We start from the raw sequence: 461,373 nt of genomic DNA, 5'->3' as shown, positions 1-461,373 counted from the left end.
CGTATCATGGGGCGAGCGAGGTATTATGACAATAGGTTGAGTACGTGGTTGAGTGTGGATCCGTTGGCGGCAAATGGTCCGAATATCACACCATATGCATTCAGCCACAATAATCCAATTATGATGGTTGACCCTGATGGGAATTGGCCGTTTACTCCACTGCCATTTTGGGATGGCTGGCTATGGGGCGACCGATATCCTGGGGTAACTACAACTTTTACAGAGGCGAAAGTAAGCGCGGGTGCTTTTGTCGGAGCAAATTTGTTAAGACAAGCTGGGGTAGCACGAGATGAGGTGGGTGTTACACATTTTACAAGCAGAACGGAAGTCTTTATAGATCCTACTGATATGGCAGAAGGCGAAGAGCCAGAGTTATATATTGGAGCAATGGCTCATGAAATGGCAGGGATTAGCCAAGATCCTGCAAGCGAAACGTTTCTTGAACAATATCATAAACCCGGCTGGCAAGCATCTGCAGGTGGCGCTCTTGGACTTGCTGGTGGCATTGGCTTTGGCCCCCGTGGTATAACTCTCATGGTAGGAGTTGGTGTTGGCGTCGAATTATCTGTCATGTCAACGGACATAGTAGAATCAATTTCACTAACATATGATGAAGTTCAAAAGATAAATCCAGGGGATCTTCAGTGGGGTGTTACTGACGTTCGAATTAATAGCGAAACAGGACGACGAATGGCCAATGTGACAGTAGGCACTGGTTCTTCAAAACGTGTAACTGAACAGGTCGTATATTCTTACTTTGAAGAGAATGTTTGGATGTCTGCAGATTATCAGGCTCGAGCCGAGGAAATCCGCGAATTTTAGATGGAATTAATTTGTGTTATTAGACTTCTTATGATTAATAAATTTTTTAACGGACTTAGGCGATTAATTTCTCATCCAATCTTCATTCTAACCATGGTTGTAGGAGCCCTTTTTTCTATTGTCATGATTTATTTGAAAAATGAAGAAGTCCAGATTGGAAAAATTGGATATGTATGTTCAGATAATCATGGAAGAGTTCCAACTATGAGCCGGATTGGTGATGGTTCGGATGTGAAGAATTACGAAGCATTCTTGGACCAGGAAGTCGAAATCATGAACTATAGCTCAGCATCTTTAGCTAATGGAACATCAGTATTAATCATAGACACGATTTCAGAATTGAGTTTGATTAAAGTAATTGATCAGAATGATTTATCACCTCAAGGACGAAGAAGAGATAAGATTCATTTTGTACATAATAGTATGGTTTTTCTGAAGCCATGCGAGGCTCACCCTTTTAGTCCGCCAACAAATGAAAAAGAAGAATTTGATAGATAAACCCGCATAAACACTAGCTGTGGAAACGTATCCTTTTCTTATCACCTACTTCAAAATTTCGAAGTGGGTGTTTTGGAAAAATTGAATTGTCTGAGGGTATAGAATATGACTTTTAGTAGAGGCATAATACACCGAAGAAAGCCTCTTTGCAAGTAATCAGATTGAGGTACTCTATCCCGAATACACCAGCTCGTCTACTTTAAAATCAGGCAGCACAGGAGGTGATTCCACCTGTTGTTTTAACGGTGATCGCTATTGGTATCATCCTGACTATCTGAGTAGTGTTGCCATGGTGACGAACAAACAAGGGATAGTACACCAGTTCTTCCTTACCAACCTATGGGGTGAAAACATGCATACGTACAATCAACCAACACCAGGATTTGATGGTCCGTATCGGTTTAATGACGACGGAGTGAGAAGCACTGCTTCGATCGAACGTTGCGCGCGAAGCGCTGAGTTGGAACAAGAGACGGGCTATGCTTATTATGGGGCGAGGTATTATGACAACCAGTTGAGTATTTGGTTGAGTGTGGATCTGTTGGCGCATAAATATCCTAGAGTGTCGGGCTATGTATTTAGCAATAACAATCCTCTCGCCTTTGTTGATCCTGACGGAAATGAGAATATTGTCGTTGTTGGAAGTCAAAATGCTGCTGGAGCCGGCAACAAACTGATGTTTGTTAATCAGGGAATAAGAGCAATGAGAGAGTGGTCAGAAAGCAGTTCTCAATCTGCAGAGAGTAGAACTATGGTTTTATTTACTGGTGGATATACTGAAGATCAGATAGCAAGAATTAGGAGCTCGGTTGAGGGATATGGAGGATCTTTAGTAACAGTTAATTCTGTTGATGAGATGACGAGCTATATTAATTCGAAATCAACCTCATGTGCAGACCTTAGCGACGACAGACTATCCGATAAAGTCACTGATATGGAAATGTATTCCCACGGCGTACCAGGAGCGGTCGAATTTGGATATGGCACTGAGAATGCTGACAAGTATCGTCTAGATGGATCAAATGTGAGGGACCTAAATTCAGGGTCTTTTAATGGAACAGAATCAAACATTTCCTCTTTTGCATGTCGGACCGCCATGGGTACAAACTTTAGCGTTGTGGGTTCAACATTCTTCATCGATCGAGAGGGGAGTTTAGCTCAGGGTATTTCAAATGCCACAGGTGCTAGTGTAATGGCGTTCCCTGTTAGGACTGATTATCAGTTTACGCTAGGAACTTGGTCAGAACGAAGGTTCGGAATACCTAATGCTGCTCCTGAAATGCAGACAATAGATGGCGCCGTCTTTACGCCACATGGAGCGGCTCATCCCGTTCAGCCTGGGAGTACACCATTTGGAGTTTATCAAGGAGAATTATTTTTCTCACCACAATGAGAGTATTTCCGATTTTATTGAGCGTTATGGCGGTCGGATGTCATCAACCTGAACCGAACCAACTTTGGTCACGACAAGGGTATGAGGCATACTTAACTTATGAGGAGTCCAACTGGTGTGATAAATGTAGCTGTATAGACAGAAAGCACGCTACTTTAGCATTCAATTTCGATTTGAAGTTCGCATTAAATCATAATGACTATGAAGTCTTGATACTTAGACAAGGTGTCATTTACAGGGGTGATTACGATTCTCAAATTAACATCGATTCAATTTGCTACTGTATGGATAATAATCTAACTCAACTTAACACCCTATCTTTCGTGTTGCTGGATAAGAAGGATAATGTTGCCTTCAAGTGGTCAAAGCTCGAATCTTATTATTTAAGCGATATTCAGGAGATAGATGTGACATTGTATCAAAATGGTAATTATTCTGTACGTTGGTAGCGGAAGGAACTGATTATCTTTCTATTGGGCGTAAATTATATCACATGGGTATGCCTCTTCAAAAATGACTTTCTCACATTACAGCTACTGAAGCATTACAAATTTCGGTAGGTGGAAAATGATTAGCAAGCTTATGAATGGTTATGATCCAAGCTTTTCCGCATGGAGTACAAATACTTATCGTCCATAGTTTGCTAATAATATTATAATTTTCAAGATGAAGAAAATAGGTTTGATAATCATAGCTGCAGTATTGATTTACGTTTTAATACAGAACAGTAGTGAGCTTGAAAAAGATATTAGGAGACAATATTTAAGTAATTCATTTCATGGCGAAATAAAGGCCAAGTTTAGAAATGAAAAGCAGCATATGTATAGAAGTCTCTTGCTGCTGTCCAGTGATTCAACGCGTTTGGATACAATCACCGTAGAAATGCCCAACAGTATGAGATTTTATAAGAGTTTAGATACTGGTATGATTCTGACCAAATCAAGAGGTGATTCATGTATTGTTGCAACTGGTGCTGATACTATTCAATATTGTTGGTGAAATTACTCCTGAAGGTGGTGTCTCAAAATAGTTCGTAGTTGACAGTTCAATCTCTAACTAGTTGATAATCATAATTCAGACTTATTTGATAGCATAAGAAAAAGGGAAGGTTCGATGAATATTTCCCTTTTTTTTTCATTGGAGAAAGTCTCTTAAACGGGCTCGAATCGCTTACTTATCGATCTCGTGTGTCTAAGTAGTTGGTAAATGAGATGTAGAAAATGTAGAAACCTTGACATGGGGATTTCAGAAGAATGGAAAGCAAAGATTCGGTCACGTCCTATTTGTAAGGAGCAAGTAAGTTGAAGTAACTTTAAAAACGAAACACTATTACATGGGCATGCAGCGTGTAGCCTCTGATATTAGTCTCCAAGCGATTCAAGCCGAACCTGGATTGAGTAAAACATCGACCTCGGAAGCTTCATTGAACCCTACCCGAGAGGAATCGTTTGCAGAAGAACCAGCAGCTCAACAGAACGCTGTCCTTGAACAATTCAAGCACATATTGCTCGATCAAGGCATCAAAGAAGACGTTGATTACACCGAATTCCAGTTTCAGAAAGACGATTGAATGCATCAATAGATCATAACAGTATGTCACTCGAAATGGCCGACCCTGCTTAAAATTATTCACCCGATAATAGAGGCGTAAAAAAAGGAGATGATATGACCCTTTCAAATATTGATATTACCAATTTTGGAGAAACTTCTGGAGAGACTATTAATGAAGTTGTTATTTGGTAACTCTTACATGGAGCAAGTCACAATGCAGTACCGAAGAGTGATCTCACTGATTTGGGAGGCCATATTGATGGTACTCTTCTTCAATCAGGAGCTCGCACTGCCGCAGAAGTAATTGGAGGAATCTTCTTCGACTCGGATGAACATAAAACGTTTGGCGGGTCTGGAGAAGCTAAACTTTCTGATATTTTTCATGACTCACCTGATCACATTATTCAAAGCTATATGATCCAAACTTTTGGCAATGAGGAACCTAAAGCAAATTATCAGTCAAATGAATAGCACCGCATTAGTGTCAATTTTCCTGGTATCTATTATTTCTTTAGCATCTTGTAAGGAATATGATCACAATAATACTGACATAGAGAATATTGTTGAACTGAATAATGTGAGCATGAGAGTCAATCCAGATTTCAATAATTTCTACATAAAAACAAAAGAGCAACATGACTTCAAATCGATAGAGTTGGTTATTAGTAACATAGATTTAAAGTCAGAAAACTCTGGCTATACAAGCATCCTTGAAGCGAACAATGAAGCTATTATTCTTGGAATTGATTTCTTTGAATCAGGATTGAAAAATCGATTCATTAACACAAATCGAACTCATTATTATCAACAGAAATCAACCATGGATGAAATCTTCGATGTCGACTTGAACGCCTACTACCTGATTAATTCACAAATTGACACAATCAAGAATGGAGAATTAACAAGAAATTTGTACTTCCTCTATTTAGACACTACTAGTGCTCGTTCACCATTCACCATAACAATGTCGTGTGTATCAAGAGACACCTCAAGATCTTTTGAAAATGAATGGATAAGGTTCATCCATTCCGTCAAAGATTGATCAAACCACGAGAAGACCTCTTACACCCCCATTCAATTTGATAACCAACGAAAAAGAAGATTCAAATAGGCAATACTGACAAGATGTTTCAACAAAATTGAGTCGATGTCTGTCAGGCCATCGAATCCATCTACCAAAGGCGCCGTCCGACTTGATTAATCAAACGCAATGCAAAATGGTAATTTCTACTACGGTCGGCTCACATCCCATAACAACTTGACTCAGAAGGGATAGGCTCTAGCTTCTGACACTTATGCTAAACTATATAGACCCCAAAAGCCCCATGACCAAGACACTTGTCATTAGTGAAAAACAGTTCAGAGCCTTTTTCGATCAGAAAGAAGTAGTCGTCACCCCACTGACCAAGTTTAACATTTACAGGAACTCTTCAAGAGTTAGGTTTATAGTTCATCGTATTCAACCTAACCGGGCGGTATTGTATTCAAAAGTATGGTACTTAAATGACCCAATACACCGAATTAATATAACGTGGAATAAAATTGGTAATGATTTAGAACTTCGCATAAAGCCGAAGTTCACTTTGTTATTCATCGTCATGAACTCACTCATGATTCTCATCGTAACACCTATTACTCTTATCTTTCTTTACCAAGAAAACCCTTCGCTACTTACTAACCTACCATTGGCTTATTATATGATTATTCTAAGCACGCTCCAATTAATAGTCTTCATTGGTAGAAACAGCGCTTTAAGCCGACTCAAGAAGCTGCTTGAGATGGGCTCCCCGCCTCCCCCATTTAGTTCGCCATCCATTGAAAACAAGGATTGAGATGGATAAAACCACATAAACACTAGCTTCAGAAACCTGTACCTCATCCTACGTCGTGCGGTACACCACATACTCAACGTTCAAGAGAATCTGTGGAAGTTGAGTGAGTTGTGAGTACAGTTTCAAGGAGAATACCCACTCCCCGCCTGTTGTCTGAGGATTGTTATCAGACTTCCATTGCTCAAACATACCACTGATGGTTGCAGCGGTTCCAGGACCTAAGGTCTGATTTGGATACAGGCCAATGGGTAGATAGGTGACGAGCCCACCTTTTCCTGATGAATCTGGTGATACAAGTTCATATCCATAGAGCAATTCCATGGTGACTTTCTGACCGTCCATGTGATCGCCAAACAAGTTAGTAAACATGGCATTCAGCGCATCGGTAAGGGTGGAACCTAGGTCGTTGATATTGATGCGCTCACTGAAGGTGTTCAGCGGCGTCACGACACTTGGAGCCACTACAACATCGGTGGAAAAGATGAATTTTGAATTGACTGGTATGTCTTCGGCTTCTCCATTTCGTTCTAGCAAATCTTCATTCCGCTCAACCCAAACTTGTGACCTTGCATTTTGTACAATGCTCAAGTTCAAATCCTCCCAAACCAATTTGAAGACGGGCCAACTTCCCGAAGGGACGGTTTCTCCATCAGGCACGGTATATACGAGCTTATCATTAACGGGAGTTCCCTTGTCGAGTTGAATGAAATGCAAGAGGCCCGTTTTCATATTAACTACTTGAACATAAGCTTCTGGCCAATTTCCCATTGGACCTGGCGATACCTCTCCATGCTCTGGAGGCAAGGCGGTGAGTGTATAAGACACCATCTCTTGAGTGACAGGATCATCCGTAACTCGAGATTCGAACGAATATGATCGACCCGCAACGAGGTCATCTCCTGAGGTGGCCTGTTGTTCCTGAGTGGTGATTCTCTTTTCCCAATTGGATGCCACCCTATTTGCCAAGTCTGCAAATGTGATAACGGCATTCTTCACAGTGTCCGATGGCACCGTTGACTCAGGATCTACCAAGCCGTTTAGCGATTGCCACAACTCATCCGATACAGAGCTGTATTGCGCTAACTCTGTGAAAAGATCTACTTTATCAACCTCAATCATGGCGTCCATGTGCGGTTGAGAAAGGTTGAACTCTACAATCAACTTTACATAATCTTGCTCGGCATGCTCATGAGAATAGGAGAATCCGTAATTCCATAAACTGAGTTCAGACGTGGTTCGATTGTTTTGATCAGGATAGGATTGTACGGCTGACTGACCTTCTACGATAGGCAAGCCGGGGAATATCCTCAATGGAATAGGAATAAGAGCCTTTCCAGGATCCGTACCAGAAAGTGCCGAAGGCTTTTCTGTCGCCGTCTGCACAGGAACAAAGGTCAACCAATCTGAAGCCGTGTAGCCATCTGGAACATTGGTGGTAGACTTATTGAACTCAATATGGGTATAATCGTAATTAATGTCGCCTTCTATGTTCCTATGTCCTGAAACGTTTTCAAGCGTCATCAAGAAATTAACGAAGGATTGCGCATCCTCTAAATGTGTCTTTGCCGCTACAATGCTTACCCCTGAAACCTGATTGATCGGCATATCGGCTGATCCATAGAGGGCCGCAGGAGCAAGAGTGGAACCCGTTATCTGCCAAGCTGAATCTACGGTGGAGTTATACTGAACCATTACGGTAGATTCATAGGCACGAGCTAGACTAATTCCCAGTTGCTGTTTTAGAGCATTCTGTGCACTTTCTAAGGCCTCACCATCGTTCGATGCCGATACGTTGAGCACCTGCTCCATGCCGTTTGCAATTTTCGGACGAAGGGTAGCTTTAGAGCCCAACACTCCTGTGAGGCTAGGACGCATTTCGGCGGATGCATAAAATGCACTCACATACTCTCCAGACAAGAATCGGTCTACGTCTTCCAAGAAGTTTCTCGCCCACAGTTCAACATCCACACTTTGGAATGCTATTGATTTAGCATCCCCTAACGTCCCATCGCTTTTCAGCAACTGAATACTCACGTCTGGTCGGGTCACAAGATGACTGTAAAGTGGAGTTAAAGCAAATGTCCTAGGTTGTTGCTGACCGTTGTAATTCAATGCGCCCGCAAGATTCACTTGTGCAATTCCAGAATTGTCAAATCCCACAATCCACAAATCTTGAGCAACACCCTCTACCTGACCTGTTCCCAGACGAATATTCGGAAGTGCTTGCTTGAGTTCTTTGACAAAATCATTGTAGTTGAGCTCCTGGTTATTAGCGCCTTTGGTTGGTGCCGATATCGCAGACTCAATCATTTCTACTGCTCCCGTTCCAGTGGCTGTCTTGAAACTCGGATCGATTAACCCTTCTGGTCTTGTGAAGCGAATAGAAACAGTTAAAGGTGTGATTGGACCCGCATACGGACCACCTGATCCGATATTCACGGACAAGTCCATATAATTTGGAGGCAATAGCGCAATTCCACCTGACTTGAGGAAGGCAAGTGTTTGATTGTTTGGATCGTCCAAAATTTCACTTGCCGAGGTGCTTACGCCCTGAGCAGCAAACCTGGTAACAATGGCGTTTAAAGTATCGTTTTCAATCGTTTCAACGGAGGCGTTTGTTCCTTGCAGTTTCAGCGTTTGCGATTTTGCAATCAGTCCCGGCATGGCTGCATTCAACCCGCCAAACTCAGAAACTCGTACACCATAAGTGGTTGGCAAATCCTCAGGTTTGGTATCGATTTGAAGTTGAACGGGCGGACACATTAACAGTGTGCCTGCAGAAAGGATATCCGCGGTATCGCCAATGGAATTCACAACATCCGTCATAGTAGCAGATGCAACTTGAGTCTGAAGTGTCAACAATACTGCGCTGAACGACGCTTCTGTACCTGTATCTACGGGATAGCTAGTTCCTGAAACGGTGATGTTAAGAGTTGTGTTTTGCAAGAATACCTGTGCTACATTCTGATTGGCATCCGCTAACAATACGTTGGGGTTACCCGTGCCCTCAGCGGAGCTGAATTTCCCTGCAATATCATTCCACTTATCTGTGGATAGAATAGTGTACGGTGTTCTCAGTGTGTTGATCGTTTCTGGCCATTGCAAAGATCCTGGAAGGATGAATGAACCGACAGGTTGATTTGGGTTGGAACGGAGAAGCAACTCCATGGAGCAGGCATATCGATCGGCAAAATCCTGAAGTGTTGTGTCATTCGAACCTAGATCGACATTCTCAAAATTGCCAAAGAACACCAGCGCTCCAGGGTCAAAAATATTGATGGTACTGTAGTTATTATGAGCAAGAACATTCGCTGACACACCGCTTGAGTTGGTCTCAAGTGTATCCCCTTCTTTCACCACGTAATGGGTAACGGCTAGGTCTTTGTTGTCTTGGAACATGCCAGGAGTACCTTGATTCGATACCGCCAACATTTCAACCGTAACTTGTACACCCTCATCGGCGTATTTAGCCTTGACTAAGTCTAGGCTGTTCACGTCATCGGTCACGGTAACCACCATTTCGGTGGCATCGTCTAGCTCCATCGAGAATTCAAAACCATTTGCCAGCCACCTCTGCCCTGCATTGGTACCTGTAGCAATTAACTCTACACTGGTATTCGCCGCACTTGCTATGTCACTTAACTTTTGATCAACCCCTGTAGATTGCGTCTTATCAGGAATGCTTAAGGCCGTCCCTGTTCGGAGAAGAAGCGCCTGATTCTGACTAAACTTGAGTACATCTTCCGCAGAATTTGGCTTAGGCCAACCCGCAGGTATAAGGTTCGGTTTAGTAAAAATGTAATCGATAGATCTATTCTCTATGAAAGGGAAATACGCTGGGACATCTGGAATATTCGCTCCAAATAAATCACTGACCAAGAAGGATGCATTTGCCTCTGCGAGCTCAACATACCTGATTCCATATTTGGCAACAGCAGCAGAAAGTGTTGTCACCCCATCCGGTACAGCCGACGTAAGCTTACTCAGGGTTTCCGCTGTGGCGTATGCACCGCCCGCAAAAGACCAAAGTGGTCTAAGGTCATCCAGCTCTATCCCCTTATTGCCGTAGTTTGGATCATCGACGATCTTGAGAGAAGAAACTAAGAATGCCTTAATATTCTTCTGAATCAGTTGGTAGTAGATGGCTGCGTACTTGTCCATTTGCTGAAGGATCACCCCCTTGTGGGAATCCCCGTTTTCTGACGGACTTGGAATCAACTCAGCCGAACGATAGGTAATCTTTGCATGGAGATCGGCACTCGTTCCTGATTCGGCCGTCTTCACTTCAAAGTAACTTGCCAAAGATGGCCATTCAGCCAATCCAATTAAATGGTCGGTATAGCCAACTTGAATCGTCTTTTCGCCTTGACCTGCGCTATTAGCGCCGCTCGAATTCCCCAATACGTCTCTGAATCCAAAGACAAAATTCGCTGAAGGCATGACAGTAAGCGTACCATATCCGCGATACGGATCTTTCACAGGATCCGGTAACCCCGTCACCTCTGGAGCGGCTTCCACATAAGATGCCGTCACAAAATTGTTGACCGGTAAAACCTGCTCATAGTACCAATACGGCTCATCATCCCCTTCTAATTCAAATGAGGTTTCTGGTGGAACAGACAGCCTTTGAATTCGACGCGCTTTTTCCTTTTCCCACGTAGTGAGGGATGAATTATCGGTAGGCTTAGGAAGTACAGGCGTCCAAGACTCCTCCGCTACAAAGTATGATCCGGTAACTTGAGCAACGGAATAGCTCATCATGCCATACAGGTTCTTGAGTTGAATCTCCTGATCGGTATAGCCTGTGGCCGTTTCGGGATTATCTGTTGTGAAGGTAAATCCTACGCTTCCCGCTGGAACCAGTGCTTGTGTAAGTGTTTCAGAACCATCAGCACTTTCAATGAACACCGTTCTACCGGTAGTGTCTAGTCCCGCCCCAATTAAAGCGCAGTTGTTGAATGGCAACAAGGTACGTCCTTGCGGAGCTGTAGCCTGTTGTGTACTTGGAATCACCAGTAATTGAAGGGTGATGTTTCCCTGATTGTCTATCGCGCTTGGTGGTATCTGAATGCCTGCCCCAAAGAAGTATCCACTGCCCCCAACGGTGCTACCCTCCCAAAGAAGGGTCACAAAATCAGCCAAAGATGCCATCGTTGCGGTGTACAATTCTTGGTCTTCTTCTGTTCCGCGCACTCTGTAACTATCCGTGGTTGGAGGCAGAGCCTCTGTAGAGAGGTTTGACTTGATCAAATACGTCTCACTCACTTCATTGGTGAGGACCGTTAGACCAGATGTATTATTCGCATCCGGTGCTGGAGAAAGCATGAGGAAGGCCTGTGTGGTGTCGCCAGCCGGCTGACTTTGAAGCCATTTCCTCAAGTCCAACAGCAATTGACGGTATACGGTGTCAACACCAATCAATTCAAATTCACGTGTTCCCGCATTGATCTGTTTTAGATTAAATGGAACCGATAATCCAAAGGTGGAGTTCTGAATGATGGTCGCTGCATGACCTGCTCGTTGCCCCGTCTGGGTATAAAGCAGTTCATAAGGCGTGGTTACTCCTTTGATGGCCTGAAGCTGGAAGTCCAATGGGAACATCCACAAACTTGGGTTTCCGCTTACATTCTCTCCTCCATCAATGTCGGGAATAGGCAAGCTAACTGGTGATTGCAATACGATGCGATGCTCGAGGCCATACGTCTTGGGAACCGTCCCGCTTAATGGCATCGCCGCTGGTGCTTCTGGAGTAGCAGGAATAGGTAGAACAGATAAACCAGTGGCCGGACTCTTTTCCAACACCTGTTGATGGGTATAAGAATAGTTGAGACTCGATGTCACTGGCCCTGTCAACAAGACCATCCCTATCTTAAGAGTTGCTTCGGTAAGTCCCGGATTATACGTGAGCAGGTCTGGATAGGTAGCCTCAAGACTCGCTAAGGTATCTCCTGCAACAACGGTAATGGAGTCGAAGAGGACAATCCAACTCTGTTGTGAGGTCAAATCTACGGCCAAGGCCACATCTGTAGGCTGTTGATTGTCTACTGGAACGGTTACTTGTTGTCCCGTCATATCATACAACGGATACCTCTTGCTCTCATCCGGCACCGTATGTCCACCTTCTGTTTTTAGTCCGGGTAATTGCAATCCAGACATCAACATTTGAGAGGATTGATTGACGATTGAAGCAAAACTGTCTCCCGTCAATAGATCATGGATTAGCACCTCTATGTCTTGTGCCGGAAGGAGTTTTACAATGAGAACCGTGTTCTCCGCATACAGACCTTTGGTATCTTTAAGTGCCGTAGCCGCATCGTTCACAGAAAGGCCATACACTTGTTCAATTACGTCAAAGCTTAGCGGGTTGTGCTGCGCGGTTGAAGCCTTTGGCACCGTAACGGATGCGGTAGGATTCAAAATCGATGCTGCGCCAAGCCAGTTCGCAATCGCATTCCAATTGTAGGTCCAAGTATTAGGCGAAGCCCATGTAGCATTCATGATCATTCGGCGAACCAGCATCACAATCGTTTCTCCCGAGCGGACTGAAATATCGGATTGCTCTGGAATTGACCACGTATGGGTTCCAGATGAAGTCACATTGCTGAGGAAACCCTGCCACTGATCAACCCCATTCGGATTCTTATCGGTGTAATTCTGCTCTAACGAGAGCGTAAAACCAATGCGGCTCAACGTATCTCCTGGAATCGTGGTGTACGTTTCTCTATTCGCTTCATCGGTGTAGGCATTCTGAAAGGCTTTCGGAACGCTCAATTCCTGTCCTGGAGGAAGCTCCACAGACGACTGCATAGTTTGATTAGGGAACAATTGATTGAGCAAATCATCATTCACCTCAGCAATGACCTGCGCATACCAGTTGGCCATATCAGGAACCAAAGAAGAGGAGAAGGCCGTCACATCTGAATAGCGAACAAAGAAGGCCGCCGCCGTTCTCAGATTAGTAAAATCTGATGGGGATGAATACGTTTGCGCTGGCATGGTAAACTTCGCATGGGTTTGAAGAATTCCATTGGCCGTACTCAGAATCGGATAGGCTGAATTGCTATACTCCAACAATTTCTCCGTCTGAGTTTGAAACAGTGCCGCAATGCTGTCTAGCGTATCGGTTGTGGATGCTTGATGAACGACCGTACCAAGACTGCATTGCTGAATGGCAAAGGACTTTTTAGCGTTATCGCTGGCCAACACCTGAGGTGGTACGCCAAGTGTAATTTGAAGCACCGTTCCAACTGCATCGGTCTTCAATTCATTTACAAGATTATCGTTGAGGAAAATCAATTCGTCAACGGTTGCTCCTAGCGCTTCAGCCACGCTCTCCACAGTGTCGCCAGAACGAATGGTATAATTCACAGTCGCCTGAGGCAAGCTCATCGCCAAGGTAGAAAGACTCTGAGTTGAGTCACCTTCTGTAGCTACCGTAATGGAAGAAGCCTGCAAGTGTTTTTGCATCTCCTTAAATCCGTTTTCCATCAACATCAGACAGAAATCACGGAACATAAAACTGGCAAACGACTCGTAATTGGCGGGGTTGTCATCGGTTGGCTTTTCACTGTCGGATGAAACCGGAAGGTAGCCACTCAACAACTGAGAAATACCCCATTCGTAAAGCGAACCAATTTTGTTCTTGGTGTTAAAGTCAACATCTCCCACTTGTTCCGATGTCCACGACATAAACGGTGGAATAGGCATCACCATAGCACTCTTGAGATCGGGCTCTGAATCTGGATCTCCACTGATCCAAAGATTGATGTTGGTCTGGAAGAAAGTGGAAAGATGCTCCATGCTCAACCCGGTCTCCATGGTTTCCGGCATATCCAGTTCTTCCAGCATAAATTCCAATTGCCCTGAGGTAATGGTATTTCCTTGAGAGGCTGGAATGTTCAATGCATTAATGGCATATCTCAATAAGCCTTCCGTCAAAATATCAGCGGCCAAAGTGCTCGTATCCTCATTGCCTCCCATTGCGCTATGAGCAGAGCTCCGCAGGGCGCATTCACTGGCTGTCTGAGCTGTAGTGGACATCCCCGTATCTGCAAATAGAACAAAGGCTGTACGATAAGTAGGCGTGTCATTATCAGGAACGGTTGCGCTCCAATTCACCGGCACATCACCTATGGTAAATACGGGCAATAACGTCATGTGAGCATTGCGAGGTGAATCGCTAAACACTTTGGCAGATGGATTCCACTGCAGTGTATACGACGTATCTCCTACCTGCTCGGAAGTGAGAACCATTCCACGAGCAAAGGCTTTTCGTTGAAGTCCAAGCTGATGATAATGTGCCTGCTTTAAAGCTATCAGGCGACGGTGCTTTCGCGGAAGGAGCACGAATGCACTTCTCCTTGAACTTCCAGCAGCTGCTAGCCGAACCTGTGTATCCCCACCTTCAGATGAAGAGTGATCTATAATCCAAGGCGTTGGTTGCGCTGAACCAACCGTAAAGCTGAATTCCAATTCCATTGAGAAACTGAAATGCACCTTCACGAATAGAATCTTAACGGAAGCTTTTGCTTCTACTGCTGCAATGAGTTCAATCAACATGGGTTGATACGACTCATACGTCAAGCTAGCTTGTGCATATGCTTCTAAGGAAACCGAAGCCTTAACGACAACAAAGTCTATTGAGCCATAGATCTTTCCGTGTAAGGCAACCACTCCTTGACATTTAAAGTAGGTAGCCGAAGCCGCGCCGTTGCTGGTAGGATTGAACCACGCCATAACCCCTTGAAAAATGACTTCAAGTTGAATGTAGGCTCCGCCCGAAAGAATACCCTCGCGAATCTCACGTCCTACACCCGCGGCAATCCCAACACCCAATTCAATAACTGGAGAGAAATTACCATTGGAAATCTTTGGAACCTGCGTAGACGTGTCGCCATTCAGTATACCGAGATAGAATCCGCCTCTTCCAATAAAGACATAGGCCTGCAAACTAAATGATCGATCAAAGTTTCGATCGTATGGGAACCCGAGATCGACCTTGAAGTTTCCGTTGGTATAAATCTCCACCACAACAATACCCAGCGTGATAGAAACAACTCCCAATTGAATCGTCCTGAAAATATCGGGAACCTGAAATTCAATGCGGTACATCCCAATATCGTCGGTGATTTTCTTGTAGAGGATCTCAAATTTGAGTCCCGCTAGACTACCTGCCTTTTCACCCCCTAAGCCAATGGAAAGGCCGTAGAGAACAGGATCGTTGAAGATGAAGGCCAAATCTAGGGTGTCCATCACCTTCACGTCTAGACCAATTAGCCATTGACTTTCGCTGGAAAACTGCAATCCTCCCGCAGACATAGGGTCACCATTGGCAGGCGGTTCCTTCATATCTCTCCGCAGCTCAGCGACGCTCTCGGCTACGGTATTAGGCGTTGCTCCTCGGAAAGACACACGTTGACCCACGCCTATGAAGCGCAGATCAAGCAGACTCTTGCCCGCTCCTGGCACTTCCGGCGGTGGGTCATTAATCACATCCCAAGCCAAAGGATCGTCAGATGTGTACTGGTCACCAAGGAAACTTCCGGTGAGAATCATATTCACCTTGTTCTCGCCCGACTCTTTGCTGTAACGAACCCCAACGGAAGTGAGTTCTGCAATAACCAAATCTACTTTGGTATTGAACACAAACTCAACGATGTTATCGGTTGGATCTACGGTGAGCACGAACTGCGACAGATCAATCTGTTTTAGGACATCCCAAGGAGAGTCCAGACGGAAGCCTAGAGTTGGCGCAGCGAGATTAACGAGATATTCTAACATATCTCCCAGGGTAAGACCGCCCAGTTGGACAGAAACTACCTGATGACGATTATCTTCCTTCCCCCTCCATGAGGTCGTAGCCTGCAACCATATTTCATCAAACTGTATTTTGAATCGATAGGTAGGTTCAGGCACACCGAATGTCATTCCGGCTTCAAGGGCAAGTTTGTTCACACTGAACGTGCCTTGAATCTTGCCCGATGCTTTATCTGCTGAAGCTGGTTTCTCTACATCAATACTGGCTGATGCTGTTATCTTGAGTTGTTGATTGAAGATGGTTGGCGTCCAGCGGGTTGTAATGGTGCCGCCAAACTTATACGACGGATTGGTAGAGCCCGACACTCCCGTGGTGAACGAGGCATATAACCGATCGATAACAACTTGAGGAATCCAATCTACGGGTGGAGTGGAATCTACTGCTTGCCCATAAATGAACTTGTTTACAATCTTGTACAGATCGATAGAAGTTCCCGGATAAAGCGACCCCGCAATGGTCCAACCTTCTGGAGCACTTGGGTTTTGAACGGGATAATCTGCACTGAGATCAAAGCGCGGCAAGGTGTAATCGGCGGGATCATGTTGTTCCAGATAAAAGACCCCAGAAATTCCCCCACCTACACTGCCACTAATAACTTGGATATAGAACTGAAGTTGTTCCATGAGAATATGGGTAATCCCCAGGTCAATATCCCAACCTTGGTTTTTATCTGGACTCTTGATGTCACCAAAGAAGATCGTGGCATCTGCATAATAGTTCTGACCCAATGGATCTGCATTGAGCCGGAGTGAGGTTACGTTCATCTGGCGGTCACCCGTTGACGGACCATCCCCTCCAAAATAATAGGTAAAGAGATCACTCAAAGGGATATAATCCCCTTCTTTCATATAGGCTTTGATGAGGAAATTTGGAAGCGACATAGAAGTGCGTATCGCAACCGGATCACTCATGCGCACAACACCTCCACCACCCGTGTCATCCGGACCATCAACGTCTACGGGTAGAGGCGCAGCCCCTCCACTACCGAAATTGAAAGTTCCGAATACAGAGCCCGACATCGAATATGTCTTTTCCGAACCCCCAACGCTATTGGTTACAGTAGTCCAAGACCAAACCCATCTCGTTCCCACATCACTGATGGTAATAAACGGTACAGGCGGAACCCAAGGCTTTTTAGAACGTATGGTGATTCCAAATGAGCTAAGCGTAAATGAGGGGATAAGATTATTGGTACCCGTCACTTCTAGATCAATATCCAACTGAGCCAAGTAGAAATCGCTGAGAATAGGGAAGTCCATTGGAATGGGCAACACCACCCCAAACAAGCTGGTAAGTTGGGCTAAGCCCTGAACAAAAGTGGCGTTCTCATTAAATCGAACGGTGAAATTCCAAGTATTTCCTGTAGACAAGATGATCGTCGAAATTCTACCGTCAATTCCATTCAAAGAGAAATCTCCGAAGAGTTCGAGGGTAGAAAAGCTGGCAATTCCCATTTGCGGGGGATCCTGCTTAGCTGAAATAATCGTAATTCCGGGGTTGGTCAATGAGAAAGGAGAAGGTCCTTGTCCCTTCATGCCATCTTCTTGAGCCGCTTCAATGGAAGTGGGGTTTCCCATCGCGTCTAAATCAAGGATGGGATAATCTCTTTCACTTGTTGTCAATCCCACCGTTCCATTGAGGCGCAGTGGGTAGGGACCAATCATTGGAGTTTTGTCGAGTATATATTGGTCTGAAGGCGCGAGTAACGAACCCGTCATCCTCAAGTCCTGTTCAGCACCGCTCTTTCCAATGAATATCGCACTCCTAACCGTAAACGCTGGAAGAATGGAATCGTACCACCGTATCCCTTGCCCTTCAGAGGGACGTTGCATGAGCGTTTTGGGAAGTTCCGCGAAGAAAGTATCGAACTTCCAATCACCACTTATCGCCAAACTCAAGGTAAAGACTCCATCGTTTTGGGTATAGACTAAGGTGCCTCTTATGTTGTACTTCCCTGTGGGATTCGTATTCCCGGGATCATTAAAGGTTCCAGTCCCTACGAGGGTGGTGGTCTTTTCATCTGGACTTAGAGAAAGGTTAACCGACTGCAAAAGGTATTCAGAGTCGATGCCAAAAAGTCCGAGCATCGAAACCATATCACCCAACAAAGAAGAAGTGGCCGTATTGGTAGCTGCGTCCCAAAGGTCAATGGTACCGCCATTCTCTGGCTTCACATAGCCATTAAGAGCATTGTATACTTGCTGGGCGGTATTACTCATAGGTCAGGACTTATATGGTTTGTTGGTGGTAACGCATCGTCCGAAGCGATGATGCCGGTCTGAAAATTTCCCGCTCACGTGTTCTAACCTGTGTCACGGGAATGGTCTCTTCCATTTGCTCCCCCTTCTCTTCTGCAGACAAGATTGAGGCTTTGGAAGTGGTAGTTGGCCCTGTGAATAACGTACCACCCAGTCGGGTATATCCACCAATCTCCAAGCTATTGCTCGAACCGCTGGTATCTATCTCAAATGTCCAACAAGCAAACTTGTTTAACGGTGTAGTACTGTCGATTGGCCCATCGGCCTTTTGCGCGCTACTTCCTCCGAGGTTGTATTTAAACCGTGCCTTCTTACTGAAGAGGGAACTGAAATTAGAATACTGGGTAGAGTAAGTGTTCGATTGCGATTCAAAAATGTGATACGTTTTAATAGGGCGCAACCCAGTTGGGAATGTGAGATCCAAGTCCAAATACCCATTCAGATGGTGGAGGTTTTTCCCTTTCAACCGTTTGTCTTTCAAAACAGGCGTCCCTATTGTGGGTAAGAATGTATTCATCAACTCCATGGAAGGATGACTGTGCATAGAGTAAGCACTAATCGAGATTGTCATGGAATTGACGATATCAGCAAAAGCCTTTACAATCGCCTTGTTCTTCGGACTTGCACTCTTTGTAGAAGATACGGCAAACCCCGTGGTTCGGCTACCGTGATGTGGAAGAGTTGTCATGAAATTGCTGCCGAATACCGATGTACCCCCTTCAAACACTTTCGCAATGGCTGCCATGGTTTTGAAGGTAGCATCACCACAAATCACATACGAAGTACCAGCATAGTACAAACCGCAAACCAAGGAAACTCTATTCTTGGGCTCGGCATACCTCAACCTCTTTTTTGGAGGCGGACTTGTCCCCGGATCTGTGCTGAGTTTGCCATCTAGCACATTGCCCCCTAATAGATGAACTTTCACAGAGTGGTCTGAGCTCTCCCAAAGGTAGTACTCATAAGCCTTTCTCTTTTTTGAATAATCCGTGCAATCCGCATCAGGTGTTTGAATGTCGTTTATCGTACAATAATGGTTATCCACTAGGTAATCGAGAACGTTATCTTTCTTACCCTTTTTGTACAGGCTGTACTCACCACCGTACCAAACCTCTCCCACTGCTGGCTTGGTAGTGAACTTCTTGAGAAGATCCATCGTCAAACTCACGTGATCATTATCGCTATGCGAGAAAAAGATGCAATCGATGGTGGGTGTATCCATCAATTCTACTCGATCGGCGATGTATTGTAGGTTGTTTTGTGTCTCCGCACTTGGATGATCCGTCCCGCAATCGAATAGTAGCGTCTCAACGATCTTGGTATTCGCCGAATTGTAGATTTCGACAAACGTGCATTGCCCCTGTCCTACATCCACCACCGATACGATCATATTTCCTCGTGCCATAACCTAGTGTTGAAATTGCATTACACGTTGATTGCTATTCCTTGTCTCTATTGTCCGGTATGGCCTTACTTCCTTCCTTCTAATCCTAACCTTGGGTACTGGCTGTTTATCCTGCAATTGAGGTGCAGCGACGCCCGAAGTTGCAGCTGCTGTGAACGGTGCTGAACTCATGTTGGCCATTCCGCAGATCAATGCTTGGTCACTAGCTGAAGGCACCGAAAAAAGCCAACTGGCAAACCCATTAATGGCCATTACTGAACTATCCACACCAGAGGAGGCGTTCACTTGACTTGTTCCAATCTGATACGAGACCGTACCGTAGCCATCAAAATACCGGGTTGAAAAAGTGTTTATTCGAGTCTCAAAGGAATAGACCTGCCTTGGTACCAGCGTCATTCCTGAACTGTTGGTGAGATCCTGATCAAAATAGGCCGTTACCCTGTGTGAATTGGCTTCATTTAGACGCGGATCCCGAATGATTGGAGTTGTTACCGTAGGAATAAAGTGATTGATTAGTTCCAAAGACGGGTGATGATGCTTCTCATACGCGCTGATTGTAATCGTCTTAGATTTGACGCAAGCCGCAAAAGTGTCAACCACGGCGATTGCTCCTGAACTTGCGGCATCACTAGATTTCACAGCAAAGCCAGTAGCACGACTACCGTGATGCGGCAGTGTGGTCATAATATTATTCGAGAACTTAGAAGAACCTGTCATCAACCCGCCAATGGCAGCCATGGTCTTATTGGTGGCATCTCCACAAATGACAAAACAAGTATTTCCGTAATACAGAGCACAGACAATGGAAACACGGTTCTTCTCTTCTGCATTCGACTGTGTCCCTACGTCTTCATCCTCATCCCAATCGGGATCATCCGAAATCACATTTGAGGCAATGGCGAAAATGACGATCTGTTCGCTGCTCGTCTTCCAGAGACAACCATCATAAGCGTCAGTTGTTTTGATATAGTTCGTGAAATTACCACAGGTCTTATCGATATTGAGCATATCACAAAACCCCTCTTCACTCATGTAGTCGAGGATATTAAAACCATACTTCGTGTAGTTGTCCCAGCAGCCTCCGTACCAGACCTTTTTAACGAGAGGTTTCTTTGTTTCATTGATCTTATCCAACAAGTATTTCGTAAGACTGATGTGATCCTTGTCGCTGTGTGAAAAGACCATGCAATCAATAATCGGCTTATCCATAGAGAGCACCATTGCTGCAATAGTGTCTAGATTGATATACACTTCTGAACTCCCCTTATCCGATCCACAATCAAAAAGCAAAGTGTTCGTAATCTTGGTATTGGAAGAATCGTATATAGCGACAAAAGTGCTCTGACCTTGTCCCACATCTACCACATATACATCCATTTTGCCATGTGCCATGATCGCGCTATTTAATCGGAGGAGTTCTTCTCCCCGTCAGTTGTTTCCGCTCTGTTCTACTCAGTTTGACTTTTTGGCCCTCAACCTCATCACCTTCAATTGCGGTAGCGCCATCACCCCCACTCTCTCCATTGTCGTATGCAGCATACCAACCGAGTGCTCCTTTCGGATCATCAGGATTTCCAAATAATACCACGTCAAAGTTGCCAGGAGGAAAACTCCACAAAAGGATGGAAAGGGCGAACCGCTTCAAACGAAGGTTATATGCCAGTTTCTCTTCGCCTTCAGATGTCTTCGTATAGGTTTGGAAAACAAAATTTCTAAAACCGAGCTTGAGCACTCCTTGAAGCGGGAGACTTCCACCTACGGAAGGAATGTTCGGCAACTTGAGTCCAACATAAGAAGGCGAATCTCCTTGGGCACTACCCTCCGACCAAGCTACCAAAATGGTAACCTTAAGACTTTGTCCACCCGATAAAGCACCGAGTGTACCCATGTCTAATATGTACTGCATCCCAAACCATGTTGGGACCATTGGGGTTTGATCTATAGGAGCGGACACGGAAGAAAAACCTAGATCTTCAGGTGTTTGTCCTGATGGCGCTTCTCCCTCACCGCTTAGGTTTGGACTAGCGATCAAGTTTCCCATGGTAAGAGGGAAATTATTGAACAGTCCGCTGTTTCTAACCACACTGTTGGAGAGGTCAAAACTCAATGCCTCTTCGTGAGCCACAAAGGTTTGATCTTCAGGCGTGGTGATATTGAAAATCATATCAATCTCCAACCCATTGAAGCGCAAGAATCCATCTGTACCCTTCTCGGGGTCAGGACCAAAGGAAAACAGGTCGAAGTTGTAATCCACAAGGAATCGCAGGTTGCCCGTAAGCATGAACGAGGTGAGAATGGTCTCGGGATCGTCTGGCTTCCCCCCAGTAACTAGCCGTACGGACAACACTTCCATGCTGACAAGCGCAGATTGTGAACCTGTAAACACGTTTTCTCCAGTGAGGGCAAAGGCATAAGTAGGCGAACCTCCAACATTCTGATAGGTTCCGTTAATGATGAGGTTGTTACCTCTAGCTGCTTGTACTTTAGCAAGTGGAGTGGCTAGAAGCTTATTGAGCATCAGCTCTATTTGTGTACTGAAATCGGCAAGAGAGGCATTGGCAAACCTGGCCTTCAGTTGCATGGTTTTAAAGGCAAACTGAACACTCTCGTCCCTGTACAGATCCTTCGAATCGGTGTAATCTACGAGACCAAATGCGGCCGTTTGATCCAATTGTGGACGACCACTGGTTACCGTAAATGGCGTTTGAGAAAATCCAATATGATGGGCGTAGAACTTCGTCATGTCCACACCCGCAAGTAAGAATTTCAGGTCATCTGGAAACTCTGTCACATCAACTGGAGTATTCAAGAAAAGAAACCCATTCCAGTTGGGGTTAGACGCCACGGTATTGTAGAAAATTCGATAGTCTTCAGTAGCTTCTGGAGATTTTGAGTCCTCGATTATCCCCTGAAGTATGTCTTGGGTAAAGCCCAATGTACCGCCTTCTGGCGTGGCCACTTCTGGCCAGAGCCAACTGCTGGAATCCCCTGCCAGTTCTTCGAGAGATCGATTGCAGAATTTGGCAATCATCAAGGTTGGGCTGTCGGGATACTTGTCAACCGATCTCCACGAACGCGGAGACAATTGAAAAGTCCAATCATCCATTTCCACTTTGAGGATACCAGCTACATCGAGAACATTGGGCCAGTAGGTTGCTGTTGATGGGCCTTCCGCTACAGCGGCAAAGTCACTTTCGGTTTCATAGATCTTCCCTACTTCAACGGCATTGTAAACATCCGTGATAATATCTTCTGGAACTCCCTGTGCACGAAGTAGGTCTTTGTCAGGATCTTCCGTTAATCTGTATTCTACAGATGTACCCTTCATCAGTTCATCCACGTTGATCGCCGCGAAGAACAGTTGATTGCTTTGCAATGATTCCTTGAATTTTCCGGACACCATTGTAAGGGCTACTTTTTCATAAGTACTATTGGGCATATTGCCAATGTAGAGTCCGTCAAACTCGTCATACGTCCCGTTCAATTCCGCTATCAAACCTTGCGGTGTAACTCCTAGCGGATCCGTAGAAGCTCTAACGCGACGCTTGGGCATCACTCTTTCTTCAACGGGAATGGCATCTATCCCGTAAGCGGCTCCCAATGAAAAGTGACGATAGGGCGAGATGCTAGCGTGCTCTAGTTTGGTGGCTAGAAAAGTGAAATCCGCATCCAACCCCGCATAAATCCCGCTAGGAAAAACTTTAGGGAAAGTGCTCATGCCCGCGGATAACTGATAAGCCGGCATCGCATTGAAGGCTAGCAGATCACTACTGAGATTGTCCTTCCCAGAGAAAACGGGAGCCTGTTTAGGTTGCGCAAAGTAGGTACGCCCCGCATTCCCCGAATCTGGAATAACGGTTAGATATGAGGTAGTAGCGGCATCAGTCAGTGCATCAGATATAGGCTGAGCTTCACTGCTTCCCACTCTTTGCGGAACATACGCAGGTTGCCCCCCTTTGAACACGATAAGATCGTCGTTCGCCCCACCTAGAGCCACATACTCCAATCCCGATAATCCCAGTAACAACTGGTAGGATTCGATGGCAGTCGCCCCCTCCGCGGACTTTACAGCTGCAGGCGGTACGGTAACCGTAATCTTAAAGGTTCCTTCGGGACTTAAATGATAATCATTCACTCCGTCCATGAAGGCATTGGACGGACTCATGCCGAAAACAAGACGAGCCGCTGGCACACTTCCCGATGCAGGTTGAGGTTCTAATCCAATGGCATAGCCTCTGGTGGTTCTAAGGTAGGAATGGATGATTCCCGGACTACTCCCATCGCTTTCCAGTAATGAAACAAAGGATCGTGCAGAAATCAATGGATTCAACGGGTCAAACGCTGCAACCAATCCCATTGCATTGGACTGATTATAAAAAACGGGCATGTACAGTAGAGCTGTAGCACCTGTTTCCTTTGGCGCATCATCTCCATCGTTCTCCAAAAAGCCCGGAGCTCCGGCGTATTGCAAACCGACTTTGAGCGATGTCCATAATGTATCCTCTCCAGAAGCGGCGGGAATGGAAAGCACACCCGTAATACACCCAACAGCATCTCCCGAAAATGGAATTTTACAACTGCCATACGAGTATCCGCCCAATGGGCCATTGAACATGCCATTTCCCGAAATGGTGAATCCACCTCCATCGGTGTCATTGATATAATCCAGGCTGGACTTGCCGGGCACTACAATGTGATAGCTCCCTGTGATAAAAGAGAATGAGCGGGCGATACTCCACTCAATAGATGCGCCGCTGCCCATACACCGTGCATCCATTGCCGTACTAGGCCAGTAACGGTAAGAACCTCCAGAATTATCCAACCACAATGAGCGCAACTGGCCCTGTGGATTCAAACCCTGAAGGAGTAGTTTAAGTTGATTTTGAAAGGTGGCCCAATCGTCTGGAGTTTGCTTCAGAAACAGATAAAAACCGCTTGTGTTTTGCCAAATGTCAGCGGTACTCAACGTTCCATGAAGCTGCCCATCTATGTTAAAATAGCCCGCCCAATACCCATCTACTCCACTATCCAAGGCGGTAGAAAGCCCGAATAGGGAGGTATCTGTAATCTGGGTAAAAGTCGGAGCACTCATTCTGTTTTATTGTAAGGTTACCTGATCTCCTGGTAGCAGTGGCATGGAAAGCGAATCCGACCCAATGCCATCTGCATAGGTGACAAATCCGTTCCAGTCGAAGAGAACTTCTACTACAGAGGCCACAGATTGACTGCTGTCGGTATTTGTGATGACTGGTGCAAGTGAACGGTATACACGAAGGGTTTGTAATGCTTTGGAAGCAGTAACTGGTCGATGTCCATGTTGGTCAAGCAAGTTTCCAACCGTTGTACCGATGGGAACCAGTTTCTCTACTCCGTTTAAAACGACATAGATCATCGCCTGCAATACTGTTCTAGCTCTGAAATAGGCGACAGCATTCTGCGAAGGGTCAATGCCCACACTCTGTAAGCTGGTATAATCTGATGCAGCCGCCAACGCGAAGTTGGAACTGATGGTGGTTGATCCCGTTGATGTAGCAGGAGGAACCGTACCGGGAACAAACATGCGGTAGAAAGGCTGAAGGAATGCGCTGTAGTACAGATCAGAATCTCCTGCAACGCCCGAAGCCTGTGTGCCACTTGTATTCACATATGGCGCATCCACGTGCAGTGCTTGCTGCGCACTCAAGGCACTTAGGAATGCATTGAAACCCGTCCGCCAATTGCTACCTGCGGTATATCCACCAATTTCAAAATCCAAAGAAGCCGCACCTGCATAGCCAGGAACCCAAGTGTTCACATCGGTTCCCGTCACCTCTTGATAGTCACTAATCGACGCCCGTAACACCATTCCGGGTCTCAAGTCTATACTCGCAGAACCCACAGACGTATCCGTAGTTAACCCAAAATTGTAATAGAGAAGTTCCGCAAAGGTCTGCGGCATATATCTACCAATGGCAGATTGCAATAAGCTTATTCCGTAAGGTGTGGCTCCAGCTTCTCCAGTTGGACTTTCAACGGCCTTTAAGAAGGCGATGTAATCAGACTGCAGGGTGGTTCGGATACTGTCCAATTCAAACTTCCATACCTCATCGTCGGCTGCTATGGTCAATTTATACGGCAATGAGGTATTGCCCGATGGCTCAATCGTAAACGGCCCTTGGGTTATCGGATTTGTTCCCAACGCACCAGAGGCAGCGCCCAATTCTGGAAAATATAACGTGATCGCCGTCTTAGTCGGGTTTGCCGCATTGGTACCCAGCATAGCCGTATTGAGACCGGGGTAAACGTAAGGAACGGCAGTGGATGATGGCTCTGCGCTTGGAAAAATTCCCTCTGTAAACAAGGGTAGAGAAGCACCGGCGAGACCCGTTCCTTCAACGCTTACAGCCTGAACAAAGGCCGTGTATGTTTTTGCGTTATCTAATCCCGTTGGAGTAAACGACGCGTTTGTTTCTGTGCTTGTTCCACTGTACACGCTAGCGCTGGAATTCGAATCATCAAACAAACTAATGTTGTAGAGCTTGGCTTCCGATACAGCCTCCCACGACATCTGTACGGTGACACCGTTAAAACGAATACTGACGGCATTGGCCGCATTCGATGGAATCTGTACCCAATCCGAAACGGGTCCAGTGACATTCACGCCATTGGACGTTCCCAATGCCTGAACATTAAAGCTTTGCCTTTGACCAGGAGTTAAAGCTGTGGTCAAGGTGTGGGTGGTTCCAGTAACTCCCGTGGTGGGACTTCCAGAAGAATAATGAATTGTATAGGTAGCGGCTCCTGACACTGCATCCCAGTTCAAAACCGACTTATTATCGGTTGGATTCACGGTAATATTTCCAATACTTGGAGCAGCCATTAAGAGCGTTCCATAACTCTTATTCCCCATGGTATTATCGGTCACCAAAACCGTATTTCCAATGCGGGCATTAACCATGATCTGAGGATTGGCAACACCTTCTAAGCCTAACTCTGCCAAGGATACTGCACCCTGCAGACTTGAAGTAAACGGACCCGTGTAAACAGGCTTCCCACTTGAATCCGCAATTACCATTTGGTAAGACACCGGAAGCGTGTTACTTGCTGGAAGATTCGCTGGCGCGGCCCAAGAAGCTGTGATTTGATCGGTGGAACATCCAGCATTGCTCAATAGAGGTGGAACCAAAGTAATGGCGTAAGAAGCGGTAGGGGAAACCCCTCCTGAAGCTCCTGTAGCACCCAACACAATGCTATGAGATTTGGTGAGATCAATAGCCGTCTTATCTATGCTCAAGCTGTAGCTAGGTGAAGATGTAGTATGAGAAGCTACACTGGTCCCTCCATCTTCAACAACCTCAATTTGGTAACTAGCTACATTGGCCGCATCATCAGGTAGACGATTAATAATCAAGTCAATATCCCATTTCGTCCCATCTGATGAGGAAACGATATTTGCTGAGATGAGTTGTGGTGCCGTGGCGAGGAGATACGCATTGGAAGATAGTGGACCCGATAGAACGGAAGTCTTACCCCGCGCCACCACGCTTAGTCCAACGGCATTAAGCGCATTGTACGTAAATGAGACGGCTTTCGAACTTACCGCTTGCGGTCCCGCTACTTGCTTTTTCCTATCCATGAGGTAGGCCTCCCCATTCGTTACATCCACAGCTGCAACCACACTGAGCTGATCAGCGCTCAGAGCTACATTCGTTACAGGGGGAACACTCGCAATGATGCTTGAATTGAGAGGCTGTGCCACCATATTATCGGCCACTGTACGGATATTGACCGTCACTTGATCCGAATCGGGAAGGATGATAGGAATACTGGCTGAGTTCACCCCTCCACTCCCTGTTGCCACAATTTTATCATTTACGAGGATTTCAACTAGACTACTATCCGGGTCGGCACAATCCGCTTGAGTATCTAAATCCCATGTTAGCGACAGGTTTTTGCCATCGTAACTGGCATTGGTCACCGTCTTTGCCACTTGCGGAATACCGACAAGCTGACTCAGCGGACCATAGCTAAACGGGGCGGCAAAGTTGCCTTGTCCTCCACCATTAGTAACGGGCACTGCCGCCTGAACGGCTAAAGAGTAAACGGGAGGATATCCCGTCTGAGACATGGCAAACTCAACGATGTTTCCCTGAATTGTAGAAGACCCTATTTCCACATGAGTGCCTCCGGAAAGGGAATAGAGTGTCACCTTCGAACCGATACCAATGCCCGATGAACCAAGATCAATTCTAGCGGACACATTTGTTCCGTCAAATTGGGCAGATTGAATGACGGGTGAACCCGCAGAAATAGGAGCGCTACCCATGGCATCGTCCCAATTAATTCCAGCTGAGGGAGTACCTCTATTCACCCATATTCCATCCACCATATAGGAAGCGGCGGAAGACAGAGGGAAACTGGGCTGAAAGTTCGCATTCGATTTACTCGTCCCTGCACCATCTGAATCAGAAGTTCCAATAACCGTAGAATCATCCGCTGAACGAAGACGAATAACAAAAATAGGGTCAGTAATAGTACTCGGGATCTGTGAGGTATCGGCCTGAACGGCAACACCAGCGGTAGTGACCCCAGGGGGTAATGTTGCATACGGGCTGGTATACAACGCCTTGGTAATTACGTTTACTGTGCTCATGATTGTGGTGTTTTAGGGCGGACCAGAACAGGTCCGCCCATTGGGATCTAGTACCTATTCTGCTTCACTGCACTTGAGTAATCTACATGCAGCTTTTCATCCACTTGAGTCAACGCGGCAGACGTGTTAAGTCGACCGGTTTTATGATGGTGGATAAATGTATTCTGATCACCACTCAAGATCCCTCCTGAGTAATACCCCACCTTATTCGTTGGGAAATTCGGGTTGGATTGTTCTTCAGGACTTCCTAGCATAAGTCCTACAAAGTTTGCTTTCATCTCAACCGGCTCAATAGAGACAATTTCAGATGGGCCATCGGTGGTGAGAATGGTGCTTCCAACCGCCAGATGCTTCATCTTTTCAACTTGATTATCAGCCGTAAACACCGTGTGATGAGCAGTGGCAACCAACTGTTTTCCATTCTTCGTCACCACGCGTAAGATCTTATCCTGACGTGTTCCATCACCATCCGCATCGGAACTGTGAAGTCCTTTCACGGTTGCAGCCACAGCGTAAGACTGTCCATTTGCAGAGCGAACACGGTGGGTTTCATTCACCTTCTCAACAGGAAGTTCTGATCCATCTTCGAGAATCACCATGGTGCCTTCCGCTACACAGTGCCACCAGAAATAGAGGTTCAAAATCTTTGTGCAGTTAATAGAAGATTCATCTGGAGTATCCTTACTACACACATAAAACGGCTCTGCCGCAGACCCATCCGTAAAAGGGATATTATTAAAGGCAAAGTAGAAGAAGCACTCTATCTCATTGACTAAAGAACTCGGATTATATACGAGGGAGTTGGTTGTCTGGTAGCCATTATCTCCAGCTCCTTTACCATCAAACGGGAATGACCAGTTCAATACATTGGGGGCAGCCCCTTGTGACATTGCGGCGAGAACTTTCGCATCCGTGGTGTAGGCCGTAGCACGCTCTGATGTTAACGACTGATCTGTATCGTCTACAAAGATTTTTGTCTCAAAATTATTGATGGATAATGCGCCAAAATCAATCGTTCCGGATAGTCCTACATTCCCAACAAAAGGAACAATCAGATAGGGAGAAGGAATATTGGTCGCTTCACAATAAATATAATCTGTGGTGGATGGGGGCGTAACCCCTGTGGTACGTCCTACTGCAATTTGAACGTTGGTGTTGCTCGTTGTACATGGAGCCGTCACAACCGCGGTAATTCCTCCAGACCCTTCATAACAAGGCGGAGTATCCTCAGCAGCCAAATCTCGTGTAACCAGCGAGGAGGTAGTAGGTATAGAAGGTCTTGAATACGCGTAGAATCGGGATGATCCATCGGGCGATGTTGAAAAACCTACATACAATACGTCAATCAAACTCCCTGCGGCAGAAGCCAAATCCGCTTGTGTAGAACATCCCAAAAAGCCACTCTGTACAGAGGTGTTATGCCCTTGAGCAAGTAGCTCACCTGACACGTGATCGAACACATAGGTACTTCCTCCCATGAGCGTAGTAGCAACCTTACTTTGAGACCAGATGTTGGCCGTTGCTTTTCCTGCCGCGGTCTTTCCGGCATCTACCATGGTTGCTTCGTCTATTGCATCACCAACATATAGCTTGCCTTTTAAGGCCGCATATAAGTTGGGATATTTGTCTTCCGTTCGGTTAGCGGAATTCAATGCCGCCATGATAGCGTCATATTGATTGTTATTCAGATAGGTGGTCTGATTATCCGGTAGTGACTGTTGCAATGCACGCAGCACGCCTGCATCCGATTTATTTGCAAGATTAGAATTCATGGTAGAGGTAGTTGGTAATTAATTTTTGATATTTAATTCCAATAAATCTACCACTATTATTGCCGAAAAATATATACGTATTTATACGTATTTTTCTCGTATTTACCGAAAATAATGCGCTGCAAACCCTATGAAATATAGAAAGTTAGACTTTCTTCTGATGAGTAAAAAAATCATCAATATTGCAATAACACCCATTGGAAGAAGGCCACCCTACCCTGCAGCAACCAATTGAAAATCAAAGTATTTATTTAATTCAACGAACAAGCATTCCCTTTCTCTTTATCTCCGCGAATAGATCAAAGCAAAAAGCGACTCGTCTAAACCCGCATAAACACAGACTTTAGCTCGCATTGAGTACTAAACGCAGCATCACCCATACTCAATATAATCATTTATTTAACCTAAAAATTACACGAAAAATATTAGCTCTAATGTGTAGGAATATTCTCTCTTTTAAGTTCGATGTCCTAGCGAAAGAGAGAATGCTCCTTTAACAAAAACCCGAAGCCCATCAGCTGTTTCAATCACATCCTAAGTGAAGCCCTATTCATGGACAAGAGGGGCTCCAATCCAACTTTACACTACCCCTAAAAACAAAAACAGGAGCCAGCTAAAGCCAACCCCTGTCTACAACACCTACCTCTCTCTGAACGATTGTGTGAATTTAGATTGAGTAGCTGTAGTCGTGTTTATTACACCTATCGAGATCCATTACCGATTGATCTTGACTTCGCAGGTTAGTGCTTGATGATTCTTCTTGTAAAAACCCTGCCTCCTCTTGCTTGAATGGTTACCAAATAGGTACCCTGAGCCAAATTGCTAATATCAACAGGATGGTTGGTGTTCTTCTGAACAGTAAACGTACTCAACAGACGACCATCAAGAGCGCTAATGCTAGCCGTTACAGGCTCAGTGTTGCTATTGGCAATTGTGAGTACGTCTGAGGCTGGCATGGGATACATGGTGATATGATCTTCCACATTTTCCTCGTCTAAAGAAACGGTGGACACGGTTCCATATTTGTAGTCGAAATCGAAGTAAATATCGGAACCCATGTTGCCATTAGTCACGTTGTAGCATTTCATGGCAACAAACATCCCTGTGTTGCGAATTCTAGCGATGTAAACGGCTCCTTCCGTCATCGACTCAATGCTTGAATCGGGAACACCAGCGTTGTACTCGTCGCGTAATTCAGTTGCACTCGTTGCGTTCGTGTAGTCAAAACTTGAAGAAGCAACCACCCAGCTGGTCGTGCTATTTCCTCGGATGTCTCCAGCCCAAATGCTGCTCGTTCCAGAGGTAATCCCAAACGCTTTACCCGTTCCTGAAGCAGGGCCATTGTGCTCTACCATGTCGATGTTCTGCTCTTCGCCATTGGTGTATCGACCAAAATTTGCAGGATTGAAACTGCTCACAAAATCGTGGGCAACGAAATCATATCCCGACTTCTCACCGCTTGGCCCGCCATTCGCGTTACGCGCCCCTGGGCTATGGTGTTCGTACAAGCGCTTACCAACAATTTCAGTTAAAACTTGTGCCTCGGAAGATGCGCTTATCAATAAGCAGCAAATGAGCATCCATACGGTGTTCTGCTTGTGTAAAAATTTTACCATCATATACTGATTTTAGATACCGTCACCCAACCCCATTTTCTAGGGTTATTGTGACTATTGAGATGTTGTCTTGGAGTAAACGTATTCATAGAAACACGAATACTTTGTACCAATTTGCAATTGGGAGACCTCAGTTTATAATTGGTCGGTATTGATTTTTTTCTCCCAGAGCACTAACGAAACGGCATCCAGATTTTAACAACAGTACCAGATGGCTGCCCCTCCTCGTCATACAAGTCCGACACCTCAAAGCGCACCTCAGCTTGTGAATCGAATAATCGGAGGCGCTCTTCTACATTAGAGTAGGCCTTAGACTTGTAATACCGCTGCTTTCGCATTTTGATTTCCGCTGCACGCTCCCGCCCAATTCCGTTATCGGAAATCTCACATAGAATCTGTTGAGGCAGCTTGCGTAACACAATGCTCAATCGCCCCTCTCTAGCGCTTAAATTGATCAGTCCGTGGGTGATTGCATTCTCCACAAAAGGCTGAATAATCATGCTCGGTATTTCGAAGATCTCATCCTCCAAAATAGCGTCTACCGACAATTCATAGGAGAACTTATTGTTGAATCGGGTCGCCTCAATTTCTACATAGTCTTTGATAAGTCCTATCTCATCTTCTAAAGGCACAAAGTCAAAGTCTGAATTCTCGAGTACTCTGCGGAGTAGGCTGGCAAACTGAGCGAGGTATTGGTAGGTTTTTTCTTTTTGAGAATTGAGCACAAAACCCTGAGCTGTGTTGATGCTATTAAAAATGAAATGCGAATTGATCTGAGATTTCAGTGCCTTTAATTTTGTGGAAGCCAAAGCGGCCTCAAGTCCAGCTTGCGACACCTTTCTCTTCTGCGCCCTCAACCAATAGAGCACGAATACAGCGGCGATGAGAAATAGAGCAGCCGAGATCACCCATATATTCTGGAAACGCATGCTCATAATTTGACTTTCCTTCTCCAAGTTCTCGGCAATGGACTTCATGAGCCTTTTCTCGGTTTCGGCATTTTGATAGCGTGCCTCCATTTTGGCAATGGCCGCGGTATTAGTCACTTCGTTGATGCTATCGGCAATTGCAACGCGCTTTCGCAATGCCTCGTAGGCGCTTTCATTTCTTCCCGACTGATAAAGCGCTTCGGAAAGCAAATCGTACCCTTTAATCCAGCGATCTACATACCCTTTCTCCAGGGCTTCACTCAAGCCTTTTTCAATATGAGATATAGCTTCTTCGTGATTGCCTTTGGCCAAGTAATACTCTCCAATACTGATGTGAAATAATCCGGGCACACCTTCTTCACTGTTGGACCGATTAAAAATATCAGAGCTTCGGTTGAAATAGAACCCGGCCGAATCCAGTTGACCTAGCTTCAAGTAGGCCGTACCCAAATTGAAATCTGAATAGGCTAGTCTGGCGCTATCCCCCAACTCCACTCTTAAAGCTCTAGATTGAAGAAAATAGGAAATGGACAATTCCAGCTTCCCTTCTTTTCGGCTCAGCGCCCCCAGATTATTGTAGGCGTGATCCATCCTAGTGGAATCTCCTATTAATTGCAACCAATGCAAGGATTGCTCGAGAAAATCCATAGCCTCTTCCGTCTCATTCAACTCCATGTGGATGAGTCCCAACACATTGAGTGCTCGAGCCATTTCAAGAGAGTCTAACTGCTCATTTTCTAAGATCTCTTTGGCCTGATAAGCACTTCTTAGCGCTCCCTCGTAGTTTACCTGAACGAGGTAAATCCATGATTTCAATAATTCAGCCCGAACCACCCCAACGGTGTACTGCTCATTCCTACTGTCACGGATAAGCCGGTCTACCACATCCATAGCCAGCAACTTGGAACTGTCTAATACGATCTCCGCATATCGAAGACCAGCCTTCGACCGCTCTTCCACATCATTTGACTCCAACATGACAGAGTTCAAACTATCCAAAGAGGGCTGGGCCCAAACCGCAAAGGATTGCAGAAAGAAAATTCCACAAATAATGGAGGAGAAAAGAAGATTTCTATTCATTCAACAAATGAAAGACAACATGGGACATCGTGCGATAAGAATTTGTTTCTGTCCGCATTGATTTTACACTCTATGCTTTAGAGTTTGTTATGAGTTCAACGACAATGCCTCAAGCAAGCCACTTTTTCTGTTTTTTGAAACACTCAGCTCGCTACCATCTTCCATGATCACATACCCTCCTATGGACTTGCTGAACTTTCTCAAGTACATAAGATTAATAAGGGTCGCGCTATGAATTCTATAAAAACTATACTCCGAAAGTATCTCTGAATAATACTTCAGGTTCTTAGACGTGGTCAATTTTTCGCCATTCTTTAGATAAATATGAGAATAGCTACCATCGGCCTTACAGTATAGTATGTCCGATACTTTCACAAACTCAAACCCATCTAAAGTGGGAATAGACAGTTTGTGATGACCTCTGTTTTCGGTGAGCAAGTTGGTAAACATGTGTTTGACTTTCTTTACATCATCCACGGGTCCACCAAAGTGTTGAAGTCGTGCTACTGATCGTTTTAGTTCCTGAGGACTTACAGGCTTTACGAGGTAATCCAAGGCCGAGAACCTTATCGCCCGAAGGGCAAATTTTTCATGTGCAGTAACAAAAATTAAGTGAAAATTGGTGTTTTCGAGTAGCTCTAGAAGATCAAAGCCCGTGTCCGTTCCCATTTCAATATCCAAGAACACCAACTCTGGCTCATGTGATTTAATCAAGCCATAAGCCGTTCTGATATCAGTGGCTGTACCTACAATCTCCACATCTTCTAGGAAAGTGTTCACCAACGCCGTGAGGGTATCAATACTATCTTGTTCATCATCTACTATTATTGCGTTTATCATATGGACCGATTAAAGAAAAACACAGATCTTATCTCTAGCGTCTATCGATTCGCCATTCAGGCGAGATGCGGAAAATAAGCCTTCTTGACAGCATTGCACAACCCAAAGTTAACAAGGTCCCATTTGGGTTAGTGAACGATCGCAAAACGGTTATCCTTTAGCTTTAAGATCAATTCCGGTGTCCAAGTATTGCGTGGTTTGAACAAAAAGAAGAGGAACAACTCCGGCCACCTTACCCAAGACATCGAGGGGGTCGGATCCATTCGGCATTTATGCTTTCCTGTATGTCAATGACTCCAAGTTCTACCACAACACATTCAACCCCAATGCTCTGAGCTCTTCCTCCACCAGCAGTTTACACCTTAGGCTTACCAAATACTTATGTAGAGCTTCACCCTGGATTCATTGAGATTCTTGGGAATCTTCTCCAAGGTACGACGAACTTAAGACGGAACGCTCTCTAAGAGAGTCCCCTTGAATTTTCCCAAGCCTTAGAGGCTTTTTTCCTTTGATCGACTCAAACTCTTATTCAAGGTCTTTTTTGAGTTCTTTAGCGGAAATTCCACTCAAAAATCTCTCCTATCTGCTCTCCGAAGAATTCTATAAATGGGAACCCCCAACCACAGCGCGAAGCAAATCAATATGATACTAACACCTTGAAGAGAAGTGAAGAAGTCGGTGAAGACGGCCCCTGTAAACCCCATTAGCGCGCTGTAATCCAACTGGAACATCAGGAGTATTCGCGCCAGATCAATGGGATTGAGAACCGTGAGAATGAGTGTAGGTGTTTCCATGGGATACCCCTCAAAAAGAACTAAGAACACCAGTACTACTCCATCGTACACCACCGTAAGCAAAATCCAGTAAAGCAGTCCTACGCCAAAACCAACCAATCTATTGTCGTATTTCAAGACAACGTTGAGTGCTAAGGCCGTGAACAATACAGTAAGGAATAGGCTCACTCCAACAAGTGTAAACCAGGCAGAGAACGTCCATAATTCCGTAAATCCAAAGAAGGTAGGGATAGCTAAACCCAAAAGTACTGCCGCACACAAGGCGGAGGAAACTCCCATGAAGAAACCGGCAAAAACGGACTTCCGACTAATCGGCTGAGCCAATAAGACTTCCACGTACTCCCTAACTTGATAGAAGTACATCATAGCGTAGACCAGCGATATAAGCGGAATGAGAAAGAGAATTCCATTCATTATACCCAGAATCGCCTTCTCTCCACCTCCACCAACAAAGAGCAAGACGGAAAACAGAAGGACAAAGAAAGACGCGTAAGCCCATGTCCATCTACTTCGGATGACATCCATCCAGCTATATTGAAATATCTTAAACATGATGATGACTTTCTAGTACTTGAGCAATCGCATTCTCCATCTTTTCCTCGCCGGTCGATTCGCACAACGCACTTGGCGTACCTTGGAAATAAAGTCGCCCATCGAGTATAAACAACACGGTATCCGCCATTTCTTTAACGAGGTGAGAGATGTGAGTTGTTACCAAGATGTATTTCCCTCGCCTCTTTTCTTCCAACAAGAAATCTTTCAAATTGCGCAAGGCCACAGGATCTAAGCCAATGGTAGGCTCGTCCAATAAGAGAAGCTGCGTGTCATACATCAAAGCCCCGACAATATTTACTTTTTGTCGCATACCACCAGAAAGAGAGCGGAGCGCTTTATTGGAAAACGGCTCCAAACCAAAACGTTGTTTGAGAGCGTCTTTGCGATCAGAAATGCCTCGAACCTGCTCGATAAGCTGGAAGAATTCATTGGGACTCAAGTTCTCTGGAAACCTTGCAATTTGTGGGAGATAGGCAATTCGGTTTCGATATAAATCTCCCTTTAACACCTCACCATCCCATTCTACCGTTCCTCTATCGGGCTTTACAAGACCCAAGGTAGATTTCATCAAGGTGGTTTTTCCAGAACCATTGGGACCAATAAGCGCATGGAACCCCGGCTGATCTAAACTGAGATGGACGTCCTCCAATACCACTTGATGCCCAAAGGACTTGGAAAGACCTGTATAGCGTATCATTTTTCTACCAATTTCATTTGTCCATAAATGCCTGTAGACACAGGTTTCATCAGAGGAGAAGGATCCTCCAAATCTGAAGGAGTGAGAGTTGGGGACACGGATTCCACGAAGTTTAAGGCTTCAATGAAACTGCTTCGCATCAATAAAATACTCTCTTCCCAACGGGTCGTCATGTGGCTGAACAAGCTCATGGGTCGATGTGGAACATCTCCAATTCCATCTCTATCCAAATCGTAGCCGTGATAATCTCCCCAGTAATTTCGAAAGAACCTATTGGGATTCTGACGAGATTCTGAAGCCACATCGAAACTGTTCCGTTCAAATCGATTCTCAACAAAATCGTTGTCATCAGAGCTGCCTCGAATTTTCAGCGCCCAACCGTTAGCTTCAAAATCGTTCCTTGAAATGTAAACCCGACTACATCCTTCCATGAAAATGCCCATAGTGTTCTCTGAAAAGCGATTGTTTGCAATCTTGCTGTCGCGGATTTCTTTCAACAACAAACCATAGCTAGCTGGCCCCCAGTTATCTTGAAATAAGTTGCGATTCATATGGATGAAATTGCTGAACATCACCGCCACGCCAGCCCCATTACGGGCAAAGGTATTCTCGGTATACAAATCGTAATGACTGTACATAAAGTGCAAGCCATAGCGCAGTTGGTCTGTGCTGGAGTTCCCTCGTATGGTTGAATAGTCCGTGAATTCCAGATAAATCCCATCGCGATGAGAGCGCACATCGTTGTCTTCAATCGTGAGAGAATCACAATACCAAAGATGGATGGCATTGGCCGATTGTGCTTCAACTACCGCGTTGCCAACAATGTGATTCCCACGGATTATACCAGAGGATGCTTTCGTACAAAACACCCCAAAGAAGCAGGAGTCTATTCGGTTATTTTGAATGACAAAGTCGCGTACATCATCTACCCAAATGGCGGCTAAATCTTCGAGGTAACTACGATTTACTCCAATAATTCGCAAGCCCTCCACCCGAACATGGTCGGATCTAATCTCAATAGCACCGTGTTTGTCGGCTGCAACAAGAACCACATTTCCACAACCAATAATGGAAAGAGGACGAGTAATGACCAATTCGCCTTGAAGTGAATAAACACCTGCATTCACACACAAGGTGTCTCCAGTTGAAGCACCGCTTACTACATCTTCGAGAGAAGGTCCGTCGGGATAAACCACCGTTTGACGGCCACTCATGAGTAGGGAAGGCAAGAAGGCCAGTACGACAAGCCCTCTTCTCAGCGCTGTTCTACTGCGTGCCATTGCTCCAACAATTCAGGGTAGGTGAATAGGGCATCTCCTTCGGCTGACTCAATGAAAGTAGCTTCTTCTTCATCGAGCCAAGACGTAAGGTTCATTCCCATGGGACTTGGACCATTGGTAGACCTGAGAATGACCAGCGAATCAGTCGGGTACAATTCTCCAGGATGAAGAAATGGCGTAGCAAGTGAGTGTCGCCACGTTTCACTCGTATTGTTGAGTCGAAAATTCACTTGACACTCCAGAGCGTCAAAGAAATAAGCCTTTCCTTTAGAAGAGACCAACTCAGCCCCAAATCGGCGATCGGTGATACTCATTCTACAGAAGTCGCAATTCACGCGATCGTATGGAACTTCCACTGGCACATCAGAGCATGCACCAAGAGTGATGACGGTTAATACAGGTAGATAAGGAAATTTCATGGTGGTCCAGATTTACAATTTACTTCTTTACTCTCCTCGCTTGGAAAGTGGCCAGGGACGAGAGCGCCAACCCCAATCCCATGGCCCATCCACCCAATCCGGGGTATGACTTTGCCAAGAAGTTTAGCAAGTACTTTTCTCCCAATAGAGGCGGCTGATAACTCATACCCGGCACTTTGATAGGTGCTGTTGGACTAAGGTCATGTCCATAATCGTACTCCCACAAGTAGAAATCGTAGATCCCTAGGACAGCGAGAATACCGAATACCAAAAGGAAAGTCAGGTACACTTCAAACCTATTCACCCAAGCCGCAAGCAATCCAGACACCATTAAAAAAGCAACCACATATGGAAAGTAGGTAAGCTCCGGAATACTGTCTGGTTCAATGGCTTTCATCCCCACATAGTGATTCAGAATATTCACATTCTGCAGTGTTCCGGGTGTATCACCTGTAATTTGATGAATCCAGATATACATTGAAACACCATCTGGATACTGTGGGGCGATGAGCGTTACTTCCCAAAGGGGAAAGAAATAGAGCATGGATAAACACAGCACAGCAACAATGCTCAACATACGGGGCGTGAACAGCTTCATAGCTTGTAGATTTAAATGAGCGGGGATGAGCCGTTACCTCACCCCACTTCACTTTCAATTATTCTCCAGTGGTGGCAGAAATTGCCACATTACTTCCTTCGGGGGACACGCGGATATAGCCTTGCATTTCTTGGTGAAGTGCTGAGCAAAAATCCGTACAGTAGAATGGATAAACCCCAACTTCTTTAGGTTCCCACAAGAGAGTTTCCGTTTGTCCAGGCATGATTAGCAATTCGGCATTATTTGCACCGAGAACGGCAAAACCATGTGGTACATCCCAATCTTGTTCAAGGTTTGTCACGTGGAAATACACCTTATCCCCCACTTTCACTCCTTCGATATTATCGGGAGCAAAGTGACTGCGGATGGTGGTCATATACACATGCACTTCCGCGCCATCTCTTTCAACTCGAGCATCTGATTCTACCTTAGCCACATATGGGTGGGTATTCTCCTCGAGTGGATAAATCTTCAAACTGTTGGGCATGATGATATCTGCCGCAATAGCTTGGGCATAGTGCGGTTCACCAATCGTTGGGAAATCGAGCAAGAGCTCCATTTTCTCCCCAGAAATATCGTAGAGCTGTGCACTGTGCGCTAACTCAGGCCCAGTTGGTAAATAGCGGTCTTTCGTGATCTTGTTCAATGCCACCATGTATTTACCCCATGGGTGGCGTGAATCACCACCTGGAATCATCAAGTGGCCAACGGAATAATACGTTGGAATTCGATCCAAGACTTCCCAAGTTTCCAACTTCCACTTCACTACTTCAGATGAAATAAAGAAAGTCGTGTAAGCATTTCCCTCTCCGTCAAACTCGGTATGTAGTGGACCAAGACCGCCAGAAGATACCGTACCCGCCATTACATCGTCGAAACTAAGGACAGGAATACCATCGATTTCGCCGTCAAATTTTTGTTGTTCAATAGCAGAAATCATCTTGGTGAAGCTGTGAACCGTTAAATCTGCATTCAGCTTTCCGTTGCCAATGATGTATTCTCCAGATGGATCTACATCTACACCGTGCGGTGATTTTGGAGTTGGTAGATAATACACCAAACCTGGACAATCCTCTGGAATCAATACGCGTACGGTGTTTCTCACTTCACTTGTAGCCATGTGGGAATTCTCATCAAATCGATTCACATGGTAATTGGCGGGAAGCTCTTGGAAGTTGCCAGCGGCGATGTATTCCTGTGCTTTCTTCCAATTTACGGCTGCAATAAAATCCTTGTCATTCTGAGAGGCGTTTACCTCCTTGAGCGTGTGACTTTGCTCCGAGTTGTAGGTCGTAAAGAACATCCAGCCGTGAGAATTTCCCTTACCGGCATGTGCGAGGTCATAGTCGAATCCAGGCATGAGAATCTGGAAATCAACCTCCATATGCCCTTCTTCTTGGTCAAGAGAAATGAAGCTCAGTGAACCGTTGAAGTTCTCTTGGTAACTCGAAATGGCTACATCTTTCTGAGGAATAGGCAAGCTAAACCGCGTACCTGCAACGACGTACTCACTATTCTCCGTCACAAAAGGACTACTGTGATTCCCCCCTGAATTTGGGATTTCTATGATTTCAGCAGTTTCAAATGAACGTAGGTCGATACGGGCGATACGAGGCGTGTTATTCCCATTGATGAACAACCATCGTCCATCTGGTCTGCCGTCTGTTTGAGAAAGCTCAGGGTGGTGAGCGTCATCCCAAGGAACAAAACCGTGACTAGTTTCTAGAAGCGGTTTTGTCTCTTCATTAAAGCCATATCCCTTTTCTCCATCAACGGAGAAAACCGGAATCACCTTGAAAAGTCGGCCTGACGGCAAACCATATACACTCACTTGCCCGCTAAATCCACCGGACATAAAGGCGTAAAACTCGTCGTATTCACCAGGAGCGACGTAAACTTTCTCAGCCGCAGATTGCGCGCTAAGTGCCCCCGAAGCCGACTTACCATCTCCATTACAGGATGACATCAGTGCAATCGTCAACAGGGCTGAAAAGAGGAACAATACCTTTTTCATGATACTTCAATTAGGTTGTTAATGTGTACGTAGATATTCGAGGATGCTACGAGCTTCCTCCTCCGTAAGACTTTGATCGGCCATAACCGCTCCATTGGAATCTCCCACTAACTTCTTAGCGAGTGGATCTTTGGCTATCATTTCTGATGGATTCAAAATCATGTTCATCACCCACTCAGGAGTTCGGCGTTCGGTAACACCCATAAGCGCAGGACCGATGTACTTCTTATCGATTTTGTGACAAGCCGTACATTTTGCTTCGAACAAGGCCTTGCCACTTTCCACAAGTTGAATATCCAATTCTCCCATCTCTACAGAAGTGATAGGACCCACCCCATGGTTTTGTAAAGCCACAGATTCAGGATCAACTTTCTCGGCAACAGGATTGGGGTTATTGGGGCGTGCGGTTGGGCTTCCCTCACCGCTACAGCGAATGCATAGTGATAGTACTGTCAGACCTATGATGAAAAACCGTGCTTTCATAGTTGGTTGGAATTACTTGTTAATCAATGTTCAACGTGACAAAGCTATTTCGGACAATCTTATCCGAATATGACAAATATCATATTCAGACAATTTTATCCGATATTAATTTGCAGAGATAACCGCTCGATGAACTTTGAGCACTTCACGTATGTGTAGAAGAAAAAAGTAAATTGGCTCCATGTTTTCGAAAGCCTGTGAATACGGCATCAGAGCGATGCTTTGGATCAACTCCAATTCGAATGAAGAAAAACCTGTCAGAGCTAGTTTGAAAGAGATTTCATCTAGAACCGACATGCCCGAAGCTTTCACAGGAAAGATTTTGCAAACACTCAAGAAAAGTGGTCTTCTAACCAGCAGCAAGGGACCCCAAGGAGGTTATGTCCTGAGCAAAGAAGCGAATGAGATACGCTTGATTGATATTGTGTTAGCAATAGATGGAAATGACCTGTTTACGAAATGTGCGATGGGCCTACCCAATTGTGGGGAGGGAACACCTTGTCCCCTGCACGACTCATTCGTAAGTATTCGTTCAGACATTCACGAATTACTTCATTCTACTACTTTAGACCGCACAACGGAGGGGCTGCTTAAAGGCGAGACGGTTATTGTTCGATAAGAAACAGTAATCAACAGGGTTTTAGGCCCTACAAAATGTCTTAGAATGCAGTTTAATCCAAGTGAAACCGTTGGTGAATGGGTTGCACGCGATTTCCGTACAGCCGCCATTTTCAAAAAACACAACATTGATTTCTGCTGTAACGGCAAGCGCACACTTCAGCAAGCTTGCACCATTTCAAGTACGCCCATCTCTGTGTTGAAATCAGAGCTCCTTGAAATCACTACCAAGGATACAGCCCATGATATCGATAAAATAAGCAAGTACCCTTTAGACATGCTCATCGAGCACATCGTCAACACCCATCATGTTTATGTAACACATAGATCGGGTGAAATCCTCACTTATTTAGATAAGGTTGTTCGGGTGCATGGAAGTAAAATGCCCGAACTCGCACAAATCAAATTACTTTTTGAAGAAGGCGCTGGAGAACTCGCCAAGCACATGAAGAAAGAAGAGCTCATCCTCTTCCCTGCCATTGAGCGTTTAGCCACGGCTAATCAGAATGGAAGTTCTTATGAAATGGCTTCTTTCGGATCTATTCAAAATCCCATCAAAATGATGGAGCATGAACACGAAGTAGAAGGTGATCGATTTGACAGTATTTCTAATCTCACCAATGAATTCACCCCACCAGAATGGGCCTGCAATACAATGCGGGTAACCTTTGCACTTCTAGAAGAATTCCAGAACGACTTGCATGTCCACATCCATCTTGAAAACAACATCCTCTTCCCCAATGCTATAAAATTGGAACAGCAGCATTTATAAACCGCTCTTCGCTACAGGAAGAAGGTTGCTTAGAAGAAGTGGTTGAGATTAGTGAAACGCTCAGGAAAGGCCACTTCTTCTTCTCCTTACAATCACACAAGGCTTGGTTCGATATCGCGGAATGGGAAATGTAATAGAACCCTATATTTCTGGGCTTCATCCCCTTAAAAACAAAACAAGGAGCTACTCAATGCAAGTAACTCCTTGTGATGGCAAACCATTTAATGTGTTAGTGCTTTACGACAAATTTCTTCGTGGTTAGCCCTGCGTTGGTTTGTAGAGAAAGGAAATAAACCCCTTCTGTAAACATACTTACATCAATGCTGTTCGGAGCATTTACACCTTCAGCACGGTAAACCGTTCTACCCGTTACATCCTGAATTCGAATATCCTGAATGACGTCATTACCTAGATTATCTAGATGAACGAGGGTATTGGCCGGACTTGGGTACACCTTCCAATCATTGCTTCCACTGCCGTCCACATCTTCACTAGAGGTTGTTGTTTTCCAACTCGTCTCAAAAGAGTAGATGTACTTCCACACCAATTCGGTTGGAGCAAAAAGACCTGAGCCGTATGAGAATGCCGTGGTTTTGCACCAATCCGTATATCTACCTGACAAAGCAATGGTAGATAGGTTGTTAGTTTGTGCCGTGTTATAACTCATGTCTAGGTAGACCCCAGCAGTAACAGGCGTTCTTGAAACGGGGTCAATATCCAACCCAACAAATTGATTGGTTAAACCCACTGGAACTCCGGGAACATATTGGGCGTGCCAAGCAATGGTGAGCTTCTCTGAACCCAAGTACGAGTGATAAGTGATGGCTGGAAGAACATTATCATACATGTTAATGGACGTTGGGTAAGGAGCCCCTTCTGAACCATCATTAATGGTCTTCAATCCCAACGGAGTAATTCCATTGAATGTATTGTAGAGAATGTTAGACTGCCCCCCCACTCTGCGGCTCATAGTGACAGAATACTCTGTTGACATGGTGGTTGGAGATGCAATTCTTGGCATGTGTAGTTGAAACATGGGAGATGAAGTAAAAGACAAGCCCGGAACTGCGGGAATTTGTCTCGTTCTAATCACATATTGGTCTCGGTTCTCATTCAATGCTACAATCTTAACGCGATCTGGTGTACTGTGTACAGAAATAGAAACATCTGGCTCAATTAACCCAGGGTATCCAATGGAATTTCCCGGTAATGGAGGAGTTCCAGAAGTGTACGTTGCGGTTCTGGATTCAATTCCCCCATTGCGCTGAAACACCACCGCATAGTTTCCATTATTATCTGAATCGATATTGATGTGAGCAGGGTAACCACTTACAGGGATATAGGGCTGAATGAGCATTGGAGGGTTAAACGGATCGAACTCATAAGAACCTGGATCAAAAGATGCTACAGACATGTAATAGCCTGGATCCCCAAGAGCCGATGCAGAATAGTACACAACAATAGCATATACATCTAATGGATTGGTACCCTTTACAAGTACCACATCTGGATCGAGCGCATCATAGGCCGCCAATGGCAATGCACCTGTAGTTGACGCAGAACTTTCCCAATACATATTCCTTCCTCCTGTGGCACCCGCATTATAGTCGCTTACCGTCACGTTTAAATAATTGGCGTAAGATGGACTTCCTCCATAGTAGCTAGAACCACTCCTTGTATCCGTACCCACATTGTGAATATTAGCAGAGGGACTGATTAAATCATACGTCGTTTCCGGAAAAGCCGAATTGAGATATTGTCCATTGACTGTAAAACAGCCCAAAAGGACAAACAATAGAAATACATTCTTCATAATTGAATAGTTTAAGATTACCGAGTAAAGCTCTAGCTATGAAATACAGAAAATGTCAACGCATGTTTGTAATATGTCAACTCATGATTATTCGCGTTAATAATTACCTCGATGATCAACAAAAACTATAGCCATTAGATCTCATGAAAAAGATCACCTTCATCTTGCTCATTACCTTCACACTACCCTTCTCCACTTTTGCACAACAACAAAACAATAAAAGAGACCTCCGCCAGGATTCCCTCCTCCAGATAGACATTCACAAGCTAGCTGACTCCACACAGGCAGACCTCTATTTGGAGCGGGCAAAAATGCTAAACACCACCCATGCGGATTCCTCGATAGCCTTCTGCATCAAAGCTCTCAGCATTGCGAAAAAGGGGCTGCTGAACCCATCCTTAAGTAGAGCGGACAGCATCAACTACATCCGCCTTATGGCGCAAGCACATTTCAGCATGGGTATGATTGATCAAATTCATTCTCGATTAGACTCCGCCGAAAAGAAGTACCTCCGAGCCGTCTCCTTGTTCAAGGAAACAGATAGTCGCCAGGAGCTCAGCAATCTCTATAACTATCTGAGCAGAATCTATCAATGGAATGGTGATCAACAACTCTTCTACGATTACACCAAAAAAGCCAGCCAAATCCAACGGCAGGAAAAAGATTCCATCGGACTAGCGATGAGCTCAATTGCCTTTGGTGCGTATTTCGAAAGAACAGGGAACGTAGATTCATGTTTGAGCAACTACGAAAAGGCCCTCCGCATATTGAGACTTGTCTCATCCGATCAAGAGTTGTCTTATGGACTGAACGAGTACGGTTACGTACTCCAACGAATGGGGTTGTATGAAAAGGCCGTTGTTATTCTTTTAGAAGCGCTTGACATCAACAAAAAAAGAGGTGATGAACACTTCCAAACCACCAAAACTCTTTCGGCCATTGGGACTGTTTTTAGTGAACTTGGAGAATACGAAAAGGCGGAAACCTATCTGAATGAAGCGGTTCAGTTGAGTAGAGAAATGGGAAACCCTAGCGTGGAGGCCGGCATTTTGAGCAAGCTTGGAATAATCTATTCGAAAAGGGAAGAACACCAGAAAAGCCTTGCGTATCATTTGAAAGCACAGGAACTTATTCAGAACACGGACGTTCCTCCGTCTCTTTTGGCGATAGCCTTACACAACATTGGCAAGCAGTATCAACATCTAGGAGAAACACAGAAAGCAATACTGAATTTTGAACAGGCACTAGAACTCGGGCGGAAGTACTCCCTCCCAAAAGATCAAGCTGTTTTCTTGAACAGTCTAGCAGATGCACACCTCCAAATAAACCAACTTCAGAGTGCAAAGGAATATGCACTAGAAGCATTCTCTGTTGGAAGTATAAAAAACTACTCAGAAGTGAAGATGAAGGCCGCTTCCATCTTACACCAATTTTACTACCAGAATGGCGACTATAAAAATGCCCTCGAGTACATCACAATCCACTTTAGAATAAAGGATAGTCTACAAAACGTGAACAGCAAAGCTGCACTTCTAAAGATGGAATCCTCATATATATTAGACCAAAAACAACAGCAAATAAGTAGTCTAGAAAATGAAAACAAGGCTAGAAACCTGGAGATGATTCATCAAAAAGCATTGGCAGAACAGCGACGACAAGACCAAATGCTCATTGCTCTGGCTATCATACTCCTTATGTGCATCATTCTCTTCTTTATAAATCGAGATCGATTGCAACGGAAAAACAAATTGCTGCATTTGCACAACGAGCAAATCAAACTGGAAAAAGAACGTGAGAAAAGCATGTATCAACTGGAGTTGGCTCGAACCAAGCATGATTTATATGCCAACGTCACTCATGAATTCCGAACTCCCATCACCCTGATTCAAGCGCCGGTCAAAAAGTTAATGGCCCATGCGCCAGACAATGTCCAGGAAACGTATCAATCCATCCTTCGAAATACGAACCATCTCCTACAAATGGTAGATGAGATGCTTGACTTGGCAAGGTTAGAGACCACAGACACCAAACTGCACTATTCCATCACCAACCTCAATTTGCTGATTGCAGAAACGAAAGCAGACTTTGCCCCTCTTTTCCAACATAAGAGTATCCGCTTTAATGCGAACATTTCTCATTCGGACCTTAGCATCAGTACCGACAGGAATAGATTAAAAATGGTGCTCAACAATCTCCTTAAAAATGCTTGGCATCACTGTCCAGAAGGAGGAGATATAAACATCACGGTCACAAAGCAAGACTCCGAACTCCTCCTCAGCGTAATCAACCAACAGGAGTCGGAAATGGATTCAAGTGACGTTGAAAAACTCTTTGAACGTCATTATCGTGGCAACACAAAAAACTATGATGGAAATGGATTGGGACTGGCCATCAGTAAGGAAATTGTAAATCTCCTTGGTGGTAATATCACCATTAATCTCAACGAGCCCAACAAAACTGAGTTTTCCATCCGTTTACCCTTAAAGCCTGTCAGAGCCTTTCCAAACCTAGATTCAGCCACAATTATAACCGATAAGGCCACTCCAATGTGTCCAATGGAAGGCGACTTGAAACCACGGGTTCTGGTGGTTGAAGACAACCTAGAGATGCAGCGATTGTTGCGTGATCTTTTGGACACTAGGTTTGAAATCATTCTAGCAAGAGACGGCGAGGAAGCAGGACACTTGGCGGTAGAAAAACAACCTGCACTTATTCTATCCGATTTGATGATGCCAAAAGTAGATGGCATTGAACTGGTTGAATTCGTGAAGAAAAATGTGGATACGAGCCATATTCCCGTTATTCTACTGACGGCAAAATCAGATAAGGAAAGTAGAATGTTGGGGTTAAAACACGATGCCGACGACTATATTTCAAAGCCTTTTGACCCTGACGAATTGATTGCAAGGATGGACAATTTATTGCGGCAAAGAAGTCATTTGCATGAGGCCTTCAAAAACAATCCATTCGCATCCCTACAGAACACCTCGTATACTCAACTCGATAGATCATTCCTCAAAAAGGCGGGGCAAATTATAGAAAAGAACTATCAAGACGGAAACTACACCGTTCATCAGTTTTGCACAGACCTAGCATTGAACAGGAGTAGCGTGCACAAGAAGTTAATCGCCCTAACCAACCAGAGCGCTTCTCAATTTATTCAGAACATTCGTCTTACAAAAGCCGCCGACCAACTGTTGCACACCGACGCTTCCATAGATGGGATCATTTATGACAACGGATTCAATAGCCGACAGGCATTTTATAAGGCTTTCAAGGTAAAATTTGGCCAAACCCCAAAAGAGTTCAGAGAGCAGAAAGTGACGTCATAAGGGGGCGTCACTTGGAAAAATTCATACGGACCCTAACCTTAGCAATATCCTATTCACGTCATTAATTCGAGCTGGCTTCGAAAGCGATCCGTTATATCCCATCCTATACAACTCCCTCTTCGATCCCTTTCGAACGCATGTGGAATACGATATGATCCATCCGATATCGGGATTCTTTGCACGAGCCAGCGCACACAGTTCATCTCCATCTACCTTGGGCATATTCTTATCTAGGAAAGTCAACGTATTCGAAAGTTCCTCCACATCCCTCAACCATCCTTTAGGATCATTATAGACCACTATCTCAACCTTTGTTAGTTTTTTCAACAAAAACTTTAAATAGCTGGATTGAATGGGACAATCGTCTACAATACAAATTTGGAATAGACGAGACTTCTCGAAAATTGCCTTATTTATATTTCTACAGAATATCATGTGCATGACTTTTGACGCCATTCAACGAATAGGATAAGGGCAAAAGAAAATCCTACCAACCGACTCTTGAATGGCTTGGGAGATCCGTGACAGTCCCTTCAAGCGGATCCAATTCACAATTGTTGAAGTGAGAAGGAGTCAATTAGAAATCCTGCTGAACCGCAGCTCCTTGTCAAGGTGAGCATTAGGGCCTTCATGCATTCTCCATCAAGATCCTAAAGCTTTTCCATCTACACTAACCCCACTTACTTCAAAAGAGGAAAAGCAATCAAAAGACCTAGTAAATGGATAGCAGCACTAATCGTCATAGCCCAATTAACTTTAATTAAGCCACAAATCTGCGCCGATCGTTCCAAGGTATTGTAAGAATTAATATGTTGTTCAATCAGTATTGCTGCACGTTCATGTAAGTAGACACATCCCCGACCTAAATATTCACCCTCAGACATTCCCAACTAAAAATCCCCGCCAAACATTGGTTTGACAGGGATTCTAATGAATAACTATGTAGTTCTATAATGTGGTTCTACAATGCCGTTTTCATCGGGCTCTACTGAGCGTGCTCATGGTGTTGAGACCGATCAAAATTGCGTTACCACCTCACCACATTTGAGCATGCTCGACCCAAAATAGGGATTGAGGACTTCTGGATCCGCACTCATCCAATCTGCTCCATTATCAGAATGAGCCATCGGACAATGGAGTTTGTATAAGCTTCCGGTTTCATACTCGATTTTTTCAGTCAATTGAATCATAGCCATGGATGCCGAATAAAACTGAGTCCGCATCTCTTCCATAGCTATGGTCTCACTTTCGCCCGATACTTTCAATCCAGACGACACTTCCATAAACGCACGGTGAGCCGCTCCTTCAAAGTCGTTCATATTGAGCTCACCCGCGCGATCTTTGAACGTACGAAAGGCCATTCGAGCCATCGGCAGATCGTCGCGATGTAAGGCGGTTTGCCAATCGAGATAGGCCGATAGCAACTCGCGTAGCTTGTCTTGCGTAGAAGACTTTACTTCGAGCTTGGCGTCTTCCCCACTGGACATCATGCTGGGCTTCGAGGCCAATTGGGCGGCAGCGTCTACAGTGAATGTACCGTTTACAACGACTTTCTCGCCAGCTTTTAATCCGTCAATCACTTGATAACGACGTCCCAATTGTTGTCCTAATTCTACATTCCTCAATTGATAAACCCCCGTATTCGTAGGGTTTTCTACATACACAACCGATCTTTCACCCGTCCATAAAACCGCACTAGAAGGAACGGAAATCTCTGAGGAAACAGCATCGGATTCCACCACTGCGGATACAATCATTTCCGGTTTGAGTTCGCCGTTACGATTGTTGTGAACCACACGCGCTTCCAGGGTTCTGCGGGAGCCTTGAAGCACGGGATCCAAGTAGTCAATCACACCCGTGTATTCCATTCCCGGCTGGCTGCGTACGGTGTAGGTTACTTTATCGCCTTTTGACACTGAACCGAGTTGATTTTCATAAACATCCAATGATATCCACACTTTGTCTAAACCCGTGATTTCATACAATACAGCTCCGCGATTGACGTAATCTCCCTGGGCTACATTCAATGCCGTCACATACCCTGAATTGTTGGCTAAAACTGGAAAAGAATTCATGTCAATGGTACCTTTCTCCATCGCCTCAATTTGATGAGTGGGAATGGTCCAGTTCTGTAACTTCCGCTTCGCTCCTTCATACAGATGGGGTTGCGTTTCTTTCATACGAGCGGCCTCTTGAAGCTCTCGCTGCGCCACTAATAAATCGGGACTATAAATTCGCGCAATCACCTGACCCTTGTCTACATAAGCACCTGTAAAATCAACAGTCAGTGATTCTATTCGCCCCGGAAAATGTGCAGTTTGAGATTGCACCAAGCGCTCATCGGGCTTCACTTTTCCACTGAGTCGGATTTCATTCATCGCATCCGTGCGACCCACCACTTCGGTCTGAACATTGGCCAACTTTCGGGCATTTTCAGTAAGTGAGATTTCACTGGCGTCAATGGCACTGTTTTCCTCTTCGAGTGGAATGAGCTCCATTCCACAAATGGGACAATCACCCGGTTCATTACTCCTGATTTGAGGGTGCATGGAACACGTCCAGATTTCAGCTTCACTCGCTTCTTCTGTGTGATGGTGGTGCTCCTCGCTTTGTGGTTTGACCATCCAGCCAATTGCGCCTGCACAAAGGGCTACGATGATCAATCCAATAATTTGCTTCTTTTTCATCTTTCAATATTTCGGCCCAACAAGTAATCCAGTTGGGATTTGTTCTTCAGTAAATTCACCTTTGCCGACAATGCTTCAAGTCGGTAACGAAGTAAGATTTCCTCCACCTCTATCACCCCATTGAAATCTGCTCCGTCGGTTTCATAAGCGGCTTCCAATAAGCGAAGGGTTGACGTGGCCTTCTCCACATTGCTCTTCAATCGTCTCACTTCTTCGAGATTGTAAAGCCACTCAAATTTGACCTCTGCCCATTCGTTCCGGAGGTCATTGATCTCCTTCTGACTCTGACTTTCATAGGCCGATTGCCTCCATTCTGCCTCTCGAATACTGGAGTTGTATTTCGATCGGAAGATGGGAAGTGAAACAGTAACCATAGGCATAATGGCATCTCTCCCATTATTGGGAACGGACATGTCTGACCTCGGACTAATGGCCATGTAATCCAGCCCTATACCAATGCTTGGATACCCGGACTTCCGAGCGGCTTCTTCTCTATAGGCTTCGCTATTTCTGAGCGACAAAAATCGGCTTACCCTAGGGTGATTGGCCAAAACAGTATCAGACGGCCATTGAAAAGTGGCATCAAAGGACTCAATAGGTGAAGCGTCCATCACTAGAGGGATGGAATCGGCTCGATTTAATTGAGATCGAATATTGGCAAGTAGCACCGATTCCTTGTTCTTCAATTGCAGAAGTTTCGATTGCACATCGCCTACTCTAATTTGGAGTCGAAGTACATCAGACAAACTGGCTTGTCCTGCCTCGGCACGAATTTCGGCTGTACTCAAAATGCGATGAAGCAAAGACAGATCATCTTCCAAAATCTCTAGGGACTCTTTCCACTCCAACCAATCGAAATAAGAAGATTCCAAACTCCTAACCACTATCATTTTACGATTCAGAAACACTTCATAGGCAGCCTCTGCTTGCAAAGCGGCAGCATCTCCACGGGCACTTAGTGTTCCAAACCATGGGAACATCTGTGAAATGGAAACTTTGGCCACTTGAGAACCCACGCGGGTTTCTATGGGACGAATAAATACGCCAACCGAAAGCTGAGGATCAGGCAGTGCATTCACTTGTGCCACACGTTCCATTTCAGCTTCAAAGAGTTGATAAGAGGATAAAACAGAAGGGTTATTCTGAAGGGCCTCTATTTTCAAACTGTCTAGATCTTGTGCATTCAATCCAACAGCGAATAAGCCTAGAAGGGACAAGAATACTGTTCTCATGATTTTGCGTTTTTTCTGATTCTTCGTTCCTCTCTCATGGCGTACAATACGGGTACGATGAAAAACGTAATGGATGCCATCAACATACCTCCAACGGCCGGAATCGCCATTGGAATCATAACGTCGGCACCTCTCCCCGAAGATGAAAGAATGGGAAGCAGGGCAATCACCGTGGTTGCCGAAGTCATTACGGCTGGTCGGATTCTCTTGAGTCCTCCTTCAATAACGGTTTGTCGAACCTCGTCTCGGCTCTTCGGTTTATTGAGTTTGAAACTATCATCCAAATAGGTAGCCATCAAAACTCCATCATCCGTTGCAATGCCGAATAGCGCGATAAAGCCCACCCACACCGCAACACTCAGATTGATGGTTTGAATTCCAAAGATGGATCGAAAGGACTGACCCATGATATCAAAATTCATAAACCAAGACTGACCGAATAGCCACAGGACTACAAATGCCCCACTAAAGGCCAAGGCAATTCCAGAGAAAACCATGGCGGACGTAGAGGCACTCTTGAATTGGAAGTAAAGGATGAGGAACACCAATACAAGCACCATTGGAACGATAAAAGACAATCGTTTTTGGGCTCTCACCTGATTCTCATATGAACCCGAAAACTCGTAGCGAACTCCCTGTGGAACGCTCAATTCTCCAGATTCAATGCGGTCTTTCAAAAAGGTTTGGGCATTATTGACGACTTCAACTTCCGAGTAGCCATCACTCTTATCAAACAAGACATATCCCACTAGAAAGGTGTCCTCGCTCTTGATGGACTGTGGTCCTTTTACATATTCGAGATGGGCCAATTGGGCCAGTGGAATTTGAGCCCCCGATGGGGTAGGAACTAAAATATCTCCTATGGATTCTGGGGAATCTCGTCTTTCCCGAGGATAACGAACTCGAATATTGTAGCGTTCTCGACCTTCTACAGAAGAATTCAATGGAATTCCTCCAATGGCAATTTCGATCACATCTTGAACGGCTTTCACAGTCAGCCCGTATTGTGCAATAGCCACACGGTCAATATCGATTTCCAAATACGGCTTGCCCACAATTCGATCGGCAAATACAGCCTCTGCTTTAACGCCGGGCACTTTCTTCAATTGAACTTCTAATGCCTGACCAAAGGATTCCATCACTTCCAGATCATCTCCATAGATTTTGATGCCCATAGGTGCTCGCATTCCAGTTTGCAGCATCACCAATCGAGTTTCTATAGGCTGAAGTTTAGGAGAGGAAGTCACACCTGGTATTCTGGAGGCCTCCACAATCTCATTCCAGATATCATCTGGAGATTGAATCTCCGAGCGCCATTGACGATAGAACTGTCCATCTTCATCGGGGAGCAACACGGATGGATCCAATCCGCGGTAAGCGGCCGAATCGATTCGGATAGAGGTTGAGTCAACCAGAACAAATCGATTCCCTTCGGTTCGAAACCTTATCCGGTGACCATCGGAATCCGTTGCATACTCCGACTTGTAGGTGATGATGTTTTCAAACATGGAAATAGGCGCAGGGTCGATAGCAGATTCCACACGTCCGGCTTTGCCCACCACTTGATTGATTTCAGGAATAGCCGCAATTCGCATATCGAGTTGCCCCACAATTTCACGGTTGTATTCCACGCCGGAATGTGGCATTGAAGTAGGCATTAAAAGAAAGGCTCCCTCATCCAACGATGGCATAAACTCTTGCCCAATGCCTGGGAATGTGTGAGCTAAAGCCGACCAAACTTTTGTCTGCTTTACATTCACATCCATGGTCTCTAATACCCTTGGAATGAATCCAAATACAGACGAGAAACCCAACCAAATATTCAGAGCCAACAGGATAAAAAAGGCGGGAATGGATAGAAAAGTCCACTTGTGGTCCAAACACCAATTCAGGATAACTTCATATTTCCAACGAAGCAGAGAGAAGACGGTTAATACCAGTCCTACCAATACGCTTACGAAGATGAAGTTAACGACTTCTCCCACCATGGGTCCTAACGGCATCCAGTAATTGGATAAGATCCACGTCACGATAACAACGGCAATGAGGATGGTAGAGTGATCCCAGCCATACTGTAGATAGCGGTTGAAGGATGGCTCCTGTTTCATTCTGGATTTCAACACATCAATAACTCCCATGAGCACCAACCCCAATCCAACAAGGTTGTGTCCAACACTCAGCAGAATGATCCCGGCCAAAATGGTCAGAATAGTCAAGGTTAACGCCATGGCCTTGCTCTTCACTCTGGAGAGGAACAAGTGAGCAAGCATGGGGAGGAAGAACAGGGAAACCAGCAGTGCAGAAATCAAGGCAAACGTCTTGGTGTAAGCCAATGGCCCGAATAACTTCCCCTCTGCATTCTCCATTGCAAATACCGGAATAAAGCTCACAACCGTTGTGCTTACAGCAGTAACGATGGCCCCTGACACTTCGGAAACGCCTTTTGAAATCCGGTCGATTAGTGGCTTTTCCGAACCTTCGTTCACATGAACCAGAACGTTTTCCGTGAGGATAATTCCCAAGTCGACCATGGTGCCAATCGCGATAGCAATTCCCGACAAGGCTACAATGTTGGCGTCTACCCCAAAGCGGCTCATGGCGATGAACGTGAATAGCACCGCAATGGGCAACAGGAGTGAAATCAGCATGGAAGCTCTGAGATGATACACCATGAGCAAAACGACCAGAATAGTGATCAGAATTTCGAGCGACAGTGCCTCTTCAAGAGTGCCAAGTGTTTCATCAATCAATTCGGAGCGATCGTAGAAGGGAACAACGGACAACTGACTCATGTTTCCGTCGATCAACTCCTTGGAAGGCAAACCGCTAGAAATCGCTTCAACTTTCTCCTTAATCCCGTTGATCACGTGCATAGGATTCGCACCGTATCGGGCAATCACCACACCACCTACCACTTCAGCTCCGCCTTTGTCGAGGATTCCTCTACGCGTGGCAGGGCCATGTGTAACATGGGCCACATCCTTCAAGTAGATCGGTGTATTATCGGTTTCAGCCACCACAGCCAACTCCAAATCTTCTAGTGATTCGATGTAGCCGAGTCCACGCACCATATACTCCACCTTATTCACCTCTATGGTCTGTGCGCCAACATCAATATTCGAATTCCGTACGGCATTGACCACATCGGTGAGTGTGATGTCATAACTCTGAAGAGCATCGGGATCAACATCTACTTGATACTCTTTTACGAAACCACCAATGGAGGCTACCTCAGACACCCCATCTACGGCACTTAAGGCATATTTCACGTAAAAATCCTGCACACTGCGGAGTTCATCTAGTCCCCATCCGCCTGTAACCTGACCACTGGTATCTCGTCCTTCAAGGGTGTACCAATACACCTGCCCTAGAGCTGTGGCATCTGGGCCAAGAGATGGAGTGATACCCGAAGGGAGCAATCCATTCGGCATGGAATTGAGTTTTTCTAGGATTCGCGAACGCGACCAGTAAAATTCAACGTCTTCTTCAAAAATGATATAGATGCTCGAGAAGCCGAACATCGAATTACTGCGGATCGTCTTAACTCCAGGTATCCCCAACAAATACGTGGTGAGGGGATAAGAGATTTGGTCTTCTATATCCTGTGGAGATCTCCCTGGCCATTTCGTAAATACAATCTGTTGGTTTTCCCCGATGTCTGGAATAGCATCCACAGGAACAGGGTCTGATGGGATAACGGGAACATTCCAAGCAAATGGAGCGGTTGCGATCCCCCAAATAATCAAACCAACGAGAAACAAGGTTGTTACTAGCTTGTTCCTCAAAAAATAGTCTATGATTTTATTGAGCATGATTTATGTCTTTTCCAATTCATGAATACGCATCGCTAAAAAGCGACCTAAATCGTGAATAGGGAAAGGCCTAAATCAAATAAGAGCAATGAAGGATATAGAGTGATTCACGACTCGGGAGCGGTTCGTGTCGAAGTACTTCAATGTAATTCTCATCCTCTTCATTAAACGAGGAAAATGCGAGTACAAGTGCAACAAGGAACTTACCAGAAACACTGGAAAGATCAACCGTGCTCTGGCGCAGTTCGTCATCCACATTTAAAACGCTGCTTTCATGGTCGCAGCACGACTGAGAAGAATAGGAACTTTGATCGGAATCTGAGGGGGAATCTTGGGTAGCAGGACAGGTCTCCATTTCAGACATTCCACAAGAGAGTTCATCTGCTCCCCAAGAAATTGAAGCATCCATAAGTTCTCCAGCACACCAATGATAGTTTGCAGCAATTCCGCTATTGGATACCAACAAAAGCAGACTAAAGAATATGGATTTAAACCATTTCACCCTACAAATTTAAGACTTCAATGTAATGAACGGACAAGCAAGAGGACTCAGAATCCATCTTTAACATTTATTTCAAACATAGAAAGAGTAAATCCTAGTGATGGACAGCGCCCAAAACGGGCTACTGCCATCACACTTGTACTTAACTCTTTATCACAACTCGAAACAGTCTCATTCCATTCTTCAAAGAAGGCACACCCACTCCAGGAAGAGTAGGGGATTCGAATTTATAGGTTCTTCTTGCGGTACTTTACTCCACCATATACCATGGCCGCGCCAATGAGCATGGGGATAGCACTTAAAGGGGCTGGAGCACTTGGGTTGCCCGGCTGAGCGAGTAATTCATCACTAAAAGCAAGAGTGAAAAACACCAAAAGCACGGCGTAACGTAAATGCTGATTTGTCCTTATCTTAAACATCTGTTTATACTTTAATCTTGATTCATTCGAATCGTTCTTGGTTATGAAAGGGAAAGCAATCCCGAACGGATGAGTAAAACACATCGGGATCACTCCTCTCTTCTTGTTTCTGTGATGATTACCAAATCATCTTTTGTTGATATACACGTCCTTCGCTAGTCTGCATCATTAGAATGTATGCACCAGGTTGTAAGTCTTGTACATATCTCTTTCGGTCCACTCCGGGTTCGTTGCAAGCCCAAACTCGTTGTCCATTCAAATTGTACAACTGTAGGCTCACATTAGATCCCGCAAATGATCCAAAGTCGATAATCATGGTTTCGTCATTCGCTTTATAGGCGAATGGATCTGAGGACAACATGCGGTTGTGCTCTTCTGCCGAAACGCTACTCAGAGCTACAATCAACTCAAAGCGATCTGGACCGTAAGCTGTGTCCTGTTGGAAGTTGTAATCACCTCCGTTTAGATAGGTCACCGTTTGGGTCTTGAGGTCTTTTAGATACACGTTCCAATGAGATGGAGACTCTACCATATGAATCTTCATACTACCATCATGAGCGGTTGTAAGCCCCATTGGAATAGTGTCTTTATCTACCGGAGTACTCCACTTGGCAATAGACATAGCATTGTCATCATCGGCAATAAACAAGCCCGGTACATCCCCTTGAACGGCAAAGTACTTTTCAATGTCCTCCGACTTTTGATAGCCATCGGTAAACGTTGGATCGAATACCAAGGCTACTTCATCTTTGGAAGTGCTTCCTGAGAATTCAGAAATCAAGCGGATTACCGGATAGCTCGACTTCCAGAGGTAATTGGAGCCACATACCATTTGAGTTTGACTTAATGTAAGCGTTTGTGAGAAAGAATTATTTGACGATCCCTGACTAGCAGTGTTGTTATTGAAGTCAGATGGACGCATATAAAACGATTGTCCCATACTTACAGCTACGCCATTGGCGTTTGTTCCCAAGCTGCCATTAATCGCTAGTCCGGTTTGGGCATCCACTGCAATAAGGTTTGAACTGGCTTCATTCCAAATGTAAACCCCTGGGTTCATCGCGCTACTATTCTCAGTATAGAGCTGATTCAAATTCAAACTTCCAGGATATGGATTACCCACAAGGCTCCATCCACCATAGCTATTGTACAATGGAATATCTACATCTTCATCTATGGTGGTCCCTACCGCTTTTAGCACTTGAGGTGCGCCGTTGTAGTTGCCGTCTATATAGACGTTCAACCCTTTCCCTACAAGCGTATCGTCTTTGCCAAACATCTCCCAGGTCCCCCAAGAATGACTGCTGTAACTGCCGTTGGCGTATCCACCATTCGCACCGTTGCTTAACGTTGTGTTGTACTTCCAAACGTTCTGTCTATTGCTCTGTCCAGACGTATCAATACTTCCATCGGTATTCTGTTTAGCCCACTCTCTTAACGTAATAGATACAGGAACCGACAAATTGTGCCATCCTTCATCCGTAATAGACAACTCCACCTCTACATTCGCAAGCGATGGACCGATGTAATTACCATGTTTAGCGTTGGCATCACTTCCTATTGTGAGGGTTCCTTCATTCCCGGCCTCACCCTGAACCGTAAGACACTGGCCCGCTTGAATTGTTAAATCACTTCCCGCACTGATGATGAGATCTTGTACCGTGGCTTGCACTGAAATCAAGGCACCAGATCCATGGATGAGAAGACGCTTGCTGTTATCTGCGGTAGTAGGAGCGCCTGAAACACCACTTCCTTTGTGCCATGCTCCATCATACAAAACGGCATCACCACCTATAAGCCCCTCTAAAGAACCATTTCTCCATGGACCATAGATACGACCGTCAATGGATGTTTGCTTGTCAAATACCTGACGTACGCGATAGCGAGTTCGAACACCCGGCTCATAATTTACGGTGAGTTTTTGCTCTTTACCTGCTGTTCCCAAATCAGAGAAAGAGCCAGTGGTAACCGTTCCCGTTCCAAAGGCCTGGCCTTCCCCAACGGTCTCTACTTGAATGGCTCCGTTTACACGACCATTCGGTGATTTATTGAAAAGTCCAACGGTAAAACTGTTGTCGCCTATGCTAGAAATCGTCCATTTGCTCGTTTGGTTTTGGTCATACGTAACCACATTGCTGCGCAATCCTCCATTCTCATTGCCTAAATAGACATATCCCGCTCCTCCTTGAGAGGAGCTTTGTTGATTATTAGCCCCCACAATAACATCCGAGTACCCATCCCCATTGACATCCCCCGCAGAAGAAACAGAGGTTCCAAAATTGGCATACGTCTGATTCGATTCAAAAATATTCGCCGGTGTGCTGGACAAACCCGTAGCGCTGCCCAAATAAACATAAGCCGCACCTTCATCGCTCTGCCCGTTGTCGTAGTAATATGCCCCAACGATCACATCGGAATATCCATCCCCATTGATATCCCCCGCAGAAGAAACAGAGCTTCCGAAACGGGCACTTACCTGATTCGATTCAAAAATATTCGCTGGTGTGCTGGACAAGCCCGTAGCACTGCCCAAATAAACATAAGCCGCACCTTCTTCGCTCTGCCCGTTGTCGTATCTATATGCCCCCACGATCACATCCGAATAACCATCGCCATTGACATCCCCTGCAGAAGAAACAGACCATCCAAAATTGGCATTTGCTTGATTCGATTCTAAAATATTCGCCGGTGTGCTGGACAAGCCCGTAGAACTGCCCAAATAGACATAAGCCGCACCTTCTTCAGTTTGGCCATTGCTATAATAAGCAGCCCCCACGATCACATCCGAATATCCATCCCCATTGACATCTCCAGCACTCGATACTGAATAGCCTATATTAAAATTATTTGGGAGTGGCTGAAAGGATACAAACATATTCATTGGGGCACTCGCCACAGATTGCCCCAATTCTGAGCCTAGTTGGCTAGATTTCATATTCGCAGGGGTTCGTGACAAGCCCGAAGCACTCCCTAGAAAAACAAAGAAGGCTCCATCATTTGTGATTGCTGCGGAATTTGGGTAAGGAGCCCCCACAATAACATCGGAATAACCATCACCATTTACATCACCAGCACTCGATACAGAAAAGCCAAATTCAGAATATTCCAGATTCAGTTCCAACGTATCCGAAGGAACGGCAGAAAGTCCAGAGGCACTCCCTAGATAAACAAAGGCAGCACCCTCATCGGTCTGCCCGTTGGTGTATTGATATGCCCCCACGATCACATCGGAATACCCATCCCCATTGACATCCCCCGCAGAAGAAACAGAGTTTCCAAAAAAGGCACTTGCCTGATTCGATTCAAAAATATTCGCGGGTGTGCTGGACAAGCCCGTAGCACTGCCCAAATAAACAAAAGCCGCACCTTCTAAATTCTGCCCGTTGTCGTAGTAATTTGCCCCAACGATCACATCCTCATACCCATCCCCGTTTACATCTCCCGCAGAAGAAACAGAGTATCCAAAATTGGCATACGCCTGATTTAATGTCCATTGGCCAACTGGCGTGCTACTCAACTCTGATGCCCCCCCAAAATAAACAAAAGCCGCACCTTCATCGCTCTGCCCGTTGTCGTATCTATTTGCCCCCACGATCACATCGGAATACCCATCCCCATTGACATCCCCCGCAGAAGAAACAGAGTTTCCAAAATTGGCACTCACTTGATTCGATTCAAAAATATTCGCCGGTGTGCTGGACAAGCCCGTAGAACTGCCCAAATAAACATAAGCCCTACCTTCATTGCTCTGCCCGTTGTCATAGGCATATGCCCCCACAATCACATCGGAATACCCATCCCCATTGACATCCCCCGCAGAAGAAACAAAGTTTCCAAAAAAGGCACCTGCCTGATTCGATTCAAAAATATTCGCTGGTGTGCTGGACAAGCCCGTAGAACTGCCCAAATAAACATAAGCCGCACCTTCATTGCTCTGCCCGTTGGTGTATTGATTTGCCCCCACGATCACATCGGAATACCCATCCCCATTGACATCCCCCGCAGAAGAAACAGAGCTTCCGAAACGGGCACTTACCTGATTCGATTCAAAAATATTCGCGGGTGTGCTGGACAAGCCCGTAGCACTGCCCAAATAAACATAAGCCGCACCTTCTTCGCTCTGCCCGTTGTCGTATCTATATGCCCCCACGATCACATCGGAATACCCATCCCCATTAACATCCCCCGCAGAAGAAACAGCGTATCCAAAGTAGGCACCTGCCTGATTCGATTCCAAAATATTCGCCGGTGTGCTGGACAAGCCCGTAGAACTGCCCAAATAAACATGAGCCGCACCTTCATCGCTCTGCCCGTTGGTGTAGTAATATGCCCCCACGATCACATCGGAATACCCATCCCCATTGACATCTCCCGCAGTAGAAACAGAGTTTCCAAAATAGGCACCTGCCTGATTCGATTCAAAAATATTTGCCGGTGTGCTGGACAAGCCCGTAGCACTGCCCAAATAAACATAAACCGCACCTTCATCGCTCTGCCCGTTGTCGTAGTAATATGCCCCCACGATCACATCGGAATACCCATCCCCATTGACATCCCCCGCAGAAGAAACAGCGTATCCAAAATAGGCACCTGCCTGATTCGATTCAAAAATATTCGCGGGTGTGCTGGACAAGCCCGTAGCACTGCCCAAATAAACATAAGCCGCACCTTCATTGCTCTGCCCGTTGGTGTAGTAATATGCCCCCACAATCACATCGGAATACCCATCCCCATTGACATCTCCCGCAGAAGAAACAGAGTATCCAAAACTGGCATTCGCCTGATTCGATTCCAAAACACTCGCGGGTGTGCTGGACAAGGGGTCAATGACCAATGGATAAATTGCACTTTCCAATCCAGTGACCTCTAATTGAATGCGGCCATTCACCACCTTCATTTCACCGGGTAGCGCAGCTCCCGTTGCATCCCAAACTTTTAAGTCGGCATATTGCAGCACTTCTTCTCCATTGCGGAAGAGTCCAACCTTATTCGCATTGGCCAATTGAGGATTGGCTCCAGAGACACTGAGTTGAATATTTAAGGTGTTACCACCTGGATTTTCTGGAAGGATAAAATTCTGGCGCAATCCATCATTCGTGTTCACATATTGAACTTGAAAGCCTTTGTGCCAAAATGTAACCTCATTCTTGTTTATCTGATTGTACCCTTGCAAGTTGGAACTGTACTTGGGCTTACCATCTACTAAAATCTGGTGCAGATTGATGGAAATAGGCGTTTCACCTTCCAGCAACTCCATCGTAAAACCAGCGTCCTCAAGTGACGCGTGGTAACCATTGGAGCGATTGAAAAGTGAAAACTCAACGTGGCAAGCATCCTCAGATGCGTTTAGATGATATTCGCTTTCAGCGATAAACTTGGTCATTGAAGAATACCAGTTGACCGAGTCTGTATTAGACTCAAATGCATTCGCTTGTTCCGAGAAACATGCGAGAACGATCAACAGGCTGAGCAGAAATTTCGATGCAACGGTGGTCATAAGTCTCGTGATAAAATCATTATGGTTTAGGTCTGTAAGGCAAAAACACTTTTTTCCGAAAGCACAAATCTCTTGAGACACTTATACCAGCGTTGTAGGACTAAGAAGGATCTTTGGTGAGTATAAACTGATTTTCGTGTAGGGCAATGTTCAGATAATGCCCTGAGTTGTAGTTTCGACAAGCCGATACCGCAATAGAGGACGTGAAGAAATTGAAAGTGGTATTGCTTAACTTGTTGAAAGTATCGTTCAGCAGTTTACAGACATGTCTATGAAGAAAGTAATAATCGCAGATGATCATCCTGTGATCGCATATGCTTTAGAACCTGTATTAAAAAGTATTGGGTTCGAATCGTCACTCGTCATTACCGATCTCCATCAAATCATCAAAGCGATTAAAACAGACACCCCAGATTTACTGATACTCGATGTGGATTTCCACAATGTCAATTCGTTGGATGTAACGAAGCACATACACACTCTTTGGCCCGACCTTCCGATTGTTATCTATACCATGCACCGCTCCCCAGTGGTAGCGAAGCAATTTTTGGCGGTAGGAGTGAGTGGTTTCATCAATAAGACCACGGATTTTGAGACACTCAAGGAAGCTGTACTTCAGGTGATGGCAGGCAAGCGATACTTCGACAATGAGATTCTGATTTCCATGGTGAACTATGTGGAAGGATCGGAAAAATTGCGAAGCCTTTCGAACCGAGAGTTCCTCATCTACTATGCGGTTGTCAGGGGAAAATCCTACAAGGATATTGCAGATGAAATGAACATCAGCATCAATACAGTGGGGTCTTACAAGACTAAGATTTCCTCAAAGCTGAATTTGTTCACCAAGAAAGAATGGCGTGAACTGGCCTATTACAACGGAGTGATTCAACAATTTGACTGAAGTGGGCACTCCACGATCAGTTCAATGGCAATTTGATGATAGCAATGGCTCCTCGTCTATCCGTTCGATTTTCTAAGGTGATTTGACCGTCCACCATTTCAATCAAAGGCTGAATTATTTTGAGTGCGATACCCGATCCAAATTCCCCCGAACTACCGGGCTTTTTAATCCCGCTATCGATTTTCCATCCCGGCTGTAAACCCGGTCCATTGTCTTTCACTTTTGTGATCAGAAGATCATCTTCTACCGCAATCTCCACGCGAACCTTAGAACTGGAAGGTGAGAATTTTAGGGCGTTTCCAAGTGTGATGGAAATCGCTCGCTTCAACAAATCACTGCACGGAATCTCCTTGTTCTCCATCTCAGGGTCATAATCGAATTCCACTTTAACGGATTTCAACTTGGCATAAGCCGCAATCTCCCCCTTTAGTTCTCTCACAATTACCAAAAGACTCTCCTTGGCACTTTCTTCCCGCGAACAGAGTTTCATGATTCGAGAAGAGATGGAGTTTCTCGTCTCCTGCAAGAGGTTTTGCACAATGGTTAGTTCGTCTTTACTCACTTCAGGATTGCTCTTCATAGCTCCCAAAAGTGTGTGAATTACGGAAATACTCCCCCCTAAATCGTGATTGACCAAGCTGAGGGAAGAAGGAAGATCGATGTTTCCCTTCATCGGTTCGTAACCAAACTTTAAACTCATCTTTTGAACACGTCTTTGAAGGGATCGCACAAAGATCAACCGTATCAAATAAAGGATGAGTAAGAAAAAGAGGCCTGAGAATGAAAGGATGAGCCACACGGGAGGTGTTACCCACCATTTGTAGGTGTCGTAAAAGTAATACGTCCCTTTATTACCAATCAGGTAGTACAAGTTATCGCTCTGCTTCGTCATCGATTGCTCCATGGATATCTGTTCCCACGTACCCTGTGATCTCTCGGTAAATCGATAGGCCAATTCTGTAGTTAGGCGATTGTAAATGGTGTAGAGTTCTTCAAGGTTCTTCACTTGAACAGCAGATGTTGCAGGCACCTTCCACTCTATGAGGCCGACAGAGGTAGCAATGGCAAGACTGGAGTCGGATATCTGAATTGCAATCTCAAACAATCCGCCGTTTGTTTCTACCGTAAACTCTCGATACACGTTCGCTAGTGCAATGGGATGATGGCTCCGCAACTGCTGAACAACAAATGCGGAATCTTGATACATCAGCCCGCTATTTCCCAGCAAATAAAAAGTTCCATTTAAAAAGTCTGCTTTTGAGAGATGAGAATTAGCCTGGAGATTATTGATCACCACCTTTTCCACACGATCTTCGTCAATGATAAATAGACCACTTAAGTGCGAGCATACCACGAGCTCGTCACCGATGGAAAGAACATTTCGAACTTTGGGAATGTCGTGTTCTCTTATTTCTTCCCAATTCTGATCATAAAGAACGAAATGATCCCAATATGACACCCAATAGTGGGTTTCTCCCTTATGCTGGAAGGAGTCGAAGCCGTAAATATGACGACTCTTATCAATGAGAATTGTGTCACATCTCAGAAACCCTTCTCCAACGGTAAGTTTAAAAATGTGATTATCATTCTGAAGGAATAGGCTCTGTGCATCTATTTGTTGAATTCGTGCTGCACAGAATCTGAGGTAAACATCTCCGCTCCAATCCTTTAATTCCTCGGCTGTTGGGCAGATGAAATCTATTCCGGAATGAGGGTAAACATTTTGGTCGATCACTAACCTGCGTCCCTTGAAAGGAAAGCTCATAAGTCTGTATGAAGATGAAAATTCTGAGCGAATTTCTGCTGGAACGTCATCGTATTCCATCCCCATCCCAATCACCCCCACATTCCTTTTCACCATCCAGTAATCTCCGTTAAAAGTGAGAATTCCATCTACCATGCTATTGATATCGCTAATGGGATTGATCACCTTGACATAGGTTGGCGTGAGTAGGGCCACTCCACGAGTGGAACTGATGGCAATGTACTTGTCTTTATACGGATGTATGTGATTAACGTTGAGCGATTTGAACTTGTTATAATCCGCTTGATCTAGTCTCCCAGAGTAAAGGGTATACTCCATTCCGCTTTCAACCACTACTGCATCTCCATATTGATGCAAGTACAACACAGGATCAATTTTTGAAACGGAATGAACATAAGCGCGACCATTGGAGTCCATTCGAATATCTAAAACTTCATCGTTGATCTTAATCATCCACCCCTGAGAGAGGGTGATCACTTGTATGGGGCGTTCAACGGCCTGCTCGGCGAGCTCTTTGAGTTGATGAATCGTCAGCAATTTGCCGGACGCTTTGTAATAGACTTTTACCTCGAGCTCGTCTATGATTAAAATATTGTCTCCAATATCATATGCCAAGCGACTATTCTTGCCCCACAAAGTGTCATGCGGCGTATACAGAAATGACCCCAGCTGACCATCCAGAAATTGATTCTTGGTTATCATCCAATCGGAACCCGCCCTACGAAAAACGTACTTCTCCTCTCCTGCGCTATTGATTAAGACATCCCCATTTGTTCTGTAGTACCGTTCACCATTTAAAATAGTGAACCCCAAAATTCTCAGGAACCGGGTATTGATGTTCTCATGATACCCACACCATTCAACTCCATTGGTGGAGTACACCAAACCCTCTCCTGAATTCATGAAGATGGTATCATCATGAACCCACATTTGACTACTAACCTTAGAGGAGTAGAAGTAGTCGTCTTGTGTCCAATTCCAATTGTATTGAATAAACCACTGAGGAGTTCTATTGGTCCGAGAAAGCGAAAGTACCGGAGAACTCAGTGCAAGAGAAGTAAAGGCAATCTGAACTATTGCGGTGAGAATAAGCACCTTTCGCCAATCGCGATGGAAGAACTGTTTCATGGAGTTTGGCTACCATTCTTATGAATTAATCCAGCCACTTTGGTAAGCTCCTTTACCGAAGCGATACCCAGTTTCTCTGTAATTCTCGATTTATAGGTGCTTACGGATTTTGGACTGATATCCATTTCGTGGGCAATGGCTTTGTTCGATTTTCCCTCAACTACACCCTTAAAAACCTGACGCTCACGGTCGGAAAAACGAGCAAGAGCGGAACTGTCTATGGATGAAAGCTCTTTCGCTCGGTTTTGAATGATCTCCATTCGCTTGGTTCCATCTAGCGCATTCATCAACGTAGTTTGAATCTGTTGAATGTCGCTTGATTTACTCAGCACGTCGACTACTCCCGCATCCAAGAACCGACCATAAACACTTGGGGATTCCATATATGTATACATCACAATGGGAATCCCTCTGTTAGTCGCGATCAACTGTTCTACTACCGATAAGCTATTGGTACCGTCAAAGTCGATATCCATGATGATAAGGTCTGGCGAGTATTCCTTCACCTTTCGCATGACCATTTTCAAGTCATGCTCAACCAAAACATCTTTATATCCAACCTTTGCCAGTATCGCTACTAGCGCTCTTGAAATAACGGGATGATTATCGGCAATAAAAATCTTCTTCACGGCTAGGTGTTGTGCTAATCGTCTATCATTCAGATGCTAGACATTGGTAAACATCGATTGTGAGCATAGCAGAGATTCAAAGAACGATACATTTTCTCGCTGAAAACATTAACCTACAACACTCACAAGAATTACGTATACAACTTACAAATAAAGCTAACAACCGTAGACTCAGTATTCTATAAAATTGCTCCAGTTAATGAGAAAGTCCCATATTTCGTTGTGATTCGTAGACTAATTAATTCATTTACTGTAGGAGGTATTGTTGCTTAATTGTTCTTGAAACCGAGTACACAAATAGGAAAACAGGACAAGCATTATCAATGGAGGGGGATCGCTATAATGAGCGATCCCCCTCTTCTATTTGAAATCTCACTGTTTGCCGTGCTGCTGACAGAAAGAATCGCTTCAAGCGCATCTCCCTGCTCCCTCTCCAATGTAACCTAAGTCACCTCATCGGATTTCATTTTGCGTAATATCGCAGCGTGACTTTGCACCATCGGAAAAACATAGTATCCCTTCTGTTCTCTGCTTTCTTGGCGGTGATGCTCTTGGTGGTTCCTTGCAAGGTTCGAAATGCCATTGAAACCGCTCTAGACCTCCCCACCACTTCGGTTACCAACAAGTCACAAACAGCCCATCACTCGTGCTGTGTAGAACGAATGGATGCAATTGCATCTGTGGAGACTTCCCTTACTCAACCGATAGTTCTTGGCCTAGAACCAAGCGAGATCTTTGATTTATCACGTCAACCTTTAGCAGGTGAGCTATTCCTTGTTGAAGGGTTCCAAGTCGCCTCAATTGGGATTGACGTTCCACTCTACATTCTCTATCAGAACTACAAGGTTTATCTGTAATCCACGGGAATTCTCGACACGTTGAGAACCTTATCGCTGTGGAATTATATGGAAGGAACACCACGCCTTCTTCAGATAAAAGGCAAATCATGATTGATAAAAAAATTCTGGGCTTAGCCGCCCTTAGCGGGCTAGTTTCGGCCTGTTCAACAGGTGCAAGTAACCCCTCTAACCATACAGGTGAAACTCAGTATATCACCATTCTACAAACAGCCGATATTCACGGTCAGCTTTATGCGCACGACGAGCTCTTTTGGGAAAATGATCGCATCCATTTCAAAACGCTGGGCGGATTGGCCAGCGTGAAAACACTCTTCGAAAGAGAGCGAGAAGCAAACCCAAAAGGAACCATCATCTTGGATGGTGGCGACCTCATTCAAGGTAGTGCCGAAGCGGCTCTTTCGGAAGGAAATGCATTCGGCCCCATTGTAAAAGCCATGGGGTACGACTTCATCATACCGGGAAACTGGGAAGTCGTGTATGGCAAGCAGCAAATGACAGACGTACTTGAATCCTACGAGACTCCAGTAATCTCCGCCAACATGTATCATCATGAATCAAGCGATCCCCTTTTCCCACCTTACTTCATCAGAGAGGTCCATGGCGTAAAACTCGGATTCATTTCCTACAACGATCCCGAAATTCCCATTCGTCAAAACCCATCTTTTAGCGAGGGAATTCGGTTTGATCCCATACGCGCCAATCTAGATGCACTCATTGCCGAACTGAAAGATGAAAAGGGCGTAGATGTGCTCTTTCTCGTCACCCACATCGGCATTAGCAAGCAGTTTGATTTGGCGAACCACCCTGCGCTTGAGCGCGTGGATTACATTCTGGGAAACGACACCCATGAACGCATTCGAACGCCCCTTGACGGTAAATTCGCCAAAGTGACAGAACCTGGAGCCTTTGCCTCTTTTGTAGGCAAGCTCACATTGAAAGTGGAAAATGGAAGGGTAACGGAAGACACGTATGAATTGCTGGAGGTCGATCCAGATGTGTATCCGCCCCACACGGCTATGTCGGAATTAATTGCGCGAGAAACCGCCCAATATCGCCAAGAAACCGAAACAATCATTGGTTATTCCTCTACACCGCTTTACCGTTATTTTGTGGTAGAAAACCCCATGGATAACTTCATTACAGATGCGGCTAGATGGAAAACAGGGGTAGACATCTCCATATCAAACGGTTTCCGATTTAGTCCTCCGATAGCATTGAACGAAAATGGAGTTGCTCCTATCACTGAGGGACACCTTTGGAATATGCTTCCGGTGAACGAGAAGGTAAAAACCGGAAAGGCGACGGGCGAGCAAATAGCCAATTGGCTCGAATCAGAGTTGCACCATGTATTCGCCCAAAATCCAACCGAACGATTTGGAGGTTGGCTAGTGCGTTTTTCAGGAATGGAAATAGAGTTTTACGCCAATCGTCCGGAAGGAGAGCGCATTGCATCCATACTTGTAGGTGGTGAACCTCTTCAAACCGATAAACTCTACACTTTGTCGGCTTGCAGGAGAGAAGGCGAGGCGGATAACATGCTGTGCAGAATGCCCAATATCCTCGAACCTCAAATTATGGAGTATACCATCCATGATGCCGTGAAAGAGTATCTGCAATTCCACGATACCATTTCTCCTGCAGTGGAAAGTAGAGCCCAGGCCCTAGATCTTGGCGATGACGTACTTTCCCAACTTCCAGGAACGAGCTATCACTTTCACTAAGGCTGCTAACATCCGTTGAATTAAAAGGTAAGCATGAAAAGCTCAGTCGCAGGACTGGGCTTTTTCTTTTTCACATGCTTCTTCTCAACCTACTGCTGTCACCCCTCCCCCTGCTCCGCCGTAGTAGTGAATAGAGACCTCTAATAAAACAACGAATTATGAAAAAGTTACTACTCTTTTCTGCGGCCTTGCTCTCGAGCTCACTTGCTTGGGCACAGCCTGCACAGCTTCAACTCAACATGAAGCTCACCTCCTACTCTACAGCCATTCAAGGACCTGCGCTAGCGGGATATGAAATTTTCATTTGGGATTACAACTCCAATGGTTCTGGAAATGGGCGCTCTTATTACACCGATTCAAACGGTGAGCTCAACAAAACCATTACCAGTCAGTATAACTCAGGAGCCGGTCGGTTTGAATACCAAGTGCGAAACTGCCAAAATCAAATTGTATCCATTCAAACGGTACATTACACAACCAGTGGAGCTCAAGTATCCTTTAGTGATTCTGTAGATGTTTCTTGTGTTGACCCATGTAACGTTCAAGGTGGAGCAACCAAACATTCAACCAACAAGTACTCGTTCTATGCATATGCCGCCAACCAAAGTTGGGACATGAGCAATGCGGAATGGGTGTTCTCGGACGGAACAAGCTACACACAGCAGTACTTTTACAAAACATTCTCAGCGGTTGGCACTTACACGTGGACGCTCACTCACCACGGCTGTGCTATTGACAGTGGAAGTATTGATGTGACAGGCACATGTAATGCAAGTTTTACGGTTGACACCATGTTAAGTGGAGGCTCTGTGATAAACATGTACAACACATCCACAGGAACCAACCCTGCCAACACCCTCTATTACCATTGGGATTTTGGCGATGGCGCAACGTCTAACCAACCTTTCCCTCAACATCAATACAGCGGAAATGGTCCATATACCGTTATTCTTTCCATCCTTGAAGTTGATGCTATGGGAGATACTATCTGCCAATCTTGGGCAGGAGATTCATTGGGAATTGACTCACTAGGCAACGTTTTCAAAACAGGATTCAATCTTAACATCATGGACCCAAGTACGATTGGATTGCATGAAAATGAAGGAATCACTATCAACATGTTCCCACAACCGGCTTCTGATCTCCTTAGAATAGAAGCGAATGACAACCTTGAAAAGGCTGAACTCGTTGACCTCAACGGTAGAACAGTTCAAACATGGGAATTGGATGGCAATCATTCTTCTGAACTACAACTGAATACACACCCGGCTGGGATGTACATCCTTCGCATCCGCAGTACAAGTGACACGCGTGCGCTGAAGTGTATTCTTGAGTAAACGAATTTCACACAGTTCCTTCGTTTACACCCCGACTTGCGCAAGCAACGTCGGGGTTTCTTTTTCTCCTATCTTAAATCCACAATTACTAGGGCAAATGAAATCGAAGAACCTTCTCATTACCGGTGCTTCTGGATTTATTGGAGGAAGAATTGTTGAACGCCTAGCCGCTCTTCCCAATACGAAGATTACGGCTACAGGTAGAACAACTTGTCATCGATTTGATGCGTTGGATAACGTAGAGTACGTTCAAGTTGATTTGTTGAATAACGTCCCAAGAGGCACCTTTACCGCTTGCATTCACGTCGCAGGCCTGGCCGATGATAAAGCGTCGTACGAAGATCTTTTTGCCGCGAATGTTTCTGCAACAACAAACGTGTGCAATAACCTCTCAAGTGAATGCACCTTCGTTTTCATTTCCTCTCCATCCGTCTATTCCTTTCGAAAGGATATCCCTTACAATGAAGACATGGTGTCGGAGCACGAAACCACAAACCACTATGGCCTCACCAAACTAAAGGCAGAAACCCTCATCCGCAAACGCGCATTCACTTCGGCATATGCACTCCGTCCAAGAGCCGTTTACGGCCCAGGTGACCACACACTCCGTCCGCGCATTCTAAAACGTGTAAAGGGCAATAAAATGGTCTTTCCAGGCCCTCTCAGTGAGTGCACCAGCATGACACACGTGGACAACCTTTGCGACGCTGTGATCGCCTGTCTGAATCGCGCTGAACTGGGCTTCCATGTTTACAACATTGCAGATGCCAATCCCTACCGTTTGGAAGATGTATTTCTCGCCATCGCTAAAGCGGAATATCCAGACAGAGACATTCGCATTAAAACCATCCCCGCATCCATTGTGCGGGGAATCATTCGTTTCTTCAATATGTTCCGCATCCCACTGGAGCTCACGCTTCAGTCAGTTGACTATGTAACACGTCAGGCTCACTTAGACATCAGCAAAGCGGAAAGAGAATTAGGGTACAAGGCTGTACGCGACTTCTTCCGCTCATAAATTGACCGAAAAGTCTGCCTCTTTTGCTTGCATCTGGCACGCCTTTTTACGATTCAGAAGAATGGATGTCCCTAATTTCATCCTTACCACGTAAATAAGACAAAGCCATTGGGCGAAAGTTCACATAAAAAAATACATATAACAATCCGCAATAATATTAAACATCATCTCGTAGTACTTTTCCTACATTGATTTGAAGGATGTGTTAACTGTAGTATTTCTACGTACATATTTCGTATTTCTACGTATTGTTCTCCGCTTTGCGAATGGATACATTGGTAACCAATTCGAGATTTCATGGAAAATGAGACCTAAATATTCTACATGAAATCAACTTATCAATTTTATCTATTCAAACATGAAAAGAGTACTATTTACGATGTTGCTCTCTGGAGCGATGGCTGCTCAGACCTACCAGCCACCTGTTAGTAATCAGTATGCGCTACCCGGCGGTTCTTCTATGGGACCATCTACGCATTCCTCTAACTACATTCTTGGAGATCGCTCGTTGGCCGCCTACGATGACGGTACCGACGGCCGAGTAATCTGGCAACACCTTACTGTAGGTGGATCTCCAACCCCTATTTGTGCCGGAACCGTGAATTACAACGGTGGGTACAGCTTCCTCGAAGTGGGTTTACTATATGGCAGTGCAGGTGGCGGTAGTCCATACACCGCATTTGTGGCATATCACAAAGCAGGGTCAGGGCACATGGTTGATCTCTACGACTTCGACCCAGCAAGTTGTTCTATGAACTTTGTTACCACGCATGTCTTGTCAAGTGATCCGAATCCAACTCGTATCAGTATTGACAACCACAAAGAGTACGCTCTCGTGATCACATGGACCACTAGTACAAGTTTACAAACCGCAGTTTACGAAGGAGGGGTATTTACTCCATCATTCATCCATACGATTAACACCAGCTTCCGAGTACCTGTAAACGTTGACGTTGCCTTTACTCACGCTAACAACTATATGAACCCTAACGGATGGGACGTGGTGATGCACTATGTGTATACAGGAAGATATCAATCGAATCTGATTGAAGTGTCTGCTCTGGATTTCTGGACACTTAGAGGCGCGGGTGCACCAACCACGTATACTCCGTTCTACGAAGACATGAACAGCATCAACGGAAAGAATCCTTTCCCGAACATTGATGGCTGTGATCACAACGAATACAACTGGGCCTATGCGTACACGGAAGACACTCGAAACATCTCAGTGCGTTTGAGAGATTGGTCGGCTGGTGTAATGCCAACTACAGTGGTTGTGAACGATGGTTCAATGGGAAACAATCCGAACAACTTCACCACGAATGTGATCCCTACTTTGGCTTACAACCACAACTTCGGTCGTATCAATGTAGGTTGGAGAACGTATGATGCAGGTCAATCATATGTCGGTTTAAGAATCGCATCTGATGGATCAGGGATTGCTAGCAGCTTGGATTACTTCCAAATCCCGAACAACCCATCATCTGTAAGCCCTACAGCGACATTGGCTTATTCAAAAATGACGGAAAACACTCAGCCTTGGCTTTACGTGTTCTTCTCAGAAATGAACGGCGGTATGTACGATTTCATTCACAAGTACCACAACATGAACAACGGCTCTAACTTCAAGACTGTTGAGCCTGTAACCTGCTCACACGACAGCCACGTTCATGAAGCTGCACTAGAGAGCATCCAAATGTTCCCTAACCCAGTGGTGAATCAATTCAACATCGCTAGCGAAGAGATTTCTGCAGATCAAGAATTGAATGCGGTTATCACTGACATTACTGGTAAATCAGTTCTAAACACTACAGGAACGATCAGCGAGCTTAACGAGTTCTTCTCTGCGAATGCTGAAAGCCTTCAAAGTGGATCTTACTTGCTTCGCATTTCTTCCGAAGAGATTGGAACGGAACAAGTGATCAAATTCCAAAAACTGTAAAGCGATAAACCGCTACAGTTGGATAAAACAAAGCCCGGTCACATGACCGGGCTTTTCATTTTTTGGCAAAAAAGAAGAGCGCCAAATGGCGCTCTTCTACTTGAAAGACAGTGCGTATTATTCCGTCTTAATGACTTTCACAACGCGTACTTCCTCTCCGTTCTCTGCTTTGAGCATATACACTCCAGCATTATAAGAACTCAAGTCAATTACAGCGTCCGCAGAGGTCATCGTAACTCTCTCCAATACTTGTCCCGCGATATTGCTAACACTGAGAACATATGGTGTTTCTGGATCGAAATCCGTCATTTCAACCCTTACAATATCCGAAGTTGGGTTAGGGAAAACCGTGAGCTCATTTGAAGCCACGTTTTCTTCATTCAACGTCTTGTAAAGATCCCCATTGCTCTGTTCTGCACGTAAGATGAATGCATTATCACCCGAACCACTAGACACCAATACAGGTGAACCAGAAGTGTTGAAATAATCCATCTTACCGTAGTAATTACCAACGGTGTACACCTTACCAGAACCCCATGCCGCAATAGCTTTCGACTCATGCTTAAAGGTATTGGTCGTTGGATCTTCCGTTACATTACCCCAAACGCCAAATCCATTGTCTTCATAACAAGCCAAGAAGACGTGGTTGTAATTCAAAGGAACTCCAGACACAGTGTATGGGAAGTTACCAATGGATTGAATATTCACATTATTTCTGTTGAAGTTACCTGAGAAATAGATGTAATTGCCATCCGCGTGAACAGCCGTTCCATACGCATGACTACCCGATACATTCGCGTATTTCGACCAACCAGATCCAAGACCCAAATCAAAATAAACGAGGTAGCCATTATTGCCTGAGAAGCTCGGTAGGTTGTTCACCCCTCCAAGTTGGAATGGCGTATTTACACCATCCTGGTAGGTTCCAGCCATAGCAGGACTTCCTGTATAAGGATTCACAGCAATACCTTCACCCGACATATAAAGAGAAGCATTTCCTCTTCGGTTAATGATGGTACTCCAAGTTCCTCCATTGTCTTCATACGCAAGCAAGAAGGCATCTTGAGTAGTTGTGCCTGGAATTTGAACAGACATCACACCCATACCTGGGAAGAATTCCACTTCATCTTCAAAGTCACCAATTACCCAAAGCCAATTGTTCACCTCATCAAAATCTAGGTCTTTCACTTCATTTCTATAAGCACCCATATTGTTAGATGAGATATTGAGAACGAGTCCTCCCAAACCTCCGCTCGGAGAGTACTTGTGAACATAAGAAGTATGTGGTGCCGACGAACTTGGCGCAGCAAATCCACCTACATAGATATCACCATTCGTTTCATTGATCGCAATGGCTTCTAGAGAAGTAACAACATCTTCAACTACTTCTTCTAAGAAAATCGGACAACCGTTCGACATTTCGAATGCGGCCACATATCCTTTGCTATTTCCTGTAGAATAGATGGTAGAAGAAGTGCCACATGCTGACACAAAGGTCAAGTTTGACAGATAATCACCAGCGATGTATACAATCCCCGCATTCTCATCCAACTCAATGGCATTTCCGAAATTGTCCTTGCTATTGGTGGTATGCGCGGCCCAAATCAAACTTCCACATAAGTCGTACTTGGCCACAAAACTTGCAGACTGAGGTCCAACGCCAGTGCTAAGAGAAATATCAGGATTGTTACCTCCGCTTAGTGTGGTTTTATCGATAAAGGTACCCACTACATATACGTTTCCAGCTGCATCTGTAACTACATCATTGTTCACGTCATCTCCATAGGTAGTATGGGAAGTTTGATGCCATGATGTACCAGTAGCCGACACAGTGATTGAACCACAAGGACCCGGATTTACACATCCGCCTACACCGTTTACATAATACGTTGTTGTTGCGCCTGGAGTAACCGTGATAGACGTTCCTGTACCCACAACGGTTCCATTACACGAACCTGTATACCACTGCCAATTTGCAGCATCGTTCAAGGTTCCAGAACTGATAGAAAGAGTAACTGAATTACCCGGACAGAAAGTAAGAGATGAAGCACTTACCGTAGGTTGAGTAGCCGGTGATGGAGAAATATCGAACATATATGCCGATCCCGATTCTGCCATGGTATTGGTCGGTACGGCAGAATCATCTTCATCTTCCTCATTGGCAGAAACAATAATTCCGTTACCATAAATCGCATTGGCCACACCAAACCAGTCGTAGGTACTTCTGTCGCCGTGAACGATCTTCTGACTTTGAGCCCAGCTTGACCCGTTGAATTCGAAGATGTAAGAAGACCCTGCTCCAGAAACTGTATTCCCTCCAGTTGCATCCTGATCTTCAAGAGGAGCTCCAACAACGGCTGTATTACCAGAAATTCCCACAGAAAATCCGAATCTATCACCTGTCGCACGATCACTTGCATCGATCTTGTTGATCTGATTCCAAGTTCCAGAACCACCTGGCGCACGGTGATAAATAAAGGCAGAACCCGCGGCAGTCAAACTACCAACTCCGTTCTCATCTTGATTGTCATTTCTGGCACCAATAATCGCTCGATCTTTATCGAGATCTACACTCATTCCGTAGTATTCACTCGATCCGCGGTCGGAAGAAGTCACTTTTTGAACTTCTGTCCATACGCCACCAATGAATTCAAAAAAATATGCCGATCCAGAAGATGACATGGTGTTCAGGCCATTTACATCCTCACTTTCGCGAGGCGAACCTACCACAGCAAACTCTCCAGAAATGGCAACCGCAGTACCAAATTGATCTTGACTTGCTCTATCGCTTGCAACAATCTTTTGAATTTCATTCCAGGTCACGCCATCCCAACGATAAATATAAGCTGCACCTGCGTTTGTTGCAGAAGGAACGCCACTTCCGCCATCCTCACCCCATGCACCAATAATGATGCGTCTAGCGGTGATGTCAACATCATGTCCATACGCCGCACCTGTTTCTCTATCAGAGGCAACGATCTTCTGCACGAACACCCATGATCCACCCGTGTTCTGAAACACGTAAGCGGAACCGGCACCACTCATATAATTCAACCCGTTCTCATCTTCGTCATCATTCCTAGCGCTTACCACTAAGAAGTCGCCGTACATAGCGACAGCAAACCCGAAATAATCATTATCATTTGCATCCGGTGAGATGAGCTTTTGTGTCTCTACCCAGTTACAGTTAGCGTCCTTCTCGTAGATGTACGCCGAACCCGCATTTGTAAGTCCAGAGTGATCATCTCTTGGCGAACCCACAATAGCATAATCTCCAAAAATGCTGACACCATATGAGGTCTGTAAATCAGATGAAAAATAATCTCCGGGTTGCCTGTCACTCGCCACAATTTTATCGATCTGTGACCACGATTGGGCATACCCCGTTAACGAGAGGGCGACCAAGGAAAATCCCCCCACTAATTGTTTAATAATTCTCATAGAAAAATAGATTAATCCCTATTTGTAATAAGGCGGTTTACAACAAGATTATAAATTGAAAAAATAAGAAGCAAACCGTCTAGTAATCAATAATTAACAACCAAATAGAACGAGTAAGAGAATTCCTACAACATCTCAATCATGGCATCTATATTTTATATGCAATTCACATGTATTACAAACTTGCTAATTCAGTATACAAACCCTATTAATAATCATGGATTGATGAGTTTTCATTAATCGCCGTCATTATAACCAAATATTCCAATTGATTTTTTCGATAGAAACTTTAAACACATCGAGGGTGAAATGCCTGAAACAAACTTGAAAACACCATATTCTTAGGAATTCAAAAACCCCGCTAACCCTCTCTTAATCAATACTTACAAAGGAATTGACTACCTTTACCCATTAACCCCCTAATAAAAGAAGCCCCACTCAAACCTAACAAGGTGTATAGATTGTTGATCCGTACGACCTACCAGCGAAAACATGGTCTCACTTAACTCCCAAACAAACGCAGGTACAGTACAAAATGGACGTATTCTTCAATACGTCTCGGAATCAACTTGGGCCTACGCCATGGTACGCCAAAAAACACATCAGAGTGCATCTGGCCTCCTGTTGTTGTTCATTATTTTACTCGTCCCAATGCTCTCTTTTGGACAATTCAATAATGGCTATAACTTCCGCATGCCCATTGGGATCAGTGAGAGCATGATTCCCGACGGCGCCACTCTGACCGACTTCCCACTCTACATCGACGTCACCTCAAGCAACTTGTCTGCCGCAGCTGCGAAAGTGACGAGCTCAAACGGCTACGACATCCTCATTGCCGACTCACTGGGAAACACACTCGATTACGAGTTCATCGCTTATAACGGAACCACAGGAAGATTTCAAGCCTGGGTGCGGCTTCCATCCCTTTCTGATGTTGATACGACCGTACTCTATTTGTATTATGGAAACAGTTTGGTGACCACCGATCCCTCGGTATCTGGAACATGGTCGAGCGATTTCATCATTGTAGACCACATGGAATCAACGGGCTCTGCAAATGCGGTAAGTGGCGGCGTTAGTCCATCCAGCGATAACACCTCCTCTGCTACGGGTTTGATTAACAACGCCCGATCATTTAACGGTAGCACACAAATCGTTCAATACCCTCACGGAACAGCCACGGATAGGTCAGGCAACTTTACCATATCCATGTGGATCAATTCCACGAATTCAGGATCAAGTCCAGATTTGATGTCGAAATGGTCTAGCAACAGCGGATATATCTTCACCTTGGCAGGCAATGATATTCAGGCAAAAAGCGACAAGAGCTCCATCACTTCTAGTGCAAATGCCATTTCAGACAACAACTGGCATCACGTAGCCGTAGTATGGAACGCCAGTACCACAAATCGCTATCTATACATCGATGGGGTTGAAGTAAAGTCGGACGGGAAGCCGGGTCCGTCATCCACCACTACCCCACTAACCTACAGCTCCATCGCAAATCCATTTGCCGGATTGATGGATGAAGTCCGACTTGTTGGTGTTCCCCGGTCCTCCAATTGGATGACCACAGAATTCAACAACCAAAGCGCACCGGGAACCTTCATTACAATAGGAGAGGAAGAATGCAGCAGCATTACCTACTACACGTACTTATCCGGCGACTTCCACTCTGCAACCAACTGGACCACCGACCCATCGGGGGCATCCCTTACGAACCCCGCCATTCCAACCTCCTGCGATAATATTGTTATCCTAAACGGCAAGACCATCACGGTTTCTTCCAACAATCTTGAAATTGATGGTGTGGTCATCAATGGATCGGGAACATTGGATTTCGGAACCTCAACCGGCCACTCCATTGGGCCTGTATCGGGCACAGGTACACTTATCCTTCGCTCGGAAACCCTTCCAATAGGGGACTATACCGCGTTTGGATCTTCAAGCGGCGGCACACTGCAAATCACCGATCTAGGAACAGGCACTTTCCCATCCGCCGTCAATCAGTGGAACAACATCACCCTTCAAAGTACGAATGCCACTGCAGACGTAATCACTTTAGGATCTGATCTCACCTTGAAAGGGAACCTTACGCTCAGTGCAACTTCTGGAACCGTTGAATTTGTTTTTGGAAATGATGCCACTGTTCGAAATCTGACAATTGAAGGAAATGTGACCCTTGGACCGTCAACCACGCTCAGCGTAAACAACGCTAACGCCGTTCATCAATTTGAATTGATGGGTAGCCTCACTTCCAATGGCAACATAGATTTTTCCAATGCCGCTCAATACGCCACGAGTACAACAGGTGCGGTTGAGCTCACCATGACAGGCGAATCGGATGAAGTAATTACAGGCAGTGGATCTCAATTGGATTTATACCGATTGATTCTGCACAAGGGAACGAATGATATACACTCGGTTTCTGTGGATCATGCCGCCTTTGCCCTGTATGGCCCAACCAACCTCGCCAACGGTTCTACATCCTCTCCGTATTCAGCCGAAAACCCTGAAATCAACAAAGCAATTTGGATTAGAGCGGGAACACTCATCCTGTCGACTGGTGTTAGCCTTCCTCAATTGACAAGTGGTGGAGATCACTTCACCATTCCCCAGGCGGGCAAACTTTGGATTGCCGGCGCTGATGTACAGAGCGTCCTTTCCAGCGGCAGCACCACAAACACGGGTGTCATTGTACACGGAACCTTCCAAATTTCAGAAGGTTCCTTTAACAGCAATCAAAGCGCTGGTTTGATTTACGGAGGAAACGGAATTGTCAATATCTCGGGTGGGGTTGTAAATGTGAGTCAGTTGCGTCCATTATCTACATTGACCAACGCCACAAACGCATTTTCCTACCTTCAATCAGGGGGGCAAATGATCTGTAGGGGTGATGCGGAAGAAGCGGGTTCCGTGGATGCGAATTTCGCCATTTTCGACCTTGGTTTTTCGAGTTCAGCGTACACGCATTCTTCAGGACAAATTGTAATTCGCGACATTTCTGCCAACAACGATACCGGAGGTGTTTACATCGGTGTAAATACTCCAAATGCCAGCATTTCCGGCGGAAACTACCTGTTTGACTTACCCGGAGGAAGCAGTGCATACCTCAATTCAACCGTTGATATCCCATGTTTTCACGTATCTCGACGCAGCGGGACTGGACAAGCAAGCGTCATAGCAGGCAGCCCTCTCACCATCAACGACACCCTAGATGTTCAACTCAACAGTTTATTTGACGCGAACGGCTTCAACATCCAACTCGAAGCAAATTTGGACGTCAGCGGAACCTTGTCGCCTGGCCTAGGTAGATGGACCGCCACAGGAAGTGGAATTAGGACATGGAACATCAGTAACACTACAGGCTCTTTCCAAGACCTCAAAATAGATCTAGCCTCCAATGACTCTCTCATCCTTACCGGAATTAGCTCCTTAAGTATTGCCGATTCACTTGATATACGTTCGGGTACACTCTTCTTAGATGGCACCAATCTCGAAGTACAATCCACCTTCTCCAACAGCGGCATCACCCGTGGTTCTGCAGCCATTGTTTTCACAGGGGGAACGAGTTTTATGTGGGGAGGCTCTGGCTCAGGGAAAACCCACGCCATTCAACTATCAGGAACAGCGAGTAGCAGTGCATCGGTCACATTGACCTCGCATCAAAACCTAACCGATCAACTCACCTTTACCAGCGGAAACCCGAATACGAGTAGATTGCTCAACTTGTCGAGTTATAGCTTGCGAATAGACTCAACGGTATCGATTTCTGGAAATGGTTCCAACGGAACCGGAGCCAATGGAATTGTGGCAGGAGGACTGGCTTCAGATGGCGGGTTAACACTTGAAATGAACACTACGAGCATTAGCTTCCCCTTTGTAGCCTCCAACACCTATGCACCTGCCGTTCTCACGCTCTCGCAAGCTCCTTCTGCCTACGGAACTGTGACGGTGGTGAAAGTCGATTCTGAACATCCAAACGTGACTGAATCTGGATTTAGCTTGTCTACTTACTGGGCCGTTTCAAGCACCGTGTCGCTCGGTTCAGCCACGGCAGACTGGACCTTCGAATACCTAGATTCCGACATTCAAGGAACGGAAAGCGAATACACTGAGGCATACTTCAGCGGCCTATTCTGGACCTATGGCGGAACGGGAAATGTCAACACCCTCAGCAACTCACTCGATTTCTCAGGGTTTAACTACAACTCACAAATTAGCGGCCAGTACACGGCGGGAGACACCACCAATGCACAACCTTTTGGAGCCGTAGAGATCTACTATTCTCGACAAAGCGGCGCGTGGAGCAACACGGCCAACTGGTCACTAAAAGGTCACAATCTAGACAGCGTTCCTTCCGTCAAGCCTCAACCCAATTCCATTGTTATCATTGGAGATAACGATAGCATTTGGACTTCAGCCAACAACGAAGCAGCAGGTGCGCTTACCATTGAAAACGGAGCCGTCCTCGATATTCAAGACAATACCGGTCATGTGCTTGGGACCGTTTCTGGTACGGGGGTCTTGAGAATGGCACAGGGCAGTTTGCCGAATGGCGAATTTTCAAATTTCCTAGGATCCAGCGGTGGTACCATTGTCATCTACACCAATGGGAGTAACGTGTCCTATTCGGGCATTGACATTTCCTGTAGGCGAATGCGGTGGGTACTTCAATCGAACAACCGGATGGGCCTAGGTGGCAGTGTGGCGGTTGCCGAAGACTTAATTGTTCGAAGTCTCGCCAACTTTGGGCAGGAAATCCGACTAGAAGGAATAAACGCTACGATTGGTGGCGATTTTGACGTCTATGAAGGCCAGTTGACCTATAGAAATGGCTCCGGTCCATCTAATTTTAACGTTGCAGGCAATTATCAAATTCGTTCCAATGCTACGGTCATTCTAGACCAGAACTCCGATGTGGTACACTCAACGACCATTGGAGGTTCTTTGATGATTGATGGTGCGCTTGACCTTTACAAAACGGCAACGCAATACACAGAAATCACCTTTGACGGAACGGGAATTTCCGCCCTAACTGGAACCGCTACGGCATCCTTGTATCGCATTACAATCGACAAAGGAACAGACACCACCTCTCAGCTCTGGCTTTCGCATTCGGGCACGCTAACCTTTCAGAACACCGCTTGGTTGATTCTGAACAACGGGCTTTTCGTATACAACAGAAGCGACACCAGAACGGTGAGCTCAAGCGCATCCACTTTCAGCATCCCAGCCTCTGCTGGAATTAAAATGGCCGCTACAGGAGGTACATTGAATCTGTTAACAAGCGCGTCTAACTCCGCTGACGTCCTTCTTTCTGGAACCTTGAGCTGTTCCGCCGGAACCCTCAATGTCGGACTGCCTGCCAACAGCTCTGGCAACGATATCATCTATGCTTCTGTAGGCACCCCTGTCATTCATATCAACGGTGGTAACCTATTTGTAAATGGTCAAATCCGAAGGAACACCTCTTCAACACAGGGGTCACTTTTCATGATCTTACAAAGTGGCGGTAGCGTGACCATTGGTGGTAAATCTGCCACGGGCACAAGAGGGAAGTTGGAAATTGCCAACAGTGGAAGTCTAACCATGCTGGGCGGTTCTACACTCACCTTTAACCGTGGAGGAGCTTCCTCCATTTCCGATCTTTATTTAGCTAGTGGTAACTCTGATCTGTCGGGAGGAACCCTTTCGTTTACTACCACTTCGGATATAACCTCAGCGGAACAAACCTTCAAGATAAATGTGGATGCACCGCTGAACCACCTCATCGTTACGGGAGTTTCGGGCGCCCCTGCTATACTTCAACTCGTTTCGAACGGCATCACTGTAGCCGGTGATTTAACCGTTAGCAATGCATTTTCAACCTTCCATTCCAATACTCTAAATGTCCGTTTGGAAGGAGATTTATACTTGTATGGAAACGGAACATGGACTGGATCAACCACAACCTTTGGCAGCTCTTCCAATTTCACAGGAACCGCTACTGGAACGAACCAGCTCAACCATGTGACGCTAGCGTCGGGTCAATCGCTCACCTTCCTTTCTGGATCTAGCATGAGTATTGGAGGTACATTGACCATACCTGCTTCATCTAGCATTAACCTGGGAACCGGCTCTATTTTCGCTCTCAATTCGGTGAATTTAGAAGGAGTCATTTCCTCGGACGCCGCCTCATCCACCTATGGGCTCAAGATGTCAGGAACAACCGCTCAGACTATTTATGGAAGCGGGACGGTTGACAACTTGATCATCAACAACACCCATGATGTCAACCTCTCAGACCAATTCCAAATTGACAGACAACTTCACTTCACCGCAGGAAGACTCTTCATTTCAAATCATGCACTCACGTTAAACACCGACGTGATTCTATCTGGAACCTTTTCGAACACTAAGATGATTAGCACGAATGGATTGCTGACGGATGGCGGCGTGCATTATCGAGTTTCATCTGGCGCGAAAACCATTACCATCCCGGTTGGCTCCAATGGAAAATACGCTCCAGCCAAGTACATCTTCTCGAACTTAACAGATACGGGAACGGTTCGGGTTGTTCCCGTAGACGCGCCTCACCCAGGCACCACAGATACTGCCAATACACAATTGGATTACTATTGGTACATCACCTCTTCAGGACTGGGAACCTACACTGTGAGTCACCAATATCAATACAATGGAAGCGATATCAATGGAACAGAGAACAACTATGTAAGCGGCTATTACAACGTTGCAAACTGGGAACCCATAGACGGTATTGTGAACAGCGTTGATCCTATCAATGACACCCTCACCATTTTTGAAGTAAACTTCTTGGATGGAGAATACACCGCAGGTGAACCCGGTGAATTCGGAGAAGCGCCTACCTTCTACTCTCGTTCTGGTAGCGGATTTTATAATTGGGACGACCCCAATGCATGGTCGAACGACTCCCACCTAGGTGTAGCGGCAAGCATAGCTCCATCTGGAACCGGCAAGATCAAGATTGCTGAGGGAGATTCGATTTACACCAATGGCAACCTCCGTATTTGTCAAAGTGTTCAGAACAATGGAACGCTCAACTTGGGCACCACCTTTGGTCACAATTTTGGACGCTTCAATGGAACGGGGAAAGTCATCATGGACGTCACCGCCTCCAACGTTTACATCGCGCCCGCCGGAATCTATTCAGGATTTATTTCCGACACAGGTGGTACATGGGTTTACACAGGCAGCATCGATGCAGAGATTCTAAATGGGTTCTCAACCTACGACAACCTCACTTTTAACGGATCTTCTACCAAAGACTTAGGAAGTCAGAACCTCACCATATACGGCGACTTTACCATACGTGGCGGAGCTGTATCCAACTCCAACAACATTCAACTTGAAGTGCGAAAAAATTGGACCAACACTGTTGGTAGTTCGGCATTTGACGGAGGTACAGGTACGGTTACTTTTACAGGAAGTCGATCTGACATTTCTGGCAACACCCACTTCAACAACCTCACCGTCAACTTCAATTCTGGAAATGATTCCCTCACATTGATTTCTGGCAACACGGTAGTTGAAGGCACGTATACTGAAACGAATGGCGTGCTTTCCTTAAGCGGAGGGAATGTTGAATTCCGCGGAGACGTTTTCAATGGAACGTGGTATTCCAGCCCAAACTCCAGTGTCACCATCAGTGGAAGCGGTACTATTTCCAACGGTTTGCCCTTTGCCGATACCTCTCCAAATTTGGACAGTTTATCCATCCCTCGCAACACAGCCCTAAGCTTGAGCTCCGACCTCACCATCCATGGAGTACTCACCTTAGGAATCAACAACTTCGCCATTGAAGCCCATCGTTTAGCCCTTCAAAACCCGATAGAGGGAACGTCCACATCACTGGTGGGCGGCAGTACTTCATCGCTATCTGTTTTCGGTACGGGTAGTGGAATCGTCACACCGTCATCGCTCAACGAGCTGCAACTCTTAGAAGTTGATAATTCCAATGGATTGTTGCTAGGTGGCAACCTACTCGTAAACGACAGTATTCGCGCATATAGCGGTACTTTGAATTCAAATGGCAACACCCTAACTCTTTCGGATGGAGGTTGGATAGAAGTGAGCGAAGGCACTGTATTAGAAAGTATCACCTATGCCGGAAGTGGAAACATTTTATGGAATAACGCTTCCGACGTAAGTACTGGTGGTGAGATTCCATTCCGCAGAAGCGCTGTGCAAAGCGCCATTGTAAATGGGAGTGGAGTACTCACCTTGAGCAGTGATTTGTGCATCAACAATACCTTATCGGTAAACACAACACTTCACCTGGGCACCGATTCTCTCGTCTTGTTTGGAAATCATACGGGAGCAGGAGAATACCGATCCTCTGGAGGAGGAAAACTCGTATTGCGGGGAACTGGATCTTCCACGCTTCCCAACTTTGCAACTGCCGAGCACACGCTGGATGCTTTCGTTGTTGATCGAACCGGAACCCATACTTTATCCACCCCTTTGAATGTGGCGAACGACCTTCAGTTGGTAAACGGTCATGTAGAATTGGACACTTTTGACATGATGTTAGGTGGTACCATTGCGATTTCATCAGCCTCTAGCTCCTCCTTTCTTGCCACCTCTGGTTCAGGAAGCATCGTGCAGAATACGCCAACCACGGGAACCTACAATATCCCAACGGGCGATCTAGCAGGGGACGCCGAATATGCCCCTATCAGCATTGACATTACCGCTTCTACCACGGCTAGCAATCCTTCCTTGCGCATTCAATCCACCGATGACGCGGGAGTGAATTGCGGAGGTTCAACGGATTACATCACTCGGTACTGGGACATAGCCGCAAGCGATCTATCCGATGTAACGGGAACCGTCACCATGGTTTATGTAGATGCTGACATTGTGGGAACGGAAGCGAACGTGGTGGGAAAACGGTACAACGGAACCTACTGTGTAAACGGCGATTCCTCCATAATAGGATCCAACAGCATCTCCGTTTTCATCGATGGTTTTGGAGAATTTACGGGCCGAGAAATCGACATTGCCAGCGAACCGACCACCTCTTCAACTTCTATGGTATTCAGCAATGTTGAAGTAGCCAACTTTAACCTGGGATGGAGCCGTGGAGATGGACAACAGCGACTGGTTATTGCGAGAGAGGGTAGTGCGGTAAACTTTGCTCCAGAAGACTATCACTGGTATGAGTTCAACACAGAGTTTGGCACTTCTCCCGACCTAGGCTCAGGACAATTTGCCGTGTACAAAGGCAGTGATTCCAGCTTCTCTATTACGGGGCTGACATCCAACAAAACCTACTACTTCGAGGTGTTCGAATTCAACAAAGAAGACACCGTTTCAGAAAACTACCTCACATCTTCATCCTTAATCGACAACCAAAACACGGCCGTTCAGTTCGACCTCATCGTGTTCATGGAAGGTCCGCTAGACACCCTTACTGGAGAGATGTCCACCACGCTTTTATCGAGAGGTCTCATACCGCTCATACAACCTTTTGGATCGAGTTACGCCGGTACAGAGAGTGTTGCCTCCGTACCTTCCAATACCAGCGACTGGATATACATACAGATATATGACGCTCCTACAGAAGCACAAATGACTTCGGAAAACATCATCCACGAAGGGGCTTATTTCTTGCGAAAAGATGGTCAGGTTGTATCACTGGATGGGGTCACACTTCCCACCGTATTACCTCAGCGAAGCGGCACACTCCGAGCCCGAATTCAATCTAGAAATCACTTGACCTTTGCCAGCGCAGACATTTTTGCCAATGTTGAAAACGTGCATGTGTTAGACACGCGAATAAACGGTGGAATGAGCAATGTTGCCACTCATCTTTACAACGGATGGCAAGTGGTGCCCGCCGGACAGGTTGAAACGTCTACTCCCTTTGCCATCGACGCCTCAGATGCCATTCAAATTTGGAATCAGAGGAATACCACCAACGTTTACAAAGTCGAGGACCTCAATTGGGATGGTGACATAGATGCTGAAGATCGAGCATTGATCTTCTGGAACATCGGGCGAGTGGCTCTACTGCCGTAATTCACCCGACCGTACACAACGCTTTCTTCTGCCTACCCAAAACCTCGCTCCGTCTAATTGCAATCATCTCACTCCTTGCATTAGTAGTGATCCTCTTCGTGAATACGGAGTCCCAAATTGGCCACGTCTCTGAAGGAACAGGTCTAGAGAGCAATTCTACAAGTGAACACTTTGAAGAGAGAATATTGATCAATGAAACATATACCACCTTCGGGGGTTTTAGTCGCAGGAAGAATGCCGAATGCTAGTAATTTACACCGCTAACTTTCAAAATGCGAAAAAGATCGTTGAAGCTTTTCAAAGAGCGGGTCTTGACACGCAATATGCCCACTATTTCTAAGGATGTGTGAGCGGTGCTTCGGGACGAACTTGAGAGGCTCATGCCCTATTTGTAAGAAATACGCTCTCTTTCAATTATTGAAATAATCTCTATACTTGAACTTCATTTAACTAACCTCATTATCTCTCAAGTATGCAAAGTCAAGAGTTACCAACTGCTTTTTGGGTGTTCTATGCCATTATCCTCATCATTGGCATTGCTACACAATGGAAAATCTTCACGAAAGCGGGAAAGCCTGGATGGGCTAGCCTCATTCCGATTTACAACATCATTGTTTTGCTTGAAATTGTCGGAAAGCCATGGTACTGGTTCTTTCTGATGATGATTCCGTTGGTAAACATCATTTTTCTCGTTTGGGTGATCAACCTACTTTCTAAGAGTTTTGGAAAGGATGAAGGATTTACCGTTGGACTCATTCTCTTGGGAATTGTCTTCTATCCCATATTGGCCTTTGGCAATGCACAATACCAAGGTCCTGCAGGCGCTCCATTAAAAACGGAATTAGACGATGTCATTGATCACGAAGGTTGATTCATTCCTGTAAAACTAAAACGCCGCAAGAGTAACTTCTCCGCGGCGTTTTGCTTCTTATTTAGCCTTCTTCCTTTCACTTAAGAAGACGTCCCAGACTTCTTCTGATTCCTCTCCAAAGTTCTTGACGACTTTCTTCAAGATTAAATTGAACTCCAAGGGTACGGCGGCATCTATAGCCCTCACATATCCCAGGGTTCCAGCTTCCTCTACATGTTCAAAATGTACAGCTTCACCGGCTGGGGCCGCTCTACGAATTTTTGTAACCATTACAGCAACCGCTGAATCGTTGAGCTCAGGGTCTTTAAAACTCTTCTGAATGCGTTCTGAAATCCGCGACTGCATGCTGTAATTTGAATTGCGACGATTGTTCTGTTCGTACAAGTTAGTCAGTTCAAACAGCGATTCTGCCCTTTGTATTCCCAAATTGACATACGCCGAACTGTCCAACTCTGTCGGTTCTGCTCGATTAAAACGACCTTCTAGCTGCGAGTAACTCTGTGAAAACATCGGAATGGATAACAACATGACCCATACGGTCGAATACATCTTATTCATCATCTTCCTCATTTTGAAGAAATCTCAAGCGGTAAATCTTTTCATCCTTGTAGACCACATCTTGAATTTCCAAGTTCTTTAAACTGTTCACCGGAAGGGTTAGTCGATCGATAAACTCTTCGCGATTTAACATCTCTATTCCACTGTATTGTGGATGACTCTGAAAGATCTTTGCCGATGGATGTATCGCCTCCATCAATTGCGATCTTCGCTGATCCCAATCTTCCGTCACCGACCTTGAGAAGTAGTTCAGCATCAAAGCATAATCATCTGGAAACACCGTTACAATCGTTGTGTCTTCGGATCCTACGGTCACTTGCTTCACCTTGTAATAAGGGCCGTCCACTACGATGGTATCCCCTGGTTGTAATACCGATTGAATGACCGTTCCAGACACCAGCTCTCCATCAACCTTAAGAAAGCTAAACGCTGATACAGGAATCTCTTCTTTCGTATAAGCGTCTTCAAAAAGTAGCACCTTACCCTTCGATCTTGGCCATAACAGGAATGCGCTAAGTGCGAGTATCAACCCTCCCACCAACATCATCCAATAGGCTCTATTGCTCGTTTTCACTATCTGCGGCACGTAATTGAAATCATCCCAATTCGCATAGCCACAATACTCGCTCAGCAGGTTCAACACATCAATTCGAGGGAGCTTATCACTGCTGTTCTTCAAATGCGTGTAGAACCACTTTTCACTAATGCTACTCTTGCAGACTTCTTCCAAATCCACTCGGAAGTCGCGAATGTCATTCAAGCTCCAATCCACAAATTCCTTGCGAATATTCAATCGCTCTTCGGCCTTATCGCGAACAGCGACCTTCAGTTTCTCAAAGCTTGTACGATGGTTCTCTACCATTCGATTCTCAAATGTAATTCTAGGTTGGGTCTCTGCATTGTAAAACACTTGTAACTCACTTACAAGTGCATAACAGGCAAGATACGAGTCATTTGTCTTTAGCACCTACTTCTTTGTAGTCGAATTTAAAATCAACATCATGAATACCAAGAGTCTCCTATTATGTGCCCTCACCACAGTAAGCGCTGCGCTTAGCGCACAAGTGAGTGGAAACTACAACTACCGCGTAAATAGTGATCGCTATGCGAGTCAACTTCGCGCTTCTCAATCTTCGCTTGCCAATTTAGAGTCGTTTGACCATCACACGTTTAAAGTGAATGGCCTTTTCAATGTAGAAGCCGACAGCTATCTGGCGATCTTCACCATCACCCAGCTCGGCCAAACTCAGGCCGAAGCCGATCAATTGGTTCGAAGAAAAACCGACTCCATCAAAGCGGCCCTCGCTAGCATAGGCGCAGAAGTAGATATCTATGTTGATATGATTTCCTTCTTGCCCGTGTACGAGGTAGAAGTGACCAAAAAACTCTTCTCTGAGGATACCTATAATGAAATTCCAAAGGGATTTGAACTCAAAAAAAACCTTCACTTTAGATACAAAGACCCCTCTGTTCTGGATGAGTTAGTTACCCAGTGTGCGGCACGAGAAATTTACGACCTAGTTCGCGTAGACTACTTCATCGAGGATATAGAAGCCAAAAAAGCAGAGATGATTGCCAAAGCGGAAGCGATCTTAATGAAGAATATCGCAAGAAGAAAACGACTTCAAGGCGATGATTTCAGCGACCTGCGTGCTCAAATTGCAGAAGGTTTTAAAATGACCTATCCCTTTGAACAATATGAAACCTACACCGCTTACTGCAGCAATTCCTTCAACCTTCAAAAACAAGGAGCACAAGTGGTACAACAGACCCAAACGACCTCAGAATTCTATCGCCCTATTCTAGCCAATCACTACGACTTTGTCATCAATCCCACCATTCTAGAGCCCGTGGTTCAAATTGAATACGAAGTGATTATTCGATACTCACCCATTCCTGTTGAACAGCGTGAACCAGAAGTTCGAATTGAGCGCCAAGTGGAAAAACAACTCTTCTTCGTGAATCCTGAAGGAAGTGTACAACGACTCAACTTCTAAGAGAAACAAAACAAGTTGTCTAGATATGCTTCGCTCTCCTATTTTCGGGGAAAGCTATGCCCAAAATTTTGTAGAATGGCAGGAAGTAGAATGGCTCGATGTAGAAACTGACTACATTGAGCCCCTGTCATTTGGAGATGAAGAATCATCGGCTAAAACAGAGCCGATGGTAGAAAATACCGATCGCCCGGCTGCCTTTACTTACGATCTGCGCGTGTACCCGAATCCATCCTCTGGGGGAACCATTACATTCACTTGGGATCCACAGGAGTTTATTCAAGCGAGTGAATTTCATCTTTCCATAAATGACATGGCTGGACGAAGGTTAATGGATCAAAAAGTAAAAGTTCTAAACTTGGGTATGGAGAATCTAGATGTCTCCTTTTTAGTTCCGGGAACCTACATCCTTCAACTCTCAACCGACGATGGGTTTCATCAATCCGAAACCTTGATTATTCAGTAATCATTTACTCAATAAAATGTCTCCATTGGAAGGTTGAGTCCCTGAGAATGGCATATTTGATAAACTTCTAAGACACCTATCTAAATAAACAAGAGGTTGTCTCTAAAGTAGAGACAACCTCTTGTTATTATTCTAATACCAGACGGAAAACCTTACTCTCTGCATTCATCGTGACTCGCACCATGTAAACCCCACTTGGAGCGTCTAAATCGAAGCTTATATCTCCATCGGGATACATCTGATGAAACACACGCTGACCCGCTAGATTGATCACCTCAACATGAACGTTCTTCGCACTTGGCGATATGAGCAGTTTGACGGTTCCATTACTTGGGTTCGGATACAAAGTCAAAGCCTCCAATGGGCGTTCTTCAACCTGTCCGATCCCCTTGGTAAAAGCTATACAGTCGGAAGTATCTACACAGTTCCCTTTGGTGACAATCACCGCAAAGCTTCCTGAAACCGGAGGTATATACGTGCGATTTACAGCCCCGATAATATTCGTTCCGGAGTTGCAATTGTGCCACTGATAAATAGCTCCCATTTGAGCTGCCATCAACGTATCACCCATTCTCAATACTGAAACATCTACGGAATCTACAGTTAGTGAAATGGTAATGATGCTATCGCAACCGGAAGCATTGGGAATAGTGTCGTGATACGTACCTGAGGAAGTGTAGCGATGTCCGCTTGGCGAAGTGTACGCGTGACACGTGTTGATGTTCAAGCTAGAGGAAGAATTTCCAGAAGTACCGGGAATGAAATTCGAACTGGAACCACTCATCGCAAAACCACTCAAGTTTGCATTGATGTTTCCTTTGCTATCGGTCGCTGTGAAGATTGACGTGTTGTTTCCGTTGGCAGTACCTTGATTAAACTCGTAGCACAACACCAGATTAGGGTCACTCACATTCATTCCACAAGCGGAATACAGACTAGAAACCTCGGTAGCCGACAGCGCCTTGTCCCACAATCCAACATCATCCAAATCACCATAGGTGTAGAAGTTATTGGCGGCAAATGGCGTGTAACCCACATTAAAGGGAACACTAGAAGAAGATATAGATCCAGAGGCCGAAATACTTTGGATCAAGCTCCCATTGTGATAAAGCTTGAGGGTTGAACCATCGTAAACGAGCACCAAATGGTTCCAGTCATTCAAGATCATCCCACCGTTGTAAGTGATGGTGTAGTCCGTACCTGAACTATTTCTAAACCGAGCTTCTAGGTTATTACTTCCCAATTGAAGAAGGTAGAAATCTGCCGTTGCATCATTGCGAAAACCGCCATATCCGTCAAAGTCGGGATAACCTGAACTATTCGATTTCGGAAACACCCACATTGAAAGAGAAAGGGTGGTAGAACCCGAAATAAGCGCTGATGCGTTGGGTGCCGCTCCATAATCATCCATTCCGTCAAAGGAAAGGGCATTTTGGGCGTGGGTTAACGAGGCGAGGCCAATGGCCGCAGCAAGTGCAAGAAAATGAGTAATGGTTTTCATAGGCTAGTGAGAAGAGGTTTTCACCAATATCGGAAATTATCACGTAGCCTTGGAGCCGATTATCTGCTAGTTAGTAAAGTGTTCTTCCCCAGGTTGTCAAGTACATGGTTCAACTCTTCTTCGGTCACCACGCGAAACTCGAGATCAATGTCTCCTCTTCTGTATTCTTCAATGTGGTGATTCGCCACTTCAATGTGACCATCTTTCAACATCATTGCGAAAACCTCCACATTCTGATCTTTCAGGAACGGGAGTGACGTGAGAACATTATAACCTGTGTACGTACCTGAAATACACATCCTTTCTTCAGCCAAAATCAATCGAACCGACATCCAAATATTCTCCATTTCAGGATGAACAATATCGGCACTTGTTATGGATCTACTTGGATAACTGGTGTACCTATCACAATTGTACCAACCAGGATTAGGCGCCTGAAAGACAAAGTTTAGGTCTTCTTGTGTAGCCGTTCCATTTGCCATTCGGGCAGCAGCGGCGTTCAGCTTTTCCGTTTGAATGGCCTTGTAGTAATCTGAGACATTGTCCACCCCATATTTGAGGTATTCGTCTTGAAGAAGCGAATCCAAGGCCCACTCTGCCTCAAGCACCTTGTAGTAATTCATCAGTGCTAATAAAGAGTCTGACGTGCAATCTAACTGACGTCTAAAAGCACCTCTTTGGGCAATCAGCGGCGTTGGTCGCCAAGAATCACCGCGCAAAACACGACTCACTCGGCAAAAGAAGTTGCAATCTGGATAGATGAGTTGCGACCTCAACTCTTTATAACAGGCAAAACAAAAAGGCATCCATGAATTGTTATAATTCACTCCCTCCCAAATTACAGGTTCGCCATTGTGCGGATCATTCGCTCCTTGGAAAAGGCCCGCATCGGCCATGTCATCGTCTACCGACATTCCAACGGTGAGCGGCTTGGCAAACTCAAGTGTGTCGCCATCTCGCACGGCATAAATCTCAACCATGCCCCCCGTTTGAAGCGACTTATCTTTAGTTTGAGTCACCACATTGGCGCGGATCATATCCCCGTACGAATACACCTCACGGGTGAATAATTCCACCTCGCCGTCCTTCACAACACTGCCATCTGGTGCTATGAAGGAATGGGCCTTAACCTCTACAAAAGTTCCTTTGGGAAGATAAAATGCAGTGTCTTTATCTACGCGAATTTCCGCAACGGAAGGCTTTAACTCGATGATCTTTAACAAGTCTGACATGCTGCCAAACTCATGCTCATCTGAACAGAGCGTTACCACAATTTCAACCCGGCGATTCTTTGCTCGGCCTTCGTCTATTTCATTATTCGCTACAGGATTGAACTCTCCTTTGTGGTCCTCACGAATCCAATCTTCACGAATTCCGAGTCGCTTTAATTCTGCGATTGTTGAGGAGGTTCTGCGCTGAGATAAAGCCACGTTGTAATCGTCACTGGCATGGTTGTCCGTATGACCCACAACCGTAATTTGAAAAGAATCACAAGGCAATTGGTTCACGAAAGACTCCAATTGCTCCTCGTGTTCTGAAGTGAGCTGATGGAGGTCGTAACCGAAATAAAGATTAATAGAGGTAGATTGACTCCATGCAGAAACAGAGAGCAGGAGCATTCCTGAAAGGATAATTGATGAGAGCTTCATAGACAGATGATTAGAGAACCAATTTACAGAATCTATACGGATCCTCCCCCGCCTAAGCCGCGCGGAAATATCCACATTAAATCCTGTACCTTCGAAGTATCAAAATACCAAAGCCATGCAAAACGAATGGATTGATCAATACCTCGACGTTATTCAACAACTTGAAAACGAAGTTGATTCGTATTCCACCGAGGATGATATGTTTGAAGTTTTGGATGGAACCACCAATAGCGGGGGCACCATGGTGATGCACCTCATCGGAAATATGCGCCACTTCTACGGTGCCGTTTTACTGAATGATGGTTACGTGCGAGATCGAGAATTCGAATTCTCAGGTAGAATGGATCGAACAACCATGAAAAGTGAGATCATGCTTATTCGCGGCATGGTTCAAGTGTATTTTTCAAAGGTAGATGACAGCAGTTTTATGGAAGATTTTCCTGCGGAATTTGCAGGACATACCGTTTCCAAAGGCTTTATGTACCTGAAGCTCTTGCAACATTTCACCTATCATCTAGGGCAAATCAATTACCACAGAAGAAGTCGCGCTTAAAACGATTGGCAATCTTTACAAAGGTCCAGTTCACTCTTGCGACCAGAGTCGATGTAATCTAAATACTTTCTGCGTTCTTCTGAGTTATAGTTCTCCCAGAGGGTGCGGTTCCAAATATTGCCAATCACCCCAGCGCTGTTCAAGTCGTTACAGCAAACCGTGATATCTCCATTGGGCAGCAACACCATTTGTCGAAGGAGCAAATCACAACTCTTGTTCTTGAGAGCTACGCCTTTACTTTCCAACTCAATTTGTCCTCCCCAATCGTGCAAACGACGCAATTCGTGATGATGAAATAAATTGCTCAACTCCACAAACTCAGGATGCATCCATGAGGTATTCAACGGCTGATCATCAGGAACAATGGTTATTCCATAAATGCGAATGGGCTTGTGCTCCACTCGAATTCGCCGAGCAACGTAAAACACATTTTCATAAAATGGCTTCCATTTGGCATTTACACGCAGGTCTTCAAACGACTGAGGCGTTCCACCGTCTAAACTGAATCCAATTTCATCTACAAGACCTTCGTCTATCACTTGATCGGCCAACTTCCGGCGAAGAAGCATCCCGTTGGTGAGCATGCTAATCACAGGGAAGGGAATGTTCCGTTCTACTGCAATTTCTCGATATGACTTCAGAATCTGAAGCATTTCAATGCGCTTGGGATGAAGAAGAGTTTCTCCACCATTATAGAGGTTGAATTTCTCGATTTGATGAAAGCGCTTGTCTTCTAAATACTGATCTAAAAAGCGACGCAGCACCAAAGGCGACATGATTTGCTTTGGCTTGTCATGATCCAATGCACAGAACTTACAACGGAGATTGCAGGAAGACGACCATTCAAAGTTCACTTCTTTGATGGAAGCGCGATGATCGTGTCCAGGCCACTTGTAATAATAGCGATACTGCAGACGACTATTCCACTCCTGCCCCTTCTTCAGCATCGGCCAAAAAACGGGGTGTTCATTAAAAAGTCGCTTCACCTTATCTCGTGTGCTCGTACTCATGAACACAAAGCAACTACATGTGTATCAGGTGAAAAATGACGAAAGTCAGACTCTGAAAGAAATTGGCGGATCACTTATTCAATGATCCGCCAACGAACTACCAACGAACTCAATGTTCTCTCGGACTATTCACAATTTCGTCGTATTCACTTTGAGATAAATACTGTGGCGTGTACGTAAGTCCCAATATTTGTTGCTGTTCATAGAATCCTCGCAAATGGTTTCGAGATCCTCTCTCGAGGTTTTCAAAAATCATTCTGACGTCTATATTATCCACCTGCTCCATCAATTGTCGCAGGTCATATATGTCCAATTCTTCAATCAGAGACCCCGTTAATACCGCGCTATTCTTACTCTCTTGCATAGCCGGCAACAATTGATCATACAGTCCTTGAATCATAGTTGATTCAAACTGACCGGGTACATCTACCTGAATGGGATCTTCCAAGTCATACTTTTCTATGAGCGCCCATACTGCCGTCATGTGCTTGCTTTCTGCAGCAGAGATATTGGCGAAAATGCTACCCGCCCACAGACTAGAAGCAACACGATACAAGTCTCTTGCTGCCTTCTCTTCCTCTCTCATCTGAAGAATGGCGATCACTTCAGCGTTGGATAGCTCTTGATAAGGAGTGCTATTTATGATGGAATCCAAATGGACACTTCCCGTTTGGATTTCAGTGATCTGGTTGTCTTGAGGAAGATCAACTTCCTTGCGACAGCTCCAGAGAGAAACCGTCGCCAAGATCATCATAAAGGGAATGACTCGAGTTTTCATGGCTTCTAGGGATTACATTTTCACGTTTGTATAGGAAGATAGTTCACATCTACAGAACGCATGGTGACACGTGTTACAGGAAGCAGCCTCCACCACTTCATTACAAATGAAATTAACTACCTTCCTTCTTCGAACTTCCCTTTTTATGGAACATCACCTCGTACCCTTTGCTTCGTTGGAATGGATCAGCGGCTGGTTCACTCTAGCGAGTATTGGAATTTTTGCCCTTGTGTTTCTGCCCAAGCTTGAAGTCCGCACACAACGCAATGTGGAAAGAGTATGGGCCTTTGCCTTATTGGTCTCTACCGCTATTGAACACCTCTACATGTTCAGTGCCGGTACATGGAGCACCGAATGGTCACTCCCTCTTCAAATGTGCAGTTTGAGCGGATTACTTGCCGTTTACACTTTGCTCACTCACAACAAAACGACTTACATCTTTCTACTATTCTGGGGGGTGAGTGGCGGACTCCACTCTTTACTCACACCGGAAATGACCTTGGGATCTCATGCGATCTACAGTATCACCTATTACTTCTGGCATGCAAGCATTATCATGGTGCCCATTTACTTTTTTAAAGCGAGGAGATTTGGATTATCAAAGCGCTCTTTCTTCAAGGTTTGGGGATGGACGCATGCCGTTTGGATCGTTGTGGGACTTTTCGACTGGGGAGTGGGCGCTAACTACATGTACATCTTAGAGCCGCCGAAAGTTGACAACCCCTTCGTGATGGGAGGCTTTCCCTATCACCTCATCGGATTCGAATTCGCTGGAATCCTTCATTTCGGGTTGACCGCCCTCATCTTCGGATCTCTTTCCCGCAGATTCAACCACAATGCATCTTCAGAAAAGGTCCTAACCTAAGGCAACATCTAAGATCATCATTACCAAGAATCCACCGATAAAGCCCAATGTAGAAACATCGGTGTATTTATCCCGCTGACTTTCCGGCACGACCTCTTCAATCACCACGTAAATCATAGCACCTGCAGCAAAGGCCAAGGCGTACGGTAAAAAAGGCTGAGCATAAATCACCGTAAGCGCACCAACCACACCGGCAATGGGCTCTACAATGGCACTCAATTGACCGTACCAGAAACTCTTGAAATTGGAAACTCCTTGTCTTTTGAGAGGCATGGAGACCGCGAATCCTTCTGGAAAATTCTGGAGTCCAATACCGATGGCTAACGCTACGGCTGCACCAATCTCAAACCCGTCAATTCCAATAGCTGCCGCTCCAAAGGCCACACCCACCGCCAGTCCTTCTGGGATGTTGTGCAACGTGATAGCCAATACCAATAGCGTAGTTTTATGCCAATTGGTTTCAATACCCTCACTCTCTTCTTTCTTAAAGTTGATGTGAAGGTGGGGGACAAATCGGTCGAGGGCAAACAGGAAAAGGGCCCCTGCTCCAAAACCAATAGCAGGCGCTAGCCAAGGCACACCACCATGTGCTTCGCTTAATTCGATCGCTGGAGCTAACAAACTCCAATAACTGGCGGCAATCATCACACCTCCGGTGAAACCGAGCATGCCATCCAGCCATTTTCTACTGGCCGTTTTGAATAAAAACACCAGGGCAGCACCAGCCGCCGTAAGTAACCAAGTAAAGGTAGTAGCAAGTAAGGCTTGCACTACTCCACTTTGAGACATGAACCATTCTTGTAATGCCTGCATGTTTAGTCGATTTTTTGCTCGGTTGTAACTAGAAGCTGTTGAACCACCGCTGAAGGCAGCAACTGATCGCCGCTCTCTCGCTTCACCAAGAAACTCTGATCGTATTCTATCTTCTCAATCAAGGTCATCTTAGACCCAAGTTCGAGATTCAATCGATTTAAAAACTGAAGGAAACTGGCAGAAGAATCACTTACTCCTGTGAGGATAACCGACTCTCCTACTGCACATTGAGAAAGGGATTTTCGCTCTCTTTCTGGGAAATTACCATGCTTATTGGGGATCGGGTCTCCATGTGGATCAAAAGAGGGATGGCCTAAAAAATCGTCCAATCGATCCGTGAGTTCTCTTGAGCGAATATGCTCCAATTGCTCGGCAAGCTCGTGAACTTCATCCCAGTTGAAACCCAACTTATCGACCAAGAAACACTCCCACAATCGGTGCTTGCGAATCACGCGAATGGCTACCGCCTTTCCCTCCTCACTCAAACTCACACCTTGGTACTTTACGTAATTCACCAAGCCCTTTTCCGACAGTCGTCTTACCATATCGGTAACACTAGACGCCTTGGTTTCCAAACGCTCGGCCACCTTGTTGGTGCTCACGGCTTTTCCGGATCTCACACTCAAGCTCCAAATGGCCTTGAGGTAATTCTCTTCTGTGTACGTTGTTTCCATTTTCGAGCGTCAAAGATATAATAATATTATGTGTAGAAATATATTTTTAGACGAATCTAAAAATTCATCTACCTTTGTGGCCATGAAGGGGATAAAGACAATCATTCTACTCGTATGGGCAAGTGCAACTGCTTTTGGTCAGCAAGAACTATCGGTACACGTGAGTTCAAATGGCGAAGCCATCCCCTTTGCGGTGATTGAAGTAGGCGAAAAGCGTTTTGCGACGGATTTAGATGGAGAGGTAACACTCGTCGTTTCACTCCCCGCCGAAATAGAGGTGACTGCCACAGGGTATCTCCCCAAAAAACTAGCCGTGAATGAGGGAAAAGATCTTAACATCGAGCTTCAAGCTTCTCGTGAAGAACTTCATCAGGTGGTGGTAACCGCTTCTAGAACCCACTTAGACCGAAGAGAAAGTCCAGTAGCTATTCAAGTTTTAGGAGCAGAACTTCTCCGCGCAACGCAAAGTGTTACCGCTGCAGAGGGCCTCTCCTTTCGTCCGGGTTTACGCGTTGAATACAATTGCCAAAACTGTGGGTTTTCCCAAGTTCGACTGAACGGATTGAATGGGCCGTATTCACAAATATTGATAGACGGTCGACCAATCTTTAGCGCACTTTCTGGTGTTTACGGACTCGAGCAGATTCCATCCACCATGATAGAAAGGGTAGAGATTGTACGTGGTGGCGGATCGAGCTTATACGGTGCAAATGCGATAGCTGGTACCATCAATATCATAACTGTAGAGCCCGTTACGCACGAATGGTCCATCTCGAATCAAATGACCTTAAATGGACTTACTTCCCCCGACTACTCTCTTCAGGGAAGTGCCGCATGGGTAGAGGGCAAATCGGGACTACAGGTTTGGGGCTCTTCCCGAATTCGGTCTCCTTTTAACGCTAATCCCGATGCGTTATACGACAGAGATGGCGATGGTGTTGCTGAAACCCAAGACGACTTTTCGGAAATCACTAAACTCCGAGCATTTTCAGGTGGAGCGAAGTATTGGTATCGTCCAAGTTCACGTGAAAGGTGGCAGGTTGAAGCTAGAGGGTTATACGAGTTTAGACGAGGTGGAAATCGATTTGAGTATGAGCCACATCGCGCGGATATCGCCGAACAACTCATTCACCATACAGGAGCTGCAAACGCACAGTACGAATGGTTAAGTAAAGATGGAAACACGCAATTTTCCGCCTATGCCGCAGGCGCACTAACAAAAAGGGGCAGTTACTATGGCGCAGGTGGAAACAGTCCCGATTCAACCACCCGCGCCCAAGCCGCAAATTACTACGGCAACACCTTTGATCAAATCGCGAATGCAGGAGCCCTCATCGGCAAACAGTTGGGAATTCGTCACAGTGTTTTGATGGGAATTGACATGCAGTACAATCGGGTAAACGACGAAATGCCAGGTTACGGGAGAAGTATTCTTCAAACAGTTGTAACCCCCGCCATATATGCCCAATGGAAGTGGAAGTTGGATGAACATTGGACGACGGAAATAGGAGCGCGATACGACCGACCGACAGTGCTCAGCAATAACTCCTTTGCAGGTGAAACAGCTTCCGTTGAGGAGCGCACATTCCAAACCATCAACCCTCGATTGAGTTTGCTCTACAAGATGTCCCATCACTTCAGACTTCGAGCCAGTTACGCAACCGGATTCAGGGCACCTCAAGCCTTTGACGAAGATCTTCACCTTTCTACGCTGGGAGGCAGTGCACGTATTACTCAGTTATCGGAAGACCTACAGGTAGAGCGTTCCAACAGTTACAACTTAGGAATGGAATGGGACTATCACCTCCATCCGTGGGAAGGACGTCTATCCATTGACGGTTTCTACACGCATCTTCTCAATCCATTTGTAGATCAACCCTTCACTGGAGTCGTTACTTCTGGAAGCGACACCATCGCCCTGTTGGATACCAAAGTGAACGACGCAAATGGAGCGTACGTAAGCGGCGTAAACATCGAAACCGAATGGTCGCACCCAGAATGGACGGTACAACTCGGATACACGCTGCAAGTGGCCAAATACGGCGAAGAGCGCGAGTGGTACCCGGGCGAATACGGAGATGACATTCTCAGAGCACCTTCTCAATACGGATATCTCATTGTGGGATACATTCCGAACGAGCGTTGGCGATTTGATTTGAGCACCACCTTTACAGGGCAGATGACCACGCCGAACGAGCGACTTCAAACCTTGGTTCGAACACCCTCTTTTATAGACGCCAACGCATCTCTTCAGCGAACCTGGAAAAGCGAAAACGCCCACTTCACAGCGGAAGCAGGCGTTTACAATTTCCTCAATCAATACCAACCCGATGTTGAGGTAGGTTGGGAAAGAGATGCTTCCTATTTCTATGGCCCTATACGACCACTGAGCATCTATCTGGGTTTTACAGTGGGCATGTGATTAGTGAATCACCACCACGTGACCTTTCTTATCGTAATCGGCTGAAGTGAATCTCCAGACGTAGACGTCTTCTTTCACCTTGGTGCCATCGCCACGTGTTCCATCCCAGAATACGTTAAACGGATCATGAGAACTGAACACGAGGTTACCCCAACGATCGAAGATTTGGAATCTTGACGGGCCAATACACTGACTACCGTAAATCTTGTAATCTTCGTTCACCATATCTCCATTTGGTGTAAACGCATCTGGAATATGGAGGTAAAGCGCATCTTCATCTACCCCAATCTGAACGTAGAATGTGCTGTCACATCCAAGTGAATCCATGATGCTAACTTCGTGGATACCTGGTGAGGCATTGTTCATCTGTCCACTGAACGGTTGTCCATCGTACAGGTATGTATACGGTGGAGTACCTCCAGTACTTGAAATGGAAATGTAACCATCTGCCATGTCTGGACAAGTTGCGAACTGAACATCAATGGTGGATTCAATAGGCGGATTCTCCGTTACTTCAACCGTGTCTTCAATCACGCAGCCGTAGGCATCCGTAATCGTGTAGGCATAAGAACCAACCGGAAGACTCGTAATTGTAGAACCCGTTTGTCCATTGCTCCATTGAATAGCATACGGCGCAGTCCCTCCAAATGGAGTCACACTTACCTGTCCGCTATTCGAACCACCACAATTCACTTTAACGAGATTGTTATTGGCACTTAATGCTGAAGTAGGTCCTGTAATTTCAACACTATCCGTCTTCATACATCCTTGTGAATCCACAATAGTTACACGATATACCCCTACTGGCAAGCCAGAGATGGTATCACCGGTAGCACCATTATCCCAAGTCACAGTATAAGGTGCCGTTCCTCCAACCGGATTCACACTGGCTGCACCTTCTGCTGCGCCATAGCAATAAACAGGGCTTAGTGCATTCGGATTGGCCGCTAGTGCCAAGTTCGGCTCAATAATCGTTACGGAAGCGTTGACTGAACATCCATTCGCATCAGAAACGTTCAAGGTGTAATTACCTGCAAGTAGTTGAGCAATGGTGTCTGTAGAAGAACCATTACTCCAATTCAAAGTATATGGCGCTGTTCCTCCGGTGATATCTACATAGGCTCTACCCGAAGCTTCCCCTTTGCAGTACACTTGTTGGTCGATGGTAATCACCGCACTCAATGCAGATAGAGGTTGAGTGATCAAAACGTTGGCGCTGTCTATACAACCGTTGGCATCAGTGATAATGGCGGTATACTGACCTGCAGCCATGTTTGAAATGGTATCGTTAGTTGAACCATTGCTCCATACAATGCTGTAAGGTGCAGTTCCTCCAGTCGCTTGAATGTAGGCTTCCCCGTCGGTTCCGTTGTAACAGCCCACATTGTTGATGACCCCTACAGCGGAATTGAGCTGCATAGCCGGCTGGGTGATCGTGAAAGTGGCGGTATCCTGACAACCGTTGATGTCTACCGCGGTAACGGTGTACGTTCCAGCCGAAACTCCCGAAGGATTCATTCCGTTCAATCCACCTGTCCAGTTCACGTTATATGGACCATTTCCACCGGAAATCGAGATCTGTGCGAAACCATCTGCACCTCCAAAACAGTTCACATTGCCTTGAGCAACCTTGGTGATTACCACCTCTGTAGGCTGCGTGATGGTCACTCCTACCACAGCATTACAACCGTTTGCATCGGTTACGGTTACGGAATACGTACCCGCGGTTAAACCAGTACGATTGGCACCAGTAATTCCTCCACCCCAGTCGTAAGTATAAGGCGCCGTGCCTCCTGATGCGCTAATGGTAGCTGATCCATCTCCCCCACCAAAACAGGTGACGTTATTTGATGTTGCCACTGCTGCAACCAGTGCAGAGTTAGGTTGTGTGAGTACAACAGTAGATGAAGCTTGACAACCATTGGCGTCGGTCACAGTTACAGTATAGGACCCCGCAGGCACATTGTTTTGAGTTTGACTACTCGGACCGTTTGACCAACTGAAGGTGTATGGTGAAGTCCCTCCTGAAACGGTTGATGTAATTGCACCCGTGTTTGTTCCGAAACAATCTACTGCGCTAAGCACAGACGTTGAAACCGACAATCCCGTAGCGGGTTCTGTAATCACCACGTTTGCGCTGCTAGTACATCCATTGGCATCGGTTACACTCACCGTATATGTTCCCGCCGCTAGGTTGCTCACAGATGGAGTATTTGCTCCGTTCGACCAATTGTAAGTATAAGGCATGGTTCCTCCACTAACACTTGCGGTTGCCGAACCTGCAGTTCCACCAAAACAGCTAACATGTGAGTTTACGGTTGCCGATACAGTCAATGCAGAAGCCGGTTGGGTAATTACCACAGTCTGACTAGAAGTACAGCCGTTGGCATCAGTAATTAAAACACTGTACGAACCTGCTGGAATATTACTTAGCGTATCCGATGTAGAACCCGTATTCCACATCACCGTATATGGAGCAGTTCCTCCTGAATAACTCACATAAGCCTGACCATTCGCTCCACCGTAACAATCCACGTGACTTACAATGGTCGCTGCACTTGCAAGAGCGGTTGCGGGTTGTGAAATGATGACTGAAGTGTTCGCGGAACATCCATTGGCATCGGTTACCGTAATGGTATACGTTCCTGCGGCAAGTCCATTCGCCGAAGCTCCGCTTACGCCGTTAGACCATGAAATCGTGTACGGAAGAGTTCCGCCTGTAGCCTGAACCTGTGCTGAACCTGTTGTATCTCCAAAACAAGATACATCTTGAGAAGAAATAACACTGACGGCTAGAGCCGACGCAGGCTGTGTGATGCTCACAGTAGCCGTATCTGTACAACCGTTCGCGTCCGTTACAGTTACGGTGTAAGTTCCAGCAACAACATTGGTCAATGAAGCAGTAGTTGCCCCATTGCTCCAGTTATAGGTATAAGGTGCCGTTCCGCCCGTTACGGTAGAACTTGCTTCACCTGTAGCGTCACCAAAACAGCTGACGTTACTCACCACCGCTGCACTCACAGATAGACCACTAGCTGGTTGTGTGATGGTCACGCTTTGGTTCGAGATACAACCGTTCGCATCCGTAATGGTCACTGTGTAAGTTCCCGCTGTTAGGTTAGCGATGGTATCGGTTGTTGATCCATTACTCCATGATACAGTGTAAGGTGCTGTTCCACCCGTGTATTCCACATACGCTGAACCGTCGTTGCCACCAAAACAGTTGACATTCAACACTACCGCAGCTAGGCTACCTAATGCAGAAGCTGGCTGAGTTAAGGTCACTGATAAGGTATCGGTACAACCGTTCGCATCCGTTACGGTCACCGTGTAGGTTCCCGCAGTTAAGTTAGTGATCATTGCTGCTGTAGCGCCAGTATTCCAACTGTAGTTGTACGGCGGGGTTCCGCCTGCAACCGTCACGTCGATAGACCCTGTAGAGTCCCCAAAACAGTTGATGTTCTGCTGTGAAGCTAGACTTACTGCTAGTGCCGACGCAGGCTGTGTAATACTCACACTAGCCGTATCGGTACAACCGTTCGCGTCCGTTACAGTTACGGTGTAAGTGCCCGCAACAACATTAGTCAATGAAGCAGTAGTCGCTCCATTGCTCCAGTTATAGGTATAAGGTGCTGTTCCGCCCGTTACGGTAGAACTCGCTTCACCCGTTGCGTCACCAAAACAGTTGACGTTGCTCACCACCGCTGCACTCACAGATAGACCACTAGCTGGTTGTGTGATGGTCACACTTTGGTTCGAGGTACAACCGTTCGCATCCGTAATGGTCACTGTGTAGGTTCCCGCAATTAGGTTAGAGATGGTATCGGTTGTTGATCCATTACTCCATGATACGGTGTAAGGTGCTGTTCCGCCCGTGTATTCCACATACGCTGAACCGTCGTTGCCACCAAAACAGTTGACATTGGATACTACCGCAGCTAGGCTACCCAATGCAGAAGCTGGCTGAGTTAAGGTCACTGATAAGGTATCGGTACAACCGTTCGCATCCGTTACAGTCACCGTGTAGGTTCCCGCAGTTAGGTTAGTGATCGTTGCTGCTGTAGCGCCAGTATTCCAACTGTAGTTGTACGGCGGGGTTCCGCCTGCAACCGTCACGTCGATAGACCCTGTAGAGTCCCCAAAACAGTTGATGTTCTGCTGTGAAGCTAGACTTACCGCTAGAGCCGACGCAGGCTGTGTGATGCTCACGCTCGCCGTATCGGTACAACCGTTCGCGTCCGTTACAGTTACGGTGTAAGTGCCCGCAACAACATTGGTCAATGAAGCAGTAGTTGCCCCATTGCTCCAGTTATAGGTATAAGGTGCTGTTCCGCCCGTTACGGTAGAACTTGCTTCACCTGTAGCGTCACCAAAACAGTTGACGTTGCTCACCACCGCTGCACTCACAGATAGACCACTAGCTGGTTGTGTGATGGTCACACTTTGGTTCGAGGTACAACCGTTCGCATCCGTAATGGTCACTGTGTAGGTTCCCGCAATTAGGTTAGCGATGGTATCGGTTATTGATCCATTACTCCATGATACAGTGTAAGGTGCCGTTCCTCCCGTGTATTCCACATACGCTGAACCGTCGTTGCCACCAAAACAGTTGACATTTTGAATAGAGGCGGCTAGACTACTCAATGCAGAAGCTGGCTGAGTTAAGGTCACTGATAAGGTATCGGTACAACCGTTTGCGTCCGTTACGGTCACCGTGTAGGTTCCCGCAGTTAAGTTAGTGATCGTTGCTGCTGTAGCGCCAGTATTCCAACTGTAGTTGTACGGCGGGGTTCCGCCTGCAACCGTCACGTCGATAGACCCTGTAGAGTCCCCAAAACAGTTGATGTTCTGCTGTGAAGCTAGACTTACTGCTAGTGCCGACGCAGGCTGTGTAATACTCACACTAGCCGTATCGGTACAACCGTTCGCGTCCATTACAGTTACGGTGTAAGTGCCCGCAACAACATTGGTAAGCGAGGCAGTAGTTGCCCCATTGCTCCAGTTATAGGTGTAAGGTGCCGTTCCGCCCGTTACGGTAGAACTCGCTTCACCCGTTGCGTCACCAAAACAGCTGACGTTACTCACCACCGCTGCACTTACAGATAGACCACTAGCTGGTTGCGTGATGGTCACACTTTGGTTCGAGATACAACCGTTCGCATCCGTGATGGTCACTGTGTAGGTTCCCGCAGTTAGGTTAGAGATGGTATCGGTTGTTGATCCATTACTCCATGATACGGTGTAAGGTGCCGTTCCGCCCGTGTATTCCACATACGCTGAACCGTCGTTGCCACCAAAACAGTTGACATTTTGAATAGAGGCGGCCAAAGAACCTAGACCCGATGAAGGTTGCGTAATCACTGCAACAGCGGTATCCTGACAACCGTTTGCGTCCGTCACGGTAACCGTATAAATCCCCGCGGGTAGAGCATTAATCGAATCTACAGAAGCACCATTGGACCAACTATAGGTGTACGGTGCGGTTCCTCCGGTTGCGCCAGCACGAGCTGCTCCAGTAGCATCACCAAAACACAATACATTCTGAGTAGAAATAATGCTGACGTTTAGTACTGCAGCCGGTTGAATAATGGTAACCGTTGCTGTATCGGAACAACCATTCGCGTCAAGCACATTCACGGTATAGGTTCCCGCTGGAACCGAGCCTATAGACGTGCCAGACATACCATTACTCCAAGAGTAGGTATATGGTGCGGTTCCTCCCGTTGCGGTTGCGGTTGCCGAACCGGTAGAATTTCCAAAGCACAATACATGGGCGTTTACAATGGCAGAAAGTGAAAGTGCATTGGCTGGTTGGGTAATAACAACCGTTTGACTGGTTACACATCCGTTCGCGTCGGTGATTGTAACACTGTATGATCCCGCGACGAGATTGGTGAGTGTATCACTAGTTGAGCCGTTGGACCACAAGGTAGAATATGGTGCGGTTCCGCCTGTATATGTAACGTAAGCTTCGCCATCGGAACCACCAAAACAATTCACTTGACTTACAATCGTCGCAGCGCTTGTGATAGCCGATGAAGGCTCTGTAATGGTCACTGAAGTTGAATCGATACAACCATTTGCATCTGTTACCACAAGGGAATAGGTTCCCGCTGATAAATTCGATGAAGAAGCTGTAAGGTCACCACTACTCCACACATATGAATAAGGGGCCGTTCCACCACTCACGGTAGAGCTAGCTGCTCCATCGGAACCACCAAAGCAACTAACATTGTTCACAATACTTACGCCCACACTCAATGCGGAGGCAGGTTGAGTAATTGTGATACCCGTACTCACCACACAACCATTGCTATCAGTAACGGAAACCGTATAACTACCAGCAGTTAACCCCGTAGCGGTATCGCCTGCCTGACCATTGCTCCATGAGAAAGTGTAAGGGCCATCTCCTCCCGTAGCGCTTGCATAAGCCACTCCATCGGAACCGCCGAAACAGTTCACTGGGCTTATTACGGCTGCATTAATAGCAAGAGCTGTTGCTGGTTCAGTGATCCAGACAGACATGCTATCCTGACAACCGTTCACGTCGGTTACAGTAACCGTGTACTTTCCAGGAAGGAGTCCTGATGTCAACGCTCCCGTCACACCATGATCCCAATCGTATGAATAAGGAGGAGTACCCCCTGTTGCGAATGCCTGAGCCGAACCATCCGCCCCGCCCAAACATCTTACATTATTAATAACATCAATACCCACTTGAATAGCGCTATCTGGCTGCGTCATCATTACAGTGGCAGTGTCCCAACAACCGTTGGCATCCGTTACTGTAACAACGTACACACCTGTATCTAAACCAGAAACGGTATATCCTGATTGACCGTTATCCCAAGTGTAAGTATACGGTGGAGTACCTCCAGTTGCGGTTGCTGTAGCCCAACCATCGTTGCCACCGTAGCAATTCACAGGGAAAAGAACAGAAGCCGTAGCCACTACGGATGTTGCGGGTTCGCCCACGCTCACCGATGTGGAATCCATACAGCCTAGATCATCGGTAACCACAACTGTATGCGTGCCTGCTGAAAGTGCTACCGCAGTGGCTGTAGTTTCACCATTGGACCACAAGTACGTATATGGAGGCGTTCCACCTTGTGCAAATACGTTTGCCGAACCATCTCCTCCTCCAATACAACTCACCTGACTAACCAGTGTTGGCGTAAGAATGATATTCTGAGGCGGTGAAGCAATAGTAACATCAGCAGTAGCATCGCAACCCAAAGAATCGGTAACCGTAACGCTGATCAGACCAGCACTTAAACCAACGGCTGTATCTGAAGTCTGACCGTCGCTCCACAAGTAAGTGAATGGAGGAACACCGTTGGTAACAACCACATATGCAGTACCATCGGCTCCGTTGTAACAAGAAGTCGGTTGATCCGGGAAGGCAGTAGCCATGATATCTGAAGCTGGTTCTGTGATCACCACAGAAATCAGATCTTGACAGCCCAATGAATCGGTTACCAATACTGCGTAGTTGCCTGCAACAAGTCCGACAGCCGTGTCTGTTGTTTGACCATCACTCCATGCATACGTGTATGGGGCTGTACCTCCTGTTGCATTAGCCCAAGCGACACCATCTGCCCCGCCAAAGCATGTGACATTCTGAACCACCGTGCCTCCAACTGCTACTGGAGCAATCGGTTCAATTATTTCAACCATGGCAGTATCCTGACAACCGTTTGCATCGGTAACTGTCACATAGTGCCATCCGGCTGTTAGGTTATGCGTTGTAGTTCCAGACACCCCGTTACTCCACAAGTAAGTATATGGAGCCGTTCCACCTGTGGCTGAGGCCGAAGCTCTACCATCATTTCCACCATAACAGCTCACTTGTTGAGTCATTACCGCAGAAGCATCTACTGCCGTTGCCGGCTGTGATATGGTCACAGTTGTGCTATCCTGACAACCTCTTGCATCAGTAACGACAACGGTGTGTGTTCCAACCCAAAGGCCTGTAGCTGTTCGGGTAGATTGACCGTTGGACCAAGCATAGGCATAAGGAGGTGTCCCACCTGAAGCCGATGCACGACCAGAACCTGTTGAATCTCCATAACAAAGAACATTGGCCATTACCGAAGCGGAAGCTGTCATGGCCACGCTAGGCTGTGTGATGGTAACAGATACGGTTACTTGACACCCGTTGGAATCTGTAACCGTCACGTTGTGCGTTCCCGCTGTTAGCGCAATCGCTGTATCATTCGTTTCACCATTGGCCCACACGTATGTGTAAGGAGCTGTACCGCCAGCAGGTGTTACCACTGCCGATCCATCATTTCCGCCAAAACAAGAAACAGGAGAAAGAGAGGATGCTGTGGCTGATAATTGTGTCGGTTGAATGAGGGTTATATCTGTGGTAACCTGACAACCTAAACTATCAGTTACGGTAACCGTATAAGTACCAATAGTTAAACCTGTGATGGTATCGGTTGTTGCACCGGTACTCCACATATAGGAATAAGGAGCCCAACCGCCGTTTGCATTCACATAGGCCGATCCATCAGACCCGCCAAAACAAGAGATTGTCATGGCATCAATAGCCACAGCAGAGAGTGCCAACACCGGCTCACTTACAGTCACTGTGGTTGTATCGGTACATCCATTATTGTCGGTGATGGTTACCAGGTAACTTCCCGCAGCTAAACCGCTGGCAGAATCGCCCGTCTGACCATTGCTCCATGCGTAAGTATATGGAGCTGTTCCGCCAGAGCCAGACACGGTGGCCCAACCATCTGCTCCGCCCACACAGCTAACATCTCGAATTTGAACACTCGAAACATCAACCGCTGAAGCCGGTTCTGTGATGACAACTACCGCTGTATCCTGACAACCCAATGAATCTGTTATGGTAACGATATAACTACCTGCAGACAAGCCAACCGCTGTGGCAGTAATCTGACCATCATTCCAAGCGTACGAATAAGGAGGCGTTCCACCCGCTGCCGAAGCTGTCGCTTCACCATCGGCTCCACCAAAACAAGAAACCGCCACATCCATAACCGCACTCGCGTTTACGGCAGTGGCTGGTTCAGTAATGGTAACGTCAAGCGTGTTCACACAACCATTGGAGTCGGTTACAGTAACCGTATGAATTCCAGCCGAAAGCCCAACTGCAGTCGCACCCGATTGTCCACCACTCCAAGAGTAAGTAAACGGCGCTGTTCCACCCGTTGCAGAAGCTGTCGCTTCGCCATCGGCTCCGCCAAAACAGCTCACATTGGCATCCACTACAATGGAAATAGAAATGGTGTCGGGTTGAGTAATGCTAAACGTGCTGGAGGCGCTACAACCTGCAGAATCGACCACATAAACGGTATGTGTTCCAACAGCTAGTCCCGTAACAGTATCGGTTGTTGCACCTGAACTCCACGAAATGGAATACGGCGGAGTACCACCTGAAGCAATTCCATACGCTGTTGCATCGCTCAATCCATTACATGAAACGTTTGCAATGATAGAGGCATTCACTTCCAAGTCCGTACTTGGAGAAGGAACATTTAATGTGTCTACAGCCACACAACCGTTGGAGTCGGTTACGGTAAGAATCACTACTCCACCTCCTAAACCAAAGGCAGAATCTGTAGTTGAACCACTACTCCAAGAATAAGAGTACGGAGCCGTACCACCACTCGCTGTACCGCAAGCCACACCATCTAGGAAGCCCGCACAAGTAGGGGCTATTGCCACGGATGCAGTTGCAGTAAGCGCACTTAGTGGTTGATCTATAACAACATAAGCCGAATCTTGACAACCATTGGCATCGGTCATAAACACGTGATAGGCACCTGGAACTAATCCTGTCGCCACCTGACCCGTTTGACCATCGCTCCACAAGTACGTATACGGAGTTACACCACCAGAACCAATGGCCTCAGCCGTACCATCAGCACCGCCAAAACAGTTGACATCTGTTTTGGAAATGATAGCGGCTAAAGGCATACTTGGAGTTGTAATCACCACCGTGTCACTTTGGACACAGCCTCTATTATCGGTTACTGTAACATAATAATTTCCAGCACTTAAACCAGTAATAGTTTGCGTAGTTGCACCTGTGCTCCAGAGAATTGAATACGGAGCCTCTCCCCCAGAAGGAGTTGAATTAGCCGTACCATCAGACAGTCCGAAACAGGTCACATCACTAGATGTCACATTCAATTCAAGAAGAGTTGGTTGCGTAACCACCACTGTATTTGTATCCTGGCAACCCATAGAGTCAGTTACCGTAACTACATAAGTTCCAGCCGGAATTCCCGTAATAGTATCGCCAAACATTCCATTGCTCCAAGAGAACGTATACGGAGGCACACCTCCCGATGCACTCGCATATGCGGTACCATCGGAATCACCAAAACAAGTAATGGTGGTTCCATCTGCGGCTCCTACAAGCAACTCAAACTCTGGTTCAAAAATCAAAACGTGCGCGGTATCCTGACAACCATTGGCATCGGTAACAGTAAGAATGTACGTCCCACCTGCCAGGCCAGAAATACTTTGCCCTGTCATTCCATTACTCCATGAATAGGTATAAGGCGCAGTACCCCCCGTTGCCGTCGCGGTAGCCGATCCATCAACATCTCCCTTACAAGTCACACCTAAGTTGCTGGAAGTTCCGGCCACTAACGAATCTGCGGGTTGAGTAATAGTAACAGAAATAGAATCACTACATCCATTGGCATCCGTTACTACTACCGTATGTGTTCCCGCGATTAAATCGGTAACAATGTCTGTGGTTTGTCCACTTGACCATAAATAGGAGTACGGCGATGTTCCTCCTGAAGCAGTTACCGTTGCACCGCCAGTTGCATCACCAAAACACAGAACATTCGCATCAACAGAAGCATTTAGCAGCAATGCCGTCGGCTCCACCAATGTGAAAGAGGCTGAATCGACACATCCATTCGCATCGGTAACGACCGCTGTGTAAGTGCCTACACCCAAATTGGAAATCGTATCCGTCGTTGCACCGTTCGACCATAAAATAGAATAAGGCGATGTGCCACCCGTAACATCTATGTATCCTTGTCCATTCACATCCCCATTACAAAGAAGAGTTTGGAGAATGGTTTCGTTTACATCCAATGCTGCAGTTGGCGCAGAAATCGTAACTGTTGCCGAATCGATACACCCGTTGGCGTCTGTAACAACCACGGTGTAAGCTCCACCCGCCAATCCCGTAGCAGCACTGTCGGTAATTCCGTTGCTCCATTCATAATCATATGGCGCCGTACCTCCTGTTGCAGATGCGGTTGCCGTTCCATTATCATCACCAAAACAAAGGACATCAGTAGAATCGGTAATAGAAACTGTCAATGCTGAAGCTGGCTGTGTGATTGTTACGGTTGCACTGTCTACACACCCTCTAGAGTCGGTCACCACAACCGTATAGGTTCCGGCAGGAACGGTAATAGAACTCGTGGTTTCACCTGTATTCCACAAATATGAATATGGAAGTGTTCCACCCGATACCGAAGCGGTTGCTTCCCCGTTACTTTCACCGAAACAAGCTACAGCTGCAGTCATCAGCGCATTTACAGTAAGCGCGCTATCTGGCTGATCAATAACAAGCGCAAGCGTATCGGTACAACCTACGCTATCGGTAACTACAACCCATTGACTACCTGCTGATAAAGCGAACGCAGTGTCGGTTGTCTCTCCATTACTCCACTCATAGGTATAAGGAGATCGTCCACCGGTGACTACCACCACACCAACACCGTCCGCACCTCCAAAACAACTAACAGGAGATTCCGCAATGGTAAGACCACCAACAGGAAGTGCTGGTTGCGTAAGTTCAATCTCTAAAGAATCTGTACACCCGTGTGCATCCGTTACAACTACGGAATAAATTCCCGCAACAAGATTGGTGCGAGCGCTATCTGTGTTGCCGTCGTTCCACAATAATGTATATGGTTTTGTACCTCCAGTAATCAGCAGATCCAAGGAACCTATACTATCACCGTAGCACAAAATTTCATTTTGATTTTGAATTTGGACCACCAACGGCTGTAGCGGATTCATCATATCAACAACAATGGAATCCGAACATCCATTCGCATCTGTGACGTAGTAGGTATAATACCCCTGACCTAAATTGGCGATAGTGTCTGTAATGGCGCCATTGCTCCAAGACACCGTATAGGGTGGAGTACCACCCGTTGCATAACCCCCAAGCCGACCATTAAAATCTCCATAACAGAGAATACTATCCAATATGTCAACATGAGCCACTAAGGAGTCGGGCTGTGTAACTTCCACGGTGACCGTATCCATACATCCGCCTCCGCTCGTCACATAAATTTCATAGATACCCGCTCCCAAATTGTAAACGGTATCTGCCGTTGAACCTGTTGACCATAAATAGCTCACAGGAGGTGAACCTCCCCAAACATCTACCCAAGCCCAGCCATCAGTATCACCGTAACAGCTTACCTGCTGTCCCACTTGAGTAATTGCCCATCCACATCCTCCAAACGTAAAGCTCGGTGTAGAATCTGTAATGGCGACAAAGCTTGAGTCGGGATCACCGAACAAGTCATCATTAATACCTCCAATATCAGAAGCACTTCCTCCTAGAGCAGAATTTGCTGAAGAAGAAGTCGCAAAAATCATTCGAACGGTATCGGTTGGAAGAATTCCCAAGCTGTCCCACGGCACATAAAAATCGAGAAATACAGGATCCGAGAGTGGACAGTTTGTATAACCCGCATGACTTCGTTGCGAATGGCTGGTTCCAGAATACGAAGACATGGTAGTTCCGGAAGTTGTACCATCTACATCCATAATGGAAACCGTACCACTACCCGCGGTACCATATATAATTTCCAATTCAAAGCCAGGATTACCCGCCACCGCATTGGGGTCGGCGCTTGCTCCTGTAAAACCAATTTTGTTATCGGTATCAATAAGGAAACTAAATCCGTATGCTCCATTTACGTTTCGAGCAATACGTATCCTATATATAAGGGCTTCGTCCCCATCCCCAGGTGTTCCATTTGGATCAGCCAGGTACCAGTAACCCGCGTTCATCGGAAGCGTAGGGTTATCTACAATTTCCGACTTACCACAGTCGCTACCCGTCAACAAGTCTGCCGCAGGCTCCATTGACAAATGGAACATGGGAATAAATGGGTACTCAAAATCGTAGGACTCATCAGGCACCACAGAAGTGTCAATAGGTCCTCCCGAAGCAGAGATATAACTATCTCCATTCGGGTCTAGCACCGTTCCGGTGGAAGGGTCGTAGATATAACCAATCTGCCCATCAACACTTAAAGCGCTGAAAAACAGAGAAATTATAAGCCACACGCGCCAGTTGCAGGGAAGCGAGTAGAGGCTCTCCATAGTTGTTGGTTTTAGGTCTCCATGTTAGTGTGCATAGCCCACACTATCAATCTACAAATCAAACCTACGTATCTAATTGGAATTCAGTTGTCAATTTATTCCGACATAACACACTTACCAGATTGTGTTAAACTCTTAAGGATAATTATCTTGCACGCACACTACTGAACCTATGTCAGGCACCGCATCAACAAGTAAATGGAAGTTTCGCCTAAGAAAGGGCGTTTTATTCTTCCTCCTGCTCACTCCACTCTGGAGCTATTTAGCTTGGCTAGCAAAACCGTCTACCACCTTAAAAGTGGTGATGCTTGATAAAACTGCTCAAGACTTTAGCAATATTGAACACCGCGCCTTTACCTGGGTGTTGAATCATGCTAAATATGTCAAAGAAGACGGAGGACAGTACAATCAGCGCATAGATTACTTGGGATATTTTCCATCCCCCGAGAATTTACTCATTTCTAACGACTTAAAAGACTCTTCGCCCCAACTTATTGACAGCATTGCCGATTACATTGACGTTGGATACTTCATTGACACCTACGGCTCATACTATGAAGACTGGCGTGATCGCATGGTGGACATTCCCAAGAGAGGTAAGATTTATGGTGGCTTAGAGAGTGAAGATATTTCGCTGATGCAGAGCTTGATGGATAGAAAAAAACTCGTACTCGCCGAGTTCAGCATCTTTGGTAGCCCCACTCCCGAATTGATTCGCACAAGAGCGGAAGATCTATTAGGCATTCACTTCACAGGATGGGTGGGTAGATACTATGAAGAGCTAGACACCGCATTGAACACGGAATTGCCAGATTGGATTCCGGAGCTATACACGCGTCAGTTCAACGAACCTTATACATTATCGGGCCCTGGCGTTGGCTTCTTTAATGAGGACGGTCGCATTCTCATCCTACCCTCTTCTGAAATGGTTCATCCTGTTCCCATTATTGAAACCGAAGAAGTCTTAGCCGAATCCATCGGTGTTGATGCATTTATACGCTACCCTTTCTGGTTTGAAATCGGACAAATTGATACCTCAGCCAGGATCGTATCTCAATACAGAATTTACGCGAACCCCGTTGGCGCTAGTAAGATGAGAGCATTGGGAATTCCGCAGTCATTTCCCGCAGTGATTGCAAAACCGGATTGGCGCACCATTTATATGGCTGGCGATTTTACCGACAACCCGATTGCAGTTTACACCTCGCATTTTGAAGGTTCGGAGTGCTTAAGTCCGCTTTGGTACGACAACAAAAATTTAGGTGATAGAAGAAAATTCTTCTGGGATTACTACCAACCTTTCATGGAGGGAACACTCGCTCGATATCACGAAGAACTCCTCGGCAACAGAACAACACACCTATCTCTACCCGAACGCTCGAGCTACAGAACCACAGAGAAACTACTGGTCAATTTCAATGAACCAAAAGTGAACTGGAACTCCCTACCTGAACCCAAGAGCGTGGGATACATGGCCGCGTACATTCCCGAAAACGATTCCATAGAGGTACCTGAAACCCCCATCACAGCTTACCTGTTCTTAGGGTCGTTTCCGCGTGCAGAAGATGCTCATCGTTTCATTGAGAGCCGCGAGATTCCTTATGCTAAAGTGAAATTGGGAAACACCAGTGCGCAATACGACATTGTGATTCCTTTCTATGACCTCAGCCTTGCGAAACGATACCGACAAACCATTAAGAATAGATATCCTCAGTCGGGAATTATTCGCCCTTAACCTACCGGTGTTGTAGAATCTGTGCTGGAAGAAGTGGGTTTATTAAACCCAGCTCGCTTCATAGCCCCCCACTGTTTCTTGCCTTCAAAGAAGTAATCCCAATTTCCTCGTACAGCAGACCACACTACAAAAGGGTGGAAAAGGAACGGCTCCAAGAAGGCCATCAGGATCAGAATTCGAAAGTCTTTGTTTCGCTTATACTGGAAGAATGTAAGATCTTCCATAAAGAGTGTGTAGATGGAAATAGTGATGGAGAACAAGTACACCATTGCAAACAGCAGGATGAAAAAAGACCAATTGATGAGCCCCAACATGGCCATGAAAATCATGGAAACGATGCCAAAGAATTCAATGATGGGTGCCAACCACTCAAAGAAAACCCAATACGGAAAACTCAAAAGCCCAATTTTGCCATAGCGAGGATTCATAAAGAGTTTTTTGTGAAGTAAAATGGTTTCTATCGTGCCTCGTGTCCATCGGTTACGCTGGCGATAAAGCACTTTTGTATCCTCAGGAACTTCTGTCCAACAGAGTGGATCAGGAATAAATTCTACCTTATACTTGATACCATGTTCACGGGCATAGCGCCTCATCCGAACCACCAACTCCATGTCTTCTCCTACTGTTTCGGCAAAATATCCGCCGCACTTCAGGACTAGCTGTTTATCAAAAACACCGAGAGCCCCAGAAATCAGTAACAATCCATCCAAATACCCCCAAGCCATTCTCCCAAGAAGAAAAGCGCGCAAATACTCTAAAGTTTGGAACCTTCCGATCAACGAAGTAGGCAAGTTCACTTCTTTGATAGACCCCCCTTCTACAACGCAATTGTTTGCTATTCGAATCACTCCACCCGTCGCAATTACTCTTCGACCGCTCTCTTCTAGAAACGGCTTCATCAAACGCTGTAAACAATCTCTCTCAAGGATACAGTCCACATCGATATTCATCACATAATCAGAGCGAGCGACATTCAATCCTGCATTGAGGGCATCTGCCTTTCCACCATTCAACTTGTCTACAACCAATAACTTTTTGAAAACGGGGTTTTTAGACCTATACACTGCAACTATCTCTTGACATACCAAACTGCCGGTGGGTTGGAATGGAATCTTCTCTAAGTCGTAGGCATCGATGCACTGTTGAAGGGTTGAATCTTTACTTCCATCATTTACCACAACCACCTCATAACGAGGATAAGAGATACTCATTAAAGATCGAATATTCTCAACAATGGTCGCTTCTTCATTGTACGCGGGCGCAAGAACAGACACCGTTGGGGCTACGCTCGACTTCAAGAGCAAGTCGTACTTCGCGTACTTATTTCGCTGAATATAGATACGAGCCTGAATATTAGAAAACAGAGCCAAGAATACATACGACAACATCACCGTAATCGTATACAAGAAAATCACGCCATAGAAGATCAGAAATATCCAATCGGCAGAGCTGAATTCACTGTCAAACTCACGCATACTTGACATGTTCTAGGATCACTCGACGGCTTTCTGGCAAAAGCATAGAAATACGAGCTAATTCGTTTTCATCATTGTGTTCATACAAGGCTCTTGCAGAGCCCAGCGCTAATTCAAGCTGACCATAAGCCACTTGGGATACTAGGAAATTTTCCAATGTACCCTCGAGATCCAATTCTGTAATGGCATGAATGATCTCCATTTGAACCGACCGTGATTCCACTTCAAATCGCCGAACCAATTCGGTTAACATATCCGGTGTCCCCAGCTCAGCAACAGCAAGAACGCTCAGTTTTCGTATCTCTTCACGCCTATGCCCTATCAACTGAGAAACAGGCAACAAGACTTCATACCACCCCATTCCAATGGAAATCCGAAGGGACAATTCAACGAGTGTTTCATTCTTAGAACTCAGCCAACTAAAGACATCTTCCTTAATTGCATCACCAATCTTTACACACTCTTCCTGCAATCGCAATTGCTGCCATTTTGAAATGGAGTTGGACAGTTCAGCGATGGACTTTACCGCCTTCTTTCCTCCTAATACAATCGCGGTAAACTGCGCCTCATCACGAACCAAACGCTTGGGGTGATCCATGAACTGAATGACTTCAAAGAGGTATCTGCGGACTTTGAATTCACCGAGAGCGCTAATCGCTTTCACTTTTTGGTGCCAAGGCCCCTCCTTTAAGAGCTTAATGGTTCTATCGGGAAGGCCGATCTCTCGGTACAGCCTTTCGATCTTTTCAGCGGCTTCTCCATCCATCTGTTTGTGGAGTAGAACCAAGTAATCGGAAACACGACCATAGCTGTGAAACTCAAACATCTTCACATTTAGGATACTCCGAATTTCGCTGGTTCGGTTGGGCCACTCTTCTTCATCCTCACTGTACACCAAATCCAAAATGAGAGGTTCAATTTCCAGGAGCAATTCTTCCGAAAGTCGATGGGTAAGGTTGCGTCTATTGCGCAATTGTAGCACATAGACAAAGAGGCTCAAACTCGTGAGCACCAGAAAGACGGAAAGACCGAATACGATGTGGAATCGAGGGTCTTGCGCCAAAATCCAATCCCAAAGGGAAATCACACTACTCATGTGCGGTTTAGATATAAGGAAGTAGTGTGATGAAGGTAATCAAATACCCGTGATGCAAAAATCAGCGGAGCAATTTCTTAACCCGAAGAACGAGCTCTTTCGGGTTAAATGGTTTGGTCATGAAATCGTCGGCACCCAAGTCGAAAGCATTGACCACCGTGTCTTCAGTCTTCAAACCTGTAAGGAGTAAAACTTTCGTATCCGGCTGACTCTCTTTCACTTGGCGCAGCAATTCCATCCCTCCCAAGCCAGGCATCATCACATCAGAAATCACAATGTCATATCTACCTCCGCCGGTCAACAGTTCGATGGCCATCTCACCGTTGGTTGCCGTGGTCACATCCATGCCTTCTTTCTTCAGTTTAAACTCAACAGCTTTTAACAGAATTGGCTCGTCATCAACAAGCAAAATTCGAGTGGGGATCATTGCAATATAGTTCGTAGTCAGTATGTACGAAGGTAGCGTTTTACCTAGCAATCCAGAAGAATTTTACAACGGATGTTAAATGTAAAACGCAGAAATCCAATCCGCATGAAAAAAGCTCGGTCATACATAGCCATATACAACCGTTCATCGTGGATATGCTACCATTCATCGAAAACGCCCATAAACATTGGGATTGAGGGGAATTAAAGGGCGAATTTTGTAGCCGAGAGACCTAATACACATTTGACCATGAAATTGAAAGGATTAATTATTGCAATCATCGCCTTGAGTAGTTTTACTTCTTGGGGGCAAAACAACGACATCACGTTGACGACGAGAAATCAAAACCAGAGCGGTCAGGATTTCACGTTCGATGTATATGCAAATACGACTTCTGGCTCTACTTTCCTAGGAGATGCGGATATCGTTTTCTCAACTTCTGCCACCAAGTGGAGTTCTATCAACGCAACATCTGCTAACGTACACGCCGACATCACAACGTTGTCCGCGACTATAGTAGGTTCAAATGTGGTAGTGAACATTCAAGGTAACTTCGGTGCAACAAGTACAAGTGACTTCCCTGAAATCACAACTACTCCTGTTAAGCTCTTCACCGTTACCTTGAGCACTGTTAGCGATTTCACAACTACACCGGACATCGCATATGTTGCCTCAGGCTCTCCAAGAACAAAGATCTACGAAGTTTATACACAAGGGTCAAGATTGCGCCAAAGAGCAATCAGCGCTCCAACGCTTACTGACCCTACTGCAGGCACTGCTCCTATTGCAGCCGCCACCAACTTTACAAGCGACTTCTCTACTCCAGGTCAGGCTTCCCTAGCTTGGGATGCCGCTAGCGACAGTGTGTTGATCATTGCTCGCGCGGATTCAGCAGTAGCAAACGGCCCGATCAATACAGTAGGCTTTAACGCCAACAACAACTTTGGCGATGGTGATTCTTTGAACACTGGATCGAGCACAGAATACGTAGTTGGCAAGTTTGACGGAACTGCAACTAGCGCAACAATTACGGGTCTAGCTAACGGTACTACTTACCACTTCGCTATCTACAAGTTTAGCGGAGGTTCTGGTCAAACTGAAGCTTACGGTCCTTCTGCAACGGCAACGGGTACATCGCTACAAGATGAACCAACTACGGCCGCTACCAACATTGTGTTCTCTAACATTGATCCAACTGGATTTGACATTGCATGGACACAAGGTGACGGTGACAATGTACTCGTAGTGGTACGTTACGCCGATACAACTGGAGCTACTCCAAACGACGGTACAAGCTACACTGCGAACAGCTCATTTGGTTCTGGAGATACAACAGGAACTGAAAATTACGTAGTATTCTCTGCGGCCAACACAGGTTCACTTTCTATCGCCGGCCTTACTGCTGGAAAAAATTACACAGTAGAGATCTACGAATTCAACGGCTCAGGATCGGATAACAACTACTTGACCAGCTCATTCTTGACTGGAACACAATACAGCATGTTTGCTGAGCCTTCTACTTCATTCGCTGGAATTACAGCAACCACTCAATCTGCTAACTCAATTGAAGTGACCTGGACGAACCCAGCAGACACCAATGACTGGGTGATTGTAGCGCGCTTAAGCTCTGATGCTGCAACCGCTCCAACAGAAGGAACATCTTATTCAGCGAACACTACTTACGGCTCAGGTGACGCGATCGGCAACGGTTACGTTGTTTATAACGGCGACGGAACAGCAGGTTCTGTTACCATCACAGGATTGGATCAATATGAAGAGTACGCATTTGATATCTACGCCTACACCGGTTTGGTAGCTGCTGACGATAGCGTTCTAAACTATGCCAACAGTGCGAACAGCAATGACGTTGACGTGACGGAACTTGAAGCTGAAATCACAATCACTCTTGAAGGTGCATTTAACGGCACAGACATGGCAGGTACAAACATCACTGTACCAGCTGTACAACCTTACTCCGCTGCTCCATGGAGCTACGCTGGCGCAGACACCAACACCTCTGGCTTGAGCACTGTTGTAGACTGGGTTTTGGTTGAACTTCGTGCAGAAGCAACTTCAGGTGGAGCAAGTGATGCTTCAGTTGTGAAATACAAAAAAGCAGGTCTATTGCTTGAAGACGGAAGTATTGTAGGAGCCGACGGCAACCCACTCACCTTCGCTCCAAGCAGCGCAGACACTACTTACTACGTAGCAGTTCACCACAGAAACCACTTGGCGGCAAGTTCTTCTGCTTCGTTAACTGACAACGGAACAAGTGCATTCTCTTACAACTTCAACACAACAGGCGCTACAGGTACTGACGGAATGTTTGACTACAACGGAGATGCTTCACTTTATGTAATGTTTGGTGGATGGACAGACTCAGCCACAGATGACGTAATCAATGCAGGTGATTACAGCGCTGTGTACTCTGACCGCAACACGACAGATGCATACAGCAACAGTGATGCAAACCTCGACGGTGTAATTGATGCCGATGACCGTGCGATTGTCTTTAACAACCGCGATTACAGCACACAAGCACCATAATCCTCTAAGTTTTGCCGACGGGACACAAGTCCTGTCGGCTCTACGCTTCCAACAGAAAAACGAATAGAACCCTATCACACAAAAGTCCGAAGTACATCAAAATGAAAAAGCTTTTCACATACATCACTCTTCTTGCCTCAGCTTTGAGCTTTGGTCAGACGCGCATTGATGTAGGCGTGATTAACTTCATGGAAAGCCCTTCGGGCACTGTGCATTTTGACATTACTTTGGAGTGTACGCGTTCAGACACCGCTTTTATTGCCTTTAGTGATTTGGTTTTCACTTTTGATTGGTCGCAGTTTACCAACCCTATGGTGTCTGTAAGCTCCAACCGATACGTACACAGCAGAACGGGCAACACCAGTATTTCTCCAGGCTTCATTCGCTTTGGTTCACAGAACAATGCGAATAAGGTCATCTACACCATGAACCCTCAGTTCATCGATTCGCAATCGCAATTCAACGACAATGTTATTGCGCTAGACAACGGTGTAGTTTACAGCTCTGTTCACGTAGAAATCACAGGATACACTGGAATCGCTGACCCTGCTTTTTCATGGGTTACTTCTGGAGCTAGAAATGAAAGCATTTCTAATATGTACTGCTTCACTACTCGTCAGCCTAAGTTTGTTTCAAGCGCGGCCGAAATGAGATTCTCAGACTTCCCTTCATTGGGATCACCACGTTTGGACCTTACCGTTTTCTTGGAAGGTGCTTTCAACTCCGCAACTGGAGAGATGAACACCACACTTAACACCAATGGTCTAATTCCTTTGAGCAACCCATACAGTGGGGCGCCTTGGAACTATGCCGGCGGGGAGAGCGTAACAACCATTCCAAATGCAGATGTTGTAGATTGGGTCTTGGTAGAAATTAGAGAAACGTACTTGGTTTCCAATGCAGCCGCATCAAGCTCATTGGCTAAACGAGCTGGCTTTTTGCTTAAAGATGGAACAATCGTAGATTTAGACGGTAGCTCTTATCTTGAATTTGACAATACAGAATTCAACCCAAATAAGAAGCAGTTTGTAGTTGTCTATCACCGTAATCACTTGGCAGTGATGAGCGCTGACTCATTGACTTACAACGACTCACTACCGCCAATCGCTCGTTGGGAATACGACTTTTCCACAGGAGCTTCTGCTATGTATGGCGGAGTAACAGGAGCTAAGGTGAAGAGTGGAGTTTCGATGATGATGGCTGGAGACGCGGACGGAACGGGACAGATTAGTGCTTCCGATAAAAACTCATACTGGCAGCCAGCAAATGGTAACTTGAACATTTATTCTAACGCGGACTTCAACATGGACGGTCAGATAAGTGCAAGTGATGCCAATATGATGTGGAGAACGAATAACGGACGAATTACTGCAACACCATGAGACCTGGACTAATTGCAATATTTATGTTCCTTTCAAGCTCATTCGCCTTTGCGCAAGCGAGCTATGATTTGCGTATTGTTGAAACCTCAGACGACAATACAAACTCGGGAACACTATCGGTAACTCTACAAATTAGAGCGAATTCTTCTAGTTCCCCAGACTCATTTGCATTGGGAACTTCAACCATTTTGATTGACTACAATACAGCAGCAATTACTTATGCTTCGTTGACCGCATCTAACTTTGATGGGTTCCTACCACCTAGCACTTTCTACACAGCAATGACCGCCGTTGACAACAGTGGAAAGTTGAGTGTAAACATTGAACTTTCAACAGGTCCTGAAACAGGTCAACCTACCATTAAATCGGCGTGGGTTGATGTCTGCGTATTAAGCTTCACCATTGTAGACGCCTCTCTCCGTGAAGACTTCTTCATCTATGACAATACCAAACTTGGCTCTAAAACAGAAGTGTTTGATGATGATCAGGCAACGGAATTGTCTCCTGAGATGCTAATTGGTTTTACGAATACGGATAACAACGAGATATACTGGGATGGTGATGCATGGTACAACGGATCAGGAACTTCCAATGCTCCTGGGTCTACAGACGGCACCAAAGACGTGGTTATTCTTGGAATGGATGCGGTTATTTCAGACCAAGTAGCTGTAAATGATCTTGATCTTCACAATGGCACATTAACCGTTCGCCCTACTTCTGGCGAAAATCATCCAAGCATTACGGTAAACGGCACATTGGTTACCAACGACAATGCCTTCACTTTAGAATCCAATGAAAATGGATACAGCCAAGTTCTAGGAGCTGTTACAGGCGATGTTACCTTCCAAATGTATGTTTCTGCGGCAGGATGGCACAACATTGCTTCTCCTATTGCATCTATGACTTTAGCTGATTTGGAGGACGACATTCTGATCAATTATAGCGGAAACAGCAGCGGTGTATCCGCTTATAGCTGGAACGCCTCAGCAGGAATTTGGGTGGCCGCCAATGCGAATACAGATGCCTTTACGGGAGGATGGAATGTCTACATTGACAACAATTTCGTTCCCTCTGGACAAGGTGTGAATAGCGATGGAAATCTACCGGTTATCCTAGACTTAACGGGCACCATTAATACCGGGAACCAAAACGTGGCTAGCCTGGGTTATACTGGCAGTCCTCTTTGGTCTACCTTCACCGGCACAAACTCTACGGGCAATAGCGGCTGGAACCTCATTGCCAACCCTTATCCTTCCAACCTAGACTGGAGTGAGGTGAATAAGGATTTTGGCGGAGCATCTATTAATGCCTACTACTACATCTGGGACCCGAGCAGTGGTGCCTACGTATACCACAACGGAAGTGCCGGAAGTGCAACGAGAAGTGCGACAATTTCACCGATGCAGGCCATTTGGGTAAAGCTAGATGATGCGGGTGAAACAGGAACAAGCGTCTTTAATTTCACGGATGCAGATCGCACAGTAAGCAGTCCGGCTAACTTCTTAAAAACCACCGAAGCTCTGGTTCTTGAACTGAGCGATGGTAACAATACACTGGATCAGACTCAACTTATCCGTGAATTGGGTTATTCTGCCAACTATGATGCAAGTGGAGACGCCGTTAAACAGCATAACCCCGGCAAAGCGAACTTCTTCTTTATCACGGATGACAGCCTGGCGGTAGCCCTAAATAGCATTGGTAAGAGCTTTATGGGAGATACCGTGATGTTGGGGCTAACCGACGCTTCGCACGGTTCTAATTACTCCATCCGCGTAAGTCAAAACTCGCTTCCTTCTGACTTCACAGAAAAGTTGGTGGATTTGAAAACAGGAAACGTCCACGACCTCAGCACAGGAGCTTACACCTTTACCCACGACACCGCATTTGGTGAGCATCGCTTCAATTTAATGGCGGTTTCCAAAACCATTGGACTGAGTGAAGAATCCAGCGAAAATCATCGCTCATTTGATGTGAGAGCCGCTTCAAACGGTGATCTCATCATCACCTTCCCTAGTTCAATGACTGGACTATGTGACATGAATGTAATCGATATGGCTGGAAGAGTGATTCACGCTGAAGAAAACGTGTCGACCCGCTCTGAACACCACTTCTCATTCAATACCAACGTGAGTGAAGCGGCTGTTTATATCATCCGTTTACGCGATACAAAAACCGACGAAGTTTGGTCGGCCAAAGTTGTTTACTAAAGCAGGCGATCTAAATCACGACGTTCACGCTTGGTCGGCCGACCCGTGCCTTTATCGCGCTGTAAATTCTTGGCTAGCTTGAGGAATTCCTGTTTCTCGAGTTCTTGAGTAGGCGTGGTTTCCTCCAACAAATCAGGCACGAGTTTAGCACCTACGCGCGATTTTGGCCACCCCAATACTTTGAAACTTCGTGAATATCCGTGGTACTTGATCGTGATTTCATCTCCTTCCTTCACTTCACGAGAAGGTTTGGCCACTTCACCACCAAGAAGCACTCGATCATTCTTCACGTCATTCGTTGCCAACGAACGTGTCTTGAAAAGTCGCACACACCATAAATACTTGTCGATACGCATGAAATGAGGGTTGGGAGTTCGGGGTTAAGTATTAGAGCTTGATGCCCGGTGTCTACAATACCACATCTTGCCAAACTTTGGCTAAAACTTCGGGATCAACACTGTGTTCACCTTTGTATGGATGGGGGGTTGGATGAATACCTCGCTTACCTAATTCTGTGAGCATCAGATCAACTTTCCCCTCTGAAAGATAGGGATCATTATCTCCCCAGAAATAATGAAACGGTCGACCTACAAACGCTTCTTTTCTGAGGTTGTAATCTATATCAGGAGGGAAACTACCCGCCCAGCAAATCAGAGCGTCGATATCGGCGCCTAAACGATGATCCATCCACCTGCAAGCAGTGCTCACACCTTGCGAAAATCCGAAGAGGACTATCCTTTCAATATTGGGACAAAGCTCTCTTTGGATCTCAAGCAATCGATCTAGATGATGGGCCTGATCGGCAATATCGTCCAACCTCGCTTCTTTCGTCATCCAAGAAGCACCCACTCTTCCTTCAGTGCCTTGAAGGTAAAACCGATGTAGCCCTTCTGGAGCCACAATTCGTCTACGCTCGGTTTCTAAAAAGGAAAACTTCCGCAGGAAAAACTGCGGAAGCTGACCATATCCGTGCAACACAATCCAAAGTTCCTTCACGGAATCTCCAGACCCTCCAGAACTAAAGAAGCGCGTTGTTTTCTCTACTTTAAAACTGTGTTCTTCCATTTATATATACATCGGTAGAGTTCAGTCTACAGTTGACCTAAAGGCAGGGATTCAAAGCCCACTTTCTTGCCTATCATCTGTTATAGAACTTGGCACACAGTACTTACTTAAACTCCGGCTTTCTCTTCTCAATAAACGCCGTTGTTCCTTCAGAGAATTCATCGGTGCCGAAGGCTTCGCCGAAAGCATCGATCTCTGCTTCAAAGCCATTCACACCCGTTTGAAATCCCGCATTTACCGCCTTCATAGCTGTGGCAATAGCAACTCCGCTGTTTGCAACTGTTTTAGAAGCGATTTCAACACATTTCTCCATCAACTGGTCCTGCGACACTACGTAGTTCACCAAACCCCATTGAAGAGCGTCATCTGCCTTTATCATTCCTGCAGTCATGATCATCTCCATGGCCTTTCCTTTACCAACAAGTTGAGGAAGGCGTTGTGTTCCACCATAACCTGGAATCACACCTAGAGACACCTCTGGAAGCCCCATTCTAGCATTGTCAGATGCCACGCGAACATGACAACTCATGGCCAACTCTAGTCCGCCTCCAAGAGCAAAACCGTTCACGGCTGCAATCACAGGCTTCTTGAGGTTTTCAATAAGGTTGAAGAGCGTTTCATGACCTTTTCGTGCCAATTCCTTTCCTTCCTCAACAGAGTAATTTGCAAACTCCTTGATGTCGGCCCCAGCAACAAAAGACTTCTCGCCGCTACCCGTTAGAATGATTACTCGGACATCGTCATCCGATTCCAATTCGACCATGGTAGAGCTGAGTGCAGCAATCGTGGCGCCATTAAGGGCGTTGAGTTGATTGGGACGATTGATGGTAACGGTAGCAATTTTGCCTTCGCGTGCAACCAATACTAAATCTTCCATATGTGTGATCTTACGTTTTCTGAATTATTCCGCTAAGATCGCAAATCGAACATGGACTTCCATTTCAATTTTCGTTTTTGCCGGAGAGATCGCCGGTCCACCATCCGACATTCCATCCATACTTTTCATTTCGTACATCACGTTCTCCATCATTGGAGGGACGTAGGACCCCTCTGAATACGACTGCGCCGTACCCAATTGTACCCCCAATCCACTCGCAACAATCTCAGCCTTTTTCACAGCCACTTCAATGGCCTCCAAGCGAAGCTGTTCTCTTACTTCATTTTCTTTTGAATACACAAACTCAACGTTACTCACTCCATCTACGCCAAGTGCAATCAGTTTTTCCATAATAATCGGATACTGATCGAAATCTTTGATTCGAATAGATATTCTCTGTTCTGCGATAAATCCTATGCGACTCTGTCTTCCACTGTGATATTCGAACTTCTCTGATAATCGAATCTGTTGGGTTTGAACTTCACACACATCTTCCAACGATTGAAGATAGCTCAAAACCGCCCGGCTCTTCTTGGTACCTTCTGCGAAAGCTTCGGCAACCGTTTCCTCGGTGGCAGAAATAGAAGTGCTAAGCACCATTTCATCTGACTCTACATAGCGAACCACTTTACCGGTTACCTGAATTCCTTCTTGGGCAAAAGTCAATACACCCAATAACGACAGTCCAACTGTCAGCAATGCTCTTTTCATCTTGTTCGTTTTAGTTTTTTGAAGTGGGGAGTTCTACTACAAATGTGGTGCCTTCTCCTACAACGGATTCAAAAGTGATACTTCCATCAAATCCATTCACGATGTTCTTCACCATCGCCAATCCGAGTCCCATGCCTTGCGTTTTAGTGGTAAAGCTCGGTTCAAACACCTTCTCTCTTCTGCCTTCCGGAATACCCGAACCATTGTCTTTCACAAATACTCGAACGGTGGATTCAGCTATTTCATATCCCAAAGAAATACACGCCTTTCTACCTTCCGGAATTGCCTGCTGCGCATTGAGTATAAGGTTGTTCAATACACGGGTGAATTGATCCTTATCTACAGCCACCTGAACATCTTCTTCGGGAAGCTCGAGGTTCAAGCCTTCGTGCGCTGCTCTAAACTTTTCAAGAAACGACTTGAGCGCCACTTTCTCCAACTGCATCTCTGGCATGCTAGCAAACCTTGAAAAGGCGGTGGCAATATTGCTCAGCGCATCAATTTGCGAAATCATCCCCTCAGTGAACTCACGGAGTCGCTGTGGATCGTCTACTTTCAATTTGCGCTCTAACATCTGAACACTCAATCGCATGGGTGTGAGCGGATTCTTGATTTCGTGCGCCACTTGCTTGGCCATTTCCTTCCAAGCCGTTTCCCTTTCGCTTTGTGCAAGCTTGATGGCGTTTTGCTCTAGCTCGCTCATCATGCGGTTGTACTCGTAAACTAGCTCCCCAATTTCATCCTCCGATTTCCAGTAAATCGGTTCATTCTTTCCCAATTGCAACTTCCGCATTTTGTTGGCAATAACCGTGAGTGAATGTGTGATGTAATTGGATAAGAAGTATGCCAGAACGGCCGCCCCAATGAAAAGGAGCATGTACAAAGTGAAGAGCGTTTCTAAGAACTCGAGATCGTTCTCTGGCAAATCAGACGACTCAAAATAAGGCAAGTTTAAAATCGCCAATGGTTCCCCTGCATTGTTGTAGAGCGTACTGTAAATGAGCATTACATCCGAGGTGTCGGCAGAAGGCTGAATAAACCTTCTCTCCCCTTCTGAAATGCTCTGTAAGATCTCCGATGGAACTGTTTTAGACAAGAATCCATCGTCAAATAAATAAGCATTGTTGGTAATGATAAGCTCTCCACTTGGACTAAAGAGGTTGATATCCAGATTGTGAACATCACTCAATTCACAGATCTTATTGCTGAAGAGCGAAGGCAAACTATCCGTCACTTGTTGGGCGGGATGGCTTGCTAAGAAGTATTCGATATTACTTTCAATGGCGTACTCTTTCCGACGCAATCGCTCCTGGTGATACTCACTGCTTTCTTCTTGAAAGTGGTACAATGAAATGAGTCCGGTGAGGATAAAACTCACTAGAATCATGAAGAGCATGGAAATAAAAATCCGTGCACGAAGACTAAGATTGGGTCCGAGCATGCGTAAAGATGAGCAATTATTGTGCTAAAAATAGTCAGAGTGAACTAAGAAGCCAATTGAACTAGGCTGCCAGTTTTCCAAACACTCCACCAAAATGATGAATGAAACTTCTAGACTCAAGATGTACCGTCCGGCATTCTGATTAGCTACACCTTATTTACTTCCTCAATCAAATCGCGCTGGCCCTAGCGAGAGACGAAATGCGATGAATAATAAACGGTTCATTTTATATGCGATATTAGTCGTGAATAATTCTATTCATAATTGTCGATAGTTATCCTGCAGTTAATCCTCTTCTATTTACAATGAATTTAATTCAATAAAAACGGGCTGTACACCGAAGTATACAGCCCGTCTAATATGAGTGTCTTTAGATTACTCTTTGTTCAAGATAACTGTAGTGCTAGAAACTACAGAACCAGAGCCTTTCAAAACAACTTTCAATGCTCCTTCAGCAACGTTAGTAATGCTCACTTCTTTTTGAAGATTTCCATTCTCTACCGTCACTTCTTCTACTGAATGAATCAACCTACCATCCATGGTATAAATCTCAATAGAATAGGTACCAGGAAGAAGTTGATTTGCTTCAACCGTAAAGACCCCTGTGGTAGGGTTAGGGTAAGCTTTTAGTCCTTCTTCTACTGGACTTGCATCTCTCTTCACCTGTAGTGCCGCTTTGTGCGACTCTCCAGAAACATGGAAGCGATAAAGCTCATCATACTCCGTTCCTTCGAGTTCTTCGTAGCTTGTGTACACTACGTTTGGATTGGTCAACGAAGTAGTATTCAATTGAATTTTACCGCCAGCCTGTATTCCAAAAGACCAAGAGTTCTCCAGTTGACACGGACATGAAACCGTCCAAGTGATTCGGTATTCATTCTCGTAATTGAACACGTATCCGTTAAAGTCATGTGGACCAGGACCATTGAACGTGCTTACCGTTGTGTAAGGGCCTCCAGCAACGCTTTGTTGCAATGTCCAAACAGATGAACAGTCGCCAGCACCTGCAGAAGGATTAACTGGGATGACAGTGGTTGTGTAGGTCGAGCCATTAATGCTTGAAGTCTCTAGATCAAAAATTAGATCGTCTTCTGAAACCTGCTCGAGCCTCTTCAAACTCAAGTTATCAATGGCAAAGTCGTTTCCATCAATGCGAAAATCCGCGTTATGACGAATTCGAATTTCAACTGTCCCCGAAGTATTGACATTAAAATTCAAGAAAATATCCTTCCAAGCACAAGGATCATTGGTGTTTTCTGACAAAAAGAAAGTTCCTGTAGTGGCCAAGAGTTGTTGTGTTGATGCCTGTACAACATCAATTTGAATCTGAGGACTCATGAAATTGATACAGCTGTTGCGCAGGTTCTTCATGTCTACACAGAAGTTGTACGTACCTACATCCAACGTGTTACTCAAGGTCATCACGTTTTTCCACCCGTTGTCACAGGTCATTCCATTTACCAACAGGTAAGCACCTGCATCGTATGAACCACAATGATCTTGGTCTTGAATATTCCATTCCACACAAGCCATAAAAGATCTGGTACTAACACCGGTCGGCTTGCGACGTGAGTATTGGCCTGCCCAAATCACATTGGAGTTTACAGCCACTTGGGTGTAATCAGACGCAGTGATATTAGGCATTCCACTAGTGAAGTCCCCATTCACTATAATGTTATCACCTGGACAGCACTGGGTCGCTACTGGCGGATCCGATGGACCACCTGCACCTGGATCATCTGGATCACGCGGACCGTCTTCAATTTGGGCATAGGTAAAACAGCTCATCGCCGACATGGCGAGAAAGAGAGCAAACTTTTTCATAGTAAAAAAATTAAGAGATAGAGTTAAAATCAGTTGAATATACAAAAGTTATTGAAAACCAAAACTTTATAGACATCAAATTGTAATGGTCAATAATAGAATACCTGCAAATAACAGACGTCAATTCAACATATGGACTCCTTAAAACATACTTGACGAAAAAACAATTCACGTCTAGAAGCCTTCCACCATATGGGTAGTTTGCTATTACAAACACCCATTTTAATATCGGGAATTCTGCAAGAGATTGCTATTGAATAATGGGAAGAAATGAAGATGACTCCTTCTCAATGATTTGTGGTGGGGTTGGATGGGTGAGGACTGGTGAATGATGACCGATGGTCGGTGATGGAGGACTGGTGGCTAGTGATAGAGGAGTGAGGACTGGTGACCGATGGTCGGGGTCTAATTTCCTATATCAAACCCTTTCTCTCCAATGCGTACCTCACCAACCCAGCAATATTCTTCGAATTGGTTTTTTCCAAAAGTTGTTTTCGATAGGTCTCAACGGTTCGCGGACTGAGAAAGAGTTCTTCGGCAATTTCCGAGGTGGTTTTCTCCATACAGATCAACCTTAATACCTGTTGCTCTCGTGCGCTTAGTGCGATGGGTGCGTCCGGCGACTTGATTTCTTCATCGAGGAGCACTCGAGCAGCCTTGTTGGTGAGATATTGACCTGAATAGAACACCGCCCGTATAGCCGTACACATCTCCTCTACGCTCATATCTTTAAGCAGATAGGCAGAAGCCCCATTCTTGAGGTAATAGAGCATGTGTTCGTCGTGATTGTACATGGTAAGCATGAGAACCTTCGTATCAGGATACTTTGCTCTGATCTGCTGCAAGGCTTCAGTGCCGTTCATTTCGGGCATATCCACATCTAAGAGTAAGATATCCACCCGTTCATACCCCAGCTTTTCTAATAAGTCTACTCCAGAAGAAGCTTCAACTACAACCTTAAAATCACCGTGATTGCCGAGCATATTTCGAATGCCACTTCGAAACAACTCGTGATCATCTGCTATGGCAATTTGAATACTCATTGGATTTCCTTTTGTGGAAGTGGAATCTCTACTATCGCTTTAAAGCCCTCGTTGATGGCACTTTTAAACTGGAAAGAGCCATGAAGCATGGCAGCCCGACTATGCATGTTATCGAGCCCTATATTGCGAACCATATGGTCAACATTAAATCCAACCCCGTTTTCTTCATACGACAAACTCAGGTGAGTTTCATCTGTGGAAACAGTAAACAAAATGACACTTGCCTGAGCGTGCTTCAGGGAGTTATTGAGTAGTTCCTGTGCAATTCGAAATACGGGAAGCTGAATGGAATCATCCAAGTCTACTTCTTCTCCTAGCCATTCCAAATCGACGGACAACTCTGACGTTGTGGCTTGCGCACACAACTCCGAAATGGCCGACTTCAATCCAAATCTTTCTAAGGTAGGTGGCAGGAGGTCATTTACAATTCTGCGCAGCCCCCTTAAACTCTCGTCCAAAATCTCGTTGGCTTTTTCAAGTGAGGCCTCGTCTGATTTTGCATTTTGCAGTTGAAGCTTGGCCGCACTTATGTTGGCTCCAAGCTCATCGTGTAGATTCCCTGCAATGCGTTTTCTAGTGGCTTCAATAGCCTTGTGAGCAGAGGAAAGCAAATTCAACTGATGCTCAGCTTCTAAGGCTTGCATCGCTGATTTTTGTCGCCAAACTCTTCGCTGGTAACTCAGGACAAAAACAATCACCAAGGCCACCATCATCAGAATGAGCATGGAGGCGCTGACGAACAGGGTTACTATTTCTTGATCGGATTCAGACATATAAATGCAATGGTGTACACAAGATACAGCAGTATGTTGAGTCCGGCATGCAGATGCCAAAGCGCATCGAAAACTTCTGCTGACTGCGAAGCCATGTAGTTGCCATAAAAGAAGAGCATCAGGTTGGATGAAAAGTAAATTAACAATCCTACACTGGCCCAAAACTCTGGAAGGCCTAACAAGTTACGCTCTTCATCGCTGTGCATCATCACCCAAAAGAAGCGAATGGACAGCCCCATCAACAGGAGGCTTTCCACACTTCGCATTACACTTGGAAAATCATAAATGGACGCAGACTTTAGATGTGTGAATACAGCGATCAATGCCATCCCGGCCAAGAGAACGTAAAATGTTCTCTTGGTCAGAATGCGAGGAATAGAGGCTTCGAACATCCAAGCAGTAAGTGCAAACTCGATCAATACATAGAAGTGATACAGCGGCATGTTATTCTGAACCCCCATTTCGCGGAGCACAAGTGTGGTTCCCTCTATAGCAACCATCACCCACAATAATATCCGCAGTCGCTTTAAAAAAACAGGTTCCCGCTTACCTACAGAGAGATGAGATATAATGACAGGAACGAGCACGAATGCGCTACTGATCAATATGAAAACAGGTAAATCCGACATGCCTTATTCCGGAGTGTGGAAACTCTTCTTACCACAGTACTTTGGACATGGTGCCGCAAAGTCCATCGCCTCCGAACTGGCAGAATAGGTATTATTAGAGGACACAACCAAGTTGAACACCATCCAACCGTCTCCTTCGCCTTGTTTCAAAAGGTTATAACCGTAATCTAGCGTGTCTGCTGGCATTAATGAGTGCATGGCATAGTGGATGTCCATTTTGCCGTTTTCTTCGGAAAATGCTTCGTCAAACACGCTCCAAGAGAATGTATATGCTCGGGCACCAAACAAGGACGGCATTACATCTTGCTTTGCTTCGAGGTAAGTCCCCCAGTTCTGATAAAGCTCTGTAGCTTCATCTGAGGAAATCAGAGATGCCTCCGTCGGGGTAACGCGAAGAATCCCAGTATCGACAAAAGCGGTATCGTTACAGTAATCGTTGACGTTGACAAGCAAGAGATTTTGAGAGTATTGATCTTCGCCCACTTTCTCAGCAGCAAAGTACACTCGTACGCTAGGACAATCCTCACATTCCTCACGCAACTTCAGCAAAGACTCCCTTGTTACGGTAAGACTATCGATCACAGCATCGAGCTTTGGACCTCCATCAACGTCCTCCGCATTAAAAGATCGGAAGGTCTTCAACCAGAATTCGTAGACATCACGACTCACTGTATGATCTCCAGTTGTACAATACGTGGGGATCACACCCTTGCCGTCCTCTAAAACCGTTGTTTCCGGTTCTTTTGGCGTACAAGAAGTCAGGGAAAGCATTCCCATGATGGCAAATAATTGAGCTTTCATAAGTAGTGGTTTTTAGGAGAAATGAAGGTACTGCATAAGAAGCTTGCTTTGCCTCCGTAGAAATACGGAATTAGGCTACTATCGACTGGATGCTGGCTCATTCTCCGTATTTCTACTGATGTATTTCTCTTTTTAACTCATGAACTTAGCCGTACTTATTAATCGTAGTACACCGCTACATCACCTTAAATCTATTCATCATGAGCACAGTAAAAATTACCGCGTGTGACAATCAACTTATTCTAGTGGCTACCACTTGGGAAAAAAGTTACCTCGTTGCCAACATTCAAAGTGGCAACGGAAACTCTGTAGACGTAACCCTAGATCTTGATTATGCCAAACAGTTCAGTGGCACGGTTAATCTGGATGGAGTCAATCAACCTCTTTCTGGAACGTACTCTGTTACTATTCCAGAAGAAAAAGTCAATCTATCCATGATTGGTATTAACTGGGGAGGAGCAGCTGACCTTGCCGTAAACTTAGACGGAAAGGACTACAAGTACAGCAAAAACCCTACTCCTGCTATGATCATTCCATTGGGCGATCCTTATGTAGATGATAACACGGGAATGCAAAGCATGATGGTGAGTTTGAAGTAATCCGCAAGCCTTAGGCTTCGCAATTCAAACTCCTAACCTGAGGCTGGTGGCTGAGACCTGGCGTCTAAAATCCAGCTTCAGGTTTCAAACAAAAAACCCCGACCTGCTTTCGCAGTGTCGGGGTTAGTTCGAAACGAACGTATCGTTATCAACCGTTTAGCGCTTCGGCACCACCCACAATCTCAAGGATTTCATTGGTAATGGCTGCCTGACGTGCTTTATTGTAATCCAACGTGAGTTGGTTCTTCAAATCGTTTGCGTTATCTGTTGCCTTGTGCATGGCCGTCATACGTGCACCGTGCTCAGAAGCATTGCTATCCAACAACGCCTTAAAGATTTGAATCTTCAATGAAGTAGGAATAAGATCTTCTAGGATCTCTTCTTTGCTCGGTTCGTAGATGTAATCTCCACCTGTAGAACCGTTCTCTGATACCGTAGGAACAACTGGAAGGAAAAGCTCTCGTGTTGCCTCTTGTACAGCCGCATTCTTAAAGTGGTTGTACACCACTTCCACGCGGTCAAAAGTACCGTCAAGGAAGCCGTTCATGGCCTCTTCTGCAATAGCCGCAGCTCCTTCAAAGTGAAGATCGTTCCAGATGTCGTTGTTTTCTGAATGGATGTTGTCCGTCTTGCGGTACGCGTCCCAAGCTTTCTTACCGATAGCCTTAACATGTACCTTAACGTTCTGCCCTTCGTATTCAGCAACCATCTTCTTAGATAGCTTCACGATGCTTGAGTTAAAAGCACCACACAATCCACGGTTAGAGTTCACAACGATGAGTAGCACATTCTTTACGTCGCGATCTTCTGCAAAAGCATTTTCGGACGCATCGAGCGTAGCGCTCACGTTAGATAGGATTTCCTTCAATTTGTTCGCATAAGGACGCATTTGAGTAATGCTGTCCTGTGCCTTCTTCAACTTCGCTGCAGAAACCATCTTCATAGCTGAAGTGATCTGCATCGTAGAGCCGATGGAGACAATTCTATTGCGGAGTTCTTTCAGGTTCGCCATGGAACTGAGTATTGTGGTTCCCGACCATGCTTACGCCCGCCGGGAACTCATCTAATTATTAACCTTCGTAGTTTGGAAGTACCTCACGAGCAGCCGACTCAATCACTTTAGATTGATCGTCGCCCCACTTACCTGAAGCGATTGCATCGAGTACATCCTTGTGCTTGCTTTCCATGAATTCCAAGAAAGCAACTTCGAATTCACGAATGCGATCTACTGGAACCTTGTTCAACAAAGCCTTTGTACCCAAGTAAATGATCGCCACTTGCTTCTCTACGGAAAGCGGAGAATTTACCGCTTGCTTCAAGATTTCTACGTTACGGCGACCCTTGTTAATCACAGACATGGTAGCTGCGTCGAGGTCAGAACCGAACTTCGCGAACGCTTCCAATTCACGGAACTGCGCTTGGTCAAGCTTCAAGGTACCAGATACCTTCTTCATCGGCTTGATTTGCGCGTTACCACCTACACGTGATACAGAGATACCAACGTTAATCGCCGGACGAACACCAGAGTTAAACAAGTCAGACTCCAAGAAGATCTGACCGTCAGTAATGGAAATTACGTTGGTCGGGATGTAAGCAGAAACGTCACCTGCCTGTGTTTCGATGATTGGAAGTGCAGTCAATGAACCGCCACCTTTCACCAATGGGCGAAGAGATTCTGGCAAGTCGTTCATTTGAGATGCGATGGTATCATCCGCAATCACTTTCGCAGCGCGCTCAAGAAGGCGGCTGTGAAGATAGAATACGTCACCTGGGTAAGCCTCACGTCCTGGAGGACGACGAAGAAGTAGAGATACCTCACGGTAAGCTACTGCCTGCTTAGAAAGGTCATCATAGATGATCAATGCAGGGCGACCCGTATCGCGGAAGAACTCACCGATAGCAGCACCAGCAAATGGAGCGTAGAACTGCATTGGAGCTGGATCAGATGCATTTGATGCAACGATCGTAGTATAAGCCATTGCGCCTTTCTCTTCAAGAGTTTTAGCGATACCGGCTACAGTAGAACCCTTCTGACCTACAGCAACGTAGATACAGTAAACAGGCTCACCTTTGTCGTAGAATTCTTTTTGGTTGATGATGGTATCAATCGCCACGGTAGTCTTACCTGTCTGACGGTCACCAATGATCAACTCACGTTGTCCACGTCCCACTGGAATCATCGCGTCAATAGACTTGATACCCGTTTGAAGTGGTTCTGTTACTGGCTGACGGTAGATAACACCTGGAGCCTTACGCTCTAGAGGCATCTGATAAAGATCTCCTTCGATTGGACCTTTACCGTCAATGGGGTTACCCAAAGTATCAACAACGCGACCGAGCATACCTTCACCAACATTGATAGAGGCAATTTTACCAGTTCGCTTTACCGTTGAACCTTCTTTGATTCCTTCTGAGCCGCCAAGCAATACGATACCTACGTTATCTTCCTCCAAGTTGAGGACGATACCCTGAAGACCGTTTACGAACTCAACGAGTTCACCGGCTTGGGCGTTTTGTAGACCAAATGCACGGGCGATACCGTCACCTACCGTGAGGACTGTCCCCACTTCTTGCATTTCGGTTTCGGAACTAAATCCTGATAGTTGCTGGCGCAGGATTGCTGAAATTTCAGCGGGCTTTACTTCTGCCATGATTGACTTACTTAAAGGGTTCTGCGCGGATTAGAAGTCCGCCACGTACAGATTATCTTTGTATTGTTGTTTCAATTTGTGCAACTGTCCAGTTACACTAGTGTCGATCTGTTGATCATTTACACGCAGGATAAATCCTCCGATAAGGTTCTCATCAACTTTTTCTTCGAGCTCCACTCGCATACCGGTCATTTGCGTAACCATTGCTTCGAATCTCGCTCTCATTTCTGGTGAAAGCACTACAGAGGTAGTGATTTTCGCATGAGTAATTCCCTTTACCTTGAGGTACATCGCGTGGAAGCTTTCAATCACCTGCTTGGTGATACCTTCTCTACCGTGATCTACTAAAAGTTCCAAGAATAGATTTGTATTCGCAGAAAGAACAGACCCGAATACGGCCTTCAATACGGCCTTCTTTTGGTGCGGCTTGATAACCGGACTCGCCAAAAGACCTCTGAACTCTCTGCTCTCCTGAATAGACGCCAAAACCGTATTCAAGTCCGATTGAACCACCTCGAGCTCATTGCGCTCTACGGCTAGATCCAAAAGGGCTTTGGCATAACGACCGGCTGCTCTTGCGTTAGTCATCAGGCGTTTATTAGTTCAATTTTACATCGTCAACCAAACGCTCTACCATTTCAGTTTGAGCTTTTTGGTCTTTCAATTCAGCACGAAGAATCTTCTCAGCCATCTCAATAGATAGAGCTGCTACTTGATTCTTCAACTCGGTAACTGCAGCCATCTTCTCATGGTGGATCTGCTCTTTAGCCGCTGCAATCATGCGATCTGCTTCTTCAGATGCAAGACCTTTAGCGTCTGCTACCATTTTGTCGCGCATCTGGCGACCTTCTTTTAAGATTTGATCGCGCTCCTCACGAGCTTCTTTCAAAATCTTTTCGTTGTCTGCTTGAAGGTTCTTGAGGTCCTCGCGAGCACGTTGAGCACTTTTCAAAGCATCCTCAATGGCAGCTTCACGAGTTTTAACCGCACCAAGGATAGGCTTCCATGCAAACTTTGCAAGAAGGAAAACCAAGATGAGGAATACAATAGTTGTCCAAACAATGAGGCCGAGGCCTGGAGTTACTAAATCCATCGAAACAGATATTTAATACGTTCTATCGTTGTTTTGAGAAATCAAGGTCCGCAGCCAACCGCTACGTGACCTTGATTTTAAATCACTTTCTCTTAGAGACCCAAGAGACCTACTACGATACCGAAAAGACCAGCACCCTCGATAAGTGCGGCTGCGATAATCATAGCAGTTTGGATTTTACCAGAAGCTTCTGGTTGACGTGCCATAGCGTCCATTGCTGAACCGCCAATACGACCAATACCAAGACCTACACCGATTACGGCTAGACCTGCTCCAATTGCTGCTAATGTACCTGTCATACCCATGGTAATTAGAAATTATAAATGAATAAACAACGAAAATTCTTAATGATGGTCATGTTCTTCTACCGCTGCTCCAATGAACAAGGCAGTCAACATGGCAAAAATGTATGCTTGTAGCGCTGCCACCAACAATTCCAACGTACTAATAAATAGAGTCAATGGAATAGACAAGGCAGAAACGGCTGCAGATTGCAAGATGAAGATCAAGCCAATCAAACTCAATACGAGGATGTGACCCGCAGTGATGTTCGCAAACAAACGAAGCATCAATGCAAATGGCTTGGTGAAGATTCCCACGAATTCAACCACCGCGAGAATAGGGCGAACGAACACAGGTACACCCGGCATCCAGAAGATGTGAAGCCAGTAGTCTTTCTTACCGTTGAAATTCACAACAAAGAAAGTGAAGAGTGCCAATACCATAGTAACCGCAATGTTACCCGTAAGGTTAGCACCGCCTGGGAAGAATGGAACGAGTCCCAACAAGTTGTTCAACCATATAAAGAAGAACAAAGTCAACAAGAATGGAACAAAGCGCTCGTAGTGCTTACCACCAATATTATCCTTGGCGATATCGTCACGTACGAATACAATTAGAGGCTCCATAAAAGACGCTAAGCCCTTTGGAGCTGAAGCCCCATTTTTCTTGTAAAAGCGAGCTGTTGAGAAGAAAATCAACAACAACAATACAGCTGCCAACAAGAGGGAGAATACGTTCTTTGTAATAGAGAAGTCGAGTGGCATCTCATTGATAGGATGACCTTCCTCGTCGAGATCATACCAGCCTCCGTGAGTGTTTTGCACTTCAGATGCGTAGTAGATTTTGTCGTGAACATTCACGAATCGTTGACCGTTTACCTCAGCAACGTGATGACCCGTTTCATCGTGGTGAAATTTACTTGACATGAAAGTCACCAAGCCGTCGTTTGTCCACAAGATAATAGGAAGCGGTACGCTCACAGCGTGCATCTCTCCATTGTCACCTTCATAGTCAAGGATGTGCCAAGAGTGGTTGTCCTTGATGTGGTGCATAATCATTTCGTTCACGTTGAACTTTTCCTCCTCAGCGTGGGCAGAAGTGTGGTCATGAGAAGCCGCGTCTGCGTGCTCTTCATGCATTGCCTCTGCTTGATGAGTGGTGTCTTCGTGAATAGACGACTCGTGGCCGTTCGCGTAAACTGCGCTACTAAATCCAAGTAACGCGAGTGTAAGTGTCAGTAAAACAGACTTTTGTTGCATGTCTTGGGTGCTCTCTAAAGTGTGTTATGAGGCCGCTCAAAAATCGGTGCAAATGTAGAGATAAAAGTTAGAAACGAAGGTTATGAACAGTGATTTTTTCTCTGTTGATAACTACTTTTTTTCTTCACCGAAGATGCGCATGGCCCAGAAGGCCTCTATACCCAAGTAGATAAGGAAGGGAATCATGAAGTGGAGGGCTACCGATACCTCATTGCCTTCGGCAGAAAGTAAGGTCGGAAGCATGAAGATGATAAAGGAAAACATCTGGATGCTGGTTCCAGCGATAAACGCAAAACCCGCTTTTGAGATGTCACTTTTCAGAATGAAACCGAGGAAGAGATAGAGCCCTACAGAAAGAACCCACAATAATAAATGGGTGTAGATGAACTTCCATTCAACTCCTGTGGATTGAATAACCCAAGCGTGAAGTCCGGCGAGTACTGCCGTAAAAATAGTGGTGTAAAGGACAGCCTTCTTTACCATGATGAGGGGAGGTTAGTCGTCGTTTATGTCTTTCACCTCGCGGTAAACGAGGTACAAACTGGCAAAAACACCGGTAAGACTTAAGATGATGGTTAGGGTGGGTTCAATTCCCCATAGTTCATCCAGCTTAATGCCTCCATAAGCGCCAAGCCCTATGGTTACACCCATCTGAATGCCTACGCCCGTTAGCCGAGCATATGGGTTAAGCTGTTTCTTTGGTGGCTTCTGATCCGGCATCCTTCTTCATTTCACGAACCACCGAACCCATACTACAGGTTCCAGATAGTTCTGCTCCGGGCTCAACGGCCAATTTCGCGGTGATCACATCGCCTTTAACAACGGCGGTTTTTTCAAGGTGGAGAAGTTCCTTCACGTGAACCTTTCCCTTGAGAAGTCCAGAAATGTTCGCATTGGCGCAAACAACCTCTCCTTCTACTTTTCCCTTTTCGCCAATAACGAGTTTCCCGGCAATATTGATGTTGCCCTTCACAACCCCGTCGATGCGGAAATCGCCGTTTGACTTGAGATCACCTTCAATCTCGGTACCGAGAAGAATTCGGTTACTCGCTTGGGCTTGTTCTGGATTTTTCTTTGCTGAAGTGATCATCTTGTCGTGATTTGCTCGTAAAACGTCATGTACTCATCTACGTCCTTTAACCTATAGAACGTTTGATAGTTCGCGTCACCAATCGCAAATATCCGCATAATCTCTGAAGAGTACACGGTCTTTATCTGTGGATTCCCAACAATGTTCTGCGCGTATTGATGTGCTTCCGACAACTCTTTGAAGCCACTCACTACAAGGATCTGGCGCTCTCGATCGAGGAACATGGTTTGGGTTTGAAGGTTTTGTAGTCGGTTGAAATCGCGATTGAAATCACTCACTTTATTTCGAAGCGCATTGACATCAACCCCACTATTCGGGAACACGATAATGACTTTATGCGGAGTCTTCGGATCTACCTTGTAGGGGGAATCGGGCACATTGCCTACCGGTTGCGAAGATTCATCGACAAACATCAAAAGCTCCTGAGCCCGCTCTGCTTCTACAGTTCCACTAAACGATGCAACGACCTTTCTCAGTTCGTTGGCATAAGCCTCCTGTCCATCGGTTTGGGCTGTGGTGAGTGCCAAGAGCAAACCAAACTTAGGGCCTATGGTTGTTTGAGCATATTTTGCCAACCCGTCCGTCGCAAGTTGTTTCGCCTTTCTGTAATTGCGTTCCACATAGGTTTCGTAGGTGCCCTTATATGCTTCACTCGCCTCCACCGTAAGCGCGTCGCGCTCGGTGAGTTTGCCCTCCAATTGAGCTGTGAACTCGCTATTTGGGTATTTGTTTCTCAATTGAGAGGCATAACCATCCGCTTTATCCATCTCTCCTCTGCCCTTGTGAATCAAGTACAAAGCATACATCGCCATTGGAGCATGCTTGGTTTCTGGATAGCGCTCAAGAAGTTTTCGGAAAGTATTTACCGCCTCTTGTTCATCTTCAATTTCTTGCTGATAGATGCTTGCTAAACGGATGTAAGCATCTTGATTCTCTAAATGCAGCGCTTCAATGGACTCCTCCGATTTTGGAACCTGAGCCAGGTATGCATCAATATTGTATTTCTGCTCTCCCGTAGGTGTTCCCGATTTCACTTCATCATCTGGATTGCCTTCTGACTCCTCACCTTCGCCCTCGTTGGAAGCTACTTGTATGGCCGAACTGGCTTTCGCCGCTTGACGCCAATTATCGGTCAACTCTCTTCTTCCCCAGAAGCTGGTGAACTCCCCAACACCCGATGAACGCGTGGTTTCATTGTAAAAATACCACGTCCCAGTTCCCAAGCCCGCAGTTGGACCTGTTCCCATAGCCGCCGATTCCTGAGCCAATGCACGGTTCAATGCCAAATTCCGCTCGCGCTCAGCGGCCGCTTCTTCGCGTTCCTTCAAGTTTGCGATATACTCTTCAAAAATGGCGCGTTGCTGTGTGATGGACATACCGGCTAAGCGAATGAGACTATCATTCGTTTCAATGGTATTGATTTGATTCACCAAATCACTTAAACTAGAACGGAATCGCTCCACCTTTGGAAAAAGGCTGTGGGTTCTTGGCAAAGTTGAAAATGCAGTATCGTAATAAGCTTGTGCGGGAACATAGGCTCTAAAATCAAAATTAATTTCAGCCAACTTCGCATACGACAGTCCGCGTTGTTCGTTGTTCCCCTCACTCAATCGAACGGATTTCTTCAAACTTTCTTCCGCCTTCATGTAGTCTTGATCTTCCAAAGCCAAGAGTGCCATGATGTAGTAAATACGGTCGCGATACTCCGTGTTCTTGTCATCTTTGGCCATGTCTTCCAAGTCGTCATAAACCGCCATTACATTGCCTAAGTCCACGTCGTAATTCAGCGCGCGCATCAACTGAGCATTCAAATAAAACTCGTAGTCTGCGGGGTGGTCTCTCACCACTTTCTCAAACGCATCACTCGCCTCCTGGCGGAACTTCATGCGCTCGTACAATTGTCCGAGTGCATATCTCCAACGCACTCTATCTTCTCGATCGGGATCCGCATCAAGTGCTTCATTTAAAAGGTTGATGGCCTCCTCGTAATTGTTGTATTTGATTTCGAGCTCGGCAAAAGAAGCATATACGTGAGGCTTCAATCGATCGCTTACATCTCTATCTCTATAGAGTTCTTCAAATTCTTTGCGAGCACCGTATTCACTTTCAATACGCGTATTTGCGCGACCTGCCCAAAGTCGAGCTTCAATTGCCTGCTCCGACTCTGGAAATTTCTGCATGATATAATTGAAAGCCTCCAGCCCCTTGAAGTAATCCTGCTTCATGAAGTAGGCCTTTGCCATCAGCAAATAGGCATCAATCACGTAGGGGTTCTTCTGTTTGCCGCCAATGTTCATGCTGTGTTCACGAATCACTTTTACGGCCTTCTCAATAGCTCGGTCCATTTGAGGAACGACAGATTGCGCCTGCTCTGCACTGCCGAATGGGTACAGCTCAATGATGTCATCGTAGTTGTTAACGTGACCTGTTTTTAACGTCGTATATCCTTGAAGATACGCCTGCTCCCCATTGAACAATGGGTTGAACTTCGACGTCATTTGGTGGTACGTTCTACTAAAGAAGTTGTCCTTCGTCCTACTGCAAGAGCTGAAAACCAGCCCGGCAATGAGAACAACGAATGACACTTTATATATGCGCATATGGTGACCTTTCACGGTGTGATGAACATCAAAACGGCAAAAATATTTTATTTATCCTGAGTGAATTGTCCTTTCTTGCACATATTCACCCTTGGCCTTCCGTTGTGATTCCGATATTTGCTTTTCAATAATCCCACTGAAACATCCGAATGGATAAGAGCGAAAAGAAAAAAGCGAGGATCGAGAAGCTCCGGAACAAATATCGCTTAGTGATATTAAATGACGATACCTTTGAAGAAAAGATATCGCTAAAACTAAGTCGATTAAACGTTTTCTTGCTCACGGGATTGTCCATCGTGCTGTTGATTTCACTCACGGCTATTCTCATTGCTTACACTCCGCTTCGCGAATACATTCCCGGTTACGCCAGCACTTCGCTTAAACGTCAGGCAGATTATTTAGCCCTGACCACCGATAGCTTGGAGCAAAAGATTCACATTCAACAGCAATACCTAGATAATATTCGCAGAATTCTAAGTGGAGATACACTTGAAACCCCTTTGGCTGACACCAACGTGGTGGTGAGTGAGGCTAGCTTGAGTGAAGACATTACCCCCGCCGATTCCGCTTTGCGCGCTTTTGCTGATGAAGAAGATCGGTTCAACTTGAACACTGCACTGCAGGACATCAACACCTTTACCTTCTTTGCCCCAGTAAAAGGACTGGTGAGTGGAACTTTTAACCCAGAGATTAATCACTTAGCAGTAGATGTGGTGGCTCCAAGGAATACCCCCATCAAAGCCTGTTTAGACGGGGTGGTTCTCTTTGCTGATTGGACGGTAGAAACCGGGCACGTAATCATCGTTCAGCACACCGAAAACCTCATTTCTGTCTACAAGCACAACTCGGCATTGTTAAAAGTACAGGGCGATCTCATTCAATCGGGAGAAGCTTTGGCGATTATTGGAAACAGCGGAGAACAGTCTACGGGTCCACACCTTCACTTTGAGCTGTGGCACAATGGGATTCCCGTAGATCCTCAGAACTATATTTCCTTCTAACAATTAGAGAAGTCCGCTTCTCTCCATGGCCTCAAAGCCGTGATCAATGGCGGTTGGGTTGCTCGATGCGGCAGCATAAGCCAGTTTATCACAACGCTCGTTCATAGGGTGGTTGTTGTGGCCTTTTACCCATTGAAATCGCACTTGATGCTTGGCATAGACTTGCATGAAACGCTTCCAAAGATCTGGGTTCTTCACTTTGGCATATCCTCTTTTTTGCCAATTAACAATCCAGCCTTTCTCCACTGCATCCACTACATACTTAGAATCTGAAACCACGAGAACCTTCAAGTTGGGAAGTTTCAATGCCTCTAAGCCAACAATAACGGCGAGGAGTTCCATTCGGTTATTTGTGGTTCTTCTAAAACCTCCCGAAATCTCTTTCTGACGTTTTCCTCCAACCAAGATGGTTCCAAAGCCACCTGGGCCAGGGTTTCCACGAGAAGATCCATCTGTGTAAATCTGAATTTCCCCCATTTACGACAGCAACTTTTCAATTTCTGCGGGAAAGTGCTTGTGCTCTAGAACCTGCACCTTGCGCTGAACATCTTCAGGAGTGTCAAAGGACTCCACAGCCGTTGAGGCTTGGAAAATCACCTGACCTTCGTCGTATTTATCGTTCACAAAATGAATTGTGATGCCAGACTCCGTATCGCCATTCTCCACCACCGCACGGTGAACATTCATTCCATACATGCCTTTGCCTCCGTGCTTAGGAAGAAGAGCGGGGTGTATATTGACGATTTTGTTGGGGTAGGCACTTACCCACTCTGATGGGATCAGTTTGAGATATCCGGCCAAAACGATCAAATCGGTCTTCAAATCCACCATCATTTGGAGTACCGCACCCGACTTTTGGGCTTCTGGTCCGAACACAACGGTCGGAATTCCGAGTCGGCGACCCCTTTCAATCACCCCTGCTGAGGCATTATTTGTAAAGAATGCCACAATCTTTACACTTTCTTTTTCTCGAAAATAATTCACAATCTGTTCAGCGTTGGAGCCTGAACCAGAGGCGAAAATGACTATATTACGACTCATATCAACCGAAGTAAAATCTGCCCCAAAGATAGCTTTGCCCGTCGTCATATTGGCGTAATGGGGATTTTATCCTTTCTTTGCAGGCTGAATAAATCCTAAACTCTCACAACCATGTCAGACATTGCAGCAAGAGTTAAAGCAATCATCGTAGACAAGTTGGGCGTCGACGAGAACGAAGTAACAATTGAAGCTTCATTCACCAACGATCTCGGTGCGGATTCACTTGACACCGTAGAATTGATTATGGAATTCGAAAAAGAATTCGATATTCAAATCCCTGATGATCAGGCTGAAAACATCGCAACAGTAGGTCAAGCTGTCGCTTACATCGAAGAAGCTAAATCGTAATTCTCACTTCTCATGGAGTTGAAACGAGTAGTTGTAACAGGGATTGGTGCAATGACACCAATCGGAAATACGGCAAATGATTTTTGGAAAAACTTGGTTGCAGGAACGCCAGGAGCGGCTCCTATTACCTTGTTTGACACCGAAAAATTCAAAACTCGCTTCGCCTGTGAGGTGAAAAATTTCGATGTGAAAGATTACATCGACCGCAAAGAAGCGCGGAAGATGGATCGATTTTCTCATTTTGGGCTGGTAGTTGCCGATGAGGCGATTGCCGACGCCCGACTTGAGGAGAGCCCACTCGACAAAGACAGAATTGGCGTTATCTGGGGTTCTGGTATTGGAGGTTTAGACACCTTCCTTCAGGAATCTATCGGATATGCTAAAGGCGACGGTACCCCGCGATTCAATCCGTTCTTCATTCCAAAAATGATTGCCGACATTACAGGTGGTCACATTTCGATGAAGTACAATTACCGCGGCCCCAACTTCACCACTGTTTCTGCCTGTGCTTCAGCAACCAACGCATTGATTGATGCTGCCACTTACATCCGAATGGGATGGGCGGATGTTATCGTTGCCGGTGGTTCGGAAGCCGCAGTAACCGAAGCAGGTATTGGTGGATTCAATGCGATGCACGCACTATCAACCCGAAATGACGATCCAGCAACGGCTTCACGTCCATTTGACAAAGACAGAGATGGCTTTGTAATGGGAGAAGGTGGAGCTTCAATCGTTTTGGAAGAGTACGAGCACGCAGTTAAGCGCGGAGCTACAATCTACGCTGAATTTGCTGGTGCCGGTCTATCTGCAGACGCACACCACCTTACTGCTCCACACCCAGAAGGTTTGGGAGCGAAGAATGTAATGCGATACGCCCTGAGGGATGCTCAAATGACCCCGGACGAATTGGATTACATCAACGTTCACGGAACTTCTACTCCGTTAGGCGATCTTGCCGAAACCAAGGCTATTAAGGAGGTATTTGCAGAACACGCGTACAAGCTAAACATCAGCTCTACCAAATCTATGACGGGACACTTACTGGGTGCCGCAGGAGCAGTAGAAGCCATTGCCGCTATCCTTTCGGTTAGAGACAACGTAGTTCCTCCAACCATTAACCACTTTACGGACGATCCGGAATTGGACAACAATCTCAACTTCACTTTTGGAAAGGCTCAAGAGCGTGAAGTTAGAGCTGCGTTGAGCAATACGTTTGGTTTCGGAGGTCACAATGCATCCGTGATCTTTAAGAAGTTCGAAGGTTAAACGGCATGAGCGGTCTCTGGAATCGCTTCTTTCGTAAGAAACTTATACACTCCCATCAGAAGGGAGAGTTTCATCATCGCATTGCACTTATTACTGGCGTTCAACCCAAAGACTTGTCTTTGTACGAACTGGCATTTCGACACAGCTCGGCTTCCAAGAAAAACGAAGAAACGGGATGGTCGAATAATGAGCGTCTAGAATTTTTAGGCGATGCCATCCTTGGCGCTGTGGTTGCCGAAGACCTATACCACAGATACCCCGAAGAAAATGAAGGCTTTCTAACGAGTATGCGCGCCAAAATGGTGAGTCGGAAAAATCTCAACGCCATTGCTTTAAAGCTAGATTTAGCCCCATTGGTCATTAGCAAGCTCGACAATCAAAAGCCTGCTAGATCTTTGCTCGGTGATGTTCTCGAAGCCTTGATCGGCGCTATTTACCTCGATTACGGCCTCTCTTCAGCGCGGCAATTCATAACACAAAGAGTTATTGAAGACCACACTGAGTTCACACAACTGGAGAACCAAGTTGTTAGTTTTAAATCTGCTTTTATCGAGTACGTTCAAGGACAACGCCTGAAGCACGAATTCCGATTGGAAGACAAGTGGGGAAAAAACCACAATTTGACCTTCAAAATTGGACTCTACCTCAAAGGTGAACGGATTGCAGAAGGCACCGGAACAAGCAAGAAAAGAGCAGAAGAAATGGCCGCAGAACAGGCCTGCTCCGAACTAAACATTACAAAGTAATATGGCCAACTCCAAGGTCTTCTTATTGGATGATGAAGACTTCGCGATAGAAGGAGAGGGTCCTTATTTTGTACTTACAACTGCGCTTTCCGACCATAAGTTGGCCTATCGTATGAATACCGCACTCGGTATTAACTTACACCGAACTCAGGAAGACCATCCCATTGTAAAAAAGGGAAATACTTTCCTCCATTCCACCTTCCAGTGGTTCGACAAACGACTGGAAAGACATTGGGTACTGCTTTCCAATAAGGGACTATCGCCAGTTGATCCCAATGAAAATAGCTTATTCTCAGATCCGTTGAGATCTAATCTACTCCCTCCCAGTGAAAAGGTAGATTACATCTTAAACATCAACGAATACTTAGAACAAGAAGAAATAAACGACATTAGAGGGCTTTTGAGCCGCGTTCCTGGTGTGATTCGAGTTAGTGAATACCATCCAGCCACAAATGCGCTTAAAGAAGCCCTACACGTAGAAATAGAAAAACCATCTATAGATGAACAGAGCTAAAATTGTTGCAACCCTCGGGCCCGCATCAGCGAACAAAGAAACCATGCTTTCCATGATCAAAGCAGGTGTGAATGTTTTTCGCATCAACTTTTCACATGGCGATCATGAAACACATCGCAAAACCATTCGACTCATTCGTGAAATCAACGAAGAGTTCGATTACAACATTGCCACTCTTGCCGACCTCCAAGGTCCAAAATTACGCGTAGGAGATGTAGAAGAAGGAGCCATCATCAACGTAGGGGATACATTGACCTTCACTACCAAAGAAACCAAGGGAACAGCAAAGAAGGTATTCATGACCTATGAGCGCTTTCCTCAAGATGTTCAAGTTGGTGAGCGTATCTTACTGGATGACGGAAAGTTACTCCTAACCGTAAAGAAAACTAACGGAGAAGATGAAGTAGAAGCAGAAGTCGTTCAAGGGGGGCCGCTAAAGAGCAAAAAAGGCGTAAACCTGCCGAACACCAAGATCTCTCTTCCATGCCTAACGGAAAAAGACCTTGCAGATCTTGAAGTCGCATTGGAGGAAAACGTAGAGTGGATTGGACTTTCCTTCGTGCGCAATGCCGAAGATGTAATAGAGCTCAAACGACTCATCCGCAAAGCGAAGAAACAAGCATTTGTTATCTCAAAAATCGAGAAGCCAGAAGCCGTAATGGACATCGACCGAATTCTAGAAGAAACAGACGGTGTGATGGTAGCGCGAGGTGATCTCGGTGTTGAAGTTCCAATGCAATCCGTGCCACTCATCCAAAAGATGATTACAGAGAAAGCTCTAATGTACAGCAAGCCTGTGATCATTGCCACTCAGATGATGGAGACGATGATTGAAAACATGTCCCCTACCCGTGCGGAAGTAAACGATGTGGCCAACTCCGTTCTAGATGGTGCAGATGCCGTAATGCTCAGCGGTGAAACTTCAGTAGGGAAGCATCCTATTGCCGTAGTTGAGGCAATGAGCCGCATCATCTCTCACGTAGAAGAATCTGCAGAAATCACAGCACCGGAACATCCGCCTCTTGTGAGAGACGACCGCTATATCACTGACAGCATTTGTTATCACGCTTCAAAAGTGGCCGACAGCGTTAGCGCAAGTGCGATTATGACGATGACCTTTAGTGGTTACACTGCATTTAAAATTAGCTCACACCGACCAAAGTCGAATGTATTCGTATTCACTGCCAACCGCAGCATTCTAAACACCCTTAGCTTGCTTTGGGGAGTTCATGGTTTCTACTACGATAAAATGGAAAGTACCGACAACACCTTCCATGAGATTAAAGAACTCATCCGCGGCAAAAAGCTTATGAAGAAAGGTGAGCTGATGGTGAAAATTGCATCCATGCCCATTCAAGAGCGAGGATTCACCAACATGCTCAAAATTGCTGAAATGGATTAAGAGAATTCGAAGCACGGCTTCAACATACCAACTTACTTCAAGCATCGCTTTAGGACACTCCCTTTAGCGATGCTTCTTTTTTCGACCCGTTTTCAAATTCTGTCAGGCGTTGTTTGTGGATGTACTACATCGCCAAAATCACCGTGACAAAACCGCCAAAAAATAAAAGGTAAGTCCGTGATAAATAACCCATTTACAGGAAAGCTGCCCCAAAAACCTTCTTCACCTCAAAAAACCTCCATTTCTGCTGAGCGTGGTTTTCCGCTATATTTTCCTACTTCAATTTCAAGGAGTTATTTGCTGTGTTGATAGCACACAATTCTAAAATTGGAGGTTTGTAAAACAAAAAACCCCGACAATGGTCGGGGTTCATTTATTGCGGAGGGAGCTACTAGAACGTTCCTTTAAATTGCTTTAAGAATCGCATATCATTCTCGAACAGCATTCGAATATCTGGGATATTATAACGCTGCATAGTAATGCGTTCTACCCCCATACCGAAGGCGTAACCTGAGTACACGTTAGGATCAATTCCCGAAGCTTCTAGGACAGCAGGATCTACCATTCCGCACCCCATCACTTCGAGCCAACCCGTTCCCTTCGTCATGCGATAGTCCGTTTCTGTTTCCAATCCCCACCAAATATCCATTTCGGCACTAGGTTCCGTAAAAGGAAAATAACTTGGGCGAAGGCGAATCTTAGTATCTGCTCCAAAAAACTCTCGAGCGAAGTACAGCAACGTTTGCTTCAAGTCAGCAAACGAAACATTCTTATCGATGTACAAACCTTCGATCTGATGGAAGATACAATGTGATCTAGAAGAAATCGCTTCGTTTCTGAAAACACGCCCGGGTGCAATGATGCGAATAGGCGTTTCCAAGCGCTCCATTTCACGAACTTGAACAGACGAAGTGTGCGTGCGCAAAGCCCAATCTGGATCGGTGTGAACGAAGAAAGTATCTTGCATATCACGCGCTGGATGCTCTTCTGGGAAGTTCAAGGCAGAGAAATTATGCCAGTCATCTTCAATTTCTGGACCTTCACTCACCGAAAAACCAACACGCTTAAAAATATCAACAATCTCATTGCGTACGATAGAAACGGGATGTTCTGAACCCATCCAAATTGGATCTCCAGGACGGCTCAAGTCGTTCTCTGAATGCAGCGGCTTTTGTTCTTCCAACTCCGACTTAAAACGCAATACAGCGCTTTCCGCAGCGTTCTTTAAACGGTTCACTGCTTGTCCAAATGCCTTCTTTTCTTCGTTAGGTACCGCCTTGAATTGGGTAAAAAGGTCGTTCAAAATGCCTTTTTTGCCCAAATACTTTAAACGGAATGCCTCTAATTCTTCAGCGTTTGCAGGCTTAAAGGCCTCGACTGCTATAAGATGTTCATCGATGGCTTTGTGCATGATTGCGATGTGGTGAGTGCTTGTTATATTTGTCGTAGCGTCAAGTGCGCAATATTACTGAATTTCACTCTGATGAGAAAGCTTCTTACCGTTCTCTTCCTAGGCTCAATGGCCCTACTTTCAGGTTGTAATCGCTCTGAGGGCAACCCTGAAGGAACAGCCATTGTATATGTTGTTAATAGCGAGGGAGAACCCATTCAAAATGCTCTTGTGCAGTTTATCTCTCCTGATAACTCTCCCAATGGCATTGAAGTTTACAAGTACACCGACATTGATGGAAGTGCATTTGTAAAATGGAATTATGATATTTTCGTGGATGTTACGGCTACGAAAGGTGGTTTTAAAGGCTGCAACGCTATTCACATTGTTCCGGGTGAAACCACCACGGGTAATGTTATTATCAAACCTTTCGGTTCAAACTCAAACGGATGTCCATAAGCTCAATAAACATGCGCAAATTACACACATTACTCGCACTATTTGCCTTGATCCTAGCAATGGGGTCGTGCAAGAAAGACGATCCCGTTTATCCTTTCAAAGTTGTTGTTGAAAGTGAATCTGGTGTTCGCGTTCAAAATGCAGAAGTGCGCTGCTTTGTTCCACTACCAAATGTTGACATCGAGTATTATGGAACAACTGGTATCAATGGCGTAGCCAGTTTTGAACACGATGGTGGAGAAATTGTCGTTCAAATTCAGGTGACCAAGGGCAACTCTACTCCAACAGCAGTAGGATGTGGATACCTAAAGCTCACCCCTGATGAAACCGCTACAGCGACCATCGTTGTAACCGAATACGATCCGGAAGATCCGGGTTGCCAGTGATTTAAGCCTCCAGTCCACTCTCTTCAAAGTAGTGGATGATTGCTTCTTTCATTAAACGTTGTTGATGACCTGCCTTCAAAAAGGGCAGGTTTTCTACTTTTTTATAGTGCGGCCAGCCGTCTTCATCATATGCCTCAAACTCGTAATAGCCATATGGTTCGAGAAGTCGACAAATTGCGATGTGCATCACGTTTAGCTTGTCGTCTTTTTTGAACTTTTGATAGCCTCTTCCCAGTTCTTGGACACCTATCAAAAACAAAATACCATCTAAGTCTATATCTTCGCCGGGAGCAAAGCGATCGGAAACAACCTTCACAATGCGGTCCCATTTTTCTTGTAATCCTTCCATAAAGCGTTTTTTCGCGGACACAAAAGTACTATGAACACAACGGATATCGTGCTTCTTATTCCGGTTCTCTTCGGATTTGTCCGCGGGATATGGACGGGCCTCATTCAAGAGGTTGCGGGAATTGTTGGAATCATTGCTGGGATAATATTGGGATATACATTCAATGAACCCACCGTATACTTCCTCAATGATCAGCTCGAAATAAGTATTGAAACAGCCAATATTGCTGCCTTTGTTCTCTTATTTGTAGGAGGTTATGTAACGGTTCTCATCCTTGCAAAAATGCTCACAAAAGGTGTATCAATGATGGCTTTAGGACCGGTTAACCGTGTTCTTGGGGGGCTTTTCTCAGCTATTAAATACACCGTTTTAACACTTGTACTCCTATCGGCATTTGACCGAATCAACCACAGCGCCAATATCGTTGCAAAAGAAAAGCTCGAAGCAAGTGTTGTATATCGCACTTACTCCGAGCTTAGTCAATTATTATGGGAATATGTTCCCGAAGACAACGGCTTGAATTTCGATGCCATTCAAGGCCGTTTTGAATCAATCCAAGATAGCCTTAATACCCGGTAACACTTTACCCTCAAGGTATTCTAGCATAGCTCCCCCACCGGTGCTCACATAACTCACGCGATTGGCCAAGTTAAACTGCTTCACAGCCGCAACAGAATCTCCACCTCCTACGAGAGAGAAAGATCCCTTATCAGTAGCCTCAGCAATCGCCAAGCCCAGCGACTTCGTTCCTTGACTAAAGGCTTCAAATTCGAAAACGCCCAACGGTCCATTCCAAAGAATGGTAGCACTCTCCTTCACCACTTTCGCATAGTTTTCGATGGTCTTTGGTCCAATATCCAATCCCATCCAACCGTCGCGAATGGCATCAGCTTCCGTAATTTCTACGTTTGCATCCGCTGAAAAAGCATCAGCATTCAATGAATCTACGGGGAGATGGAAAGTCACTCCAGCCGCTTCTGCTTTGCTCAGTAACTCTTTAGCAAGATCCAGTTTATCGTCTTCAACCAAGCTATTTCCAACCGAACCACCTTGAGCTTTAAGGAAGGTATACGCCATACCACCACCAATAATGAGGTGATCTACTCTATTCATCAAATTCGTGATGATATCAATCTTTGAACTCACCTTGGCACCGCCTACAATAGCTGTAACCGGTTTTTCTTCGCTGTGAAGCACTTTATCAACGTTCAGCACCTCATTGCCCATTACGTAGCCGAAAGCCTTCTTATCGGCAAAATATTGAGCAATTACAGCCGTACTCGCATGTGCTCTATGAGCTGTTCCGAAGGCGTCATTCACATAAAACTGACCATGAAGGGCCAATTGCTTCGCAAATTCAGCATCTCCTGCTTCCTCTTCACTGTGGAAACGCAAATTTTCGAGGAGTAGAACTTCACCTGGAGCAAGAGATGCACTCATACCCTCAGCTTCTGCTCCTACACAATCCGATGCGAACTTTACATCAACACCCAAAACCTTGCTCAAGTGGCTCACGATATGAGACAACGAGAAATCACGATTAACCTCACCTTTAGGACGACCGAGGTGAGACATAAGAACCACAGATCCTCCATCATTCAAGATCTTCTGAATGGTTGGAACTGTCGCTTGAATTCGTGTGTCATCCGCAATTTCAAAGGCACTATTCAGAGGCACATTAAAATCAACTCGGATTAGAGCGCGAACATTGGCAAAAGAGTAATCATCAATAGTTTTCATACGCGGGGATTATTTGCTCCACAAAAGTAAGATTCCCAACTCAACCAACCTCACCGTGTTCTTGATTACCTTCGCGTTATGAGATTCTCTGATATACCTGGACAGAAACCGCTGATTGACAAACTCGTTAACAACATTCGAAGCGGGAAAATTCCCCACGCCCAGTTATTCTCTGGAAGTGAAGGATCTAGTGCATTAGCTTTGGCCTTAGCCTATGCTCAATATACGCTGTGTTCCAACAAATCAGACGACAGTTGTGGAACATGTCCATCTTGTAAACAGATGCTGCAACTTCAACATCCAGATGTGCACTTTGCTTTCCCTGTTGCCAAAACGAAAGACAGTTCAGATAAACCAACTAGTCAAGAGTTCTTAAACGATTGGCGTCTGCAGATGACCGAACAACCCTATCCACTCTATATCGATTGGTTAGGTCGAATAGGAATTGAAAACAAGCAGGCTCAACTATCTGTATATCAAGCATCTAAGATTGCACAAGCCCTTCAATTAAAGAGTTACTCAGGAGGAAAAAAGGTCCTAATCCTTTGGATGCCAGAGAAATTGAACATCGCTGCTTCCAACAAATTGCTCAAACTGATTGAAGAACCAGAAGGTGATACTCTCATCTTATTTGTCACTCACCACGAAGAAAACGTACTGGCCACCATCCGTTCTAGATGTCAAACAACTAAGGTTCCTCCTCTTCATCATTCTGATTTACAACAGTTTATCATTAATAAAGGGGGAAACAAGGATCTCGCACCTACGATTTCGGCAATGGCATTAGGGCTTCCTGGGCAAGCATTGAGAATCATGCAGCAGCCAGAAAGAGTAAAGGAAGATGTGGATAGGTTTACCAATTGGGTCCGCGTGAGCTTTCAACGCAAGGTTGAAGCTATGATACATTGGTCGGACGATACCGCAGGAATGGGTCGTGAGCGATTGAAGAGTTTTTTGCATTTCGCTCTCAACGGATTTGAAGAAGCTCTCACCTTCCATTATGGCGCACATCAAAACAATCCATTTGCCATTAGTGGCAATGATTTCAAATTTGACAAGTTTGCTCCATTTGTCAATTCCGCTAATGTGATTGAAATTCAAAGTCACATCAACACGGCTATCTACGAGATCGAAAGAAACTTGAACCCCAAAGTGGTCCTTCTAGACCTAAGTTTTCAAATTGCACGCGCTCTTAATGTAAAAAACTGATTTTCAAACAGTTAAAAACATTGCGTTTAAGCCACTAACTGCGTTTCAAAGGGGGTTAGACACTAGAAAAAGGGTTAAATCGCTTAAATCGGCTCTAAACAGCCTTTTTCAGCACATAAACGAGGCTGCTCATATTCTTTGTGCCCTTTCCACGTAAATTTGACTTCAATCCTGTTAAAAAGGCTTGAATGGGACGCATTTTCCCGTGCTTGTACTTTTCAGAAAGAAGGGAGACGTAAAAACTATCAAAAGGCATATTGATAATTTCCACTACACGAAAACCATTCTTCTGAGCCAATTCCGACATAGACTTTTTCGAAAAATGCCAAAGGTGAATTGGCACATCCCACGCGGCCCAATCTACACCGTAATGTTTGGCATCATAGCTTTCATGATTTGGAACAGCTACAAAAAGGGCCCCATCATCTGCTAACCAAGAATGGAATTTAGAAAGGTGTTCATTCAAATTTGGTAGATGCTCAAGTACATGCCACATAGAAATAGCATTCAATGAACCTGGATCTGATTGAAAAGATTCTAATGATGGATGCGGCTCAATTCCATGTTCAGTTTTTGCATTCGCTCGAGCAACTTCACTGACTTCTACTCCCGCTATCCTCCATCCTGCAGTACGACATTCATTCAAAAAATGACCCGTTCCACATCCCATATCTAACAGAGAACCTCTTTGTGTATGACGTTCTACCCAGTTGCGCTTTTGCTTTACTGCCCGGTTACGAACAACTTGATAAGCCCTACTGAAGAGTGACTTCTTTGTGTTGCTATGAGAAATGTAGTCCTCACTTTCGTAGTACTTTCCAATAACATCATCTGCTGGTCGCGGTGATGTAACGACAAAGCCACAAGCCCCGCATTTACGCAAATCAAAAGATTCATGGCTAACCATGTGATCCTTTACTACACTGTGAAATGAGAAGTCCTGACCTTCACAGATCGGACATGTATCTACTGAAACCATGTGTTCCACGTGAAACGAAATTGGAAATTAACGGCCCATATGGACCAACAAAACGCTGATATCGGCTGGAGAAACACCACTTATGCGCGATGCTTGAGAAACCGTTGCTGGGCGAATATCGGATAATTTCAAACGCGCCTCCATACTCAAGGACGTAATATCTGCGTAATTAAAGGATTCCGGAATCTTGATATTCTCCAAACGCAACATCTTATCCACGTTATCTTGTTCCTTTTGAATATATCCGCTGTACTTGTAATCAATCTCTACTTGTTCGATAACCTCATCGTCATACGCTGAAGGATCAATGGACTCCTTCACAGCATCCAAGTTCAACAAGTCGAACAACCGAATATTTGGACGTCCTATATACGTATCTAGTTTATTCTTCTGTTTCGCCGGAGCGGATTCGAAAGACTTTAAAAGAGGATTGATAGCCTCAGGCTCGATACTAAACTCGCTGACCGCAGCCTTTAATTGAGCAATACCCAATTCCTTCTCTTCTACTCTCTTTAAACGTTCATCAGAAGCTAAACCCCATGAATGAGAAAGTCGAGTTAGACGAAGATCAGCATTATCCTGACGTAACAATAAACGGAACTCAGCACGACTGGTAAACATTCTATATGGCTCCTCTGTGCCTTTGGTAATCAGATCGTCAATCAAGACGCCTATGTAAGCTTGGCTTCTATCCAGGATAACTTCACCGAGACCTGACACTTTTCTGTGCGCATTAATGCCAGCCATAAGCCCTTGAGATGCGGCCTCTTCATAACCTGTTGTTCCATTGATCTGCCCTGCGAAATACAAACCCTCTACTAGTTTGGTCTCTAGAGAATGCTTTAACTGCGTAGGTGGGAAATAATCGTATTCTATCGCATAACCTGGACGGAAGAATCGAACGTTTTCAAATCCTGGTACTTTCTGTAGGGCCTCCACTTGTACTTCTTCAGGAAGAGAAGTACTGAACCCATTGATATACATCTCAACGGAATTCCAAGATTCTGGCTCTACAAACAATTGATGACGATCCTTGTCCGCGAAACGATGAATCTTATCTTCAATACTCGGACAATACCTCGGGCCTTTACTCTGAATGGCGCCATTGAACATCGGCGAACGATCAAAACCGGACCGCAAAGTGTTGTGTACTTCTTCCGAAGTATATGCAATCCAACAGCTCTTTTGCTCACCAATTGAATACTCATTCAAGTAGCTAAAACGCCCCGGGTTCTCATCCCCTTTTTGCTCCTCAAACTTGGAATAATCCAACGACCTACCATCCACTCTCGGAGGGGTCCCTGTCTTCATCCTTCCCGTATCAAAACCAAGTTGAACGAGCTGTTCTGTAATACCTGTAGAAGCACGCTCACCAGCACGCCCACCGCCAAAATTCTTATCTCCAATATGAATCAAACCATTCAGGAAAGTTCCATTGGTTAAAACGACAGCTTTTGACATAATCTCAACACCCATACCCGTACGAACACCGACCACTTTACCATCTTCAATCAACAGTCCATTGACCATATCCTGAAAGAAATCCAAGGTCGGAATACGCTCCAAAGCGAGACGCCACTCTTCTGCAAAACGCCATCGATCAGACTGCACACGAGGACTCCACATAGCAGGTCCTTTAGAGCGATTCAACATGCGGAACTGAATGGCTGTTTTATCCGTAATAACACCACTCAATCCTCCCATCGCATCAATTTCACGAACAATCTGTCCTTTAGCCACACCCCCCATTGCCGGGTTGCACGACATCTGACCGATGGTCTGCAGGTTCATCGTCACTAGCAAGACCCTACTTCCCATATTAGCAGCAGCAGCGGCAGCCTCATTTCCAGCATGTCCTCCACCTACTACTATTACATCATATTCTTCTCTAGTCATCATAGCGTTCCACGTGAAACTATTTAGATCGCAAAGCTAGATACTTATCTTCTAACTTTCTCATTTTCAGTCGATCAACTTCAGATTGATCGTCATAACCACACAAATGCAAAAGCGCGTGTACAAAAACACGATCTCTTTCATCTAAAAGACTGTTATTTAACCGATTAGCATTATCAGTTATACGCTCATAGGAAACAATAACATCACCATAGATACGCGTTCCACGCACCTCTCCGTAGGTAATAACATCGGTGTAGTAGTCATGTTCGAGCAAGCGAACATTCTCTAAACGCATCTCATCATCTGACAAAAAACGATAGGAAATTTCTACCAAACGAAGACCTTCCATTAAAGCAACCGTCGACAACCAACGGTCTACTTCTGAGACGTCAATTTCCCAGCTTGAAGGGGTGTTATAAAATCTAACCTTACTCATTGGCCGCGAAGGTACGAACCTGAGCGCTGACGATAATAGGGTGTTAAAGGAGGAGCTTGATAACGCAATTGTTCATTCATCTGCTTCTGATCACGCAAGAATTCTTCCTCCCGCATTCGCAACAGTTCTTGGTAACGATCACCAGCATTACTCTTTCGCTCTTCATCTTGTTCTTGCAAACGTTCTGCCTCCTCTAACTCCAACATCTTCACATCTATCTCCTTTTGACGCTCAAAAAACTCAGCGTCAAAATTCTGACGAGCCAAGTCACGCTCGTTCTCTTCTAGTAATTCCTCCAGTGCTTTATTACCATTGTTCCCCGTGGAACCTGCTTCATTCAACATCTGCCTAATTTCGGCTTGACGCATCATCATTTCTACCAACTCCTCAGACATTCCTTCACCCATACCATTCTCTCCACCTTCACCAGATTGACCATTCTGACCATCTCTCTGTGGTTGGTTGCCTTGCTGCATACCCATCTGCTGCATCTGTTGATTCAACTGCTGCTGCATCTTGCGCATATTACTCATCGATGGTTTACCACCACCCGGCTTCTGACAGGATTGATCACCCTTCATCATACCACTCATTTGCTGTTGAATCTGATCCATGGTACCATCCAACATCAAACTCAGTTCATTCAAAGCAATCATACTTTCACGCATGTTACTAGAGCCGCTTGGTAAGTCACGCTCACTTAAATCATCATTGGATTGCGTCATGTTTGATTTAACCTCAACCATCCATTTTGTTACGGGAGCTTCTATCTGAGGAATTCTTCCAATTAATGCCGATAAACTATCATCTACGACTTGATAACCCTTCCTTAAATCCTGTTGACGTTTCATCCATGCAACTACCACAGCATCTGAAGAAGAATTGGAAAGTATCTCTGACCCTAATTGCTCTTGGTCATCGCTCAGATGAATCAAATTGGTCAAAATCCTCCGAAGAACAGCCAAATTCTCTACGTGTTGTTGCATCTGCATTTGCATAACCGTGCTACTCATTTGTTGCATCATGTCCTGCATTTGATCACTACTCTGTTGCTGTTTCTCATTTGCCTTGTCAGACTGATTCTGATTCAATTCATCAGAACTTTTTTGCATGCTTTCTTCTGTCTTCTCTGCCTCTTCTTTGGGACTATCAAAATCGTTGGGATGCTCCAATTCCGAGTTTTGCTTCTGCAATGAATCTAGATTGTTCTTCCAATCTTCAAACTGCTCGTTCAATTCATCTTGTTCCTCACGGGTATCATCGGTCCGGTTAGCTAAATCTTGTTGACGCTCTTGCATTTCATTTAGCTCCTCCATGGCCCTGTCCAGATCCTGCTCAAATGCTAGTCGCTTCATCAACTCTTCCAATCGTTTTGCATCAAGCTCCATTCTATCGTTCTCGTTCTGAACTCTGCGCATCCAATCGCGAAGATTATCCTGATTCATACGTTCAGAACGCTCTTCCATTTCTTTCATAAGTTCTTCCAACTTATCCTTGTCCATTTCATCCATCAATCGCTGCAGCTCTTCTCGCTTCTCTGTATTCTCAGGATTGGATGGATCATTCATCATCCGTTGCTCATTTTCACGACGGAACTGATTCATCATGCGATCCCAATTCTCCATCAACTGTTCTTGCTGACGAAGCATTCGTTGTTTCATTTGATTCTGTTGCCAGTTAGAATTACCATCAATCAATTGACGATTCATTTCTTCCTGTAACTCGCGCATTTCGCTTTGTTCGCGTCTGAATTCTTTCAGCTCTTCAACTCGTTCATGATCTTGTTTATCGAGTTCTTCCCTTCTGTCAAGTTGACTAGGAAGCACTAATTCGAATGGACCTACTTTAGTGCGCTTATTTCCATGTACACCGTCATTATCATAAACCTCAACGGAAAAAGAATGAAAACGAGATTCTGCTTGAAAAGAAGAAGTCCAAGTGTTCTGACTACCCACTGGAATGACATAAGATGAATCTCCTTCCAGAACAATGCGCGTACTTGTTACGCCATAATCATCCGAAGAATAACCGCGAACGTATACTCTCCTCGTGATACTATCCACACGGTACTCCACTTCAACAGATGGTGGTAAATCAGGAATAATAGACAAATCGTATAAGCCACTGATATACTGTGTACCATTCACGTTATCTGCAGCCACTCTGTACTTTAACGGGCTTAATAAACGAATAGAAGCAGAACTCGAACTGGTATGAACACTGACGTCTTCAAGTACCCCGCCTTTAGAATCCAATAAGGAAATGGAATCTGCATCCCTCCACTGCATCGTCCAAAGAACATCAGAACCGACAGGAACCACAGCGTCACCTGACGCTTCGATCTCAAAAGGAGCAATACCTGTGTAAGAAGGAGGAAGAACACGCAATTTGAAGTTCAAGAGAGATGGAACTTTAAGTACATTGATGATCCCTTTTTCACTTTTAAACTCAAGCGCTTCAAAAACCACTGAAGAATTCTCGACATTTCTATCAATCGTCCATTCAAATTCTCCCGGAGAAACCGTGGTCATAGCAATGCGTTCACCATTTAGGTAAACAAATGCACGGTCTGGAATTCGATTCCCGTTTAAATATAATTTTAGGGTCAAGGGTTCACCGTACTCCACTTCCCAACTCATCTCAGATTCAAATTGAAAAGGAGCCATAGGAACGTACGCCGTGTTATAATCTAGAAATCGAAAACTCCCCTGCGTGATGAGATCAGAATCAAATAGGCCTATTACAAAAACGATAAACGTAGGTATACCCGCTATCCATGCAGCTTTGATTAATCGTTTCGGGGTTAAGGTGGCAAGCAAGTTTTGCTGAGAAAGTGATTTCGTGCGTTGCTCAATTATGGCCGATAAATAAGATTGATCTATAGAACTATTCGATTCCAGCTCAAGAAAATTCACAATCTTATCCTCAACGGTAGGATTACCAGAACCCATACGAAGTGCCACATCCCTATCGCTGATTGCTTTCCATCCCGTCAACAATGACAGAGTAGGTCTGATAATCCAAATTCCAATAAAAATGGCGTTAATTAATAACCATACACTTACCAACACAGTTTTAATTGATGATGGTAAATAGAGGAAATACTCTAGAAGACCGAAGATGAAAAGGGAGAACAACCCCAGTGCAACCGAAGATATTACTCCACGATACAATTCCAATCGGTGAAACTTTCTACGGTACTGATCAATTTGAAATCTAATTGAGCTGCTACTGTTCATTCTTTCTAATCTTGTATCTTTCCATCGAACACCAAGGTACATTGAATTGTGGAGTCCATCCTGCACCGTTTAGCACATGCTTGTTTATATCTGTTTCTGCTGATTCTTCCTTATTCATCGGAAGGTCAAAATGAACAAAATGAATATGTTAAACACTTGCGTGTACTGGATAGTTTAATTGAACAACGCCAATTCGACAAGGCGATTCAATACACCAATACCCAACAACCCAGCAGTGAAATCATTCAAAATCTCTTCGTTCATCAAAGAAACAGAGCGCTTTTAAAAAACAGACAATCTCCAAAAAGCGTAGAAATTGAATGCTTAGAAGCGCATCATGTCCTCCATTCCAGAACGGATAGTATATCAGTTTATTTAGATGCTCGCATACTGGAACTCTTGGGCCACTATTACTACCAACAATCGGAACTCTTTACTGCACTTTCCTATCTCGATTCAGCCAGCATTCGATTCAAAGAAATCAATGACTATCTCTCTACGATCTACAATCTAAACATGATTGGAACGATCTACGACCTCAATGGAGAGAAGGCTAAATCTGTTCGCTATTACCACCGAGCACTTTCTGAATTTGAAGAACATCCCATCGATTCATCCTACTATTTCGAGATTATTATCGATTTGGGGAATCTGTACTATCACTTAAGCCAGTACGACAAAGCAGATGAGCTTTACCGAACGGTGTACGAGAATCCAGCCCTCTTCGAGTATCCCAAAATTGTAGCCGACGTTTATACGAATCTTGGAAATGTTTCACAGGAACGCGGACTATTTCCAGAATCAGAATACTTCTATCAACAAGCATTCAAGTATTTTACTCAGCTGAACGACAGTACTAAAATGGCCATGGTACTGCATAATATTGGTGCATTAAAAGAAGAAACCGATACCGCAGAGGCATTAGATTATTATAAGAGATCACTCCTTATTAAACAGAGGTTTGGAGACCATGCAGGAATGGCGAATACGAAGTACGCCATAGCGCGATTATATTTCCTCAATGATCAAAATAGCAGATCCAAAGAATTGGCTTTTGAAGCCATCGATAACACAGAATTAGGTTACGATAGTGAAACCGTTTCCCTCCTCTATGAACTTCTCGGATCCATTTACGCCAAAGAGAAAAATTGGCAGCAAGCCTTCTTGTATACGCAGAAATATCGATCACTTTCTGATAGTATTCGACTTCTAGACGAACAAGCCACCATTCATAAAATTGAACAGCTCTATCATATTGAAGAGCAGAAGAAAATCATCAACAACCTCGAAAAATCTGATTCTCAAAAACAGGCGCAATTGAAAAAGAGTAAAGTGATTAATTATGCGCTTGGAGGTGCCACTGTACTTCTGATTATTGTGTTAGTCCTCTTGATGTCGAACTTCCAACAGATGCAACGCACCAAGAATACGCTGTATACCAAGAATTTGGAAATAACAGCTGCTGAAGCTTTGATGAAAGGTCAAGAAGAAGAACGACAACGGTTGGCTCATGAACTTCACGACAAAGTGGGAAACCATATTACCGTCCTAAAAAATCATGTGGTTACCCATCGCAACGGAGATGAAACTCTTCTAAAAATTGTGCAAGACATGTCGGCAGAGGTTCGCAACATTTCACAAGATCTTATGCCTCCTGTACTGGAAAGATTTGGTCTGGCCGATGCCTTGGAGGAACTCTGCACCCGTTATAGAGATCAAACGGAAGCGACCATTGATTTAAACATTGATCAAAGCGAAGCAATTCCCATGGATAGGGATGAACAAATCAATCTCTATCGACTTATCCAAGAACTTATACAAGTGTCGTTATATCATTACAAAGCGAATTATCTATTGATTGAAATGCTTTGGAATGAAAGTGGTGTATGGGTAAATATTGAAGATAACGGTGTAAAGAAACAACGATATAATGATGGCGACAGAGTATTACATCCTTGGAAACCCATTGAACATAGAGTTCAATTTTTGAAAGGCGATTTCATACGATCTAGTCACAATCAAGGAAATGAATACCGCATCTATATCCCCAATCAAAAGCAATGAGACCTGGAATTATATTGTTAGATGATCATCCGCTAATATTGCGGAGTATGAAAGCTATTGTGGAGATGGACGGTAGCTTTGATATTTTGGCTGTATGCTCTTCTTCAGAAGAATTATTTACCACTTTAGAAGAGGTTACTCCTGATATCATCGTACTGGATATCAGTCTACCAGACGTAGATGGTTTTGACATTTTTGCTAGGCTGAGAACCTTCCATCCCCAGGTTAAAACGATCATCTACACCATGCACCGAGTGAGAAGATACATGGATCACTTCCATCAAAATGGAGCGAATGGTTATGTACTGAAATCGGGTGAGTTAGGCGAATTGGTTGATGCACTTAAGCAGGTATACAACGGAGAGCGATACTTCCCAGAATCGGTTACCGGAATCAAACACGTTGATGACGATTATGAGGACAATCAAATTCAATTGACCGAGACCGAGAAATTAACTCTTCGTGCTCTAAACATCAACCGCAGCAACAAGGAGATTGCTGAAACGTTAGATGTGTCTATTAACGAAGTAATTGATATTCGAAAGTCACTACTATTCAAATCAAATGCGGTGAACACACGTGAACTCCTCGAATACGCTAAACGCAAGAAATGGATTTGAAACCCTACCTATTCGTTCTGCTCAGCTTTTCATTGGTTTCATGCGGAGTTTCTTACAGCACGTCTACTTTCATCAATGATAATGATGAGATAGGGTATGAAACCACCCTCTATACTCCTGAAAGTGATTCGATTTATGGGGATTTTATCTATCTGTCCGATAGCACCGATAAGTTGGAAGAGCCTACTCCACTTATGCTTTCTTACCTCTCCAAAAACTTTAGAGTAATCGTTCCTCACCGCTGGGGAGCACCAGGACGATCTCGAATGACACTGGACAATTATGACAATCGCTTGAGGGGAGTATCGTACTCATTAAGTCAGATCAGAACGCAAAGAGACACCGTTCTTCCCCTTCACATTTTAGGTGAAGGCTTCTATTCTTCCATTGCCATTCGCCTTGCGAAAGACTATCGTACAGATGATCTTATGCTCGTGCAACCCATGTACTATCCGCTCCAACAGATTATGATACAACAGGTTATAGAAGAGCAAGATACAACGGGATATTCCCTCAACCAGCTGTGGGGCTTGAGCAATGACAGTCTCCGCAATCACTTCGTCAACATAATCGAAGTCCGTGGAACTACAGACGAAAGTATGTACAATGTTCACTATACAAAGTTCATCCGGTCGTACTGGAGCGATGCTCACATCCGTGAATCAATCTCACGATTGTCAGACACCATTATTCCAACCGTTTTCCACAATGAATACCCACTCTATTCCATTCAAAACCAAAAGAGTTGGGAAGCTAATTCAAATATCCACCTACTAAAATGGCCGGAGAAAAAACCCTGGCCATCGTATGGTATCCACTATTGGGAAACCTTATTTCTATCGGAAGATTAACAAGGAATCTTATTTACTCTTCTCTCGTGTCTACCTCCTTCAAACTCTTCTGTAATGAAGGTATTCACACATGCAAGAGCCAGATCTAGATCAATAAAGCGAGCGGGAAGCGCAAGAACATTTGCATTGTTGTGCTGGCGAGCTAGAGCTGCTAATTCAGTATTCCAACAAAGTGCAGAGCGAATTCCAGCGTGCTTATTAACGGTCATGTTAATACCATTTCCACTTCCACAGATTACGATACCCAAGTCTGCTTTACCGTTTTCAACATCGTTAGCAACGGGATGTCCAAAGTCTGGATAATCCACACTTTCTTCAGAATACGCACCGTGATCGGTAACGGTATGTCCCTTAGATTCAAGTTCTTTCGTGATGGCAGCCTTGTATTCGATGCCAGCGTGATCTGCTCCAATTGAAATGTTCATGCGTGCTTATTTTCCACAAAGGTCTGAAATTAGAGTGGCTTATTCACAAAACACATCCTTATCAACATTACATGTGAATAGCTGTTGATAAACGTGGATAACAGGAACAAAACTTTTCCTTGTGTAATCCATTTTAAAAATCAATACACGCTTGGCTTTCACATGTGCAAATCAATTCACCCCTGACTTTTAGACTTTTCATCAACCAACAACTCATGGTTATTCACCGTTAATCACATGGAAAGATTTCAAAGTTCACCGTACCTTCACGATATTCACAATTGTGGACAGCATTCCTTACTATCTTGAAAATCAACTCTACATTCAATATCAACACCGTTAATAAACTGTGAGCAAAGTGCCAGATCACATAAATCCTATTCATCCTTCAAAAAGATATTCAGGCTATCAACAGGCTAATACTATATCCTTATTTCTTTTAAAAAGATCATTAATACTATTACTATTAACTGTTCATTACTTAGGATTCGCTCAAACAGAAAATTCGACGGATAGCCTCACCTTTGTCAAATATGAATTCGACAACGGGCAAATATCAAGTGAGGGCTATTTACGAAACGGAAATCCAGATGGCTACTGGAAGAGTTACTACCGAACAGGTCACCTAAAATCCGAAGGAAACCGCGAAAATTTCATGTTGAGCGGACCATGGAAGTTCTATGATGAAGACGGTCAAATTCAGTCGGTTATTCGATATGTGGCCGGAATGAAAGAGGGAACAAGAGAGTACTGGGCACCTGATTCTGTGCTGAAACGAGAAGTTTCCTATGTGGCAGATGAGATCAATGGAACCTCCACATATTACTATCCCAACCGAGATATTAAGAAGCTCATTCCCTTTGTTAACAACCGAGAAGAAGGCACCGGATATGAATTTGATACTACCGGCACCGTTACCACCATTCTCACATATCGCTCAGGAGTATTAACCAAGGAGCAAGAAATTAACAGGTACGATCGCTTCGGTCTGAAAAAAGGGACTTGGGTTGAGTTTTTCAACGATATGAATGTGCGCATTGAAGGTACGTACAAAGACGATTTAAAACACGGTTTCTGGAAATATTACAAGCGAAATGGTGATTTGATTCGCATTGAAAAATGGGTGATGGGAGTCTTGCAAGAAGATGAAGACAACACCACTTCCAAGATTGATTTGGTTAGAACGGTAGATCTGAACACAGGAAAGATTACTGCGATTGGAGGCTATCAAAACGGTCAAAAAAATGGTGTTCACAGACAGTTTGACGAAGATGGAAATATCATCTCAGCTGAACTCTGGCAGAACGATATTCTCTTAGCCGAGGGTTTGTACGACAATCAGGGAAGAAAGCAGGGAATTTGGAAATATTATTGGCCAGACGGAACGCTAAAAGCCACTGGAAAATACATCAACGATAGCAAGGATGGTGAGTGGAAATACTTCTTTGAAGATGGCACATTAGAACAAGTTGGAAAGTATATGTTCGATCAACTTGATGGTGTGTGGAGATGGTATTTCAAAGATGGTGAGTTGCGATTGGAACAAAACTTCTTTGAAGGATTAGCAGATGGTGATGTTGTTGAATACAACGATTCCAATGAAGTCATTGTACAAGGTCAGTATCTCGATGGATTGAAGACGGGCATTTGGAAATACTCAAGTCATGGCGTGCTGGAAACCGGCGAATATGTGCAAGGAGAACGCGAAGGTAGATGGACCATCACTTGGTTAGATTCTGGACAATTACGAGAAGAAGGAGATTACAGCAACGGTAAGAAAGAAGGTCTTCATGTCACCTATTACAACAATGGACAAATTGCGCGAAGAGGTCAGTATTCCAATGGACTAAAAGAAGGCGTTTGGGAACAATTTGCCACGAATGGTGCGCGCATCGTTACCATCACCTATTCAGCTGGAGAAGAAATCAAATACAATCGCACGGAACTCGACAATGGCCGACGATAAGAATACATTGGACTGGAAGCGCAAATCTCGAGAAGTTCAATATGACAATCCATGGATTACCGTCTATCACGATGAAGTGATAAATCCCAATGGTGGAGACGGAATTTATGGTGTAGTTCATTTTAAGAATTACGCTATTGGAATCTTACCCATTGATGAGAATGGCTATACTTGGCTGGTAGGACAAAAGCGCTATCCACTGGATAAATACACGTGGGAAATTCCAGAAGGTGGTGGATTGCGACATATAGATCCGCTTGAATCTGCCAAGCGAGAATTGCGTGAAGAAGTGGGATTAGAAGCCCGTGAGTGGAAGGAAATTCTCCGTTCAGACATCAGCAATAGTGCTACAGATGAGCAGTGCATTTTATATACCGCAAGGGATTTGAAGAAGGTTGAAATAGACCCAGACGAAACGGAAGTGCTTACCCTACTCCACTTACCACTTGCCGAAGCCATTGCCAAAGTTGATTCCGGAGAAATTACCGATAGTTTGAGTGTTATGGCTCTACTTTGGATGGATCGTTATATGTTGCGAAATAATGAGTGATAAGAAGCTTACTATAGCGGTTACAGGAGCGTCGGGATACATTGCGTCTTGGGTGGTGAAGAAGTTACTTCAACACGGATATACGGTCCACGCCACAGTGAGAAATGTAGAAGATTCAGAGAAACACGTGTATCTGTATCGCTTACAAGTAGCACATCCCGGTCAGTTAATGTTATTTGAAGCTGATTTATTAGTCGGTGGATTTGTTGAAGCCTTTGAGCACTGTGATACCGTAATTCACATGGCTTCCCCCTTTCTTATTTCGGGAATAAAAGATCCACAAAAACAATTGATTGACCCTGCTCTAGAAGGTACGCGAAACGTCTTGTCGGCCGTTAACAATACGCCTACAGTGACTCAGGTGGTATTGACAAGTAGTGTGGTTGCATTGTACAACGATGCCGTTGATATTTCGGAAGCAACCAACAAAGAATTCGACGATACGTGCTGGAATACAACCGCTTCAAAAGAGTACAGTCCGTATAATTATTCAAAAACCATCGCTGAAAAAGAAGCTTGGAAAATGAATAAGGCTCAATCGCGATGGACTCTTACGACAATTCATCCTGGATTTGTAATGGGACCCAGTTTAAATGGACGAAGTGATGGTGCCAGTACACAATTTATGATTCAGATGTTGCGCGGTGATTTTAGAATAGGCGCACCTGAATTTTACTTTGGAATTGTAGATGTTCGAGATGTAGCAGAAGCGCACATTCACGCCGTAGAAAGAGAGCATACACCTGGAAGATACATAGCGGTGAATGAAGTACTTTCCATGTTGCAAATCAGTGAGATTACACAGCGAGTCACTGAAAGTATAGACTACCCTCTCCCCTCGAACAAGTTATCCGCTTGGATGCTTTATCTATTTGGGCCGCTTCGCGGCATATCGTGGAAATTCATTACTCGCAACTACGGAAAACCCTTTGCATTTGATACTTCTAAGGCCAAAAGTGAATTGGGAGTTTGGTTCCGATCTACAGATGAAACGTTTCGCGATATGGTGCTTCAATTGGAGCGTGATAATCTGATCCGATAATCAGCGGAGCTTTAGCAATTCATTCCAGCGCAATTTTTCTGGTGTCCAATCCGCTTCTGGCCATCGTTGCATCCAAGCCATAAATTTCTTGTCCAAAGATTGAAGATGTCCTTCAAAGGCAGCGCCGGAAGTCTGACGAGGTTTGTGCCATAAAGCTTTTCTAAAGCCTTCATACGCTTTCATCATCTCCATAGTGTGGGAAGTAAAGAAAGTGTTGGAAAAATGCTCCCAGATGTATTCGATGGCTTCAGAGGAAGGATGTGTGAGGGAAGCATCATAGAATCGATAATCTCGCAAATCGTCCATCACCATCTCGTAAGAGGGATAATAGAGTGAATTGGATACGTGTTCCGTTAGGAGATGTGCCAATTCAATCAAGCGAGCCTTGCTTCTATTATTGTCTACCATTCCGCTGCGAAGGTGACGAACCGGACTCACCGTTAGTATGAAAACATTCTCGGGATTCTGCTCGTTCCACTTCTCCATTGCGTTTTGAAGTGCTTCAAACATCTCATCGATTTCTAACATTCTGAAATCAAAATGAGATTCGGGAAGTTGATGGCAGTTATTCACCACCTTGTTTTCTACAAACCAAGCCCATGCGGTTCCTAGACTCAAAATCGTCCATGTATAATCTCCTGTACTTGAAGAAGCCTCGGAGAGATCAGCATCTATTTTTTGAAGCGTAAGTGCGGCGGTAGAATCCGAATACGATCCGTGATGATCAAAGCTAAACCACTGTGAGTTTGCCTTTTCTAAATCTACTACATCATACGTTCTAGCAGTTCGAATGGCATTGAGCTGATCGGCTAAACTGAGTGGGTTGTACGTGGTTCCAAATGGGTTGTGGATCACGTTGAATTTAAAGGCATTGAGCTTTTCAACCATATGCTCTGCAAAGCAAGAGCCTAGGGATAGGATCAAATCGTCGTGGTCAATGGGACGCTCCGATTTTAGCGGGGGTATTTCCGTGCGAAATTTCACGAGATCAAAGATACATTATGGAGGGTTGGTTCCGTACTTTTGGTTTATGTCAACTCGAAGCACCAAGTTATTGAGGTTTGCATTCTGGCTAAACATCAGTTTTGCTACGATGGAATTGGTGGGTGGACTCCTCATTGGATCTTTGGCCATTTTGAGTGATGCTTTTCACGATTTTGGAGATTCTATTTCCTTGGGACTCGCTTGGTTTTTCCAACGACTGTCACAGAAGAAAAGCGACGATAAATTCTCCTTTGGGTACGCTCGGTTTTCCACACTCGGCGCATTGATCAACAGTGTGGTATTAATTGGCGGTAGTGCTTTTCTAATTTACAATGCCATCACTCATTTTGAGGGCCATCAAATGCCGATGACTGGTTGGATGATGGGCATTGCCATTTTGGGTGTGGTGGTGAATGGTGTGGCCTTTAAAACCCTTCACGCTGGAACTTCTCTCAATGAAAAGACAGCGGCATTGCACTTATTGGAAGATGTGATGGGTTGGGTGGCTGTTTTATTCGGAGCCATCGTTATGTATTTTACTGAATGGGCATGGATTGATCCAGCTCTTTCATTGGGTATAGCCCTGTGGATTGGGGTGAATGCTACTCGTCAATTCATCAAGACTTCAAAGGTGTTTTTACAACAAGTACCTTCAGATATAGATATGGATGAAGTTGTTGTGAAGTTGCAATCCGATCAAAGAGTTGCAGAAGTTCACAATGTTAGAATATGGTCACTGGACGGTGCGGATCATGTGGTGAGCATGCATGTTGTATTGAACTATGATGCACATCTATCAGAAGTGGATATCATTCGACAAGATCTAAAAGATGTACTCAAAGATTTAGGGTTGAATGAAGTGACTCTTCAATTCGAATCTCCTTTGTTTAAAGACCGTTCATTGGGTCACTGACAATGTCGATTCGCACCACATGTAGCCGCCCATGAATGCGGTTTTCCAGCCGCTTCAAATCCCATAGATTTCACAAGTCCCATTCCAGCATCGTAGAGTTGATATGAGGGAAATTTGGGGTCGGAATTGAAATCCATGTGAACGGTAACATCACCCAAATCTCTAATGAGTTCAGCCACTTCTAGTGAGCGTTGTACTTCGTTCCACAGTCGAGAAAAACGGTCTTTAAAACGGGGAACTTTTACGGTAGAATAGGCTTCCCATACCCCGTGGCCTACATCCCACAAGCAAACCACAGTACTGTATTTTACAATGGTTCCTCGTACTTGGGAATCGCTACCGATGTAGATTCTTCCCTTGGGATGTTCAGCGAGCCAGGCTTTCACGTATCGATGCAAATCGTCTACAACCATTCCCGCAGAGGTGCGAAAAAGGATAGAATCATCTATGGATAGGATGGCGGCAGATGCGTTCATGAAACGTAAATTAGCAATCTTTGGAAGCGTTCACAAGGTAGAGCCCGAGTGTAACGTCCATGTTATGAACAAGAAACGCACAAATTATATGAATCGTTCACTTCTCATTTTTGGCGCATTGGTAGGAATGGCGGCTTGTACTTCGGAGGATAAGAACACTTCGCTGGTGGGGTGTTGGACTCGCGACGATGGTAAGTCGATTGAGTGTTGGGAACAAAAAGGCGACACTTTAGAAGGCCACGGACTTCAGGTTATGCATGGAGACACGAGTGCTTTTGAAGACTTGAAACTCTACGAGAGAGAAGGTGTTCGCGTATATGCTACCCGTGTGGGACAAAATGCAGAATACATTGAATTTACAGAAACCGAACCTTGGGTTTTTGTAAATCCAGAACACGATTTTCCAAAGCGAATTGAGTACACTTTTGGTGAAAAGAATGACCTCTTGGTTCGCGTTGGTGAAGGGGAAGCGGCCTTTACTTGGCGCTTTGTTAAACCGGAATAAGACTACGGTCTTACTTCGTATTGATCCAATAAATACAACATTGAAGCCATGGATGCGCTGCCCAATTCTAGGGCGCGTGCATTGATGGTTTCAAAGGTGTCGGTAGGCGCGTGATGGTAGTCAAAATAACGCTGACTATCCGCTCTGTATCCTAGTAGGATGTTGTAATCATTGTTGAGCTGACCAATATCGGCTCCGCTGTATCCAACAGAGTACTCATTGAGGCTGTAAGGTTCGAGGTACCATCGGAGACTCTTTACAGCTTCCACCCCACTTTGCAGTGCTTGAATGCTGAATCCTCTTGGCACATCTCCTCCTCCATCGCTTTCTATTCCAATCACGTGATCTTCGTTCAAACTATCGGCCATTACTGCATAGGTTCGAGCGCCGTCCAATCCAAATTCCTCGTTCATAAACAAAACTACTCGGTGCGTCCGCTTAAACTCGTAGCCCGATTGAATCAAGAGGTAAATCGCTTCCATACTCTGCACAGCTCCTGCCCCATCGTCTTGTGCTCCTTCTGCTAAATCCCAAGAATCAAGATGTCCACCAGCAATGGCTATTTCACGGGGATAAGTTTTTCCTCTTACTTCGGCAATCACGTTGTAAGAAGTGGTTCTATCATACATTGTATTCGCCAGTTTTAACGTGATTTCCAATTCTGGATTCTCTCGAAGCGCACGTTGTAACCGGTCGGCGCTGAGGTAGCCCAATGCTGCGGCAGGAATGTTTCTGTAAGCACCGGAATATGTCATGCTACCCGTATGAGGGGCATCGTCTTTTTTTGTTGTTACTGATCGGATCACCACACCTAAAGCGCCATATTGACTCGCTTCAACGGCCCCTATAAAACGCTTTTTAACAGCCTCACCATAGGCCGAACCTGTGTTGATATAGGTTTGTCGCATCGGTGCACTAAAGAACACTATTTTCCCTTCAATATCTTCTCTCGAGTAGTTCTCTAGATCATCAACATCAGGAATTTCGATAACCTTAGCAGTTAGGCCTTCTCTTGCCGTGGGAGCAGTTCCGCCCAATCCACACATGGACAAAGCTTCCTTGCTCTCTGTAAAATAGCAACTCTCTTCACCGCGCTCCCAGTGAGGAACACTTACTTCTTGAAGATAAACGGTGTCAAAGCCCAAGGTATCCAATGTGGCTTTTGCCCAGCGTACGGCATTCTCAGCCCCTTCACTTCCAGCCAATCTAGGACCCACATCTTTACACAGCTCTTCTAGCCAGTTGTAGGCGTATTGACCTTCCAAAGCCCTGTCGTATACTCCTCGAATAAAAGCTTCGTGATGAGCGGTATCGGTAATATTCTGAGCAGATAATCCCGAAGAAAGTGCAACCGTAAAAAGAAGAGCAGTGTATTTCATATTGAAGGGATTTATCCGCCTACGGCGAGTTGCATTAAGTTACCGCACAGAATAGCACCATAGGTTCCCAGGGCATATCCCAACACGGCGAGAAGCACTCCTACTGGAGCTAGGGAAGGATGGAAAGCTGCCGCTACAACCGGAGCCGAAGCTGCCCCACCAATATTGGCTTTAGAACCCACCGCCAAGAAGAAGAATGGCGCGCGAATAATTTTGGCCACGATAAAGAGCAAAGCCACGTGAACAATCATCCAGAAGAGACCAACAAAGAACAATCCTGGGTTATCGGCAATTTCAAGAATATTCATCTTCATACCGATGCTGGCCACGAGAATGTATATGAATACACTTCCAATTTTAGAAGCACCTGCACCTTCTAGGTTTTTCACTTTGGTAAAGCTCAATGCCAATCCAATCGTGGTCGCAATAACGATGAGCCAGAAGAAACCTGAAGTAAGGCTAAACTTCGAAGCCCATTCAAATTGGCTCATAAAAGGAGCGATATAATCTGCGAGGAAATGAGAAAGTCCTACGGCTCCAAAGGCAATGCCCAAAATGAGCATCAAGTCGTTGAAAGTTGGGATTTTAGCAACGCTCAACGAGAAGTCATGCATCTTATTCTTGAGTGTTTCAACACTGCTTGAATCCGCTTTTAACCAACGATCAATTCCCTTTGATTTTCCCACCCCTAGAAGGAGGAAGGCCATCCATATTTCAGCGACAATCACATCAACCGTAATCATGGCGCCATAGAGCTTAGAGCTGATCAATCCAGCTTGACCCGTAACGGGATCTGTGCCAAACACCTCGTACATCGCAGCCTGATTGGCACCACCACCAATCCATGAACCTGCAATTGTAGTCATTCCTCGCCACACATTTCCGGCAACCACATCTGGAGCAATGCTGTCCATTACCAAGAGCGCAATGGGACCACCAATGACAACGCCCAATGTAGCCGTTCCAAACATGATGAGTGCTTTTGGACCAAGCTGTACCACTTCCTTCAGACTGATGCTGATGGTGAGCAGCACTAAACTGGCGGGCAACAAATAGCGCGATGCCATGAAGTAAAGTCGAGAAGTATGAATGAAGGGCTTCATCACACCACCTTCAATTTCGTTTTCTGCTACAAACTCTTTTAACTGACCAACTTTAGTAATTCCAGACACATCGTATCCCAGACCTGACAGTGCTTCTAGAGCTTTATCGAACTCAATCCACCCCGGACTAATTAAGCCCAAAGTATTGAGAACAGAGGGTAGAAAATAACAGAGTAAAAGAGCGGGAACGTACTTGAAAAACGTCTTAAAACTCGGGATGGTTGTCGCTTTAAAAATCAAGGCAAGGACACCCAGAAGGAGTCCAAGAACAACGGCATCGTTTGTAATAAACGGGGTTTTAGAAACTACGTCTGTCATAGTAGGTGATGTTTGAGAGCGGCAAGATAAGGGATAGTCTTTAGTCGCTTATGCCCTACTTTGGGATAACTGGATGATTAAGGGATGGGAGATGAAGGATGAGTTGTTGATCTACCTGCACTTACCAATCTAAATGAAAATCACTTGGATATTCCTTTTCGGAAAGGAGGTTTCCATGAATGTCGTATTCGCGCCAGATTCCAACTCTTCGCATAGAATTTTCTAAATATTCAAAATATTGAACTTCCATTAGTTGTCCCGATTCATTAAATTGAGAGGACTTGTAAACGGAGTGTTGAGAATCAAATGGGGTGAATAGTTCGAGGGTATCTCCAGCTTGGCTGTAAGCAATGCCGAACGTGAAGAAACCTGCACTATCTGCGATCTCCAAAGACTCTAACTGACCATTTTCATAGTAGAGCTCACTTCTCAAAGGAACGAGTTCATATTTCCAATAAAGCTTCTTACTCTTTAGTGCTCCAGATTCATAATAAGTGAACCACTCTCCTATTCTTCGATTATTGTGAAAGCTACCTCTAGAGGCAAGTTGACCATTTGAATAATAATTAGAGCTTTCCCCAACAATTTGTCCTTCTTCGTAATAAGCACGGTGTTTTTCAATACCGTTTTCAAACGAGTCTACCACTTCTCCATTGCAGAGACTTCCGTTGCAATAACGATAAGCAGGTCCACAGGTTCCTCTAAAAATCCAACCGTGAAATACTGGGAAAACCAAATTGGTATCAACATGACTGGTGTCTACCGGTTGTGCACTGAGCAGCCAGCTAAATAAAAGTCCCAATGAAAAGAGGGTTGATTTCATACGAGAGCGTTTGGGAAATGAAGATACTCAAATCCTCCGTTTTCTCGCTGTGTCGTGGATGCTAAGAGCATGAACCCGCTTCTCCCTGAATTCCGTGAGAACATTTCGATGAATTCCGTGAACGTGTTGATTTCTAGGTTCTTCAACTTTGAAGAGTTAATTAAAAACACCGTTTACTATGGAATTCATATTAACTCCTCAAGGCGATTTTCCCGATTCGCTAATCGATAGCTTGGCAAGAGAGGCAGAGGTCCTTTCCAACCTAAGTGCGGATCAATTGGAGAAGTTGATTGAGGCAAAATCCAACAATCCAGAAGCTCAATCCATCGTATCCAATTCGGCCGTTTCGGAGGCTATCTCTCAATCAAGTTTCATCGCCGAAGCAGTTCCAACCTCTTGGAGTTGGATCAAATGGTTACGCGAACAAGTCAGAAAGGTTTTCTGCGAGATGTCAGAGGAAATTCGAAACAAGTCGTGGAAAGAACTCATCAAAGAGATTTTGAAGAAGCTGGCAGAGAAGATTGGCAGTTTGAGTCAGTTTGTGATTGCCCTTGTTGTAGCCATTCTCACCCTTCTTGTGAAGCTAGGCGCAAACGCAGTTTGTCCTCTCTAAGAACCCATACCAACCCAACTAACCTAGTTCGACTTGCCTCTCTTCGCGATGGTTGAGGTTTGAAAATGCCCGATCATCCGAAGGGACAAGTCACATAACCAGGAGCATGCACAACAGCAATGCTCTGCAATACTAACTACCATGTCCGATCACAACGAGAAGATTCAGTCGATGATCCAACAGATCAAATCAAAATTTGAAGAAAGGGTCAATACGATCAAGCAAAGCGGCGCTAATCAAATTGAACAGATTGAGGATGATAATCCCGATCCGTCTACAGTAGAAGCCATTTTGATGATGGTTTTTGACGTGAAGTGGAAGACCACCTCCATCAAGTTTGATGTTCCCCAATTCTCCATGAAGTTGCAGTCCATCAAATTTGACGTTCCTGAAGTTCACATGAAGCTAAAGTCCTTCAAGTTTGACATTCCAAGAACGCGGATGGTTATCAAGTGTGTAGTTGGAAACCCGTTTGGTGGAGGATGCCTAGTCAAAACTAAAGTTCCGGAAGTCTACATGCACCGAGTTGAAATCAAAACGGATATTCCAGAGTTCCACTCCAAGCGCGTTGAAATCAAGCTTCACATACCAGAAGTGAGCATGGAAACGGTGGAAATCAAATTTGATTTACCCCAGTTCTACCTGAGATCATTGGATGATGTACTCGACAATCAAGAGCGCAACATTCAAGAGGTATCTAATGAGATGACCGCAGATTTAGCCCGGGCAGAAGGGGATATGAAAATCGAGATGAAGGAAGGATTGACGCATGAAATCGAGGTAATGTTCTCTCAGATGACCGATGAAGTGTTGGTCAAGCGAGACGAGGTTTCTGATCAATACGAAGCAGCCATTGCCAAAACGAAGGCGGCTATTATAGACCTCAAAAAGAACAACGCTACAGCTGAAGTGCAAAAGTTGGAATCAGAGTTAGGAGAAATCGTGACGGACTTTAAGCGGATCATGGATGACTTTGACAATTCCATTGTACTCATTCACGAGCAAAAGAATCAGACGCTCGCCTCTCTAGTCCTCTAGAAAGTCTGTGCAACAGGAAGGGTGAAACCGAGATTTATCGGGTAAAATGAATCTGGAATTAGCCCTTCATTTTTCTAACAGGTACAAATACACCATCTAATCCTACACAAATAGAGGTTGTTTTGATGCCTATATTTGAGTCTAACCTAATCTCTCGATCTATGAAACTCCTACAAACTCAACTTGGTTTATGGTCAGGATTGATATGCGCCATTTCGCTTGTGACATCCTGTGAGCAGAGTAATTCTACCATTGTAGAAAAGGAAACAAGGTCTACCCTAATGGGACCCCATATGGCGCCTTTAACGAACGCCACCATCGTTACGTACACCGATTTATTTGAACAGGCTTACATCGGAACTCCCGATGAGACGGGTAGCGATATCCAAGACGTAAACTTGGTTGAAGATCCAGAAGAACCCATTGTTCTTGCGTACAATGAAGCCGACCAAATCTTTGACTTTGGTGCATTAACTGTGAATTCTAATCACTCTTATATCCTGCATTACTTGCTTTTAGATGATGGCAGTGGCAAGAGTTATTTTACATATGCCATTACAAAGGGATACATTGATTCAACAGATGGTGTCAACGTCAGTCAAAAATTGAATGATGATGTGTACGGTTATTACTTAAAGAAAGTGACGGACGGGGTTACGCTTGATTCCATTTCCAATCAAAACGAGTTGGAAGGCCTGACGGCGAGTTACAGAACCAAGGTGAAGACTCGAGACACATATCCAGACACTCAGTACTATAGCGGGGTTCACATTCCTCATAGTTGTTTGTATTCCGCTGTGGAGGTATACTATTTCTACAAGGAGAATCCAAACATGTCGCAATTGGAACTGGAGTTCGGCGCAACAGCTATTCCCCTTCATTTAGATCACAACAAGTACTATGTTCAAACGCCCATTCTGATTTGGAAAGATTCCACAGGAGGAAGGAGACTTAACAATAGTACAGATCACAGCAAGCCCTATATGGACAAGGCCTTAGATGTTGGCCATATGTGTCCGCCTAACTGTTAATCATTCACGAGACATTACATTGATTTATTCCATCATCACAGCCATTCGTCTCCCAACATTCATTTGCTTGGGAGTTGGCTTATTCTATCTCTTTCGTGCGGCAAAGTGGCGTGAAATTGAGCGATGGATTGCCGTGATTATCTGGATCAACATAGGTGTTGATCTTGCGGGGAACACCTTGAGTAAATTCGATATAGAGTCTCAACAAATCTACAATGTAACAACGGTTCTGGAACAGGTTCTAACTCTTTGGGTATATTGGATTTATAGTCGTTATAGTGCCATGAAAAAGGTGCTGATAGCACTTGTGTTTACGCTTCCAATTTTGGCTCTTGCACAGTCTGCATTCAGGTCGTTTCAGCCCGTATTCAATATGGAGACCTTCGTTTTATCGGGGATAATTGTTGCCGTCTGTTCCTACTTCGTTTTGAGAAATGAGGTGTTGAACCAGCAGCAGCACAACAAGTTGATCTTCTTTGCTATGGCCAATTTGTTATACTATACCCTTATGGTTTCCTCTATGAGCGCGCTCCCTTTAGCGTATTCCATCTCTAAAGATTTCGGAGTGAAAATTAAGTACCTTAATGACGGTGCATATGCATTGTGGTCAATTACACTGCTAATCGGACTTTTATGGCACCCGAAAAAAACTACATAACCTTTATTGTTGTCGTCTCTACCATTTTGGTTCTGTTGCTAGTGGCAATGGTCATTGATGTGATGCTACTTTACAGAAACAGGAAGAAGCTTTCGGAAAGGGAGCTACAACTCAAACAAAGTCAGATTGATGATTTGTTACAGAAACATGAAATTGACAGCGTTAACGCCTTATTGAAGGGACAGAACGATGAAAGAAAACGAATAGCGCAAGAACTGCACGACCGATTGGGAAGCTTGCTATTCACCGCAAAACTCCATTATTCAAAAGTTCAAAAGGCCGTGGTAGACCTTCAAGAGAAGCAAGAAAAGGCTTCCGTTGAGGTAAATAAACTTCTGGATGAAGCGGTGGATGAGGTCAGGAGAATTTCGCATGACCTCTACGAGAGCTCACTGGTCAAATTTGGATTTAATACTGCGCTCACACAACTGGTAGGGGTGATCGAAACGTCTAACCCACTGAGTATTCATCTTCAATTGGCCAAAATCGATTTCAGCGCTATTCAAACCGCAGAAATTGAATGGTATAGAATTGTACAGGAGTTACTGTCCAATACATTGAAACATGCCGATGCAACCAAAGTGACCATTTCCACCGTTGAGGATTCCGACTCTATCTCACTGCTGTACAAAGACGATGGAAGGGGTACCGACTTGACGAGCACGGCAAATGCTAGTGGCTTAGGGATGAAAACCATTCGATCTAGAGCCACAAGTATAGGAGCAGAGCTTCACATGAAATCCTCGAAAGGCAATGGATTTGAAGTACAAATTATTCTCTTGAAAGATGAAGCCATTTAAGCTGAGCATTGTAGACGATCACCCGCCAATCATTGACGGGTTGATTAGCGTTTTGGAAGATCACGAAGACATTCAGATTCTTCAAACCGCTAACAGTGGAGAGTCTATGCTGAGTGCATTGGTCGGTGAACAACCAGACGTTATCATCCTAGACTATTCGCTGGGTAAAGGTGGGTTGATGAACGGGTTAGAAACGGCCCGCGAGATTAAGCGTAGATATCCTGAAATTGTGATCTTGATGCTCACCATGCACGATAATGCAGAGCATATTGTCTCTTGTGTTGAAGCAGGTGTAGAGGGTTATATGTTGAAGAGTGAATCGTCTTTTGATATCTATGCTGCACTTGTAGAACTGCGCACAAGAGGCAGTTATTTTAGTCCGTCTATTGCTTCTCAATTGGTTCGAAATATTCGAAACCTGCAGGAGGACAAGATAGTCCTAACCGAGCGGGAAAGGGACGTTCTCGAATCGCTGTTTGTAGGAATGTCTACCAAAGAGATTGCTGAAAAACTGTGCATCAGTCACAATACGGTTGAAACCCACCGCAAGAATCTCCTCTCTAAATTTGAAGCGAAGAACAGTTTGCACTTGATTTATTTGGCACTCGAGAAAGGCATGCTTCGTTTGAAGTAATTCTAAAGTAGATCACTTCTCCATGATTTTTTGAAAAGCCGCTTTGCCGCTTTCGCTAAACCCTCCAAACTTCATATTGGGAGAAAACGGATAAGCGCGAGTCATTCCACAGCCTTCATCACAAACGAAGATTTTCCCAACAACTTCACCGCGAGCATCATAGAAGCGAAAGATGTAATCAGCCTCATCATTGTTCCAAGTGGTTTCTCCCCAGTCGAAATGGTCCGGATTGTTGAAGAATTCTACAATCTCAGTGACTTTGTCTTCTGGAAATGAATGAGCATTAAGTCGACTAATCACGAATTGATTGGGGAAGAGGATTACTTCCTTAGTAGGTACACGAGGAAAGCTCAGTTTTGGGTTGTTGAAGTTGTTTTGAAAGGCTTGAATTCGGTCTATAGAAAGCCCGTCGGGATACAGCATATCCCACTCTTCGATAGGTATGTTAACCGAGTAGATCACATGGCGATCAGCATAGTCCAAAACGACAATGAGGCCTATGAGAACAAATGCAAGAGTGGAGTAAACGATCTTTTTCCAGTGTTTTCGCATTCGGTTTATTGGGTTATCAAAACACCATTTTGGTACTCTTCTTCCAGAATTAGAGCACCCGTGTTATCATAGTACTGTACTTTCCCATGTTGCTTGTCATTCAACATGTTGGTTCTCACTCGCACTGTTTTTCTATCGCCATAGTAGGTTATGTCCTCGCCGTTCTTTGCGCCATTGGCCATCTGAAAGGTACGGTAGAATGTACCGCCATCATCATAAGCGGTCCACAGGCCAGTTTCAACGTCATTTCTATATTGACCTTCTACGAAGATCACAGCTTCTGGTGAAACGTGTTTTTCCTTGTATGACCCTTCGCGTCTACCGCTCACAAAAGTGTACTGCTGGTAATTGGAGCCGTTGTAAAAGGTCCATACGCCAACCATAGTATCAGCTTTGTACTCCCCCTTGGAAACCAATCTGCCCATGGCATCATAACTTCGTTCTTCACCGTATTTATCCCCATCGCGATAAATGGAAACCTCTTTCAATTTTCCGTTGTCGTGCCAATACCTGAGGGTGTCTTCCATGAGTCCCGCCACTTCCGTCCATTCCGCTGTTTTTACACCGTCTTGATTGTATTTACGACAAATGCCTTCCGACAAATCGTTTACAAAATGACCAGAGCTTTCTACTTGTCCATTTTCATAATAGGTGATCCGTTCAAAAGTGCCTTTCTCCCAACTGTCGGGATAGATGCGCACAGACTTCACCTGACCATTGTCGTAACGAGAAATTACTTCTTCTAGATTGAGGACACGTGGCTCTCTAGGTTCCGGTTCTGGAACCGAGGGTGATTTCACTTCTGGTTCATTTCCACAGCCTATAAGAATTAACAGAGAGACGACCGGGGTTAAGAGAGTGAGCTTCATGAAGGAGTTTAAAGTGGGGTGCTAAGATAGGTAATAGAGACCTTCAGGTATGTTGAATTAAACCCTCATAATGAGGCTGATTTGTGTTATAAGCCTCTACAATTAGATATTTCATCGGTGCAAAAAGACCACAACGAAGTTGAAGCAGGGAGATCAAAAGCTCAACCATAAACGGCCAAGGGATGATAACTCTGCAGAAGAACAGCAAGCTTAGAGCGATGCTGATTTCACTCACTACCAAAAAAAAAGCCGACCCAAAGGCCGGCTTTCCCCTTAATAACCCTCTGAATGATTACAGAGAATCACTTACAAACCGCAGGGCTACCACTCCCACACGGTTTCTTTTTGCTTTACGAGTTACCGTAAAGGTTTGATTCACCCCCATCAATGGCGAGTGTTTGACCATTTACATAGCCATTCTCTTCGCTTAAGAGGAAGGAAACGACACTTGCCACTTGTTTTGGCAATCCAAGTTTGCGAGTTGGGTTGCGCTGTGCGTATTCCGTTTCTGCTGCTTTTGGATCGTCGGGGTTAACCTGTTTAAACGCTTCGGCAACCATTGGAGTTAAAATGGCACCGGGTGCAATGGCATTGGTAAGGATGCCGTCTTTACCGTATTCAATAGCCGCGTTTTTGGTCATACCACTCACCGCGTGCTTGGTTGCTACGTAAGGGGTTTGGTTGATTACACCGCGAATACCTCCCACAGAGGCCACGTTTACAATTCTACCGAAACCCTGTTTTTGCATCACTGGAAGGACGTAACGCATGCCGTAGTAAACACCCATCAAATTGATGTCCACCACCTTCTTGAAGACCTCTAAATCGTACTCTACCAACGAGGCTTGTTTACCTTCAATGCCCGCATTGTTGTAGAAGCCGTCGATTCGACCAAAAACCTCTACGGTTTTGTCCACGTAACCCGCAACCGCTTCTTCCTTTGAAACATCTGCAGTTACAGTGAGCACTTCCGTTCCGTAAGTGTCTCTAATCGACTTTGCCGTGGCTTCAAGCTCTTCCTCGTTGTAGTCTACCAACGATAATTTAGCACCTTGATTCGCTAGATATTCTGCGGCAGCTTGGCCTAAGCCCATCGCTGCTCCTGTGATTATAATGACTTTATCTTTCATAAATATGATTTGAATTGATGTTTAAACAACAGTGTGGGTGGGGAATAGTTTTCGAGATATTTCACTTCTACACCGAGCTTTTCATTTAAGCCTCAATTCGAGTCTAAAATTGCGAGATGAATAGATAAACAAGTAGCACAATATTCCCAGGATTTTGGGTGTCAGACACCCGTCATCTGACACCCAACACCTGTCACCCGTCACCCAAACCTATCCTCATCCTCAATGCAGGTCAAAGCGGTCGGCTTCCATCACTTTCACCCATGCAGAGACGAAGTCTTTTACAAACTTTTCTTCTGCATCGCTACTTGCATATACTTCAGCGAGTGCGCGAAGCTCAGAGTTGGATCCGAAGATTAAATCTGCTCGTGAAGCGGTCCACTTAACCTCTCCGCTTGAACGGTCCACTCCTTCAAACAACTTGCGAGAATCATCTGCAGCTCTCCACTGAGTGGACATATCGAGGAGATTCACGAAGAAACGATTGTTCAATTGCCCTGGAGTAGGGGTTAGAATACCGAGATTAGAACCGTCGTAGTTGGCTCCAAGTGCGCGCATGCCTCCCACCAATATGGTCATTTCTGGAGGGGTAAGGCCCAACAGTTGTGCCTTGTCTACCAGCAATTGCTCAGTGGTTAACGTATAGTCCGCACCTTCGTAATTGCGGAATCCATCAGCCATAGGCTCTAGCATGCGGAAAGACTCAACGTCGGTTTGATCTTGAGTGGCATCCATTCTTCCGGGTGTGAAAGGAACAGTAACATCATGACCGGCCTTTTTCGCGGCATTTTCTATAGCGGCAGACCCTGCAAGTACAATGAGGTCGGCTATAGACACCTTCATTTCGCTATGGCTGTTGTTGAAGTCGTTTTGAATCGCTTCTAGTTTGGTCAGTACTTTGGCGAGTTGTTCTGGATTATTGCTTTCCCAACTCACTTGGGGTTCTAGTCGAATGCGGGCACCATTGGCACCTCCTCTTCGGTCAGATTCGCGGTATGTAGCGGCAGAAGCCCAGGCAGTAGATACCAGTTCCTGAGTGCTGAGACCTGAGTTTAAAATTTGCTGTTTTAGCGCGGCAATTTCACGAGCTCCTACAACCTTGTGGTTCAACGCTGGAATAGGATCTTGCCAAATAAATTCTTCTTTTGGAATTTCAGGTCCTAGGTAAGTGGTACTCGGACCCATATCGCGGTGTGTAAGTTTGAACCATGCGCGGGCAAAGGCTTTTTCAAATTCCGCTGGATTCTCCATGAATCGACGAGAGATTTTTGCAAACCCTGTGTCCTCTCTCAACGATAAATCGGTGGTAAACATGGTTGGGTTTCTAGGTGCGCCTCCAAAGGCATCTGGAACTTGGAAAACAGGGTTTTCTTTTGCCTCCCATTGGTGACCTCCACCCGGACTTTCAACCAATTCCCATTCATTGTTGAACAGGCTCACAAAGAACATGTGACTCCATTGAGCTGGGGTAGGTGTCCATGTTACTTCTAGTCCAGAAGTAATAGCGTCGGGTCCTTTACCAGATTTATAGTCGCTTTCCCAACCGAAGCCTTGTGCTTCAATAGGCGCTCCTTCGGGAGCTGCGCCGAGGTGAGCGCCAGGAGCTGCACCGTGAGATTTACCGAAACTATGTCCGCCCGCAATAAGCGCAACCGTTTCTTCATCATTCATGCCCATACGTCCAAAAGTTGCACGGATGTCTGCTGCTGCTGCCACTGGGTCTGGTTTGCCTCCCGGACCTTCTGGATTCACGTAAATGAGTCCCATCTGAACGGCGGCTAGTGGTCGCTCCAGTTCGCGTTGGTCATCGTATCGCATATTGTCTTCCAACCATTCACTTTCGGCACCCCAATAAACGTTGCTCGCGGGCTCCCAAACATCAACGCGACCTCCAGCAAATCCAATGGTTTTGAAACCCATGTCCTCCATGGCTACGTTTCCGGCCAAGATCATAAGGTCGGCCCAAGAGATTTTACGACCGTACTTTTGCTTCACGGGCCACAGAAGGCGTCGTGCTTTATCTAGGTTGGCATTGTCTGGCCAGGAGTTAAGCGGGGCAAATCGCTGCTGACCCTCGCGTGATCCTCCTCTTCCGTCAGCCGTTCTGTATGTGCCAGCGCTGTGCCACGCCATGCGGATGAAGAAAGGACCGTAATGACCAAAGTCTGCGGGCCACCAATCTTGAGAATCGGTCAACACTCCGCGAATGTCTTCTTTTAAGGCATTGTAGTCTAGGCTGTTGAAGGCTTCCGAATAGCTGAATGATTCTCCCATGGGGTCTGAGAGTTCAGAATTCTGGCGAAGTACACTTAAATCGAGTTGGTTGGGCCACCAGTCGCTGTTGGTTGGACCTTCATTTGCCAAAGTGGCTCCAGTAGAATGACCACCAAAACCCAATGGACAACCTCCTCCTGATTTGCTTTCAGTGTGCTGTTCTTCTGTCCCACTGCAGCCAGCTAAAAGTGCGCTAGATGCTACGATAGCTAGTAGTACGTTTCTCATGTCGTGAAGATTAAGTTACTCACCTTCTGGTGATTGTAGGATTCACCCATATTTTGGATGCTACAAATTTCTTATGTATTCAGTAGATGAGATTTAACATCACATAGACGTTGTCGATTTGAAACGATGTTGAAATGGTTATTTTATATTGGTTTGATTATCAGTAAAGAAGAAGGAAGAGCAACAGGCTTTTTGATGATTACCCCGCAAAGAGCATAATCAAGGCCAATACGGCTACAAGCACGGCAAAGGCGCGCTTCGTGGTTTTTTGAGGAAGCGAGGAGGCGACACGAGATCCCACAAAAAGACCTAGAATGCTTAAACTGGCAAAAGTGAGTAGCAACGTCCAGTTGATGTCTACGAATCCTCGAACAACATCCGCGGCAAATCCAAAACCAGAATTGACCGCAATAATTGCGAGTGAGGTTCCTACGGCGAACCTCATGGGCAGTTTGAGTCCCAACACTAGCGCTGGAACAATGATAAACCCTCCACCAGCACCTACTAGTCCAGTAAGAATACCTGTGCCAAATCCCTGAGCAATGACAAGCCATGCGGGGCGAACGCTGCCATCGGAATCACTTCTGCCTCTCCATAGGGCTCGGGCAGCACCTAGCATAATTAGTGCGAAGAGCAGCGTGAGCACTCGGTCTCTGCTGAAATCTCCAAAGGAAGCGGGGATATTGGGAAGGATCAGACTGCGGGAGAGTATAACCGCCAACATCATGGGAAGTCCGAATTTAAAAGCCACGGGAATATGGAGTTCTCCTTTCTTATGAGCGCGGAGCGTACCCGTTATGGCCGTCATTCCAACAATGAAAAGCGAATAGGAAGTGGCTTCGGTGGCCGGAATTCCGAACACGTACATCAGAACAGGCAATGCCATAATACTTCCTCCACTACCGACAGCCCCGAGCACAAAACCAGTGGCAATGGCTGCCACATAACCCAATAGTTCTATCCAATCCATGGGTGCAAAGGTCAGGCGATTCTTATGGAAGTTCGGTGAGGCGCGTCACACAGGATTAAAGTCTCCGATTTGCCAAGATAAACTTGTCTCTTTCCGTGGTCGTTGAAATGCCATTGTCGTATGCAATTACATACTTGTCTTTTTTGATTTCAACAATTTGTCCCGACTGTTTGCTATTGATGAGCTTTACTTTATCGCCCACCTTTACCGGTTCTGACGTAAGTTTCTTGAGGAGTGCCAGCTGTTTCTTCTTGGCTTTGCTCAGGTTCTTCTTTTCTACTTTTTTCACCTCTCCTCCTCGATCGGATAACATTTGCTTGAACCGATCTACAACGGCCTTTCGCTGTTGATTGTTGGTGCTTTTGTTCCAGCTTTTCACTAGGGATTCAAAGCGCTTACCCCACATGAGTTGCTCGTTTTGATCGGCATTGGTCTGACTCTGTTTTTGAACCTTGTCTTCCAACTTTTTGATCTGTGCGGTATGGCGTAATTTCATCGCTTCAAGTTCCTCTAAACGCTGCGCCGTTTCGGCTCTTTCAACTCCCAGTGCATGACGTTCTTTCTGAAGTTCAACAAGGAGCTCATCCAACGCTCGGGTCCCTTCTTTCAGGCGTTTTCTCGCTGAGGTGATCAACCCTTTTGGAATTCCTGCCCGCTCTGCCACCTCAAAGGTGTAGGAACTCCCTGGCTGACCAATTTGAAGGGTGTATTCAGGTTCTAAGGTGGCGCCATTGAAGAGCATCGACCCATTTACAACACCGGGCAAGGAAGCTGCGAGAGACTTAATGCTGTTGTAATGCGTGGTGGCAATTCCATAGGCTCGTTTTCGGTTCAACGACTTCAAGAAAACCTGCGCCAGAACTGCACCCAAATCAGGGTCAGATCCCGAACCGAATTCATCGATTAAGAAGAGTGTTTTTTCGTCAGAAGTATGAAGAAACTCCTTCATCTTTTCCAACTTGGAACTGTAGGTACTCAGTTCATTTTCAATACTCTGACTGTCGCCGATATCAGCCAAAATCTTATGAACTAGAGGGAAGCTCGACTTTGGATGTACGGGAAGGAGCAAGCCGCTTTGGAGCATCAACTGAAAGAGTCCAACTGTTTTGAGCGTAATAGATTTACCTCCCGCATTTGGACCAGAGATCACTAGAATGCGCGCATCGGGATCTAGGCTTAAATCCAGTGGTACAACCGGTCTATTCTTGGTCTTGTGATAATGGCGAAGAACGGGGTTAATACCTTTGATCACCTGCCATTCTCCATCATAGTTGATGTTGGGTAGGCAAGCATCTTCGGCCAAGGCATATCTCGCTTTTGCATGAATAAAATCCACTTCACTCATGATACGTGAGAAGGCATTTAGCTCTTCTCGATGGGCGGCTAACAATTGGGTTAGCTCTTTGAGAATACGACGAACTTCTCGCTTCTCATCATCGATCAACATGGCTATTTCATTGTTGATCTCCACACATTCAGCAGGCTCGATAAATACCAGACTGTGTTTGTTGGAAGCGCCGTGAAGCAATCCATTCACTCTGCCCTTGAAGCCGGCTTGAATACCGATAGTTCTGCGGTTGTCGTGCACACCTTCGTTGACATCTCCCAAGAAGCCCAAACTGTCATACTTGCGAACCGCCTTGTAGAATATTCGATCGGCTGAGGTTCTTTTCCTGGACAGTTGTGTTCGGATTTTGGTCAGCTCTGAAGACGCGCTGCTTTTCACTACTCCATTTCTTTCCAGCACTCGATCGATGGCTGCTGGAATTTCAAAGTTGGGTGGGAATGCTCTAAAGCGAAGTCCAACTGTAGGTAGGAGCTCTTTCTGACTCTCGCAAAAGCGATGCAGATTGTTGTAGGCTTCAACCAGTTGCTTTACATCCAAGAACTGCTCGGCTTCAAGAACTGCATTTTTAATGCGAAGCATGGATAATGCGTCTTTCAGATCAGCAGCTGAAAGAGCGGGCACACTGTTTTCTGCTTGGTATACTGAAAGCACTTCATTCACTTCCGTCAGGTTGTTTTCAATTTCCTGAGGATCGGAAGAGGGGTGGAGTTCGAGCAATCGCTCAATACCCTCCTTGGTAACGGCATAATGCGCTACGGCTTTTCGCACATCTGTGAATTCCAGATGCTCAATGATATCACTTGGATAGATTTGCACGCTGCAAAGGTAGTATTGGCGGTTATAGTTCCATGATGATTATTGGTGAAAAGCAACCGTAAACGCATGCTTCCCATTCTTTGTTCTTCCCTCGCAGGATATGGCCGATTCAATGGAGCCAACCGTAAGGGTTAAGTCTTCACCTTCTTTTACTTCTACAAGATAATTGACGGTCCATCCCTTCGTTCGTTTGCGCTGTTCTGGGGTAATGGCCGACCATGCCCAATCGAGGTATTTCGTGTTGTTCACATGACGTATTTCATCCAAGTCTGTGAACGCGGGGGTGATATTCACGCTGCTGATCTCCTGAGATATGGGTTTGATTTTTTCTGCAGGCGTTGCAATCGCATGCTGATCGGCTCGATCAGAAAACAAATCCGAAAGTTGTTCGATGGGAGTAGGACGACTTCTCTTTGCATCCAACAAAGCCCAAGAACTTGTGGCTCGTAAGATCACATTTCCTTCGAATTCCATCACAAAATCACGCCATGCGAAGAGGCCAGATCCGCCTTTAGGCCACGTTTTCACCTGCACAATAGATCCGTGTTTAGGGCGCTTCTCGATCTCCACATGTATTCGGGACAAAACCCAATAGAGTTGTTTTTCGTGCAAGGTTTCAACCCCCCATCCCAAGTGATGTGCGTGCTCTCGGGCCGCTTCTTGCAGCGCGTTTGCCAGGGCAGAAGGCTTTGCTCTTCCATCTGCACCAATGTCAACACTTGTTAATCGATATGTGAATAAATGAACAGTTTCGTCTTTGTATGCCATACTGTAAAGTTAATGCGCATAAGTTTGTGTAACTTGTAAATACATGAAACTGCTCGACATAGTTGTTGGTTCAGAACAACGCAATTCGATTAACCAGCGCATTCTGAATGCCGCTATTTTTGTATCCGCGCTTTTTACCGCCTACGTGTTTATTGGAGGGCAAGCAGTGGGGCAGTCGTGGTTTATTCAAGCTCCTATTCTCTTAATCATTGCCGGGTTTATTGTCCTCTATGTCCTTTCTCGGCGACGTATGTTCAGTATTATCATTCGGCCTGCTTTTATCACTTTCGGTCTAGTTAGTATCTCGCTGTACTATTTCTTTTTGAATGGAATACGAGGAGAAATACCCATGTATTTTATCATGGGAGCGGTGTTATCCATCACCGTTGTTCACCGCAAATATTACCTCTTGGTTCTCTTGACTTGGGTGATTGCTTTTCTCATCTGTGTGTTCCTCGAGTTTGAGAATCCAGATTGGATAACTACCGATATAGGAAATGCAGAGCGCGGAATTGAGCACATTATTGCCACCATTGGAATCATGTCGTTTGTCGCCGCAATGATTATCCTCTTTAAAAACCTCTTTGAAACGGAGCGAAAAGCTCTGCGCGAACTCAACTCCACTTTAGAGTCGCAAGCAGAAGAACTCTATCGATTAAAGATTGAGGCAGACAACGCAAATAGAGCAAAGTCGGAGTTTTTGGGAACCATGAGTCATGAGATTCGAACTCCACTCAACGCTGTGATTGGCATGAGTTATATCTTGTTGAAAGAGAACCCTCGTCCAGAGCAAAAGAACAACTTAAAAGTCCTCAAGTTTTCAGCGGAGAACCTGCTTTCTCTGATTAATGATGTCTTAGATTACAACAAGATTGAAGCGGGAAAACTCATCTTAGAAGACAGTCCATTTGATCTGAATAGTATGCTGGAGAGCGTCTTTTCAGCTTTTCAAATGAAGGCTGAAGAAAAGCGAATCAATCTTAAACTCGAATTGCCAGAAGGTGGATTTCATTCCAGTTATAGAGGAGACGTTACTCGTGTGACACAAGTGCTGAATAACTTGATTAGCAATGCCGTGAAGTTTACGGAGAGAGGTTCGGTTTCTCTGACTTGTGCTATTGATGAAGAGGAAGAGTTTAGTTCGATATCGTTTACGATAACCGATACGGGGATTGGAATTCCCGAAGAATTGCGAGAGAAGATATTTGACAGTTTTATCCAGGCACATCCGAGCATTACAAGAAAGTATGGGGGAACAGGCCTAGGACTTGCCATTTCAAAAGAGCTCGTTCGCTTAATGGGGGGTGAACTCAGCTTGAAGAGTCAGGTTGGGAAGGGCTCTACCTTTGAGTTTACATTGATGTTCCACAAGGTTGAGCCCAGTGAGATCAGAGGGTTGTTGGATGTTGATGGAATGGATGCCCATCCGTTGACCGATGTTCGAATACTGGTAGCGGAAGACAATGCCGTGAATGCGATAGTAAGTCGAAAGTTCCTAGAAGGTTGGGGAGCTCACGTTGAGATTGCTCGAGACGGAAAGGAAGCGATTGACCGATGGCGACAGGGAGATTTTGATTTAATTCTCATGGATTTGCGAATGCCAGAGCTAGACGGCGTAGAGGCGACGCGGTACATTCGAGAATCCAAATCGCAGCATTCCAGTATTCCCATTTTGGCATTAACAGCCTCGGCGATGTTAGAAGAACAGAATGAAATCTTTGAAGCTGGAATGAATGAGTATGTCAGCAAGCCCTTTAATCCAGAGGAGTTGTTGTCGAAGATTCAAAAGCAGTTAATGGTGAAGGGAAGTCAAGGAAAATGATCATACATCCTCACTAATAAAAAACGGTGTGAAAGCGAACCTTCACACCGTTGTGATCAATACCTAAGGGTAAATTCTATTCAAACCAAGCAGCCACTTCTTCTTGAGTTAGTGTGCTGATTTCTAATTTTTGTTTTTTGCGCAATCCACTGAGTTGCTGATGAACTGCTCCTGGTTTCTTTTCGCGCATTTCGGCCACCGAACCAAAGAGCCCAGCCACGTGCTCGGCCCATTCTTCAGGCACACCAATTTCGATGAATTCTGTCGTTTTTGGGCCTGTTTCGAACACCTCAGGACGCATTTGAGGGAAGAATAACACCTCTTGAATACTCGCTTGGTTAGTGAGCATCATTGTAAGGCGGTCGATACCAATACCCAAACCTGAAGTTGGAGGCATACCGTATTCCAAGGCTCTCAAAAAGTCTTGATCAATGAACATGGCTTCATCATCGCCTTTTTTACTGAGGTTTAGCTGGTCTTCAAAGCGTTCGCGTTGATCGATAGGATCGTTCAATTCCGAATATGCATTGGCCACTTCTTTGCCGTTCACCATCAATTCGAAACGCTCGGTTAGGCGAGGGTCTTCGCGGTGTTTTTTACAAAGCGGTGACATTTCAACCGGGTAGTCTGTAATGAACGTCGGTTGGATGTAGTGCTTCTCACAGAACTCTCCAAAAATCTCGTCAATGAGTTTTCCCTTACCCATTGTTTCGTCCACCTCTAAGCCTAAGCTTGCGGCAATAGTGCGAATTTCACTTTCGTTTTTATCGATCAATTGATGACCAGTGTGGTCTTCAATGGCCTTCAAGATAGGAACGCGAGCAAAAGGAGCTTTAAAGCTGATGGTGTTTTCACCTAGCGTAACTTCCGTTTTGCCGTCGGTAACGTTTTCAACCACTTCTTGGAGCATGTTCTCCACAAAGTTCATCATCCAGTTGTAGTCCTTGTAGGCTACATAAATTTCCATCACGGTAAACTCTGGATTGTGAGTGCGGTCCATTCCCTCATTTCTGAAGTCTTTAGCAAACTCATACACCCCTTCAAATCCACCAACGATGAGACGCTTCAAGTAGAGCTCATTGGCAATTCGCAAGTAGAGCGGCATGTCCAAAGCGTTGTGGTGTGTAATAAACGGGCGAGCCGCAGCACCACCAGGAATAGGCTGTAGAATTGGCGTTTCCACTTCAAAATACCCTGCGCGATCAAAGATTCGGCGCATGGTGTTAATGATCTTGGTACGCTTCACAAAGATGTCGCGAACCTCCGGATTTACCACTAAATCAACATAACGCTGACGATAGCGCAACTCGGGGTCAGAGAATGCATCGTGTATATTGCCATCTGCGTCGGTTTTTACAACCGGTAGCGGACGAAGTGCTTTACTCAATACAGTTAGCTCTTTTACCAACACGGAAACTTCACCAGTCTGAGTGCGGAAAAGTGTTCCTTTCACCCCGATGAAATCACCGATATCCAACAACTTTTTGAAGACGTCATTGTACATCGTCTTGTCATCACCTGGACAAAGCTCATCGCGGTTCACATATACCTGAATGCGATCATCCGTATCTTGAAGAACACCGAAAGAGGCTTTACCCATAACGCGTTTCGTCATCAAACGACCTGCTAGACAAACCTCCCCAACGGAGTTTTCATCTGCATTGAAGTCTGCGATGACCTGTTTCGATTTATGTGTAACTGGATATTCCGCTGCTGGATAAGGTTCAATGCCCATGCTGCGGAGTTTAGTCATCGCTTCGCGACGAAATCTTTCCTGCTCACTTAAAATACGCGCCATGTGAATAAAACTTAGTGTTTTAAAAGTCGCGCAAAGGTACAGATTTTAAACGGTTAATGGGGTGGGGGTTTGAGGGGTTTAAGGAGTTGGATGTTTGGTGACGGATGCTGGATGACGGGAGTTGGATGAGAATATATAGATCCCATCTACCGCGCGAATCCTTTCGCGTGGGTATGGGGAAGTATGTTTTGGGTTTTAGAGGTTTTAGAGGTTTACGGGGTTGGGTGACGGATGACGGGTGACAGATGAGACTTACAGTTCCTTTCTGCCGCGCGAATCCTTTCGCGTGGGTATGGGGAAGTATGTTTTGGGTTTTAGAGGTTTTAGAGGTTTACGGGGTTGGATGATGGGTGACAGATGAGACTTACAGTTCCTTTCTGCCGCGCGAATCCTTTCGCGTGGGTATGGGAAGTGTGTTTTGGGTTTGAGGAGTTTTAGAGGTTTACGGGGTTGGATGACGGATGACGGACGACAGCTGAGACCTACAGTTCCTTTCTACCGCGCGAATCCTTTCGCGTGGGCATTGGGGGAGTTGAATGTTTGGTGACGGGTGACCGATGTTGGATAACAGCAAGTAGCTAACCGTCAATAGCTCCTTAAAACCCCTAAATAATCCCTATTTTTGCGGCCTCAAATTGCATTAGTTATGAGCGATACACCAGTTCGCGTACGTTTTGCGCCAAGTCCAACCGGTCCTTTGCACATGGGAGGAGTTCGTACAGCTTTGTACAACTACCTGTTTGCCAAAAAGTTAGGAGGAACATTTGTTCTTCGTCTTGAGGACACCGACCAAACTCGATTTGTGCCAGGCGCAGAGCAATACATTGTTGATTCACTTAAGTGGTGTGGAATTTCTCCAGACGAAGGAATTTCCGTTGGAGGTCCACACGAGCCTTATCGTCAAAGTGAGCGCAAGCCGATGTACCGTCAGTATGCAGAAGATCTGATCGCAAAGGATTTGGCATACTATGCATTTGATACTTCAGAAGAATTGGAGGCTGTACGTGAACGTGCAAAGGAAGCGGGAAATGCGAATTTCCAATACAACCACATCACACGTAACAGCATGAAGAACTCTCTCACCTTACCGGCTGAGGAAGTTCAACGTCGCCTTGAAAATGGCGACCCATATACCATTCGCATCAAGCTTCCTCGCAACCACGAAGTGAAGTTTGAAGATATGATTCGCGGTTGGGTGAGTGTAGATACCGCCAACATGGACGACAAGATCTTGTTGAAGGCGGATGGCATGCCGACTTATCACTTGGCCAATATTGTAGACGATCACACCATGGAAATCACGCACGTGATTCGTGGAGAAGAGTGGTTGCCTTCTGCGCCTCTTCACATCTTGATGTATGAATTCTTTGGATGGGAAGCGCCTAAGTTTGCTCACCTTCCATTGCTTTTGCGTCCGGATGGAAATGGCAAACTGAGCAAGCGAGATGGCGACCGCTTGGGCTTTCCTGTATTCCCACTTCGTTGGGAGAATAAGGAGACCGGTGAGACCGCCATGGGCTATCGCGAGCAAGGCTTCTTCCCTGAAGCCTTCATCAACATGCTAGCCTTTTTGGGTTGGAATCCCGGTGATAACCGCGAGTTGTTTACGCTTGAAGAGCTAGTGGATACCTTCACCATTGCAAAAGTGAGTAAGAGTGGTGCAAAATTCGATTTCGAAAAAGCGAAGTGGTACAATCAACAATACTTGCGCAAGCACACAGACGCGGAATTGGCAGATATGCTAATCCCAGTACTTGAAGCGAAAGGTGTTGCCGTTCCAGAGAGAAGCATTTTAGAGCGCATCATCGAATTGGTAAAAGAGCGTGCTGTATTTGTTGAAGATATCTACGAAGAAGGTCATTTCCTCTTCCATGAACCAAGAGGCTACGACGAATCATCTGTTAAAAAGAAGTGGAAAGGCGAAGAGTCTGCGGCAATTGTCCGTGCATTGATCGAAGCATTTGATGTTGAAGAATTCTCTTCTGCAAATCTAGAGGCCATCTTTAAAGCCTACTTGAACGACAACGGAATTGGCTTTGGTCAGGCAGGACCTGTTCTTCGTATTTCCATTACGGGAACCATGACCGGACCTTCTGCATTTGACATGATGGAAGTATTGGGCAAGGAAGAAACCCTTCGCCGCATGAATAAGACCCTTTCTGACTTAGCGTAACGATGGATAGAATTGATGTCAACGGTATCAAGCTGTACGCTTATCATGGGTGTATGGATGAAGAGTCTCGTATTGGAACAGATTACGAGGTAAACTTGAGTGTTTGGGCAGATCTATCTATTCCAGCCCAAAGTGATAAACTCGTTGAGACCGTTGACTATGTTATGCTCAATCGCATAGTAAAGGAAGAGATGGGCATACGCGCAAAACTCCTTGAAGTGGTGACGGAGCGCATTTGTCAACGCATACTCACTGAAGAGCCCAAAGTGGACGAGGTAGAGGTGAGCGTAAGCAAGTTGGCTCCACCTATTAATGGTGATGTTGAGCGTGTTAGTGTAGTAATGCGACGAAAGCGCAAATCATAGGCAAAAAAGAAAAGAAATTATCTATTTTTGCCCTCCAGCAATGGTAATGGTCCCGTGGCCGAGTGGCTAGGCAGCGGTCTGCAAAACCGTCCACAGCGGTTCGAATCCGCTCGGGACCTCAAGAGAACCCCTCAAAATGCGATGCGTTTTGTAGGGGTTTTTTCATTTACCCCGTCGCCGTGCGCAGCATGAGCGTAAAGGGTAAATGAAAAAATCCCGTACACGAAGCGAAGCGAAGTGAGGGGTATAATTGAAGGACAAGTCCCCCGTTATCGGATCAGCTTGACGAGAGGAAAGCTGAATCCGAAAGAAGGTTGAAAGGGATGATTGTTTTGGTCGTAAGGGATAAATGAAAAAACCCCGTACACGAAGCGAAGCGAAGTGAGGGGTTTAATTGAAGGACAAGTCCCCCGTTATCGGATCAGCTTGACGAGAGGAAAGCTGAATCCGAAAGAAGGTTGAAAGGGATGATTGTTTTGGTCGTAAGGGATAAATGAAAAAATCCCGTACACGAAGCGAAGCGAAGTGAGGGGTTTAATTGAAGGACAAGTCCTCCGTTATCGGATCAGCTTGACGAGAGGAAAGCTGAATCCGAAAGAAGGTTGAAAGGGATGGTTGTTTTGGATCGTAAGGGGTAAATGAAAAAATCCCTTATACCGAAGTGTCGTTCGGTTAAGGGATTAATATTAGGACGGAACGGGGTACAAACACTAGTACTTAGAGTCTGTACCCCGAACTGCTATTGTACCGGCTGCGCAACGAAGTTTGCCGTGCGTCCATCTACTTCAATCGTTCCAACTAGTTCATCAAAATCTGAGCTAGTGATGGTAAACACAACATCACTAATATCTTCAACGTAATTTGAAACATTGGTTCTGATTTGAATTGTTCCTGGGTTTTCAAAATTTCCTGGGTTTTCAACAGAGATACTGTATCCGAAGTACAAATAGTTGTCAATTCTGAATTCAGGAATCTTTTCCCCATCGCAGAATAGAGATCCTGGGGAGTAGGCAATCTTCATTTCTTTAAGAAACCAATACTGGTTATCGGCTACACAAGCCCAATCTGGATGTGTAGTTAGGTCAGCTCCTTGATCATCTGTGATGGAAACGTATTTCCATTTCTTTCCTTTTGACGTATGATCTGCGCCATAGCGGTAAAAATTACCAATAGTGGCATCAAAGGTCTCATTGCAAGTCAAGTGCAAGAAAAGCGGAGGCATGTTGATTAGGGAGCTGTCAATTTTACGACGTACGACGTTCACTTCATAGTAATCAAGCTCATCCTCTGTATCATCCAATTCTGGACATTCAATTCTATACGTTGTGTCCTTTAAATAGATGAAGGGATCATTCAATGTACTTGACCAGCCATTGCTCAAGCGTACTTCATATTCATAAGCCATTTCGTAATCATAGATGGAAGGACTAAGATCAATGGAGTCCATGCTCAGGTCAAAACCATCTCGAATCACTTCACTAATGTTGTTTCCATAATACCGATGGAGAGTGTAAGTGGATTGGACACCATTGTAAGGCTCATAACGGAAAATGACAGCACCTTTTGTATTGTAAAATACGTCTTTACGTTGCCCAGGACACTTCTCATGGTCACACTTACATTCGGCAGCCAGTGAAACAATCGCAACGGTTAGGAAAGCAAATTTGATGAGTAGAGATTTCATATCGTGCAAGGTGATTTAGTTAGAAGTAGAAGTTGATTCCCATGGAACCATAGTGGTCTCCGTTATTGGTGTAGGCTAAGGTCCATCTTGCCCAACCCTTACCTATGGTGGTTGAAGCACCATAGAACAAACTTGTGTTGTTACCAGAATAGTTGGCAAAGTCCTTCAACTCAAGGTTTGTGTCTGGGTTACTTCCAGTTTTATCTCTTAAAGTGGCAGAAATAGAGCCAACTGAGTTCATTTTATAGGAATTGGATAAGTAACCCATGTAGGCGGATAATTCAATCCATGAGAAGGTTTTTCCTATGAAGAATCGGCCTCCGGTTGTGGCTATAGAATAGTCTATTCCTTCAACGCTGCTTGAGGCAAGAATCTCGTATTGGGGACTCGCCTCTACGGCGATTTCTGTGTCAAAATCCCCAACAAATTTGCCTCGGATATTGGCGGTGAACGCAGAATATGCAAAATCAGCAGATATGTGCCATCCTCTGGAGTGTAAGTAGGGAATCCAAGTGGTGATTTCATGTTTTACAGAAGCTCCGTAGGCAAAGTCGTTTGTGGCCGACAATTCATCGCTCACGGATCCAAGTGCAGCACCAAACTTCGGAGTAATGTAGGCTCTAACTTCAGTGCCATAACCTATTCCATAGCCCAAAGATATTGCGGCACTACCTGCATAAGCATAGCGAGAGTTGAAGGAAGGAGGAGTACTCAAGTAGAACTCTACATCAGCACCATTTTGTGGATTTACCATTGGGTTTCCGGTAGTTGGGTCTAGAAACACGAAACGAATTTCTCCGTTCTCAACTCCATTGAAAATGGTGGGAACCCGTCCCCCAGTAAAGGACAGGTTGTCGTTTGTATAGAGCGGTGATTTTCGACTGTAAACAGAGTTGGGTGGAAAGATGCGTCCAGCGCCAAACAACAATCCAACACTGAATTCTCCAGTGTCCATTACTTCTGCATTGGATTGCAAGTTGTAAAAGAAAGATTGATTGAGGTTCTGGTTTACGTCGTACATGTACTGTTCCATGAACTCATTGTAGAAACCAGGAAGTTCTTCTAGTTGATAGAAGACTTGTTGAAAGTTGGAATGCTGAGCCATTAATGGGGCAGAACAAATCAACCCTAGGGATAGAAATGCGGCTTTCATAGGATTCAGGTCGTTAGTAGTATCAAAATTACTGTGTACCCGCTATTTTTCAATCCATTGGAAAGACGAGATGAACTGAAATGTTGTGAACGGTTAGTTTTTTGTTGTGAATGGTAAGGTTGGCCGTGTGATGAACGAAGAAAGCTCTATGATAGGAAAGGGTAGGGCATTAAAAAACCCCCATCTAAGATTCCAGATGGGGGTGGGGTGTTCTACGGGTACAATACCTGTTTTAGTCGATCACTGTGACGATTTCATCCATCGGTTTGCGAACCTTAGACAATTTAAGAAGCCAGTCATTTTCTTCGTCTCTATAACCTAGAGGAAGCAATACACAGCTTTTTAAACCCTTTTCGCGCAAACCCAGAATACGGTCCACTTCAGCGGCGTCAAAACCCTCCATAGGAGTACTGTCAACTCCTTCAAAAGCAGCAGCTGCAATAGCGTGTGCAAAAGCAATGTACGCTTGTTTCGCGGCATGGTTGAAGCTCACCTCATCTTCTTGCTGAGGGTAGGCGTTCAACAGACGCTGGCGATAGTTTTCCAATCCTTCATTGGTTGCACCACGGAGCTCCACTGTATTGTCGAAAACGCGGTTAATGCGATCTTCAGTGTAGCGATCCCATGCTGCAAAAACCAAGAGGTGAGAACAGTCGGTTACCACCGTTTGTCCTGCAGCTACTCCTTTAATTTGCTCCTTGATTTCAGGATTCGTGATAACCATAACTTCGAAGGGCTGTAGGCCACTGGAAGTAGGTGCTAAGTTTATCGCTTTTAAGATGTTGTCGATCTTTTCCTGTGGCACGGTTTGACCATTCATGGCCTTGGTAGCGTACCTCCAATTCAGTTTTTCAATCAATTCCATTTCGATCGATTCGAATGTGTATTAGTGTTTGAACATTGTTTAACGCGACAAGGCAATAAAAGTTCAGCAAAGTTTCTTCTAATTGTTTGTAATCCGAAGTACCGCTCACGTGGGTTAAACACCTAATGCAAACTAATCATCTACCCTCCATTCTCCCGAAAACCATGCTTTTGAGAGAACTTTTCGGTAAATTGCTTCTACCAAAACAATAAACCATGAAGTTTCCAAACCACACAATGCTCGATATTCGGACGCTCTATGCGAGTGATCCGAACCGAACGGGCGCTCATTATTTGAGGCGACATAGGATTCGGTTATTGATGGATGACCCGACCAAACGCAACGACGTATTGGTGGGGACAGCCATCGTTGAAGTGGCTCACTTGGACGAGTACATTTCCAACAGCAAGGCTGAGCCAGAAGAACTGTTCGATCACGATTCAGAATGGCAAACCATTAGTCGACTTCTCTACAATTACCACGATAGGACTTATCATCCAGAGGTGATGCACAAGTACGATTGCCTCATCTGGAAACCGAATATTGCGTTTTTGCGTCATATTCGATTGCAACCAGAGTTCCGCGGTGAAGGTTGGGGAAAGGAATTTCTAACCCTGTTGAGAAAACACTTTGCTCAGAGTTGCGGCATCATGGCCACCTTTGATGAAGGATCTCCCAAGCCGGCAGGTTTAGCGCATCCGCTCTTGCCAGACCATTGGGAACGAGATGAGCCATTTCCTCAAAATCGTATGCTAAGAGGTCTGAAGGAAGCGGGATTTGCCAATGTGGGAAAAGCGCACCTCTTCATAACAGATCTTCAACACATGGATTGATAATTTTCCATGGTTGATGTAACTTGTCAACTTTTAGCTCACCTTTCCAAATGGATATGATCGATTTGGTAGGTGAGCTTTTTTGTGGATTGAGACGAGTAGTGTTCAAAGATCAACTTCAACGGTCCACTTTGTAAAAGAGCGAAGTTTGTTACCTTCCAGTGTGAGTTTACCGAAAACACGTGAGTTCTGGTTTTGGCTTGTTGCATTGGTCGCATTGGCCATCTTTCCATTTGGAGGAGAGGAGAGTCTATGTGTACTCAGTGCTGTAGGCATAGAAAGTTGTCCGGGATGTGGATTGGGCACGGCTATACATTACCTCTTCCACTTGGATGTCTCTTCGTCTTGGAAGGCTCATCCAATGGCTATTCCTGTGGTTTTCGGACTTCTCTTCAGAATCGTACAACTCTATCTATCAACAATTACCTATCACCATGAATCGAATCCTAAAACACATTCCAGAAGCTAGGGGTGAAGAGATGATTTTTCTTGAACGCCTCACGGAACAATGTGATGAACAGCAGATGCATGATTTTGCCATGTTGTATCGCTCTAGGAGAAAGGACCCTCAACTCGTGCTTATATTGAGTGTGGTGGGATTGGTTGCCATTCCGGGAATTCAACGCTTTGTTCTCGGACAAATACTGATGGGTGTCCTGTATCTATTTACAGCAGGATTTTGTTTGATTGGTTCTATCATCGACATTGTGAATGCATCCGATATGGCCTTTGAATACAACTGCGGAGTGGCCTATGAAATCATTGAGCACGTCTAGCTCGGTGGAAAGTTTGCCACAGGTCTATATCGGCAGAGGCCCAATCTAAATAATCCGAAGTGTTGATGGGAATCCACTGACCTTCGGTATGTTCAATGAGTTTAGGGTCTTCTTTGGAGGACACTCGGAAAGCGCGGAGGTGGATTATTTTGTTGGGGTATTCATGAGTGACCTCGGCTACAACCTCACGAATAGAGATCTCAATTCCCAGTTCTTCGATCAATTCGCGCTTAAGTGCGGTTTCTGCATCTTCGCCATCGTCTATCTTGCCTCCGGGGAATTCCCACTTGCCCCCCATGTGCTTGTGGTCTGGTCGTCTGCCCATCCAGATATGGTCATCTTTAAAAATAAATGCGCAAACAACTTCAATTGCCATGGTGGTAGTGAATGGGAATATTCGTTCCGCAAATCTAACACTCTGAAACGGCATGTGCTAACCCTCTTAAAGATTGGCAATGAATTTGTTAAAGGACTATACAACGGGGAAAGAAATAGCGCAAAAGCTCTTCTATACCCATCGATTGGATTAAATTGAACGTCTTCTATACAAACCGACTAAATATGAAATCGATTCTGCTCACTCTCGCAGCAACACTTGTCACTAGCTTGGCGAGTTTTGCCCAAACCTCCGCTTCTTCTAAAATTTCCAATGTTACGGTTTACCGCTCCGGTGCTTTAATTGAAAGAACGGCGGACATTGCCCTCACCCGCGGAAAACAGGTGGTATTATTTACCGATTTACCTCCTACACTCGATCAAAGCTCTCTTAAGCTGGAGGTGCCTCACGGTGTTCGAATGATGAAAATGGAGTTTCGTTATCCTACGCCAGACGAGCGTGGTTTTCCAGAGTTTAGTCAAGTAGGAGCGCGCATTGCTGCAATGCAAGATCAGTTGGATGAACAGCGCGATTTGAAACTTTCGCTTCAAGAGGACCTCAGTTTTATTTCTGTGAATTCAGACCGAGGACAAGCCGTGAGCATTGGAGATATTCAGCAGTCGGATGCGTATTATGCGAAGCGCCGAAGAGAAATCCGTGCATCTCTTCGTGCTTGTATCAATAAAATCGAAGAGCTTGAAGAAGCGACACAAGAGCTTCAGGCGCAACTCGCACTCATGGAATCGGAGTTGGAAAACCCCAAGCCTTTATTGGAAGTTGAGTTGAGTTGTTCAGCTGGGGCTGGAAAGCGATTTACCCTAAAATACTTCAGTACTCAAGCGCGATGGGATCCCTTTTACAATGTGCGCGCTTCGGGTGACAATCAACCGATGGAATTTGAATTCAACGGTTCTATACAACAAAACACAGGAGAGGATTGGGAAAATGTCAACTTGATGCTTTCAACCGGTAATCCTTCCTTGGGAGCCACCGAGCCAGATTTACCTAAATGGCATATCAGTTTTACACACTCCTATGTTCCAGCAGAGCCTTATAGGGTTTCACCAGCGAACATTTCGAAACGAGGTTCATTTGTGGGTTTGGTTCAGAACAATGAAACTGGTGAGCCGATGTCCAACGCGCGTGTCGAATTGAGGTTGAGCAATCGCGTTCACATTGGCATTAGCGATGAAGATGGTAAGGTGCTCATTGAAGACTTACCCGTGGGATCCTATGGAGTGTCCTGTCAATATACAGGGTACAATACACTCACTACCTCCATCAATATTACCGACCGTCCGGTTTTAAACCGACTTAAGCTCACCACGAATGGAGCGAGTAGAATGGTGTCATATCAGCCAGTATCTATCCCCACAGGGCGAATGCACGAACGAGATGTTGCCGAAGTAGCGTCTCTTGCCCCTGGAGTTTCAGGCTATGAAGATGTGTCGTATACTTCGATCAGTGCTCGTGGGGCAAGGTCGAGTGCAAATGAAGTATTTATTGATGGTGTAAAAGTTCGAGGTGCAGCAAACCTTCCAAACTTGGTTGGCCAAGAGAATGTGCGTGCCAATTTCACGCGAATTCAGCAAGCAGTATCAGCGGTTTATATTATTGATAAGCCTTTTAGTGTGCCAACTACAGGAGAGCCTCAAGACGTTTGGATTTCGAGTTCAGATATCAATGCGGAATACATTCACCGTCTTCGTCCAGCGCGAAGCAGTCGTTCTTTCTTGATTTCTAAAATTGCAGATTGGGAGTCGCTCAACCTCTTAAAAGGTCCTGCACATTTCTTTGTGGATGAGGTGTACAACGGAACGGCGGTTCTCAACCCAGAAGTTACAGCCGACACGATGGAGTTGGCTTTAGGTGGAGATGATGAAATTGTTGTGGATCGCGAACGAATGGATGCGAATAAGTCGAAGCATTTCTTCTCGAAAGAGATTGATGAGACCTTCCATTACCGCATTAAAGTGCGCAATACAAAAGATGTGGCCATTACCATGGTACTTCAAGAGCAGTTCCCGATTAGTCAGGAAGATGATGTAGAAGTATCAGAGCAAATTGCAGAAGGGGCTTCTGTAGATCCAATTACTGGAATCATTACATGGGAGCAAACCCTTGAACCAAACGAGGAGTTGACCCTCGAGTACAGCTTCATTGTAACTTATCCACGCGGTACAGGGGTAAACTTGCCACAATAGGAATTACTCGGGGTAGTAGGTGTCGGCAACATGTTCATCAAGGGAGTTAAACTCCAAGAAGATACAGTCGGATACCGCTTCGAATCGGTGTAAATAATTCGGGTAGACTTTCAGCTTTAAAGGAGCGCGAAGGTCTACCCTTTTTTCATTGGATCCATCGATTTCAGAAATCCATAGGGTCATTTCTCCAGCCACAAAAAGGAGGATTTCTGGGTTTTTTGTTTCAGATTCTCCATTGTGCCAGTGGTTTCCGAAGGTTGCGCCTGCTTTTCTGGTTGCAAAGAGAAACTCAGAAGTTGGGCGTTCGCTTACGGTGTAGGTGCTTCCTTTCTCCGTTGTAGACAGCAAATGCAGGTTTTCTATCTCGTACATCTATATCCTTTTGTTAAATCTTAGGCTATCCCGACTGCAATGTGTTAAATTTGTACATCCTCATGAAATCGAATAATTAGATCCATGCAAGACGTACTTACTAAGCTTGGTCTTCAAGCACAAAATAACGGAACATCCACAGGAAAAAACTTCTTTGGAAGCGGAGATGCCATTACCTCTTGGTCGCCAGTAGACGGCAAGACCATTGGTACGGTTACCACTACCACTTCTGAGGAATACGAAAAGGTGGTTGCTACAGCAGCTGAAGCCTTCAAAACTTGGAAAGAAGTTCCTGCACCTCAACGTGGCGAAATCGTTCGCCAGTACGGTGATATTCTACGCGAATACAAAGAGCCATTGGGTAAACTCGTTTCGTATGAAATGGGTAAGAGCTACCAAGAAGGTTTGGGTGAAGTTCAAGAGATGATTGACATCTGTGATTTCGCCGTTGGACTTTCGCGTCAACTATACGGACTTACGATTAAATCGGAGCGTCCAGCTCACCACATGCAAGAGCAATGGCACCCATTGGGTATTGTGGGCATCATTTCTGCCTTCAACTTTCCAGTTGCTGTTTGGTCTTGGAACACAGCTCTGGCTTGGGTTTGTGGCGATGTTACCATTTGGAAAGCCAGCGAAAAAACTCCACTTACAGCCATTGCTTGTCAGAACCTGTTCAACAAGGTTGCTGAAGCGAATGACCTTCCAGAAGGAATTTCAAACATCATTACAGGTAATGCCCAAGTGGGTGAATGGATGACTAAAGACGGTCGTGTTCCATTGATCTCTGCAACCGGTTCTATCCGTATGGGTAAGATTGTTGGAACAGAGGTAGCGAAGCGCCTTGGCAAGTCCATCCTTGAATTGGGTGGAAACAACGCCATCATTGTAACACCAGATGCCGACTTGAAGATGACAACCATCGGAACAGTATTCGGGGCGGTTGGAACCGCAGGTCAGCGTTGTACTTCAACACGCCGAGTAATCATTCACGATTCCATTTACGACAAAGTGAAAGATGCATTGGTGAAAGCATACGGTCAGTTGAGCATTGGTGATCCGTTGGATGAGAAGAATCACGTGGGCCCACTCATTGATAAAGATGCGGTTAAAGCCTACCAATACGCATTGGATAAAGTAGTAGAGGAAGGTGGAAACCTCATTGTTGAAGGTGGAGTTCTTGAAGGTCCAGGTTACGAAAGTGGCTGTTACGTGAAGCCTGCTATTGCTGAAGCTAAGAACTCTTTCGAGATTGTTCAGCACGAAACTTTTGCACCGATCTTGTACTTGATGAAGTACAGCACATTTGAAGAAGCTATCGCTCTTCAAAACGGTGTTCCACAAGGACTTTCTTCTGCAATTATGACCAATAACATGCGTGAGGCACATCAGTTCCTTTCTGCATCGGGTTCAGATTGTGGTATTGCCAACGTAAACATCGGTACTTCTGGTGCTGAGATTGGTGGTGCCTTTGGTGGTGAAAAAGAAACTGGAGGCGGACGCGAGTCAGGGTCTGACGCTTGGAAGGCTTATATGCGCCGCCAGACAAACACATTGAACTATTCTCCTGATTTGCCGTTGGCACAGGGTATCAAGTTCGATATCTAAGGCATGCTGTCTTAAGGGTTACGCAACCCCGAGTCTGAGCTCACCCCTCGACTCGGGGTTTCTTTTTTTGCTTTGGGACAACAATCTATGAGTGGGATTAGTAGATTTGAGCAAAGCCCAACACTGATGAATTATTTCACTCCCGACTTTCTCGAGTTTTTCAAAGAGCTAGCTGCTAATAATCACAAAGAGTGGTTTGATGAAAACCGTACGAGGTACAAGAAGGAGGTCAAGGATCCCTTCACTCATTTTGTGGGAGATTTGATTGGACACATACACGGTTCGTATGAACCTGAATTGGTGGTGGAACCCAAGGATGTCATCTTCCGAATAAACCGCGACATCCGGTTTGCAAAGGATAAAACACCTTACAAAACCAATGTATCAGCTCTTATTTCGCCCAAGGGCAGAAAGGCGGCGGATTATCCAGCGCTCTACATCGAGTTAAGCCCAGAGCATCTCGGCATTTATGGAGGATGTTATATGCTGAAGCCCGCCCAGGTTAAGGCAATGCGCCAGCATATGGCCAATCATTTAGAGCAGTTTCAGGCATTGAACTCCGACTCCGATTTTCGGAAGTACTATCCCGATGGAATTGTTGGAGAATCGCAAAAGCGAGTAGACAAAGACGTTGCTGAAGCGGCCCAGCAGGAGCCTATCCTCTTTCAGAAACAGTTCTATTACTCGCATGCGGCAGATGCTGAGTTGATTCCTACAGACGCGCTTCTCATCACTGTTTTAGACCACTATGAAGCGGCATTCAATATGATGCAGTTCTTGCGCGATGGCTGGGCGGCCAAATAAATCAGAGCGATTCTAATGCGTCGATTACATGGTATTTGTTCTCTGCTCCGTAATCGAGCAAACCTGGAAGCATTAAGACGCGAACTCGACGCTTTCCCCTATCATCGGTGAAGTGAATCTTCGCCTTTACACTCATCCATTTTAAACGTGGATAAGACATTTCGATGGTTTCAATATCCTTCTTGAACAGAACAGGCGTGTTGCTGTAGTTCCACTGTTCAAAAAGCATGGTGATAAAGCCAAGTGTGCAAATAATGAAGAAGATTAAGCTCGATTGGCTAGCCTCATCCACAATGGCAAGAGCAATCATAGAAAGGCCGAGCGCGATCATAAACAGGCGCAAGCCGTGCTTTCTGAAAAAACTATTTCTGGGTGCAATAGAAGTGTAATCTCCTTTGTAGTTGTGATTCACAAGCACAAGGCGGTCATCAAGAATGATGAGATCTTTCTCTGGAAGTCGAAACCTGTTCATGATTAGGAGGTAGGGGTATTTCAAAGATAAGACTCCTATTGTCAGTTACAAAGATCCGAGGAAGTTGTTAGTGTGTTAATTGTGAATCGGGATTTCATTTTTAGATAATATGATGAAATCAATAATCACTCAAACCTTACCTATAAGTAAGAGAGTTTGTTCCCTACATGTTTCCGATATTTGCAGCAAATCGAATCCATGAGTACCACACAGAAGGATATTCAATCCGATATAAATCGTGACACGCTACTCAAAGCGTATGAGTTGATGTCTACGGCCGTTGCAATGGCTGAGCTTTACGAGGAGAACAGAGAGGTAACTAGCAAGTATGTTCATGCCACTTCTCGTGGACACGAAGCCATCCAATTGGCGTTGGGTATGCAATTGAAGAAGCAAGATTGGGTGGCGCCGTATTACCGCGATGACTCTATTTTGCTCAGTATTGGAATGAAGCCTTACGACTTGATGCTTCAGTTGTTGGCGAAGAGAGAGGATCCTTTTTCTGGTGGTAGAACCTATTACAGTCACCCTAGCTTAAAGGATGATGACAAGCCAAAGATTCCTCATCAAAGCTCAGCAACGGGTATGCAAGCCATCCCGACTACCGGTGTGGCCATGGGGATTCAATACAAGGAAAACCGAGGTATTGGAGAAGATTGGGGCGATGAGAAGCCTGTAGTGGTTTGTTCCATTGGTGATGCGGCGATGACCGAAGGGGAGATCTCAGAAGCTCTCCAAATGGCGGCGCTTAAGCAATTCCCTATTCTCTACTTTGTACAAGATAATGGTTGGGATATCTCAGCCAATGCAGAGGAAACTCGCGCTCAAAATGCGGCCGAATACGCTGCCGGTTTCCACGGTATTGAAGTGCGCAGTATCGACGGCGCGAACTTCTTTGAGAGCTATGCAACGGTAGCTGAGGTGATTGAGCTCATCCGAAAAGAGCGCAGACCATTCCTCATCCACGCGTCTGTTCCCCTTTTGGGACACCACACGTCAGGTGTTCGCAAAGAGTGGTATCGCGACGATTTGGAAGAGCATGCAACACGAGATCCGTACCCTCGATTCCGCAAAGAATTGATAGAAGCGGGTATTGAAGAAGAAGTACTTGCAGAGATTGAAACATCGGCAAAAGAAACGGTAGCGGCAGATTATGCGAAAGCTCTTGAAGCTGAAGATCCTCGTCCAGAGGACTTATACACCCATGATTTTGCACCAACTCCAATCACGGAAGAGCGCGGAGAGCGCGAGCCAGCGGGTAAGGAGAAGACTGTAATGGTAGACGCTGCCCTGTTTGCAATACAGGAGATTATGAGTGAGCATCCAGAGGCCCTATTGTACGGTCAGGATGTGGGTGGCCGATTGGGCGGAGTTTTCCGTGAGGCGGCAACCTTGGCTCAGAAGTTTGGTGATGATCGCGTATTCAACACACCTATTCAGGAGGCCTTTATCATAGGATCTACAGTGGGTATGGCTGCTGCAGGTCTCAAGCCATTTGTAGAGGTGCAGTTTGCCGACTATATCTGGCCGGGTTTGAATCAGCTCTTTACTGAATTGAGTAGAAGTTATTATTTGTCGAATGGCAAATGGCCTGCAAGCGCTGTATTGCGCGTTCCAATTGGGGCGTACGGTTCAGGTGGACCTTACCACAGCTCTTCGGTTGAGTCTGTTCTCACCAATATTAGAGGTATCAAAATCGCCTATCCGAGTACCGGTGCAGATTTGAAAGGTTTGATGAAGTCGGCCTTTCACGATCCAAACCCTGTGGTAATGCTTGAGCACAAAGGCTTGTACTGGAGTAAGATAAAAGGTACAGAGGGAGCCAAAACGGTGGAACCTTCTGCAGACTACGTGATTCCTTTTGGCAAAGGAAGAATCGCATTGGAAGCTGATAGTGACAAGATTCAAGGAGGTGAATCTCTTTGTATCGTAACCTACGGCATGGGGGTTTATTGGGCCAATACAGCGGCTAAGCAATTCAAAGGTCAAGTTGAGATTGTTGACTTGCGTACTTTGGTTCCACTGGATGAGTCTTTAGTATACGAGAGAGTTAAGGCGCATGGCAAATGCCTTGTGGTCACTGAAGAACCAGAAGTAAATACATTTGCTCAGGCCTTGGCGGGCATGATTCAGAAGAATTGTTTCCGTTACTTGGATGCGCCTGTAGAGGTCATAGGTTCGGCAAACGTTCCTGCAATTCCACTGAATTCTACCTTAGAAAGCGAGATGATTCCAAACGCCGATAAGGTTGCGACACGCATCGCGCAAGTGTTGGAATATTGATAGAAGACTATTTTCGTTCAAAGAAAGGCAGCTCGAAAGGGCTGCCTTTTTTATGGCTGATTTGTCTACCTTACATTCTCTAACCTTTTGTCATTCAAGTCTTGTGTCATTGAGATATGACAGACTTGAGAACGAGATTTACTGCCATGAAAATCAACGCTCTCTCCGCATTAGTACTTCTAGGTTTGTGCTCCACTTCCTGTTCGCATCCGTATTTCGAGTTGACACAGCCCGTTGAACCCGTTCAGTTTGAGTCTGTGGATCAGGCGAATTTTGTGTTGGATGTTGACAGCTCAAATGTCACTTTCGTAGGGTCCTTTTACACCAACCGGAGAAGTCCGCTGGAAGATTTACAAGACACCATTCTATCCCATGCTCGAGAAATCGGCGCGAATGCCATATATCTTCGAGAGCTACGTGAACTCCGTCGCGGAGGGTACATTATCAAAGGAGACTTATACCGAAGTGAGTCCCCCATCTCACCGATATTTGATACACTTCAACAGCAAATCGTTTTCATTCGTGAAGAATCAGACGAATACAGTTGCATTCTTCGGATGGGCGATACGCTAGAAATCAACCTTCCAAACTGGAGCTATGTGGTTTTCAATTTTGATAATTCCGTGCGGGAAATAGAGTTCTCCATCAACCGAATAGACCAAAAGATAGGCTTAGATGGAAGAGATAAAATGATAGGCGTTCAGAGTGGGATGGGAGGATCTCAAAGCGGAAACATTTCTGTGGTTCCTGTTTATTCAGGCGGGGGAGTTGGTATGGGTGTTTTCTTTCCGCTCTCTTCAAGTAGCCGATTCATCAATCACGTGAGTATGTATGCGGAATTTAATCCCATGGTAATGGTTGCGCGAATGACGCAGTGCAAAAAGTTACAAATGTGAAGAACTAACTGAATTTCCGTATTTTGCAAGGCACACTTTATCGCTTTGTACTATGAAGAAATTTTTACTCACCACGTTGGCAGCGTTCTCTGCCTTGGCATTATCCGCTCAGCAAGATGTTTACTTGCGCATTATGCACCAATGGGATGGACAGCCTTTTAGCCTAAATCAAACCGCTACATCTGACCTAGGGGAAGACATTACCCTAACTCGATTGCAGTATTATATCTCAGGTATTGAACTCACGCATGATGGAGGTCAAACCATGTTGCTCGATTCCATTTACGTATTGACGAATGCAGTATCATTGATGGAAGAAGTGAATCTTGGAAACTTGAATATCACATCTTTAGAGTCTGTTTCATTCGCCATTGGCGTAGATCAGGCTACCAATCACTTAGATCCTGCTCAGTATAATTTCAATCATCCATTGGCTCCTAAAAGTCCAAGTATGCACTGGGGCTGGGTTGGTGGCTACCGTTTCATTGCCTTGGAAGGAACGGTTGGAACGGGAAGTGGAGATCCTTTAGAAATTCATGCCTTGGGCGATCAGAATTACCACGTTCAAACCATTGCAACATCAGGTACCGTTGTAGGGGGTGATTTGATTGTTCAATTGGATGCAGATTACCTTAAAGCCTTTTCAACCATTTCAGTAGACGGGGGCGCTATCATTCACGGAGAAACAGGTGCAGCCGCCGATTTGCTTAGCCGATTTTCGGATACAGTTTTTACCGTTTCAACCTCCAATGTAGGCGGGATTGGAATTGAAGAGGAGAGTGTTGAAGGCTTTACAATTCAACCAAATCCTGCCGTAAATAACAGAGCCGTATTGGTTTTCCCAACACCAGTAACGGGTACCGTTCGCGTATTTGATTTGTCCGGTAGAGTGGTTGCTTCTGCTCAACTCAATCGCACAACAAGACACACTTTGGGCATTGAGCCTTCTGGAGTTTACTTCGTAGAGGTTCGCACAGGTGAAAAGGTTACTTCTCAACGTTTGATCGTAGAATAAAGCATATGTTTAGAAGACAATATGGGGTTCTTTTTGCGATTGGACTTTTTGCTTTAACCGTTCAGTGTAAAAAGGATAACCCTTCATCTAGCAATACGGTCAAGTACGACAATACACCTTTTGTACTTGACACCAGAGACTTAACACCTCCAACAATTTCACCCGACAACCCATTGACGGTTCAAGGGGTAGAATTGGGTAGGATGTTGTTTCATGAAACTCGTTTGAGTAGAGACAATACGCAGAGCTGTGCAAGTTGTCACATGCAGGAGTTTGCTTTCTCAGACACCGCTCGACTTTCCATTGGTGTTAGTGGGTTTGAAGGGAAACGTCAAGCTATGGCCGTCATTAATATGGCGTACAACACCAATGAGTTCTTCTGGGATGGAAGAGCACATTTACTTCGACATCAGTCGTTACTCCCTATTCAAGATTCCCTTGAAATGGATGAGACGCTCGAGAATGTAGTGGCTAAGCTTTCAGCGGATGCTTCCTATACCGATCAGTTTATTCGCGCTTTTGGAAGTGATTCAATTACGCCATTGAAGATCAGTTTGGCATTGGAGCAATTCATGAATTCTATTGTTTCTGTCAACAGTAAGTACGATCAGTATTTGCGTGGAGATGTGAATTTGACGGCAGAAGAAGAGCGTGGAAGACGTTTGTTCTTTGCCGAGTTCAATCCTGGTTTCCCAGATTCTAGTGGCGCCGATTGTGCCCACTGTCACGGGGGAGGAAACTTCGAAAACGACCTCTTCATGAACAATGGTTTGGATGGAGATGGTGAGTTTGCTGATTTGGGAAGAGAGTTGGTTACTTCATCGGCCTCTGATCGCGGTAAGTTCAAAGTTCCTACACTTAGAAACATCGAACTTACTCCACCGTACATGCACGATGGTAGATTCAACACCTTAGAAGAGGTGGTAGAGCATTACAATACCGGACTCAAATCTTCTTCTACGGTTGATCCAACCTTACTTTATCCCATCAACTCAGGAGGCTTGCAGTTGAGTCAGCAAGATGTGTCTGATTTGGTTGCCTTTTTGAAGACATTGACAGATACGGAGTTGCAGACCAATCCGGCGTATGCTAGTCCGTTCTAAAATACTGGTAGCCATCGCAGTTTTCGCGGTGGCCCTTTCTTGTTCCAGAGAAAAGACAGAAAGTGGCGAGACCTATCTTGAGGTTCCTCGCCACTTTCCGTCTGTGCCTTTTCCTGAAGACAATGCGTATTCTGACATTCGTTTCGAATTGGGTAAGAAATTGTTTTTCGACCCCATGCTGAGCATTGACAGTACGATTAGTTGTGGAAGTTGTCACAAAGCGGAATTCGCCATGGCAGATGCGTTTGCCATTAGTCCGGGTGTAGAAGGTCGACTAGGGCATCGAAATGCGCCGAGTCTTTTGAATGTTGCCTATCAACCCTACTTCATGACCGAAGGCGGTCTTCCAACGTTGGAGATGCAAGTACTGGCCCCTGTGCAAGAACACACAGAGATGGACTTCAACATTGTTCTGATTGCAGAAAGGATGAAGACCAGTAATTCTTATGTTGAAATGAGCCAAGAGGCTTATGGCCGAGAGCCTGATCCCTTTGTAATTACAAGGGCATTGGCCAATTACGAGCGCACTTTCATATCGGGTTCATCGCGGTACGACACCTATCAATTTTATGGCAACTCTGGAGCACTAAGTCCTTCCGAAAAGCGAGGCTTATCTCTCTTTAGATCAGAGAAAACACAGTGTTCGGTGTGTCATTCAGGCCTCTTCTTTACCTCTTACGAATTTGAGAACAACGGGTTGGATTCCGTATACAGTGATATCGGCAGAATGCGATTGACGGGAGATAGTGCGGATGAGGCGCTATTCAAGATTCCATCGTTGAGAAACGTAGAATATTCGGCTCCTTACATGCACGATGGTCGTTTTGCAACCTTAGAAGAAGTGGTAGAACATTACAACAGCGGTGGTGCCAATCATCCTCATAAAAGTGAAAGAGTTCGGCCTCTTAACCTCACTCAACAAGAGCGAATAGACTTGGTTGCTTTCTTGAAATCACTTTCGGATCCTAGTGTTCAGATGGATGAACGTTACAGAGTCAAATAGTTCTATTCAAACACCCATTCTTCAACGTCAAAGAGGTCTCCTTGTAGAAAGGATTGTCCATTCCAATATACGTAGTTGTAAAGGTTTGGAATAAGCGGACTTTGGTACATGAGCTCTCCTAAGGGCGCTTTGAATGTAATTTTGGGGCCGGTAGCAGTCATCGTTTCAATGGAGAGAGAGTCGGCTTTCTTTAGCAGTAGATAATTGTCGTATACCTCATCATCCGCTACAATGTAGAAAGATTCTACACCATAGAAAGTTTTGAGATTTTCAATATCACGACCACTTGCGCTTATAGCAATGAGGGTGGGTTCTTCTACCACCACTTGTGTAGCCCCTTTGCTTCGGTCTTCGAAATTGAACTGAAGCGTGTCGAACGATGATCCCGTCCAATTGAGTTGTTCAACAGTGCAATAACTACATTCATCCATCAAGTTGGTAAGGGTGTCTAATGCGCCGATATTACGTCTGAGCAGGGAACTATTTGCCCTGAATTCCATTCCAAGTTCAGAGGTGATGAAATCTGAAATGGCCCCTGTTTCTCTATTTACGACTACCCCCATTTGACAAGCGCTTCCGCATCCCCATTTTGCGAGGGTATATTTCCCAGAAAAGTTTATTCCTTTTTCGCACTCTTCTAAGATTTGTGATTTGAATCTAAGCGCTCCTGGATAGCTCTTAAAATCAGGAGCGGCTAGTTGCCCATCATATCTTTCCGAAGGATAATTGATGAAGGGAATTTTGTGAAGACGTAACTGCCAAGTAGGAGCTCCATTTCGGTAATCTGCATAGAAATAATAGCCGTCTTGGGCTCGAAGAAAGTCGAGATTGGGATTCCTATTTTTAGATGTGGCGGAGTCCGTTAATTCATGGGAAGAGAGAAGTCGAATCGAATCCCCGACGTGACCAATAACTAAGTGAATGCCATCATCGAGAAGTGTGTCGGTGGGAAGCTTGGCCTCCCGGCGATTCACAAATGACTCTAACGTAACTGGACTTTTCGTTTGGTGCCGTGTCCACCGAATCTCATCAAGACAAGAGGTAAATGGAATGGTGAATAGGCCACTTCGTTGACCGAAAAGATCGTACCCTTTCCATGTCATGGATTCGTTGTCAATTTCGATTTTCAGGTCAGATTGAATGGAATCCGATAGGCGAAGACTGTCTACGGTGTTTGAAAGTTCGAATCGAAAGAAGTGTGAAGTATAGGACGGAGCTTGAATGGATAGGCTCGCTGAATCGCCTAGAACCTCGAGGGTGCCTTCTCGAATAGTAAGCGTATCGTGGGGCATCGAATACACTGTGATTTGTTCACCTGAAATAGTCATTTCACAATACGTTCCATCCCAGAAGCCGTACCAAGTCCCATCTACTGGGAATTGTTCGGGAGGGGAGCATCGCAAAGCGAAAATGAGTGCGATGACTATGTAGAGAGCGTTTTTCAAGTTCCTAAAGCGTCTTTACGGCTGTTGTAAGGCGTTCTCGAACGTCTGCTGCAAGCGCTTCTAAGTTTTCATTTCCTACACTAATCATGGAGGCAATGGGGTCTACCGCTGCGATTTCGACTTGACCGTTTGAATTTTCAGTCACCACTACATTGCAAGGCAAGAAAACACCGATTTTGTCCTCTGCAGAAATCGCTTTGATGGCAAAATTTGGGTTACACGCTCCTAGGATTCGGTATTTTTTGAAATCGACATCCAGCTTCGCCTTAAAAGTCGCTTGAATGTCGATGTCGGTCAACACTCCAAAACCTTGCTCCTTCAGGTTGGCCGTAAGTTTTTCAATCGCTTCTTCGAAGCTTACATTTTCTAGTGTGGTGGAGATGAAGTAGCTCATATTTGGTGTGTTAGGTACCTGGCCAATTTGCAACAAGTTAGGCAATTTGAGATGCAAGACATATAAGCTAAGCTTTCAGAATGGACGGTTAGGACAGAAGTTTGCTTTAAAACGTCACCCTCCTGTTTGCAAACGTATGTATCCGCTTAAAGACGTGAAGAAATCATCGATAATGTCGAATTTGAAACTGGGGACAGGGGTGCTGTCCCCGGGGGGCGAGTCAGATATGAACGTCTAAGCTAATGCTCATTTATTCCCATAAAAACAAAGCCCCACAACAGCTCATGTCATGGGGCTTAAGGTCTATATGAGGTGAAAGATAATGGGTAGAGAATGAGGCATTTGAAAGTGAGAAGTGAGAGGGTGAGGCGCGAAGCCTCAAACCCTGCAAGTTCCCTCTCATTCTCTATGCCATAACCTCTTCTATCTCTGTATTGAGTTCTTCTCTTGGAGTATCAACCAAGTCGAATTCTTCTTTTTTGTCCCATCCAAACTTGGCCATAATCCGGTCGAAGATGTAGTACACAACGGGTACTACTACTAACGTTAAAAACATGGAACTGGTTAGGCCGCCAATGAGAACCCATGCCAAACCGTTCTTCCATTCAGCGCCAGGGCCCGAGGCCAAGGCAATTGGCATCATCCCGATCACCATCGCGAGGGTGGTCATAAGAATCGGGCGAATACGCACTTGTGTTGCTTTGAGCAGTGCAGCTTTTACTTCCAATCCTGCTTCTTTCAATTGGTTTGTAAAATCGACCACCAAGATGGCGTTCTTAGCTACCAAACCGATGAGCATGATCATCCCCAAGATGGAGAAGATGCTCAATGCATTTTGTGATAATGCCAAGGCGAGTAGAGCCCCGATAACCGCAAGCGGTAGTGAGAACATCACCACCAAAGGATATACGTAACTATCATATAGGGCTACCATAATGAGGTATACCAAAATGAGAGAACTCAAAAGCGCAACAGCCAGTCCACCAAAGGCTTCCGATTGATTTTCGGAATCGCCACCCATGCTGTACGCCACTCCGCTAGGTAAGTCGAAATTGGCCATTTGAGCTTCAATGTCGGCACCAACTGTTCCAACGGGCCGGCCAATTACCTGAGCAGTCACTTTTACCATTGCGAGCTTGTCTCTTCGGTCTAATTGTGAAGGACCGTAACCCTCTGTGATGCTGGCAAATTGATCAAGTCGAATTTGCTCTCCTCTATTGTTCATTACCGTAAGCATGGCAATGTCTTCCACACGCTGGCGATCAAATTCGTCGAGGAGAATGTTGATTTCATATTCGTTGTCACCATCGCGATATTTGGAATCTTGAACTCCGTTGAACGCGGTACGCATGGTGCCACCCACCACTTCTAAGCTCAAACCCAATCGCGCCATCTTGTCGCGATCTACCTCTACTTTGATCTCTGGACTACCGCCTTCAGCACTGGTTTCAACTTCAGCTGTACCTGCAATTCCACTAACAATCCCCGCTACTTTATCGGCTGTTGAGATCAGTGTGTCTAGATTGGTGCCACTGAGAATGACTTGGATAGGCGCATCGGTTCCTCCGCCCACAAGTGAAACGGGAACCGCCTTGAATTTTGCGCCAGCAACGTTCTCTTGAAGCTCGATTTGAAGCTGACGAGAAAAGATTTGTGTGGTTGTAGCACGCTGTTCCGTTGGAACCAGTGACACGTTGATCTCGGCCATATATGGTGTAGAGGTGGTAGACATTCTACCAGAGCTTTGTCCTATGGTTGACGATACTCGTTCTACTTCGGGATATTCACCAATGATGCGCTCTACCTGTTGAGCTAGTAAGTTGGTCTGACGAAGGGTTGAGCTCTTGGGTAATTCTACCTGCATGGTAAACTCTCCACGGTCGCCAGCAGAGACAAATTCACTACCGATAAACCCTTGTCCAACGAGGGCGAATGAACCGATAAACACTACGAATGTGGCTCCAAGAACTAGAATTTTGTGTGAGAATGACCAATGAAGAGCATTGGACATGGCATTTTCAAACCCTGTAACCCATCCTTCAAAAGTCTTGATGAACACAGTGACTATGGATCCTTCTTTCAAGTGAGAAAGCTTGGAGAATCTCGAAGCCAAAAGCGGAATCATGGTAAAGGCCACCAATAAACTCAGAATGGTACTGATGGCAACCGTTAACGCAAATTGACGAAGCAAGTTCCCCACAATTCCGCCCGTCATGGAGAGCGGAACGAATACAGCGATAATCACCAAGGTGATGGAAATAACCGTTGCTCCAATCTCTCGAATGCCGTCGTATGCTGCTTGAAATTTAGATTTACCCATTTCCATGTGGCGATAAATATTCTCGATGACTACAATCGCGTCATCCACTAGAATACCCACCACTAGAGAAAGCGCAAGCAAACTCATCAAGTTGAGAGAGAATCCCAAGAGCATCATAGCCGTAAAGGTCGCAATGATGGAAGCCGGTACTGCAAGCATTACAATCACAGCGTTTCTCAAACTGTGAAGGAAGAGAAGCATTACAACTGCAACGAGAATTACCGCAAAGAACAAGTCGTGAATCACAGCATCTGCCGCTTCCAAGGTGAACTCTGATGTATCGTTGGCGATGGTGAATTTCAGGCCTTCTTCAGAATAAGATTCTTCCAAATCTGTCATGATTTTTCGAGCCAGTTCACTCACTTCTACGGCATTGGCGTCACTTTGTTTTTGAATGGATAGGCCAATGGCATTTTCACCATTTACTCGCGAGATGATCTCGGCATCTTCTTCCGTGTCTTGAACTTCAGCAACATCCTTGATTCGAATTACGGTTCCATCAGGGCGATAACTGATGGGCAATTGTCGAATTTGATCGAGTGAAGAATATTTACCTGCTAATCGAATTAGTGATTCTGACTCTTCACCCTTCACTTTACCCGTTGGGAAGTCAAGGTTGGCAACTTGAATCGCCTGACTCACCTGAAGTAGAGAAAGTCCGTAGGTCTCTAGTCTGTTTTTGTTGATATTGATCCGGATTTCACGTGCTTGGCCTCCTAGCATGTTGACTTGTGCAACGCCAGGAATTTTTGCCATTTGCGGCTGAATCTGGTTCTCGATCAAGTCGTATAACTCCGTACCGGCCATGTTGGCGGCGACACCAATTCTCATGATGGGCAAATCTGAAAAGTCAAACTTGCCAATGGAAGGTTGCTCCACGTCATCTGGAAGTTCGTTCATAATAGCATTGATCTTCCGTGTGGCTTCTTGAAGAGCCTGATCAACATCCATGTCCTGCATCAGCTCTACTGTAACGATAGAGACGTTCTCGAGTGAGGTTGAACTCACGCGGTCTACCCCTTCGAGAGTGGAAACCGCATCTTCAATTTCAACGGTTACCGAGTTTTCCACTTCTTTAGGTGCAGCACCGGGATAAACAGTAGAGATGGTAAGTACAGGCGTACTCATATCGGGCAATAATTCATAGTTCAGCATGGAGTAGCTGAACAAGCCCAAGCCTGTGAGTAGGGTAAAGAGAACCACCACAAGCGTTGGACGCTTGATGGAAATTTTGGTCATTTTCATAATGCGATATCTTCTAAATCCTGAGGATTATTGACGATTCAGTGCGTTTACAACTGTACCTTCTTCCAGATTGATTTGTCCGGTTGTGATGACTTCATTCGACGTCGAAAGTCCTTCGAGTACTTCCACACGGTCGCTTCTAACCTCACCAATGGTGATGCTTTTTAGGTGAGCTTTTCCGTCTTCAATGGTGAATACTTGAGGGTTTTGAACACTACCGATAATGGCGTTTCTGTCGAGGTAAAGCGTTTCGTTTTCACTGTTGAAAAGAAAGTGAGCCGTAGCGTACATACCTGGTTTTAGTGCTCTTGATGAGTTGTTGGTCAAAGTGATTTCCACATTGTATTTCAAGGCTCCGTCCGCTTTTGCCGCTATGGCAGTTACTTTGCCATTAAAGGTGTCTTCTGGGTATACACTGGAAGTGATGTTGATTTCATCGCCCTCCTTCACATTGAGGATTTCGTTGGCAGTAAGGCGAACATTTAGTTTGAGCTTGCTGATGTCTACAATGTTGTACAATTGCATGCCTGGTGAAACATAAGCCCCCTCCTGTACAAAGTCGTCATTGATGATTCCACTGGTTGTTGCACGGATATATGTGTTGTCCAGCTGTTTCTGAACTTGTCGGTATTGCGCTCGTGCATTCATCAAACCGATGCGCACATCTTCCAGTTGGCGTTGGGTCACCGCGTCACTTTCCGACAATTTGGTGAAGCGCGCAGAATCCGATTGAAGCTTTTCGAAATTGGCTCTGGCTGCGGCCACTTGGGTTCTCAATAGTTCATTATCAACCTGAGCTAGAAGGTCTCCTTTTCGAACGGTTACTCCTTTTTCTTTGTACACCGCAACCAGTTTGCCTTGTGTTTCAGACAAGATGGTCAGGTCCGTTTTAGCCTCAAAAGTGCCATCGGCTGAAACGCGTGTATTCAATGCGAGTTTTTCGGGGTGAGTGATCTGTACGGGGATAGATGCACTGGTGATTTCAGAGAGCTTGGCGTTCTCTTTCATCTCTTCTTTGTTGGCATAGAGCTTATATGCGGTGAGGCCTAGTATGCTGGCAGAAGCAAGAATGATGATGGTCTTTTTCATTGTGCTGTATTCTTTATTCTAGTCTGTAGATTGATCATTGGATGATTTGTTTAAGCTGACCTTGTGCTTTGAGTAGGTCGAGCTCAGAGCGACGGAACTTGAGAAGCTCGTTGTAAAAGCTGGTCTCGGCTTGTCGATACGCTTGTTCAGCGTCTAGCAAGTCTGTCAATCCCACCACTTGTTCTTTATAGAGCAATTGGGTTTGCTCGTATACGTCCTTTGCCAATTCCTTGTTGTCGCGTTGCGCTTCCACCGAAGCGAGTGAATTGGTCAACTGCTCCCGTGCATTTTGGAATTGCATGTCCAAAGAGCGTTGAGCATTGGTTTGTTGTAAACGAACTTTTTGAATGTCGATTTCCGACTGTTGGATTCTATGATGTTTAGAAAGCCCATCAAAAATGGGAACGCTCAATTGCACACCAACTACCGTTTGTTGAAACCAAGGTTGATTTGAGTCGAAGAAATTCCATTCGTTGCGTTGGGCTTGCCAGCTTTGCTGACCAAAGACAGCGAGTGTTGGCGCGTATTCCGCTTGAATGCTCTTCTTGTTCAATTCATTTAGTGTGAGTTGTTGATCTAAGATTTCCAATTCGATGGATTGTTCTTTTTCATACTGAAGGGTTTGAAGCGAAACGTCTTCAATGTCCTCGGGAGCTCGGATGATAAGCGTGTTGCTGATGTCCATTCCCAATAAGAGCTTGAGGTAGTTCTTCTGTTGTTCCAACCCTATTTTTACCGATTGCAATTGGGTTTGAAGATTCATGCGGTTAACACGAATTCTACCGAGGTCGGTTTGCGTTACTAGGTCGTTCTCGTACTGTAGCTTCATCAGTTCTTCAAGCTTGTTGAGCTGAGCCACATTGCTGTCCAATACATTCCTCTGTGCCTTGAGTTCGAGTACCATGTAGTAGGCGTTCGAAACTTCGTAAATCACATCTTCCTCTGTTTTGATCTTCAATAACTCGTAGAGTTGACGCGAGGATTTGGCGGCTCTCAACCCAGTAAAGAATTGTTGGTTGTAAATGAGCTGTGTGGCTTTGATGGTGCCCGACATGGTGTTTTCAGTACCGAACTGAACTGGAATTTGTGTTCCAGGCTGACCGACAATTTCGCCTGGTAAGAGCTGGGTAGGTAGGTTTGGGAAGTTTTGATATTGCCCTTCACCGGTAACCTGTGGGAGTCCTGTTGCGCGGACTTCGCCTACTACGTGTTCCGACTGACTTTGATCCAGTACGGCTTGGCGTATAGAGAGGGAGTTTTCCAAGCCAAATAGTAGAGCCTCCTTTAAATCAAAGTTGTACTCTACAGGTTGCGACCATACACTGAAACTCGCGGCGAATAGTGCTAGAGTTGAGCAGATGGTTCTTTTGATGTGATTCATTTTTTGATTTAGTTTGTTTTGTAACAACCTACTTAGTTCTGTGAATAACGAACTAACAGGGTAAAAAATTTTATGTTCGTTTATTCTCCCACTTTTGGTAAAGTCCAGGAAGCTCGTCGTTGATGAAGCGTAGGAAATCGATGATACTGCTGAGGTTTTCGTTGAATTCAGGAGTATTATTTGGGCGAACTTCAAGAATCTCTTCTAAGATGTCAGCAGCTTCGGTAATCTTGAAGATGCTATCGCGCAATTCACTTCGCCAATTGCTTACTTTGTTCTTGAAGTAGCGCTTTCTATCGCCCGACTTTGTGATGTAGTCAAGACGGTTGACATTGAGGAGCATGTTGATGGCGTTGCTGGTTGCGCTCTTACTCAGGTTCAATGTTTCGCGAATTTGATCAAAGGTCAACTCAGTAATGGGAGATACCAATAGAAGCGCCAAGATTCGTGCGGGTGCCGGAGGTAACCCAGATTTCTCATGGTAAACTCCGATCTTCTCAACGAGTTCTTTTTGCTTGGCAGTAAGTTGAACGATCTCTGACATGTTAGTTTGAATTGTGCTACAAATGTATAAAGTTTTTTTAGTTCACAAAAAGGAGAACTAAAAATGTTTGTCGCTTGGTTCTGTAGGTGCGAATCTGTACCCTCATTGAAGCTTCTTTCATAACTTGGGAGTGGAAGCATAATGCGCAACACGTATAACCTCGAACTCTCAACTTCGCCTCCATGGACGATATTCTAGATTTTAACCAAGAGCAACCAAAAGGTGTTTTTAACAAATTCATGACTGGCGTGCTCGTGGGCGCAACGGTAATAGGGTTTGTGTTTATGGAGCTTCATTTGCCTTTTGCAGATATTCTACTCATACTAGGCGCCCCCAGTTTGATGTCGTATATCGCGATGAGAGTCATTTTAACCAAAGCAAAAGGGGCGAAATATTGGTCTGCTCTATTACTTTCGATAGCCGTTTACATTGGATTTACGGTTGTGATGAAAAGCATTGACGTATTCCTATTTTCAGTGGGAGTGTTGATAACGATGGGGATTTTACAATGGGTGTGGTTCCAATTGCGCAAAAAGATATCTGTTTAGAAACCTCGAATTGAAAAGGTCAATCGCACCTTGTCGTTTCAAGGCTGAATTAAAGCTCTATTTTTGACCACAGACCAATATTATCGGAACTTCATGCGATTATATTTTTGGAGTACGTTCATAGTGTTTCGAACCGGAGTTCGAATGTTGAAGGCTCTTTATGTCCAGAAGCGTTTTATTAAGAAACATCTTCAGCCAATGCTGCAGCGTGCTTTGGCGGAGAGTGATGGAACTCTAACCTCTGCGGATATTGATAAAATCACGAAGAACTATGCATTGGCTGTCCCTTCCATTCTCGGCGAAGCCTTTGGTCTGCTTCGAGGTCATAGAATGAAGACTAGAGAGCGGTTTGCATTGACGTATTTAGGCGCAATTACGGGGCTTTACGATGACTTCTTTGATGAGCGAGGAACCCCAACGGAGCGCATCTTACAGATGACCAAGTGTCCAGAAAAAGCGGTGGCCAATTCCAGTCATGAACAGCTTTTTCTCACGCTTTGCCTAAAAGCTCTCGATTATACAGATCACAAGGACTTGCTGTTGCAAAGGGTTGAAGAAGTTTACTTGGCTCAATTGAACAGTAAAGCACAAGCTGCTTCTGGAAATAGTTGGGAAGCCCTTAAAAAGATTACGTTCGATAAAGGTGGAGCATCTTTCTTATACTACCGGAGCGCGATGGAGAATCGAGCATCGGAAGCGGAGAACTTGATGCTCTTTACTTTGGGCGGTACTATGCAACTAGAGAACGATTTATTTGACGTGTACAAGGATAGAGAATCTGGAGTGGAAACCTTGGCAACGAATGCAAATTCGATTTCCGAACTCCGTCAACTCTACCACGACAGGCAAAGGGAATCAGATCGTTGCCTAGAGGCAACGGAGTTTCCCAAAGCTCAAAAAGTGAGGTTTAGAAACTTCACCCGAGTTATTTTGGTTCGGGGAAATGTGTGTTTGGATGAGCTAGAAAAAACCGCAGCCACCACGGGAGGTGTGTTCGATGTTAATGCTTACGAACGAAAACAACTCGTTTGTGATATGGAATCTCGCAAGAATGTGATGGCTTCAATTCGGTACAATAAAGAAGGAGTTTAGTAGTAACAATACTACTATCTAGGTTACTCTTTATACTTCCCAAACGAATAGGCCAATCCCACTCCCAAAACCTCTTTTACCTGAAGTCCAGGTGATTGATTGTCGCCTGCTGCATTTGGATTCTGAACGAGGATGTCATCGTCATAGATCAAATGAAGTTGAAGACTGACAGAAAGAGGACCCCACACTTCCATCAATAAGATAGTCTCCCAACTCACGTCGATGTTTTGTGGTTTTTCCAAGTAGTTTGAGAAGAGGTTTAAGTTGGAGGTTAGATCAACACCTTCGCGCAAGTTCCGGGTGTACGTAGCATTCAAGTACGCACCTAATTCTGTTCTCAACTTCTCCCCAGCCTCCACACCAAAGCTTCCTGCAGCGCTGAGTGAATATAGGTACAGTTCCAGTCCGTTGCTCTTGTGGGTAAAACCAATACCCGCTGTGAGGTAACCGGGCGACATCCAAGTGGAAATGGGTTTTACATCTTCAGCTTCCTTAAAACCATCTGCGAATTGGGTTCTAAAATTGGCAAAGAGCGAAGTTGTCCAAGATCCGCTTGTATTGATATTTCGGTCCAAACGTGAAGTGATCTCCAATTTGTCACCCGTTTTAAGCGTAGAAGCTCCTTGAATGTTAATGGCGTAATTCGCGTCAAGGGTGTTTGACCATTGCCATTTCGGACCATCGTAATCCGCAGATTGACGAAGAAGGCCAGCAAGGTTAACGCTATTGGTACCCCCCGCATTCCAGTTGGTTAGGCTAGTTTGAGTGGTCGTGAAACTGTACAGGCCACCAAATTTCCACTTGCTTACTGTCGTATCCGCAGGAGTTGCATCTTGAGCAAATCCACTCAAGGGAAGCGCCAAGATGAGGATGAGTAATTTTTTGATCATTTCAGAATGGTTTGAAGTGTTCAGGTTGCGTAAGAAGATTATAATATCATCATTTTTTCTTGAACTTCTCAATGGCATTGCGAGTGAAGTCACTGAGCACCAACCGTCCGCTGATGGCAGCGCGCTCGGCTAATAGGTCGTCCCAATGCTCTGTGCCTTGCCAGAAAACGCGCTTCAATTCAGCCATTGCTTCCGGATTGGATCCAGATAGTTTCTCAATCAATTCAGAGATGGCCTTATCCATGTCATGCGCTGTGTCGAAGACCTCCGTGTACAGGCCTTTGTCGCGTGCCCATTCTGCGGTTCTCCACTCCGTCGCATTAATGGCTAGTTCGCTCATTCCGCTAGTACCAATCTTGCGCTCTACAGCAGGGCCTACTACAAATGGTCCAATGCCTACTGCCAGTTCGGAAAGCTTTACGGCGGCGAACTTCGTCGCGAAACAGTAATCTACTGAAGATGCAAGTCCAACACCTCCACCAACGGCCTTGCCCTGAACTCTACCGATAATGAACTTCGGACATTTACGCATGGCGTTGATGACGTTGGCAAATCCAGAAAAGAACACTTTACCTGTGTCCAAATTGTCAATGCTGATCAATTCATCAAAGCTTGCGCCTGCACAGAAAGCACGGTCACCTTCTGATTGCAACACAATCACGAGGACCTCTTTGTCTTCTCCCAACTCCGTAATCGTGTTGGCTAGTTTGGCTAGTACTTTTCCGGGGAGACTGTTGCTCAACGGGTGGTGGAACTCAACATAAGCCACACCGCCTTTGCGTTCTATGCGTACATCTCCTTGGTCAACTGCATTCTTACTCATGGTCTTGTTTTTAGGGGAACGATCTTCGAAACTCGTCGAAGTGTTCAATTTTGCATATTACAGTACGATAAGCGTCGTACCATTTTTTCTTTCCGTCCGCTTTCACGGATTTATGTAGAGGGTCATTTTTCCATCGTTCAATAGCGTCGAGATCGCTCCAATAGCTAATAAAGATGCCTTCTTTGCCGGTTCGGGCATTGTCGAACCCCAAAAACCCATCCAGCTTAGACACTTTTTCCATGGTGGCCACATCTGCCTCTGGGTAACCCTCTGGAGCAGGATCTACTTCCCTCTCCGAAATGAAGAGAACCGCATAGGCTGGCTTTTCAGTTAATCTGTTCATCTTTATTATGGGCTTCAGGCACCAGACATCCGTCATCCGTCATCCAACACCCTTCATCTGACATCCTCTCCACAAAAGTATCGGGAAAGGTTCGTACGTCAAAGGCACAGGGGAAGATAGTGTTCAACCAGCAGCCTTTAGCCTGAAGTCTGAAGCCGTGCGAAGCATACTATCCAATCTGCTGTATATATTGCCTACCTTATCCTCTCGTCAACTCTGTTCTTCTTAGAAGTACTCTTATGAAGCCAATAAAAAAAGTAAAACGAGTAATCCTTATTGCTTCGATTGTTTATGTGGGAATGGCCTTGCTTACTCCCCATTTCTCACCGCTTCGGAATCGATCAATCGAAAACCAAATTACGTACCTATCTGAGCTTCTGAATTCGGGTTACGATGATGAACTACAGCAACAGTATCCAGAGGGGAAGATGTTTAGCAATGCTCTTCTGAGTTTGTCGATTATTGAATATTGCGACAAACGTGGTATCACTGATAAAGCGATGGCAGAGCAAGTGGATTCTTGTATACTGCGCATCCTTTCAACTAGTGCTACTTCGCCTTTTCCCACCTATATCACTCCTAAATTTGGGATGTTTTACAATGGATGGACGAACCGCGTATTGACGAGCTACCAAAGGAGTTCTCTTTTCTCAAAGTCCGATATTCCAGAACGAGTGAATACTTCTCAAGAAGAAATAGAAGAGAGAATCACGAGTGCCTTAGATGAAGAGTTACAGCCTTTGATGTCCTACGCTGGCGCGTATTGGCCCGCTGATAATTACATCGGAATAATGTCGATTTCCGACACAGCGCTCCAAAGCAAATGGATGGCCATCTTGGATTCGGCAGCGAGTCACCCAACGGGATTGGTACATCATTTTGGTGGAGATTCATCCATTGTACGTGGGTCTTCTTCTGCCCTGATCTTGTACAGTTTGAGTTATATCAATCAAGAGAGGGCGCTGCGTCAGAATAACATTTTTGACAGCTTATTTCAACGGTCGTTTCTCGGAGCGAACTTGGTGAAAGAGCACGAAGATGGATCGGGAATTGAGGATGTAGATTCGGGTCCCCTGCTCTTTGGATATGGAGCTTCGGCAACCATAATGAATATCAAGACACAGGCGAGTCTAGGAATGCCTGGAGCCCGCGCAACCTGGGGATGGTTGAATTTAATGGGCATGCCGATCAACCTTTGGAGTCACAAATATTATCTTTTCAAAAAGGAACCCATGCTGGATATCTTTATGCTTTGGTCGTGTGTTTCTTTATAGTTCTGCTCAATCATAAGTCCCCTACCCGTTTTTTACCTACCTTATCCTTTCACTCAAAATTCTCTCTTTTGAAATGGATCACTTTCATCGGTATGCTGCTTTTTTGTGCTTCTTCATGGGCACAGGGAGAGTACCACGAACGAATCGTTCAAGATATAGATTACCCTTTTCAGTATTCGTTTAGACTTCTGCATGTTGAGGACACCACCACTTCCGATTTGACGATTGTGGAAGGAGAGGAAGGTTCCTCAATTTTCACTCGGGGTAATGCTGGAGACACCTTGGTTATGGTGTTGCTAGAATTCCAAAATTCGACTACTGGTGAAACCTTTAAGGCTATGACAAACTTTGATGGTGGCGCCCAAATAGTGCTCTCACCAGGGAAATATTCCCTTGTGATGTCGGCCTACGGACCTGATACATCTACTTTGGAATTTGAAATTAAGAAGAGCCAGCAGATCGACTTAGAGGTGCATTTAGGCCTAGGGCCAGATAGTGAAATGTATGATATCCAGTCCAAAGTAAAATTGCAAGAAGAGGAAGTGCACCAGATTATGGAATGTGTTCGATTGAACCCTAGAGGTTATCATGAAGCGTGTTCGGACCCTGAGAGGTATGTGATTTTTAGGCAGATTTAGAACGGATATGATGCTCGAGTTTGGAGATGTGTCGTCACTGTGCATTTTTTGCTTTCCGAAGACCAAAAAGAGGAGTCGCTTAACCCTTGGTGTGAACTGAATCCCCACTGATTATGAAATCTCTTTCAATCGCCCTTTCGCTTTGTTCTGTCTTTCTTGCAGCTTCTTGCTCTAGTCCTGAGAAACCAGTTACGCCATCTTTGGATTTGACCATTCCTGAAGTAGGCTTCAACGGTGGTTTGATCGATAAAACAGGGAATTTGTGGCTGAGTACGAATGGAGCAGGAGTATTCGTATTCAACGGAGAATCTCTTGTGAATTATTCCAAAAAGGACGGCTTGGCAAGCAATCAGGTGTTTGACTTAGTGGAGGCCTCTGATGGTTCAATTTGGATGGGCACGCAGGAGGGACTTACTCATTTCGATGGAGGAAGATTGAATTCCATTTTACTTCCGTTTCAGGATACTTCCAGCGTTTGGTTAGACAAGGTATACCCAATCATTAACCCCAATGCCGCACATGCTTTGGCAATTGATAAGAATCAAAATCTCTGGATTGGGACAGGTGGAGGTGGCGTTTGTCGTTTCGATGGATTCCAATTCAAGATGTACTTGCAGGAACATGGTCAGAAGCAGGAGGATAGCCTTTACCACAATTGGGTAACCTGTATTGAAATGGATCATTCAGGTAATATGTGGTTTGGCTCTATGACGCATGGTGGGGTTAGCGTATACAAGGGAGAAAGCTTTGAGCATTTTTCCATTGCAGATGGTTTAAGTGACGATATGGTAAGGACACTCTATTGCGACAAATCGGGAGATATGTGGATTGGGTTTAATGGCAATAGAAATAGTGCCCTCACACGGTACAAGGATTCTCAGTTTACAACCTATTCCGATGGAGAACTGAGCAAGAGAATTCACTCTATTTGTGAGTATGAAAATGGAGAACTATTTATAAGCTCTCCTCGAGGTAAACTTGCCGTTTTTGACGGGACAAATATTAGAGAGTTTACTTCCTCTAACGGACAATCGTATTCAGAAATACACTTTATTCTCACAGATGCGAATAACCAATTGTGGTTTGGTGGAAAGAGTGGGGTTTGGAAGTATGATGGAGAAGAGGTTGTTCAAGTATTGGGAGTTGATGGAGTGGCTAACCACGAAATAAACAAGGGTGTAAATCAGAAGGAATCGAAATTCCCTATTTTAGTTCTCGGCATGACTCTCCAACCTTCCTCTCATGAAAAACCGCAACATCTTCCTCGTTAGTATAGCGATCATAGGCTTGGTGGTGTTTCGGATGTGGGGGCACAAGATGGACGCTCCAGACAGTTTTGAAGATCGATTGAGAATGGCCAAAGTAATGGAGTTGGATTACAATCTGGATTCGGCTGACTATTGGTTAGATTCTCTGGTTGAAATGAGTCCTGACATGCAAGTAGAATTACTCTTCCATTTTGAACGTGATTTTGATTCAACCACATTTGACAGAGGCTCTTGGATGTATACTTATCGGTATCCTAAAGTTTTTCAAGGCGAGTATGCCTCTCTTCATTTTCAATCAAAAACACTACTGTTTAAGGATGATTCTCTTTTGTTTTGCACCGACTGTCTGGATACAACTGCATTAGAGAAGAGGGAGTTCTACCACTTCTCATCAAGTCCCACTTTTTACGGTGATTCACTGCGAGAGACGCATGAAAAGCATTCAAGGATTGATGCCCAAATTGGTCAGGTTGAAGTGGTAACACATGCTGCCCAATGTGATGATACAGGAAGGCATACCGTTAGTATTTCCACGTCTTCAGGTACATTTCGCACACGTAGAGAGTTCAACTTAATTCTCATTGAGTCGGGCAACTGCTTTTTTATTGTAGAGTACGCGGGATGTAGAGGGGTGATGGATATTTATAGGGTAAGTGATAATGCGGTGAAATCATGAAAACATACATTTCTAAACCGCGCAGTTATTAGCGATTTACAGTCGGCTTAGTCTTGTGCTCCTTGGCTGTTTATTATGCGGTCGATAAGGATTTCTCACCACTTTATTTATTGGCGGGTACTGCAGCTACACTTGTGCTACTTGATTTGGCCCTCTATCAAGAAACGGTAGTTGAAGTGGATGGAACGAAACTTAAGGCTAAGGTTTCAAATTTTTTCAATCTGATTGATGAAGAGGTTGAAATCCGATTAAGCGATATACAGACCAGAAGCTTTGAGATGAAGGGATATAGCGCCTTAGGTTTCGCAATGCATCCAAACATGGAATTCCTGATTCCAACGTACCGAAGTCAATTAACGATACACACCATTCATGGTAAATCGGAAGTAATTCCAATAGACATAAGCGAAGAGGAGTCCTACGACTTGTTGGCTTCTATACCTGAGAGAGTACCGAATGGTTAATGGAGCTTTTAATCTTTGTGGATATTAAGTGGTTCTTCTTGAGCCAGTTCGTGTAATGTTGGGTTTTCCCTGAATGAGTTGTTTGCTATATGCGTTAACATATAATAAAGCGCAGATCAGCATAATTATATTTAATTGCATATAATTTAGTACATTTGGGTTGTGTTATATTCAATTGCATATAATGAAGACATTGTCAGAGTTTGTGAAAGAACGAAGAAAGGAAGTCAACTTAACCCAAGAAGAGTTTGCGGAACGGGCAGGAGTAGCTTTAACCGTGATCCGAAAGATTGAGCAGGGTAAAACAAATCTCAATCTGGAGAAAGTGAATTTGGTACTGCAAATGTTTGGTCATGAGTTGGCACCAGTGAACAGCAATAGCTTGAAATCATGAGGCAGGGTAAGGTGTTTTACAAAGACCAACTAGCAGGATTGATCACAGAAACTGATGAAGGGGAGTGTGTCTTCGCGTATTCTCCAGAATACGTGGAGAAATTTCCAAATGACTTCATCACGTTCACAATGCCTGTGAGGTCTGAACCTTATTCAGATAATCGACTCTTTCCCTTTTTTGAAGGGTTAATTCCTGAAGGATGGCTTTTAGAGATAGCGTCCAATAATTGGAGAATCAACAAGAACGACAGCATGGGTTTGTTGTTAGCATGTTGTCAGAATTGCATTGGAGCGGTGAGTGTAGAACCAATTCCGCAAGAAGATGCCGCATAGATGTTTGTATTGCTATAACCCGATTGAAGAAGGACGGGATATTCATGAGAAGTGTTCCATGGAATTTTTTGGAACACCCACGCCGCCTGAGATACCGTACTCGTTAGATGATATGGAAGAACTGGCGAAGAATGTAGTAGAGCGAAGTGTTGCCGTTCCTGGGGTTCAAGCAAAGCTCTCTATGTCTCTTGTGAGTGAAGCTAAAGATCAATCTGACGCTCGATTGACCGTAGTAGGAGCATTGGGAGGGGGATACATTTTTAAGCCGCCTTCGGAATTGTTTCCTGAAATGCCAGCCAATGAGCATTTAACAATGCGAATCGCTGAAACCATGGGAATTCCAGTGGTATCATCTTCATTAATCCGGTTAGCCTCAGGTGAATTGTCATATATCACAAAAAGAATAGATAGACAGGGCAATGAGAAAGTTCACATGCTAGATATGTTTCAAATTACAGAAGCATATGATAAGTATAAGAGCTCTATGGAGAAGGTTGGAAAGGCTATCGGTCAGTATTCCAGCAACACATTATTAGACAAAACATATTTCTTTGATTTGGCTGTCTTCTCGTTCCTTACAGGCAATAACGATATGCATCTGAAGAATTTTTCGATGATTGAAGGTCGGAGAGGATGGACATTGGCGCCTGCTTATGATTTGCTGAATGTTGCCATTTTACTGCCTGAAGACAATGAGGAACTGGCTCTGACATTAGCTGGTAAAAAGCGAAAATTGAAGAGAGAGCATTTTGTAGAATTGGGTCTTGTTATGGGGTTGTCCGCTCGACAAATAGAGGGAACCTTCAATCGAATGATTAAGAATAGGAATGTAGCATTCGCACGGATTGAAAGCTCTTTTTTACAGGAAGGAAAGCGACAGGGTTACAAGCAGTTGTTGATTTCTAGATATGAACAGCTAGGGTTAGAATAATCTTCATTACAAGAGTACATATTGAAGGGAGTCATACAATTTCACATAAAAAAAGAGGGCCCTCGCCCTCCTTTTTCATATCCAATCATCTCAACCTTTACATCGACTGATCTATCTTCTTCACCATCGTTAAGATAGTCGCGATAGCTACCGTTTCGTCGGTGTCGTCGTAAACCTCAACGTTGAACTTTACGATGCCTTTGGCTACGTCGTCTTCGCTGCGTTTTTCTTGATCGATTTTCTCCTTAACGGTGAACTTAACTCCGATAGTTGTTCCAGGGTAAACAGGCTTGGTGAAGCGCGCCTCGTCGATGCCGTAGTTCAATAGAACGGGACCTTTCTTCGCCTCTACAAACAATCCCGCTGCTTTGCTGAGGATGAAGTAGCCGTGCGCTACGCGTCCTTCGAAGATGGTGCCTTCCAAAGAAGTCTCATCCATGTGGGCGTAGAAATTGTCGCCGCTCACATTGGCAAAGTTCACAATGTCGGTTACTGTTACTGTGTGCTTCGCTGTGTACACGGTTTCACCAACGGTCAATTCCTCAAAGTGCTTGCGGAATACGTGCTTGTCGGCTTCCGGACGAGTTGACCCCGGTTGGTACACCTGAGTGATTTCGGTAATGGTGTCTGGGTGACCTTGGATGGCCGTGCGTTGCAAGTAGTGAAGGATACCGCGCTTTCCACCCATCTCTTCGCCGCCACCTGCTCTACCCGGTCCACCGTGCGTAAGGAGTGGCATAGGAGAACCGTGACCCGTAGATTCCTTAGCACTCTTCTCGTTCAATACGAGAATACGTCCGTGCATTGGAGCTGCATTTACCACGTATTCACGTGCTTCTTTATCATCTGCTGTAACAATGGAAGAAACGAGTGAACCCTTACCTAGGTTCGCGATTTCAACCGCTTCCTCGAGGTTCTTATAAGGCATGATGGTAGACACTGGACCAAAGGCCTCAATGTTGTGTGCTTCCATCACTTCCAGTGGCTTGTTGTTACGGAAGAGGATAGGCGCCATGAACGCACCTTTCTCATAATCCGAACCAATGATTTCAGCCTGCTGATCGGTACCACCATAAACCATGTCCATGGAGGCCTTCATTTTATCAACCGCAGCCATAACGCGCTCCACTTGTAGCTTGGTGGCTAGTGAGCCCATGCGCACGCCCTCCTTACGAGGATCGCCCATGGTAGTAGAAGCCAATCGTTTTGAAACAGCAGCTTGTACGTCTTCGATATAGTTTTCAGGAACGAGAATTCGACGAACCGCCGTACATTTTTGTCCCGCTTTTACGGTGATTTCACGCGTTACTTCTTTCACAAAAAGATCGAACTCTGGAGTGCCTGGAGCGGCTGCTTCACCGAGAACCGACGCGTTAAGTGAATCAGCTTCAAGATTGAAGGTAACACCTCTTTCTAGAATCTGTGGACTCGCTTGAAGTTTCTTTCCTGTGGCAGCAGAGCCAGTGAAAGTGACGGTATCACCCAACTGGACATCATCTAAAATTCCTCTACCCAAACCTGTGATGAGCTGAAGTGATCCCTCTGGAAGAATCTTAGAAGCGATGATTTCGCGTACGACAACTTCGGTGAGGTAAGACGTGTACTCCGACGGCTTAACCACCGCGGGAACACCTGCCATCAAGTTAACAGCAATCTTTTCGAGCATTCCCCATACTGGGAAGTTGAAGGCGTTGATATGCACGGCCACACCGCGCTTTGGCACCATAATATGGTGACCAATAAAGGTTCCATTCCGACTGAGTCCTGCCGCTTCGCCGTCTACGTAATAGGGTAAATCAGGGAACTGTCGGCGTAGAGACGCGTTGGCGAATAAGTTGCCAATTCCTCCTTCAATATCAATCCATGAATCTACTTTGGTTGCACCAGTGCGAAAGCTCACCTCATAGAACTTGTCCTTGTGCTTCATCAGGTGAAGTGCAAGTGCTTTGAGCATTCTTCCGCGTTCTTGGAAGGTCATTTTACGAAGAGCGGGGCCGCCGGTTCTTCTACCGTACTCCAACACTTCTGCGTAATCAATTCCCGCGCTAGATACTGTGCCAATAGCTTCGCCGGTAATGGCATCGGTAGCGAGAAACTCCTCTCCAGTTCCGCTTACCCATTGACCAGCAACGTAGTTCTGTATGTTCATTTGTAGAGCCTTTATTTTTTGAGGGAATTCAAAGGTAAGGGTTTTGGTGGGTTTGAGCGGGAGTGGGTTTAAGGGGTTTTAGGTGGTTTAAGATGTTTGAGGGGTTGGATGTTAGGTGACGGGTGACGGATGTTGGGTGATGTCACAAGCCTTAATTCTTCAGGCTACAAGCTGTTTTCTTCATGTTGGATAACCATCCCGCAAGCACCGCCATCGGCGGTAGCTCCTATTGCCCTAGGGTGAGGAGCTTAGCTCCGCTACCCAGGGCAAGGAATGAGGGTGTTAGGGTGTAAAGCTTACCATCCACCTGAGACCGCCGTCGGATGTAACTCTGAATAGAAATGTTAAAGCCCATTGAGATTCGATGACATGTCAGATGGTATTTCCATTTTGGAGAACCAAATCAATCGAATTATGGCAAATTCGTTTTCCTGCATGTATGTTCACATTGTGTGGGCAACAAAAAGAAGGCAATGGCAAATTGCACCCCAATTGAAGGATGAAGTGGAAAAATTGCTAGTGAGTATAGTTCAAGAGTATGGGGTGGTACCCATTGCGAGCTTTGCTCCGTCACTCAGGGCAAGTATTATTCATTCAGGATGAGAGGATGGAATAAGAAAAGGCCAGACAATCGTCCAGCCTTCAATATTTCATGCATCGTGATATTAAAACTCTATCCCGCCTCCAAACTGGAAGAATCCAATTCGGCCGTCGTCGTTTAGTTTGTTTAAACCAATAGAATAGCGGGCATCAATGACAAATGGACCGAGTTTAACACCGGCTCCAATGTGAGCTGGCAAGGTGAATAATCCCGCTTCTGTGTCGTCATTTTTCACATCAATGCCCAAGAGGCGATAGTCTTCCCCAATATTGATGGAAGGCGTGATACCTGCTTGTACAAACAGGAATAAAACCTTTACTCTTACACCAATTGGGATGTGAACATAGTCGATTTTTCGATAGGTCTCATCACTATCGGTCCATCCTACTCTGGAGTATTCTAGTCCCGTGTTGAGCGTAAGTATTCGACCCCCTATCTCATGGTTTTTGTACAGCCCGACATAAAAGCTGTGCAGATTGGATCCAATGTTGTCTGCATTGTCGTCATCCCCATAAAAGATATTGCTGTTTTGCCATCCGGCGCGAGCCCCCCATTGCGCATGTGCGGACATCCCCATGAGGAGAATGCAAGTCACTAGAACCCCCTTGATATGCATATTCATAGCCGTAATTGTTTGATTAACTTACTCAAAATAAGCATTTTTGGATCACGTTCGATTCCTTGGGCGATTATTGAAAGAGACAAACTGTGACCTTTCATAATCCGAATATGACGGGAAACATGCTGAGGATTGAAAAGGCTCTATCGTTAGTAATCCGTACCTCCGCCAAAAGCAAGTCCAATTCCCCAAGTATCAATCCCGATATTTAGACTGTTGTTGTAGGGATAGTATGAATCCACTTGATGATAGAAAGCAAAGCACCACGGTCTTTTTACGATTTCAAGGCGATACCCCATCGATTGGGTTCGGATATCCGTGTTGTTCGTGAAATCTAAGAACCCAATAGGACTTTTGTCGGTATTGTCTACCCACCACCCCACGGCACGAATGAAGAGTTCTTTGTTTCTCACTAAGTACAAGGCACTCCTCAATCCACCATCGTAATGGACGGGACCACCAAATCCAACGGAATACGACTCGTTGAGGTTGGCGTCTTCTCCGTAACGCTCTCCTTCTATGGCCAAACCTCGTATGTAATAGTCGATTTCCAAATAGCCATACAGATTGAAACCAACGTAGCCTCCTAAGGTCCAGTAATTGTCCAGACTAAATGTCCACTCATTGTCCGTACCCGCATTGTCGATGTAGTTATCCCAGGGCGTAGATAAGAATCCATCTACCCCTAAGTGAATACCGGTATAGGCGTTTTTGTCCAACCAAAAATTGTGGTCATACGCCACATAACCTGACACTCCAGTCATTTCTACTCCCGGTAGTCCGTCTGTTCGGTACATGTCCATTCCCATATAAGAGATACTGCTTACATAGGTTCCATACCGAATTCTTCCTGTCGGTAAATCGCCAAAAGCTTCTTCCATACCCACGGCAAAAGTGACCGCTCCAGCGGCAATGGCTTGTGTATCTGCTTGGGGCTCTAGTTCTTTTATTCTCTGTCGTAGATAGTAATCATCCTTGTACTTCAATGCCTCTTTGTAGTAATTAATGGCTTGGTGATAATTCCCGTTCGCCTCGGCTTGCCTGCCCAATTGAACGTATTTGTTATACTGGCCATTTGCAGAATAGTCTTCTTCAGGGCGCCCCATTTCTTCCAACTGTTGTTGTAAGTTGGTTCGGCAGGTCTCCAATGCCTCTTTCATCCATGTCACGCTTATTTGTTCATTGAGCGCGCGGTTCACTTCGGAGATGGCTCGTCGCAATTCCGTTTCAGAACTGTAATTTCGATTACAGTACTGTTCCAAGACATTTTTTGCAATATCGTTCCCCCCTTGATCCGCTTCGTATTCGCGAATCATGGTATACATAATGGGGAGGTTGAGTGAAGTTTGAATGCGTGTGACTTGAATGTCAATGTCAATTCCACCGTATTCCACCCAGTCACCTGGATCCTTTTCGGAAAGGCATTCGCTGAAAGTAGAGCTGTTGATGTACAAGGTGTTCCATCCTTCTTGCGTCGCCACAATTTCATCGCTTCGATAATTGCTTCCCAGCCAAGTACAACCCACTGGATAGGCATCAATATCCGTTAAGTGGAAGAAGAGGTTTCCTTTTAGATCACGGGGGTAATCTTCATATTCCCCTCCATGAAAGTATAGGATGCGCATTAAGTCTTCCTCACTATAATACTTCCCGTTGTACTTCAGACTGCGCACTTTAATATCATCCGGGACGAGTCGAAACTGTACGGCGGGATTGGCATTTGTGCCAGCTGTACGGTGTTCCAAGTGAATCAGGTAGCTCACCCCATTGTGATCGTAATAGATGTTTTCTGTGCGAATTTCACCGTATTGACCCCATCCTACTACAGAGGCAAGTATAAAGGTCAGAGTTGAGATATACTTGTTCATTCGGCAGGGAATTGAATGAGGATACAATCATCTTCGGTTGCTCGAATGTAGAAGCGATCAAGCCTTCGCGGAAAGGTGCCAGAATCGTCGTCATAGATCTCATAGTCGTCTTCGTAGAGATAGAGAATGGCGCCATCAAGATCCACGCATTCGCCTTCTCTTACCTTGCTTACGGTAGGAACACTAAAGGTGTAGACGATTTGTTGAGAGCCGGGTCGTCGGAGTACCAAATCGTGATATTCTCCGAATTTCTGGATGAGGTAGTCGCAATACTGCGCAGAATCCATTCCCAAGGGAACCCAAACGGAAGGAGAGATTTGATGCTGAAAAACAACGGCATATCGTCCGTCAGGCACTCGGTTAAATGGTTTTTGCTCTATTTCAGGCCCTTCAATACAAGAAACAAAAAGGGTTGAGGCGAGCAGAATAGATAGGATAGATTTCCAGTTCATGCAGGCTGAGTAGGCTAGGGTTCAATTCGTAAGTTAAAGAATCTGGCCTAGAAGGGAAAATGATGCAGCGTGTGAGCCCTTTATCAAGTCCTGACTATTTTATACTTGTGTTCAATTCGGATTCCAGTTTGGCGAGGTCTTTTCTGTGGAACCAAACAGATTCTATTTTGTGAGATTTTCCACTGTGAAGCACAAACCGAAATTGATGGTCGGAGGTGTGTTCCAAGCTGATGACTTCAGATCTCGGGTACGTTTTGTAATAGAAGGATCGTCGGATCTTAAGCACTCTGCCGTTGAGAATAATAGCTGGCATTTGGGTGATGATGAAATACTCGAACAATAAGTACAGTCCGATCACGCCCGTGACACCAAAAGCAATCCAAAGGGCGCGTTTAGGGTTGAAATAGTTCAGAGGAAACATCAAGAGGAGGTAAAGCAAGTGAAGATACCACTGTCTTTTACGGTTAAAAATGATGATCTCACCTCTCATTGAAACAATTGACTCCAAATTTCGGCAGCTCCTACTTTATCTGTTAGAGTTGGAAGTTGAAGCATTCTACCCGAAGGGGATACGATGTAAGTAGAAGGGAATGAGTGTATTCCAAGTTCATGTTTTTGATCATAATTTATCTCAACGACCTTAAAATCATATCCGTTGGTTTGCAGGAAGTGATCGAGGTCCTTGCTTCCATAGCTAAAAGTGACAAGATGGAGTTGAGGAATCTCCCCATTTTCCAAGCGTTCTTGCAAGCGTTGGTATTGGGGCAGCTCATCTACACAAGGTGCACACCACGTTCCCCAAAAATCAATAAGTACCCAAGTACTGTTCAATGTGTGTTTTTGAGTTTGTTCCTCAACTATGGGAACATTCCAAACGGGTTCCCAATAGCGTTGGATATAGGCGCCTGTGGTGTCTAAGAAGTCCTGTTCTTGAGCAAAGGCTTCACGGTACAGATCAAGAGAAGATTGTGAGGGATTTACCGTAAGATTCATCCACCTCCAATACGTTGATTCATCCATGGAGACGCTTTCTGTTTTAGCCTTTTCAGTAAGCAATTCGCCCAATGTGGGTAGGGCTTGAACTTCTTCATCCATCAAAAGGTAAAAAAGAAGATTGCGTTGATCTTGTGGAGTAAATGCAACCTCCTGGAAGTCCTCAACAGTGTGAGGATCCGCCTTGTGAATGGCTACATTAATGTAGAGTTGTGCGTACTTCTCAACAGAAGGATCGACATCGGATTTCGGTACAATAGAAGAACACTTTTTGATAAAATGCAGACGTAGCTCTGGGGTCAATAACTGACGCTTCTCTAACAGGTCATAAATGGCGATAGAGTAAAGTCCATCGTAAGGATTGATATCCCCTTCCTTCAATTTTTGCTCCAGCCACTCATAATATTCGATGGCCAGAATATTGGCTTCTGTTTGTGCTGCTTGTCGAATATTGATGTACGCTTTAACAGGCTGTACCCATTCTGAAGTTTCGAATTCAGGGTGACTTGAGTAGTAATCGAAAAATCGAATTGCTTGAGTGTCATTGTTTTCGATGGCACGGTGAACGCGAACATTGAACGAGTTGTTATACCATTTCAAGTTGGAACTCAAGGAGTCCAAATAGACACAACTGGTGTGGAAGTCACCTTTGTTATAAGCTTCCATTGATCCTCGCATCCGATCGGAGGTAGATTGTCCGAACAGATGCAAGGAGCAAATGAGAGAGGCAGCAATGAGAGAGTATTTCATGGAAGATTAGTCTAGTTCCACTGTAAAGGAAGTTATATTGTTCTCTTCTGCGGCGCGGAATGGGTAGTGTTGAAGAACTACGCCTTTGCGATCTCCTTTTAGAAGTACATTCTCGTTATCGGTTTTATCTACCACTTCAGTGAACGTCATCTCTGTTGTAAGTGAAACGTCTTGAAGCATCATACGAGCCATCTCCACCATGGATGAATCTTCTTCAGCACCCATTTTTGCGCCCATTTGGTCAATGATAAACCCAAATCCGTGGAAGGTGAATTTGTCGTTGCCCCTGGCGGTAAACAGAGTTTGTTGAACTGGGCCAGTAGAATCGCCAAAAGCGATTTGAGCACCGCGGTTCAGCGCGTCGATGTCTTCAAACTTGAAAGACAAGTTGATGGTCATCTCCTCATTATCCCCCCAAATCTTAGCTCCCGATATTCCTTCTTCAGCATTCAGTAGGTCTACTTTGTCTTCAAGTTCCAATTTATCAGCTTTCATGATGTCCACTTCTTCGCCTTTCTTTTGGGCGGCTTCTTTGGCCATCAATCCCAATTCACCCAGTCCGAAAACAAAGGTGTATTCGCCAGATCCATTTCTGTTGACGTTGATTTTCTGTTTGATCTCGAAACAGGCGGTGAGCAAGAGAGCACTGGCAAACACAAGGCTCAGAGAAAGAAATTTTTTCATGTCAGTTAGAAGTTTTAAGGTAGTGTAGTTCCCCTGGCTGACCACCAAGGATGTATTTCAGCAACGAGTCTTCCGGATTGTATGGCGGGATCTTCATTTACGAGGTCTCGAACAGTATCAATGTTATTCACATTAAAAATGTAGATACCCCTCCACTCGGAATCATCACCAAAAGGTCCAGCAACGGCAAGATAACCCGCTTCGGTCATTTTTGCCATATGTTCCATGTGACCTTTCTGTATTTCAGCAGCTTCCTCAGGAGATTGGTCTCGATTGGGTCCCGCCTTGAGCATTACGAAAACGTATTCGCGCATCACATAGGTGGTGTCACCTTCTGTGATGGTGAACGACTTAAACCCCTCGTCGTCAACCTCCAATTCTTGGGCCCATCCCACAGTTGAGATGAGCCAAAAGAATAGGGAGTATAGTGTGAATTGACGACTCACTCGCCCAAGGATTTCACGCCCATGTTCCAAAAGCTAAACGCCCACATATCGGCTTGTTCTTGGATAATCATGTTAGTTGGTTTACCCGCGCCATGACCAGCATTTACGTTAATGCGGATGATGGTTGGATTGGAACATTGCTGAGCCTTTTGGAGTCCCGCGGCAAACTTGAAGGAATGTGCAGGAACCACTCGGTCGTCGTGGTCTCCAGTGGTCACCATAGTTGCTGGGTAACACTGCGGATCGAGGTTGTGAACCGGTGAATAACCGAGCAAGTATTCAAACATCTCTTCACTGTCTTCCGCCGTTCCGTAATCGTAGGCCCAGCCTGCCCCCGCTGTAAAGGTGTGGTAGCGAAGCATATCGAGTACTCCAACGGCTGGAATTGCAACCGACATCAAATCGGGACGTTGCGTCATGACGGCTCCAACAAGTAGTCCTCCATTAGATCCCCCATGAATGGCTAGTTTTTCTGAAGAGGTGTACTTTTCTGCGATGAGGTATTCTGCCGCTGCAATGAAGTCGTCAAATACATTTTGCTTCTTCATCTGTGTACCCTCGGTGTGCCACTCTTCACCGTATTCTCCACCTCCACGAAGGTTGGCAACAGCCCAAATTCCTCCGTTTTCCATCCATGCAATTCTACTGGTGCTAAAGGATGGAGTAAGGCTCACGTTAAATCCACCGTAACCGTAAAGCATGGTAGGATTGGAACCGTCCATCTTAAGACCCTTTTTGTAGGTGATGATCATAGGAACACGTGTGCCATCTTTCGAGGTATAGAACACTTGTTCAGACACGTATTCATCTGGATTGAATTTCACATCACTTCTCTTGTAGAGACTGCTTTCACCGGATTCAATTTCATATCTATATGTTGTACTAGGGTTGATATAATTGGTGAAGGAGTAATACAGGTGATCATCGTTCCATTTTGCACCAAATCCACCTACAGAGCCAATGCCGGGAAGCTCGATGACGCGTTTAACGGACCCGTCTAGATTGAATTGTTCCACGTGAGAAGTTGCATCTTTCAGGTAGCTGCCAAAGATGTAACCACCACCAGCGCTAAAGCCAGCTACTTCTTCGCGTTCAGGAATGATTGTTTCCCAGTTCTCTGGGGTAGGATTGTTTGCCTCAACGCGCATCAATTTGCGGTTGGGTGCATCCATATTAGTTTCGATGTACAGGTATCCATCCTTCACCAATACAATGGATACTTCGTAACCCATCGTGTCAATTACACGAACAATAGGAGCGTTTTCTGTGGTGAGATCACGGATGTACAGTTCATTTCCAGAGGTAGAAACTGCCGCAGAGATAATCAAGGTAGATTGATCTTCACTTACGCCACCACCAATGTAACGTCGAGCGGCTTCTTCGCCGCCAAAAATGAGTTCATCACTTGCTTGAGGTGTACCTAGTTTGTGGTAGAAAAACTTGTGGTATTGCGTCTTTCCGGAAAGCGCACTACCCTCAGCTGGTTTGTCGTAGCTACTGTAGTAGATTCCTTCATTTCCCTTCCAAGAAAGACCTGAGAATTTCACATCTCGAAGGGTGTCTTCTAAGATTTCCTTCGTAATGGCATTCATGATAATCACTTTGCGCCAATCAGATCCCGCTTCTGAAACTTGGTAAGCTACCAAGGAACCGTCCTTCGTAAAGCTGATACCTGCTAGTGAAGTCGTTCCATCTTCAGAAAACCCATTCGGATCTAAGAATACCTCTGTTTCGCCGTTTTCTCCTTTCTTGCGGTAGAGAACCGACTGGTTTTGTAGTCCGTCATTTTTGTACCAGTAGGTGTAATCGCCTTCTTCAAAAGGAGCGGAGAACTTTTCATAATTCCACAACTCTGTAATGCGATCTACCAGTTTTTGGCGGTACGGAATCTGCTCGAGATAGCCGAAGCTCACCTCGTTTTGAGCTTTCACCCAAGCCTCTGTTTCTGGACTCATATCGTCTTCAAGCCACCGGTATGGATCGGATACTTTGGTTCCAAAGAACTCATCAACTACCGGTTCTTCCCGGGTTTCAGGATAGGTGAGGGCCATTTCTTCTGTTTTGTTTTCTTGTGATTGACACGCTACGAGTAGGGGCAATGCACAAAGCACTTTTGGAATGTGTGCTTTCATAATAAGAGGTATTAAGTGGAGTAGCAGAAAGGTAAAGATAAGAGAATGTTGGGATGGGAGAGGTTCGTGTTTAGAATTCAGGTCACTGCAAGAATCGCCAATTCATGAAATTACTCCACGCGATTCCATTTGGAGGGATAGTTATGATGGGTTCCTTATTCCTGAAGCCTCCCGACATTGTACGAGATGTGAAACGATGGTAGACAGGCAACAAAAAAAGGCCAGCTCAACGAGCTGGCCTTTCTGGTGTTTCAGTTTTTGAATTCCTTATTGTCGTATAATTCTCTCTACGTGGAATCCAGACGCAGATTGAATGGTGATGAAGTAAACTCCGCTTGGTAGGCCAGACAAATCCATTTGTTCTGTCCATTCCGTTCCTTTGCTCAAGATCAATTCATCGAGTACTTGACCGTTCATGGTGTTCAATTGAACACTTACCTCACTAGATTCATTCAATTCGATATGCAAGTTCAGCACCCCTGATGTTGGGTTAGGGAATGCTTCAATTACACCGTTGAACGCAGACTCCTCAATGGTAATTCCCTGAATGTTCAAGGTAGTAGTTACGGTATCTGTATCACCACAGAGTCCAGTAACGACCAATTGAACGGTGTAGGTTCCGTTTTGAGTATAGCGATGTGTGAGGGTATCACCTGTTCCCGTATTGCCATCGCCAAAGTTCCAGTCGTATGAAACGGCATTGCTGGAAGTAGTCGCGTCGAAGAACACGCTGTAATCTACTGCAGTAGCTGAGCCAGAAGCGCTGTTGTCAGTAAATGCAGCTACGGCTTCTTCCACGAGCTCTACGGTTGTACTGTCTAACGGACTGGTACAAACGGCTGTTACATTCCAATCAAACAAGTAGTAAACACGTGTAGTTGGAATAGAAGTAGATCCCAATGCACTATCAATACTCATCACATTATCAAATACATATGGATACTCTGCTCCAGAAGTAGAGCGGAATAGTGATCCTGTACCTATAGTGTCGAATGAGAGGTTGACAAAATACTGACCAGGGTTCAATACGACATTCACCGGTACGTAGAACTCACCAGAAGACGGCAAGTCGTACTCCACTTCTTGCGTAAGAACTAACATACTGTCGAGCTGATTAGAGCTGTAGTTGTTATTCAATGTTGGCAATGGACGGTGGAAGCGGATGGTTCCGCTGCGTTGTCCATTGGTTTTAAGCAATACAGAGTCGATGCGAACCGGACTCATTACGGTGATCATCTCACCGTTATCATAGTTGGCATATCCCGAAGTTGAGATGTCGGTGGTAGGGCCAAAACGATATGAGTGAACCTCGTCGTAAGCACGTGCATAGAGGGTGGTGTCACCCGTTAGCGTATCTGTAGAAATACTTGAGCCTGTTTTGATGATATCACCATCTGTGTTTTCCCAAACCATGTTGGAATTTACCCCTGTGAGTGTAACAACAGTGTTGGCACAACCTACGGTATCATTTGGCATTACTGGATTAGCTACAACACCACAAGTAAAAGGAGTACAGAAAGTAACTGGACCAACCCAAGCAGAGCTGTCTCCTACGGAACATACTTCACGCACATATACATCGTAGCAGGTTCCTGCAGTTAATCCAGATAAAGTTCCTGGATTGTTAGATATGGTACCGATACTTCCATTGCCGTGAGTGAACCCTACAGGACCGTACTCTGCAATGTATGTAGCACCAGAATTGTAAGAGTTCCAACCTAAGTCAACGGTCGTTTCTGTGAGATTAGAGTACGTCAAATCGATTGGCGTTGGACACGTAGGAGCTTCTTCTACCGTAATGTCATCTAATGAGATGTCACTTGTGTAAGAGCTTCCATCCACCGCAATGAAGCGAATCATGATGGTGTCACTATATCCAACTAGATATGAGTTGCGCATTCTCCATGGATCGCCACCTGCGGTTTGTTGTTCTCCGATGATAGAGTCAACCGTATTCCAAGAGCCATTGGCGTCTTTAGCACCCACGTACAATTTACCTGTTTCCTCTCCGTACATGTGGTAGTAGAAAGAAATCATCGGATCGTTGGATAGACCTCCAGTGTAGATCAATGGAGATTCTACGATGGATGAATCTCCTTCAGAAGCATTGGTAGCTTCCATGAAGATGTACATACCTCCTACTTGACCAAAGTTGGTATTGTCGTAGAATGGACCCGTGTAGGATGAGTTTTCATTTCTACCCAATGCATCTTCGGTCTTCCAATCGCCAGCCGTAAATGACCAACAATTTTGAAGCATCGTAAGGGAGTTAATGGCGGGTTGCACAGTTTCAAAATTCGCTGTGTATGGCGCAGTGTAGAAAGGAGGACAAGGGGTGCAAATTTCAATTCCGCCGATCCAAGACGTGGAGTCGTTGCTACAGTTCGATTTGATAAAGAACTGAGAACACTGAGCATATGACATCGTTACCGAAATACTACCACTGGTTTGGTTGCTGTAGTACACCGTGTTGGCAGAGTCATTCGGATCACCCGTTGCGGAGATTGCAATATCTACGGTAGAGTTTGGAACTGGATTCCAAGTCATATCGGCTGTTAATACACCAGTTTGTGAAACGTTGAAACCAACAGGGAAGCTACAGCCTGTAAATTCGTCTACACGGATATCATCAATGGCCATATCGCCTCTATATCCTGTGCCTCGTTCACCCACAAATCGGATGGCAAGGGTGTCATAACCCAAGGTAGAAAGGTCAAGGTTGACCTCATTCCACGGATCTGCATCGTCGCCGTGCTGCTCGCCATAAATGGTGTAAAGCGGCATCCAGGTGATAGCGTCGTTACTCACCTGAACATGTAAACCTCCCATATCTTGACCATACATGTGGTACGCGAAGCTCAATCCTGGAGTCGTAAGCGTGCTTACATCAATGGATTGCGTCTCTAAGAATACAGAGTCGCCTTTACTGCCGTAACTGGCTTCAGTAAAGATATAGTTTCCACCTGCTGTGCCGAATTGCGTATGGTCGTAAGCAGGGCCTGTTGAGTAGTTAACGCCCGAGGACTCTTCAACGATCCATTCAAATCCAGAGAATGAATTTGAAGACATACAGTTTTCAAAACGTCCGTTATTCGAACCACCCTCTGGTAGTGCGTCAAAGTTTTCGAAGAATGGTGCACTAATTACAGTGATACAATTCGTCACGAATGGTACAGGGCCGGTGATCGAAGAGAGGTTGGTTCCACAAATGGTGGTTACGTAGAAGTCGTATTCTCTATTCGGGTTCAAACCAGAAATGAATGCACTATCTGTAGTGACGGTATCCGTAATGGTTGCAGATGACGCAATGGAACTGTCGTGCTCTGTGACGTAAACGATGTATTGAGTCGCTCCTTGAACCGGGTCCCATGTTGCGCTAACATCTGATGAAGTGATAGCCGGAATGTTGACGTTGGCAGGAGATTGACAAGCCGGAATGTTCGACAGTCTTACATCGTCAATGTAGAAGTTGTATGCCGCCGTATTCTGAACCGTTGACTTCAAGAAGAAACCTACGCGAATCAAACCTGAATAGCTAGAGAGGTTAACGCGGTATACAGTTCCGGCTGCGGTTGGTTCGTTGGATGAATTTACAGAGAACACCATGTCATTCTTGCTCCAAACAACGCTAGTGTCTGTGTTGATCACCACCATAAGTGAGTCATCACTCTGCATGAAAGAGGTGTTGCTTCCAGAAGTTTCTGTAAGTGCAGAACGGAAGGTAAGCTGGTAGTTACCACCTGAGCCTAAATCAAAGAGTGGAGTAAGTAGCCAGTCGTCTTGGGATGCCGATGAACTTGAAGAGTAAACCGGTAGTCTTGCTGAGTTGTTCGGTGACCCGATAACGTTTAGCCAGTCGTCATAACCCCATCCAGAGAATGAAGAAGAAAAGCTGATAGTGTCCTCCCATGTACCTGTAGGTTCTTCCCATCTGCTGTCAGGCAACCAAGATCCGTCAAAGTTTTCTAGGTAAGGAACGGATGGTAGCGTTTGACCAGTTGTTGGTGTGCCGATGAACGAAAGTCCATTACCACTACCAGTACAATCACCGTATACATATACATCATACTCGGTGTTTTTAAACAAGCCTGTGATGGTGTAGGTACTATCATTAGTAACAAGCGCGGTGTTTGGCGTACCCGTTCCCTGTGTAAAGCCTTTGATACCCCATTCAATGCGGTAGGTACCTACTTTGTTTGTCCAGTTTACTTCAAGGACGTTTGCACTTAATGCATCTTCCACGCTAACTAAACCTGGATGTGCACAGCTTGGCGCCTCGTCTATGGTGACTTCATCAATGGCCATGTCGCCATATCCAGAAGAAGTTCTTTCTCCTACAAAGCGAATCACTATGAACGGAGAATTTGGCAAAGTGACATTCGCCAATAGCCATCCATCGGTACTTGAGCCTTGGATTGCACCAGAGTGTGTCCAAGCTGTTGTCCAAGTTGCACCTGTATCTGTAGAGTACTCTGCTGTAAGTGTCCCGATTCCTGAACCGTACATGTGATAGAAGAATCCTAGAGAAGGATTCGTCAACGCACTCGCATCTACTGCAGGAAGCTGAAGATATGCCTTGCTGCCTGCAGAACCATAAGTTGATTCAACAAACATATACTGACCACCTGGGTTCGCTGCAAAGTCAGGGCCGGTGCTTGAAGTAGGAGTGTTGTTGCTATCCGCATTCCACGTAAAACGACCGTCAACCGGAAGGGTATAGAAACAAGAGTCGATGGACACATCGATGTCCCAAATAGCATTGTTATCAAATGACTCAGCAAAAGGCGCTGCGCCAGCTACGCAAAGGGTTTTGAACGTGTGTGGGCCTGACCAAGCTGAATAAGATCCACCACAATCGCTGCGCAAGTAGTAATGGTATTTCGTTCCAGGTGTTAAGCCACTTATGTTTACCTCATTAGTGGTTGAAGTAACGGTTGTCCCTGAACCTAAAGCGAAGCCTTGCGGGCCGTATTGTAATTCAATACCAGTGGGAGTTCCGAAAAGCGATGCCGTTACCTTTGAGTTGTAGTAAGAAGTACTATCAACCGGGAACAACGGTGCAATGCAAGTGGTGCTGGAATAGAGGAAGTTGTAGTTGTCGTAATTCGAAATCGTTGTAGATGAGAGGTCTGGAAACGATGGGTTTGATATTTCATACGCATTGCTTGCGTCTACCTTTACCCCAACAACACAAGGAACATTGCGAACGTCAACGTCGGAGTACATACCCACAACGTAGATGTTGTTGGTGCTCTCTTCTAAAACGATAGCCATGTAAAGGTAATCTGCTGACCCGTTGTTTGCCCCCCAAGCGTAGCTGTACCATTTGATCCAATGCTGACGATTCGGTGCGGTACCAAATGTTTTGGTAATTACACGGTCTGTTGATTGCGTATTGGAATTGAAGGCTGTCCAGTACGCCGCTACTGTGCTGTCCAACATGTTTGCGTCAGCAATAGTTGGTGTGGAGTCGTTCGCAGGATTAGGAGGAAGGGCGCCAGGGTTCTTCAAGAACGTTAGCAAACCATTACCGCTTACACGGAAGGTGTTGACTTGAGTTCCGTGAAATACAAAGTTGAATGGAATGGTATCCTCTGGTGACCATTGATTGGTCGTGATACCCGCAGGGAGAAGGTTGTCCCAGTTTGAAGATGATGTGTAATACTCACTGTGTAATGACCCAGGATAACCGCCTTGATCAAGATACTGAGCAACATAAGTTTGACCACTCACTAACGCTGGCAAAAAACCGAGCATAGCGACCAGCCAAACTCGAGAAACGAGTTTGAATTTGTGCATTTTGTGTTTTTGTTGTGTTTTGTTGTTTCCTGATCCTGCTCACCTCTCAATTCACAAAATCAGGGTTCAACCTCCGCTTATTTCTAAACTTCGGTCATTGTACTTACGCGACAAACAAGTGAAAGGTTGCGAATTTCTTTAATAAGATTTCACTTCTTTACACCTTGTAAAGCCCAGTAAATACGGAACAAAGGACGGAAGGAAAGTTATGCAGGTCAAGGAAAAGATGACCTAAATTAACGAGGTCTTCAAATTTTAACGAATAACCAATTTGCGGTGAATCACTTCGTTTTCGAATTGAAGACGAATGAGGTAAACTCCTTTGGAGAATGTGCTCAAATCGATTTTGCGAGAGGCTTCGTAAGAATCAATTTCAACCATAGATTTCCCATCTATGCTAGCAATGGTTATGGATTGGAGATTGACGTCGTGAGGAAGGTCGATTTCAATATGACTCACCGCCGGGTTAGGGTAGATGGCAATAGCGTCTTTTTGATTCTCAGTGAGCCCGATTTTGCAATCGTAAAATTGAATGTTGTATTCTGCTGTGTCCGAACAGTGCATTGTGCCTTGGGTGATGTATTGCAGGTGAAGATGATCACCCGGACTGAACACGGAAAGATCTAATGTGGTGATCGGGTTGGACATTCCCTTTCTCGTCCAATACCCCCCACTGGATAATGGAAGGTTGGGCAGCAGATCATTCAAAATGAATAAACTATCTCTTAGACAAAGAGAATCACGTACGTCAGGGCCGGAGTATGGTTGTTGACCTACAGTGATGTGTGCGGGAGCAATTTGGCCTGTACACAGCGATTTTACCGATAGATTAAAGGCGTAGTAATATCGATTGATGATTCCGATGCTGGTACTATCTACCGACAGAAGTCCGGGCAGGACGTATGGATAATGCTGCGGAGTGGAACTTCTGAACAATCGACCTCCCCCTGGATTGGGCAAGACTTGAAGGCGATACCTTCCTGGAAGTAGAGGGAATCGAATGGGAATTCGATGTTCGCCATCTGAATCTAAGAAGAATGAACGCTCTTGATAAACAATGTTTCCCGAGATGTTGAGCAGACGAATTGAACCAGAAACGGCGGCATCGGAAATAAGGGTGGTACTATCCAATAGGATGGTGTCCATTACGGTGATTACCTGACTGTTGTTGAAATTGACATACCCTCCCTGCTGACTTCCATAATCGGGGCCAATTCGTTGATCGTTGCCATTTTCTTTCGTTGCCATCATCCAGTACGTTGTACTGCTTTGGATGCTGTCGGTGAGAAGCGAATGGTCGTAGGCTCTCGGTAAACCTGCGTACCACCAAATCACATTTTCGTGATTGGGTTCTTCCAAAAGCACCTCGGCTGCACCACAAATGGTGTCATTGATACTATACGCAAGAGGGAGATTAGCGCACGATGAAAGGTCGGATAAGGAAATAGGTCCAACCCAATCACTGCTTGACATACCGCAAATGGACTTGACGTAAGCTTCCGTTTGAGATTGTGCGTTGGAAAGAGGCACGATGAAATGCGGTTCGAAAGTGTTCGAGCGCAGAGTCATATTATCTGGCGGAATGCCGGCAGGGCCCCAAGCTACAATCCACTCTTGGGCTGAGCCGTTATTTTTCCATGTGATGCCTGCAGCTTCAACCAAAAGGGAAGCTTGCTTGAATTGAGTGGGTGGGACACACGAATTTGTCTGACCTTTAACAGTAGAGGTCAGCCCGATCGCTAAAGCGATAAGTGTCCAAATAGAAGAAGTGCGAGTTAGGCGCATGTAGATTGTTCGATCTTCCGCGACCCAAGTTAGCAAAAGGCACTCAATCCTAACAGATTATCTAGATAAAACTGAAATAATTTCAATTGAAACTATTTTTTTCTAGGAGCGTAGTTGGTTTTGTGAAGGGGGCGATTGGATTCGATCTCAGTGAGTGGCTCTACTTCTTCCAAGGATTCGTGAAGCTCTTTTGGAAGGCCTTGGTAGATTTTTGTTCCTTCCGTTTTCCATTCAATCATTTCGTCGGTAACCTCTTTCACAATTTTGGCAGGATTACCCACCACCACACTTCTTTCTGGAATGTGCATCTTCTGAGGAACAAAGCAGAGAGCTCCGATGATACACTCTTTTTCTACTACCACTTCATCCATTAAGACTGCGTTCATTCCTACCAGGCAATTTTCTCCAACCGAAGCGCCATGAACAATGGCTCCATGCCCAATGTGTGCGCCTTTGTGCAGGGTAACGGTTACTCCAGGAAACATGTGCACCGTGCAATTTTCTTGGACATTACAGCCGTCTTCAATTACAATTCTACCCCAATCTCCGCGCAATACGCAGCCCGGCCCTATGTAAACATCCTGGCCAATGATGACATCTCCGGTCACATTCGCTTGTGGATGTACAAACGCACTTGGGTGGATGACAGGGGTGAACCCGTTGAATTTGTAGATAGCCATTACTTTCGGTACTTATGGTTGAGGTCCAGTCCCTCGCGAATATAGTTGAGGCACTTTTCCAATCGACGTTTTGCGGTTTCTTCCCTTTTAGCACTGCCGATGTGTTCCGCATATTCGTTTCGCTGGGTCATGGTGAGCGCATAGAATTTCTCTCGAAGCAACTCGTCAGCGGATAGCGCTGTTTCAAGCATTTTGGGAAGAGGGAGTTCTTCTTTCTTTTCAGGAGGCAGTGATTTTCCTTCAATTGAATTGGAAATGGCTTCACGAATGTAAGCGATCAGCAATTCGTCAGGGATAACATCACCTTCTTCAAATCGAATCTGGCGCATGGCTTTTGAAGTCCCATCACTGGTGGTGAGAATCCCTGCTTCATCTTGAAGGAATACACCTTGAAAGAACCACAAGGCAACGTGATTTTTGAAAGCGGCCAATCCTACCACATTCCCATGGTTCACATAAGTGGGCATGCCCCATTTCACCGCTTCTTCTACGTCACATGAATTGAGAATTTGACGAAGGTGGTTCAGACATTCTCCTTTCCATCCTTCGCCTTTTTTCTCAATGTATTCGTCTATTTTTTGACTCGCAGAAGACACGGTTTACAGCTGTTGATTTTCCAAAATGGTAGCATAGCCTTGGCCAACGCCGATGCACATGGAAACCAACGCATATCTTTTCTTCTGAGCGATGAGCTCAAGGGCTGCCGTTTGAAGAATTCTAGATCCTGTTACGCCCAATGGGTGTCCAATGGCAATGGCACCACCATTCGGATTAATTCTCGGATCGTCGTCGGCAAGACCCATTTCTCTTGTACAAGCCAAAACTTGTGCAGCGAATGCTTCATTCAACTCGATGATATCCATGTCATCCAGAGTTAAACCTGCCTTGTCTAGTGCTTTTTGACAAGCGTAAACAGGTCCTATACCCATGATTCTCGGTTCAACACCGGAAACACCACTCGACACAATTTTAGCCATTGGAGTCAAGTTGTGCTTTTTCAAACCTTCGGCACTGGCTATGAGCAAAGCTGCTGCACCGTCGTTAAGGCCAGAGCTGTTTCCTGCGGTAACACTTCCATTCGGTCTAAATGCCGGGCGAAGTTTAGCAAGAATGTCTAGAGTTGAATTGCTTTTCACAAATTCATCTGCCTCAAATACGATAGGATCAGCCTTTCGTTGAGGAATGCTCACAGGTGTGATTTCAAGGGCAAGTCGGCCATTTCTTTGAGCTTCCGAAGCCTTCATTTGAGAACGGAGGGCAAAGGCATCTTGATCTTCTCTAGAGATGTTGTACTTGTCCACCAAGTTCTCCGCCGTCTCGCCCATTGCATCTGTGCCGTACAGTTCTTTCATCTTGGGATTGACAAAGCGCCATCCAAAGCTAGAATCATACATCTTGCTATCTGTACCATAGGCTTTACTAGGTTTGCTCATCACATAAGGGCCGCGAGTCATGTTTTCAACTCCTCCCGTGATGAACAGATCACCATCTCCGTGAGCAATAGCCCGAGATGCGTGAATGGCAGCACTCATACCTGAGGCGCAAAGTCTATTCACGGTTTCTCCGGGAACTGTCCACGGCAAATCAGCTAAAAGCAAGGCCATTCTTGCAACATTTCGGTTGTCTTCACCGGCTTGATTGGCACAGCCAAGGATGACGTCGTCAATGGCAGATTTATCTAAGTTGGGATGTCTTTCAACCAAGGCGCGAATTACATGCGCGGCTAAATCGTCTGTTCGTACAGCTGCTAGTGTTCCTCCAAAACTGCCTACGGCTGTTCGGATTCCATCTACGATATAGGCTTCTTTCATGGGAAAATGTGGGTTTAAGCGAGCTTCAAAGTTATGCAGAATCGGGCACCCCCACCTAACACATTCTCGGCAGTTATGGTTCCACCATTCATTTGCACAAATTCTTTACATAGGAATAGACCAACTCCAAGTCCTGTAGCGTAGTGGTCGTTTTTGTCGATAGGCCCTAGAAACAGTTGGTTTAACTCACTTTGGGTAATGCCCTGACCACTGTCTTCTATGAGGATCATGATCTCTTTGTTTCCAGTTTCAGAACGAACGCTAACGGAGCTGTTATCTGGACTGTGTTTCACAGCGTTGTGCAGCAAGTTGCTCAAGGTGATTTGAATGGCCATTCGATCTCCCGAAATGAAGGTGTTCTGATCCCAATCAAAGGTTATATCGATGTTTCTTCCTGCTGCCATTTGGTTGGCGTTACTTTCAACAACGCTCCTGATTTCTCCAAGGCGGAACTCTTTATCTTCAACTATGCCTGTCATTTGGAGCTTGGCCCAATACACCAATCGATCTAGGGTTTCTCTGGTGAATTCGAGTTCTGGACGGACCTTGTCTAGCCACTTTTTAAATTCGGCAGGCGACATTCCTTCGGAATCCATCAGATCGACAAGTCCCGCTAAACTGGCAAGTGGTCCGCGAACATCATGACCAATAATGGCTAGTAATTTTTCGCGAAGCACATTTTGTTCACTCAATCTTTCATTGAGCTCCTCCACTTCGCGCATTAACTTGTTGGCGTAGCGAATTCGAGGATAACCCAATACAACGGGAATACAAGCCGAAATGGGAATCCCCACCCATCCGTTTGGATCGAGTTGAAGGGGGAAAATCCAAATCAAAATGTAGACACCTGTGGAAAGCAGGGATGTAAATAGGGTTGCCTTACCCGGGTTGAGCCAGGTTCGTTTCGAATTCGGTGTGCTTAGAGATTGGTTGGCCATTCTTCGGGTCGAATGAAAACGGTGCCTTTAAAAAGTCCTACTGTTTCATTCTTTTGGTTGGTGACGGTGATTTCGTAGATTCCTATTCGTTTAGAACGATTTAACTCTCGCGCTTGGGCGGTCAACACATCGCCTCCAAAAACTGGTCGCGTGTGCGAGATTGAGGTTTCAATACTCACAGCCTGATGGCCATATCCATTCGATGCAAAAGCGAGAGCGCTGTCAGCTAGACTGTAGCTAATCCCTCCATGCGCAATCTTGAAGCCATTGGTCATTTCATCCCTCACCGTCATTTTCAAAGTGACAGCGCCTTCTCGGACGGATATCACTTCAATTCCTAACCATCGACTAAAAGCGTCGTTGGTCATCATATAATCGACAATGGCTTCGGATCTACTAGGCATCAGTTGGTGTATTGGTTTTGCTGTTCGGGTCAACGGCAAATTCCTCCATGGAAGATATAATAACATCTACTAGGAGACCTATATTGTTTTGAGATTCTTCCAGAAGTGGCATGTATTCACCAAGCTCGGCAACAAACCACTGACGAACTCTCTCAAAAACGAGTGGACTATTCGCAACTTCACTCAACAATTCAGGGTTCAGATCTTCACCTTCAGCTAAGGATTCATAGGCTTCAACCTTTTCTTCTAATACCTTGTCGAGTCCTGCGGGCGTGATGAGTTCAATCTGAATGCCGGTCTTTTTAAATGCGATGGAAAGAAGCACCGTGGCACGCATGAGTTGTTCGTGCACTTCTTCCGAAAAATCGTCCGCCAAATTCATGATGAAAGACATGAGATGAGGTTGCTCATCCATCACTTCACCTAACATTTGAGTCCACTGGGCTTCGCTAGTGAGTTTGAGTTCGCGAATCGCGCTTTCGAGTGCGTCGTTATGCATAATTCAAAGATAGGGGGTTTGGGGGGAGGCGTCTGTTAACGAGGGGTTTATCGCTTTAAGTTTTCCAATCAGACCTTCCAACCCAGTTGAATTGAAAGGTCTGCTGATGGGTTAGAAGTTCTCGCCAGCGGCTACTGTTCTTTTGAGAAGTACACATGGTCGATAACGATCGTCTCCATACTCCTCGAAGAGTGTGTTCAGTCGACCTAACACAACGTCCAATCCTATTTCATTGGCCCAAGTGAGTGGGCCTTTTGGATAGTTCACACCTTTGGTCATAGCCAGATCAATTTCTTCTGCGGTTCCAATTCCCAAGAGCAGGGCATCAGCGGCTTCGTTTACAAGCATGGCTACAATTCGATCTACGATCATTTGACCGAGTTCAGTATCTTCTACTGGAGTTGGCTTTGCAGCGCCCTCTGTATAGTCGAACCAACCTCTGCCCGACTTGCGTCCGAACAATTGCCCCTCTACAAGGCGTTTTTGACTGATGGATGGACGGAAGCGTGGATCGTAATAAAACTGTTCCCAAACGGTTTCCGTCACCACGTAATTCACATCGTGACCAATGAGGTCCGTCAGTTCAAATGGCCCCATCCGGAACCCGCCAATTTCGCGCATTGCCCAATCGATGGTCGCCATGTCGGCTACTCCTTCTTCCATCATTTTGATGGCTTCAGAATAGAATGGACGGGCCACTCGGTTTACAATGAACCCCGGGGTGTCCTTGGCAAGTACGGTGACTTTTTTCCAAGAATTGATGAGTGCGCGAATTTCCTCTACGAGCTTCATGTCCGTGCTCATGGAAGGAACGATTTCTACCAACGGCATCAATGGCGCAGGGTTGAAGAAATGAATTCCCATAACGCGCTCGGGGTTCTCAATTCCAGCTCCAATGGAAGCGATGCTAAGTGAAGAGGTATTGGAAGCGAGAACAGTGGTTGGGGCAACGAGATCATCAAGCAACTTGAACACGCTCTGTTTTGCAGAGAGGTTCTCAATGATGGCTTCAATAACAAGTCCTACGTTTTTTAGTGGGCTCAGTGAGTCTACGTATCGAACTCTATTATATGTGGCCGTTGCTTCTTCGTTGGATATTTTTTCTTTCTCAACAAGGCGATCGAGAACCGCCTTGAGTTTAGAAGCTGCTCTTTCTAGGGCGTTGGTCTTGGTGTCGTATACATATACCACGTGACCGCTTTGTGCGGCAATTTGGGCAATGCCATTACCCATAGCGCCTGCTCCAATGACGCCAATTTCCATCTTGTCCATTTAGTGACCTTTGAATTCAGGTTTTCTCTTTTCAAGGAAAGCACGAGTTCCCTCTGCGTAATCGTCTGTTCGGCCTGCTTGTGATTGTAGCTCGTCTTCTAAATCTAGCTGTTGACTGAGGTTATTGCCAAAGCTTTGATTCAATGCACGCTTGGTAAGTCCAAGTCCCTTTGTAGGCATTTGTGCAAGTTGATTAGCCATCTCTAATACGGATGCTTCAAATTGATCGTCAGGAATAGCTTTGTAAATCATGCCAATCGAAACAGCGTCTGTAGCAGATACTTTTTCGCCTGTCATCATAAGCGCCGAGGCACGCTGCCAACCCACAAGACGAGGGAGGAAGAAGGTCCCGCCACTGTCTGGAATAAGACCGATTTTAGAGAACGCCTGTATGAAAGAGGCACTTTCTGTAGCCAATACGATATCACATGCAAGGGCAATGTTTGCGCCCGCTCCCGCTGCAACACCATTCACGGCGGCGATAACGGGTTTTTCAATACGTCTAATTCTTTGGATGATGGGGTTATAGTGTTCGCTCACAATGTTGGAGAGTTCAGGTCCATTTGGATCTGTCGCCTCAGCTAAATCCTGACCGGCACAAAAGGCTTTGCCTACTCCAGTGAGGACGATACATCTTACACTATCATCTGCGGCCGCTTCGTCCAATTTTACTTGAAGATCCATGGCCATATCGCGTACAAAGCTGTTGAACTTTTCTGGGCGATTCATGCGCAATGTGCACACTCCCTGAGAGAATTCTTGCTGTATGTATGACATATGTGGGTATTTGCGCCGAAGATAGTGAAGATGTTACGTTTCACTACTCCAATCAAGCGTTGAGTTCAAAAGCGATCGCTTTTCCAATCTTCGGCTAGGGTTGATCATTAGATTTTTGGAGATGGGTATCTGTGTGTAGTAAGACTATTGGGCACAGAAAAGTTCGGCATTTTCTCTAAAGGATGCTGTCGATCAGGTGGTTTTTAGTTGAATCATGGTACCTTTGATATATGTTTTCAGAAGAAGAAATTCGCGGTTTCCTCCAGGATGTGACCGATCCAGAAATTCCAGTTCTCACGATTCTCGATATGGGAGTGGTTCGTCGAATTCACTGGGAAGGGGAGGCTCTTCACATTGATATAACCCCAACGTACACGGGCTGTCCGGCCATGGATGTGATCGCTAACGACATTGTGAAAAGGCTCAAAGCTGAAGGTGTAGATGAGGTGTTTGTGAAAGAGGTTCTTAGTCCGGCATGGACAACGGATTGGCTTTCGGAAGATGGAAGGAGAAAATTGGAAGAGTACGGAATTGCACCTCCAGTGGATGAATCAGCAGATAAGCGCGCCTTGTTTGGTGCCCAGCCCACTGTTCGCTGCCCTCAGTGTAAGTCTGAAAATACAAGCCGAATAAGTCAGTTTGGGTCTACGGCTTGCAAGGCGTTGTATCAATGCAACGACTGTAAGGAGCCCTTCGATTATTTCAAATGCCTCTAAATGTAAATGAGCCCCGCAAAGCGGCGCTCATTCACTTAGGTTAATTGGAGGAAACATCTCTCTATGACTCCTCTTCTTCGAAAGTCTGCAAACTTTCGGGGATTCTATAACTTTTTCTGCAAAATTGAGTCTGGAAGCAGGTTTTCCGCTATTTTCACGTATCGTGAAGTTTCTATTGAATATCAGTTTATTCATTGGGTTTTCAGCACTTTGTGAAGCTCAAACGTGGCCATCTATTGAATGGCTGCATTCCAATCACGTGTATTCTATTTCGGGCGATTCCACCCTACAAGAATGGTCGTCTGGCGAATGGAAAGTGGTAGACACGCTGCAGTTTGAAGGAATTGAGCGTGCTGATTTCCGTTCTCGGATGAAGTTGAACTACATACCCGGTAGTGATCCTATCCATTTTACGGGTGAAGGAACCCAACAAGTTTACGTTCTCGATACTTTAGCGTCCACCTTTAGACGTGTAGACAAGACGTACTATCGCGGCTATAACTTCAATGCCATCCAATGGTATTCCAACGATACTCTTTTTTCTCTGGGAGGATATGGATTCTGGCACACGAACGCCATTCTCACTTACTTCCGTCCAGAATCCAAAGAGTGGGAGATTCTCCCCACAGTTGGAGGTCCAGAGAGCATAGCCAGCCACCTGTATCAATGGGATGAGTCGAGGTTGAACTTGTACGTGTCGTGGTCCAGTGAGGTGAACGGAGCAGAAAAGGAGCGCTCTACCAAGCTGTGGAAATTGAACCTGCGCAGCAAAAAGTGGCAGGAATTGGGGACGTTAAGTGATGAGGTTACTGAGGTTTTAAAACTGAATACGCCATCTGTACCATTGCCTATTGGATATTTTGTTGCGGGGGAGAAACGCGTTCTGATTGATTTAGTCAACAACAGAATGGATTACATTGATCCATCGATTTGCGACGCTAGGCTTACTCCAAATACCGATGAGTTTAATGGGAATGGTCACTTCACAACAAGTGAGGCCTTATACAACTACATGATTCCCACTTCCAGCAATCTGGATAAAAGTGTTGGGTTCATTTACCGTTACTCTGACTTTATCAATGCTAGAAGGCAGCCCACAGCGGTGTACCGTGAAGGATGGGCTTGGTGGGTTTGGTTGCTGATGACCCTCGGTTTTGGGTTATTCATCTATATGCTCATCCGAGCCTACAAGAAATTGAAGCAACCCTTTGTGAAAGGGGCAACCGTTCAGGCCGAAGAAGCCTTCTTCAATTCCCTAGATCAATTAGAAGTAACCTTACTCCGGGCACTGCTCAGGTCGGAAATGCGAGGAGAAGGGTTGAAATCTGGACCGATCACCCAAATTATGGGATGGGAAGATAAATCGTGGGACAATCAGCGAAAATGGAGAAACAACCTCATTAAGGAGCTCAATAGACGATCTATGGAGCACCTTAATATAGAAGAGTTGATTGTGAGAGAACGGGATCCGCACGACAAGCGCGAACGGGTATACCGACTCAATCCCGATGGATTCAGATTGTTGAGGGACTCACTTCACTTTACGCAGTGAATCACCACTTAGAATTTGGATAAGACTTGGGAATGTGTTGCATTTCGGCAAGCACGTATCCCAATTTTTCTGAGTGTACTCCTCGTTTTCCGCCTCTTTGATGTTGTGCAGATTCCGGTTTTTCAAGCGTCGCAAGCTTGAGAATTTCATCCACCTTATCATTCCAAAGTGCAGTCACTTCCGTAAGGTCTACTCCAATACCAGCTTCGTGCATGCGAAGATCTAATTCGTCTGCCTCTAGCATTTCACCCGTCCACATCCAAATATCGTTGATGGATTTCTGGATTTTATCGTGACTTTCTTCCGTGCCATCACCTAAGCGGATAATCCACTCCGCACTCCACTGTGCATGGTAGGTAATTTCTTTCATAGCCTTTTGAGCAATCGATGAAATGCGCTCGTCGGATGACTTCATCAACCTTTCAAAAAGGAAGTAGTTGTAGGTGTCAAAGAAGAACTGGCGAGCGAGTGTATCGCCCCAATGGCCGTTGTCCTGCTCCACCAAAAGAAGGTTTCTGAACTGATGAGCATCGCGGTGATATGCGAGCGAATCTTCAGTAGTGTCGCCTCCTTTTAACTCAGCTGCGTACTGTAAAAACTGACGAGCTTGACCAATTTGATCAAGCGCAATATTCGTCAATGCGATATCTTGTTCTAGAACGGGGCCGTGGCCACACCATTCAGAAAGTCTCTGACCAAGAATCAAAGCGGTATCACCGAGACGTAGGGTGTATTCGTATAGATCGGAATTGTTCATTGTTGAGCCTTTGCGGGGGTTTACATGTGACCTACTTCGTCGGGAATTTCGTAGAACGTAGGGTGACGGTAAACTTTGTCGTCGGATGGGGCGAACAATGGTTCTTTTTCATCTGGACTTGAAGCGGTGATCGCTTCACTTGGGACAACCCAAATGCTCACTCCTTCGCTTCTTCGGGTGTAAACGTCGCGGGCATTTTTAATCGCCATTTCTGCATCAGGTGCATGTAGGCTACCAGCGTGTTTGTGACTCAATCCGTTTTTGCTACGGATGAATACTTCCCAGATTTTCCAGTTGCTCTTGTCGCTCATGTGTAGGGCGGGTATTAGATCAAGCTACTTTTTCAGCTTTGCGTTTGCTCTCTTTTTCTGCGTAGGCATTCGCTGCTTCGCGAATCCACTTGCCATCATCGTAGGCTTTTTGGCGGGCAGCTAGGCGCTGTGCATTACACGGGCCATTGCCTTTAATCACTTGGTAGAATTCCTCCCAATTGATCTCGCCGTAGTCGTACTGACCTTTTTCTTCGTTCCACTTCAAGTCTGGGTCCGGGATAGTAAGGCCAATGAACTCCGCTTGAGGAACGGTTTTATCGATAAACTCCTGACGAAGTTCGTCGTTCGACTTTCGCTTGATTTTCCATTTCATGCTTTGAGCCGAGTTTGGAGAATCTTCGTCGCGCGGTCCAAACATCATAATAGATGGCCACCACCAACGGTTGAGAGCGTCTTGTGCCATTGCCTTCTGTTCTTCGGAACCTCTGGCCAATTGCATCATAATCTCGTAACCCTGGCGTTGGTGGAAACTCTCTTCTTTACAGATGCGCACCATGGCACGTGCATAAGGTCCATAGCTGGTACGGCACAACATGACTTGGTTGGCAATGGCAGCACCGTCAACCAACCATCCAATAGCTCCCATATCCGCCCAAGAAATAGTTGGATAGTTGAAGATAGAGGAATACTTGGCTTTGCCCGAAAGAAGGTCCTTGATCATGTCTTCTCTATCGGCGCCTAGCGTTTCTGCGGCGCTGTAGAGATACAATCCATGACCTGCTTCGTCTTGTACTTTAGCGAGTAGAATCAACTTAGAACGAAGAGATGGAGCACGTGTAATCCAGTTTGCTTCTGGTAACATGCCAACTACTTCAGAATGGGCATGCTGAGAAATCTGACGAATAAGCGTCTTGCGGTATTTCTCAGGCATCCAATCTTTTGGTTCTACCTTGTTTTCGGCGTCTACATACGCCTGAAATCTTTCTTCTAATGAATGCGTTTCACCCATGGGATAAGCGATTTTGCGTGCTCAAATGTACGAAAGTTCAATCGAAGAGTCAGCTTGGAATCACTCTATATAGACTTAGAAGTGATTGAGCCTAACATCTTATCGCTAAACAACAATTCATGGAGAAGTGTTTTGGAACATGGGTTTTCTTGGGTTTGATATGAATCCACTCCCAAGAGAAAGGTTCTTACATTCAAAGTGCTACTTTTGTAGCGAAATAACTATTCAGATAGTCTACGGACTTTCAATTGAAAAGGCTCATGTTGAAATTCTTTTCCCGCAAGAAGGAATCCACTTCTTCGCTTATCGATAAATCGAACGAACGTCACACTCCAAAGTTCCACAAGTTGGTGGTAAGTGATGTGAGAAGAGAAACTACAGATTGTGTTTCTGTAGCATTTGATCTTCCAGCTGATGTGGAGAACTTTTACCACTTCAAACCTGGTCAGTATGTTACCCTGCGCACCACCCTTAATGGTGAAGATGTTCGCAGATCCTACTCCATCTGTTCAAGCCCATTTGACGGTGAACTTCGTGTGGCTATCAAGCGTGTAGAAGGAGGGGTGTTCTCCACCTATGCCAATACGGAACTGAAAGAGGGAATGGAATTAGATGTGATGACGCCCATCGGGAATTTCACGACTGAGTTTGTTGCAGATCGACCAAAACAATATGTGGCCATTGCTGCGGGTTCTGGTATTACACCGGTCATGAGTTTGATTAAAACGGCTTTGAAAACGGAGCCAGAAAGCAAGTTCATTTTGATCTATGGCAACCGCAATAGTGCTTCGGTTATCTTTAAGGATGAAATCGAGGATTTGAAAGACGCCTACATGAACCGGCTTGAAGTTCATCACGTGTTGAGTCGTGAAGATCAAGGTAGCGATTTGATGAAAGGTCGTCTCGATGAAGCAAAAGTGAAGGCCTTTGCCGATAAGTTCTTTGATCTCGATCAAACAGAAGCGTATTTCTTGTGTGGTCCGGAAGAAATCATTCACGCTTCAGAAAAGGCCTTGGCAGACTTGGGAGTGCCAAAAAGCAAGGTTCACTTTGAACTCTTTACTTCTTCTGCAGAGACTACCAACAAACCACAAAGTGCAGATACCTCCGCAGCTACTGGAGATATCTTGAGTTCTGTTACCGTTATTCTTGACGGTGACGAAACGCATATGGAGGTTTCTACCAAAGGCAAGACCATCATTGATTCTGCGTTGGATGCAGGTGCAGATGTTCCATACGCTTGTAAAGGTGCCGTTTGTTGTACCTGTAGAGCTAAGGTTTTGGAAGGAACGGTTCAAATGGAAATGAACTATGCACTCACCGACGAAGAAGTGGAAGAGGGATATATTCTCACTTGCCAAAGTCACCCAACCTCAGAGAAGGTTGTTGTGTCGTACGACGAGTAATTGAATCGCAATATATATGTCACAGAAGGGAGGCCAATGGTCTCCCTTCTTGCGTTTGTAGCGGTTTGTATCCATGGATGATGTTGAAATGTTAGTTCTATTCAATAAACGGGATTCTCTCTAATCGAGACAACCTGTCCATTTATCGAACAATTAATTCCATTCGTCGAATGGCATCTAGTTGTTGCTATAACTCAATCTACTTTCGATGCAGAGTTGACCTGGGCTCTATAACCTTACACTACTAGCTGCATCGTCATGAAAAAGTTTTTCGTGCTCATTTTTTCACTTGCTTTTGGCGTTTCTGCCTTGGCCAAAGTGAACCCAGGTGAGATTATTATCCTTGGCTTTGAGAGTAGCCAATCCATTGATGAAGTTTGGTTCCTCGCTTTAGCCCCAATTGACGCGGGCGAAGTTGTCTATATGACCGATCACGGCATTTCTGCTACTGCTCCATTCACATTGGATACAGACGCGAAAGACTCATGGTTGTCTTTCACTGTAGGTGCGAATGGCTTGAATGTTGGCGATACTTGGGTCATCAACGGTTTAACGTCCAAGTCAGGCGTTCCTACTTTGGTGGCTGCTAGAAGTAGCGTTACAACAGCGGAGGTTACCAACATCCAATGGGGTGGAGCCTTTACCTTGTCATTTGGTCAGGGGGGTGACGATTTGATATTGTACCAAGGAACATCTACCCAAGCTTCACGTTTTGTTTACGGTATTGGTGCAGACGGCCTTGGCGGTAGCAGTGTTTCAGTTTTTGAACCTACAACAGCAGCCAACCTTACACGAATTTCCAATTGGGGTTTGACATCTGGTCTTACTGCCAACTTCTTTGATAACGGGAACAGTAACTACAAGTTCCTCGGCCCAGATCCTTCGTTGATTAACTTCAACGGTACGATCGATGATATTTTGGTAGATCTCGGCAATCCAGCGAACTACCTTTTCGATGTTAACTACACCTTGAACGACATTTCAGCATCTGGTGATTTGCGTTTGGGATCCATTGTTCCTCAACCTTCTAACCGATACTACAACCCAGCAGATGGGAATTGGTATACAGATCCTGCTTTCACTACACTGGCTATCGATCCTAACCGTACACACACAGTGGTGGTGGTGACAACTTCTTACGCTTTGGCAAGTGGAGATACTTTGGATATCGCGGGTATTGTTGTAGGTGATGGGTCTACTCCAACCACTGTTACAGCAGGCGCAGGAAGTGTTATCCAAACGGTTTACGGAATTCAAGTGACCAATGCGGGGGTATTCGAGATGAATGGAACCGCGTCGGTTTATCTAGGTGGTGATTTTGATGTTGATGCAGGTGGAATTGCCAATATTCAAGCAGGCGCTCACTTGGATTTTGAAGGCAACCTCATTGTAGACGGAACCATGACTTTGGCTGCGGATGCTACAGGTTTCTCCACTTTAGGTCTTCATGGAGACGGCGATCAATTGATACAAGGTACAGGTACGATCAATGCTCAAATGCATTTTGCCAATGCAGGTTGGCACCACCTCAGTGCTCCGGGGTCTATCACGTTTGATAAAGTGAGCTTTAATAATTCCATGGCTTTGGAATTCACAGGAGCAAACAGAAATATTTATCGTTGGGATGCATCTCGCTCTGGGTGGTTTTACACGAAAGCAACCTCTGATTTTGGAGATTCTGCTTTCACCGTGTACATGCCTGCAAGTGTGATCCCTACGACAATCAATCTTGCATACGTGGCAGACGATATGGATGCCGACGTTGTAAACGGTGATAACGATTATACAGTTCGCTATCACGTTCCAACTTCAGTTCCGGTGAATGCCGCTGTGGGTTGGGCTTCGGGTAATCCTGCAGACAACGCAGGCTGGAATATGGTGAAGAACCCATTCTGGGGTCACATTTCTTGGGAAACCATCGATGACAATTTGCCAGCAGGACTTGATAATGCGGTTTACTACTGGAATCCCGCTTCAGGAGCATATGATTCTTGGAGCAATGGTACAGCGACGAACAAGTACGATATCATTCCACTGCTCAGCTACTTTGCCAAAGCAGGTAACGCTGCAGCTAGCGCTAATTTTACAAGAGGCAAGTCTTCGGTTTTTGACGGAGCTTCCAACAACGTATTCAGCAAAGTTGCGAATGTGAAGCCTCAGATGATCTTGACTGCTACTACAGCATCTCAGTCTACAGACACGCATATTTTGTTCGACGACAATGCGTCTAGCAACTTTGACGGAGAGTTTGACGCGTACTTCAGAGGCGTTAATCCAGATCGAATTTCGTTCTGTTCGGTGAGTGCGGATAGCACAGCACTTTCCATCAACCAGCTCGCTTTCCCTAATCCAACTGAAGACATCTACTTGACCTTCGACTTTGCAACGGATGGAGAAAGTGCAACCATCTCTCTAGATAACTCTTACCTGCCTAATGGTATTGATGCTTACCTAGAAGATACAGAGACAGGGATGATTGTTGACTTGAATACAACCTCCTACACCTTCACGAACGACATTAATGCTCCAAAGCAACGCTTCATCTTGCACATGACAAACAACGCGGTATCTCTCATCGAGTACGCGAATGAAGAGCCATTGGATGCTTTTAGAAACAATGGACAATTGGTATTGAAAGGAAGCGAACTCAATGGAAGTCACCATGTAGAAATCATGGACATGACCGGCAGAGTGGTTGTTTCAGACCATGTTCAATTCAGCGCGGGTGAAGGCAGACTAACTGCTCCTGTTAATGGACCACTTGTAGTTCGTGTTTGGGCAGACAACCGCGCATTGGTAGTAAAGACATTCTAAGATAGAGACCTCAAAAGACAAAAGACATGACTAAGAGAATATTGATTTTCGCGTTTTTCCTAGCGGCAATTTCAGTTTCTGCTCAACCGGGTAACCCTAGTGCTCCAGCTCCCATTGATGGAGGCGTGAGCTTGCTTATTGCTGCGGGTGCTGCACTAGGTGGAAAGAAGTTCTACGACAAACGCAAGCAACAAGCGTAAAGACATATTTGACCACCTCCCAATAGGCGGTGGTTTTACGAAGCATCCGCTCAGGATGTTTTTAAGGATAGGTAGCCACCAGGTCTCGGCTGCCTGTCCTTTTTTTATTTAGTCTACAGTCACCATACACCAGACACCCGTCACTAGACCCCCAGCACCATCTCCCAATGTGGTAGTCCGTCTTCCAAGAACTCCTTACCCTCTCGCTCAAAGCCATAGGACTCATAAAATTCGAGGAGATAGCTCTGAGCCATAATTCGAATAGGACCTGGGTAATGCTCCCTACAATATGCAATGCTAAATTCCATGGCCTCTTTGCCAAGTCCAATACGCCTAGCTCGCATGGCGGTAATCACTCGACCAATACTGACCTCTTTGTAGATTTCTCCGGGAGGAGCGATGCGTGTATATGCGATAATTCCGGCATCATCCGTAGCCCAAATATGGGTAGAGGTTTGATCGTGATAATCGCAGTCGATGTACGGACAATCTTGCTCCACACAGAACACTTCCTGTCGCAGATGAAGGATGTCATACAGCTCATCTTTCGTGAGTTCCGACCAGCTTTTGGTTGTCCATTTCATGTATTCCTCGCTTATCCTGTGTATCAGACCGTCGCAAAGTCGTATTTTCGCCACAAATCCACAATAGCATAAATGAAAGACCTTATAAAGGAATTTCCTAAGCAATTAAAGAGCGCTCTTAAAATCGCTGAAGAAGCTAAGCTTCGCCACGTTGGAAAACGCCCTGCCAATGTCTTGATTACAGGACTTGGTGGTTCGGGAATTGGCGGTAGCATTGTAGCGGATTTATGTGCGCAAACTGCGCGTATTCCCATCGCGGTTAACAAGGGGTACAATGTACCTCATTGGGTGGGAGCAGATACCTTAGTGGTTGCTTCAAGTTATTCAGGTAATACAGAAGAGACGTTAGAAGCTAGTGCTCAGGCACTGGAATATGGTGCTATGTTGGCCGCAGTCACTAGCGGCGGTAAACTCAAAGAACTAGCCAAGGAAAGAGGACTAAATCACATCTTGATTCCAGGGGGAAATCCTCCTAGAAGTATGTTGGCTTACTCTTTTGTTCAGTTGTTCCGCATCCTCAGCGATTACAGTGTTCACACTCCAGACTATCAAACCGAAATTGCGGAGGCTGCAGCCTTCCTAGAATCGGAACAAGAAAACATCATTGCTGAAGCTAAGCAGTACGCAGAAGCTTTGGAGAATAAAGTGATTGCAACCTATGCCGTGAATGGCTTAGGCGGAGTGGCTACTCGTTGGCGTCAGCAGTTTAACGAGAACGCAAAAATGCTCGGATGGGACTCTGTGATTCCAGAGATGAACCACAACGAGTTGGTGGGCTGGGCTGGCGGTAGCGACGAAATTGCAGCCGTCATTCTCAGAAGTGAAGATGAGCACGAACGCGTGGCCATGAGAGCGGATCTCAATGCCAAGTTAATCGCGGAATACACATCAACGGTGATTGAAATTCGAGCGAAAGGAAATTCTCCAATTGCTAGAGTGTTGTATTTGATTCACTTGGGAGATTACATTTCACTACATTTATCAGAAATGAAGGGATGTGATATCATGGACATTCGAGTCATTGAAGAACTTAAAGCCAAATTAGAAGAGGCCCATTAATGAAGCATAGCCTCACCGTCATTTGCCTATTTCTTGTAACCTCTCTCTCTGCTCAAGAAGAGCGTCCGAGTTGGTTGATTTCTCTTGATGGCACTTTTATGGCGGAAACGGCTTACGATCAAACCCTCTATAATTTTGAAGTGGGCACTACGTCTGGGGTATTCCTCTACAAAGGGTTACTTCTTGGTGGTGAATTGAGAATGCAGTTTACAGTGGGTTCTCAGTATTATGAAACTGTCCCTGTTCTTCGTTACTACGTTTTCTTTAATGATAGGCATGCGGCTTATGTAGGCGGAAGAGCAGGCTATGGCTGGGGATGGGACACGGATGTATTCAATTCGTTACCGTTTCATCGATTCGCATGGGTTTGGGGTTTTCGAGGAGGTTATCTCAACCGGCTCACTGAGAATGTGAGTTTGGATTTGTTTCTTTTCCACAATTCTCGACTCAGCAAAGTTCAGCGAGGAGACGGCGCTTTTTCTGCTGGAACAAATACAACGCAATTCGGTTTAGGACTAGGACTACAAGTCTTTTTGTAATGAGAGAAGTTCGATTTGAGGATTTGGGAATCATGCGCTACAAGGAAGCTTGGGATTACCAAGAAGTTTTGTTCGATGAGATTGTTCAAACCAAATCCAGTAATAGAAAGGTTGAAGTAGCCGAACGTGTTCCTACGGTAGATAAACTCTTGTTTGTTCACCACCCTCACGTGTACACGCTGGGAAAGAGCGGCAAGGTAGAGCACTTGCTGATCAGTGAAGAGCGCATGCGCGAAGAGGGAATCGACTGGTTTAAAATCAACCGAGGGGGAGATATAACTTACCACGGTCCTGGACAATTGGTGGGCTATCCCATTTTCGACCTGGATGAGCATTTTACCGATATTCACAAGTACTTGAGATACCTAGAAGAGGCGATCATTCTAACCCTTGCTGATTACGGCTTAAAGGGGGAAAGAAGTCCGGGTGAAACGGGCGTTTGGTTAGATGTAGGAACGCCAATGGCTCGAAAAATCTGTGCAATGGGTGTGCGCGCAAGTAGGTGGGTAACTATGCACGGTTTTGCTTTTAATATCAATGTTGACCTCAAGTACTTCGATTATATCGTTCCTTGTGGAATTGCGGATAAAGCGGTGGCTTCTCTTGATGTTGAGTTGGGCTATGTTCCCGACATGGATGAAGTGAAAGCGCGCGTTAAAGGCCATTTGGCAGATCTCTTCAACGTGACTTTTGTAGAGAAATAGCCTACTCTTTAAGCTTTTCTAGATATTCTTTTACCATTCGACTCACAATCAGTGGAACGGTAGATTCTCCGTCAAACGGACCTCTATCATGTCCCAATCGAACGATGACGGCATCGATATCGGGTACCATTATGATAAATTGTCCATTCACTCCTCTGAAGTACGAGAAGGGATGGTGGTCTACCTCTCCTAGCCAAATCGATCTTCCGTAAAAGTCAGTAGAAATAGGGTTGAAGAAATCCTTGGTAGCCGATGAATCCATGTAAAGATGATTCTTCCAATAGCCTTTGTGCAGTAGGATGTGTCCCAATCGGGCAAAGTCCAATGCGTTAGAATGGAAACAGCAATAAGACAAAATTTGATGGGAATCGTCGGTGCTCCATTCGGCATCATCTTCAGCGCGAGCAGGTGTCCACAGCCAATCTGAAGCGAGCTCAGCTAAAGAGCGACCTGTAGCGGCTTCTACACATTCTCCCAAGAGTTGGGTCGCACCGCTTTGGTATTCATATACTTCTCCAGGTGGATTAATCACGGCAACCTCGTTCATGAGGAGTTCATGGACGTTTTCACCATAGTAGGCTTTCGCCGTAATGCCAAAGGCGTTGGTGTAATGTTCGTTCCAATCCAATCCCGCTCGCATTTTCGACAAATCGTCTAATGTGAGTTCTTCGGCATAGGGTCCTTGAAGATCGGGTAAGAGTTCAATTACACGTTGGTCCCATCCGTGCAAGCTTCCATTTTCTATGGCAATTTCCGCCAGCATAGCGGTAACCGTTTTGGCCATGGAGAACGAATTCGTTCGAGAGGTTCGGGAATACCCTTGAGCATATTCTTCATACACCAAGGTGTCATGCTGAAATACGGCAAAGGCAACGGTTCGTGTTTCGTGAAGAAGGGTGTCTAACGATGGAGAGGGTTGTAAGCCACTTCGCAGATTTTCAGGCCAAGGCAGTGTTGTACGCGCATCGGAACGAACGAGTTCCGTTTCGAAGAACTCCTTGTCGTTTATGGTAGCAGAGTTTTCACCGTGAAGGTATGTAGCATACACCCCCTTAATGAGATAATTTAAAGGAGTGAGGGAAACAATAAAAACGAGAACGGCCAATCCAATGACGGTATAGATGAGGCCTTTGAAGAACTTACGCATGAGAGCAAGTTCGTGAAAAAACCCTAATCTTGTGCGGATTGTAAGGGAACAATATTCCCGTCTTTCCAAGTACCAATGTTATATCTCTTCATCCCTTTGAATTCGGTTAGGGGTTCAGAATATGGAATGGCGTCAGAATAGAAGAGAAAGAGTGCTCTTTGGTCATTGGGAACATTGAAGATTACCCAATCGTCTCTACGATCGGTTTCGGTCCAATTCAAGAGGGTTTGTGTCATCTCTAGCCGACCTTTTCGGTACGGGTTTTCATCCACATTCAGTACCGATGATAGGTGTGGAGCGTTCAACTGTAGGAGTAAGGCGATAAGGGCCGCGCTGAAAACAACCCACTTCTTCCATTTGCCTTGTAACCACGCAATAACATAACCTCCTGAAAGCGCCATAGGTGCCGCCATCATAAAGGTAAAACCCGACATTTTTGTTGCGGCGAAAGCGAAAAAGACATAGACAAACAGTAGGCTAACGATGAGTTCCCATCTCTTTCTATAGAGTGGATATAGTCCCAGGATACAGAGTCCACCTGTAAGCACTCCAAAGTGCCAGAAAATCTCATTGAAATGATACCACCATGGTCCCTCGTGACCTTCTACAGCAACCCAAAAATGCTCAGAATTGTAGGCCATCTCATAGGCTGCTTCAAGAGGGAAAGCGTAGAAGGTCCAACTGTACCATGCAAGCACAGGCAGAGCAGCAATTGTGAGTGATAGCACGAGAAGTTTTAGATCTGCCACATCTCTAGTTCTCACCATTCGCAGTATCCAGGGAAGAAAAACCCAAAGTCCAGTAAGCCATTTGGTAAGAACCGCTGTACTTACGAGAAGCCCAATGAAAACGGCCCATTTCACATTTCGAACCTCCTCGTATTTCATCCAAGCCCAAAACGACAGAGTAATGCAGCCGGTAAAAATCAAATCGTTGTGATCTGTAGGATACCTGCCAGTTGCTAGTAAAACAGACATGGGATTAAATATCCAGATTGCAGCAGCCCACCATCCGGCAGAAGGCGAAGCCAGCCTTCTTGAGATGGAAAGCAAAGCCACTGGAATGATACCCGAAATGACGATGGATGGGATTCGGACGGCTAATGCTGAGGTTCCAAATAGCTTAATGCTGATAGCCATTAACCATAGAAAGAAAGGAGGTTTATGCAACCAGACTCCATTGCTACTCCAATCCGTATAATCGTATGAAAGCACATGTTGATCGTACAGAGTAGGGTGAAAAGGATGTTCTGACATGTGCTTAGCAACCACTGCGTGATACTGCTCATCCCACGTGTTTAGGAGTTCAACGGTGGTGGCGAATGCCAAACGAATCCCTGCACCTGCTAGGAAGATGAGTGCGTACTGCAGTTTCACGTTTCTAATGCGGAAACTCATCACGAACACGACTACTGATGCGAGGAGTATTCCCCATGTATGTGCAGGCAGATTCATTTTGGAAAAGTAGACAACTATTGTGGAATGGTAAATAGGGGGAGGAGGTTAAGAGGAATGAAGGGTTTGATGAGTTTTAGGGGTTTTAGGGGGTTTGGGGGTTTAATGTGTTTACGGTGTTGGATGTCGGGTGACGGATGTTTGATGATGGGTGATGGATGTCTGGTGACGGGTGATGGATGTCTGGTGATGGGTGATGGGTGTTTGATGTTGGGTGATGGGTGTTTGATGTTGGGTGACGGATGTCTGGTGATGGGTGACGGATGTATGATGATGGGTGATGGGTGTCTGGTGATGGGTGATGGGTGTTTGATGTTGGGTGACGGATGTCTGGTGATGGGTGACGGATGTATGATGATGGGTGATGGATATCTGGTGACGGGTGATGGGTGTTTGATGTTGGGTGACGGATGTCTGGTGACGGGTGACGGATGTTTGATGATGGGAGACTGATTTCTGTTGTTCAAAAAACAACTGAGATTCGGGTATGTAATCTTAAGCTTTTATAGATTGGGGGTATTGAACATGGAGAACGCTTGTAACGGTCAACCTCCAATACGACCAACCCCTAACGCCCAACACGCCTAACGCCTAAAACCCCTAAAACCCATTAAACCCCTAAAACAAATAACCACCAATACTGTCAACTTTAAACACAACCCCATGAATCCCATTCTCTTCCTCGATATCGAAACCGTTTCCAATCAGCCAGATTTTTCAGAACTCACACCGGAGTGGCAACACTTGTGGGAGGAGAAAACGAGGTGGCAGCGCGGAGAGGAAATCACTCCGGCGGAGTATTACAAAGATCGAGCGGGGATTTTAGCTGAATTTGGAAAGGTGGTTTGTGTATCGCTGGGTTACTTCAAAGGCCATGGTGCTGATTTAGAGTTTAGAGTCAAAAGTCTCTTCAACCACGATGAGAAATTGATTTTAGGGGAATTGTCAGAGTTGCTCGATCAACACTTTTCCAACTTTTACCTCTGTGCTCATAATGGGAAAGAGTTTGACTTTCCTTATTTGGCTCGGCGCATGGTGATAAACCGCATTTCATTGCCTCGTCATTTGCAGTTGGCCGGTAAAAAGCCTTGGGAAATTCCCCACCTAGATACGATGGAAATGTGGAAGTTTGGGGATAGGAAGAACTTTACCTCCCTGAAACTTCTAGCCGCACTTTTCGGAATACCTACACCCAAAGACGACATCGATGGCAGTATGGTAGGGCCTACCTATTGGTTGGAGAACGACTTGGATCGAATTGCCCGCTATTGTGAAAAGGATGTAATCACGCTTGCCCGTGTCTATCAATTCTTGGTTGGAGAAAAACCAGCGGATGAAAGCATTTTCCAAAACTCACTACTCTAATTTCTAAACGGATGCTGAGACAATGCCTATCATTCCACTCCGAACTCTAACCCCCGAATTCACAACCTTCCAACCCTCAACTTTCCCTATCTTTCCGCCATGCTTTCCATCCGCAATTTGAATATCTCATTCGGAGAAACCCGTGTGATCCACAACTTGAGTTTTGAGCTGAAACGAGGCACTACGATGGCTCTAGTTGGTGAATCAGGCAGTGGTAAGTCCGTTACGAGTTTGGCTGTGATGGGATTGTTGGGGCCTAAGGCTATTATTGATGCTGACGAGATGAAGTTGGACGACCTCGACTTACTTCATCTATCCCCTGAAGAACATCGATTGATTAGAGGAAAGCGCATGGCGATGATTTTTCAAGAGCCCATGACCGCCCTTAACCCCTCTATGCGCTGTGGAGAGCAGGTTTGTGAAATGATTTTACAGCACGAGTCGATCTCAAAAGAGGAAGCAAAGCAACGCGTTATTGATCTCTTTACCGAAGTGCGTATTCCAGAGCCAGAAGCAAAGTACAATGCATGGCCCCATGAAATGAGTGGAGGTCAGCGGCAACGTGTGATGATTGCCATGGCGCTTTCGTGCTCTCCTGAGCTACTCATTGCGGATGAACCCACTACCGCACTGGACGTAACGGTGCAGGGAGAAATCCTCCGACTTATCAAGGAGTTACAAGTAAACCGCAATATGGCCGTGCTCTTTATTACGCACGATTTAGGTGTGGTAGCGCAAGTGGCTGATGAGGTCTTGGTGCTCTTTCGCGGCGTGGTTCGCGAGTTTGGGCCGGTTCAACGGGTGTTGAAATCTCCGAAAGACGAATACACCAAAGGATTGCTAGAATGCAGACCACCACTTCACACCCGACCATTTCGTCTCACTACAGTTGAGGACGTCCTTACGAACGCAGAAGTGGATAAACACGAAGTGAAATCCAACTTTGAAGAAATAGAAAGCCGAAGTCCACTACTGGAAATTCAACATCTCGAGAAGTGGTTTCCGCTTGGAAAGACAACGCTTTTTGGAACGTCAGAGGTCTACAAGGCCGTTAATGATGTGAACGTCGTCCTCTATCCGGGAGAAACCCTTGGTTTGGTCGGTGAGTCGGGTTGTGGGAAGTCTACCTTAAGCAGATGCCTGGTACACCTTCATGAAGCCGACGCTGGACAAATCTTTTGGAAAGGAAGAGATATCACGAAGTTGAAGGGCAGCGCTCTAAGATCCTTGAGAAAGGAAATTCAAATGATTTTCCAAGATCCGTTTGCATCGCTCAATCCCAGAGCTAAAGTTCTTCAAATACTCACGGAGCCCATGGAAGTTCACGGACTTAATGGCAATTCAAATGGGCGAAAGGCAAAGGCTATAGCACTGTTGAAAAGAGTGGGACTTGGTGAAGAAGCCTTGAATAAATATCCCCACGAATTTTCAGGAGGACAACGTCAGCGTATTGGAATTGCTCGCGCCTTATCAGTAGAGCCAGAATTGGTGATCTGCGATGAGTCTGTTTCAGCTCTCGACGTAAGTGTTCAAGCTCAAGTGCTCAATTTGTTGAATGAACTGAAGGAAGAATTTGGATTTACGTATCTCTTCATATCGCACGATTTGAGCGTTGTGAAATACATGAGTGATCACCTTATGGTAATGCGGCGTGGCGTACTGGAAGAATACGGTCATGCAGATGATGTGTATTCGAATCCTTCTTCGGCATACACGCGAAAGCTGATTGATTCTATTCCACAAATTGATTAGCCCAAATGGTATTTAGTAGCATCTTTTTCATGTTTGGGTTTATGCCCATTTTCTTCTTGATCTACTTCGTACTGCCGTATAAGTACAAGAATGTTTGGGCTCTTTTGGGCTCTACGTTTTTCTATGCTTGGGGTGGCCCAGCCTTTGTTCTTGTGTTGTTCGCGAGTATTACAGCCGATTATTTCATCGGTCATCAAATTGCGCAGAACAAAGGACAGAGCAAGCGAAGATGGGTGGCGCTCGGCCTGATACTGAACGTGGGCTTACTAGGTTATTTCAAGTACGCCAACTTCTTTGTAGAGAACTTCAACAGTCTGTTGATGGCTTTGGGCATGACAGGTGTACATTGGACCGATGTAGCACTCCCCATTGGAATATCCTTCTTCACCTTTCAAAAGATTAGCTACCTCATTGATGTTTCTAGAGGAGAGAAGGAAGCCATGCGAAGTTGGGTGGACTATGCCCTTTTCGTTGTTCTTTTCCCTCAGTTAATTGCGGGACCTATTGTGCGTTTTAAGGACATAGCGGATGAAATTGTAGACCGAAGAGCCAACTTGATTCCATCAGAGCGATTGTTAGGCATTTATCGTTTCATCATTGGGTTAGCTAAAAAAGTCCTAATTGCCAACGTCTTGGGCGAGGTGGCAGACCACTATTACAACGATGTTTCTGATCCGAACTTTGGGGAGGCTTGGATCGCTTTGGCAGCGTATACTTTCCAGATCTATTTCGATTTCTCGGGATATTCCGACATGGCTATAGGATTGGGGCGGATGATGGGCTTCCACTTCCCCGAGAATTTCAACTATCCTTATATCTCCAAGAGCATCACGGAATTTTGGCGCCGTTGGCACATTACGCTAAGCAGTTGGATGCGGGATTATCTGTACATTCCTTTAGGAGGAAATCGAGGTTCTGTTAGCCGTACCTACATCAACCTTTGGTTGGTTTTTTTGATGAGCGGACTGTGGCACGGAGCCAGTTGGAATTTTGTGATTTGGGGAGCATTTCACGGATTTTGGTTGGTAACCGAACGCGCCTTCTTACTGAAATGGATGTCACGCGTCCCGGCCTTTGTTCGCATCGTATTTACCTTCTTCATAGCCATGCTCGGCTGGCTGGTGTTCCGATTGGAGGATGCTGATACGTTCACCATTTATTTAAATGCCATGTGCAGTTGGAATGGATGGCCTACAATTGATCCTCACCAATGGATTATTCTCGCATTGGCGATCTTCCTTTCGTTCCGTGTTGCGTTCATTCGATCCGATAGAACGGAGTCTACACCATTTGAAAGCCTGAATCCTAGAAAGGCCATTCGAATCACTCTGGTGTCATTGGTACTGTTAAGCTTGTCGGCTTCCTTTGTGATGAGTTCTGATTTCAATCCATTTATCTACTTCCGGTTTTGAGAACTCCTCGACTCTATAGCATTCTCTTTGCTCTGGTCTTCGGATCAATGGTGCTCGTCTTTCTTCAGAACATCGTAAAGTGGCCTCAAGTTGCTGATGTGAACGGTGCGGAATACGCGGTAGAGGAAGTGGAATGGACGCTCGATTCTTGGATGGATGAATCCTTACAAAATAGGGTGACAGCACAGTTCAAGCGCACCTTGGGCACGCGTCCACTTTTCATTCGAACCCATAATCAGCTGTTCTATTCCCTGTACAATGAATCTAAGACCTACGTATTGGTGGGGAAAGACAATCAGCTCTTCGCATACAACTACTTTCCATCCTTCCGTGCATTCGATTTGAAGGAGGTTGAGCATTGGGAGCAAATTGCTGGAGGGCTAAAACGATTACAAGACACCTTGTCTACCGCCGGAATCGAGATGTTGGTAGTCATTGCGCCCAACAAGGTTAGATACATGCCTGAGAAATTGCCGGATCATTTGAAACACGAACCTGGAGCAACCTCGAATTGGCAACGATTTGTGAAGGAGTGTGAAAAGAGCAATGTGAATTTCCTCGACCTGAACCAAGTGTTCTTGGAAATGAAAGGAAGGTCGAGAGTTGATCTATTTCCCAATACCGGAACCCATTGGTCAGCTTACGGAGCAACCATGGCCATGGATAGCATTATGCGCAGATTTAAGCATTCTGAATACACAGAGTTGCATTACGAAACAGGGCAGTGGACCGATAGCATTGTGGATGGCGACATAGAGTTGGCGGAACATTTGAATGTCTGGTGGCCTCCTTCCATGAATCGTCAGTTTATGTTTGATGTAGAAGTGGATACGATGGGACGAAAGCGACCTAATATTCTCTTTATTTCCGACAGTTACTTTTGGACCATTAACTCGCTCAAATTGAACCATCGCATGTTGTCGGACCAGCACAGCTTTTGGTACTACAACAACACCAATTACGACACCGAACATGGCATCGTTCCCGTGGATAGCCTAGACCGCTGGAGTGAGCTCTTTTCTCGTGATGCCGTGGTGATCATGGGAACGGAGAGTAACTTGAAGGAGGTGCCGTATGGAATTATTCAGGATTTAAATCTAGAGTTATCTCGATAGAGGGCTTAGGACTATTGGCTTTTGTGGGCAACATCAAGAAGAGGCATTCTTCCCTCATGATCATAGAGTCTGCCACCATAACATCGTGAGTTTCCTTGAACGTGTTCAGTACTTATTTTCTCACTATCTATAGATATCGTCTTGAGGAAATTCGGTTGTTGAGAATCCAAATGACTTAGGTAGGGACTGCGGTAAGTAAGACCGCAATTCTGTAGAGCATGACTGACATGAGTAAATAGGACTTCATGCATCATACTCCATTCCCGAATAGAAGATTAACTTTGAAGTCAAGGTAAACTGGATTCACCATGAAGGATGATACTATTCCAGTATTAAAAGTGATTATTCAGATGACTCTCATACGTTCAATCTTGCTCTCATGAATCGTTGGTCTTCTAAACAAGAGCCCTATCTAGCCGCCGCTCTTTCTGCGATTGTTTTACTTTTCCTTCTTCTTCAACAAAAAGGGATAGTAGATCAAGCCGACGGCATCTTGCACTATCAATTCGCTAAATTCATTTTTGCGCATCCGGAGAATGCCTTTAATCATTGGGCTAAGCCGCTTTATACAGTTATTATGGCTGGGCCAGCGATGATGGGTATGGTAGGCATTCGTTTGATGAACGTACTGTTTATCGCAATCACGAGCTATGCAATCACTCGATCTGCCCAGGAGTTGAATTTAAAAGGAGCTTGGTTGATTGGTGTATTCGCAGGAATTGGCAATTCCATCACTTATGTTGTTTTAGGAGGCTTAACCGAGCCCTTGTTCATGGTGATCTTCTCGGGTGTGATATATTATTCAATAAAAGGAAATTGGTCTTTGATGTATACCCTCCTGGGAGCAAGTCTTTTAGTGCGACCTGAGGCAATTGTCATACTTCCAGTGTTCACCATCTACGGTCTGTTGAATGCAAAAATCAAGTATGCGTTTTACGGATTAGTAGTTCCAGGCCTCTTTACTATTATGGGGATGATCGTTGCGGATTACGACTGGCATTGGATCATTACCAATCAACCTTATGGTGCTACTTCTCAGCCCTATGGTCACGGTGATTGGGTTCATTATATACATCAATGGCATCGGATTTCTCCGTGGATTATGTTGATTCTCGCAGTACTATCATTGGTAAGTATCCTAAGAGAAAAGAGGATTTTTCATCTCTTTTTATTCATCGCCTCATTTGGAATTGTAGCGCTACACGTTGTTTTGTGGAGGTACGGTTGGATGGGATCTGCTGGATTGGCTCGAACCATGACAACTGCGCTGCCAGGACTTGCACTTTGTGCAGGTTTCTTCATGTCTGATATCCTACCTAAACCTGTGTTTGCTATAGGATTGATCGCATTGATTTTTGGTATTCAGGCTTATGAGAATAACAGATTCCCTTTAGTGGTAGATGGCGGTCAAGAGGCGGCGGAGCAAATAACTCAGAAGCTGAAAGATCGCGGGATGGATTGGGAATCCAAAAAGGTAGCCTATCAGTTTTCCGCCACAGCGTATTACATGAATCTAGATCCATTTAATAGGGACAGAATTCAAAGATTTTGGTCGATCGATTTAGATGCTCAACCTAGCGGGAAACTAAAGAATGGAGATCTGTTGATTTGGGATAGCATGACAGGAACAAGAGAAGGTCGTATGACTTGGGAGCGGGTTCAGGCTGATCCTCATTTGGAACGACTAGATTCTGTTACGGTAAGAGAAAAAACACTTGTCTCTTTTCTAGTTCGGAAGTGAGTTATTGCTCCCTCGAAATCTGATAGATATCCACACTCTTATGGTTACCTACACGCTCAATGGGTAGATCCTCTGCGTAGTTTCTGCGATTGAAATCGGTGGTGTCATTTACGAGGATGTAGGCGGGCTGATGCAGGTTGATACTGTACCAAAGCTCAGCAGCGTTGGCACTCCTTCGAATGGGCCAACCCACTTGATCTGCCAAGTACAAAGAGATGCTATAGCTTGGATCAGGGTAAACGATAACAGGAACTTTTCTATCAATCTTCAGTTCGTTTCGAAGATAAGGAGTGATATCAAAAAAGTCTTCAAACTGATTGTGTCCATTGCCGTTTATCCAGCCGTTGTAGCGCATGTGCAGGCTCTTGCTTGCAGAAGACGCCGACCAACCCAAGGCGACTATAGTCAGAACCCATAACACTGGAGTGGATGCCTTTTTCGGTAACCACCGACTTAAATCCGTGTACTTGAATAGCACGAATAGTAAAAAGACAGGAAGCGCATAGAGGTTGATGAAATAGTAGTCGTGGTCATAGGCCGCATTAAACCACAAGAGGAAATAACTGAGGTTTCCAATGACGAGAAAACCGATCATGCCCTTTTCAAAAAAGCGGAGTCGCTTGAATTTTATAAGGACAAACACAATGGCAAGAACCAGTAAAATGTACTGAGCCCCTGTAAAAAATTCAAATTTCCAGTAGTCCGTAATCCTGTCAAATGTTGATTTGATATATTCCGGTGTACTTCTCCAAATGGGCCATAAATCGTTAAAAGTGAACCAACCCCCGTGTTCGGTACAGTAATCTCGAGCCATTTTATACCAAAGGGCAGAGGATCCAAGAACGAATGCGGCACTCGTTGAAAGTATGGTGATGGCGCGCTTCTTTGTTTTGAAGATCACGCGACTATCGAACTTCCAGAGAAGGTCGATGGCTAAGGTTCCCAGTAACGCCAGGAAGCTGATGAGTGCTGTAATTTTCAATAGACCCCCAAGTGCGAAAAAGAGGGTCGCCAGCAAGGCATAGCCTATTTTCGGATTTCGAATAAATGCAGAAACGAAAGACCATGCGATGAACACCATGCTCAATGCGGTGCTGTTTTGCAGAAAATTGGGGGCGTAATAGGTTATAACGGGTATGGACAAAGGGAGTGCTGCCAGTAGATAGGCTAGTGCTCGATGGCGAATGAAGGGATAAATTGCACGGAACAATGCGAGTAGTCCCAAGCAGAAAATGGACAAATTGATGATTCTGTACAAGGGCTCATTCTGTCCTGTAACCTTCCAAACTTGACCTACAAAGTAATAGAGTAGAGGAAACTCCCCTGCTGTTTTGCCTGTAGTTCCATTGTCTGAGAAAAGTTTGTGAATGGACGGTTCCAGAAGGGGTAGGTCGTCTTTTGCGTAATTCAGTGTGAACGATGCACAGTCTGTCTGCCTCCATTGGTGCGGACCTTGAGGTCGCAATTCCAAGTACTTGTAGCTTTCACTGGCGAAGAATATGCCTAGAAGAAGTGTAAAGAGTAAGAGAAGTTTCTTCGCGTAGTGCATGAATACAGTTTCAATTAAAAGAGTCAGATAACAAAGAAAAGACAATTTATTGAGGCAGTTTAGACCTGTATAAACTCCCTTCTGCATCAATTAATTCTTGTGTTCTGTTCCCATCGATGTATAGTTGTTCGATCACTTCAAATGTGCATTTATCCGAATGATAGGTCTTGATCATGTAATGATGGCTCATGAACAGAGAGTGATAACAAGCTCCTGCTAGAAGTGGAGTAAGTAGGATGAGAACTTTCGGTCTCTTTATTATCCAATCTAAAGTCAACCCTACAGGTAAGGCCAGTAACGGCATCCATTCGATCAGAGGCCTACAACCATATGCTCCACCATACCACCAGCACCACCAAGCAAAAATGACATAGATGGTCAGGGCAAAAGGCCAGAAGAGAACGTGAAATGCAGCCTTCTCTCTTTGGTAGAGGAGTATGAACCCCGGAATCACTAAAAGCATAATTGGACTATAGATGAACCACCCTTTAAAGGAAGAGAATAGGCCCCACCAGACTTTGGAATCTAGCCAATGAAAGCCTTCGTCGTAGTAACCATCATAGAAGTATTGACCTGTGATGGTTTTCCAATGATAGATTTGTGGCACAAACACAAGTGCAAATAGAAAAAGAGCAGGTAATATTCCTTTTATCCAGAAGCTCTGTTTGCGAAGCTCTTCCTTGTTGTACCAGAGAATGGCTAACCCAATTGTAACTATAATCAATGCATCGGTATAACGAGTTAGGACAATCACTCCAGAAAGGAGGCCAATCATCCACAGGAAATGTGCTTTACGACTCTGGGAATATCGAATGGCTAGCCACATCAATATGCATACATCCGTAAAGAGCCATACGTGCGGAAGTGCTGCTTTGAAAAGTACGTTGGTGAGTAGATTGGTCCCGATAAAATAGAGCACGAGTAGCGTTGCTGTTACTTTCTCTGAAAAGAAGAAGAGAAGTACTTTCCTTAAGAAGATCAAACCGATGAGAAAACTCAAATAACCTGAATAAAGCAATGCCCTATGGTAAGGTGGTGAGAGTGTATTGGGCGGATAATCCGTGAAGGTTTTAATGATCCAATGGCTAATCAAAAAGCCGGGTGCATATTGATAGGCTAGGCCCATGGTGTATTTGGTCGCATAGGGTTTGCCTGGCGAACCTTGTGGACCGTAATAGTGGATTAGCTTGTCGCCATCAAAATCGTGCTCAAGTCCGGGGTCGTCATAAATGAGATATCCCGGTAAGTACGAATAGTAGCCTGCAACATCAAAGGATATCACTTTCCAATTGTATTCAGAATCCAACGGATCATCTATTTTATAAAAGATGGCTCCTATGAGCACAATGAGGAGAATGGAATATTTTGAGAGTGAAGACATTGAATGGACTTAAAAAATCAGTTTGATATTCTCCTGTATTTTGAACGACAGATGCTCTGAGCAAAAAGTGCTAGATTTTCTTTTCGCTCAATCTAATTACGCATTATGTCTTGTCAACAGGCCATCCCAATATGCTTGCCCACTCTGATGGAGAATGGCTAGGGCCAGATAGGATGAATTGCCTTTCACCAATCTGTAAGACCTCTATTTCTTCCTCGAGGAGGTCTTCATCTAGCCCCCCATAAAACAAGATGTTTGAGTGTTTCGTTGAGCTGGTTTCCTCCCAAATCCATCTTCGCCTTTCCTTACCCAATCTAACGCTAATAAGGGAGGGGTCATTTAACACACTGCAGCCGTAGTTGAGGATGTCAGGTCCATCGGTCCCAAAGATGATCAATTCTGTTTGGTGTTGTTCGCAGGCTTGATACAAAGACTCACACTCTTCTTGTAGTTGCTCCACAGATCGGACTTGCACCATTCTGTAGCCAAAGAGATGAAAGTCCTCATAACCTGTGTTGATTTTACTCCAAGCGGATATACCAGATATGGGTATCAGAAGAATAGGCACAAGGATTGGAACCTTCTTGAACGAAAAGCCCAATACGAGGAGTAATGTAAAGGGAAGTGCCAAGTACATCCTACTCGTACTGAAGTAAACCGATTCAAACCCATCGTGCGCTTTATTGCTGGTTAAGCTGAACAAAAGAATGATCAGAACAGAAAGGCCAATAAGGGCAGTTTGAGTATTCTTTCGAATGAAGTTATACAGGATGACGATCAATAGGAGAACAAGGAACCCTAGTCCACGGGTGTGGATGAGTGGAATAAATCCTCGAAAGGTCTCGTGAAGCTTTTTAATGGACTCGCCAAAATCGTAGGTAGATAATCGGAATTTAAAGGAGTGCACAATAATCTCTGGGTGGAGGGTATAAAAGTGCTGAATTCCGAGATGTATGATTACTCCTATCATCGCGCCCACTGAAAAGTAGATGAGAAAGGTCTTCTTCACTACGGATTGAAAGAACTGATGCAGAAGAATGGGAGCAAGGAGGAAAATCGCGCTCACATTCAAACTCAACGAGAGAATGGAGAGAAGTCCGAGTGTTAGAAAGGCCAGGGCACTTTTTCTCTGATGAAAATAAATGCTAAAGCTCGAAAGGGCAATTCCCGGGATATATGCCCGGGGAAGACTCATCTGAATATCGGTGTAATAAGCGAGCGTAACTGATAAGGCAACAATGGAGATCGCCCACTCTCTTTTTCCTTCTTTCCAAAAGAAATAAAAGAGGTTAAAAATGATGGAGAGGACCATCAAATGGGTAATCAGCGGAACGACTTGATAAGGTTCACCTCCGAGAGCTACCAAAGGAGCTGCCAACAGTGCTTCGGCCATGTTTCCATAGTCTTGACCATAGAATCTAGGTTCGTGGAAATGTCCATTCGCCATGTCTTCACTAGCAGTCCACATAACGGTTTGGTCGCTATCGGTCCACTTGATATTATAGGACGTGAAGATGGTAAAATGGAAGACAATCGCCCCAACGAAAGCAATCGTTGCCAGAATAGAATGGAGGTTCCTGTGCGTAGGCATTGAGAGAATCAAATATCCATCTCAGGAATCTCTCCTTCTACGATCAACCTTCCTTCTGTGGCTGCGCGAATTTGATCCACACTTACGCCTGGCGCTCGTTCTACTAGAATGAATCCCTTGCCTTCTGGATCAATTTCCAAGACGGCTAAATCGGTCACTACTTTCTTCACACACTGAACTCCTGTAATGGGAAGTGTACATTCTTTGAGAAGCTTGCTCTGACCCGCTCGGTTGGTGTGCATCATGGCAACGATGATATTCTCGGCCGAAGCGACGAGATCCATGGCGCCACCCATACCCTTCACCATTTTTCCAGGAATTTTCCAGTTGGCGATGTCGCCGTTATCTGCCACTTCCATGGCACCTAGCACCGTCATTTGTACATGTTGACCACGGATCATCCCGAAGCTCGTTGCACTGTCAAAGAACGACGCACCTGGCAAAGCAGTAATGGTCTGTTTACCTGCGTTGATTAAGTCGGCATCTTCCTCCCCGTCGAATGGGAAAGGGCCCATGCCCAAGATGCCATTTTCACTTTGAAACTCTACCGAAATACCTTCGGGAATATAGTTGGCTACCAAAGTTGGAATACCAATACCAAGATTGACATACCAACCGTCTTTCATTTCTTTAGCGATTCTTTTTGCGATACCGGTTTTGTCGAGCATGACTTGGAATTTGTGGTGTTTAAGAGGTTTTAGGGGTTTTAGGTGTTTATGGTGTTTAGTGGGGAGCGGGGTTTTGATGAAAGAGTTAGACGAATTTACTTGGATATGGAGTGGAGGTACTTAGAAAGTCCTGCCAAATTACCCTTAATCGAAGAAATATGCTCAAGATAGTCTTCCAATTCGGAAGGGCTAATCAATCTGGTACTATCCATTGCATAAATCATACTCTCAACTTCAAAACAGCTTCCTCTAGCGATACTTAAAAACCTTAAAAACTCTTTATTTGATTTTCTACCAAAACCTTCTGCAATGTTGTTCATAATTGACAGTGAGGCTCTGATGATTTGATTTTTTAATTCATATTCTCTTCTCAGCTTAGGAGAAGTTCTGAAGCGCGAATGCAAGGCTTGGAACAGTAATAAGGCAGATTTCCAGCTGTTTAATTCTTTAAAGTGTTTTATGGTTGCCATTGTTTTTAGAGGCAATCAATGGTATTTAATTCACAAAGAGTCGAATCTCAACATCCTTTAACATATTCAAGTGTATCACAGCTGCTAACACCTGAAACTGCTATACCCCCTAAAACATCTATAACGCCTTACACCCAACAAACCTATTTCTCTCTCACCGTCCTCTGCTCAATCCGCTTCTCATACCCTTCTCCTTGGAAGATGCGTTGAACGAATATTCCTGGGGTGTGTATTTCATTGGGGTCGAGTTGACCTGCAGGGACGAGTTCTTCAACCTCGGCAACGGTGATTTTACCTGCCATTGCCATCATTGGGTTAAAGTTGCGAGCGGTTCCTTTAAAGATGAGGTTGCCGGCTTCATCACCTTTCCAAGCTTTTACGAAGGCGTACTCCGCATCAAAAGCATGTTCTAAGATGTGTGGCTTTCCGTTGAATTCTCGAACTTCTTTCCCTTCCGCTACTTCGGTACCATAGCCCGCTGGAGTAAAGAAGGCTGGAATACCAGCGCCTGCTGCTCTGCATCTTTCGGCCAAAGTTCCCTGAGGAATGAGCTCTACTTCGAGTTCGCCACTAAGCATCTGACGCTCAAATTCGTCATTCTCTCCTACGTATGAGGAAATCATCTTTTTCACTTGACGAGTTTGGAGAAGGAGACCCAATCCAAAATCATCTACACCTGCATTGTTAGAAATACAAGTGAGGTCTTTTGCACCGTGCTTCTGAATAGCATCGATGGCTTTTTCGGGGATGCCACAAAGGCCAAATCCACCAAACATCACGGTCATACCATCTTGAATTCCTTCAATGGCTTCATCCGCGTTGGCTACTACTTTTCGAATCATGGGTTATTCGAGTTTAAAATTCGTCTCCACCAGGTAACCCTGAATTTCCACTTCGAGTTGAATTGTATCGGTCACAGTTCAATTCAATGGTCATCGGGTAATCTGGTTTTGCAAAGTCTTCCTGACTCACGTTGAGGTCTGGGTCAGCGTAACATTTCTTCATAAACAGCGCCCATACTGGAAGCGCAGTTGTTGCACCCTGACCGAACGTGATAGATCTAAAGTGGGCAGATCGGTCTTCACACCCTGTCCATACTCCGGTGATTAGGTTGGGAACCATGCCCATAAACCATCCGTCACTTTGATTTTGGGTGGTGCCTGTTTTTCCTGCAATCTCGTTGGTGAAAGTCCAAGGGTAGCCGGTTACGGCACCGCGTTCGTATGCGGGTCTGCTTCCGCCTCCTCGTAATCGAACCCCTGTACCGGCTTCAGTTACTCCGGTCATGAGGTTGACAATGGCATAGGCATCTTCTTCACTCATCACACGCTCTTGCTGGGTGTGGAATTCTTGCAGTACTACGCCGTTCTTGTCTTCTATACGGGTAATGAAAATTGGAGCGGTGTAGTTTCCTTTATTGGCAAATGTGGTATACGAGCCCACCATTTCATAAACGCTGAGGTCTACGGTGCCTAAGGCGATAGATGGAGCTACGGGAATATCTGCTTTAATTCCCATTCTTCGCGCTAGGCGAATGACAGGTTCAGGCCCTGTTTGCTTCATCAAGTAGGTTGTGATGGTGTTCATGGAATGTGCAAGGCCGTGTTTCAAGGTTACCACACCTCCGTATTCATCCCCCGAGTTCTTCGGACACCAATCTTCCATCAATCCAAATTGACCCCTTTCTATACAGGTGAGCACGTTTGGAACCAACATACATGGAGAGTAGTGCTTTTGCTCAATAGCGGTGGCGTAGACGAATGGTTTAAAGGTTGAACCTACTTGACGTCTTCCTTGGTTGACATGATCGTATTTGAAATAGCGATAATCAACTCCTCCTACCCAGGTTTTGATGGCTCCGGTTTGAGGGTCGACAGACATCATACCCACTTGATAAATGCTCTTCATCCATCGGATGGAGTCGAGTGGAGACATCACCGTGTCAAGTGGACCATTCCAAGAAAACACTTCCAATGGAATAGGCGTATTAAAAACGGTTTTAATGCTGTCTTCGGAAACCCCTTGGCGCTTTAATGTGCGGTAACGCTGGGTTTGTTTCATGGCCGAGTTCAACACTCCGTTAATCTGACTCTGACTATTTCCTGAGAAGTAGAAAGGGAAGTCTCGACGATCGCCATCAACTTCCTGAAAAACGCGTTGCAAGTTCGACATGTGCTCTTGAACCGCTTCTTCCGCGTAGCGCTGCATACGTGAATCAAGCGTAGTATAGATACGAAGCCCTTCTGTGTAGATGTTGTACTCGGAACCGTCTGGTTTCTTGTGTTCTTTTACCCAATCTTTCATGTACGCGCGAACATATTCACGGAAGTATGGCGCTAAACCGCGATCATGTGAAGAGCGGTTGAATTCCAGATCGAAAGGAAGGGCTGAAAGGGAATCCACTTCTTCAGAAGTCAACAAACCATTGCGTTCCATTTGATGAAAAACCGTATTTCTGCGGTTCATCGCATTTTCTGGAAAACGAAGAGGATTGTAGAGCGAAGGGTTTTTCACCATTCCCACCAACATGGCGCTTTGATGAAGTTTTAAACTGTCAGGGACACAGTTGAAGTACGTTCGGGCTGCAGAATTGATTCCCACTGCGTTGTACGTGAAGTCAAATTGGTTGAGGTAAAGAGTGATAATCTCTTCCTTGGTGTATCGTTCTTCCAGTTGCGTCGCAATCACCCATTCTTTGAATTTTTGCATCACGCGCTCAATTTTCCCAACGTTGTCAAAATCGTCAGAGAAAAGTTGCTTGGCCAATTGCTGGGTGAGTGTAGATCCACCACCGTTGCTACCGCCTTTTAGCACAGCTCGCGCCAAGGAGCGAAAGTCGATTCCACTGTGTTCTCTGAAGCGCTCATCTTCTGTAGCGATAAGGGCATTTACGAGTTCGCTTGGCAGATTCTCAAACTCCGCGTGTGTTCGGTTTTCGCGAAAGAATGTACCCAACAGTTCATTGTCGGATGAAATGATTTGAGAAGCCAAGAAGCTCTGTGGGTTGGCAATTTCTTCTGTAGAAGGAAGAGGGCCAAATGCACCAAAGCGTGCAAGCAGGACACAGGCTGCGATTCCAATAGCGGGAGAAAGGAAAAGTAGCCAGAGCCACTTCACATACTTTCTAAAATCGTTGTCAACTTTCTTTTTCTTTGATTCTGCCATGGCTTACTCGTTGTTGAGAGGTACAATGCGCAATCCTATTTCTTCCACCCCTTGCAAGAGTGAGTCTCGCATACCCTGCGAAATTTTAAACTGATACGTTCCTCTCCGAGTGAACTTAAGTGAACTCTTTGAGAAAGGTGCATCCACAGTTTTTAGCGCTCCAAATCCATCACCTAGCCATTTTCCGTTTGGCTCGGCTACGCGGTAGTTGATTTTGTCACTGTAGATAGATTCCTCCCCGATGGTAACCGAGCGGAATAGATAGATATTCTGATAGGGATAATCCGTGTTATGGCGGAGGCGAATGTACACCGCATAGTTCTCCGTAGTGTCTTTTGCCACTACGTTGAACACAACTGAACTGTCTGAACTCCAGCCGTTTTCCGGTATTTTCACGAATTCGTCATACATGGCATTGTCGCTGCATGAAGCAACGAACAAGCTCAATGTAATCAGTCCTAAAAGTTTACGCATCACCACCTTTGGGTTTGGAGTTGTTATTCCCTTTTGGGCCTCTTGGTTTCCGTCGGTTGTTCGGGCGCTTTCCACCTGTACGTGGAGCTCCGTTTTCAGCCTTAGGCGCTTGTCCCGTGTTGGCAGATTGTGGTTTGTTGGCACTTGCTCCGCCACCATCTGTAGTGTTCGGTTTTCGCTTGTTTTGAGGTCTACGGCCCTTTGGCTTAGGCTTGTTGCCAGCGCCTCCAGGTTTGTTTTGCCCCCCTTGCTTGTTTCCGGTTGGCTTGTTAGAACCCTTGTTATCGCCAACAGGTTTTGCATCCGTCGCTTTGGCGGCAGGCTTAGCCGTATTGGTCTTCGCTTTTGGTTTCTTGCGTCTACTCTTAGTTTTGCGCTGACGATCAAAGCGGTTGATGTCATCTTGACCGACCACATTGTCATAGTCTGGTTCTTCCACTTCGATGTCTTGCATCAATTCTTCCAGAGAAGCAGGAATTTCACCCTTGGCATTCTTGGCTTGAATCTCACTAACAGTACTTGTGTCGAGTGCAATCCACGTCATGGCTTCCTCAACATACGCATACCACATCATGCCTTTGAAGATGTCCATTTTCATGTACATCGCTTCACCTTTGCCCGTCTTCAGACGTTTGCCAGTATCTGGGAAACTCTTCAATGCTTCAACGTAAGAGTCGAGCTCATAATTTAAGCAACACTTGAGTTTTCCACATTGCCCTGCCAGTTTTGTAGGGTTCAAGCTCAATTGTTGGTATCGAGCGGCAGATGTGTTTACACTTCGGAAATCCGTTAGCCATGTGCTGCAGCAGAGTTCTCTACCACAACTGCCAATGCCTCCAAGGCGACTAGCCTCTTGGCGTGCTCCAATTTGACGCATTTCAATGCGAACGCGGAACATGCTGGCCAATTCGCGAATCAGTTGACGGAAGTCAACGCGATCATCAGCGGTGTAATAAAACGTGGCTTTAGAGCCATCGCCTTGGAACTCAACGTCGCTAATTTTCATCACCAAGTTCAGGCGAGCAGAAATCTCACGAGCTTTTAGCATCGTTTCGTGCTCTTTGCCCTGAGCTTCAGTCCAAATATCTATATCCTTCTGGGTAGCCTTGCGGTATACCTTTGGGGCTTGGTCGTTTTGAAGACGGAACTTCTTCTTGCGCATTTGCAGTCGAACGAGTTCACCGGTAAGTGAAACCTGTCCAATATCATGACCCGGTTGGGTCTCTACTGCTACGATATCTCCCATGTGAAGAGAGAGTCCGTCCACATTTTTATAGAACTCCTTACGGCCGTTCTTGAAGCGGATTTCAACCCAATCAAAGGGCTGCTGACCAGCTGGAGCTTCCATGTCTGAAAGCCAGTCAAAAACAGTCAGCGAGTCACATCCGCTAGTTCCACACGATCCATTCCCCCGGCATCCTTTGGGTAGGCCACCACCATTACTACATGAGGTACATCCCATTTTTTATATCGATTTGCCGGCAAATACCCCTAAATGTAACAACTTTTAGGCGGCATTACCGTTCCGGGTTTAAGCGCAAAGATAACGAACGAAAAGGCGCGGATTGGAATTGTCTTGCAATCCCGTAATTTGCATCGATATGAGGAAAACCCTAACCCTTGCTCTCGCAGCACTTTGTCTCTTCTCAAACGCTCAAGAATTGGGTGTTTGGAACGATTTATATACCTATAATCGAGTAAATGACATTGTTCCATTGAACGATGGGTACTTGTGTGCGGCTGGAATGGCCACGTTCAAGTTTGATTATGTGAATCGAGAAATTGATAAGTTCACCAAAGCCAATGGCTTGAACGATACACGTGTTACGGCAATCGAACGCGATCCTGTTTCAGGAATTGTGATTATCGGTTATGAGAATGCAAACATTGATATTTTGGATGGCGATAGGGTGTTCAATATGTCGGACATCGTCAATTCAGAAAAATTTTCAGGTCGAAAACGAATCAACGACATAGAGATTCACGGAGATTTCGCCTACTTGCTCACCGGGTTTGGAGTGGTTCAACTCGACTATAAGCGAAGGTTGATCATCGACACTTGGATTGTGGGACCGAATGCGACAGAAATGGAAGTATTCGACCTTGCCATTGATGAGGCGAAGGACTCCATTTGGCTTTCTACTGAAGATGGTTACTATAAGGCCTATATGCAAGATGCCTTGTACTACTTTACAAGCTGGACGAAGGACAGTAAATTTCTAGCCACACCTGGAGAGTTCATTGAATATTTCGAAGGGAACTTGTTTGCGGTTGGAAGATTTACACAACAGGATTCGCTTTACACTAGAGCTTCAAACGGCCGTTGGAATGCCGTTCCAGATGTGACATTAGGTCCTATACGTCAGGTGGAAGTGGAAGGTGGCCGCTTGATGGTTACGACCGCATTTGCTTCCGAAGAGCGCAATTCGTCTGGCCTCCTTTTGGATAATGTGACTTCGGATTATGGCGGAAACCCTGGATTTAGTCCTCTTTACTCTATGCGTGATGAAAGCGGCAATTGGTTCATTGGTGATGCCAATCAGGGATTGATATTTGTGGATAACCCCAATTATGTTCAACGTGCCAAGCCTCTTTCACCAAGAACGAATCTTGTTTATTCACTCTACATCGGAACAAACGGACTTTATGTTGCCACGGGTAATGTGAACGGCGTGTGGGCTCCAACGTACAACTTTGAAGGGTTCTACAATCTTTTCAATCAAAGCTGGACGCATTTTAATGTGGGACGAACCGACACTTCTCACGATATTCTTCAAGTGCTTGAAGATCCTTTAGATCCCACACGCGTTTTTGTCGCGGCTATGGGTTCGGGGATTTTGGAATATAGAAATGGAGTTCTCTTTGAGAAGTGGGATGAAGCGTCAACCAATCAAGTGTTGCGAGGAACGGGCACAAATCCGTTGGACTTGCGAACGGGCGGAATGGACTTTGACGCGGATGGCGTTCTGTGGGTAACGTGTTCAAACAGTCAAACTTCACTGGCTTCATACGATAGAGAAGGAAACTGGACGGCCCATTCCATCGGGACGTTTAATGGCAGTGAGATCAAGAATATTCGAGTTCTAGAAAACGGAGATTTTTGGATTCAAGGAAGAAATGACGGAATCTATTCCGTGCGAATCAGAGAGGGTTCAACCTCTACTCGACACCTTTCTACAGGTGAAGGGAATGGAGATTTATCATCTTCTTTTGTCCATGATTATGAAGAGGACCTCGACGGGGAGATATGGATTGGAACAGGTGAAGGTGTGATGGTTCAGTACGCACCCGACAACATGTATATCTCTGGAAGAAACTACGATGCTCGATCTATCATTGTGTTAGAAGACGGCGTTTACCAGCGACTACTTGGGTCGGAGGGGATATTGGCTGTTGAAATTGACGGAGCGAATAGAAAGTGGTTTGGAACAGAAACCGGTGGCGTTTTCTTGATTTCGGAAGATGGTCAGGATGAAATTCACCATTTCACAAAGGAGAACTCACCTTTGCCAAGCAACCGAGTATCGGATGTAAAAGTAGATCCAGCAGATGGGACGGTGTACATCGCAACCGATTTGGGCGTTGTGACATTTAATGGGGATGCTACCGCAGGTTCTGAAACAATGGAGGAAGTAACGGTTTATCCAAATCCCGTGCGTCCAGGGTATACCGGCCCAATTGCCATACGCGGATTGGTTGAAGACGCTCAAGTGAAGATTACAGATGTAGCCGGAAACATTGTATTTGAAACCCGTGCGAATGGGGGCCAAGCCGTTTGGTACGGTGAAGATTTGAGTGGTCATCGCGTTGCCACTGGCGTTTACTTGGCCTACATCACAGATGATTTGGGTGAAAACACACATGTTGCCAAGATCTTATTGGTGAACGGGAACTGATGACGGAAGAAAAGACGGCGGCCTTGGTCTTGGGAGTGATCAAGTATGGCGATCACGGAAATGTAGTTCGTCTGTTCACTCCTCATTTCGGTATGCGAGCCTTCATGGTTAACAGTCTTCGTTCGAAGAAAGGAGGGCAGTTTAGACCGTCCATGACACTTCCGCTCACCGCAGTGGAAGTGGTGATGAATCCACGAGTAAAGGGTTCGTTATTCCGCTTTACAGAAGTTCGGCCACTCCATCATTGGAAGACGCTCCATTCAGATCCCATCAAAATGACATTGTGCACATTCGGTGCAGAAGTGGTTTCAAAGCTCATTGCAGAGGAGCATCCCGAGATTGCCCTATTTAACGGTGTATTGGAATGGCTTAAAGAACTTGATGAGGAGGATTCTGCCATGGCTACAGCTCCTCAGCGCTTGCTCTTGTTAGCGGCTCAGCACATGGGCTGTTCTCCGCATTTCGAGACGTATGAAGAGGGTCGCTTGTTCGATATGATTGATGGAAAATTTGTGGATAGCCATCCGAGTCACAACCATTGGATGGATGTAGATGAAAGCAAAGCTATGCACGATATTGCAACGGGAAGAGGCAAATCCACACGTGCAATTCGTCAGCAGTTGCTAGAAGATCTACTGGGCTATTTGAGAATCCATCATGAACCTTTCGGAACGATGAAGTCGTTGGAGTTGATCCGCGTGTTACTCAGTTGAGTTCCACACTTCGCAAGATGGCTTCGAGCTCTTGCATCACCTTGTACTTCTTGGCTTTCACGCCGTACATAAAGCTCTCTACCGTTACAATGCGATTGTGCTCTTCGTCGTAGATCGCATAGCTCAAGAATGAGCCTCCCATAAAGTCATTGTAGGTTCTCCACAATCCACGAAGTTCAAAGGCCATCTTACCATCGATAGAAGTAGTGGTCAAGATAGGAGGAATGCGCATTTCCGTACCAGGGTAGCTTCCTTCACTCGGGCCTTCAAAATTGTATTTCAAAATGGTGTCACGAACGCTAATCATATCCGATCCCGGAGCGAGTTCGCTAATAGGGCGCGTGTGGATGAAGATGGCTCGATTTGATTCTCGGTATTGAGAGTATAGGATTATTAAGCTGTCTTTTTCCTGAGTAACGGTGAATGCATCTGGGAGTACCATGTTCTTAATACCCACTTTGGCAAGAGCCGGAGGAAGAGTGGAATATGCAGACTGACGAATTCTGTTGAGGAGAATCTGACGGTCGTGTTTCTGCAGGGTGTTGATGAACTGGTCTTTCTTCTCTTTGAACAATTGTGCTAAGCCCAGCTTGCTTGGAGCGATAAAGCTCACCACAATTTGAGGAGAGGCCCATTGATTGTAGCCCACAGAATAGCCCGTGCTGTCTGGAATGATAGCAAATTGAACAATGCTTTTGTAGCGCTCGAAGAAATCTCCAAAAGCTTCCTGATCTACCTGGTGAATAATGAAAAGAGGCTCAGCATTGGGAAGTCCGTTTACCGGCTCTTCGAGATCTTTTCGAAGGAGGTTTCCGAGTTCACCTTCCCACATTCCCTCATCAATAACGAGCATCATCTCGTTGTGTGTTCCTGAACTAGAAGGGAGAACTTCCTTTACTTCCCTGTCACAAGATGCAAAAACGATGATGGAGGCTAAGAGGAGGAATGCGTTTTTCATTGCGGATGTATCACAAGAGTTTGACCTGGTCGAATGCTCGAAGCACTGCGAATATTGTTCCAATTCATGATATTATCAGCAGAAACGCCAGGATATTTTCGCGCGATGTCGTAAAGTGTGTCACCCGAGCGAACCGTATAACGAACCGAACCGTTGCTCGAAGTGGCTGTAGTAGTAGTGGTGGTGGTGCTTTGCGGCAGTCTACGTGGGTAAACCACCAATCGCTGACCTACGCGAATCGTCGTTCCGCGGAGTCCGTTCCAATTTTGAATTTGGCGAACACTCACGCCATACTTTTGTCCAATCAATCCCAGAGATTCACCCGAGCGAACACGGTGTACCATACGCTCGTCCATCTCTTGCATTTCTGGCTCTTTCACTTCTTCTCTTTCAAACTGTTGAGCCGCCAAGGCGTAGATGCTGTCTTCATTATTGATGAAGACACCCATTTGTTCGATAGGAAGCACCAGGTAGAAAGACTGCCCAGCTACCTCCGGAATGATCCCCAACTTATACGAAGGATTCAAAATTTCAATCGCCTCTCTATCCAATCCTGTAAAGGTGGAAATCTGATCGAAGTGAAGCTTGTGTTTTACGCGAATGGTGTCCGTTTGGTAGTAGGACAACATAGAAGGAGTAGCGTACAAGCCGTGTTCTGGAGCGAAGTTCATCACGTAGTTTACCGCAATGAAGGCAGGAACATATCCTGCAGTTTCACGGGGTAGCCATGGACGAATAGCCCAGTAATCTTTTTGTCCACCGCTTCTGCGAATCGCTTTATTTACATTACCAGGACCACTGTTGTAAGCCGCCAGGGCCAAGTTCCAATCGCCAAAGATGTCGTATAGTTTTGTCAGGTAATCGCAAGCTGCTTTCGTCGATTTGAGGGGATCACTGCGCTCGTCTACATAGCTGCTAACGTGCAGACCTTGCATTCTTCCTGTGGCGTACATGAACTGCCAAAGACCCTTCGCGCCTACGCGACTGCGCGCTTGTGGATTCAATGCAGATTCTACAATCGCGAGGTATTTCATCTCCAATGGCATGTCGTACTGATCCAGTGTTTCTTCAAACATAGGGAAGTAGTACTCCGCCAAGCCTAGCATGCGTGAAACCTGTTCACGTCTGCGGTTAGCATACAAGTCGATGTAACGTCTTACCTCTTCGTTGTACACCAAGTCGAAGGGAGTTTGACTATCTAGATAGGCCATTCTTTCTGCGATAATGCTATCGGCAACAAGAGGGATATCTTCGGTAGTAGTAAGGGTGTCGAGTCCACTGAAATCTTCAATCGAGAAGAGAACAGAGTTCGCAAGGCTGTCGAGTTTAAGCGCGAATGGATCATCTTCAAACGACCATTCTTCCAAGCTGTCCTCATGAGCCACCTCGGTAGAGTCGCCCGGATCTGCGTAAAGCTGACCTGCGGTAAACAAACCTAATAATATTGCAAAAGTGCGCTTCATGATTGAACAACGTTACTGTATTCCAGATGCGTATATGCTAAACGTACAAAGATAACCAGCCTCCAAAAGTTGATTTGTCGGATAGTTCTGAACAATAGAAAGTTGAAACCTCGCTTAACCTTTCATCATTGCGTTGGCAATGCGTAAGAGCTTGTCGTCTTCAAATCTACCGGTCATCAGCTGGATACCGAAAGGCATTCCATTGCTATGCTTTCCTGTTGGGATAGAGATAGCAGGGTTTCCAGCAATGTTGGCTTGTACGGTAAAGATGTCTTCCAAATACATCACTGTTGGGTCGTTCAACTCTTGGTTGAGCGGGAACGCCGTGTGTGGAGATGTTGGGATAAGGATTACATCCGCCTCTTTCAAGATGGCGTCGGTGTGCTCTTGAATCAGTTTACGCGCTCTTTGGGCTTTGCCGTAGTATGCGTCGTAGTAGCCACTGGAAAGAACGAAGGTGCCCAACATGATGCGGCGCTTCACTTCTTCCCCAAAGCCCTCTGTTCTAGAGCGCTTGTAGGTGCTTTCTAGATCCGTGGCATTTTCACTCCTGTATCCAAAGTGAACACCGTCATAGCGAGCTAGGTTAGAGCTCGCTTCGGCCGTAGTGAGGATATAGTAAATCGGAACAAGGGTGTCGAGGTGAGGGAAGTCTACTTCTACAATCTCGTGACCTTTGCTCTTCAATTGCTCCATTTGAGCATTCATGTGAGCAACGATCTCTGGGTTGATACCTTCTCTGTTGAGCAAGTCTTTATAGACTGCTACTTTAAGAGGTTGAGGATCGAGTGATAAATCGCCGTGTACATCGGCTTCACGTTGACTACAAGTAGAGTCCATTGGGTCTGCGCCTCCCATAACCTCCATCACCAAAGCGGCATCTTCCACGTTCTTGGCAAATGGACCAATTTGATCGAAGGAGGATGCGTAGGCAATAAGGCCATAACGAGAGACTCTTCCATATGTAGGTTTGTGACCTACCACTCCGCAGAAGCTTGCAGGCTGACGAATGGAGCCACCTGTATCGCTACCCAGAGCAACATGACAAAGTCCGGCGGCCACTGAAGCTGCAGCGCCACCGCTAGATCCACCCGGAGAGAGGGCAGTATTCAAAGGGTTCTTCACAGCGCCATAAGCACTGTTCTCGTTGGATGAACCCATTGCAAATTCATCGCAGTTCGTACGACCAATAATAATGGCGTCTTCGTCGATAAGACGTTGAACAGCCGTGGCGGTAAACAACGATTCAAAGTTTTCAAGAATCTTAGAAGCTGCCGACACCTTGTGGCCGGAATAGCACATATTATCCTTAATGGAAATCACCAATCCGGCAAGCTTGCCCTGTGATCCATGTGCAAATTTCTGGTCGATAACCGTCGCGCGTTCGCGAGCATCACCAGCAAAAACTTCTAGAAAGATATTGTGATCGGCATACGTTTCGATGCGTTCGAGGAGGTTATTCACCACATCGATCATCTTCGCGTTACCATTCTTTAAATCGGCTTGTAAGTCCGCCAATCGGGTATACTCCATGCGTCTATTGATCGTGGATTAAGCTTCCTTATCCTTTTCGTCAGAACGTGTAGAAGACTTCTCATCTTCCTTAACGGCATCCTTAAACTCCTTGATTCCGCCGCCTACGCCGCGCATCAACTCAGGGATTTTACGACCTCCAAACAAAATGAGAAGAGCCACGACGATAAGGACAACTTGCCATGGGCCAAACATTCCCAAAAAAATGCTGAGTGTGTTCATATTGATCTCAACTGATTATTGGGGGCAAAGGTAGTAAAAGTAGGGGGAGTGCCGACGAATTCTCGCACCTGGAATTGCAGTGAGGCGTGTAGCTTTTAGTCGGTGGTCTGGAGCGGTTTGGTGGCGGGTGGCTGGTGGCGGTGTATGGTGACGGGTGACGGGTGACGGATGACTAGTCTGGATCTTTCTTTTAATGCCTTATTAAACCCAACAGCCTTCACTTGCTGATATTCAACATCAATTTTTTACATCCCATCTGGACTATCGAATCAAAACGGGGTGTTTTTTAGGTAGTTCAATAAGGAATAATCGGTATCACACCTGTGTGAAAGTATGCTATTCACTCGGACTTGAAAAGGAGTTGTTACCCGACTCTTTTGCTTCTGTCATCCCGCATTCTACGGCCAGTTACTGGCGTAAGCAAGATGCTCATGTATATCTGGGAGAAGAGTTTTCCGAGCTTGTTTTGGCTCAACTGGATGAGCTTAAATTGCTCTATGATAAGCGGGTTCGATGTGTCGAAAAGGGGTTCATTTCGGTTTGTAGGGACTGTTTGACTCTCATTATAGTCACTCAATCTTCCTTTTCGTTTGTTGGTGGACTAAAAAAGGGAGTCTCTCAGCGGTTAGAGGATTATGAAGTCAACTTGAGCACATTTACATTGCGCAGCCACTGCGTCAGCCCTTACGGAGTCCTTGCGCAGCCCTCGTTTCCGAGGCTAGTGTTTATACGGTTACTTCTGTTTTAACCGTCTTTTTCGTTTAAAGGCGGACTAAAAGGGGGAGATGGGTTCCATATATCTTGGTCAAAAGAAATCAAGAAAATTCCAGATGAATCATGATTATCAGTACAGCAATTTCCTGTTAAATCTGCAAATTTGCGAATATTAGTAATCAACTGTCTTGATATTTCTTTTTTTTCTTTTGCTAGTAGTAATGTATCTCGACTTGCCATGTAAAACTCGCAATTATAAGAATTCATAAATGGATAGATCACGAATTCATCACTCATGCGAAATGTTTCCAGAGAATCTTTTGTTATTTCTCTCGAACTGATAGAGTATCTAAAAAAGCCAATAGTATAGTATTGATCTTGATCTAATTTATCACCAATAGAGTAGCAATAAATTTCTACAATATTTAAATCATTTGGACAATAAAGGTTCACTTCATTCTGTGCTGGATTCTTTGCCGTCAAAGTGCACGAGGCTACAACATAAATCAAGAGCATTTTAAAAATATATGATAATAAAGAATAATTTTTGGTATTCATCTAGATTGGGGTTATGTAGTTCATAATCTTGCCTCAAAGGCGCCCCTCCACGAGGGTAGGGGTTCTCTTGAGTATATTCCTCATTAGTCCTTGAATTCATATGTCTTACTCGAATAGTAGGCCTCGGAATATTTGGAACTAAAGGACTTTTGTGAGCTTTTTCATATTGTGCATTATACTCACCGTTATTTGCACGGGCTGCTACACCTGAATTACTTGAATTTAGGCCTGCTATGTAGGATTCTGTTATTTCGTGAAGTGCATGCTCGCCTTCAGGAAATCCTGCTGCTTCATCGAGCAATAATAACACATCCGGATTAAGCCATTGAGTTGTAGAGACTTCATATTTACCTTTAACTTCATATAGACTAATGGAACTCCATTGTATATGACTTCTTGCCTGGCTCCCCCTTTTAATACGTTATCGAACCCAATACAGCTTAACTTGCAGATATTCAGTATCAAGTTCTCACTCCCCTTTTGGACATTGCGAAGCCATTGCCACAGGTCCTTGCGTCAGCCCTCGTTTCCGACGTTAGTGTTTATGCGGTTTCATCTGTCTCAATCTTCTTTTTCGTTTGTAGGCGGACTAAAAGAGGGAGCCCAGGACGGGACAAACTAAAAAATTTACTGAACACTAATCAGTGTGGGATACTTTCCGCGATAGTGGATAAAATGGTATCTCCTCATGAATAATCCTCCAATTTCGCACAACATTATTTCAAGCGTTCCATTAGAGTTGAGCTCTATTCTTCCAATAACCATGGCGCCTTTGTAGTGGTTGTACGCTTCTTCATTCAAGGAATATGAACCACCATTAATAAACAGGTCTCGAACCCGGAATGTCATATCTGTTTTGCATGTGTAGAATGGTATCTCGTATTGACCAATAAAGACGGGTTGTACAGTTGAGCTGTCACAAAGTTCAAAAGCACTTGCGTTTAGGATTCGGGCGGTGTCATATTCTTCGATGTTTTCAATTATGCGTTGTTTGATGTAAGGGTGCCGGAATGAAATCTTCAGTGCTTTGTGGATATAGGTGAGAGCTTCAGCACGGGTGTAAATTCCTTGCCAACTTCCGGAATATTCAGACAGCCCTCTTCTTAAAAGATAAAGTGAGTCAATCTTCTCTTGGCAATCGAATAGGACAGGTTGACCAAAATTGTCTGAATGAAAGGTGCAAACCCAATTTCGGATTGAATCGAATATGGTGGAAAAGTGTAATTCAATATCTCCTTCTTGCGCATTGGTTTTTACATGATCGAGAAATATGGAATACTCTAAATGAAGTATATCGTCATTATTTTCACCGAAAACTTCAGCGAAATCTCGATTTAGCTTTTCAAAAATCAGGTATGTTCCGTCATCATAGAATAAAGTATCAGCCTTTTTGGATTCTGATAAATTAATTTTCGAAATATTCCATAAAACGGGTTGATGCCCACGAGATTCAATTTGCCTTTTAAGATCGTCTAAAGTATGTGAGTGTACAGCACGCTCGATGGCTGTATTTAGAATAGCCAAAGAATCAATGAGTTGGCCGTAGCTGCTAAAAGATAGCAGCATGAAGAGAGTATATATGATTTTTATTAAACGCATTGAACTAATGAATTACGGATAAGTCGGTAAAGTTTCGGCTCTTTCAGATTGATGCTCTTCGAGAATTGTAATTATTGCTCCAGCATTTTTATATGCTTGACTGTCGTGATCTATACCAGTACCACACCATTCAGATGTTGAAATAGGCAACGCTGTAGAATTTTGAATAAATGCTGCATACCAAGATTCACCTTCATACTCTGAAGATCGTTTCATTTCTCGTGTTTCTCCCCACATCATTTTCGTAAACTCATCACCAAGGTGACTTCCATAAACACTTTTCACCATTTCCCCTGTTAATGATATTTCAGCAGCGTGAAGAGGTTCATGAAGTAAAGTTTGTAATAAAATGAATAAATAATAACGTTTAGATGTTGCCGAACGATTTTCATCTGCGAGTGCATCTTCTACACCTTGTAATAAAACAGAATTCAAATTAATTTCTAATTCAGAAAGGGGCCGTATATAAGATCCCCCAGGGGAATCGGTATATCCCTTTGCCGCAGGATTGCCCCATGGTGCCCTAGTTGCAATTAAAGTTGGGCCTGAATTTTTCGAAAACATCTCTACGAATAGTTCCTTAGTGAGTTCAACGTCTGCAAATTCCGCGCTAAAATTTCCTAAGGCGAAAGCCTCGCGCATGGTGTTAAAGAACCTTTCATCACTATTCAATTGTTGATACAAATTTTCTTCAATGTATCTAGTCAAATTTGGATAAGCATTTCTAAATTCTGTTGGAATCCTGAAATTACCATCTGGATCAACGTACGACAGTGGATTGTTCCCGACGAAAGCATATGCATTAATGGAAGGTTCTCTCATCGACAAAGCATCAACGCTTAAGAACGTACTCAATCTATTATCATAATACCTCGCCCCATAGTAGGCGTACCCTGTCTCTTGATCCAACTCCTTACCGTTAAACCTGTAGACTGTTGCTCCATATGCATTTTGACAGAGTAAACACTACCCCATTACCCTATGCTACCCTAATTGGTCGTAACCACTTCTATTGTTGGAGATTTTATCAGGAAATAGCCTCCTTCTATTCTTTGGCTTTGTACAGAAGTTTCCTGGGACTCCTCATGTTTTATCTCCATGACATCCCCAGTAACCTTCACCCTGACTCCAACCATTTCGAAGCTCCAGTTATCCTTTCCCTCAATAAATTAAGGAGTTCCTTGGTCGGTAATGACCATAGCTCCACCTTTTGAATTGCCAGCCACACCCTCAATAGTCGTCATAACTTGATTGTTCATTGTATAGCAATTTGAAAGCATTAATAATGTTGCAAAAAAAAGTTTCATCTGATAAAGATTAAGGCCCTGGCTTGGGCATAGTAGAAATGGCCACTCCAAATATTTGCCGATTGAAGTCTAGAAGTGGTCGTGAATAATACCTCAGTGAACTCGTGTAAACTTTCATTCCAGGTTCCATGTGATTAGCATGCCACCAAGTCCCTGCACCCCTATCGTCATACCATCCATAGTCAAAGTTAAAGTATCCCGGCTTGCTTTCATAATTGTAACCTGTCATATCCACTCTGTCATTTGCATCAGGCAAATATTTATCGACCTCAGCACTGTAACCCCCCCCGCTACCGCGCGAATCCCTTCGCGTGGTTTTAGATCTCAAACCAATCTGTTAGCCGACCTACTCTATCCCCTGTCCCGCTACTGCGTGAAACGAGCTGAGCACATAAACGAAAAAAGCCCAGTCGTAATGACCAGGCTTTCTTTTTGCTCCTCCTTACTGACGCTGCGGTCAACATTTCGCAAGCTCAACTTGGGCTCGAACCAATCCCGCATGTGCGGGACTCTAATTAATCGGTCGGCTGCGGGACTCTAACCAGCTGAGCTAAGAGTATAAACGAAAAAAGCCCAGTCGTGATGACCAGGCTTTTTATGAGTTCCGTTTACTGCACCAAAAACTTAGTTGTAAAGCTTTCGCCGTTTTCCCCTGTAAGCACTAACACATAAGCACCTATGTTCAAACCCTCACGCTCTATTACAAGATTACCAGAAGCATTGTTAATCTGACGAACAATGCGGCCTGACACTTCAATGATTTGACCACTAAATGTCCCTTCTGGAAGATCAACCGTTGCATCACTCACCATAGGATTTGGATATGGACTAATCCCTTGTTGACGGCTTGTATTCTCTACGACAGATAGTCCAACTGCCATATTTCTATATAGCTGAGTGTAGCGTAAATAGAAATTACCCTGATATCCATATGCTGAAGCATAAAAAATATCATCATCTGTATCTCCATCAAAATCGGCAGCAATACCGAGCCCGCCAGAGCTGTTCTCTGTGCGAATACCAGTATTAGATTCAAGTGTAAAAGTAAAATTACCTGGCCCGTCGTTTACATAAACTTTCCCTCCGGTCAAGATGTCTGGAAAGCCATCATGATTAGCATCACAAATAATCATCTGAGTTAGCAAGCCAAATCGCGTACGATAGGCAAATGAACCATCACCTAAATTCTCAAATATTGTGGCATCTGGAGTTGAACCTCTACTAGCAAACATATCAGGCAAGCTATCTCCATTGAAATCAACCAACTCACAAAAAGGCATAATGAAATTAGTTGAAAAAGGCATCGGTGCAGTTGTGAAAACACCCTGTCCATCATTTAAATAAATGCTACTCCCTGGACTTCCTGTGAGAACCAAGTCAATATCACCATCAAGATCTATATCTCCCTGAGCAGAAGTTGAACCCCAAGTTGGAGGAATACCAGAGTTCTGCTTTACCACAAATTGACCAGATCCATTATTGATGTACAATGCCGTATTCTCATAACTACTGTTAGATGCACCTGTTACTAGAATATCCAAATCAGCATCATTATCTACATCAAACACTTCAATATTAGCTTGTTGGAACATTTCTGTAAAAAGTGTAGGTGCGGAAGAGAAATCTCCAGAACCATTGTTCCAGAATATCTTAGTCACATCAAAGGAACCAGAAAATACAATATCTTCATCGCCATCATTATCGAAGTCTCCAGTAGCAATATCTCCCCAATAATAAGAGAAATGATCTAGGCCTTTTGATGTAGGAAACGTTCCTGTTCCAGAATTAAAATATACACGGGTCGAATCATAATTAACCACCACAATATCCAAGGCGCCGTCAGAATTGAAATCTGCCACAGCTTGGTTCTGAGCAGTAATATTACCAAAACTCGACAGGGAAGCATGGTAGAATTTTCCATTACTATGACCATGGTACAAGTCCCAAACACCTGGGTCTCTACCCCCGAGAATATCCAACTCACCATCACCATTGAAATCTGCCAATTGTGAACTAAAATATCTTGGAGTAAAATTTGGCAACCGAGCATCTAAACCGTGTCCACTAACAGGACTAAAACTGCCATCTCCATAGTTATCATAGAATGTATGATATACAGTAACCCCGCTTCTGTTAACTCCTAACACTAAGATGTCCTCATCTCCATCACCATCACGATCATACGCGTAAATTGTTGGATTGAGCACTCCTTGTGGGTAAATATTTGATTTTAACGAAAAGACTCCTGTTGAGTCTTGAAGAAGTAAAAGTCCCGAAACCGCATCACCAACGTACAGTATATCCATCAAACTGTCGCCATTGTAATTAGCACATTTGATGCCTCCATTTGGTAAAAATGAAGCCTGATTTAGAAGGTAACTTGTAAATCCAGAATTGGAATCATTATAAACAGCATGAAGCTGACCTGCTGCCCCTCCAGGCACGCTACCTGCGTAAACAATATCTATGAATGAGTCATAATTAATATCAGCAAGCTCAATATCGTCGGCCTTTAATTGCGGTAAGCTTAATCCACTCCTAAGCGAAAATGAAGCATTGCTATCATTGTCAAAGATTACCACGTTGAAGCTAGAAGTTGATAAAACGAGATCAACATCTCCATCATTATCGAGATCACCGAATTCAGCAGACCATATATCAGAAGGTAATTGAGAAGAACTTATTTGAGTAAAACCCCCCGTGCCATCGTTAGTGTATATTCTTGTAACGCTTTGGTTGGAGGAGGTAATCCCAGCTATGAAAACATCCAAATCTGAATCACCATCCAAGTCAATCAAACGTAGAGCTCGTGGCAATACTCCAATGATACCTATTCCAGCCAGACTATCGTAACTATCGCTACCGTTATACAAGTAAATCTTGGTAATTCTGCTCGTGGAACCCGTTTCACCTGCAATGATGATGTCTAAGTCACCATCTCCATCTACATCACCAATATCTGACATAGGGTCGTACAACTGATCCAACTCAACTTTGACTTGTTCATGTGGGCCAAAGCTTCCCATGAGTTCGAAATTAACACCTTGAGCGATCGACTGAAAAGTCGATAAATTCAACAAGGATGCTAGTAGGAAAAATAAAAACTTCTTCATTATTGAGAGATTAGATACTTAAAGCGGATACTATCTTGTTAGGATTACCCTGTGCACTTCTGTGAGGCCCCTTTCAGCATCAGACAAGTATAGAACATAGATTCCACTGTGTTGCGACGAAATCCGAATAGAGTCAGAATCTCGTGAAACGAAACCTTTCTGTAATAAAACACCACGCGAATCATACAAACGGTAACTACAAGTGCTCTGCAGGTTCTGGATATAGACCAATCCTGAGGTAGGGTTTGGAGCAATACTAATCTGGTTTCTTCTAAACTCATCAACATTCAAAAAGTTGAATTGGATGCACTCCGATGTATCGGAACAAGATCCATTGCTTACTACCAATGCATATTGACCTGATTTTGATGGAATGAACGACTGAGCAGTGTCGCCAAGTAGTGGCATTAAAATGCTGTCACATGAAAACCATTGATATGATTCGTATTGTCCAATTGAGAACAGACCTGTATCAGGTTGAATACGAACATCGGCTGAAGCGCCTTCAAAATTTAAATCTAAAGATTGAGTAACATAACAACCTGAGCCATCAAAGTGTGAGTAGGAATAAACTCCTGAAGAAGAATATGTACAACCTGTTATAGGCCATTCATATGGATCGCAAACTGAAAGCTGAGTAGTTGAATTTTGCACGCTACAAGACTTATTCTCGATTACCGCTCCAATCTCTTCACTTATTTCTGGAGCATAACCTGCTTGAACGATGTCTTGGTCACCATCATTATCAGTATCCATGAACCAGCTATTCTGGACCATATGAATATCCACAAACTCGCCTGGACTGAATGTCCCTGTTCCATCATTAATATAAACGTCATGTCTATATGTTCGATCAGGATCATGATAACCTAGGTATAGGAGGTCTAAATCGCCATCCAAATCAACATCTGCAGTATCTAAAGTACCCCATTCTAAAACGGGTAGGCCAGATGATGTATGAGCAGAATAATACCCAATAGAATCCTGAAAGAGCAAGTGACTGACTCCCCCTCCTGTTCCTCCATTAAGATCACCTATGATTAGAGCGTCTAACAAACCATTTCCATCAAAATCACCAACAGCGGTTCTGGCATCAGAGGCTGGAACACTAGGAAAGGTAAAGGCTGTATCCTCTGCAAAACTGAAGGAATTCTGCAAATAAAGGTGAGCTTCTCCAGTATAGGGCAACCTGCTCGTTACAAAAACGTCTAGCTCTCCGTCCCCATCAAAATCTGCATACTTAACCGCTGCATTTAGTCGATCTATAATTGGAGCATCTACAGTAGTTGCAGAGGCAAAAACTCCCGAACCATTATTGATCAAAAACTTCAACTCAAATGGATTATTACTCCCTATTTTATCGAAAAAGCAAATATCCATGTGACCATCTTGATTTATATCTGCTAGATGCAAACCACCTTCATAGTCGTACAATGCGTAATCTACAGGACTGGAGTAAACTCCTAGGTTAGAGGTTCCAAAAAATACACTTAGCCGGTTATTCCCTGTTCTAGAAGGAGCCACCAAATCTTGAAATCCATCTCCGTTAAAATCTGCTACACATACATACGTAACGGGCTGTGAAATACTTGTTGGGGTTTCAGTAAACGTATTGTTCTGATTATTAAGATATATGGAAACCGAGTTTGAACTTGGAAGAACCTGTCTTGACAGAATAAAATCCTGATAGCCATCACTATTAAAGTCGGCAAAGGCTTTATAAGAAGCAAACTTGGAATTGAACTGTGTTCCTAGAGCTAAAGAAAAGGTCCCATCTTGCTCATTCATGTACTGCCGAGTAATTTGCTTTGTATTGGTGATTACATGAGGGGTACGGTAACCTCCAGCAGAGAAGAAGTCCATATCGCCATCATTATCAATATCATGCATAGCAGAAGTCCCACTCTCTAAAACATCAATGCCAACATTTGGAAGCAGAACCCAGCCCGAAGCCGTTTGTTTTATCACAGCGGCCTCCTTGTTCCAAAAATCAATTTGACCGCGAATGACAATATCATTGAGTGTATCTCCAGTCACTTCAGTCAAATAAATTTCTCCACTCTCCAAGTCTGCCAGTTGCGGGATTGATACTTCCGTAAAAGAACTGCCTAAGTTATTCGTGTATACTGAGGTTCTAGAGTCGCCATTATGATCTATCCCAATCACTGCCAAGTCGAGATAAGAATCTCCATTAATATTTCCGAATTTCACATCTGCCCTTTCCAGAGGGGTATAATTACTTGGCGATTTAGCTGGCCACATAAAATGCGTGATTTCAGTGAAGTTCAAGTTACCTTGGTTTGAGTAAAACTTGAGCAATGGCAAACCATTAGATTCTCCTACTACAACAAGATCGTTATCTCCATCTGCATCGAAATCCCCAACATCCATCGCCCCTCGGTAGACAGGAGCAAATGAGTTGTTCTGACTAACAAAAGAACCATTAGCACTTCCAGTATATAGGTGAAAAACTAAGTTTCCTCCGTTTGAGTTTTGGGCTCCACTTATTAAAATGTCCTTTTCGCCATCTGAATTAACATCTTCAACAAAAACAGTTGCTCCAAAAAGCACTGGAAATACAACTGCAGTATCTAAATCAAATAAGCCTGTACCATCGTTTAGGTATAACTCTGCTGAAACATCATTTTTCAAATTACAAACGAGCAAATCTACGTCTCCATCATTGTCAACATCCCAAGCAAAATGAGGACGACCCCAGGCATCGGGTAAGCATTGATAAGGTCCTTCAGACAAGCTTCCTCTTCCATCATTGAGATAGATAGATGTTTCGTATTCTGGACCATAACCTACACCTTGGCCGGAAATTACAGCATCGTCATAACCATCGCCATTAAAGTCGCCAAAACCAAAACCACCAATTTTTGGGGCATCAAATCTGGAAAGAGGTTGACCCGGAATTGGAACCTTAGCAAAGGTTCGCGATTGCGCCATCGCTGAATAGAATGTCAAAATGAAGAGTGAGAATCCAACAAGGAATTTTAGCATGAGAGGCGAAGTTTCTCCAAAAATAGGAATCTAATTCGTATTCCTCACAGCACCTGCTTCATAGTGGATGATACTCTGCTCAACCTCACAGACGCCATGGTCAGCATTTCGCAAGCTCAACTTCTCGCCCAAACCGTCGGGCATAAAAAAACCCAGCGTAGTGCTGGGTTTCTTTCTGCTCCTCCTCTTGGGCTCGAACCAAGGACCCTCTGATTAACAGTCAGATGCTCTAACCAACTGAGCTAAGGAGGAATATTTTAAGCTTATTGAGGTTGTTTCCCTGTCAAAGCGGCTGCAATATTACAACAGCGGATTGTTTTGTACAACACTATTGATTGAAAAATGGAAAAAATATTTCGCCTACTCCCCGTCCTTCTTAAGTTCCAGTGTGTTTCCGTCAAATACGCCATAGGTGAAATATTGTATCCAATCTCCCAAATTGACGTAGCGCGAATGCTCGCCTACTTTGAGGTCGAGGGGAAGGTGACGATGGCCAAATACAAAGTAGTCGAAATGGCGATCTTCAAGAACCTCTTGGCAGTATTGGTATAACCACTCGTTTTCTTCTCCCTTAAAAACGGCATCCTCGCCTCCCGTTTGAGCTCGGCTGCGCTTGGAGAAGTAGTCGGCCAAGCCGATGCCGAAATTGGGATGCAAGCGGGCAAAACACCACTGTAAAAAGCGATTGGCAAAAACCTTCTTGAGGAACTTGTAACCGTGGTCGCCCGGACCTAAGCCGTCGCCGTGGCCAATGTAGAATTTTACGCCATTGTATTCGCGTTCGATGGGTTCGCGGTGCAGAGTGGCTCCAATTTCTTTGGGGAGGTAATCGAAAATCCACATGTCGTGGTTGCCCGTAAACAAGTGGATTTCAATTCCCATATCGGATAGCTCTGCCAGTTTGCCAATGGCGCGCGTAAACCCTCTGGGAACGGCGTGCTTGTATTCGAACCAGAAGTCGAATAAATCGCCGACAACATAGAGGATTTTTGCATCTGCTTTTATCTCATCCAACCATCGGACGAAACGGAGTTCGCGCACTTTGCTGCTCTCGTAATCGGGAGCACCAAGGTGGAGGTCGGATATGAAGTAAATGCGGTCGCCCATGCGTGGTGCAGCGCTAGTATTTGATTAAAGGGCCATCTCAACTTGAACCAAGTCGATGAACGCATTCAAGCGCTCTTCTACTTCGTTTTCGTCTACACCCTGAAGTCTTTCTGTACCGAACTTTTCTACGCAGAAACTAGCCATGGCAGAACCGTGAATAATGGCGCGCTTTATGTTCTCAAAACTGATGTCGTCTGTCTTTGCCAAGTAGCCGATGAAGCCACCTGCAAAAGTGTCGCCCGCTCCGGTTGGATCAAACACTTCTTCCAACGGAAGGGCAGGAGCAAAGAATACTTCTTTATGGTTGAAGAGAAGCGCTCCGTGCTCACCTTTCTTAATGATCACGTTCTTAGGACCCATGCCCAAGATCTTCTTTGCGGCTTTTACAAGGCTGTATTCGCCGGAAAGCTGACGAGCTTCTTCGTCGTTAATGGTGAGGACATCTACGTTTTTAAGAGCGTCGATCAAGTCGTCCCAAAAGTTGTCCATCCAGAAGTTCATGGTGTCGAGTACAATTAACTTTGGACGGTTAGGGAGCTGGTCGAGAACGCGTTGCTGAATGCTTGGCATAAGGTTTCCAAGCATGAGGTATTTACAGTCCTTGTAGTTTTCTGGAACGATAGGATCAAAGGTTCCCAACACATTCAACTGTGTGTCAAGTGTGTCGCGAGTGTTCATATCGTTGCGGTATTTTCCGCTCCAAAAGAAGGTCTTTTCACCTTTCTTGATTTGAAGTCCGCCTAGATCTACACCTCTATTGGAAAGCAAATCCATGTGTTCCTGAGGGAAGTCTTCGCCCACCACAGAAACCAAATTCTGTTTGTCGAGATAGCGACTAGCGCTCAATCCGATGTAAGTAGCTGCGCCGCCTAGAATCTTATCTGTCTTTCCGAATGGAGTTTCAATGGCATCAAAGGCCACGGTGCCCACAATGAGTAAGCTCATTTTCAAATCGTTTAAAGGATGAAACCGGCGGCAAAGATAGGGAGCGTGGTTTACAAATCCCCACGGAGTGCTGAAAAGGGAGGGTTAGGGTTTTGAGATATACAGTTCACTTTGAGTATACGTGTCTACTTGATCCATCCAATCCATGTCGTATCTCTTGAACTCTACTTCGTGAATGGCACAGTATAATTTGCAGATTAGGGTTTGCTCTGCGATGAGTTTTTCACGTTCCCTATGCATGGCGTGAATGGTGAGATGATACCTGATGTCATCTTCAATCTTATTGAATTCTTCCTTCTTTTGGTCAAGCTTCCTTAAAATAGAAGACAGTTCTGAATCACTTGTTTTTTCAAGAGAAATGTGGATAAGTTGGTCTTCTTTATGAAGCTCAATAGGTTGGATATTCAACCACGGAGTATTGTCGGTGAAACCTATAGTTACCAGTTGATTTCCAGTTTGGGTTGAAGTGTTGAAATACGCATCTACAGTAATGGTTCTAGAGAATTCACCAGTGCCTAGGTTATTGAGTTTCAATATCGATTTAGGTGTGTTCAATACGATGTAGGAACGTATGAGATGCATGTTTTCCGCATGGTTTACTTTCACCTTGATATCTACGGGGTCCACTCTCGCGTATGCTCTTTTCTTGGTTAACAGTGTAATGGAAGAGGTCGTGGTAAATCCGTATTTCTTGAGACGGTATCTATTCCTTTTTACCACGGTGGTCACGTACTGTTTCACCATTTGATCCGCCAACTTGTTTTGTTGAGTGACATCGGTTTGAAGTTTTTGAATCAAGCGGGCCTGTTGCTGCTGTAAACTGTCTAGTTTGCGTTCGTAGTAAGCTGCAAGCAGTTTGGCCGATAGAGGAGCATCTGCTACATTGGTTAACTTCTCATTGGCGTAGTTGTGAAACTTTTTGGAATATTCTGATTCTTCTCCAAATAGCTCTAAGGCTTTTGAATGGGCCATTTCGTCTACCTTCCAGAGGTGCTTGTCTAAATTGTTGATGTAGATTTCGAGTAACTCTCGATTCTGAGTTTGATGAATGGTTTTAAGTCGTTGTTCAAACTCTCTGGTAGCGATAAAAGTCTGGTTGAACGGACTTTGGCGAATGGTAAAGATTGATCTTGGAAGAATATGTTTGCAAGGGTGGTACGCTAGGTACTCCACATCGTTATCTGGGTCATGATAGAAACACGGTGATCCATCTTCGAAACCTACAATGGAGAAGTAGAGGCTGTCCAGTTCTTCTTTGGTGAACTTCGCATCGCATGCTTCCGTTAGTAGCACGTCCATTTGTAAGTCTTTGTTGTAGGCTACGTAGGAAGAATCAGTAGAAGGACAAATGATGTCCTGAACCGTTCTTTCAAAATTAGGAGGGGTGAAGGTGAGCAGCTCAAAAGGAACGTTTATTAGATAGTTGGGTAGTGTCGTGGAATCCTTCCAAGCGATATCTCCGTTTGATTTCCGTTCTCCAGAATAGACCATAAGGTCACGTCCTACTTCTGTCGATGGAATTTCAGCGTAAACCGGATTCTTAGGATTGATGAATACTTCACTTCCATTAGAGGTAAAAGTCAATTGAATGGCGCCGATGTTCTCGAATCCTTCGTCACCTCTTGAAAGTGCCAATTCATGCAAGATCTGGCTTGATGGGGTTAGGGCTTCTACTAACACGGCAGAAACATGTCCAGTTACTATATCACCATACTTGTCTATTAATCCGCCTTTCGGAATGGCAATCACCACTCCTTCACGCCCTTCAATCACTGCATCTTCATTTGCATTGAAAGAGATGTTCTGGGGTTCTGTTTCAACGATGTCTGCAAGTGTTTGATAGGGTGTTGTGTCATCAGAATTGCAAGAAGAAAGAGTGAGTGCAAAGGCTGCGCACGCTAGGCTTTTAAAGAGAGTCATCGGTGAAAAAGTATCGGTAATGATCAAAGGTAGATTTTATTTCACGGGATAGATTTATCAACACCTGTGAATAACTTTTGCATCAAAAACACCTGTTTTACAGACGGTTAACACAACTGTGTATCGTGCTTTATACAGAGAGTTTAAACTTGTGTTGAATTAAAACTCGTGAGTTATGGTCACTACAGAAGAGCGCGGTTTAGATCAATTTGTAACGCGAAGAATGTTGCGCTACTGCAAGGAGAGTGGGTTGAATTACTACGAAGCGACGAAGGCATTGCACTTGTCTGAAGCGGAGAAGAGCGTGTACGAAGGGGAGTGGGTAGAGGCCTAATTCCGTCAGTTTAACATTTCCTGTGATAATAGCGCGGATTGTGAGGTCGTTAGGAGTCCAAACCTACACTCATGAAACGTCAACTCACCTACCTTGGCTTCTTAATCGCTTACCATATTCTCTTTTGGAATGAGGGTATTGGAATCAATGGGATCATCTTTTCGGCATCCAGTTTACTCTTCCTCCGAAAGGCTAAGCCGCTTGGCGTTGATGAGTGGCTCTATTTGCTGCCTTATCTCGCATCTATTGTAGGGCTTTTGTCTTTCCACAGCGTCTTTAGTGTGGTTGCCATGTTTCTCACATTCGTGACCTACGCAGGGTATATCGCCAATCAACAATCTTCAGTACTTGAGAATGGCTTTAACAGTGTACTCTCGTTTTTCTCATTGAATACGTGGCACCCTGCGTTGCCGGAAGTTCCCCGCGCTCAAAGGCGGAGATTCCCGGTCTTTAGGAAGGTGACCATTGCGGCCGTACCTGTTGCCATATTTGTCGTGTTCTATGCTCTGTTTGTGAATGGCAATCCCATTTTTAAAGAAATGCATCATGCCAGTTTTGCTCATTTCGCGAATTGGTTTGAGGGTATCAATACTACCTGGGTTGCGTTTATGGTGTTGGGATTGTTCCTCGTTCGATGGGCGATTTTGGGAAAGCGTCACGAGATTTTCGCCTTAAATTCTTCGAATACTTTATACAGAAAGAAGAGGCGGTATGAAGGGAAGATGCTCGATTTGAAAATGGAATACCAGATTGCCGTAGTCCTTTTCGCTATGCTGAATATCCTCTTCGCGGTGGCGAATTTTATTGATGTGAAGTGGGTTTGGTTTCAGTTCTATGTGGCCGATCAGTTCAGTTTGAAGGAATTCGTCCATCATGGAGTGAGCTATCTCATCTTCATTACTATGATTTCCGCTGCAATTCTGCTGTATTTCTTCCGTGGAAATTTGAATTACTACCCCGCGAATAAACGCCTTGTGCAGCTTGCATCTCTTTGGACCATTCAGAATATCATCCTCACGATTTCTGTAGCTATTCGAACGCTTCACTACATCGGGTTTCACGGTTTGGCACCGCTGCGATTGGGAGTGCTGATTTTTACAACCGTCTTGTTCGCCGCTTTACTGGCTGTAATTTTCAAGATTAATCGTCTGTATTCTTTGGCTTGGGTGACGAGAAGGACCTCGGCTTTCACACTGTTGCTTTTGGGAGTTTGCGCAATCGTACCTTGGAATCGATGGACGGCGATTCACAATTTGAATCATCCTGTAGCTAACGAGGTGGATGTGGATTACTACTTGGACTTGGAGCCCGATGCTTTTCCTATCCTCTATGAAAACCTAGACGTCATTCAACAACAATTAACGGCGCATTCATCCAACACGACCCGTTGGGTGAGCAATGACTATGAATCTTTTATGGCGAAGCTTGACGATCGAACGATGAGGTTTCTTCGGCAGTATGAAGATTCCGGTTGGCCCAGTTGGACACCTTCACGCCACTCAGCCTATCTGAAGCTCAAGCAGATTATGAGTGTGCGAGCCGAAGAGACGGCAGCATTGGATTAAACTCCATCTATTCGTGCATCACCCTGATTGATATCATGTTTGGTTCGATCTAGGATGGAGTACCTTTGAATAAAACACGTAGAATATGCGCTTTCATACCAGAAAATGGATCAAACCAGAAGACCTTAATCCCAATGGAACCCTCTTTGGCGGTAGCTTACTTAGGTGGATTGATGAAGAGGCAGCCATTTACGCCCATATTCAATTGGACAATGTGCGTGTCGTGACGAAATACATTTCAGAGATCAACTTTGTTTCATCAGCCGTTCAAGGAGATATCATTGAATTGGGAATGGTGGCCACGCATTTTGGAACCACCTCACTTACCATCCAAGTAGAGGTCCGCAACAAACTCACGCAAAAAACCATTCTTCAAATTGACAAGATGGTCTTTGTGAATGTGGGAGAAGATGGAAAGCCCACTCCGCACGGCAAGACAAAGATTGAATATGCAAAGGATAGGGTAAAGGATTAGGGAACTTTTGACAATAGTAGGAGCGAAAAGCATGGTGCCATAAATGAATAACCAAAAAAAAGCCCCGCATCGCGGGGCCTTTTTTTACTCTACCGTAATCTCAATAGTTTCACTGAGGGCTTCACCGTAACTCTGGTGCAAGCCATTGGCAAATTGTAGGGTCAATGTGTAGTTGCCCGGCTCTAGTTCGAGTTCGGTTTCAACCTGACCTTGACCGTAGTGAATGTGCTGTTCATCAGCAGGAACCGTTTCACCTTTAGAGATGTGTCCTTTGTTGATGATGATGTGGTGGTGACCGGTGTTGTAAGACAACTCTCCCGCAGGAACCACTTCGATGTTCTCAGCTCCCATGTCCACGTGAACCGGTGAGCTAACTACCTCGCCAGCCGTTGGAGTCATGAAGAATACACGAGCGCCTTCTTCGTACGCGAGTGGATCGTCAGACTGCATGTTCGTTGACGTAGCCTCCTCCATCGCTGGAGCCTCTTCTGTTGATACTTCGTTGTTAGAATCTGCATTGCTGCAAGATGCCATCATGGCTACAACAGCAGCCAATGTGAGTGTTTGAAACTTCATATAGTTGTGATTATTCAAATGAAAGTAGGATCTGATTTTTTTCTACGGCCTGACCCTTTTCTACCGATATGCTTTTGATAATACCCGCGGTTGGTGATTTGAGAACGTTCTCCATCTTCATTGCTTCTAGAACGAGAAGAGGATCGCCTTCTGCTACTTCTGCACCAATGGAAGTACGAATGTCCAATACAAGTCCAGGCATTGGAGCTTTTACGTCGCCTACTTTTTGAACGAGCGCATCGCTCATGCCCAATTTGTCGAGCAACAAGTCCATGTCGTCTTGCATCGTCATCTCATGCATGATACCGTTTACAGCGAGGATTGCCGTTTTGGTTTCAGCATCAAAATCATGGAGTTCAACCTCAAATGAACCGTCGCCGTAACGCACGTTAAATCGCCCGCCATCCTGACTTGCAATGTCCATTGTGTACTCCTTACCGTTGATCGTTCCTGCCGCTGCATTTTGGCGGTTTGGTACAACCTCGTATGTTTTATCGTTGGATTGAATCTTCAGCATGCATCAAAAATACTTAATTTTCGCCGCTCTACATGAGATGATATGAAGAAGAACACCCTCCTAGTCACTTTGTTTACCGCGAGTCTTTTCGCCAATGGACAGAGTGCAGAAATTGAAGAAGTAAGCATCACAGCTTCGAAAGAAGAGAACACAGCAGTTTATCACGCTTCAGCACCCCGTACAACCGACGTTGTTCACATGGATTTGAAGGTTTCCTTTGATTGGGAACATCAATACCTCAATGGTGAAGCGGTTCTCACCCTGAAGCCTTATTTCTATGAACTCGACACTTTTGTTCTCGATGCTCAAGGCATGGAGATCAAATCGATTGCGGAATCTGGAGGGGGAAGGAATAAAACCTTGGGTTACGAGTATGATGGTCGCACCTTGAAGATTGCAGCCGGTAAAACGCTAAATCGTTCGGAATCGATGAAGGTGAAGATCGTTTACGTTTCAAAGCCGAATGAATTGGAGGTGGAAGGTGGAGCTGCCATTACGGAAGCGAAGGGATTGTACTTTATCAACCCCACTCACGATGAAAATGGGTGGATGCCACAAGTGTGGACCCAAGGGGAGCCCGCTAGCAATTCGGTTTGGTTCCCAACGGTAGATCAGCCGAATGAGCGTATGACACACGAGATAGCCATCACTGTGCCGAAGAGCTACACTACGGTTTCCAATGGTCGTTTGGATTTTACCACTAACAACTCCAATGGTACTCGTACAGATTTTTGGTTGATGGATCAGCCGCACGCTCCTTACTTGGTCATGATGGCCGTAGGTGAGTTCGCCTCGCAATCGGATGAGTGGAATGGCATCCCTGTGAATTATTATGTGGAGCCAGAATATGCAAATGTTGCACGTAAGGTGTATCCACACACCACAGAAATGCTCACCTTTTTCTCCGAAATTCTCGGTACTCCCTACCCTTGGCAGAAGTACGATCAAATCACCGTTCGCGAATATGTGAGCGGAGCGATGGAGAACACAACAGGAGTCATTTTTGGCGATTTCATGTACGGTGATAGTCTTTCTTGGGCAGATGGAACGGGAGAAGACGTTGTGAGTCACGAGATGTTCCACCACTGGTTTGGTGATTTGGTGACGTGTGAATCTTGGGCCAACCTTCCCCTCAATGAGTCTTTTGCCACCTATGGTGAAGTGCTATGGAAAGAGCACATGTACGGTGAAGACGAAGGAGCTTGGCATTCGTACAACGACCTTCGAGGATATTTCCGCGAGTATAATCGAGGCAAGAGCGTTGACCTCATTCGTTACGATTACGAATCGGTTTTGGGAATGTTTGATGGACATTCCTATGCCAAAGGAGGTAGAGTACTTCTCATGCTTCGCACCATTTTGGGAGATGAGGCTTTCTTTGAAGGGCTTCGCGTTTACTTGGAAGACAATCGATATCAATCAGTGGAAATTCACAACCTGCGACTAGCTTTCGAGAAAGTTTCTGGATTGGATTTAAACTGGTTCTTCAACCAATGGTTCTTGGCTAAAGGTCACCCTATTCTTCAGATTGAACACAAATACGATAGAGAATCAGGCCAACAGATCATGACGGTTACACAGACCCAAGACTTGTCGGAAGTGCCGCTTTATCGTCTTCCTGTTCAAGTGGATGTTCATACCAGTTTGGGTGTGAAAACCTATGATATTATTGTAGATCGAGAAGTTCAAGAGTTCCGCTTTGACGTGATGTCGAAACCATTCTTGGTGCACTTCGATGCGCAGCAATACTTGTTGGCGGATATACAAGACAACAAACCTGCAGATTTCTTATTGCACCAATTGGCGAATGGTCCGCGCATGTTGGATCGCTATGAAGCTGTGGAAGCCTTGTTCAGCACCAATGTGGTTAGAATGGGTACCATTGTTCGCATTTGTTTGAAGGATGATTTCCATGCCATTCGAATGATGTCACTTCGCAAAGTTCCAGAATTGGATTCTGTTGAGGCCAACAAGGTGAAGAGTGAAGTTCGTGCATTGTTGACAGATGAAAACACCGCCATTCGATCCAAAGCCTATGAAATTTGGCATGAGGTATACGGAGAGGGTGATGCGGCATTCTATGCGAATGCGACAGAAACCGAAACATCTTATGAAGCTAAAAGCGGCGCTTTTGATGTTTGGATACAATTGGATGAAGCGGCAGCGCTTACTTATGCCAGAGCGCATGTAGGAAAGGTTCGCGGCGGATTGGAAACCAGTATCAACATAGCCTTGCTACAAGATCCCAGTCGTTCAACACCAGATCAAGTAATCGGCTATTTGAACACTGCCGGGGTAGAACGTCAACCGTCTATTCACTTGTGGTTGCCAAAATATATGATTCAATTGAACGAATCCGACTTCCAGCGCGTTTACTCCGTGACTCGTGAGATTCAAAGCGGCAACTCAAATGCAGAGGGCTATTTTAATTACGGAATTCGAATCGCTAGAGCCGGAGTTCAACGTGAACTTCAAAACCCAGATTTATCTGAAGAAGAGTTGAATGAGCGCAAAAGATGGGAAAGCCAGCTCAAAGTGCTACTAGACTCTGAATAAGGACGTAACTTTGACGCAATAGAAAGAAACACAATAGAATGTTTATACAAATCGCCCAGTTCCTCCTCGGGCTTTCCATCCTCATAGTTCTTCACGAATTCGGACACTTTATTCCGGCTAAGCTCTTCGGAACACGAGTGGAGAAATTCTATCTCTTTTTCGATTACAAGTTTTCTCTAATCAAAAAGAAAATTGGCGATACCGTTTACGGCATTGGCTGGATTCCACTTGGTGGCTATGTGAAGATATCAGGAATGGTAGATGAAAGCATGGATACCGATGGACTTTCCAAAGAACCTGAACCTTGGGAATTTCGCGCTAAACCAGCGTGGCAGCGCCTGATTATTCTCACCGGTGGTGTGATTGTCAACTTCGTTTTAGCCATTGTGATTTACGCTGGAATGATGGCGTATTACGGCGAGAGTTACATCGAGTCTAAGAACGTGAAATACGGTTACACTTTCTCGGAAAGCATGAAAGAACACGGCTACCGGGATGGCGACAAGATTGTCAGTATTGGTGGTGATACGCTCGATCGTGCGGATGATGTCCGTATGTCATTACTCGTAGGTCTAGACGAAGAGGTCGTTGTTGATCGCAATGGGGAAATGGTTTCCCTCACCACAGATGACGCATTGGTGAGCGCGATTATCAACGATATAAACGACACCATTTACCCTCTTAATTTCCGTGTGCCATATATTGCAGGTACTATTATTGAAGGATCTGCAGCAGAGGCATCTGGAATTCAGATCGGCGATAGTATTTATGCTTTAAACGGTGAACCATTACTCTTCCTTGATCAATATCTAGCTGAGGTTCCGAATTACAAGTTCGATACGATTACCTTGGATTACTACCGTGATGGTGTTGCGATGAGCACTCCTGTGTACGTAGATTCAACGGGCAAAATTGGTCTTGGAGCTGAAATGAATATTCCTATAACTCACACCATCTATTCGGGTATGAGTGCGATCACGGCTGGATGGGACAAGAGTATTTCTAAACTCGATTATTACCTCCGTCAGTTTAAGATCATTTTTAGTCCAGAGACGGGAGCGGCTGGACAAATTGGAGGTTTCAAAACCATGATGCAACAGTATGAGGAAGGTTCTTGGAACTGGGAGAGATTCTGGGGCACAACCGCTTTTATTAGCATCATGCTAGGGTTCTTGAACATCCTTCCTATCCCTGCTCTAGATGGTGGTCACGTGGTTTTCACATTGATTGAAATGGCAACGGGACGCAAGCCGAGCATCAAGGTGTTAGAATACGCTCAAATGATTGGTTTCTTCCTACTATTAGGACTTCTAGTTTATGCCAACCTCAACGACTTCGGAGTTTGGGATATTTTTAAGGGTTGATGAGGTAAACATATTCTCCTATTATAGAATCGATAAAGACGAATAGCCGACAAGGTTGTTCGTCTTTTTGTTTGAAATAATGGTAGTTTATATACCTTGTTGAGATGATTCTCAATTTCAAGCCATGGGTAAGCTCAATAGACAGGCACGCATTTTTTCAAGATACATAGGTCTTCTTTTTCTTGCGATAGGAGTAATCTTGCTTTTTACCGAAACGGTCGTTTCTGGCTCTAGTCTGTCTATTCAAGAAGGGTCTACAAGCAGCCATGCTGTTAACTCGGGAGGAGCAATAGAGTGGTGGGGTTTTATCGGTCTTGGATTGCTGTGCTTCTTTTTGAGTTTGTTCATTTTTGTTGATCGGCCTTATGTTTCTTCCGAGGAGGATTAAAGAAGGCTAGAGGGTCTTCAAACTCATCTCCCATTCCTCACCTCTTTTTTACTAGCTTTGCTTCATGCGCAAGTTGCTCTACACCATGTTTTTGTGGACGGCGGGATTAATCCTTTTCGCTCATTCTGTGGTGCCGCATGTTCACCATACGGCCGAAGAGCCTGTGGCGGAGTGTGAAGAGACCCAGCCAGATGGACTGATTGATGCACTTGCTGCTATTTTCCATTTTAATACGGGAGACATTGATCACTTTCAGGTTCAGAAGGTGTCATCTGCCAATGTATTAGCTATTCAATTGGGCGATATTCCTTCGCCTCTTTTTCTTTTTCCTCCGGTAGAAGAGGATTATCAGTTTGTCCCTTTTCCACCATGTGCGCTGCCCACCAGTAAAGTCTGGGTGGAGTCTCACACTCTTCGTGGACCCCCGCGTGTTTGATTTTACCGTCAGAGTTTCGGCTGTAGAACGAACACAACTATATCATGTTTGAAAAAATTATTCGAGGGTCCGTAAAGAACGGTCTCTTGGTCATCCTGCTTGTTGCAGGAATTATAGGCGGAGGCATTTGGTCGCTAAATGGATTGACCATTGATGCCGTGCCAGACATAACGAACAATCAAGTGCAAGTGGTTACGGTGTCTCCATCGCTTGCCCCTCAGGAAGTGGAACAATTCATTACCTATCCTGTGGAAATCGCCATGGCAAACTTGCCAAAAGTGGAGGAAATACGATCGGTTTCTCGTTACGGACTCTCCGTAGTGACGGTTGTATTTGACAAGGATTTACCCACCCTCGATGCTCGTCAATATGTGAAGGAACAGATTGATATGGCCATGGAGGAAATTCCACCGGGAATGGGCGCCCCCGGACTCATGCCCATTACAACAGGGTTGGGTGAAGTGTATCAATATACCCTTGAAGTAGATCCCGCATTTTCGGATAAATATGGTCCGCAAGAACTGCGAACTCTTCAAGACTGGATTGTAAAACGACAATTGGCGGGAATTCCCGGTGTGGTTGAGATCAGCAGTTTTGGTGGAAAGTTGAAGCAGTATGAAGTGAGTGTAGACCCTCGGGCATTAAACTCCATGGGCATTACACTGGAAGATGTTTGGGATGCACTGAGTGCGAACAACCTGAACGCAGGAGGGAGCTACATTGAGAAAGGCCCAGATGCTTGGTATATCCGGGTAGAAGGATTGATCAAGAACACCTCTGATATTGATGCTATTTCTGTAGCGGCAAGTGATGGAACGCCTATTCGATTGGGTTCTTTTGCCCGCGTTATCGAAGGGTCGGCGCCTCGCTTTGGGGCAATGACTAAAGATGGTAAAGGTGAAACTGTAGGTGGAATCACTTTGATGTTGAAGGGGGAGAATGCCTATGCCGTTACGGAGGAAGTGGAAAAGCGCGTGCACAATATCCAGCAAACGCTGCCTGAAGGCGTAACCATCGTTCCTTATCTAGATCGTGCGGATTTGGTGGGAAGAACCATTCAAACCGTTAGCAAGAACTTAATTGAAGGCGGATTAATTGTCATACTCGTTCTAATTGTCCTGCTTGGCAATTGGAGAGCTGGATTCATCGTGGCGTCTGTGATCCCACTTTCCATGTTGTTCGCAATCATCTGCATGAACTACTTTGGAGTGAGTGCGAACTTGATGTCGTTGGGTGCCATCGACTTTGGAATTGTGGTAGATGGAGCGGTGATTATTGTCGAAAGTATCCTCTTTCACTTACATGGCAAAGGGAAGTTGGGACGAGAAGAACATCAAGCTCTGGTCGTTCGCTCTTCGAGTTCCATTTATAAATCGGCGGCCTTTGGTGTGCTGATTATCTTGGTGGTGTTCCTTCCGGTACTCACCCTTGAAGGGGTAGAGGGACGAATGTTCCGCCCAATGGCGCAAACAGTGAGCTTCGCATTGGTAGGGGCATTGATCTTGTCGATTACCTATGTTCCATGGATGTCGGCAGTTTTCTTGAAAGAAGTGAATGAGAACCCGAAGTCTTTGAGCAATCGCATCATGGACCGTTTAAAGAAGATGTATCGATCTACATTGGAACGGGCGCTTTCTCAGCCAAAAACTGTCATTTCCATTTCGGCCATAGTGCTTGCAGGTGCGGTTTACAGTTTCACTCACCTAGGTTCTGTCTTCATTCCAACTTTGGAAGAAGGAGATTTAGCCATGCAAGTGAGTATGCGAACAGGTACCAACTTGACCGAAGTTATTCGAACCACAACAGCGGCAGAGCATGTGCTGATGGAGGAGTTTCCAGAAGTAAATCATGTGGTGAGTAAAATTGGTACAGCAGAAGTTCCAACCGACCCTATGCCGGTAGAGGCTGCGGACGTAATGATCTTACTCAAGCCAAAAGAGGAGTGGACGAGCGCTGAAACTCGAGAGGAGCTGATGGAGAAGATGGAACATGCACTGGAAGCGGTTCCTGGAGCAACTTTCGAGTTTACTCAGCCGATTCAACTTCGCTTCAACGAATTGTTAAGTGGTTCGAAGGCCGATGTTGCCGTAAAGATCTATGGGGAAGATCTCGATACTCTAGCGGATTTGGCCAACGATGTAGCTCCTTTTATTGCAGATGTTCCCGGTGCCGCCGACGTAAAAGTGGAAGCTACACAGGGGATGCGCTTTCAGCGAGTAGTTCCCAACAGGTCGTTATTGGCCTTTCACGGAGTTAGTGTAGATGAGGTAGCCCGTCTGATTGAGTTTGCCTATGCCGGCGGGGTGGCTGGTACGGTATACGAGGGCGAACGACGATTTGAATTGGTCGTGCGTTTAAATCCCGAATCCCGAATCGACAATAACCTCAGCCAGATTATGGTACACACCGCTCACGGTCACACCATCCCATTGTCGGCTTTGATTGTGGTAGAAAACATTGAAGGACCAAGCCAAATCTCTAGAGATAACACCATGCGACGTGTCGCTATTGGGGTCAACGTTCGCGAGCGCGATATCACGGGAGTGGTTGGAGATATTCAGAAGATTTTTGATCAGAAAATCGACCTTCCTCCAGGATACAGAGTGGAATATGGTGGGGATTTTGAAAATCTTCAGAATGCCACAGATCGATTACTCGTAGCCGTGCCAGTGGCTTTGGCTTTGATTCTCGTTTTGCTCTTCGCTGCTTTTGGATCGGCAAAGTATTCTCTGTTGATCTTTAGCGCCATTCCTCTGTCCGCCATTGGTGGAATTGCGGCTCTGTGGATTCGCGGCATGCCTTTCTCCATTTCTGCGGGAATCGGTTTCATTGCACTGTTTGGAGTGGCCGTTTTAAATGGAATTGTGATGGTGAGTCACCTTAATGATCTGCGTATGAAATCAACCAAATCCTTGCGAGAGGTTATTGTACAGGGGGGGAGCGACCGACTTCGTCCAGTGCTCATGACCGCATCAGTTGCTGCTCTTGGATTTTTGCCCATGGCTTTGAGTAGCTCGGCCGGTGCAGAAGTTCAAAAGCCTCTAGCCACTGTGGTGATTGGAGGGTTGATTTCGGCCACCTTGCTCACTTTGATTGTACTGCCAGTCTTGTACCAATGGCTGCATCATAAAACGAAGGTAAGTGTGCCTCATTCAGCGGTAGTTTTACTGTTGTTCCTATCCAGCGGGTCACTTTTTGGTCAGCAGCCACTTACCGCGGATAAAGCAGTGGAAATTGGATTGTTGAATCATCCAAAGTGGATACAGGCGGAGGCGGCCGTAGCCAGTGCGCGCGCTGAAAAGAGTGCCGCTGTTACGTTGGATCCCCTACAGGCTCAATTCCAATATGGCCAAATCAATGCCTCTGATATGGATTACAACATTTCCGTGAATCAAGACATTGGATCCATCTTGGAGCATCTTCGAAGAGGCCAATCTGGAGAAGCACTCATTCAATTGCGGGAGGCAGAATTCCAGCGAGAAGAACAGCGGTTAGTCTGGGTCATTCGACAGGCCCATCTCGATTGGGAACTTCAATATTGGAAATGGAGAACGCTCAAGAACCAATACGATAGCCTGAGCACTTTTGAAGATAAGATCAATCTTCGGGCAGAGTTGGGTGATGCGCGTCCTTCGGAAGCACTCCAATACCGAGCGGAGCTCAGGCGATTTTACAATAGCGTGACCAATCAGCGGATCTCCTTCTTAAATGCACAACGCGCTCTGTTCACATTGCTCCAAACCGATTCGGCTTTTGTTCCTGCGGGAAGTGATTTTATGGAGTTGTCTTTAGTGACGACAGAAGCGGCCTTAGACAGCGCATTGTTGATGCCGCTTCAGGCACAAATGATGTACAGCGAAGCAAAGGTGAATGAAAGCGGAGCCGTTTACTTCCCAAAGATTTCTGTGGGGTACTTCAATCAGATGTTAGAGGGGGTTTCGGGATTTCAAGGAATTTCAGTGGGAATGAGTTTTCCTTTGTGGTTTGCTCGTGAGCGCGCCAACCTTCGACAGGCGAAGCTAGACGCCGAAGTGACCAGAAGTCAGATGGCATACGAGCAACAGGTGTATGTGAATCAATTGGAAGTGATCCATTCGCAACTGCTGCTTCAAGCCGATCAGTTGGAGAGTTTCGCTCGCCCTTCACAGGCAGATGCCGAGAGGTTGTTGAAAACAGCCAACGCTGAGTGGGAGGGCGGTGAGATTGAATTCTACGCATATTTTCAACTCATCCGCACCGCCGTCAATTTGAAGATGGATCGATTGGAAACTATCCATCAATACAACAGCACAGTTCTTCACTATGAATTTCTTACACAATGAAAAGTAAGTTTCTATATATCGCATTAGTTCTATTTGCCGCGAGTTGCGGTGAGTCGGAATCGCCGGAAACCATGATGGAAGATCAGGGTCATTCACATTCGGCAGAGTTCAAAACTGGTATGCCCACAAAGGATACGGTTTACAGCATTATTCAATGTACAGGAGTTGTAGATGTTCCTCCTCAAAGTAGAGCGACGGTAAGTGCGCCGCTTGGAGGTTATCTGCGAGAAGTTCGCTTCTATCCAGGAGAGCGAGTGAACAAGGGAGATGTCCTCGCTCGAATTGCCCATCCCGATTACGTGGAGCTGCAACGCACATACCTCGACTCTAAAGCGAAGACCGCTTTTTATGAGGCCGATTTAGATCGAAAGCGCGAGCTATACGAATCTCAAGCCATCAACGAGCGTGCACTTCAAGAAGTGGTTTCGCAATACGAAGTTCAGAAGTCAACCATGATGGCCGCTGCGGCAAGTCTTCTTCAGATGGGAATTAACCCCAATGACCTCACCGCTGAAACCATTCAAAGTGAGTTGATTCTCCGATCACCAATCACGGGACATATCACACATATTGATGGCAACTTGGGTCAGCATGTTACGCCAGAAGACTTGATTTATGAAATCGTAGACGACACGCACATGCACATCGAATTATCCGTTTTCCCAAGAGATATTCAAGGGGTGCGTGAAGGGCAATCTATTCGCTTCATGCTGCCAGGTGATCCAACCATTTACAAAGGGGACATTCAACAGGTTGGTCGGCAAGTTCGACCTGAGTCGGGTGCCTTTATCATCCATGCGCATCCAGAGGAGGCTATTGAGGCACTGCGTCCGGGGCAGTATGTAGATGGTGAAATCATCATCGCGCCACACGTGGGCATGGTTTTACCGCAATCGGCTGTAGTCAGTAAAGGCGATGAAAACTTCGTATTTGAAGTGGTAGATGGAGAATATCGTCAACGTGCAGTCCGCACAGGAGTAGTGATCAATGGGAACGTCGAGATCTTAGATTCCCTCGAATTTCCGGTGGTTCTAGAGAAGGCTCACCTGTTGATGGATGCAGCAGGAGGACATACACATTAAGGCGGATTTAAGTTTTTGCAAAAAAAGTTTCAAACTGTACCAACCCTTTTCAAAACACGACCGTCTATACATTCAGAAAGAGTCTCCGTGACCCTTATGAACAGATTAAGATTAGGTTAGTTGTTCAGTAGGTGGATTGTTCGATAATCCGGAGATCTGTGTCGAATGCGTACATTGGATCTCTGGATTTTCTTTTGGCTTAAACATGCAGGTAAGTAAAGAACTCATAGCAAGGTGCAGAAAGCACGAACGGGCAGCCCAATTTGAGCTGTACAAAGACTGCTATGGAATTCTCTTAAGTGTTTGTATGCGCTACGAGAAGAACAAGGAGGATGCAGAAGAACTTCTGAACCTCGCCTTCTACAAGATACTAACACGATTAGATAAATACCACGACGATACTCCGTTTGAAGCGTGGATTCGCCGCATCACCATTAATACGGTAATCGATGAATTCCGCAAGAAGAACAGAGATCGTCACGCTTTCTTCGATCAATTAGAAGGTCATGTGCCTGTTTCGTCTATGGACTACAACGAGGCTGATCGTCAGTTTGATGCAGAAGAATTGGAGATAATGATTCGAGAGTTGCCACCCGTAAGTCAGAAGGTTTTCAACCTATACGTGATTGACGGGTACAACCATAAGGAAATTGGAGAAATGCTGGGCATCAGCGAAGGAACGTCTAAATGGCACCTGAGTACTGCTCGTAAGACATTGAAAAACAAGTTGAGGGGCTTCGTCACTAAAGTGGCAAGTATCATGTTATGACCGAGAAGGAATTAGAAAAATTATTCCGGAAGAAATTTGAAGGTAGAACCTTTGAATTTAATCCTGCTGCCTGGGAAGGAGCTGAAAAGCTGATTGTCCAAGGTGAGCGTAGGAAGCGTCGTCGTGTGATTGCGTCGTGGTCAGCAGCTGCATCGGTGGCCCTGATCGGCGGTCTCATGTCTTGGAACGCAATGACTACTCCGGAGTCGCCTGCTAACAACGCTGTCGCTTGGCCTTCAATGGAAGCCAACGCCGATGTTGAAACGATTGCATCCCAATCGGAATCTACCCCAAGCAGAAATGTAGGAGGTGAGCCTGCGGATGCCTCGTCACCTCAAGTAGAGAGTCGTTCGGGTGGAGATGAATCTTCTGCCTCAACAACAAGCCTTGCATCCCATGCGAGCAGTATTCGAGGTCGCTCAGATCAATCATCTTCTGAAACTTCTTTTGCGCGTGCAGAGATGAGCGATAACATGAGCTTTGAATCACAAGAATTACTTGTGGTTGACGCTAAATCGTACACCTACCGTGCCGATGAATTAGCCCTAGCTGGGTTAACGGAATCGGATGAATCTATGATGTACGAGATTGCGGATGTTAGCGCCGTGAACGAATTTGACGAACGTTCAGAAGAGGAAGTGATCAATAGACCACGTCACAGTGTGAAGCCTTGGACCGTTGCAGTTGAAGGTGGAGTGAATATGACATCCATGACTGGTGGAGCAAGGGGGATGACTCCCTCTTACTATGGTGGAGGTCTTGTGAACTACTCCTTGAATGACACTTGGGGTGTTCAATCTGGACTTACCTACGCTCGTCGCTCTAGTTTTGGTGATAGCCGAGCAAGTTCTACAGTGGACTACGGCTTTGGATCTACCCGCATTGATGTTACGGTTCAATCCAAATGGGTAGACTATCTCGAGCTTCCTGTTTCAGCTACATATGCCTTTGGAGATCACCAGCTAGAAGCGGGTATCTATGCAGCATATAAGTTGATGGGTATGAGCAAGGTAACGCGTACGACGGAAGCGACTAACGCACGTTCTACCACAGATACCTATCTCGCTCAAGATACCGACGATGATAACTCCGATTTCGATATGGGTCTTCAAATGGGTTATGCTTACCGCGTAAGCGACCGATGGAAGATTACAGCGAATGGCGTAGTAGGACTTACAGATGGCTTTGCCTTTGAGAATTCAGGGAATAACCAACATCTCCAGTTCCGATTGGGAGGTAGATACATGCTTTGGTAATGAAAAAGTCTACACTCTATATATCCGCACTTCTTGTGGTTGCCTTGGCCTCTTGTCGTAAAGATGCGCCATTGCCGGCTCCAACCTCTCCAGATTTCTACGTGCATGCATTGGTAGATGGAGTGGAAGAATCTGTGATTGCTGGTGACGGTGGATACTACATGTATACCGATTATCAGTTTCCTGAAGACAAGGCACCTATTATTGTTGGCGACCTGCGCTCTTCTGTTGAGGGCACCAGTTCTTGGAAATTTGAGTTTACCAATAATTCCACCGACGAAGAAATTGATTTGGAAAGTGTTCTTGCACTGGGTGATAAATCGCTTGCCTCTTCCGACATCGTTCAGAATAAGTCGATTCTCAACATTAAGCCGAAGGCTAGTTTTGGCGCAGAGACGAGTGATATGCCGAGCTACTATTGGAGATATCAGCATGGTGCAAGCATCCCTTTGATCAATCCTGTTTTCACTTTCGACTCTACTAATTATTCAGGTAAGCAACCTATTGTAACCATCGGCTCGCGTTTCTACAATCGATACGACATTGAAACCTCTCGTTGTGTGGACATCCTCCACCCAGAGGATTGGGCGGCTTTTGAAGTAGAAGTCGTTCAACCGGGAGTGTATATTTTTTACATATCTCCTTATTTCTCTTCACAGGTAAATCAGGTTTATTGGGATATCAACGGTGATGCAGCTGGGCAGGGTGATACGTTGTTCTATCGTCACCCGACAGGAGTTGTAGGTTCTAAGTTTTTTGTGACAGCGGGATTCCGTCACACCAATGGTGCGAGAACCTGTGAGAGCCGTGATGTGGTTATCCTCAATTCCGATTTGGTTCCGCCTAATATGGACTTCCAGTATAAAGTGGAATCCGGCATGACCATCGATTCTCTTCAACTCAATAAAGTGAACATCACATATACCACTCCGAGTGGTACCGTATATTCTACTTCTATGCACAGCAATCCTGGAACTGTGTCTATTCAAGAAGTTACAGATTACGTGAACGATGCAGAAGGCCGTCCAACGGTTAAGCTCATCGTGAGTGGATCTTTTCTCCTCCAGGACGCGACTGGCGACGAATTGCGCATTGACAATGCTGAGTTTGTTATTGCCGTCGCAACCAGCGACCCGTAACTGGGAAGCGACTTCAACTAAAACACAAAGGAAAGACCTCGATGTACGAAAGTATTATCGGGGTTTTTTTATGGTCTGCTGTCTGCTGTCTACACCCTATCGGTGGGGACATACAGCTTTGGTCTCAAGACTACAGTCCTATGTCCGTGCTCATCCTTGCTACGCTTAGCGCAGATCCACGCGTTAGCCTTACGCAGCGCAACCGCATTTGCCTTCATTATCTCTTAAAATTTGGCGTTTAAACGTTATTTTTGCACCTCATCGTTCAGCAATGAGGTCATTTCCGGCCACTTTTGCTGTTTTTACTGAATAATATCCTCAAGAAAAGTTTTGCCTCATGCCGACTTCCAAAATCATTTATACCAAAACTGACGAGGCACCAGCCCTGGCGACCTATTCACTACTTCCAATCATCGAAAGCTTCCTCGAAAAAGCTGGCGTTGAAATTGAAACGAGAGATATTTCTTTGGCTGGTCGTGTATTGGCTAATTTCCCAGAGTATTTGAACGAAAATCAGCGCATTGCTGATCACCTCGCTGAATTGGGAGAACTTGCAAAAACTCCTGAAGCGAATATCATCAAGCTTCCTAATATTAGTGCGTCTATTCCTCAACTGAAAGCCGTGATTGCTGAATTACAAGATCACGGCTTTGCTATTCCTAACTATGTAGATGAACCGTCTAACGACGAAGAAAAGGAAGCGAAGTCACGCTATGACAGAATCAAAGGGAGCGCGGTTAACCCTGTCCTTAGAGAAGGGAATAGCGACCGTAGAGCTCCTAAGGCTGTAAAAGAATTTGCTCGCAAGAATCCACATAGAATGGGGGCTTGGAGTGCAGATTCAAAGAGTCGTGTTGCGAGCATGACAGAAGGCGACTTCTACGGTTCTGAGCAATCTATCACCAATGGAAACAGTGCTTTTGCAAGCATCGTTTTTGAAGATGAAAGTGGAGCGAGCATGATTCTCAAAGAGAAAATAGCTCTTCTTCCAGGTGAGGTGCTAGACTCATCCGTAATGAGTGTACGTGCCCTTCGATCTTTCTTAAAAGAGCAAGTGGCCGCAGCTAAAGCCGACGGAGTACTTTTCTCTGTTCACTTGAAAGCAACCATGATGAAGGTGAGTGATCCTATCATCTTTGGTCATGTGGTGAAGGCTTTCTTTGCCGATGTATTTGAAAAGTATGGTTCGGACTTAAAAGAAGCAGGCGCGAATCCAAACGATGGATTGGGTAACACACTTTCAGCTCTTGCGAACCTTTCTGCAGATAAGGCTTCTGAAATTGAAGCGGCCTTTAACGCAGCATTGGAGAATGGTCCAGACATGGCTATGGTCGATTCTGACCGTGGAATCACGAACCTCCACGTTCCAAGCGACGTCATCATTGATGCGTCTATGCCAGCATTGATCCGTACTAGTGGTCAGATGTGGAACAAAGAAGGAAAGCAACAAGACATTATCGCTGTTATTCCAGACCGCTCTTATGCTGGCGTTTACCAGACGGTAATTGAAGACTGTAAGGCAAAAGGAGCTTACGATCCTGTGACCATGGGTAGCGTGAGCAACGTGGGTTTGATGGCGCAGAAAGCGGAAGAATACGGTAGTCACGACAAAACCTTCGAAATGGCCGCAAATGGTACAGTGAAGGTTCTCGACGATGCTGGAAACGTATGGATGGAGCACAAGGTAGAGGAAGGAGATATCTTCCGCGCTTGTCAAACCAAAGACGCGCCTATCCAAGATTGGGTGAAGCTCGCGGTGAATCGCGCTAAATCAACTGGACTACCAACGGTTTTCTGGTTGGATGAGAATCGTGCCCACGATGCAGAGCTCATCAAGAAGGTGAACACGTACTTGAAAGATCACGATTCAACAGGCTTGGATATTCGTATCCTCTCACCAGTTGAAGCTACTCAGTTCTCCGTAGATCGCATCCGCGAAGGACTAGATACTATCTCTGTTACAGGAAACGTTCTTCGCGACTACCTCACCGACCTCTTCCCGATTTTGGAAGTGGGAACAAGTGCAAAGATGTTGAGTATTGTTCCATTGATGAACGGTGGAGGTTTGTTTGAAACAGGTGCAGGAGGATCTGCTCCTAAGCACGTTCAGCAGTTTGAAAGTGAGAACCACCTTCGTTGGGATTCACTCGGTGAATTCTTGGCCATTGCGGTTTCTCTAGAGCACCTCGGAAACAACTTCAACAACCCGAAAGCACTGGTATTGGCTAAGACGCTAGACGATGCTACCAGCAAGTTGCTGCTCAATGGCAAATCGCCAAGCCGCAAGGTGAATGAATTGGACAACCGAGGAAGTCATTTTTACCTTGCTCTTTATTGGGCACAAGAATTGGCGGCTCAGTCAGAAGACGCAGAATTGAAAGCGGCGTTTGAGAAAATGGCTGCGGACCTCGAAGCGAATGAGAAGACAATTGTAGAAGAACTCAACGGAGCACAAGGTGTAGCTATGAATATCGGAGGATATTACCATCCTGATACAAAGTTGGCCTCTGCTGCCATGCGTCCAAGTGCCACACTTAACGCTATTATCGACTAAGGTTCGATACCGTCGCAAATAGAAAAACCCCTGGCAGATTTGTCAGGGGTTTTGTTTTATTCAACGCGTTCGTACGTCAGTATCCCAGCGACAGGACAGGCCCGCCACTGATTTTGCATTCGCACTGCCACACGATTTCGTCGGGATCATTGTCAAAGATGCCTTCATCAATACTCTGGTATTCAGATGAGCCGCTCACGATGTATATCGCTTTGCGATACGAGAATTTGGTGCCTTCATCATTTTCCGCTGAAGTCGTTAGCATTCGACAATTTCGGAGGTTCATTCCTTCTATTTGATCCCCTTCCACTCCTATAAAGTCGTCTTCATCTGTCTTTCCCTCAATAAACTCTTCGGTGATGAGGTAGTGTTCCCCGTTAGGGAGTTCAATATAATTCACAAAAAGAGCTTCTTTGGGCTCAAGCGCAGGAAGAATAGTTACTGTTATTTCATTTGTAGAAACGAGAGTTCCGTTCCAATCGAAGGTGAATGGACCAATGGTGTGTTGTCCCGGTTCATCAATGATGAGATCGAAATTGGATTGAAATCCGAAACCATGGCTGTCGTATTCTACTCCTTCAGGAAGCTGGTCTTCTATTTCCTTCTCGAATGATTTAAGATCGATGTTTATTTGAAAGGATTCACCAGCACGAATAAAGGGATTGTTGCATTCTAGTTCTTGTGCGGATAATGCGGTAGCTGCAAGTAATGCAAAAGCTGAGAGCGTTGATTTTTTCATGAGGCACGTGGTTTTTTAAAGTTGGAGTAGAGAGTAATGTCAGAACGAAGAATTCGCTGATAGAGTTGCTTGGGCAGTAGAGGTTCAATCATTTGTCCAACGTAAGATGTAGGTGTTTCCTCCACGATTCCAAAGGCTTCTGGTTCGTAATCGGGACAGACGTAGGTTCCGAATAAGAGGTCCATTAGCGGACTAATATTGGCATAATTGCCTGTGTCTCTTTCTAGGTTGTGATGCCAATGGTGTAATTCAGGCGCGCCGATTATCATTTTCAGTGGCCCAATTGGCATTCTTACATTGGAGTGAATGTAGATGGCCCAGACACCTCTAAAAGCAATCACAGCGGCTATGGCATTCAAATCAAAACCTAAGAGAAAAGCAGGTGTGTTGATCAGGCCTATGGTGTAAATAGAATCCAAAGGATGTTCGCGATAAGCCGCCAGCCAATCTAGGGTTTTTGAACTGTGGTGGACCTTGTGGAAACGCCACAGGAAATCAACATTGTGCTGTAAGCGGTGACCCCAGTAAATGAGGAAATCGCTGGCCACAATAACTACACAGGCTTGTACCCAGAGAGGCCAACTTCGCACTTCGCTGAACCATCCAAAGGGTAACCAGCTTCTCACTTCGCCCGCATAGAGCTGCATGGCCCAGAGAACCAATCCGCCCCAAAGAAGGTATTGGCCTACCATGAAGCAAAAATCTAGAATCCATTGAGGTCGAAATACCCGCTGCCCTGGATTTGCTGGAAAGGTCTTTTCAAGGGGAATAAAAGTGATAAACAAGAAGAGCAGGCTCACTCCAATCGATTCGAAATACACCCAAAATGTGCCAGCTAATTCATTCATTTCGCTCCTGGTGTTGCATGCGAAGTTCGGCTACCACTTTTTCAATAATGGCCCGATCACTTTTGGTGAGGTTGTCCATTTCAAGCATTGTTTTCAGATCGCTTGGAATGACAAATGTGCTTTCTCCTCCAAAAGAGATTGTGCCTGAAGAGGAAGGCTCAGCATCGTGAATGTAGATGGATTTACTCGTTGCCATCATGCGGAAGGAGTACAGATCGATGGAGTCAGCAATGGCTTGTAATTTGGGATGTTCTGGAAAGTATTCCTGATGTCCTAATCCCTCTCTACGTAGGAGTTTGTTCTCAAAGTTTGCTTTGAGCTCGCTTATTTTATCCAAGACGATCTCTCGCTCTTCTTCCGTCAGAGATTTGTCATGTGACAGTTGGTCCAAAGAAAAAGGCGGAACAAATACATGAGTGGGCTGTCCTGTGCTGTCCGACTTTACAACCGTAGTATGGTGGAATAGGGCTGACTTACTGGAAAAAGCCGTCATTCGAAGCTCTATTGGGGTCTTCTGAATCGTATCAATCATGGCTTGAAGCCGCGGGTGATTTGGAAAGTAAATTTCGGAATTTATAGGTCCAGTGTCCGACGCCGTTTGAGCGGCCGTGTTTGGTGAAGAGAGCAAAGGCCGATTATAGTAGTCGCTAGTGCTATAGTAAACAAATAGCGCAATCATTGAAACAAATAACCATACTACAAGTGCCTTTTTCATTTGAGAGAGGTTGAGTGAAGGTAAGGTAGTACTTCATAAGGGTTTAGGCAAGGGAGCTAAACTAGGAGAGCGTTAGAATATCACTGGTCAGTGACTGGTGCTTAAAGTCCAGAACCAAAAAAAGCCCGACCAAACTGGCCGGGCTCTATCATGTCTAACAGGAAATATTATTTCCCTGCTTCGTAACGCTTGTTCACTTCGTCCCAGTTGATCACGTTGAAGAACGCGTTGATGTAATCTGGACGACGGTTTTGGTAGTTCAAGTAGTAAGCGTGCTCCCAAACGTCCAAACCGAGGATTGGAGTTCCTGAACAACCTACACTTGGCATCAATGGATTGTCTTGGTTTGCAGTGCTACAAACTTCAACCTTACCACCAGGGTGAACACAAAGCCATGCCCAACCTGAACCAAAACGAGTAGCCGCTGCTTTTGCAAATGCGTCTTTGAACGATTCGTAGCTACCAAAAGCTTCGTCAATAGCCGCTGCAACTGCACCAGTTGGAGCACCACCGCCGTTTGGCGACATCACCTTCCAGAACAAGTCGTGGTTATAGTAACCGCCGCCGTTGTTGCGAACTGCAGTGTTGTCTGTATGGTTGGCAAGAAGCTCTTCAATGCTCTTACCTGCCATGTCCGTGCCTTCAATGGCAGCGTTTAGGTTGTTGGTGTAACCCGCGTGGTGCTTTCCGTGGTGGATTTCCATTGTGCGAGCGTCGATATGTGGTTCCAATGCATCATGTGCGTATGGAAGTGCTGGTAATTCAAATGCCATGGTTCGTTATATTATGATTTAACTTTCATGTTGTAGTACAAATGTAGGGTTTGATATGTTCACAGCGAAGCGACATTGATTACCTCTATATTTTCATTGTTTAAACACATGTATGCAATGTAGAGGATGAGTATCTTCATTCTGTGAAACAGCTCGCCATTCCTTTCATTCGAATCTTTAACCTCTACCGAGATGCTTTTGGTGGATTGAGCACGCCTACTTGGATGTTAAGTCTTGTGATGCTCATCAACCGAAGTGGGGCGATGGTGATTCCGTTTTTGTCGATTTATTTGACAGAGAAAATTGGACTCTCAAAGGTTGAAGCCGGCTATGTTTTGATGGGATATGGCGTAGGGGCTGTGATAGGAACCACCTTGGGAGGTCAACTTACAGAGCGGTTTGGACATTATAAAGTTCAAGCAGGATCGCTGATTGCCACTGGTGTGTACCTGTTTATCTTACCTCTTCTATCCTCGTTTGTAGGATTGATTGTGGGGGTGACTACCTTGAGCATCATTGCCGATACGATCCGTCCCGCGAATGGGGCCAGTATTGGATATTACGCAAAGAAAGAGAATGTGACCAAGGCGTTTTCGCTGAACCGACTGGCAATCAACCTAGGTATTTCTATTGGTCCTTCCATCGGTGGCTGGCTTGCTACGTTTAGTTACACGCTTCTTTTTATCACGGATGGTACCACTTGTATTTTGGCTGGAATTGCCTTCATCCTTTACTTTCGAAACTTGCGAAAAGGAGAAGATGCGGATCGAGAAGAGAGAAAGAAGTCCAGCGTTCCCGTTCGAAAGGCGTATACGGATATTCCCTTTGTTCTCTTCTGTATTCTGAATGCGTGTTTTGCCTTGGTCTTTTTCCAAATCCTCTACACCCTACCGCTTTTTTACGTGGAAGAATATGCGGTAGATACCACTTTTGTAGGATACATGCTGGCGCTTAACGGATTGGTGGTATTCGCTTTTGAAATGATTGTGGTTCATTTATGGGGCCATAAATTCAAAGTGATGACCTTCGTTATTTTTGGTGCAGCTCTGAATGGATTGGCCTATTTAATGCTGATTTTCACTCATTCCAATGCACTATTAATTACCTCTATGGTGCTCTTGAGTTTTGCTGAAATCTTCGCTATGCCATTTGCCATTGCATGGGTTTCCAACCGTGCGGGTGAAGCCAGCAGAGGGAGTTACATGGGATTGTACACTTCCAGTTATGCGGTTGCCCACATTATTGCACCGTTAGCGGGTACGCAACTCATTACATACGGAGGGTTTGACCTTCTCTATGGAGTTTTGGGAGGGTTTGGACTTCTTACGGCTCTCGGTTTCTACGGAATAGTTCGCGCTGTAAATAAGCCTACTTTGCTCCAAGAAGATACGTGAGTGGAACCTCAAGTCTTCTAGACCAAGAGCGTTCGTTGTGATCTGCTCCTTCAAACACTTTGCTCATTCCTCTACCTTCCACAAAGTCGTTGGCCACTAAGATGCTATCCATTTTAGATTGATAGGGTGCGTAGAGTGAATCGAGACCTACTGTTCCGTGATCGAAGTACAAGTGTGTGGAATATGGGTTGGGTAGATGTTCAGCCGTGTAGTCCAAAATAGCCGATGACAACTCGGCATTTCGAGTGCGTCGCGCGCCGAGCCAGTGGGTGGATAAACAGGCAGCACCGCCAAATTCTTCGGGATATTGTAAGGTGGCATAAAGGGAAATCAACCCTCCCATGCTTGAACCCATGATGTAGTGATCCATGGGATTATCGGATACTGCATATCGCTCTTTGATGAAAGGCTTGAGTTCGTGAATGAGGAAATCTACGTATCGATTACCTCTGGCTTTTCCTGCCAAATCGTTTTGAATAAGAGAATCTGCAATGGCTTCTGGAAGGCTTGGAATAACGTCTTCTGGAAAGTAGTCGCTCGTTCTATAAATTGAACCACCATTGGCAATGGCTACCACTATAGTTGGTTGAATCACACCCTTAGAAATGAGTCGTTCCATGGTTTCATCTACCTGCCACTCTTGGTGATTCCATGTGTTCGTCGAATCAAACAGCATTTGACCGTCGTGCATGTAGAGTACAGGATAGCTCTGGCTTGAATCGTAGCCTGGGGGCGTCCAAACCCACACATCTCGCCAACTCAAACCCTCAGGTGCCCAGTTGCCCAGCAAGGTAAGCTGACCTTTTTCATTCACGGGTTCTTTCGGGTTGTTGCAACCAACGACAAGGGCAGATAGGGTGATAAGAGTGAGGTAGAGGTGTTTCATTCGCTTAGTTTACGGACAGCATGAAGGCCATTTTAAGAGAGAAGTTATCCAGTGTATTCGGGAATGAATACGGCCCATATCGGTAAAATGCACCTACGCCAATGCCGAAGTAGCCCATGTTGCCTAAATTGATTCGTATCAAGTTGTCGAACGCCAGTCCTGATTCGTAATACCCATAGCGCATATCCTTGATATCTTCATTCAAATGTCTTTCGGGTTCGTCGAGCAATCCATAACCTACGCCCTGAAAGATTCGAATTTCTGGCTTGAACCATCCACTTCGAAGAAGGAGGGAACGGAAATCGTGCATGAAGTACATGGCGACATATCTGGAATTGAAGAACTCGTTGAATCGCATGGCCTGAAAGGAGTTAGGCACTACTACACTGAAGGAGGAACTGTAGGATGGACGAGCGCCAAAGTTCATCCCAATGGGAAGAGCTCTATCTACGATACCGGTCTCCAAACTGATGAGCGTTCTTCCTAAGTTCTTGGTAAAGCGATCAAATTGAATCCCCAATTCCAATTTGTTGTAATCGAAGTCGGAGCCAAATATGCCAGATATTCCTCGACTATAGTTCAATCGAACAGCAGGCCAAAGCTTGCTACCTGTGGTGATTTTCTGACCATAGTTAGCTAAGATTCGCTCATCTTGAACCCATCGCCAACCGAAGTTGATTTCAGAAAATTGGTAGAAAGTTGAGGCTTCCCCTTCGTCGTTTACAAAGGCATAGTCATAAGTTGGAGTAAGCGAGAAGTTCTTGGCTCCCACTTCAAAAATGTGATACGTCCACGCACGAGATCGCAACATCACTTCGTGAGATTCAATGCGGTCCATCCGCACGTTGTAGAATTGTTCGGCAAAGGACGTTCGTTCCCAATAATTGATGCCAATCACCCCGGGGCCACGAACATCATTCTTGTATTCATACTTAAACCAACCGTCATTTTCGGTGTCAAAGGTGAGTTTGATTTCGCCCCCGTATTTCAATCGTTCATCGTTAAAACCATAGCCAAAGTATCCCCCTCCGCTGATGAAAGGTGAGATCACTTCGTTGGTGTATACCCCCATTCCCAGTCGTAAACCTTCGTATTGACTACTGGCAATAAGTCGCTTCATGTCTAAGTTGATAGGGCCTAATGCAAGAAAGCCTCTATACGCATGTCGCGTGGAGCGCATTACCCCACCTAAATTATAGCGCTCGCCGATGCTATCCATGTGGCGAACGGTTTCACGCTCTAGGGGGTCGAGTTCCGTTGGCCGACGAAGTTCCCAGAAGCTATCGTCCACCAAGCCTGCATCTTCACGCATTTTCACTTGAACATGGCTGAATTTTTCTTCCGGGACGGGAACGTTCACGTAGATGGAATCGAGGTAGGTCTTTCCAATCATCACCGCTCCGTTTTTTCGGAAGGGGAAACGCTCTAGTTCTAAGGTGAAGTTGAGTTGAACGGGAAACCAATAGCCACCGTAAACTCGTTCGTAGCGCTGCTCCATGCTCAGGCTAATCTTCCCTTTATCCCATGGTTCTGCTGTAACATATTCAATCGCCCAGCCGTTGGAGTTGATGTGAATCACTCCTTCAAACCCTTCAAAATTTGACCCTCGCGTGGGGAAGTACTTCATGATGAAGGTGGTGTCCGTTCCCGAGTAAGTGGTATCTTGTAGGATGAAGGCATAGCGATCTTCAAACCCTTTGGCGATAGGGTTGAGGTATTCTTTGTTCAATAATCGCATGTAATCATCATAAAAACCAAAGTGCTGAATACCATCTGGAATGGTAGCGATGTTTGGATTTTCGAATCCAGAAATTTTAGTGCCTATTACCTCTTCCGCATGCTGATTCGGCGTGTGGTAGTACTTCTTCGTCACCGATTCAATCACCAACAAATGTCGGTTAACGGCATTCGCCTTGTCGGCCATAATCTCGGCACTATCGGCTGAACTCATGGTGGAATCAATGTCGAAGTTGTAGGTGATTACATTCTTGTTATAGCTGGTGTATCGATAGGAATCGTAGCGGTTTGGGTTGTTCACCGACTTGTGTCGAACTGCATTGCGAACGATTCGCCAAGCTGGGTTTTCACGGGCAAAGATGGTTACCTCGTTCAGCGCTTCGGCCTTTTCGTAAAGGACGATTTTTCCATCAGAGGGAAGATCTTCAGGGCGGTACGAGCTCGGTTCATACCCAATGAGTTCAAACTTCACAATGCGAAATCGACGATGAGGAAGGGTGAAGTTTCCATTGATATCCGAGATCAATTTTTGCGAACGATCCTCTCCCCACGAGATGGTTACGTTGGGAAGTGTTTCTCCGTGTTCATCCAATATCTGCCCCACATACTGCTGTGCTTCAGTGTGGAAAGAGAGAATGAGAAAAAGTCCGAAAAGAATATATGATGCAGGTGTATTCTTCATTGAGCTTCTAAGGTAGAGAAGGATTCTAATTATCGTACGTCTAGTACCGTATTTTCAGTATAAATTTCGACTTTTAACATGTTTCGCATTCCCTACCTTTACGAGAAGATTCGCCTCTCATGAGTACATCCCATCCCAAAACATTTCAAGTTTACAGTGCCAGTGCTGGTGCTGGAAAAACGTTTAGTTTGGTGCGGGAGTATTTAAAGATCTGCTTGCGATCTGAAACATCCTCCGAATTTACTCGAATTCTCGCTATCACGTTCACCCTTAAGGCGGCTGGGGAAATGAAGAGAAGGGTGTTGGAAGCCTTGAATGCCTTTCGTCAACCAACAGTGCCTTCAAAGTTTCGAGGATTGTACGATGCAGTAGCGGATGATTTGGAAATAGACGATGCCACGCTTTCTCGTAGATCCCACGAAGTGCTCAAGTCCATTTTGCATGATTATACGGGATTGAGTATTTCTACCATCGACAAATTCACGTACCGACTGGTCCGCACGTTTAGTCACGATTTGGGACTAGCTTCCAACTTCGACGTGGAGTTAGACGATGCAGAAATGTACCGTCAATCTATTGATCTGCTCTTGGATGACAGTGGAAGGCATGCAGAGCTGACTAAACTCCTTCATCGCTATGTAGATCGTAAGATGGATGAAGGTAAGTACTGGAAGCCGGAGGGAGAAATGCTCAAAATGGCTGCTCATTTGGGTGATGAGAACAGTGCGGAGATTCTAGATAAACTCGAGTCGTGGACGCTTCCGCAATTCATTGAAGTACGCGGCAAACTAGAGAGTCAGCTTGCGGCTTACAAGGCCAAAATGCACGGATTAGGTGAAGAAGGCATGAAGTTGATAGCCGGAATTCCTGCTGCTTACTTTAATTACGGAGCTGTTCCATCCTATTTCAAAAAAGCGCTTCAGAATGATTTGTCCGCTTTCATGGCTGGGAAACGCATTCGCGATTTTCACGAAAAAGGGGTGTACACCAAGGCGAAGCCAGCGCCAGAAGCAGCTGCCGCAATCGAACCTATCAACGATGCACTCACTGATTTGATCGGTCGATGTATCGCCTTTGAAGATGAGGAAGTTGTTCATGCACTGATTCTTGAGAAAGTTCTTGCCAACTATGATGGAATGGCGGTATTGCATGAAATTGCTGCCAAACTAAACGACTATAAAGAGGCGAATAACCTGGAGAGTTTGAAGACCTTCAACAAGCTTATTTATGAATCCCTGATTAATCTGCCCACTCCCTACATCTACGAGCGAATTGGTGAAAAATATCGCCATTATTTCATCGATGAATTTCAAGATACCAGTAGCCTTCAATGGCTCAACTTAACTCCTTTGGTGCACAACGCCGTTGCTTCTGGAGGTTCAACCATGATTGTGGGGGACGCCAAGCAAAGTATTTATCGATGGAGAGGCGGAGAAGCTGAGCAGTTTTTAGGGTTGATAGAAAGCGCTCGAAACCCAGATGAGCTGGGGGGCGATGTCGCTTATGCCTTGAAGCATGTTTCCTTAGAGCACAACTGGAGATCTGCCACTGAAATCATCAACTTCAACAACGATTTCTTCGGTCGGTTAGCTGAGGTTCTAGGGGAGGATCAGCATCAGCAATTGTACCGAGAGGTTGCCCAAAAGGCCATGGGACAAGAAGGGGGGATGGTTTCCATAGAGTTTCTAGAAACGGAGAGGAAGAACGATCTCTTTCATGCGGGCTGCCTGCAGAAAACGTTGGTTCGCGTGCGAGAATGCTTGGATGCTGGATATCATCCAGGTGATATTGCCATCCTAGTTCGGAACAATGTGTACGGAGAGAAAGTAGCCCGTGTTCTCACACAAGAAGGAATCAATGTAGTGAGTGTAGATTCACTTAAACTACAGAACAGTTCTGCCGTTCGGGCTATTATTGCTTTCATCCGACTTAAACTCAATCCGGCGGATTTGGAGGCTAGGATGGAGTTGGTGGACATGCTTCATCAATCGGGTGTGTATAGCATGACTGCTGAAGAATTACACGCGGGACTATTGGCAGCTTCCGATGTTCGTGGGGATGCTTGGCAAAAGTGGACCGCCGATCACGAAATCGCGGAAGCTTTAGCGGCTAAGGATGCAGCGGGACTTTTTGAGTGGGGGGAGAATGCCGCACGTGCACTTCGCCTCATTGACGGAAGAAAGCCCGATCCCTTCATCCAGTTTTTCTTGGATGAACTCTACGCTTTTGGACAGAGGAAATCCCATAATATTGTCGACTTCCTAACTTGGTGGTATGAGAAGGGGCATAATCAATCCATCACCGTTCCGAACTCCAGAGAAGCCGTACAGGTGATGTCCATCCACAAATCCAAAGGCTTGGAATTCCCTGTGGTCATTTTTCCGTTTGCCAATTTTGAGGCAAAGCGAAAGGGAGGCGACACTCGGTGGGTTCGCTTAGACGAAGATCAATTTGAAGGTTTGCCCGTGGCTTTGATGGGTATGAATTCCGAACTAGCCGCACGTGCAGAAACCACCCATCCATCGTATACGGCAACATATGAACGCTTTGATCGAGAGACTGTTTTCGACAACATCAACCTGCTCTATGTGGTGCTCACCCGTCCTGTAGATCGTCTCTATATTATCAGTGAGCAGAACAATAGCAAGACTGGGCCTTCCATGGATAAGGGAAAGATCAACGACTACCTCCTTTGCTATCTGGAAGAGAAGGGACTGCGTCCCGAAGGTGACGAGCGACTCATTCTCGGATCGGAAACGCCTGCGCCTTCACAAGAAGAGGATGAAGGTGCCTCTGCACGAAGCATAGACACCTTTGTGAGTAATGCTTGGAGGGGAAGAGTGCAGCTGAGTAGAGATACAGATGGTATAAAAGATCAACTCAGCGATCGCCCTAGAATGTGGGGAAACACCATTCACAATTTGTTGGCAGAAGTCGAAAGGGCTTCTGATTTGCCTCAAGTGCTGCGGCGTGCGGTAGTATCTGGAAAACTGCCCAAATCGTCCGTTAGCGAAATACGGGAAGTACTGGAGAAGGTGGTCAACCACCCAGAATTGTCAGATTCCTTTACAGCGGAAAAAGTCTATAACGAGCGAGATTGGGTAGGTGATGACCGCGTGCATCGACCAGATAGAATCACCTCTAAGAATGGCGTGTGGACAGTACTGGATTACAAAACCGGAGATGAGCTCAGTTCCCATAAAAAACAAATCCGCCGGTACGCGGATTTGTTAGGAGTAGGACAGACCGTTCGATCTGTCCTAGTATACATTAACGATGATGTTCGCATCGTAGAAGTGCGTTCAGCTCCAAGTGGAGGAGAACAGCTTACTCTTCTTTAGATCACGCCCAATTCTTTACCTACCTCAGTAAAGGCAGCAATCGCTTGGTCCAAGTGCTCTATTTCATGCGCAGCAGAAAGCTGAACGCGAATTCGAGCCTGACCTTTTGGAACCACTGGATAGAAGAATCCAATCACGTAAACACCTTTTTCGAGAAGTTTATCGGCAAACTGTTGTGAAAGAGCTGCATCGTAAAGCATGATAGGAACAATAGCGCTATCGCCGTCTTTGATATCAAAACCAGCTGCCTTGATGCCTTTCTTAAAGTGATTTACGTTGTTTTCCAACTTGTCGCGGAGGTCGGTGGTTTCGCTCAGAAGGTCGAATACCGCGATAGATGCACCCACAATAGAAGGGGCAAGCGAGTTAGAGAACAAGTAAGGGCGAGAACGTTGGCGAAGAAGTTCAACAATTTCCTTTCTACCTGTGGTAAATCCGCCCATCGCACCACCCAAGGCCTTACCCAAGGTTCCAGTAATGATGTCAATTCTACCCATCACATTGCGGAGTTCGTGCGTACCTCTACCCGTGGCACCGATGAACCCTGTAGCGTGACATTCGTCTACCATTACCAGAGCGTCGTATTGTTCGGCAAGGTCACAGATTTTGTCCAATTGCGCCACATAGCCGTCCATAGAGAACACTCCATCGGTAACGATGATTTTATTGCGAGCGCCTTTCTCGTTGGCTTCTTTCAATCTCTCTTCAAGATCTGCCATGTTGTTGTTCTCGTAGCGGAAGCGCATTGCCTTACACAAACGAACACCGTCTATGATGGAAGCGTGGTTCAAGCTATCCGAGATGATGGCATCTTCTGGACCTAGAAGCGGTTCAAACACTCCGCCGTTCGCATCAAATGCCGCAGCGTAAAGGATGGTGTCTTCCGTTCCTAGGAAGTCGGCAATCTTCTTTTCAAGCGTTTTGTGAATGTCTTGTGTACCGCAAATAAAGCGAACCGATGACATTCCAAAACCATGTGAATTGAGCGCCTGATGCGCCGCTTCGATCACCTTAGGGTGAGAAGAAAGTCCGAGGTAATTGTTCGAGCAAAAATTCAACACTTCCTTCCCTTCGGCCGTTTTGATCACAGCATCTTGGGGAGTAGTGATTATTCGCTCTTTCTTGTATAGGCCGTCTGCTTCAATCTGTTGAAGTTCGGCTTGAAGTTGTTGTTGAAGTTTTCCGTACATGATGCGAAGATATAGATTAGGGGTGGGAAAGTGATAGGGTGCGATGGACTAGTGCGAAGTACCATGTGCTAACGTACTCCGGCGTACTCCCTTATATTGGACCCGTCAAAACTGGAAAATTCGAGCTATTTAAGGTATTCATTCGGAGACATATCCCAGTTCCGTTTGAGTCTTCCACGAATTAGCAGAATTGTTTTAAAGAATTACACTAAAGTTGCCTTATCGTAATAGCAGAGCAACCGGTGCGCATGAAAATGCTATCTAAAAAGAGAGTAGTCGATTCCCTGAAACGTTAGGCCTTGTGGAACTCTTTATTTCTCAAGGCTTGGTTTTCTTATTGAAAAGAAGGTCTTAGAGAATCTCCCCTCATATGGTGAGTGCTTCTAGTGCGAACGGAATGACACACTATCTTATTCCGATACGTTAACGGTTTAATAGCGCGGTATGAAGGGTGTTCTTAGTATAACACCATAATGCATCCATCATTGAAAGCATCAGGTCCTTAGGTTTCGTGCTTTCACATTTTATCAGTGGAATCTCTTCCGAGGAACTCCCTTGAGTCCAACGGTATTGATATTCATAAACAAATGCCCAGCCTATATAGGCCGGGCATGTTATACAAGGTGTTTGTGAAGCTTTATCGTATGATACGGAAACTCTCGGTTTGTTCACCTCTTTTGCAGTTGACAACGTAAACTCCTGATGCTAGATCAGCGAGCGAAAGAGTGATCTCGTTGTTGGAAGCGTCTACTTCACGTTCGAATACAAGGGCTCCAGAGATCGAGAAAAGGGCGATTTGTGTGCTAGTCTCCAAGGAAGGGAATGTTAATTTCCATTGATGATCGCTCTCCATGATGAGGTTGAATTCACCTGTCAAATTCTCCTCCAAGGCAGTTTTATAAGTGGAAGGGAAAACGGTCATACCTACCAAGTCTTTTGACTTGATCATATAGTCTGCAGAGACTACAATAAAAATGTTAGGAGCCGATTGAGCATATTTCTGTAAAGCAAATACAGGTACAATCTCCGTACTGTTCATGCTTGAACTCATAGGGGCGTAAGATTCATCTATTCCTTGAGTAATAGCTGAAACTGCATTTGCCATTCCAGGAGGAGTTAAATAGGTGGAAGAGGTTGGGTCGAATTCTACCGAGAAGGTTTCTCCCATGCATGCAGCACTTGGTCCATGCCATGTCATGGACACCGCACTGTTTTGATTCCAATCAATGGCATAGCTACAATAGAAACTCGACTTGAAATCTACAGCCAGGGTACATGGACTACTTCCAGGTATGCTATTCACTCCAACAAATGGGGATAGTCCTCCAATGGAAGCATCTCCCGTAATAAGTCCAAGATCCTCATTGTACGGAGATGTCGCGCTTTTGTTCACTGCAATGGTGAATTCGGTATATGGCGAAGTGTGAGCCACCATCCCGTTTTCTTTTGGTGAGCAAATGCGCACTCGTGCACCACCTTCTACGTCGTAAAACGCGTCTACACTGTGAAATATCGGTGCTAGTCCCGGAGGTGAGTCGAGAGTAATGGCATGCAAGACACCTCCGTCTAACAAGGCAACAGTATAGCGGATGTCGGTGAGCGTGGGGAGACTGTATGGTTCATGTGCAGCGATATCGTAATAACTGAAAGTACTCGTTGGTGTTCCCAATGTATGTACCAGCGTAGGAGGGCTTACGTTTACAGTGCCGTTGGAAACATTGCTAGGGTCAGATTCTACGGAAGCCACAAAGATGTCGTCTCTATTGGAATATACCACTCCTCCGAAGCCTTCTGGGCCCATGTCGATTAGGGCACTTCGGCCGTCTCCGATGAAAATGGCTGTGGCCATTGGGATATATGAGCCGCTGAAAGAGTCGAAGTAATACTTATCTAAGAACACTTGTTCCGAACCGCCAGGAATTGGTGAGGCACAGTCGTACACCACATAGAGGTTTTCTCCACCATGGGTCATTTGGACATCGCCAGGGTTGCAGCTTCCGCCACTTGGAGATGAGATCACCAAGGTTTGCAAGAGATTGGCTCCACCGCCACCCGTTCGGTCAACAATGTCAACATGTACAACTGGCGGGATGATAGAGTTGTCATAGTCCATTACGGCTGTTAAGTCCATGCCATTCACTGTGGCACTGGATACTTCACTTGAAGTGAAGATTATTCGATTTTGGTAGAAGAAGTCAGGTTCCATGGATGGATTAACCTGACCGTTTAAGGAGGTCAGCGAGAGCATTAAACTCGTAAGAAGGCAGGCCTTCTGGTACATGTTTTTCATGGCATTGATATTGTTAAAAATTTGTACTTCCAATCTATCGATACACATGAAGTAAAAACTGAATTACTTTCTATATGGTAGGTTATTCTTTCTAGTTGGTCGTTATTGAAAGTTCAAACTTGTAGATGGGGTGGTTTTTGCACTTGTTCTTGAATGGAAATGGGTCGTTTATCATGTGATGATCGTTCTTCGCCATATTGCATTCCTCTGGATAAGGGGGTAATTTTCTTTTAATAATGGGTAGGTATTTTTCCTGATATCCATTTGCTTTTATTGAACTTCAGGGATCGTATAATTCATCAGGATCAGTTCAGATTTCAATTGTATAAATGTGAATAAATCAACTATACGTTTTTTCTTGGCCTTTCTATTCTTTCAACTCACCGTAGTTGCACAGTGCCAAGATTCGTGGAACGAGCTGCGAACGGGAGATGTTTACGTGATTAAGCACGATAACTGTGGACGTCTTGTAGTGGGGTCAGATCAGGGATTGTTTGTTTATGACGGTTATTCTTTGCGTAGCGTTTTGGAGTATAGAACGGATGTGCTGGATGTTAGTATCAATGAGGATAATCAACTCTTTCCGAGCTATTTTTCGAAGAACTTGGTCATTGGAAATTCCGGAGAGAGAGTCTCTGCACCTGACTCTGTCAATGATCGTTTGATCCATTTGATAGGACGAGGATTCACTTTTGGTAGATCACTGAACCACATTCCAATTTTTAATGGATTCTTGGAGGATTCAACCTACGTAGAGCTCAGTGGTGATGGATCTGTTGTATTCGAGTACAAGGGATATCCAATGCCACTAGAGCACTTTATTGCCAGTATCGATCTGTGGGGAGGCAAGCAATTGCTTATAAGTACTCCAGGTCAGTCGGTGTTCGTTTTGGATTTGCAGTCGGATCAGAAATATCCTTTGATCAAATTGGACGACGTAGTTTTTAGATCTGCAAGGCAATTGTCAGACACGACCTTAGCCCTTGTTAAACCTGGGGTTGTCGATTCACTGATCTACTTCAATTTCAACTCGAATCTTCACATAACGAATCGACGGAGCGTGGGCTTGGGTAGTGAAGTGATCAATTTGTGCCAGTCGGAAAATGGTGTTTTCGTTACGTATCGCTCCGGTGGTTTCAGAGAGTACGACCTAAAACTTAGTCCAGGATCGTTATTGGCTGAAGAGTACTTGATCAATTTCGTTCATGAATTTAGAGGACACTACTATTTAGGTACCCGTGGGCAAGGATTACAGGTGATTCGAAATGCACATCATCGGATGGAGACCCAAACGGTATTTGAACCCCATCATTTTCAATGTTTATTTCGTGTTGGAGATCGCATCGGATATGCTGGGTTGAGTGAGAATCGATTAACGTTGACAACTGCGCATCACGATGATTTCCAGAATGTTCAAACGAGCGAGTATAGATACTTAAAACCTAGTTTGTCGGAGGTATATACCTACCAATCGCATTTGATGGTGGACGGTGCTTTATTTGCCCCTGAAGCTTTTGTAGAGGATGTATTCCAAAGTGTAGTCGGTTTTGGAGTATTCAAATCAAAGACGATATACAATGGCGATCTCTGGGTTTGCCTTCATAACGGTCTTTACAGATTCGAGGAAGGTTTGGATAGTAATCGCGCCGAAGAAGTGCTGTCGGAGAGAATCTATCACATTGACTTCATAGATAGTACGAGAAGCTTAATGGCGCTGATAGACGGACTTTACGTCTTTAATCACCGAACCAAAACTCGAGTGAAGTTGAGTAGTCTTTCAGATAGGACAGGGGCTATACAGGACTTGTATATCGATCGTAAACAGGGCTATGCCTACATCGCTTCAATTACGGGTTTGTTTAGAATTCCAACGCATCAATTGACTACGACGCCTTTTAATAGGATGGAAGAAGTTGTGAAGTTGGAACGAATAGTGGACTTGCGTACGGAGAAGATCATTTTTCGGGAGGGCAGATTGTACGCCAACCACGGAAGGTCTATTACCTGTTTAAATCCGGTAAATATGAGGATGCAACACTACAGTGAGCTCAATGGATTACCGGACAAAGCGATTAAGGATATAGAGGTTTTGAAGGGCTGTATGTACGTTGCTATTGCCGGAGAAGTGTATCGCTTTACTTTGGGTGAAAGCCCCTCATTAACGTACCGTGTTGAGTTGGCGGCGGCCGAAGCTAACGATCGGTACTTAGATCGCGCAACATCCTACACCTTCCGTCCAGACGAGTCTATTATCCGTTTCTTCCTTTCGAATAACCATTGGGAGAATGTTGATTTTCTCAATTATGAATTCCGTTTGTTGCCAATACGTGAGAATTGGACAAAGACCGATCGTCCTGAATTGTCCTTCTACGATCTCGCACCAGGTAGCTATCAATTGGAGGTTCGTCTGAAGAACAATCTGGAGAATGCATTTTCAGACCAAAACCTCGTTGTTGCCTTTGTGGTTGAACCTCATTTTTGGGAGACTTCTGTGTTCCAGTGGCTGGTTGTGCTCTTTTGGGTAGGACTGGCTTTCTCGTTGATTTACTACGTGAATTATCGCGTGCAGACACGTAGAATTCAGGAGCTAAATCATAAGAAGGAAGTGTCTGATCTCAGCTTCCGAATGATTAGAGCACAGATCAATCCACACTTCATTTTTAATTGTTTGAACTCCATATTGTTGTTGAACTTCAAAAAGCAATATGAGCAAGTAGGGCACTACATCCTTTCTTTCTCGCGAATGATCAAGGTTAACTTGGATATTTCGGAGACGATCTATCACACAATTCAAGATGAAGTGGAGTACTTGAGAAACTACTTGGAGTTAGAAGGTCTGCGTTTTAAAGATCAGTTAATTACCTACATACACCTTGATGAAGAGCTAGATACCCAAACCTTGATACCTTGTTTCTTCGTTCAGATATTTGTGGAGAACTCCATCAAACACGGTCGTAAGACTAATGCCCCATTAACGGTTGATGTCCGTTTTAGCAGAGTGGATGAGCAAACCATAGAGGTGGTAATTGAAGATGATGGGAAGGGATTCTCGAATGTGTCGAGCAGTGGAATGGGAATGGGCTTACAATTGATTCAGGACCGAATCAGAATCTATAAAGATGTTTATCACTATCGCATTGAACTAACACAGTCTGAAAAGGCGATAGGCACCTATACTCACCTTACCTTCAAAAATGAATCTCGATAATCTACATGTACTGATCGTTGATGACGAGCCGGATGGGATCAATTACATCGTTGAATTGCTCCGGACGTACTTTCCAACAGTTCAACACCTCCATACTGCGGAGAATCTTATTCGTGCTCGTGAAATTCTGACCCATCGCAAAATGGATTTGTTGTTTCTCGATATTCGCATGCAGGACAGTACCGTCTTCAAGCTTCTCAACGAAGGAGATCTCTTCACAGATGAGGTGTTGATCTTTGTAACTGGTCATAAAGAGTATGCGTTTGAGGCTATCCGAACCCGCCCCTTCGACTATCTACTGAAACCCTTAAGCCCAAAGGAGTTTGTTCAATGCATGGACAAGTGTTTACAGTATTTAACGGAACAGAAAAGTCGGAAGTCGATTTCGGACAAGGTGCTCGTATTGAGTGGTTCTGGGCGTCAGTACACCATAAGAATGAGTCAGATTCTATACTGTCGCTCCATGGGTGCATACACATCATTTGTATTGCGCTCGGGGAAGAGTATCATGGTTTCAAAAGCGATGAACCACTTTCAGGAAGAGTTAGAGGAGAACGGATTTTACCGGATTCACAACAGCTATGTGGCCAATTTGAAGCACATTGATTCGGTAGCCAGTAAGGGCTCCACTCATGTGGTGCTTACCAATGGCGACACGCTTCCAGTTTCTAGACGCCGAAGACCGGGTTTTAATCGGGTGTTTAATGGAGAGGTTCGGAGGGACTGAAACAAAGGCCATGAAGGGAGGACGTTTCCGGGCTCTTGAGTTCTGTAGATATTAAACTTGTCTGCGGTATCTATAAGTTAGACTCCAAAGTCCAACAAAAAACCCCCTGATTTCTCAGAGGGTCTTTGCTTTATTCTTCCAATTGAAGATCGGCTAGATCTTCAGGTGATTTTACACGTGAGAATCTTCGTTTTCCACGCTCCATTAAGTAGAACATGACGGGAACTACAATAAGAGTAAGGAAGGTGGCGAAGGTGAGACCGAAGATTACGGTCCACGACATCGGCCCCCAGAAGATTACGTTGTCTCCACCAAAGTAAATTTGCGGATCAGATTGGGTAACCAAGGTGATGAAGTTGATGTTCATCCCCGTAGCCAATGGAAGCAAACCAAGAATGGTAGTGATGGCGGTGAGAAGTACTGGGCGCAAACGCGTTTTACCCGCTTCAACAATCATCAAATAAAGCTCTTCCCTTGGCAACAATTCGTTGTCGCGCAATTTGAGAATGGCTCTTCTGCGGTCCATCAACTGCTTGGTGTAATCAATCAATACAATGGCGTTGTTTACCACAATACCCGCCAGTGAAATGATACCAATCATGGTCATCATAATCACAAACTCCATGTTGAAGATGATCAACCCAAGAAGCACACCTACCAAGCTCAATACAACAGTGGTAAGGATAATGAATGGTGTTGATGCACTGTTGAATTGTGCCACCAAGATCAAGAAGATAAGGAACACCGCAGCCATGAGGGCTTTGCTCAAGAAGGCCATCTGCTCGGCCATCTCTTCTTGTTCACCCGTAAACTTGAAGTTCACTCCTCGTGGGGTTTCGTATCCAGAAAGAGCCGCTTGAATTTTAGCAACCACTTCGTTGCCATTCGCTCCTTCTTCTGTGTTGGAGTAAATGGTGATGACACGATCGAGATCTTTGCGCTTAACGGCAGAGAAAGTAGATGCCAACTGCGGCTGAGCAACAGCACTAATCGGCACTTGCTTGATTCTACCAGAAGCGGGATCTCTAAAGGTGATGCGTTGGTTTAACAAGTCGTCTATGTTATAGCGGAAGTTATCGCTGAAACGCAGATTAATTGGGTAGTCGTCTTCGCCATCTTTGAAACGAGAAACCTCTTTTCCGAAAAGTGCCGTGCGAAGTGCATCACCAATTTGCGCAGTGCTAATCCCTAAGGTGCGGGCTTTTACACGGTCAATTTCAATCGGCATTTCTGGCTTGCCCGATTGAACGTCAATTTGAAGTTCTTCAATTCCCTTAATGCCTCTTTCGTTGATGAAACGACGCATGTTTTCAGCAGTTTCAAGAAGCTGACCATAGTCTTCACCGTTGATTTCGATATTGATTGGCGGCTTGCTATCTGGACCATTTTTGTCTTTGTCTACCGCAATGTTCACCCCCGGGTAATCGGAAATGGCTTCACGAATGGTTTGAAGAACGTCTGAACTTCGAACTGGAATGTGGTTCTCATCTACACGATCAGCGAATGGTCGGAATGCTACGGTAATCTTGGCCTTGTTTGGCGTTTGAGCCATAGAAGGGCCTTGGTTCGGGTCGGAAGTTCCTTCTCCTACCTGAGCAATCACCGATTCAACCATGTAGTTGTATTCAATCGTATCCCCATTCTCGTAGATTGGGTAGGTGTAGTTGTCTACGATTTCGAATACTTGATCTTCAATTTGTCGACAGATTTTGTCGGTCTCTAGAATATCCGTTCCAATCGGCAACTCGATGTATACAAGCGCTTGACGCGGTTGGTTTTCTGGGAAGAAGAGCACTTTAGGCTGACTCACTCCCAATAGCATGAAAGAGAAAATCAACAATCCAACTGAACCGAAGAAGAACAAGTAGGCATTTCTACCACGCAAGGCATACTTCAGCATTCGCTCATAGCGCTTTTCCAGTCTAGGAAGGAACTTTGTTTGGAAACGAACGGTCATTGGAACCACAAAGTACATGTAGCTCAAAATGATCAGTGCGGTAATGATCATGAGGTTTCCAATGGCGCGTAGTCCCATGTTTGGCATGAAGGATTCGGCCAAGTACCCGATGAAGAGTCCTGCTAAAGTGAGAACAATACCGATGTTTCTCCACTTCTTCACTTTCATGGCTTCTTCTTCCAGTTTCATGAACTTGGAAGTAAGCGCAGGGTTGATGACCAATGCCACGAAGAGGGAAGAGCCCAATACGATGATAAGCGTAATAGGGAGGTACTTCATGAACTCACCCATGATGCCCGGCCAGAATGCCAATGGAACAAAGGCAGCCAAAGTAGTTGCGGTGGAAGCGATAATGGCTACAGCAACCTCACCGGCTCCTTTCTTTGCAGCGGTAACGGGATCCATGCCTTCATCCATCATTCGATAGATGTTCTCTACCACTACAATACCGTTGTCTACCAACATACCCAGCGCCAATACAAGGGCAAAGAGTACCATGGTGTTCAAGGTCACGCCCATGGAGTTCAAAATGAAGAAGCTCATGAACATGGAAAGTGGGATGGCAATACCCACAAATAGCGCGTTCCTCAATCCCAAGAAGAACATCAATACCACTACTACGAGGAGTACCCCGAGAATGATACTGTTTTCCAAATCGCTCAACTGGGTTTTGGTTTGATCAGATTGATCGCCCGTAATGGTAATGTGCAAGCCGTCTGGGAATACCTCCTCTTTGGCTTTCTCAATTAACGCGTCGATTTTATCGGATGCAATGATGAGGTTTTCACCTGATCGCTTCATGACATCGAGCATCACAACAGGCTCACCACGCTGACGGGCGAAGCTCTCTTTTTCTACCTCGCCAAAGGAAACTTCAGCGATGTTTTTGAGGTAGACTACATCGGCGTTTTCATGCTTTACAATGATGTTCCCGATTTCTTCAGCCGAGCTGAATTCACCAACCACACGGACGTTTCTGCGGTATCCATCAACCAAGAGATCACCGCCAGAAATGGTGATGTTTTCATTGGTAATAGCACCCGCAACATCGCCAAAGCTCAAGTTGAGAGCTTCCATTTTTTGCATGTTTAGGCGAACGGCAACCTCCTTGTCGTCTACACCGCGAATTTCAACCTTGGTAATTTCCGGAAGGTCTTCAATTTCATCTTCGAGGTATTCGGCGTATTCGTTGAGTTGCTCAATGGTGAAAGGACCCGATAAGTTGATATTGCGAATAGGCATCAATTCGCTAAAGTTCAATTCGAAAACATTCGGATCAGCTGGCAAATCTTTAGGGAAGTCGGCGTCACTCTTCGCAACGTCTACTTTGTCCTTCACCTTGCGAAGGGCTTCTTCGGTACTCACCGAGAAATCAAACTCCACCTGAATGGTAGAATAGCCCTGTACAGAAGTAGAGGTGATTACATCTACCCCCGTGATGCCATTGATTTCTTTTTCAATGGGACGGGTAATGAGTTTCTCCATATCTACTGGTGAGTTACCAGGATACGGAGTTCCCACATAAACCTGTGGGATCACTACTTCAGGAAAGGCCTCAGAAGGCATCCCGATGTAGGCCATCAATCCCGAAACGAAAATGATAAAAGTGAGTACGAAGGCAGTCATTCGGTTGTTTACCGAGAAGGTAGACACGCCAAACTCCTTGATGTCGTCCGGGTTAATTTTATGAAGATCTTCCATTATCTATGGATGTGTCGTTTGGAAATTAGGTTTCCGTCTTTCTTATTTGATCATGCGTACGTGCTCATCGGCCTGAACACTGCGTGCTCCGCGGTCAATGATGCGTTCCGTTCCAGTAAGTCCGCTTAGAATCTCTGTGATACCGTTGTACGAATGTCCGAGTTCGAGGTAGTGTTTTACCACCGTACCAATTTCATCTGTTCCTTCGTGATTCTCAAAAGAATACACATAAGAGCGTCCCTCAGGATCTTGTTGAATGATGTGGTTTGGAAGTACCATAGCGGTTTCTGTGCTGTAGTCTTTCAACTGAACAGAAGCCATCATGTTTGGCTTGTATGTACCGTTTGCATCGTTGATACCCACTTTGATTTTGAAGGTGCGGTTATCTGGATTGATGTACTGACCTACTTGAATCACCTTGGCTTCAACGGTGTCATTGATAGAGCGGAAATACATGGTGGCTTCGCTTCCCGTTGCTACGCGGTTGATGTAATCTTCAGGAACGTCTGCGGTAACGTAAACGCTGTTCATGTTTACCAAGCGAATGAGCGGTTGCCCTGGGCCGGTGTACTCTCCACCTTTAGGGAAAATTTCGTCTACTACACCGCTAAATGGAGCGGTAAGGTTGGCCATTCTCAACTGAGCGTTCAGAACGTTCAATCGGCTTTGAAGGCTTTCGAAGCGGTTCTTCGCCTCAAGGTATTGAACTTGAGATCCAATTCCTTGTGCCCATAACTTGCTCTGCTTTTGATAAAGCGTATCGGCCAATTCCAATGAAGTTTGCGCTTCTTCGATGTTTCTGCGGATAACTTCGTCGTCAATGCTGATCAATCTTTGACCTTCCTTTACGGTCTGTCCTTCACGAACGTGAATTTCCTCAATCATACCTTGAGTTTCGGCAAAGAGTGTCACGTTTCTATCCGCTTCAACAGAACCGTATACTTGGAAATAATGAGCAAACGGTTGTGCTTCTACTTGATAGAGCGTTACAGTGGTGAATTTAATGGTGCTGTCTAGTTCAGCAATTTCACCGTCCAATTCCAAGATTCGCTGTTGAATGGTATTGGTTAATGTGGATAGGCTGTCTCTTTCGTCTTGAAGCTTTTGGAGATCGCCTTTTTCCTCTTGGCACGAAACGATAGACATCGCAGCTAGGGGAAGAATGTAGTATAGTGCTTTCATCACTTATGTCGTATTGCTACTGTTTAGTTTAGGTTGAAGTTGCCAAGGACTTTTTCGAGGGCTACTCGTTTGTCAAGGGCAGTTTGGGCAGCGTTGATCATACTTCTCAACGCATCTTGATATTGATTTTCAGCTTGAGTGAATTCGAGGCTGGATGAAATCCCCTCACGGAACTTGATGGCCGTGCGGTCTCGAATGTCCTTCGCGATCTCCATGTTCTTTCGCTGGGCCACAAAATTGTTGACCGCAAAAGCGTATTCGGCTTTCGCTGTTTGGTACTGGAGTTTTAGCATGTCCGACAATTGCGCTTCTTGAACTTCAAGTTGCTCTAAGGCTACTTTGGCCTCCTGAACACGCGCAACTCTTCGTCCACCTTGGAAGAGCGACCAGCGCAAACTCAATCCCCAACTTTGGTAAGGGAAGTTAAAATTGTTTGGGCTGTCGAAATTGGTGAGTCCATCAAAAGAAGAACTTTGAACACCGTGGTTGTATGAGTAGTACCCATTTAATTTGGGTAGCCACTGAACCTGCTCGTTGCGCAAGGTTAACTCCTGACCGTGAATGCCGGTTTCCAATGTGCGGTAGTCGATGTGGGTGGTTGGATCGAATGTGGTACTCAATAATTCGGTCGCATCTTCCGCAGAAATCACGAGTGTTTCGATGTTATCCGTAAGCGTCACCGACTCTGTAACGGGAATACCCATTCTCAATTTGAGGATGGTTCTTGCTACCTCCGCCTGGCGCTCTAGGTAGTCTTCATTCGATTCCAAGTTGGTTACAAGAAGATCCAATTGATCTACGTCTTGCTTTTCTACCATACCTGTATTGAAGAGTTCGCGAGTTTCAAATAAACTCTGGCGAATGAAGGTGAGGTTATCGCGGATAATCTGCAGGGAACGCTCGGTGGTGAGCACGAGGTGGTAGGCTTGCGCCACTTGCTCGCGCACATCAATAGCCGATTTCTCATAACTATTCTGCGCAGTTTCCTTTACCACCTCTGTAGCGAGGAGGGCAACGATATATGAACCGTCAAAGATGAGCTGGTCTACCTGAAGCGTACCCATAGCACCGTATCGGACACCGAAGGCAAGGAGGGTAGGTTGACCGTTAAACTCGATGACTTGTTGCTGAATTTGGATGTTGTCCGTGAAACTGGCAGAAGCCGTTACTTGCGGCAAACCCGTAGCGACATTCTCAAAAATTACAGCTTTCGCACGATCGAGTTCTAGAGAATAGCGCTGCATATCGTAGCTGTTCTCCAGTGCATACATCTCAGCTTCTGCGCGGGAGAACGACCTCTTTTCTGAGGTGGCCTCCTGACCCGCAACCGCAACGCTAACCAGCGAGGCAAGAGCTAGACCGATGCTTTTATAGTTCATCATTATATAGTTTGTGTTGTTTCAATTTCTCTTTGGAGTTTCTGCTCCAAGTATTCCAAGCCATTTGCTGAAGCAATTCCTCTCACGTGGTAAATCAAACTTTGGTGAAGGAATTCAGGATTCTCGCAAATGCTCTCTGGGAAAACATTGTCCATGCGCATCCCCATAAATCTTCCGAAATACACATGAGCGATGTACTCAGCGTTCAGGTCTGAACGGTACAAGCCCTGTTCCATCCCCTTTAGCAAGTTTTCTTTGGTGTGTTCAAATACAATCCTGTGTTGATTGGATTCAAGCCACTTCCAAGTTTTTGGATAGTACTTCGCTAATTGGAATTCGATAGCTGGGTGCTTTTGACGGATCGTTTCGTTCACCGCTTCATCGATGTCAAAAATTTCGTCAATAGCATTGGTGGAATGCGCTCTCACATCATCAATCGCCTGATGTATCCCTCTAAAAGCCAACTTTACACTGCGATCCACCAAGTCGGCCTTGTTGCTCACATATTTGTAAAGAGTCTTTTTCGAGATGGTCAATTCGCGTGCAACATCGTCCATTGTAATACTGCGAATGCCGTATTTCAAGAACAATTCAACGCTTCCAGCGATTATTTCTCTCTCTTGGTTCTCCATTTCGGGCGCGAAATTAGAGTACAACATCGACAATGGAAACGTTTTAAGTGAAAAATGTTTCCAATACGTGTGGATTTAACCTTTGCGAGAACTGGGTGATTCACCAGCTTCGAATACAGTCAGTTACGTTTCCTAGGAAAGTAGGGCAATTGGAAACGCTATTAAAAATGTAGCAGGGTGAGTTACTTCTTTACCGTAGAAACGCGGAAGTAGTCCGTGTCGGCATCTGGAGCATTTTTCAATGCCTCAGCATGAGTGATTTCTTGAACAACCGTGTCTTCGCGAAGAATATTGGTCTCCTCGGTCATGTATACCAAGGGCTCAACACCATCTAGCTCCATCTTTTCAATCTGCGCTACAAAGCCGAGAATCTTATTCAAGTCTTCCTGCATCTTGTCTACGGCCTTATCGTCCAATTCAAGTCGGGATAAATGAGCAAGCTTGTTTATTTCTTCGCGTGAGATGTTCATGATGCGCGTAACTCTTTTAGAGCGTCAAAGATACGATGATAGGTGCGGTCTCGCAATGCCTTCAAATCGCTTTCGGTCAAGCCCGTTGTATCGTCGTTTCCGATAATTCGAGCACGGACTATCCCAGGGTATCCCCCTTTCGAGAAATCGGGGAAGTGACGCTTGTTGTCTGGGTAGGCAATGGACAAGATGGGAACTTGATAATCTACAGCTAGTTTAAAGGCTCCCATTTTAAATGGAGCCAATTCATCGGTTTGCGGAATGCCACCTTCTGGGAAAATGCACATGCCAATTCCCGCTTCTAATTTCTCGGCAGCTCGGTCCATCGCACGGCGTTTTGAACTCACGCTTTTGCGATCTACCAGCACGTTGGTTTTCTTGTAGAAGTAGCCAAAGAGGGGAAGTGATGCCAGCTCCTTCTTGCCGATGAACACGAAACAATTGGGCACCAGTGCAAGGGTCATCATGATGTCTAACTCAGAGGTGTGGTTGGCACAGATCACGTACAACTGGTCTTTTTTGATTTTCTCCCTTCCTTCCGATCGGACGCGTATCCCCATCAAAAAGAGTGTGGACTTCGCCCAAATTCGAGCCCACCGGAAAAACTTTGGATAGTCTTCTGGCTTGCGAGAAGTGGCATATATAAATGGAAAAATGGCTAAAATTACTGCAGCCATTACCACGTAATACCAAAGATGGTATATGATTCCGAATCCTTTTACAATGAGGTTTTTCACGGCTGTAAAGGTATGTAAATGGACTATTGGAGTGGCGACAATCGAAATTCGGATTCCAATCTTTTTTGTGGAGGGGTTTAAACCTCATGTGTCTTTCATCATCGTAGAAGTAAATCAACACCAAAATGAAAAAGATCATGAAGCGAGTAAATTTCTCTGTGTTGGCTTCCATGGGAGCCATTGTTTTCTCCACTCTAGTTGCCGTTCCAGTTGTGGCTCAAGAAGCCCAGCCAAAAGGGCGAGGAGGAGAAGCTCAATTGAATCGAATGGCCGAAGAATTGGAGTTGTCTGATGAACAACGTGAAAGCATCGGTGCTATCTTTGCCACTCAGCAAGAACGTACTCGCGCCAAAATGGAGGAGGTAAGAGCCATTCGCGAGGAGACTAAAAGTGAGATTCAAGCCGTTCTCACCAAAGAGCAGTTGGAGAAGTGGAATGAATCTCGACCTTCTCGTCCCATAAGAGGGGAGTACAACAGCGAAAGGGGGACAAGAGGCGGTCGACGAGATAATTCAGCACGTTCAAATCTCCATCTCGATCGAATAGCCGAGGATCTCGAATTGACGGAGGAGCAACGCACTAGAGTGGAGGCAATCATAGAGGCGAATAGAATCAAGATGAGGGAACGCCGCGAACAAATGCGTGAAGAAAGAAGCGCGATGATGCGCGAAATGCAAGAGGTTCTCACCGAAGAACAAATGGTGGAATGGAAAAAATCACACGGCCAAAGAGCTCATCGAGGTCGAGAAGAATAGTTGAGTAGTAGTTAGGTTAGTTTTGAGCCCCGGTGGAGATCGGGGCTCTTTTTTTGGTTAATAGAGTCTGTGAGGTCTTTGCGCCAGCCCTTACTCAGTCTATAGACTTGTCTCGACAATCAGAGGGACGAACATTCGTCGGGAGCCTGAAGTCTCTTGCCTAATCCGACCTATGAATTCCTCCCAGTGATTCTTTATCTTCAACCCAAAATATGATGTATGCGCTCTCTATATAATGTAGGATTGTTTTTGGCGGGGTTATTCTTTCTCTCTTCCTGTGAAGAGCCTGTTGTGGCCACGGTTGAGCCAGGTTATATTGATCCACAATCCTTTACCATGACTCCTAAACTTGCTTTTCAAAAAGGAAAGACCTTTTGCTTGTTGGCAGGAGACGAGACGGAGAATACATCAGAAGGGAGTGTATCTACAACAGATTTATATACCACAGATGATTTTGAGAATTGGAAGATTGAACGCGTTGGTCGATTTTCCATCATTGCTCATGCTCAGAGAGGAGACGTAATTGCATTGGCCACTGGCGTTTACAGCAATGAAGAAACCGAGAACTTCCACTTTGAAATGAAGCTGATGAACTTGAACGGAGAGGTCATTGCTCGTTGTCCAACAGGTTCTGTAGCATATCCGCAATTCATGACAGATTCTACGTTGTACGGGTATCATCCCTCTGAAGATGAAATCCGCTTTTACACGTATGTGGATGGTAAGCTCAGGCGTACATTTGATCGTGAAACCTTACATCTTCCAGATTCACTTTACCAAGTGGCGCGAACCACGAATTACGTCTACATGGTTGAGCGAATTATTGGCGGGAATCGTAAATCGTCTATTGTTGACGTACGAACTGGCAGCAGACGCCCTTTTGAAATGGAAGGATATTATAATGTAGTTGCTGTAGACGCAGATAAAAACTGGATGTATATCCGGAGAAATTCTACGCTCTATTTATACAGTATGGAAACGCTTGCTGAACTCAAGGCCTGGAACATGTCGGTAGATGAGCAATTCTTGCCGTTCTACACTATTCAATCGGTTCCCAATGGCTTACTGCTTTCTGGAAATCAACAAAATCCTAGTAGGTCCTATTTTATCCTCGATATAGAAAATGAGGAACTGGCAATAGGTAGCATTCCATCTAGTGAGACTGGGCTTTTCTTCCCATACGCCCCAACAGGTAAAATGGAAGAGGGTTGGAAAGTGGTGATGATGACAGATGCCTGCAATTTTTTCCGAGAGCGTGGGACTTGGGATCTACAGCCTTAATTGCAGCGATTTCAATAAAAAATCCCGCACCATTGGTGCGGGATTTCTATATATAGTCAAGTGAGGTTTAAACCACACCTTGATCCATCATAGCATCAGCTACTTTAACGAAACCGGCAAGGTTAGCGCCTTTTACGTAATCAACCGTTCCGTCGGCTTGTGTACCGTACTTCACACATGCAGCGTGGATACTTTTCATAATACCATGAAGCTTCGCGTCTACTTCTTCACGAGACCAGCTCATGCGAAGTGAGTTTTGCGACATCTCCAAACCTGAAGTGGCCACACCACCAGCGTTAGACGCTTTACCAGGAGAGAAAAGAATTTTAGCGCTGTGGAATGCGTGAACCGCTTCCGGAGTACAAGGCATGTTTGCTCCTTCTCCAACGGCCATTACACCATTGCTAAGAAGAACTTTTGCATCGTCTCCGTTCAACTCATTTTGAGTTGCACATGGAAGAGCGATATCACACTTGATACCCCAAGGAGTTTTTCCAGCGGTGAAAGAAGCGTTCGGGTACTTTTCAGTGTACTCGCTAATTCTGCCGCGCTTCACGTTCTTCAATTCCATGATGTACGCAAGCTTTTCAGTGTCGATACCGTCAGCGTCGTGGATAAATCCACCCGAATCTGACATGGTAACCACTTTGGCACCCAGCTGAATACACTTTTCAACTGCGAATTGAGCTACGTTACCAGAACCTGAAACCACAACGGTTTTGCCGTCAAACGACTCACCCTTGGTGTTCAACATTTCTTGTGCGAAATATACAGTTCCGTAACCAGTTGCTTCTGGACGAATGAGTGAGCCACCCCAGTTCAAACCTTTACCTGTCAATACACCGGTAAATTCGTTGCGGAGACGCTTGTACTGACCAAACATGTATCCAATTTCACGACCACCTACGCCGATATCACCAGCAGGTACGTCAGTGTCTGGACCAATGTGACGTTGAAGCTCAGTCATGAAGCTTTGACAAAAACGCATTACTTCATTATCTGATTTTCCTTTAGGGTCGAAGTCAGAACCCCCTTTACCACCACCCATAGGAAGAGTAGTCAAAGAGTTCTTAAATACTTGCTCGAACCCGAGGAACTTCAATACAGAAAGGTTCACGCTTGGGTGGAAACGAAGACCACCTTTGTATGGACCAATTGCCGAGTTAAATTCTACACGGTAACCGCGGTTTACCTGTACGTTACCGTTGTCGTCTGTCCAAGGCACACGGAACATGATAACACGCTCAGGTTCAACCATTCTTTCGAGAATCTTGGCTGCCTTGTACTTAGGGTTTTCCTCAATGAACGGGATAACCGATTCCGCAACTTCTTCTACTGCCTGAAGGAATTCAGGTTCGTGTCCGTTGCGAGCTTTAACGGATTCCATGAAGGTATCCACCAATGCTTGAGTGTCTTTAGCCATTTTGACTGTGTTGGTTAAGCGCATATTTGCGCGGATTCACTAGGCAAATGTAACGGAAATATTAAATGTGTAAGCAAATCTTGCATCCTGTTTCTTTTCTCAGAGAATGAGGAAATTAGGTGTGCATAGGTACCTTTTGTGGCCTAGTTTGATTTGGGTTAGAATAGATCTACTACGCGAATTCAAATCTCAGGATGTCTTCATGAAAAACGCAACAATAAATGTTAAAATTCAGACCTTCATTTAAGGGTGTGAATCACAGATTTTGTCAGTGTTTACTGACCTTTTGGTGATAATGCGTGTATAAAGGATGGCAGTTTTAATTGTAACTGTATGGTTAACTTACTGTTGACTTGTGAAACTAATTGGCCAACAGGAGTATATTTGCGTTGTATTCAACCAAACACAATATGCAAAAAGCTCTCTACACAGTGGTGATGGCGTTTTTCTCGACCATCGCTTTTGCACAGTACATCGTGCCTCATTCTGGAAGTGACTCATCTAATGCTTGTACCGGAACACTCTATGACCACGGAGGCGCCACGGGGGGTTATAGCAATGGAGCAAATGGCATTTTCTATATCACCGCACCGGGTTCTTCGCTCAGTATGACTTTCACCGCGTTTCAATTGGAATCGTGCTGCGACTATGTTCGTATCTATGATGGAATTGGTACCACTGGCGCATTGTTACTAACCGCGAACGGCACTGCCATTCCGAATGGAGGCAACCCAATTGTTGCACCAAGTGGTACGGCTACGGTGCGCTTTACTTCAGATGGCTCTGTAGTGAGAAGTGGATTTGCCATGGACTGGATTTCGTCTGGAGGTAGTACTACTCCATCGGTTTCTTTCACAACGTCTACTTCAAACCCACCTTTGAATTTCCCAATTTCATTTACGAATACGTCTTCTACTGGCGATTATTCGTGGGATTTTGGGGATGGTTCTACTAGTACCGATAAAGATCCGAGTCACGTGTATACAGCGTCAGGAACATATACTGTTCAGTTGACGGTCACTACTTGTGGTGGAGGAACAGCATCGTCAAGTCAGACGGTTACGGTACAAGGTGCGCCTGTTTATACCGTTGCTCCAGATTCGCTTTATGCATCAGTTTCTTGTGGAGGATTTGCCCAAGGCAGCTTTGTGATTTCCAATGATACATCGGGAACACTGGGTTATTCCCTGACCAATTACGAGCTGCCCGCTCCTGATCCCTATATCATCAATGAAGATTTTGAATCGGGATTGGGAAGTTTTTCAGTTTCACCCAACGCGGCAACTGGTTTCGGAGCTACCAATTTTACGGGAGTTTCTCCTTCGGGAAGTAAGTACCTCTACTTGACTGGATATACCAGTACCTACGAAGGTCTAGTGAATTCGTTCACCCCAGCACAACCTAATTATTTCTCATACTACGTTTCGGTTCCTTATACCTCGTCGTACTTGGGGAGAACCTACTTGATTCAAGATCCAGCCTATCCGTACAGTCCGCAGCTCTATAGCTCGTACATCCGTTACGGAAGTCTCTATGTTCAAACGGGTACGTCTACCTATGCCTACCCACTGAATACCTCCAATTGGAATCAGATTGAAGTTATCAATATCAACTATACCACCCACACCTACGATTTGCGAATTAATGGAGCAGTGGTGCAAACTGGTTTGACCTTTACACATAGCACTCTAACTGAAGTTTCTGCTTTGTTGATCTCCAATACGAGTAGCACTCCGGGTATCTCTTTTGACTTGATTCAATTGAGAGACGACAATCGTCCAACGCCGCTCACCCTTTCTCAAACTTCTGGTTTGTTGAACGCAGGGAATTCGGTTTCAGTAACCGCTTCCATCAATACGACAGGAATGATTGCGGGCACTTACAATTATGAAGTAGCCATTCATACCAATTCAAGTGGTTTAGATTCATTGAAAACGATTCCGTTCGTGTTGGATATTCAAGGCGCGAGTTCCATGGATTTGGATCAGTATTGCTTGAATTATGGGAGTCAGTATACCGCGATTACCACAACAGACTCTGTAGAAATCATCAATTCTGGCTGTGATAGCTTGGTGATATCTTCGATTACTTCAACCAACGCTGATTTCGTGACCAGTGCAAGTGCATTAACGGTTGAACCTTTTGACACGGCGTACTTATACGTCACCTTTAATCCGAGTGCCGCAGGAGTGTATACGGATAGTATCCACTTGGTTTCCAATGCGGGTGATACGGCGATTTGTCTCACTGCAACCGGATTGGCTTCGGCCATTGGGTCCCTGGATTCCAGCGCTTACAATATCACCTCCGTTGGTTGTAACGACTCTGTACACTTCAATTTGGAGGTGATCAATACAGGACAGGCGGCATTGAACTGGGACCTTCAAACGTCCAGTCAATTTATGGATGATTTTAATGCTTCTACTACGCCGAGCGCGCTTTGGCAGTCGATTGGAACGAACCTCATTGGCGCACATTGCTACGCTCGATCGGGAAATTCCCTTTCCATGTACGGTAGCAATCGTTCGGCGATTACCGTTCCTTTTGACACATATGGATCTGACTCGGTTTCCTTTTGGGCACGACCAGGATTTTCATCCAGTCCTTGTGAAAGACCAGATGGCGGTGAGAATCTCTTCGTGCAGTATTCTACAAACGGAATTACTTGGACGACTCTAGGAACCATCTACAATACCTATACAACACCTACTCGCTATTCCTATTTGATTCCGGTAACAGGCACTGTTCAAATTCGCCTTTATCAATCGAGCTTTACGGGTTCGGGTAATGACCATTATTTGGTTGATGATTTCCAAATCTCAGGTCAATCTGGACGATTTGTCTTCCATCCAAGCACGGCATCTACCCCTGCAAATGATACCACCCAGGTACAAGCAAGTGTATACGTAGGTGATTTGGTGAGTGGAACGTACACGTACAATGTGATTCTGAGCTCGAACGATCCATCTCAACCTATTCTGACTTTCCCAGTGACACTCACTATCCAAGGGGAGCCAAACATGGTAGTGGCTTCCTCATCTTGTGTTGATTTTGGAAATGTGATCAATGGAAATGTACTTACAGATTCTGTATTGGTTTATAACGATGGTTGTGATTCCTTACACTTTTCTGGAGTGAGTTCTACGAATGCGGAATTTGTTGGAACGATGAGCCCGAGCTCTATTGCAGCGGGAGATTCAGCATACTTGCACATCACCTTTACATCAACCTCTATTGGAACGCTTTCGGATACGCTGACTATACAAAGCAATGATAGTATCGCGGCGATCTGTTTGACCGCTCTTGGAATTGGAGCTCCTAACTTTGCGGTTACTCCAGATTCCATTTATGTTTCAACGAATTCATGTGACGATTCTCTCTTTGTCAACCTCGCGGTTACCAACGCAGGAGGACTTTCTCCGCTTACTTATCAAATGGATAGCATTAAAGGAGGCGCAACATCTGCCTTGAATGTTACCGTGCTTAAGACCTATTCAGATCTGAATCGTGAATATCCGCCTACCCTTGCTGCACTAACTACTAATCTGCCAAATGCAACGATTACAGAGTCTACGGCTTCAACCGCGGCAGCATTGACAGCAGACCTCGTCAATGCACATGTGTTGGTGATTGCAGAGCAAGAGAACATAAGCTCTACCATCGCAGCTACCTTGGCGCCGGCCATTCAAGCCTTTGTAAATAATGGAGGTAGCGTTGTGATTTGCGGAAACAGTCTTTCGGTTGTCAATGGCTTTGGTGTGATGACAGCATCGTATGCTAATAACACGTCCGGTGGACTCCTCACCATTAACAATCCGAGTAGTCCGGTATTTACGGGTATCAATACAAGTGCATTCTATGCGTACTCCGCAACCTTGTATATGAATATTACCAACCCAGGCTTGGAGCAATTGGCTTACTATTCTAGTTCAACCTACAGTGTGGTATCCGTTCATCCTTACGGTTCAGGTAAGGTGGGGTATTACGGATTTGACTTCTATTCTTATGATGTCCAAACCCAATTGGGATTGGCTAATTTGGTTCAATACGTTGCGCCAAATGTAGGTTCTGTAGATTGGGCTTACCTCACAAACGATACCGCCACAGTGGCTAGTGGAGCAACTTCCAATACTGGGGTTCATTTGTTCTCTGCAGGATTGCCTAATGGTCGTTACACCGGCGTCATACAAGTGAATACCAATGATCCTGCAAATGCAGTTGTTGAAATTCCAGTGGTATTCGACGTGAATGGTGAAGCATCTATGCGTTTGTCTGGTGGTTGCCTCGATTTCGATTCACTGATTGTTGGACTCCAAAAGATAGATACGACTACGGTTTACAACGATGGCTGCGACACACTTGTGATTACAGGAACCAACAGTTCAACGGGAGATTATGCCTTCCAAGGAACTCTTCCATTGCACATTGCTCCGGGTGATTCCCTTGATGTTGAAGTGGTTTTTACTCCAACCGCGATGGGTAATAGAGATGATACGCTTTGGGTTTATGCCTCTAGCGATACGCTTCCACTTTGTGTGAACGGATTAGGGTTAGGAGCTCCTCAACTAAGTGTACAAAGCGATAGTTTGGTAGTGGAGTTGAACAAATGCGACAACTTTGTCCTAGAAACATATGACCTGACGAATACAGGTGCTGGTTCGTTGACGTATGAAGTCATTTTTGGCGATTACTATGCGGATACCAGTTATCAGACCTTCGCTTCTTCTGGAGCGGTAACCAATCACTCCTTTACGGGAACGCCAGCAACGGCAGATTCCATTGTTGTCACCGTTATTACTGTAGGTGATTATGAACAGTCGTACGAATACTACAACCTCTATGTAGAGGGCAGCTATTTGGCAACTACCAACGGTAGAACAAGCACCTTTGGTCAGCCGGATACTGTATCCTTTGTGTTTGTAAATCCTACACAATCGTTGGGTACTTGGCTGGCCGATGGCACCTTAGACGTAGATGTTTACAACAACTCCAGTGTTGGGTATTATTCAACCTTGCCAAACTCTGTAGAAGTTCAAGTAGAAATCTACTCTTCTGCAATGCCGCCGTGGTTGACATTCCCGTCTACTTCAACTGGTACGTTGGCGGTTGGTGCAACCGATACTAAATCGCTGCTCTTTAACGCTACAGTTGTTCCTGCGGGAACATATACCATCGATATGATTGTTCTTTCGAATGACCCTGTAACCCCTAGGAAGGTGGTTCCCGTTATTTTCGATGTTCGCGAAGAACCATCTATTCGACTGTCCGATACGTGTTTGAGCTTCCCTATCACTCAAGTGGGCGATACCAGTTCAGCGACAATTTGGGTGGTAAACGATGGATGTGTGGCCTTGAATGTGACGAGCATTACTTCGGCTAGCAATGTGTTTAAAGTAAATCCGACGGTATTCTCCGTACCTGCCAAAGACAGTGTGCAAGTAACTGTTGATTTCGTTCCAACTTCGATTTCCAACTACAGTTCAAGCATTACAGTGAATAGCAATGCCGGCATTGAAACCTTCTGTGTGAATGGTTCGGCAAATGCCACTCCAATTGCCGATTTCCAATACAACATTATTGATCCGTGTTCAGGACAGGTTTACTTCTCCGATCACTCAACGAGAAACCCAACAGCGTTCTCTTGGGAGTTTGGCGATGGTACAATATCCAACATTCAGAACCCAGTACATGATTATGAGAAGCCTGGAACGTATGCGGTACGACTCACAGCTTCAAATTCATACGGATGGGATACCATCACTCAATATGTTACTGTGAATCCACTGTACGTTGGATTCGAGATTGAAATGAACGGATCTTTGGTTACCAATGACACGCTCTACAAGAATACGCTCATCCAGTTTCTCGATAGTAGTTTGACGGGATCAACCTGGAAGTGGTACTTGGGCGATGGAACGGTTTCAACCCTTCAAAACCCTACGCATACGTATTCAAGCGTGGGTAACTTCCAGATCTCGTTAGAGGTGGAAGATACGGCCGGGTGTAAAGACACGTATGTGAAGTCGTACTGGATCATCAGTGGAATTGGTGTAGATGAGAGCCTTGCCGGAAGTCTTCAACTTTATCCAAACCCTTCCAGTGGATTCTTTACTGTTGATTGGTCGGCAACATCGTTTAGCCGCGTTCAAATCGACCTTCTCGATTCTCGAGGTGCCGTTCTCTATCACACTGATGCAACTGGGGAAAACCGACTTGATTTAGACTTGAGCCATTTGCCAGATGCCATGTACATTCTCCGAGTGACGAATGAGGATGGAAGAGTGGTTCACGAACGACTTATCAAACAATAGAAATGAAAGAGCCGGGACATTGTTCCGGCTTTTTTTATGACTTTTTCAGCAGGGCAGCCATCTTGTTTTGTCCTACCGTTTTTCGATAAACAGATGGAGAGACCTCGGTTTGTTTCTTGAAGAAACGACTGAAGTAGAAGGGGTCGTCATACCCTAATTCCAAAGCAATTTCCTCCACCGATTTGTCCGTGAGATAGAGCTCTCGTTTTGCTTCAATGATAATTCGTTCCGAAATCAGGGCTGATGGGGTTTTGTGATGCGTGGCTCGGACAAGTTTCGTCAATGCATTGGGAGTGATGTTGAGTAGAGCTGCATAATCACTGGGAGTGTGCAAGGTTCTATAGTGCGTTTCAATGTATTCCCTCAAGCGTTGTACGATGAACTTTTCCGGTTGGTCTTCTTCCAATTCACGGTTAGAAACGTCCTCCTTTTTCTTGATGCGCGAGCAATGTATCAGAAAGAGCTTGAGGTAGGAAAGAATGGCCTCATTTGTCGCCAAGCTGTTTTGTTGGATATCGTGTTCCATCTCTTCAACAATCCATTTCAAAGATTGAGCGTCTCTCTCACAGAGTTGTATGAAGGGCGACTCATAGATGTTGTTGAAGAGGACTCCGTCACAGGCCACTTCCGTATGGTGCTTGTGGATACAAAAGAAATCAGGGTGAAAGTGAATAACCACACCGCTGCTAGGTTGCTGTGGTTGAAACATAAAAGGCTGATACGGGGAAAAACTAAAGAGCTGATTTGCTCGATACACATATTTCTCCGTTTCCACTTGAGCCTCACCTTCTCCGCTTTGTATCCAAACCAGTGAGTAGTAGTTGGGCCTTTGAATGTGATCAAAATGACGAATGCTTTCAAACCGATACAGTTTGAAAGCTAATTCGCCACTTTGTGGATTCACCAGGGTGTGCGTTTGTTTATCAATCACAATTTCCGTTGACTTTCTTCTATTCGAAGATCGTTAATACTCGCATAGCGTTTCGTCATGAATCCCTGTGAATCGAACTCCCAGAGTTCATTTCCATAGGCCCGATACCATTGACCAGTAGGGTCGCAATACTCGTACTCAAAGCGAACTGCCATTCTGTTTTCACGAAATCCCCAGAGCTCCTTCTTGAGTTTGTAGTTCCGCTCCTTTTGCCACTTTCGTTGTAAGAAGGCCTGAACAGCATCTCTGCCGTGTATAAACTCCGTTCGGTTGCGCCATTCCGTGTCTTCGCTATAGGCTTCAGACACGCGTTTGGGATCACGAGAATTCCATGCTTCCTCTGCTAGACGTACTTTCTCGCTAGCACTTTCAAAATTGAAGGGAGGAACGGGAAATCGCACGACCTGACTCATCTTAAAGTTCCTTTGCCAATGGAAAATCAATATCAATTTGCGTCAGGTTGTGCAAGTAGTTCATGGCGATCTTATCGCTCACCTGAAGAATGGTATCTACCAAATGACCGTGGTTGTAGCCTTGTGCATAAAAAGCATTCAAGTTAGCTTCGTCTACTCGGCCTTTGTTTTCAGTGATGTCTTTGGTGAGTTTCGCCAAGCTGTTCAACTTGGCATCTGTACTTTCCCCACGACGAAGTCGAACCACCTCTTCATCGTCAAAACCGTTCATCTTGCCGAGCACGGTGTGCGCACTTTGGCAATAGCGACAATTGTTCACCTGACTTACTACCAAATTAATGGCTTCTTTCTCTTTGTTGCTCAAAGATGTCTTTGCACCTTGAAAGTTCAGGTATCTTCCCAGTCCATGTTCAGAATGAGCCATGGCTGCATAGAGGTTTGGAACGAATCCCAAATTCTTATTCAGGTTGTCAAAGATTTCAGCATTGGATGCATTCACTTCTGAGCGTGTCGGTACGTTGAATTTTGTTGTCATCGTTTTCTCTTTTTAGAGTTATTAATTGGACAGGACAAAGTTGGAAAGCCTGTAAACCCTATGGAATGGATGATTTATGCCAATACCTGCACATTTCTTCCAAGACTTTAATGGAGGCACATGGTGGCTTTCTTCCCGACCCGTACTCGACTGTTATTCCGTCGCCAACAATGAGCCGCCAAAACTCCCAACGCACAGCCCTCGTCTCTCAGCTCTCATTCCTCATCCCTTTCATACCTTTGCATCATGTTAGAAGAGAAAAGCCCACAACGCACCCCCCTAAGTGAATTAGGAGAGTTTGGATTGATAAAGCACATTACCTCAGACATTCCGCTCTACAACGATACCGTAGAAGGTGTAGGTGATGATTGCGCCGTTATTGACGCTAGAGATGAACAGACTTTGGTGAGTACCGATATGCTGGTTGAAGGCGTTCATTTTGATTTGAGCTATGTGCCGTTGACGCACTTGGGATACAAGGCGGCTGTGGTTAATTTCTCCGATATCTACGCAATGAATGGTCAGGCCACCCAATTAGTGGTATCCCTCGCCGTTTCTAGTCGTTTTCCGGTAGAGGCCATAGAAGAACTCTACCGCGGACTTCGTCATGCGTGTGAGCGTTTCCACGTCGATTTGGTAGGAGGTGACACGACGTCGTCTACCAGCGGTCTCATCTTGAGTTTAACCGTTATTGGAAAGGCCAAGAAAGAGAAGATAGTTAAGCGAAGTGGTGCCAAGCCGAGTGACCTCATTGTGGTTTCTGGTGATTTAGGGGGGGCTTACATGGGTTTGCAAATTCTCGAAAGAGAGAAGTCGGTATTTATCGACAACCCTGATGTTCAACCCGACCTCCAAGGAAACGAGTACATTCTAGAACGCCAGTTGAAACCAGAAGCGCGTCAGGATGTGGTGAAAATTCTCGAAGAGTTGGACGTTGTTCCTACTTCCATGATTGACATCTCTGACGGACTTTCTTCTGAAATCCTTCACATCTGTGAGGCGTCCAAAAGAGGATGTAGAATTTTCGAAGAGAAGATTCCAATTGACCCTACCGTTTATACCGCTTGTGAAGAGTTCAATCTCAACACTACTACGGTAGCACTGAATGGCGGTGAAGATTATGAATTGCTCTTCACGATTGCACTGGAAGACTTTGACAAGATTAAAGGAAATCCAAATCTCACAGTGATTGGTCACATTACCGAAGATGAAAATCGTTACTTGGTGACGCGTGATAACAACGCCATTGAGTTAACGGCCCAAGGGTGGAACCCGATCAAGGGCGAAGAATAAATCGGTAGGATATGCACATCGCCATCATCTCAGGATCAAATCGTATTGGAAGAATGAGTCACAAAGTGGCTGAGTTCTTCGTGCGTGAATTGGAACGCCGAGAAGAGGTTCAAAAGGTGACCCTATTGGATGTTCATGCGTATGATTTTCCGGTGATGGAAGAGCGTCACGGCAGGCTAGACCCACCCGTTGAAGGAACTGCAGAGTTTAGTCAGGTGTTGACCCATTGTGATGCGCTGATCATTGTTACCCCAGAGTACAACGGCGGTATGGCGGGGAGTTTAAAGAACACCCTTGATTACTTCCGTCCGGAATTCAACAGAAAGCCAATGACCGCTGTCACGGTGAGCTCTGGGAATTTTGGAGGGGTAAACGCCCTGCATCAACTGTGGTTTTGGATGACGTATAACGGTGGGATCGTATCTCCACAGAAGCTGCTGGTTAGCAATGTGAACGAGATATTTGAAGATCCATCCAATGTAGTAGATGAACGCTTTCTCAAGAATGCTGGAAAGACCATCGACGAACTCATCTGGCTCGCTCAAAAAATAGGCGACTGAGTTTTCCGCACTTTTTCACGGGTTGATGTACCTTTTCTCCATGGCATCGTCCTCACCCATAAACGCAGCAAAAGATTGGTTCGCCCGAATGGGATGGACTCCCTTTTACTTTCAGGAGGAAGCGTGGGAGGCCTATGAGAAAGGAAGATGTGGATTGGTCAATGCGCCTACAGGAAGTGGTAAAACCTACAGCCTTCTCCTTCCTGCTATTCTTCAACCGAAGCTCCCCGCTGCCGGGGTGAAGTTAATTTGGATTACCCCCATTCGCGCACTCAGCAAGGAAATTGAACAAGCCTCTCGTCGTGCGATAGAAGGATTGAATCTACCGTGGGAGGTAGGTGTGCGCACCGGAGATACTTCTCAAGCGGAGAAACGCCGACAAAAATCTTCGCTTCCTGATATTCTTATCACTACACCAGAAAGCTTGCACTTACTCCTTTCACAAAAGCAGGCTTCTCACTTGTTTAGAAACTTGCAATGTGTGGTGGTGGATGAGTGGCATGAGTTGATCGGTTCAAAACGCGCAGTTCAAGTGGAGTTAGCTCTTTCGGCATTGAAGGGAATGCGACCAAAACTTCGGGTTTGGGGAATTAGTGCCACCATAGGAAATATGGAGGAAGCCATGCAAATCTTGATGGGAGCAGAGCCCGTCCGACCCAAGCCTGTGATTATTCGAGCCCAACACGAAAAGCGTATTGAAGTGACCTCCATCTTGCCAGATGAGCTAGAAGTTCTTCCGTGGGCAGGTCATCTTGGAATTCGACTATTGGAAAAGGTCATTCCCATTATTAAATCGAGTGGAAGCTGCTTGATTTTCACCAATACGAGGAGTCAGGCTGAAATTTGGTACCAGCGCATTTTAGATGTTGCCCCAGAATTGGCCGGATGGTTAGGGATGCACCACGGAAGCATTAGTAGAGAACTTCGCCATTGGGTGGAAGATGCGTTGCATTCGGGCGACTTGAAAGCGGTGGTTTGTACGAGTAGCCTTGATTTAGGGGTTGACTTTCGTCCGGTAGAAACTATTATTCAGATTGGAAGTCCGAAAGGAGTTGCTCGATTTATTCAGCGCGCAGGTCGTTCCGGCCACCAACCTGGAGCCACTTCACGAATCTACTTTGTCCCTACTCATTCTCTTGAGTTGGTGGAAGCTGCGGCTCTCCGTTCTGCGATCGACTCCCATATTATTGAAGAGCGCGTTCCTTACATCCGGTCTTTTGATGTGCTCATTCAATGGCTGGTGACCCTTGCCGTTGGTGAAGGTTTCTATCCCGAAGTGGTGCTGAAGCAGGTTAGGTCTACCGTGTCCTTTTCCAGCATGACCGATGAAGAGTGGTTGTGGATATTGAACTTCATTACCACAGGAGGAGAACCTTTGGGTGGCTATGACGAATTTCATCGAGTAGCGATAGATGCGGACGGTCGGTATTTTGTTGAGAAGCGAAAAGTGGCCATGCGTCATCGGCTGAGCATGGGTACCATTGTTTCAGAAGCCATGTTGCAGGTTCGTCTGCTGGGTGGAGGATTTCTCGGTTCTATTGAAGAATGGTTTATTGCTCGCTTGAAACCCGGTGATGTATTCTGGTTTGCAGGTAAGAATTTGGAGTTGGTAGAAGTGAAGGCCATGACGGTTCGTGTGCGGAAATCCAATAGCAAAGCCGGTATTGTGCCCAGTTGGCAAGGTGGAAGAATGCCGCTGAGTGCCCAATTGGGAGAACAGCTCAGAATCAAACTAGGAGAGGCCTATATCGGCCGGACAGATACACCTTCGGTTCATCCAGAGTTGGTCATGATTCAACCCTTGATCGAGTTGCAAGCAGAACGGTCAGTAGTTCCCAGTGAGCGAGAATTGCTCATCGAGTACTTTGAAAGCGAAGAAGGCCATCATCTTTACGTCTATCCTTTTGAAGGACGATTGGTTCATGAAGGGATGGCTGCGCTTATCGCTTATCGTATCAGTCTATTTGCTCCACTGACCTTTAGCATTGCCATGAACGACTACGGTTTTGAACTGCTTTGTGATCAGCCTATTCCCATTCAGGAGGCATTAGACTCCGACATTTTCACGGTACAAGATTTACGCGAGGATATTCAAGCTAGTGTGAATGAGACTGAAATGGCTCGAAGGAAGTTTCGAGATATTTCACATATCGCGGGATTGGTATTTGGTGGATATCCGGGGAAACCGATGAAGGAGAAGCATATGCAGTCCAATGCACAATTGTTCTTCAACGTGTTTTCTGAAGATGAGCCCAATAATATACTGTTACATCAAGCCTATGATGAGGTATATACTTTTCAATTGGAAGAAGCCAGAATGCACGCTGCGATGGATCGAATTGAGAAACGAGAAATACGCTTGATTCACATCGAAAAGCCTACCCCTTTAGCCTTTCCCATCATGGTAGATCGCCTTCGCGAGAAGCTTACAAGTGAGCGTTTGGAAGATCGAGTGAAGCGCATGATAGAATGGTAAAACCCTGAATTCCGAACTTTTCTAAAAAAGATTGCGGGTTTTCCCGAGTACCGTCGCTTATCTAGGTGAGGGTAGTTTTTATAGGTTAGGTTTTGAGGTCATTTCGACGCCAGTTGAGATGACCTCATCTTTTTTAGGGTAGTTCTTGACCTCTTGAGAAAATCGCAAGGAATTGAATAGCCCACACGGTCCTCACATCCGGGTTGTCAAAATCACACATCTCGTTCGGAAGTCCCCAAATAAGGCTTGGAGTAAAGTCTGAAGCTGAATGGATTATTGCTGCATATTCAGCATAGAAAGAATCTTCCTCCGCAAGTTTCATTAGAAAAGATATATACCTAGAGTCGGGCTTAGGTGCAAGGACTCCCCCTTGTGTGTTGATAAAAGTCGAGACATAATAGGTGTCCTGATAAAATGAACCTTTGGCTATGCTGTGGATGGTGCTTGTGGGGTCCACATAAAGTGAGTCAAAAAGTGGTTTTCCATCTTGAGCTTTTGAATACGCAGTCACAAAATTTCTGTAGGCCTCAGCGGGATCATTTATGCCTGCATATCGCATGAACATTTGATCCGAGTAGTTCAGAATGATATGGATATCCTCTATTTCGGCAGGGGTGTAAAAATCCTGAAGGATAGAGGATGGTCCCTTGTCTTGTGAACAGCTGATGAGAGATAAACAGCCAATGACGATAGTCGAACGTAAATAAAAGAGAGCGTTTGTAATCATCTATACAAGTTACAGATACATCCAAAGGCCAGCCATTGTAGGCCTTGAAAATTATTTTCAAAAAGATTGCGGGTTTTCCTACGCACTGTCGCTTATCTAAGTGAGGGTAGTTTTTTATAGGTTAGGTTATGAGGCCATTTCGACGCCAGTTGAGATGGCCTCATCTTTTTTAGTCACCTTTCTCACCTGTTAACTCTATTCATAAAAAACCCCGACAAACTGCCGGGGTTGAATGCGATTACATCTTTAGGATTAGTTACCGTTGCGGTAGTTGTCCATTTCCTCTTCAAAAGTTTCTTTGAATCGCTCGTAGTTGTAGTCAATGCGAACTACTTCATCAGAGCTCAAGGCGTTGTAGTATTTCTGAGTAAGTGCATCAGCACTCAATTCAATGGCAACATAGTAGCGGAACAACTCCTGATCGTCGGAATTTCGAGTACGAGTAGAAACCTCACAAATCTGACGAACTCCCATGAGAGTTTGGTTTACTACAGTTCTAGCGTTTTGTTCAAATCGTTCAAGAACTTCCTCACGGTTGTTTACCTCACGACTCACTACGTAGTTGTCGCCTACGAGTTTCATCACACTTTGAATATCGGTGGCCAATTGAGCGCGCGCATTGCTAAGTGCTTTGTTCTTTGCCGTATTGAGGTCGATGCTCTCTCCAAATGCGTTGGCGCGGAAAGTTTCTTCATCCGTGAAGTATTCCGAACCCGAACATGGGATGATCATGATTTCTTCTCCTTCTTGAACGGCTACTTCTTTGGATCCACAGCTGCTCAGAAGTGAGCCGGCTAATAGGACCGCTGCTAGTGGGTAGGTGAATTTGAGTTTCATAGTTTCCGTATTTACGTTGTACGTTTGATTTCGATTGTAGTACCTTCCTACTTACGAATGTAGGACAATCTATCGTTTACTAAGACCATGCCAAAGCCTTTTCTAGAGCTTGTAGCCAAAAACCTACAGACCCTTCACCCTCATGGATTTGAGGACGTTTGCATTGTTCTTCCGAGTCGAAGAGCTTCACTCTTTTTGAAGCGAACACTGGCCGCCCTTTCTCCAGATCCTGTTATTTCACCGCTTATTGTGGTGATTGATGAGCTGACTTCTGACTTGTCTGGATTGTTTTCTACTGATACACTTACGTTACAGTTCCAATTGTATTCGAGTTACGTGAAGGTGTATGGTTCGGAAGCGGAGAGTTTTGAGAATTTCATCAAATGGTCGAGCCGCCTACTTCAAGATTACAATGAGATAGATCGTTACATGGTAGACGCGAAAGCCATCTTTGAGAATGTAACGGATGCGAAAGCACTAGAACGATGGGGTGTGGAAGGAGATACTCCAGAAATGATTGAGGCGTACATCCGATTTTGGAAGAAGCTCCACCCCATCTATCTCGATTTTCAGCAAGAGCTCTTTAAAAGCAAACGCGCTTATCAAGGGTTGATGTACCGCGAGGCTGCAACAAAGGTACAGTCAGAGAATGCACTGGAACATTGGTGCAAGAAGAAAGGTTGTTCTTCCATCTACTTCGTTGGATTTAATGCGTTGAACACGGCAGAGCAAGTCATTTTAAAGAGTGGCTTGGAGTCGGGGTTGGCGCACGTTTGGTTCGATGCGGATCCCTATTATTTGGATGATCCTGCGCAAGAGGCAGGGATGTTTATGCGTCAGTATCGCCAGTGGAGAAGTTTTGATGGCGTGGAGTTCCCGTTTGTGGTAGACCGACTTCGAGCGGAACCTAGGAAGATTGAGATCATTGGTGTTCCCAAGCAGATTGGGATGGCAAAGACCCTCTCTGGGGTGTTGTCTGATATGAAGGCGGATATTGCCGATAGAGATGTTGCTGATCACATGGCATTGGTGTTGGCCGATGAAGGTCTGCTGATGCCAGTCCTCAACAGTATTCCATCGGAGTTTGAAGAAGTAAACGTTACCATGGGCTTGCCGTTGCGGGAGCTGAATTTGGCGAACAGTGTTGAGATTATCCTCGAAGCACATGAGCGCGCTCTTCGTCTCCAAAAAGAGGAGGGAAGGTCTTTCCAGATCTACCACAAGGATTTGGAGCGATTGCTGCTTCAGCCGTTTTATCAGTTTCACTTAGGTGAAGTGAATGCGCATGCGGTGCTCGATAAAATGAGGAAGTACAATGCGCCATTCTTGGGAGTGAAGAAATTGTCGGAATGGATGCCAAACACCTCGCTACTTGACCTGTTGAAAGAGCAGTCACCAGCCGAAATCATTCTCGCCCTTTCTGTGGCCTTGGCCGAATATCACGACAATGCCGACGTGCTCCCTGAAGATTTGGAAGCCGCCCAACATTTATATAGAGTTTCCCTACGGTTGCTAGAACTGTTTGAAGAACATGCTCTGGAAACGGATATGACTACCACCTTGCACTTGTATCGTCAGCTTCTAAAGGACGAATCTCTCGACTTCTTTGGTGAGCCTTTAAATGGATTGCAGGTGATGGGAGTTTTGGAAACCCGCTTGTTGAGTTTCGACAACTTGATTATGACCAGCGTGAATGAGGATGTACTTCCGGCAGGGCGATCGGAGAACAGCTTCATTCCTTACGATATCAAACGCTTCTTTGGACTGCCAACTCACAAGGAGAAAGATGCGATTTACGCCTATCACTTCTACCGACTCTTGTCGGGAACCAAGCGAGTGGTGCTGCTTTACAACACAGAAAGTGACGGATTTAATGCGGGAGAAGCGAGTCGCTTTATTGAGCAAATACGACATGAGTTCATCAATTTCTCGAATACTGAAATTGTAGAACGCGTGTACTCAACTCATGTTTCCAAAGATCAATTGGCTACTTCATTCCAACTGGAAAGAGGGTCCTATTTGGATGAAGCTTTTCAAAAGCGAGCAGAGAAGGGAATTGCGCCTTCACACCTAAAGCTTTGGGTGGAGAATCCTGTCGATTTTTACCATAAGGTGATTTTGGGTCAGGGCGATGTTGAGGAAGTGGAAGAGGTGTTGGGTGACCGTTCCATGGGGAATGTCATCCACAAAGTGCTGGAAGATTTTTACCGTCAGTTTATTGGCGGACGCCCGAGCGACCAAGATTACAAGAACATTTTGTCCAGGTTGCCCGAATTACTTTATGCAACTTACAAAGAAGAAGCCGGTAGGGACTTGGAAGTGGAGGGGCGAAATAACTTGGTGGGACATGCCATGGTGCAGATGACTCGAAACTTTCTAGTGGAAGAAAGGAAGAGAGCGGCAGCGTACGAAGCGACAGGTCGCGATTGGATGATTCGGGGAGTTGAGGTGGACATGAGGCATCAACTAGAGGTGCCGGGTTTGGCTTTTCCGGTTTTGGTGAAAGGTTTCGCCGACCGATTGGACACCTTGGACGGTGTTTGGGAGGTGATTGATTACAAGACAGGCTCCGCAAAGGCTACCGAGCTCAACGTGGTTGAGATTGACGAAGTGGCCAATAATCCAGAAAAGGCCAAGGCACTTCAGCTGATGACCTATGCTTGGCTAGTGGATAAGTCCCAAAGCGATGTGCAAGCCGTTTCTGCAGGGATCTTCGGAATGCGCAAGAATAAAGATGGATTGATGGTATTGAGCGTTGGCAGAGATAAACGTTCGGAAATTAATTCTGCTGACCTCCAAACCTTTGAGGAGGTATTGACGTCCTTATTGTATGACATCTTCCACAATGAAGGGGTCATTGCACCAAACGAAGAGGAGTTCGTTGAGGAATCTTAAATCTCTGTGCCATGAAAAAGACGTTTATCACCATCTTAATCTTGAGCTTGCCTTGCATGAGTTGGGGGCAAGAAGTTCCATCTACTCAGAAGAAAATTGAGGTCTCCGCTGCGGAGGTAGAAGTAGAATATTCCGAGAGTACAACTACCGAAGTAACACTTGAAGAGAATGACTGCACTACGGCGAATTCAGTGGTGGTTGAGGAGTTTGAAGAAACACTAACCTTCACGGCTTGTCCCATCAGAGTTATTCGCGACCACGACGTAGAGTGGAGATTGTCTTCCCCTGGTGCATTTAAAATGACCAGCGAAGATGTGGTTTATACGAGCTACGGTCGCTGGTAAAACTCACAAACCACGTCGAGCCATCATGGCCGTAACGTATTTCCCCAAAATGTCAAATTCCAAATTCACGCGATTTCCCACTTTCAATTGATGGAAATTGGTGTGTTCCCAAGTGTAGGGTATTAGACTTACACTGAAAGAATTGAGCGAACTATTCACTACGGTTAAACTCGTTCCATTGATACAGATGGAGCCTTTGGGAACCGTCATGAATTGTTCACCTTCGGGATGTTCAATGGTAACATTCCACGATCCATCCGCATTTTCAATCTCTCGAACAAGGCCCGTTGTATCTACATGTCCTTGCACAATGTGACCGTCCAATCGACCGTCAGCCTTCATGCATCTTTCCATGTTGATTTTATCTCCCACCTTCCAATCACCCAGATTGGTTTTCTTCATGGTTTCGTCAATCGCTGTAACGCGATAAACACCTTCTGATGGAAATCCAACAACCGTGAGACATGCACCGTTGTGCGCTACGCTCTGGTCAATTTTGAGTTCAGAAGTGATATCTGATTTAAGGTCCAGGTGAACATTGGTTCCTTCGTGGGTGATCGAAACCACCTCACTCATCGTTTCAACAATTCCTGTAAACATCAGCGGAATAGGTGTAAGCTGCCATTTAAAACTTCTTCAGGCGCATTGCCAAGACTGCGCGCTCTGTAAGTGCAAATATAGAAGTAAACCCCTTCAGGGCATGGAAGGTTCGTGGTTCGGTCGTTTCCATCCCACCCTACATTGACGAATTCATTGATGTCATCGGTTTTGTACACAACTCTGCCCCAGCGATTCATCACCTTGATTTGGAATTGGTCGATGTCTCTGAAAATAGGTTCGCCATTTCCATCGCGAACGGGATAGAAGAAGTCGTTTACACCATCGTTAGACGGACTGAAGACATCTGGCAATTCAATCTGAGCACAACCGTCAATGCAGAAGGCTTCTACAATCGGACTTTCATTGGGCTCGTCGGCGTCATCCACTGCCGTGATGGCATAGCAACCCACAATAGAACCTTCGTTGAAGATAAAGAATGGATCGGTGATGCCTTGAACAATGGGGGAAGAACTCCACGGTTCGTTCGAAGAAGCTCGGTAATAGATGTTGTAGTATACGATATCACTCGGGCAACCCGAAGGGACCGACCAGTCAATGCGCAAGTAGGCGTTTTCACAGTCGGCCGACCAAGAAACGGTTGGGACACATGGAGCCTCATTGTCGGACGGCTCCCCACAAATTTCTTGAGAACGATTGAACAGCGGAGCAGGCATGTTTGATCCCGTGAATCGGCCAATTCCTTTTCCGTAATAACAATAGGTGGTTCCATTGGCCAGGCCTGTGTCGAGGTAGGTATCGGATGTGGTGAATCCAATGGAATCCCATATTCCACTACCTTGACTGGTTTCCCTGTACACTACTGTGGTATCGTTAACCCAAGGAGTGAGGTATTCAAAATTGATTTGGATGCTTTCATCATGAGCTATGGTAGAAGCGAATAGGCTAGAGGCATCATCCGTAATTCCAACAAAATCTTCATTCACTCCACTTAACAAAGTGATGCGATAGTTCCAACCGGCATCTTGAGTATTAAGGCCATTGTCGATGTAATTGGTACTCGAAACGGTATCGAGAATGACAAAGTTGTTCCCATCAATTTGAGGAGCTCTTTCCACTACATAGGCGTAAGGAGGAGGAAATGCGAAAGAATCGATTTCCAGTGCAGGAATCCATCGAACCTCAATTTCACCATTTACGGCATCGGTAGCTCGGACATCTACATTCGTGATAATGGGAAGGGTTTTGGCCAATTCGGTGCAGAACTCTACCGAAGCGTAGCTTTCACTTCCATCATCAAATGTGGCAACTACCATATAGCAATATTGCACACCTCGTTCAATGTCGTTGGTGTCGGTGTACGCCGTAGAAGCCCATCCTATGGTAGACCCAATTTTCTCGTAACCCGTGTATTCGGGAACTCCAGTTTCACATTCCGAAGGGATGAATCCAAAGGAGCCCTTTCTTCGATAGATGTCGTACCCATTGGCGGATTGACAGAAGTTTGGGTCCCAAACTAAATCGATGACATCTTGGTTTGGTGTAGCTGAAGGGTTTTTAGGAGACGGTGCAACCACTCTAATCTCAACGGTCGCTAGTCCCACAAGAGACGGTGGATTGGATGGAATGTCTTCAGCCCTAAAGTAAACGAAGTACGGTTGAAAGCGAACTTGGTCACAGCTAGGCGTCCAAGAAAAGGGTTCGGAAACAGGAGAAGGTCCAGTTGAAGGGTTAGGGAAACTCGCAGATGGAGTTACTTCAAATGGCCCTCCTGTGGCAGACAGGGAAATCGTATTGTTGTCGGGGTCGGTAGCAATCACATTAAAATTCAACGTGCTTCCGGCTTCTACGCAGTGGGGCGTTGGTACTTGAATGGTTGGAGGACGGTTGTTGCACTGTCCGATGTTGACTTGCATGTCTCGGGTGACGCTGCCAATCAATTGGTAATTCCCATTGAGTCCCTTGCGGTATTCTTTAATGACGAAGGCGAAGTTAAACTCACCGATATTTCGTGGTTGATCCCAGATGAGATCCCCCGTGTATTCGTCGATATATATGGAGTCTTGGACGTAGTTCGGGTCGTAGGTTTCGGTCAATTCACGTCCATTCAAACCTCTACAATTCACCAATTCAAAACTCAAGCTATCCCCGTCGGGGTCAAAAGCTCCAGCGTTGTGGATAAACATTCGGTCGATACATCCTTCGTCGATAGGGTAGTTTAGCAGGATAGGGGAGTTGTTGGGGCCGATGGCTGGGTTCACCAAAAGCGTGGTTGAAACGTAAAATGGAACTTGAACCGAGTTGTTGATGTTCGCTACACCGGAGTTTCTGTTCAAGTCTTCTACCGAAATCGTGAAATAGCCTGGTGAAGGGAAAGTGTGTGTGCCTTGGTAAACGTTTCTGCGAATATCATTTCCCAGAACCTCCCCATCGTGTGCAGGAGCACAATTCGATACAGATCCATTGATTCGGGGAAGAACGCTCGACGTATTGTCTCCCCACTCCACCGAAAGTTCACATCGATCAATTTGGGAAGTGACTTTGGTGTAGGTGATGACCGTGACTTCGTACGTGTAGCCGCCAATGTATTTGTACGTGATTTCTCCCGCACGATTATGCGTAGCCTGAAGTCCAAATGACGTCAGGGCTAAAAGAAGTGCGAAGATGTATCTATAAAGGTTCACCGTGGGTGTCAATTCTAAGAGAACATGAATTTACAACAATTGTTGCGAGATGGTGGGAATATCCGAGTGTGTATACCCAATACTATATACGGGATAAAGGTATTTACAGTTGAGTAGATTTCCTTATCGAAGTCTTTCATTGAGTAGTAGATGGTAAACATCGAGTGAAGCCCTTGTGTTTTTCCTACTTTTGATGCACGTTAGACATCTACGATTATGACACTACACCATACCTCTGCTGCGGCAGATTCTCCTGTTGCCTTTGCAGCATCGACTTCTAAAGAGTTAATCAACCGATTTGGCTCGTCCGTTGAGTCCTTCATTCAAGCCCATACGAATAAGTCGCTAAAAGGGTGGGTTGCTCTTCCTGTTTCAGGTGTGATGCACTATGGCCTTATTCTCGATGCGAAGCTCACAGGCCCCGCTCAGCGCGAAGCCGTTCGCCGGGCAGGTGCAACCTTAGCTGGAATCTTGAATTCATCCAAAGAGAAGAGCGTTTCTATTGAAGGTGAATTTGTTTCAGATTTGGCTGAGGGCTGCGCATTGGCGAATTATAAATACACAGAACTTTTCAGTGCGCCAGAATCCGTAAAGAATGCTTTGGTTGATATTCATGTGCCTGGATTGAGCGAATCTGATTTTTCAGAACTCGATGTACGAGTGAGTGCAACCACCATTGCTCGAACTCTTGTTAATACTCCTGTTCTTCAACTCAATGCTGAAAAACTGGCATACACGGCTAAGCAATTAGGAGAAGAGTGCGGATTCCGAGTGGAGATTTTCAACAAAAAGAAAATTGAAGCGCTCAAAATGGGAGGACTTCTCGGTGTGAACAAGGGGAGTATTGATCCTCCAACTTTTAGCATTTTAGAATACAAGCCGGAGAAAGCACGCAACTCTAAACCTATCGTTTTGGTTGGGAAAGGAGTGACTTACGATACAGGTGGACTTAGCCTGAAGCCGTCAAGTGCCATGGATACGATGAAAAGTGACATGGGGGGCGCTGCCGCAGTCATAGGAACCTTGGTAGCAGTAGCCAAAGCGAAGCTCGATGTTCACGTGGTTGGACTCGTTCCATCTACCGACAACCGTCCGGGTGGAAATGCGATCACCCCTGGGGATGTGATCACCATGTATGACGGAACCACCGTTGAGGTCCTCAATACCGATGCAGAAGGTCGATTGATCCTTGCAGACGCCTTGCATTATGCCAAAAAATTTAACCCGAGCTTGGTGATTGATTTGGCCACTTTGACGGGCGCGGCTGCTCGTGCAATTGGTTCACAGGGAATTATTGCCATGGGTACAGCGGATAAAAAAGTATTCGACGGACTCACCGACAGTGGAAATGAAGTTCACGAGCGACTGGCTATCTTCCCTTTTTGGGATGAATACAACGATATGCTCAAGAGTGACATTGCAGATTTGAAGAACATTGGAGGTCCAGAAGGTGGAGCGATTACCGCAGGAAAATTCCTGGCGCACTTCACAGACTACCCGTACGTACACTTTGATATTGCAGGTCCAGCATTCTTGTCAAAACCCGACGCATACAGAACCAAAGGAGGTACCGGAGTTGGAGTTCGTATCTTGTTTGACTATCTAAAGAATAGAGCATGAGTCAATCCGACAATCACATTCGCGTAGGTATTTCTTGTGGCGATTTGAACGGCATTGGAATGGAAGTCGTCATCAAGGCTTTTGCGGATCCCGCGATGCTGGAACTTTGCACGCCTGTATTGTTTGGTTCTAGTAAGTCCCTCTCATACCACAGAAAGGCAATCAATGCCCACGATTTCAAGTTCAACACCGTAGAGCAAGCGATCGATGCGGTGGATGGAAAGTTCAACGTGGTAGAATCTTGGAGTGAATTGGTCAACTTAGAGTTGGGCAAGGAGGATCCACTAGTAGGGGACTACGCGTATAAGTCGCTAGAAATTGCATCGGAAGCCCTTAAGAAAGGCCATGTAGATGTGTTGGTAACAGCTCCGGTAAACAAGAACAACATTGCGAACGAAGAGCGCGTGTTTACGGGGCACACTGAGTTTTTAGGTGAGTACTTTAAGGGAGAGCCTTTGATGATATTGGCGGGAGATCAACTTCGCGTCGGATTGGTAACAGGACATATTCCATTGAAGAATGTGGCCAAGAGTATCAGTTCTGAGAAAGTAGTGGTGAAGCTTCGCCAGTTGAACGATGCCTTGGTTCAGGACTTTGGCATTTCTAAGCCGAAAATTGCCGTTTTGGGATTAAATCCACATGCTGGTGATGGAGGATTGTTAGGTGAAGAAGATCAGAAAATAATCGAGCCAGCGGTGCGAACTGCGTTTGACAAAGGCATTGTTGCGATGGGTCCATTCTCATCCGACGGGTTCTTTGGTTCGGGTGAGTGGAAAAAATACGACGCAGTTCTGGCCATGTATCACGATCAAGGTTTGATCCCATTTAAGACCATTCACTTTGGCGAGGGAGTGAACTTTACGGCCAACTTGTCTGTAATACGAACTTCGCCAGATCATGGCACAGCCTACGATCTAGCCGGAAAAGGCACCGCTGATGAACAGAGTTTTCGTCAGGCGGTCTACATGGCAATTGACGCATTTAGGCACCGATCACAGCATTTAGAAATCACTGCAAATCCACTTGCTTTCGGAAAAACTCAACGCGATCATCGCTGATTTTCAGGAAAGTGTTGACGGGTAACGAAAGATTTGTATTTTTGCGGGCTCAAAGGACGAGAGTGGACCATGAAGAAGAAGGACTACAACATTGTGTTTTCCGGATTGAAACTGGGATCTCATTCCTTTGAATACGAGATTGATGATTCGTTCTTAGACATCTTATTCGACTATCACGAATTGCCTGGATTGCAGGCGCACGTTGATGTAGAGCTTACGAAACAGAATACCATGTTAGAGCTCAATTTCTCATTAAAAGGGGAGTTGCCGGTAACATGTGATTTGTCCAATAAGCCTTTTGTTCAACCCATCGAGAACACGTTTACCCTAGTGGTGAAATTCGGTGAAGAGTACAATGACGACGACGATGTGATTTTAGTTTTGCCTCATGGCGATTATGAAATCAACATTGCGCACTACATCTATGAGCTCATCGTGTTGTCCATTCCGCTTAAGTTTATCCATCCGGATATTGAAGAGGGGGACTTGGATGACGAAACGCGTGAATTGTTAGAGAAATACATGCCACGTGCAGACGACGATGACAATGAAGAGGAGGATAGTGAAGAAGATGAAGAAGACGACGAAGATGAAGATATCGACCCTCGTTGGTCAAAGTTGAAAGATTTGTTGAATTAAGCTCAACAGGAGCATTATAAACCAGGAAGCATGGCACATCCTAAGCGCAGACAATCTACCACTCGCCGTGATAAGCGTCGTACTCACTACAAGGCTACTGCACCTCAAGTTGCTGTAGACCCAACAACAGGTGAGCCACATCTATATCACCGTGCACACTGGCACGAGGGTAAGTTGTACTACAAAGGGAAAGTAGTTCTCGAAAAAGCGGAGGCCTAATCCCCATTTGGTAAAGCATTGAAAAGTAGACTCAAAGATCAAATTGGGTCTGCTTTTTTATTTGCCCGCCCTTTGAAATAGTCACGCAAAATTTGCGAGACTAAAGCGAAGGACTAACTTTACCCCCTTCACCACGGGTTAAAACCATTGCAATGAGCAACGTCAAAGCCGCGATTACCGCTGTAGGCGGATACGTTCCGGAGTTTCGTCTGACCAATGCCGTATTGGAACAGATGGTTGATACTACTGATGAGTGGATCACGACACGGACGGGCATCAAAGAACGTCGTCTCCTCAAAGAGGAAGGCGCCGGAACTTCTACACTCGGTATTCGGGCGATAGAAGACATGGTGGCTAACTTCAAGGTAGATGTGAAAGACATCGACCTTGTGATTTGTAGCACGGCTACCCCAGATATGCCAGTAGCTTCTACTGCCGCATATATCGCCACGAAAATTGGGGCAACCAACGCATTTTCATACGACTTAATGGCCGCTTGTAGCGGATTTCTATACGGACTTTCAACCGGTGCCAAGTTCATTCAAAGTGGACAGTACAAGAAGGTATTGATTGTTGGTGCCGATAAGATGTCATCCATCATCAATTATGAAGACCGCGCCACGTGTGTGATCTTTGGTGATGGAGCCGGCTGTGTTCTCCTCGAACCGAATGAGGAAGGATATGGACTACAAGATGAAGTTCTTCGCAGCAATGGTGAAGGACGCCAATTCCTCAAAATTGATGCAGGTGGATCTATTCTTCCAGCATCTGAGGAAACCGTTAGATTGAATCAACATTACGTACATCAAGAAGGTCAGCAGGTGTTCAAGTTTGCCGTTACGAATATGGCCGACGTGAGCGCTCAAATTTTGGAGCGCAACCATTTGACTGGAGATGATGTAGATTGGCTCGTGCCACATCAGGCTAATCTTCGCATCATAAATGCCACTGCAAATCGCATGGGCTTGGATGAAGAGAAGGTAATGTTGAACATTCAACGCTATGGTAACACGACAAATGGTACCTTGCCATTGTTACTTTGGGACTATCTCGACCAACTCAAGAAAGGTGACAAACTCGTTTTCGCTGCCTTTGGTGGCGGATTTACGTGGGGTGCACTTTATTTGACCTGGGCTATCGACCCTAAAAAATAGTTTTAAGGATCCACTTAATCCCTCGACGAATGGACTTAAAAGAAATCCAGAACCTCATCAAATTTGTAGCTAAATCAGGCGCAAGTGAGGTAAATCTAGAAACAGAAGACTTCAAGATCACCATCAAAACAGGTGGTGAAGAAGCAGCTACTTATGTTCAACACGTACCGATGGCTCAAGCCGCCGCACCAGCTCCAGTAGCTGCCCCTGCGCCTGCTGCCCAAGCCCCTGCTGCTCCAGCTCCTGCCGCACCTGCTGCTGCAGAAGAAGACGACAGCAAGTATGTGACGATCAAGTCGCCAATGATTGGTACGTTCTACCGCCGCCCTTCTCCAGACAAAGATTTGTTTGTGGAAGTTGGGGATGAAATCAAACCAGGTTCAGTGGTTTGTATCATCGAAGCGATGAAACTATTCAACGAAATCGAATCTGAAGTTTCAGGTAAGATTGTGAAGATTTTGGTAGACGACCAGAAGCCGGTAGAATACGATCAGCCACTATTCTTGGTTGACCCGTCATAAGCCCAAGTGGCAGAACTAAAATTCTGATCCCATGTTCAAAAAGATACTCGTAGCCAACCGTGGCGAGATTGCCTTGCGTGTAATCCGCACTTGTCGCGAGATGGGCATTAAGACGGTGGCCGTATACTCAACAGCAGATGCTGATAGCCTCCACGTTCGCTTTGCAGACGAGGCAGTATGTATCGGTCCTCCTCCAAGTAGCGAGAGTTATCTCAACATCCCGAATATCATTTCGGCTGCTGAGATCACAAACGCTGATGCAATCCATCCGGGATATGGCTTCCTTTCAGAGAATGCCAAATTCTCTAAAATTTGTGCCGAAAACGATATCAAGTTTATCGGAGCTTCTCCTGAGCACATTGACAAAATGGGTGATAAGGCAACGGCTAAAGCTACCATGAAGGCAGCTGGCGTTCCTTGTGTACCTGGTTCAGACGGCTTGATTCCAGACTTCCAAGCGTGTATCAAACTCGCAAAAGAAGTGGGTTATCCCGTAATGCTTAAAGCAACTGCCGGTGGTGGTGGTAAGGGGATGCGTGCCGTTTGGAAAGAAGAAGACCTTCAAAAAGCGTGGGACTCTGCTCGCCAAGAAGCAGCAGCGTCTTTTGGCAATGACGGTATGTATATGGAGAAGCTCATCGAAGAGCCTCGCCATATCGAAATCCAAATTGTAGGCGACCAAACAGGAGCTGCATGTCACCTTAGTGAGCGCGACTGTTCTATTCAACGTCGTCACCAAAAATTGGTAGAGGAAACGCCTTCTCCGTTTATGACCCCAGAACTTCGTGAGAAGATGGGACAAGCAGCGGTTAAGGCAGCGGAATATATCAAGTATGAAGGAGCAGGTACTGTGGAGTTCCTAGTGGACAAGCACCGCAATTTCTACTTCATGGAAATGAACACTCGTATTCAGGTAGAGCACCCGATTACTGAGCAAGTAATTGACTATGACTTGATCCGCGAGCAAATTAAAGTTGCCGCTGGTATTCCAATTCTAGGGAAGAACTATGAACCACAGCTTCACTCTATCGAGTGTCGTATCAATGCGGAAGATCCATATAACGGATTCCGTCCATCTCCAGGAAAGATTACTTCTTTCCATGCTCCGGGTGGTCACGGTGTTCGATTGGATACCCATTGTTATGCTGGTTACACCATCCCTCCATACTACGATTCAATGATCGCAAAGTTGATCACAACGGCTCGTACACGTGAAGAGGCGATTGACAAGATGAAACGCGCTTTGGATGAATTCGTGATTGAAGGAATCAAAACCACCATTCCATTCCACCGCGCACTTATGGATAACGAAGATTTCTTGGCAGGTAATTATACGACCAAGTTCATGGAAGACTTCGTTCTCGAAAAATAATCGAAGCTTTTTCGATGTGAGAAACCCCGGCTGTATAGTCGGGGTTTTTTTGTTTCTATATGTACATATTGTAGGGATGCGCGTTTCTTAATACCGTTACAATTGCGATTAGGATTAGAATGGTCTATCTTCTAGGTGACTTAGCAACAGACTATTAACCAATCACTCTAATATGAAGCATTCTAAACGCTGGTCGATTCTTGCGGCCATTCTCTCTTTTTCGGCCCTCACTTATGGGCAAGACAAACCCAATATCCTAGTGATTTGGGGTGATGATATCGGCACTTGGAATATCAGTCACAACAATCGTGGAATGATGGGATATCAAACTCCCAACATTGACAAAATCGCTCAAACAGGTGTGGGCTTCACCGATTACTACGCTCAACAAAGTTGTACGGCAGGTAGAGCTGCCTTTATTGGTGGTTCAGTGCCCGTGCGCTCGGGAATGACTAAAGTAGGACTTCCAGGTGCTGCCCAAGGATGGCAAATGACGGATGTTACAATGGCCACCGTGTTAAAGTCAGAAGGTTATGTAACGGGCCAATTTGGTAAGAATCATCAAGGAGACCTCGACGAACATCTACCTACGATGCACGGCTTTGACGAGTTCTTTGGAAACCTGTATCACCTCAACGCGGAGGAAGAACCAGAGCATCGAGATTATCCTGGTGATATGATACTTAAGGATGGTCGCACTTTCCGTGAAACCTATGGACCGCGAGGGGTAATCCACTCATGGGCGAATGGAGACGGAACACAACGCATTGAAGATACTGGCCCTCTTACTAAGAAGAGAATGGAAACCGTAGACGACGAATCTTCAGATGAGGCTATTCGCTTTATTCGTGAAGCAGTAGAAGCTGGTGAGCCCTTCTTTGTTTGGTGGAATGGTACGCGCATGCACTTTAGAACACACGTGAAGGAAGAACATACGGGCATTTCTGGTCCAAGTGGAAATGAGTACCACGACGGTATGGTGGAGCACGATATGCACGTGGGTAAGTTTCTCGATTTGCTCGATGAACTAGGAATTGCAGACAATACCATTGTCATGTATTCCACCGACAATGGGCCACACTACAATACTTGGCCAGATGCAGGAACCACTCCTTTCCGCAGTGAGAAGAACTCAAATTGGGAGGGCGCTTATCGTGTTCCTGCTTTTGTGAGATGGCCAGGTCATTGGCAAGAGAATGTTACCCTGAATGGTATTGTTGCTCATGAAGATTGGTTAGTCACCTTCGCAGCAGCAGCAGGTAACACCGATATCAAAGAGGATCTTCTTGGGGGTATCAAGCTAAATGGTAGAAGATACCGGAACCATCTGGATGGTTATGATATGAATGCCTATCTCAGCGGTGAAGTAGACGAATCGCCACGCAAAGAATTCTGGTACGTAAATGACGACGGAGCCTTTGTAGCCGCTAGATATGAGGATTGGAAAGTGGTTTTCCTCGAAAATCGCGGTCAAGCCTTTGGAGTTTGGGTAGAGCCTTTTACGGAACTCCGAGTGCCGAGTGTCTTCAATCTGAGAAGAGATCCATTCGAAAAAGCGCAACACAATGCAAACGTGTATTACGATTGGTTGTTAGATCACGCTTTTGTTTTGGTTCCAATCCAGCAAATGGCAGCAAACTTTATCCTTACGATGAACGAATATCCACCTTCTCAAAAACCGGGCTCATTCAATTTGAGCGCCGTTATGGAGATGCTGGACAATGCGGGAAGCAACTAATCATCTTCTCCCATCCAACAAAGACTCTCGATTTCATCGAGGGTTTTTTTATGCCCGTTGTTTGATATAACAACTACAAATTCGAACTTCAAGCTGAACAACCTATCTCACCTTCCATCCGTATGGAGAGTGTAATCCTACAGACTATGAAGAAGACTATCCTCCTATTGGTTTTGCTGTGCTCTGCATCAGCATTTGCCCAGTATCCGCGTTGGTACATGCAGTTTCAACTCGGCTATGGCCACGATCTAAACACCCAACAACCGGGTTTGACGAACTGGATTAGCACTTCTATCGACGATAACGGCGACTATTCGGAAACTCAGGAATACTACAGCTATGCCAATGGACCTAAACTAACGTTTTCCATGGGTGCAGAAGTGGCTCGTGGGATTGCGATTGAAGGACAGCTCATGTATTCGTACGGTATTGCTGACCAGATCGATCAGACCAATTTCTTCTCCGATTTAAAGGCCACCACGGGAGGGCAGTATGTGGGATTCTCTCCTATGGTTCGTCTTCAGAATGAAATTCGGAATTGGGAGGAAACGTATGTATACCTTCGCGTCGGTCCTCTTTTTTCCATGAATAGCACGTACCTTTTATCAGAGTATGCCGGTTCAGAATCGCGGTACAAGCTAGAGACAGACTGGAGTTTTGACGTGGGCGCACAAGGCAGTTTAGGGTTGATGTTTCCCGTGAGTAGATACACCCACTTTACTGTTGAAGGTCAGTTTGTGTACTTGATGTCGAAGCCCTCACATGCAGAATACACAGAGTACGAAGAATGGGGAGAAGATCGCCTAGGAGATTTGACCACCCGTCAAAGGGAGCGTGTTTATCAACGCACGGTAGACTACAATAATACCAATGATGATGAGCCTATGGAGATGGTAGAAATACAATCACCGTTTAGTCATTTCGCTTTAAATCTAGGATTGCGATTTGAACTGTAGTTAAATGCCAGAAAGTAGGTTTTTGCAACGCTTAGCAACGCTTTTCACATCCATTCCCAATTGACGATGAAGTTCGTCAACAGAACCGTGTTCGATGAACTCATCGGGTAGATGTATCGCGTCGAGGTCTACGTTCACCGCGTCTCTGCCCGATAGCCATTCGGAAATCGCAGAGCCCAAGCCTCCAAGAGATGAGTCTTCTAGCACCACCCAATGGTTGTAAGAGGCCGCTTGCATGAGAGCTTCTTCATCAAGTGGTTTTACAAAGAGATGGTGTAGTACTCCAATTTCATAGCCTTTTTTACTCAAGATAGTAGCCACTTCAAGCGCGCGTCTAGACATGGTTCCAGTGGCCATCAAGCAAAGCATGGATCCTTCCTTTAACCACTGACTCCTGCCATACTCTAAAGTCTCAAACTTTCCTTCAGCATCAAATTTAGCCTCGGTGTCACGTGGATATCGTATCACAAATGGGCCATTGTGGTTCAATCCGGTATGAACGGCATTTCTGAGTTCGATTCCATTCCTTGGTGCCGTAATCGTGATGTTGGGAATGGGGCGCAAGAACGCGAGATCGAAGGCTCCATGATGGGTGGCGCCGTCGTTTCCAACGAGCCCAGCTCTGTCAATCGCTAAGGTAACAGGAAGGTTCTGTAGGGCAATATCGTGAATGATTTGATCATATGCCCGTTGAGCAAAGGTGCTGTAGAGGTGGAGTAGAACCTTCCCTCCCGCAGCCGCAATACCCGCAGCCATCGTTGCAGCGTGTTGCTCGGCAATCGCCACATCCAGAACTCGCTCTGGATAAAGTTGTCGTGCTTTTGCCAGTCCAGATCCTGAAAGCATGGCCGGAGAGAGTACTACTAAATCAGGATCAGATTCTAGTTTTTCTAGAATGGCTTCCCCAAAAACATCTTGGAAAGGGTGTTCCGAGGAGTAATTTGGTCCTTCGGATGGAAGTATTTCACTTTGGGTCTCTATGTGCAGTACTCGAGGTCCGGTGGCTTCTTTTCCTTCCCACAAGCGATGAACCAATTCGTCCATATTCGAGCCATTTACATGACCCATCCAACGAATACCCAGTGATTGAAAGAACATTTCATAACTGTCACTTTCGTGCAAGGCACCCACATTTGGATCAATCGCCTTGCGGTTATCGTTGAGGAGGACGAGCACATCGAGGTCCGTTTGCCCGAGGTAGTTCAGTCCCTCGTAGGCCATGCCACCCGTGAGGGCACCATCGCCAATCACCGCAACGTGTTTAATGTCTAGTCCTTTCCTGTGGGCTTCAAACGCCATTCCCGTAATCGCAGAAATGCTGGTTGAAGAGTGTCCGGTTCCAAAAGCATCAAAAGGGCTTTCGCTGCGGTTGGGAAAGCCGCTGATTCCACCTAATTGTCGGTTGGTGTGGAATTCCGTTGCTCTGTCCGTAATCACCTTGTGTACATAGGCCTGGTGACCCACGTCCCAAATGAGGATGTCTTCTGGAGTGCGAAATACGTGATGAAGTGCTACCGTAAGTTCTGTTACGGTAAGGGAGGATTCCAAATGGCCTTTCTTCTCTTTAGTGGTGGCTGGAATAAACGCACGGAGCTGTTCAGCTACCTTCTCAAGTTGAGAAACCGTCATTCGCCGTAGTTCATCTAAAGTGGGAAATGCCTCCATTTGTATAAAGATAACGAGGTTGAAAGGATATTTCTATCCCTTCAACCTCGTAGGGTGTAGAATCAAATCAATATCCCATTGCCTCGCGAACACGGGCAAGGGTAGCTCGGGCAACCACACGTGCTTTTTCAGCTCCTTTCTCTAAAGCAGCATAAATAGCTTGAGGGTCTTCCATTAGCTTGTCGAATTTTTCACGCTCTTCGGCAAACTCCTCCAAAATCAGATCAAGCAAAGCCTTCTTTGCGTGTCCGTATCCGTAGTTTCCGCCAAGGTAGTTTGCACGCATTTCTTCCACTTGCGCCTCGTTCGCCATCAGTTTGTAAAGGGCAAAAACGTGGCAAGTGTCTGGATTCTTTGGCTCTTCCAATGGAGTAGAATCGGTGAGAATGCTCATTACTTGCTTCTTCAACTGCTTGGCAGGAAGGAAGATGTCAATGACGTTTCCGTAGGACTTCGACATTTTTTGTCCGTCGGTTCCCGGTATGGTCATGATGCTCTCATCGATGGTAGCTTCTGGAATCACAAAGATCTCGCTGTCGTAAGCCATGTTCACTTTGGTGGCAATGTCGCGTGTCATCTCCAAGTGTTGCTTCTGGTCCTTTCCCACAGGCACGAAGTTCGCGTCATAAAGGATGATGTCAGATGCCATCAACACGGGATAATCAAAGAGTCCTGCGTTTACATCACTTAGTTTGTCGCTCTTGTCCTTAAAACTGTGGGCGTTGGCCAACATTGGAAAAGGAGTAAAGCAGTTCAAATACCAAGTGAGCTCGGTGCATTCTGGTACTGCAGATTGCAAATAGAAAACACTCTTTTCCGTGTTCAACCCGCAGGCCAGCCAAGCTGCTGCTGTAGCTAGAACATTGGCTTTGCGAACTTCAGGGTCTTTGATAGTGGTCAAAGAGTGAAGGTCTGCAATGAATAAAAATGAGTCAGATTTTGGATCGTTAGCCATTTGGATGGCAGGGCGAATTGCGCCCAGGATGTTACCCAAATGCTGGCGGCCGGAGCTTTGAATTCCGGTCAATATTCTCGTCATGTTATTGTTTTCTTATCGCCTTAGAATCACTTGCATGTCAACGTCTACAAAAGTACCCGAAATGGAATCGAGTATCGGAAGTACCGTTTGCCATCGTTGCTTGTCATCCCAATCTTCAATCACTTGATAACTGATTGTGTCAACGGATTCCGCAACAAAGATAGAATCATTGGTAGAATTGGTCCACCAAATTCCCGTTCCAGGACGATAAAAAGGAAGTCGGGCTGGCTCACTCGTTCCTATGTCGATAAGCGCAGTAAAGCCCATGCGGTACGTTGCGGAGTAGTCTGGCTTGAAGTTGAACTCTCCATACACGTCTTCACCTTTACCATTAAAAGCCACAGATTGCGAGGTATTGAAAGGGTTCGGCATGGTGCCGGCATATTCTACGTTGGTGAGTCGCCACGTGTGAGCGATGCGTTGTTCAAAGGTACCAGTTCGTGTTTTATCATCGTCACCTTGGTCTTTTTTACAAGAGACAGAAACCAGAGAGAGTGCAAGAATAGAAAGTGGTAATAATAGCTTCATAGTCAGTGTTGTGAAGAGTAAAGTTACGAATCATAATGACACCTATCTCTAATACGTAATTGAACGCTAAAACATGCCAATTATAGGTCGCGCACTGAGAATATATCTGAAGGGGCCTTTTCGGGATGATGGATAAAAGGTAGGATAATGGCAGCAACTTCCTTCGGCGATTTCAACTCGCCATTTTGGTGATAGTCCACAAACTTCTGATGAACGGGAAAAGCATCGGGATGAGTGGCGCGAATATCTGCTTGCATTTCCGTGTCAACCACCCCAGGGGCAATGGCTAAAAAGGAAATGGAAGGATGATCGAGATTCCAAACGCGGGTGGCCATGTCGATGGCCGCTTTGGAAGCACAATAGGCACTCCAAGAAGGAATGGCATTCTTTCCAGCACCTGATGAAATTGACAAGACCGATTTTTCCTTGGAAGTTGAATAGGCAATGAAGTAATTCGTCCATTCCATAACGGCTGCCGTATTGATCATCCACATTTGTGTAGCTGAACCACGTTCAAAAGATCCAATGGGGGCAACGGGACCAATCCATCCGGCGTTGTTGATGAGAACTTCTCGATCGGCCGAGTTGTTCAGCTCCAATGCGAGTTCGCTATTCGGCGAAGCCAAGTCTACCAACACATGAATGTAGCGCTCGTGTTCAAAGGTAGCAGCTCTTCGAGCATAGCCGTAAACATACACATCCGGCTCATGGCAAAGCGTTTTAGCAAGCGCTTCTCCAAGTCCGGATGTTGTTCCCGTAATGTGGACAATGGTCCGCATTCTATGTGTTGATCTCGATGAATCTCTCGATATCTCGAACGGTACCGAAGACCACAATGATATCTCCTTCTTCTACGAGTGTTTCCGCATCAGGCACACCGTAAATATGGTGCTCGCCATCTTCGTTGCGAAGGAGTGTAACCAAGTTGAGCTTGTATTTTTCGCGAAGACCAATGTCTCCCAAGGTTCTGCTGTAAAGCGCACGAGGAGCTTTGATTTCCACAATTTCGTATCCGTCAGGAAGTTCAAAGCACATCACCACACCCGGGTTCATGAGCTGTTCGGCAACGTTGTTCGCAACCTCATCTTCTGGACTCAAGATTTCTTGAATGCCCATTTTCTCTAGGATGCGTCGCTGAGTGGCGCCTTGAGCTCGAGCGATAATTCGTCCAATTTCCATCTCTTGAAGTTGGAAACAACAGAGGAGAAGGTCTTGGAAATTCTGGCCAATGGATACAATGACCGCATCCATTTTTGATAGGTTCTGGGACTCGAGAGCTTTGATGTCCGTCGCGTCTAGGGTAACCGAATAGGCTACATCTTCCTTAATCGCTTCTACTTTCTCTTCGTCGGTGTCAATTGCGATAACTTCCGCACCTTTCATGCTGAGTTTTCGAGCAATCGCGGAACCAAATTGGCCCAAACCTACAACGGCAAATTTTTCTGCCATGATATAAATTCTTCAGATCGAAATTCGATCAAATTTGATTGAGTGCATTCTCCAAATCCGCAATGAGATCATCGGCATCTTCAATGCCAACACTCAAGCGAACAAGGCCGTCTACCACTCCGGTCTTTAAGCGCTCTTCCAGAGGAATTGCTGCATGGGTCATGCTTGCTGGATGACCTGCGAGTGATTCAACACCGCCCAATGATTCTGCCAAGGTGAAGACTTTCAAATTGGAAACCATTGCGCTTACGTTTTCAAAGGTACCATCTTTTACCACGAAAGAAATCATTCCGCCAAAACCTGACATTTGCGATTTGGCCACAGCGTGTCCGGGATGGTCTTCAAAGCCCGGCCAATAGACCTTCTCCACCTTTGGGTGATCTCTTAAAAACTTCGCTACAATGGCTCCATTTTTACAGTGGCGTTCCATGCGAACATCTAGTGTTTTGATGCCGCGCAAAGTGAGGAATGCGTCCATTGGGCCACAAATAGCACCTGCTGAATTCTGAATGAAGTACAGTTTTTTGGCAATTTCACTATTAGTGGTAGTGAGCAATCCGAGTACGACATCAGAATGCCCACCTAAATACTTGGTGGCACTGTGTAGTACTATATCCGCTCCCTGTTCAAGTGGACGTTGAAGGATGGGAGTGGCAAAGGTGTTATCTACCACCAACATCGCACCGGCCTTTTGTGCAACATTGGCAATCGCTCGGATGTCGATGATGTTCATCATGGGATTGGTAGGCGTTTCTACCCAAATGAGCTTGGTTTTTTCGCTTACAATTGCTTCTACATTTGAAGGGTCATCCATAGAAACAAAGCGGAAAATCAAGCCGAAATCCTCATAGATCTTGGTAAACTGACGGTAGGTGCCACCGTATAAATCCGATGTTGAGATAATCTCGTCACCGGGTTTCAAGAGCTTGAGCACGGCATCCACAGCAGCCAATCCGCTACCAAATCCAAGCCCGAATTTGCCCCCCTCAAGCGCAGCAATGCTCTTCTCCAGAGCGTGACGAGTGGGATTGCCCGTTCTGGAATATTCGTACCCTTTGTGCACACCCGGAGCGGCTTGAGCGTAAGTGGACGTTTGGTAGATGGGAGTCATCACCGCCCCTGTACTCGGATCGGGTTCCTGACCGCCGTGTATGGTAAGGGTGCCAATTTTTAGGTTGCTGCTGTTAGACATACGCTGATTCTAGTTTGTGTGAAGTCAAAGGTATACATCTAACATCCCAATGCACAGTATGTTTATGATGGTAAATTCGCCGGTTGGGGTCTATGTGAGTGACGTGATCCAACTCAAACTCAAGAGTTCAATCGGGTATAACAACCCTCTTGGAGAACTTCCCAATCAATGGCGGGAACCTCTGGAATTTCCTTCAATATGTCTTCGTTGATTCGGGTTTCCATCTCAGCAATACTCACACCGAATATTTCGTCGAAGCTCATTGTATTCTGAGGGTTCCAATATTGTTGAAAGGTCTCGAGTCCATATCTTGAAATCATGTGTTCAACCCAAACCGCTGCTTGATGATATCCCACCATTTCTCCAACGTGGTAGAAGTCCGTTATCATACTGTCAACCGAGGCGAGCATCTCATTCTCCATAAAAAAGCGGTACATCTCTCGGGGAGTCCATCCGCTGCAGGTTCCTGCTGCGTAGGTCGCCAAGCCTTCGTTAATCCAATTTCCTTTCTGTCCGGGATGACCCCATGCCACTTGCGAGATCATGTGCATGGTTTCATGGACAATAGGCGGATCTGTGAGCACTTCATCCGTGGTGGTTTCTGTTGAATCGAAAACTGCCATGTGGATGGTTCTTGTCCAAGAATTCGTTGTGCCAGAAGCAGCGATGCCCGTAAAGCGAGCCATTTCCTCTCTAGATGTGACAAAGCGGTATTTGATGGGAACGGTGAACTCGGTTATAGCCAGAAGCTTGCAGTTGTACGCAATGGCATCCACGCATTCTTGAACGTATTCATCACGGTGTTCAAAAGCATATCCTTCTGTTGGAAAGGTGAACTCATGGGAATCGACGGTTTTCACCACTGTAGATTCATAGGCCCAATCGCCGTAATCGGTTTTAGGAGTTGGCGATTCAGTTTGACAACCTGCAAGAAAGAGGATAGCCAGAGAGGAGTAGGTTGATATTTTCATCATAATCGATTTTACTGGCAATGTACTTTTGTGCTGAATAGTAGTGTCTTATGGAAGCGTTAAAACTCTTTACAGTGTATTTGTCAATTTCTTCAATCGCGTTAGATAATGGTCTTTGTACAGCGCTTTGGTTTCCTCATTTAGGAAAGAGTTTTGAATGAGTTCATGCACCATGGGTTGGTCTTTCAAGAATGGTTCGAGAAGCATAGCGATTTGCTGTGGTTTCAGACCAATCCGGTCTCCAAATACTTCAAAGTCATCTCTACCACACCATCCATTAGCTTTCATTTCATCCGAGTAATACTCTTCGTCAAATAGTCCTTCTGTGAGCGCAAAATCGGCATCGTTCACATGGATGCGTGTATTCAGCAAATCATACGCTGGACTTAAAATATGGTCACCTTTTTCTGTTTCGAGAATTGAAAAGTTCTTGAGGTGAGCGTCCCCATTCGAGAACAAATAATTAAAAACGACCAGAGAGAAGAACTTCTCCATTTCTACTCGATAGGCAGGCACGTACGTTTTAATCAGTTTGCCGATTCCTTCGTAACTGAAGTTGTACTTGTAATTCTCGCCATCGGTTTCGGATGTCTTATTCGCTAATGTGGCAAAATCTTCCTTGGCCCATTTGGTCTTTTCATCTACAATGTCGAATCGTTTAGTGATATAGGCGGGACCTCCGTTCTGAAAGAAGACCAAAGCATTTTCGGCGGTTTTGATTTGGTAGACTTGTTTGGCGATTTGCATCGTTAAATGCTCGTTGGCCGGTACTTGGTCTACACGCATCAAATCTCTAGGAATAGGCTTTAGGATGAAGGTTCCACTTTCGCCTTCCTCGGTTAGTCGAATTTGATTCTTGATCTGAATAACGGAGAACTTTTCCTGTACGCCTGAAATAGAAAGACGCCTTTTATTGGCTTCAAAGGTTTCACCATCTTTCCCATCAAGTAGTGGAGAATTATAGGGCAGAATGGGGGATACTTTCTTTCCGTTAAAAACATATTTGAGGCAAGTAGAACTATACGTGTCATACCCTTTGGCCAGTGTCCCTGGACAAACCTGGAATGTCTTTTGAATCGTCATTCTACGAACTCTTTGATAGATACCGCACCTACCCTGTCGTTGCCTGACAGAGCTAGGAGCATTCCAAAATCATCGGCTTCGTCAATCTTCAATTGTCGAGCTTGAAATTTTCGGTTAACTCCTTCGGTGAGCATGTTAAAGAAGAAGGGAAAGAGATAGGGAGATGTATGCCTTTTTTGAGACTTGGGCAAAGTAAGGCTAATCGGAGGGAGGTTGCGATTACTGATCCATTCGTCGGTATACTCAAAAGTATAAAGCTTGCGGTTGTGCTCGGTTAACACTCCAGCGAATTGCCCATTTCTATATACCCGTGCCTTTCTCATTTTTTATTAGTGGTTGGGAAGCTTCGTTTCAACTCTGATTTCCATCCCCAGTGTATCTGCAATTTTGAAGAGCGTATCGAACGAGGGGTTTCCTTTGCCCCGCTCTAATTCTTTGATGGTCCGCGCACTTATTCCCGTAATAAGAGCTAATCTTTCCTGAGTTATGCCCAGAATTTTCCTCTTTTCAACGAGTGCTTTGGTTATCTCGGTTAAGTGCATTGTATTGCTCTTTTTGACAAATATACAGGAAATCTATCACATAATGTGTCGATAAGTGAATTATACTACACTATTGATGAGGTTATTTTGTCGAAATGTATGAGGATTCTAGTACTAGGTTCAGGGGACTTGGAGCTGTGGAGTCTGAAGCCTCATTCTCTCTATCTTTGCCAAAAAGTATGTCATGAAGAAAACCATCTTTCACCTTCCAACGTGTTCAACTTGTGTTCGATTGATTCGTGAATGGAATACCGAAGGCGTTGAGATGCGAGATATCAGAAATGATAAAATCACGGAAGAGGAGATTGATCACATGGCAAAATTGGCAGGGGGGTATGAGCCTTTGTTTTCAAGAAGAGCGATGAAGTATAAATCGCTTGGATTGAAGGACATGAATCTCACCGAAGCGGATTACCGCAAATATATCTTGGAAGAGGAAACCTTTTTAAAGCGTCCGGTTGTTATAGTGGACGATGAGATTTTCATCGGCAATGGAAAAGCTGATGTGGCCAAAGCCGCAGAAGCCTTAGAGAGATAGAATGACCAAAGACCTCAAGCTGGCCCATTTGGCCCTTTTGTCCGTAGCCATGATCTACGGTGCGAATTACATCCTCGCCAAAGATGTGATGGATGGATTTTTAGAACCACGAGGATTTATTTTACTCCGAGCAATGGGTGCAACTCTGTTGTTCTGGTTGTTTCATCGTTCGTCGAAATCTGTGAAAATTGAAAGGGGCGACTATTGGCGTTTTGCTCTGGCTGGACTATTTGGTGTTGCACTCAATCAAATCATGTTTTTTGAAGGACTGCAACGAACCACGCCGATTAATGCATCTATTATCATGACGGTGAATCCCATCGTTGTAATGCTGCTTTCTGCACTCTTGCTGAAGGAATCATTGGGATGGGCAAAGATGGTTGGAATTCTACTCGGTGCAGTTGGTGCTGGTTGGCTGATTTCTGGAAAGGGTGAAGTGGACTTGTTGAACGATAACACTTCCTTGGGAAATATCTTGGTGTTTATCAATGCAACTTCCTACGGCTTATACCTCATTGTGGTAAAACCACTGATGGCAAAGTATCCTGCTATTCAAGTTGTGAAGTGGGTGTTCCTTTTGGGTTTTGTTTACGTGCTGCCCTTTGGGGCGGTAGAGTTAGTTAGTGCGCCTTGGAGCTCATGGACCATCGACATTTACTGGAAAGCGGGATTTGTGGTGCTCTTTACCACATTCTTCGCGTACCTATTTAACCTCTATGCCATGAAGACGGTATCGAGTACAACTGTAAGTGCGTACATCTACCTTCAACCTTTCTTCGCAACAATTTTTGCATTGATGTTGGGTACCGATGAGTTGTCTTGGCGTCTCATTGGATCCGCCGGGCTCATCTTTGTGGGGGTGTATCTCGCCAATTTCTACAAAAAGGGTTACTTCTCGAAATAGTCGGGATAATGTGTTCGTAGGAATTTTTCTTCCCAAGTAGCGTAGGCGTCCGACTTTACGAAATCTGGATAATCTTCATAAATCTCAACAAGATCTTCTGGCCATAAGCAGTAATCTAGGAGAATCTTTCCAAATTCCGTACAGGCGTTTTTCGGCTCTCCTTTTTCAATGTATACCACGCTAAGCATGTAACGAATAGGGAAAGGATCTACATTGGTCTTTTCGATGCATTCTTGGAAAAGTGGGATGGCTTTGTTAAAATCACCAGCCGCTTCAGAGGCAACGCCTTCGTAAAGTAGTAAGTAAGGATCTTTTCCAACCCAAGTGCGAATGGTATCACCCAAAATTTTGGTATTCAAAGTGTCTCCAAGCTCTGCCCAATACGCGAGTCCAATTTGTGCTTGATGCAAGGATATTGGACCTCCGCTTTCAATGATGGCCAGTTGCTCTTCGTGAATTTCTTCAGGGTGAGCAATTCGTTGAATTTCCTTTGCAATGGTTGAATAAAAGGAGGTTGATCGAATTGGCCCTTCAATTTCATTGAGCATTTGAACGGCGGCCTTGGGGTCAAATACTGCCAGTGTTTGGGCTTCTTTTAGTTTCGCGACTTCAGCCCTCATTTGTGCAGAGCCTTGGCGTTGAATCATGTTTGCAGCCATCGCATCGGCCATGGTTTCAGAGATGTTCTCTCCAGTCATGGACGTATAGATATTGTAAATTTGAATATCCTCTTCATCGGATACATCGAGAGGAAGCAAGTGATAAGCAAAGGCCGATTCAATATTCGACAGGCGATAAACCAAGTAGTAGGTTCCGCCTTTTTGGAAATAGTGGATATAGCGATAATCTCCGCCCGCGTCAATAGTACCTACAATTTCATTGGCAATGGTAAAGTCGTTCGACAAGCTCGTGACTAACATGCCTTTCATCATGCTTAGCGGAAGTTCGATATCCTCAACTAATTTCTCTTCAAATTGATGCATAACGGTATCGACAAAACGAGAAAGATCCATGTGGTCTTTCATGAAATCGCTGTTGAGTGCGTACAATGAATCCTCCATTTCACGGCCGAATTCATGTATTTTATGTTCTAGTTCTGTGGTGTCTTGCGCTTTGGATACAAAGCTGAAAACGAAGGCTAGAGATAGGGCGAGTAGATTTTTCATCATGTCGAATTGAGAGGGTGCAAATTACAATGGCTGCACGATATACTCTACACCATCGATCAATTTCCCTTACCTTCGATGTAAAGATTCGCGTATGCTGATTCCAAGATTGCCGTCTTTTCTACGACTCCCTTATGGCACCATGGTTTGGAGAGTTCCATCCGCCAAGAAAGAGGTGTTTCTCACTTTTGATGATGGACCTACACCTGAAATTACCGAGGAAGTCCTTTCGATGTTGGAAGACTATAATTTCAGAGCTACTTTTTTTGGAATTGGGAAGAATGTGGAAGCGCATCCTGAGATTTGGGAAAGAGTGAAGCAAGCAGGTCATCATGTGGGGCATCATACCCAGAATCACGTGAATGGTTGGAAGGTAGATAAGACCGATTATTTGGAGGATGTCTACCAAGCTGCGGATGTAGTGAATAGTCCGCTTTTCCGACCTCCTTACGGCAGAATTTCTCCCCGGAAAGCAAAGGTCTTGAGCAAGAAATTCAAGATTATCATGTGGACCATCATTTCTGGTGATTACGATCAGGCTATCTCTGCGGAACAGTGTGCATTGAATGTGACCAAGACCTTGAGGCCTGGTGATATTGTCGTGTTTCACGACAGTGTGAAAGCGTGGCCCAATTTGAAAGATGCCTTGCCCATTGTGTTGAAGTACATTCGCGAAAAGGGGTGGGTCAGCGAAGCGCTACCGATGAGGTAGAACTCTCAAACCCCGAGGAGCCTATTCTCCCCGGGGGCCATCAACACGTGTTATCTTCTTCTGTTCTTTCTCTTGCACGGCGCGTTTTTTTGCCAGTTACCCGCCATGATGCAACCGTAAGGAAGGATTTCATCCACTACGGTTCCCAAACCAAATTCTGTCATTTGAGCTTTTACGGTAGCGGCGTTTTTGTAGGCCGTTGGCAATTCCGTAATGTCAATTTCATCGTGGTAGAAACGAACGTCAAGCCCTTTGGTTTCTGTAGCGAAGATCTCCTCCGGTGTTCGGTCGGAGTTTCTCCTTCGGTGCTCTGATCGCGAAATGTTTCGTCCTGCACCATGCGGAGCAAATCCCATGTTATTTGCCGTTGTATTTCCTTTTACAATCAAAACGGGCTCTCGCATGTTGAGCGGGATGAGTCGTAATTGCTCGTGTGAATCCGGAACAAACTTGTCGTCCAATGGCGTTGCTCCTTTTGCATGGTAGAACACATCATCTTCCTTGAAAATGAAGTTGTGTTCATTCCAGAAGCGCAAGCTCGGATCGTGGTTTAACGACCTTGCCGTTGCCTCGTGCAACACCGTATGGTTGAGCTTAGTCCACTCGCGAACCCATTGCAAAGCTTCCCAGTACTCCTTCCCTTCATCGGTATCGTAAGGAATCCAAGCGTTGTGCTTCGGCGTTTCAGGCGAGATTTCCCTGCGGAATTCTTCAGCCGTTTTCATCCCTTTAGTGAAAACCGCGGCTCCCAAACCTCTACTCCCGTGATGTGTCACCATGATGGTTTCACCAGTTTGCGCCGATCTACCGACAAAGGTGAAGTGGTTTCCATCTCCTTGCGTACCCAAGTGCGATTTGCTAAAGTTCAATGCGCGCTCGTTGTTGGTGAATCGGTTGCTGCGCAATTTATTTTCAAGCTCAACCTCCAAGGCAAACGGATCCTTTCGTCCACCTGGACCAAAATGCGTGAGGGCATGAACCGTGTCTAACACCGTTTTTGGATCGGTATGACCAAAATTGGTCATCATGACAGAGCAGCAAATATCTGCACTGTGCATGTTGGGATGGATTGCGTTTTTCGTAGACACAACGCCACCTACCGGAATTTGACCCAAGCCGCCTGTTGGACAAGCATCTGGCATTACCGCACCTTCAATGGTGGTAGGAATCCGCATGAGGGCATCCATGGTGGCACGCACCTTTTCAACATTGTCAATTTCACCTTCTTCTTCTGCGCGAAGGTTCATGTGGAACGGTCGCGCTTCGTCCAATAGTGAGATGTACTCAGGCTCCACACTCTTCAAGTACTTGACAAGTGCATCGCCGCTGAGTTGATGTGCATTGGCATGTGTAATGGCTTCTGAGAACCATTTTCCCGGATTGAACCCGAGTTGGATGAGTGTTTCACCTGTTACTTCCATCGTGTAATTGATTTATGATGCAAGTATCCGACGCTTCTGCGCAATCTATTTGCGCAGTAAAAAAAGAATCAATTTTTTTATTCCTCAGAAGAGTAAACGAGAGAATTGGTAGAGTAAAACCACGTTGATGGCCGTAGTAAACGTCCACTGGGGAGCTCTAAAAAATCCTCTGCTAGTGGCGTAAAGCCAAAAGGCGATAGGAATGATGGAGAGGTAGTAAACGATCATCATGCCCTGAAGGTGGCCCGATTGGAAAATGCCAACTAGCAAAATGTAAAAGCCGGTGAGCGTAATCGGCCATTTCCATTTGGGATCTACATCCTTTCCGTTCAGTCCGTAATAGCCAAAGAGTGCACTGGCGGTGGTTACAATGTAAAAGGCAAGAGTGCTCAATGTGCTATTGCCCAAAGAAAGAGCCATTCCAACAGTGAGTATTGATATGTATATAAGGCTGGTTCTGTGCTTTCGTTGAACGGCCAAAATCAAAAGGCCAAGGTGAACGATGAGAAGGGCGATTTTTACAGTTTGTGCATCCATACCATCAATATAGGTAGAAATATCAAGGGTTTGGCGTATCCGTGATTTTTAGAAAAGGGTGGCTGATGCTTGCCGCTGACGTCAGTCTCGTTTACTTGTAATACGTATTGGAGTCGAGGTAATCCCAAACGCGTTGAGGCAGCATAAAGGAAACGTTCTTGCCAGATTTGAGGGCATTTCGAATTTGGGTAGACGACAATTCCATGTTTGGAGCAGGAATGATGTGAACCTTGGGATGATCTCCAAAAAGTCCACCGTCGTACCCCGGACGAGGATAGACGTAGATGTCGTGTTGTTCAATAATGCGCTCGTGATTTTTCCACTTGTGAAAGCTCTGCAAATTGTCCATTCCCATGATGAGCGAGAATGTTTTATCGGGATATTTTTCCCGCAAATGCGCCAGCGTGGTGATGGTATAGCTTGGCTGAGGTAAGTGAAACTCTTCGTCGGATGCTTTCATAGAAACGTGATCGTCTATGGCTAGCTCTACCATGTGAAGGCGCTGTCTATCATCGAGCAAAGAGCTTTTCTTTTTGTGTGGATTGTGTGGGGTAACCATAAACCACAGCTCGTCCATGCTGCTGTGTTCTAGCATGAACTGGGCAATAATCATGTGCCCAATGTGCACGGGATTGAACGTTCCAAAATAAAGTCCAACGTGCTTTGCCATCACTATTGATTTAGAAATGCGCCCACCACTTCGGATACTTCAGTGCAAGCTCTATCGAGATCGTCGTTAAGAATAACCGTATCAAACTCTGGTTCGCGAAGTGACTCTTCTTCGGCCTTAGCCAGGCGTTGTGCAATCTTCTCTTCGCTGTCGGTTCCTCTACCGCGCAGGCGTTGTTCTAGAATTTCCATGGAAGCAACCTTTACATAAACCGCTAATGCGCGTTTGCCAAAGTGTTTCTTGAGGTTCAATCCGCCTACCACATCAATGTCAAATGCGACATGTCCACCTGCGTCCCAAATTCGACTGACTTCGGAGCGAAGTGTCCCGTAATACGTTCCTTCATATACTTCCTCCCATTCTAGGAATTCAGCAGCTTCAATTCGAGTGCGAAATTCTTCTGGGGATAAAAAGTAGTAGTGCTCTCCGTGTTTTTCTTCGCCTCTGGGCGCTCTACTGGTTGCAGAGATAGAAAACTGAAGTTTCGGGTACTCCTTTAGCAAATGATTGACTAAAGTGGATTTCCCCGATCCTGAAGGAGCAGAAAATATGACGAGTTTTCCCTTAGAGAACATTGAGTACTTGTTCTTTGATTTTCTCCAATTCTTCCTTCATGCCTACCACGAGCTTTTGCATTTCTACATGGTTCGCTTTAGAGCCAAGAGTGTTAATTTCTCTGCCAATCTCTTGACTAATAAAGCCGAGTTTTCTGCCGTGAACACCGCTTTCGCGAAGCGATTCTTCAAAGTGATCAAGGTGACCCGATAGGCGTACTTTTTCCTCGTTTACATCGTATTTCTCTAGGTAGAAAACGAGTTCTTGTTCGAATCGATTTTCATCCACCTTGGCCTCCAGGGCTTCCAAAGCTTTCATCATTCGTTCGCGAGTAGTGGTAATGCGTTCGCTCTCGTATTGAGGTACTTTAGAAAGGAGATCTCGTATCGTGTTGATGTTACCAGTTAAATCATTTTGCAAGTGCTCTCCTTCGCGAAGGCGGAAACCGTTAAACTGCTCAATGGCTTCGTTGAGTGTTTGCAGAATGCTTGCACGCTCGTCCTCAGAAATCTCTTTTGGCTCATTCTTCAGGGCGTCCGGCATACGCATAGCAAGGGAGAGGACATCGCTCTCCAGGCCCAATTCGCGAGCAATAGTGTTCAACTGACGAACGTAGCCCTTTACAATTTCAGCGTTGATGGCTGGTGCTTCTTCAGCACCTGTCAATTCCACAAAGAAAGAGATGTCGGCTTTTCCTCTAATCACGCCAGATGCCAATACATCGCGGATTTCAACTTCCATTTCACGGTGGGAAGAAGGGAGACGTAGATTGAGGTCGAGCCCCTTGCTGTTCAAGCTCTTAATCTCAATACTTACTTTTTTACCGGGAAGCTGCGCAACCGCCTTCCCAAAGCCTGTCATCGATCGAATCATCAAAGTGGAATTTGTGCAAAGATAGGCTTCTATGCGGTCATTGCTAATGTTGGGGGGAAAGGGTGTTTCGCGGCATTGCAAAATGGAGGAAACAACAATGGCTAGAGTATATAAGGTTTAATTTACATCAGTCTTCTTTTCTGTTGTTGGTGAACTAAAGGATGGAGCCGCTAGCATGAGATAGTCTAAAAAAATAGAGTTCTCTTGAGTAGAGTTTCTCTCTTTCGTCAAAATAGGTTCTTTTAAAGCATGTAATATCATTGTTCTTCAACTTCCTTATAAGTTCATTGTTCATCAATGACATCGGCTTCAACTCTTTCATATAGAAGTCGTTAAAATAATCAATCGAACAGTAGTGCAAAGAAGGGGGGGTGTAATCACTAATATTTTTTTCGATCCACAATCGTGTAATCTCTGTTTGATGAAAAACTTCATTCGAAGAATTCAATTCCATGTGTAGAAATAGTCTTAACCTAGGGACTGCTAATGAATCTAGCGACATCAAATCAAATAATTTTATGCTTTGATCGACCCAGGTTGTTCTTGCATCAGCATCCATGCCTTCTATTTCATCTAGATGAAGATTGTTCGCTTTCCATCGTTCTTCGTTGGAAATGACATCTTCTTTCCAAGAAAGTATGCTTTGAATGATTCTATTGTTGTTGTGGGATTGTCCAGCCATTTTGGCTTAATAAATTTGCTCGTTTATTAGTAATCCTATACCCGTTGTTATGTCTCCATGATCCATCTGTGAAATATACTTCATCTTGAAGTGAGTTAACGGTTCCCTGTGCTTTGTCGAATCTTTGGATCCCTCATGGAGCATGGTTTCTTTTGATTTGTCTTTTTAGTCGATTTATTGAAAACGCAGAGTTATCAGTTTTACTGGTTGTGGGTGTGCCGGATGTTGGTTCATTTGATGAAGGTTGACTAGTTTTCCTGTTGCTCGACCCTGAATAATAATCAACAATGGAATGCCACAAATTATGATTTGCTGTAGATGTCACTAGGACACCATGACTGATTAGGGCCATTCCTCCTGCTAGAACAGGGACGGAAACGGGGGGCTACCACCAACGGTCACCTCCTCTGCGACACCTCCATCACCGGTAATGCTGAGCCCGGCTCCCATGAGAATGAGTCCGGTGGCGTCATCAAACTCAGAAGAAGAGAACTGATAGGGGTTGGAATAGCCATCGTTGTTGGCGTGCTGATGAACGGCTACCTCGCCAAATGGAAGGTAGAAGAGTGCTCATACGGCATGCCTGCCAAGTCGGTGACATACTCCGTGTGGCCTGCTATATCTGCGTGATACCAGAATTGAGAAGGCTAGCTATGCGGTTATTGCTGATTTGAGGTGAAGAGAGGTTGCGGATTTGATTTTTAGGGGGAAGACTTCAATATCTGTAACCACTCATGCATTTACAGGCGAGCGAGTTATTGAACTGTCTCCTTTTTGGGGAAGTTTACCAAACGGAGAAGTTTATCTTCAGTTCTTATTCCCAATGAATGTACAGAGTTCATCCATTTCGTAGTCTCTACCGAAGACGGGTTTGGGTTTAGTGATGGTTCGGCTGATTTCAAGGATTCGGCGCATCACTGTTTTTGGTGTAACCCCCGTTAACCTTGAGATTCTACGTATTCCAACCCCTACTCTGAGAAGGGAAGAGATGTCGTTATTTATCTTCTTGCTAAAAGCTGGACTCTCGTACTTCCGTTGTTGACTTAAACGGCAGTTCTTGCAATAAATACGTTGCTTACCGCTGGCTTGGAAACCCCTTTTAACACAGGGCTTACGACCCTTTTTACACCTCAAACCATCTCCTATTTGACTACACTTGATCGTGAATCTAGCGTTTAGAGTCGATTTAAGGCATGTTCGGAAACAAAAACAGGGGATAACTCAGTTGAATTACCCACTGCCCCGGAATTTTCGCTGAAACTATAATTTGATTTTCAATGGGTTAAGATCCTGAATGGTCGCCACCTCCTAAATGACCACATTACCCAATTTTTTCTATATTCACTTTGAACAAAAACGGGTCTGTTTTAGACTTGCGGAATTGAGGGAATAGTATAAATCCGTAAACAAAAAAAAGACCGCCTAAATCCTTTTTAGACGGCCTCTTTGCTGTTAGATCAATTCTATGACTTTATTTTCTTCGCTGGTTTGAATTGACAGAAAATTATCCTTAATACTAAAATCTTCTATGAGATCAAACAATTCAGCCTTTACAATATCACCATTGCAATTAATCACTCTCATATAGGCTTCTTCCAACACAAGCAACTTTTCCTTATTGATTAAATATAGCCCTACTAATGGCGTAGTGATTTCAAGTGATGTTTTGACGTTTAGGTCTTCGTCTATTAAATAAATACTATTGCCTGTATCCAATACAAACAAACTATCCCAAAACAAAAAATTCAAACTATCATCACTCTCATCGCTACTAAAGGATAAAATAAATTGCTTCTCCTTTGTTAGGGAATGGTAACCAACATAACAGTAATAGTTATCTCCAAATGTATCATCTATGGATAGCTGTTTATTAGCATCTTGGTTATTTACAAAAGTTGTTGCTTCTTGGAAAGATGTAAACTTAAACGCCTTTATGTAACTGTTTTTAATAATCTGCTTCATGTTATGGTCTTCCTAATAATTTAACCGTTATCAATCTATTCCCTTCCCAAATACTTTCAACTTTAAGTCCACCGTTTGGTCCCATTAAAAGAGATTCACGTAAATAACGCCCATTTGATTGCAGTATTCCTTTGGTGCCGCTATAAACACTTTCTAAATGACTTTTCAATAAAGACCTTCCCGCTGCATTATCAAAAATACCTACACTCTCAAGTTGTCGTAGCATAGCCCTTGAACGATCTATGTTGTGGGCTGTTCCTGTTCCATTGCCAAACACATACTCCAACTTAGTACCAATATTAGCACTCGAATTAGCGGCTTCAAAAGCTTGATCCGTCATTCGAATCCCTTCGTCAATATACTCAGCTCCTTCATCAGCGGCATCAACAACTTCATCAACTGTCGAAAGTGCCGTTCTAGCTTGATTGATTTGAACTGCAGGTGCAATCATAAGTGCAGTGCCTGTTGCTTCAGATAGGATTTTATCTCCAGGATCCCCTGTGTCATCGAATTCGACCGTGCCATCTGGGTGATAATATACAAAGTTTCCTTCTCCATCACCGGCGTAGGTAGTAATGCCTTCCTGCATATTGCTCGCAAGAAAGCTGCGCGACGGAATAGGGCAATTCGGGCAATTTTTAGCTTCATCATCTTGAAGTGAACTCTCTGCTCTGGCTACAAATTTTGGATTAGTTGATGCTAATGCGAGTTGATTTTCTTTATATGCATCTGCCTGAGCCAACAATTCCTCAAGGTCTTCTCTTGTCCAATCTTTACCATCGTCATCTGTGACAATCACGTCGTCACTATCAGAGGATAAATAGTTTGCCAGTGCTAGATAAAAAGCAGCCCAGAATAAAGGGAAAGGGCTCATCTCTTGCAGACTTGTCTCTTCACACGGCGGAAAGTCTCCAGGATTCTCATCCCCAGTCTTGATACTACTCTCCAACAACCCACTCGGATCCACAAACATCACGGGGTTGTTCGCTACGTAGTTGTAAGGAGTTAGCCAACTTCTAAACGAAGACAATGGATCTGCACTCATCCATAAACTGAACATGGGGTCATAGTAGCGCGCTCCCATGAGGATGAGTCCAGTGGCATCGTCAAATTCGGAAGAAGAGAACTGATACGGGTTGGAATATCCGTCGTTGTTGGCGTGCTGATGAACGGCTACCTCGCCAAATGGAAGGTAGAAGAAGTGCTCATATGGCATGCCTGCCAAGTCGGTGACAAACTCCGTATGACCTGCTATATCTGCGTGATACCAGAATTGAGAAGGGTAGGCCTGCGGACAGTCGATGCCATTGGCAATGGCATCCTCCATGTTGTTCCTACACTGACAAAATTCGTCTTGGAAGGAGCCCATTGGGAACACGCCAGCATTTTGCGAACAATCTGCGTGCAGATAATTGTACGGTCCTTGATATTCAACAGGTTCCAGCGCTTGGAAATAGGTGGCGCTGATGAATTCGTTCTCTAACCACGAAGAAATATCGTTCCACTGATTTAGGACGCTGTTGTTCGGAGTTACTTCAGATGGTGTGCCTCCGTCAGGATCATAACTGTTAAAATACGGAATTCCTTCTCCTTGGGCATACCGTTCCTCAAGTTGCATACGGGTACTTATTCGTTTGTTATTCCCGTAATAGTGTTTACTAACGTCAACTTTACCATTGTACACTTGGAACACATAGTGAGGTGCAGCGTATACCACATACGGTGCAACTTCCCATTCCTCTCCTACAGGTTCATTGTCAACCCAAGCGCCTTGATAGGTGGCAACCCCTTTCATTACGCGTGTCCCGTTGTAGTCGTAAAGGTTGTGTTGTATTAATCCTCCATTCTGCTCTGCAGCAGCAACCATTCGATCAGCCTCATCCCATAAGAAACGTGACTTGGTGGTTTGACCATTCAGTGATTTTGTTCGATCCGTCATGTTACCACGCTCGTCGAAGGAGAAGGTATAGTTCGCTCCAGTTACATTATCGGCCACGGACATCACTTGATGACTAAATTCGTCATACGTGTAATCCAAGTCATACGTCTGATTCGGATTAGCAGCCGTCCCATTCACGAGTTGTAATTTATTCGTGATTCTGCCATCCTCACCGTAATTCATCGCGAGAGAGTACTCTATGTCACCGGAAGCAGTAGTGCTTCCTTCCCAAGTACCATCGGCTGTTTTTAGTCGGTTCCAAGCATCGTAGGTGTAAGAGTGTGAGTAAGCACCACCAATATTGTTGTAGCCAAGTAAAAGTCCAGGAGCAGTGTTTTCAACTGAGCTAATGTTGTTGGATGCGTTGTACGAGAAGGTTTTAAATAGCATTCCAACATTACCACCTCCAGAGTGATAGTCGGAGGTTTTAAGGATGCTTCCAGAGATTATTTTGGAAACATTGTCATAGGTGTATTCTCGTTCTACGCCGTTACCGTAAGTAATTTTACGTTGCCCTGCACTTCCGATGTATTGAATTTCCTCAATAAAAGTAGACGCGTATTTGGCATTGAAGATTGCGGAAGAGGTCATGCTTTTCAAGTCTCCTGCGCTGGTGTAATTGTAAGATACAACCTCGCCATCAGGATAGCGCATGTGATTAACACGGCCCCAAGAATCAAACACATAGTCTGTTTTGAACGTGTACTCGCCAACCATAGGAACCGCGATTTGTCTTTGCTCGCGTACTCTGCGGCCTAATTCATCGTAGGCAAATTCATCAACAATCCATTCGCTATTGGTTGTTCCTTGACGGATCTCCACGGGTCTTCCTGCGCCGTTAATACCATCGTCATAGGAACCATAGGTAATTCGTACGCCATTGATATTGTCGGTTTCGGCAAAGGTTTTTTGGACCAATCGGTTGTACGCGTAAGAGAAATCTTGCGAGATGACAGCATTAGGGTCATCCGCTTTGGTTACTTCAATAGAAGCAATATTACCAGCAGCGTCATAGAAAGACTCCATTAAGCCCTTATCGGGGTGTACCTCCGTTTTCAGTCTTCCGTACATGTCGTAGGTGTAGGAAGTGACTAAGTCCTTTGGATCTGATACACTTTGAAGTTCGTTGAGTAGGTCATAAGTGTAGTCCGTTGAAGTCCACTGAGAGCCATCACCTTCTTCCATTTTGTAGGTTTGTCCACGGGTGTTAATCCACGAGCGACTATGTGAAGTTGGATCTCCATGGAAGACAGAATGGATCATAATATCCTCGTTTCCATTGCTTGCATCCCAAGTGATCGTCTGAGTAGATTTTGTAAAAGTATTTACTCCAGAAGCATTCCTGGCGTACGATTCAACGACACGTCCATATTTGTCAAAGTACCCAAAAGCCATTTGGTCATTATATGATTCATGGAGTATTTTTAGTTGAACCACATTCGAGTAGTCGTCTGAAAAGGCTGGATCAGAGAGTGCTCCGTATTGGTAGGAAATCACAGGTTGATTCCATTCGTCGTATTCTAAACCTCCAGAAAAGAGAATCGTTTTGACATTCGCACCTGTTGTAGTGCTACCACCTTTACCTCCTTCTGGATCCAAAACTTCTCCAGCCGCGGCGTCATAATTGGAAACTTCACGCATGGATTGTACGATGCGTCCTATACCGTCTACCAGCACACTAGAGCGCACCACATTTGCATCCTGTGCCTCTGTGAAACTGTTACTTCGTCCCGTAGCATACATTACATTCACATTTGTAATGTCAGGATCAATCGCTGCGTAGTCAGATCGGGTCATCCAATCGCCTAGGTCAGATTCTGGAGCATCTGTTCCTACATATTGTGAAGTAATGGCCCAAGGGAGATGGTTATTTGATAGTGGGTCGGGTTCACCTGTGCTACCGTTGTTTTGATTAAATGTTGTAGGATTGAAATACTCAAAAGCAACGGTGAATGGTGCATTAACAATTTCACGTGTACCGTAAACGAACTCTGGTCGTAGGAATTCATCGTAATAGAATTCCATCGGTAGTCCGTTAACATCTAGTTTCTTCTGAAGAAGTCCTGTAACTAGGTCATAGTTAAAGTACGCACTTTCATCAAAGTTTATACTGTTGTTGTCCGTGATTTGTTTACGAACTCTAGTAGGGTATTGATGCTGGGTTGATTCATACGTGATATTGATTTGGTATTCATCACCTTCCGCAGTTACAGGTAAGTCAATTTGGGTGGTGTTTCCGTAACTGTCAAAGGTGAACGAAGTACTTTCTTCAATGGTGGTTTGCTGATCAAGGAATCGTTTCACTTGTCCAACCGTTTTACCATTGGCAAGCAAGTCATATTCAGTTACTCTCCGAAGATTACTAAGAGCTGTACTTGTGGTAAATACGCGTTGTCTTGAAGCGACTCCTTTGCGATTATATGTTGTAGGTCCAGGCGTGTAGTAGTCGGTAAGGACAATGATGTCTGCAAAGTAAGTGGGATTATAATCCCATCTATCAACAGGAACGGGTTGACTCTCTGGATCGGGGAGATAGTCATATCCAGCGCTCACTTGAACTCTGGAAAACGTCTCATTTGTTCCATTCTTTTCCGCGCGAACAACATTGCCATAGTCGTTATAGAAATATCGGTAGCCCGTCGCAGCAAAGTAATTTGAGGCATCGAGGTGGGAGTAAAAATCCGTCGCATATAATTCAGGGAAGATACAAGCTCCTTCTGAAACACTTGACCAATTGACCTCTTCGGAATGATCAATTTGACCTTGAGGTTTACCTGTTAGGTCTTGGTTGTTCCAAGAGTAGTACTTGTAGTCATATGTACTCACACTCATGGTCACCCAATTTTGAGTGTAACCATTAAACGTTGGAGTTTCTACATACTCTTCTTGAAGAATAAGCTGATAGCTCGCTCGCTTGAGGCCTTTAACGTATTCCAGTTTTTTGCGGTCAGTAAAATCCGTTGATTCAACAGTTTCAAAGTCGCTAATTGTCCAATACTGAATTCGTTCTAAATCGGTTAGAACATTAGGTGATGTGGCGTTATTATTTCGTGAGGATAGCGCTTGGTTATTGTCACCGTTTAAATAATCACCATGAACAGCGATGCGAGTGAAACCGATAAACTCTCGTTCTCTTCGGCTATACATACCACCGTCATAGAGGAAGTAGGAGTTGAAGACGTCGTAACCGTCATTGGCATCGTCTGGGCTAAACTTATCATCAACCGTTACTTGTGAGAGAACCCACTTGGCATTCGGCATATCCCAAAAAATATCCTGCTCTTCTTCTTCGGGGATAAACTGACGGTTGTAGATCGTCCTTTCATGGTACCCGTACTTGTGGCCAACAAGCTCATAATCGAGTGTGACCACCCCGCCGAGAGGATTAGAGATGCTTTGAAGTTTGCCTCCTTTGCCTCCACGGTTATGGTACACATTGATGGTTCCGTTTTTATTGTCCGTTATCAAATCGGGAAGCCCATCGCCGTTCATATCCATCAGCGCTGAACCTACCTGTGCATCCCCATCGACGTTCGTTTGATTAAGACTCAGAAGAAGAGCATTATTCCCTGCAGGAGGGAGAGGGATGTAACCTCCTGCGCGAAAACTTACAATGTCGCTTTGGGTTGAGTTTTCGAGTGCGTGACCTGAACTGCCGTAGGTTACGCTAGTACCCGTAAAAGTTGTACCTGTATTGAAATTACAGATCCATTCATTGTTATTGTCATCCCAAGTAACTCTGTCAGGAAGGCCATCGGCGTTCATGTCCTGAAGGATAAACTTCGTGGTTTGGTCGTGCTTTGTCCAATTTTGCCCCCCTGAAATAGAGAATGGATTTATCGGAAACTTTCCACTAAAACCGCCGCTTATTGAGCTGGCATCAGAATGAGAGATAGGGCCAGTAATTGACAGATTGACACGGGAAGTTAAACGACGGCCATTGCCCAAACGCAACGATCCATTTGATGAAGAAACAAATTCATCAGTCGCTGAGGAGATGTAAAAATCTCCTAATCCGTCACCGTTGAAGTCAATGATTCCATTGTGGAATTCGGATTCAGCAAGTAAACCAGAAACGCCTGGCCCTCCTTGGATAGCAAAAGAATTAAAACCACTGGAAAAAGTGAATCCAATATTTCCACCGCTAGAGGAGAACTGATTTCTACTGAGATACGAATTGTCATCAAACTCAGTCCAACTGGAGGATTTATAGCCACCTAAGGAGTTGGTTTCTTGCCAAGAGAGTTTGGTTTTTTGATATACTTGAATGTTCTCAGGATATCCATCACCATTCAAATCCATCATACTGGTCGCACCAAAACTACCATTTGTATGTATTTCATCGAATGGATAAGTAGTAGAGCCTCCACCTGATAATCCAGCCCAACTCCCGCTGGCATATACAGAAGATCCATTTGAGACGGTAGTTAGCACAAGTGCTGTGCGATCGAAATTTCCAATGGTAGTGGTCACAGGAACTCGAACCTCAAGGGAAGGGTCAGTACCTGTTACTCCTATGGATATATCGTCTTTATAGACAGAAGAGAATTCGGAGAAAACCATCTTCCATCTATCCAACTCGCCAGATTCGACTTGGCCTATCGGACTGTAATATAAATTGGAAACATCCTCACCGCGTTCTGGCATATGCGGACGGTACAAGTTCGTTTGGGAAAAAGGATCCAAACCATAGGTCGTGACAAATGCTTCAAGATCACCAACTCCACCATTTTCAATCGAATTTCGGTCTGCAATCAGGCTTGGGTCGGTCGGGTCGAGAAACTTCAAATTCTTGCGTAATATTGGAGCATTATTTCCGGCCCAGCCAAAACTCCCCCATCCCGTCACATTGATGTTCAGATGTGAGTACTCGTTTCGCAAGAATACATCACTATCGAATGTGATTTCGTCGCCAACCACTTTACAAATGCTAGCATCAACAAGTTGACAGCTCACTTGTCCGTAGTCATCAAGTAACTCTGCTAATTCCCTGTTGTCGGTCGTATATTCAAAGTATAGTTCGTCATTGATAACTTTGCTCGGAAGCGTTAGCAAATCAGGATCACAGTATCCTTTGTTATTGGAATATGATGAGGGGATGGAAATTCCGTCATTCGATGTATAAACGATCTTCCCTAAGTTGGGGTCAATGCTTAAGTGATAACTCAGCAAATACTGTCCCGACGTTTTAATGGTAAAATCTGTTTCATACGTTCCTTGACCTGTAGTCAGGTTTGAAAAGATAGCTGGGTCAAGAACTGGAAGGAATTTCACTTCGGTTGGTGATCCGTAAAGTCCTGTGAATGATACAGCTCCTGTAAAGCGCAATGGTTCATCAAAGAATCGGTAAGATACTGCTGGGTGCTGTTCAACAGTGCCTGAGGTAGATGTAACGGTTACGTCAGGACGCCAGTTTATAGATTTCCAGTCTACATTCGATCTTGCTTTCACTTCCATTTTAATGCTTAGCTGCGACCCAGTAGGAATGCTATAGGGGGTTGATGCATTAAGCAAGTTGTCAAAGTAAGTAGAGGTGCCTGAAAAATCAGAAGGGGTGATGGTTGCAGAAGTTGAGTGTGCAAGCGTATGAGAATAGGTGGCTACAGTAACAGATGAAGAGCTTTCTTCTGTCACATGAATCAGGAATTCTACATCATCGGTGAATGGGCCTACGTTCCAGGTACTCCAATTGATATTTACATCCTCATTATCCTGAAGGACGATATCACTACTTCCGAACAAGGTGAATTCAGAATTCGGAGTGAATACCCCGTAGTTCACGTAGTTTGCGTCTTTTAAACTGCCAGAAGTGTAGGCGATTTCTGGATTCCATTCCACGAAATCATTCTTTGGACTACCCGTATTGCGAACTCGGAAATAGAGGTAATCACCTTTTGATACCGTAATATTATTGACATTGCAAGACGTTCCGAACAATTTGTTTAATTGCGTCTCAGTCTTGATGACCGTTGTAGTTGTTCCTTTGTCATGGTCTATTTGAACCCAAACATTATCGTCCTCCGATAAATTATTCAGGTGAGCAATTGAACTAATGTTTACAACACCATCGAAGGGTGCTCTCCACATACGAACTACTTCAACTTCTTGAGTTTGGCCTTGATCGAATGAAGGGTTAGGAGCCCCATCATTTAAATTGACAATAGGGTTAGGTGTATTCAAGCTGTTCGTCTCAAATATCATTCGGTTTTGTCCGAGGTCGTAACGGGCAAAATATACGTCGCCATTGTCAACCCAGTCGGCAATGCCATCCGCATTCATGTCCATGAAATAACGATCCGTTTTGGTAAGGGAATAGTTTGATGCCAAACCAGCCACAACAGCTGTACTTTCAGTTAATCCGAAGGATACGACACGTGCAGATTGAGTTCCTACCGTTTTAGAAATGTAGCTTTCATCAATCGTTGAACCAGCGAAATCCACTGCGCCATTGCTCATGTCGATTTGATAATGGCCTGTTGCATCATCGATATAACCGGGGTAGTAACGCACTACATCAGATTCATTGATTACTAAATCAACAAGTCCATCTCCAGTAACATCCTTAAAGGATCGATAAGCCGTTTCTTTGGAAGATTGATATGACAAGTCAAGCCCTACATTATTCGTCCTAAAATTAGGGAGGTAGCCATAACCTAAGCCACCTCCAAAAATGTTAGCTTTGGACGTAGTTGACCCAATGGCCGACGTGTTTCCTGGGTATGAAACGGTGTAAGGCGAAGCTTCGAAACTGTACTCAGAAGGGAAGTAGCTAAAGGTGTTGGTGTAAAATTCACTTTCTGTTGCACCTACTTTTTCAGTGATTGAGGTAAGTTGATCTTTAAAGGCAGAGGCTGACGAGTTTTCATAGGTGAGTTCGTATTTACGAATCCTAGTGGAGCCTGAACCTCCTGGGGTGGAAAGCGAAACTCCCCCATGTTGCACGATGATAGATTCCAAGCGATGAGCATTGGATACTTTAAACCCATATCTCAAGTTGACGGTTGCGTCGGCTTTTGGAGAAGAGCTATTAAAGAAAACAACGTACGAACCTGCAAGGGAACTTGGTTCGTGACCGGCATATACAATTTTACGCAGTGTCCTCTGTTGAGAGTTTCTAATGATCTCCGCGTAACCTGTTCCAGTTAGCGGATTATCATCATAAAAATATTCAATGGTGTTCCCCCATTTATCAATTACTTTGGTGAGGTACCATTCAACGATGTTTTGATCTGCAGCGGATGGGTCAAAGAGAGTTGAATTGTTATCAGACGAAAGTGCATTTCGAGTTCCATAATAAGATTTTGTCTGATCTGCCGAGGTTACAATCCAATAGTAAGTATCTGGGCTAGTGCCATGTCTCTCAATCTTACTCCAAGAGGATCTACGTCTAGGGAAAAACTCAACAATGGCTTGGGCAGAACGCTCGGCAATTTCGGTTTCATTTCCACTTATGTCTACTCTATTTCCTTTAAGTCCACCTTCTTGAGAGAGAGGTTCCCCATTGAATAAATAGACCTCTTCTTGGTAGCTTTCTGGGAAAGTTGGCACTCCCCATCGGGTGTCAACGCTAATTTTCGGAACTGCGATATTCCAACCAACGCCTAACCAGCCGGTTCCTGCGTCACTGTTGTATGTAATTGCAAGGGAGGGTGACATTCCATTTCTACCCGCAGGTAGTTTGATCGGGAATGACGTTGAGGCTTCACCTGTTCTTGAGATAGAAGGTGTTGCAACGGTTGTAATTCCTGTTCCAGGATTGGCCGGTTGAATTCCACCGAGTGATGTTTGCAAATTAGCCGATGATTCAGGCATGTTTGGAGTCTGAATCACTCCATTGAAGTACTGAGAACCCGGTTGAAGTGGAACATAATTGATCACATATCCGTTCTCTTCGTCTACATGGACACTGTCTGAAGAAACAGGGACCCACGATCTACTTTGGTAGTTAAAATAGAATGTGGATACATCTTTCGGAGTTTTACCCGCAGGTAATTTGTCCATGTCAATGGCAATGCCAACTAGACCGCCACCCATTCCTACGCTGGAACGGAATCGATATGCATATGCACCGCGGGTTACGTTAGTAATGTCGGTCGGAATGCTAGGAACCTGAATGTCACGAAGCTGGTATCTTTTTACCAATTCGCTTCCTCCTGCTTCATAGCTAAATAAATTGTCGTCTTCTACTTCTGTTTCTTCTACAAAATTCAATGGATTTGTAGATTCTTCCGATGTGAATAACGCAACCTGAAAGTCTTTCACTTCCACTTGCATCATAGTAGCGATGGGAAGTCCGAAGCGCATGAGGTTTTTGCCAGGTGCCAACTCTTCCAATGAGATCACCATCTCAGTTTTCTTCCATTGGTCTCCAGCTTCTATATCTAAAGTTCCAAAAGTTGGATTGTCATTAATAGATTTTGGAAGGGAGTTTGGATCTGACACTCCTAATACACTGTAAGATATACGGGCATGGGAGTAGTGCGTATAGTCTTCAGGATCTATTTCGAAAGAGAAGAAGTCATCGCGAGGATTGCTCATTGGGTCTCGCATACTCTTTCCAACCAAAACAGTCGATTCGGTAATGCTCAAAGGTTTTACTTCCTCAAAGAACCGTTCAGAACGAATCGTACCAGAACGAACGGGCTGTGAAAGGTTGTGGGAAACAGATGATGAACTAGATTCGTCATCGGAATCCTTTTGAACAGGGGCAACATAGTCCCTTCTTGGAGGAATGCCACCATAGAGAATTTGTGTGGCGCTGATGACATCATTAGAGATCAGAGCAAAGCACAAAATAAAGGCTGACAGGCGGGAGAAGATATCCGTTCTCATGTGAGAGAAATTGAGAAGATTGACAAAGAATATTATTGACCAACTACTACTTTGAGAGTGTAGCTAGTATTGCCGTGAAGAAGAGTGACATGGTACAATCCCACGGTAGGGAAGTGAAGGGAAGTGTTGAGACCTTTCTGATATGTCATGGATTCAGAAGAGAGAACACGCCCATTATTGTCGGTAATCAACACTGTAATTTCAGTTATTGCGTCTGAAAGATTCGTTACGTCTAGCGTAGTAGGTAGGGTCGCACGAACTGGATTTGGGTAAACCTTGATCGACGGCTCGGTTCGGTTCGCAGGAGCGTTTTCATCCGTGACGAGAACCACCTTCGTTAGAATTTCTTCACCTTCACTGTTGCGAATCGTGACAATATGCTGTCCAGCATCTAGGCTCTTCGTGTAGGAAGCGCCTGAGACCTTCGAAGCTGTAACAACGCCGGTGTTCAAGGATTGAGTTTCTAAAGTCCAAGTCCCATCCAGGTATGAAGCATCGAGTGTATTGCCAGATATGATTACGCTATAAGGTGGATCACAGTCCATGGATTGAGGAGTCGTAAAGAAGTAGTGTCTTCCTTCTTGAAGCATGTCGAAGTAAATGGTGTACTGTAGTCGATCTCCTAAGTTCAGCACGGGGAGATGCCAATATTGGTAGCCGTCATATAAGTACAATGAATCTTCAATTTGACCTTTTGGTTTTTGTATTTGAACCAGTAAATAGGTGGCGGTTGAAGACCAATCATATAACCTGAACTTCCAGTTTTTAAGAGGATGATTTAATGTGGGCGCATTGGGACATTCGAAATAAGAAGCCGTAGTAGAAGCTCTTTCAGAGAATATCAAGAACGCATCTTCATCCACAGCTACTGCTGGCATCTCTCCCTGGCTTTTCGCCGTATCAAGAGAAACCTGAACCCAATCCCCGTAACTAGTCCTTGTTTGAGTTTGATTGAATCTTTCATCTTGAGATCTTCCTACACCTATAACCCTTTGGTCAAACATGCGATCAATCACAGAACTCCAATACAAACTTGAATCAGCTTGGGTGTAATCTCGGTACTTGCGTTCAGAATTTTGAGTTATCGTAATGCTGTACTTGAGTGCTAAGTGGCTGTTTACAAGGTGGATATTGGGTCGATTTAGTCTTTTGTCGTAAACAATCACTTCGGCAATGGAGAAAAGGGAGGAATCCATAATTTCTGCGTTCATCGGAATCCGGCGCGCATAGCTCACCGTCCGTGGTGCGATGATTGAGATGATCAATGCTTCACCATTGGAGAAATTCAAAGCTTCTGAGGAATGTCCATACTCTATTCTATCGTCATAAATCGCAACATTTCCGAATCGGATGAACTCAGCTCCGGTACTTTGACTAAAAGCAGGTTGTAGCACAAAGAAATAGGTAACCGCGTTCTCCAATAACTCGGGGTTGTTTTGGAGAAGTACATCAAGTTGATGTAAATCAAAAGATTTGCGGTTGGCAATCAAGGTGGTGTCGTTTTCCGGGGCATGCCAAATTTTGGGATGACCAACCCCTCCAGGGGCTTGTTGAGCCAAGCTGGAAGACGAAGAAAGTATAGTAAAGACAAATAATGGTAGGAACAGAGAGAGCTTACTTGAGAGCCACATTATTAGAGAGAATTTAAGATCGTTCACGAGTAACAATTTGCAGGCATGTCAGTACTGAAAGTCTTTCAATGTGAACATACGCAACAAAATGATGACGCAATTTTATTCATTTTAGTTGTGAACAGGGTCAGTTTTTTCTTAAAAATGGCCGTGAGTAATGTTAAATATTGTCTCGAGTGCCGTTCACATCCATAGTGTTTATGCTTCCAAATCGTCCCTACTTAACGTAAATTCGCCCTGTCTATTCGAAACTTGAAAAGCAATCATACATGAGAAAGGCTGCCTTTATTGCTCTTTTTGTCGCTTCTTTTTGGATTACCTCTTGCACTTCTTCGAACTCCATAGAAGGGGCTTGGCAAGTGATTGATTTTTCCGTTTCGATGAAGATGGAAGACGATTGGTTGGAAAACGCGAAGTCAATGGCCATCCAGTATAAGTACAAGTTTGATAGCGATGGTACGGTTTCGATTTCTTACCCGGAGTCGCTCGCTCAAAATGGAGATTTGGTGGATCGTTTGGAAGATGGTTCTCTTCAAATTCAAGGGACGTATTCCATGCCGAATGATTCAACTCTTTATTTGATGGGTAGAGGTGGCGATACGGCGACCTTTGGCATTGAATTCATTTCCAATTACCGAATGTCGATGTCGCAAGATATTCCAAGCTTGGGTGTACAGACCTTTACGCTCGATCGAATGTAACCTGAACGCTCACATCGCTTTTGCGGATATTCTCCCAGCGGAAGACGTCCAGTAATTCAGGGAGGGAGATGGATTGTAGGGAGGGGGTTAAACCCGAGTAGTAAGCCATCCATCCGATGAGTTGTTCCGCTGAAAATCCACTTTCTCGATAATCTCGCAAACTGATATCTCCATGTCGCTTGGAGAGTCTATGCCCATCGCTGCCCATCCAAAGCGGTGTGTGTGCATATTCGGGAGCCTTCCCTTGTAAGACGTCCATTAATGCAAGTTGTCGTGGAGTACTGTCGATTAGATCAGCACCGCGAATCACTTGGGTTATTCCCATTTCTAGATCGTCTACGGTACACGCCAATTGATAGGCCCACATTCCATCGGATCTTCGAATGATGAAATCGCCACCCCAACCGGGTACAAACTCCATTTCACCTCGAATCAAATCGGTGTAGGAATAGGAACGATGAGGGATGCGGAAGCGAATGGAAGGATCCTTTTCACGGGAGTTTGCAAGGACTTCTTCGGGGGAAAGATCTCTGCAAAAGCCGGGGTAATCTGGACCTTCAGATGAAATGCCATGTGGGGCCGAGGCGAGTGATTGAAGGTCGTTTCGGCTACAGAAACAAGGATAGGTGTGACCTCTCAGTTGCTCCATTGCAGCTTCGTACAGGTGGTAGCGTTCTGATTGAAACACGGGGCTTTCATCCCAAGTGAGTCCAAGCCATTCTAGATCGCGCAGAATACCATCGGCGAATTCGCGCTTGCTACGCTGCTCGTCCACATCTTCCATGCGAATGAGGAAAGCGCCTTGTGTGGATTTTGCGCGTAGATAAGTGAGGAGAGCCGTGGCAAAATTGCCCAGGTGAAGATGTCCCGTAGGAGATGGTGCATATCTTAACCTAGGCAGTGACACGGGTATTAGAGTAGATAACGATCAATCCATTCGCGAACTACGCCTTCACCTCCTTTGAGAGGAAGAATGATATCAACGGCTTCGCGAACTTTGGTGACTGCATCTGCAGGACAAGCGGTGAATCCAACGATTTCCATAACGGCTAGGTCGCTGATGTCATCACCAATGTAGGCTACATTTTCTGGAAGGATGTCCAATTCGTGAAGCCATTCATTGAGGACTTCAACCTTTGGGCGCTTGCCCACGTAGACCTTTTTCATTCCGAGCATTTCTGCTCTTTTTTCAATGGGGCGAGGTTCTACACCGGCCGAGAGAATTCCAGTAAAGATGCCGTTTTTGTGCAATTGTTGGATGCCCATTCCATCCTTCGCATTGAAGGTTTTCAGTTCATCACCATTTGCCGTGAAGGTCATGCTTCCATCGGTTAGTACACCGTCGCAATCCATAATGACCATCTTGATATTGGCCGCCTTTTCTTTCTTCTTCAAATCACAGTGAAGGAGATCTTCTGCCGGAATGTTCAATTGCGCAGCAAGGTCCAAAACGGCAGTGATGCTAATTTGGCTGAGGTCAATATCGCGACCGCTAAAATACTCGAGGTTGCTCTTGAGATTTTCTGCTGTGGTCATAGGTTGAGGGCTTTACGGATCGCCATTGTTTTTTCTAGAATGCCGCGAAGCTTGTCGAGTTGCAGCATGGTGTGCGGATCGCTCTTCGCCGTTTTAGGATCAGGGTGTGTTTCGATGAAGAATCCGTCGGCGCCTGTTGCTGCCGCAGAAAGGGCAATGGTTTCAATCATACTTGGATCACCCCCCGTTACACCTTCTGTTTTGTTCGGCTTTTGAACCGAGTGGGTGCAATCCATAATTACGGGTACTCCGTGGGACTTCAATCGGTGAATGGACGTGGCGTCAACAATCAGATCGCTGTAGCCGAAGCTTACACCTCTTTCGCAAACCCATACGTTCTTGTTTCCGGTAGATTGAACTTTCTCAACGGGAAATGACATGGCTTCAGGCGAAAGGAATTGTCCTTTCTTGATGTTTACCCCTTTGCCTGTGTTTCCTGCAGCGATCAACAATTCTGTTTGTCGGCAAAGGAAGGCTGGAATCTGGAGGTGGTCTACGTACTTGGCTGCCAATTCCGCTTCGTGAGATTCGTGAATATCCGTAATGGTGTCAATACCGAATTCTTCACCAATGCTCTTGAGAATACCAAGTGCCTTTTCGTCGCCAATTCCAGTGAAGGAGTCGAGGCGAGAGCGGTTGGCCTTGCGGTAGCTGCCCTTAAAAATGTAGCGTATTCCCAAGTCGTCGCAAATGGCCTTTACCTCTTTCGCGATGAGTCTTGGAGTTTCTTCGTTCTCGATGGCACAAGGGCCAGCAATGAGTGTAAACGACATGTGTTGTTATTTTTTGCGGGCTAAATCTCCCAGGTAACCACTGTGGTGGCGTTTTGCATACTGTTCTTTGGTGAAGCCGATTCGCTCTTCGAGCAGAACGACCAATACATCTCCAACCACCGTCATCACGGTTGTGGATGTTGTAGGTGCAAGTCCAAGTGGACAAACCTCTTTGGGGCCGCCCGTGTAAAGCAGTACATCGCTAAACTTGGCGAGATCGCCGTCTAAGGAACCCGTGAGTCCGATGATCTCAATTCCCGGGTGAAGCTGCTTCACCAAGTATTCCATTTCAATGATCTCGCGCGTTTTGCCTGAGTTGGAGATCAGGAACATCACGTCATTGGGTTGAACCATTCCCAAATCGCCATGCTGAGATTCAGCAGGGTGAAGGAAGATTGCAGGTGTACCTGTAGAACTCAAAGTGGTAGCGATGTTCACACCAATTTGACCGGCTTTTCCCATTCCACTTACAACCACCTTTCCGCCTTTCTCATGAACCTGACGGTAAATGATATCAATGGCATCCTCAATAACGCCATCAATGGGAATGTTGCGGATTGCTTCTACTTCGCGTTCAATAATCTCTTGGATGCGCGACTGGACCATAGATATAGAATTTGAGCAAAGGTAATGATTCTTTGAGGTGGTTGGCGGTACGTCTTCTCAGCTAAAAGTTAAATGGATGGGAAGAGAGAAAAGTGGAGAGTCTGAGGTAGTGATCTTTAACGTATATTTAGAATGTCTCACTCCTCGCGATATTCATTTAAGTGATTTGACATGACACGACTTGCAACACTCGTCATGGTATTGAGTCTCCTTTTGCTGAGCCTCCCTGCACTTGCTCAACCGGGTAATCCATCTACGCCTGCACCTATAGGAGGGCTGGCTATTCTACTCGCCGCTGCTGCTGGTTATGGAATCTACAGAAAGAAGAAGGATTGATAAAGCCTATACATCGAATGTTTTCATGCATACGCTTTACGAGTCTGGAGCCATGCGGCTTGCCACTCGTGTAATCAACCTGTGAACTACCCACTCCCTTCAAGGAGGTCTGCTTGAAGTGGACCTCTTTGCTTTTACAGAACTTTTGCAAGCGGGTTGTTCATAATGGATATCTTTGAGTATGAATTCTGAAGTCATCACCAACGTTATTCGCTTTGTAGCCCGCTCTATGTCGCTGCTCTATGCGGCATTTATCGCCTTCTTTTTACTCTCTGATGTGTTTGGAGATGGATTGGGATTGATGGAATCGGATTGGAAAGATATTTTGGAGTTTATGATCTTTCCAGTGGCAGTAACGGTGGGACTCCTCTTGGGTCTAAAGAATGAACTCTTGGGAGGAATTATCTCCACCTTAGCTATGATTGCCCTTTGGATTCTTCGTCCAGATTTGCTGGAAGCGACTCCCTTCAGAATCTTGATATTGCCCGGACTCCTCTATTTGTGGCTGGCCTTAGGCGAAAAGAGAAAGGCGGCTCGTGCATGAGTGCGTATCCCGATGTGAAATCCCGCCTCCAATTGTGCATGACTTGCCAATTGCGAGAATTTGATAAAGTGGAAGGCGTCCGCTGTTCCATTTCGCATGCCAAGCCAACATTTACGGACAGTTGCCCGGATTTTAGGCCCCAAGAGATTCAAGCTGATTTTACAGTACGACACTTGCGCAAGATTCAAGAAGAACGGAATGCAGACCGTCGCAGAGACCCCATTTTCTTTGGTCCGAGAAACTTCTTGATGAACTTTGTTCAGCGCAATTCAAAGAGAGCACTCCTGTACATGCTAGTGTTCTGTTTAGTTTGGATTGCCTTTTCCATCAGCTATGAAACGGCCATTCCTTGGGTAGCCGTAATTGGAGCGATCTGTTTCGGAATTGCTCTTCTGTTATCTGTACTATTTCCAGATTAGGGTGGATATCGCGCCCATCGAGAGTGGATTTGTATATTCGGGCAACCAAAAAATCCTCTCTCATGAAGAAGTACTTTTCCTTTTTATTGATAGCTACACTCGGAGTTGCTTGTTCTTCGAATGATTCAGAAACGCCATCTTCGGATAAAGCAGAATCCATGGCCGTAGCTTTTCTTGAGAATCCAAGTGTTGTTTTGAATACAGAGGGTAACCCGATTGACGAGCTCAAATTAGATGCCTCTGAGAATGCCGACAAGGTGATTAAACTCACAGGAGAGAATGCTGAGGAAGTGTTCTCGCAGGCCAAAGAGTATTCCTCTTGTTTAGTGGTAACCGAAAACCACACGGCTGTTCGAATTGTTGATTTTGACGATTGTGCACAAAGTGGTTCTTGGGGCGTTTGTATGCCGTTGGCAGAAGGGTATATTCGCAAAGAGGGAACCATGAAGCCTCAAGGCGACTATTTAAATAACATCATTGGTAGACCCGACGATCAAGAAAGAACGGTTTATCTATTTCACTAAAATTTCGGGTAGATCTTGACGTTGTGCGAAGACGCCACAATGGATTATTCGTACATTTCATTCTATGCAGTACCCAGGACGTATTTCTTCTAAATTACCTCAAGTAGGAACCACCATCTTTACCGAGATGTCGGCATTGGCACAACAACATGGTGCCGTGAATTTGTCACAGGGTTTCCCCGACTTCGAGCCAGATCCAGCACTGATAGAGGCAGTGGCTAAGGCCATGCGCGATGGGCACAATCAATATGCTCCCATGCCAGGGTGGATGCCCTTGCGAGAACGTATTGCCGATAAAATGAAGCTTCGCTACGGTGTGGCTTATAATCCAGATACGGAAATTACGATTACAGCTGGTGCTACCCAAGCGCTTTGCACAGCCATAGCGGCTACCGTTCGCGAAGGCGATGAGGTGATTGTCTTTACGCCGGCTTATGACGCTTACGCTCCACTCATTGAGCTCTTTGGAGGCACCCCTGTGTATGTGAAGTTGAATTATCCGGATTACCACATTGATTGGGATCAGTTACAGCACATGATTAGTCATAAGACGCGCATGATTGTGTTGAACAACCCACATAATCCTACAGGTGCCGTTCTAAAGGCTGAAGATCTAGATCGATTGGAGAAGATTGTCAATAATTCGAACATTCTGCTCCTAGCTGATGAAGTGTATGAACACATCACTTTTGATGGGATTTCTCATCAGAGTTTAACGTCACGACCGGCTTTGGCGGAACGTACCCTAGCGGTGTACAGTTTTGGCAAAACGTTTCACGTTACAGGGTGGAAACTTGGATATGTGTTGGCACCTGAGAACCTGATGACAGAGTTTAGAAAAGTGCACCAGTTCAACGTCTTTAGCGTCCATCGTCCGCAGCAAGTAGCCTTGGCTGAATACCTAGATTCCGACTCCAAATGGGATGTGGGCTCGATGTACCAAGCCAAGCGCGACGAGTTTTTAGAATTGATGAAAGGTAGCCGCTTTGAAGCTCTGCCTACTCACGGCTCCTACTTTGTTTTGATGGATTACTCCGCTATTTCAGATGAACACGATGTAGACTTTGCTCGCCGACTCACTATTGAACACGGGGTGGCGTCCATTCCCGTTTCGGTATTCTACAATGTGCCAACGCACAACAAGGTGTTGCGTTTCTGTTTCGCTAAAAATTCAGAAACGCTTCAAGCGGGTTCAAAGATTTTGAAGGCGCTTTAATCCTCGAGAATTTCGTATTTCAATCGCTTGTAGGCGCGACCAGGGTTGTGTTCTTCTGCTACTACCTGAATTTCACGATCCTCATAGCCTTCACACTTTACAATAAAGTTCCATTCTTTTTGTCGAGGTAAGGTCATCCAGAATTCTCCTCTGTTGTCTGATTCCGCAATAAATTCACCTGTTGAGGAATACAGCGTTAGTTTGCCTTCATTCCACCCACTCTCGGGTTTATAAGCCCAAATGTTCACGACAGTGGAGTCTTCGTGAACTGGAGGAACCATTAGACCCATCACAATCACTTCAATCAGGTCTTCTTCGGGGGCTTGCAGTGAAAGGTCTACCGTAGCAGTTCTGTTATCACTACTCGGGAGGTGTACTGTAAACAGGGTGTCACGGTTAAACATGCCCTCAACAACTTCCAATTGAAATTCATCGAAGGCCGACTCAAATGTGTAATTGAAGTTGCCATCAAAATCGGTTAGTCCATTTGCTACTATTCCGCTCTGATCATAGATTTTCACTTGGCATTGGAATACGGGTTCTCCGTTTTTAGAATTCCTTATCGTCCCCTTAATACGAGTAACTTGTTTGTCGGGTAGAACACTATTGGGGTCGAGGGAATCTGGTGCAGCACTAAAAGGAGGCAGGGCATTGGAGCCTTGAACATTCAAACTTGCAAGTATTCCAAGGGAAGCGGCTAGCACACCTTTAAGCGGTCTAGATACTCGATTTGCCTGAACTCGACCACAAAACTGGCCTTTTTCATGTAGCAACTCTCGAAATTCACGGTCGGATAAGTGGGTAAGATCAATAACTTCCTTGTCACATGAATTGCAATGCCATCCATTCTCAACAGTTTTCATCTTGTTGAGGTCTTCACTGCATTCAAAAGTTAAATGAGGTCGTGCAATCTTCTTCATGCTTCTAAGGATTGAGAGTTGATCTTACTAGTCAGCGAAACTCAGATAGATTGCCTTTGGGTTAGAGAGCATTCTAGGCCATTGTCACTGTTACTAATGTAACGACCTCAACACGCGTTAAGGTTGGTGCCTATCTTGAGCATTCATTAATGATCCTCTTCTCTGCGCTCTTCTGGAGAGGGAGAAAGATCTGGAGGGGTAGGGTGGTTCTCCGAATCTTTCATGTGTCTTTGGGTGGTGAAACCAAAAACCATGTAATCCGCTTCTTCAGTTATTTCATGATCTTTTCGCTTTCCCTTGTAAGTGAGTTGAACTCGAATCCTTCCAGAAGGAGGACAAGGGTTTGCGAGGGTTGCTGTAAAGGGAGGGTCGTCGCTTAAAGGTGAAATGTGGAAAATGAGGCTGTCCGAATTAGCTTTTACTTTTAGGTTGAAATTCCCTTGATTGTCGGTTGTGGCCGATGCATTGCCTATGCGGATTTCCGCTATGGGCATGGGAGTTCCCCCTGGATATTGAACGGTTCCAAAAATGCTCAATTCAGTGGTGTCGGATATTTCATGACACGTGTCATCGCCTTGTGTAAGGTAGGTCTTCCCCTGTGCATAAGCGGGAGTTGACGACAATGTGGCAAGTATACTGGCTGCCATGGCTGTTAATGCCGAAGGAAAGTGAACCCTGTTACTCTGAATGCGAGTACAGAGTCCGCCGTTTCCCAGCAGCGCTTCTACCTGTTGATCGGAGTGATTGGATAAATCGAAAACCTGCTTGTCACATCGATCACAATGCCACCCCTCAGCATTGGGATGCATCTTTTCGATGGGTTCGTTACAGGGCGACTCTATCTGAAGAGGGAGCTCAGACTTTTTCATGGAGAGGTTTTCTACTTAAAGAAAAGAAATTCTCCCCAAATTATTGTCTTACACTTCTTTATCCAGCATATCGGTTACCACATGGTAGCGCGGATCTTCAATAGAAGTCTCGATGTGCGATTCAAATTCTGGATTTCTTCGCAGTAGGAGATCCTTGCACTCTGGACTGAGGTGTGTCAAGACCACCTCTTTACCCAACTCCATGTACTTGTTGGTGATATTGCGGATAGCTTCTACTCCAGAATGGTCACTCACACGTGATTCGATGAAGTCAATTTCAATTTTCTGGGGGTCGTTTTTCGGATCAAACTTCCCGTTGAATCCTTGAACAGAACCAAAGAAGAGAGGACCCCATATTTCGTAGACTTTGGTGTTGTCATCCTTCATACGCTTGCGAGCGCGAATCATGGTGGCATTCTTCCATGCAAAGACCAAAGCGGACATAATTACACCCGCAATAACAGCGATAGCCAGGTCTTTCCAAACAGTAATGGCAGAAACAGCAATCAGTACTATGGCATCGGCCACTGGAATTTTGTTGATGATGCGGAAGCTGCTCCAGGCGAAGGTTCCAATAACGACCATGAACATCACTCCTACTAATGCGGCAATGGGGATTTGCTCAATGAGAGGAGCACCGAAGAGTATGAACATGAGAAGAGCTACGGCAGCAACCAAACCCGAAAGTCGACCTCTACCACCTGAATTCACGTTGATAATCGACTGACCAATCATGGCGCAACCTCCCATGCCTCCAAAGAGGCCATTTACAATGTTGGCACCTCCTTGAGCAAGACATTCGCGATTGCCGCTACCACGTGTTTCGGTTAGATCATCAACGAGATTAAGGGTCATGAGAGACTCAATCAAACCTACAGCTGCAAGTAACGCCGCCGTGGAAAGGATGGTTCCCCAATGTCCACTCATGGTATCTATCAACCCAAATATTTGAACCTGAAAGGTAGGAAGACCACCAGCAAGTCCATCACCGCCGCCATCTTTGATAAAGGAACCTACCGTGCTGACATCGATGCCACCAAGAATGGTCACCCCAGCTACAACGATAATTCCCGTTAGGGCAGCGGGCACCTTCTTGGTTACCTTGGGAAGGAGCCACATAATTAACATCGTAGCACCTACCAAGGCCAACATGATGTACAGTGTAGAACCCGAGATCCACTGCATTTCTCCTCCCACTTTCTCTTTGAATAATCCCAATTGAGAAAGGAAAATCACAATGGCCAAACCATTCACAAAGCCCATCATTACAGGATGTGGGATGAGTCGAACGAATTTTCCCAACTTCAAAATGCCGGCTGACATCTGAATGAACCCCGTGATGAGAAGGGTGATAAACAACCATTGGAGCCCGAGGTTTTCAATAGGTGTCTCCAAACTCTCACCCACTTCATTTCCCACCATCAGAAGGTGGACCATCACTACGGCCATGGCTCCAGTAGCCCCGGAAATCATGCCAGGCCTACCCCCAAACAGGGAAGTAATCAAACCCATCATAAACGCGCCGTACAAACCCACCATAGGTGGAACGCCTGCTACAAATGCAAAGGCTACTGCTTCTGGAACGAGGGCAAGGGCAACGGTTAATCCCGAGAGAATGTCATCCTTAGGATTGAACGTGAAGTTGTTGAAAATGCGTGACATAGCCGGCTGTTTGTGTTAACGGGCGGCAAAGATAACAACCTCAGTGAGAAAGGAGTCGTTGTATAGATTATCCTTTGGCGTTCTTCTTCTTTTCCGATTTCCGAACGTAGTCGAAATGCTTGAAGATGGTATTGATGAAGGCCAAGATGATTCCCAAGCCTACAACGATGTAAATCAAGGTGAAGATTTTACCCGCATCGGTTTGAGGAGAGAAGTCGCCGTAACCAATGGTGGTGAGGGTTATCACAGAGAAGTATAGCGAATCGAGCCAACGCCAACCTTCCACAAAATGGTAGACCACCGTCCCTATTCCCAGTATAAATACCGTAGTAAGAAGTAGATCACGATAGTCTTTATCGCGCAAAAAGGAGATGATGGTCTTGATGAATATCACTTGTGTGGGTATAATATGCCTCCAAATTATTGCATTTTGCGCAGTATTCAGTGCAATGAGTTACACTTCAAAGTGATTGTAGTAAATTGTGACACGAAAACAGAACCCTTGCTCTCATGAGAATGAAATATATTCTTCCGCTTTTTGTTGGGATCCTCGCTTTGGCGGCTTGTAAGAAAGAGACCGTTGATGAGCTCAATGTGACCAACAGTCAGTTTTATCTGGATTTCAAATTGAACGGTTCACCGCGAACAACTACCGGTACGTTTACATGTCCAGATCCTCATGCCAATGTTTTTCAGTCGGATTCTACTCCTTTCGTACTGTTTCAAGCGGTTCCGTGCGATGGCTCATACCTTCAGTTTGGTGGGACTATTCCTGATTTCGTTGGTCCTGGTTACTATACCATTGATGAAGACGATTTTGATTCTCCAACCTTGATTCTTCAAGAAGATGTTTTGAATCCTCTGTATTCTACCGAAGGCGAGCTCCGTGTGAAGTTCTTCCGTGAAACCAAAGGAGCATCGCCGGGCTATATCGACATCACTTTCTCGGGCATCATGAAATCTGCAGATGGTTCAATTTCTAAGACCATTACCAAAGGAGAAGGACGCTTAATTCTTCGCGACTTCTAGTCCTGAATTTTTAGCTGATAGCGAGTGAGTAAGCCTTCCAATCCATCCTTGGAAAAGTAGGCTCCAGTTAGTGTGTTCTCTTCTGGGTTGAGAACCAAATTCTCCGTGTTTCTGAAATCGGTTCCGCCAAGGTTACATCCTACAAAGACAGATCTGCGCAAATCGCATCCACTGAGGGAAGCTCCTTTCAAATCGGCTCCTGAAAAATCCACATCGTACAATTCACAGGAGTTCGCGCTGAGATTGCGAAGATTCATACCCGTAAAGGTGCAGAGTTCAAGGCGAGTGTTTTCCAAGTGAAGGGAGAACATCATCGACTTGCAGGTTTCAAAGCGGAGTCCCATCAATTTGCATCCGTCAAAGCGAGTGGTCTGGAAAGAGCATTCCAGAATTTTGGCATTGGATAAATCGCACTCTATAAAGGTGCAATCGACGAAAATTCTGCCCGATAAATCCCCGTTTCTGAAATCGCATTGTAGGAAGGTGCAGTATTCAAAAGTACCAGTAGGGAGGTCCTCAGCGGTTATCTTTTCAAACTCTTTTTCGTCGTGAAACTGAATCATGCCGCAAGGTAAAACTTACGGGATAATGATGGTTCTATCTGTAACTTCTCCTTCGCCGTTCATGAGGAAAACGGCAATGTATCCCCCAGCCCCATCGGAGCCTGTAAACGTGATGAGCGCTTTGTTTTCGTCTACTTTAAACGCTTTTACATTCGTTTTTCCCCTGCGGTTGATGAAGCCTACATTGTACAAATCGTCGTAATACTTAGGGTCTACAATTTGAACATCGCCTTCCTTTTTCTTGAAGGTGAATCGTCCAAACTGTGTTTTGGGAATGCCGCCGTCCGTTCCGTAAAAGTTGTTGTCGTTGATGTAAGCTAGATTCTCACCTTCATTGGTGAATGTCAATTCACTCATGGTGGTGTCGAAAGGAATTTCTCTCAACTTGAATTCGTATTCTGGATGTTCGATCACTACTAAATCTCCCTCTACATATACCTTGAGTTTGGGAAGGTGAATCCGATCCATATCGAAGTTTTCGATGTTCAAATCTCGAAAGGCGATCAATGTGTCACTTCCGTTTTGCAATTGGAAGGGGATCATGGAGTCGGGTTCATTAACCACACTTTCGGGAACCCTTTCTTCCTCTGCTTTTATTACTGCTGGAGTGTCGATAGCAATGACCGTGTCTGGCGCTAGTTTACTGCGGAGAATGCCTGCTTCATCGTGCGTGGAATTGGAACACGAAAGAAGGACAAGTGCCAGAATCGATGAAGCTATAATGCGATTCATGTGAGGGTAGGTTTGAAGACAAAGGTCGCAATTCTAGATTTCCTCTCTGAACGAACTTACCTACAGGCCGGTGTCTTATTATTTGTGCGCCTTCTTGCGCTCTTTACGCTCTCGACGGGAGCGGTTGAATTTTTCTACGCGAATGAGTTCTGTCTTATGAAAAAAGTAAGCAAAGCCCATTGGCAGAATAAGTAGGGCAACTGGACGAAGTATACCTGAGGTTTGAGTAAGTAGGAAGAATACATAGTTCAAACCAAGGGCTGTAAAGTAGAGAACAACCGAACTAATAATGAGAGTTCTATAGTCTATTTCTGGGATGAGTTCATCTATCGGGAATTGATATTCCTGTCGGCATTCATCACAGTTTAGGTTGGCAATCTCTCCCTTTTCCATAGCCACATCCTTGCGGTCGGACGCAAAAGTGCGAAAGCTATTTTCGTGCTTGCAATGGGGACAAGTGGAGAATAATTTCATGGCTCTAATTTCACTATTGACTCATTGATGAAATGAAGGACAGCGGTATCTAGCGACAAGAACAGGCTGTCTTCATGGGTTCCGGGGAAACGGTCAAAACTTCTACTTCTACGAGAAATGAGATTGTATTGTCCCCCTGACGCGGCTTCTATGGTTGTTGGCCCACCGTCCAAAGAGCTGAACAAGTATCCATGGTAGATGGGGCGTTGGTAAAAGTCATACGCTCTGAGGGTAGCGTCGAGTTGTGACCATAACTCTTCTGTCAGTGTTCCCTCCGAAATATCAGATTCAGGAAGGTTAGAATTGTATTGCCAGTGGTAGGTGGTATCCCGCTTTTCAATGGCGAAGTAAGAATGCGTTAAACCACTCGTAAAGTAGCGAAAGAGTGGAGATTCGCTGTACTGCCATCTCGAGGGAAGTTGGAAGTACGTCAGCATATAGGAATACGGGAAGTCGTAATGCAAGCTGATATCCGAACTGTCAGGTGTAGATTGAACGGGTTCTCTCCAAGGCCCCACAACGTAGGCCCGCGGTTGGGAGTCGTCCGGTAATGGTGTGTTTCTGCTCAGGGAATCCAAGCTAGCATGCGGGGTTGCCTTGACGTGAATGACATATACTCTTCGGCCCGCGGCGAGTTCATAGAATTGCTTTTCTGTGGCTTTCACACCCAAGTCTGGTCGAACGGAAAACGCTTCGATGTCGTGCATGAATGCGAAAACCCTTGGTTTAGCCGCTGCAAACAGTGCATCTGGATATCGTTCAGAAATATCGTCAATTCTCTGATGAAGTTCAGCGTATTCCAGTAGGTATGGGCCTTCGGATTGATGGGGTAAATCGGCAATCTTTGTCCAGCCATTCACATACTGTCCTCCTAAGAACATCAGAGAAAGGAAAGGGAGCCATCCGCGTATCAACCAATGCCAAGGAAGGAGTCCAAGTCCGTAAATGGAATAACTAAAGAAGAACACGTAGGCTGGTAGGAGGTAGCGAAAGCCGTTGGTGATTGGGAAGAGAACGAGTCCGCCCATTAGGCCTAGGAATACCCAATCCGTTACATGCATTCCCTTCTTTATCCAACTCACAACAGCACCAATAAGCGCAAACAGTAGGAGTATGGAAGAAGTGGTTGTGCCTATCCACCCCCAGCTTCCCAAGTCTTTAATAAAGAAGGCTTTGTAAATATCGAAGTAGAGTGGCACATTGGCTACAAGAGTATCCCACGTGGAAGGGCTATTGGCAGCGATGGAAGTAAAGTGTTCAAGATGGTCGGCCGGAGCAGGAAGCCAAAAGTGCTGAGTGATGTAAACGAGTCCGAAGGTTACACCTGATAAGATTCCCACGCCCAAGAGTGATTCAGCACATTTGCTGCGAATAAAGCGAACAACACCATCCAGAACAAAGGCGATTAACACCACCCATCCTAGTGTTTTGGTGAGAATGGTCAATGCAACAAGTATGGCACAGATCAACCATTTTCTAAACTGCTTTTCTTTAGCTGTTGCGGCTTTGAAGTAGGCTAATGTGCTCCATACAACAAGCAAGGCAAAAGGCATATCGGCAATCACTTCAATTTTGAAGCGGATCATCCAGGGGTTGTAAAACGTGAGCAGGAGGGCCACCATACTCACAACCGGTTTGAACTGCAAGCGCAGTACGCGATAGAATCCCAATCCAAAGACCACCATCAACAAGCTCATGAGAAGAACCAATCCTCCAATCTCACTTCCAAAAACGGCAATCCATCCCGCCAATAGAATGGAAAAGCCGGGTGGGTAAGAAGGAGGTGCTAGGCGATAATAATCGGGATTGTAGAGGTAGCCAATATCTCCAATTTCCTCACCTTGGAGTATGTTTTGTGCCTGATGAATATAGGCCGCAAAATCACCTCCCCAGTCTTGCGTTGCAGGGGTGTAAATCCAAAGGAGTGGAAGAAGGAGAAGGAGTACGAGTAGGTTTTCGAGGGATTTCTTCACGACCGAAAGATACACAATGGTCGCATTTGGAGGAGTATCAATACACGCCTACTTGTCCATCTTGTACCCAACCTACTTTACCGTCAGCAAGTTTGATTTCGTACCAATCTCCCACGCTCTTCACCACTTTCATTTCGGTTCCTTCATGAAGGATAAAGGCGTCTGCTCCGCTTGTCATAGGCGCCGACTTCACGTAAATGTTCGGTTGAACAACCACTGCGGTTAAGTTGTGATCTAAGTGGTATTGATGGCGCACTCCTGCGGCTGTAAGAAGGAGTCCGCCTACCATGAGCACAAAAGCTAATGGCATAAACAAGCCAGAAATCGATCGATTGCTAAACTTGAATATGGCGAAGGAAAGTGCCATTAATGCAAAGGATAAACAGGCTAGAATTCCCCAAGTGAGTGGTGAGTAGTACAGCCATAGGGTGCGACTAAATTCGGTGATGGGGGAAACTTTTGCCGGAACGATATTGTCTACGACGCGCATTTTGGCCTGTGCCAAGTTTACCTGCGCATCTTCCATTTCTGGATTCAGTTTTAAGGCCTTGTTCCAGTTCAAGATGGCCTGTCCAATTTTGTCGGATTTAAAGGCAGCATTGCCCAAGTTGTAGAACAAGTCGGGGTTGGCCTCTGAATTTGTTTCATTCCATTCCTGCCAATGATTGTAGGCTTCTTCGTAGTTGCCGTTTTCGTAGGCGGCACGTGCAGAATTCCAAAGGTTGGTGCTGTCGGATTGGCTCGAAAATCCAGGTATCGCCAACGCGAATGCAATTAGATAGGCTGTGATTTTCATGACTGAGGTGCTTTAATCCATTCGGTGATATCGGCTTGAACATCTTGCATGGATCTCAGAGGAGAGCCATATTGTCCCGCCTCACATTCCGTAAGAAGTTGGTGAACCTTTGTGCCTGTTTCTTCGCTGAATCCGTGTTCGCTCATTGCCTTTGGCAACCTCTCCCGAACTTGGTCGGCATAAGGAATGTGATAGGCTTTTTTCAAATATTCACTTAAGGCGGAGTGAAGCTCTTTCCAAGATTGTGTTTTGCTCAAACTCTTGAGGGCTTCTTTTCGAGCTGCGCTCAAGGCATCGGTACGGTTCTTTCTCCAATCGGAGATTCTTCCAGCAAAGAGTACCCATGCTGCGAGTAAGAAGGAAGAGGAGACTCCACCTATAAACCACACCGATTTCCAGAAGGCCCCGGTTCTAACGGCCGTGTGCTCGTCAGCTTCGTGAATCCAGCGAATATCCTTGTTTAGCACTTCAACATCTAGCTTTTCTGAGCTTTCTCCGCTGCTGAGGTCTTTACTTCCCGTTTCAGGATTTTGAACCGCTACCGCATTGTTCTCACCCTCTACTACAAATTCGAGTTCTTCACTTTTTAGTGTGATGTATTCTTCAGAATTGGGGTCGAAGTACGAAAACTCAATGGCAGGAATCTTGTACGTTCCGGCAAAGTGGGGAACGAGCACATATTCGTCATTCACCTCTCCACGAAGCCCATTGCTACTGGCTTGGGTGGTGTGGTGAGGGGTAGGGCCAAAGATTTTAATTTGAGAAGGCAACGTGATTTGAGGAAGGCGCACGGTATTGATATTTCCTCTGCCCGACACTTCAATGTTGAGGGTGACACTCTCATTGGTTTTGAGACTGTCTCTCGAAAGTGTCACATTGAGATCAAAAGATCCCACGGCACCATCAAACGATTCCGGCTTAGACGCTTCCGGCAGTGGAAGGACGGTGATGCTCGGAATGGGGGAGATGTCGAGATTATTTACGATTTGCCTTCCCCACATCATGCGGTTATTGGCTACTGGAGTAGGAATAATCATCTCCATGGGTTCAAAGGAGAATTCTCCAGCTCTCTGCGGAACGAGTACAAATGACTCGAGTGTCCATCGCGCATAGCGACGACCATTGCGCATAACGGTTTGTTGAGTTCTACCAGGTTGAATGTCGATGTTTTCGCGAATGAAACCATCCCATTCTGGCTTTTTCCTGATGTCGATTTCATTGGCTGGATTCACCAATCCAAAGAGGTTGTACTTGATGTTCAATGGTTCGCCAACGTAGACTTTTCTATCGGAGACCTCCACTTCACCGAAGGTTAAAACCTTGGCAATTTCCTCAGGTGAATTGGGGTCTTTTGGGCGTTCCGAATCGGGGATGACTTTAACGTCAATTGAATTCGAAATGAAATTGTCGTCTCCAATTGTTACCGCAGCAGGGTTCAACGTAAAGTTGCCCTTTCGCTTCGGTCGCAAGCGGATGGTCCACTCCATGGTGGTTGAAATACCGTTGTTGGTAATGTATTGTTGCCGACTGGTTCCAATTTGCGACAACACATGGAAATGCTCTTCCAGGTTGTCTGGAAGGAGGAGCTGTCCATTCATGCGATTGATGGAGACCGTAAGTGTTACCGTTTGGGTTTCTCCCATGGGGTTTTGATCGATCGCCATGGCCACTTCTTGACCTCGAGTAATAAGCGAGGCAATGGCAAGTAAGCTGATGTAATACCACTTTTTCATTACCAATCTTTTTCTGATTCCGTTTCCTGACTCGGTGCTGTTTTTTTCATCACCCGTCTGCGCGTGTCTGCTTCTTGTTTGGACGCTTGATCTAACAAGTTTTGAAGTTCTTCTGGGGTGAGTTGAACACGTACCATGCCCGTGCCTGCACCGTTGGTTTCTTCGTTTCCATTTTGGTCGGGATTGATTTCACCAACTTGTGGAGTAGAACCCGGTTCTTCTCGGTTCTCTGTATCGGCACTATTGTCGCGCTCTCCCATTTGATCTTCACCTCTTCGCTCTTGATTCTCGTTTTTCTTTGCATTGGAACCCTGCGTTTCTTGCATGGGTTGATCGCGTGGGGTGTCATCTGGATTGTCGCCCTGCGGTCGGTCGTTTTCTTCGCGTTGATCACGTTCCCCATTTCCGGAGCTCTCTCCTTGTTGATCTCCGTGTTCATTGGACTGACTCTCGCCGCGGTCTTGCGATTGGCTTTGTTCGTTTTGAGAATCGTCGTTTTGTCCGCCTTGCTGCTGTTGGTTTTGCTGCTCGCCGTTTTGATCTTGATTCTCCTGATTTTGCTGCTGATCCTGATCTTGTTGTCCTTGCTGATTTTCGTCATTTTGGTTTTGCTCTTCGCGATTAAGTTCGCGAACGAGTTTGGCCAAGTTGTGACGTGCAGCCAAGTGCTTCGGATTTCGAAGTAATGCTTGTTTGAAGGCCTCAAGCGCCTTGTTTTTGTCGCCTTTTTTCAGGTATGCATCACCCATGTTGAAAAAGGCGTTGGCTTGTTCCATCGGATTGGTGGTGCGAAAGGAAGCTTCCCGATAGGCATTGATGGCCGCATCGTATTGTTCTTGTCGGAAGAGGGCATTGCCCAGGTTGAATCTCGATTCATATCTCTCGGATTCCTCGTACATGGCCGTTCGATAAGCCGCTTCGGCAGAAGCGTATTCACCGTCCTTGTAAAGCTCGTTGCCCAAATCAATGTTCTCCTTGTACGTTTGCGCTGAGCCACCAAGAGCACAGAGGAAGAGTCCTATGTTCATCCACTTTTTCATGCGTTCTTCAGCCATTTTTTAAGGGTGTCGGAACTTCGTTCACCCAATAAGGTTCTCGCTAATAAGAGTAGAAGCCCAAGCCCCAATGGGAATTGAAATTGGTCTTCCATTTGCGACTGCTTTTTGACGCCCATCTGAGCTTTTTGCAGTTCATCCAAAGAAGAGAGGATTTCATCGGCTACACGCAATCGGTTGCCATCAAAATAACGACCGTTACCGGCATCTGCGATAGAGCGAAGTACACCGCTGTTTCGCTTTGAAATCACTACTTCTCCGCTGTTGTCACGGTGGTATTCTCCATAAGTCTTGGTTGGGATGGGACCACCTTCCTCGGTTCCCAATCCAATGGTGAATACAAACACACCAGAATCGACGGCGTTGGCCACTGCTGTTTCCCATTCTCCTTGGTGGTCTTCGCCATCACTTAGAATAATGAGGGCTTTGTCTTGAGGAAGTTCGGGATCGAATTTTTTCGTTCCCAATACGATGGCACTGCTTACATCACTACCGCTAGAGGGAAGGTAATCTGGGTCCATGTCGGTTAGTGTCATTTCTGCAGCGGCAACATCTGTGGTAATGGGAAGCTGAGGATAGGCAGAGCTGCTAAACGCAATGATGCCGAAGCGGTCGCCTGCCGATTTCTCAATAGTGTTTTTAACGATTTGCTTGGCTACGTCTAATCGAGAGGGCTTTACATCTTTCGCCAGCATACTTCTACTCATGTCCATCGCGAATATGATGTCAATCCCCGACGTTTCAACCTCAACTTCTCCCAGCGATTTTTGAGGATTCGCCAAAGCGATTATTCCACAGGTCAAGGCGAGAATAGCGGCTCCATTTCGTGCTAGTCGACGCCATATGGAGCGATTTTGCATCAAGTTGCTGCGGAGTTGAGGTTCGCCGAGTTTGTTCAAGGCGCGGATCACCCAGAGCTCATGCCATAGCCAAACCCCACCCAAGAGAGGGATAGCCCATAAGGCGTGTAGCCATTCCGGATGTGCCCAGATCATCATCATATCACAGATCGGAATAAGGTGTTCTTGAATAGGTGTTCAGCCGCTAAGAGCAGGAGTCCTGCTAAAGCCCATGGATAGAAGTGCTCGTTGTAATTCACGAACTTGATCTCTTCGATTTTTGACTTTTCCAGTTGATCGATCTTCTCGTAAATGGCTTGAAGTTCTTCCTCGTCTTTGGCTCGGAAATACTCGCCATTGGTTTTATTTGCAATATCCTTGAGTAGGTCTTCGTCAATGTTCACTTGAACATTTCTGTAGATGATTCGATTTCCAACGATGTTAACGGGAGTGGGGGCGAAACCTTTGGTGCCTAGACCGATGGTGTACACTCGAATTCCCGTCTCTCTCGCCATCTGTGTGGCAGCGGTGGGAGTGATGTTTCCAGCGTTGTTTTCACCGTCGGTCATTAGAATGATCACCTTGCTCTTGGCTTTAGAATCTTTGAGTCGATTTACGGCAGTTGCCAAGCCAGTTCCAATGGCTGTACCTCCTTTTAGCAAATCGTAATTCAAGTCGTTTAGAGAACTTTTCACCACTTCGTAATCGGTGGTTAGAGGGGTGGCGGTAAAGGCCTCTCCAGCATAGGCCACCAATCCAATTCTATCGGATTCACGATTGTCGATGAAATCTATAGCTACTTTTTTCAGGGCTTCTAGCCTGCTTGGCTTTAAGTCTTTGGCTAGCATACTCGCGCTGATATCTGTGGCCAGCACGATATCAATGCCATCCATGCCCTTGCGTTCAGCGTTGACATCCCGCGTATGCGGACGAGCAAAAGCCACAATCCAACAGCCCATGGCAGCCCAGCCCAGCCAGAACAAGTGAGGTCGCAACTGCGCCCACGAAAATCCTCCAGCGCCAGAAACGTTGGAATAGGTCATTACACCCGATTGCTTTTTCCAACGCACAATTTTGATCACGGCGGTAAGAGGCAGCAGCAGCAGTGCCCATAACCACAGAGGATCTGCAAATTCCATATTAGTCAGCCACGTCAACATTCTCTTCGGTGTTTACGGGTTGAACTACAGTGGCAGAGCGAATCCAATCGGACAATTGGAGAGCCCACTCTTTATTTTCTTCAGCGGTGGAAGGAAGCCCTCCAAAGCGAACCTCATTTGAACGTTCTATCAATTGGCGGAGCTTTTGGGTATCGCCGGAATAGTGTGGATTCTTCTCCATCACAGCACTCCACATAGTGAAATCCCCAGCGGCGGTATTTGCTCCCAATTCACGGGTGATATAGGCATAGAGAAGTCGGATGCCCTTGGAATATGCCGCATCGGTTTCGGCGTTGTTGTCCCATTGGGTTTCTTCAACTAGTCCATTAGCGGCATCTATCGCTTTTTCGCGGAATGTACGCTTGTCTACTGCACGGCTTTGTACCGATTTATTCTTGGTCCATTTGGACATCACAAGTGCGAATAGGGAAACGACAACTAGGGCGCCCAATCCCATCAAAGCGTAGTACCACCATGGGCGTTGAATGGAAAGTGGGTCTACGATATCTAGGTATTCCTCTTGTGTTCTTGGCATATCAACCTGAACCAAAACGGGGTCAGATTGTACAGGTTCACCATTTACACTTAGCGTGAGAGGTGGAATCACCACAAATCCACTGTCGAACGAAGTGATGACCCATTCTTCTTGCAGCAAGAGGATATCTCCGCGTTCGGTGGTGTCTATGCCGGAGCGATTGAGGAGGAGTCCAGATCCTATTTCCTCAGTTGCGGGCCAGGTGATTTCGTCCAAAGCGCTTACCTCGGCGCTCAGTGAAAGGGTAAACTGGTCTCCAATGAGAATCCTCTGAGTTGAGGGGGACGCCTTCAATTCCGTTTGACTGTGTGCTCCAAAGCCGATGAGCAACAATAAGTATGTGATCCACTGTACTCTCATCCGTGTGTGCTTCTGAAGTAAGTGATCAATGGCTTCACATAGTCTTGGTCGGTGCGAAGTACCACTTTACCAACACCGGCTTGGGTGCAGGCTTGTGTGAATCTTCTAAAGCTCAATTCTCTTCTGTCTCTGTGGTATTTCTTGGCCTTTCGAGAAGAGGTATTGGTCCATTCCACCTCTCCTGATTCAGGATTGCGAAGGGGAATCATACCCAATGAAGGCAAGTCCCATTCCGCTGGATCGGAAAGGTGAATAGCAGTTAAGTCATGTCGACGTGCTGCAATTTTAAAGCTGTGCTCATAGTTGTTGTCTTCAAAATCCGACAAGATCATGGCGATGGCTCTCTTTTTCTGAATACCGCTGAGGAATTCTAGGGCTGCGGCGATGTTGGTTCCTTTTCCTTCGGGCTTTAATTCAATCAATTCCCGAATGATGGTTAGAATGTGTTGTCGACCCTTTCTAGGTGGAATAAACTTCTCTACGCGATCGGTAAAAAAGATTACGCCAACCATGTCGTTGTTTTGAATGGCCGAAAACGCCAGCGAAGCGGCCACTTCTGTAGCCAAGTCGGATTTGCGTTGAACGGTGGTTCCGAAACTTTCCGAAGCCGAAACATCTACCAAAAGCATGAGTGTCCGTTCGCGTTCTTCCTCAAACACCTTGATAAAAGGTTCGCGTTTCCGAGCGGTCACATTCCAGTCAATACTGCGGATGTCGTCTCCAATTTGATATTGACGAACCTCACTAAACGCCATACCACGCCCTTTGAAGGAGGAATGATATTCTCCAGAAAGCACGTTGCTGCTCAGGCGACGAGTTTTTATTTCAATTCGTCGAACGCGTTGTATGAGTTCCGTTGTATCCACTATGGAATGGCTATTCCGTTGATCAATTCAACCACAACATCATCTGGACGATAGCCTTCCGCTTCTGCTTCGTAACTAAGACCAATTCTGTGACGCAGTACAGGCAAGGCCATGGCGCGAACATCTTCTGGAGTTACGTAAGCGCGTTTGCTGAGGAATGCGTGAGCCTTAGCGGCAGAAGCTAGATTGATGGATCCACGCGGAGAGGCGCCAAAGCGAATGAGAGGCTTTAGTTTGCGAAGCTTGAAGTTATCGGGTTCACGAGTGGCAAAAATCAGGTTGAGTACATACTCTTCCATCTTTTCACTCAACTGAACATTTTGAACTCGCTCTCTGGCATTTTGAATCTGATCCAGACTCACTACAGGGTTGATCTTCGCTCGTTCCTTGCTCAAGTTTTGGCGAATGATGAGGCGTTCATCTTCCAACTCTGGATAATCGATCAGTACCTTCAGCATAAAGCGATCCACTTGAGCTTCGGGAAGAGGATAAGTACCTTCTTGTTCCACTGGGTTCTGTGTGGCCATTACAAGGAACGGCTTTGGAAGGGCGAAGGTTTCGTCGGCAATGGTAACCTGCTTCTCTTGCATCGCTTCCAGAAGTGCAGATTGCACTTTTGCAGGTGCGCGGTTGATTTCATCTGCCAAAACGAAATTGGCAAATACAGGCCCTTTTCGCGTAGAGAAGCTGTGGTCTTGTACATTGTAAACTTGCGTCCCAATCAAATCAGAAGGCAGAAGGTCGGGGGTAAATTGGAGTCGGGAGTAGGTGCCGTCTAAAGCCTCCGCTAAACTCTTAATGGCTAGCGTTTTCGCCAAGCCAGGAACGCCTTCCAACAGGATGTGACCATTGGTGAGAAGTCCAGTGAGGAGCGAGTTCACCATGTGTTGTTGCCCAACAATGACCTTGCTTAACTCTTTATTGATATCATCTACAAATGCACTTTCCTCCGCAATGCTTTCGGATAGCGTTCGGGTGTCCGTGGTACTAGATTCCATAATGTTTCAATTGAATGTGCACAAAGTAAACAGCTACTGTACGGAATGACGGTTAAAGGGTCGTTAAAGTTAGGTTTGATGCGGGTTGACGAGCAAGGTATAGGTGGATTCTCTTATTTGAACGGAATCCAGATAAGCGCAGTCAATTGTGAATAGTAACCTTGGGGTAAAGCGGAAAGTCTTCATTTTCAAAGAATCTGCGAAATGGCATTTTACCGCAGTGTTAATGCGCTGTTTAAGGAGGAATTTATCCTTAACCTTTGCTCAACATGGGTAACATAAAATGTACGAAGGGTTAGCGCTCCACTAAGAAAGGGGTAACCTGATGAAGAGACTTTTGAAAACCATCTCACTATCTAATTTCAAAGAAGATGAAAAAAAGTTTACTCATCGCTGGTGTTGCACTTTCAGCAGCTGCACAAGCTCAAATTAAGTTTGACCCTTCTATTCAGGTGTCGGATTTTGCTCCTCCTACAGTAGTAATGCCTACTAGCCCTCTAAAGATGCAAGTTTTGTTCGTAGGTGGACACGACTATGTACAAGTGGGTCAAGGTGATTCTGTTCTTGCCAAGCAATGGCATGACTTCATCGGGTTTACTGAAGATCCAAACAGCAATGATTTGGGTTGGGTTACGGTTAACCACGAAATGATTGAAGCCAATGACAAGATTGGTGACGGTGGAGGTATGACCTCTTTCAAGATTGCTCGTGTTGGCGATTCTATCGTTATCGTTCCTCAAACGTTGACAGACGGTCGTTCAGGTCGCTTCTTCAACGTGGATTTTTCTGCCACTGGTGAAACGGGTATGAACTGTGGTGGAATTGTGGGTCCAACTGGACGTATCTGGACAGCTGAAGAGTGGTGGCAAGGCTCTAACTCTGCAATCTACGCTGGTGGTGCTGGTATCCGCGATACTTCAGATTACACCATTTCAGGTAGCGGTATCTCTTTCGCAGAAGGTCAAACGGTTCGCAAAGTGGATAACGTTAACTACATGACAGAGATTGATCCGATCAATGCGGTTGCTATTCGCAAGCAGTACAACTGGGGTCGTCAGCCGTTTGAAGGTGGTGCAATTGCAGCAGACAACAAAACGGTTTACTTGGGTCAGGATGACACTCCAGGCTTCTTCTCTAAGTTCGTAGCTACTACAGCAGGCGACTTTACCTCTGGTAATCTTTATGTTTACAAGCAAGACGCCACAGGTTCAAAGTGGATCCAAATTAACAACTCTTCTATGAGTGATGCATTGAGCGTTAAAGCTCAAGCCATCGCAGCAGAAGCTACTATGTTCAACCGTATCGAGTGGTTCGCGATCGATCCAGCTACGGGTATCGTTTACTTCACTGAAACTGGTCGTGACAACCCAGCGGGTCGTTGGGCGGATGAGCACGCTGCAGGTGCGGTTCACGCTAACCACCACATGGCACGTGCTACTGCGCAAAACACTCATCCAGATAGCTCTGCTTACTGGGATTACTACGGTCGTGTGATTCAGTATGATCCATCCACTGAAGTGTTGACTTCTTTCCTAGAAGGTGGTCCTTACCTTCCAGTAGCTGATCCACAATCGTACCCAACCAACCACCTCTCTAACCCTGACGGTCTTACTTTCATGACCATTAACGGTACGAGCTACATGGTGATCCAAGAAGACTTGAACGGTCGTTCTTATGGTCGTGTTCCAGATGGAGTGAATAACAGCTTCTGTGAATTGTACATGTACGACATGAGCGATCCGAACCCTGCACTTAATAAGTTGATGCGCATTACAGGTGTTCCTGCAGGTGCAGAAATCACAGGTGCACGTGCCATTGACGGAAATACTTTGTTGGTGGATTGTCAGCACCCAAGCAGCTCTAACCCATTCCCTTTCAACAACTCACTTACTTTCGCTATCAGCGGATTTGAGACTGGAGGAATTGGTCTATTCGAGCAGCCATCTTTTGAGGGTAACGGTTTCCAAATCTATCCAAACCCAGCAACTCGTGAGCTTTTCTTCAATGAAACTACGGATGTTGCTATCTACGACGTAAACGGTCGCCGTGTGAACGTATTCCGCAATGTTGAGCGCATCGATGTAACTCACCTTACTCCGGGCGTATACTTTGTGAAAAACGCTGAAGGTGACGTTCAACGCCTTGTAATCCAGTAAGGATTAACTACCTACTAAAAACCAACCACTCTACGGAGCAAGGGGCCTATTTGGGCCCCTTGTGCCGTTACTAAAAACAGGTACTATGAAAGGGAAATGGATTGCGTATTTGGGTGTGGCTAGTGTTCTTAGCATCACTCCAGCATTTCAGAATATGGAAAAGAATCCAGTGGAATGGGTTGCTTCTTCCTACGAATTGGGTATTGATGATTTTGCGAGTAAAGCCGCTTCGTTTACTGAAGTGGTTCGAATGAAAGATTCGGTTTCATTGCAATCGGATTTTGTTGAGCTTAGGAATGCGTTTAAACGTGTGGAATACCTTTTGGCTTATGCTGATCCAGAATGGCACGCCAACTTTATCAACGGTGCACCTTTGCCTCATTTGGAGCCTAAAACTTCTGGTATTGTAGTCCTTGAACCCGAAGGGTTACAACGCATGGAAGAGTTGGTGTATACCGATGAGATGGAATGGAGTGTTCTATTGGAAAAGTCCAAGGTTCTGCGCGATCAAACCGCTCAACTCAAAACTTTTGCTCGTCATCACAATTTTGATGATCGTAAGATTTTTGAGGCTGTTCGACTTGAGTTGATTCGGACCTTAGCACAAGGCGTGACCGGTTTTGATACTCCTGGGTCTGATTTGGCGATTGCGGAAAGCGCAATAGCTCTCGGCGCTGCTCGAGATGCCATCCTGCTGTATGATGATCAGTTGGAGAAGAAGGATGCAGCGTTTGCATCGGAATTTGTAGAGAAATGGAATGGGGCGGTTTCTTTTCTAGAGGATAATCCCGATTTCGATTCTTTTGATAGAGCCACTTTTACAGTGGATTATATTGAGCCGCTTTTTCAGATGACATTAACTGCACAGAGCATCCTCTACATTGAGTTTTCAGATGAAACGAGTGCAGGTGTTGAATCGGTTAATACCCGAAGCAAGCACATCTTTTCGGCGGATTTGATCAATCCATTTTTCTTTACCCAAATGCGAGAAGGTGAGTACTCTCCCGAGAAGATTGCATTGGGTAAGCAATTGTTTTTTGATCCTATCTTATCCCAAAATGTGCAGCGTAGTTGTGCGAGTTGTCACCGACCAGAATTGGCGTTTACCGATGGACTTCCAAAGAGTATTTCACTCCATTTTGATGGGACGGTTGAACGAAATGCTCCAACTTTAGTCAATGCCGCTCTCTCTCCTCGCTTCTTTTACGATTTGCGCACAGAGCGCTTGGAGACGCAATTTGATCATGTGATCTTCAATCCGAAGGAATTCAACATGACTTATTCTGCTATTGTTGAGCGGTTGAGCGACAGTAAAGAGTACCGCGAGTTGTTTGAGAATGCCTACGGAGAAGGAGCGCAAATTAACAAGCGCAATGTGGAAACCGCCATCGCGTCTTTTGTGGTTTCGCTCTCGGCTTTTGATTCGCCTGTAGATCGCTGGTTACGCGGTGAAGCGGAGGTTTCTGAAGGTGTGAAGCGCGGGTACAATCTGTTTATGGGGAAGGCGGCATGTGGCACCTGTCACTTTGCTCCAACCTTTGCCGGATTGGTTCCTCCATTGTTCCAAGATATAGAAACGGAAGTGCTGGGAGTACCTGTTGATACGATGTATTCAGCAATGGACCCTGATATGGGTCGCTCAGAAGGAATCATGAAAGAGCGCTCAGAGATTTACAATAATAGCTTTAAAACGCTAACGGTACGCAATATCAAACTAACGGCGCCATACATGCACAACGGAGTATTTACTTCCCTAGATCAAGTGATGGAGTTCTATAACAATGGAGGTGGTGCCGGCAAGGGCTTTGAAGTTCCGAACCAAACACTGCCATTTGATAGTTTGAGTTTGAACGACGCTGAGTTGGCGGACATTATTGAGTTTATGGAAGCGCTAACGGATTTGCCCGAAAACGGAACTGCACCAGAATCTCTTCCAAAGATGGATGGCCGTCCAGAGTGGAATGCGAGAAAGGTTGGCGGGGTGTATTGAGTATTCGTTTCGTACCATCCTTTAAGGTAGTCATTCGTTATCTTCATGAAGAATCTGATAATATCATGAAGTACTTTTCATTATCAGAGCATCTACAAAGGTTAGGGTCGTAGGCGGAATATTGTCCGCATCAATAGAGGAAGGAGAGTACATGGTTTTTCCCACCTCACCATTCGTATTTGATCCAACTTCATCGGTGAGGATCAACTCAGGTCAGGTTACTAGAGTTGATTTTGAGTTTTGGAAGTGCACCTCTAGTTGAGGCGTGTTTATACCTGTTGACTTGGTTTTGGGAGAATTTGCTGGTTGGTTCCCATTCAAGATAATTGACGGTATTGAACTTTTCTGTGTATTGAGAGGCTATTTGACCGGATAGACTTTAGTTAACCAATTCCCTGAACCGTCTAGGCAGACAAGCACGAAGAGTCCCGATTGCCTTGAACCCCTTTGCTAGCTTACTACACTACTAGATAACCCCTGAAACCCCTAAAACGTTTGCCCCTACATCCCCCTCAAGAACTCCGTGATTTCAGAAGGTTCTGCGCGGTTTCGGTAATCAATATCCAGGAAGGCGTATTCAATAACGCCATTGGTGTTGATGATGTAGGTTGCGGCCAATGGGAGTTCGTTTGAAGTGTCGCCATTGTGCTCATTTAGCCCAAATTTGTTGTTGTAGATCTCGGCAACTTCATCAGTCAATTTGAAGACAACGTGGTATTGCTTGGCTACACGATTTCCGATGTCGCTTAGTACTTCGAACTCCAATTCGTGTTTTTCTGCAGTAGAAATGGATTGATCTGGGAGTTCAGGAGAGATGGCGATTAAACTTGCGCCTTCCGCTTTGAAATTGGGAAGCTCTTCCTGTAAATAGTGTAGGTTGATGTTGCAATAAGGACACCATCCGCCTCTGTACCAAACTAGGACTACAGGGCCATTTTCTAGGTTTTCTGCCAAGCTGGTTTCTCCACCTAGTGCATTTTGTAAGGTGAAGTTTGGAGCGGTATCGCCTACGTTCAAGGCTTTTTCCAAAATACCACTTTCACTGACTTGTGTTAAACCTTCTCTGTAGATTTCTTGCGTTCGTTCATCAGCACTTTGGGCAAAATTAGCCTTTCGCTCATCCAATGCTTGAGCTTGAGTTTTTTCCGTTTCCGGAGCAACTTGTGCCGTTGTGGTTTCCGTTGAGCTGCAAGAAGGCAGGGTCGCAATTGCAACGCTTAGTCCTGCCAATAGTGTTGACTTCATGTTGATTGTTGAAGGGGCCAAAGAGGAAGTAACAAGAGGGAGAGTGGAAAGTTTAGAGCGGTACGAGGTACGGGTACTAAGTACGAGTCCTCGGAATTGGTAATCTGGAATTCTGGGAACGAGGTGAGGCTTTCAAATTTCTGCTAAGAAGCCAACCAAGCTGCTTTCGTGATCAATCGCTAGCTTTTTGCGAAGGCGATGGCGAGATACACGCACGCTATCAGGCGAAACACGAAGAATGGAAGCGATTTCTTTGGATGTAAGATTGAGTCGGATGAGCATGGCAATGCGGATGTCTGCCGGAGTGAGGGGTTGACTAGCCACTTTTCCTAAGTTTTGGATGAATTCAGGATGAATCTGCTCAAAATAGACTTTGAAATCATCCCATTCACTGTCGCTTTTAATGTTGTGGTCTATTTTCTTGATGAGCGTTTTTATGTGTGGCCGATTTTCAACACTCAGTTTGCGCATCAGTTCTGTGAGGGTGTGAGAAATGTCGGACAGCAGGTTGTTCTTTTGGGAAAGGTGCAGACTATAGCTCGATAGGGCCTTCGTTTTACTTCGGATGTTGAGTCGCAAGTTTGACTCTTCAATTTTCTGTTTTTCTATCTCTGAGCTCAGCAATTTTTCTCGGTATTCCCGCAATTCTATCTGAGTGCGTTGCTGCTTTTTGAGATATAGGAAATACAGGACAACGAGGAGAATGAGAGCTCCAATGGAGATCAAAAGCGTACGTTGACGAATGGAGTTGAGGTCGTCTTTCTTTTGGAGGAGTTTAATCTGGCTATCCCGCTCTTTGGTGTCGTGAACTGCGTTCAGGACGTTGATTTGTCGCCTGTTCTGTAGTTCATTGATTTGACCTTCTAGCAAATAGGCAAGTTCCAAGTGTTTATATGCGCCTTCATAATCTCCACTTTCGTAGAGTATCTCAGAAATGTCTTCGTGAGACGCATTGAGTTCGCGCAAATTGTGGGTTTGTTCGGCCACTTGGAGGGCCGCCTGATAATGGGCAATGGATTCTGCATACTGCTTGGTACGTCCATATCCATCCCCTAGGTTGTTGAGAACGTTGGGAACCAATTCGTTTTCAGTGTGGGCAATGAGTTCATACGATTTAAGGAAGTACTTCAAGGCTGATTCCTCCTCTCTGAGGTCTTCATAAACACTTCCCAAATGACTATAAACGGTGGCTATGCCGAGGGTGTCATTGAGCTCCAAATAGATCGCCAAACTTTTGTTTTGAAGTTGAAGCGACTTTTCCGCATCACCTGTCTTTTCAAAAGCTTCTCCCTTTAGTGCTAACCCTGCCGCATGAAGAGAGGGTTGTTTCGTGGCAATTGATAGTTCAATGGCTTTGTCGGCATTGGAGATAACGGCATCTAGATTCCGACTGATCAGTTCAATTTTACCAGCCAAGAGGTAGAAATCGATAAAAATGGGATGAGTTTTCAATTCTCCTTTTTGGAAATCTAGAGCGAGATTCACCATTTTTAGTGCTTCGCTGAAGAGTTCATTTTCAAAATAGAGCTCGCTTAACTTCTTGTACAAGCGGAGCTGCTGTAACGGTGCTACTTGGGGGTCTGTTATGGAGATGCTGTCCGTCAATTGTTCAATGGATTCCACGATTAGGCTGTCCATAGCTTCGGAAAATCCTTCCCTTTCCACCTCTCTATAATCGGATTGTGAATAGACCGAAAGACTCAGGACGAATAAAGTCAGTAGAGGTGTAATCTTTTGAAAATGTGTAGGTAGGGAAAGTGGCATTTCAGTGGGAGTTTTTCATCCGACCTCCTTTTTTCGAACAATTGTTATTGCGTTTGAAAGGTCGCTTTGCAATGAAACGACCCTCGTGTTATCCGAATATTACGTCAAGGTGCACCCCCCGTTAAAGTATCCTGATTGTAACGTTATCCTTTGTGTTTACTGCCTTTTTGTAACGGTTCATCCAGTAGTTTCGGATCGTGATGCCTCTAGTTTTGTCCCTGTTGAACGAAGCGAAAGTCTCTTCGTCCACGGAAAATCTAAACGTCTAAAATCGTTACAAAATGAGACAGAGATTACTCCTTACTACTGCATTGGTTACGGCCTCTCTCTTCGGGATGGCTCAGCAGAGTGTTTTGATTCGCCACATTGAAGGAACGGGCGGTCAAATTACCGACACACTAGATAACGGAACCGTTGTCACTTTGGATCTTTCTACGGATGACGTAGAACAAGAGAACGATGAAGTGGATGGTCGTTACGATGACGACTTGGACTTGGGATGGGAAGGAGATCCAGCGGATCAAAATGTACTTCACCTCGGATTCCGATTTGTGGATTTGTGGATTCCTCAGGGAGCTTCTATTGATTCTGCCTTTATAGTGGTTCACGCACATGAGGGAAAATCAGCCGCAGATGTGGCCAATATCACCATTGTGGGTGAAGCCACCGATGACGCGCTTACATTCGATGAAACCAACTTCAACGATACTTATCTTCTAACCGATCGTCCGCAGACAACAGCACAAGTTTCATGGGTAGTTGCTGAAGAATGGGTGATCTGGCAACCCTACAAGTCTCCGAATATCGGAAGCATTGTAGAGGAAATTGTAGGTCGTCCGGGTTGGGCTTCTGGCAACGCCATGGCATTTATTCTTTTGGGTGAAGATCAAGGAGCAAGCACAGTAGAGAATGCGCGTGAGTTTACATCTTACGAGAATATTGCTGATCCAGATGACCAAGATCCACAAGGAAATCCAGGGGATGGTGCGAATCACCCAGAGCGTCGCCCGATGTTGTTGGTGTACGTGAACGGCCCATTGGGAACCGAAGAAGTTGTTTTCAATGCATTGAACGTATACCCGAACCCAACGACCGAAGGTAAATTGAATGTAGAGCTCCCTTCAGATGCTGCGGCCTCTGTTGAACTGCTCAACATCAATGGTCAAGTTGTGAAGTCGCACAACCATATGGGTGGAGACGTGATTCACTTCAACGTAGCCGATGTGGCTAATGGTGTGTACGTCCTTCGCGTTGCTCAAGGCGAGCGCGTTTACACCGAGCGCGTAATTCTCAAGTAATTATCAATTACCGTCCATTTTTCAAAGACTTGCAATGGGTGATGTTCAGTTGCCCATTGCATTTCGGTATCTGCTGAAAATCCTCTGATGAACAGTTTGCATTCACTTCGCCTATTCCTACTTGCGGTTTTTCTTTTTATTGGTGTTACTGCTGTTCATGCAGCCATCATTCGAGGCAAGGTGATGGATGTTGAATACGGTGAACCGCTGCCCGGAGCTTTGATCTCCACACATACTTCTTTGGGGGATGTGGTAGCAGCAACCGACGGATCGTTTGAAGTCCGCCGTATTCAGCCCGGAACCTACGAGTTTGAAGTTTCGTTCTTTGGTTATGTCTCTCAGCGTTTTACCATTGTGGTTGAATCTGAAGATCAGGTAGTTGAAGTTCAGTTTTCATTGGAGCAAAGTCACGCTGAGCTGGGTACAGTAGAAGTTCGAGCACGTGCCCAGGGCACCGTTTTAGCCCTAAAGCGACAAGAAGAAGCTCCTAATATTGTGAACATAGTTGAGTTGGAGCAAATTCAATCTTTTCCCGATTTGAATGCGGCCGATGCGATTTCACGGGTATCTGGCATCACGGTTTCTCGTGATCAAGGTGAAGGGAAGTACGTGCAATTGCGCGGTACGCCTCCGAGTTTTACCAACTTTAATGTCAATGGTATTCAGCTTCCATCTCCAGAAACGGGAATGCGAACAGTGGGTATGGATATCATCAATTCGAGCCAAATTCAAACCCTTGAAGTGTCCAAAGTGCTCACGCCAGACATGAACGGCGATGCCATTGGGGGAAGTGTGAACATCGTGACCAAAAGAGCTGAAACGACCACGCCTCAAATTAATGCTGTTGCAGCAGGAGGATTCAACAATCTGCGCAAGACTGGCAATGGTGAATTGCAGTTTAGCTACGGAGCCAGAAAAGAGCGTTTCGGTTTCCTCATCAATGCGAATTACATGTATACGCATCAAGGTGCAGATAACATTGAATTCAATTATGAGAAGGGCGTTTTCTTCGGAGATACGGGGCGAAATAACTACCACATTCAGTACAATGATGTTCAGTTGCGCCATTATGATGTCGTTCGTCAAAGAGCGGGATTGAGCACAACTTTAGATTATCAGGTTGATGAGCACACCACGTTGATCTTAACGGGGATGTACAACCGTTATGTCGAGGATGAACAGCGTCGCCGGAAAGTATACGGACTCGATGATGCAACATCAGAGAGGAATTACTTGTACGGGAGTATCCATCATGAGCTGCGAGACAGAAAGCGGATACAGGAATTGTCGGTTGTAAGTTTAGGGGCTGAGCATGAGTACAGCGATGTTATTGTGGATTACGAAGTTTCATATGCTCGTGCCATTGAAGAACAACCCGATCGTTTAGAAGTGTCTTTCAGCAATGTAGGGGAGGCCATTCGCATTCGATTCAACATGAATGATCCGGAATATCCTGTGGCGACATTTCCCGGCAATAACGGAAATGCCACAGATTATGCGAATTTTGAGTTTGATCAACTGACCCTCGAGGACTACTATTCGGAAGATGTCAATCTGAACTACCGCTTAAATGTGAAGCTTCCTTATGGAAACTCCGAGAACGGCGGATTCGTGAAGTTTGGGGGACTGGTTCGAAACAAGGATAAGAACAGGGATATTACCGCTCAATCGTATGCGGCCTATTTTGAGCGGTCCAATACGTACCCACTTCCGGGGCCACCCCTCACGCTCGCAACGGTGTCTGATGACTTTCAAGATGTCAACTTTTTGAACAGGGGATATGTGTTGGAAGCCATGCCGAATGGGGAGAATATGCGTCGATTCTTTGAGGAATATCGAAGTCTTTTCGTGTACGGAAGTTCGGGAATCACGGAGACCAGAGAGCTCACTTTTGGTGAAGATTATTTGGCGACAGAGGATATCTATGCCTTTTACGCCATGGCACAGCATCAGTGGAAGAAGTTGATGATTATGGGTGGAGTACGATATGAGCGCACGGATATCAGCTATGAAGGATATGCCATCACAAAAACCAGTTCCGGATATTTTGAGGGTTTGGATACCATTTCGGCCACACAAACCCGAGATTTTTGGTTGCCCAACCTGCAATTGAAATACACCCTCAGTCCGGGCTTCAACTTGCGTGCGGCACTGACGTATAACTATGCCCGCCCCAACTTCAACGAAGTGATTCCCTATCGCGAAACCGTTGAAAGCAAGGAGTTGGCATATGGAAATCCGAACTTGAAATATCCAACCGCTACCAATGTTGACCTTCTAGCAGAGCATTACTGGGAAGGACAGAATATGGTGTCGGGAGGCGTGTTTTACAAGAAGATCGACAACTTTATTTTCAACAACCAATTCTTCGGCTATGAAGGGGATCCTACCCAATCCAATTACAGTCGATATCTCATCAAAATTCCATTGAATGGTATTGCGGCTCATGTGCGAGGGGCAGAGATTCAAACCCAATGGATGGCGCGAAAAGTGACCACCAGTTGGATGCGCAATTTGGGGGTGTTTGCAAACTATACGTTTACAGATTCGGATGCAGAAATGCGTCAACGTAGATCGGCAAACGACTTCTCGGAGAATATCATTTTTGGTGGAGATTACGACGTGTTGTTTGAAGGCGAAGGAGTAGAGCATATCACCCTTCCAGGTCAGGCAAAACACACTTTGAATTTGGCCTTGTTTTACGACAATGAGAAGTTCTACATCAAACTGTCAGCAAATTACCACGACGCCTTCTTGAATGAGCTTGGGGTAGACAAAGATTTAGATGAGTATTACGGTGAGGCATGGCGACTGGACGCTAATGCATACTACCAATTTACAGAGCACTTTCAAGTGTTCGCCGATGTGCGAAACATCACCAATCAACCCTTGAGATACTACTTAGGGTCTCCAGCAAATCAAAGAGTTAGACAAAAAGAATTTTACTCGTTTTGGGCACGAGTAGGCGTTCGACTTAAATTTTAATACGAATGTTGAAGAAATTAATGATAGCTGCTGTTTGCATTCAAATGGCCGCTTGTAACCCGAATACTACCCCATCCTCAAATGGGTTTCAAGTAAAAGCAGTGGTAGAAACCGAAGAGAGCAACTCCGTAGAAGGAGATGATGCAGCCGATGATCCTGCCATCTGGTACAATGAAGCTCAACCTGAAAAGAGCTTGATTTTGGGAACCAATAAGAAGTTGGGATTAGAAGTGTACAACTTGGAAGGGAAGCGCTTAGCGACATATCCAACTGGACGATTGAATAACGTAGATGTGCGTCGGGGTTTCCGTTTCCGCGGACAATTAGTGGATGTAGTAGCAGCTAGCAATCGCACCAGAAATGGACTTGATGTTTGGGTGATTGATCCGAGCGGAACCCAGTTTGAATTGGTGTCGGATACTACCTTTGTATCTCCACTTGAAGAAGTGTACGGCTTGTGTATGTATTCGCAAGTGAGTGACAATTCCATTCATGTATTTGTGAATGGAAAAGAGGGCGTTGTAGAGCAATATCAGTTAGTAGAGAACGACTCGACGGTTACTTTCCAACTTCTCCATAAGTACCATGCGGAAGGTCAGGTTGAAGGAATGGTAACCGATGAAGAACGCGGCCTTCTTTACGTGGGTGAAGAAGATGGCGGAATATACGTGTACACTATTGGAAGTGATAAACCCAGAACTCGGATTGACCATTCTGGTGAAGAGAACCCTGATTTGCAGTACGACATTGAAGGATTGGCGCTGTACATCAACGAAGATGGAAGTGGTTACTTGATATCATCGAGTCAGGGGAACAACCGTTTTGCTATGTACGATCGTCATACCTACGCATACTTAGGCTTCTTTGAAGTAGTTGCGGGGGATGCCATTGACGGCGTAAAAGAAACCGATGGCATTGACGTGATTGCAAAAAGTCTGGGTGCACAGTTTCCAAAAGGTATTTTCATTGCACAAGACGGATTCAACACGAAAGACGGAATAGACGTTCCACAGAATTTTAAGATTGTGAGTTGGAGTGAGATTGTCGAAGCGTTTGATGCAAAGCATTAATTGTTAAGTATTTAGTTAGACGGGGATAATTGTGCCCTGGGAATTGAGCTCTATGTTGAGACTCAACTCCTGGGGCTCTTTTCTTAAAAGATAAATGGAGTAGCGATACCTCGTGCGAGTCTCAGTACGTATTAATCCAGCTTCTTTATTTTTGCATTGGTTTCAATGTCCAACTCTCAAAACATCTGAGACTCCTAAAACCCCTAAAACCCCCAAAACCCCTTAAACGTTTGAATCCCCTCCCATGAAAACCATTCTATCCTTTCAACGTGCATCTCAATTAGCCCTTCTACTCTTTAGCTTGTTAGAGGTGTTTCATTTGAGCATCATATTAGGAATAGTGTTGTTTGATTTTGCTCCAGTTGAATATCTATGGGGAGGCAAAATGAAAACAGCAGAAGAGTTACTTGTTTTTGAGTTCATATCGCTCATCATCATGACCATTTGTTTGCTTGTTGTTCTTATTCGCACCAAAATTCTTCGTCTTCCCAAACTCATGAAAGTAAGCAGAGTGTTACTCTGGGTGCTCACCGTCATCTTTGCTCTAAATACTCTAGGAAACTTACTAGCGGAATCTAGCTTTGAGAAGTTCTTTGCCATAGCAACTCTATTGCTTGCCTTTATATCGCTAAGAATGGCCTTGGAGCCGGTGGAGGTGAAGGAGTAGGAAGACAGTTTTAGAAGCATTTCGAAAGCTAGTTCACTCTCCTCACGTTGCTATCGGGATGCTCTAGCCGGAGCGTATCAAAACGAAAAAGGCAACCCTTTCGGATTGCCTTCTTTTTGTGGAGATAGTCGGTCTTGAACTATCTCGCATATCGTTCTGAAAGTCAGTTGAAAAGACTTGGTGCTTCTCAGAAGGGTTACGAATAAGCTATCGGAGAAGTAGAGGACTTGGCTTCTCAGAATTGCTCGGATTCACACCATGTCAAAAGTAATGCCTTTTATATAAACTGAGAATCAATTTACAGATGGGCTATCTTCTAATAGGTTAAAAACTAAATCAAAGAAGATGGCACATGGAAACTCTAGGTATCCCAACGAGTACAAACTTGCCTATGCATTGGGAGCAGAAAAAGAATTGCTAGAAGAAGATATTCGCAAAACCATACCCTACTCCACATCTAACAGATGGCGTCAATTGAATCCGCTGGAGATTCTGGGTCATGAAGACCCTAAGAGTAACGCACTTATGCAGCACATTTATTCTAAACTGGATGAGCGCATGCAAATAGATGCTGCATTTGAAAAGGCGTTGCGGTCTTTCGTTGACCTAATGCAAGAAGCACTGGGAGGAGATAATGCTTTTCAGGATATTCTTAAGGACAATCGGGAGAGCGTCGTAGGTTGGGTTTTTCAAAACCATGAACACATAACTAAGAAAAGCCTTATTGAAATTTTGGGCGTTTCCGCTGCGACCTTCAACTACTGGCAAGCCATTTCACTTTATCATTGTGATTCTAGCCCATTGAATCAATGTGCAAAACAATCGTCACAGCAGATCACATTAGCTGAAGCGCGGAGTATTAAAAGGGCAGTTAAGGAGGTCAAGTGGAATATAGGCGCGAGCTGGGCTATAGCGGTAAGAGAAAAACAACTTGCTATATCCAAATCGACATTTTACAAGTATGTTCATGTATTGGGATTGAGTGAGCCTAAACGAAAAAGAAGGAAGCCCAAAAAGTCGAAATTCAGAGCGAAAAAACTACATCAAATATGGCATGCAGACATCACCCAGGTGAAGACCTTAGACGGTTGCAAGAGCTACATCTACGTCATCATCGATAATTACTCCCGAGCCATATTGAGCTATGCCGTAAAGCGTAAAATCAAGGCAGAATATTCTCTTGAGGTTCTGAAAAATGCTGTACGTACACATTCGCCTGCAAACTCAAAATACGTTACTGACGGTGGCCCCGAAAACCGAAGTATTGAGATGAAGGAGTACTTAGCAAAGGAGGAGAAGCATATCAAACACCTGATTGCGATGAAGGACATCCATCACACCAACTCAATGATAGAGCGAGTGTTCAAAACTATAAAAGGGGAGTTTGACAAGATATTCCAAGCTGAGAATCACGAAGAGTTAGAGCATGTTTTGGGGTCGATCATAAACGATTACAACAATCGACCGCATAGTGAGCATGGTATATACACGCCTGCAGAAGTCCTCCAGGGCAATAATAATTGGATGGATCTGAAAGAAACACTTGCAGAAAGCATCAAAAAGAGACTAGCAACTAACCAAACATGCTCATGCACCAAGTGCGAATGCAAATCGGAAGACTAATTGTCCAAGAAGAAGGAGAATATTCAAATATGTTACTTCGCAATATTGCGAAGTAACACCTCGGAATCGACAGAGATTCCGAGGTGCCAGAAACACTGGGTTCGTAATATTATTTAAGTATATTTAAAGAAAAACCTCCGAGAGTTCGAGTCCCTCCCTCTCCGCGGCTCCTTATTTTTGAAAGCTTTATCAGCTTTGCCAAGAGCAAGGATCATAAGTTGATCTCAGCCGTTTACAAATACCGGGAATACCTCATTGAAAGAAGGTTGGAATTGTCCGATACAGAGGCTTCCTATTGTCACAAACGCTTAGCCACCTTAGGCAACCCGGTCAAGAAAGGATTTTGGTATCACTTGAGAAAGGATATTCGCGAAGAAATAAAAGCGTCTCTAAAAGTTGAAGAAACCTCATTCTGAGACTTTCGGGCCTCCAGCAGCTACTTTTTGAAATCTCAAGACCTTTCCTTATTTTTGCCGACTGTGAAATGGCTATGCTACATATTGGCAGTTTATTTTCTGGGTCTTTCGTTCATAACCTGCGCGGATGATCTTAGCAATAATTCCTCTACTGAAAATCAGCAGGTTGTGATGAGCAGTGATTCCCATTCCGGGCACGATAACGGGTCATCTTCCAATGACTTATGTAATCCAATATGCTCCTGCCATTGTTGCCATATCCATGTTATCTTCCCCAATGCAATGAGCGAAGCCAATCCACTTGGCAATCCATCGCATTACCCTTTTTATCATCAAAATTTCAAAAGCCTCGACCTCTTCGAGCTTTTTATTCCTCCAAGGGCCTAAACCCGGGCAATTTCAGGATAGTTATGCCTTTTCATCTCCTCAGAGGAGCTGATAGAGCAGCTATTTCAATAATCCTGATTTCATAAGCCTTTTTTGTATCAGGCCGGAAAACGGCATTATCTGTAGCAAGAATTTTTAATTCAAGAAAAGGGCAGTTGAGTAAAAAGAAAAAAGGCAGCGAGAAAGTTACCTGGCAAAAAGTGCTAAAGTGGTTCTTAATTGCCATTGCTTGTATAATCCTGCTCTTAGCCACTATCGAACGGATACATCATTACTTCACTGTCCATTTAAAATAACATCAAAGCATTATGATAGACAAAATCATTTCCTTTTCCATAAGGAATAAATTTATTGTGGGCCTGCTCACGCTGGCCCTCATAGGAGTAGGTATCTACTCCATGTCCACGGTTAACCTCGGTTCGGTGCCGGATATCACCAACAACCAAGTACAGGTAATGACCGTATCAGAAAACCTGGCTACCGAAGATATCGAGCAGTTTGTCACTTATCCTGTGGAGTTGGCCATGGGAAATCTTCCCGGAGTGGAAGAAATCCGTTCCGTTTCAAGGTTTGGCCTGTCGGTCGTCACCATCGTTTTTGAAGACGATATGGGCACCTACCTGCCCCGCCAATTGGTACAGGAAAAACTGAATGAATTACAGGAGACCATCCCTGAAAAGTTTGGCGACCCAACTATGGGCCCTATTTCTACAGGCTTGGGCCAGATCTATGAATATACCATCCAACCGAAACCGGGTTATGACACAGTCTACAGCCCGATGGAACTGCGAACCATTCAGGATTGGATCGTAAAAAGACAACTCACCTTGCTTGATGGTGTGGTGGAGGTCAACTCATTTGGTGGTTACATCAAACAATACGAAGTGGCTATTAATCCTGAAAAGCTCAACGCCATGGATGTGAGCATTTCAGAGGTTTACGGTGCCCTTGCCCGAAATAACGTAAATACTGGCGGTGCTTACATCGAAAAAAACCGGATGTCCAATTTCATTCGCGGGGAAGGACTGGTGCGCTCTCTGGACGACATACGGAGTATTGTAATCCGAAACGAAAATGGTATTCCCATCACCATTGATGACGTGGCCGAGAAAGTTCATTTTGGCCACCAGGTGCGCTACGGGGCTTTCACCCGTGATGGTAAAGAAGCCGTAGGAGGCATAATAATGATGCTGAGAGGATCCAACCCTAATGCCGTTATCCAAAACGTGAAAGAGCGCATGGAGGAAGTAGAAAAATCGCTTCCCGAAGGGCTCACGATTGATGCTTTTATCGACCGTAGCGCACTTATAGGGAGAACCACTGATACGGTAAAGAACAACCTGATTGAAGGCGCACTGATCGTAATCTTCGCCTTGGTAATCCTCCTGGGAAGTTTGCGCGGGGGTCTCATTACGGCCACTACCATTCCGCTTTCTCTGCTCTTTGCCTTCATTTTGATGAAGCAGTTTAACGTTTGGGCCAACCTGATGAGCCTGGGCGCTATTGACTTCGGGATTATCATTGATGGGGCAGTGATTATCATTGAAGGAACAGTTTACGAAATCCAGAAACGTATTCGGTCAGGGAAAATCAAGTTCAACCAGAGTGTAATGGATGAGGTAGCTTATGAGTCCGGCAGCACAATGATGGGTTCAGCCTTTTTCGGACAGATTATCATCCTGATTGTATTTGCCCCTATTCTTTTCCTCACAGGTGTGGAAGGTAAAATGTTCCAGCCCATGGCCTATACCTTTGGATTTGCCATGATAGGTGCTATAGTCTTGTGCCTCACTTACGTTCCCATGATGTCTGCCCTTTTCATGAAACCCATCCAAAACAGAAAGAACTGGTTTGGGCGATTTGAACGCTGGCTGGAAAAAATCAGTGATAAAGTCATTGGTGGCATTCATTGGGCCTATCTGCCCTTACTCAAAAGTGCACTCCGGTTTAAAACAATGGTAATTATCGTTGCTGTTGTTCTGCTCGGCATAGCAGGCTATACCTTTTCCCGAATGGGAGGAGAATTTGTGCCCCAACTGGATGAAGGTGATATCGCCATGCAGGCATTGATAAGGCCAGGAAGTTCGCTCAGTGAATCTACAGAATTATCCT

General features: G+C 45.3%; 354 protein-coding genes, 2 tRNA genes and 2 pseudogenes (2 of these 358 cut by a window edge). 147 read left to right on the top strand and 211 right to left on the bottom strand.

The window, feature by feature from the left end; genetic code table 11:
• The 7 genes from F8C82_RS13055 to F8C82_RS13025 all read left to right on the top strand — a co-directional run.
• Window positions 1-822, top strand: partial view of an RHS repeat-associated core domain-containing protein gene (locus F8C82_RS13055; RefSeq protein ID WP_308419960.1) — the 3' portion only. 3 nt of this gene lie to the left of the window's left edge; the window shows 822 of its 825 coding nt (coding positions 4-825); its start codon lies off the left edge, out of view; it ends in the stop codon at window positions 820-822.
• Between the two features lie 93 nt (window positions 823-915).
• A complete protein-coding gene (locus tag F8C82_RS13050; RefSeq protein WP_151694033.1) occupies window positions 916-1,320 on the top strand; it encodes a hypothetical protein in 405 nt (134 codons plus the stop codon).
• A 289-nt stretch (window positions 1,321-1,609) separates the two neighbouring features.
• Window positions 1,610-2,713, top strand: a complete 1,104-nt coding sequence (locus tag F8C82_RS13045) for an RHS repeat-associated core domain-containing protein (RefSeq protein ID WP_151694032.1) — start codon at window positions 1,610-1,612, stop codon at window positions 2,711-2,713.
• Window positions 2,714-3,379: 666 nt separating this feature from the next.
• Window positions 3,380-3,712, top strand: a complete 333-nt coding sequence (locus tag F8C82_RS13040) for a hypothetical protein (protein ID WP_151694031.1) — start codon at window positions 3,380-3,382, stop codon at window positions 3,710-3,712.
• 340 nt (window positions 3,713-4,052) lie between these two features.
• A complete protein-coding gene (locus tag F8C82_RS13035; RefSeq protein ID WP_151694030.1) occupies window positions 4,053-4,283 on the top strand; it encodes a hypothetical protein in 231 nt (76 codons plus the stop codon).
• Between the two features lie 224 nt (window positions 4,284-4,507).
• Window positions 4,508-4,735 (top strand): hypothetical protein, encoded by a 228-nt coding sequence (locus F8C82_RS13030; RefSeq protein WP_151694029.1) that lies wholly within the window; start codon window positions 4,508-4,510, stop codon window positions 4,733-4,735.
• The gene (locus F8C82_RS13025; RefSeq protein WP_151694028.1) at window positions 4,728-5,306 is read left to right on the top strand and encodes a hypothetical protein; all 579 of its coding nucleotides are present in this window, start codon (window positions 4,728-4,730) and stop codon (window positions 5,304-5,306) included. Before F8C82_RS13030 ends, F8C82_RS13025 begins: the two co-directional genes overlap by 8 nt.
• 838 nt (window positions 5,307-6,144) lie before the next feature.
• Here F8C82_RS13025 and F8C82_RS13020 read toward each other — a convergent pair.
• The 16 genes from F8C82_RS13020 to F8C82_RS12945 form a co-directional block, all read right to left on the bottom strand.
• Entirely contained in the window at window positions 6,145-18,132 is an 11,988-nt protein-coding gene (locus F8C82_RS13020; protein WP_151694027.1) for a LysM peptidoglycan-binding domain-containing protein, read from the bottom strand.
• 10 nt (window positions 18,133-18,142) lie between these two features.
• Window positions 18,143-19,576 carry a ComEC/Rec2 family competence protein gene (locus F8C82_RS13015; RefSeq protein WP_151694026.1) on the bottom strand — a complete coding sequence of 478 codons (1,434 nt, stop codon included), beginning with the start codon at window positions 19,574-19,576 and terminating at the stop codon, window positions 18,143-18,145.
• Between the two features lie 3 nt (window positions 19,577-19,579).
• Window positions 19,580-20,968 (bottom strand): ComEC/Rec2 family competence protein, encoded by a 1,389-nt coding sequence (locus F8C82_RS13010; RefSeq protein WP_151694025.1) that lies wholly within the window; start codon window positions 20,966-20,968, stop codon window positions 19,580-19,582.
• Window positions 20,969-20,975: 7 nt separating this feature from the next.
• Window positions 20,976-24,668 (bottom strand): hypothetical protein, encoded by a 3,693-nt coding sequence (locus tag F8C82_RS13005; protein WP_151694024.1) that lies wholly within the window; start codon window positions 24,666-24,668, stop codon window positions 20,976-20,978.
• Window positions 24,669-24,674: 6 nt separating this feature from the next.
• Window positions 24,675-28,208 carry a hypothetical protein gene (locus F8C82_RS13000; protein WP_151694023.1) on the bottom strand — a complete coding sequence of 1,178 codons (3,534 nt, stop codon included), beginning with the start codon at window positions 28,206-28,208 and terminating at the stop codon, window positions 24,675-24,677.
• A 47-nt stretch (window positions 28,209-28,255) separates the two neighbouring features.
• Window positions 28,256-29,980: a Hint domain-containing protein gene (locus tag F8C82_RS12995; protein ID WP_151694022.1), complete on the bottom strand. Its 1,725-nt coding sequence runs from the start codon at window positions 29,978-29,980 to the stop codon at window positions 28,256-28,258.
• 740 nt (window positions 29,981-30,720) lie between these two features.
• On the bottom strand, window positions 30,721-31,599 hold the full coding sequence (locus F8C82_RS12990) for a T9SS type A sorting domain-containing protein (RefSeq protein ID WP_151694021.1): 879 nt from the start codon (window positions 31,597-31,599) through the stop codon (window positions 30,721-30,723).
• A gap of 170 nt (window positions 31,600-31,769) precedes the next feature.
• Window positions 31,770-33,605 carry a tetratricopeptide repeat-containing sensor histidine kinase gene (locus F8C82_RS12985; RefSeq protein WP_151694020.1) on the bottom strand — a complete coding sequence of 612 codons (1,836 nt, stop codon included), beginning with the start codon at window positions 33,603-33,605 and terminating at the stop codon, window positions 31,770-31,772.
• Window positions 33,606-33,692: 87 nt separating this feature from the next.
• Window positions 33,693-34,445 carry a LytR/AlgR family response regulator transcription factor gene (locus tag F8C82_RS12980; RefSeq protein ID WP_151694019.1) on the bottom strand — a complete coding sequence of 251 codons (753 nt, stop codon included), beginning with the start codon at window positions 34,443-34,445 and terminating at the stop codon, window positions 33,693-33,695.
• A 566-nt stretch (window positions 34,446-35,011) separates the two neighbouring features.
• A complete protein-coding gene (locus F8C82_RS12975) occupies window positions 35,012-35,791 on the bottom strand; it encodes an ABC transporter permease (RefSeq protein ID WP_151694018.1) in 780 nt (259 codons plus the stop codon).
• Window positions 35,784-36,491, bottom strand: a complete 708-nt coding sequence (locus F8C82_RS12970; RefSeq protein ID WP_151694017.1) for an ABC transporter ATP-binding protein — start codon at window positions 36,489-36,491, stop codon at window positions 35,784-35,786. The genes F8C82_RS12975 and F8C82_RS12970 overlap by 8 nt, the downstream gene beginning before the upstream one ends.
• Complete coding sequence (nosD, locus tag F8C82_RS12965) at window positions 36,488-37,771, bottom strand: nitrous oxide reductase family maturation protein NosD (RefSeq protein WP_151694016.1); 1,284 nt, start codon at window positions 37,769-37,771, stop codon at window positions 36,488-36,490. The genes F8C82_RS12970 and nosD overlap by 4 nt, the downstream gene beginning before the upstream one ends.
• Window positions 37,747-38,190: a hypothetical protein gene (locus F8C82_RS12960; RefSeq protein WP_151694015.1), complete on the bottom strand. Its 444-nt coding sequence runs from the start codon at window positions 38,188-38,190 to the stop codon at window positions 37,747-37,749. The genes nosD and F8C82_RS12960 overlap by 25 nt, the downstream gene beginning before the upstream one ends.
• 19 nt (window positions 38,191-38,209) lie before the next feature.
• Window positions 38,210-38,788: a hypothetical protein gene (locus F8C82_RS12955; RefSeq protein WP_151694014.1), complete on the bottom strand. Its 579-nt coding sequence runs from the start codon at window positions 38,786-38,788 to the stop codon at window positions 38,210-38,212.
• Window positions 38,789-38,846: 58 nt separating this feature from the next.
• Complete coding sequence (nosZ, locus tag F8C82_RS12950; RefSeq protein ID WP_151694013.1) at window positions 38,847-40,802, bottom strand: Sec-dependent nitrous-oxide reductase; 1,956 nt, start codon at window positions 40,800-40,802, stop codon at window positions 38,847-38,849.
• Window positions 40,803-40,820: 18 nt separating this feature from the next.
• Window positions 40,821-41,285 (bottom strand): c-type cytochrome, encoded by a 465-nt coding sequence (locus F8C82_RS12945; RefSeq protein WP_151694012.1) that lies wholly within the window; start codon window positions 41,283-41,285, stop codon window positions 40,821-40,823.
• Window positions 41,286-41,466: 181 nt separating this feature from the next.
• Here F8C82_RS12945 and F8C82_RS12940 point away from each other — a divergent pair, with 181 nt between their 5' ends.
• On the top strand, window positions 41,467-41,904 hold the full coding sequence (locus F8C82_RS12940; RefSeq protein WP_151694011.1) for an RrF2 family transcriptional regulator: 438 nt from the start codon (window positions 41,467-41,469) through the stop codon (window positions 41,902-41,904).
• A gap of 45 nt (window positions 41,905-41,949) precedes the next feature.
• Window positions 41,950-42,675, top strand: coding sequence for an iron-sulfur cluster repair di-iron protein (gene ric, locus F8C82_RS12935; protein ID WP_151694010.1), 726 nt, complete (start codon window positions 41,950-41,952; stop codon window positions 42,673-42,675).
• Window positions 42,676-42,904: 229 nt separating this feature from the next.
• Here the strand turns inward: ric and F8C82_RS12930 are convergent, their stop codons facing one another.
• Window positions 42,905-44,488 carry a T9SS type A sorting domain-containing protein gene (locus tag F8C82_RS12930; protein WP_151694009.1) on the bottom strand — a complete coding sequence of 528 codons (1,584 nt, stop codon included), beginning with the start codon at window positions 44,486-44,488 and terminating at the stop codon, window positions 42,905-42,907.
• Window positions 44,489-44,631: 143 nt separating this feature from the next.
• Here F8C82_RS12930 and F8C82_RS12925 point away from each other — a divergent pair, with 143 nt between their 5' ends.
• Window positions 44,632-47,820, top strand: coding sequence for a tetratricopeptide repeat protein (locus F8C82_RS12925; protein WP_151694008.1), 3,189 nt, complete (start codon window positions 44,632-44,634; stop codon window positions 47,818-47,820).
• A gap of 21 nt (window positions 47,821-47,841) precedes the next feature.
• Here F8C82_RS12925 and F8C82_RS12920 read toward each other — a convergent pair whose 3' ends face one another.
• From F8C82_RS12920 to F8C82_RS12890, 7 genes are all read right to left on the bottom strand, one after another.
• Window positions 47,842-48,255 (bottom strand): response regulator, encoded by a 414-nt coding sequence (locus F8C82_RS12920; RefSeq protein WP_170266261.1) that lies wholly within the window; start codon window positions 48,253-48,255, stop codon window positions 47,842-47,844.
• Between the two features lie 581 nt (window positions 48,256-48,836).
• Window positions 48,837-50,507: an efflux RND transporter periplasmic adaptor subunit gene (locus F8C82_RS12915; protein WP_151694006.1), complete on the bottom strand. Its 1,671-nt coding sequence runs from the start codon at window positions 50,505-50,507 to the stop codon at window positions 48,837-48,839.
• Entirely contained in the window at window positions 50,504-51,739 is a 1,236-nt protein-coding gene (locus F8C82_RS12910; protein ID WP_151694005.1) for a TolC family protein, read from the bottom strand. Before F8C82_RS12910 ends, F8C82_RS12915 begins: the two co-directional genes overlap by 4 nt.
• On the bottom strand, window positions 51,736-55,551 hold the full coding sequence (locus F8C82_RS12905; protein ID WP_151694004.1) for an efflux RND transporter permease subunit: 3,816 nt from the start codon (window positions 55,549-55,551) through the stop codon (window positions 51,736-51,738). Before F8C82_RS12905 ends, F8C82_RS12910 begins: the two co-directional genes overlap by 4 nt.
• Window positions 55,552-55,621: 70 nt before the next feature.
• Window positions 55,622-56,053 (bottom strand): HYC_CC_PP family protein, encoded by a 432-nt coding sequence (locus F8C82_RS12900; protein ID WP_151694003.1) that lies wholly within the window; start codon window positions 56,051-56,053, stop codon window positions 55,622-55,624.
• A 227-nt stretch (window positions 56,054-56,280) separates the two neighbouring features.
• Window positions 56,281-56,472, bottom strand: a complete 192-nt coding sequence (locus F8C82_RS12895; protein WP_151694002.1) for a hypothetical protein — start codon at window positions 56,470-56,472, stop codon at window positions 56,281-56,283.
• 118 nt (window positions 56,473-56,590) lie between these two features.
• Window positions 56,591-61,969 (bottom strand): FG-GAP-like repeat-containing protein, encoded by a 5,379-nt coding sequence (locus F8C82_RS12890; RefSeq protein ID WP_151694001.1) that lies wholly within the window; start codon window positions 61,967-61,969, stop codon window positions 56,591-56,593.
• Window positions 61,970-62,240: 271 nt separating this feature from the next.
• On the opposite strand from F8C82_RS12890, the gene F8C82_RS12885 reads away from it, so the two are divergent.
• Window positions 62,241-62,870, top strand: a complete 630-nt coding sequence (locus F8C82_RS12885) for a response regulator transcription factor (protein ID WP_170266260.1) — start codon at window positions 62,241-62,243, stop codon at window positions 62,868-62,870.
• A gap of 16 nt (window positions 62,871-62,886) precedes the next feature.
• Here the strand turns inward: F8C82_RS12885 and F8C82_RS12880 are convergent, their stop codons facing one another.
• Both F8C82_RS12880 and F8C82_RS12875 read right to left on the bottom strand, forming a co-directional pair.
• Window positions 62,887-65,763 carry a sensor histidine kinase gene (locus F8C82_RS12880; RefSeq protein ID WP_151693999.1) on the bottom strand — a complete coding sequence of 959 codons (2,877 nt, stop codon included), beginning with the start codon at window positions 65,761-65,763 and terminating at the stop codon, window positions 62,887-62,889.
• The gene (locus F8C82_RS12875) at window positions 65,760-66,392 is read right to left on the bottom strand and encodes a response regulator transcription factor (RefSeq protein ID WP_151693998.1); all 633 of its coding nucleotides are present in this window, start codon (window positions 66,390-66,392) and stop codon (window positions 65,760-65,762) included. The genes F8C82_RS12880 and F8C82_RS12875 overlap by 4 nt, the downstream gene beginning before the upstream one ends.
• Before the next feature lie 485 nt (window positions 66,393-66,877).
• On the opposite strand from F8C82_RS12875, the gene F8C82_RS12870 reads away from it, so the two are divergent.
• From F8C82_RS12870 to F8C82_RS12850, 5 genes are all read left to right on the top strand, one after another.
• Window positions 66,878-67,249: a hypothetical protein gene (locus tag F8C82_RS12870; RefSeq protein ID WP_151693997.1), complete on the top strand. Its 372-nt coding sequence runs from the start codon at window positions 66,878-66,880 to the stop codon at window positions 67,247-67,249.
• 89 nt (window positions 67,250-67,338) lie between these two features.
• The gene (locus tag F8C82_RS12865; RefSeq protein ID WP_151693996.1) at window positions 67,339-68,973 is read left to right on the top strand and encodes a bifunctional metallophosphatase/5'-nucleotidase; all 1,635 of its coding nucleotides are present in this window, start codon (window positions 67,339-67,341) and stop codon (window positions 68,971-68,973) included.
• Between the two features lie 158 nt (window positions 68,974-69,131).
• Window positions 69,132-70,310, top strand: coding sequence for a PKD domain-containing protein (locus F8C82_RS12860; RefSeq protein WP_151693995.1), 1,179 nt, complete (start codon window positions 69,132-69,134; stop codon window positions 70,308-70,310).
• Between the two features lie 97 nt (window positions 70,311-70,407).
• On the top strand, window positions 70,408-71,328 hold the full coding sequence (locus tag F8C82_RS12855; RefSeq protein WP_151693994.1) for an NAD-dependent epimerase/dehydratase family protein: 921 nt from the start codon (window positions 70,408-70,410) through the stop codon (window positions 71,326-71,328).
• A gap of 358 nt (window positions 71,329-71,686) precedes the next feature.
• A complete protein-coding gene (locus F8C82_RS12850) occupies window positions 71,687-73,270 on the top strand; it encodes a T9SS type A sorting domain-containing protein (RefSeq protein WP_151693993.1) in 1,584 nt (527 codons plus the stop codon).
• 117 nt (window positions 73,271-73,387) lie between these two features.
• Here F8C82_RS12850 and F8C82_RS12845 read toward each other — a convergent pair whose 3' ends face one another.
• A complete protein-coding gene (locus tag F8C82_RS12845; protein ID WP_151693992.1) occupies window positions 73,388-76,711 on the bottom strand; it encodes a T9SS type A sorting domain-containing protein in 3,324 nt (1,107 codons plus the stop codon).
• Window positions 76,712-77,203: 492 nt separating this feature from the next.
• Here F8C82_RS12845 and F8C82_RS12840 point away from each other — a divergent pair, with 492 nt between their 5' ends.
• Both F8C82_RS12840 and F8C82_RS12835 read left to right on the top strand, forming a co-directional pair.
• The gene (locus F8C82_RS12840) at window positions 77,204-86,755 is read left to right on the top strand and encodes a DUF2341 domain-containing protein (protein ID WP_151693991.1); all 9,552 of its coding nucleotides are present in this window, start codon (window positions 77,204-77,206) and stop codon (window positions 86,753-86,755) included.
• Window positions 86,756-87,227: 472 nt separating this feature from the next.
• On the top strand, window positions 87,228-87,626 hold the full coding sequence (locus F8C82_RS12835) for a DUF5684 domain-containing protein (protein WP_151693990.1): 399 nt from the start codon (window positions 87,228-87,230) through the stop codon (window positions 87,624-87,626).
• 57 nt (window positions 87,627-87,683) lie between these two features.
• On the opposite strand, the gene F8C82_RS12830 is transcribed toward F8C82_RS12835, so the two are convergent.
• Together F8C82_RS12830 and F8C82_RS12825 are read right to left on the bottom strand one after the other, a co-directional pair.
• On the bottom strand, window positions 87,684-88,187 hold the full coding sequence (locus F8C82_RS12830) for a hypothetical protein (RefSeq protein ID WP_151693989.1): 504 nt from the start codon (window positions 88,185-88,187) through the stop codon (window positions 87,684-87,686).
• A complete protein-coding gene (locus F8C82_RS12825; protein ID WP_151693988.1) occupies window positions 88,177-89,151 on the bottom strand; it encodes a hypothetical protein in 975 nt (324 codons plus the stop codon). The genes F8C82_RS12830 and F8C82_RS12825 overlap by 11 nt, the downstream gene beginning before the upstream one ends.
• A gap of 34 nt (window positions 89,152-89,185) precedes the next feature.
• Here F8C82_RS12825 and F8C82_RS12820 point away from each other — a divergent pair, with 34 nt between their 5' ends.
• On the top strand, window positions 89,186-90,181 hold the full coding sequence (locus F8C82_RS12820) for an SIMPL domain-containing protein (RefSeq protein WP_151693987.1): 996 nt from the start codon (window positions 89,186-89,188) through the stop codon (window positions 90,179-90,181).
• A gap of 25 nt (window positions 90,182-90,206) precedes the next feature.
• Complete coding sequence (locus F8C82_RS12815) at window positions 90,207-90,644, top strand: T9SS type A sorting domain-containing protein (protein WP_151693986.1); 438 nt, start codon at window positions 90,207-90,209, stop codon at window positions 90,642-90,644.
• Between the two features lie 127 nt (window positions 90,645-90,771).
• On the opposite strand, the gene F8C82_RS12810 is transcribed toward F8C82_RS12815, so the two are convergent.
• Window positions 90,772-92,145, bottom strand: coding sequence for a LamG-like jellyroll fold domain-containing protein (locus tag F8C82_RS12810; RefSeq protein ID WP_151693985.1), 1,374 nt, complete (start codon window positions 92,143-92,145; stop codon window positions 90,772-90,774).
• 59 nt (window positions 92,146-92,204) lie between these two features.
• Window positions 92,205-93,794: an OmpA family protein gene (locus F8C82_RS12805; protein WP_151693984.1), complete on the bottom strand. Its 1,590-nt coding sequence runs from the start codon at window positions 93,792-93,794 to the stop codon at window positions 92,205-92,207.
• Window positions 93,795-93,909: 115 nt separating this feature from the next.
• Between F8C82_RS12805 and F8C82_RS12800 the strand changes: the two genes are divergently transcribed.
• Window positions 93,910-94,347 carry a DUF1572 family protein gene (locus F8C82_RS12800; protein ID WP_151693983.1) on the top strand — a complete coding sequence of 146 codons (438 nt, stop codon included), beginning with the start codon at window positions 93,910-93,912 and terminating at the stop codon, window positions 94,345-94,347.
• Here the strand turns inward: F8C82_RS12800 and F8C82_RS12795 are convergent.
• Both F8C82_RS12795 and F8C82_RS12790 read right to left on the bottom strand, forming a co-directional pair.
• Entirely contained in the window at window positions 94,344-95,357 is a 1,014-nt protein-coding gene (locus F8C82_RS12795) for a radical SAM protein (protein ID WP_151693982.1), read from the bottom strand. The genes F8C82_RS12800 and F8C82_RS12795 overlap by 4 nt on opposite strands.
• A gap of 109 nt (window positions 95,358-95,466) precedes the next feature.
• Window positions 95,467-96,135, bottom strand: a complete 669-nt coding sequence (locus F8C82_RS12790) for a DUF2202 domain-containing protein (protein WP_151693981.1) — start codon at window positions 96,133-96,135, stop codon at window positions 95,467-95,469.
• A 145-nt stretch (window positions 96,136-96,280) separates the two neighbouring features.
• On the opposite strand from F8C82_RS12790, the gene F8C82_RS12785 reads away from it, so the two are divergent.
• Window positions 96,281-97,000, top strand: a complete 720-nt coding sequence (locus F8C82_RS12785) for a YwaF family protein (RefSeq protein ID WP_170266259.1) — start codon at window positions 96,281-96,283, stop codon at window positions 96,998-97,000.
• Here the strand turns inward: F8C82_RS12785 and F8C82_RS12780 are convergent.
• Together F8C82_RS12780 and F8C82_RS12775 are read right to left on the bottom strand one after the other, a co-directional pair.
• Entirely contained in the window at window positions 96,992-97,813 is an 822-nt protein-coding gene (locus tag F8C82_RS12780) for a ZIP family metal transporter (protein WP_151693979.1), read from the bottom strand. The genes F8C82_RS12785 and F8C82_RS12780 overlap by 9 nt on opposite strands.
• 2 nt (window positions 97,814-97,815) lie before the next feature.
• A complete protein-coding gene (locus tag F8C82_RS12775) occupies window positions 97,816-98,487 on the bottom strand; it encodes a metal-dependent transcriptional regulator (protein WP_151693978.1) in 672 nt (223 codons plus the stop codon).
• Window positions 98,488-98,515: 28 nt separating this feature from the next.
• On the opposite strand from F8C82_RS12775, the gene F8C82_RS12770 reads away from it, so the two are divergent.
• A complete protein-coding gene (locus F8C82_RS12770) occupies window positions 98,516-100,909 on the top strand; it encodes a TonB-dependent receptor plug domain-containing protein (RefSeq protein WP_151693977.1) in 2,394 nt (797 codons plus the stop codon).
• Here F8C82_RS12770 and F8C82_RS12765 read toward each other — a convergent pair whose 3' ends face one another.
• Window positions 100,910-114,265 carry a T9SS type B sorting domain-containing protein gene (locus F8C82_RS12765; RefSeq protein ID WP_151693976.1) on the bottom strand — a complete coding sequence of 4,452 codons (13,356 nt, stop codon included), beginning with the start codon at window positions 114,263-114,265 and terminating at the stop codon, window positions 100,910-100,912.
• Window positions 114,266-114,437: 172 nt separating this feature from the next.
• On the opposite strand from F8C82_RS12765, the gene F8C82_RS12760 reads away from it, so the two are divergent.
• Window positions 114,438-116,000, top strand: a complete 1,563-nt coding sequence (locus F8C82_RS12760) for a hypothetical protein (protein WP_151693975.1) — start codon at window positions 114,438-114,440, stop codon at window positions 115,998-116,000.
• Here the strand turns inward: F8C82_RS12760 and F8C82_RS12755 are convergent.
• The 3 genes from F8C82_RS12755 to F8C82_RS12745 form a co-directional block, all read right to left on the bottom strand.
• Complete coding sequence (locus tag F8C82_RS12755; protein WP_170266258.1) at window positions 115,997-117,475, bottom strand: glycosyltransferase family 2 protein; 1,479 nt, start codon at window positions 117,473-117,475, stop codon at window positions 115,997-115,999. The genes F8C82_RS12760 and F8C82_RS12755 overlap by 4 nt on opposite strands.
• The gene (locus F8C82_RS12750) at window positions 117,468-118,571 is read right to left on the bottom strand and encodes a hypothetical protein (protein ID WP_151693974.1); all 1,104 of its coding nucleotides are present in this window, start codon (window positions 118,569-118,571) and stop codon (window positions 117,468-117,470) included. The genes F8C82_RS12755 and F8C82_RS12750 overlap by 8 nt, the downstream gene beginning before the upstream one ends.
• Before the next feature lie 61 nt (window positions 118,572-118,632).
• Complete coding sequence (locus tag F8C82_RS12745) at window positions 118,633-118,998, bottom strand: response regulator transcription factor (RefSeq protein ID WP_151693973.1); 366 nt, start codon at window positions 118,996-118,998, stop codon at window positions 118,633-118,635.
• Between the two features lie 249 nt (window positions 118,999-119,247).
• Here F8C82_RS12745 and F8C82_RS12740 point away from each other — a divergent pair, with 249 nt between their 5' ends.
• The 3 genes from F8C82_RS12740 (at window position 119,248) to F8C82_RS12730 (ending at window position 125,134) form a co-directional block, all read left to right on the top strand.
• Window positions 119,248-121,545 carry a beta strand repeat-containing protein gene (locus tag F8C82_RS12740; RefSeq protein WP_151693972.1) on the top strand — a complete coding sequence of 766 codons (2,298 nt, stop codon included), beginning with the start codon at window positions 119,248-119,250 and terminating at the stop codon, window positions 121,543-121,545.
• A gap of 101 nt (window positions 121,546-121,646) precedes the next feature.
• Entirely contained in the window at window positions 121,647-122,927 is a 1,281-nt protein-coding gene (locus F8C82_RS12735; protein WP_151693971.1) for a hypothetical protein, read from the top strand.
• Window positions 122,924-125,134 (top strand): hypothetical protein, encoded by a 2,211-nt coding sequence (locus F8C82_RS12730; RefSeq protein ID WP_151693970.1) that lies wholly within the window; start codon window positions 122,924-122,926, stop codon window positions 125,132-125,134. Before F8C82_RS12735 ends, F8C82_RS12730 begins: the two co-directional genes overlap by 4 nt.
• On the opposite strand, the gene F8C82_RS12725 is transcribed toward F8C82_RS12730, so the two are convergent.
• From F8C82_RS12725 to F8C82_RS12680, 10 genes are all read right to left on the bottom strand, one after another.
• Window positions 125,131-125,490 carry an RNA-binding S4 domain-containing protein gene (locus tag F8C82_RS12725; RefSeq protein ID WP_151693969.1) on the bottom strand — a complete coding sequence of 120 codons (360 nt, stop codon included), beginning with the start codon at window positions 125,488-125,490 and terminating at the stop codon, window positions 125,131-125,133. The genes F8C82_RS12730 and F8C82_RS12725 overlap by 4 nt on opposite strands.
• Window positions 125,491-125,542: 52 nt before the next feature.
• Window positions 125,543-126,199 (bottom strand): alpha/beta hydrolase, encoded by a 657-nt coding sequence (locus F8C82_RS12720; RefSeq protein WP_151693968.1) that lies wholly within the window; start codon window positions 126,197-126,199, stop codon window positions 125,543-125,545.
• A 103-nt stretch (window positions 126,200-126,302) separates the two neighbouring features.
• On the bottom strand, window positions 126,303-127,076 hold the full coding sequence (locus tag F8C82_RS12715; protein ID WP_151693967.1) for an enoyl-CoA hydratase/isomerase family protein: 774 nt from the start codon (window positions 127,074-127,076) through the stop codon (window positions 126,303-126,305).
• Window positions 127,077-127,100: 24 nt separating this feature from the next.
• The gene (locus F8C82_RS12710; protein WP_151693966.1) at window positions 127,101-127,787 is read right to left on the bottom strand and encodes an SIMPL domain-containing protein; all 687 of its coding nucleotides are present in this window, start codon (window positions 127,785-127,787) and stop codon (window positions 127,101-127,103) included.
• 10 nt (window positions 127,788-127,797) lie between these two features.
• A complete protein-coding gene (locus F8C82_RS12705) occupies window positions 127,798-129,228 on the bottom strand; it encodes a sensor histidine kinase (protein WP_151693965.1) in 1,431 nt (476 codons plus the stop codon).
• A 375-nt stretch (window positions 129,229-129,603) separates the two neighbouring features.
• Window positions 129,604-131,052, bottom strand: a complete 1,449-nt coding sequence (locus F8C82_RS12700; protein WP_151693964.1) for a T9SS type A sorting domain-containing protein — start codon at window positions 131,050-131,052, stop codon at window positions 129,604-129,606.
• 413 nt (window positions 131,053-131,465) lie between these two features.
• Complete coding sequence (locus F8C82_RS12695; RefSeq protein ID WP_151693963.1) at window positions 131,466-132,095, bottom strand: response regulator transcription factor; 630 nt, start codon at window positions 132,093-132,095, stop codon at window positions 131,466-131,468.
• Window positions 132,092-132,868 carry a sensor histidine kinase gene (locus F8C82_RS12690; RefSeq protein WP_151693962.1) on the bottom strand — a complete coding sequence of 259 codons (777 nt, stop codon included), beginning with the start codon at window positions 132,866-132,868 and terminating at the stop codon, window positions 132,092-132,094. Before F8C82_RS12690 ends, F8C82_RS12695 begins: the two co-directional genes overlap by 4 nt.
• Window positions 132,844-133,497 carry a hypothetical protein gene (locus F8C82_RS12685; RefSeq protein WP_151693961.1) on the bottom strand — a complete coding sequence of 218 codons (654 nt, stop codon included), beginning with the start codon at window positions 133,495-133,497 and terminating at the stop codon, window positions 132,844-132,846. Before F8C82_RS12685 ends, F8C82_RS12690 begins: the two co-directional genes overlap by 25 nt.
• A 3-nt stretch (window positions 133,498-133,500) precedes the next feature.
• A complete protein-coding gene (locus tag F8C82_RS12680) occupies window positions 133,501-134,298 on the bottom strand; it encodes a hypothetical protein (protein ID WP_151693960.1) in 798 nt (265 codons plus the stop codon).
• A gap of 200 nt (window positions 134,299-134,498) precedes the next feature.
• Between F8C82_RS12680 and F8C82_RS12675 the strand changes: the two genes are divergently transcribed.
• Entirely contained in the window at window positions 134,499-134,897 is a 399-nt protein-coding gene (locus F8C82_RS12675; RefSeq protein WP_151693959.1) for a hypothetical protein, read from the top strand.
• 148 nt (window positions 134,898-135,045) lie between these two features.
• On the opposite strand, the gene atpG is transcribed toward F8C82_RS12675, so the two are convergent.
• The 10 genes from atpG to porW form a co-directional block, all read right to left on the bottom strand.
• A complete protein-coding gene (atpG, locus tag F8C82_RS12670; protein ID WP_151693958.1) occupies window positions 135,046-135,909 on the bottom strand; it encodes an ATP synthase F1 subunit gamma in 864 nt (287 codons plus the stop codon).
• 58 nt (window positions 135,910-135,967) lie between these two features.
• Entirely contained in the window at window positions 135,968-137,548 is a 1,581-nt protein-coding gene (gene atpA, locus F8C82_RS12665) for a F0F1 ATP synthase subunit alpha (RefSeq protein WP_151693957.1), read from the bottom strand.
• A 30-nt stretch (window positions 137,549-137,578) separates the two neighbouring features.
• Window positions 137,579-138,136, bottom strand: a complete 558-nt coding sequence (gene atpH, locus F8C82_RS12660; protein WP_151693956.1) for an ATP synthase F1 subunit delta — start codon at window positions 138,134-138,136, stop codon at window positions 137,579-137,581.
• 10 nt (window positions 138,137-138,146) lie between these two features.
• Window positions 138,147-138,641 (bottom strand): F0F1 ATP synthase subunit B, encoded by a 495-nt coding sequence (locus F8C82_RS12655; RefSeq protein ID WP_151693955.1) that lies wholly within the window; start codon window positions 138,639-138,641, stop codon window positions 138,147-138,149.
• 92 nt (window positions 138,642-138,733) lie between these two features.
• On the bottom strand, window positions 138,734-138,940 hold the full coding sequence (atpE, locus tag F8C82_RS12650) for an ATP synthase F0 subunit C (RefSeq protein WP_151693954.1): 207 nt from the start codon (window positions 138,938-138,940) through the stop codon (window positions 138,734-138,736).
• Between the two features lie 45 nt (window positions 138,941-138,985).
• Entirely contained in the window at window positions 138,986-140,182 is a 1,197-nt protein-coding gene (gene atpB / locus F8C82_RS12645; RefSeq protein ID WP_151693953.1) for a F0F1 ATP synthase subunit A, read from the bottom strand.
• A gap of 111 nt (window positions 140,183-140,293) precedes the next feature.
• Complete coding sequence (locus F8C82_RS12640; RefSeq protein ID WP_151693952.1) at window positions 140,294-140,665, bottom strand: DUF6168 family protein; 372 nt, start codon at window positions 140,663-140,665, stop codon at window positions 140,294-140,296.
• 12 nt (window positions 140,666-140,677) lie between these two features.
• Entirely contained in the window at window positions 140,678-140,902 is a 225-nt protein-coding gene (locus F8C82_RS12635; RefSeq protein ID WP_151693951.1) for an AtpZ/AtpI family protein, read from the bottom strand.
• A complete protein-coding gene (locus F8C82_RS12630; RefSeq protein WP_151693950.1) occupies window positions 140,868-141,272 on the bottom strand; it encodes a bactofilin family protein in 405 nt (134 codons plus the stop codon). Before F8C82_RS12630 ends, F8C82_RS12635 begins: the two co-directional genes overlap by 35 nt.
• Window positions 141,269-143,872, bottom strand: a complete 2,604-nt coding sequence (porW, locus tag F8C82_RS12625) for a type IX secretion system periplasmic lipoprotein PorW/SprE (RefSeq protein ID WP_151693949.1) — start codon at window positions 143,870-143,872, stop codon at window positions 141,269-141,271. Before porW ends, F8C82_RS12630 begins: the two co-directional genes overlap by 4 nt.
• A gap of 149 nt (window positions 143,873-144,021) precedes the next feature.
• Between porW and F8C82_RS12620 the strand changes: the two genes are divergently transcribed.
• Window positions 144,022-144,873, top strand: a complete 852-nt coding sequence (locus tag F8C82_RS12620) for a M23 family metallopeptidase (protein ID WP_151693948.1) — start codon at window positions 144,022-144,024, stop codon at window positions 144,871-144,873.
• Window positions 144,874-144,876: 3 nt separating this feature from the next.
• On the opposite strand, the gene rnhA is transcribed toward F8C82_RS12620, so the two are convergent.
• Together rnhA and purN are read right to left on the bottom strand one after the other, a co-directional pair.
• Complete coding sequence (gene rnhA / locus F8C82_RS12615; RefSeq protein ID WP_151693947.1) at window positions 144,877-145,350, bottom strand: ribonuclease HI; 474 nt, start codon at window positions 145,348-145,350, stop codon at window positions 144,877-144,879.
• Window positions 145,351-145,914, bottom strand: a complete 564-nt coding sequence (purN, locus tag F8C82_RS12610; protein WP_151693946.1) for a phosphoribosylglycinamide formyltransferase — start codon at window positions 145,912-145,914, stop codon at window positions 145,351-145,353.
• Window positions 145,915-146,025: 111 nt separating this feature from the next.
• On the opposite strand from purN, the gene F8C82_RS12605 reads away from it, so the two are divergent.
• From F8C82_RS12605 to pyk, 5 genes are read left to right on the top strand one after another with little or no spacing between them, the layout of a single operon-like run.
• Window positions 146,026-146,262: an acyl carrier protein gene (locus F8C82_RS12605; protein WP_151693945.1), complete on the top strand. Its 237-nt coding sequence runs from the start codon at window positions 146,026-146,028 to the stop codon at window positions 146,260-146,262.
• Window positions 146,263-146,274: 12 nt separating this feature from the next.
• Complete coding sequence (gene fabF / locus F8C82_RS12600) at window positions 146,275-147,528, top strand: beta-ketoacyl-ACP synthase II (RefSeq protein WP_151693944.1); 1,254 nt, start codon at window positions 146,275-146,277, stop codon at window positions 147,526-147,528.
• A gap of 5 nt (window positions 147,529-147,533) precedes the next feature.
• Complete coding sequence (gene rnc, locus F8C82_RS12595; protein ID WP_151693943.1) at window positions 147,534-148,274, top strand: ribonuclease III; 741 nt, start codon at window positions 147,534-147,536, stop codon at window positions 148,272-148,274.
• Between the two features lies 1 nt (window position 148,275).
• On the top strand, window positions 148,276-148,788 hold the full coding sequence (locus F8C82_RS12590; RefSeq protein WP_151693942.1) for an IPExxxVDY family protein: 513 nt from the start codon (window positions 148,276-148,278) through the stop codon (window positions 148,786-148,788).
• A complete protein-coding gene (gene pyk, locus F8C82_RS12585) occupies window positions 148,775-150,190 on the top strand; it encodes a pyruvate kinase (protein ID WP_151693941.1) in 1,416 nt (471 codons plus the stop codon). The genes F8C82_RS12590 and pyk overlap by 14 nt, the downstream gene beginning before the upstream one ends.
• Window positions 150,191-150,581: 391 nt before the next feature.
• Here the strand turns inward: pyk and pheS are convergent, their stop codons facing one another.
• Entirely contained in the window at window positions 150,582-151,601 is a 1,020-nt protein-coding gene (gene pheS / locus F8C82_RS12580) for a phenylalanine--tRNA ligase subunit alpha (protein ID WP_151693940.1), read from the bottom strand.
• A 72-nt stretch (window positions 151,602-151,673) separates the two neighbouring features.
• Between pheS and F8C82_RS12575 the strand changes: the two genes are divergently transcribed.
• Together F8C82_RS12575 and F8C82_RS12570 are read left to right on the top strand one after the other, a co-directional pair.
• Entirely contained in the window at window positions 151,674-152,039 is a 366-nt protein-coding gene (locus tag F8C82_RS12575; RefSeq protein ID WP_151693939.1) for a hypothetical protein, read from the top strand.
• Between the two features lie 11 nt (window positions 152,040-152,050).
• Window positions 152,051-152,425 (top strand): hypothetical protein, encoded by a 375-nt coding sequence (locus F8C82_RS12570; protein ID WP_151693938.1) that lies wholly within the window; start codon window positions 152,051-152,053, stop codon window positions 152,423-152,425.
• A 1-nt stretch (window position 152,426) separates the two neighbouring features.
• Here F8C82_RS12570 and F8C82_RS12565 read toward each other — a convergent pair whose 3' ends face one another.
• Window positions 152,427-152,774, bottom strand: coding sequence for a hypothetical protein (locus tag F8C82_RS12565; RefSeq protein ID WP_151693937.1), 348 nt, complete (start codon window positions 152,772-152,774; stop codon window positions 152,427-152,429).
• A gap of 30 nt (window positions 152,775-152,804) precedes the next feature.
• On the opposite strand from F8C82_RS12565, the gene F8C82_RS12560 reads away from it, so the two are divergent.
• Window positions 152,805-153,353: a CvpA family protein gene (locus tag F8C82_RS12560; protein WP_151693936.1), complete on the top strand. Its 549-nt coding sequence runs from the start codon at window positions 152,805-152,807 to the stop codon at window positions 153,351-153,353.
• On the opposite strand, the gene F8C82_RS12555 is transcribed toward F8C82_RS12560, so the two are convergent.
• Window positions 153,324-154,514: a phosphoglycerate kinase gene (locus tag F8C82_RS12555; protein ID WP_151693935.1), complete on the bottom strand. Its 1,191-nt coding sequence runs from the start codon at window positions 154,512-154,514 to the stop codon at window positions 153,324-153,326. The two genes, F8C82_RS12560 and F8C82_RS12555, sit on opposite strands and share 30 nt — an antisense overlap.
• 78 nt (window positions 154,515-154,592) lie before the next feature.
• Here F8C82_RS12555 and F8C82_RS12550 point away from each other — a divergent pair, with 78 nt between their 5' ends.
• Window positions 154,593-155,723 carry a DNA polymerase III subunit gene (locus tag F8C82_RS12550; protein ID WP_151693934.1) on the top strand — a complete coding sequence of 377 codons (1,131 nt, stop codon included), beginning with the start codon at window positions 154,593-154,595 and terminating at the stop codon, window positions 155,721-155,723.
• A gap of 94 nt (window positions 155,724-155,817) precedes the next feature.
• Here the strand turns inward: F8C82_RS12550 and F8C82_RS12545 are convergent, their stop codons facing one another.
• The 4 genes from F8C82_RS12545 to F8C82_RS12530 are packed head-to-tail and all read right to left on the bottom strand — an operon-like array spanning window position 155,818 to window position 162,276.
• Window positions 155,818-156,702, bottom strand: coding sequence for a class I SAM-dependent methyltransferase (locus F8C82_RS12545; protein ID WP_151693933.1), 885 nt, complete (start codon window positions 156,700-156,702; stop codon window positions 155,818-155,820).
• Between the two features lie 27 nt (window positions 156,703-156,729).
• On the bottom strand, window positions 156,730-158,598 hold the full coding sequence (mnmG, locus tag F8C82_RS12540) for a tRNA uridine-5-carboxymethylaminomethyl(34) synthesis enzyme MnmG (RefSeq protein WP_151694091.1): 1,869 nt from the start codon (window positions 158,596-158,598) through the stop codon (window positions 156,730-156,732).
• Window positions 158,599-158,617: 19 nt separating this feature from the next.
• Window positions 158,618-159,037, bottom strand: a complete 420-nt coding sequence (gene ybeY / locus F8C82_RS12535; RefSeq protein WP_151693932.1) for an rRNA maturation RNase YbeY — start codon at window positions 159,035-159,037, stop codon at window positions 158,618-158,620.
• The gene (locus F8C82_RS12530) at window positions 159,034-162,276 is read right to left on the bottom strand and encodes a DUF4175 family protein (protein ID WP_151693931.1); all 3,243 of its coding nucleotides are present in this window, start codon (window positions 162,274-162,276) and stop codon (window positions 159,034-159,036) included. The genes ybeY and F8C82_RS12530 overlap by 4 nt, the downstream gene beginning before the upstream one ends.
• A 48-nt stretch (window positions 162,277-162,324) precedes the next feature.
• Here F8C82_RS12530 and F8C82_RS12525 point away from each other — a divergent pair, with 48 nt between their 5' ends.
• The 3 genes from F8C82_RS12525 to F8C82_RS12515 are packed head-to-tail and all read left to right on the top strand — an operon-like array spanning window position 162,325 to window position 165,811.
• The gene (locus F8C82_RS12525) at window positions 162,325-164,340 is read left to right on the top strand and encodes an ATP-binding protein (protein ID WP_151693930.1); all 2,016 of its coding nucleotides are present in this window, start codon (window positions 162,325-162,327) and stop codon (window positions 164,338-164,340) included.
• Window positions 164,337-164,960 carry a response regulator transcription factor gene (locus F8C82_RS12520; RefSeq protein WP_151693929.1) on the top strand — a complete coding sequence of 208 codons (624 nt, stop codon included), beginning with the start codon at window positions 164,337-164,339 and terminating at the stop codon, window positions 164,958-164,960. The genes F8C82_RS12525 and F8C82_RS12520 overlap by 4 nt, the downstream gene beginning before the upstream one ends.
• Window positions 164,951-165,811: a hypothetical protein gene (locus tag F8C82_RS12515; RefSeq protein WP_151693928.1), complete on the top strand. Its 861-nt coding sequence runs from the start codon at window positions 164,951-164,953 to the stop codon at window positions 165,809-165,811. Before F8C82_RS12520 ends, F8C82_RS12515 begins: the two co-directional genes overlap by 10 nt.
• On the opposite strand, the gene rpiB is transcribed toward F8C82_RS12515, so the two are convergent.
• Window positions 165,808-166,236 carry a ribose 5-phosphate isomerase B gene (rpiB, locus tag F8C82_RS12510; protein WP_151693927.1) on the bottom strand — a complete coding sequence of 143 codons (429 nt, stop codon included), beginning with the start codon at window positions 166,234-166,236 and terminating at the stop codon, window positions 165,808-165,810. The two genes, F8C82_RS12515 and rpiB, sit on opposite strands and share 4 nt — an antisense overlap.
• A 349-nt stretch (window positions 166,237-166,585) precedes the next feature.
• On the opposite strand from rpiB, the pseudogene F8C82_RS15010 reads away from it, so the two are divergent.
• The 4 genes and pseudogenes from F8C82_RS15010 to F8C82_RS12495 all read left to right on the top strand — a co-directional run.
• Window positions 166,586-166,885, top strand: a pseudogene (locus tag F8C82_RS15010) (hypothetical protein); the annotation flags it as partial.
• A gap of 6 nt (window positions 166,886-166,891) precedes the next feature.
• On the top strand, window positions 166,892-168,202 hold the full coding sequence (locus F8C82_RS12505; RefSeq protein ID WP_223279576.1) for a toxin-antitoxin system YwqK family antitoxin: 1,311 nt from the start codon (window positions 166,892-166,894) through the stop codon (window positions 168,200-168,202).
• Window positions 168,189-168,752 carry an NUDIX domain-containing protein gene (locus F8C82_RS12500; protein WP_151693925.1) on the top strand — a complete coding sequence of 188 codons (564 nt, stop codon included), beginning with the start codon at window positions 168,189-168,191 and terminating at the stop codon, window positions 168,750-168,752. The genes F8C82_RS12505 and F8C82_RS12500 overlap by 14 nt, the downstream gene beginning before the upstream one ends.
• Complete coding sequence (locus F8C82_RS12495; protein ID WP_151693924.1) at window positions 168,745-169,794, top strand: NAD-dependent epimerase/dehydratase family protein; 1,050 nt, start codon at window positions 168,745-168,747, stop codon at window positions 169,792-169,794. The genes F8C82_RS12500 and F8C82_RS12495 overlap by 8 nt, the downstream gene beginning before the upstream one ends.
• On the opposite strand, the gene F8C82_RS12490 is transcribed toward F8C82_RS12495, so the two are convergent.
• Window positions 169,795-170,778, bottom strand: coding sequence for a GSCFA domain-containing protein (locus F8C82_RS12490; protein ID WP_151693923.1), 984 nt, complete (start codon window positions 170,776-170,778; stop codon window positions 169,795-169,797).
• Window positions 170,779-170,824: 46 nt separating this feature from the next.
• Here F8C82_RS12490 and F8C82_RS12485 point away from each other — a divergent pair, with 46 nt between their 5' ends.
• On the top strand, window positions 170,825-171,691 hold the full coding sequence (locus tag F8C82_RS12485) for a cation diffusion facilitator family transporter (protein WP_170266255.1): 867 nt from the start codon (window positions 170,825-170,827) through the stop codon (window positions 171,689-171,691).
• Here the strand turns inward: F8C82_RS12485 and F8C82_RS12480 are convergent.
• Window positions 171,685-172,167, bottom strand: a complete 483-nt coding sequence (locus tag F8C82_RS12480) for a ribonuclease H-like YkuK family protein (protein WP_151693921.1) — start codon at window positions 172,165-172,167, stop codon at window positions 171,685-171,687. The two genes, F8C82_RS12485 and F8C82_RS12480, sit on opposite strands and share 7 nt — an antisense overlap.
• A gap of 64 nt (window positions 172,168-172,231) precedes the next feature.
• Between F8C82_RS12480 and F8C82_RS12475 the strand changes: the two genes are divergently transcribed.
• Window positions 172,232-172,672, top strand: coding sequence for a DUF6265 family protein (locus tag F8C82_RS12475; RefSeq protein WP_151693920.1), 441 nt, complete (start codon window positions 172,232-172,234; stop codon window positions 172,670-172,672).
• A 2-nt stretch (window positions 172,673-172,674) separates the two neighbouring features.
• Here F8C82_RS12475 and F8C82_RS12470 read toward each other — a convergent pair whose 3' ends face one another.
• The 3 genes from F8C82_RS12470 to F8C82_RS12460 form a co-directional block, all read right to left on the bottom strand.
• Entirely contained in the window at window positions 172,675-174,051 is a 1,377-nt protein-coding gene (locus F8C82_RS12470; protein WP_151693919.1) for a M28 family peptidase, read from the bottom strand.
• Between the two features lie 11 nt (window positions 174,052-174,062).
• A complete protein-coding gene (locus tag F8C82_RS12465; RefSeq protein WP_151693918.1) occupies window positions 174,063-175,472 on the bottom strand; it encodes a DUF819 family protein in 1,410 nt (469 codons plus the stop codon).
• 121 nt (window positions 175,473-175,593) lie between these two features.
• Complete coding sequence (locus tag F8C82_RS12460) at window positions 175,594-176,295, bottom strand: toxin-antitoxin system YwqK family antitoxin (RefSeq protein ID WP_151693917.1); 702 nt, start codon at window positions 176,293-176,295, stop codon at window positions 175,594-175,596.
• Window positions 176,296-176,473: 178 nt separating this feature from the next.
• Here F8C82_RS12460 and F8C82_RS12455 point away from each other — a divergent pair, with 178 nt between their 5' ends.
• From F8C82_RS12455 to F8C82_RS12430, 6 genes are all read left to right on the top strand, one after another.
• Window positions 176,474-176,908: a hypothetical protein gene (locus tag F8C82_RS12455; protein WP_151693916.1), complete on the top strand. Its 435-nt coding sequence runs from the start codon at window positions 176,474-176,476 to the stop codon at window positions 176,906-176,908.
• A gap of 141 nt (window positions 176,909-177,049) precedes the next feature.
• Window positions 177,050-177,946 (top strand): hypothetical protein, encoded by an 897-nt coding sequence (locus tag F8C82_RS12450; RefSeq protein WP_151693915.1) that lies wholly within the window; start codon window positions 177,050-177,052, stop codon window positions 177,944-177,946.
• A gap of 161 nt (window positions 177,947-178,107) precedes the next feature.
• Window positions 178,108-178,977, top strand: a complete 870-nt coding sequence (locus F8C82_RS12445; protein ID WP_151693914.1) for a hypothetical protein — start codon at window positions 178,108-178,110, stop codon at window positions 178,975-178,977.
• 67 nt (window positions 178,978-179,044) lie between these two features.
• Complete coding sequence (locus F8C82_RS12440; RefSeq protein WP_170266254.1) at window positions 179,045-179,635, top strand: hypothetical protein; 591 nt, start codon at window positions 179,045-179,047, stop codon at window positions 179,633-179,635.
• Entirely contained in the window at window positions 179,611-180,435 is an 825-nt protein-coding gene (locus F8C82_RS12435) for a sensor histidine kinase (protein WP_151693912.1), read from the top strand. Before F8C82_RS12440 ends, F8C82_RS12435 begins: the two co-directional genes overlap by 25 nt.
• Window positions 180,422-181,069 (top strand): response regulator, encoded by a 648-nt coding sequence (locus F8C82_RS12430; RefSeq protein ID WP_151693911.1) that lies wholly within the window; start codon window positions 180,422-180,424, stop codon window positions 181,067-181,069. The genes F8C82_RS12435 and F8C82_RS12430 overlap by 14 nt, the downstream gene beginning before the upstream one ends.
• Window positions 181,070-181,081: 12 nt before the next feature.
• Here the strand turns inward: F8C82_RS12430 and F8C82_RS12425 are convergent, their stop codons facing one another.
• The 7 genes from F8C82_RS12425 to F8C82_RS12395 form a co-directional block, all read right to left on the bottom strand.
• On the bottom strand, window positions 181,082-181,621 hold the full coding sequence (locus F8C82_RS12425) for a hypothetical protein (protein ID WP_151693910.1): 540 nt from the start codon (window positions 181,619-181,621) through the stop codon (window positions 181,082-181,084).
• A 5-nt stretch (window positions 181,622-181,626) separates the two neighbouring features.
• Window positions 181,627-182,490 (bottom strand): toxin-antitoxin system YwqK family antitoxin, encoded by an 864-nt coding sequence (locus F8C82_RS12420; protein WP_151693909.1) that lies wholly within the window; start codon window positions 182,488-182,490, stop codon window positions 181,627-181,629.
• A 350-nt stretch (window positions 182,491-182,840) separates the two neighbouring features.
• Window positions 182,841-183,620: an SDR family oxidoreductase gene (locus F8C82_RS12415; protein ID WP_188477391.1), complete on the bottom strand. Its 780-nt coding sequence runs from the start codon at window positions 183,618-183,620 to the stop codon at window positions 182,841-182,843.
• Between the two features lie 222 nt (window positions 183,621-183,842).
• On the bottom strand, window positions 183,843-186,122 hold the full coding sequence (gene katG / locus F8C82_RS12410; protein WP_151693907.1) for a catalase/peroxidase HPI: 2,280 nt from the start codon (window positions 186,120-186,122) through the stop codon (window positions 183,843-183,845).
• Between the two features lie 199 nt (window positions 186,123-186,321).
• Entirely contained in the window at window positions 186,322-187,092 is a 771-nt protein-coding gene (locus F8C82_RS12405; RefSeq protein ID WP_151693906.1) for a sulfite exporter TauE/SafE family protein, read from the bottom strand.
• 55 nt (window positions 187,093-187,147) lie between these two features.
• Window positions 187,148-189,256: an endonuclease MutS2 gene (locus F8C82_RS12400; RefSeq protein WP_151693905.1), complete on the bottom strand. Its 2,109-nt coding sequence runs from the start codon at window positions 189,254-189,256 to the stop codon at window positions 187,148-187,150.
• 39 nt (window positions 189,257-189,295) lie between these two features.
• Complete coding sequence (locus F8C82_RS12395) at window positions 189,296-190,024, bottom strand: acyl-[acyl-carrier-protein] thioesterase (RefSeq protein ID WP_151693904.1); 729 nt, start codon at window positions 190,022-190,024, stop codon at window positions 189,296-189,298.
• Between the two features lie 43 nt (window positions 190,025-190,067).
• On the opposite strand from F8C82_RS12395, the gene F8C82_RS12390 reads away from it, so the two are divergent.
• The gene (locus F8C82_RS12390; RefSeq protein WP_151693903.1) at window positions 190,068-191,846 is read left to right on the top strand and encodes an ATP-binding protein; all 1,779 of its coding nucleotides are present in this window, start codon (window positions 190,068-190,070) and stop codon (window positions 191,844-191,846) included.
• 76 nt (window positions 191,847-191,922) lie between these two features.
• On the opposite strand, the gene lysS is transcribed toward F8C82_RS12390, so the two are convergent.
• Window positions 191,923-193,644 carry a lysine--tRNA ligase gene (gene lysS / locus F8C82_RS12385; RefSeq protein ID WP_151693902.1) on the bottom strand — a complete coding sequence of 574 codons (1,722 nt, stop codon included), beginning with the start codon at window positions 193,642-193,644 and terminating at the stop codon, window positions 191,923-191,925.
• Between the two features lie 646 nt (window positions 193,645-194,290).
• On the opposite strand from lysS, the gene gltX reads away from it, so the two are divergent.
• From gltX to F8C82_RS12370, 3 genes are all read left to right on the top strand, one after another.
• On the top strand, window positions 194,291-195,817 hold the full coding sequence (gene gltX / locus F8C82_RS12380; RefSeq protein ID WP_151693901.1) for a glutamate--tRNA ligase: 1,527 nt from the start codon (window positions 194,291-194,293) through the stop codon (window positions 195,815-195,817).
• Between the two features lie 2 nt (window positions 195,818-195,819).
• The gene (gene folB / locus F8C82_RS12375; RefSeq protein WP_151693900.1) at window positions 195,820-196,182 is read left to right on the top strand and encodes a dihydroneopterin aldolase; all 363 of its coding nucleotides are present in this window, start codon (window positions 195,820-195,822) and stop codon (window positions 196,180-196,182) included.
• A gap of 48 nt (window positions 196,183-196,230) precedes the next feature.
• Window positions 196,231-196,301, top strand: a tRNA-Cys gene (locus F8C82_RS12370).
• Between the two features lie 620 nt (window positions 196,302-196,921).
• Here F8C82_RS12370 and F8C82_RS12365 read toward each other — a convergent pair.
• The 3 genes from F8C82_RS12365 to F8C82_RS12355 form a co-directional block, all read right to left on the bottom strand.
• On the bottom strand, window positions 196,922-197,866 hold the full coding sequence (locus tag F8C82_RS12365) for a hypothetical protein (RefSeq protein WP_151693899.1): 945 nt from the start codon (window positions 197,864-197,866) through the stop codon (window positions 196,922-196,924).
• 19 nt (window positions 197,867-197,885) lie between these two features.
• Window positions 197,886-199,019 carry a DUF6588 family protein gene (locus tag F8C82_RS12360; RefSeq protein WP_151693898.1) on the bottom strand — a complete coding sequence of 378 codons (1,134 nt, stop codon included), beginning with the start codon at window positions 199,017-199,019 and terminating at the stop codon, window positions 197,886-197,888.
• A 232-nt stretch (window positions 199,020-199,251) separates the two neighbouring features.
• Window positions 199,252-199,884: a nitroreductase family protein gene (locus F8C82_RS12355; protein WP_151693897.1), complete on the bottom strand. Its 633-nt coding sequence runs from the start codon at window positions 199,882-199,884 to the stop codon at window positions 199,252-199,254.
• Window positions 199,885-200,099: 215 nt separating this feature from the next.
• On the opposite strand from F8C82_RS12355, the gene F8C82_RS12350 reads away from it, so the two are divergent.
• The 3 genes from F8C82_RS12350 (at window position 200,100) to F8C82_RS12340 (ending at window position 201,493) form a co-directional block, all read left to right on the top strand.
• Window positions 200,100-200,717 (top strand): hypothetical protein, encoded by a 618-nt coding sequence (locus F8C82_RS12350; RefSeq protein ID WP_151693896.1) that lies wholly within the window; start codon window positions 200,100-200,102, stop codon window positions 200,715-200,717.
• 163 nt (window positions 200,718-200,880) lie between these two features.
• Window positions 200,881-201,186 carry a DUF2752 domain-containing protein gene (locus tag F8C82_RS12345; protein WP_170266253.1) on the top strand — a complete coding sequence of 102 codons (306 nt, stop codon included), beginning with the start codon at window positions 200,881-200,883 and terminating at the stop codon, window positions 201,184-201,186.
• Entirely contained in the window at window positions 201,152-201,493 is a 342-nt protein-coding gene (locus F8C82_RS12340; protein ID WP_151693894.1) for a TM2 domain-containing protein, read from the top strand. The genes F8C82_RS12345 and F8C82_RS12340 overlap by 35 nt, the downstream gene beginning before the upstream one ends.
• Here F8C82_RS12340 and F8C82_RS12335 read toward each other — a convergent pair.
• A complete protein-coding gene (locus F8C82_RS12335) occupies window positions 201,477-201,869 on the bottom strand; it encodes a (deoxy)nucleoside triphosphate pyrophosphohydrolase (protein WP_170266252.1) in 393 nt (130 codons plus the stop codon). The two genes, F8C82_RS12340 and F8C82_RS12335, sit on opposite strands and share 17 nt — an antisense overlap.
• 185 nt (window positions 201,870-202,054) lie before the next feature.
• Between F8C82_RS12335 and F8C82_RS12330 the strand changes: the two genes are divergently transcribed.
• A complete protein-coding gene (locus F8C82_RS12330) occupies window positions 202,055-204,073 on the top strand; it encodes a mucoidy inhibitor MuiA family protein (protein ID WP_151693892.1) in 2,019 nt (672 codons plus the stop codon).
• A gap of 3 nt (window positions 204,074-204,076) precedes the next feature.
• Here F8C82_RS12330 and F8C82_RS12325 read toward each other — a convergent pair whose 3' ends face one another.
• Window positions 204,077-204,445, bottom strand: coding sequence for a hypothetical protein (locus F8C82_RS12325; protein ID WP_151693891.1), 369 nt, complete (start codon window positions 204,443-204,445; stop codon window positions 204,077-204,079).
• 84 nt (window positions 204,446-204,529) lie between these two features.
• On the opposite strand from F8C82_RS12325, the gene amaB reads away from it, so the two are divergent.
• Entirely contained in the window at window positions 204,530-206,053 is a 1,524-nt protein-coding gene (gene amaB, locus F8C82_RS12320) for an L-piperidine-6-carboxylate dehydrogenase (RefSeq protein ID WP_151693890.1), read from the top strand.
• Window positions 206,054-206,179: 126 nt separating this feature from the next.
• Entirely contained in the window at window positions 206,180-206,857 is a 678-nt protein-coding gene (locus tag F8C82_RS12315) for a DUF2461 domain-containing protein (protein WP_170266251.1), read from the top strand.
• 1 nt (window position 206,858) lies between these two features.
• On the opposite strand, the gene F8C82_RS12310 is transcribed toward F8C82_RS12315, so the two are convergent.
• A complete protein-coding gene (locus F8C82_RS12310; protein ID WP_151693888.1) occupies window positions 206,859-207,329 on the bottom strand; it encodes a hypothetical protein in 471 nt (156 codons plus the stop codon).
• A gap of 198 nt (window positions 207,330-207,527) precedes the next feature.
• On the opposite strand from F8C82_RS12310, the gene F8C82_RS12305 reads away from it, so the two are divergent.
• From F8C82_RS12305 to F8C82_RS12285, 5 genes are all read left to right on the top strand, one after another.
• Window positions 207,528-209,612 carry an alpha-ketoacid dehydrogenase subunit alpha/beta gene (locus F8C82_RS12305; RefSeq protein WP_151693887.1) on the top strand — a complete coding sequence of 695 codons (2,085 nt, stop codon included), beginning with the start codon at window positions 207,528-207,530 and terminating at the stop codon, window positions 209,610-209,612.
• 146 nt (window positions 209,613-209,758) lie between these two features.
• The gene (locus tag F8C82_RS12300; protein WP_151693886.1) at window positions 209,759-210,508 is read left to right on the top strand and encodes a hypothetical protein; all 750 of its coding nucleotides are present in this window, start codon (window positions 209,759-209,761) and stop codon (window positions 210,506-210,508) included.
• A 52-nt stretch (window positions 210,509-210,560) separates the two neighbouring features.
• Entirely contained in the window at window positions 210,561-211,523 is a 963-nt protein-coding gene (locus tag F8C82_RS12295; RefSeq protein WP_151693885.1) for an MbnP family protein, read from the top strand.
• A gap of 5 nt (window positions 211,524-211,528) precedes the next feature.
• The gene (locus F8C82_RS12290; protein ID WP_151693884.1) at window positions 211,529-212,626 is read left to right on the top strand and encodes a cytochrome-c peroxidase; all 1,098 of its coding nucleotides are present in this window, start codon (window positions 211,529-211,531) and stop codon (window positions 212,624-212,626) included.
• Window positions 212,610-213,629 (top strand): cytochrome-c peroxidase, encoded by a 1,020-nt coding sequence (locus F8C82_RS12285; RefSeq protein WP_151693883.1) that lies wholly within the window; start codon window positions 212,610-212,612, stop codon window positions 213,627-213,629. The genes F8C82_RS12290 and F8C82_RS12285 overlap by 17 nt, the downstream gene beginning before the upstream one ends.
• Window positions 213,630-213,631: 2 nt before the next feature.
• Here the strand turns inward: F8C82_RS12285 and F8C82_RS12280 are convergent, their stop codons facing one another.
• From F8C82_RS12280 to F8C82_RS12255, 6 genes are all read right to left on the bottom strand, one after another.
• The gene (locus tag F8C82_RS12280) at window positions 213,632-215,074 is read right to left on the bottom strand and encodes a hypothetical protein (RefSeq protein WP_151693882.1); all 1,443 of its coding nucleotides are present in this window, start codon (window positions 215,072-215,074) and stop codon (window positions 213,632-213,634) included.
• A 4-nt stretch (window positions 215,075-215,078) separates the two neighbouring features.
• Window positions 215,079-215,468: a DUF302 domain-containing protein gene (locus tag F8C82_RS12275; protein ID WP_151693881.1), complete on the bottom strand. Its 390-nt coding sequence runs from the start codon at window positions 215,466-215,468 to the stop codon at window positions 215,079-215,081.
• A 406-nt stretch (window positions 215,469-215,874) separates the two neighbouring features.
• A complete protein-coding gene (locus F8C82_RS12270; protein WP_151693880.1) occupies window positions 215,875-219,033 on the bottom strand; it encodes an efflux RND transporter permease subunit in 3,159 nt (1,052 codons plus the stop codon).
• Between the two features lie 27 nt (window positions 219,034-219,060).
• Window positions 219,061-220,122, bottom strand: a complete 1,062-nt coding sequence (locus F8C82_RS12265) for an efflux RND transporter periplasmic adaptor subunit (protein WP_151693879.1) — start codon at window positions 220,120-220,122, stop codon at window positions 219,061-219,063.
• Window positions 220,123-220,156: 34 nt separating this feature from the next.
• Window positions 220,157-221,503, bottom strand: a complete 1,347-nt coding sequence (locus F8C82_RS12260) for a TolC family protein (RefSeq protein ID WP_151693878.1) — start codon at window positions 221,501-221,503, stop codon at window positions 220,157-220,159.
• Window positions 221,504-221,573: 70 nt separating this feature from the next.
• Window positions 221,574-222,047, bottom strand: a complete 474-nt coding sequence (locus F8C82_RS12255; protein WP_151693877.1) for a GbsR/MarR family transcriptional regulator — start codon at window positions 222,045-222,047, stop codon at window positions 221,574-221,576.
• 182 nt (window positions 222,048-222,229) lie between these two features.
• On the opposite strand from F8C82_RS12255, the gene F8C82_RS12250 reads away from it, so the two are divergent.
• Together F8C82_RS12250 and F8C82_RS12245 are read left to right on the top strand one after the other, a co-directional pair.
• Entirely contained in the window at window positions 222,230-222,595 is a 366-nt protein-coding gene (locus F8C82_RS12250) for a hypothetical protein (protein WP_151693876.1), read from the top strand.
• 93 nt (window positions 222,596-222,688) lie between these two features.
• Window positions 222,689-223,687 carry a hypothetical protein gene (locus tag F8C82_RS12245; protein WP_151693875.1) on the top strand — a complete coding sequence of 333 codons (999 nt, stop codon included), beginning with the start codon at window positions 222,689-222,691 and terminating at the stop codon, window positions 223,685-223,687.
• Window positions 223,688-223,710: 23 nt separating this feature from the next.
• Here F8C82_RS12245 and F8C82_RS12240 read toward each other — a convergent pair whose 3' ends face one another.
• The 3 genes from F8C82_RS12240 to F8C82_RS12230 are packed head-to-tail and all read right to left on the bottom strand — an operon-like array spanning window position 223,711 to window position 225,743.
• Window positions 223,711-224,577, bottom strand: a complete 867-nt coding sequence (locus tag F8C82_RS12240; RefSeq protein WP_170266250.1) for a DUF3078 domain-containing protein — start codon at window positions 224,575-224,577, stop codon at window positions 223,711-223,713.
• Between the two features lie 49 nt (window positions 224,578-224,626).
• Window positions 224,627-225,400, bottom strand: coding sequence for an enoyl-CoA hydratase/isomerase family protein (locus F8C82_RS12235; protein ID WP_151693873.1), 774 nt, complete (start codon window positions 225,398-225,400; stop codon window positions 224,627-224,629).
• 10 nt (window positions 225,401-225,410) lie between these two features.
• Window positions 225,411-225,743 carry an antibiotic biosynthesis monooxygenase family protein gene (locus tag F8C82_RS12230; protein WP_151693872.1) on the bottom strand — a complete coding sequence of 111 codons (333 nt, stop codon included), beginning with the start codon at window positions 225,741-225,743 and terminating at the stop codon, window positions 225,411-225,413.
• Window positions 225,744-225,982: 239 nt separating this feature from the next.
• Here F8C82_RS12230 and F8C82_RS12225 point away from each other — a divergent pair, with 239 nt between their 5' ends.
• The 8 genes from F8C82_RS12225 (at window position 225,983) to F8C82_RS12190 (ending at window position 231,720) form a co-directional block, all read left to right on the top strand.
• A complete protein-coding gene (locus tag F8C82_RS12225; RefSeq protein ID WP_151693871.1) occupies window positions 225,983-227,017 on the top strand; it encodes a hypothetical protein in 1,035 nt (344 codons plus the stop codon).
• A gap of 68 nt (window positions 227,018-227,085) precedes the next feature.
• Window positions 227,086-227,655, top strand: a complete 570-nt coding sequence (locus tag F8C82_RS12220) for a hypothetical protein (RefSeq protein WP_151693870.1) — start codon at window positions 227,086-227,088, stop codon at window positions 227,653-227,655.
• A gap of 113 nt (window positions 227,656-227,768) precedes the next feature.
• A complete protein-coding gene (locus F8C82_RS12215) occupies window positions 227,769-228,926 on the top strand; it encodes a ligand-binding sensor domain-containing protein (protein ID WP_151693869.1) in 1,158 nt (385 codons plus the stop codon).
• Window positions 228,898-229,599: a hypothetical protein gene (locus F8C82_RS12210; protein WP_151693868.1), complete on the top strand. Its 702-nt coding sequence runs from the start codon at window positions 228,898-228,900 to the stop codon at window positions 229,597-229,599. The genes F8C82_RS12215 and F8C82_RS12210 overlap by 29 nt, the downstream gene beginning before the upstream one ends.
• 62 nt (window positions 229,600-229,661) lie before the next feature.
• Entirely contained in the window at window positions 229,662-230,063 is a 402-nt protein-coding gene (locus F8C82_RS12205) for a hypothetical protein (protein WP_151693867.1), read from the top strand.
• Between the two features lie 184 nt (window positions 230,064-230,247).
• Entirely contained in the window at window positions 230,248-230,457 is a 210-nt protein-coding gene (locus F8C82_RS12200; RefSeq protein WP_151693866.1) for a type II toxin-antitoxin system Y4mF family antitoxin, read from the top strand.
• Window positions 230,454-230,789 carry a HipA N-terminal domain-containing protein gene (locus tag F8C82_RS12195; RefSeq protein ID WP_151693865.1) on the top strand — a complete coding sequence of 112 codons (336 nt, stop codon included), beginning with the start codon at window positions 230,454-230,456 and terminating at the stop codon, window positions 230,787-230,789. Before F8C82_RS12200 ends, F8C82_RS12195 begins: the two co-directional genes overlap by 4 nt.
• A 58-nt stretch (window positions 230,790-230,847) precedes the next feature.
• Window positions 230,848-231,720 carry a HipA domain-containing protein gene (locus tag F8C82_RS12190; protein ID WP_308419959.1) on the top strand — a complete coding sequence of 291 codons (873 nt, stop codon included), beginning with the start codon at window positions 230,848-230,850 and terminating at the stop codon, window positions 231,718-231,720.
• A gap of 97 nt (window positions 231,721-231,817) precedes the next feature.
• Here the strand turns inward: F8C82_RS12190 and paaZ are convergent, their stop codons facing one another.
• The 19 genes from paaZ to F8C82_RS12095 all read right to left on the bottom strand — a co-directional run bounded on the left by paaZ (window position 231,818) and on the right by F8C82_RS12095 (window position 256,379).
• Window positions 231,818-233,869, bottom strand: coding sequence for a phenylacetic acid degradation bifunctional protein PaaZ (gene paaZ, locus F8C82_RS12185; protein ID WP_151693863.1), 2,052 nt, complete (start codon window positions 233,867-233,869; stop codon window positions 231,818-231,820).
• A gap of 665 nt (window positions 233,870-234,534) precedes the next feature.
• Window positions 234,535-235,092 (bottom strand): outer membrane beta-barrel protein, encoded by a 558-nt coding sequence (locus F8C82_RS12180; protein WP_151693862.1) that lies wholly within the window; start codon window positions 235,090-235,092, stop codon window positions 234,535-234,537.
• Window positions 235,093-235,238: 146 nt separating this feature from the next.
• Window positions 235,239-236,957: a hypothetical protein gene (locus F8C82_RS12175; RefSeq protein ID WP_151693861.1), complete on the bottom strand. Its 1,719-nt coding sequence runs from the start codon at window positions 236,955-236,957 to the stop codon at window positions 235,239-235,241.
• Window positions 236,954-237,409, bottom strand: coding sequence for a hypothetical protein (locus F8C82_RS12170; RefSeq protein WP_151693860.1), 456 nt, complete (start codon window positions 237,407-237,409; stop codon window positions 236,954-236,956). The genes F8C82_RS12175 and F8C82_RS12170 overlap by 4 nt, the downstream gene beginning before the upstream one ends.
• A gap of 94 nt (window positions 237,410-237,503) precedes the next feature.
• Window positions 237,504-237,830 (bottom strand): hypothetical protein, encoded by a 327-nt coding sequence (locus F8C82_RS12165; RefSeq protein ID WP_151693859.1) that lies wholly within the window; start codon window positions 237,828-237,830, stop codon window positions 237,504-237,506.
• A 65-nt stretch (window positions 237,831-237,895) separates the two neighbouring features.
• Entirely contained in the window at window positions 237,896-239,152 is a 1,257-nt protein-coding gene (locus F8C82_RS12160; RefSeq protein ID WP_151693858.1) for a TlpA disulfide reductase family protein, read from the bottom strand.
• A 6-nt stretch (window positions 239,153-239,158) separates the two neighbouring features.
• Entirely contained in the window at window positions 239,159-239,836 is a 678-nt protein-coding gene (locus F8C82_RS12155; RefSeq protein WP_151693857.1) for a hypothetical protein, read from the bottom strand.
• 14 nt (window positions 239,837-239,850) lie between these two features.
• On the bottom strand, window positions 239,851-240,282 hold the full coding sequence (locus tag F8C82_RS12150) for a YciI family protein (protein WP_151693856.1): 432 nt from the start codon (window positions 240,280-240,282) through the stop codon (window positions 239,851-239,853).
• On the bottom strand, window positions 240,279-242,414 hold the full coding sequence (locus tag F8C82_RS12145; RefSeq protein ID WP_151693855.1) for a prolyl oligopeptidase family serine peptidase: 2,136 nt from the start codon (window positions 242,412-242,414) through the stop codon (window positions 240,279-240,281). The genes F8C82_RS12150 and F8C82_RS12145 overlap by 4 nt, the downstream gene beginning before the upstream one ends.
• 267 nt (window positions 242,415-242,681) lie before the next feature.
• Complete coding sequence (locus F8C82_RS12140; RefSeq protein WP_151693854.1) at window positions 242,682-248,213, bottom strand: fibronectin type III domain-containing protein; 5,532 nt, start codon at window positions 248,211-248,213, stop codon at window positions 242,682-242,684.
• A gap of 255 nt (window positions 248,214-248,468) precedes the next feature.
• Entirely contained in the window at window positions 248,469-249,998 is a 1,530-nt protein-coding gene (locus tag F8C82_RS12135; RefSeq protein ID WP_151693853.1) for a T9SS type A sorting domain-containing protein, read from the bottom strand.
• 92 nt (window positions 249,999-250,090) lie between these two features.
• Window positions 250,091-250,678, bottom strand: a complete 588-nt coding sequence (locus F8C82_RS12130; RefSeq protein ID WP_151693852.1) for a gamma carbonic anhydrase family protein — start codon at window positions 250,676-250,678, stop codon at window positions 250,091-250,093.
• Entirely contained in the window at window positions 250,678-251,274 is a 597-nt protein-coding gene (locus tag F8C82_RS12125; RefSeq protein WP_151693851.1) for a DUF1801 domain-containing protein, read from the bottom strand. The genes F8C82_RS12130 and F8C82_RS12125 overlap by 1 nt, the downstream gene beginning before the upstream one ends.
• A gap of 3 nt (window positions 251,275-251,277) precedes the next feature.
• Window positions 251,278-252,489, bottom strand: coding sequence for a 3-oxoadipyl-CoA thiolase (pcaF, locus tag F8C82_RS12120; protein ID WP_151693850.1), 1,212 nt, complete (start codon window positions 252,487-252,489; stop codon window positions 251,278-251,280).
• A gap of 14 nt (window positions 252,490-252,503) precedes the next feature.
• The gene (locus tag F8C82_RS12115) at window positions 252,504-253,427 is read right to left on the bottom strand and encodes a sensor histidine kinase (RefSeq protein WP_151693849.1); all 924 of its coding nucleotides are present in this window, start codon (window positions 253,425-253,427) and stop codon (window positions 252,504-252,506) included.
• Entirely contained in the window at window positions 253,409-253,831 is a 423-nt protein-coding gene (gene paaI / locus F8C82_RS12110; RefSeq protein ID WP_151693848.1) for a hydroxyphenylacetyl-CoA thioesterase PaaI, read from the bottom strand. Before paaI ends, F8C82_RS12115 begins: the two co-directional genes overlap by 19 nt.
• Window positions 253,824-254,330 (bottom strand): hypothetical protein, encoded by a 507-nt coding sequence (locus tag F8C82_RS12105; RefSeq protein WP_151693847.1) that lies wholly within the window; start codon window positions 254,328-254,330, stop codon window positions 253,824-253,826. Before F8C82_RS12105 ends, paaI begins: the two co-directional genes overlap by 8 nt.
• Window positions 254,331-254,441: 111 nt before the next feature.
• Window positions 254,442-255,602 (bottom strand): 3-hydroxyacyl-CoA dehydrogenase NAD-binding domain-containing protein, encoded by a 1,161-nt coding sequence (locus F8C82_RS12100; RefSeq protein WP_308419958.1) that lies wholly within the window; start codon window positions 255,600-255,602, stop codon window positions 254,442-254,444.
• Window positions 255,603-256,379: an enoyl-CoA hydratase-related protein gene (locus tag F8C82_RS12095; RefSeq protein WP_151693846.1), complete on the bottom strand. Its 777-nt coding sequence runs from the start codon at window positions 256,377-256,379 to the stop codon at window positions 255,603-255,605.
• Window positions 256,380-256,609: 230 nt separating this feature from the next.
• On the opposite strand from F8C82_RS12095, the gene paaD reads away from it, so the two are divergent.
• Together paaD and F8C82_RS12085 are read left to right on the top strand one after the other, a co-directional pair.
• Window positions 256,610-257,095 carry a 1,2-phenylacetyl-CoA epoxidase subunit PaaD gene (gene paaD, locus F8C82_RS12090; protein ID WP_151693845.1) on the top strand — a complete coding sequence of 162 codons (486 nt, stop codon included), beginning with the start codon at window positions 256,610-256,612 and terminating at the stop codon, window positions 257,093-257,095.
• Window positions 257,096-257,258: 163 nt separating this feature from the next.
• Window positions 257,259-258,647, top strand: a complete 1,389-nt coding sequence (locus tag F8C82_RS12085) for a hypothetical protein (RefSeq protein ID WP_151693844.1) — start codon at window positions 257,259-257,261, stop codon at window positions 258,645-258,647.
• A gap of 1 nt (window position 258,648) precedes the next feature.
• Here the strand turns inward: F8C82_RS12085 and paaC are convergent, their stop codons facing one another.
• From paaC to paaA, 3 genes are read right to left on the bottom strand one after another with little or no spacing between them, the layout of a single operon-like run.
• Window positions 258,649-259,404 (bottom strand): 1,2-phenylacetyl-CoA epoxidase subunit PaaC, encoded by a 756-nt coding sequence (gene paaC / locus F8C82_RS12080; RefSeq protein ID WP_151693843.1) that lies wholly within the window; start codon window positions 259,402-259,404, stop codon window positions 258,649-258,651.
• 20 nt (window positions 259,405-259,424) lie between these two features.
• Complete coding sequence (gene paaB / locus F8C82_RS12075) at window positions 259,425-259,715, bottom strand: 1,2-phenylacetyl-CoA epoxidase subunit PaaB (RefSeq protein ID WP_151693842.1); 291 nt, start codon at window positions 259,713-259,715, stop codon at window positions 259,425-259,427.
• Window positions 259,716-259,734: 19 nt separating this feature from the next.
• A complete protein-coding gene (gene paaA / locus F8C82_RS12070; RefSeq protein WP_151693841.1) occupies window positions 259,735-260,685 on the bottom strand; it encodes a 1,2-phenylacetyl-CoA epoxidase subunit PaaA in 951 nt (316 codons plus the stop codon).
• A gap of 260 nt (window positions 260,686-260,945) precedes the next feature.
• On the opposite strand from paaA, the gene paaE reads away from it, so the two are divergent.
• The 3 genes from paaE (at window position 260,946) to F8C82_RS14770 (ending at window position 265,105) form a co-directional block, all read left to right on the top strand.
• Window positions 260,946-262,091, top strand: a complete 1,146-nt coding sequence (paaE, locus tag F8C82_RS12065; protein ID WP_151693840.1) for a 1,2-phenylacetyl-CoA epoxidase subunit PaaE — start codon at window positions 260,946-260,948, stop codon at window positions 262,089-262,091.
• Between the two features lie 258 nt (window positions 262,092-262,349).
• Complete coding sequence (locus F8C82_RS12060) at window positions 262,350-264,905, top strand: hypothetical protein (RefSeq protein WP_151693839.1); 2,556 nt, start codon at window positions 262,350-262,352, stop codon at window positions 264,903-264,905.
• Window positions 264,906-264,931: 26 nt separating this feature from the next.
• Window positions 264,932-265,105 carry a PID-CTERM protein-sorting domain-containing protein gene (locus F8C82_RS14770; RefSeq protein ID WP_170266249.1) on the top strand — a complete coding sequence of 58 codons (174 nt, stop codon included), beginning with the start codon at window positions 264,932-264,934 and terminating at the stop codon, window positions 265,103-265,105.
• A 143-nt stretch (window positions 265,106-265,248) separates the two neighbouring features.
• On the opposite strand, the gene F8C82_RS12055 is transcribed toward F8C82_RS14770, so the two are convergent.
• Complete coding sequence (locus F8C82_RS12055; protein ID WP_151693838.1) at window positions 265,249-265,689, bottom strand: GNAT family N-acetyltransferase; 441 nt, start codon at window positions 265,687-265,689, stop codon at window positions 265,249-265,251.
• 72 nt (window positions 265,690-265,761) lie between these two features.
• On the opposite strand from F8C82_RS12055, the gene F8C82_RS12050 reads away from it, so the two are divergent.
• Genes F8C82_RS12050 through lipB form a run of 3 tightly spaced genes read left to right on the top strand, consistent with a single transcriptional unit; the run spans window position 265,762 to window position 267,991 of the window.
• Window positions 265,762-266,748 (top strand): bifunctional phosphoglucose/phosphomannose isomerase, encoded by a 987-nt coding sequence (locus F8C82_RS12050; protein WP_151693837.1) that lies wholly within the window; start codon window positions 265,762-265,764, stop codon window positions 266,746-266,748.
• Complete coding sequence (locus F8C82_RS12045; RefSeq protein WP_151693836.1) at window positions 266,748-267,287, top strand: hypothetical protein; 540 nt, start codon at window positions 266,748-266,750, stop codon at window positions 267,285-267,287. Before F8C82_RS12050 ends, F8C82_RS12045 begins: the two co-directional genes overlap by 1 nt.
• The gene (gene lipB / locus F8C82_RS12040) at window positions 267,287-267,991 is read left to right on the top strand and encodes a lipoyl(octanoyl) transferase LipB (RefSeq protein WP_151693835.1); all 705 of its coding nucleotides are present in this window, start codon (window positions 267,287-267,289) and stop codon (window positions 267,989-267,991) included. The genes F8C82_RS12045 and lipB overlap by 1 nt, the downstream gene beginning before the upstream one ends.
• 1 nt (window position 267,992) lies before the next feature.
• Here the strand turns inward: lipB and F8C82_RS12035 are convergent, their stop codons facing one another.
• Window positions 267,993-269,138, bottom strand: coding sequence for a serine hydrolase domain-containing protein (locus tag F8C82_RS12035; RefSeq protein WP_151693834.1), 1,146 nt, complete (start codon window positions 269,136-269,138; stop codon window positions 267,993-267,995).
• Window positions 269,139-269,161: 23 nt separating this feature from the next.
• A complete protein-coding gene (locus tag F8C82_RS12030; protein WP_151693833.1) occupies window positions 269,162-270,592 on the bottom strand; it encodes an ArnT family glycosyltransferase in 1,431 nt (476 codons plus the stop codon).
• 123 nt (window positions 270,593-270,715) lie between these two features.
• Here F8C82_RS12030 and F8C82_RS14765 point away from each other — a divergent pair, with 123 nt between their 5' ends.
• The 6 genes from F8C82_RS14765 to F8C82_RS12000 all read left to right on the top strand — a co-directional run bounded on the left by F8C82_RS14765 (window position 270,716) and on the right by F8C82_RS12000 (window position 277,977).
• Complete coding sequence (locus F8C82_RS14765) at window positions 270,716-271,045, top strand: hypothetical protein (RefSeq protein ID WP_170266248.1); 330 nt, start codon at window positions 270,716-270,718, stop codon at window positions 271,043-271,045.
• Window positions 271,046-271,255: 210 nt separating this feature from the next.
• Complete coding sequence (locus tag F8C82_RS12020; protein ID WP_151693832.1) at window positions 271,256-271,957, top strand: 3'-5' exonuclease; 702 nt, start codon at window positions 271,256-271,258, stop codon at window positions 271,955-271,957.
• Window positions 271,958-272,056: 99 nt separating this feature from the next.
• Window positions 272,057-273,709 (top strand): ABC transporter ATP-binding protein, encoded by a 1,653-nt coding sequence (locus F8C82_RS12015; protein WP_151693831.1) that lies wholly within the window; start codon window positions 272,057-272,059, stop codon window positions 273,707-273,709.
• A gap of 41 nt (window positions 273,710-273,750) precedes the next feature.
• The gene (locus tag F8C82_RS12010) at window positions 273,751-275,121 is read left to right on the top strand and encodes an MBOAT family O-acyltransferase (protein ID WP_223279550.1); all 1,371 of its coding nucleotides are present in this window, start codon (window positions 273,751-273,753) and stop codon (window positions 275,119-275,121) included.
• Window positions 275,118-276,236 carry an alginate O-acetyltransferase AlgX-related protein gene (locus F8C82_RS12005; protein WP_151693829.1) on the top strand — a complete coding sequence of 373 codons (1,119 nt, stop codon included), beginning with the start codon at window positions 275,118-275,120 and terminating at the stop codon, window positions 276,234-276,236. The genes F8C82_RS12010 and F8C82_RS12005 overlap by 4 nt, the downstream gene beginning before the upstream one ends.
• 379 nt (window positions 276,237-276,615) lie before the next feature.
• On the top strand, window positions 276,616-277,977 hold the full coding sequence (locus tag F8C82_RS12000) for a hypothetical protein (protein WP_151693828.1): 1,362 nt from the start codon (window positions 276,616-276,618) through the stop codon (window positions 277,975-277,977).
• A gap of 1 nt (window position 277,978) precedes the next feature.
• Here F8C82_RS12000 and F8C82_RS11995 read toward each other — a convergent pair whose 3' ends face one another.
• From F8C82_RS11995 to ricT, 9 genes are all read right to left on the bottom strand, one after another.
• Window positions 277,979-279,526 (bottom strand): glycosyltransferase family 39 protein, encoded by a 1,548-nt coding sequence (locus F8C82_RS11995; RefSeq protein ID WP_170266247.1) that lies wholly within the window; start codon window positions 279,524-279,526, stop codon window positions 277,979-277,981.
• Between the two features lie 46 nt (window positions 279,527-279,572).
• Window positions 279,573-280,907 carry a hypothetical protein gene (locus F8C82_RS11990; RefSeq protein ID WP_151693826.1) on the bottom strand — a complete coding sequence of 445 codons (1,335 nt, stop codon included), beginning with the start codon at window positions 280,905-280,907 and terminating at the stop codon, window positions 279,573-279,575.
• A 103-nt stretch (window positions 280,908-281,010) separates the two neighbouring features.
• Window positions 281,011-282,498 (bottom strand): hypothetical protein, encoded by a 1,488-nt coding sequence (locus F8C82_RS11985; protein WP_151693825.1) that lies wholly within the window; start codon window positions 282,496-282,498, stop codon window positions 281,011-281,013.
• Window positions 282,499-282,506: 8 nt separating this feature from the next.
• Window positions 282,507-283,166 (bottom strand): 3-oxoacid CoA-transferase subunit B, encoded by a 660-nt coding sequence (locus F8C82_RS11980; RefSeq protein WP_151693824.1) that lies wholly within the window; start codon window positions 283,164-283,166, stop codon window positions 282,507-282,509.
• Between the two features lie 95 nt (window positions 283,167-283,261).
• Window positions 283,262-283,636, bottom strand: coding sequence for a four helix bundle protein (locus F8C82_RS11975; RefSeq protein WP_151693823.1), 375 nt, complete (start codon window positions 283,634-283,636; stop codon window positions 283,262-283,264).
• A gap of 143 nt (window positions 283,637-283,779) precedes the next feature.
• A complete protein-coding gene (locus F8C82_RS11970) occupies window positions 283,780-284,478 on the bottom strand; it encodes a CoA transferase subunit A (RefSeq protein WP_151693822.1) in 699 nt (232 codons plus the stop codon).
• A gap of 13 nt (window positions 284,479-284,491) precedes the next feature.
• Window positions 284,492-286,801 carry a penicillin-binding protein 1A gene (locus F8C82_RS11965; RefSeq protein ID WP_151693821.1) on the bottom strand — a complete coding sequence of 770 codons (2,310 nt, stop codon included), beginning with the start codon at window positions 286,799-286,801 and terminating at the stop codon, window positions 284,492-284,494.
• Window positions 286,802-286,804: 3 nt separating this feature from the next.
• Window positions 286,805-287,275, bottom strand: coding sequence for a gliding motility lipoprotein GldH (locus tag F8C82_RS11960; RefSeq protein WP_151693820.1), 471 nt, complete (start codon window positions 287,273-287,275; stop codon window positions 286,805-286,807).
• Window positions 287,268-288,623: a PSP1 domain-containing protein gene (gene ricT, locus F8C82_RS11955; RefSeq protein WP_407675824.1), complete on the bottom strand. Its 1,356-nt coding sequence runs from the start codon at window positions 288,621-288,623 to the stop codon at window positions 287,268-287,270. The genes F8C82_RS11960 and ricT overlap by 8 nt, the downstream gene beginning before the upstream one ends.
• Window positions 288,624-288,876: 253 nt before the next feature.
• On the opposite strand from ricT, the gene porZ reads away from it, so the two are divergent.
• Both porZ and recO read left to right on the top strand, forming a co-directional pair.
• The gene (gene porZ, locus F8C82_RS11950; RefSeq protein WP_151693818.1) at window positions 288,877-291,171 is read left to right on the top strand and encodes a type IX secretion system anionic LPS delivery protein PorZ; all 2,295 of its coding nucleotides are present in this window, start codon (window positions 288,877-288,879) and stop codon (window positions 291,169-291,171) included.
• Complete coding sequence (gene recO / locus F8C82_RS11945) at window positions 291,171-291,884, top strand: DNA repair protein RecO (protein ID WP_151693817.1); 714 nt, start codon at window positions 291,171-291,173, stop codon at window positions 291,882-291,884. Before porZ ends, recO begins: the two co-directional genes overlap by 1 nt.
• Here the strand turns inward: recO and F8C82_RS11940 are convergent.
• The 14 genes and pseudogenes from F8C82_RS11940 to F8C82_RS11875 form a co-directional block, all read right to left on the bottom strand.
• Window positions 291,877-292,842, bottom strand: coding sequence for a DUF4837 family protein (locus F8C82_RS11940; protein ID WP_151693816.1), 966 nt, complete (start codon window positions 292,840-292,842; stop codon window positions 291,877-291,879). The genes recO and F8C82_RS11940 overlap by 8 nt on opposite strands.
• Window positions 292,839-294,305, bottom strand: coding sequence for a lytic transglycosylase domain-containing protein (locus tag F8C82_RS11935; RefSeq protein WP_151693815.1), 1,467 nt, complete (start codon window positions 294,303-294,305; stop codon window positions 292,839-292,841). The genes F8C82_RS11940 and F8C82_RS11935 overlap by 4 nt, the downstream gene beginning before the upstream one ends.
• Window positions 294,306-294,419: 114 nt before the next feature.
• Window positions 294,420-295,838 carry an Asp-tRNA(Asn)/Glu-tRNA(Gln) amidotransferase subunit GatA gene (gene gatA, locus F8C82_RS11930; protein ID WP_151693814.1) on the bottom strand — a complete coding sequence of 473 codons (1,419 nt, stop codon included), beginning with the start codon at window positions 295,836-295,838 and terminating at the stop codon, window positions 294,420-294,422.
• An 18-nt stretch (window positions 295,839-295,856) separates the two neighbouring features.
• Window positions 295,857-296,060 (bottom strand): Sec-independent protein translocase subunit TatA/TatB, encoded by a 204-nt coding sequence (locus tag F8C82_RS11925; protein ID WP_151693813.1) that lies wholly within the window; start codon window positions 296,058-296,060, stop codon window positions 295,857-295,859.
• A 744-nt stretch (window positions 296,061-296,804) separates the two neighbouring features.
• Entirely contained in the window at window positions 296,805-297,332 is a 528-nt protein-coding gene (locus F8C82_RS11920) for a hypothetical protein (protein ID WP_151693812.1), read from the bottom strand.
• Window positions 297,333-297,959: 627 nt separating this feature from the next.
• On the bottom strand, window positions 297,960-298,898 hold the full coding sequence (locus F8C82_RS11915) for a hypothetical protein (RefSeq protein ID WP_151693811.1): 939 nt from the start codon (window positions 298,896-298,898) through the stop codon (window positions 297,960-297,962).
• A gap of 45 nt (window positions 298,899-298,943) precedes the next feature.
• Window positions 298,944-299,858, bottom strand: a pseudogene (locus F8C82_RS11910) (RHS repeat-associated core domain-containing protein); the annotation flags it as partial.
• A gap of 390 nt (window positions 299,859-300,248) precedes the next feature.
• A complete protein-coding gene (locus tag F8C82_RS11905) occupies window positions 300,249-300,566 on the bottom strand; it encodes a hypothetical protein (RefSeq protein ID WP_151693809.1) in 318 nt (105 codons plus the stop codon).
• 280 nt (window positions 300,567-300,846) lie between these two features.
• Window positions 300,847-303,351, bottom strand: coding sequence for an FG-GAP repeat domain-containing protein (locus tag F8C82_RS11900; RefSeq protein WP_151693808.1), 2,505 nt, complete (start codon window positions 303,349-303,351; stop codon window positions 300,847-300,849).
• A gap of 30 nt (window positions 303,352-303,381) precedes the next feature.
• Window positions 303,382-306,357, bottom strand: coding sequence for a T9SS type A sorting domain-containing protein (locus F8C82_RS11895; RefSeq protein ID WP_151693807.1), 2,976 nt, complete (start codon window positions 306,355-306,357; stop codon window positions 303,382-303,384).
• A 178-nt stretch (window positions 306,358-306,535) separates the two neighbouring features.
• Window positions 306,536-306,609, bottom strand: a tRNA-Asn gene (locus F8C82_RS11890).
• A 108-nt stretch (window positions 306,610-306,717) separates the two neighbouring features.
• Window positions 306,718-307,464, bottom strand: a complete 747-nt coding sequence (locus F8C82_RS11885) for a UDP-2,3-diacylglucosamine diphosphatase (protein ID WP_151693806.1) — start codon at window positions 307,462-307,464, stop codon at window positions 306,718-306,720.
• Window positions 307,465-307,488: 24 nt separating this feature from the next.
• On the bottom strand, window positions 307,489-308,409 hold the full coding sequence (locus F8C82_RS11880) for a PfkB family carbohydrate kinase (RefSeq protein ID WP_151693805.1): 921 nt from the start codon (window positions 308,407-308,409) through the stop codon (window positions 307,489-307,491).
• Window positions 308,410-308,493: 84 nt separating this feature from the next.
• Window positions 308,494-310,329: a hypothetical protein gene (locus F8C82_RS11875; protein WP_151693804.1), complete on the bottom strand. Its 1,836-nt coding sequence runs from the start codon at window positions 310,327-310,329 to the stop codon at window positions 308,494-308,496.
• 175 nt (window positions 310,330-310,504) lie between these two features.
• On the opposite strand from F8C82_RS11875, the gene F8C82_RS14760 reads away from it, so the two are divergent.
• The 3 genes from F8C82_RS14760 to F8C82_RS11865 all read left to right on the top strand — a co-directional run bounded on the left by F8C82_RS14760 (window position 310,505) and on the right by F8C82_RS11865 (window position 312,703).
• Entirely contained in the window at window positions 310,505-310,663 is a 159-nt protein-coding gene (locus F8C82_RS14760; RefSeq protein ID WP_170266246.1) for a hypothetical protein, read from the top strand.
• 71 nt (window positions 310,664-310,734) lie between these two features.
• Window positions 310,735-312,228, top strand: coding sequence for a DUF4153 domain-containing protein (locus F8C82_RS11870; protein WP_151693803.1), 1,494 nt, complete (start codon window positions 310,735-310,737; stop codon window positions 312,226-312,228).
• An 85-nt stretch (window positions 312,229-312,313) separates the two neighbouring features.
• Entirely contained in the window at window positions 312,314-312,703 is a 390-nt protein-coding gene (locus tag F8C82_RS11865) for an acyl-CoA thioesterase (RefSeq protein ID WP_151693802.1), read from the top strand.
• A gap of 84 nt (window positions 312,704-312,787) precedes the next feature.
• Here the strand turns inward: F8C82_RS11865 and F8C82_RS11860 are convergent, their stop codons facing one another.
• Both F8C82_RS11860 and F8C82_RS11855 read right to left on the bottom strand, forming a co-directional pair.
• Entirely contained in the window at window positions 312,788-313,279 is a 492-nt protein-coding gene (locus tag F8C82_RS11860) for a DUF4399 domain-containing protein (RefSeq protein WP_223279548.1), read from the bottom strand.
• Between the two features lie 10 nt (window positions 313,280-313,289).
• Window positions 313,290-313,796 (bottom strand): biotin/lipoyl-containing protein, encoded by a 507-nt coding sequence (locus F8C82_RS11855; RefSeq protein WP_151693801.1) that lies wholly within the window; start codon window positions 313,794-313,796, stop codon window positions 313,290-313,292.
• Window positions 313,797-313,838: 42 nt separating this feature from the next.
• On the opposite strand from F8C82_RS11855, the gene F8C82_RS11850 reads away from it, so the two are divergent.
• From F8C82_RS11850 to F8C82_RS11805, 10 genes are all read left to right on the top strand, one after another.
• On the top strand, window positions 313,839-316,352 hold the full coding sequence (locus F8C82_RS11850; protein WP_151693800.1) for a M1 family metallopeptidase: 2,514 nt from the start codon (window positions 313,839-313,841) through the stop codon (window positions 316,350-316,352).
• Between the two features lie 38 nt (window positions 316,353-316,390).
• The gene (rseP, locus tag F8C82_RS11845) at window positions 316,391-317,716 is read left to right on the top strand and encodes an RIP metalloprotease RseP (RefSeq protein WP_151693799.1); all 1,326 of its coding nucleotides are present in this window, start codon (window positions 316,391-316,393) and stop codon (window positions 317,714-317,716) included.
• A 124-nt stretch (window positions 317,717-317,840) separates the two neighbouring features.
• Window positions 317,841-318,104: a hypothetical protein gene (locus F8C82_RS11840; protein ID WP_151693798.1), complete on the top strand. Its 264-nt coding sequence runs from the start codon at window positions 317,841-317,843 to the stop codon at window positions 318,102-318,104.
• Window positions 318,105-318,168: 64 nt separating this feature from the next.
• Window positions 318,169-318,540, top strand: a complete 372-nt coding sequence (locus F8C82_RS11835; protein WP_151693797.1) for a hypothetical protein — start codon at window positions 318,169-318,171, stop codon at window positions 318,538-318,540.
• A 44-nt stretch (window positions 318,541-318,584) separates the two neighbouring features.
• Complete coding sequence (locus tag F8C82_RS11830) at window positions 318,585-322,862, top strand: CusA/CzcA family heavy metal efflux RND transporter (protein ID WP_151693796.1); 4,278 nt, start codon at window positions 318,585-318,587, stop codon at window positions 322,860-322,862.
• Window positions 322,859-323,944 (top strand): efflux RND transporter periplasmic adaptor subunit, encoded by a 1,086-nt coding sequence (locus tag F8C82_RS11825; RefSeq protein ID WP_151693795.1) that lies wholly within the window; start codon window positions 322,859-322,861, stop codon window positions 323,942-323,944. Before F8C82_RS11830 ends, F8C82_RS11825 begins: the two co-directional genes overlap by 4 nt.
• A gap of 205 nt (window positions 323,945-324,149) precedes the next feature.
• Entirely contained in the window at window positions 324,150-324,713 is a 564-nt protein-coding gene (locus F8C82_RS11820) for an RNA polymerase sigma factor (protein WP_151693794.1), read from the top strand.
• Window positions 324,710-325,969: an outer membrane beta-barrel protein gene (locus F8C82_RS11815; protein ID WP_151693793.1), complete on the top strand. Its 1,260-nt coding sequence runs from the start codon at window positions 324,710-324,712 to the stop codon at window positions 325,967-325,969. Before F8C82_RS11820 ends, F8C82_RS11815 begins: the two co-directional genes overlap by 4 nt.
• The gene (locus tag F8C82_RS11810) at window positions 325,969-327,108 is read left to right on the top strand and encodes a hypothetical protein (RefSeq protein ID WP_151693792.1); all 1,140 of its coding nucleotides are present in this window, start codon (window positions 325,969-325,971) and stop codon (window positions 327,106-327,108) included. Before F8C82_RS11815 ends, F8C82_RS11810 begins: the two co-directional genes overlap by 1 nt.
• Before the next feature lie 337 nt (window positions 327,109-327,445).
• Entirely contained in the window at window positions 327,446-329,662 is a 2,217-nt protein-coding gene (locus F8C82_RS11805) for an NADP-dependent isocitrate dehydrogenase (RefSeq protein ID WP_151693791.1), read from the top strand.
• Window positions 329,663-329,738: 76 nt separating this feature from the next.
• Here the strand turns inward: F8C82_RS11805 and F8C82_RS11800 are convergent, their stop codons facing one another.
• The 4 genes from F8C82_RS11800 to F8C82_RS11785 all read right to left on the bottom strand — a co-directional run bounded on the left by F8C82_RS11800 (window position 329,739) and on the right by F8C82_RS11785 (window position 332,737).
• Window positions 329,739-330,401, bottom strand: coding sequence for a BatD family protein (locus tag F8C82_RS11800; protein WP_151693790.1), 663 nt, complete (start codon window positions 330,399-330,401; stop codon window positions 329,739-329,741).
• Window positions 330,398-331,249: a sterol desaturase family protein gene (locus tag F8C82_RS11795; protein ID WP_151693789.1), complete on the bottom strand. Its 852-nt coding sequence runs from the start codon at window positions 331,247-331,249 to the stop codon at window positions 330,398-330,400. Before F8C82_RS11795 ends, F8C82_RS11800 begins: the two co-directional genes overlap by 4 nt.
• A complete protein-coding gene (locus F8C82_RS11790; protein WP_151693788.1) occupies window positions 331,242-331,964 on the bottom strand; it encodes a hypothetical protein in 723 nt (240 codons plus the stop codon). The genes F8C82_RS11795 and F8C82_RS11790 overlap by 8 nt, the downstream gene beginning before the upstream one ends.
• A 167-nt stretch (window positions 331,965-332,131) precedes the next feature.
• On the bottom strand, window positions 332,132-332,737 hold the full coding sequence (locus F8C82_RS11785; protein WP_151693787.1) for a superoxide dismutase: 606 nt from the start codon (window positions 332,735-332,737) through the stop codon (window positions 332,132-332,134).
• Between the two features lie 143 nt (window positions 332,738-332,880).
• On the opposite strand from F8C82_RS11785, the gene F8C82_RS11780 reads away from it, so the two are divergent.
• Entirely contained in the window at window positions 332,881-334,131 is a 1,251-nt protein-coding gene (locus F8C82_RS11780) for an MDR family MFS transporter (protein WP_223279546.1), read from the top strand.
• Here the strand turns inward: F8C82_RS11780 and F8C82_RS11775 are convergent.
• Entirely contained in the window at window positions 334,106-335,017 is a 912-nt protein-coding gene (locus tag F8C82_RS11775) for an alpha/beta hydrolase (protein ID WP_151693786.1), read from the bottom strand. The two genes, F8C82_RS11780 and F8C82_RS11775, sit on opposite strands and share 26 nt — an antisense overlap.
• Window positions 335,018-335,021: 4 nt before the next feature.
• Window positions 335,022-337,436 (bottom strand): DUF5686 family protein, encoded by a 2,415-nt coding sequence (locus F8C82_RS11770; RefSeq protein ID WP_151693785.1) that lies wholly within the window; start codon window positions 337,434-337,436, stop codon window positions 335,022-335,024.
• A gap of 119 nt (window positions 337,437-337,555) precedes the next feature.
• Between F8C82_RS11770 and F8C82_RS11765 the strand changes: the two genes are divergently transcribed.
• A complete protein-coding gene (locus tag F8C82_RS11765) occupies window positions 337,556-340,777 on the top strand; it encodes a UvrD-helicase domain-containing protein (protein WP_151693784.1) in 3,222 nt (1,073 codons plus the stop codon).
• On the opposite strand, the gene kbl is transcribed toward F8C82_RS11765, so the two are convergent.
• Both kbl and F8C82_RS11755 read right to left on the bottom strand, forming a co-directional pair.
• Window positions 340,774-341,967: a glycine C-acetyltransferase gene (gene kbl / locus F8C82_RS11760; RefSeq protein ID WP_151693783.1), complete on the bottom strand. Its 1,194-nt coding sequence runs from the start codon at window positions 341,965-341,967 to the stop codon at window positions 340,774-340,776. The two genes, F8C82_RS11765 and kbl, sit on opposite strands and share 4 nt — an antisense overlap.
• A gap of 637 nt (window positions 341,968-342,604) precedes the next feature.
• Window positions 342,605-344,257 carry a T9SS type A sorting domain-containing protein gene (locus F8C82_RS11755; protein ID WP_170266245.1) on the bottom strand — a complete coding sequence of 551 codons (1,653 nt, stop codon included), beginning with the start codon at window positions 344,255-344,257 and terminating at the stop codon, window positions 342,605-342,607.
• 331 nt (window positions 344,258-344,588) lie between these two features.
• Between F8C82_RS11755 and F8C82_RS11750 the strand changes: the two genes are divergently transcribed.
• Window positions 344,589-347,465, top strand: a complete 2,877-nt coding sequence (locus F8C82_RS11750) for a sensor histidine kinase (RefSeq protein WP_151693781.1) — start codon at window positions 344,589-344,591, stop codon at window positions 347,463-347,465.
• Window positions 347,452-348,192: a LytR/AlgR family response regulator transcription factor gene (locus tag F8C82_RS11745; RefSeq protein WP_151693780.1), complete on the top strand. Its 741-nt coding sequence runs from the start codon at window positions 347,452-347,454 to the stop codon at window positions 348,190-348,192. Before F8C82_RS11750 ends, F8C82_RS11745 begins: the two co-directional genes overlap by 14 nt.
• A gap of 130 nt (window positions 348,193-348,322) precedes the next feature.
• Here F8C82_RS11745 and F8C82_RS11740 read toward each other — a convergent pair whose 3' ends face one another.
• The 6 genes from F8C82_RS11740 to F8C82_RS11715 all read right to left on the bottom strand — a co-directional run bounded on the left by F8C82_RS11740 (window position 348,323) and on the right by F8C82_RS11715 (window position 356,250).
• Complete coding sequence (locus F8C82_RS11740) at window positions 348,323-351,850, bottom strand: efflux RND transporter permease subunit (RefSeq protein WP_151693779.1); 3,528 nt, start codon at window positions 351,848-351,850, stop codon at window positions 348,323-348,325.
• A gap of 42 nt (window positions 351,851-351,892) precedes the next feature.
• Entirely contained in the window at window positions 351,893-353,032 is a 1,140-nt protein-coding gene (locus F8C82_RS11735) for an efflux RND transporter periplasmic adaptor subunit (RefSeq protein WP_151693778.1), read from the bottom strand.
• 23 nt (window positions 353,033-353,055) lie between these two features.
• Window positions 353,056-354,414: a TolC family protein gene (locus F8C82_RS11730; protein WP_151693777.1), complete on the bottom strand. Its 1,359-nt coding sequence runs from the start codon at window positions 354,412-354,414 to the stop codon at window positions 353,056-353,058.
• The gene (locus F8C82_RS11725; protein ID WP_170266244.1) at window positions 354,414-355,043 is read right to left on the bottom strand and encodes a TetR/AcrR family transcriptional regulator; all 630 of its coding nucleotides are present in this window, start codon (window positions 355,041-355,043) and stop codon (window positions 354,414-354,416) included. The genes F8C82_RS11730 and F8C82_RS11725 overlap by 1 nt, the downstream gene beginning before the upstream one ends.
• Before the next feature lie 182 nt (window positions 355,044-355,225).
• Entirely contained in the window at window positions 355,226-355,513 is a 288-nt protein-coding gene (gene gatC, locus F8C82_RS11720) for an Asp-tRNA(Asn)/Glu-tRNA(Gln) amidotransferase subunit GatC (protein WP_151693775.1), read from the bottom strand.
• On the bottom strand, window positions 355,510-356,250 hold the full coding sequence (locus F8C82_RS11715; RefSeq protein WP_151693774.1) for a lysophospholipid acyltransferase family protein: 741 nt from the start codon (window positions 356,248-356,250) through the stop codon (window positions 355,510-355,512). The genes gatC and F8C82_RS11715 overlap by 4 nt, the downstream gene beginning before the upstream one ends.
• Before the next feature lie 137 nt (window positions 356,251-356,387).
• On the opposite strand from F8C82_RS11715, the gene F8C82_RS11710 reads away from it, so the two are divergent.
• Both F8C82_RS11710 and F8C82_RS11705 read left to right on the top strand, forming a co-directional pair.
• Window positions 356,388-357,005, top strand: coding sequence for a Spy/CpxP family protein refolding chaperone (locus F8C82_RS11710; RefSeq protein ID WP_151693773.1), 618 nt, complete (start codon window positions 356,388-356,390; stop codon window positions 357,003-357,005).
• Window positions 357,006-357,224: 219 nt separating this feature from the next.
• Complete coding sequence (locus F8C82_RS11705) at window positions 357,225-358,286, top strand: hypothetical protein (RefSeq protein ID WP_151693772.1); 1,062 nt, start codon at window positions 357,225-357,227, stop codon at window positions 358,284-358,286.
• Between the two features lie 67 nt (window positions 358,287-358,353).
• Here F8C82_RS11705 and gdhA read toward each other — a convergent pair whose 3' ends face one another.
• The gene (gene gdhA / locus F8C82_RS11700) at window positions 358,354-359,709 is read right to left on the bottom strand and encodes an NADP-specific glutamate dehydrogenase (protein ID WP_151693771.1); all 1,356 of its coding nucleotides are present in this window, start codon (window positions 359,707-359,709) and stop codon (window positions 358,354-358,356) included.
• 410 nt (window positions 359,710-360,119) lie between these two features.
• Between gdhA and F8C82_RS11695 the strand changes: the two genes are divergently transcribed.
• The gene (locus F8C82_RS11695; protein WP_151693770.1) at window positions 360,120-366,020 is read left to right on the top strand and encodes a PKD domain-containing protein; all 5,901 of its coding nucleotides are present in this window, start codon (window positions 360,120-360,122) and stop codon (window positions 366,018-366,020) included.
• Between the two features lie 34 nt (window positions 366,021-366,054).
• Here the strand turns inward: F8C82_RS11695 and F8C82_RS11690 are convergent, their stop codons facing one another.
• Genes F8C82_RS11690 through F8C82_RS11680 form a run of 3 tightly spaced genes read right to left on the bottom strand, consistent with a single transcriptional unit; the run spans window position 366,055 to window position 367,899 of the window.
• Complete coding sequence (locus F8C82_RS11690; protein WP_223279544.1) at window positions 366,055-366,951, bottom strand: helix-turn-helix domain-containing protein; 897 nt, start codon at window positions 366,949-366,951, stop codon at window positions 366,055-366,057.
• Window positions 366,948-367,364 (bottom strand): nuclear transport factor 2 family protein, encoded by a 417-nt coding sequence (locus tag F8C82_RS11685; protein WP_151693769.1) that lies wholly within the window; start codon window positions 367,362-367,364, stop codon window positions 366,948-366,950. Before F8C82_RS11685 ends, F8C82_RS11690 begins: the two co-directional genes overlap by 4 nt.
• A gap of 1 nt (window position 367,365) precedes the next feature.
• Window positions 367,366-367,899: a carboxymuconolactone decarboxylase family protein gene (locus F8C82_RS11680; RefSeq protein WP_151693768.1), complete on the bottom strand. Its 534-nt coding sequence runs from the start codon at window positions 367,897-367,899 to the stop codon at window positions 367,366-367,368.
• Between the two features lie 246 nt (window positions 367,900-368,145).
• On the opposite strand from F8C82_RS11680, the gene thiL reads away from it, so the two are divergent.
• From thiL to F8C82_RS11665, 3 genes are read left to right on the top strand one after another with little or no spacing between them, the layout of a single operon-like run.
• Window positions 368,146-369,192, top strand: a complete 1,047-nt coding sequence (thiL, locus tag F8C82_RS11675) for a thiamine-phosphate kinase (protein WP_151693767.1) — start codon at window positions 368,146-368,148, stop codon at window positions 369,190-369,192.
• Window positions 369,193-369,203: 11 nt separating this feature from the next.
• Window positions 369,204-369,752 carry an NADPH-dependent FMN reductase gene (locus F8C82_RS11670; protein WP_151693766.1) on the top strand — a complete coding sequence of 183 codons (549 nt, stop codon included), beginning with the start codon at window positions 369,204-369,206 and terminating at the stop codon, window positions 369,750-369,752.
• A gap of 40 nt (window positions 369,753-369,792) precedes the next feature.
• On the top strand, window positions 369,793-372,228 hold the full coding sequence (locus F8C82_RS11665; protein ID WP_151693765.1) for a ligase-associated DNA damage response DEXH box helicase: 2,436 nt from the start codon (window positions 369,793-369,795) through the stop codon (window positions 372,226-372,228).
• Window positions 372,229-372,361: 133 nt separating this feature from the next.
• Here the strand turns inward: F8C82_RS11665 and F8C82_RS11660 are convergent, their stop codons facing one another.
• On the bottom strand, window positions 372,362-372,955 hold the full coding sequence (locus F8C82_RS11660) for a hypothetical protein (protein ID WP_151693764.1): 594 nt from the start codon (window positions 372,953-372,955) through the stop codon (window positions 372,362-372,364).
• Window positions 372,956-373,207: 252 nt separating this feature from the next.
• A complete protein-coding gene (locus F8C82_RS11655) occupies window positions 373,208-373,792 on the bottom strand; it encodes a hypothetical protein (RefSeq protein WP_151693763.1) in 585 nt (194 codons plus the stop codon).
• 87 nt (window positions 373,793-373,879) lie between these two features.
• Here F8C82_RS11655 and F8C82_RS11650 point away from each other — a divergent pair, with 87 nt between their 5' ends.
• Together F8C82_RS11650 and F8C82_RS11645 are read left to right on the top strand one after the other, a co-directional pair.
• Entirely contained in the window at window positions 373,880-376,687 is a 2,808-nt protein-coding gene (locus F8C82_RS11650) for a PD-(D/E)XK nuclease family protein (RefSeq protein WP_151693762.1), read from the top strand.
• Window positions 376,688-376,698: 11 nt separating this feature from the next.
• A complete protein-coding gene (locus F8C82_RS11645; protein ID WP_151693761.1) occupies window positions 376,699-377,031 on the top strand; it encodes a hypothetical protein in 333 nt (110 codons plus the stop codon).
• 3 nt (window positions 377,032-377,034) lie between these two features.
• Here the strand turns inward: F8C82_RS11645 and F8C82_RS11640 are convergent, their stop codons facing one another.
• On the bottom strand, window positions 377,035-377,631 hold the full coding sequence (locus tag F8C82_RS11640) for a riboflavin synthase (RefSeq protein WP_151693760.1): 597 nt from the start codon (window positions 377,629-377,631) through the stop codon (window positions 377,035-377,037).
• Complete coding sequence (locus F8C82_RS11635) at window positions 377,631-380,273, bottom strand: T9SS type B sorting domain-containing protein (RefSeq protein WP_151693759.1); 2,643 nt, start codon at window positions 380,271-380,273, stop codon at window positions 377,631-377,633. Before F8C82_RS11635 ends, F8C82_RS11640 begins: the two co-directional genes overlap by 1 nt.
• Before the next feature lie 216 nt (window positions 380,274-380,489).
• Between F8C82_RS11635 and F8C82_RS11630 the strand changes: the two genes are divergently transcribed.
• The 9 genes from F8C82_RS11630 to F8C82_RS11590 all read left to right on the top strand — a co-directional run bounded on the left by F8C82_RS11630 (window position 380,490) and on the right by F8C82_RS11590 (window position 389,550).
• Window positions 380,490-381,893: a leucyl aminopeptidase family protein gene (locus F8C82_RS11630; RefSeq protein ID WP_151693758.1), complete on the top strand. Its 1,404-nt coding sequence runs from the start codon at window positions 380,490-380,492 to the stop codon at window positions 381,891-381,893.
• Window positions 381,890-382,951: a 4-hydroxythreonine-4-phosphate dehydrogenase PdxA gene (gene pdxA, locus F8C82_RS11625; RefSeq protein WP_151693757.1), complete on the top strand. Its 1,062-nt coding sequence runs from the start codon at window positions 381,890-381,892 to the stop codon at window positions 382,949-382,951. The genes F8C82_RS11630 and pdxA overlap by 4 nt, the downstream gene beginning before the upstream one ends.
• A gap of 69 nt (window positions 382,952-383,020) precedes the next feature.
• Entirely contained in the window at window positions 383,021-383,590 is a 570-nt protein-coding gene (locus F8C82_RS11620) for a YceD family protein (protein WP_151693756.1), read from the top strand.
• 30 nt (window positions 383,591-383,620) lie between these two features.
• Window positions 383,621-383,809 (top strand): 50S ribosomal protein L32, encoded by a 189-nt coding sequence (gene rpmF, locus F8C82_RS11615; protein WP_151693755.1) that lies wholly within the window; start codon window positions 383,621-383,623, stop codon window positions 383,807-383,809.
• A 152-nt stretch (window positions 383,810-383,961) separates the two neighbouring features.
• On the top strand, window positions 383,962-384,963 hold the full coding sequence (locus F8C82_RS11610; protein WP_151693754.1) for a beta-ketoacyl-ACP synthase III: 1,002 nt from the start codon (window positions 383,962-383,964) through the stop codon (window positions 384,961-384,963).
• A gap of 29 nt (window positions 384,964-384,992) precedes the next feature.
• Entirely contained in the window at window positions 384,993-385,484 is a 492-nt protein-coding gene (gene accB, locus F8C82_RS11605) for an acetyl-CoA carboxylase biotin carboxyl carrier protein (RefSeq protein ID WP_151693753.1), read from the top strand.
• A 31-nt stretch (window positions 385,485-385,515) separates the two neighbouring features.
• Window positions 385,516-386,856, top strand: coding sequence for an acetyl-CoA carboxylase biotin carboxylase subunit (gene accC / locus F8C82_RS11600; protein ID WP_151693752.1), 1,341 nt, complete (start codon window positions 385,516-385,518; stop codon window positions 386,854-386,856).
• 172 nt (window positions 386,857-387,028) lie between these two features.
• Window positions 387,029-388,594 carry an arylsulfatase gene (locus F8C82_RS11595; protein ID WP_151693751.1) on the top strand — a complete coding sequence of 522 codons (1,566 nt, stop codon included), beginning with the start codon at window positions 387,029-387,031 and terminating at the stop codon, window positions 388,592-388,594.
• A 146-nt stretch (window positions 388,595-388,740) separates the two neighbouring features.
• Window positions 388,741-389,550, top strand: a complete 810-nt coding sequence (locus F8C82_RS11590; protein ID WP_151693750.1) for an outer membrane beta-barrel protein — start codon at window positions 388,741-388,743, stop codon at window positions 389,548-389,550.
• On the opposite strand, the gene F8C82_RS11585 is transcribed toward F8C82_RS11590, so the two are convergent.
• The 10 genes from F8C82_RS11585 to F8C82_RS11540 all read right to left on the bottom strand — a co-directional run bounded on the left by F8C82_RS11585 (window position 389,551) and on the right by F8C82_RS11540 (window position 398,019).
• Window positions 389,551-391,215, bottom strand: a complete 1,665-nt coding sequence (locus F8C82_RS11585) for a 1-deoxy-D-xylulose-5-phosphate synthase N-terminal domain-containing protein (protein ID WP_151693749.1) — start codon at window positions 391,213-391,215, stop codon at window positions 389,551-389,553.
• Window positions 391,216-391,282: 67 nt separating this feature from the next.
• Window positions 391,283-392,254, bottom strand: a complete 972-nt coding sequence (gene trpS / locus F8C82_RS11580) for a tryptophan--tRNA ligase (protein WP_151693748.1) — start codon at window positions 392,252-392,254, stop codon at window positions 391,283-391,285.
• Between the two features lie 12 nt (window positions 392,255-392,266).
• A complete protein-coding gene (locus F8C82_RS11575) occupies window positions 392,267-392,782 on the bottom strand; it encodes a hypothetical protein (protein ID WP_151693747.1) in 516 nt (171 codons plus the stop codon).
• An 80-nt stretch (window positions 392,783-392,862) separates the two neighbouring features.
• Window positions 392,863-393,561: an SDR family NAD(P)-dependent oxidoreductase gene (locus F8C82_RS11570; protein WP_151693746.1), complete on the bottom strand. Its 699-nt coding sequence runs from the start codon at window positions 393,559-393,561 to the stop codon at window positions 392,863-392,865.
• A 1-nt stretch (window position 393,562) separates the two neighbouring features.
• Window positions 393,563-394,231 (bottom strand): potassium channel family protein, encoded by a 669-nt coding sequence (locus F8C82_RS11565; RefSeq protein ID WP_151693745.1) that lies wholly within the window; start codon window positions 394,229-394,231, stop codon window positions 393,563-393,565.
• Between the two features lie 28 nt (window positions 394,232-394,259).
• A complete protein-coding gene (locus F8C82_RS11560) occupies window positions 394,260-395,423 on the bottom strand; it encodes a cystathionine gamma-synthase (protein WP_151693744.1) in 1,164 nt (387 codons plus the stop codon).
• Window positions 395,424-395,542: 119 nt separating this feature from the next.
• The gene (locus F8C82_RS11555; RefSeq protein ID WP_151693743.1) at window positions 395,543-396,397 is read right to left on the bottom strand and encodes a hypothetical protein; all 855 of its coding nucleotides are present in this window, start codon (window positions 396,395-396,397) and stop codon (window positions 395,543-395,545) included.
• A 66-nt stretch (window positions 396,398-396,463) separates the two neighbouring features.
• Window positions 396,464-397,477 carry a type II toxin-antitoxin system HipA family toxin gene (locus tag F8C82_RS11550; RefSeq protein ID WP_151693742.1) on the bottom strand — a complete coding sequence of 338 codons (1,014 nt, stop codon included), beginning with the start codon at window positions 397,475-397,477 and terminating at the stop codon, window positions 396,464-396,466.
• Window positions 397,474-397,800: a HipA N-terminal domain-containing protein gene (locus F8C82_RS11545; protein WP_151693741.1), complete on the bottom strand. Its 327-nt coding sequence runs from the start codon at window positions 397,798-397,800 to the stop codon at window positions 397,474-397,476. Before F8C82_RS11545 ends, F8C82_RS11550 begins: the two co-directional genes overlap by 4 nt.
• Before the next feature lie 6 nt (window positions 397,801-397,806).
• Window positions 397,807-398,019: a helix-turn-helix domain-containing protein gene (locus tag F8C82_RS11540; RefSeq protein WP_151693740.1), complete on the bottom strand. Its 213-nt coding sequence runs from the start codon at window positions 398,017-398,019 to the stop codon at window positions 397,807-397,809.
• A 184-nt stretch (window positions 398,020-398,203) separates the two neighbouring features.
• Between F8C82_RS11540 and F8C82_RS11535 the strand changes: the two genes are divergently transcribed.
• Window positions 398,204-398,557, top strand: coding sequence for an arsenate reductase family protein (locus F8C82_RS11535; protein WP_151693739.1), 354 nt, complete (start codon window positions 398,204-398,206; stop codon window positions 398,555-398,557).
• A 1-nt stretch (window position 398,558) separates the two neighbouring features.
• Window positions 398,559-399,461, top strand: a complete 903-nt coding sequence (locus F8C82_RS11530) for a DMT family transporter (RefSeq protein ID WP_151693738.1) — start codon at window positions 398,559-398,561, stop codon at window positions 399,459-399,461.
• Here the strand turns inward: F8C82_RS11530 and F8C82_RS11525 are convergent.
• A complete protein-coding gene (locus tag F8C82_RS11525; protein WP_151693737.1) occupies window positions 399,446-400,627 on the bottom strand; it encodes a tetratricopeptide repeat protein in 1,182 nt (393 codons plus the stop codon). The genes F8C82_RS11530 and F8C82_RS11525 overlap by 16 nt on opposite strands.
• A 94-nt stretch (window positions 400,628-400,721) precedes the next feature.
• Between F8C82_RS11525 and F8C82_RS11520 the strand changes: the two genes are divergently transcribed.
• Window positions 400,722-401,339 (top strand): polysaccharide deacetylase family protein, encoded by a 618-nt coding sequence (locus F8C82_RS11520; protein WP_151693736.1) that lies wholly within the window; start codon window positions 400,722-400,724, stop codon window positions 401,337-401,339.
• 50 nt (window positions 401,340-401,389) lie between these two features.
• Here F8C82_RS11520 and F8C82_RS11515 read toward each other — a convergent pair whose 3' ends face one another.
• From F8C82_RS11515 to F8C82_RS11475, 9 genes are all read right to left on the bottom strand, one after another.
• Complete coding sequence (locus F8C82_RS11515; RefSeq protein ID WP_151693735.1) at window positions 401,390-402,760, bottom strand: RtcB family protein; 1,371 nt, start codon at window positions 402,758-402,760, stop codon at window positions 401,390-401,392.
• A gap of 84 nt (window positions 402,761-402,844) precedes the next feature.
• Window positions 402,845-403,297, bottom strand: a complete 453-nt coding sequence (locus F8C82_RS11510; RefSeq protein ID WP_151693734.1) for a hypothetical protein — start codon at window positions 403,295-403,297, stop codon at window positions 402,845-402,847.
• Window positions 403,298-403,388: 91 nt separating this feature from the next.
• Entirely contained in the window at window positions 403,389-403,967 is a 579-nt protein-coding gene (gene nadD, locus F8C82_RS11505; RefSeq protein ID WP_151693733.1) for a nicotinate (nicotinamide) nucleotide adenylyltransferase, read from the bottom strand.
• 2 nt (window positions 403,968-403,969) lie between these two features.
• On the bottom strand, window positions 403,970-404,542 hold the full coding sequence (gene gmk / locus F8C82_RS11500) for a guanylate kinase (protein WP_151693732.1): 573 nt from the start codon (window positions 404,540-404,542) through the stop codon (window positions 403,970-403,972).
• Complete coding sequence (locus F8C82_RS11495) at window positions 404,532-405,395, bottom strand: YicC/YloC family endoribonuclease (protein WP_151693731.1); 864 nt, start codon at window positions 405,393-405,395, stop codon at window positions 404,532-404,534. Before F8C82_RS11495 ends, gmk begins: the two co-directional genes overlap by 11 nt.
• Before the next feature lie 154 nt (window positions 405,396-405,549).
• Window positions 405,550-406,077 carry a hypothetical protein gene (locus tag F8C82_RS11490; protein ID WP_151693730.1) on the bottom strand — a complete coding sequence of 176 codons (528 nt, stop codon included), beginning with the start codon at window positions 406,075-406,077 and terminating at the stop codon, window positions 405,550-405,552.
• Window positions 406,078-407,529: 1,452 nt separating this feature from the next.
• Window positions 407,530-408,039, bottom strand: a complete 510-nt coding sequence (locus F8C82_RS11485) for a hypothetical protein (RefSeq protein ID WP_151693729.1) — start codon at window positions 408,037-408,039, stop codon at window positions 407,530-407,532.
• Window position 408,040: 1 nt separating this feature from the next.
• Window positions 408,041-418,810 (bottom strand): SpvB/TcaC N-terminal domain-containing protein, encoded by a 10,770-nt coding sequence (locus tag F8C82_RS11480; RefSeq protein WP_151693728.1) that lies wholly within the window; start codon window positions 418,808-418,810, stop codon window positions 408,041-408,043.
• A gap of 32 nt (window positions 418,811-418,842) precedes the next feature.
• The gene (locus F8C82_RS11475; RefSeq protein ID WP_170266243.1) at window positions 418,843-420,369 is read right to left on the bottom strand and encodes a T9SS type A sorting domain-containing protein; all 1,527 of its coding nucleotides are present in this window, start codon (window positions 420,367-420,369) and stop codon (window positions 418,843-418,845) included.
• 341 nt (window positions 420,370-420,710) lie between these two features.
• Between F8C82_RS11475 and F8C82_RS11470 the strand changes: the two genes are divergently transcribed.
• The gene (locus F8C82_RS11470; RefSeq protein WP_151693726.1) at window positions 420,711-421,142 is read left to right on the top strand and encodes a hypothetical protein; all 432 of its coding nucleotides are present in this window, start codon (window positions 420,711-420,713) and stop codon (window positions 421,140-421,142) included.
• On the opposite strand, the gene gluQRS is transcribed toward F8C82_RS11470, so the two are convergent.
• Genes gluQRS through F8C82_RS11450 form a run of 4 tightly spaced genes read right to left on the bottom strand, consistent with a single transcriptional unit; the run spans window position 421,123 to window position 424,057 of the window.
• Window positions 421,123-422,049 carry a tRNA glutamyl-Q(34) synthetase GluQRS gene (gluQRS, locus tag F8C82_RS11465; RefSeq protein WP_223279541.1) on the bottom strand — a complete coding sequence of 309 codons (927 nt, stop codon included), beginning with the start codon at window positions 422,047-422,049 and terminating at the stop codon, window positions 421,123-421,125. The two genes, F8C82_RS11470 and gluQRS, sit on opposite strands and share 20 nt — an antisense overlap.
• Window positions 422,050-422,054: 5 nt before the next feature.
• Window positions 422,055-422,678, bottom strand: a complete 624-nt coding sequence (locus F8C82_RS11460; protein WP_151693725.1) for a KdsC family phosphatase — start codon at window positions 422,676-422,678, stop codon at window positions 422,055-422,057.
• Window positions 422,675-423,451 carry a 3-deoxy-8-phosphooctulonate synthase gene (gene kdsA / locus F8C82_RS11455; RefSeq protein WP_151693724.1) on the bottom strand — a complete coding sequence of 259 codons (777 nt, stop codon included), beginning with the start codon at window positions 423,449-423,451 and terminating at the stop codon, window positions 422,675-422,677. The genes F8C82_RS11460 and kdsA overlap by 4 nt, the downstream gene beginning before the upstream one ends.
• 6 nt (window positions 423,452-423,457) lie before the next feature.
• Window positions 423,458-424,057: an SIS domain-containing protein gene (locus tag F8C82_RS11450; RefSeq protein ID WP_151693723.1), complete on the bottom strand. Its 600-nt coding sequence runs from the start codon at window positions 424,055-424,057 to the stop codon at window positions 423,458-423,460.
• A gap of 171 nt (window positions 424,058-424,228) precedes the next feature.
• Here F8C82_RS11450 and F8C82_RS11445 point away from each other — a divergent pair, with 171 nt between their 5' ends.
• From F8C82_RS11445 to F8C82_RS11425, 5 genes are all read left to right on the top strand, one after another.
• Window positions 424,229-424,393 carry an LPXTG cell wall anchor domain-containing protein gene (locus tag F8C82_RS11445; protein WP_151693722.1) on the top strand — a complete coding sequence of 55 codons (165 nt, stop codon included), beginning with the start codon at window positions 424,229-424,231 and terminating at the stop codon, window positions 424,391-424,393.
• A 181-nt stretch (window positions 424,394-424,574) separates the two neighbouring features.
• On the top strand, window positions 424,575-424,937 hold the full coding sequence (locus tag F8C82_RS11440) for a DUF7670 domain-containing protein (protein WP_151693721.1): 363 nt from the start codon (window positions 424,575-424,577) through the stop codon (window positions 424,935-424,937).
• A 38-nt stretch (window positions 424,938-424,975) separates the two neighbouring features.
• On the top strand, window positions 424,976-425,356 hold the full coding sequence (locus tag F8C82_RS11435; protein WP_170266242.1) for a hypothetical protein: 381 nt from the start codon (window positions 424,976-424,978) through the stop codon (window positions 425,354-425,356).
• A gap of 62 nt (window positions 425,357-425,418) precedes the next feature.
• Window positions 425,419-425,880 carry a hypothetical protein gene (locus tag F8C82_RS11430; protein WP_151693719.1) on the top strand — a complete coding sequence of 154 codons (462 nt, stop codon included), beginning with the start codon at window positions 425,419-425,421 and terminating at the stop codon, window positions 425,878-425,880.
• A gap of 64 nt (window positions 425,881-425,944) precedes the next feature.
• On the top strand, window positions 425,945-427,096 hold the full coding sequence (locus F8C82_RS11425; protein WP_151693718.1) for a methionine aminotransferase: 1,152 nt from the start codon (window positions 425,945-425,947) through the stop codon (window positions 427,094-427,096).
• Here F8C82_RS11425 and F8C82_RS11420 read toward each other — a convergent pair.
• From F8C82_RS11420 to F8C82_RS11405, 4 genes are all read right to left on the bottom strand, one after another.
• Window positions 427,093-428,016, bottom strand: coding sequence for a hypothetical protein (locus F8C82_RS11420; protein WP_151693717.1), 924 nt, complete (start codon window positions 428,014-428,016; stop codon window positions 427,093-427,095). The genes F8C82_RS11425 and F8C82_RS11420 overlap by 4 nt on opposite strands.
• Window positions 428,017-428,162: 146 nt before the next feature.
• Window positions 428,163-428,885 carry a carboxypeptidase-like regulatory domain-containing protein gene (locus F8C82_RS11415; RefSeq protein WP_151693716.1) on the bottom strand — a complete coding sequence of 241 codons (723 nt, stop codon included), beginning with the start codon at window positions 428,883-428,885 and terminating at the stop codon, window positions 428,163-428,165.
• Window positions 428,886-428,933: 48 nt separating this feature from the next.
• On the bottom strand, window positions 428,934-430,547 hold the full coding sequence (locus F8C82_RS11410) for a SulP family inorganic anion transporter (protein ID WP_151693715.1): 1,614 nt from the start codon (window positions 430,545-430,547) through the stop codon (window positions 428,934-428,936).
• A gap of 67 nt (window positions 430,548-430,614) precedes the next feature.
• Window positions 430,615-430,941 carry a potassium channel family protein gene (locus F8C82_RS11405; protein WP_223279539.1) on the bottom strand — a complete coding sequence of 109 codons (327 nt, stop codon included), beginning with the start codon at window positions 430,939-430,941 and terminating at the stop codon, window positions 430,615-430,617.
• A 116-nt stretch (window positions 430,942-431,057) separates the two neighbouring features.
• Here F8C82_RS11405 and F8C82_RS11400 point away from each other — a divergent pair, with 116 nt between their 5' ends.
• Complete coding sequence (locus F8C82_RS11400; protein WP_151693714.1) at window positions 431,058-431,576, top strand: hypothetical protein; 519 nt, start codon at window positions 431,058-431,060, stop codon at window positions 431,574-431,576.
• On the opposite strand, the gene F8C82_RS11395 is transcribed toward F8C82_RS11400, so the two are convergent.
• The 12 genes from F8C82_RS11395 to F8C82_RS11340 all read right to left on the bottom strand — a co-directional run bounded on the left by F8C82_RS11395 (window position 431,573) and on the right by F8C82_RS11340 (window position 443,660).
• Window positions 431,573-432,139, bottom strand: coding sequence for a pentapeptide repeat-containing protein (locus F8C82_RS11395; RefSeq protein ID WP_151693713.1), 567 nt, complete (start codon window positions 432,137-432,139; stop codon window positions 431,573-431,575). The two genes, F8C82_RS11400 and F8C82_RS11395, sit on opposite strands and share 4 nt — an antisense overlap.
• A 15-nt stretch (window positions 432,140-432,154) precedes the next feature.
• The gene (locus F8C82_RS11390; protein ID WP_151693712.1) at window positions 432,155-432,871 is read right to left on the bottom strand and encodes a hypothetical protein; all 717 of its coding nucleotides are present in this window, start codon (window positions 432,869-432,871) and stop codon (window positions 432,155-432,157) included.
• Window positions 432,872-432,949: 78 nt separating this feature from the next.
• A complete protein-coding gene (locus tag F8C82_RS11385; protein WP_151693711.1) occupies window positions 432,950-433,345 on the bottom strand; it encodes a hypothetical protein in 396 nt (131 codons plus the stop codon).
• Window positions 433,342-435,318: an ArnT family glycosyltransferase gene (locus F8C82_RS11380; protein ID WP_170266241.1), complete on the bottom strand. Its 1,977-nt coding sequence runs from the start codon at window positions 435,316-435,318 to the stop codon at window positions 433,342-433,344. The genes F8C82_RS11385 and F8C82_RS11380 overlap by 4 nt, the downstream gene beginning before the upstream one ends.
• A gap of 37 nt (window positions 435,319-435,355) precedes the next feature.
• Window positions 435,356-436,114, bottom strand: coding sequence for an SH3 domain-containing protein (locus F8C82_RS11375; RefSeq protein WP_151693709.1), 759 nt, complete (start codon window positions 436,112-436,114; stop codon window positions 435,356-435,358).
• A complete protein-coding gene (locus F8C82_RS11370) occupies window positions 436,111-437,847 on the bottom strand; it encodes a BatD family protein (protein ID WP_151693708.1) in 1,737 nt (578 codons plus the stop codon). The genes F8C82_RS11375 and F8C82_RS11370 overlap by 4 nt, the downstream gene beginning before the upstream one ends.
• Window positions 437,847-438,902 carry a tetratricopeptide repeat protein gene (locus F8C82_RS11365; protein ID WP_151693707.1) on the bottom strand — a complete coding sequence of 352 codons (1,056 nt, stop codon included), beginning with the start codon at window positions 438,900-438,902 and terminating at the stop codon, window positions 437,847-437,849. The genes F8C82_RS11370 and F8C82_RS11365 overlap by 1 nt, the downstream gene beginning before the upstream one ends.
• Window positions 438,884-439,903 carry a vWA domain-containing protein gene (locus F8C82_RS11360; protein WP_151693706.1) on the bottom strand — a complete coding sequence of 340 codons (1,020 nt, stop codon included), beginning with the start codon at window positions 439,901-439,903 and terminating at the stop codon, window positions 438,884-438,886. The genes F8C82_RS11365 and F8C82_RS11360 overlap by 19 nt, the downstream gene beginning before the upstream one ends.
• Window positions 439,900-440,901, bottom strand: coding sequence for a vWA domain-containing protein (locus tag F8C82_RS11355; RefSeq protein ID WP_151693705.1), 1,002 nt, complete (start codon window positions 440,899-440,901; stop codon window positions 439,900-439,902). The genes F8C82_RS11360 and F8C82_RS11355 overlap by 4 nt, the downstream gene beginning before the upstream one ends.
• A complete protein-coding gene (locus F8C82_RS11350; protein ID WP_151693704.1) occupies window positions 440,882-441,796 on the bottom strand; it encodes a hypothetical protein in 915 nt (304 codons plus the stop codon). Before F8C82_RS11350 ends, F8C82_RS11355 begins: the two co-directional genes overlap by 20 nt.
• The gene (locus tag F8C82_RS11345; protein WP_151693703.1) at window positions 441,793-442,662 is read right to left on the bottom strand and encodes a DUF58 domain-containing protein; all 870 of its coding nucleotides are present in this window, start codon (window positions 442,660-442,662) and stop codon (window positions 441,793-441,795) included. Before F8C82_RS11345 ends, F8C82_RS11350 begins: the two co-directional genes overlap by 4 nt.
• Window positions 442,662-443,660, bottom strand: a complete 999-nt coding sequence (locus tag F8C82_RS11340) for an AAA family ATPase (RefSeq protein ID WP_151693702.1) — start codon at window positions 443,658-443,660, stop codon at window positions 442,662-442,664. The genes F8C82_RS11345 and F8C82_RS11340 overlap by 1 nt, the downstream gene beginning before the upstream one ends.
• Window positions 443,661-444,031: 371 nt before the next feature.
• On the opposite strand from F8C82_RS11340, the gene F8C82_RS11335 reads away from it, so the two are divergent.
• On the top strand, window positions 444,032-445,816 hold the full coding sequence (locus tag F8C82_RS11335) for an alkaline phosphatase PhoX (protein ID WP_151693701.1): 1,785 nt from the start codon (window positions 444,032-444,034) through the stop codon (window positions 445,814-445,816).
• A gap of 85 nt (window positions 445,817-445,901) precedes the next feature.
• Window positions 445,902-447,806: a cytochrome-c peroxidase gene (locus F8C82_RS11330; RefSeq protein ID WP_151693700.1), complete on the top strand. Its 1,905-nt coding sequence runs from the start codon at window positions 445,902-445,904 to the stop codon at window positions 447,804-447,806.
• 501 nt (window positions 447,807-448,307) lie between these two features.
• On the opposite strand, the gene F8C82_RS11325 is transcribed toward F8C82_RS11330, so the two are convergent.
• Window positions 448,308-449,051, bottom strand: a complete 744-nt coding sequence (locus F8C82_RS11325; RefSeq protein ID WP_151693699.1) for a peroxiredoxin-like family protein — start codon at window positions 449,049-449,051, stop codon at window positions 448,308-448,310.
• A gap of 132 nt (window positions 449,052-449,183) precedes the next feature.
• Window positions 449,184-450,815, bottom strand: coding sequence for a tetratricopeptide repeat protein (locus tag F8C82_RS11320; RefSeq protein WP_151693698.1), 1,632 nt, complete (start codon window positions 450,813-450,815; stop codon window positions 449,184-449,186).
• A 281-nt stretch (window positions 450,816-451,096) separates the two neighbouring features.
• On the opposite strand from F8C82_RS11320, the gene F8C82_RS11315 reads away from it, so the two are divergent.
• From F8C82_RS11315 to F8C82_RS11290, 7 genes are all read left to right on the top strand, one after another.
• Entirely contained in the window at window positions 451,097-452,113 is a 1,017-nt protein-coding gene (locus tag F8C82_RS11315) for a T9SS type A sorting domain-containing protein (protein ID WP_151693697.1), read from the top strand.
• An 87-nt stretch (window positions 452,114-452,200) separates the two neighbouring features.
• Window positions 452,201-455,098: a TonB-dependent receptor gene (locus F8C82_RS11310; RefSeq protein ID WP_151693696.1), complete on the top strand. Its 2,898-nt coding sequence runs from the start codon at window positions 452,201-452,203 to the stop codon at window positions 455,096-455,098.
• Window positions 455,099-455,103: 5 nt separating this feature from the next.
• Window positions 455,104-456,168 carry a phytase gene (locus F8C82_RS11305; RefSeq protein ID WP_151693695.1) on the top strand — a complete coding sequence of 355 codons (1,065 nt, stop codon included), beginning with the start codon at window positions 455,104-455,106 and terminating at the stop codon, window positions 456,166-456,168.
• Window positions 456,169-456,412: 244 nt separating this feature from the next.
• A complete protein-coding gene (locus tag F8C82_RS11300) occupies window positions 456,413-456,835 on the top strand; it encodes a hypothetical protein (RefSeq protein WP_151693694.1) in 423 nt (140 codons plus the stop codon).
• A 396-nt stretch (window positions 456,836-457,231) separates the two neighbouring features.
• Complete coding sequence (locus tag F8C82_RS11295; protein WP_170266240.1) at window positions 457,232-458,458, top strand: DDE-type integrase/transposase/recombinase; 1,227 nt, start codon at window positions 457,232-457,234, stop codon at window positions 458,456-458,458.
• Window positions 458,459-458,937: 479 nt separating this feature from the next.
• Window positions 458,938-459,261 (top strand): DUF6660 family protein, encoded by a 324-nt coding sequence (locus F8C82_RS15005; protein ID WP_394349547.1) that lies wholly within the window; start codon window positions 458,938-458,940, stop codon window positions 459,259-459,261.
• Window positions 459,262-459,569: 308 nt separating this feature from the next.
• A protein-coding gene (locus F8C82_RS11290; RefSeq protein ID WP_151693692.1) for a CusA/CzcA family heavy metal efflux RND transporter crosses the window boundary here: on the top strand, window positions 459,570-461,373 show its beginning. The gene runs 2,609 nt beyond the window's last position; the window shows 1,804 of its 4,413 coding nt (coding positions 1-1,804); its start codon is at window positions 459,570-459,572; its stop codon lies off the right edge, out of view.

Source organism: Phaeocystidibacter marisrubri (assembly GCF_008933165.1).
GTDB classification, from domain to species: Bacteria; Bacteroidota; Bacteroidia; order Flavobacteriales; family Schleiferiaceae; genus Phaeocystidibacter; species Phaeocystidibacter marisrubri.
Note: the sequence above shows the minus strand (reverse complement) of the source record. Positions and strands in the feature narration are given on the sequence as shown.

Excerpts from the sequence above, each read along its gene's own strand:
- F8C82_RS13050 (WP_151694033.1), top strand. The coding sequence starts at position 916 with ATGGTTGTAGGAGCCCTTTTTTCTATTGTCATGATTTATTTGAAAAAT.
- F8C82_RS13045 (WP_151694032.1), top strand. The coding sequence starts at position 1,610 with ATGGTGACGAACAAACAAGGGATAGTACACCAGTTCTTCCTTACCAAC.
- F8C82_RS13040 (WP_151694031.1), top strand. The coding sequence starts at position 3,380 with ATGAAGAAAATAGGTTTGATAATCATAGCTGCAGTATTGATTTACGTT.
- F8C82_RS13035 (WP_151694030.1), top strand. The coding sequence starts at position 4,053 with ATGCAGCGTGTAGCCTCTGATATTAGTCTCCAAGCGATTCAAGCCGAA.
- F8C82_RS13025 (WP_151694028.1), top strand. The coding sequence starts at position 4,728 with ATGAATAGCACCGCATTAGTGTCAATTTTCCTGGTATCTATTATTTCT.
- F8C82_RS13020 (WP_151694027.1), bottom strand. The coding sequence starts at position 18,132 with ATGAGTAATACCGCCCAGCAAGTATACAATGCTCTTAATGGCTATGTG.
- F8C82_RS13015 (WP_151694026.1), bottom strand. The coding sequence starts at position 19,576 with ATGGCACGAGGAAATATGATCGTATCGGTGGTGGATGTAGGACAGGGG.
- F8C82_RS13010 (WP_151694025.1), bottom strand. The coding sequence starts at position 20,968 with ATGGCACATGGCAAAATGGATGTATATGTGGTAGATGTGGGACAAGGT.
- F8C82_RS13005 (WP_151694024.1), bottom strand. The coding sequence starts at position 24,668 with ATGAGTGCTCCGACTTTTACCCAGATTACAGATACCTCCCTATTCGGG.
- F8C82_RS13000 (WP_151694023.1), bottom strand. The coding sequence starts at position 28,208 with ATGAGCACAGTAAACGTAATTACCAAGGCGTTGTATACCAGCCCGTAT.
- F8C82_RS12995 (WP_151694022.1), bottom strand. The coding sequence starts at position 29,980 with ATGAATTCTAATCTTGCAAATAAATCGGATGCAGGCGTGCTGCGTGCA.
- F8C82_RS12990 (WP_151694021.1), bottom strand. The coding sequence starts at position 31,599 with ATGATGGTAAAATTTTTACACAAGCAGAACACCGTATGGATGCTCATT.
- F8C82_RS12985 (WP_151694020.1), bottom strand. The coding sequence starts at position 33,605 with ATGAATAGAAATCTTCTTTTCTCCTCCATTATTTGTGGAATTTTCTTT.
- F8C82_RS12980 (WP_151694019.1), bottom strand. The coding sequence starts at position 34,445 with ATGATAAACGCAATAATAGTAGATGATGAACAAGATAGTATTGATACC.
- F8C82_RS12975 (WP_151694018.1), bottom strand. The coding sequence starts at position 35,791 with ATGTTTAAGATATTTCAATATAGCTGGATGGATGTCATCCGAAGTAGA.
- F8C82_RS12970 (WP_151694017.1), bottom strand. The coding sequence starts at position 36,491 with ATGATACGCTATACAGGTCTTTCCAAGTCCTTTGGGCATCAAGTGGTA.
- nosD (WP_151694016.1), bottom strand. The coding sequence starts at position 37,771 with ATGGCACGCAGTAGAACAGCGCTGAGAAGAGGGCTTGTCGTACTGGCC.
- F8C82_RS12960 (WP_151694015.1), bottom strand. The coding sequence starts at position 38,190 with ATGAAATTTCCTTATCTACCTGTATTAACCGTCATCACTCTTGGTGCA.
- F8C82_RS12955 (WP_151694014.1), bottom strand. The coding sequence starts at position 38,788 with ATGAAGCTGTTCACGCCCCGTATGTTGAGCATTGTTGCTGTGCTGTGT.
- nosZ (WP_151694013.1), bottom strand. The coding sequence starts at position 40,802 with ATGAAAAAGGTATTGTTCCTCTTTTCAGCCCTGTTGACGATTGCACTG.
- F8C82_RS12945 (WP_151694012.1), bottom strand. The coding sequence starts at position 41,285 with ATGAAAGCACGGTTTTTCATCATAGGTCTGACAGTACTATCACTATGC.
- F8C82_RS12940 (WP_151694011.1), top strand. The coding sequence starts at position 41,467 with ATGTTTTCGAAAGCCTGTGAATACGGCATCAGAGCGATGCTTTGGATC.
- ric (WP_151694010.1), top strand. The coding sequence starts at position 41,950 with ATGCAGTTTAATCCAAGTGAAACCGTTGGTGAATGGGTTGCACGCGAT.
- F8C82_RS12930 (WP_151694009.1), bottom strand. The coding sequence starts at position 44,488 with ATGAAGAATGTATTTCTATTGTTTGTCCTTTTGGGCTGTTTTACAGTC.
- F8C82_RS12925 (WP_151694008.1), top strand. The coding sequence starts at position 44,632 with ATGAAAAAGATCACCTTCATCTTGCTCATTACCTTCACACTACCCTTC.
- F8C82_RS12920 (WP_170266261.1), bottom strand. The coding sequence starts at position 48,255 with ATGATATTCTGTAGAAATATAAATAAGGCAATTTTCGAGAAGTCTCGT.
- F8C82_RS12915 (WP_151694006.1), bottom strand. The coding sequence starts at position 50,507 with ATGAAAAAGAAGCAAATTATTGGATTGATCATCGTAGCCCTTTGTGCA.
- F8C82_RS12910 (WP_151694005.1), bottom strand. The coding sequence starts at position 51,739 with ATGAGAACAGTATTCTTGTCCCTTCTAGGCTTATTCGCTGTTGGATTG.
- F8C82_RS12905 (WP_151694004.1), bottom strand. The coding sequence starts at position 55,551 with ATGCTCAATAAAATCATAGACTATTTTTTGAGGAACAAGCTAGTAACA.
- F8C82_RS12895 (WP_151694002.1), bottom strand. The coding sequence starts at position 56,472 with ATGTTTAAGATAAGGACAAATCAGCATTTACGTTACGCCGTGCTTTTG.
- F8C82_RS12890 (WP_151694001.1), bottom strand. The coding sequence starts at position 61,969 with ATGACCACCGTTGCATCGAAATTTCTGCTCAGCCTGTTGATCGTTCTC.
- F8C82_RS12885 (WP_170266260.1), top strand. The coding sequence starts at position 62,241 with ATGAAGAAAGTAATAATCGCAGATGATCATCCTGTGATCGCATATGCT.
- F8C82_RS12880 (WP_151693999.1), bottom strand. The coding sequence starts at position 65,763 with ATGAAACAGTTCTTCCATCGCGATTGGCGAAAGGTGCTTATTCTCACC.
- F8C82_RS12865 (WP_151693996.1), top strand. The coding sequence starts at position 67,339 with ATGATTGATAAAAAAATTCTGGGCTTAGCCGCCCTTAGCGGGCTAGTT.
- F8C82_RS12860 (WP_151693995.1), top strand. The coding sequence starts at position 69,132 with ATGAAAAAGTTACTACTCTTTTCTGCGGCCTTGCTCTCGAGCTCACTT.
- F8C82_RS12855 (WP_151693994.1), top strand. The coding sequence starts at position 70,408 with ATGAAATCGAAGAACCTTCTCATTACCGGTGCTTCTGGATTTATTGGA.
- F8C82_RS12850 (WP_151693993.1), top strand. The coding sequence starts at position 71,687 with ATGAAAAGAGTACTATTTACGATGTTGCTCTCTGGAGCGATGGCTGCT.
- F8C82_RS12845 (WP_151693992.1), bottom strand. The coding sequence starts at position 76,711 with ATGAGAATTATTAAACAATTAGTGGGGGGATTTTCCTTGGTCGCCCTC.
- F8C82_RS12840 (WP_151693991.1), top strand. The coding sequence starts at position 77,204 with ATGGTCTCACTTAACTCCCAAACAAACGCAGGTACAGTACAAAATGGA.
- F8C82_RS12835 (WP_151693990.1), top strand. The coding sequence starts at position 87,228 with ATGCAAAGTCAAGAGTTACCAACTGCTTTTTGGGTGTTCTATGCCATT.
- F8C82_RS12830 (WP_151693989.1), bottom strand. The coding sequence starts at position 88,187 with ATGATGAATAAGATGTATTCGACCGTATGGGTCATGTTGTTATCCATT.
- F8C82_RS12820 (WP_151693987.1), top strand. The coding sequence starts at position 89,186 with ATGAATACCAAGAGTCTCCTATTATGTGCCCTCACCACAGTAAGCGCT.
- F8C82_RS12815 (WP_151693986.1), top strand. The coding sequence starts at position 90,207 with ATGCTTCGCTCTCCTATTTTCGGGGAAAGCTATGCCCAAAATTTTGTA.
- F8C82_RS12810 (WP_151693985.1), bottom strand. The coding sequence starts at position 92,145 with ATGAAAACCATTACTCATTTTCTTGCACTTGCTGCGGCCATTGGCCTC.
- F8C82_RS12805 (WP_151693984.1), bottom strand. The coding sequence starts at position 93,794 with ATGAAGCTCTCATCAATTATCCTTTCAGGAATGCTCCTGCTCTCTGTT.
- F8C82_RS12800 (WP_151693983.1), top strand. The coding sequence starts at position 93,910 with ATGCAAAACGAATGGATTGATCAATACCTCGACGTTATTCAACAACTT.
- F8C82_RS12795 (WP_151693982.1), bottom strand. The coding sequence starts at position 95,357 with ATGAGTACGAGCACACGAGATAAGGTGAAGCGACTTTTTAATGAACAC.
- F8C82_RS12790 (WP_151693981.1), bottom strand. The coding sequence starts at position 96,135 with ATGAAAACTCGAGTCATTCCCTTTATGATGATCTTGGCGACGGTTTCT.
- F8C82_RS12785 (WP_170266259.1), top strand. The coding sequence starts at position 96,281 with ATGGAACATCACCTCGTACCCTTTGCTTCGTTGGAATGGATCAGCGGC.
- F8C82_RS12780 (WP_151693979.1), bottom strand. The coding sequence starts at position 97,813 with ATGCAGGCATTACAAGAATGGTTCATGTCTCAAAGTGGAGTAGTGCAA.
- F8C82_RS12775 (WP_151693978.1), bottom strand. The coding sequence starts at position 98,487 with ATGGAAACAACGTACACAGAAGAGAATTACCTCAAGGCCATTTGGAGC.
- F8C82_RS12770 (WP_151693977.1), top strand. The coding sequence starts at position 98,516 with ATGTGTAGAAATATATTTTTAGACGAATCTAAAAATTCATCTACCTTT.
- F8C82_RS12765 (WP_151693976.1), bottom strand. The coding sequence starts at position 114,265 with ATGGAGAGCCTCTACTCGCTTCCCTGCAACTGGCGCGTGTGGCTTATA.
- F8C82_RS12760 (WP_151693975.1), top strand. The coding sequence starts at position 114,438 with ATGTCAGGCACCGCATCAACAAGTAAATGGAAGTTTCGCCTAAGAAAG.
- F8C82_RS12755 (WP_170266258.1), bottom strand. The coding sequence starts at position 117,475 with ATGCGTGAGTTTGACAGTGAATTCAGCTCTGCCGATTGGATATTTCTG.
- F8C82_RS12750 (WP_151693974.1), bottom strand. The coding sequence starts at position 118,571 with ATGAGTAGTGTGATTTCCCTTTGGGATTGGATTTTGGCGCAAGACCCT.
- F8C82_RS12745 (WP_151693973.1), bottom strand. The coding sequence starts at position 118,998 with ATGATCCCCACTCGAATTTTGCTTGTTGATGACGAGCCAATTCTGTTA.
- F8C82_RS12740 (WP_151693972.1), top strand. The coding sequence starts at position 119,248 with ATGAAATTGAAAGGATTAATTATTGCAATCATCGCCTTGAGTAGTTTT.
- F8C82_RS12735 (WP_151693971.1), top strand. The coding sequence starts at position 121,647 with ATGAAAAAGCTTTTCACATACATCACTCTTCTTGCCTCAGCTTTGAGC.
- F8C82_RS12730 (WP_151693970.1), top strand. The coding sequence starts at position 122,924 with ATGAGACCTGGACTAATTGCAATATTTATGTTCCTTTCAAGCTCATTC.
- F8C82_RS12725 (WP_151693969.1), bottom strand. The coding sequence starts at position 125,490 with ATGCGTATCGACAAGTATTTATGGTGTGTGCGACTTTTCAAGACACGT.
- F8C82_RS12720 (WP_151693968.1), bottom strand. The coding sequence starts at position 126,199 with ATGGAAGAACACAGTTTTAAAGTAGAGAAAACAACGCGCTTCTTTAGT.
- F8C82_RS12715 (WP_151693967.1), bottom strand. The coding sequence starts at position 127,076 with ATGGAAGATTTAGTATTGGTTGCACGCGAAGGCAAAATTGCTACCGTT.
- F8C82_RS12710 (WP_151693966.1), bottom strand. The coding sequence starts at position 127,787 with ATGAAAAGAGCATTGCTGACAGTTGGACTGTCGTTATTGGGTGTATTG.
- F8C82_RS12705 (WP_151693965.1), bottom strand. The coding sequence starts at position 129,228 with ATGCTCGGACCCAATCTTAGTCTTCGTGCACGGATTTTTATTTCCATG.
- F8C82_RS12700 (WP_151693964.1), bottom strand. The coding sequence starts at position 131,052 with ATGAAAAAGTTTGCTCTCTTTCTCGCCATGTCGGCGATGAGCTGTTTT.
- F8C82_RS12695 (WP_151693963.1), bottom strand. The coding sequence starts at position 132,095 with ATGAGTATTCAAATTGCCATAGCAGATGATCACGAGTTGTTTCGAAGT.
- F8C82_RS12690 (WP_151693962.1), bottom strand. The coding sequence starts at position 132,868 with ATGTCTGAATCCGATCAAGAAATAGTAACCCTGTTCGTCAGCGCCTCC.
- F8C82_RS12685 (WP_151693961.1), bottom strand. The coding sequence starts at position 133,497 with ATGTCGGATTTACCTGTTTTCATATTGATCAGTAGCGCATTCGTGCTC.
- F8C82_RS12680 (WP_151693960.1), bottom strand. The coding sequence starts at position 134,298 with ATGAAAGCTCAATTATTTGCCATCATGGGAATGCTTTCCCTGACTTCT.
- F8C82_RS12675 (WP_151693959.1), top strand. The coding sequence starts at position 134,499 with ATGAGCACAGTAAAAATTACCGCGTGTGACAATCAACTTATTCTAGTG.
- atpG (WP_151693958.1), bottom strand. The coding sequence starts at position 135,909 with ATGGCGAACCTGAAAGAACTCCGCAATAGAATTGTCTCCATCGGCTCT.
- atpA (WP_151693957.1), bottom strand. The coding sequence starts at position 137,548 with ATGGCAGAAGTAAAGCCCGCTGAAATTTCAGCAATCCTGCGCCAGCAA.
- atpH (WP_151693956.1), bottom strand. The coding sequence starts at position 138,136 with ATGACTAACGCAAGAGCAGCCGGTCGTTATGCCAAAGCCCTTTTGGAT.
- F8C82_RS12655 (WP_151693955.1), bottom strand. The coding sequence starts at position 138,641 with ATGGATTTAGTAACTCCAGGCCTCGGCCTCATTGTTTGGACAACTATT.
- atpE (WP_151693954.1), bottom strand. The coding sequence starts at position 138,940 with ATGACAGGTACATTAGCAGCAATTGGAGCAGGTCTAGCCGTAATCGGT.
- atpB (WP_151693953.1), bottom strand. The coding sequence starts at position 140,182 with ATGCAACAAAAGTCTGTTTTACTGACACTTACACTCGCGTTACTTGGA.
- F8C82_RS12640 (WP_151693952.1), bottom strand. The coding sequence starts at position 140,665 with ATGGTAAAGAAGGCTGTCCTTTACACCACTATTTTTACGGCAGTACTC.
- F8C82_RS12635 (WP_151693951.1), bottom strand. The coding sequence starts at position 140,902 with ATGCCGGATCAGAAGCCACCAAAGAAACAGCTTAACCCATATGCTCGG.
- F8C82_RS12630 (WP_151693950.1), bottom strand. The coding sequence starts at position 141,272 with ATGATCACTTCAGCAAAGAAAAATCCAGAACAAGCCCAAGCGAGTAAC.
- porW (WP_151693949.1), bottom strand. The coding sequence starts at position 143,872 with ATGCGCATATATAAAGTGTCATTCGTTGTTCTCATTGCCGGGCTGGTT.
- F8C82_RS12620 (WP_151693948.1), top strand. The coding sequence starts at position 144,022 with ATGGATAAGAGCGAAAAGAAAAAAGCGAGGATCGAGAAGCTCCGGAAC.
- rnhA (WP_151693947.1), bottom strand. The coding sequence starts at position 145,350 with ATGGGGGAAATTCAGATTTACACAGATGGATCTTCTCGTGGAAACCCT.
- purN (WP_151693946.1), bottom strand. The coding sequence starts at position 145,914 with ATGAGTCGTAATATAGTCATTTTCGCCTCTGGTTCAGGCTCCAACGCT.
- F8C82_RS12605 (WP_151693945.1), top strand. The coding sequence starts at position 146,026 with ATGTCAGACATTGCAGCAAGAGTTAAAGCAATCATCGTAGACAAGTTG.
- fabF (WP_151693944.1), top strand. The coding sequence starts at position 146,275 with ATGGAGTTGAAACGAGTAGTTGTAACAGGGATTGGTGCAATGACACCA.
- rnc (WP_151693943.1), top strand. The coding sequence starts at position 147,534 with ATGAGCGGTCTCTGGAATCGCTTCTTTCGTAAGAAACTTATACACTCC.
- F8C82_RS12590 (WP_151693942.1), top strand. The coding sequence starts at position 148,276 with ATGGCCAACTCCAAGGTCTTCTTATTGGATGATGAAGACTTCGCGATA.
- pyk (WP_151693941.1), top strand. The coding sequence starts at position 148,775 with ATGAACAGAGCTAAAATTGTTGCAACCCTCGGGCCCGCATCAGCGAAC.
- pheS (WP_151693940.1), bottom strand. The coding sequence starts at position 151,601 with ATGCACAAAGCCATCGATGAACATCTTATAGCAGTCGAGGCCTTTAAG.
- F8C82_RS12575 (WP_151693939.1), top strand. The coding sequence starts at position 151,674 with ATGAGAAAGCTTCTTACCGTTCTCTTCCTAGGCTCAATGGCCCTACTT.
- F8C82_RS12570 (WP_151693938.1), top strand. The coding sequence starts at position 152,051 with ATGCGCAAATTACACACATTACTCGCACTATTTGCCTTGATCCTAGCA.
- F8C82_RS12565 (WP_151693937.1), bottom strand. The coding sequence starts at position 152,774 with ATGGAAGGATTACAAGAAAAATGGGACCGCATTGTGAAGGTTGTTTCC.
- F8C82_RS12560 (WP_151693936.1), top strand. The coding sequence starts at position 152,805 with ATGAACACAACGGATATCGTGCTTCTTATTCCGGTTCTCTTCGGATTT.
- F8C82_RS12555 (WP_151693935.1), bottom strand. The coding sequence starts at position 154,514 with ATGAAAACTATTGATGATTACTCTTTTGCCAATGTTCGCGCTCTAATC.
- F8C82_RS12550 (WP_151693934.1), top strand. The coding sequence starts at position 154,593 with ATGAGATTCTCTGATATACCTGGACAGAAACCGCTGATTGACAAACTC.
- F8C82_RS12545 (WP_151693933.1), bottom strand. The coding sequence starts at position 156,702 with ATGGTTTCAGTAGATACATGTCCGATCTGTGAAGGTCAGGACTTCTCA.
- mnmG (WP_151694091.1), bottom strand. The coding sequence starts at position 158,598 with ATGACTAGAGAAGAATATGATGTAATAGTAGTAGGTGGAGGACATGCT.
- ybeY (WP_151693932.1), bottom strand. The coding sequence starts at position 159,037 with ATGAGTAAGGTTAGATTTTATAACACCCCTTCAAGCTGGGAAATTGAC.
- F8C82_RS12530 (WP_151693931.1), bottom strand. The coding sequence starts at position 162,276 with ATGAACAGTAGCAGCTCAATTAGATTTCAAATTGATCAGTACCGTAGA.
- F8C82_RS12520 (WP_151693929.1), top strand. The coding sequence starts at position 164,337 with ATGAGACCTGGAATTATATTGTTAGATGATCATCCGCTAATATTGCGG.
- F8C82_RS12515 (WP_151693928.1), top strand. The coding sequence starts at position 164,951 with ATGGATTTGAAACCCTACCTATTCGTTCTGCTCAGCTTTTCATTGGTT.
- rpiB (WP_151693927.1), bottom strand. The coding sequence starts at position 166,236 with ATGAACATTTCAATTGGAGCAGATCACGCTGGCATCGAATACAAGGCT.
- F8C82_RS12505 (WP_223279576.1), top strand. The coding sequence starts at position 166,892 with ATGTTGAGCGGACCATGGAAGTTCTATGATGAAGACGGTCAAATTCAG.
- F8C82_RS12500 (WP_151693925.1), top strand. The coding sequence starts at position 168,189 with ATGGCCGACGATAAGAATACATTGGACTGGAAGCGCAAATCTCGAGAA.
- F8C82_RS12495 (WP_151693924.1), top strand. The coding sequence starts at position 168,745 with ATGAGTGATAAGAAGCTTACTATAGCGGTTACAGGAGCGTCGGGATAC.
- F8C82_RS12485 (WP_170266255.1), top strand. The coding sequence starts at position 170,825 with ATGTCAACTCGAAGCACCAAGTTATTGAGGTTTGCATTCTGGCTAAAC.
- F8C82_RS12480 (WP_151693921.1), bottom strand. The coding sequence starts at position 172,167 with ATGAACGCATCTGCCGCCATCCTATCCATAGATGATTCTATCCTTTTT.
- F8C82_RS12475 (WP_151693920.1), top strand. The coding sequence starts at position 172,232 with ATGAACAAGAAACGCACAAATTATATGAATCGTTCACTTCTCATTTTT.
- F8C82_RS12470 (WP_151693919.1), bottom strand. The coding sequence starts at position 174,051 with ATGAAATACACTGCTCTTCTTTTTACGGTTGCACTTTCTTCGGGATTA.
- F8C82_RS12465 (WP_151693918.1), bottom strand. The coding sequence starts at position 175,472 with ATGACAGACGTAGTTTCTAAAACCCCGTTTATTACAAACGATGCCGTT.
- F8C82_RS12460 (WP_151693917.1), bottom strand. The coding sequence starts at position 176,295 with ATGAAATCAACCCTCTTTTCATTGGGACTTTTATTTAGCTGGCTGCTC.
- F8C82_RS12455 (WP_151693916.1), top strand. The coding sequence starts at position 176,474 with ATGGAATTCATATTAACTCCTCAAGGCGATTTTCCCGATTCGCTAATC.
- F8C82_RS12450 (WP_151693915.1), top strand. The coding sequence starts at position 177,050 with ATGTCCGATCACAACGAGAAGATTCAGTCGATGATCCAACAGATCAAA.
- F8C82_RS12445 (WP_151693914.1), top strand. The coding sequence starts at position 178,108 with ATGAAACTCCTACAAACTCAACTTGGTTTATGGTCAGGATTGATATGC.
- F8C82_RS12435 (WP_151693912.1), top strand. The coding sequence starts at position 179,611 with ATGGCACCCGAAAAAAACTACATAACCTTTATTGTTGTCGTCTCTACC.
- F8C82_RS12430 (WP_151693911.1), top strand. The coding sequence starts at position 180,422 with ATGAAGCCATTTAAGCTGAGCATTGTAGACGATCACCCGCCAATCATT.
- F8C82_RS12425 (WP_151693910.1), bottom strand. The coding sequence starts at position 181,621 with ATGCGAAAACACTGGAAAAAGATCGTTTACTCCACTCTTGCATTTGTT.
- F8C82_RS12420 (WP_151693909.1), bottom strand. The coding sequence starts at position 182,490 with ATGAAGCTCACTCTCTTAACCCCGGTCGTCTCTCTGTTAATTCTTATA.
- F8C82_RS12415 (WP_188477391.1), bottom strand. The coding sequence starts at position 183,620 with ATGAAAGATAAAGTCATTATAATCACAGGAGCAGCGATGGGCTTAGGC.
- katG (WP_151693907.1), bottom strand. The coding sequence starts at position 186,122 with ATGAGAAACGTACTACTAGCTATCGTAGCATCTAGCGCACTTTTAGCT.
- F8C82_RS12405 (WP_151693906.1), bottom strand. The coding sequence starts at position 187,092 with ATGGATTGGATAGAACTATTGGGTTATGTGGCAGCCATTGCCACTGGT.
- F8C82_RS12395 (WP_151693904.1), bottom strand. The coding sequence starts at position 190,024 with ATGGCATACAAAGACGAAACTGTTCATTTATTCACATATCGATTAACA.
- F8C82_RS12390 (WP_151693903.1), top strand. The coding sequence starts at position 190,068 with ATGAAACTGCTCGACATAGTTGTTGGTTCAGAACAACGCAATTCGATT.
- lysS (WP_151693902.1), bottom strand. The coding sequence starts at position 193,644 with ATGGCGCGTATTTTAAGTGAGCAGGAAAGATTTCGTCGCGAAGCGATG.
- gltX (WP_151693901.1), top strand. The coding sequence starts at position 194,291 with ATGAGCGATACACCAGTTCGCGTACGTTTTGCGCCAAGTCCAACCGGT.
- folB (WP_151693900.1), top strand. The coding sequence starts at position 195,820 with ATGGATAGAATTGATGTCAACGGTATCAAGCTGTACGCTTATCATGGG.
- F8C82_RS12365 (WP_151693899.1), bottom strand. The coding sequence starts at position 197,866 with ATGAAATCTCTACTCATCAAATTTGCTTTCCTAACCGTTGCGATTGTT.
- F8C82_RS12360 (WP_151693898.1), bottom strand. The coding sequence starts at position 199,019 with ATGAAAGCCGCATTTCTATCCCTAGGGTTGATTTGTTCTGCCCCATTA.
- F8C82_RS12355 (WP_151693897.1), bottom strand. The coding sequence starts at position 199,884 with ATGGAATTGATTGAAAAACTGAATTGGAGGTACGCTACCAAGGCCATG.
- F8C82_RS12350 (WP_151693896.1), top strand. The coding sequence starts at position 200,100 with ATGAAGTTTCCAAACCACACAATGCTCGATATTCGGACGCTCTATGCG.
- F8C82_RS12340 (WP_151693894.1), top strand. The coding sequence starts at position 201,152 with ATGAATCGAATCCTAAAACACATTCCAGAAGCTAGGGGTGAAGAGATG.
- F8C82_RS12335 (WP_170266252.1), bottom strand. The coding sequence starts at position 201,869 with ATGGCAATTGAAGTTGTTTGCGCATTTATTTTTAAAGATGACCATATC.
- F8C82_RS12330 (WP_151693892.1), top strand. The coding sequence starts at position 202,055 with ATGAAATCGATTCTGCTCACTCTCGCAGCAACACTTGTCACTAGCTTG.
- F8C82_RS12325 (WP_151693891.1), bottom strand. The coding sequence starts at position 204,445 with ATGTACGAGATAGAAAACCTGCATTTGCTGTCTACAACGGAGAAAGGA.
- amaB (WP_151693890.1), top strand. The coding sequence starts at position 204,530 with ATGCAAGACGTACTTACTAAGCTTGGTCTTCAAGCACAAAATAACGGA.
- F8C82_RS12315 (WP_170266251.1), top strand. The coding sequence starts at position 206,180 with ATGAATTATTTCACTCCCGACTTTCTCGAGTTTTTCAAAGAGCTAGCT.
- F8C82_RS12310 (WP_151693888.1), bottom strand. The coding sequence starts at position 207,329 with ATGAACAGGTTTCGACTTCCAGAGAAAGATCTCATCATTCTTGATGAC.
- F8C82_RS12305 (WP_151693887.1), top strand. The coding sequence starts at position 207,528 with ATGAGTACCACACAGAAGGATATTCAATCCGATATAAATCGTGACACG.
- F8C82_RS12300 (WP_151693886.1), top strand. The coding sequence starts at position 209,759 with ATGAAAATCAACGCTCTCTCCGCATTAGTACTTCTAGGTTTGTGCTCC.
- F8C82_RS12295 (WP_151693885.1), top strand. The coding sequence starts at position 210,561 with ATGAAGAAATTTTTACTCACCACGTTGGCAGCGTTCTCTGCCTTGGCA.
- F8C82_RS12290 (WP_151693884.1), top strand. The coding sequence starts at position 211,529 with ATGTTTAGAAGACAATATGGGGTTCTTTTTGCGATTGGACTTTTTGCT.
- F8C82_RS12285 (WP_151693883.1), top strand. The coding sequence starts at position 212,610 with ATGCTAGTCCGTTCTAAAATACTGGTAGCCATCGCAGTTTTCGCGGTG.
- F8C82_RS12275 (WP_151693881.1), bottom strand. The coding sequence starts at position 215,468 with ATGAGCTACTTCATCTCCACCACACTAGAAAATGTAAGCTTCGAAGAA.
- F8C82_RS12270 (WP_151693880.1), bottom strand. The coding sequence starts at position 219,033 with ATGAAAATGACCAAAATTTCCATCAAGCGTCCAACGCTTGTGGTGGTT.
- F8C82_RS12265 (WP_151693879.1), bottom strand. The coding sequence starts at position 220,122 with ATGAAAAAGACCATCATCATTCTTGCTTCTGCCAGCATACTAGGCCTC.
- F8C82_RS12260 (WP_151693878.1), bottom strand. The coding sequence starts at position 221,503 with ATGAATCACATCAAAAGAACCATCTGCTCAACTCTAGCACTATTCGCC.
- F8C82_RS12255 (WP_151693877.1), bottom strand. The coding sequence starts at position 222,047 with ATGTCAGAGATCGTTCAACTTACTGCCAAGCAAAAAGAACTCGTTGAG.
- F8C82_RS12250 (WP_151693876.1), top strand. The coding sequence starts at position 222,230 with ATGGACGATATTCTAGATTTTAACCAAGAGCAACCAAAAGGTGTTTTT.
- F8C82_RS12245 (WP_151693875.1), top strand. The coding sequence starts at position 222,689 with ATGCGATTATATTTTTGGAGTACGTTCATAGTGTTTCGAACCGGAGTT.
- F8C82_RS12240 (WP_170266250.1), bottom strand. The coding sequence starts at position 224,577 with ATGATCAAAAAATTACTCATCCTCATCTTGGCGCTTCCCTTGAGTGGA.
- F8C82_RS12235 (WP_151693873.1), bottom strand. The coding sequence starts at position 225,400 with ATGAGTAAGAATGCAGTTGACCAAGGAGATGTACGCATAGAACGCAAA.
- F8C82_RS12230 (WP_151693872.1), bottom strand. The coding sequence starts at position 225,743 with ATGAACAGATTAACTGAAAAGCCAGCCTATGCGGTTCTCTTCATTTCG.
- F8C82_RS12225 (WP_151693871.1), top strand. The coding sequence starts at position 225,983 with ATGAAGCCAATAAAAAAAGTAAAACGAGTAATCCTTATTGCTTCGATT.
- F8C82_RS12215 (WP_151693869.1), top strand. The coding sequence starts at position 227,769 with ATGAAATCTCTTTCAATCGCCCTTTCGCTTTGTTCTGTCTTTCTTGCA.
- F8C82_RS12210 (WP_151693868.1), top strand. The coding sequence starts at position 228,898 with ATGAAAAACCGCAACATCTTCCTCGTTAGTATAGCGATCATAGGCTTG.
- F8C82_RS12200 (WP_151693866.1), top strand. The coding sequence starts at position 230,248 with ATGAAGACATTGTCAGAGTTTGTGAAAGAACGAAGAAAGGAAGTCAAC.
- F8C82_RS12195 (WP_151693865.1), top strand. The coding sequence starts at position 230,454 with ATGAGGCAGGGTAAGGTGTTTTACAAAGACCAACTAGCAGGATTGATC.
- F8C82_RS12190 (WP_308419959.1), top strand. The coding sequence starts at position 230,848 with ATGGAATTTTTTGGAACACCCACGCCGCCTGAGATACCGTACTCGTTA.
- paaZ (WP_151693863.1), bottom strand. The coding sequence starts at position 233,869 with ATGAACATACAGAACTACGTTGCTGGTCAATGGGTAAGCGGAACTGGA.
- F8C82_RS12180 (WP_151693862.1), bottom strand. The coding sequence starts at position 235,092 with ATGAATATGCATATCAAGGGGGTTCTAGTGACTTGCATTCTCCTCATG.
- F8C82_RS12175 (WP_151693861.1), bottom strand. The coding sequence starts at position 236,957 with ATGAACAAGTATATCTCAACTCTGACCTTTATACTTGCCTCTGTAGTA.
- F8C82_RS12170 (WP_151693860.1), bottom strand. The coding sequence starts at position 237,409 with ATGAACTGGAAATCTATCCTATCTATTCTGCTCGCCTCAACCCTTTTT.
- F8C82_RS12165 (WP_151693859.1), bottom strand. The coding sequence starts at position 237,830 with ATGTTTCCTCTGAACTATTTCAACCCTAAACGCGCCCTTTGGATTGCT.
- F8C82_RS12160 (WP_151693858.1), bottom strand. The coding sequence starts at position 239,152 with ATGAAATACTCTCTCATTGCTGCCTCTCTCATTTGCTCCTTGCATCTG.
- F8C82_RS12155 (WP_151693857.1), bottom strand. The coding sequence starts at position 239,836 with ATGAAAAAATTTCTTTCTCTGAGCCTTGTGTTTGCCAGTGCTCTCTTG.
- F8C82_RS12145 (WP_151693855.1), bottom strand. The coding sequence starts at position 242,414 with ATGAAAGCACACATTCCAAAAGTGCTTTGTGCATTGCCCCTACTCGTA.
- F8C82_RS12140 (WP_151693854.1), bottom strand. The coding sequence starts at position 248,213 with ATGCACAAATTCAAACTCGTTTCTCGAGTTTGGCTGGTCGCTATGCTC.
- F8C82_RS12135 (WP_151693853.1), bottom strand. The coding sequence starts at position 249,998 with ATGCGCCTAACTCGCACTTCTTCTATTTGGACACTTATCGCTTTAGCG.
- F8C82_RS12130 (WP_151693852.1), bottom strand. The coding sequence starts at position 250,678 with ATGGCTATCTACAAATTCAACGGGTTCACCCCTGTCATCCACCCAAGT.
- pcaF (WP_151693850.1), bottom strand. The coding sequence starts at position 252,489 with ATGAAAGAAGCCTATATCGTAGATGGAATCCGAACAGCCGTAGGCAGT.
- F8C82_RS12115 (WP_151693849.1), bottom strand. The coding sequence starts at position 253,427 with ATGGCCAACCAATCTCTAAGCACACCGAATTCGAAACGAACCTGGCTC.
- paaI (WP_151693848.1), bottom strand. The coding sequence starts at position 253,831 with ATGCCTAGTAGATCCGAAGCCATTGTCGATTATATGATGACCAACGAC.
- F8C82_RS12105 (WP_151693847.1), bottom strand. The coding sequence starts at position 254,330 with ATGCATAACGACGCACTCGAAAGCGCGATTCGCGAACTCAAACTCACT.
- F8C82_RS12100 (WP_308419958.1), bottom strand. The coding sequence starts at position 255,602 with ATGGACAAGATGGAAATTGGCGTCATTGGAGCAGGCGCTATGGGTAAT.
- F8C82_RS12095 (WP_151693846.1), bottom strand. The coding sequence starts at position 256,379 with ATGTCATACATACAGCAAGAATTCTCTCAGGGAGTGTGCACATTGCGC.
- paaD (WP_151693845.1), top strand. The coding sequence starts at position 256,610 with ATGTTTTCAGAAGAAGAAATTCGCGGTTTCCTCCAGGATGTGACCGAT.
- paaC (WP_151693843.1), bottom strand. The coding sequence starts at position 259,404 with ATGAACAATTCCGATCTATACGAATACACCCTACGTCTCGGTGATACC.
- paaB (WP_151693842.1), bottom strand. The coding sequence starts at position 259,715 with ATGAGCGACAAGAGCAACTGGAAAATCTGGGAAGTATTCATCCGTAGC.
- paaA (WP_151693841.1), bottom strand. The coding sequence starts at position 260,685 with ATGGGTGAAACGCATTCATTAGAAGAAAGATTTCAGGCGTATGTAGAC.
- paaE (WP_151693840.1), top strand. The coding sequence starts at position 260,946 with ATGTTGAAATTCTTTTCCCGCAAGAAGGAATCCACTTCTTCGCTTATC.
- F8C82_RS12060 (WP_151693839.1), top strand. The coding sequence starts at position 262,350 with ATGAAAAAGTTTTTCGTGCTCATTTTTTCACTTGCTTTTGGCGTTTCT.
- F8C82_RS14770 (WP_170266249.1), top strand. The coding sequence starts at position 264,932 with ATGACTAAGAGAATATTGATTTTCGCGTTTTTCCTAGCGGCAATTTCA.
- F8C82_RS12055 (WP_151693838.1), bottom strand. The coding sequence starts at position 265,689 with ATGAAATGGACAACCAAAAGCTGGTCGGAACTCACGAAAGATGAGCTG.
- F8C82_RS12050 (WP_151693837.1), top strand. The coding sequence starts at position 265,762 with ATGAAAGACCTTATAAAGGAATTTCCTAAGCAATTAAAGAGCGCTCTT.
- F8C82_RS12045 (WP_151693836.1), top strand. The coding sequence starts at position 266,748 with ATGAAGCATAGCCTCACCGTCATTTGCCTATTTCTTGTAACCTCTCTC.
- lipB (WP_151693835.1), top strand. The coding sequence starts at position 267,287 with ATGAGAGAAGTTCGATTTGAGGATTTGGGAATCATGCGCTACAAGGAA.
- F8C82_RS12035 (WP_151693834.1), bottom strand. The coding sequence starts at position 269,138 with ATGCGTAAGTTCTTCAAAGGCCTCATCTATACCGTCATTGGATTGGCC.
- F8C82_RS12030 (WP_151693833.1), bottom strand. The coding sequence starts at position 270,592 with ATGAATCTGCCTGCACATACATGGGGAATACTCCTCGCATCAGTAGTC.
- F8C82_RS14765 (WP_170266248.1), top strand. The coding sequence starts at position 270,716 with ATGTCGGGTGACGGATGTTTGATGATGGGTGATGGATGTCTGGTGACG.
- F8C82_RS12020 (WP_151693832.1), top strand. The coding sequence starts at position 271,256 with ATGAATCCCATTCTCTTCCTCGATATCGAAACCGTTTCCAATCAGCCA.
- F8C82_RS12015 (WP_151693831.1), top strand. The coding sequence starts at position 272,057 with ATGCTTTCCATCCGCAATTTGAATATCTCATTCGGAGAAACCCGTGTG.
- F8C82_RS12010 (WP_223279550.1), top strand. The coding sequence starts at position 273,751 with ATGCCCATTTTCTTCTTGATCTACTTCGTACTGCCGTATAAGTACAAG.
- F8C82_RS12000 (WP_151693828.1), top strand. The coding sequence starts at position 276,616 with ATGAATCGTTGGTCTTCTAAACAAGAGCCCTATCTAGCCGCCGCTCTT.
- F8C82_RS11995 (WP_170266247.1), bottom strand. The coding sequence starts at position 279,526 with ATGCACTACGCGAAGAAACTTCTCTTACTCTTTACACTTCTTCTAGGC.
- F8C82_RS11990 (WP_151693826.1), bottom strand. The coding sequence starts at position 280,907 with ATGTCTTCACTCTCAAAATATTCCATTCTCCTCATTGTGCTCATAGGA.
- F8C82_RS11985 (WP_151693825.1), bottom strand. The coding sequence starts at position 282,498 with ATGCCTACGCACAGGAACCTCCATTCTATTCTGGCAACGATTGCTTTC.
- F8C82_RS11980 (WP_151693824.1), bottom strand. The coding sequence starts at position 283,166 with ATGCTCGACAAAACCGGTATCGCAAAAAGAATCGCTAAAGAAATGAAA.
- F8C82_RS11975 (WP_151693823.1), bottom strand. The coding sequence starts at position 283,636 with ATGGCAACCATAAAACACTTTAAAGAATTAAACAGCTGGAAATCTGCC.
- F8C82_RS11970 (WP_151693822.1), bottom strand. The coding sequence starts at position 284,478 with ATGATTCGAAAAGTAGTAGCCAACGCGGATGAAGCCATTGAAGGAATT.
- F8C82_RS11965 (WP_151693821.1), bottom strand. The coding sequence starts at position 286,801 with ATGGCAGAATCAAAGAAAAAGAAAGTTGACAACGATTTTAGAAAGTAT.
- F8C82_RS11960 (WP_151693820.1), bottom strand. The coding sequence starts at position 287,275 with ATGCGTAAACTTTTAGGACTGATTACATTGAGCTTGTTCGTTGCTTCA.
- ricT (WP_407675824.1), bottom strand. The coding sequence starts at position 288,623 with ATGGAAGCTCCAGCTGGTCAGCAGCCCTTTGATTGGGTTGAAATCCGC.
- porZ (WP_151693818.1), top strand. The coding sequence starts at position 288,877 with ATGAGGAAAACCCTAACCCTTGCTCTCGCAGCACTTTGTCTCTTCTCA.
- recO (WP_151693817.1), top strand. The coding sequence starts at position 291,171 with ATGACGGAAGAAAAGACGGCGGCCTTGGTCTTGGGAGTGATCAAGTAT.
- F8C82_RS11940 (WP_151693816.1), bottom strand. The coding sequence starts at position 292,842 with ATGAAAAACGCATTCCTCCTCTTAGCCTCCATCATCGTTTTTGCATCT.
- F8C82_RS11935 (WP_151693815.1), bottom strand. The coding sequence starts at position 294,305 with ATGAAGCGCACTTTTGCAATATTATTAGGTTTGTTTACCGCAGGTCAG.
- gatA (WP_151693814.1), bottom strand. The coding sequence starts at position 295,838 with ATGGAGTATACCCGATTGGCGGACTTACAAGCCGATTTAAAGAATGGT.
- F8C82_RS11925 (WP_151693813.1), bottom strand. The coding sequence starts at position 296,060 with ATGAACACACTCAGCATTTTTTTGGGAATGTTTGGCCCATGGCAAGTT.
- F8C82_RS11920 (WP_151693812.1), bottom strand. The coding sequence starts at position 297,332 with ATGAATACCAAAAATTATTCTTTATTATCATATATTTTTAAAATGCTC.
- F8C82_RS11915 (WP_151693811.1), bottom strand. The coding sequence starts at position 298,898 with ATGCTGCTATCTTTTAGCAGCTACGGCCAACTCATTGATTCTTTGGCT.
- F8C82_RS11900 (WP_151693808.1), bottom strand. The coding sequence starts at position 303,351 with ATGAAGAAGTTTTTATTTTTCCTACTAGCATCCTTGTTGAATTTATCG.
- F8C82_RS11895 (WP_151693807.1), bottom strand. The coding sequence starts at position 306,357 with ATGCTAAAATTCCTTGTTGGATTCTCACTCTTCATTTTGACATTCTAT.
- F8C82_RS11885 (WP_151693806.1), bottom strand. The coding sequence starts at position 307,464 with ATGGGCGACCGCATTTACTTCATATCCGACCTCCACCTTGGTGCTCCC.
- F8C82_RS11880 (WP_151693805.1), bottom strand. The coding sequence starts at position 308,409 with ATGAGCTTACTCATTGTGGGCACCGTGGCCTTTGATGCCATTGAAACT.
- F8C82_RS11875 (WP_151693804.1), bottom strand. The coding sequence starts at position 310,329 with ATGACTCTCTTTAAAAGCCTAGCGTGCGCAGCCTTTGCACTCACTCTT.
- F8C82_RS14760 (WP_170266246.1), top strand. The coding sequence starts at position 310,505 with ATGGTCACTACAGAAGAGCGCGGTTTAGATCAATTTGTAACGCGAAGA.
- F8C82_RS11870 (WP_151693803.1), top strand. The coding sequence starts at position 310,735 with ATGAAACGTCAACTCACCTACCTTGGCTTCTTAATCGCTTACCATATT.
- F8C82_RS11865 (WP_151693802.1), top strand. The coding sequence starts at position 312,314 with ATGCGCTTTCATACCAGAAAATGGATCAAACCAGAAGACCTTAATCCC.
- F8C82_RS11860 (WP_223279548.1), bottom strand. The coding sequence starts at position 313,279 with ATGAAGTTTCAAACACTCACATTGGCTGCTGTTGTAGCCATGATGGCA.
- F8C82_RS11855 (WP_151693801.1), bottom strand. The coding sequence starts at position 313,796 with ATGCTGAAGATTCAATCCAACGATAAAACATACGAGGTTGTACCAAAC.
- F8C82_RS11850 (WP_151693800.1), top strand. The coding sequence starts at position 313,839 with ATGAAGAAGAACACCCTCCTAGTCACTTTGTTTACCGCGAGTCTTTTC.
- rseP (WP_151693799.1), top strand. The coding sequence starts at position 316,391 with ATGTTTATACAAATCGCCCAGTTCCTCCTCGGGCTTTCCATCCTCATA.
- F8C82_RS11840 (WP_151693798.1), top strand. The coding sequence starts at position 317,841 with ATGGGTAAGCTCAATAGACAGGCACGCATTTTTTCAAGATACATAGGT.
- F8C82_RS11835 (WP_151693797.1), top strand. The coding sequence starts at position 318,169 with ATGCGCAAGTTGCTCTACACCATGTTTTTGTGGACGGCGGGATTAATC.
- F8C82_RS11830 (WP_151693796.1), top strand. The coding sequence starts at position 318,585 with ATGTTTGAAAAAATTATTCGAGGGTCCGTAAAGAACGGTCTCTTGGTC.
- F8C82_RS11825 (WP_151693795.1), top strand. The coding sequence starts at position 322,859 with ATGAAAAGTAAGTTTCTATATATCGCATTAGTTCTATTTGCCGCGAGT.
- F8C82_RS11820 (WP_151693794.1), top strand. The coding sequence starts at position 324,150 with ATGCAGGTAAGTAAAGAACTCATAGCAAGGTGCAGAAAGCACGAACGG.
- F8C82_RS11815 (WP_151693793.1), top strand. The coding sequence starts at position 324,710 with ATGACCGAGAAGGAATTAGAAAAATTATTCCGGAAGAAATTTGAAGGT.
- F8C82_RS11810 (WP_151693792.1), top strand. The coding sequence starts at position 325,969 with ATGAAAAAGTCTACACTCTATATATCCGCACTTCTTGTGGTTGCCTTG.
- F8C82_RS11805 (WP_151693791.1), top strand. The coding sequence starts at position 327,446 with ATGCCGACTTCCAAAATCATTTATACCAAAACTGACGAGGCACCAGCC.
- F8C82_RS11800 (WP_151693790.1), bottom strand. The coding sequence starts at position 330,401 with ATGAAAAAATCAACGCTCTCAGCTTTTGCATTACTTGCAGCTACCGCA.
- F8C82_RS11795 (WP_151693789.1), bottom strand. The coding sequence starts at position 331,249 with ATGAATGAATTAGCTGGCACATTTTGGGTGTATTTCGAATCGATTGGA.
- F8C82_RS11790 (WP_151693788.1), bottom strand. The coding sequence starts at position 331,964 with ATGAAAAAGGCACTTGTAGTATGGTTATTTGTTTCAATGATTGCGCTA.
- F8C82_RS11785 (WP_151693787.1), bottom strand. The coding sequence starts at position 332,737 with ATGGCATTTGAATTACCAGCACTTCCATACGCACATGATGCATTGGAA.
- F8C82_RS11775 (WP_151693786.1), bottom strand. The coding sequence starts at position 335,017 with ATGAAACACCTCTACCTCACTCTTATCACCCTATCTGCCCTTGTCGTT.
- F8C82_RS11770 (WP_151693785.1), bottom strand. The coding sequence starts at position 337,436 with ATGAAGAATACACCTGCATCATATATTCTTTTCGGACTTTTTCTCATT.
- F8C82_RS11765 (WP_151693784.1), top strand. The coding sequence starts at position 337,556 with ATGAGTACATCCCATCCCAAAACATTTCAAGTTTACAGTGCCAGTGCT.
- kbl (WP_151693783.1), bottom strand. The coding sequence starts at position 341,967 with ATGTACGGAAAACTTCAACAACAACTTCAAGCCGAACTTCAACAGATT.
- F8C82_RS11755 (WP_170266245.1), bottom strand. The coding sequence starts at position 344,257 with ATGAAAAACATGTACCAGAAGGCCTGCCTTCTTACGAGTTTAATGCTC.
- F8C82_RS11745 (WP_151693780.1), top strand. The coding sequence starts at position 347,452 with ATGAATCTCGATAATCTACATGTACTGATCGTTGATGACGAGCCGGAT.
- F8C82_RS11740 (WP_151693779.1), bottom strand. The coding sequence starts at position 351,850 with ATGGAAGATCTTCATAAAATTAACCCGGACGACATCAAGGAGTTTGGC.
- F8C82_RS11735 (WP_151693778.1), bottom strand. The coding sequence starts at position 353,032 with ATGAAAGCACTATACTACATTCTTCCCCTAGCTGCGATGTCTATCGTT.
- F8C82_RS11730 (WP_151693777.1), bottom strand. The coding sequence starts at position 354,414 with ATGATGAACTATAAAAGCATCGGTCTAGCTCTTGCCTCGCTGGTTAGC.
- F8C82_RS11725 (WP_170266244.1), bottom strand. The coding sequence starts at position 355,043 with ATGGAGAACCAAGAGAGAGAAATAATCGCTGGAAGCGTTGAATTGTTC.
- gatC (WP_151693775.1), bottom strand. The coding sequence starts at position 355,513 with ATGAACATCTCACGCGAAGAAATAAACAAGCTTGCTCATTTATCCCGA.
- F8C82_RS11710 (WP_151693773.1), top strand. The coding sequence starts at position 356,388 with ATGAAGCGAGTAAATTTCTCTGTGTTGGCTTCCATGGGAGCCATTGTT.
- F8C82_RS11705 (WP_151693772.1), top strand. The coding sequence starts at position 357,225 with ATGCGCTCTCTATATAATGTAGGATTGTTTTTGGCGGGGTTATTCTTT.
- gdhA (WP_151693771.1), bottom strand. The coding sequence starts at position 359,709 with ATGGCTAAAGACACTCAAGCATTGGTGGATACCTTCATGGAATCCGTT.
- F8C82_RS11695 (WP_151693770.1), top strand. The coding sequence starts at position 360,120 with ATGCAAAAAGCTCTCTACACAGTGGTGATGGCGTTTTTCTCGACCATC.
- F8C82_RS11685 (WP_151693769.1), bottom strand. The coding sequence starts at position 367,364 with ATGAGTCAGGTCGTGCGATTTCCCGTTCCTCCCTTCAATTTTGAAAGT.
- F8C82_RS11680 (WP_151693768.1), bottom strand. The coding sequence starts at position 367,899 with ATGACAACAAAATTCAACGTACCGACACGCTCAGAAGTGAATGCATCC.
- thiL (WP_151693767.1), top strand. The coding sequence starts at position 368,146 with ATGTTAGAAGAGAAAAGCCCACAACGCACCCCCCTAAGTGAATTAGGA.
- F8C82_RS11670 (WP_151693766.1), top strand. The coding sequence starts at position 369,204 with ATGCACATCGCCATCATCTCAGGATCAAATCGTATTGGAAGAATGAGT.
- F8C82_RS11665 (WP_151693765.1), top strand. The coding sequence starts at position 369,793 with ATGGCATCGTCCTCACCCATAAACGCAGCAAAAGATTGGTTCGCCCGA.
- F8C82_RS11660 (WP_151693764.1), bottom strand. The coding sequence starts at position 372,955 with ATGATTACAAACGCTCTCTTTTATTTACGTTCGACTATCGTCATTGGC.
- F8C82_RS11655 (WP_151693763.1), bottom strand. The coding sequence starts at position 373,792 with ATGAAACTCAAATTCACCTACCCACTAGCAGCGGTCCTATTAGCCGGC.
- F8C82_RS11650 (WP_151693762.1), top strand. The coding sequence starts at position 373,880 with ATGCCAAAGCCTTTTCTAGAGCTTGTAGCCAAAAACCTACAGACCCTT.
- F8C82_RS11645 (WP_151693761.1), top strand. The coding sequence starts at position 376,699 with ATGAAAAAGACGTTTATCACCATCTTAATCTTGAGCTTGCCTTGCATG.
- F8C82_RS11640 (WP_151693760.1), bottom strand. The coding sequence starts at position 377,631 with ATGTTTACAGGAATTGTTGAAACGATGAGTGAGGTGGTTTCGATCACC.
- F8C82_RS11630 (WP_151693758.1), top strand. The coding sequence starts at position 380,490 with ATGACACTACACCATACCTCTGCTGCGGCAGATTCTCCTGTTGCCTTT.
- pdxA (WP_151693757.1), top strand. The coding sequence starts at position 381,890 with ATGAGTCAATCCGACAATCACATTCGCGTAGGTATTTCTTGTGGCGAT.
- F8C82_RS11620 (WP_151693756.1), top strand. The coding sequence starts at position 383,021 with ATGAAGAAGAAGGACTACAACATTGTGTTTTCCGGATTGAAACTGGGA.
- rpmF (WP_151693755.1), top strand. The coding sequence starts at position 383,621 with ATGGCACATCCTAAGCGCAGACAATCTACCACTCGCCGTGATAAGCGT.
- F8C82_RS11610 (WP_151693754.1), top strand. The coding sequence starts at position 383,962 with ATGAGCAACGTCAAAGCCGCGATTACCGCTGTAGGCGGATACGTTCCG.
- accB (WP_151693753.1), top strand. The coding sequence starts at position 384,993 with ATGGACTTAAAAGAAATCCAGAACCTCATCAAATTTGTAGCTAAATCA.
- accC (WP_151693752.1), top strand. The coding sequence starts at position 385,516 with ATGTTCAAAAAGATACTCGTAGCCAACCGTGGCGAGATTGCCTTGCGT.
- F8C82_RS11595 (WP_151693751.1), top strand. The coding sequence starts at position 387,029 with ATGAAGCATTCTAAACGCTGGTCGATTCTTGCGGCCATTCTCTCTTTT.
- F8C82_RS11590 (WP_151693750.1), top strand. The coding sequence starts at position 388,741 with ATGAAGAAGACTATCCTCCTATTGGTTTTGCTGTGCTCTGCATCAGCA.
- F8C82_RS11585 (WP_151693749.1), bottom strand. The coding sequence starts at position 391,215 with ATGGAGGCATTTCCCACTTTAGATGAACTACGGCGAATGACGGTTTCT.
- trpS (WP_151693748.1), bottom strand. The coding sequence starts at position 392,254 with ATGACGAGAATATTGACCGGAATTCAAAGCTCCGGCCGCCAGCATTTG.
- F8C82_RS11575 (WP_151693747.1), bottom strand. The coding sequence starts at position 392,782 with ATGAAGCTATTATTACCACTTTCTATTCTTGCACTCTCTCTGGTTTCT.
- F8C82_RS11570 (WP_151693746.1), bottom strand. The coding sequence starts at position 393,561 with ATGCGGACCATTGTCCACATTACGGGAACAACATCCGGACTTGGAGAA.
- F8C82_RS11565 (WP_151693745.1), bottom strand. The coding sequence starts at position 394,231 with ATGGCAGAAAAATTTGCCGTTGTAGGTTTGGGCCAATTTGGTTCCGCG.
- F8C82_RS11560 (WP_151693744.1), bottom strand. The coding sequence starts at position 395,423 with ATGTCTAACAGCAGCAACCTAAAAATTGGCACCCTTACCATACACGGC.
- F8C82_RS11555 (WP_151693743.1), bottom strand. The coding sequence starts at position 396,397 with ATGATGAAAATATCAACCTACTCCTCTCTGGCTATCCTCTTTCTTGCA.
- F8C82_RS11550 (WP_151693742.1), bottom strand. The coding sequence starts at position 397,477 with ATGACGATTCAAAAGACATTCCAGGTTTGTCCAGGGACACTGGCCAAA.
- F8C82_RS11545 (WP_151693741.1), bottom strand. The coding sequence starts at position 397,800 with ATGAGAAAGGCACGGGTATATAGAAATGGGCAATTCGCTGGAGTGTTA.
- F8C82_RS11540 (WP_151693740.1), bottom strand. The coding sequence starts at position 398,019 with ATGCACTTAACCGAGATAACCAAAGCACTCGTTGAAAAGAGGAAAATT.
- F8C82_RS11535 (WP_151693739.1), top strand. The coding sequence starts at position 398,204 with ATGAAGAAAACCATCTTTCACCTTCCAACGTGTTCAACTTGTGTTCGA.
- F8C82_RS11530 (WP_151693738.1), top strand. The coding sequence starts at position 398,559 with ATGACCAAAGACCTCAAGCTGGCCCATTTGGCCCTTTTGTCCGTAGCC.
- F8C82_RS11525 (WP_151693737.1), bottom strand. The coding sequence starts at position 400,627 with ATGAAAAATCTACTCGCCCTATCTCTAGCCTTCGTTTTCAGCTTTGTA.
- F8C82_RS11520 (WP_151693736.1), top strand. The coding sequence starts at position 400,722 with ATGCTGATTCCAAGATTGCCGTCTTTTCTACGACTCCCTTATGGCACC.
- F8C82_RS11515 (WP_151693735.1), bottom strand. The coding sequence starts at position 402,760 with ATGGAAGTAACAGGTGAAACACTCATCCAACTCGGGTTCAATCCGGGA.
- F8C82_RS11510 (WP_151693734.1), bottom strand. The coding sequence starts at position 403,297 with ATGGATGCACAAACTGTAAAAATCGCCCTTCTCATCGTTCACCTTGGC.
- nadD (WP_151693733.1), bottom strand. The coding sequence starts at position 403,967 with ATGGCAAAGCACGTTGGACTTTATTTTGGAACGTTCAATCCCGTGCAC.
- gmk (WP_151693732.1), bottom strand. The coding sequence starts at position 404,542 with ATGTTCTCTAAGGGAAAACTCGTCATATTTTCTGCTCCTTCAGGATCG.
- F8C82_RS11495 (WP_151693731.1), bottom strand. The coding sequence starts at position 405,395 with ATGATTCGATCGATGACAGGCTTTGGGAAGGCGGTTGCGCAGCTTCCC.
- F8C82_RS11490 (WP_151693730.1), bottom strand. The coding sequence starts at position 406,077 with ATGGCTGGACAATCCCACAACAACAATAGAATCATTCAAAGCATACTT.
- F8C82_RS11485 (WP_151693729.1), bottom strand. The coding sequence starts at position 408,039 with ATGAAGCAGATTATTAAAAACAGTTACATAAAGGCGTTTAAGTTTACA.
- F8C82_RS11480 (WP_151693728.1), bottom strand. The coding sequence starts at position 418,810 with ATGAGAACGGATATCTTCTCCCGCCTGTCAGCCTTTATTTTGTGCTTT.
- F8C82_RS11470 (WP_151693726.1), top strand. The coding sequence starts at position 420,711 with ATGAGAAAGGCTGCCTTTATTGCTCTTTTTGTCGCTTCTTTTTGGATT.
- F8C82_RS11460 (WP_151693725.1), bottom strand. The coding sequence starts at position 422,678 with ATGACCACAGCAGAAAATCTCAAGAGCAACCTCGAGTATTTTAGCGGT.
- kdsA (WP_151693724.1), bottom strand. The coding sequence starts at position 423,451 with ATGTCGTTTACACTCATTGCTGGCCCTTGTGCCATCGAGAACGAAGAA.
- F8C82_RS11450 (WP_151693723.1), bottom strand. The coding sequence starts at position 424,057 with ATGGTCCAGTCGCGCATCCAAGAGATTATTGAACGCGAAGTAGAAGCA.
- F8C82_RS11445 (WP_151693722.1), top strand. The coding sequence starts at position 424,229 with ATGACACGACTTGCAACACTCGTCATGGTATTGAGTCTCCTTTTGCTG.
- F8C82_RS11440 (WP_151693721.1), top strand. The coding sequence starts at position 424,575 with ATGAATTCTGAAGTCATCACCAACGTTATTCGCTTTGTAGCCCGCTCT.
- F8C82_RS11435 (WP_170266242.1), top strand. The coding sequence starts at position 424,976 with ATGACTTGCCAATTGCGAGAATTTGATAAAGTGGAAGGCGTCCGCTGT.
- F8C82_RS11430 (WP_151693719.1), top strand. The coding sequence starts at position 425,419 with ATGAAGAAGTACTTTTCCTTTTTATTGATAGCTACACTCGGAGTTGCT.
- F8C82_RS11425 (WP_151693718.1), top strand. The coding sequence starts at position 425,945 with ATGCAGTACCCAGGACGTATTTCTTCTAAATTACCTCAAGTAGGAACC.
- F8C82_RS11420 (WP_151693717.1), bottom strand. The coding sequence starts at position 428,016 with ATGAAGAAGATTGCACGACCTCATTTAACTTTTGAATGCAGTGAAGAC.
- F8C82_RS11415 (WP_151693716.1), bottom strand. The coding sequence starts at position 428,885 with ATGAAAAAGTCTGAGCTCCCTCTTCAGATAGAGTCGCCCTGTAACGAA.
- F8C82_RS11410 (WP_151693715.1), bottom strand. The coding sequence starts at position 430,547 with ATGTCACGCATTTTCAACAACTTCACGTTCAATCCTAAGGATGACATT.
- F8C82_RS11400 (WP_151693714.1), top strand. The coding sequence starts at position 431,058 with ATGAGAATGAAATATATTCTTCCGCTTTTTGTTGGGATCCTCGCTTTG.
- F8C82_RS11395 (WP_151693713.1), bottom strand. The coding sequence starts at position 432,139 with ATGATTCAGTTTCACGACGAAAAAGAGTTTGAAAAGATAACCGCTGAG.
- F8C82_RS11390 (WP_151693712.1), bottom strand. The coding sequence starts at position 432,871 with ATGAATCGCATTATAGCTTCATCGATTCTGGCACTTGTCCTTCTTTCG.
- F8C82_RS11385 (WP_151693711.1), bottom strand. The coding sequence starts at position 433,345 with ATGAAATTATTCTCCACTTGTCCCCATTGCAAGCACGAAAATAGCTTT.
- F8C82_RS11375 (WP_151693709.1), bottom strand. The coding sequence starts at position 436,114 with ATGAAAATCACAGCCTATCTAATTGCATTCGCGTTGGCGATACCTGGA.
- F8C82_RS11370 (WP_151693708.1), bottom strand. The coding sequence starts at position 437,847 with ATGAAAAAGTGGTATTACATCAGCTTACTTGCCATTGCCTCGCTTATT.
- F8C82_RS11365 (WP_151693707.1), bottom strand. The coding sequence starts at position 438,902 with ATGGCTGAAGAACGCATGAAAAAGTGGATGAACATAGGACTCTTCCTC.
- F8C82_RS11360 (WP_151693706.1), bottom strand. The coding sequence starts at position 439,903 with ATGATGATGATCTGGGCACATCCGGAATGGCTACACGCCTTATGGGCT.
- F8C82_RS11355 (WP_151693705.1), bottom strand. The coding sequence starts at position 440,901 with ATGTTGACGTGGCTGACTAATATGGAATTTGCAGATCCTCTGTGGTTA.
- F8C82_RS11350 (WP_151693704.1), bottom strand. The coding sequence starts at position 441,796 with ATGAGAGTACAGTGGATCACATACTTATTGTTGCTCATCGGCTTTGGA.
- F8C82_RS11340 (WP_151693702.1), bottom strand. The coding sequence starts at position 443,660 with ATGGAATCTAGTACCACGGACACCCGAACGCTATCCGAAAGCATTGCG.
- F8C82_RS11335 (WP_151693701.1), top strand. The coding sequence starts at position 444,032 with ATGAAAAAAAGTTTACTCATCGCTGGTGTTGCACTTTCAGCAGCTGCA.
- F8C82_RS11330 (WP_151693700.1), top strand. The coding sequence starts at position 445,902 with ATGAAAGGGAAATGGATTGCGTATTTGGGTGTGGCTAGTGTTCTTAGC.
- F8C82_RS11325 (WP_151693699.1), bottom strand. The coding sequence starts at position 449,051 with ATGAAGTCAACACTATTGGCAGGACTAAGCGTTGCAATTGCGACCCTG.
- F8C82_RS11320 (WP_151693698.1), bottom strand. The coding sequence starts at position 450,815 with ATGCCACTTTCCCTACCTACACATTTTCAAAAGATTACACCTCTACTG.
- F8C82_RS11315 (WP_151693697.1), top strand. The coding sequence starts at position 451,097 with ATGAGACAGAGATTACTCCTTACTACTGCATTGGTTACGGCCTCTCTC.
- F8C82_RS11310 (WP_151693696.1), top strand. The coding sequence starts at position 452,201 with ATGAACAGTTTGCATTCACTTCGCCTATTCCTACTTGCGGTTTTTCTT.
- F8C82_RS11305 (WP_151693695.1), top strand. The coding sequence starts at position 455,104 with ATGTTGAAGAAATTAATGATAGCTGCTGTTTGCATTCAAATGGCCGCT.
- F8C82_RS11300 (WP_151693694.1), top strand. The coding sequence starts at position 456,413 with ATGAAAACCATTCTATCCTTTCAACGTGCATCTCAATTAGCCCTTCTA.